At 54.9% G+C, this 461,373-nt stretch carries 390 protein-coding genes, 2 tRNA genes, 1 other RNA gene and 1 pseudogene (1 of these 394 cut by a window edge); 203 read left to right on the plus strand and 191 right to left on the minus strand.

The genetic code is table 11. The annotated features are described in order from the left end of the window. Nucleotides 1–1,040 precede the first annotated feature (1,040 nt). Entirely contained in the window at nucleotides 1,041–1,232 is a 192-nt protein-coding gene (locus SH678x_RS20450) for an integrase core domain-containing protein (RefSeq protein WP_496920314.1), read from the minus strand. A gap of 881 nt (nucleotides 1,233–2,113) precedes the next feature. Here SH678x_RS20450 and SH678x_RS20455 point away from each other — a divergent pair. The 8 genes from SH678x_RS20455 to SH678x_RS20490 all read left to right on the plus strand — a co-directional run bounded on the left by SH678x_RS20455 (nucleotide 2,114) and on the right by SH678x_RS20490 (nucleotide 9,546). Beyond that, entirely contained in the window at nucleotides 2,114–3,322 is a 1,209-nt protein-coding gene (locus SH678x_RS20455; protein ID WP_496920315.1) for an ATP-binding protein, read from the plus strand. Beyond that, nucleotides 3,319–3,963 carry a response regulator gene (locus SH678x_RS20460; protein ID WP_496920316.1) on the plus strand — a complete coding sequence of 215 codons (645 nt, stop codon included), beginning with the start codon at nucleotides 3,319–3,321 and terminating at the stop codon, nucleotides 3,961–3,963. Before SH678x_RS20455 ends, SH678x_RS20460 begins: the two co-directional genes overlap by 4 nt. 225 nt (nucleotides 3,964–4,188) lie before the next feature. Beyond that, nucleotides 4,189–4,587 (plus strand): cupin domain-containing protein, encoded by a 399-nt coding sequence (locus SH678x_RS20465; protein WP_496920317.1) that lies wholly within the window; start codon nucleotides 4,189–4,191, stop codon nucleotides 4,585–4,587. A 79-nt stretch (nucleotides 4,588–4,666) separates the two neighbouring features. Beyond that, nucleotides 4,667–5,350 carry a hypothetical protein gene (locus tag SH678x_RS20470; protein WP_496920318.1) on the plus strand — a complete coding sequence of 228 codons (684 nt, stop codon included), beginning with the start codon at nucleotides 4,667–4,669 and terminating at the stop codon, nucleotides 5,348–5,350. A gap of 36 nt (nucleotides 5,351–5,386) precedes the next feature. Further along, entirely contained in the window at nucleotides 5,387–6,037 is a 651-nt protein-coding gene (locus SH678x_RS20475; protein WP_496920319.1) for a rhodanese-like domain-containing protein, read from the plus strand. Between the two features lie 43 nt (nucleotides 6,038–6,080). Continuing rightward, nucleotides 6,081–6,875: a carboxymuconolactone decarboxylase family protein gene (locus tag SH678x_RS20480; RefSeq protein ID WP_496920320.1), complete on the plus strand. Its 795-nt coding sequence runs from the start codon at nucleotides 6,081–6,083 to the stop codon at nucleotides 6,873–6,875. A gap of 69 nt (nucleotides 6,876–6,944) precedes the next feature. Then, entirely contained in the window at nucleotides 6,945–7,682 is a 738-nt protein-coding gene (locus SH678x_RS20485; RefSeq protein ID WP_496920321.1) for a ZIP family metal transporter, read from the plus strand. Between the two features lie 85 nt (nucleotides 7,683–7,767). Continuing rightward, nucleotides 7,768–9,546 (plus strand): FAD-dependent oxidoreductase, encoded by a 1,779-nt coding sequence (locus SH678x_RS20490; protein WP_496920322.1) that lies wholly within the window; start codon nucleotides 7,768–7,770, stop codon nucleotides 9,544–9,546. 1,016 nt (nucleotides 9,547–10,562) lie between these two features. On the opposite strand, the gene SH678x_RS20495 is transcribed toward SH678x_RS20490, so the two are convergent. The 3 genes from SH678x_RS20495 to SH678x_RS20505 are packed head-to-tail and all read right to left on the minus strand — an operon-like array spanning nucleotide 10,563 to nucleotide 12,172. Further along, nucleotides 10,563–10,898, minus strand: coding sequence for a cupin domain-containing protein (locus SH678x_RS20495; protein WP_496920323.1), 336 nt, complete (start codon nucleotides 10,896–10,898; stop codon nucleotides 10,563–10,565). Between the two features lie 2 nt (nucleotides 10,899–10,900). Further along, the gene (locus SH678x_RS20500) at nucleotides 10,901–11,710 is read right to left on the minus strand and encodes a class I SAM-dependent methyltransferase (protein WP_496920324.1); all 810 of its coding nucleotides are present in this window, start codon (nucleotides 11,708–11,710) and stop codon (nucleotides 10,901–10,903) included. A 3-nt stretch (nucleotides 11,711–11,713) separates the two neighbouring features. Continuing rightward, nucleotides 11,714–12,172: an Rrf2 family transcriptional regulator gene (locus SH678x_RS20505; protein WP_496920325.1), complete on the minus strand. Its 459-nt coding sequence runs from the start codon at nucleotides 12,170–12,172 to the stop codon at nucleotides 11,714–11,716. A 237-nt stretch (nucleotides 12,173–12,409) separates the two neighbouring features. Between SH678x_RS20505 and SH678x_RS20510 the strand changes: the two genes are divergently transcribed. Then, on the plus strand, nucleotides 12,410–14,632 hold the full coding sequence (locus tag SH678x_RS20510; RefSeq protein ID WP_496920326.1) for a nitric-oxide reductase large subunit: 2,223 nt from the start codon (nucleotides 12,410–12,412) through the stop codon (nucleotides 14,630–14,632). A 1,066-nt stretch (nucleotides 14,633–15,698) separates the two neighbouring features. On the opposite strand, the gene SH678x_RS20515 is transcribed toward SH678x_RS20510, so the two are convergent. From SH678x_RS20515 to SH678x_RS20550, 8 genes are all read right to left on the minus strand, one after another. Then, nucleotides 15,699–16,394 carry a hypothetical protein gene (locus SH678x_RS20515; RefSeq protein ID WP_496920327.1) on the minus strand — a complete coding sequence of 232 codons (696 nt, stop codon included), beginning with the start codon at nucleotides 16,392–16,394 and terminating at the stop codon, nucleotides 15,699–15,701. Between the two features lie 10 nt (nucleotides 16,395–16,404). Next, nucleotides 16,405–16,965, minus strand: a complete 561-nt coding sequence (locus tag SH678x_RS20520) for a hypothetical protein (protein ID WP_496920328.1) — start codon at nucleotides 16,963–16,965, stop codon at nucleotides 16,405–16,407. A gap of 29 nt (nucleotides 16,966–16,994) precedes the next feature. Then, complete coding sequence (locus SH678x_RS20525; protein WP_496920329.1) at nucleotides 16,995–17,216, minus strand: hypothetical protein; 222 nt, start codon at nucleotides 17,214–17,216, stop codon at nucleotides 16,995–16,997. Nucleotides 17,217–17,953: 737 nt separating this feature from the next. After that, nucleotides 17,954–18,478, minus strand: a complete 525-nt coding sequence (locus SH678x_RS20530) for an AICE element replication initiation protein (RefSeq protein WP_496920330.1) — start codon at nucleotides 18,476–18,478, stop codon at nucleotides 17,954–17,956. 997 nt (nucleotides 18,479–19,475) lie between these two features. Continuing rightward, nucleotides 19,476–19,549 (minus strand) — tRNA-Arg (locus SH678x_RS20535). 76 nt (nucleotides 19,550–19,625) lie between these two features. Beyond that, the gene (locus SH678x_RS20540) at nucleotides 19,626–19,847 is read right to left on the minus strand and encodes a hypothetical protein (protein ID WP_496920331.1); all 222 of its coding nucleotides are present in this window, start codon (nucleotides 19,845–19,847) and stop codon (nucleotides 19,626–19,628) included. Between the two features lie 15 nt (nucleotides 19,848–19,862). After that, complete coding sequence (locus tag SH678x_RS20545; RefSeq protein WP_496920332.1) at nucleotides 19,863–20,468, minus strand: DUF6677 family protein; 606 nt, start codon at nucleotides 20,466–20,468, stop codon at nucleotides 19,863–19,865. Nucleotides 20,469–20,656: 188 nt separating this feature from the next. Further along, nucleotides 20,657–21,676, minus strand: a complete 1,020-nt coding sequence (locus tag SH678x_RS20550; RefSeq protein WP_496920333.1) for a serine/threonine-protein kinase — start codon at nucleotides 21,674–21,676, stop codon at nucleotides 20,657–20,659. A 172-nt stretch (nucleotides 21,677–21,848) separates the two neighbouring features. Here SH678x_RS20550 and SH678x_RS20555 point away from each other — a divergent pair, with 172 nt between their 5' ends. After that, nucleotides 21,849–23,351: an alpha/beta hydrolase-fold protein gene (locus SH678x_RS20555; RefSeq protein WP_496920334.1), complete on the plus strand. Its 1,503-nt coding sequence runs from the start codon at nucleotides 21,849–21,851 to the stop codon at nucleotides 23,349–23,351. A gap of 454 nt (nucleotides 23,352–23,805) precedes the next feature. Next, entirely contained in the window at nucleotides 23,806–24,102 is a 297-nt protein-coding gene (gene rbp / locus SH678x_RS20560; RefSeq protein WP_496920335.1) for an RNA-binding regulator, read from the plus strand. A gap of 96 nt (nucleotides 24,103–24,198) precedes the next feature. Here the strand turns inward: rbp (SH678x_RS20560) and SH678x_RS20565 are convergent, their stop codons facing one another. Beyond that, a complete protein-coding gene (locus SH678x_RS20565; protein ID WP_496920336.1) occupies nucleotides 24,199–25,302 on the minus strand; it encodes a DUF1559 family PulG-like putative transporter in 1,104 nt (367 codons plus the stop codon). 282 nt (nucleotides 25,303–25,584) lie between these two features. Between SH678x_RS20565 and SH678x_RS20570 the strand changes: the two genes are divergently transcribed. Both SH678x_RS20570 and SH678x_RS20575 read left to right on the plus strand, forming a co-directional pair. Continuing rightward, nucleotides 25,585–26,487, plus strand: coding sequence for a serine/threonine protein kinase (locus SH678x_RS20570; RefSeq protein WP_496920337.1), 903 nt, complete (start codon nucleotides 25,585–25,587; stop codon nucleotides 26,485–26,487). 129 nt (nucleotides 26,488–26,616) lie between these two features. Then, the gene (locus SH678x_RS20575; protein WP_496920338.1) at nucleotides 26,617–26,904 is read left to right on the plus strand and encodes a small basic protein; all 288 of its coding nucleotides are present in this window, start codon (nucleotides 26,617–26,619) and stop codon (nucleotides 26,902–26,904) included. 142 nt (nucleotides 26,905–27,046) lie between these two features. On the opposite strand, the gene ilvB is transcribed toward SH678x_RS20575, so the two are convergent. Beyond that, entirely contained in the window at nucleotides 27,047–28,786 is a 1,740-nt protein-coding gene (gene ilvB / locus SH678x_RS20580) for a biosynthetic-type acetolactate synthase large subunit (RefSeq protein WP_496923089.1), read from the minus strand. Nucleotides 28,787–29,062: 276 nt separating this feature from the next. Continuing rightward, a complete protein-coding gene (locus SH678x_RS20585) occupies nucleotides 29,063–29,287 on the minus strand; it encodes a hypothetical protein (RefSeq protein ID WP_496920339.1) in 225 nt (74 codons plus the stop codon). Between the two features lie 168 nt (nucleotides 29,288–29,455). Between SH678x_RS20585 and SH678x_RS20590 the strand changes: the two genes are divergently transcribed. Beyond that, nucleotides 29,456–29,791 carry a hypothetical protein gene (locus SH678x_RS20590; protein WP_496920340.1) on the plus strand — a complete coding sequence of 112 codons (336 nt, stop codon included), beginning with the start codon at nucleotides 29,456–29,458 and terminating at the stop codon, nucleotides 29,789–29,791. 6 nt (nucleotides 29,792–29,797) lie between these two features. Here the strand turns inward: SH678x_RS20590 and SH678x_RS20595 are convergent, their stop codons facing one another. Beyond that, a complete protein-coding gene (locus SH678x_RS20595) occupies nucleotides 29,798–31,552 on the minus strand; it encodes a redoxin domain-containing protein (protein ID WP_496920341.1) in 1,755 nt (584 codons plus the stop codon). A gap of 317 nt (nucleotides 31,553–31,869) precedes the next feature. Between SH678x_RS20595 and mfd the strand changes: the two genes are divergently transcribed. The 3 genes from mfd to SH678x_RS20610 all read left to right on the plus strand — a co-directional run bounded on the left by mfd (nucleotide 31,870) and on the right by SH678x_RS20610 (nucleotide 38,006). Further along, entirely contained in the window at nucleotides 31,870–35,121 is a 3,252-nt protein-coding gene (gene mfd / locus SH678x_RS20600; RefSeq protein ID WP_496920342.1) for a transcription-repair coupling factor, read from the plus strand. A gap of 105 nt (nucleotides 35,122–35,226) precedes the next feature. Next, on the plus strand, nucleotides 35,227–36,492 hold the full coding sequence (locus SH678x_RS20605) for a peptidylprolyl isomerase (protein ID WP_496920343.1): 1,266 nt from the start codon (nucleotides 35,227–35,229) through the stop codon (nucleotides 36,490–36,492). Nucleotides 36,493–36,719: 227 nt separating this feature from the next. Beyond that, on the plus strand, nucleotides 36,720–38,006 hold the full coding sequence (locus tag SH678x_RS20610; RefSeq protein ID WP_496920344.1) for a citrate synthase: 1,287 nt from the start codon (nucleotides 36,720–36,722) through the stop codon (nucleotides 38,004–38,006). A 98-nt stretch (nucleotides 38,007–38,104) separates the two neighbouring features. On the opposite strand, the gene SH678x_RS20615 is transcribed toward SH678x_RS20610, so the two are convergent. After that, on the minus strand, nucleotides 38,105–39,172 hold the full coding sequence (locus tag SH678x_RS20615) for a DUF1570 domain-containing protein (RefSeq protein WP_496920345.1): 1,068 nt from the start codon (nucleotides 39,170–39,172) through the stop codon (nucleotides 38,105–38,107). A 102-nt stretch (nucleotides 39,173–39,274) separates the two neighbouring features. Here SH678x_RS20615 and SH678x_RS20620 point away from each other — a divergent pair, with 102 nt between their 5' ends. Then, on the plus strand, nucleotides 39,275–40,372 hold the full coding sequence (locus tag SH678x_RS20620) for a hypothetical protein (RefSeq protein ID WP_496920346.1): 1,098 nt from the start codon (nucleotides 39,275–39,277) through the stop codon (nucleotides 40,370–40,372). Between the two features lie 53 nt (nucleotides 40,373–40,425). Here SH678x_RS20620 and SH678x_RS20625 read toward each other — a convergent pair whose 3' ends face one another. The 3 genes from SH678x_RS20625 to fae all read right to left on the minus strand — a co-directional run bounded on the left by SH678x_RS20625 (nucleotide 40,426) and on the right by fae (nucleotide 42,444). Beyond that, nucleotides 40,426–40,992: a hypothetical protein gene (locus SH678x_RS20625; RefSeq protein WP_496920347.1), complete on the minus strand. Its 567-nt coding sequence runs from the start codon at nucleotides 40,990–40,992 to the stop codon at nucleotides 40,426–40,428. A gap of 79 nt (nucleotides 40,993–41,071) precedes the next feature. After that, nucleotides 41,072–41,941 carry an NAD(P)-dependent methylenetetrahydromethanopterin dehydrogenase gene (locus SH678x_RS20630; RefSeq protein ID WP_496920348.1) on the minus strand — a complete coding sequence of 290 codons (870 nt, stop codon included), beginning with the start codon at nucleotides 41,939–41,941 and terminating at the stop codon, nucleotides 41,072–41,074. 5 nt (nucleotides 41,942–41,946) lie between these two features. Continuing rightward, nucleotides 41,947–42,444: a formaldehyde-activating enzyme gene (gene fae / locus SH678x_RS20635; RefSeq protein ID WP_496920349.1), complete on the minus strand. Its 498-nt coding sequence runs from the start codon at nucleotides 42,442–42,444 to the stop codon at nucleotides 41,947–41,949. A gap of 353 nt (nucleotides 42,445–42,797) precedes the next feature. Here fae and SH678x_RS20640 point away from each other — a divergent pair, with 353 nt between their 5' ends. Beyond that, nucleotides 42,798–43,952, plus strand: a complete 1,155-nt coding sequence (locus SH678x_RS20640) for a DUF1559 family PulG-like putative transporter (protein ID WP_496920350.1) — start codon at nucleotides 42,798–42,800, stop codon at nucleotides 43,950–43,952. Nucleotides 43,953–44,213: 261 nt separating this feature from the next. After that, complete coding sequence (locus tag SH678x_RS20645) at nucleotides 44,214–45,368, plus strand: glycosyltransferase family 4 protein (protein WP_496920351.1); 1,155 nt, start codon at nucleotides 44,214–44,216, stop codon at nucleotides 45,366–45,368. A gap of 45 nt (nucleotides 45,369–45,413) precedes the next feature. On the opposite strand, the gene SH678x_RS20650 is transcribed toward SH678x_RS20645, so the two are convergent. After that, entirely contained in the window at nucleotides 45,414–46,439 is a 1,026-nt protein-coding gene (locus tag SH678x_RS20650; protein WP_496920352.1) for a TIGR03009 domain-containing protein, read from the minus strand. 239 nt (nucleotides 46,440–46,678) lie between these two features. On the opposite strand from SH678x_RS20650, the gene SH678x_RS20655 reads away from it, so the two are divergent. From SH678x_RS20655 to SH678x_RS20695, 9 genes are all read left to right on the plus strand, one after another. After that, the gene (locus SH678x_RS20655; RefSeq protein WP_496920353.1) at nucleotides 46,679–47,551 is read left to right on the plus strand and encodes a hypothetical protein; all 873 of its coding nucleotides are present in this window, start codon (nucleotides 46,679–46,681) and stop codon (nucleotides 47,549–47,551) included. A gap of 57 nt (nucleotides 47,552–47,608) precedes the next feature. Further along, entirely contained in the window at nucleotides 47,609–48,496 is an 888-nt protein-coding gene (locus tag SH678x_RS20660; RefSeq protein WP_496920354.1) for a hypothetical protein, read from the plus strand. A gap of 147 nt (nucleotides 48,497–48,643) precedes the next feature. Beyond that, nucleotides 48,644–50,920, plus strand: coding sequence for an NfeD family protein (locus tag SH678x_RS20665; RefSeq protein ID WP_496920355.1), 2,277 nt, complete (start codon nucleotides 48,644–48,646; stop codon nucleotides 50,918–50,920). A 91-nt stretch (nucleotides 50,921–51,011) separates the two neighbouring features. Next, complete coding sequence (locus SH678x_RS20670; protein ID WP_496920356.1) at nucleotides 51,012–51,596, plus strand: NfeD family protein; 585 nt, start codon at nucleotides 51,012–51,014, stop codon at nucleotides 51,594–51,596. Nucleotides 51,597–51,680: 84 nt separating this feature from the next. Further along, nucleotides 51,681–52,736: a flotillin-like protein FloA gene (gene floA, locus SH678x_RS20675; RefSeq protein ID WP_496920357.1), complete on the plus strand. Its 1,056-nt coding sequence runs from the start codon at nucleotides 51,681–51,683 to the stop codon at nucleotides 52,734–52,736. Between the two features lie 12 nt (nucleotides 52,737–52,748). Beyond that, complete coding sequence (locus SH678x_RS20680; protein WP_496920358.1) at nucleotides 52,749–53,372, plus strand: hypothetical protein; 624 nt, start codon at nucleotides 52,749–52,751, stop codon at nucleotides 53,370–53,372. 2 nt (nucleotides 53,373–53,374) lie between these two features. Further along, complete coding sequence (locus SH678x_RS20685; protein WP_496920359.1) at nucleotides 53,375–53,587, plus strand: FmdB family zinc ribbon protein; 213 nt, start codon at nucleotides 53,375–53,377, stop codon at nucleotides 53,585–53,587. A 365-nt stretch (nucleotides 53,588–53,952) separates the two neighbouring features. Then, nucleotides 53,953–54,792, plus strand: coding sequence for a hypothetical protein (locus tag SH678x_RS20690; protein ID WP_496920360.1), 840 nt, complete (start codon nucleotides 53,953–53,955; stop codon nucleotides 54,790–54,792). Between the two features lies 1 nt (nucleotide 54,793). Beyond that, on the plus strand, nucleotides 54,794–54,994 hold the full coding sequence (locus tag SH678x_RS20695) for a hypothetical protein (protein WP_496920361.1): 201 nt from the start codon (nucleotides 54,794–54,796) through the stop codon (nucleotides 54,992–54,994). A gap of 11 nt (nucleotides 54,995–55,005) precedes the next feature. On the opposite strand, the gene SH678x_RS20700 is transcribed toward SH678x_RS20695, so the two are convergent. Together SH678x_RS20700 and SH678x_RS20705 are read right to left on the minus strand one after the other, a co-directional pair. Beyond that, nucleotides 55,006–55,509: a ferritin gene (locus SH678x_RS20700; RefSeq protein WP_496920362.1), complete on the minus strand. Its 504-nt coding sequence runs from the start codon at nucleotides 55,507–55,509 to the stop codon at nucleotides 55,006–55,008. Between the two features lie 188 nt (nucleotides 55,510–55,697). Beyond that, a tRNA-Leu gene (locus SH678x_RS20705) sits at nucleotides 55,698–55,781 on the minus strand. A 131-nt stretch (nucleotides 55,782–55,912) separates the two neighbouring features. Here SH678x_RS20705 and SH678x_RS20710 point away from each other — a divergent pair. Genes SH678x_RS20710 through SH678x_RS20720 form a run of 3 tightly spaced genes read left to right on the plus strand, consistent with a single transcriptional unit; the run spans nucleotide 55,913 to nucleotide 60,926 of the window. Beyond that, on the plus strand, nucleotides 55,913–58,654 hold the full coding sequence (locus tag SH678x_RS20710; protein WP_496920363.1) for a DUF1592 domain-containing protein: 2,742 nt from the start codon (nucleotides 55,913–55,915) through the stop codon (nucleotides 58,652–58,654). Then, on the plus strand, nucleotides 58,654–60,033 hold the full coding sequence (locus tag SH678x_RS20715) for a DUF1552 domain-containing protein (protein ID WP_496920364.1): 1,380 nt from the start codon (nucleotides 58,654–58,656) through the stop codon (nucleotides 60,031–60,033). Before SH678x_RS20710 ends, SH678x_RS20715 begins: the two co-directional genes overlap by 1 nt. Before the next feature lie 41 nt (nucleotides 60,034–60,074). Continuing rightward, entirely contained in the window at nucleotides 60,075–60,926 is an 852-nt protein-coding gene (locus SH678x_RS20720; protein ID WP_496920365.1) for a hypothetical protein, read from the plus strand. Nucleotides 60,927–61,104: 178 nt separating this feature from the next. On the opposite strand, the gene gyrA is transcribed toward SH678x_RS20720, so the two are convergent. The 4 genes from gyrA to SH678x_RS20740 form a co-directional block, all read right to left on the minus strand. Beyond that, nucleotides 61,105–63,717, minus strand: a complete 2,613-nt coding sequence (gyrA, locus tag SH678x_RS20725; protein WP_496923090.1) for a DNA gyrase subunit A — start codon at nucleotides 63,715–63,717, stop codon at nucleotides 61,105–61,107. A gap of 330 nt (nucleotides 63,718–64,047) precedes the next feature. Further along, a complete protein-coding gene (locus SH678x_RS20730) occupies nucleotides 64,048–64,416 on the minus strand; it encodes a hypothetical protein (protein WP_496920366.1) in 369 nt (122 codons plus the stop codon). An 18-nt stretch (nucleotides 64,417–64,434) separates the two neighbouring features. Then, nucleotides 64,435–64,647: a hypothetical protein gene (locus SH678x_RS20735; protein WP_496920367.1), complete on the minus strand. Its 213-nt coding sequence runs from the start codon at nucleotides 64,645–64,647 to the stop codon at nucleotides 64,435–64,437. Nucleotides 64,648–64,760: 113 nt separating this feature from the next. After that, on the minus strand, nucleotides 64,761–65,261 hold the full coding sequence (locus SH678x_RS20740; protein WP_496920368.1) for a DinB family protein: 501 nt from the start codon (nucleotides 65,259–65,261) through the stop codon (nucleotides 64,761–64,763). A gap of 442 nt (nucleotides 65,262–65,703) precedes the next feature. Between SH678x_RS20740 and rbp (SH678x_RS20745) the strand changes: the two genes are divergently transcribed. The 6 genes from rbp (SH678x_RS20745) to smpB all read left to right on the plus strand — a co-directional run bounded on the left by rbp (SH678x_RS20745) (nucleotide 65,704) and on the right by smpB (nucleotide 69,613). Next, nucleotides 65,704–66,081 carry an RNA-binding regulator gene (gene rbp, locus SH678x_RS20745; RefSeq protein ID WP_496920369.1) on the plus strand — a complete coding sequence of 126 codons (378 nt, stop codon included), beginning with the start codon at nucleotides 65,704–65,706 and terminating at the stop codon, nucleotides 66,079–66,081. A gap of 385 nt (nucleotides 66,082–66,466) precedes the next feature. Next, a complete protein-coding gene (locus tag SH678x_RS20750; RefSeq protein ID WP_496920370.1) occupies nucleotides 66,467–66,970 on the plus strand; it encodes an FKBP-type peptidyl-prolyl cis-trans isomerase in 504 nt (167 codons plus the stop codon). Nucleotides 66,971–67,264: 294 nt separating this feature from the next. Continuing rightward, nucleotides 67,265–67,576: a hypothetical protein gene (locus SH678x_RS20755; protein WP_496920371.1), complete on the plus strand. Its 312-nt coding sequence runs from the start codon at nucleotides 67,265–67,267 to the stop codon at nucleotides 67,574–67,576. A gap of 399 nt (nucleotides 67,577–67,975) precedes the next feature. After that, nucleotides 67,976–68,101 carry a hypothetical protein gene (locus SH678x_RS20760; RefSeq protein ID WP_496920372.1) on the plus strand — a complete coding sequence of 42 codons (126 nt, stop codon included), beginning with the start codon at nucleotides 67,976–67,978 and terminating at the stop codon, nucleotides 68,099–68,101. A gap of 150 nt (nucleotides 68,102–68,251) precedes the next feature. Beyond that, complete coding sequence (locus SH678x_RS20765; protein ID WP_496920373.1) at nucleotides 68,252–68,794, plus strand: DinB family protein; 543 nt, start codon at nucleotides 68,252–68,254, stop codon at nucleotides 68,792–68,794. Between the two features lie 306 nt (nucleotides 68,795–69,100). Then, a complete protein-coding gene (smpB, locus tag SH678x_RS20770; protein ID WP_496920374.1) occupies nucleotides 69,101–69,613 on the plus strand; it encodes an SsrA-binding protein SmpB in 513 nt (170 codons plus the stop codon). Nucleotides 69,614–69,650: 37 nt separating this feature from the next. On the opposite strand, the gene SH678x_RS20775 is transcribed toward smpB, so the two are convergent. Continuing rightward, nucleotides 69,651–70,895 carry a beta-ketoacyl-[acyl-carrier-protein] synthase family protein gene (locus SH678x_RS20775; protein WP_496920375.1) on the minus strand — a complete coding sequence of 415 codons (1,245 nt, stop codon included), beginning with the start codon at nucleotides 70,893–70,895 and terminating at the stop codon, nucleotides 69,651–69,653. Nucleotides 70,896–71,150: 255 nt separating this feature from the next. Between SH678x_RS20775 and SH678x_RS20780 the strand changes: the two genes are divergently transcribed. Next, nucleotides 71,151–72,293 (plus strand): fatty acid desaturase family protein, encoded by a 1,143-nt coding sequence (locus SH678x_RS20780; protein WP_496920376.1) that lies wholly within the window; start codon nucleotides 71,151–71,153, stop codon nucleotides 72,291–72,293. A 13-nt stretch (nucleotides 72,294–72,306) separates the two neighbouring features. On the opposite strand, the gene SH678x_RS20785 is transcribed toward SH678x_RS20780, so the two are convergent. From SH678x_RS20785 to SH678x_RS20800, 4 genes are all read right to left on the minus strand, one after another. Then, the gene (locus tag SH678x_RS20785) at nucleotides 72,307–73,644 is read right to left on the minus strand and encodes an ATP-dependent 6-phosphofructokinase (protein WP_496920377.1); all 1,338 of its coding nucleotides are present in this window, start codon (nucleotides 73,642–73,644) and stop codon (nucleotides 72,307–72,309) included. A gap of 122 nt (nucleotides 73,645–73,766) precedes the next feature. After that, on the minus strand, nucleotides 73,767–74,195 hold the full coding sequence (locus SH678x_RS20790; protein ID WP_496920378.1) for a PilZ domain-containing protein: 429 nt from the start codon (nucleotides 74,193–74,195) through the stop codon (nucleotides 73,767–73,769). Then, complete coding sequence (locus SH678x_RS20795; RefSeq protein WP_496920379.1) at nucleotides 74,165–75,145, minus strand: HD-GYP domain-containing protein; 981 nt, start codon at nucleotides 75,143–75,145, stop codon at nucleotides 74,165–74,167. Before SH678x_RS20795 ends, SH678x_RS20790 begins: the two co-directional genes overlap by 31 nt. Before the next feature lie 232 nt (nucleotides 75,146–75,377). Then, on the minus strand, nucleotides 75,378–77,513 hold the full coding sequence (locus SH678x_RS20800; RefSeq protein ID WP_496920380.1) for a sigma-70 family RNA polymerase sigma factor: 2,136 nt from the start codon (nucleotides 77,511–77,513) through the stop codon (nucleotides 75,378–75,380). Nucleotides 77,514–77,879: 366 nt separating this feature from the next. Between SH678x_RS20800 and SH678x_RS20805 the strand changes: the two genes are divergently transcribed. Next, nucleotides 77,880–78,104, plus strand: coding sequence for an antitoxin family protein (locus tag SH678x_RS20805; RefSeq protein WP_496920381.1), 225 nt, complete (start codon nucleotides 77,880–77,882; stop codon nucleotides 78,102–78,104). Beyond that, nucleotides 78,104–78,508: a type II toxin-antitoxin system VapC family toxin gene (locus tag SH678x_RS20810; protein ID WP_496920382.1), complete on the plus strand. Its 405-nt coding sequence runs from the start codon at nucleotides 78,104–78,106 to the stop codon at nucleotides 78,506–78,508. The genes SH678x_RS20805 and SH678x_RS20810 overlap by 1 nt, the downstream gene beginning before the upstream one ends. A gap of 180 nt (nucleotides 78,509–78,688) precedes the next feature. On the opposite strand, the gene SH678x_RS20815 is transcribed toward SH678x_RS20810, so the two are convergent. Further along, a complete protein-coding gene (locus tag SH678x_RS20815) occupies nucleotides 78,689–79,216 on the minus strand; it encodes a hypothetical protein (RefSeq protein ID WP_496920383.1) in 528 nt (175 codons plus the stop codon). 123 nt (nucleotides 79,217–79,339) lie between these two features. Next, nucleotides 79,340–82,537 carry an autotransporter-associated beta strand repeat-containing protein gene (locus SH678x_RS20820; protein ID WP_496920384.1) on the minus strand — a complete coding sequence of 1,066 codons (3,198 nt, stop codon included), beginning with the start codon at nucleotides 82,535–82,537 and terminating at the stop codon, nucleotides 79,340–79,342. 278 nt (nucleotides 82,538–82,815) lie between these two features. On the opposite strand from SH678x_RS20820, the gene SH678x_RS20825 reads away from it, so the two are divergent. Together SH678x_RS20825 and SH678x_RS20830 are read left to right on the plus strand one after the other, a co-directional pair. Next, on the plus strand, nucleotides 82,816–83,622 hold the full coding sequence (locus SH678x_RS20825) for an SDR family NAD(P)-dependent oxidoreductase (RefSeq protein ID WP_496920385.1): 807 nt from the start codon (nucleotides 82,816–82,818) through the stop codon (nucleotides 83,620–83,622). A 46-nt stretch (nucleotides 83,623–83,668) separates the two neighbouring features. Continuing rightward, complete coding sequence (locus SH678x_RS20830) at nucleotides 83,669–84,358, plus strand: SDR family oxidoreductase (RefSeq protein ID WP_496920386.1); 690 nt, start codon at nucleotides 83,669–83,671, stop codon at nucleotides 84,356–84,358. Nucleotides 84,359–84,425: 67 nt separating this feature from the next. Here the strand turns inward: SH678x_RS20830 and uvrA are convergent, their stop codons facing one another. After that, complete coding sequence (gene uvrA / locus SH678x_RS20835) at nucleotides 84,426–91,631, minus strand: excinuclease ABC subunit UvrA (RefSeq protein ID WP_496920387.1); 7,206 nt, start codon at nucleotides 91,629–91,631, stop codon at nucleotides 84,426–84,428. A 155-nt stretch (nucleotides 91,632–91,786) separates the two neighbouring features. Between uvrA and SH678x_RS20840 the strand changes: the two genes are divergently transcribed. The 7 genes from SH678x_RS20840 to SH678x_RS20870 all read left to right on the plus strand — a co-directional run bounded on the left by SH678x_RS20840 (nucleotide 91,787) and on the right by SH678x_RS20870 (nucleotide 99,876). Next, nucleotides 91,787–92,446 (plus strand): SGNH/GDSL hydrolase family protein, encoded by a 660-nt coding sequence (locus tag SH678x_RS20840; protein WP_496920388.1) that lies wholly within the window; start codon nucleotides 91,787–91,789, stop codon nucleotides 92,444–92,446. Nucleotides 92,447–92,529: 83 nt separating this feature from the next. After that, nucleotides 92,530–93,402, plus strand: a complete 873-nt coding sequence (locus SH678x_RS20845) for a class I SAM-dependent methyltransferase (protein WP_496920389.1) — start codon at nucleotides 92,530–92,532, stop codon at nucleotides 93,400–93,402. A gap of 135 nt (nucleotides 93,403–93,537) precedes the next feature. After that, nucleotides 93,538–94,338, plus strand: coding sequence for a TrmH family RNA methyltransferase (locus SH678x_RS20850; RefSeq protein ID WP_496920390.1), 801 nt, complete (start codon nucleotides 93,538–93,540; stop codon nucleotides 94,336–94,338). A gap of 60 nt (nucleotides 94,339–94,398) precedes the next feature. Then, nucleotides 94,399–96,774, plus strand: a complete 2,376-nt coding sequence (locus SH678x_RS20855; protein WP_496920391.1) for an ABC transporter permease — start codon at nucleotides 94,399–94,401, stop codon at nucleotides 96,772–96,774. A gap of 138 nt (nucleotides 96,775–96,912) precedes the next feature. Further along, nucleotides 96,913–98,148: an efflux RND transporter periplasmic adaptor subunit gene (locus tag SH678x_RS20860; protein ID WP_496920392.1), complete on the plus strand. Its 1,236-nt coding sequence runs from the start codon at nucleotides 96,913–96,915 to the stop codon at nucleotides 98,146–98,148. Further along, nucleotides 98,120–98,698, plus strand: coding sequence for a 5-(carboxyamino)imidazole ribonucleotide mutase (purE, locus tag SH678x_RS20865; RefSeq protein ID WP_496920393.1), 579 nt, complete (start codon nucleotides 98,120–98,122; stop codon nucleotides 98,696–98,698). The genes SH678x_RS20860 and purE overlap by 29 nt, the downstream gene beginning before the upstream one ends. An 8-nt stretch (nucleotides 98,699–98,706) precedes the next feature. Then, nucleotides 98,707–99,876 (plus strand): 5-(carboxyamino)imidazole ribonucleotide synthase, encoded by a 1,170-nt coding sequence (locus SH678x_RS20870; RefSeq protein ID WP_496920394.1) that lies wholly within the window; start codon nucleotides 98,707–98,709, stop codon nucleotides 99,874–99,876. Between the two features lie 26 nt (nucleotides 99,877–99,902). Here the strand turns inward: SH678x_RS20870 and purH are convergent, their stop codons facing one another. Further along, the gene (gene purH / locus SH678x_RS20875) at nucleotides 99,903–101,474 is read right to left on the minus strand and encodes a bifunctional phosphoribosylaminoimidazolecarboxamide formyltransferase/IMP cyclohydrolase (RefSeq protein WP_496920395.1); all 1,572 of its coding nucleotides are present in this window, start codon (nucleotides 101,472–101,474) and stop codon (nucleotides 99,903–99,905) included. Nucleotides 101,475–102,039: 565 nt separating this feature from the next. Between purH and SH678x_RS20880 the strand changes: the two genes are divergently transcribed. The 3 genes from SH678x_RS20880 to SH678x_RS20890 all read left to right on the plus strand — a co-directional run bounded on the left by SH678x_RS20880 (nucleotide 102,040) and on the right by SH678x_RS20890 (nucleotide 106,262). Beyond that, nucleotides 102,040–103,731 (plus strand): S41 family peptidase, encoded by a 1,692-nt coding sequence (locus tag SH678x_RS20880; RefSeq protein WP_496920396.1) that lies wholly within the window; start codon nucleotides 102,040–102,042, stop codon nucleotides 103,729–103,731. Nucleotides 103,732–103,854: 123 nt separating this feature from the next. Next, nucleotides 103,855–104,439: a hypothetical protein gene (locus SH678x_RS20885; protein ID WP_496920397.1), complete on the plus strand. Its 585-nt coding sequence runs from the start codon at nucleotides 103,855–103,857 to the stop codon at nucleotides 104,437–104,439. A 284-nt stretch (nucleotides 104,440–104,723) separates the two neighbouring features. Then, entirely contained in the window at nucleotides 104,724–106,262 is a 1,539-nt protein-coding gene (locus tag SH678x_RS20890; protein WP_496920398.1) for a tetratricopeptide repeat protein, read from the plus strand. A 99-nt stretch (nucleotides 106,263–106,361) separates the two neighbouring features. Here the strand turns inward: SH678x_RS20890 and SH678x_RS20895 are convergent, their stop codons facing one another. Continuing rightward, nucleotides 106,362–107,009, minus strand: coding sequence for a hypothetical protein (locus tag SH678x_RS20895; RefSeq protein ID WP_496920399.1), 648 nt, complete (start codon nucleotides 107,007–107,009; stop codon nucleotides 106,362–106,364). Between the two features lie 380 nt (nucleotides 107,010–107,389). On the opposite strand from SH678x_RS20895, the gene SH678x_RS20900 reads away from it, so the two are divergent. Next, complete coding sequence (locus SH678x_RS20900) at nucleotides 107,390–112,225, plus strand: NIDO-like domain-containing protein (RefSeq protein WP_496920400.1); 4,836 nt, start codon at nucleotides 107,390–107,392, stop codon at nucleotides 112,223–112,225. A 43-nt stretch (nucleotides 112,226–112,268) separates the two neighbouring features. On the opposite strand, the gene SH678x_RS20905 is transcribed toward SH678x_RS20900, so the two are convergent. From SH678x_RS20905 to SH678x_RS20915, 3 genes are all read right to left on the minus strand, one after another. Beyond that, on the minus strand, nucleotides 112,269–113,294 hold the full coding sequence (locus SH678x_RS20905; protein WP_496920401.1) for a fatty acid desaturase family protein: 1,026 nt from the start codon (nucleotides 113,292–113,294) through the stop codon (nucleotides 112,269–112,271). Between the two features lie 129 nt (nucleotides 113,295–113,423). Beyond that, nucleotides 113,424–114,344: an alpha/beta fold hydrolase gene (locus SH678x_RS20910; protein WP_496920402.1), complete on the minus strand. Its 921-nt coding sequence runs from the start codon at nucleotides 114,342–114,344 to the stop codon at nucleotides 113,424–113,426. Between the two features lie 6 nt (nucleotides 114,345–114,350). Beyond that, entirely contained in the window at nucleotides 114,351–116,468 is a 2,118-nt protein-coding gene (locus SH678x_RS20915; RefSeq protein WP_496920403.1) for an AMP-binding protein, read from the minus strand. A gap of 520 nt (nucleotides 116,469–116,988) precedes the next feature. On the opposite strand from SH678x_RS20915, the gene SH678x_RS20920 reads away from it, so the two are divergent. The 3 genes from SH678x_RS20920 to sdhB all read left to right on the plus strand — a co-directional run bounded on the left by SH678x_RS20920 (nucleotide 116,989) and on the right by sdhB (nucleotide 120,932). Further along, a complete protein-coding gene (locus SH678x_RS20920; RefSeq protein ID WP_496920404.1) occupies nucleotides 116,989–117,828 on the plus strand; it encodes a succinate dehydrogenase cytochrome b558 subunit in 840 nt (279 codons plus the stop codon). Between the two features lie 180 nt (nucleotides 117,829–118,008). Next, a complete protein-coding gene (sdhA, locus tag SH678x_RS20925) occupies nucleotides 118,009–120,021 on the plus strand; it encodes a succinate dehydrogenase flavoprotein subunit (protein WP_496920405.1) in 2,013 nt (670 codons plus the stop codon). Nucleotides 120,022–120,086: 65 nt separating this feature from the next. Beyond that, nucleotides 120,087–120,932 (plus strand): succinate dehydrogenase iron-sulfur subunit, encoded by an 846-nt coding sequence (gene sdhB, locus SH678x_RS20930; protein WP_496920406.1) that lies wholly within the window; start codon nucleotides 120,087–120,089, stop codon nucleotides 120,930–120,932. 74 nt (nucleotides 120,933–121,006) lie between these two features. Here the strand turns inward: sdhB and SH678x_RS20935 are convergent, their stop codons facing one another. Next, nucleotides 121,007–122,290, minus strand: a complete 1,284-nt coding sequence (locus SH678x_RS20935) for a YbaY family lipoprotein (protein ID WP_496920407.1) — start codon at nucleotides 122,288–122,290, stop codon at nucleotides 121,007–121,009. A gap of 84 nt (nucleotides 122,291–122,374) precedes the next feature. Then, complete coding sequence (locus SH678x_RS20940; RefSeq protein WP_496920408.1) at nucleotides 122,375–123,373, minus strand: PstS family phosphate ABC transporter substrate-binding protein; 999 nt, start codon at nucleotides 123,371–123,373, stop codon at nucleotides 122,375–122,377. A 232-nt stretch (nucleotides 123,374–123,605) separates the two neighbouring features. On the opposite strand from SH678x_RS20940, the gene SH678x_RS20945 reads away from it, so the two are divergent. Further along, entirely contained in the window at nucleotides 123,606–124,535 is a 930-nt protein-coding gene (locus SH678x_RS20945; protein ID WP_496920409.1) for a DUF1559 family PulG-like putative transporter, read from the plus strand. A gap of 3 nt (nucleotides 124,536–124,538) precedes the next feature. Here SH678x_RS20945 and SH678x_RS20950 read toward each other — a convergent pair whose 3' ends face one another. After that, nucleotides 124,539–125,549: an oxidoreductase gene (locus tag SH678x_RS20950; protein WP_496920410.1), complete on the minus strand. Its 1,011-nt coding sequence runs from the start codon at nucleotides 125,547–125,549 to the stop codon at nucleotides 124,539–124,541. 37 nt (nucleotides 125,550–125,586) lie between these two features. Next, entirely contained in the window at nucleotides 125,587–125,952 is a 366-nt protein-coding gene (locus SH678x_RS20955; RefSeq protein WP_496920411.1) for a 4a-hydroxytetrahydrobiopterin dehydratase, read from the minus strand. Nucleotides 125,953–126,083: 131 nt separating this feature from the next. On the opposite strand from SH678x_RS20955, the gene SH678x_RS20960 reads away from it, so the two are divergent. Beyond that, nucleotides 126,084–126,323, plus strand: coding sequence for a SlyX family protein (locus SH678x_RS20960; protein ID WP_496920412.1), 240 nt, complete (start codon nucleotides 126,084–126,086; stop codon nucleotides 126,321–126,323). 111 nt (nucleotides 126,324–126,434) lie between these two features. Then, nucleotides 126,435–127,466 carry a hypothetical protein gene (locus SH678x_RS20965; protein ID WP_496920413.1) on the plus strand — a complete coding sequence of 344 codons (1,032 nt, stop codon included), beginning with the start codon at nucleotides 126,435–126,437 and terminating at the stop codon, nucleotides 127,464–127,466. On the opposite strand, the gene SH678x_RS20970 is transcribed toward SH678x_RS20965, so the two are convergent. The 6 genes from SH678x_RS20970 to lnt form a co-directional block, all read right to left on the minus strand. Continuing rightward, entirely contained in the window at nucleotides 127,408–129,618 is a 2,211-nt protein-coding gene (locus SH678x_RS20970) for a penicillin acylase family protein (protein WP_496920414.1), read from the minus strand. The two genes, SH678x_RS20965 and SH678x_RS20970, sit on opposite strands and share 59 nt — an antisense overlap. A gap of 44 nt (nucleotides 129,619–129,662) precedes the next feature. Beyond that, entirely contained in the window at nucleotides 129,663–130,157 is a 495-nt protein-coding gene (locus SH678x_RS20975; protein ID WP_496920415.1) for a GNAT family N-acetyltransferase, read from the minus strand. Nucleotides 130,158–130,180: 23 nt separating this feature from the next. Beyond that, on the minus strand, nucleotides 130,181–130,489 hold the full coding sequence (locus SH678x_RS20980; protein WP_496920416.1) for a type II toxin-antitoxin system RelE/ParE family toxin: 309 nt from the start codon (nucleotides 130,487–130,489) through the stop codon (nucleotides 130,181–130,183). A gap of 5 nt (nucleotides 130,490–130,494) precedes the next feature. Next, nucleotides 130,495–130,767, minus strand: a complete 273-nt coding sequence (locus SH678x_RS20985) for a hypothetical protein (RefSeq protein ID WP_496920417.1) — start codon at nucleotides 130,765–130,767, stop codon at nucleotides 130,495–130,497. 62 nt (nucleotides 130,768–130,829) lie between these two features. Then, nucleotides 130,830–132,608, minus strand: a complete 1,779-nt coding sequence (locus SH678x_RS20990) for an ABC-F family ATP-binding cassette domain-containing protein (RefSeq protein ID WP_496920418.1) — start codon at nucleotides 132,606–132,608, stop codon at nucleotides 130,830–130,832. Nucleotides 132,609–132,628: 20 nt separating this feature from the next. Beyond that, complete coding sequence (lnt, locus tag SH678x_RS20995) at nucleotides 132,629–134,350, minus strand: apolipoprotein N-acyltransferase (protein ID WP_496920419.1); 1,722 nt, start codon at nucleotides 134,348–134,350, stop codon at nucleotides 132,629–132,631. A gap of 143 nt (nucleotides 134,351–134,493) precedes the next feature. On the opposite strand from lnt, the gene SH678x_RS21000 reads away from it, so the two are divergent. From SH678x_RS21000 to SH678x_RS21020, 5 genes are all read left to right on the plus strand, one after another. Then, a complete protein-coding gene (locus SH678x_RS21000) occupies nucleotides 134,494–135,459 on the plus strand; it encodes a hypothetical protein (RefSeq protein WP_496920420.1) in 966 nt (321 codons plus the stop codon). A gap of 153 nt (nucleotides 135,460–135,612) precedes the next feature. Further along, the gene (locus SH678x_RS21005) at nucleotides 135,613–136,068 is read left to right on the plus strand and encodes a hypothetical protein (RefSeq protein WP_496920421.1); all 456 of its coding nucleotides are present in this window, start codon (nucleotides 135,613–135,615) and stop codon (nucleotides 136,066–136,068) included. Nucleotides 136,069–136,108: 40 nt separating this feature from the next. After that, nucleotides 136,109–136,534 carry a TadE/TadG family type IV pilus assembly protein gene (locus SH678x_RS21010; protein ID WP_496920422.1) on the plus strand — a complete coding sequence of 142 codons (426 nt, stop codon included), beginning with the start codon at nucleotides 136,109–136,111 and terminating at the stop codon, nucleotides 136,532–136,534. A gap of 9 nt (nucleotides 136,535–136,543) precedes the next feature. Continuing rightward, entirely contained in the window at nucleotides 136,544–137,683 is a 1,140-nt protein-coding gene (locus tag SH678x_RS21015; RefSeq protein ID WP_496920423.1) for a VWA domain-containing protein, read from the plus strand. Between the two features lie 17 nt (nucleotides 137,684–137,700). Then, on the plus strand, nucleotides 137,701–138,102 hold the full coding sequence (locus tag SH678x_RS21020) for a TadE family protein (RefSeq protein WP_496920424.1): 402 nt from the start codon (nucleotides 137,701–137,703) through the stop codon (nucleotides 138,100–138,102). A gap of 2 nt (nucleotides 138,103–138,104) precedes the next feature. Here SH678x_RS21020 and SH678x_RS21025 read toward each other — a convergent pair whose 3' ends face one another. From SH678x_RS21025 to SH678x_RS21040, 4 genes are all read right to left on the minus strand, one after another. Then, nucleotides 138,105–140,273: an aspartyl protease family protein gene (locus SH678x_RS21025; RefSeq protein WP_496920425.1), complete on the minus strand. Its 2,169-nt coding sequence runs from the start codon at nucleotides 140,271–140,273 to the stop codon at nucleotides 138,105–138,107. Nucleotides 140,274–140,563: 290 nt separating this feature from the next. After that, entirely contained in the window at nucleotides 140,564–141,871 is a 1,308-nt protein-coding gene (locus SH678x_RS21030) for a UDP-glucose dehydrogenase family protein (RefSeq protein WP_496920426.1), read from the minus strand. Between the two features lie 153 nt (nucleotides 141,872–142,024). Beyond that, nucleotides 142,025–142,918, minus strand: a complete 894-nt coding sequence (locus SH678x_RS21035; protein WP_496920427.1) for a radical SAM protein — start codon at nucleotides 142,916–142,918, stop codon at nucleotides 142,025–142,027. A gap of 66 nt (nucleotides 142,919–142,984) precedes the next feature. Beyond that, on the minus strand, nucleotides 142,985–144,973 hold the full coding sequence (locus SH678x_RS21040) for an ABC transporter ATP-binding protein (protein ID WP_496920428.1): 1,989 nt from the start codon (nucleotides 144,971–144,973) through the stop codon (nucleotides 142,985–142,987). A 307-nt stretch (nucleotides 144,974–145,280) separates the two neighbouring features. On the opposite strand from SH678x_RS21040, the gene SH678x_RS21045 reads away from it, so the two are divergent. Continuing rightward, nucleotides 145,281–145,802: a hypothetical protein gene (locus SH678x_RS21045; protein WP_496920429.1), complete on the plus strand. Its 522-nt coding sequence runs from the start codon at nucleotides 145,281–145,283 to the stop codon at nucleotides 145,800–145,802. A gap of 200 nt (nucleotides 145,803–146,002) precedes the next feature. Here the strand turns inward: SH678x_RS21045 and SH678x_RS21050 are convergent, their stop codons facing one another. The 6 genes from SH678x_RS21050 to SH678x_RS21075 form a co-directional block, all read right to left on the minus strand. Next, the gene (locus SH678x_RS21050) at nucleotides 146,003–146,911 is read right to left on the minus strand and encodes a PEP-CTERM sorting domain-containing protein (protein WP_496920430.1); all 909 of its coding nucleotides are present in this window, start codon (nucleotides 146,909–146,911) and stop codon (nucleotides 146,003–146,005) included. Between the two features lie 115 nt (nucleotides 146,912–147,026). Next, the gene (locus SH678x_RS21055; protein WP_496920431.1) at nucleotides 147,027–147,842 is read right to left on the minus strand and encodes a PEP-CTERM sorting domain-containing protein; all 816 of its coding nucleotides are present in this window, start codon (nucleotides 147,840–147,842) and stop codon (nucleotides 147,027–147,029) included. Between the two features lie 88 nt (nucleotides 147,843–147,930). Further along, nucleotides 147,931–148,782: a PEP-CTERM sorting domain-containing protein gene (locus SH678x_RS21060; protein WP_496920432.1), complete on the minus strand. Its 852-nt coding sequence runs from the start codon at nucleotides 148,780–148,782 to the stop codon at nucleotides 147,931–147,933. A 187-nt stretch (nucleotides 148,783–148,969) separates the two neighbouring features. Further along, a complete protein-coding gene (locus SH678x_RS21065) occupies nucleotides 148,970–149,179 on the minus strand; it encodes a hypothetical protein (RefSeq protein ID WP_496920433.1) in 210 nt (69 codons plus the stop codon). A 68-nt stretch (nucleotides 149,180–149,247) separates the two neighbouring features. Then, entirely contained in the window at nucleotides 149,248–149,448 is a 201-nt protein-coding gene (locus tag SH678x_RS21070) for a hypothetical protein (RefSeq protein ID WP_496920434.1), read from the minus strand. A gap of 32 nt (nucleotides 149,449–149,480) precedes the next feature. Beyond that, the gene (locus SH678x_RS21075; protein WP_496920435.1) at nucleotides 149,481–149,897 is read right to left on the minus strand and encodes a hypothetical protein; all 417 of its coding nucleotides are present in this window, start codon (nucleotides 149,895–149,897) and stop codon (nucleotides 149,481–149,483) included. A gap of 735 nt (nucleotides 149,898–150,632) precedes the next feature. Here SH678x_RS21075 and SH678x_RS21080 point away from each other — a divergent pair. From SH678x_RS21080 to SH678x_RS21090, 3 genes are all read left to right on the plus strand, one after another. Further along, nucleotides 150,633–154,901, plus strand: a complete 4,269-nt coding sequence (locus SH678x_RS21080) for a tetratricopeptide repeat protein (RefSeq protein WP_496920436.1) — start codon at nucleotides 150,633–150,635, stop codon at nucleotides 154,899–154,901. A 208-nt stretch (nucleotides 154,902–155,109) separates the two neighbouring features. Then, a complete protein-coding gene (locus SH678x_RS21085) occupies nucleotides 155,110–156,591 on the plus strand; it encodes a tetratricopeptide repeat protein (RefSeq protein ID WP_496920437.1) in 1,482 nt (493 codons plus the stop codon). A 107-nt stretch (nucleotides 156,592–156,698) separates the two neighbouring features. Then, the gene (locus SH678x_RS21090) at nucleotides 156,699–157,280 is read left to right on the plus strand and encodes a hypothetical protein (protein ID WP_496920438.1); all 582 of its coding nucleotides are present in this window, start codon (nucleotides 156,699–156,701) and stop codon (nucleotides 157,278–157,280) included. Nucleotides 157,281–157,282: 2 nt separating this feature from the next. Here SH678x_RS21090 and floA (SH678x_RS21095) read toward each other — a convergent pair whose 3' ends face one another. Beyond that, on the minus strand, nucleotides 157,283–158,245 hold the full coding sequence (gene floA, locus SH678x_RS21095; protein ID WP_496920439.1) for a flotillin-like protein FloA: 963 nt from the start codon (nucleotides 158,243–158,245) through the stop codon (nucleotides 157,283–157,285). Between the two features lie 190 nt (nucleotides 158,246–158,435). On the opposite strand from floA (SH678x_RS21095), the gene SH678x_RS21100 reads away from it, so the two are divergent. Together SH678x_RS21100 and SH678x_RS21105 are read left to right on the plus strand one after the other, a co-directional pair. Then, nucleotides 158,436–159,053, plus strand: coding sequence for a YceI family protein (locus tag SH678x_RS21100; protein ID WP_496920440.1), 618 nt, complete (start codon nucleotides 158,436–158,438; stop codon nucleotides 159,051–159,053). 22 nt (nucleotides 159,054–159,075) lie between these two features. Then, nucleotides 159,076–159,999 (plus strand): hypothetical protein, encoded by a 924-nt coding sequence (locus tag SH678x_RS21105; RefSeq protein WP_496920441.1) that lies wholly within the window; start codon nucleotides 159,076–159,078, stop codon nucleotides 159,997–159,999. Nucleotides 160,000–160,069: 70 nt separating this feature from the next. Here SH678x_RS21105 and mnmA read toward each other — a convergent pair whose 3' ends face one another. Further along, nucleotides 160,070–161,185, minus strand: coding sequence for a tRNA 2-thiouridine(34) synthase MnmA (mnmA, locus tag SH678x_RS21110; RefSeq protein WP_496920442.1), 1,116 nt, complete (start codon nucleotides 161,183–161,185; stop codon nucleotides 160,070–160,072). A 116-nt stretch (nucleotides 161,186–161,301) separates the two neighbouring features. On the opposite strand from mnmA, the gene prfB reads away from it, so the two are divergent. Both prfB and SH678x_RS21120 read left to right on the plus strand, forming a co-directional pair. Beyond that, nucleotides 161,302–162,421 (plus strand): peptide chain release factor 2 gene (prfB, locus tag SH678x_RS21115; protein WP_496923091.1). Its coding sequence is split into 2 segments (ribosomal slippage): nucleotides 161,302–161,370 and nucleotides 161,372–162,421, totalling 1,119 coding nucleotides; the frame shifts between segments, so codons are not numbered across the junction. Then, complete coding sequence (locus SH678x_RS21120; protein WP_496920443.1) at nucleotides 162,421–163,107, plus strand: hypothetical protein; 687 nt, start codon at nucleotides 162,421–162,423, stop codon at nucleotides 163,105–163,107. The genes prfB and SH678x_RS21120 overlap by 1 nt, the downstream gene beginning before the upstream one ends. Nucleotides 163,108–163,154: 47 nt before the next feature. On the opposite strand, the gene SH678x_RS21125 is transcribed toward SH678x_RS21120, so the two are convergent. Further along, complete coding sequence (locus tag SH678x_RS21125) at nucleotides 163,155–163,976, minus strand: 3-keto-disaccharide hydrolase (protein WP_496920444.1); 822 nt, start codon at nucleotides 163,974–163,976, stop codon at nucleotides 163,155–163,157. A gap of 202 nt (nucleotides 163,977–164,178) precedes the next feature. Here SH678x_RS21125 and SH678x_RS21130 point away from each other — a divergent pair, with 202 nt between their 5' ends. Both SH678x_RS21130 and SH678x_RS21135 read left to right on the plus strand, forming a co-directional pair. Beyond that, nucleotides 164,179–164,925 carry a hypothetical protein gene (locus tag SH678x_RS21130; protein ID WP_496920445.1) on the plus strand — a complete coding sequence of 249 codons (747 nt, stop codon included), beginning with the start codon at nucleotides 164,179–164,181 and terminating at the stop codon, nucleotides 164,923–164,925. 136 nt (nucleotides 164,926–165,061) lie between these two features. Continuing rightward, nucleotides 165,062–165,544, plus strand: a complete 483-nt coding sequence (locus tag SH678x_RS21135; protein ID WP_496920446.1) for a hypothetical protein — start codon at nucleotides 165,062–165,064, stop codon at nucleotides 165,542–165,544. A gap of 81 nt (nucleotides 165,545–165,625) precedes the next feature. Here SH678x_RS21135 and nadA read toward each other — a convergent pair whose 3' ends face one another. Continuing rightward, a complete protein-coding gene (nadA, locus tag SH678x_RS21140; protein WP_496920447.1) occupies nucleotides 165,626–166,762 on the minus strand; it encodes a quinolinate synthase NadA in 1,137 nt (378 codons plus the stop codon). 194 nt (nucleotides 166,763–166,956) lie between these two features. On the opposite strand from nadA, the gene SH678x_RS21145 reads away from it, so the two are divergent. Beyond that, nucleotides 166,957–167,808, plus strand: coding sequence for a FliM/FliN family flagellar motor switch protein (locus SH678x_RS21145; RefSeq protein ID WP_496920448.1), 852 nt, complete (start codon nucleotides 166,957–166,959; stop codon nucleotides 167,806–167,808). 119 nt (nucleotides 167,809–167,927) lie between these two features. On the opposite strand, the gene SH678x_RS21150 is transcribed toward SH678x_RS21145, so the two are convergent. Both SH678x_RS21150 and SH678x_RS21155 read right to left on the minus strand, forming a co-directional pair. Next, nucleotides 167,928–168,290 carry a hypothetical protein gene (locus SH678x_RS21150; RefSeq protein WP_496920449.1) on the minus strand — a complete coding sequence of 121 codons (363 nt, stop codon included), beginning with the start codon at nucleotides 168,288–168,290 and terminating at the stop codon, nucleotides 167,928–167,930. A 197-nt stretch (nucleotides 168,291–168,487) separates the two neighbouring features. After that, nucleotides 168,488–168,883: a hypothetical protein gene (locus SH678x_RS21155; protein ID WP_496920450.1), complete on the minus strand. Its 396-nt coding sequence runs from the start codon at nucleotides 168,881–168,883 to the stop codon at nucleotides 168,488–168,490. A gap of 900 nt (nucleotides 168,884–169,783) precedes the next feature. Between SH678x_RS21155 and SH678x_RS21160 the strand changes: the two genes are divergently transcribed. Genes SH678x_RS21160 through SH678x_RS21170 form a run of 3 tightly spaced genes read left to right on the plus strand, consistent with a single transcriptional unit; the run spans nucleotide 169,784 to nucleotide 174,156 of the window. Next, nucleotides 169,784–172,054: an outer membrane protein assembly factor BamB family protein gene (locus SH678x_RS21160; protein WP_496920451.1), complete on the plus strand. Its 2,271-nt coding sequence runs from the start codon at nucleotides 169,784–169,786 to the stop codon at nucleotides 172,052–172,054. 48 nt (nucleotides 172,055–172,102) lie between these two features. After that, nucleotides 172,103–173,785 (plus strand): outer membrane protein assembly factor BamB family protein, encoded by a 1,683-nt coding sequence (locus SH678x_RS21165; RefSeq protein WP_496923092.1) that lies wholly within the window; start codon nucleotides 172,103–172,105, stop codon nucleotides 173,783–173,785. Further along, complete coding sequence (locus SH678x_RS21170) at nucleotides 173,785–174,156, plus strand: response regulator (RefSeq protein WP_496920452.1); 372 nt, start codon at nucleotides 173,785–173,787, stop codon at nucleotides 174,154–174,156. The genes SH678x_RS21165 and SH678x_RS21170 overlap by 1 nt, the downstream gene beginning before the upstream one ends. Nucleotides 174,157–174,193: 37 nt before the next feature. Here the strand turns inward: SH678x_RS21170 and SH678x_RS21175 are convergent, their stop codons facing one another. The 7 genes from SH678x_RS21175 to SH678x_RS21205 form a co-directional block, all read right to left on the minus strand. After that, nucleotides 174,194–174,592, minus strand: a complete 399-nt coding sequence (locus SH678x_RS21175) for a hypothetical protein (RefSeq protein ID WP_496920453.1) — start codon at nucleotides 174,590–174,592, stop codon at nucleotides 174,194–174,196. Nucleotides 174,593–174,779: 187 nt separating this feature from the next. Continuing rightward, a complete protein-coding gene (locus SH678x_RS21180) occupies nucleotides 174,780–175,163 on the minus strand; it encodes a hypothetical protein (protein WP_496920454.1) in 384 nt (127 codons plus the stop codon). A 611-nt stretch (nucleotides 175,164–175,774) separates the two neighbouring features. Next, nucleotides 175,775–176,617 carry a PP2C family protein-serine/threonine phosphatase gene (locus SH678x_RS21185; RefSeq protein ID WP_496920455.1) on the minus strand — a complete coding sequence of 281 codons (843 nt, stop codon included), beginning with the start codon at nucleotides 176,615–176,617 and terminating at the stop codon, nucleotides 175,775–175,777. Nucleotides 176,618–176,676: 59 nt separating this feature from the next. Then, a complete protein-coding gene (locus SH678x_RS21190) occupies nucleotides 176,677–177,417 on the minus strand; it encodes a protein kinase domain-containing protein (RefSeq protein ID WP_496920456.1) in 741 nt (246 codons plus the stop codon). Between the two features lie 171 nt (nucleotides 177,418–177,588). Further along, the gene (locus tag SH678x_RS21195) at nucleotides 177,589–178,458 is read right to left on the minus strand and encodes a ribonuclease H-like domain-containing protein (RefSeq protein ID WP_496920457.1); all 870 of its coding nucleotides are present in this window, start codon (nucleotides 178,456–178,458) and stop codon (nucleotides 177,589–177,591) included. Beyond that, nucleotides 178,459–178,998 (minus strand): hypothetical protein, encoded by a 540-nt coding sequence (locus SH678x_RS21200; RefSeq protein ID WP_496920458.1) that lies wholly within the window; start codon nucleotides 178,996–178,998, stop codon nucleotides 178,459–178,461. It abuts the gene before it with no gap. 18 nt (nucleotides 178,999–179,016) lie between these two features. After that, on the minus strand, nucleotides 179,017–181,401 hold the full coding sequence (locus SH678x_RS21205; protein WP_496920459.1) for a DEAD/DEAH box helicase: 2,385 nt from the start codon (nucleotides 181,399–181,401) through the stop codon (nucleotides 179,017–179,019). Between the two features lie 154 nt (nucleotides 181,402–181,555). On the opposite strand from SH678x_RS21205, the gene SH678x_RS21210 reads away from it, so the two are divergent. The 4 genes from SH678x_RS21210 (at nucleotide 181,556) to SH678x_RS21225 (ending at nucleotide 183,695) form a co-directional block, all read left to right on the plus strand. Beyond that, complete coding sequence (locus SH678x_RS21210) at nucleotides 181,556–181,801, plus strand: hypothetical protein (RefSeq protein WP_496920460.1); 246 nt, start codon at nucleotides 181,556–181,558, stop codon at nucleotides 181,799–181,801. Continuing rightward, nucleotides 181,798–182,088, plus strand: a complete 291-nt coding sequence (locus tag SH678x_RS21215; protein ID WP_496920461.1) for a type II toxin-antitoxin system RelE/ParE family toxin — start codon at nucleotides 181,798–181,800, stop codon at nucleotides 182,086–182,088. The genes SH678x_RS21210 and SH678x_RS21215 overlap by 4 nt, the downstream gene beginning before the upstream one ends. A gap of 48 nt (nucleotides 182,089–182,136) precedes the next feature. Further along, nucleotides 182,137–183,186 carry a hypothetical protein gene (locus SH678x_RS21220; RefSeq protein ID WP_496920462.1) on the plus strand — a complete coding sequence of 350 codons (1,050 nt, stop codon included), beginning with the start codon at nucleotides 182,137–182,139 and terminating at the stop codon, nucleotides 183,184–183,186. Nucleotides 183,187–183,281: 95 nt separating this feature from the next. After that, nucleotides 183,282–183,695, plus strand: coding sequence for a GlsB/YeaQ/YmgE family stress response membrane protein (locus SH678x_RS21225; RefSeq protein ID WP_496920463.1), 414 nt, complete (start codon nucleotides 183,282–183,284; stop codon nucleotides 183,693–183,695). Nucleotides 183,696–183,905: 210 nt separating this feature from the next. On the opposite strand, the gene SH678x_RS21230 is transcribed toward SH678x_RS21225, so the two are convergent. The 5 genes from SH678x_RS21230 to SH678x_RS21250 all read right to left on the minus strand — a co-directional run bounded on the left by SH678x_RS21230 (nucleotide 183,906) and on the right by SH678x_RS21250 (nucleotide 191,863). Further along, entirely contained in the window at nucleotides 183,906–185,675 is a 1,770-nt protein-coding gene (locus SH678x_RS21230; protein WP_496920464.1) for a vWA domain-containing protein, read from the minus strand. Nucleotides 185,676–185,721: 46 nt separating this feature from the next. Further along, nucleotides 185,722–186,204 carry a TadE/TadG family type IV pilus assembly protein gene (locus tag SH678x_RS21235; protein WP_496920465.1) on the minus strand — a complete coding sequence of 161 codons (483 nt, stop codon included), beginning with the start codon at nucleotides 186,202–186,204 and terminating at the stop codon, nucleotides 185,722–185,724. 27 nt (nucleotides 186,205–186,231) lie between these two features. Beyond that, nucleotides 186,232–186,702: a TadE/TadG family type IV pilus assembly protein gene (locus SH678x_RS21240; RefSeq protein WP_496920466.1), complete on the minus strand. Its 471-nt coding sequence runs from the start codon at nucleotides 186,700–186,702 to the stop codon at nucleotides 186,232–186,234. Nucleotides 186,703–187,064: 362 nt separating this feature from the next. Further along, entirely contained in the window at nucleotides 187,065–189,665 is a 2,601-nt protein-coding gene (locus SH678x_RS21245; RefSeq protein ID WP_496920467.1) for an SdrD B-like domain-containing protein, read from the minus strand. 161 nt (nucleotides 189,666–189,826) lie between these two features. Beyond that, complete coding sequence (locus tag SH678x_RS21250; RefSeq protein ID WP_496920468.1) at nucleotides 189,827–191,863, minus strand: BBP7 family outer membrane beta-barrel protein; 2,037 nt, start codon at nucleotides 191,861–191,863, stop codon at nucleotides 189,827–189,829. A gap of 239 nt (nucleotides 191,864–192,102) precedes the next feature. Between SH678x_RS21250 and SH678x_RS21255 the strand changes: the two genes are divergently transcribed. Further along, the gene (locus SH678x_RS21255; protein ID WP_496920469.1) at nucleotides 192,103–192,747 is read left to right on the plus strand and encodes a sigma-70 family RNA polymerase sigma factor; all 645 of its coding nucleotides are present in this window, start codon (nucleotides 192,103–192,105) and stop codon (nucleotides 192,745–192,747) included. Then, nucleotides 192,744–194,429, plus strand: coding sequence for a serine/threonine-protein kinase (locus SH678x_RS21260; RefSeq protein ID WP_496920470.1), 1,686 nt, complete (start codon nucleotides 192,744–192,746; stop codon nucleotides 194,427–194,429). Before SH678x_RS21255 ends, SH678x_RS21260 begins: the two co-directional genes overlap by 4 nt. Here the strand turns inward: SH678x_RS21260 and SH678x_RS21265 are convergent. After that, nucleotides 194,426–195,001, minus strand: a complete 576-nt coding sequence (locus SH678x_RS21265) for a hypothetical protein (RefSeq protein WP_496920471.1) — start codon at nucleotides 194,999–195,001, stop codon at nucleotides 194,426–194,428. The genes SH678x_RS21260 and SH678x_RS21265 overlap by 4 nt on opposite strands. Nucleotides 195,002–195,256: 255 nt before the next feature. Beyond that, nucleotides 195,257–195,748: a tRNA adenosine(34) deaminase TadA gene (tadA, locus tag SH678x_RS21270; protein ID WP_496920472.1), complete on the minus strand. Its 492-nt coding sequence runs from the start codon at nucleotides 195,746–195,748 to the stop codon at nucleotides 195,257–195,259. Between the two features lie 122 nt (nucleotides 195,749–195,870). Here tadA and SH678x_RS21275 point away from each other — a divergent pair, with 122 nt between their 5' ends. Continuing rightward, nucleotides 195,871–196,308: a VanZ family protein gene (locus tag SH678x_RS21275; RefSeq protein ID WP_496920473.1), complete on the plus strand. Its 438-nt coding sequence runs from the start codon at nucleotides 195,871–195,873 to the stop codon at nucleotides 196,306–196,308. Between the two features lie 13 nt (nucleotides 196,309–196,321). Here the strand turns inward: SH678x_RS21275 and SH678x_RS21280 are convergent, their stop codons facing one another. From SH678x_RS21280 to SH678x_RS21295, 4 genes are all read right to left on the minus strand, one after another. Beyond that, nucleotides 196,322–197,296 (minus strand): UDP-glucuronic acid decarboxylase family protein, encoded by a 975-nt coding sequence (locus tag SH678x_RS21280; protein WP_496920474.1) that lies wholly within the window; start codon nucleotides 197,294–197,296, stop codon nucleotides 196,322–196,324. A gap of 95 nt (nucleotides 197,297–197,391) precedes the next feature. Beyond that, complete coding sequence (locus SH678x_RS21285) at nucleotides 197,392–197,709, minus strand: thioredoxin family protein (protein WP_496920475.1); 318 nt, start codon at nucleotides 197,707–197,709, stop codon at nucleotides 197,392–197,394. A 34-nt stretch (nucleotides 197,710–197,743) separates the two neighbouring features. Then, complete coding sequence (gene dnaE / locus SH678x_RS21290; RefSeq protein WP_496920476.1) at nucleotides 197,744–201,322, minus strand: DNA polymerase III subunit alpha; 3,579 nt, start codon at nucleotides 201,320–201,322, stop codon at nucleotides 197,744–197,746. 131 nt (nucleotides 201,323–201,453) lie between these two features. Continuing rightward, nucleotides 201,454–202,131, minus strand: a complete 678-nt coding sequence (locus SH678x_RS21295) for an FHA domain-containing protein (RefSeq protein WP_496920477.1) — start codon at nucleotides 202,129–202,131, stop codon at nucleotides 201,454–201,456. 346 nt (nucleotides 202,132–202,477) lie between these two features. Here SH678x_RS21295 and larC point away from each other — a divergent pair, with 346 nt between their 5' ends. Together larC and SH678x_RS21305 are read left to right on the plus strand one after the other, a co-directional pair. Continuing rightward, nucleotides 202,478–203,647: a nickel pincer cofactor biosynthesis protein LarC gene (gene larC, locus SH678x_RS21300; protein ID WP_496920478.1), complete on the plus strand. Its 1,170-nt coding sequence runs from the start codon at nucleotides 202,478–202,480 to the stop codon at nucleotides 203,645–203,647. Between the two features lie 4 nt (nucleotides 203,648–203,651). Next, nucleotides 203,652–203,975, plus strand: a complete 324-nt coding sequence (locus SH678x_RS21305; protein ID WP_496920479.1) for a hypothetical protein — start codon at nucleotides 203,652–203,654, stop codon at nucleotides 203,973–203,975. A gap of 29 nt (nucleotides 203,976–204,004) precedes the next feature. On the opposite strand, the gene SH678x_RS21310 is transcribed toward SH678x_RS21305, so the two are convergent. From SH678x_RS21310 to SH678x_RS21350, 9 genes are all read right to left on the minus strand, one after another. Then, nucleotides 204,005–204,496: a hypothetical protein gene (locus tag SH678x_RS21310; RefSeq protein WP_496920480.1), complete on the minus strand. Its 492-nt coding sequence runs from the start codon at nucleotides 204,494–204,496 to the stop codon at nucleotides 204,005–204,007. 37 nt (nucleotides 204,497–204,533) lie between these two features. Further along, nucleotides 204,534–204,896 carry a hypothetical protein gene (locus SH678x_RS21315; protein ID WP_496920481.1) on the minus strand — a complete coding sequence of 121 codons (363 nt, stop codon included), beginning with the start codon at nucleotides 204,894–204,896 and terminating at the stop codon, nucleotides 204,534–204,536. Nucleotides 204,897–204,937: 41 nt separating this feature from the next. Then, nucleotides 204,938–205,393 (minus strand): DUF4112 domain-containing protein, encoded by a 456-nt coding sequence (locus tag SH678x_RS21320; RefSeq protein ID WP_496920482.1) that lies wholly within the window; start codon nucleotides 205,391–205,393, stop codon nucleotides 204,938–204,940. A gap of 134 nt (nucleotides 205,394–205,527) precedes the next feature. After that, on the minus strand, nucleotides 205,528–205,920 hold the full coding sequence (locus SH678x_RS21325; RefSeq protein ID WP_496920483.1) for a VOC family protein: 393 nt from the start codon (nucleotides 205,918–205,920) through the stop codon (nucleotides 205,528–205,530). Continuing rightward, nucleotides 205,917–206,993: a redoxin domain-containing protein gene (locus SH678x_RS21330; protein WP_496920484.1), complete on the minus strand. Its 1,077-nt coding sequence runs from the start codon at nucleotides 206,991–206,993 to the stop codon at nucleotides 205,917–205,919. Before SH678x_RS21330 ends, SH678x_RS21325 begins: the two co-directional genes overlap by 4 nt. A gap of 85 nt (nucleotides 206,994–207,078) precedes the next feature. Continuing rightward, a complete protein-coding gene (locus tag SH678x_RS21335; RefSeq protein ID WP_496920485.1) occupies nucleotides 207,079–207,897 on the minus strand; it encodes a spondin domain-containing protein in 819 nt (272 codons plus the stop codon). Nucleotides 207,898–208,033: 136 nt separating this feature from the next. Beyond that, nucleotides 208,034–208,333 carry a zf-HC2 domain-containing protein gene (locus tag SH678x_RS21340; protein ID WP_496920486.1) on the minus strand — a complete coding sequence of 100 codons (300 nt, stop codon included), beginning with the start codon at nucleotides 208,331–208,333 and terminating at the stop codon, nucleotides 208,034–208,036. A gap of 12 nt (nucleotides 208,334–208,345) precedes the next feature. Beyond that, a complete protein-coding gene (locus tag SH678x_RS21345; RefSeq protein ID WP_496920487.1) occupies nucleotides 208,346–208,924 on the minus strand; it encodes a sigma-70 family RNA polymerase sigma factor in 579 nt (192 codons plus the stop codon). 177 nt (nucleotides 208,925–209,101) lie between these two features. Beyond that, nucleotides 209,102–210,775 carry a tetratricopeptide repeat protein gene (locus tag SH678x_RS21350; RefSeq protein WP_496920488.1) on the minus strand — a complete coding sequence of 558 codons (1,674 nt, stop codon included), beginning with the start codon at nucleotides 210,773–210,775 and terminating at the stop codon, nucleotides 209,102–209,104. Nucleotides 210,776–210,979: 204 nt separating this feature from the next. Here SH678x_RS21350 and ychF point away from each other — a divergent pair, with 204 nt between their 5' ends. Both ychF and SH678x_RS21360 read left to right on the plus strand, forming a co-directional pair. Next, on the plus strand, nucleotides 210,980–212,071 hold the full coding sequence (gene ychF / locus SH678x_RS21355; protein WP_496920489.1) for a redox-regulated ATPase YchF: 1,092 nt from the start codon (nucleotides 210,980–210,982) through the stop codon (nucleotides 212,069–212,071). A 117-nt stretch (nucleotides 212,072–212,188) separates the two neighbouring features. Further along, a complete protein-coding gene (locus SH678x_RS21360) occupies nucleotides 212,189–213,331 on the plus strand; it encodes a S66 peptidase family protein (RefSeq protein ID WP_496920490.1) in 1,143 nt (380 codons plus the stop codon). Nucleotides 213,332–213,342: 11 nt separating this feature from the next. Here SH678x_RS21360 and SH678x_RS21365 read toward each other — a convergent pair whose 3' ends face one another. The 5 genes from SH678x_RS21365 to SH678x_RS21385 all read right to left on the minus strand — a co-directional run bounded on the left by SH678x_RS21365 (nucleotide 213,343) and on the right by SH678x_RS21385 (nucleotide 217,812). After that, nucleotides 213,343–214,644, minus strand: coding sequence for a DUF1501 domain-containing protein (locus tag SH678x_RS21365; protein ID WP_496920491.1), 1,302 nt, complete (start codon nucleotides 214,642–214,644; stop codon nucleotides 213,343–213,345). Between the two features lie 5 nt (nucleotides 214,645–214,649). Next, nucleotides 214,650–216,251, minus strand: a complete 1,602-nt coding sequence (locus SH678x_RS21370) for a DUF1549 domain-containing protein (RefSeq protein ID WP_496920492.1) — start codon at nucleotides 216,249–216,251, stop codon at nucleotides 214,650–214,652. 220 nt (nucleotides 216,252–216,471) lie between these two features. Next, nucleotides 216,472–216,870, minus strand: coding sequence for a 30S ribosomal protein S9 (gene rpsI / locus SH678x_RS21375; protein WP_496920493.1), 399 nt, complete (start codon nucleotides 216,868–216,870; stop codon nucleotides 216,472–216,474). Nucleotides 216,871–216,988: 118 nt separating this feature from the next. Further along, on the minus strand, nucleotides 216,989–217,429 hold the full coding sequence (gene rplM, locus SH678x_RS21380) for a 50S ribosomal protein L13 (protein ID WP_496920494.1): 441 nt from the start codon (nucleotides 217,427–217,429) through the stop codon (nucleotides 216,989–216,991). A 116-nt stretch (nucleotides 217,430–217,545) separates the two neighbouring features. Then, entirely contained in the window at nucleotides 217,546–217,812 is a 267-nt protein-coding gene (locus SH678x_RS21385; RefSeq protein ID WP_496920495.1) for a hypothetical protein, read from the minus strand. A 95-nt stretch (nucleotides 217,813–217,907) separates the two neighbouring features. Here SH678x_RS21385 and ald point away from each other — a divergent pair, with 95 nt between their 5' ends. From ald to SH678x_RS21400, 3 genes are all read left to right on the plus strand, one after another. After that, nucleotides 217,908–219,014, plus strand: coding sequence for an alanine dehydrogenase (gene ald, locus SH678x_RS21390; RefSeq protein ID WP_496923093.1), 1,107 nt, complete (start codon nucleotides 217,908–217,910; stop codon nucleotides 219,012–219,014). 39 nt (nucleotides 219,015–219,053) lie between these two features. Further along, nucleotides 219,054–220,115 (plus strand): S-methyl-5-thioribose-1-phosphate isomerase, encoded by a 1,062-nt coding sequence (gene mtnA, locus SH678x_RS21395; protein WP_496920496.1) that lies wholly within the window; start codon nucleotides 219,054–219,056, stop codon nucleotides 220,113–220,115. Nucleotides 220,116–220,261: 146 nt separating this feature from the next. After that, complete coding sequence (locus SH678x_RS21400) at nucleotides 220,262–221,923, plus strand: alpha-keto acid decarboxylase family protein (protein ID WP_496920497.1); 1,662 nt, start codon at nucleotides 220,262–220,264, stop codon at nucleotides 221,921–221,923. A gap of 449 nt (nucleotides 221,924–222,372) precedes the next feature. Here the strand turns inward: SH678x_RS21400 and SH678x_RS21405 are convergent, their stop codons facing one another. The 4 genes from SH678x_RS21405 to SH678x_RS21420 all read right to left on the minus strand — a co-directional run bounded on the left by SH678x_RS21405 (nucleotide 222,373) and on the right by SH678x_RS21420 (nucleotide 226,648). Then, on the minus strand, nucleotides 222,373–222,570 hold the full coding sequence (locus SH678x_RS21405) for a DUF2283 domain-containing protein (protein WP_496920498.1): 198 nt from the start codon (nucleotides 222,568–222,570) through the stop codon (nucleotides 222,373–222,375). A gap of 248 nt (nucleotides 222,571–222,818) precedes the next feature. Beyond that, nucleotides 222,819–224,249, minus strand: a complete 1,431-nt coding sequence (gene glnA, locus SH678x_RS21410) for a type I glutamate--ammonia ligase (protein ID WP_496920499.1) — start codon at nucleotides 224,247–224,249, stop codon at nucleotides 222,819–222,821. Nucleotides 224,250–224,596: 347 nt separating this feature from the next. Then, nucleotides 224,597–225,373, minus strand: a complete 777-nt coding sequence (locus SH678x_RS21415; RefSeq protein ID WP_496920500.1) for a hypothetical protein — start codon at nucleotides 225,371–225,373, stop codon at nucleotides 224,597–224,599. Between the two features lie 285 nt (nucleotides 225,374–225,658). Beyond that, nucleotides 225,659–226,648 carry a glutamine synthetase beta-grasp domain-containing protein gene (locus tag SH678x_RS21420; protein ID WP_496920501.1) on the minus strand — a complete coding sequence of 330 codons (990 nt, stop codon included), beginning with the start codon at nucleotides 226,646–226,648 and terminating at the stop codon, nucleotides 225,659–225,661. A gap of 684 nt (nucleotides 226,649–227,332) precedes the next feature. On the opposite strand from SH678x_RS21420, the gene SH678x_RS21425 reads away from it, so the two are divergent. Beyond that, nucleotides 227,333–228,199: a serine/threonine protein kinase gene (locus tag SH678x_RS21425; RefSeq protein WP_496920502.1), complete on the plus strand. Its 867-nt coding sequence runs from the start codon at nucleotides 227,333–227,335 to the stop codon at nucleotides 228,197–228,199. 11 nt (nucleotides 228,200–228,210) lie between these two features. On the opposite strand, the gene SH678x_RS21430 is transcribed toward SH678x_RS21425, so the two are convergent. From SH678x_RS21430 to SH678x_RS21440, 3 genes are all read right to left on the minus strand, one after another. Further along, nucleotides 228,211–229,245, minus strand: coding sequence for a hypothetical protein (locus SH678x_RS21430; RefSeq protein WP_496920503.1), 1,035 nt, complete (start codon nucleotides 229,243–229,245; stop codon nucleotides 228,211–228,213). A gap of 337 nt (nucleotides 229,246–229,582) precedes the next feature. Continuing rightward, nucleotides 229,583–231,865 (minus strand): polysaccharide biosynthesis tyrosine autokinase, encoded by a 2,283-nt coding sequence (locus tag SH678x_RS21435; RefSeq protein WP_496920504.1) that lies wholly within the window; start codon nucleotides 231,863–231,865, stop codon nucleotides 229,583–229,585. Between the two features lie 336 nt (nucleotides 231,866–232,201). Continuing rightward, nucleotides 232,202–233,137: an exosortase/archaeosortase family protein gene (locus SH678x_RS21440; protein WP_496920505.1), complete on the minus strand. Its 936-nt coding sequence runs from the start codon at nucleotides 233,135–233,137 to the stop codon at nucleotides 232,202–232,204. 904 nt (nucleotides 233,138–234,041) lie between these two features. On the opposite strand from SH678x_RS21440, the gene SH678x_RS21445 reads away from it, so the two are divergent. From SH678x_RS21445 to SH678x_RS21455, 3 genes are all read left to right on the plus strand, one after another. Further along, on the plus strand, nucleotides 234,042–234,959 hold the full coding sequence (locus tag SH678x_RS21445) for a polysaccharide biosynthesis/export family protein (RefSeq protein ID WP_496920506.1): 918 nt from the start codon (nucleotides 234,042–234,044) through the stop codon (nucleotides 234,957–234,959). A 114-nt stretch (nucleotides 234,960–235,073) separates the two neighbouring features. Beyond that, nucleotides 235,074–235,916 (plus strand): hypothetical protein, encoded by an 843-nt coding sequence (locus tag SH678x_RS21450; protein WP_496920507.1) that lies wholly within the window; start codon nucleotides 235,074–235,076, stop codon nucleotides 235,914–235,916. Between the two features lie 178 nt (nucleotides 235,917–236,094). After that, nucleotides 236,095–236,904 carry an exosortase-associated EpsI family protein gene (locus SH678x_RS21455; protein ID WP_496920508.1) on the plus strand — a complete coding sequence of 270 codons (810 nt, stop codon included), beginning with the start codon at nucleotides 236,095–236,097 and terminating at the stop codon, nucleotides 236,902–236,904. A 6-nt stretch (nucleotides 236,905–236,910) separates the two neighbouring features. Here SH678x_RS21455 and SH678x_RS21460 read toward each other — a convergent pair whose 3' ends face one another. Together SH678x_RS21460 and SH678x_RS21465 are read right to left on the minus strand one after the other, a co-directional pair. After that, nucleotides 236,911–238,179: a DUF1501 domain-containing protein gene (locus SH678x_RS21460; protein ID WP_496920509.1), complete on the minus strand. Its 1,269-nt coding sequence runs from the start codon at nucleotides 238,177–238,179 to the stop codon at nucleotides 236,911–236,913. Between the two features lie 136 nt (nucleotides 238,180–238,315). Next, nucleotides 238,316–240,316 (minus strand): DUF1549 domain-containing protein, encoded by a 2,001-nt coding sequence (locus SH678x_RS21465; RefSeq protein ID WP_496920510.1) that lies wholly within the window; start codon nucleotides 240,314–240,316, stop codon nucleotides 238,316–238,318. 819 nt (nucleotides 240,317–241,135) lie between these two features. Between SH678x_RS21465 and SH678x_RS21470 the strand changes: the two genes are divergently transcribed. The 5 genes from SH678x_RS21470 (at nucleotide 241,136) to SH678x_RS21490 (ending at nucleotide 244,808) form a co-directional block, all read left to right on the plus strand. Further along, nucleotides 241,136–241,546: a DUF6941 family protein gene (locus SH678x_RS21470; protein WP_496920511.1), complete on the plus strand. Its 411-nt coding sequence runs from the start codon at nucleotides 241,136–241,138 to the stop codon at nucleotides 241,544–241,546. A 5-nt stretch (nucleotides 241,547–241,551) separates the two neighbouring features. Further along, a complete protein-coding gene (locus tag SH678x_RS21475; protein WP_496920512.1) occupies nucleotides 241,552–241,842 on the plus strand; it encodes a hypothetical protein in 291 nt (96 codons plus the stop codon). Nucleotides 241,843–241,863: 21 nt separating this feature from the next. Then, nucleotides 241,864–242,235, plus strand: coding sequence for a type II toxin-antitoxin system PemK/MazF family toxin (locus SH678x_RS21480; RefSeq protein WP_496920513.1), 372 nt, complete (start codon nucleotides 241,864–241,866; stop codon nucleotides 242,233–242,235). A gap of 493 nt (nucleotides 242,236–242,728) precedes the next feature. Further along, the gene (locus tag SH678x_RS21485; RefSeq protein WP_496920514.1) at nucleotides 242,729–244,192 is read left to right on the plus strand and encodes an oxidoreductase; all 1,464 of its coding nucleotides are present in this window, start codon (nucleotides 242,729–242,731) and stop codon (nucleotides 244,190–244,192) included. 340 nt (nucleotides 244,193–244,532) lie between these two features. Continuing rightward, nucleotides 244,533–244,808 (plus strand): hypothetical protein, encoded by a 276-nt coding sequence (locus SH678x_RS21490; protein WP_496920515.1) that lies wholly within the window; start codon nucleotides 244,533–244,535, stop codon nucleotides 244,806–244,808. 146 nt (nucleotides 244,809–244,954) lie between these two features. Here SH678x_RS21490 and SH678x_RS21495 read toward each other — a convergent pair whose 3' ends face one another. Together SH678x_RS21495 and SH678x_RS21500 are read right to left on the minus strand one after the other, a co-directional pair. Next, the gene (locus SH678x_RS21495; RefSeq protein ID WP_496920516.1) at nucleotides 244,955–245,377 is read right to left on the minus strand and encodes a type II toxin-antitoxin system VapC family toxin; all 423 of its coding nucleotides are present in this window, start codon (nucleotides 245,375–245,377) and stop codon (nucleotides 244,955–244,957) included. Continuing rightward, on the minus strand, nucleotides 245,374–245,604 hold the full coding sequence (locus SH678x_RS21500; protein WP_496920517.1) for a FitA-like ribbon-helix-helix domain-containing protein: 231 nt from the start codon (nucleotides 245,602–245,604) through the stop codon (nucleotides 245,374–245,376). Before SH678x_RS21500 ends, SH678x_RS21495 begins: the two co-directional genes overlap by 4 nt. A gap of 314 nt (nucleotides 245,605–245,918) precedes the next feature. On the opposite strand from SH678x_RS21500, the gene SH678x_RS21505 reads away from it, so the two are divergent. The 3 genes from SH678x_RS21505 (at nucleotide 245,919) to SH678x_RS21515 (ending at nucleotide 249,827) form a co-directional block, all read left to right on the plus strand. Further along, nucleotides 245,919–246,179 carry a hypothetical protein gene (locus tag SH678x_RS21505; protein WP_496920518.1) on the plus strand — a complete coding sequence of 87 codons (261 nt, stop codon included), beginning with the start codon at nucleotides 245,919–245,921 and terminating at the stop codon, nucleotides 246,177–246,179. A 200-nt stretch (nucleotides 246,180–246,379) separates the two neighbouring features. Then, complete coding sequence (locus SH678x_RS21510; protein WP_496920519.1) at nucleotides 246,380–247,879, plus strand: metallophosphoesterase family protein; 1,500 nt, start codon at nucleotides 246,380–246,382, stop codon at nucleotides 247,877–247,879. A gap of 121 nt (nucleotides 247,880–248,000) precedes the next feature. After that, nucleotides 248,001–249,827, plus strand: a complete 1,827-nt coding sequence (locus SH678x_RS21515; RefSeq protein ID WP_496920520.1) for a SulP family inorganic anion transporter — start codon at nucleotides 248,001–248,003, stop codon at nucleotides 249,825–249,827. Nucleotides 249,828–249,874: 47 nt separating this feature from the next. On the opposite strand, the gene SH678x_RS21520 is transcribed toward SH678x_RS21515, so the two are convergent. Continuing rightward, on the minus strand, nucleotides 249,875–251,770 hold the full coding sequence (locus SH678x_RS21520) for a mucoidy inhibitor MuiA family protein (RefSeq protein WP_496920521.1): 1,896 nt from the start codon (nucleotides 251,768–251,770) through the stop codon (nucleotides 249,875–249,877). A gap of 341 nt (nucleotides 251,771–252,111) precedes the next feature. Between SH678x_RS21520 and fucP the strand changes: the two genes are divergently transcribed. The 3 genes from fucP (at nucleotide 252,112) to SH678x_RS21535 (ending at nucleotide 256,447) form a co-directional block, all read left to right on the plus strand. After that, on the plus strand, nucleotides 252,112–253,437 hold the full coding sequence (fucP, locus tag SH678x_RS21525) for an L-fucose:H+ symporter permease (RefSeq protein ID WP_496920522.1): 1,326 nt from the start codon (nucleotides 252,112–252,114) through the stop codon (nucleotides 253,435–253,437). Nucleotides 253,438–253,620: 183 nt separating this feature from the next. Beyond that, entirely contained in the window at nucleotides 253,621–256,098 is a 2,478-nt protein-coding gene (locus SH678x_RS21530) for a U32 family peptidase (RefSeq protein ID WP_496920523.1), read from the plus strand. A 109-nt stretch (nucleotides 256,099–256,207) separates the two neighbouring features. After that, on the plus strand, nucleotides 256,208–256,447 hold the full coding sequence (locus tag SH678x_RS21535) for a hypothetical protein (RefSeq protein WP_496920524.1): 240 nt from the start codon (nucleotides 256,208–256,210) through the stop codon (nucleotides 256,445–256,447). A gap of 111 nt (nucleotides 256,448–256,558) precedes the next feature. Here the strand turns inward: SH678x_RS21535 and SH678x_RS21540 are convergent, their stop codons facing one another. Both SH678x_RS21540 and SH678x_RS21545 read right to left on the minus strand, forming a co-directional pair. Continuing rightward, complete coding sequence (locus tag SH678x_RS21540; protein WP_496920525.1) at nucleotides 256,559–257,260, minus strand: TraR/DksA family transcriptional regulator; 702 nt, start codon at nucleotides 257,258–257,260, stop codon at nucleotides 256,559–256,561. Nucleotides 257,261–257,640: 380 nt separating this feature from the next. Continuing rightward, nucleotides 257,641–257,811, minus strand: a complete 171-nt coding sequence (locus SH678x_RS21545; RefSeq protein WP_496920526.1) for a hypothetical protein — start codon at nucleotides 257,809–257,811, stop codon at nucleotides 257,641–257,643. 189 nt (nucleotides 257,812–258,000) lie between these two features. On the opposite strand from SH678x_RS21545, the gene SH678x_RS21550 reads away from it, so the two are divergent. Continuing rightward, nucleotides 258,001–261,354 carry an Eco57I restriction-modification methylase domain-containing protein gene (locus SH678x_RS21550; RefSeq protein ID WP_496920527.1) on the plus strand — a complete coding sequence of 1,118 codons (3,354 nt, stop codon included), beginning with the start codon at nucleotides 258,001–258,003 and terminating at the stop codon, nucleotides 261,352–261,354. 1,723 nt (nucleotides 261,355–263,077) lie between these two features. After that, entirely contained in the window at nucleotides 263,078–263,839 is a 762-nt protein-coding gene (locus tag SH678x_RS21555) for a hypothetical protein (RefSeq protein WP_496920528.1), read from the plus strand. 61 nt (nucleotides 263,840–263,900) lie between these two features. Here SH678x_RS21555 and gluQRS read toward each other — a convergent pair whose 3' ends face one another. Then, nucleotides 263,901–264,857, minus strand: a complete 957-nt coding sequence (gluQRS, locus tag SH678x_RS21560; protein ID WP_496920529.1) for a tRNA glutamyl-Q(34) synthetase GluQRS — start codon at nucleotides 264,855–264,857, stop codon at nucleotides 263,901–263,903. A 136-nt stretch (nucleotides 264,858–264,993) separates the two neighbouring features. On the opposite strand from gluQRS, the gene SH678x_RS21565 reads away from it, so the two are divergent. Continuing rightward, nucleotides 264,994–265,164, plus strand: a complete 171-nt coding sequence (locus SH678x_RS21565; protein WP_496920530.1) for a hypothetical protein — start codon at nucleotides 264,994–264,996, stop codon at nucleotides 265,162–265,164. Between the two features lie 221 nt (nucleotides 265,165–265,385). After that, complete coding sequence (locus SH678x_RS21570; RefSeq protein ID WP_496920531.1) at nucleotides 265,386–266,261, plus strand: hypothetical protein; 876 nt, start codon at nucleotides 265,386–265,388, stop codon at nucleotides 266,259–266,261. Here the strand turns inward: SH678x_RS21570 and SH678x_RS21575 are convergent. The 3 genes from SH678x_RS21575 to SH678x_RS21585 are packed head-to-tail and all read right to left on the minus strand — an operon-like array spanning nucleotide 266,258 to nucleotide 269,088. Continuing rightward, nucleotides 266,258–266,905 (minus strand): HAD family hydrolase, encoded by a 648-nt coding sequence (locus SH678x_RS21575; RefSeq protein WP_496920532.1) that lies wholly within the window; start codon nucleotides 266,903–266,905, stop codon nucleotides 266,258–266,260. The genes SH678x_RS21570 and SH678x_RS21575 overlap by 4 nt on opposite strands. A gap of 9 nt (nucleotides 266,906–266,914) precedes the next feature. Continuing rightward, the gene (locus SH678x_RS21580; protein WP_496920533.1) at nucleotides 266,915–268,867 is read right to left on the minus strand and encodes a sodium/solute symporter; all 1,953 of its coding nucleotides are present in this window, start codon (nucleotides 268,865–268,867) and stop codon (nucleotides 266,915–266,917) included. Beyond that, the gene (locus tag SH678x_RS21585; RefSeq protein ID WP_496920534.1) at nucleotides 268,864–269,088 is read right to left on the minus strand and encodes a DUF485 domain-containing protein; all 225 of its coding nucleotides are present in this window, start codon (nucleotides 269,086–269,088) and stop codon (nucleotides 268,864–268,866) included. The genes SH678x_RS21580 and SH678x_RS21585 overlap by 4 nt, the downstream gene beginning before the upstream one ends. Nucleotides 269,089–269,159: 71 nt before the next feature. Here SH678x_RS21585 and SH678x_RS21590 point away from each other — a divergent pair, with 71 nt between their 5' ends. Further along, nucleotides 269,160–269,306, plus strand: coding sequence for a hypothetical protein (locus tag SH678x_RS21590; RefSeq protein WP_496920535.1), 147 nt, complete (start codon nucleotides 269,160–269,162; stop codon nucleotides 269,304–269,306). On the opposite strand, the gene SH678x_RS21595 is transcribed toward SH678x_RS21590, so the two are convergent. The 7 genes from SH678x_RS21595 to SH678x_RS21625 form a co-directional block, all read right to left on the minus strand. Next, on the minus strand, nucleotides 269,303–269,620 hold the full coding sequence (locus tag SH678x_RS21595) for a hypothetical protein (protein ID WP_496920536.1): 318 nt from the start codon (nucleotides 269,618–269,620) through the stop codon (nucleotides 269,303–269,305). The genes SH678x_RS21590 and SH678x_RS21595 overlap by 4 nt on opposite strands. 237 nt (nucleotides 269,621–269,857) lie before the next feature. Beyond that, nucleotides 269,858–270,037, minus strand: coding sequence for a hypothetical protein (locus SH678x_RS21600; protein WP_496920537.1), 180 nt, complete (start codon nucleotides 270,035–270,037; stop codon nucleotides 269,858–269,860). Between the two features lie 117 nt (nucleotides 270,038–270,154). After that, nucleotides 270,155–270,502, minus strand: a complete 348-nt coding sequence (locus SH678x_RS21605; RefSeq protein WP_496920538.1) for a hypothetical protein — start codon at nucleotides 270,500–270,502, stop codon at nucleotides 270,155–270,157. Nucleotides 270,503–270,640: 138 nt separating this feature from the next. Continuing rightward, nucleotides 270,641–272,215 (minus strand): glutamate synthase subunit beta, encoded by a 1,575-nt coding sequence (locus tag SH678x_RS21610; RefSeq protein WP_496920539.1) that lies wholly within the window; start codon nucleotides 272,213–272,215, stop codon nucleotides 270,641–270,643. Nucleotides 272,216–272,279: 64 nt separating this feature from the next. Continuing rightward, nucleotides 272,280–276,947 carry a glutamate synthase-related protein gene (locus tag SH678x_RS21615; protein ID WP_496920540.1) on the minus strand — a complete coding sequence of 1,556 codons (4,668 nt, stop codon included), beginning with the start codon at nucleotides 276,945–276,947 and terminating at the stop codon, nucleotides 272,280–272,282. 31 nt (nucleotides 276,948–276,978) lie between these two features. Then, a complete protein-coding gene (locus SH678x_RS21620; RefSeq protein ID WP_496920541.1) occupies nucleotides 276,979–277,938 on the minus strand; it encodes a LysR family transcriptional regulator in 960 nt (319 codons plus the stop codon). A 411-nt stretch (nucleotides 277,939–278,349) separates the two neighbouring features. Continuing rightward, nucleotides 278,350–279,474, minus strand: a complete 1,125-nt coding sequence (locus SH678x_RS21625) for a peptidylprolyl isomerase (protein WP_496920542.1) — start codon at nucleotides 279,472–279,474, stop codon at nucleotides 278,350–278,352. Between the two features lie 115 nt (nucleotides 279,475–279,589). On the opposite strand from SH678x_RS21625, the gene SH678x_RS21630 reads away from it, so the two are divergent. The 3 genes from SH678x_RS21630 to SH678x_RS21640 all read left to right on the plus strand — a co-directional run bounded on the left by SH678x_RS21630 (nucleotide 279,590) and on the right by SH678x_RS21640 (nucleotide 282,284). Continuing rightward, nucleotides 279,590–280,255, plus strand: coding sequence for an RsmD family RNA methyltransferase (locus SH678x_RS21630; protein ID WP_496920543.1), 666 nt, complete (start codon nucleotides 279,590–279,592; stop codon nucleotides 280,253–280,255). Between the two features lie 31 nt (nucleotides 280,256–280,286). Next, on the plus strand, nucleotides 280,287–281,246 hold the full coding sequence (locus tag SH678x_RS21635; RefSeq protein WP_496920544.1) for an alpha/beta hydrolase: 960 nt from the start codon (nucleotides 280,287–280,289) through the stop codon (nucleotides 281,244–281,246). Between the two features lie 699 nt (nucleotides 281,247–281,945). After that, entirely contained in the window at nucleotides 281,946–282,284 is a 339-nt protein-coding gene (locus SH678x_RS21640; protein ID WP_496920545.1) for a hypothetical protein, read from the plus strand. 9 nt (nucleotides 282,285–282,293) lie between these two features. On the opposite strand, the gene SH678x_RS21645 is transcribed toward SH678x_RS21640, so the two are convergent. The 3 genes from SH678x_RS21645 to cysD form a co-directional block, all read right to left on the minus strand. Beyond that, nucleotides 282,294–282,581: a hypothetical protein gene (locus SH678x_RS21645; protein WP_496920546.1), complete on the minus strand. Its 288-nt coding sequence runs from the start codon at nucleotides 282,579–282,581 to the stop codon at nucleotides 282,294–282,296. Nucleotides 282,582–282,671: 90 nt separating this feature from the next. Continuing rightward, complete coding sequence (cysN, locus tag SH678x_RS21650) at nucleotides 282,672–284,603, minus strand: sulfate adenylyltransferase subunit CysN (protein ID WP_496920547.1); 1,932 nt, start codon at nucleotides 284,601–284,603, stop codon at nucleotides 282,672–282,674. An 87-nt stretch (nucleotides 284,604–284,690) separates the two neighbouring features. Next, nucleotides 284,691–285,602 carry a sulfate adenylyltransferase subunit CysD gene (gene cysD / locus SH678x_RS21655; RefSeq protein WP_496920548.1) on the minus strand — a complete coding sequence of 304 codons (912 nt, stop codon included), beginning with the start codon at nucleotides 285,600–285,602 and terminating at the stop codon, nucleotides 284,691–284,693. Nucleotides 285,603–286,078: 476 nt separating this feature from the next. Here cysD and SH678x_RS21660 point away from each other — a divergent pair, with 476 nt between their 5' ends. Continuing rightward, nucleotides 286,079–287,743, plus strand: coding sequence for a dockerin type I domain-containing protein (locus SH678x_RS21660; protein ID WP_496920549.1), 1,665 nt, complete (start codon nucleotides 286,079–286,081; stop codon nucleotides 287,741–287,743). Between the two features lie 13 nt (nucleotides 287,744–287,756). On the opposite strand, the gene SH678x_RS21665 is transcribed toward SH678x_RS21660, so the two are convergent. After that, nucleotides 287,757–288,137, minus strand: a complete 381-nt coding sequence (locus SH678x_RS21665; protein WP_496920550.1) for a hypothetical protein — start codon at nucleotides 288,135–288,137, stop codon at nucleotides 287,757–287,759. A gap of 2 nt (nucleotides 288,138–288,139) precedes the next feature. After that, entirely contained in the window at nucleotides 288,140–289,237 is a 1,098-nt protein-coding gene (locus tag SH678x_RS21670; protein WP_496920551.1) for a DUF1559 family PulG-like putative transporter, read from the minus strand. Between the two features lie 300 nt (nucleotides 289,238–289,537). On the opposite strand from SH678x_RS21670, the gene bamJ reads away from it, so the two are divergent. The 9 genes from bamJ to SH678x_RS21715 all read left to right on the plus strand — a co-directional run bounded on the left by bamJ (nucleotide 289,538) and on the right by SH678x_RS21715 (nucleotide 297,346). After that, nucleotides 289,538–290,248, plus strand: coding sequence for a BamJ family beta-barrel-assembly machinery protein (bamJ, locus tag SH678x_RS21675; protein WP_496920552.1), 711 nt, complete (start codon nucleotides 289,538–289,540; stop codon nucleotides 290,246–290,248). 157 nt (nucleotides 290,249–290,405) lie between these two features. After that, nucleotides 290,406–291,353 (plus strand): DUF3738 domain-containing protein, encoded by a 948-nt coding sequence (locus SH678x_RS21680; protein ID WP_496920553.1) that lies wholly within the window; start codon nucleotides 290,406–290,408, stop codon nucleotides 291,351–291,353. A gap of 337 nt (nucleotides 291,354–291,690) precedes the next feature. Further along, on the plus strand, nucleotides 291,691–293,151 hold the full coding sequence (locus SH678x_RS21685) for a hypothetical protein (protein ID WP_496920554.1): 1,461 nt from the start codon (nucleotides 291,691–291,693) through the stop codon (nucleotides 293,149–293,151). A 348-nt stretch (nucleotides 293,152–293,499) separates the two neighbouring features. Then, nucleotides 293,500–294,438, plus strand: coding sequence for a DUF481 domain-containing protein (locus SH678x_RS21690; RefSeq protein ID WP_496920555.1), 939 nt, complete (start codon nucleotides 293,500–293,502; stop codon nucleotides 294,436–294,438). A 164-nt stretch (nucleotides 294,439–294,602) separates the two neighbouring features. Then, the gene (locus SH678x_RS21695) at nucleotides 294,603–295,055 is read left to right on the plus strand and encodes a YiiD C-terminal domain-containing protein (protein WP_496920556.1); all 453 of its coding nucleotides are present in this window, start codon (nucleotides 294,603–294,605) and stop codon (nucleotides 295,053–295,055) included. 102 nt (nucleotides 295,056–295,157) lie between these two features. Next, a complete protein-coding gene (locus tag SH678x_RS21700; RefSeq protein ID WP_496920557.1) occupies nucleotides 295,158–295,508 on the plus strand; it encodes an ArsR/SmtB family transcription factor in 351 nt (116 codons plus the stop codon). 10 nt (nucleotides 295,509–295,518) lie between these two features. Continuing rightward, on the plus strand, nucleotides 295,519–295,971 hold the full coding sequence (locus tag SH678x_RS21705) for an SRPBCC family protein (RefSeq protein WP_496920558.1): 453 nt from the start codon (nucleotides 295,519–295,521) through the stop codon (nucleotides 295,969–295,971). Nucleotides 295,972–296,006: 35 nt separating this feature from the next. Beyond that, the gene (locus tag SH678x_RS21710; RefSeq protein ID WP_496920559.1) at nucleotides 296,007–296,519 is read left to right on the plus strand and encodes a DinB family protein; all 513 of its coding nucleotides are present in this window, start codon (nucleotides 296,007–296,009) and stop codon (nucleotides 296,517–296,519) included. 20 nt (nucleotides 296,520–296,539) lie between these two features. Continuing rightward, nucleotides 296,540–297,346, plus strand: coding sequence for a DUF899 domain-containing protein (locus SH678x_RS21715; RefSeq protein ID WP_496920560.1), 807 nt, complete (start codon nucleotides 296,540–296,542; stop codon nucleotides 297,344–297,346). A 6-nt stretch (nucleotides 297,347–297,352) separates the two neighbouring features. Here the strand turns inward: SH678x_RS21715 and SH678x_RS21720 are convergent, their stop codons facing one another. Then, nucleotides 297,353–298,612: an outer membrane protein assembly factor BamB family protein gene (locus tag SH678x_RS21720; RefSeq protein WP_496920561.1), complete on the minus strand. Its 1,260-nt coding sequence runs from the start codon at nucleotides 298,610–298,612 to the stop codon at nucleotides 297,353–297,355. A 210-nt stretch (nucleotides 298,613–298,822) separates the two neighbouring features. On the opposite strand from SH678x_RS21720, the gene SH678x_RS21725 reads away from it, so the two are divergent. From SH678x_RS21725 to SH678x_RS21805, 17 genes are all read left to right on the plus strand, one after another. Further along, nucleotides 298,823–299,188 carry an ArsR/SmtB family transcription factor gene (locus tag SH678x_RS21725; protein WP_496920562.1) on the plus strand — a complete coding sequence of 122 codons (366 nt, stop codon included), beginning with the start codon at nucleotides 298,823–298,825 and terminating at the stop codon, nucleotides 299,186–299,188. Continuing rightward, nucleotides 299,169–300,053, plus strand: coding sequence for an SRPBCC domain-containing protein (locus SH678x_RS21730; protein ID WP_496920563.1), 885 nt, complete (start codon nucleotides 299,169–299,171; stop codon nucleotides 300,051–300,053). The genes SH678x_RS21725 and SH678x_RS21730 overlap by 20 nt, the downstream gene beginning before the upstream one ends. Continuing rightward, nucleotides 300,050–300,532, plus strand: coding sequence for an SRPBCC family protein (locus SH678x_RS21735; RefSeq protein WP_496920564.1), 483 nt, complete (start codon nucleotides 300,050–300,052; stop codon nucleotides 300,530–300,532). The genes SH678x_RS21730 and SH678x_RS21735 overlap by 4 nt, the downstream gene beginning before the upstream one ends. 176 nt (nucleotides 300,533–300,708) lie before the next feature. After that, nucleotides 300,709–301,968 carry an RNA polymerase sigma factor gene (locus SH678x_RS21740; RefSeq protein WP_496920565.1) on the plus strand — a complete coding sequence of 420 codons (1,260 nt, stop codon included), beginning with the start codon at nucleotides 300,709–300,711 and terminating at the stop codon, nucleotides 301,966–301,968. A 282-nt stretch (nucleotides 301,969–302,250) separates the two neighbouring features. Then, nucleotides 302,251–303,066 carry a YciI family protein gene (locus SH678x_RS21745; protein ID WP_496920566.1) on the plus strand — a complete coding sequence of 272 codons (816 nt, stop codon included), beginning with the start codon at nucleotides 302,251–302,253 and terminating at the stop codon, nucleotides 303,064–303,066. A 94-nt stretch (nucleotides 303,067–303,160) separates the two neighbouring features. Beyond that, entirely contained in the window at nucleotides 303,161–303,631 is a 471-nt protein-coding gene (locus tag SH678x_RS21750) for a VOC family protein (protein WP_496920567.1), read from the plus strand. Between the two features lie 80 nt (nucleotides 303,632–303,711). Then, nucleotides 303,712–304,137: a YciI family protein gene (locus tag SH678x_RS21755; protein ID WP_496920568.1), complete on the plus strand. Its 426-nt coding sequence runs from the start codon at nucleotides 303,712–303,714 to the stop codon at nucleotides 304,135–304,137. Between the two features lie 60 nt (nucleotides 304,138–304,197). Continuing rightward, on the plus strand, nucleotides 304,198–304,935 hold the full coding sequence (locus tag SH678x_RS21760; protein ID WP_496920569.1) for a DUF899 domain-containing protein: 738 nt from the start codon (nucleotides 304,198–304,200) through the stop codon (nucleotides 304,933–304,935). 57 nt (nucleotides 304,936–304,992) lie between these two features. Next, nucleotides 304,993–305,334, plus strand: coding sequence for a YciI family protein (locus SH678x_RS21765; RefSeq protein ID WP_496920570.1), 342 nt, complete (start codon nucleotides 304,993–304,995; stop codon nucleotides 305,332–305,334). 70 nt (nucleotides 305,335–305,404) lie between these two features. Beyond that, complete coding sequence (locus SH678x_RS21770) at nucleotides 305,405–305,710, plus strand: hypothetical protein (RefSeq protein ID WP_496920571.1); 306 nt, start codon at nucleotides 305,405–305,407, stop codon at nucleotides 305,708–305,710. Next, nucleotides 305,707–306,090 carry a YciI family protein gene (locus tag SH678x_RS21775; protein ID WP_496920572.1) on the plus strand — a complete coding sequence of 128 codons (384 nt, stop codon included), beginning with the start codon at nucleotides 305,707–305,709 and terminating at the stop codon, nucleotides 306,088–306,090. Before SH678x_RS21770 ends, SH678x_RS21775 begins: the two co-directional genes overlap by 4 nt. A gap of 8 nt (nucleotides 306,091–306,098) precedes the next feature. Continuing rightward, complete coding sequence (locus SH678x_RS21780) at nucleotides 306,099–306,503, plus strand: YciI family protein (RefSeq protein WP_496920573.1); 405 nt, start codon at nucleotides 306,099–306,101, stop codon at nucleotides 306,501–306,503. 148 nt (nucleotides 306,504–306,651) lie between these two features. Then, nucleotides 306,652–307,200 (plus strand): DUF1579 domain-containing protein, encoded by a 549-nt coding sequence (locus SH678x_RS21785; protein WP_496920574.1) that lies wholly within the window; start codon nucleotides 306,652–306,654, stop codon nucleotides 307,198–307,200. A gap of 44 nt (nucleotides 307,201–307,244) precedes the next feature. Then, complete coding sequence (locus SH678x_RS21790; protein ID WP_496920575.1) at nucleotides 307,245–307,667, plus strand: VOC family protein; 423 nt, start codon at nucleotides 307,245–307,247, stop codon at nucleotides 307,665–307,667. 68 nt (nucleotides 307,668–307,735) lie between these two features. Continuing rightward, nucleotides 307,736–308,290 carry an SRPBCC family protein gene (locus SH678x_RS21795; RefSeq protein ID WP_496920576.1) on the plus strand — a complete coding sequence of 185 codons (555 nt, stop codon included), beginning with the start codon at nucleotides 307,736–307,738 and terminating at the stop codon, nucleotides 308,288–308,290. 18 nt (nucleotides 308,291–308,308) lie between these two features. Next, entirely contained in the window at nucleotides 308,309–308,713 is a 405-nt protein-coding gene (locus SH678x_RS21800) for a DoxX family protein (RefSeq protein WP_496920577.1), read from the plus strand. 42 nt (nucleotides 308,714–308,755) lie between these two features. Continuing rightward, nucleotides 308,756–309,379 carry a DUF1579 domain-containing protein gene (locus SH678x_RS21805; RefSeq protein ID WP_496920578.1) on the plus strand — a complete coding sequence of 208 codons (624 nt, stop codon included), beginning with the start codon at nucleotides 308,756–308,758 and terminating at the stop codon, nucleotides 309,377–309,379. A 93-nt stretch (nucleotides 309,380–309,472) separates the two neighbouring features. Here SH678x_RS21805 and SH678x_RS21810 read toward each other — a convergent pair whose 3' ends face one another. Beyond that, nucleotides 309,473–310,198 carry a transposase gene (locus tag SH678x_RS21810; protein WP_496920579.1) on the minus strand — a complete coding sequence of 242 codons (726 nt, stop codon included), beginning with the start codon at nucleotides 310,196–310,198 and terminating at the stop codon, nucleotides 309,473–309,475. Nucleotides 310,199–310,533: 335 nt separating this feature from the next. On the opposite strand from SH678x_RS21810, the gene SH678x_RS21815 reads away from it, so the two are divergent. The 3 genes from SH678x_RS21815 to SH678x_RS21825 all read left to right on the plus strand — a co-directional run bounded on the left by SH678x_RS21815 (nucleotide 310,534) and on the right by SH678x_RS21825 (nucleotide 312,606). After that, nucleotides 310,534–310,965, plus strand: a complete 432-nt coding sequence (locus tag SH678x_RS21815; RefSeq protein WP_496920580.1) for an Hsp20/alpha crystallin family protein — start codon at nucleotides 310,534–310,536, stop codon at nucleotides 310,963–310,965. Between the two features lie 170 nt (nucleotides 310,966–311,135). Then, a complete protein-coding gene (locus SH678x_RS21820; protein WP_496920581.1) occupies nucleotides 311,136–311,969 on the plus strand; it encodes a lysophospholipid acyltransferase family protein in 834 nt (277 codons plus the stop codon). Continuing rightward, nucleotides 311,956–312,606, plus strand: coding sequence for a hypothetical protein (locus SH678x_RS21825; RefSeq protein ID WP_496920582.1), 651 nt, complete (start codon nucleotides 311,956–311,958; stop codon nucleotides 312,604–312,606). Before SH678x_RS21820 ends, SH678x_RS21825 begins: the two co-directional genes overlap by 14 nt. A 2-nt stretch (nucleotides 312,607–312,608) precedes the next feature. Here the strand turns inward: SH678x_RS21825 and SH678x_RS21830 are convergent, their stop codons facing one another. The 4 genes from SH678x_RS21830 to SH678x_RS21845 are packed head-to-tail and all read right to left on the minus strand — an operon-like array spanning nucleotide 312,609 to nucleotide 315,676. Next, nucleotides 312,609–313,064: a hypothetical protein gene (locus SH678x_RS21830; protein ID WP_496920583.1), complete on the minus strand. Its 456-nt coding sequence runs from the start codon at nucleotides 313,062–313,064 to the stop codon at nucleotides 312,609–312,611. Continuing rightward, nucleotides 313,061–313,615 carry a LemA family protein gene (locus SH678x_RS21835; RefSeq protein ID WP_496920584.1) on the minus strand — a complete coding sequence of 185 codons (555 nt, stop codon included), beginning with the start codon at nucleotides 313,613–313,615 and terminating at the stop codon, nucleotides 313,061–313,063. The genes SH678x_RS21830 and SH678x_RS21835 overlap by 4 nt, the downstream gene beginning before the upstream one ends. Further along, entirely contained in the window at nucleotides 313,616–314,860 is a 1,245-nt protein-coding gene (locus SH678x_RS21840) for a TPM domain-containing protein (protein WP_496920585.1), read from the minus strand. A gap of 33 nt (nucleotides 314,861–314,893) precedes the next feature. After that, the gene (locus SH678x_RS21845; protein ID WP_496920586.1) at nucleotides 314,894–315,676 is read right to left on the minus strand and encodes a dienelactone hydrolase family protein; all 783 of its coding nucleotides are present in this window, start codon (nucleotides 315,674–315,676) and stop codon (nucleotides 314,894–314,896) included. Nucleotides 315,677–315,702: 26 nt separating this feature from the next. Between SH678x_RS21845 and SH678x_RS21850 the strand changes: the two genes are divergently transcribed. The 5 genes from SH678x_RS21850 (at nucleotide 315,703) to SH678x_RS21870 (ending at nucleotide 318,639) form a co-directional block, all read left to right on the plus strand. Further along, a complete protein-coding gene (locus SH678x_RS21850; RefSeq protein ID WP_496920587.1) occupies nucleotides 315,703–315,999 on the plus strand; it encodes a hypothetical protein in 297 nt (98 codons plus the stop codon). Continuing rightward, nucleotides 315,974–317,182, plus strand: a complete 1,209-nt coding sequence (locus SH678x_RS21855; RefSeq protein WP_496920588.1) for a glycoside hydrolase family 28 protein — start codon at nucleotides 315,974–315,976, stop codon at nucleotides 317,180–317,182. The genes SH678x_RS21850 and SH678x_RS21855 overlap by 26 nt, the downstream gene beginning before the upstream one ends. A 114-nt stretch (nucleotides 317,183–317,296) precedes the next feature. Further along, nucleotides 317,297–318,022 (plus strand): ABC transporter ATP-binding protein, encoded by a 726-nt coding sequence (locus SH678x_RS21860; protein WP_496920589.1) that lies wholly within the window; start codon nucleotides 317,297–317,299, stop codon nucleotides 318,020–318,022. 39 nt (nucleotides 318,023–318,061) lie between these two features. Beyond that, on the plus strand, nucleotides 318,062–318,319 hold the full coding sequence (locus SH678x_RS21865) for a hypothetical protein (RefSeq protein WP_496920590.1): 258 nt from the start codon (nucleotides 318,062–318,064) through the stop codon (nucleotides 318,317–318,319). 8 nt (nucleotides 318,320–318,327) lie between these two features. Further along, complete coding sequence (locus SH678x_RS21870; RefSeq protein WP_496920591.1) at nucleotides 318,328–318,639, plus strand: type II toxin-antitoxin system RelE/ParE family toxin; 312 nt, start codon at nucleotides 318,328–318,330, stop codon at nucleotides 318,637–318,639. Between the two features lie 37 nt (nucleotides 318,640–318,676). Here the strand turns inward: SH678x_RS21870 and folD are convergent, their stop codons facing one another. Both folD and SH678x_RS21880 read right to left on the minus strand, forming a co-directional pair. Next, nucleotides 318,677–319,534, minus strand: a complete 858-nt coding sequence (gene folD, locus SH678x_RS21875) for a bifunctional methylenetetrahydrofolate dehydrogenase/methenyltetrahydrofolate cyclohydrolase FolD (RefSeq protein WP_496920592.1) — start codon at nucleotides 319,532–319,534, stop codon at nucleotides 318,677–318,679. Nucleotides 319,535–319,599: 65 nt separating this feature from the next. Continuing rightward, nucleotides 319,600–320,127: a phosphatidylglycerophosphatase A family protein gene (locus tag SH678x_RS21880; RefSeq protein WP_496920593.1), complete on the minus strand. Its 528-nt coding sequence runs from the start codon at nucleotides 320,125–320,127 to the stop codon at nucleotides 319,600–319,602. Nucleotides 320,128–320,265: 138 nt separating this feature from the next. Between SH678x_RS21880 and SH678x_RS21885 the strand changes: the two genes are divergently transcribed. Both SH678x_RS21885 and SH678x_RS21890 read left to right on the plus strand, forming a co-directional pair. Further along, the gene (locus tag SH678x_RS21885) at nucleotides 320,266–321,966 is read left to right on the plus strand and encodes an NADPH-dependent assimilatory sulfite reductase hemoprotein subunit (protein WP_496920594.1); all 1,701 of its coding nucleotides are present in this window, start codon (nucleotides 320,266–320,268) and stop codon (nucleotides 321,964–321,966) included. 93 nt (nucleotides 321,967–322,059) lie between these two features. Then, on the plus strand, nucleotides 322,060–322,323 hold the full coding sequence (locus SH678x_RS21890) for a hypothetical protein (protein ID WP_496920595.1): 264 nt from the start codon (nucleotides 322,060–322,062) through the stop codon (nucleotides 322,321–322,323). A gap of 49 nt (nucleotides 322,324–322,372) precedes the next feature. Here the strand turns inward: SH678x_RS21890 and SH678x_RS21895 are convergent, their stop codons facing one another. Next, entirely contained in the window at nucleotides 322,373–322,621 is a 249-nt protein-coding gene (locus SH678x_RS21895; protein WP_496920596.1) for a hypothetical protein, read from the minus strand. Nucleotides 322,622–323,110: 489 nt separating this feature from the next. Between SH678x_RS21895 and SH678x_RS21900 the strand changes: the two genes are divergently transcribed. From SH678x_RS21900 to SH678x_RS21920, 5 genes are all read left to right on the plus strand, one after another. Continuing rightward, the gene (locus SH678x_RS21900; RefSeq protein WP_496920597.1) at nucleotides 323,111–324,028 is read left to right on the plus strand and encodes an NAD(P)-dependent oxidoreductase; all 918 of its coding nucleotides are present in this window, start codon (nucleotides 323,111–323,113) and stop codon (nucleotides 324,026–324,028) included. 94 nt (nucleotides 324,029–324,122) lie between these two features. Then, entirely contained in the window at nucleotides 324,123–325,091 is a 969-nt protein-coding gene (locus SH678x_RS21905) for a hypothetical protein (RefSeq protein WP_496920598.1), read from the plus strand. Between the two features lie 82 nt (nucleotides 325,092–325,173). Then, the gene (locus tag SH678x_RS21910) at nucleotides 325,174–325,536 is read left to right on the plus strand and encodes a nucleotide pyrophosphohydrolase (protein ID WP_496920599.1); all 363 of its coding nucleotides are present in this window, start codon (nucleotides 325,174–325,176) and stop codon (nucleotides 325,534–325,536) included. A gap of 19 nt (nucleotides 325,537–325,555) precedes the next feature. After that, complete coding sequence (locus tag SH678x_RS21915; protein ID WP_496920600.1) at nucleotides 325,556–326,662, plus strand: ATP-grasp domain-containing protein; 1,107 nt, start codon at nucleotides 325,556–325,558, stop codon at nucleotides 326,660–326,662. Next, entirely contained in the window at nucleotides 326,659–327,141 is a 483-nt protein-coding gene (locus SH678x_RS21920; RefSeq protein WP_496920601.1) for a YfcE family phosphodiesterase, read from the plus strand. Before SH678x_RS21915 ends, SH678x_RS21920 begins: the two co-directional genes overlap by 4 nt. 76 nt (nucleotides 327,142–327,217) lie before the next feature. Here the strand turns inward: SH678x_RS21920 and rimI are convergent, their stop codons facing one another. Together rimI and SH678x_RS21930 are read right to left on the minus strand one after the other, a co-directional pair. After that, nucleotides 327,218–327,934, minus strand: a complete 717-nt coding sequence (gene rimI / locus SH678x_RS21925; protein WP_496920602.1) for a ribosomal protein S18-alanine N-acetyltransferase — start codon at nucleotides 327,932–327,934, stop codon at nucleotides 327,218–327,220. Between the two features lie 206 nt (nucleotides 327,935–328,140). Further along, on the minus strand, nucleotides 328,141–328,443 hold the full coding sequence (locus SH678x_RS21930) for a hypothetical protein (protein ID WP_496920603.1): 303 nt from the start codon (nucleotides 328,441–328,443) through the stop codon (nucleotides 328,141–328,143). 295 nt (nucleotides 328,444–328,738) lie between these two features. Between SH678x_RS21930 and SH678x_RS21935 the strand changes: the two genes are divergently transcribed. The 3 genes from SH678x_RS21935 to SH678x_RS21945 are packed head-to-tail and all read left to right on the plus strand — an operon-like array spanning nucleotide 328,739 to nucleotide 330,383. Further along, on the plus strand, nucleotides 328,739–329,599 hold the full coding sequence (locus tag SH678x_RS21935; RefSeq protein WP_496920604.1) for a glycosyltransferase family 2 protein: 861 nt from the start codon (nucleotides 328,739–328,741) through the stop codon (nucleotides 329,597–329,599). Between the two features lie 56 nt (nucleotides 329,600–329,655). After that, a complete protein-coding gene (locus tag SH678x_RS21940) occupies nucleotides 329,656–329,913 on the plus strand; it encodes a hypothetical protein (RefSeq protein ID WP_496920605.1) in 258 nt (85 codons plus the stop codon). Next, nucleotides 329,910–330,383: a putative toxin-antitoxin system toxin component, PIN family gene (locus SH678x_RS21945; protein WP_496920606.1), complete on the plus strand. Its 474-nt coding sequence runs from the start codon at nucleotides 329,910–329,912 to the stop codon at nucleotides 330,381–330,383. The genes SH678x_RS21940 and SH678x_RS21945 overlap by 4 nt, the downstream gene beginning before the upstream one ends. Before the next feature lie 11 nt (nucleotides 330,384–330,394). Here the strand turns inward: SH678x_RS21945 and SH678x_RS21950 are convergent, their stop codons facing one another. Further along, the gene (locus tag SH678x_RS21950; RefSeq protein WP_496920607.1) at nucleotides 330,395–331,558 is read right to left on the minus strand and encodes a GNAT family N-acetyltransferase; all 1,164 of its coding nucleotides are present in this window, start codon (nucleotides 331,556–331,558) and stop codon (nucleotides 330,395–330,397) included. A 179-nt stretch (nucleotides 331,559–331,737) separates the two neighbouring features. On the opposite strand from SH678x_RS21950, the gene SH678x_RS21955 reads away from it, so the two are divergent. Together SH678x_RS21955 and SH678x_RS21960 are read left to right on the plus strand one after the other, a co-directional pair. Then, nucleotides 331,738–332,739, plus strand: coding sequence for an NAD-dependent epimerase/dehydratase family protein (locus SH678x_RS21955; protein WP_496920608.1), 1,002 nt, complete (start codon nucleotides 331,738–331,740; stop codon nucleotides 332,737–332,739). Nucleotides 332,740–332,806: 67 nt separating this feature from the next. Beyond that, nucleotides 332,807–334,153, plus strand: a complete 1,347-nt coding sequence (locus SH678x_RS21960; RefSeq protein WP_496920609.1) for an ATP-dependent 6-phosphofructokinase — start codon at nucleotides 332,807–332,809, stop codon at nucleotides 334,151–334,153. 70 nt (nucleotides 334,154–334,223) lie between these two features. Here SH678x_RS21960 and SH678x_RS21965 read toward each other — a convergent pair whose 3' ends face one another. Then, nucleotides 334,224–335,516 (minus strand): outer membrane protein assembly factor BamB family protein, encoded by a 1,293-nt coding sequence (locus SH678x_RS21965; RefSeq protein WP_496920610.1) that lies wholly within the window; start codon nucleotides 335,514–335,516, stop codon nucleotides 334,224–334,226. A gap of 442 nt (nucleotides 335,517–335,958) precedes the next feature. On the opposite strand from SH678x_RS21965, the gene SH678x_RS21970 reads away from it, so the two are divergent. Together SH678x_RS21970 and SH678x_RS21975 are read left to right on the plus strand one after the other, a co-directional pair. After that, entirely contained in the window at nucleotides 335,959–339,897 is a 3,939-nt protein-coding gene (locus SH678x_RS21970; protein WP_496920611.1) for a hypothetical protein, read from the plus strand. A 129-nt stretch (nucleotides 339,898–340,026) separates the two neighbouring features. Next, entirely contained in the window at nucleotides 340,027–341,622 is a 1,596-nt protein-coding gene (locus SH678x_RS21975; protein ID WP_496920612.1) for a hypothetical protein, read from the plus strand. On the opposite strand, the gene SH678x_RS21980 is transcribed toward SH678x_RS21975, so the two are convergent. Beyond that, the gene (locus SH678x_RS21980; RefSeq protein WP_496920613.1) at nucleotides 341,619–342,416 is read right to left on the minus strand and encodes an ExeA family protein; all 798 of its coding nucleotides are present in this window, start codon (nucleotides 342,414–342,416) and stop codon (nucleotides 341,619–341,621) included. The two genes, SH678x_RS21975 and SH678x_RS21980, sit on opposite strands and share 4 nt — an antisense overlap. Before the next feature lie 141 nt (nucleotides 342,417–342,557). Between SH678x_RS21980 and SH678x_RS21985 the strand changes: the two genes are divergently transcribed. After that, a complete protein-coding gene (locus SH678x_RS21985; protein ID WP_496920614.1) occupies nucleotides 342,558–343,253 on the plus strand; it encodes an RsmE family RNA methyltransferase in 696 nt (231 codons plus the stop codon). A gap of 8 nt (nucleotides 343,254–343,261) precedes the next feature. Here the strand turns inward: SH678x_RS21985 and SH678x_RS21990 are convergent, their stop codons facing one another. Further along, nucleotides 343,262–343,561 (minus strand): hypothetical protein, encoded by a 300-nt coding sequence (locus SH678x_RS21990; RefSeq protein ID WP_496920615.1) that lies wholly within the window; start codon nucleotides 343,559–343,561, stop codon nucleotides 343,262–343,264. Between the two features lie 373 nt (nucleotides 343,562–343,934). Here SH678x_RS21990 and SH678x_RS21995 point away from each other — a divergent pair, with 373 nt between their 5' ends. Both SH678x_RS21995 and SH678x_RS22000 read left to right on the plus strand, forming a co-directional pair. Further along, on the plus strand, nucleotides 343,935–344,843 hold the full coding sequence (locus tag SH678x_RS21995; protein WP_496920616.1) for an SHD1 domain-containing protein: 909 nt from the start codon (nucleotides 343,935–343,937) through the stop codon (nucleotides 344,841–344,843). 87 nt (nucleotides 344,844–344,930) lie between these two features. Next, nucleotides 344,931–348,371, plus strand: a complete 3,441-nt coding sequence (locus SH678x_RS22000; protein ID WP_496920617.1) for a pyruvate carboxylase — start codon at nucleotides 344,931–344,933, stop codon at nucleotides 348,369–348,371. Here the strand turns inward: SH678x_RS22000 and SH678x_RS22005 are convergent. The 9 genes from SH678x_RS22005 to SH678x_RS22045 all read right to left on the minus strand — a co-directional run bounded on the left by SH678x_RS22005 (nucleotide 348,358) and on the right by SH678x_RS22045 (nucleotide 357,695). After that, nucleotides 348,358–349,098, minus strand: a complete 741-nt coding sequence (locus tag SH678x_RS22005) for a biotin--[acetyl-CoA-carboxylase] ligase (protein ID WP_496920618.1) — start codon at nucleotides 349,096–349,098, stop codon at nucleotides 348,358–348,360. The two genes, SH678x_RS22000 and SH678x_RS22005, sit on opposite strands and share 14 nt — an antisense overlap. Nucleotides 349,099–349,164: 66 nt before the next feature. Next, nucleotides 349,165–350,907: a sensor histidine kinase gene (locus tag SH678x_RS22010; RefSeq protein ID WP_496920619.1), complete on the minus strand. Its 1,743-nt coding sequence runs from the start codon at nucleotides 350,905–350,907 to the stop codon at nucleotides 349,165–349,167. 122 nt (nucleotides 350,908–351,029) lie between these two features. Beyond that, nucleotides 351,030–352,661 (minus strand): hypothetical protein, encoded by a 1,632-nt coding sequence (locus tag SH678x_RS22015; protein WP_496920620.1) that lies wholly within the window; start codon nucleotides 352,659–352,661, stop codon nucleotides 351,030–351,032. 521 nt (nucleotides 352,662–353,182) lie between these two features. Beyond that, entirely contained in the window at nucleotides 353,183–354,457 is a 1,275-nt protein-coding gene (locus tag SH678x_RS22020; RefSeq protein WP_496920621.1) for a beta-ketoacyl-[acyl-carrier-protein] synthase family protein, read from the minus strand. A 24-nt stretch (nucleotides 354,458–354,481) separates the two neighbouring features. Beyond that, nucleotides 354,482–355,015: a 3-hydroxyacyl-ACP dehydratase FabZ family protein gene (locus SH678x_RS22025; RefSeq protein ID WP_496920622.1), complete on the minus strand. Its 534-nt coding sequence runs from the start codon at nucleotides 355,013–355,015 to the stop codon at nucleotides 354,482–354,484. Between the two features lie 126 nt (nucleotides 355,016–355,141). Next, nucleotides 355,142–355,531: an acyl carrier protein gene (locus SH678x_RS22030; protein WP_496920623.1), complete on the minus strand. Its 390-nt coding sequence runs from the start codon at nucleotides 355,529–355,531 to the stop codon at nucleotides 355,142–355,144. A 92-nt stretch (nucleotides 355,532–355,623) separates the two neighbouring features. Further along, a complete protein-coding gene (locus tag SH678x_RS22035; RefSeq protein ID WP_496920624.1) occupies nucleotides 355,624–356,118 on the minus strand; it encodes a 3-hydroxyacyl-ACP dehydratase FabZ family protein in 495 nt (164 codons plus the stop codon). Nucleotides 356,119–356,365: 247 nt separating this feature from the next. Continuing rightward, complete coding sequence (locus SH678x_RS22040) at nucleotides 356,366–356,791, minus strand: RrF2 family transcriptional regulator (protein WP_496920625.1); 426 nt, start codon at nucleotides 356,789–356,791, stop codon at nucleotides 356,366–356,368. Between the two features lie 103 nt (nucleotides 356,792–356,894). Beyond that, nucleotides 356,895–357,695: a phosphoadenylyl-sulfate reductase gene (locus tag SH678x_RS22045; RefSeq protein WP_496920626.1), complete on the minus strand. Its 801-nt coding sequence runs from the start codon at nucleotides 357,693–357,695 to the stop codon at nucleotides 356,895–356,897. Nucleotides 357,696–357,984: 289 nt separating this feature from the next. On the opposite strand from SH678x_RS22045, the gene SH678x_RS22050 reads away from it, so the two are divergent. From SH678x_RS22050 to SH678x_RS22120, 15 genes are all read left to right on the plus strand, one after another. Then, nucleotides 357,985–358,491 (plus strand): hypothetical protein, encoded by a 507-nt coding sequence (locus tag SH678x_RS22050; RefSeq protein WP_496920627.1) that lies wholly within the window; start codon nucleotides 357,985–357,987, stop codon nucleotides 358,489–358,491. Between the two features lie 130 nt (nucleotides 358,492–358,621). After that, entirely contained in the window at nucleotides 358,622–359,107 is a 486-nt protein-coding gene (locus SH678x_RS22055) for a hypothetical protein (RefSeq protein ID WP_496920628.1), read from the plus strand. Nucleotides 359,108–359,128: 21 nt separating this feature from the next. Then, nucleotides 359,129–361,090 carry a DUF3857 domain-containing protein gene (locus SH678x_RS22060; RefSeq protein ID WP_496920629.1) on the plus strand — a complete coding sequence of 654 codons (1,962 nt, stop codon included), beginning with the start codon at nucleotides 359,129–359,131 and terminating at the stop codon, nucleotides 361,088–361,090. A gap of 93 nt (nucleotides 361,091–361,183) precedes the next feature. Further along, nucleotides 361,184–363,691, plus strand: coding sequence for a glycoside hydrolase family 9 protein (locus tag SH678x_RS22065; protein WP_496920630.1), 2,508 nt, complete (start codon nucleotides 361,184–361,186; stop codon nucleotides 363,689–363,691). Between the two features lie 135 nt (nucleotides 363,692–363,826). Continuing rightward, nucleotides 363,827–364,930: a ligase-associated DNA damage response exonuclease gene (locus SH678x_RS22070; protein WP_496920631.1), complete on the plus strand. Its 1,104-nt coding sequence runs from the start codon at nucleotides 363,827–363,829 to the stop codon at nucleotides 364,928–364,930. Continuing rightward, nucleotides 364,927–366,573, plus strand: a complete 1,647-nt coding sequence (locus tag SH678x_RS22075; RefSeq protein WP_496920632.1) for an ATP-dependent DNA ligase — start codon at nucleotides 364,927–364,929, stop codon at nucleotides 366,571–366,573. Before SH678x_RS22070 ends, SH678x_RS22075 begins: the two co-directional genes overlap by 4 nt. Beyond that, complete coding sequence (locus tag SH678x_RS22080) at nucleotides 366,573–369,131, plus strand: ligase-associated DNA damage response DEXH box helicase (RefSeq protein WP_496920633.1); 2,559 nt, start codon at nucleotides 366,573–366,575, stop codon at nucleotides 369,129–369,131. The genes SH678x_RS22075 and SH678x_RS22080 overlap by 1 nt, the downstream gene beginning before the upstream one ends. A gap of 8 nt (nucleotides 369,132–369,139) precedes the next feature. Continuing rightward, entirely contained in the window at nucleotides 369,140–369,844 is a 705-nt protein-coding gene (pdeM, locus tag SH678x_RS22085; protein WP_496920634.1) for a ligase-associated DNA damage response endonuclease PdeM, read from the plus strand. Nucleotides 369,845–369,945: 101 nt separating this feature from the next. Beyond that, on the plus strand, nucleotides 369,946–371,982 hold the full coding sequence (locus SH678x_RS22090) for a hybrid sensor histidine kinase/response regulator (protein WP_496920635.1): 2,037 nt from the start codon (nucleotides 369,946–369,948) through the stop codon (nucleotides 371,980–371,982). 1,030 nt (nucleotides 371,983–373,012) lie between these two features. Further along, a complete protein-coding gene (locus SH678x_RS22095) occupies nucleotides 373,013–373,735 on the plus strand; it encodes a PEP-CTERM sorting domain-containing protein (RefSeq protein ID WP_496920636.1) in 723 nt (240 codons plus the stop codon). Nucleotides 373,736–374,161: 426 nt separating this feature from the next. Continuing rightward, the gene (locus tag SH678x_RS22100; protein WP_496920637.1) at nucleotides 374,162–376,135 is read left to right on the plus strand and encodes a vanadium-dependent haloperoxidase; all 1,974 of its coding nucleotides are present in this window, start codon (nucleotides 374,162–374,164) and stop codon (nucleotides 376,133–376,135) included. A gap of 104 nt (nucleotides 376,136–376,239) precedes the next feature. Next, nucleotides 376,240–378,120: a CRTAC1 family protein gene (locus SH678x_RS22105; RefSeq protein ID WP_496920638.1), complete on the plus strand. Its 1,881-nt coding sequence runs from the start codon at nucleotides 376,240–376,242 to the stop codon at nucleotides 378,118–378,120. Between the two features lie 626 nt (nucleotides 378,121–378,746). After that, entirely contained in the window at nucleotides 378,747–380,300 is a 1,554-nt protein-coding gene (locus SH678x_RS22110; RefSeq protein WP_496920639.1) for a PEP-CTERM sorting domain-containing protein, read from the plus strand. 106 nt (nucleotides 380,301–380,406) lie between these two features. Continuing rightward, the gene (locus SH678x_RS22115; protein ID WP_496920640.1) at nucleotides 380,407–381,570 is read left to right on the plus strand and encodes a DUF1559 family PulG-like putative transporter; all 1,164 of its coding nucleotides are present in this window, start codon (nucleotides 380,407–380,409) and stop codon (nucleotides 381,568–381,570) included. Nucleotides 381,571–381,654: 84 nt separating this feature from the next. Next, the gene (locus SH678x_RS22120; RefSeq protein ID WP_496920641.1) at nucleotides 381,655–383,847 is read left to right on the plus strand and encodes a glucoamylase family protein; all 2,193 of its coding nucleotides are present in this window, start codon (nucleotides 381,655–381,657) and stop codon (nucleotides 383,845–383,847) included. Nucleotides 383,848–383,912: 65 nt separating this feature from the next. On the opposite strand, the gene SH678x_RS22125 is transcribed toward SH678x_RS22120, so the two are convergent. The 9 genes from SH678x_RS22125 to SH678x_RS22165 form a co-directional block, all read right to left on the minus strand. Continuing rightward, the gene (locus tag SH678x_RS22125; RefSeq protein WP_496920642.1) at nucleotides 383,913–385,742 is read right to left on the minus strand and encodes a recombinase family protein; all 1,830 of its coding nucleotides are present in this window, start codon (nucleotides 385,740–385,742) and stop codon (nucleotides 383,913–383,915) included. Between the two features lie 84 nt (nucleotides 385,743–385,826). Further along, nucleotides 385,827–386,042: a hypothetical protein gene (locus SH678x_RS22130; RefSeq protein ID WP_496920643.1), complete on the minus strand. Its 216-nt coding sequence runs from the start codon at nucleotides 386,040–386,042 to the stop codon at nucleotides 385,827–385,829. Between the two features lie 104 nt (nucleotides 386,043–386,146). Next, on the minus strand, nucleotides 386,147–386,425 hold the full coding sequence (locus tag SH678x_RS22135) for a hypothetical protein (RefSeq protein WP_496920644.1): 279 nt from the start codon (nucleotides 386,423–386,425) through the stop codon (nucleotides 386,147–386,149). Nucleotides 386,426–386,470: 45 nt separating this feature from the next. Further along, nucleotides 386,471–386,941 (minus strand): hypothetical protein, encoded by a 471-nt coding sequence (locus SH678x_RS22140; RefSeq protein ID WP_496920645.1) that lies wholly within the window; start codon nucleotides 386,939–386,941, stop codon nucleotides 386,471–386,473. Between the two features lie 18 nt (nucleotides 386,942–386,959). After that, complete coding sequence (locus SH678x_RS22145) at nucleotides 386,960–388,360, minus strand: terminase large subunit domain-containing protein (protein WP_496920646.1); 1,401 nt, start codon at nucleotides 388,358–388,360, stop codon at nucleotides 386,960–386,962. Continuing rightward, complete coding sequence (locus SH678x_RS22150; RefSeq protein WP_496920647.1) at nucleotides 388,357–388,722, minus strand: hypothetical protein; 366 nt, start codon at nucleotides 388,720–388,722, stop codon at nucleotides 388,357–388,359. Before SH678x_RS22150 ends, SH678x_RS22145 begins: the two co-directional genes overlap by 4 nt. Next, a complete protein-coding gene (locus tag SH678x_RS22155) occupies nucleotides 388,710–389,312 on the minus strand; it encodes a recombinase family protein (RefSeq protein ID WP_496920648.1) in 603 nt (200 codons plus the stop codon). Before SH678x_RS22155 ends, SH678x_RS22150 begins: the two co-directional genes overlap by 13 nt. 1,068 nt (nucleotides 389,313–390,380) lie before the next feature. Beyond that, nucleotides 390,381–391,346, minus strand: coding sequence for a hypothetical protein (locus SH678x_RS22160; protein ID WP_496920649.1), 966 nt, complete (start codon nucleotides 391,344–391,346; stop codon nucleotides 390,381–390,383). Between the two features lie 316 nt (nucleotides 391,347–391,662). Then, nucleotides 391,663–392,241, minus strand: coding sequence for a hypothetical protein (locus tag SH678x_RS22165; protein WP_496920650.1), 579 nt, complete (start codon nucleotides 392,239–392,241; stop codon nucleotides 391,663–391,665). 293 nt (nucleotides 392,242–392,534) lie between these two features. Here SH678x_RS22165 and SH678x_RS22170 point away from each other — a divergent pair, with 293 nt between their 5' ends. After that, nucleotides 392,535–393,161 carry a PEP-CTERM sorting domain-containing protein gene (locus tag SH678x_RS22170; protein WP_496920651.1) on the plus strand — a complete coding sequence of 209 codons (627 nt, stop codon included), beginning with the start codon at nucleotides 392,535–392,537 and terminating at the stop codon, nucleotides 393,159–393,161. Between the two features lie 425 nt (nucleotides 393,162–393,586). Here SH678x_RS22170 and SH678x_RS22175 read toward each other — a convergent pair whose 3' ends face one another. The 3 genes from SH678x_RS22175 to SH678x_RS22185 all read right to left on the minus strand — a co-directional run bounded on the left by SH678x_RS22175 (nucleotide 393,587) and on the right by SH678x_RS22185 (nucleotide 399,167). After that, the gene (locus SH678x_RS22175) at nucleotides 393,587–394,675 is read right to left on the minus strand and encodes a hypothetical protein (RefSeq protein ID WP_496920652.1); all 1,089 of its coding nucleotides are present in this window, start codon (nucleotides 394,673–394,675) and stop codon (nucleotides 393,587–393,589) included. Nucleotides 394,676–395,651: 976 nt separating this feature from the next. Next, complete coding sequence (locus tag SH678x_RS22180; protein WP_496920653.1) at nucleotides 395,652–396,317, minus strand: hypothetical protein; 666 nt, start codon at nucleotides 396,315–396,317, stop codon at nucleotides 395,652–395,654. Nucleotides 396,318–397,022: 705 nt separating this feature from the next. Next, complete coding sequence (locus SH678x_RS22185) at nucleotides 397,023–399,167, minus strand: hypothetical protein (protein WP_496920654.1); 2,145 nt, start codon at nucleotides 399,165–399,167, stop codon at nucleotides 397,023–397,025. 184 nt (nucleotides 399,168–399,351) lie between these two features. On the opposite strand from SH678x_RS22185, the gene SH678x_RS22190 reads away from it, so the two are divergent. Then, nucleotides 399,352–399,762: a hypothetical protein gene (locus SH678x_RS22190; protein ID WP_496920655.1), complete on the plus strand. Its 411-nt coding sequence runs from the start codon at nucleotides 399,352–399,354 to the stop codon at nucleotides 399,760–399,762. Between the two features lie 165 nt (nucleotides 399,763–399,927). Beyond that, nucleotides 399,928–401,694, plus strand: a complete 1,767-nt coding sequence (locus SH678x_RS22195; protein WP_496920656.1) for an adenylate/guanylate cyclase domain-containing protein — start codon at nucleotides 399,928–399,930, stop codon at nucleotides 401,692–401,694. A 76-nt stretch (nucleotides 401,695–401,770) separates the two neighbouring features. Here the strand turns inward: SH678x_RS22195 and SH678x_RS22200 are convergent, their stop codons facing one another. The 3 genes from SH678x_RS22200 to SH678x_RS22210 all read right to left on the minus strand — a co-directional run bounded on the left by SH678x_RS22200 (nucleotide 401,771) and on the right by SH678x_RS22210 (nucleotide 406,612). Continuing rightward, a complete protein-coding gene (locus tag SH678x_RS22200) occupies nucleotides 401,771–404,737 on the minus strand; it encodes a protein kinase domain-containing protein (RefSeq protein WP_496920657.1) in 2,967 nt (988 codons plus the stop codon). A gap of 153 nt (nucleotides 404,738–404,890) precedes the next feature. Next, the gene (locus SH678x_RS22205) at nucleotides 404,891–405,139 is read right to left on the minus strand and encodes a hypothetical protein (protein WP_496920658.1); all 249 of its coding nucleotides are present in this window, start codon (nucleotides 405,137–405,139) and stop codon (nucleotides 404,891–404,893) included. Between the two features lie 1,014 nt (nucleotides 405,140–406,153). Then, nucleotides 406,154–406,612: a hypothetical protein gene (locus tag SH678x_RS22210; RefSeq protein WP_496920659.1), complete on the minus strand. Its 459-nt coding sequence runs from the start codon at nucleotides 406,610–406,612 to the stop codon at nucleotides 406,154–406,156. Between the two features lie 534 nt (nucleotides 406,613–407,146). Between SH678x_RS22210 and SH678x_RS22215 the strand changes: the two genes are divergently transcribed. Beyond that, nucleotides 407,147–407,515, plus strand: coding sequence for a helix-turn-helix domain-containing protein (locus SH678x_RS22215; protein WP_496920660.1), 369 nt, complete (start codon nucleotides 407,147–407,149; stop codon nucleotides 407,513–407,515). Between the two features lie 625 nt (nucleotides 407,516–408,140). Here SH678x_RS22215 and SH678x_RS22220 read toward each other — a convergent pair. The 7 genes from SH678x_RS22220 to SH678x_RS22250 all read right to left on the minus strand — a co-directional run bounded on the left by SH678x_RS22220 (nucleotide 408,141) and on the right by SH678x_RS22250 (nucleotide 417,249). Further along, complete coding sequence (locus SH678x_RS22220; protein ID WP_496920661.1) at nucleotides 408,141–409,478, minus strand: ADP-ribosylglycohydrolase family protein; 1,338 nt, start codon at nucleotides 409,476–409,478, stop codon at nucleotides 408,141–408,143. A 73-nt stretch (nucleotides 409,479–409,551) separates the two neighbouring features. Beyond that, nucleotides 409,552–412,779: a glycoside hydrolase family 97 N-terminal domain-containing protein gene (locus SH678x_RS22225; RefSeq protein ID WP_496920662.1), complete on the minus strand. Its 3,228-nt coding sequence runs from the start codon at nucleotides 412,777–412,779 to the stop codon at nucleotides 409,552–409,554. Between the two features lie 49 nt (nucleotides 412,780–412,828). Further along, nucleotides 412,829–413,677 carry an MBL fold metallo-hydrolase gene (locus tag SH678x_RS22230; RefSeq protein WP_496920663.1) on the minus strand — a complete coding sequence of 283 codons (849 nt, stop codon included), beginning with the start codon at nucleotides 413,675–413,677 and terminating at the stop codon, nucleotides 412,829–412,831. After that, a complete protein-coding gene (locus SH678x_RS22235; RefSeq protein WP_496920664.1) occupies nucleotides 413,674–414,723 on the minus strand; it encodes a hypothetical protein in 1,050 nt (349 codons plus the stop codon). The genes SH678x_RS22230 and SH678x_RS22235 overlap by 4 nt, the downstream gene beginning before the upstream one ends. A gap of 42 nt (nucleotides 414,724–414,765) precedes the next feature. Then, complete coding sequence (locus SH678x_RS22240; RefSeq protein ID WP_496920665.1) at nucleotides 414,766–415,554, minus strand: sugar isomerase domain-containing protein; 789 nt, start codon at nucleotides 415,552–415,554, stop codon at nucleotides 414,766–414,768. 8 nt (nucleotides 415,555–415,562) lie between these two features. Continuing rightward, complete coding sequence (locus SH678x_RS22245; RefSeq protein ID WP_496920666.1) at nucleotides 415,563–416,456, minus strand: ROK family protein; 894 nt, start codon at nucleotides 416,454–416,456, stop codon at nucleotides 415,563–415,565. Continuing rightward, nucleotides 416,449–417,249, minus strand: a complete 801-nt coding sequence (locus SH678x_RS22250; RefSeq protein ID WP_496920667.1) for an SDR family NAD(P)-dependent oxidoreductase — start codon at nucleotides 417,247–417,249, stop codon at nucleotides 416,449–416,451. The genes SH678x_RS22245 and SH678x_RS22250 overlap by 8 nt, the downstream gene beginning before the upstream one ends. Before the next feature lie 169 nt (nucleotides 417,250–417,418). On the opposite strand from SH678x_RS22250, the gene SH678x_RS22255 reads away from it, so the two are divergent. Next, on the plus strand, nucleotides 417,419–418,615 hold the full coding sequence (locus SH678x_RS22255; RefSeq protein WP_496920668.1) for a Gfo/Idh/MocA family protein: 1,197 nt from the start codon (nucleotides 417,419–417,421) through the stop codon (nucleotides 418,613–418,615). Nucleotides 418,616–418,796: 181 nt separating this feature from the next. Beyond that, nucleotides 418,797–419,987 (plus strand): Gfo/Idh/MocA family protein, encoded by a 1,191-nt coding sequence (locus tag SH678x_RS22260; protein ID WP_496920669.1) that lies wholly within the window; start codon nucleotides 418,797–418,799, stop codon nucleotides 419,985–419,987. 33 nt (nucleotides 419,988–420,020) lie between these two features. Here the strand turns inward: SH678x_RS22260 and SH678x_RS22265 are convergent, their stop codons facing one another. The 3 genes from SH678x_RS22265 to SH678x_RS22275 all read right to left on the minus strand — a co-directional run bounded on the left by SH678x_RS22265 (nucleotide 420,021) and on the right by SH678x_RS22275 (nucleotide 423,236). Next, nucleotides 420,021–421,166, minus strand: coding sequence for a DUF1559 family PulG-like putative transporter (locus SH678x_RS22265; RefSeq protein ID WP_496920670.1), 1,146 nt, complete (start codon nucleotides 421,164–421,166; stop codon nucleotides 420,021–420,023). Between the two features lie 74 nt (nucleotides 421,167–421,240). Then, nucleotides 421,241–422,254, minus strand: a complete 1,014-nt coding sequence (locus SH678x_RS22270; protein WP_496920671.1) for a PEP-CTERM sorting domain-containing protein — start codon at nucleotides 422,252–422,254, stop codon at nucleotides 421,241–421,243. Nucleotides 422,255–422,381: 127 nt separating this feature from the next. After that, on the minus strand, nucleotides 422,382–423,236 hold the full coding sequence (locus tag SH678x_RS22275) for a hypothetical protein (RefSeq protein ID WP_496920672.1): 855 nt from the start codon (nucleotides 423,234–423,236) through the stop codon (nucleotides 422,382–422,384). Between the two features lie 567 nt (nucleotides 423,237–423,803). Here SH678x_RS22275 and SH678x_RS22280 point away from each other — a divergent pair. The 8 genes from SH678x_RS22280 to SH678x_RS22315 are packed head-to-tail and all read left to right on the plus strand — an operon-like array spanning nucleotide 423,804 to nucleotide 434,011. Beyond that, entirely contained in the window at nucleotides 423,804–424,556 is a 753-nt protein-coding gene (locus tag SH678x_RS22280; RefSeq protein ID WP_496920673.1) for a PAS domain-containing protein, read from the plus strand. Between the two features lie 21 nt (nucleotides 424,557–424,577). Next, the gene (locus SH678x_RS22285) at nucleotides 424,578–426,056 is read left to right on the plus strand and encodes a Gfo/Idh/MocA family protein (protein ID WP_496920674.1); all 1,479 of its coding nucleotides are present in this window, start codon (nucleotides 424,578–424,580) and stop codon (nucleotides 426,054–426,056) included. 40 nt (nucleotides 426,057–426,096) lie between these two features. Next, nucleotides 426,097–426,996 carry a DMT family transporter gene (locus tag SH678x_RS22290; RefSeq protein WP_496920675.1) on the plus strand — a complete coding sequence of 300 codons (900 nt, stop codon included), beginning with the start codon at nucleotides 426,097–426,099 and terminating at the stop codon, nucleotides 426,994–426,996. After that, nucleotides 426,993–427,937, plus strand: coding sequence for a homocysteine S-methyltransferase family protein (locus tag SH678x_RS22295; RefSeq protein ID WP_496920676.1), 945 nt, complete (start codon nucleotides 426,993–426,995; stop codon nucleotides 427,935–427,937). The genes SH678x_RS22290 and SH678x_RS22295 overlap by 4 nt, the downstream gene beginning before the upstream one ends. A gap of 7 nt (nucleotides 427,938–427,944) precedes the next feature. Then, complete coding sequence (locus SH678x_RS22300) at nucleotides 427,945–428,697, plus strand: glucosamine-6-phosphate deaminase (RefSeq protein WP_496920677.1); 753 nt, start codon at nucleotides 427,945–427,947, stop codon at nucleotides 428,695–428,697. A 48-nt stretch (nucleotides 428,698–428,745) separates the two neighbouring features. Then, nucleotides 428,746–429,645 (plus strand): ROK family protein, encoded by a 900-nt coding sequence (locus tag SH678x_RS22305; RefSeq protein WP_496920678.1) that lies wholly within the window; start codon nucleotides 428,746–428,748, stop codon nucleotides 429,643–429,645. Between the two features lie 2 nt (nucleotides 429,646–429,647). Next, entirely contained in the window at nucleotides 429,648–432,539 is a 2,892-nt protein-coding gene (locus SH678x_RS22310) for a PSD1 and planctomycete cytochrome C domain-containing protein (RefSeq protein WP_496920679.1), read from the plus strand. Further along, a complete protein-coding gene (locus SH678x_RS22315) occupies nucleotides 432,536–434,011 on the plus strand; it encodes a DUF1501 domain-containing protein (RefSeq protein WP_496920680.1) in 1,476 nt (491 codons plus the stop codon). The genes SH678x_RS22310 and SH678x_RS22315 overlap by 4 nt, the downstream gene beginning before the upstream one ends. A 129-nt stretch (nucleotides 434,012–434,140) precedes the next feature. On the opposite strand, the gene SH678x_RS22320 is transcribed toward SH678x_RS22315, so the two are convergent. From SH678x_RS22320 to SH678x_RS22335, 4 genes are all read right to left on the minus strand, one after another. Then, nucleotides 434,141–434,521: a hypothetical protein gene (locus tag SH678x_RS22320; RefSeq protein ID WP_496920681.1), complete on the minus strand. Its 381-nt coding sequence runs from the start codon at nucleotides 434,519–434,521 to the stop codon at nucleotides 434,141–434,143. Between the two features lie 972 nt (nucleotides 434,522–435,493). After that, nucleotides 435,494–435,854: a transfer-messenger RNA gene (ssrA, locus tag SH678x_RS22325) on the minus strand. A gap of 674 nt (nucleotides 435,855–436,528) precedes the next feature. Beyond that, nucleotides 436,529–437,329 carry a GDSL-type esterase/lipase family protein gene (locus SH678x_RS22330; protein ID WP_496920682.1) on the minus strand — a complete coding sequence of 267 codons (801 nt, stop codon included), beginning with the start codon at nucleotides 437,327–437,329 and terminating at the stop codon, nucleotides 436,529–436,531. A 398-nt stretch (nucleotides 437,330–437,727) separates the two neighbouring features. Beyond that, the gene (locus SH678x_RS22335; RefSeq protein WP_496920683.1) at nucleotides 437,728–438,483 is read right to left on the minus strand and encodes a hypothetical protein; all 756 of its coding nucleotides are present in this window, start codon (nucleotides 438,481–438,483) and stop codon (nucleotides 437,728–437,730) included. A gap of 515 nt (nucleotides 438,484–438,998) precedes the next feature. Between SH678x_RS22335 and SH678x_RS22340 the strand changes: the two genes are divergently transcribed. After that, a complete protein-coding gene (locus SH678x_RS22340; RefSeq protein ID WP_496920684.1) occupies nucleotides 438,999–439,727 on the plus strand; it encodes a hypothetical protein in 729 nt (242 codons plus the stop codon). Between the two features lie 362 nt (nucleotides 439,728–440,089). Here SH678x_RS22340 and SH678x_RS22345 read toward each other — a convergent pair whose 3' ends face one another. From SH678x_RS22345 to SH678x_RS22355, 3 genes are all read right to left on the minus strand, one after another. Further along, complete coding sequence (locus SH678x_RS22345; protein WP_496920685.1) at nucleotides 440,090–441,181, minus strand: DUF1559 family PulG-like putative transporter; 1,092 nt, start codon at nucleotides 441,179–441,181, stop codon at nucleotides 440,090–440,092. Between the two features lie 181 nt (nucleotides 441,182–441,362). Continuing rightward, nucleotides 441,363–444,923 (minus strand): beta strand repeat-containing protein, encoded by a 3,561-nt coding sequence (locus SH678x_RS22350; protein WP_496920686.1) that lies wholly within the window; start codon nucleotides 444,921–444,923, stop codon nucleotides 441,363–441,365. Nucleotides 444,924–445,207: 284 nt separating this feature from the next. After that, on the minus strand, nucleotides 445,208–446,254 hold the full coding sequence (locus SH678x_RS22355; protein WP_496920687.1) for an N-acetylmuramoyl-L-alanine amidase-like domain-containing protein: 1,047 nt from the start codon (nucleotides 446,252–446,254) through the stop codon (nucleotides 445,208–445,210). Nucleotides 446,255–446,378: 124 nt separating this feature from the next. On the opposite strand from SH678x_RS22355, the gene SH678x_RS22360 reads away from it, so the two are divergent. Continuing rightward, nucleotides 446,379–446,915, plus strand: a complete 537-nt coding sequence (locus SH678x_RS22360) for a gamma carbonic anhydrase family protein (protein WP_496920688.1) — start codon at nucleotides 446,379–446,381, stop codon at nucleotides 446,913–446,915. Between the two features lie 42 nt (nucleotides 446,916–446,957). On the opposite strand, the gene SH678x_RS22365 is transcribed toward SH678x_RS22360, so the two are convergent. The 3 genes from SH678x_RS22365 to SH678x_RS22375 form a co-directional block, all read right to left on the minus strand. Further along, nucleotides 446,958–448,586: an MFS transporter gene (locus tag SH678x_RS22365; RefSeq protein WP_496920689.1), complete on the minus strand. Its 1,629-nt coding sequence runs from the start codon at nucleotides 448,584–448,586 to the stop codon at nucleotides 446,958–446,960. Nucleotides 448,587–448,664: 78 nt separating this feature from the next. Then, nucleotides 448,665–449,645, minus strand: a complete 981-nt coding sequence (glsA, locus tag SH678x_RS22370) for a glutaminase A (protein WP_496920690.1) — start codon at nucleotides 449,643–449,645, stop codon at nucleotides 448,665–448,667. 26 nt (nucleotides 449,646–449,671) lie between these two features. Beyond that, a complete protein-coding gene (locus SH678x_RS22375) occupies nucleotides 449,672–450,619 on the minus strand; it encodes an SHD1 domain-containing protein (protein WP_496920691.1) in 948 nt (315 codons plus the stop codon). A 333-nt stretch (nucleotides 450,620–450,952) separates the two neighbouring features. On the opposite strand from SH678x_RS22375, the gene SH678x_RS22380 reads away from it, so the two are divergent. The 4 genes and pseudogenes from SH678x_RS22380 to SH678x_RS22395 all read left to right on the plus strand — a co-directional run. Further along, nucleotides 450,953–452,245, plus strand: a complete 1,293-nt coding sequence (locus SH678x_RS22380; protein WP_496920692.1) for an efflux RND transporter periplasmic adaptor subunit — start codon at nucleotides 450,953–450,955, stop codon at nucleotides 452,243–452,245. Continuing rightward, the gene (locus tag SH678x_RS22385; protein ID WP_496920693.1) at nucleotides 452,242–455,361 is read left to right on the plus strand and encodes an efflux RND transporter permease subunit; all 3,120 of its coding nucleotides are present in this window, start codon (nucleotides 452,242–452,244) and stop codon (nucleotides 455,359–455,361) included. The genes SH678x_RS22380 and SH678x_RS22385 overlap by 4 nt, the downstream gene beginning before the upstream one ends. Nucleotides 455,362–455,379: 18 nt before the next feature. Next, entirely contained in the window at nucleotides 455,380–456,918 is a 1,539-nt protein-coding gene (locus tag SH678x_RS22390; protein WP_496920694.1) for an AbgT family transporter, read from the plus strand. Between the two features lie 66 nt (nucleotides 456,919–456,984). Further along, nucleotides 456,985–457,686 (plus strand): annotated as a pseudogene (locus SH678x_RS22395) (threonine/serine exporter family protein); the annotation flags it as partial. A gap of 572 nt (nucleotides 457,687–458,258) precedes the next feature. On the opposite strand, the gene SH678x_RS22400 reads toward SH678x_RS22395, so the two are convergent. The 4 genes from SH678x_RS22400 to SH678x_RS22415 form a co-directional block, all read right to left on the minus strand. Further along, the gene (locus SH678x_RS22400) at nucleotides 458,259–458,513 is read right to left on the minus strand and encodes a hypothetical protein (protein ID WP_496920695.1); all 255 of its coding nucleotides are present in this window, start codon (nucleotides 458,511–458,513) and stop codon (nucleotides 458,259–458,261) included. A 135-nt stretch (nucleotides 458,514–458,648) separates the two neighbouring features. Further along, complete coding sequence (locus SH678x_RS22405) at nucleotides 458,649–459,146, minus strand: DUF1269 domain-containing protein (RefSeq protein WP_496920696.1); 498 nt, start codon at nucleotides 459,144–459,146, stop codon at nucleotides 458,649–458,651. A 138-nt stretch (nucleotides 459,147–459,284) separates the two neighbouring features. Then, on the minus strand, nucleotides 459,285–460,484 hold the full coding sequence (locus SH678x_RS22410) for a M20/M25/M40 family metallo-hydrolase (RefSeq protein WP_496920697.1): 1,200 nt from the start codon (nucleotides 460,482–460,484) through the stop codon (nucleotides 459,285–459,287). A gap of 30 nt (nucleotides 460,485–460,514) precedes the next feature. After that, a protein-coding gene (locus SH678x_RS22415; protein ID WP_496920698.1) for an AbgT family transporter crosses the window boundary here: on the minus strand, nucleotides 460,515–461,373 show its 3' portion. 758 nt of this gene lie beyond the right edge of the window; only the last 859 of its 1,617 coding nucleotides appear in the window; the start codon falls outside the window, past its right edge — the gene reads right to left on this strand; its stop codon occupies nucleotides 460,515–460,517.

Below are 461,373 nucleotides of genomic sequence, written 5' to 3' on the forward strand. Positions count from 1 at the left end.
CCTCGCTCAGCTTGCCACGAACATAAAAACGAATCCCCAATGCACCGAAAATCACTTGCTTTCTAGGATGAAAGCAACTTCTGGCCATTCTCAAAAAGATGTACAAGAGTTTGGAAATGCGCCTTATCGGGTGTCGCTGACACCACCTCACGAGATCGTCATATTCGCCAAACAGAAGCGTTAGCCGTGAGTTCAAATAGAGCCAGCCCACGAGGAGCGTAAGAGTTATAGCTAGTACTCGTGGGCTGGATGTCGGCTATAATCCAGCCGTTGGCAACAGCAGCTTTGTAGACGCCCCTTACGAACATGGTGCGGCGTCTGCGGGGCACGAGTGCTATACATCGTGGCAGCCATCGCGCGAACCACTTGATAACTGCATCATCGTCAGCCTCCTGGATTTTGCAGATTAAAGATTCGATAGCCGATTCCCATTCTGCATCTTCAGTCTCATAAGGTTGCTCGCCTTCAATGCCAATCGTCAATTGGTAGCCCGGGTGATCGTATCCCACGCGGATTCCGTGCGCGTTTCCTTGCGAGGCCTCAAAGCAACAAGTACGAAAGAAAGTCGGGCAGGGACCGGTAAGTACGATCGTTTCAGAACAGTCAGATTGCATCATAAATCCTCCAAAAATGGGGACGTAGCACCACTCACAACGAGGAGTGATGCACCAAATTTGGAGACGAACCGAGTTAGCTTTACTGCTCGCGGCCTAACCGGTTCACCTCTCGTGCCATAGGCAACGCATGCCACACAATCCGCAAGCTATTTATTAAGATAATCTCTTTATCCGAACCTGTCAAGATGCCTCTGCGCAGGGTACGTACGACGTTCCTGCTGAGGCCGGTGATGAACTCGGCTTCGGGGTATCGGCCTTCACACCGCGAGGCGAAACAACAACCGCAGAACCAAAGCCTGCAATAAACTACTGGCTCAACACCAACTCGAACGTGCGATACAATTCGGGTTGCCGAAACTTTGAGAACACACGCGGCAGGCCGTGTACTGCCAATGAGGGAAAGCCGTGCGGTATTTGAGGGGGCTAGCCGAGGCTGCTGTGTGGCCTCACGGTGTTATAATGATTCCGCCAACGCTCGATGAGCAACTTGGCTTCAAGTAATGTATCGAACTGTTCACGGGCCAACAGCTCGTTGCGGAGCTTACCGTTAAAGCTCTCGATGTAACCATTCTCCCAACTGCTGATCGTGGCCATCGCCTTGGCGGTTCCACTCAATCGCTATCGCGGCGGGAGTTGGCACGACTGGCCGTGGCATTTCGAACCGGTTTCGAGGGTGGTCTACTTTCTGGCGCTCACCGATTTTCTAAGGCTTTTTGCCCTGACAGCGTTGTTATGAGCGAGCAGTTCGCGGCGGTAACGCCAGAAGCTTCACTTGCTGTCTTTCATGCCAAATGACACGCCCTCATGCGGTGCGAGCGAAGTCGCTAAAGCAGAGCTTCTACGGCCAAGACCTTGTTGTCATCCATGTGATGGCGCAGCTACAGAGGTCTCTTTAACCGACTGCGGGTCCGCCCACTTAGTCGCACCAGAAGTCTTTCCTACTTCAGAGCCGAACCAAAACCTGAAACTGAGCGAAGTCGACCTCAACTCGGCGCACTAGAAGCAGCCTATTGAGAGCTCAGCTTAATTCGTCCCGTTCGCACGAGCGGGATTCCTGAAAGATGATAAGGGAGCGATCCGCAAATCGCCTTGATGCTTCCCCCTAAGCGACAGCGTCTTAAAGCCGCAGAGTTGACGGCTAGTCACGACCGAGCATGCGCCAGGAATAACGCGAAGCCCAAGCCTACTTTGGCGGCAATTGCCGTAATTTGCTCGGAATTACTAGCAGCCTGCAAAAGTGGGCATCTCGAATCCGCTGACGCTGTCGTGTTGATTCTACAGCAGATAGAATTGAATTTATGAGCATCCCCGCTAAGGTAATCAAGATGGTTGAGCGATCTACGTCGCCGGAAGAGGCATTTGACGACCAGCTTCTGGAGAAGGATCCGGATGCGCCGATGCTATGTCCCCTATCAGGGTTGTCAAGTGAAGCAATAAATCTAAGTTCTAACTTCTGCGAATCTCTAGACGATACTGGTTGTCCGTTGGCGGGCGAAATGCATAACCGGCTGTCTTTCGAAGAGTTACTGACAGAACTGTCGTCGCAGTTCGTCAACGTGCCCGCCGACGAAGTTGATTCTCAGATTGAGTGGGGCTTGCGGCGGATTGTGGAACTGCTCGGCGTAGACCGCTGCGGTTTTGGCCAGGTGTCGGCAGACGGTCAGGAATTCGTCGTAACCCATTCGTACCAGTTGCCGGTGGTGCCCTCATGTTTGGGGTTCGTTCTACATGCTCAATTTCCGACTTATGCAAGAATGATCCGACAGGGAGTTGTTGTGCGATTGCCCGACGATTTGCCGGCCGATGCGATCCAGGAGCGAGAATATCTACACCGATCAGGCCAGAAATCGAGCGTGACCATTCCTCTGATCGTGATGGGCTCGGTCGTCGGTGCCATCGGACTCGCCAGCTTTCGCACGCATCTCGCTTGGCCAGACGAGGTAGTAAAGCGTCTCCGTCTGGTCGGGGATATCTTCACGAACGCACTTGCGCGCAAACGGGCGGATGAAGCTATATGCGCAAAAGAAGTCTCACTTAGACAGAGCCAGGAACGGCTTCGCCAACTTACCGGCATGCTGCTGCATGCCCAGGAGGAGGAACGACGTCGGATCGCGCGTGAGATGCACGACGATTGGACGCAACGTCTAGCGAGTCTGGGAATCGACACGGCAAAGTTAGAGCGTCACTTCGGGACCAAAGAAACCGCCGTGCCGCTTCTCCGTGCCATTCAAGAACAGCTAGTGTCGCTCTCCGAGGATGTGCATGCCCTCTCGCGTCAGCTCCACCCGGCTATCCTCGACGACCTGGGCCTTGCAGAAGCCCTGCGTTCAGAGTGTACGGCATTCGCGCTGCGAGAAGATATCCAGGTGGAATACCGCCCAGGCGAAATATCGGGGACTGTGCCGCCCGAAGTGGCGCTGGGTCTCTATCGGATCGCACAGGAATCGCTGAGAAATGTCGCTAAGCACGCTGCTGCAGCCGAAGTCCTCGTGACGCTACATGCAATCGGATCAGACGTAGTTTTGCGTATCGAGGATCGTGGCGTTGGCTTTGATACTGAGTGTGAACGGAGCCGCCCGGGTTTGGGGCTTTCCAGCATGGCGGAGCGGGCGGCGTTAATTGATGGTCAGTTTTCGGTTACTTCGGCCACTGGCAGCGGGACAACGGTCGAGGTCCGCGCGCCTCTGACAAGGTGCACGCGATGAGCCGAGCGCGTGTGGTAATTGCCGACGACCACCAGATCCTCGCGGAAGGAATTCGCAGCCTGCTTGAACCTGAGTTCGAGGTGGTCGCGGTTGTCTCCGACGGCCAGGCACTTGTCGCCGCGGCCAAACAGCATCTGCCCGATGTTATCGTAGCCGACATCAGCATGCCGTCGCTTAATGGTATCGAGGCTGCGGCAATCGTGCGATCGACGGGTTTATCAGCCAAGATCGTGTTTCTGACCATGCACAAGGACGTTGCCTACGCGCGCCGTGCGATGGAATCTGGGGCCTCAGGATTCGTACTCAAGCACTCCGTCTCTGCGGAACTCGTGACCGCCATCCGCGAGGCACTCCAAGGGAAAACTTACATCACCCCTTTGATTGCAGGGGAGCTGCTGCAGTCCTATCGCGGAGGAGAAGCGCGGTCAGGAGAATTGACGACGAGGCTCACGGTGCGTCAACGCGAAGTGCTGCAGCTCATTGCGGAGGGGCGTTCCGCCAAAGAGATCGCGGCCGCGCTGAAGATTTCCGTCCGAACGGCGGAAGCTCACAAGGCACGCATCTTGGAGTCGCTTGGGCTCAAGAGCACCGCCGAACTGGTCCAATTCGCCATTCGCAGCGGGATCATTTCGATCGAGTAGGCCGCCGCTGACACCTGCTCATGCACGACGGCGCGTTGCGCAAAGCGCAATGCCATTGTCGTAGTTTTACGAATGGTGGTCTCTTTCCACCATCCCCACAATGACGGGTGCTGGCAGTTGATCTGCCCGCCACGGTGCCAAGCCTGTCAAGCGACCGGGTCTGGCCATAAAAAACTCGCCATCACCGCCGGTCGGTGAGGCACAAACGCAACGAGGAATAATCGCATGCACAAGAAAATGATGGATATGAACCCGGTAGACGACTTCGTCACCCAGAACACCCCGGGCCTCAAGATCTGGGAGGAGCGATGGGGCGGCATGCAGTGCGCCTTCCACGTCTTTGCCCCGGGCACTGATTTCACAGACATTCTGAAAGGAAAGGGACTGGAGCACGATCTGTGCGGGGTCGAGCACTGGGCTTACGTCATAAAGGGCTCGGTGGAGGTCATTTACCTTGACGGAACCATTGAAGTTTGCCGCGCTGGGGACGCCTGCTTCTGGCCGGCTCCGCACAACTTCAAGTCGAAGGAAGGCGCCGAGATCCTCCAGTTCAGCACCGATGGAGGGTTGGCCGCGCAAGGCAAGAGAATCCAGGAGTTTGTTGCGAAACAGATGAAGAAGTAGGGGTTGATGCGCCCTACATGTCCTAAACAAATCAGGACGCAGTGTTGCCGCGTCCCGATTACCCAAAAGGAGAATCTCCATGAAACTCAGGATCGGATTACACGGTGATCGCCGCACCGCCAAGAACACGCGCGGACGGCCGTTCTGCGGGCTCGGTGCCTTCGTCGGGACGGGCGCGACTCTACGGGCCCATGTCTACACAGCGGCCAATCTCGACGAGATCACCATAGACAGCCACAAGAAGATGGACGGGGCGCGACTGGCCAAGCAGTTCGAGGTCGACATGTGCATGGTCAACGGTGGCCGCTACTGGCTGATGGACGAGCAGGATGTCCAGGGCGGTGACGTCGTGAACTTCGATGGCGTCAATCTGCTCTACGGCGGCGAGATGACCGGGGCCGAGATGACGGCCCAGATGCAGACGCCGTATGCGCCCAACCTGATCTACCGCAACACCAACTGGGTCTGGCACGCCGGCAAGCCGGTGCACCTGCTGCGCGAGCCGAACGGCACGGTGTGGGTGATGCAGGAGTACACGAAGGATGTCGACCCGAGCCTGACGCTCGAAAACCTGCACCAGGTGGGCAGCAAGCTGAAGGGCCTGCCCAAGGGCTGGACCTTCGAGACCAAGGTGCTGACCAAGGAGCTGTCGCTCAACACCTCCCGCTGCGACGGCTGGGCGGCCATCCTCCGCGACGAACTGCATTGTACCTACCAGGGATGCGGCTACGGCAAAGACACCAGCGCCAATTACGTGCCGTAACATCGAACTTCGAAAGTCCAAAGCAAGGAGCTACTCATGATTCCGATATTTGATGGACACCTCCGCTACACGGTAAGGGTCGCTCTGCTCGTTGTTGCGAGCGCATTATTCGCGTCCGCTCCGAGAATAACGGTCGCTCAAACCGAACAGCCGGCAACCACAGTTGCGGAAAACCAGCTCCCGAAGGCGAAGCAGACGTCTCTCGGACTCTACGTGACGGCGGCGCAGGCGTATGAGATGTGGAAGGCTGCGCCGGACAAGGTCAAGGTCATCGACGTGCGTACCCCAGAGGAGTACGCGTTCGTCGGTCACCCCGAGATGGCCTGGAACATCCCCCTCGCCTTCCTGTCCTACCAGCGAAAAGGTGGCAAGTTTGAGTACAAGGCCGAGCCAAACAAGGCTTTTGTTGCCCTCGCTCAAGAGATTGCCCAGCCAGCAGACATCTTACTAGTCACGTGCCGTTCAGGCGGCCGCGGCGCCATGGCGGTTAACCAGCTAGCGGCCGCGGGGTTCACCAACGCCTACAACATCGTTGATGGCGTCGAAGGAGACTTGGTCGACGATCCCAATAGTGTCCATCACGGCAAGCGGATGAAGAATGGCTGGAAGAACTCGGCGCCTTGGGTTTACAGCATTGATCCCGAGAGAATCATCCTCGAAGAAGCGGCGTCCAAGCAAACCAAATAGCCTGCCAACACGCGATGAAACAAGAGCGATGAAAGGAGTGACAATGTCGACCAGAACCTCAAGACAAACAAAGCCACAGCACTCTGCCGGCTCGCCGCTGCCCGAGAAAGGCGAACCAGCAACAGCCGCCGATCCGTACCCAAAGATTGAAGAGAATGCGCCGCCGAAGCCTGCCAGCAAGCCGAAGCGTACGCTGACACGCGACAATTTTTTCAAGACAGTTGCTGATGTCGTGGCTTCCGGTCCGGTCCTTTTTGAGGCGGCATTTCGACCCAGGATATCCGCGGCGCTCCGAGAGAAGCTCTTTCTCGCCGTATCTTCGGTAAATGACTGTCGCTACTGCAAATGGGGGCATACCCATTGGGCGATGGCGCAGGGCGTGCCGCTGGACGAGGTCAACCAGATTTTAGGCCAGCAAAGCGAGTCTCTAGCGGCTAAGAATCCTGCCGAAGCCGCGGCGATCCTGTTCGCTCAGCACTACGCGGAGGAGCTCGACCAGATTGATCCGGAGTCGATTGAAAACCTGCGAGAGCACTACTGCGACGCTGAAGTCGCTGAGATCCTCGCTTATGTACGCTTTATCACACTCACCAACTTGACCGGGAACACAGTCGACGCCTTTTTAACCGGATCCTGTAGCCAAGGCAAAGGCACCTCCTTCGAAACGGCAGTAGCTGCGGCCGCAGCTCCAGTGGCTCTTGTATTGTCCCAGTTGGCAAAGTTTGACCGCCAAGTGGGCATGGAGAGTTTGCGAGCCGATGTCACCAACCCCAACGAGAACATTGCACCGCGGTCCGCGAAATCTCAACGAACTCCCGATACAAAATCCCACTCATGAAGCCCGAAACCGACGATCAATCCCCTAAGATTCTCAGGTGAGGTGCCGAGAAGGAAGAGGTCTCATTTTATGTTGGGTGCATTCCTCTGGGGTCTGTTGGCAACCTCCTCCTTGATCATCGGAGGGGTGACCGCATCCCGTATCGCTTTGAGCAAGCGAACCATCGGGATCATTATGGCTTTCGGCGCGGGAACGCTTATCTCCGCCATTTCCTACGAACTAATCTTTGAAGCAGTGCGGATCGCGAAGTTAACTGGATTTCCTGCTTTGGGATTGTTCGCAGGTGCGTTTACTTTTTTCTTTAGCGACCGGTGGATTGGGCAGATCGCCGGAGCCGACCCCGTGGATTTGGATGCGTCTTCGCAATCGAGGCTGGTGATCCCCATGGTCTTGGCGATCATTCTTGACGGGGTGCCGGAATCGATCGTCATCGGCCTCGGGCTTTTTGAAGGGGGAACGATCAGCCTCGCCATGCTGGTGGCAGTCTTTGTCTCCAATCTGCCGGAAGCCATCGCGGGAACCGTCGGGATGAAAGCAGGAGGCGCGAGTAACCAGAAAATCATCCTGCTTTGGATTGTAATCGCATTAGTATGTGCGATGGCCAGCGTCGGAGGGTACAGTCTGTTCCGCGGAGTATCCACGACTTGGCTCGCATTTATCCAGGCTTTCGCGGGCGGAGCGATCCTCATGATGCTCGCGAATTCGATGATTCCCGAAGCATACGAACACGGTGGCAAACTGGCCGGCGTCTTCACGGTCATCGGGTTCTTTGTCTCGGTCATGATGGTCATTGTGGAGAACTTGTGACATTAATACCCAGCCGTTGCTGACTTCGTCGAGCTATTCGGCTTATGACATCGTGAACACGACGAACTGCAAAAGGAACACTTTCATGAAAGTAATCATTGTTGGCGGAGTTGCCGGCGGTGCCTCGTGTGCAGCGCGTCTGCGCCGATTGGATGAGAAGGCTGAAATCTTAATCGTGGAGCGGGGGCCGTATGTCTCGTACGCAAACTGCGGCCTTCCCTACCACGTCGGCGGCGTAATTGAAAAAGAGTCCAGTCTGCTCGTCGCGACCGAGCAGACGTTTCGCGATATGTTCGGCATCTCTGTACGCACTGGCTGCGAAGCCATTTCCATCTCGCCGGAGAAGAAGACCGTGGACCTCCGCCATCTCGCGACTGGAGAGGTTACGACCGAGTCCTATGACAAGCTCGTGCTATCGCCGGGCGCAGCGCCGATCCGGCCGCCGCTCCCCGGCATCGATCTTCCAGGAATCTTTTCGGTCAGGACCGTGCCAGACGCCCGGACCATCCGCGCGTGGCTGCAGCGCGGAGCCGAATCCCAGACCGGACTGAATTCTTATACTGGATTGCAGGTCGTAACGAATCCGCAGCGCGCAGTCGTGGTCGGAGGAGGGTTCATTGGATTAGAGATGGTAGAAAACTTGGCCCATCTTGGGCTTGAGGTGACGCTTGTTGAAAAGCTGAACCAAGTGATGCCTCCCCTTGATCCGGAAATGGCACGACTCGTCGAACGCTATCTGGTTAAGCACGGCGTCCGCTTGGAACTCAACGATGGCGTGGCGGGATTCCGTCAAGTCGCTGACGGATCACTGGAAGTGCTGACAAGTTCTGGCAAGGCGCATCCGGCGGACATTGTCATCCTGGCGATCGGCGTACGGCCAGAGACGTCGCTTGCGAAGTCGGCGGGGATCGAGATTGGCCAGCGCGGCGGCATCCGCATCGACGAGCAGATGCGTACGAGTATCACTGACATCCTCGCCGTAGGGGACGCAGTCGAGGTGAAGGACTACGTCACCGACCAGTGGACGCTCATCCCGCTCGCCGGTCCTGCCAATCGACAGGGTCGGATTGCAGCCGACGTGATTGCCGGCCGCATGTCGCGTTACCGCGGCACGCAGGGTACCTCGATCTGTCAAATCTTCGAAGCCGCCATCGGCCAAACCGGTGTCAGCGAAAAATCATTGCAGCAGTTGGGAGAAACGGACTACGAGAAGATCTATCTGTACCCTAATTCGCACGCCGGCTATTACCCGGACGCCAAGATGATGGCGATGAAGGTGCTCTTCCGCAAGTCCGACGGTCGTCTCCTCGGCGCACAAGTGCTCGCCGAGGCCGGCGTCCCCAAGCGAATCGATGCCTTGGCGATGGCGATCCAGATGAAGGCGACGATTTACGACCTTGAGGAGGCCGAACTGTGCTATGCGCCACCATTCGGTAGCGCGAAGGATCCCGTCAACTTTGCAGGTATGGTTGCGGCAAATGTCCTGCGTAATGACATGCCGGTCTGCCATTGGAATTCCTTGGACGGGTCGTTCCTCCTGGACGTGCGCAACCCCCCCGAACTCGAAGTGGAGTCGGTCCCGGGCGCGCTCAATATTCCGCTACCGCAGCTTCGCCGGCGTCTGGAAGAGTTGCCACGTGACCGCGAGATTAACGTAATTTGCCGCTCCGGCGGGCGCGCCTATTTTGCGACACGCATTCTGCTGCAGAACGGGTTCAAGGCCCGTAGCATTTCGGGCGGCATGCTCTCACGGTCCCATGCCGCGTCATCGCGAAACGCATCTCCAAGACGACCGACACGGACAGAAGTATGCCGAGAAATGGCCAGCCCTCCCACCGAACAATCGATAGGCCCCAGCCGATAGCGAATTCCCAGGGGAGGCGAACGTCGTGGATGAATGGTTATCAAACGCTTGGACTGAGTTGGTTGGTCGACAGAGTGGGCCATTACATCTTCGCCTCCTGCTGCAGCCGGTTGTGGCCACAGTGCTTGCAGTTCGCGCTGGTCGGCTTGATACGCGGCGGGGCAGATCACGCACGCTGGGAGCGACGCGGCCTCACCCCAGAGAATGGCAGCAGTGGCTCGGGGAAGCCTGGAGAGACGTGGGAACTCTTTTCCTAATCGGAATCGCACTTGATCTCACGTATCAAGTCATCGCTCTACATGCAATTCGGGTTAGTCACGCCTTGATCGTCGCAGTTGTGCTGGCGGTCGTCCCTTACGTGATTGTCCGAAGGCTTGCAACCAGCCTCTGCATCTAGATTCGTTGTGTACCGTAACCTATCGGTGCGCACCAGTTAAACGCGGCTCAGTTTCATCGACTGCACCTAGATTCAAATTGATGTTCGGAACTGTGCTAATTTCAATCGACCGCAGTTGGCGGCAGCGAAATGCGCCGTCATCCTGAGGACACTTAGCGATCTGCGCAGGGCTCCGCTTCTGACCAATGTCGAACCGTCAGAACGCAAAAACTTGATTTGCGTCCAATAACACACCCTGATGGTGCAGTGATCCGCAGTCCGTAATGCCATGGAGGCAGGTAAATCGTTTAGCCCGTGTGAAACCCGAGTGCGGTAGCGCACTCGACTACTTTTCCTGGGCGTGGCCGCATATCGAGACTGGGACCTCGTGGCGTGCCACCATAACGCCAATGGGTAACGGGGATCTCGCTCGCCTCTCTGGCTGAATGGCGTAACAGCATCGTAGGTTGCTCACAATATAGAATGTTGAACAGCAACACAGCGTCAACCTGAACACGAAATTCTGATTTCACTAAGTCGCATGGCTAGCAATCCCCGCTCCCGCGTTCGGTGCCATGCCAAGAGGGTCGCTGCCATGATATTGCTGACCAGGAGCTTACCGTACGCCGCTTGGACGTTTCTAGGCCTTGGGCCCACCCTGTTTCAAGAGCAGAAGCAACATGAGGACGGGTGACATAGCGCGAATGCTGTGCGGCAGTTGCGGCGGCATGTGAATCCATGTCCCACCTGACGCACGCAAGCTGTCTGAACCAAGAGTCACTTCAGCCTCTCCCGAAAGGAAATGCATGATCGCAGGCATCGACGCGGTATGTTCTGACAGTTCTTGACCAGTCGCAAAGCCAAACAAAACCACCTTCAGATGATCGTCCTGATACACCGTTCGGCTAAGCGTTCCGTCGTCGGGCGGCGCAATCTCGTCGCTTAAGTTTGCAAGTATCGTGCAGAGCGAATTCATGACTACGACCTTTCTGATTTGACGGCTACGAATGCAACCGCCGCTAAGTGCTGGCTGTACTTTCTGAAAACCCTTCGCATGGCAAGCACTCGTCGCCGCGCCTGACTGTGCGTCACCACATTCCAAACGAAACGTATCGCCCGCAGCAGCCCTTCGTCGCGAATTAGCCGAGCGGGTTCCAGAAGATGCATGGGTGATTTCTCGCTCGCAACAACCGTAAACCCGGCCGATTGGAGTAACTTTTCCCATTCCTGAACTGTGAGTGGGCGGACGCCAACGTGGATGTCATCAGACAACTCACGGCATATCGCTTCACGAACCTCGTTGGGTACGTCGTTGGGAGTAAGGCACAGCTCATGAATGCCATAACGTCCGTTTGTCCGCAGTAGTCGAGCTGCCTCGGCGATAATTCTCGCTTTGGCTGTGGATGGTTGCATGGACAACATGGCTTCTCCGTAAACAACAGTTGCCGAAGCGTCTGCAAGTCCCGTCTGTTCCGCTGTTGCTACGACGCATTTTTGACTTGGGCCGGAGAGAATCCTTTGTACTATGGCGGCGGCATCTTGGTGTCGTTCGACAGCGGTAAAAGAGGCTGGTTGACGGGCCAGAGTCAATCGGACCGTTGCACCGAGCCCTGGCGCAAACTCCACGACATCGTCTGTGTGATTGATGTCGAGTTTTGATAGGAGTCTTTGGGTCAGTTCGCGGCCGCCCGGTCGTAATACTCGCTTCCCCATTCGAGCTAGCAACCAGTGTCCTGGCATCTTTTCTACGGGAGGGTTAAGTGGCGCTACTTGGGCCGAGAGAGTCATGGCTCATTTCCTTTGTGATGGTTGCCGCTTGTATGGTGATTTAATTACGTCGCAAAGAGGTAAGATGGCACTCGTAGACTGCAGGAGGCGAGCGATGGTCACTCGACCTAGTGCCTTCTCGGTCTCGGCGTAAACACGATCAAGCTCTTTGTGAAGCGGACACAATCGTGTGTGAGAAGGTAGCCCCAAGGGACAATGACGAATTCGTTCTAGAGGCGAAACGGCGTTGACAACATCCAGAATAGTCACCTTCTCCGGCGGAATGGCCAAACCATAGCCTCCGCCCGGACCAGATTGTGAAGTCACCAAACCTGCCTGCACCAATTCTTGGAGCACTTTGTTTAAATAGCGCCGCGGAACTTTGGTGCGCTCAGCAAGCGCATCAGCCGCTTCACGTTGATCGACGTTAGTCGCTAGCCACACCACGGCGCGTAGCGCATATTCAGCAGTCTTCGGCAGCATAATTCCTCCTCGTTCAATGATCTTATTCTATACCTTGACGTACAGTAATCAACCTCTATATTTGAACTACTTGTTGAAGGCTTAAGTTTGCTAGGCCAACGTTGGCTGGCAATCCTTAAATTTTACGTTCTTTCAAACAAGCCCCAGCAACTTTGCGAGTTCCAGCGAGTGGTCATATCGTGATTCGCAGCACTCGATGCCCTCGTATGAAATTTTCTAACATTGGCGAGCATTTCTATGAAGCGACTTTGGCTCCTATTCAGTGCGGTTATCATCCTCTCGTTTAGTGTGCTCGGCTGGATCGGGACTCGCATCTATCAAGAGGCCCCGCCTATTGCCGATAAGGTAGTCACGACAGCCGGCGTGACGGTCGTGGACTCCGGCGTCATTCAAGCAGGACAGAACGTTTGGCAGACATTGGGGGGGATGCAAGTCGGCTCGATCTGGGGCCACGGCAGCTACGTCGCGCCTGACTGGACAGCCGACTGGCTACATCGCGAAGCGGTATTCATTCTCAACCGTTGGTCGAACACCGAGTTTCAATCCGACTTCGAGTCACTTGGCGCCGAGCAACAAGCACAGTTGAGTGGTCGGCTAACGACGCTGCTGCGAACCAATACCTACGATCAGGCAAGCAAGACAATAGTCATCGACCCGCTGCGCGCCGAAGCGTTTGCAGCCAACTTTGCCCATTACTCGGATATTTTTGCGAACGGCAATACGGACTACGCAATCCCAGCAGACGCCGTGACCGACGAGTTTCGCTTAAAAGCTCTTTCGGCGTTTTTCTTTTGGTCGTCTTGGGCTGCCTCGACGAACCGACCCGACTCCGACGTGAGCTACACAAATAACTGGCCGTACGAGCCCTTAGTCGCCAATCGGGCCACGGGTGACGCGGTTGTCTGGACCGGCGTGAGCATCATCATGCTCCTGGCGGGCATCTCGGCAATGGCGTGGTGGTATGCTTCGCACCGAGCCGAAAGCGAGGAATCTCAGCCTCCCACCAACGATCCACTTGAGCTTTGGAAGGCAACGCCGTCACAGCAAGCGACCGTCAAATACTTTTGGGTGGTCTCTGCCTTGATCCTATTGCAAATGCTGTTGGGCGTCATCGTGGCACACTACGGGGTTGAAGGAGACGGCTTCTATGGGTTTCCCCTTTCACAGTGGCTTCCCTACAGCGTAGCCCGCACTTGGCACGTTCAAATCGGCTTGTTTTGGATCGCTACGGCTTGGCTTGCGGCAGGCTTGTTCATCGGACCTTTGGTGAGCGAGCAGGAGCCGAAAGGGCAACGACTGGGCGTCAACATACTCTTCGCTGCTTTGCTGGTTGTCGTGTTTGGCTCCTTAACCGGTGAGTGGCTCAGCATCCACAACTACCTGTCGGATGCCGTTTCGTTCTATTTGGGTCACCAGGGCTATGAATACGTCGATTTGGGGCGAGTCTGGCAAATTGGCTTGCTGATCGGTTTGCTGCTGTGGTTGTTTCTCATGGTACGCGTGCTCCTGCCAGCACTGCGGCAGCAAGGCGAGCAAAAACAACTCGTCGCTTTACTCGCCGTCGCCTCCACGGCCATTGCTCTGTTCTACGGTGCTGGGCTCACGTGGGGCCGACACACGAACCTGTCCATCGTTGAATACTGGCGTTGGTGGGTGGTCCATCTTTGGGTCGAAGGTTTCTTTGAAGTCTTCGCAACGACGGTGATTGCCTTTGTCTTTATGCGGCTGAATCTGATACGGCCCGGGATTGCTGCGGCGGCTGCGTTGCTTTCTGCGACGATTTTTCTGGCAGGCGGCATCATCGGCACTTGTCATCACCTGTATTTTTCTGGAACTCCTCCAGTTGCTTTAGCGTGGGGCTCTGTCTTTAGCGCGTTGGAAGTCGTCCCCTTGGTTTTAGTAGGATTCGACGCCACGGAAGACTTACGGCGATCAAGAACCTCACCTTGGGTACTCCGCTACAAATGGCCCATCTACTTCTTTGTCTCGGTGGCCTTCTGGAATATGGTTGGCGCTGGTTTGTTCGGGTTTATGATCAATCCCCCGATTGCCCTCTACTACATGCAGGGACTCAACACGACGCCGCTCCACGGGCACGCGGCTTTATTTGGCGTCTATGGTATGTTGGGAATCGGACTGATGCTGCTATGCCTGCGCGTGCTGGTCCCTGGCGTTCAATGGAAGGACGGGCTGCTGCGATTCTCGTTTTGGGCACTCAACGGCGGCTTGATGGCGATGTGTGTACTCAGCTTGCTGCCCGTCGGCCTGATGCAAACGTGGGCCTCGGTGGAACACGGATACTGGTACGCACGCAGCGCGGACTTCATGCAATCGGCACTCATGCAAAATCTTCGCTGGATGCGTGTGCCAGGTGACACGATTTTTTTTCTGGGTGCGGTAGCACTTGTAACTTTCGTGGCGGGTTTGAAAACCGGTCACTCCTTTAGGAGATCAGAATAGTGGCCATTTCTCATGCGGCAGGGGAATCGATCGTTCTTTGTTGGCGTAGTCGGTCTTGTGCCATTGGGGTTTGTAGATCCAGACTTCGCTCGACCTGTCGATATCACGCGGACGCATGATACAGACCTCGGCGGGCCTCATTCCGGCAAGTCGCTGGAGGCTGTAAATCGCAATTGAAAATTGTAGCGGTTGCCGGTCGAAAATTGCGGCGCTGGTTGGTGGCGGGAGTCTGGTCATGCCCCTCCCGATTGGGCGTTTGGTTTAGCTCTGTGGTTTGAATCGGCTGCTGCGGCGGGCGTTTGGGTTATGTGGCTTTATGCGGCTCTCCGACCAAAGCTACGGCCAAGGACCGAAGACAGCAGTTATAGCTGGACTTGCCTGGTGGGTGATCGCCACCATGCAGTCTGCTAAATGGATTGCGCTCCTATCCATTCCTCTAGTGGAAGTTCTCGTACTGGCGACAGCTACCGTACCTGCCATAATTGTGGCAACGCTGGCAGGTGCTTGGTTCTATGAGAAGTGAACTCACAAAGCCCGGACGAGCAATGCTTCGAACAGCTAAAGTTAGAAACTCTTCCATCCCTGACAATTGCCGCAATTCGACCGTTTTTTCATACGCACTCTCCGTCGACGCTTGTTCCGGCAAACTTGTTTCGTTCGCTCTAGCCGCCCTGGTCAGGCCATGGTGTTGCGCGCCCATGACGAACCGACATTTGATACCAGATTCACCGAAGGGAGTATCGCTCCCATCGACCGGAAGCAGCGCAGCGGCGGGTGGTGCATGGCGACATATATGGACCAGGAGGTCGCACACATAGGCTGCCGCCGGACATTGAATTGTCGCCGTCAAAATGCCTCGCGCTCCGACTTAGGAAAGTCGCGCTCGCTTGGCCATCGTTCGTACTCCTGAGTTTTCGCAGGGAAACCCTCAGGCTAGCACGGGCGTCAAGAGGAGTTTCGAGGAACGGCTAAATGCATTACAGGTTTTAATCGCAAATGGGATCTCGCCTGCCAGCAATCGAATCTTGATATTGATCTCGGCGACATTGATTCCGGATTTCCAGGGTCACTCAAATTCAGCGGTGCGATTTGGCGGCAGCTTGCTTGGCGAAGCCTCTTTACAGTCGCCGTTGATTTGGTGCTCATACGCATCCGTATCAAAAAGCAAGCCGTTCTCATGGCTGGCGTCTGAAAACGCATCGTTGATGGCTTGCTCGTTATCGACGTCGGTCGAAACTATGGTTGATTTGTCCAAAGTCGTAAGAAATTTCCCGAGTTCGTCTCCGACAATTTTAGGAGCCACTTTGGCAGAATCTTGGTTTGTATTTTGCTGGGTTGTCTCGATTTGCGACTCTTCCTGTGGTTGGGTTATTCCTGGCGAACCCGCATTGAGTTTCAGCTCTTCGATGATGTCCTTGACCAGCTCTTGCAACTTGACAGGGATTTTGTCGACCAGGAGTCGCTTGATGAGTTCACCTTCACAAATTCCCTCTCGGGCGGCGTTCTCGTAAATCCTGTTGTGCATGTCGCTTGGCAGCGAGACCGTGAGTGAACGATGTTCCTGATGAGCAAATCCCAGGTGAAGCTTGCCGTTCGGATTCGCGAGGTGTTGTGCGACGTAATTTTTAAATGACTTGCTACGCGAAAACTTATTCGAGGCCTGAACGAAGCAGGTTAACAGGAAAATCTCCTCGGGTAGCAGGATGGTAACGCTCCTTGTGCCTTGAGTTGGCTCAACGGCTGTGTTGGATAGGTTATTCATAACGATCTCCTCAGTAGGGGAGGTTAGAGTTGTCAGTCAGACCGGCTGCGGCCAATCGCTGTTGCCAGTATTTATGATCAGTCAGGGCGAGCAGTGCTTCAAAGACGCTTTGCATGGTCGGCGAAGTTCTCTTGTTCGGCGTTGTCGAGTGGCCATTGCGATCGGGCCAGCGACTGGGTGGAAGGAAATGGCCGTCGATAAATAAGAGCCCCTGCCAGCAGGCTGCTCGGTGCCAGTAGCGAGACTCGCGGCGCACCCTGCCCTGCTCACACGCCCATTCGCGCACCGACCGGCGATTGCGACGGCCGAAAGTGCTGCTGGCTCGCTGACACCACTCAGCTTGGACCTGGCGGGCCTTCGCGAAGAACTCCTCTTTGGCCGTGTCGCATTCGACCGTGGCCAGGGGATTCACGTAGACGCATAGCGGTAAATCGCCTTCCGGTATGGCGAGTCGTTCGACCACGCCTTCCACCAGCGACTCAATGTCCGGCTGGAATCGCTGGACGGTGACGAGTTCGTCAAACGTCAGCAGCTTTGCTGTTTTGCCGTACGGCGGATAGACGGGATTCATGGTTTTCTCCTTTCTTGGTGGCGTTATTGTTAAGGGGTTTTCGAGGAAAACCCTGGATGGGATGCCGTCGGCCCGCGTGGATCCTCTTTTTCCAGGAGTTGGACAATGAAGTCGGGCCACTTAATGCCCTGCAATAGGGCTTGGGCCTTGGCGGCGTTGAAGACGGGTTCAGGGACTTCGATGTGCAAGATTCGCATCGGATGGTTAACGTGACTTTGCCTGTTGGCAAACTGGTTCCTAGTCTCGGACATGAGGGTACTCACTTTCTTTGAGATGCGATTGGCTGAGAGAAACTCTGAGCAATCCTTGGCAGTCTGCTGCGAAAGATAGGCAGATTTTCAGGTGTCGGTACCGTTAATTCTCCATAGATGAACTGTAAGATCTGTTGATTCCTAGTCGTAATGTTTATGGTGTTATTACTTCACTTTTATTCCATTTATTATATTAGTATATTCTTATTATCTATTAATTTTATTATTTTAGTTTTAGTCTTTATTCCAATTTCATTTACCTGTTCAATTTTCAGTCCTGTTACTTAATCCCATTTCATTCCTAGTTCATTTATAAATCTCAGTTATTCTTTGTGATAATTTTTGTGAGACAAAACTGCTCACGCTCAACTTTCCGAAACCCTAGAATTTCATGAAAGCGGCACGAGTAGCAAAACTATCGATTCATTCAAGGAATTCCTCGAAATGCTTTGCTTCTACACTCAACCCTAAACGAATCCTTGAATAATGCGTTTGGTCGGATTGAATTCTATTACGGATTACTATTGGCATGTGAAGGTGGCAGGATCTAGTCGGCTCACTTTAGCCTTGCTTGCAAGAACTTATGAGGTGATCAAACTTGATTCGACTCATCGCTCTCAGAAGAATCTTATTCGCCTTCATCCATTTGCTCATCATCGTCTTCGTAACCACATTCCTTATAAAGATCGAAATTCGCGTCGCCATATACAATCTTTTTGAATTCTGATTCGTTGTTGTCACAGAAATCTTGGCAGAATTTGAACGCTGGTTCTAGCTTGCTTCGCAGTTCTTCTAATCTTGTCACATGCTGCTGTGCTCGGCAGCGCCAAACCATTGACAATGATGGGACATTGGAATGAGAACAGCACGGATTCGCCGTCTGTGAAGAGCTTTCTGCGCTCTATGCCATTACCCGTCACTGCGCGGCAAAATAGATCGGCAGTGGCCCGATTAAACGAAGAGACGTTCTCGAAGCAAGGAATCGCATGACTCTGCAATGCCTGGACAGCTTGCCGCATATCATAGTCGCCCAGGACGGGCACAGAGCTCCGATCAATTAGGTTTCGGATCCGTCTGCACATGGTTGTTTTTGCGGAACCTTGTGGGCCAACTACCATCAAGATGGGACTTGGTACACGTGGGTCGAGCGCGCTCAAGAGCCACGCCAGTAACAGCAACCTTTCATCCTCGCTAAGCTGTGGAACAAACTGAAAAAGAGTTTCGACGCTTCCGCCCTTAGTGGGAATTTGAATCTCTTGCATGTGAGCCTTTCTCACAAACTTCGGTCGCGATTGATGTTGCACCCGCCAACCTCTGGGATTGATTTCGACGACTCGATGATCTTTGTCGGCCAAGTCGAAATACAACTCATGACCTTCGCTAGCGAATCGACAATGAAGGCTTTGAGTGGGACTTTGCAGTGCCGGCAATTCGAGCTCGCTCGCAGCTGCTTTCAGATCGGAGCGTTTGACTTTGATGTTTGGGCCGTATTTTTTCCGAACTAGTTCGAGTAACCGCTGTTGGGTATTATTCGATTTGAGAGGCAATGTCTCGACATAAGGAATAGAGGTGTTTGACGGAAACGAGATATAGTGGTCGTTGAATTGGTTCAAGAAACTTTGCACACCGCTGGCAATCGCAAGTTCGGCAATATCCTCAGGACTGGGAGGGCGAACGTTTGTTGGGTTCGCAGCGGCGAGATAATTTAATAATTGGGGCTTGGCCATTTTGACTACCTTCTGAAAGTTCATGATGTGTCGTGTGGAAGCCGCGATAAAATCTCCTTGTGATAGGCAGCGAAGTCGCGCGACAATCGACTCCACTAGAAGTAGCGGAAGTATTCACTTCCACTGGAAAGAATTTCGTAGTTAGGCGAATTGCTCGGAAACTACGACGAAAAGTCTTTGACAAATATTCACACGTAGGTTTGCGGCTGAATATTCAAGACTCGAAAGATGTGCATCGCCCTTCAGACAGCGCAAGTCGCGTGAGTGGCGGATTAGAGCCAAGCGAATGGCGTCACCAGCGTCATGTTGACGTAAGTACTGGCTGGCTAAGGCTGATAAGACTGTCGCGAGAGGTGACGCTAAAATCTCTCGCGTCATCAATCGTCTGTTACGGTCGCGAACCCGGCATTGATTGCGCAAATGGCAGTTTCAATTCACGCTATTGCGTCAGAAACAAAAGTGTACCCAAAAAACTTGGGTACACTTTTGATGATGGGTAGAAGGCCGTCGACGTAAGTCCTTACCAGATAAGTACGCCCGGAGGGACTTGAACCCCCAACCCCTGGTTCCGAAGACCAGTGCTCTATCCAATTGAGCTACGGACGCAAAATGTGGCCTTTAGCATAAGGTCTCGGCGCCTCACCGACAAGCGACTGCTAGAAGGATGGGTAATGTCTTGCGATCAAACCAGCTTGCCCATCAGCCACAGAACGGCCATCACAACCACCATGAACACCACGATCCAGCCGGCGAAGCGGACCGCATGATTGACGATCGGCCGGAATTCCTCGTGATGCGTTGCCGCACAGACCAAGCTGACGCTCACGATCAATGGCACGGCGTACCACATACTTACCACCGCAAGCAGTGGGTATACCGGAACAGTATTCAAAAATGAAAGCATGCTAAGATCTCGCGACTAAGAGCTGCCATCGGATGGCGTCGGCTTGTCACGATCCTGTTTCTTGGGATGTGTTTTAAGAATGAGTGGCCCCGACACCGCATCGCAAATGACTAAAACATTCAGCAACCCCGCGATGACCGTGTAAACGGTTCCAATCTCGAAAAACGGATGGAGTTCAACGGTCCACTTGGCGAGTTCGTTGGGCTGCGTCGACATGTGGCCCGAATCGTCTTTCCAGGGAGTGGGCTCATTCTTGGGTGGGGCCATCAAGCCATTCCATAGTGGAGGCTTACCACTTTCAACGCGTTGACGTTGAATGAGCATGGGCGTTGCTGGCAGGCCCACGCCAAGCTGACACAAATACTGCCAACGGTATTGCTGCTCCCAATTCGTGGCAGCGTACACAACCTTGCCACCACCCAGGTAAAGCCCATAGGCGAACGTGCCCAGGATGCAAATGAAAAACAGCAGACCCTTGCCCGTGCGGCCTTGATACACGTGACCTAAGCCAGGAATGGCCCACGCCAGCAAACCGGCGAGCCACGGCTGCTTGAGGTCGATCACTACCGCTTCGCCAGGAGCGTCGGAACCGTCGGCATTAGGAATCAGGACTTTGGCCATATAGCATTGGAAAAAAATTCATGTCCGTTGGCCGCAGGCCTACGAAGAGTTGGTCTTAACACGAAATCCACGAATTCGCCATTTTAGAGAACGAGATGGAGTCGTCCCAGGGCAGAATTATCGCGTTGGCTTCGTGTTCTAATTGACAATTCGCCGCAGACACTTAAAATATTGCCTGCCGATGAAATTCATCGCAACGCGGCGATCAGGCCGATCACGGCGAGTAGGACAGCCACAATTCCCAGCATTTTCAAGTTGGGGCCACTTTTTTCGACAGTTCCCCCTGCTTGCAAACGCTGGGTCAAGTTGGGAATGCTGACGGTCGAATCACTCGCCGATTCCGAGGCAGGTTGCTTGGCATTATTAAAACTCACCGCGTTTGCTTTGCCTGCGAGCAGGTTTTCCAAGGCTTCGGCGATGATCATCGCATTGGCAGGCCGATCCTCGGGCTTCTTTGCCAACATTTGATCGACTAAATCGGCAAGCTCCGTAGGACAATCTTTCACCAACACATCAAGCCGCGCCGGCGCGGTTTCCAGATGTTGATCGAAAATTGTGGCAAAGTCAGGTCCATCAAAGGGGACATGGCCCGACAACATTTCAAAAGTAATACACCCCAACGCATAGATATCTAACCGGCCATCAATGTTATCTTGTCCCGTGATTTGCTCGGGGGGCATGTATCGCCAAGTGCCAACAGTTTGGCCAGCCACGGTAAGACGCGAGTCGTTCAGGTCGCGCGCAAGGCCAAGGTCTCCAAGTTTAACCAATCCATCGTCGGAAAGATAAAGATTGGCCGGCTTAAGATCGCGGTGCACACACCCACGCTCATGAGCATGAGCCAACGCCCGGCAAACCTGTGCCGTCACTTCGGCGGCTTCACGCCAGGGGAGTCGATAGCGAGAGTTGAGGACGTCCTTTAACGTGCCGCACTCGACCAACTCCATGGCACAGTAGATACTGCCTTCGTGGAGTCCCGCTTCATAAACACGGACGATATTTTGGTTGTCCAGTTTTTTCAATAAGGCCACTTCGCGGACAAATCGCCGCTGGACCTCGGGCTCCATCTCCTTAGTGCCGTGCAAGATCTTGATCGCGACGCGCTGGCCCGTTTCTTGATGATGAGCTTCAAAGACGGCGCCAAATCCGCCGCGGCCCAAACAACGGCCCAATACATAGGGCCCCACTGATTCTTCAGTCGTCGGCATAAACGCAAACCTTGCGCAAGTTCTAGGGAAAGAAAAATGCGAGGCCGCCTGACTCGCGATCGACCCACATTCTAACCATTGTTTCGTTGATTCCCAACAGATTTACCTTGCGAATTGGCAAGGAGTGCTGGAATATGAGGCAAGCCATTTTGGAGGCCCATTCGTGAAAAGTATGCCATTTTGGATTGTGATTTTGCTGTGGCTAAGTCCGGCTGCGCTCGCCGAAAGCCCGTCGGGGGTAACGGGCACAATCGAGCATCACCCCAACTTTCCCGCCAAAAATCTAGCCTCCAGGCACATCGACGTCTGGCTGCCGCCGTCCTACGGCACCGATCCCGACAAGCGGTATCCGGTCGTCTACATGCACGACGGGCAGAATCTTTTCGATCCCAGCAAATCGTTCATCGGTGTTGACTGGGGCGTCGACGAAGCGATGACCAAGCTGATTGCCGAGAATAAGATTCGCGAAGCGATCGTCGTCGGCATCTGGAACACGATGGATCGGACCAAAGAATATCTGCCGGAACGCGCGTTTCGTGAACTCGCCGATGAGTCGCTCCGCGATAAAATCCTCAACGACCTGGGGCATGGCGACAAGGCTCTCACACTCGATGATTTGCGTGCTGACGACTATCTCAAATTTCTTGTCGAGGAACTCAAGCCGTTCATCGACAAGACCTATCGCACGCAACCCAAATGCGCAAACACCTTCACCATGGGTTCCTCGGCGGGTGCATTCATTTCGCTTTATGCGATCTGCGAGTATCCCCAAGTCTTCGGCGGAGCAGGTAGCATCTCAGGTCACTATCCGCTGGGCGATGGCATGTTGGTCGACGCCTTTCGAAATCGCCTTCCCGACCCGCGCTGCCACAAACTTTATTTTGACTTCGGCACCGAGACGCTCGACAAAGATTACGAACGCTTTCAGTGGATGATGGACGCCGCCGTCGCCGCGCGGGGTTATATCCGCGGTTGCAATTGGCTCACCTGTAAGTTTGCCGGTGCGGACCATTCCGAGCGAGCATGGCGGGCGCGGGTCGATATTCCGCTTGAGTTTTTTCTCGGCAAGCAATCAGGACGTGTTTATCCACGTCACTGGTGGTCGGCGATCGAGGATCCCAACAAACCCGCATGGGAAATCCTGCCGCAGGCCACCCAAGATGGCGAAGTGATCTTATCGAAACGCAACGAACTGGGGCTACTGTCCAATTTTGCCGCGGCATCATTTATGTTTTGCGACAAACGCTATGCGAGCCTGGAAGGGTTTTGGCAATCGATGAAATATCCGGAAGGTCCAGATGACCCACGCAACAATCATCCAGAAGTGAAATGGGAGTTTACCCGCGACGAGGTGGCTCAGATGGTCGCTTTCGATGCCAAGCACGCCGGCGAATTGGCTTCCGAGAACATGCGTAAACTGGGCATCGACTGGGTCAGCTTCAAAGGCCGGCGATTTCCCTATCGTCCTGACCAACCCGGTGAACATTATCGCTTGATCGTCGCCGCGACGAAAGCGAAGGTCTGCCAGAACCCCATTGTATCAAGCGTGTTGCTCTCGACCGGCGATCTCATCCTGAAGCCCGATCACCTTCAAGAGGGCGATACTCCCGCCGCTTGGCGTTATTACGACATCCTGATGCAAATACGACGCGAACTACGCGAATTACACAAATAGGAACAAGAATTAACCGCTAATACTCGCTAATAGACGCTTATGAATCCCTTGAAATTTACAGTTTGATTCGTGCAGATTCGTATTATTCGTGGTTCTTTAAATCTGTAACTTTGGACAAACACACACGCTAAAAACTGATCAAAAAGCCCCCCGGAAGTGGTGCTTTTGCGAAGAATTCAATCCGAAATCCTAGCTCATGGCAAGATATTCTCGACACGGCCTACCAAGTCGTTAGAATGGCGAACCATGGTGCGTCGCATGCGGCACGCGCGCTACAAAGCTTTTCGAGCCGCAAATGCAGTGGGAGTCTTTTTTTAAGCGCAAGAGGGTGTTTCCTCCCCCGGCCTTGGTGTTCGCCGCCAAAGTACCGTCTTGCGAGTGCCGGCACTTTTCTCGTCAGACTAAATAATCTTGTCGCACGTGGCAAAGGGCCCGTCTTTTTGGAGTCCGTGAGATGAAATTGTATGTGGGTAACCTATCGTATTCGACCACCCAGGAAAGTCTTGAGACCGCGTTCAGCGATCACGGACGAGTGGAAGAAGTGGCTATCGTGATGGATCGCGAAACGGGCCGTCCCCGCGGATTTGCCTTCGTGACGATGAACAACGAGGACGAAGCGCGGGCCGCGATCGATAGCGTCAACGGCCAGGAGATCGACGGTCGCACCGTGACCGTCAACGAAGCTCGCCCCAAAGCTGAACGGAGTGGCGGCGGTGGCCGCAGCGGCGGTGGCGGCGGACGCCGCTGGTAATTAGTTGACGTGATTGTAAAAAAGAAAAAGCCCGGAGAGTTCCTCTCCGGGCTTTTTGTAAATACTCAAAGCGGACGTCGCATCACTCAGATCGAACTAAAAGTCTGACTCCGAGAGCGGTGGATTCATGAAATTTCGCAAAATTGTCGCTTTGTCAGCTCCCGTGTAATCAAGTGCATCGGCCTTGGCACCATTAGGAGTCATCAACTGCTGATAGACACGGTACTCGATATTTTCATTAATTGACTTTGCCGAACCTCCAACAAAAGCAGCATTAAAGACTTCAGGATGTTCGCTTGCAGGGCGAGCATACCCCTGTCGTTCAGATTCAAAGGAATTAGGGAGCAAATCGGGTAGCTTGTTAAGGCGTGCTTGGTTCGAAGGTAAATTAGGGGAAGAATTATCAAAGACCCACACCATGCCATAAATCTGCTCAGCGTTGCCGCCGTTCATGTATTCAGAGGGGTAACGAGAGATTGGGGCGATCCAAGTATTATAAATCGAATCGTCTTTCCAGTAATTTTCATCTTTATGAATATTCTCGGAAAGAAGCAACGTGGTTGAGCCGCCATCCTTAATGTCGGCGCCAAGCCTAACTTTGGCATTCCCTCGTCCTGGCCTTAAATCGTCACAAATCCCATTCGCTTTTTTGTCCTGGATGTAGTCGCCACTACTATCACGATCGAAATACCCGGTGTTCACGACATAGGTGAGTTTCCCAATTTCTTCATTGGTACCAACATCGTCGGGACAAGCAAAAACCTCGATGCGCGGAGGTTTTAGGTAATAAGAATTGGAATCCATGAGTCCCGGTCCCGCACCGTTATTGTTCGTTATTATCTGTTCTGATAGAGTTTGCTGATCGATTTCTGGCAATATCTTAAATGCCCAAGTCACGCCAAGATCAAAGCCGTTGGCTGGCGTGCGGTCTGCATCCATACCCACAACCGTTGCTGGAAGAGTGGTCTTCACCGATTCGGCCCAGCCGGGAAATCGGTCGTGTTTCGTGGCAAAGCTGACCATCGCCGTACCAAGTTCCTTGATGTTATTAAGACATTGCGCCTGGCGAGCCCGCGCACGCGCCGCGTTAACCGCCGGCAAGAGCAAGCCCACGAGCGTGCCGATGATGGCGATCACGATCAACAGCTCGACCAAAGTGAAACCGCGACCCGCTGACAATTTTGCCGCTGGAAGTTTCATATGAGACTCTCCTCGAAAAGTTTGTTCCGGCTCACGCCGCCGCGTCGCCTCAAAAGAATTGTTCCTGACACCTGGCGGACCAGCCACATAATTATCACCCAAATCCGGGGAAAATGCCAGCGATTGTAGAAAACAGTGAGCCGGGTGGTCCCCACCCCGGCCCCGGGCAGTGTGGGGGACCCCCCGGCACGCTTCGTTTCTTGTCGGGAGGGCCTCTGGGTCGTAGATTAAAAGATGGCGGTGTGGGGGGTGAATTTCTAGGGCCTCGCAATAGGATCCGAGATGGGGATTGGCTCGTTTTTCAAATCGATTCTCGATGGCGGCAAAGTCGATATTGCCAAGCGCTATGAAATCCTGCGCGATGCCGTCTCGGGCACGATGTCGGACTTTCACAAGGCTCGCGACCGCGAGACCGATCAGATCGTCGGCTTGAAAATCCTCGACAAGGAAAAGACCGAGCAGCTCGAAATGCGCTTCCGCGGCTTGAACAAGCCCTCGGAAGGCGAAATCGCGATGTTGTTTCAGCACCCCCGCATCGTGCGAACCATGGGCTACGGCACCACTTCCAAAGGTCAGCAGTTTATCGTGATGGAGTTTCTCGACGGCCCCGGCTTGAACTCGCTGATCATCGGCAAGAGTAAGCAACTCGACGGCAATCGGGTCGCCCTCATGAGACAAGCCGCCGAAGCCCTGCAAGTTGTGCACGAAGCGGGTTACATCCATCGCGACATCTGCCCGCGAAATTTCGTCTGTTCGGCCGATGTGACCTCGCTCAAACTGATCGACTTCGGCCTGACCGTACCGTCGCGCAAGGAATTCATGCAGCCGGGCATCCGCACGGGGACACCCAACTACATGGCCCCCGAGGTCGTCCGCCGCAAACCGACCGACCAACGGCTCGACATTTTCGCCTTTGGCGTGTCGATGTACGAAATGTTTGCCTTCGACCTTCCCTGGCAGCGCGGCACCGGGGACGGCTTGGCGGCGATGAGCAATGGGCAGTCCGAGCCCACGGCACTCACCAAGCATGTGGCCGATATCCATCCCGACGTGGCCAAGGCGATCCACCATTGCCTGTCTCCCAACCCCGAGACGCGCACCTCGTCGATGAAGCAATTTTTGTCGGCAATTTCGCATGTCGCCCATGAAAAAGCGGACCACCCCTCGAATTTGCGGCGAAAATAGACCGGTTTTTAATCGCCTTAGTCTGCCCTGACCACCCTTGCCGGAATACTAAACAGCGGTTTATACTGGTCGATTCGACCAAATTGATTTGCCACGCCTGAGGGCGTGGATCTTCGGGAGTTGAGTGAGATGACCATCGATAAAAGTTTGAAAGTTCGCCGCGGTGCGACCTCCAGTCGCAGCGTGCTCACGCGGATTGAACGTCTTGAGAAGCTCAAGGAAATGGACCGCTGGACCGAGGGCGATTCCCCGTTGGGTCTGGCCAAGGTGCGTGTTCGTAAGCTTCAGCTGAAGAAGAAAAAGAAGGAAAAGAAGGAAGAAGATGCAACAACCAAGGGCAAGGGTGCAAAAGGTGCCAAGGGCGCAGCAGCCAAGGGCGCTGCACCCGCTAAGGAAGCACCAAAGAAAAAGAAGTAAGCCACTCGCGGCTTAACGAAAAAGATACAAAGGCTGGTGAGAAGCGATTCTCACCAGCCTTTTTTTATTGCATTTGCTGTTTGCACTTGGGCGTCGTTGCAAATAGCCCGGGTAATCTGACTCTCGGCCGGAACTAACGCGGCTATTCCTTAATGATATCCCGCACGGTTTGGCCGCCGGGGATCATCGGAAGCACGTGCTCTTGATACGGCACGGCCACGTCGAGCACATAGGGCCCATCGTGTGCGATCATTTCTTCGATGGCGGGTATGAGATCGACTTTCCTTTGAATATACGCTCCGCCGCAGCCAAACCCTTTGGCGATAGTCACGAAATCGGGATAGCGGTTGCTGCGCTCGCGGGGACCGATGCCGTCCCCTTCACCCCGCCATTCAGGGTTGTCGATCGGACCGAGATACGTGTGTGCCCGGTTGCCGGCCATGAAGCGATCTTCCCATTGCACCACCATGCCGAGGTGCTGGTTGTTGAGCAGCAACACCTTCACCGGCAGCTTTTCGCAAGCGCAGGTGGCCAACTCTTGAATGTTCATTAAGAAGCTGCCGTCGCCGTCGATGTCGAACACCAAGCGCCCAGGATTGGCGGCTTGCGCGCCCATCGCGGCGGGAAGTCCAAACCCCATCGTTCCCAGGCCGCTGCTGCAGAGCCAACGGCGGGGCTCAACAAACTTGTAGAATTGCGCGGCCCACATTTGGTGCTGGCCCACACCCACTGAAATAATCGGATCGTACTTCTGGGTAAGTTGCCACAACGTGTGAATCGCCGATTGCTGCAAAATTCCTTCGTAAGCTGTATCGTACTTAAACGGCTCGTCGGCCTTCCATTGCAGGCACTTCTCGACCCATTCAGAAATATCTTCAGGGGCTTCGACGATCTTGTTCAATTCATCCAAGGCATATTTCACGTCGCTGCACACGGGAATGTGCGCGAGCTTGTTCTTGTTGAGTTCCGACGCATCGATATCAACGTGAATAATCTTGCCATGCTTGCAGAATTCTTCGACCTTGCCGGTCACGCGATCATCGAACCGCACGCCCAAGGCGATCAGCAGATCGGCCTCATCTACGGCGTAGTTCGCATAGACCGACCCGTGCATGCCCAGCATGTCGAGGGATAAGCGATCCGTCGAAGGATAGGCCCCGAGCCCCATCACGGTGGTTGTGATCGGGATGCCGGTTTTCTTGACCAATGTCCGCAGCGCTTCGCTCGCCTCGGCCGTGATTATGCCACCACCGGCGTAAATCACGGGACGGCGAGCCCGCTTGATCGCCGCGGCAATCTGATTGATCTGTTCGGGCCGCGCCTTCGGATTCTCGGCTTTGAACCCGGGCAGGTTGAGCGGTGATGTGTAGTCAGGCGTGCAATACGCCATCTGCACGTCCTTGGGCATGTCGATCAACACGGGCCCAGGACGACCCGACGTGGCGATTAAAAACGCCTCGCGAACCACACGGGCCACGTCGTTGACGTCGGTCACCAGATAATGATGCTTGGTGATGCCGCGGCAAACTTCGACGATCGGAGTTTCTTGGAACGCATCCGAGCCAATCACTTTGGTCGGTACCTGGCCGGTGATTGCGATCAGCGGAATGCTGTCGAGCTTGGCATCGGCGATGGCGGTCACGAGATTCGTGGCACCAGGGCCACTCGTGGCCATACAAACACCCACCCTGCCGGTGCTGCGAGCCAGGCCCTGGGCAGCGAACGCACCACCTTGCTCGTGACGGGGCAAAATCGTGCGAAGCTTGTCGCTATAGCGGGTGAGCGCCTGATGCAACGGCATGCTGCAACCGCCCGGGTAAGCAAAGATCTGGTCGACACCCAAGTTGACCAAGGATTCGACCAGAATGTCGGCACCACTCATTAGGTCAGTCTTAGGGGGAGTCTTCTTTTGCTTTTCCACTGTAGCCACGATGCACCTCAATCCAACGAATAAAATAAACCTGTTGATTCAAGCAACCAACAAACACTCGAACCCTTTATCTTAAACCGACTTGCGGCTTGAAACAAGGATTTCCAGGGTATGCCAAATCGGCCGTGGTTCCAAGAAAAATGGTGATTTTCTCCGGAAAAACAGAGAAATCCGTCGACGAGACCGCCAGCACAGTCTCTGGACAAATTTGAACCCAGCTCGGTTCGCCTAACCGTTCATCCGCTTGGGAATCGTGAACGAATAGAGCACCACGACGGCACCACCCCCCAGCAAGACCGAAGGGGCCCAGACCGGCGGCACGATTTCGCGTTGCTCGATGAAGGCTTTTTGACCCTCGGCGGGCTCCTTCAGCACGGCCTTTTCAACGGCTATGGCTTCGACCCCGAGCAAACAGGTGTAAGCACCCAGTGCCAAGAATAGAGAACGAAACATGGCGTGGATTCCTCAACAATCTGATTGAATGTACTGTGCCTCATCGTTCGGTATCGTCCAAGATGAGATGTGTCTCCAGAGAAGCAAACCACCTACGCATTAAGTGGCTCGCCACGATTGTGACGGCTTGATGTACTGTTCCTTCCAGCGAAATGCTACGATACGGCCATGGCAACTGCACCTCGCTCCTTCTTCCGCATTCGCTATCGCACAGCCATTTTGCTGTTGGTGGCGGGAATGATCCTCTGGAGCGGATTTTCTTACTGGTCCGAATATAGCGAGAATTCGGCGCGGCGCGCGCGGGAGCTTCATGCCCCGCCCTTGGGTGTTACCTGCACCGTGAAAGCCGTTAGTGACGAGCCGCTTGAGTGGATCGGCAAAATTACCGAACAAAGCGAACGATGGATCGTGCTACAAACCGTGCCCGATCCGAACTCACCGAACACTCCCACGAAACACGTCTGGATTCCGCGCGAACGGATCGAGTCGATCGAGGTTGATTGATAGCGATTATTGCTGGGTCGTGGAATCTGTGGAACGGGCTTCCCGCTCAACCTCTGCGTCAGGCTCGGTGAGAACCATCGAGCCAATCATCATCTCATCCCACGATTGATCCCCCCAATGGATATCCTTGGTGGGGTCGGGATTCATAAGATTGTCCGCCGAGTTATCAAAATAGGCGTCGCAGTGCATCACCGTGCCCGCGGGCATGAGTTTTGGTTCGGCGAGGACGTAGGCATTCTGCCAATTGAAATCGTAGTTCGGCACGTCAAGCAACACTTCCTGCGTGCCGTCGGGATAGTTAGCCGTGTAGCGGAAGGCCTTGCCGCGGAGGTGCATGTGCGGCACGAGCATGTGCAGAATCTTGTCTTCACGGAAGCGATGTTCGGCTGGGACATGATAATTCGGATCCCCCGCCGGAATGTTGAATCTCGGATTCACCGCCACGTCGTACTCAATTTTCTTCTTCACTTCCGCCGGATCAGCATAAACCAAGCCCAGTTCGGACCGATCGGTTTGTATGCTGCCGTTGGGCGTGTAGTGCATCTGGAAAACGAGCTTCGCCCCTTTGGGAATAAAACGAGCATATCCCTTGGGCCATGACGCCGGGGGCATGCCTGGCGAATAAGTGCCAATCGAATTGATCAGCGGGTCGCTCGCCTTGAAATCGCGATCGGGTGGAATGAAAAATGCGATCGCATGATGCACCACGGCATAGTTGCTCGGCCGAACTTCCGCAGCGGAGATCCAAGTGTCTTCCCGCATACTGGGCTCGATCACCATATAGACATAGGGCACGGTTCCCTTGGGGGGAACGGTGAACACCTTTTCCATCTTGTAGACTTTTTCTGGTTCTGGGATCTGCCAACCTTCGACGAAATCCAAGTGCGCGGGTAGCTTGCTGGAATCCCCCTCGGGCATGCCATTGTCGACCCACTGGTGAAATGTTTGCTTGTCCTTGTCGCTCATGCGAGCATCGTTAGAAAAGTGACCCACTTTCGGATCGGCATGCCACGGCGGCATTCGCCCGTCGTCGATCACTTCAAGCATCGTTTCCGCCCATGCGGCCACTTCGTCATAACTCGTGAGTGCAAACGGCGCGACCTGTCCCTCGCGATGGCAGCGCACGCAGTGTTGCTGAATCAATCTCGAAACATGTTCGGCGTACGTAATGTCGCCCGTTGGCTCGACCTTTTTCCTACGCCCGATGATGCAGCCAACCGCCTCGGTCTCGGGGAGTGCAACTTCTTGACCGGCAAGCAAATCTTCTAACGCATTGGCCAAATTGTTTTGCTTGATCTCGCTCCGGCTGTAACCCACCCCAAACTGGTCGTCGATGCGTCCGCTATAGCGAACCTGGCGATCCTGATCGAGCACGTACACCGTGGGGGTACGTTCAGCCCCGAATTGATCGGCAACCGTGTGCGCGGAATCCTTAAGCAATGGGAACTCAATCTTGTGCTTCTCGGCGTAATGCGCGATCTCGCGGAGCGTATCCTGTTGGTTGGAATTGACGCCAACGAACTGCACGCCGTCGGCTTCATATTCTTTGGCCATATCCGCCAAACGGCTGCCGTAAAGTTTCGCCAGCGGGCATTCCGTTCCCAAAAACGTCACAACCACGATCGGCTTGTCTTCCCAATCGCTCAGCTTGTGTTCTGCGCCCAGATAGTCCTGCAGTTCAAACTCGGAGATCACCACCTCGGCGGCTTGGCTAGCCGAGGGAATGAGAATCAAACAAATTGCTGCCCAGATGAACTTCATCGTTATCCCTCTCCGTTCAAAGAACGCGAGACAAATCCTTTGTTAATCAAATCTCTGCGTTATTGTCCGACAAGTTTTCGCAACCTGCAACTCGGCCCCCAAATATCAACAAACAAGGTAGGCACCAGCAAATACGCTGGTGTACAGAGAGCGATTACAACTTTCCGCCAAATACCCGACCTGTAAATGCTCTCTTGCGGTAGACTGCTGAAAAAAAATCGGATTGTCCGATCAAATCTCTCCATCAGGCAGATGCTCTCACAGTCCGTTATTGTCTTTTCTCAATCGTGCATCCGGCTTACAATTCGCTCACTTGCATGATGTCCACAGTCGTCGAGGCCAGTACGGCGGCTGCCCGTGAGCTGCACCAACTGGCCAACCAACTTGAGCGGCACAGCGGCTTCGCTGACGTGCTAGCGAGCTTGACCGCAGGTCATGGCGGGACGCTCGGCGGAGTCTGGGGTTCCTCCTGCGCGCTCGTCGCGGCGGCCCTCGAACACCACGCCCCGCAAACCTTGGTCGTGGTTTTGCCGCACATTCGCGACCTCGATTCGCTCTCCGACGACCTCACGCTGTTTACCGACGCCACTGTGGCGCAATTCCCCGCCTGGGAAACCGACGCCGGCGAGCGGGTACTCAACGACGAAATCTATGGCCAGCGCCTGCGACTTCTCAAATCTCTGAGTTCCCAGCGCAAGCCGCGCATCATTGTCACAGCCATCCAAAGTTTGATGCAGCCCGTGCCGAGCGCGGAGACACTCGCTCAAGCCACCCGGCAAATCAAAGTGGGCGACACGCTCGACACGGCGGAGCTCACCCGCTGGCTTGCCGAGGAAGGGTGTACAAGCACCTCAGCGGTGGAGCTCGCGGGCGAGTTTTCCTTGCGCGGAGGAATTCTCGACCTTTACCCTCCCGATGCCGAACACCCGATTCGGGTCGAGCTCTTTGGCGACGAAGTCGAATCGTTGCGGACGTTCGACGTCGCTACCCAGCGGAGCTTGGAATCACTGCAGTCCGTCGATATCACGGTCCTACAACCAACACGCGAGAACCGCACGCACCTTACTGCCTACCTGCCCCAGGAGAGTTGGTTCTTGCTTGTCGAACCCAACGAACTCCAAGAAGAAGGCCGCTACTATCACCAGCGTCTCGAAAAGCCGGAGAACTTTTTTTCCACGTCGCTCACACTCAGCGAAATCAACAAATTTCCCACGGTCACAGCGGCGGGGGTGCCGACGGGGTCGTATGACACGACGGCCCATTTGCAGTTTGAATCGGTCGAACGCTTCAGCGGCGATATTCACCGCGTGCGAGAGGAGCTAGAAACCGCCGCGGCGGATCATCGCGTTTATATGGTGACCGAAACCGAGGCCGAAGCCGAACGCCTTGATGAACTTTTTTCTCAAACACGCTTGCTTAAAGAAGGACTGCTTCAGTTTGTAACCGGACGACTTGCTCGGGGATTTCGCTTTGTCCAAGAGCAAGTCGTGCTCATCAGCGCCGCCGAGCTTTTTCATCGTGAAGAATTTTCACGTCCGACCCAACGACAAACGGGCCGGGCGATCGACAGTTTTCTGCAACTCCGCGAAGGGGATTTGGTTGTCCATCTTTCGCATGGCATCGGCCGTTATCGTGGTTTGAAACTGCTCGAAAAAGAGCAGGGGGCCGAAGAACATCTCGAAGTTGAGTTCCACGGCGGCACGCGAATCTATGTCCCCACGAGCCGCATCGAGCTCGTGCAAAAGTATGTCGGCGGGCGGCAGGCACGACCCACGCTCGCTCACATCGGCGGCAAATCGTGGGTTCGCCAGAAACAAGCGGCCGAGAAAGCCGTCACCGATTACGCCACCGAAATGTTGGAACTCGAGGCAGCTCGTAGTTCGCGCCCCGGCATCGCCTTTCCCGACGACACGGTGTGGCAGCAGGAGTTTGATGCCGCGTTTCCTTATCAAGAAACCCCCGACCAACTGTCGGCCATCGCCTCGATCAAAGCCGACATGCAACTTTCCAAGCCGATGGATCGGCTGCTTTGCGGCGACGTCGGTTTTGGCAAAACCGAAATGGCGATGCGGGCCGCGTTCAAAGCCATCGACGCCGGTTATCAAGTCGCCGTACTTGTGCCGACGACTGTGCTGGCCGAACAACATGGCCGCACATTCAAGCAACGAATGGCTGAGTATCCGTTCCAAATCGCCACGCTCACGCGGTTCAGCTCGACCAAAGAGCAGCGCCAGATTCTAGAAGGAACCGCCGCAGGCAGTATCGACTTACTGATCGGCACGCACCGTTTGGTTTCGCCCGACGTGAAATTCCAAAATCTGGGCCTCGTGATTATCGACGAGGAACAACGCTTCGGCGTGACCGTCAAGGAACGACTCAAAGCCTTGCGCGCAAGCGTCGACGTGCTTACCATGACCGCCACCCCCATTCCGCGCACGCTTCACATGTCGCTGTTGGGCGCTCGCAGCATTTCCAACTTGGAAACGCCCCCCAAAGATCGCTTGGCAGTCGAGACACGTGTCGCCCGCTTCGATGAAACACTCCTCCGCCATGCGATCTTGCGCGAACTCAATCGCGGTGGCCAGGTGTTCTTCGTCCACAATCGCATTCACGATATCCACAATCTTGCGGCCAAATTGCGAGAGATCGTCCCCGAAGCGAGCATCGGCATCGGACATGGGCAGATGACTGAGACGGAACTCGAAGACGCGATGCTCGGCTTTGTCCGCGGCAGTTACGACATCCTGCTGGCCACGACGATCATCGAAAGCGGTCTCGACATTCCCAATGCCAATACCATTTTCATCGACGACGCCGACCGCTACGGGCTGGCCGACTTGCATCAACTCCGCGGTCGTGTGGGCCGCTACAAACATCGCGCGTATTGCTATTTGCTCGTCGATGAGAACCGACATCTTTCGCCCGATGCGGCGCGGCGGTTGCGCGCGATCGAAGAATTCAGCCAAATGGGGGCCGGCTTCGCGCTCGCGATGCGCGATCTTGAACTCCGCGGGGCGGGCAATTTGCTCGGCACACAACAAAGCGGTCACATAGCCACGGTGGGTTACGAACTTTATTGTGCGTTGCTCGAAAAGGCAGTTCGGCAGCTCAAGAAACTTCCGCCACGCGATTCCGTTGACGTGTTGGTGGACCTCCCCATCGGGGCCTTCTTTCCACGCCAATATGTTCCCGACATGCGGATCAAAATCGATCTCTATCGCCGCTTGAGCCGTTTGGTCGCCGAAAAGGATCTCGACGAATTCCGCGCGGAACTGGTCGACCGCTTTGGTCCGCTGCCTGCCCCCGTGGAGCAACTGGTGCAGCTAGCACGCTTGCGGATTTGGGCCCACGGCTGGCAGATCGGCTCGATCCACGTGGAAGGGCAGTACGTGGTGCTGGGCTATAAAAGCCGCCGGCAACTCGACTTGCTGGTAGCACGCAGCCAGGGACAGTTGCGGATCGCCGACGATCAGAGTGCTTATTTGCCGCTGGGCAAAGAGATCGCCGAGCCGGAGCGAATTATGGAATCACTGGAAACGCTCTTGCAGCGAATTGAGCCCAGCCACTAGACTCCCCCCCGCTTTCTAGCGCCCAGTTTTGGCTATAGGCAGAGTCCCGCTAGTCAAATCGTTCGCGCTGAAGCTTATCGAATACAGGTTTTTCCGAGGGGATCCGTGCACTTGTTATCTCTGCGATTGATAACAACGATCGTTTGCGTGCCATCGGCGCTGTTGAGCGCCGGTCTGGGCCTTGCGCAAACGGACGCGCCTTTTGCCCCACCGCCTCCCTCAGCGGTACGTGGCGTCCAGAACATCGACACAAATTCGTCGCCGGCGGCTGTGGTCCCTCCGCCTTCGGTGCAAGCCGCCGAACCGGTCATCGATTATTCGGTCACACCTACGCCGACTTCGGCCACGGCCAAGCCGCTTGAAGGGGGCGAAATCGTCGCCAAGATCGACGGTGAAATCGTGCTCGCTAGCGACGTCCTCTGGCAAGTCAACTTGCTGCTCGAAGCCAACCGCGATCGCATTCCTCCCGATCAAGTCGAAGATGCCAAACGTGCGCTGCTCCGACAACAAGTCATGGGACTGATCGACACCAAAGTTTTGTATGCCGACTTCCGCCGGAAAATACCCGCCGAGAATTTGCCCAAGATCGAACAGAACCTCAGCGAACCCTTTGAACAGTCGGAAGTCCCCCGCCTGTGCGAATCCTTGAAACTCAAAGACCGCGCCGAGTTGGATGAATTCTTGCGCGCTCGGGGAACATCGATCCCCGACGTTAAACGTCAGTTCTGCGAGCGCACAATCGCCGGGGAATGGCTCCGCCAAATGGCTCCTAGTCAGAAAGCGATCACCCACGACGACTTGTTGGCTTACTACCAAAAGCATGAAGCGGAATTCGACTTTCCTGCCCAGGCAAGATGGGAAGAATTGTCGATTCAATTCGCACGCGTGAACGGGGATCGAGCCGCCGCGTGGAAAACCATCGCCGAGATGGGAAATGAAGTTTGGCAACACGTCACCGCAAATCCTGATTTGCGCGGGCCCGTGTTCGGCGACATCGCCAAAGCCAAATCGCACGGCATCACCGCCGCCTCGGGCGGGACTCACGAATGGACCACGCGCGGGGCGTTGCGCAGTGCGAAGATCGATGAAGCGATCTTTTCCCTCGAAGTTGGCCAAATGAGCGACGTCATCGAAAGCGAAATCGGCTTTCACATCATCCGTGTCCTCGAACGCAAAGAAGCAGGGCGCACCCCTTTCACGGAAGCCCAGGCCGACATTCGCAAGATTATTGAAGGTGAAAACAAAAAATCGCAGGTCACGGTCGAGCTCGACAATCTCCGCGACAACAGCCGCATCTGGACCGTCTTCGATGGTGAATTTCGTGGTTCAGAATTGAAGCAGCGAGCCATGCGAGAAAATCAGGTTCGTTAAGAACGGACACCTTGCATCAGAAATTCTGATTTCAAATCTCTTCTAAATTGCACCAATTGATCGTTCGCCGGGGCACCGGTACACTCACATTGGCGGCATAAAGTGGTTGCCACAAATGGTAGCCGTAACACGGTTCTCTCCGTGGCCCGAGCGATCTCCGGTCTGAGGACGCTCTGTATTTCGTGATCAAGCCGACCATAAGCACAACAGTGAAAAGGGATTCCGCGATGTCCGAAGTCGCAAAACTGATTCTTGGTGATGCCGAAGTCGAGCTGCCAATCGTTGAAGGTACCGAGCTAGAGCGGGCCGTCGATATTACCAAGCTCCGCGGCGCCACGGGTTACATCACGCTCGACGACGGCTACATGAACACCGGGTCGACGAAAAGTTCGATCACCTACCTCGACGGCGAGCAGGGGATTTTGCGCTATCGCGGCTATCCCATCGAGCAACTGGCGCAAAACTGCGATTTCATCGAAGTTGCTTACCTGCTGATTAACGGTGAACTCCCCACCGAAGAGCAATTGCATAAGTTTCGGATGAAGCTTCGTCGCCACACGATGCTGCACGAAGACATGCGGATGTTTTACGACGGCTTCCCCCGCGATGCCCATCCCATGGCGATCCTCAGTTCCGTCGTGGGCGCGCTCTCGACCTTCTACCAAGATTCGCTTGACCCGCATGACAAAGGCCAGGTCGAAGAATCGGTCATGCGGCTGCTAGCCAAGCTCCCCACGATCGCCGCGTTCGCTTACAAAAAGTCCATCGGCCAACCGTTCGTCTATCCCAAGAACGATCTTACTTACTGCGAAAACTTCTTGCGGATGATGTTCTCGGTTCCGTCCGAGCCTTACGAAGCCGACCCCGATTTCGTCGAAGCGCTGAATCTGCTACTGATCGTTCACGCCGACCACGAACAGAATTGCAGCACGTCGACCGTGCGGATGGTGGGTTCCTCGAACGCCAATCTATTTGCTTCGATCTCCGCGGGCATCAGTGCCCTGTGGGGACCGCTGCACGGCGGTGCCAACGAAGCCTGCGTGGCCATGCTTGAGCAGATTCGCAAAGACGGCGGCAACGTCAAGAAATACGTCGACCTCGCCAAAGACAAGTCCAGCAGCTTCCGGCTGATGGGCTTCGGCCATCGCGTTTACAAAAACTTCGACCCCCGCGCCACGATCATCCAGGCCATGTGCGAGCGACTGCTCAACAAGCGCAGCATCGACGATCCGATTTTCGATATCGCGCGGCAGTTGCAAGAAGTCGCGCTCAATGATGAATACTTCATCGAACGCAAACTGTATCCCAACGTCGATTTCTACTCGGGCGTGATCTATCGCGCGATCGGCATCCCCGTCCCGATGTTCACGGTCCTCTTCGCCATCGGCCGCCTCCCCGGCTGGATCGCTCACTGGAGCGAAATGCACGAGAACCCGAACAAAAAGATCTGCCGGCCACGCCAAGTCTACACGGGCCCCACGATCCGCGATTTCGTGCCGCGGGATCAAAGATAAGAATTTGAAACGCAAAGATCGCCGAGTACGCGAAGTCCGCAAAGGTTTACATGTCTTTGCTTTGCGTTTCTCCGCTCCTCCGCGAACTTTGCGTTTAACTATTTCAAATCCTCGACAAATCGCAACATCTCGGCATTGAGCTGCTTCACGTCGCTACCGAAATACCGCGTGAAATCAGCCACGCGCTGCTTGGCCGTGTATTTGCTGAACGGTTTGCGCGCTCCCACTCGTTCCAGATAGTCGCAATACTCTTGCGGCCGGGTTTCGCACAAGAAAAAGGAAAGCATCCAAGCCTCGGCATACGCCCGCGCGGTATCGCTCTGAAACATCTTGTCCGACGCGACAATCTGGCCGATGGCATTCGGCGAGCGATCCTTCAGAAAATAGCGAAAGTCATTGAGTCGCCCCTGATTGATGCGGTCTTTGCGAGTGTGCGTCGAACGCGCGTCCCACAGTCCCGGTGCTTCGAACATCGTGGCGAGTCCCTCGCCCAACCACCGTGGCTGCTCAGCGAATCGTTGATGCACGCCCACATTGAACGCGGTTTGATGCGTCGCTTCGTGGACAATCGTATCGTCACTAGCCTCCCAATCTTTGCCTTCCTCGCGACCTTCGTCATACAGATAGACGCGGTTCGTGCCCGTCGAATAATGTCCCAAGGTGTTGGGCTGCATCGGCGTGCCGCTCGCCTCTGCGTAGCGATAGTAATCCCCCTGATTGCGAAACACGACAGCGACCAGCGGCACGCGCGGTTCATCCAAATTGAAGCCCCGCACCGACATGTAATGCGTGAACGAACGGTACAAAGCTTCCAGCCGATCCGCCCAAACGCTCCAGGCCCCTTTGGGATGCACCACCACAAAATGCTGGGTGTGGCTGATGTCGTACTCTTTGCCAAATTCCTCCCGCAGTCGGTCGCGCATCTCCATGATCGAATAGCCGCGGAATTGGCTGGCGGTCTTTTTCGATTTCTGCGCACTCTTGGGCGGGAATTCGTAAAGCTGTCCGTCCCGACCCATCAGGACCATTTGCTCGTCATTCCAGGCGAGCGGCTGGCCTTCGAGCGATTCGCCCCCCACGTGCGTGAGCATCATAAAGGGAGCCGGACCCTGAGCCTTGGCCTGCACGGCCAGACAACACACAAGCAGAATCAATGGATAGCGCATGAGAATTCGCTGATGGCGGTGAAGAGATTGTTACTCAAAAAGCTTAGCCTATAAATGCCGAACATCACTCGCTACAGTCGCGCGAAACAGTACAATTGGCACATGAACTCTCATTTTCAATTCAGCCTTGTCTTAGTGCTTTCACAGCTCCTGCCCATCGGCCACGCCGCCGAGCCGACCCCCGAGGAAATCCTACAACCGACGCGGCTGTCGCTCATCACGGCGGGTTCGGATCTCAAGAGCGTGTTCGCCGACGTTGAAAAGCAAACGGGCAACAAACTCGTCGACGAAACAGCCCGTTTCCGCGATTCCGGAGAGCCACTTTCTTGGAATTTCAGCCTCAGCGACCGCGAGTTCTGGCCGCTGATGGATAAATTTTTCGATGCCGCGCTGCTAGAGCCGCTCAACGACTCATCCGCCGACGGCTTACCCGTTGGTCGACGCTACGAAGGCATGGCCCCGCGCTTCGGCGATGCCATCTACGTGGGTCCGTTCCGGTTGGAAGTCACACAGGTCAGTTCGCATCTCGACAAGCGCGTCATCGGCGATCATCGCGCCACGGTGGAACTCGAAATCGCTTGGGAACCGCGGCTGCATCCGCTCATGTTTTCGCAAGCGATCGGCGATCTGAAGTTGATGGCCGACGAAAAAACGCCGATCTCCGTGCCGGAAAGCCATGGCGAATTAAGCGTTGAAGTCCCTACGGAGAGTCATGCCGTCAAGCTACAGATTCCGTTGCAACTCCAAGGCCAACAAGTCGGCGCGATCAGTTCCCTCAAAGGCCGCATCAAAACCTTGGTGGCGACCAACACGCCCGAGTTTCGTTTCGACAAACTGGACAAAGCCAAAAACGTCACACAGACCGAAGGCGGAGTGACGGTCGTGCTCGAGCAAGTCCGCGAGAATCAAGGGCTTTGCGAATTGCACATGCGCGTGGAATTCGACGAAAAATTGCCCGCACAAGTCACCCAAGGGAGTTGGAATTTTCAGAACCCCACGTATCTGGAAAATGCGGCTGGTGAAAAGCTCGAACATGCGGGCTTTGAATCGACGATGCAAACCACGCGCAAGTTGGGGCTCGCTTACTACTTCGATGTCCCCGCGAAGAAACTCGCTGAATACACGTGGGTCTACAGCACACCCGCCGCGATTGTAGAAGTGTCAATTGAGTTTGAGCTTAAGAATGTGGCGCTGCCCTAGCCGCCAGCGCAAGCTGGTGATCGGCACGCATACCCACCAGCTTGCGCTGGCGGCTACTCATTTTTCTTCAAGAAGAGTCCACCCAGTTCGACGACTTCTTTTCCGTCGGTGCGCAGTTCGTCGAGCCAACCTTTGAGCGCGAGCGGATCCGTCGGATCGAGCACAAGCATCTGCTCGACGACCTCGATCGCCAGCGGTGTGAGCTGCAAACCATGCAGACACCACACCAATCCGCGCCCACAATCGAAGAACACACGATTGGCCGGATGCATCGCCGCGACCGGCTTGGGCTCGCCCGCGCGACGCCACGCCTGGAGACCCAATTGATAACCCGCGCCAAAATGCCCGCGCCCCAGCGGAATGTCGTCGTTGATTTCCACAGCGATTTTGCCCAGCAGAAAATGCGCGGCCAACATTTCGCCACAAAGTTCCAACAGCCACCGCAATTCGTCGACGGCGATTTCCGTTTCCCCCGCCGCGATCATGTCGCGAACTTCTTCCAGGTCTTCCGCACATTCAAGCACTTCACGGGGATGAGAGAAGACCCAGGCATTGCCGCTCCGCGCACGCTCAAGCGACAGAGAATTTTTATTCGAGCGACGCTTAGAAAATTTAGCCACGGCACAAACCAAGAACTATTTCGCCGCGGTGCTGGCACCGCGCTCAATTCGCCACGACTGGCGGGCTCAATAGTCTCACTTATTTTGCGTCGGCCAGCAACTTGCCGAGATTATAAATCTCGTCGGCATCGAACACGCGCTGGTTGGAATCGAAAAGCTGACGGATCGCGGCTTTGTGAATCTTCATCTTGAGGCCACCTACACCCAGCGCGCCATAACAAAGCTGCTTCCCTTGCTTGGTGGCTTTATCCGTCGGCTCGATGCCCCCAATTCCCACGGGTGGAACGGCGTTGAGATCAATCGCCACTTGCAACGAAGTCGACGCTAAGCGAGTGGCTTTGTCCAAAAGTTCCACACCGGCCGCGCCAGCGGAAATCACCAGTTGTACCCCGTCTAGGAGCGATGCCATGTCATGATCGGTCGTGGAATGCGAAGTCAGCCGCGCGCTCGGCACGGCCACGCCAATTCGATGACAAACGGCCTCGGCGTGAGTTCTTTTACGCGAAGCAACACGAACATCAACACCCTCTCGGGCCAACATCCGCACCACCCGCTGCCCGACCGGCCCCGTCGCTCCCAATACGAGGGCATTGGTTTCTGGGCCCAACGGCAAATGCCGGCTGGCACACACAACTGCCGCCGCGGCCGTTGTGTTCGCCCCGTTCGAGTCGAGCATCACCGAGACACGGACTGGTCCGAAAAACGATTCGCGCACGGCTTGTAAAATCTGCTCACCAGCGACGACGTCGGAACCACTAATAAACACGGCCGAGTTTTTCAGTTCGTCACCGCCACGGGTGAACATCGCTCCATGAACCAAATTGCGCACCGCGGCGGGAGTCACCCCACCGTGGCGCAACAAATGATCCACGCCCGCATCGATTGCGACAATGCTGTCGAACGCACTCGGCTGCGGATCGCTGTCTAAAAAGAGCAGTATCTTTTTCATGGCCTTTAGAAGCCGCGGAACGGATGAGCCGCCTTGTCCTTGCCGGCGATCATTTCCTCGGCCGAGGGCTTGCCTTCCATCGCGTTCTTGATGGCCATCTTGGTGGCTTCGTAGTTGTATTCGTATATCTTCTTGTCATCAGCCGCTTCGGGGTGAATGAACACGCCGCACACGCAAACAAGATTCTCGGCATCGCCCTTCTTGATCACGCCGTCGGCGACCGAGTCGGCAACGGCTTTGGCAACCGCGGCTTGAGCGGGGCCAAACATTTGCACCGCTTGGCGCATCCCCTTGATCGTCACCTTGGTGATCATCACCGTGGCGGGCTTCACAGCCAGATTCGGCGTCAACACGGCGAGCAAGTTGGTGTGGCCTTCGCTTTGGCGGGCGAGGGCGTTGGCAAATGCCACCCCCACGGGGCCGTCCTTGCTGCCAATCAACAGATCAATGTGGGCGATTTCGTTGCCGTCGCCAGTGAGTGCTTCTCCGATGAACATCGACATAAGTGCTTTCTCCTGCCAGGGATATCTAAAAGGTTTGTGTTGTTATACCGCCTCGGTGTACGGTCAGGCCCTCTAACATATCAGCGGCCTTAGCCCGCCGACAACCGCCTCTGTCTGCATCGCTTAGACAAGAGAACGCAAAGGTCGACGAGAGAATGCAAAGGTCGATTTCTGCTAAAATGGGAGGGTTGTCCGCGAAAATAAGAGTTTTCTGGACAAACGGCTAGAAAACTGCGAGAATTCAAGTTGCTAGTCGGCTTTTCGGACCAGAGAATTATTGATTATCCGATAGTTGTTAATGCTCGGCGTTTTCTATGCGCTGATCATCCTTCCAGGAATTGGAGATATTTGAGATGAGGCACTCACTTAATCGTCACTCTCTTTCTCTTTCGGCGAATCAGCGCCGGCGTTGGGCATTTACTCTGGTCGAGTTGTTGGTGGTGATTGCCATCATCGGCACGCTCGTTGGGTTGCTACTACCCGCCGTACAAGCGGCTCGCGAAGCGGCTCGTAACAACACCTGCAAGAACAACCTCAAGCAACTGGGCCTAGCAATTCAGACACGTGAGACATCGCAAAATACTCTACCGGGATATATCAACGAGCTAGGTATCACGAAAAGTGATTTCATTTCCCGGGCCAGCTGGGTCGTCACTTTGTTTCCCTATATGGAACAAAATCAGCTTTTTGAAAGATTCAATAATGGCTTGCAGAATGGTGGTGTGATTAATTTAGACGTACTCAATGAATTACCGCAGATAGAAATACTGGTCTGCCCGAGCAATCCGCCCGCTGTCGATCGTGCTCCGAACTTGTCTTATGTAGGTAATTCTGGTTTCCGTAATGCCTGGAATCGCGGAGAGAACGCAGACAAGCGATACTCTTGGGAGAATCCAGCCGATGGCGTGTTCCTTGATCGCACTCGTGCTTTGCCTTTGCCTACAGGTGTTCCATGGAGAGCTAACACACAAGACATTCGCGACGATGAAGAAGCGCCACTCCTATCTATGACTCTTGCTTACATCTCCAGCAAGGGCGACGGCACCAGCAAAACGCTGATGTTTTCCGAGAGTTTGGCAGCATTTTATTACTCTTACACCAATGACAATAACGACTACACCAACACTGCCGATGCGAACTTTCACTTTGGCTTCACATGGGTCGAGCCGAATGCCGTCGCCACTGATCCAAAACTTCGCATCAATGGTACTAAGGCGGTAGCCGCGTACTCATCATTTGGAGGTTCATCGAGCGTTCTGGGTGACACCATGAATAGCTTGGTCCCTTATACTCCTCCGACTGTCGAAGAGCCTGAACAGCCTCGCCCTGGTATCGCTTCGAGCTTTCATCCGGGCGGTGTCAACGCCACGTTTGTTGGCTCTCAAGTCAGCTTTGTCTCCGACCAAGTTGACCCCTTTGTGTTTGCTCAGTTAATGACATCCAATCGCAAGCAATCAGGTCTGGTTGACGATGCCATCTCGAACGAACCTGCTGACGGTTCTTACTGATCAACACTGAGTCTTGAATTCTTTCAAAAACCGGGATGCGTTTGACGCGTCCCGGTTTTTTTATGCGCTGGCTGCAGGACATCCCCAACAACAACGTATCGGTGGCTTCCAGCCGGGCAAATCGAGACTTGCGCGACGGGCCGGTGACAAAAAGAGGGACTTTTCGCGCGAAAGTTGGGACCCCAGGCGACGTGCCAAAAGTGACAAAACCTGGCCTGCGTTCATACGCGAGAACAGGTTTTTGTGACCTAAACTTGCGGTATGACCGCTACACTCCTAACGCACGAATCGACAACTCCGCAGAGAATCGCCACCCGCCGGGTGCTGCACGTCATCAACGGCGAGCATTACTCGGGGGCGGAACGGGTGCAGGACCTGTTGGCCCAGGAACTGCCCCACTGTGGCTTCGAAGTCGGCTTTGCCTGTGTGAAGCCCGGGCGATTTCCTGAAGCACGGCACTACAAACAGGCGCCGCTCTACCGCACGCCGATGCGGGGGCGATTCGATCTGCGTTGTGGCAGAGAACTCGCCAAGTTGATCCGCCGCGAAGACTTTGACCTCGTGCATGCCCATACGCCACGCTCGCTCTTGGCCGGCATGGTCGCGGCTCGTGAGGCAGGGGTGTCGCTCGTGTATCATGTCCACAGCCCGACGGGCAAAGACTCGACACGTCGCATCCAGAACTTTGTTAATGACCGTATGGAGCGCTGGCTCCTACGACACGCGACGAAGCTGATCGCCGTTTCGCCCAGCCTAGCCGAACTGATGGTTCGCCAAGGATTTGCTCCTGAGAAGGTCGTCTACGTTCCCAACGGCGTGCCCAGCGTGACGCCCATCACCCGGCTGCGTCCTCACAGAACATGGACGCTCTGCATGGCGGCCTTATTCCGGCCACGCAAGGGGATCGAAGTTCTGCTGGAAGCGCTGGCGATCCTCAGAACCCAGGGGCGAGACGTGCAGCTATTGGCCGTGGGGCCTTTTGAAACGTCCGGCTACGAGGAGGAAGTGCTTTCGCTGGTATCAAAGCTGGACCTGACCGACGCCATCGAGTGGACCGGCTTCGTGAGCGACGTACCCGCCGAGCTTCGCCACGCCGATCTGTTCGTGCTCCCCAGCCTGTTTGGCGAAGGGTTGCCGATGGTCGTATTAGAAGCGATGGCCGCGAGCTTGCCGGTGATCGCCAGCAATGTGGAAGGGATACCAGCTGCGATTCGCGACGGACTCGACGGCTTGCTCGTTCAGCCGAATGATCCGGAGCAGCTCGCGGCAGCAATTGGCAAAATCATCGCGACAGATAGCCGCTATGACTACCCAGCGATGTGCGAGAATGCCCGCGAACAACACGCGGCCAAGTTTTCAGCGGAAGCCATGGCGCAAGGCGTAGCGCAAGTTTACCGCGATGTGCTCGATAGTTAACCGGCATCGTCGCGATGCCGATCTCTCGCAATAACGCTGCCAAGTTTACTTCAACTGTGTCGTCGCCGGTTGCGTCGCCTGCGGAGCGGATGGCATTTCTTCCACCACGCGCGTCCACCCCAGTGGCGTGCGTGGCGAACTAAACAGCGAGCCGAACAACGCATCGAGCGTCCCATTCACGGTCGGTTGCTCGAACATGTACACCGACCGGTTCCGGCCGTTGGGCATGTGCATCTGAATCGCCGAGGGCATCATCGTCTTGCGATTGAGCATGATGTCGACGTGGTGATAGTTTGCGGCGTCGGCCTGCAAACGTGGGTAGGCTTCGAGCCAGATTGTCCCTTCGTCGGACTTGAGGCTGCGAATCCAATAGCGCTGCTTCAACTTGTCGGCTTCGGCACCAAACAGAAAGGGTAGGGGACCATCGACGATCGATTGTCCCCGCATTTCCTCGGGCAACGGTTGGACGACAAGCTGCTTCTTGTCGTGCTTATATTCGAAGATCGCCTTGCCGTCGCAAACCCAGTGCTCACCGACTTCTTGCTTCTGAGCTTCATAAACTCCCGGCGAGGTTTCGTCCTTCTTCACATAGCGTTCGATTTCGCTGATCTTGAAGCTTCCTTTGTCAGGCTTCGAGTAGGAAAGCTGACCCTGGCTCTTGATTGCCGGATCGTTCGCGGGTCCAAACACGGGATCGTATTCCCAGCGATTGAACTTGCAGTCGAACGTCTTCACGTCCTTGGATTTGTTTTCCCACATTTGCAGGATCTGATCGACGAACTGCTGCTCGACGTCGCTCAATTTGAAGGGAGGTCCAAGCGCGGCTGGCTGAGCGGGTGGGGTGGGAGTCGTCCCTTCCGCCGGCGGTTGGGCCGGCACGGAAGCCACTTGGGCAAGCGGCGCACCCATCGTTTGAGCCTGCGAAATATTGGGCGTTTGCGCGACGGCAGTCGCAACAGGCTGCTGAGCCGTGGGAGTGGTCAGCTGGGTGGGATATTGTGTTTGAGCAATCGCCGTTACGGAAAACGAGGCGGCTAACAGTGACGCAAAAATATGCTGCTTGAGATGCATGGGTGTAGTCTCTCAAAAGGCGTGTTGGTCGAGACACGCTTAGACAGGTTCGAACACGAAATCCGCCGACGTTTGCCGTCGGCAGCGGGGCGGGGAGGATAGCAACCGGCACGATTCGCCACTAGGGCGATCCGAGAAATATCCATAACGTATTTTCGGCGGCACCCAAGCCCGCCTTGACTTCGTGCCAGCAATGCGCGCAGTATGCCGGAAGTATCAATTGCACTCAGGAATTTGTGATGGAAATCCGCTGGAAAGCCAGTTTCTCGGCCAGTTGTCTCCATTCTGTGTGCTGCCTGTACAAGGGTTGGCCGGCCGTCGACACGCAGTTAGGAGATTTGATCTTCGAACCGGCCGAACAGCTTGTCGCGGCCATCAGTGAGAATCATTTGCCAGTCGCAGAAACCCTCACCGAATTGGCGATCCTCGCGAGCGACTATGAAAACAATCGCCAGTTGGTCGAAGTCACTCTCAAGCGTTTGCGCGGAAACCCTTCCGAATCCACAGTGAGCCAAGTCGCAGCGGCGATCAGCGGGCTTGAATCAAGAGTTCTCACGAGCCGAGCGGAACTGGTTGAGGAACTGGCCCTACGAGGCAGACCGCTGCAACAACAATGGCAAGCTCGCGGGCCCGGATTGCTGCACCAAGTGCGAAGGCTCACCGAGGAAAACCTCGTGGCCTCATCCGCAGAAGTGACATTGGTTACGCCGTGGGTGGGAGGATACGGCTATGGCCATCTCAAATCAAATCGCGTGCTGCTGGAGGCCATGCTCGCCGATCCGCATGATGACTTGCCCGAAACTTTGCGGCTCGGTTGGTTGCTAGCACAGCTCAACGCCGATTTACCCATATATAGTGAACCGATCCCGGCGGATCGCCTTTCGCTACTTGCTCAACTGGCGACACTTCCTGTTATTCTGACCGCCGCGGAAGGCGTGGAGTGGGGCACGTGCAATCTTGCCACGATCGAACGGGCGCTCACATGCTGGCAAATCGTGCCCCAGGCTACACCACAGCTTGGCGAGCAACTCTGGCGATGGTGGCAAACCTACCGAGAGGGAACCGCCCCGTGGCTGGTGGCATGGCGTGGTTTGGAAGCGCTGTTGGGATGAAATCGCGAAAATGCTACCGTTTGGCAAACGATTTCCGCACTCAACTTCGAGTTGACCATGCTCAAGCAATTTGCCTGCTGCCTACTACTGCTTCTAACAACGACCGTGAACGCGGAAGAAGCGGCTGTTCAACCCGCCACTCACAATGCCTCTGTTGCGCAGCCAACAACTATCCGGTTTACACAACAACCGACGTCCGTTGGTGAACGCGTTGTCCAGCGCGTCGGTATGGAGCTCAATCTCCATACAATCATCAAGCAAGCTGACCAAGTGGCTCATGAAGGCTCCACAGGGCTCCGCCGTCGCCAAGAGCGCGACATTCAGGTGATTGAAGTCGTGGAAGGCAAGGCACGACAAGCTAAAGTGACTTATCCGCTCTCGCGGTTGATGTCGCCTGAGAACGAAAATCCCACGGATGAAATTGCCCAAGTTGTCGAAGGCAAAAGCTATCTCATCACTCGCGAGAATGATCGTCTTTTCATCACCGATGCGGAAGGATCGATTCCAACCAGCGAAGAGTATGAAATCGTCGCCAGCACGATGGAAAGCTTTGGCAAACCCAATCCACTGGCCGAATACTTGCTGTCTCGCGAGGTTCGCGTCGGTGAGATTCTTCAAGTTCCCACGGAACTGGCGACCAAGATGATCGGTTTCGATTCGCTGGGCGAGGTGCAAAAGTTTGAGATGCTGCTGGTTGAGGTCAAGGATGTCAATCAAAAAAAGTGTGCCGTGTTCAATGCCACGATCCTGGCGAAAGGCAAACCTGAGAACCCGCTCGAAGTCGAGGCCCATGGCGCGGTGGTGATTGAACTCGCGACCTGCCGCACCATCGAAGCCACGCTCACCGGTCCGATTTCAATGCTCTCCACCGACCAAGGCACCGAGTACAGTGCCTCAGGAAACTTGCTGCTAGCGATTCGTTCGCAATACGGCACGGCAAAATAATTCCCAAGATCACCGCTGGTTTGTCGAATTCATTGCTGAAACGACATGCCCAAACCAGCGAAAAATGGCTTTTCTTTTCCCCTTTCCACTAGCGACGTATAATTGCGTCGAAAATAGGCGCTCGAAATTCTCGCACAAAACGTCTGTATGACACCTTTAGGTTTTCGCAATCCGTTTGGGCATCGACGGACGATCTGGCCATGGCTGGGCTGTTGGCTCGCCTTTGCAGTTCTTCCCGTGCAGGCTGTCAACGTAGATCCGGATCCTAAAGACGCGCCTGCGAGCAAGAACTTGGCTGGCCTCGTGCGGGTGCAACTTCCGCTGACGGGAAGTGCCGACCAAGCCCTGCAAACGACGATCCGCCGCGTTCGGGATGAACTTGTAAAGCAATCCCGGGTGACCAAAGACTCGCGGCGGCCGCTCTTGATTTTGCAACTCGATGCCCGACCACAAAATGAAGAAGCCGGCGATGGCAGCCAATTTGAACGTGCATTTGCTCTCGCTCGCTTTCTCTGCAGCCGCGAAATGGCCGACGTAAAAATCGTCGCGTTTATCCCCCGCACACTCAATGGACACGGTGTCTTGCTGGCATTGGCCTCGGAAGAAATTGTCATGGCCCCCGAGGCGATGATCGGCAACGCGGGTGCTGATGAGGCCACTGACGAATCTATCCGTCAAACCCTGGTCGCCGCCTATCGAGAAATCGCCGAAACCCGATTGACCATTCCCGTGGCGCTTGCCGTGGCGATGATTGATCCCACGGTCGAGGTGCTGCAAGTCGAAGCCGAAGATGGCACGCACTTTCTGACCCGCGAAGAACTTAAAAAATTTGCCGCCGATCATGAGATCGTGGAAGAAAAAGTTTTGGTTCCCGCAGGAACGCTTGCCGAGTTTGACGGCCGCGAGGGTCGGCGTTTTGGCTTTGTTAAATATCTCGCCTCGACCCGTGACGGGTTGGCCACGGCCTTGAATGTGTCGGCCGACGCACTTGTGGAGAATGAATCCTTTGCCAGCGAATGGCGACCCGTTGTGATCGATATCAGTGGCGAGCTAACTCCAAGACTCGCAAGCCGCATGGAAACTTTGCTAGGCGCCGCTGTTCAACAACAAGGTGCCAACTGGATCTGCGTGCGAATCGATAGCGCTGGCGGTGATCTCGAAGCAGGCATCCGCATGGCCTCTGCACTGGCACGATTGGATGCGAATTCTGTGCGAACCGTGGCATACGTTCCATCGGAAGCGACTGGCGCGGCGGCCTTGGTGGCTTTATCCTGCGACCAATTGGCTATGCATCCAACGGCGCGACTAAGCAGCGCATTGCCTGTTGTCATGAAAAAGGGCAAGCCACGGATCAAGAATCGTCCCCTCGGTCCGGAAGATGCTCAGCTTGCTGCCGCTGTGCAATCGATCCGCCAATCACTGGCCCCGCGAACGGATTACACTTGGTCGCTCTTGGCAAAGTTGGTCGATCCTAATCTGGAACTGGCCCAATATCAGAACAAAGCTACTGGTGAAGTTCGGTTGATGAGCCCCGCAGAACAAGCGGAGCAGCCCGATTCCGTCAGTTGGCAGCAAGCTCAAGTGTTGTCGCAAAAAAATGAAAGACTGGTGCTCGATGGCCAACAAGCGCACGAACGGGGAATTGCCTGGCACACGGTTGATACCTTTGACGAGTTGAAACAGCAGTTTGGTCTGGCAGGGGAAGTCCCCAATCCGCAACCCAATTTGGCACTTGAGTTTATCGAGGCACTGGCTACTCCCGAGCTGGCGATCATTCTGCTGATGGTCGGATTTGCAGGAATTTATATCGAGTTCCGTACACCGGGTGTCGGCTTAGGGGCCTTTGTGGGTGCAGTCGCTTTGCTGCTGTTCTTTTGGAGCAAGTATCTCGACGGCACGGCTGGTTGGTTGGAGGCACTGCTATTCGTCGCAGGTCTCTGTTTCGTCATGCTGGAAGTCTTTGTGCTTCCCGGCTTTGGCATCTTTGGCCTGGGAGGCGGCGCGATGATGCTCGCCTCGCTCGTATTGGCCAGTCTGACATTTGTCCGGCCCCACAGCGAAGTAGAGCTTGAGGAGCTTGCGCGTTCGGTCGGCACGGTCGCACTCTCTGGGCTGGGCGTGATGGCATTTATACTCATTTCGCGGCGCTATCTGCCTCAAGCCCCCTTGTTCCGGAACATTGTCCTTGAACCACCCGTTGGTGACGAACTGAACGAACTTGGTCATCGCGAATCGGTTGCCGATTTCTCGGCACTCATCGGCGCCAAAGGTTATGCCGCCACGGATTTGCGTCCGGCGGGAAAAGCGCGGATTAACCACGAACTCGTCGATGTGATCGCCGAAGCCGAGCCGCTCGACAACGGCACACCGATTGTGGTCATCGAAACTCGTGGCAACCGAATCGTTGTCCGCTCCGCGAGATAGGCTCAAGAGGGACTATGCCAGATCGGCTCTGCACCGCTTGGCATTTTCGTAGTAGAATCGTCTTGCTAAGTGTCGCCGGAGCATTCGTATTATGACGGGATTAGATCCTTTTACTTGGGCCATTATTCTGATGCTCATCGGCTGCGCGCTGGTGGTGCTTGAGGTTTTCGTCCCCTCAGGGGGAATTCTCGGCATGCTCTCGGGGTTTGCCATTCTCGGAAGCATCATCTTTGCTTTCCGCCGGGATCCAACGGCCGGCATGGTGTTTGTCCTCATTTCGTTAGTAGCCGTGCCAACCCTACTTGCGTTGGCATTTCGAGTTTGGCCCCACACGCCCATGGGCAAAGCCTTTCTCGGGGAGCTCCCTTCCGAGGACGAACTCAAGCCGATTGATGTCCGTCGCGAGCTTGTCGGTCGCGCTGGCGTGGCGAAAACAATGATGCTTCCCTCGGGTTCGGTATTGGTCGATGGGCATTGGCTGGATGCCGTTTCTCAAGGCGATGCCATCGAGTCGGGAGAGCCGATTGTCGTGGTCGAGGTGCGTGCCAATCGTGTCGTTGTCCGCCGAGCGGAACCTGACGAGACGCAACAAATCTCGAACCAATCGCCGGACATTCTCTCAAAACCACTCGATGAATTGGATCTCGAAGGATTCGAGGATGAGCCGCTGGGCTAAGGCTCGATCTTGCATTTGGCCACCGCAAGGGGTACAAAAACCTCTGTGACGCAAGGGCTTATGATCGCTGAGGGGATAAACTTCATGAACTGGCACCTGACTATGACTCCCTCATTGGGAGCCATCTCGACGACCGTTATTTTGGTTTTGGGTTTCATAGGCCTTGTCATTTTCATGATCTTTTTCGCGGTGTTTGCGCGATACGCTCGGTTGTGGATTCAGTCGGTCAGCACAGGAGCCCGCGTCGGGATTTTTGATCTTTTGCGAATGACCTTTCGCAAGGTGAATCCGACGGTCATCCTCCGCAGCAAAATCATGGCGATCCAGGCCGGCATCACCGAAGCTGAAGGAATCACAACTAAAGCTTTGGAAGCCCACTATCTTTCTGGCGGAAATGTGCCGCTGGTGATTCGCTCGATGATTGCCGCTCGCAAGGCCAAGATCATCGACCTCGATTTCAAACGGGCAACGGCGATCGATCTGGCTGGGCGGAATATTCTTGAAGCCGTGCAAACGAGCGTTTATCCGAAAGTCATCGATTGTCCTTCGCGGCAATCAAAACGACCCACACTGGATGCCGTCGCCAAAAATGGCATTCAACTGAAAGTCAAGGCACGGGTCACCGTGCGGGCGAATCTCAATCAATTGATCGGTGGAGCCGGCGAAGAAACCATCATTGCCCGCGTCGGCGAGGGGATTGTCAGTGCTATTGGCTCGGCGGAAACACATGCTCACGTTCTAGAGAATCCTGACACGATTTCCAAAGCCGTGCTCGCTCGAAAATTGGATTCGCAAACGGCATTCGAAATTGTCTCGATCGATATTGCCGATATCGATGTCGGTGACAACATCGGTGCTCGTTTGCAGGCCGATCAGGCCGAGGCCGACACGCGCGTGGCCCGTGCCGCGGCAGAAGGCCGGCGTGCGATGGCCGTTTCTCAAGAGCAAGAGAATATCGCGATGATGGAAGAAAATCGCGCTCGGCTCGTGGAATCAGAGGCTGAAATTCCCAAAGCCATCGCCGAGGCCTTCCGCAGTGGCCGCTTGGGGATCCTGGATTACTACAAACTGAAAAACGTCCAAGCCGACACCGACATGCGCGAATCGATCGCGGGCGTTGGCGCCTCTCGCCGCGAGTAAAATGTTTTACTGATGCAACATTTAGCAATCTACATCATCGCCGCGAACTGGATGGAATGGGTTTTCCCCGTCATCGTGTTCATTCTTTACACGCTTGGCCAGTTGATGTCGGCCCGGGGAAATAAGGCCAAGCAGCCACCGCGAGTTCCCAAACCTCGCGATCCCGCACCGCCCCAAAAGCCGCGTACCCTGGAAGAGAAGCTGCGTGGTGAGGTCGAGGATTTTTTACGCCAAGTTCGTGGCGATAAGCTAGAACCGGAGGAGCCATCCCCCGTGATTGTCGCTCAGCGGCCGGTTGTCGTTAAGGTCGAGCAAACGCCCAGAAGAATTATTGAGCTGGATAAGCCTCGCGAAAGCATTCAAGAGTCTGTCGCCAAACACATGAGCACGGCGGACATTACCCAACATGCTCACGCGTTAGGTGCTGATGTTGGTCAGGCCGACGAAAGATTGGTGGCACACCTCCACCAGACATTTCAACACCAAATCGGAACTCTCGAACCGAAGCAACAACAACCCCGACCAATAAAGCGGCAAAACAAAGCCGCCGCCGAGATTGCCGAATTGCTCCGTAGTCCGAAGGGTATGCGGCAAGCCATCATTGCGAGCGAAATCTTACGCCGTCCGGAGATTTAACTATGCCTCTTTACGATTTTGTCTGCCGTGATTGCCATAAAGAACAGGAACTTCTGGTCCGGGGAGAGGAAACCCCCGCCTGTGAGGCCTGCGGCAGCGGCCAGCTCACGAAACTTCTCAGCGTGCCGGTCGCCCATTCGGCCTCGGCGGAAAGCAGTTCTCCCCGGTCACTCCCTAGCGGTGGGTGTGGGTCAGGATGTGCCTGTCACGGCTAAAATTTGCCTATCGGGCAGCCTCGCAGATAGAATTGCCGGTAGAACCTGTAGTTTTCCCAGGGAAATCCCGCAGCTTCACCCAGATTGCCTGAAGCGAAAGTTTGACACTCTTTTCGCACCCTGATTATACTGCGACTAGTGCAATTATCTCTTGTCGTGGCAGAGCTTTGGGACTTGTCGAGGCCGATCTGGACCTCCAAATCCCCGACTTTGCCGACAGAACGAGGTTTGCAAACGAAGCATCGGAGGCTTCCCTTTACCGGAACATATCCTTCGCGGACGACCTAGGTTGGTTGCCGCTGAGGCAGTGTCGGAAGCTCGGGTCGTGTTGATACGCCTGGTTTCCCCATGAGGAAGTGAATTCGATGAATTTTTTCGGCAAAGTTTTGATCGCCCTCACAGCCATCGCGTCCATTTTCTTGCTGGCCGCGTCGCTCATGGTTTATGCGACTCACCGGAATTGGAAGGACGACTACGATAAGCTCAAAACCCAGCTCACGGCGGCTCAAACCGCCAATCAAGAACTGGAAGCCACAAAGAACTCGTTGGAAAGCCAACTGACGGCTGAGAAAGATTATGCCGTTCAAGAGGCCAGTAAGCTCGTCCTGGAACGCGATCAGCTGGCGAAGCAGAATGCCGATATTGGACAACGGCTTGAGCAGCTTGATCAGACTCAACGCGAACAAGCCGCGGCACTGGCTGCCACTCAGGCCAACAACGAAAAGCTGACCGGCGAAGTGGCTGCACTCCGGGGTGAGATCCGCACGAATCAATCCGAACGTGACCAGGCTTTTACCACGGCTTTGCAAGCCACCGATGACCTACATCAAGCCGGTAACGAACTGACCGTCTTGCGTGAACGAAACTCACAACTCGCGCAAGAAGTTGGTAACAAGACGGCCCTGCTTGATGAAAACGGAATCGATCCTGCCACCGATCCCGGTGCGATCGTGCCGCGTGTTCGTGGAATCGTGAGCAAGACTCAAAGCACCTCCGGCAGCCAGCTGATCGAGGTCACAGTCGGTGCTGACGACGGCCTCAAACCTGGCCACACCGTCGAAGTCTTCCGCGGTGACCGCTATCTCGGCCGGGCAGAAATCCTCAAGACGGAGCCCGATCGCGCCGTGGGCCGCATTCTTCGCCAATTCCAACAGGGACAGATTGAGGAGGGCGACGATGTCGCAACCAGATTTAGAATCAGTTAGCATGCCGAGCGTCATCAACAAAAAACCACGCTACGACGTCTATTTCGTCATGCTGCTGGTTTCGTTGATTGCGATCTTGATTGGCTGCCTGTTCCTGTTCCTGGAAATCCGTGCTTACGGTGGCTGGGGAGCCTGGAATGGCTCGCCATTGAGTTCAGTGACTCCATCCTTCGGCGACGCACTGCCGCGCTATTTGTGCTGATCAGGGGTTGCTCACGCACCAGCATCGGGCTGGCGCTGCGCGAGTTCGCGGTCGAGATCTAACAACGAGGCGGGATCGTTCTGCACTAAATGAAATTTGTGCACGACCTCTCGAGCCGTTTTCTCTTCTTCGACTTGTTCGGTGATAAACCACTCTAGCTCGACGAGCGCAGCGAAGGCTTTTTCTTGAAAGGCCAGTTCATAAAGCTTGTCGATTTGCGAGGTCACCTTTTGCTCCTGTGCAAACGCCTTCTCAAAGACTTGCACCACCGAAGCAAATTCGTTCTCAGGAGCTGCAATCGGCTTCAAGACCACTTTGGCATTCCGGGCCAAGAGGAAGTCGTACAGCTTATGGGCATGGATCTTTTCTTCTTCGCTTTGAAGACGCATCCAATGCGCACAGCCCGTGAATTGCTCGTGCTGACACCAGGCCGCCATTGAGAGATAGCTGTAAGACGAGAACAGTTCATTATTGATCTGTTCATTGATGGCATCTTGCATCACTTGCGTGAACATGGCGTTACTCCTGTGCGAATGGGTTACTTGTCACCCAAATTGTAAAAGCCTGACCGTGGGTGTCTACATCACGCGGCGATTCTTGCAGCAAAGAAAAAGGCTCGCCGTCACGAATTGACGACGAGCCTCAATCTCATCAATAACCACTCATTCGCCGAGAGACATGAAACTGAATCTCGACATCCAAGTGGGCCCGACTGGAGTTGAACCAGCACGCCCTTTCGGGCACATGCCCCTCAAGCATGCGCGTCTGCCTATTCCGCCACGAGCCCTAGTTATTTTGAAAACACTGCACGGCCGACCTCCAATTGTCGGCAATCCATCGAGTCTACCTTGACCCGTCCGTCCGTCAACCCGCACTCCCCACGACTAAACCCCGATTTCGCCGACAAAATCGCGCAAAATGGCGGAATTGCCTCCACTGTTTCGCTGGTTTTTCGCCGTGCCAATACGGTACAATCAACGGTCCACGCGGCCCGACATTCATCCCGGGCTCACGCACCCTCCTCCACGGTCTCTGTCGATCATGCCCGCCGGAAACAAATCTCACCTGCAATCCCGCGGCAAGTCGATTCGATATCGGTTGCAGCGTGGATACGCTTGTGCGGGCCTGTTGATAATGACAGTCTTTCTCGCTCCAGCGTTCGCGGCGAGCGAGGCCGACCTGGAGCAGTTCCGCACGCAGGTCGAACCGATCCTCACTGAGAAATGCTACGACTGCCACGGCAATGGAATGAATGAAGGTAGTGTTGCGTTCGACAGTTTTTCATCGCAGGCCGAGTTAGTTGACAATCCGCAGCTTTGGTGGCGAGCCCTACGCATGGTCCGTGCGGGCATGATGCCGCCAGCCGAGATGACGCCGCTGACCGATGCTGAAAAGCAAACCCTGGAAACATGGATCAAGCGTTCCGCATTCCATGGGGACCCCGCGAATCCTGATCCGGGACACGTCACGCTTCGCCGGCTCAATCGCAATGAATATCGCAACACGATCCGTGATCTGATGGGGGTCGACTTCGACGCGCAAAGCGACTTTCCTCAAGACGACAGCGGCCATGGTTTTGACAACATCGGCAGCGTGCTCACGGTATCTCCGCTGTTGCTGGAAAAGTATTTAGCCGCTGCCCGGACAATCGTTGCCCAAGCCGTTCCATTAACTAGCAAAATGGCTCCGGAAAAAACAATCACCGGTATGGAATTCCAACCGGAAGGTGCTGACCCCAATCAAAAAGAGCAGGGGCCACGATGGCTCTCTTATTATGAACAGGGCTGGGTATCGCATCGCGTGAAAATTGAGCACGCCGGGCAATATCAAATTCAGGTCAATCTGAGTGCCGATGAAAAATATCTCGACGGCGAGTTTGATTACAACAAATGCCGATTGACGTTTTCCGTCGATGGTGCGGGCAAACTTAATGAAGAGTTCAGTCGCCAAGGCCACAAACCCTACCAATTCACTTACGACGTCGATTGGCAACCGGGTGAACACGAATTGATTTTCGAACTCACGCCGCTCACCCCTGATGAAAAGCATGTCCGCGATCTCAGCATGCGGATTAAGTCGGTCGTCATTAAGGGCCCCCTGAACGACGAACATGGAATACCCGTACCCAATTATGCCAAGTTTTTCCCTCGCAAAGTTCCTAACGGAGCCAAAGCTCGTCAGGCTTATGCTCGGCAGATATTGAAGAAATTTGCCACAAAGGCTTACAGGCGGCCGGTCGACGCGGAAACGCTCGATCGCTTGGTCGCTCTTGCCGAGCAACATTACTCTCACCCTGGCAACACATTTGAATCGGGCATCGCCGAGTCTATGACGGCCGTGTTGGCTTCACCTCGATTTCTGTTTCGCGAAGAAGTTGCTGTAACACCGGAAGCCGCAGCCGAGTTTCCTTATCTCGACGATTATTCCCTCGCATCGCGACTCTCCTACTTCCTATGGTCGACAATGCCCGACGACGAGCTGATGCGCCTCGCCGCCGAGGGTAAGTTACGCGAGAATTTACCAGCTCAATTTGAGCGAATGTTCAATGATCCGCGATCGGAGCAATTTATTCGGCATTTCGTTGGCCAATGGCTACGGGCTCGCGATATTCAGAACGTGATTGTCAACGCCGTCGAAGTCATGCGTCACGATGCGCCACCTAACGAAGAGGATGTCGCCGCTCGGAAGCGATTCCGTGAACTGGTCAGCAAACCGCGCGATCAATTCACTGAAGATCAGCGTGCCGAGTTTGAACAACTCCGGCAGCGATTCGCTGAGAGATTTCGTGAATTCCAGAACTTTGAACTCAATCCTGAACTGCGTCGCTCGATGCGACGTGAAACGGAACTTGTTTTCGAAACCGTTCTTCGCGAGGATCGACCGCTGGTTGAGTTGCTGGATGCTGACTATACGTTCCTCAACGAACAACTTGCCAAGCACTATGGCATCGAGGGAGTTAAGGGCAAAAAGATGCGGCTGGTGAATTTGCCAACCGACAACCCGCGTGGTGGAATTCTCACGCAAGGAACCGTCCTGGCGGTGACGTCCAATCCCGATCGAACGTCACCGGTCAAACGCGGGTTGTTTGTGCTCGATAACATTCTGGGCACACCGCCACCACCGCCACCACCGGATGTCCCGCTACTTGAAGATGCCGCCAAGGGTCAGGATGGTGCACCATTAACCGTGCGAGAATCATTGGCTCTCCATCGCGAAGCACCTTTGTGCAGTTCATGCCACAACCGGATGGACCCCTTGGGCCTCGCGCTCGAGCGGTTTAACGCACTTGGCAGATGGCGCGAAACCGATCAAGGCAAGCCCATTGATTCCGCCGGCGCGTTAATCACTGGTGAGGAATTTAACGATATTAAGGAACTCAAGCAGGTTTTGGTCGCTAACCACCGCCAAGAATTCTACCGCTGCTTGACCGAAAAGCTGCTTACCTATGCCTTGGGCCGTGGAATCGAGTATCATGATACAGAGACGGTCGATGCGATCGTGGCTCAATTGGAAGCCAACGAAGGCCGACCGTCGGCACTTTTGAAAGGGATCATCGCGAGCGCGGCCTTTCAGAAATGCCGTCCTATCGAGCAGGCCGACAGCACGGCGGCGATCAAGACGGCCAGCTACTCAGGGTCTCAACCCTCGGAGAATGATTAATGTCTCACAGCGGTAGCAACACGAGCGGCAAATATCCTCGCCGGCATTTTTTGCGAGGCTTAGGCGCGAGCATTGCCGTTCCAGCGCTGGCTTCATTGACGGGCACACGACTCCTCGCCGCTGAATCTGCCGCCAACTTGGCCGTGACTCCTGCTGGTGCGCCTCTGCGTACAGCGTTTGTCTATTTTCCCAACGGCGCGATCCCCGCTTCGTGGTGGCCTTCGCAAACCGGCACAGACTTCACCCTCACGGGCACGTTAGAACCACTCAACAAACTCAAGAGCACGTTACAGATTTTCGGCGGGCTCGATCAGGTCAACGCCGAAGCTGGCCCCGATGGCGCGGGTGATCACGCCCGGGGAAACTCCGTATTCTTGACCGGTGTGCGGCTTCAGAAGAGTGCCACCGATGCCCGCGCGGGGATTTCCATCGATCAAGAGATCGCTCGACAAGTCGGCGAGCAAACCTTGCTCCCTTCGCTGGAGCTATCCAGCGACACCGAGCGCCCGTCGGGAAGTTGCGATTCTGGTTATGCTTGTGCCTATCAACAAACCGTCTCGTGGAAGTCAGCCACCACGCCGATGCCTCCCGAACGCAATCCCCGGCTTGTGTTTGAACGCTTGTTTGGAGCAGGCTCCCCCGGCGATCGGGCCGCGAATCTTGCCCAACGCCGAGCTGGCCAGCGTTCGATTCTCGACTTCGTGATCCAAGACGCCCGGCAGATGCAGGACCGGTTGGGCACACAAGATCGGGAAAAGCTCGACCAATATCTCACCGGCGTTCGCGAGATCGAGCAACGGCTCGATCGTTCCGAGCGGATGGCCGCGACCAAAGACCCCGGCCTGCCAGCACCCACGGGCGTATCACAAGATTTCAGTGAGCATGTCGGCATCACGTTCGACATGATGCTATTGGCATTTCAATGCGACCTGACGCGCGTGGCCAGCATGATGCTCGCCCACGACGGCAGCAATCGCTCGTTTGAACACATCGGCATTACCGAAGGGCATCACGAGCTGACCCACCATCGCAACGATGAACAGCGAATTCAAAAAGTCGCTCAGATTGATCGTTGGTATGTCGAGCAATTCGCCAAGTTCTTGCAGCGGCTGCAAAACACACCCGACGTCGACGGCCGCTCGCTGCTCGACAATTCGATGATCGTCTACGGCAGCGGCAACGCCGATGGCAATCGCCACACACACTCGAACTTGCCGGTCATCCTAGCTGGCGGTGGCGGAGGCACGCTCACCCCAGGCCGACACGTCAATCACGGCTCCAAGCCGCTGTGCGATCTGTTTTTAAGCATCGCCGACCGCATGGGCGCCACCGGCTTGGAACGCTTCGGCGATTCAACGGGACGGCTCGCGGACGTGTAAGCCGCTCGCATATGCAAGCCTTGAACTAACAAAGTTGCATTATGCTACGACTTGTCCTTCTCTTGCTGCTCAGCTTAACGCTGATCTCTGAGCCAGCTTTGGCAGCAGGACTCATTTATCGATTGCCCGAGGATGGAAGCTGGGCAAGATTCCGCGGACAGCTCCAGATTCGAGATTTCAAGTCAATTGATGGTAAACCACTTTCTCCTGGTAAGGCAACGTTTAATTATGCGTTGATACTACGTTCTGTTGGTACGCAAGACACCATTGAGGGGCGAGGCAGGTGGATAGAGATCGAGTCCAACGCTCCTCCCAAAGAGGAGTATCCTGGGCGTATTATCATTTTGAAAATGTTAATACCTGAAAAATATCTCACAGCTGATGAAGACCCACTCAACCATGTGCAAGAAGCATATTTTAGGAGTAGAAATTGGGAATATGGCGTCGAACCCGAGGTTGGGAATAAAGAGAAACTGACTGATAGAGATCGTCTTCAATATGAATTGGAGAGATTCCGTACACAGTTTCCATATCCAAATTCAAAGCAGTGCCTCACCGTGACGAGCCGCGGTCAAACTGTCGATACACCTTTGGGAAGACTAACTGTAACAAAGGTTGCGTTTCCAATGCAGTTTTCTGGTAGGCTATCAGGTGGAAAAGGTCCGCGCTGGAAGTGGTCAGGAAATCTCACTCTCTGGCTAACAGAAGACTCTCCATTTGGAGTTTCTGCGTTACAGAATGAATTCATACAGATTGATGAAACTCAAAATGCAGATGAAAGTAAGCCGATTAGCGTAGGTGTTCAAAGTAAGAATACCTTGCGAATAGAGCTTGAATCTGTCGGCGCGAAAGCAAAGTCCGAACTTCCTGAGTTTCCGCCTTCACTTCGTTGATTACGTAGTCTCCTTCGACACCAGTATCGGTATCGTCGGCAGTTCGCACAGCAAGCTTGGAAGTAGGCTTGTCAGAATCAATAGCGTCGTCATGAACGGCCCTCAAATAAAAAAAGCGGAGGGCAAAACCTTCCGCTTGATTATTATCACAACCATCCGGAACCGCAAAGCGAATCTTTTACTCCGCCGGCGGTTCAATTGGTGGCTCGGGTGAACCTTCGACCGCTGCTTCGCCCGAATCAACAACGCTCTCGTCTTGTGGTACCCGTACGACGGCCGTGAGGGTATCCTCCTCGTCGAGCGACATGATCCGTACGCCCTGCGTGTTGCGGCCGATCGGATTGAAATCGCTCACCTTGACCCGTTGGATCTTGCCGCGGGCGGTCATCATCATCAGTTCATCGGTATCGTCGACACGTACGATGTCGACCACGGGACCGTTGCGGTCGGTCGTTTTGATGTCCCGCACACCCTTACCGCCGCGATTTTGCGTGCGATAGCGGAACGAGCTGCTGGCTTCGTCGACTGCATCTTCCGATTCACCTTCCACGGGTGTGGACTCGGCCGATTCATCTTCAGGGATTTCATCCACCGGCGCGCTGGGACCAAATGGCGTCCGCTTGCCGTAGCCGTTGGCACAGGCGGTGAAGAGCGTTGCATTAGGATCAGCCACCACCATACCCACTAGAGAATCACCCTTCGTGAGTGAGATACCCTTGACCCCGCTCGTATTGCGACCCATCGGCCGGGCATCGGCCTCGTTGAAGCGAATTGCCATCCCCTTGGCAGTCGAAAGCACGACCTCGTCACCCTTCTTGGTGATCGCCACCTCAACGAGCTCGTCATCTTCGCGCAGCTTAATCGCGATAATGCCCGTCTTCATGGGACGGCTGTACGCCTTGAGCTCCGTCTTCTTCACCAAGCCTTGGCGGGTGGCCATCATCAAATAATGATCCGGCAGATCAAAGTCACGAACAGCGCGACAATCGGTGATGTTTTCATCCTCAGCCAGATTCAACAGATTAACGACCGCGCGTCCTTTTGCATCCCGCGAAAGCTGCGGCAGGTTATAGACTTTTTGCCAATAAACTTTGCCCTTCGACGTGAAGAACAGTAGGTAGTCGTGCGTGCTTGTCACAAAGAGATGCTCAACGGGATCGTCTTCGTCGACCTTGGCTCCTTTGATGCCCTTGCCACCACGTCGTTGCGAACGGTACACGCTCGCGGGGGTCCGCTTAATGTAGCCATTGTGCGAAATCGAGACGACCATCTGCTCTTCTTCGATCAAATCTTCAAGATCGACTTCGCCGATTTCTTCGTTGGAAATCTCCGTCCGACGTTTGTCGGAGTGCTTGGCGATGAGCATTTCGCAATCTTCGCGAATCATCGCAAAGATCTTTTGCTGATCGGCCAAAATGCCCGAGTAGTGAATGATTTCGTCCAGCAGTGTGGCATGTTCCTCGGCAAGTTTCTCTTGCTCGAGGTTCACCAATTGACCGAGCGTCATCCGCAGAATCGCGTCGGCTTGCACGGGAGTGAGCGAATACTCTTCGGCCACGCCACGCTCGGATTGGAATTGGGCGTAGCCTTCGTCACCGAGCGCGCGTTGGAGCATCGCCCCCGGCGTCTTAATCGCCATGAGCGCTTGCTTGGCCTCGGCTTGCGTCTTCGACGCGCGAATCACGCGAATTACTTCGTCGATGTTGGCGTGCGCCAACAACAGGCCTTGCACCGTGTGCTTGCGTTTGCGGGCTTTGGAGAGCAGGAACAAGGTTCGCCGACGGATCACGGTCGCGCGATGGCGAATAAACTCGGCCAGCATCTCCTTGAGCGACAACACTCGTGGCTTACCATCCACGAGGGCTAGGAAGATGATCGAGAACGATTCCTGCAGCGGCGAGAACTTGTAAAGCTGATTGAGAACAACGTCGGGGTCGGCATCGCGCTTAAGTTCCAGAATCAGCCGGACCGGTTCCTTGAGATCGCTTTCGTTGCGCGTGGCGGCGATGCCAGGAATCTTGCCTTCTTGGGCGAGTTGTGCGATGCGTTCTTCCACACGATCGCGAGCTTGCTGGAAGGGAATTTCGTGAATGATGATCCGCGTGCGCTTCCCAGTTTCTTCGATTGATGTCCGAGCGCGAACGACAATCGTGCTACGACCTGTTTCGTAGCCCCGCCAAATCGCGCTGCGGCCGCAGATGATTCCACCCGTTGGAAAGTCAGGCCCCGGGATATGTTCCATCAACTCTTGGACAGTAATTGCAGGATTGTCCAACACGGCGATCACGCCTTTGCAGACTTCGCCCAAATTATGAGGCGGAATGCTGGTCGCCATGCCGACGGCAATTCCGTTCGCACCGTTAATTAAGAGATTAGGAAATTTTGCTGGCAGGACGGTTGGCTCGCTATGACGTTCGTCATACGTTGGAACGAAATCGACCGTATCAAGCTTCAGGTCCTCAAGCATCATCGCCGCAAAAGGCGACATGCGAGCTTCGGTGTATCGCATCGCTGCGGGAGGCAATCCGGCAATCGAACCAAAGTTCCCCTGCTTGTCGATCAACACGTGTCGCATGTTCCATTCTTGGGCCATGCGGACAAGCGTCGGGTAAATCACGCTTTCGCCGTGCGGATGGTAGTTACCGCTCGTGTCGCCCGAGATCTTGGCACACTTCACGCGGGCAGCGCCCGGCGTGAGATTCAGATCGTTCATCGCCACCAGAATTCGCCGTTGCGAAGGCTTCAAACCATCGCGCACATCGGGAAGCGCACGGCTGACAATCACGCTCATTGCGTAGGTGAGATAGCTGTCTTTGAGCTCATCTTCGATCGGCAAATCGATCAGGCGGGCAGCAATAGATTGTTCAGGATCGAAAGACGGCACGGGAGCATCGGGATTATCGGTCGACACGAAGGAGAGTCCTTTCGCAGCAGTTCTTCAGCACTTCACAAGGCAGGAATGGCCGCGACATAACTAGCCGCAGACGCCTGCTGTAAAAGCCTAAATTTTAGCAATTTTGGGCGTTACCAACAACCTGCTGAAAAGCTCGGTGATAAGCATGCCTTGACAAAGCCATCGCGAACAACACAGCCAAGCATGGCGATGAAAACAGTCGGAGAACTAGACCTTTCGCACCTTCCACCACGCAACGAGGAATAGCACTCCCCAAGTGAGATCTACCAAACCGGCGGCGAGCATTTGAACCGATAAGCGTTCTTCAAGAAACAAGGCGATTGTTGCAAAGCCGAATGACGCCTTTTCAAGAATCGCGGGGAGCATGATCGGCCGGTAGCGCGCGGGGTCGCGAGCCATGATTAAGAATGCCACCTGCCAAGCCAGCGCAACTCCCACGAAACCATAAAAGTACTCAGGGTGCGTAATGGCCGGCGGATAATCGCGTCCTACCTGCTGTTCCAGAAAAAACTGAGGCAGCAGAACCGCCACGCCGTAAATGCCCGCCAACAAGAACACCCATCGAGCAAACTTCATGGTTACTCACTCTTGCTCTTAACGACGCCGATAAACTCGGCCACTATTGCGATGGTAAGAGCGATTCTTTTGCCGGTGCTGCTTTTCCCATTGCATCGAGCCGTAATTCACGCCGCTAATATTGAAGCTGCGGTAGGGATTCTGCGGGCTGATCATTGCCGCGTCCGATTGCTCGGCCATGCCGCCGAGAAAAACCATCGTTATCAGGACCAAACAGAATTGACGCGCCATGAGAGAATCTCCGTCTACACGCGTGCAGGAAGCTGCGCAGGCAAGCCGCTTCCATCGATACCGCCAAAATCAATCTTAACCCTTAAATAACGGAAAGCAAAATTTACGCATGACTATTCGTCGCCCGATGGGCCATACATTCCCGGCACGGGGAGATCGTTCAGCCTCAGATAAACACAGGTTATCGCCCGATGGTGGATGATGTGATTCAACACGAAGGAGCGAATCACGGCCGCTCGCGGCATCGTGAAGATCACGTCGCCTTGATATTTGAGCGTCCAGGGTACATTCATGTCCTCGTCCTTGACCGATTCTATTGCTTGACGGGCGGCCGCCACGTTCTTGTCGAATTCGGCCAGAATCTCTGCTCGCGTTGCCAAGGCGGGTGTTTGGTAAGCCGGCGCTCCAGGTGGCGAAAAGTCCCACTCAGTGTCGTTGATCGTACCGACGACCCAACCGGGGATCTCGGCCAGGTGATTGGCGTTCCAGCCGAGCGTATTCGACTTCGGATGGGCCCGCCAGTCGGCCTGCTCTTCGGGAAAACGCTCCAAAACCTTACGCGTATTGGCCATTTCTTCGTCGAATTCAGGCAAGAGACTCGCGGCATAACTCATAACTCGACCCCTAAAAGCTGGTAACAGGCAAAACTGCGAAGAACTTCAATATAGGTTTACATGCGTACACCATCACTTGCGACAAGAGTGCCATAGGTTGTGCTGAAATGCAAGTCGCCAACGGGCTCCCCAAAGCTGCCGCGATTGATTGAAGATAGGAAGTTTGGGTAAACACTAATCATGCCGCGGGAGGTGACTAGGAGTTCTGCCAATCTCTGGGAGAATTGCCTAATTTCGAGCGATTGACTGTATCGCCGGGCAGGGGAATCCCGTAAACTAAGCTGTTGCTTGGTTCGTCGAACGGGTGTCCGCCGCTGCTTCAAAGGGTAGGGCCCGATCACTCTTTCGTCCGTCCCTGCGCTATGGGCCCTCGTGCGGGCCTGCTCTTGTGGCCCCGAGACCTTGATAGGGGGCCGAGTTTGCGATTTGTAGGAGAGTTTTGGTGGGTAAGAAGCTTTATTGTGGAAATTTGAGTTATGGCGTGACCAATGCCGATCTCGAAGCTCTGTTCTCAGAGTTCGGACCGGTTCGCAGCGCCGACGTGATCATGGATCGTGAAACGGGTCGCAGCAAGGGATTCGGATTTGTCGAAATGGAAAATGATTCGGACGCTGATGCTGCCGTTGATGCACTCAACGACAAGGATCACAACGGCCGGCCATTGAAGGTCAACGAAGCTCGTCCCCGCGAAGAACGTCCTCGTGGCGGCGGTGGCGGTGGCGGGGGCTACGGTGGTGGTGGTGGTGGTCGCGGTGGCGGCGGTGGTGGCTACGGCGGTGGACGCGGTGGCGGCGGTGGTGGTGGCGGTCGTCGCTACTAAGCCGTGTGCCTGGCTAAGCCAATTGGCTTAGCTATGTTCATAGCGTCGGGTTCATAGCTTCGGCTGCGTTCAAAAGTCCCTTAACCGCGGAGAAATCATGCTGTCTACCGCAGAGCAATCGGTTCTCAAAGTGTTTCGTCAGTTCCTTATGCGACAAGGCGAGATGCTTTGTTTCCAGGGTCCACTGTGGGAAAAACATAAGCTTTCCTTGCGACAAATGACTGAAAGAGATCTTCTTTTTCAGGAAAGTTTCAAAGGGGCTTACAGTCTCACGGCCACTGGCTATGAGGCGATGAAAACAGTCTCCGCTGCTTAGTTAGATTACATCACCCCTCGTCGGCTTCGGTCGGCGAGGGGATTTTTTATGTCCTGAAGGATTTTCGCGATGCGAATTGGCAAACATAGTTTTGTGGCGATCGAGTACCTCCTCACGGACGCCGATGGCGAAGAACTCGACAGCTCGGGCGAGGATGGTCCGTTGACCTACGTCCACGGCATGCAGGAAATCATCCCGGGCTTGGAACGTGCTTTAGAGGGTCGCTCCGCTGGAGATCACTTTCAACTCACAGTCGATCCCACAGACGCCTACGGCGATCGCTACGAAGAACTCTGCCTGGAAATCCCTCGCGATGAGTTTGAGAGCCCCGACGACCTCGAACTCGGCATGCAATTCAGTCTCACCGACGAAGACGAAGAGGAAATCCTCGTGTCGGTCGTCGATTTCGATGACGAAGTCGTTACGGTCGACGGCAATCACCCGCTGGCCGGTGTGACACTTCACTTCGATGTGAAGATTCACGACGTCCGCCCCGCGACCGAGGAAGAGATCGAGCAAAGCGGCTCGCACTCCTGCGGCGACGACGACTGCGGCTGCGACGACGACGAATAGCCTCTCCCCATTGTGGCAACTTTCTCCGTAGCGGTGGCGTCATGCCGCTGTCTTCTCGGCGTCTGTAATCCGACGCTATCTGTGCGCCGACTTTCCGTATCTGGAATCCACGTCTATTTAGGTTGCCTCCTTTTCTGGCCTGACTGCCTAATTCCTGCGGCTTGAGTGCTAACAGATTAAGCAGCACGGGAGTCCGGATTTTCCGATCGGAACTGCTATAGCGGGAAAATCGCGGTTTTTGTACATCGGCACGTCATTTGCGATTCCTTCTCCTCGAACAGTGAGATGCAAAACATGGCAACCGACAACCGCTCGCTGGAGCAATCCACCCAGCAGCTCTTGGATGAAGCCGAAGCCTTGATTTGGGGTTTGCTTGACGAAAACATCGACGCGGTCGATTCCGAGCGTCTCAACAGATTGATGGCCAACGACGAAGTCCGCAAACGTTATTTGCAATGTGTTGAGTTGCATAGCGATTTGCAAAACCTGTTTAGCGACGAAAAAACACAACAACCGACCAAACCTCAGTCACCCGTTTTGGGTTCTCTGGGAAACACATTTCCGAGCATACCTGGCACAGTAATCACACCGCCTCTGGGTGAGTAATTCCTAGCGAGTCACTGAATGAAAACAACACTTCCTTGATAGGAAGCACAACCGTCCGCCTCCGCGATTTGAGGTACGCCCTTCTGCCTCCCTCTGGCGACCTCAAATCGCGTTTTTTATGCGCTGGCGGTTGTGAGGCTTTCTCCTCTCCCACAGTGAGAGGCTCTATGTTTTCCAACTTGGTCAACCTTGCCAAGTTCGATTCTCACGTTGATCTGCGTTTTTCTCGGGAAAAACGTCAACTCTTCCAACTTGTCCAACTTGGCAGACTTTTTTTCATCACTTTTGTTCCTTGTTGAAATTTCTAAATCGCTTTCGCGCGCACCCCGAACTGTTGCTCTCAACCTTTTGAGAACTCTGCATCTCGCCCATTGAGCGACGCACGAATGCCACGTCCGCATGTCGACGCTTGAGCTGTTCATTGATGGAATTGTTGATGCTCGTCGGGGGATGGCTCCTTTTAAAATTGTGGTGGCTGTGTTGTGTGAATATCGTTTCGTAATCGCTGATTATAGCGATGCGTGAACGCATGTACACAGTTATTTTTGGCCGGTCAACTATCAAGCCAACCCAACCGAATCGAGCAAAGTCCAATAAGCGAACTTTCCACTAGGGAGCCGTGTCCGGCGAGTGCATCAAGAGCATGATCAGACTGCCTCGCTAACAGGAATCGCTATGTTTTCTAATCAATCGATCGTCTATGCCTGGGACAATGGACTTCGCTATATGTTGGCGCTCTTGAGCGATGTGACCGACGAGCAGATGGTGCTGCGGCCTGGGGGAAACATGAATCAACCCGCGTGGATATTAGGCCACATGGCCCTCTACTATCCGATCATCCCGGCACTCCTGCGCGGGGAAAATTTTGCCGATCCCGCGGACAATGAATTGTTCGGCTTTCGCGGACGCGGTCCGCTATCTGACCTCACCGTCTATGGCAGTAAGGAGTCGCAACTTGAGCGGCTACGCGACGGGCACGAGCAAGTCGCACAGGCGATCCTCTCTGCGCGGGAGTCAGAATTAAATCGTCCTCCGAGTTTGCCTCGCTGGGCAGAAATGTACCCCACGGTCGAATTCATGCTGCCGGACTTGTTGCTGCTCCACGAAAACGTTCACATCGGCCAACTCAGCATCTGGCGTCGTGCGGCAGGATTGCCTGGAGTCGAATTTCCAGATCGCACTCCGCGGCCAGGACTGATTGCTTCGCTCGGCCTATAGCCATGTTTTTCTTTTCGGGCTCTTGCTGAACGCACAGTCTGTTGGTCGTCGTGCCACACCTTTCTTAGAAAGGGCTCTGGACCACGAATGACAGAAAATGAAATACAAATGGAGCACGAATGGCGTGAGCTGTTAGGGCGGATTAACTTTGTCATTGTCGGCTCATCCTCATTCGTACTATTCGTGTAATTCGTGGTTTTCTCCGAATGGATTTTAGGTTCCAGTACGTGTGATCAGTCGGAGACGTTGGCACATTCGCCTCGCGACACCCCAAACCTGGGCTGCTATAATAAATCTTTCTATTTTATGGGAGACATTGCCACGGCTAAGCAGAAGAAAGACAAACCGTCGGCCAAAAAGGGCGACGACAAAAACGAAAAGACAATCGCCGAGAACCGCAAGGCCCGCCACAATTACACCGTGCTCGACACGCTGGAGTGCGGGATCGTGCTGGTCGGGAGCGAGGTCAAAAGCCTGCGCCAAGGTCAGATCTCGCTGGAAGAGGCCTACGCCCGCGTCGACAAGGGGGAAGTCTGGCTCGTCGGGTGCGACATTCAAGAATACGTCTACGCACACCAGTTGAATCACGTGACCAAACGGCGGCGCAAGCTGTTGATGCATCGCCGAGAGATTAACAAATTTGCCGATCAAGCGTTTGAAAAAAATCTCACGCTTGTACCGTTGAAGATGTATTTCAAGGACGGACGGGCCAAGGTGCTGCTGGGAATTTGCAAAGGGAAAAAACTCTACGACAAGCGCGACGACATGAAGAAGAAGGTCATGCAACGCGATATCGATCGTGCGATGCGAAGAGGGTAGTGCAGGATAACAGGAATTTCTACGGCAACGCAAAACCTTAATTCGCACCCACAAGCAACGCCACGGCTTGGCCCGTGTATTTGTGGTTGAGCTTAAGGAACGCTGGCGAACGCGCGAATTGGACAGTGCTCGTTATATTCAAGTCGAACCCCGGATCGTCGCAATTGAGCGTGGGGGGGACAACATTTTTTTCGAGGGCCATCAAACTGACGGCGAGTTCCACCGCCCCGCTGGAAGCCCCGCCGTTGCCCAAAAATCCTTTGAGGGCCGCCACTGGTACGTCGCCCAAAGTTTCTTGAATCGCCTTGGCTTCGGCGGCATCATCTTCGATCGTTGCCAAACCGTGCGCATTGACGTGCCCCACTTCGCTGGGAGCGACGTGCCCCATAGCCAAAGCGGCTTGAATGGCTTGTGCGATGGACTGACCGGAAATCGACTGGCCGGATGGAATCTGTTCGACGCGGCGGCCATAACCCAAGATGCGACCAAGAATCTTCGCGCCACGCTGCTCGGCATGCGCCAAGCTTTCCAACACAAAAACGGCCGCGCCTTCGGCCATCGCAAAACCATCGCGATTCGTATCGAACGGCCGGCATGCACCAGCAGGATCGGCGTTGTTGCGTGACATCCGCGCGCCACCATGCCAGCAGACATCGACCCAAGACAACAACGAACCGGTGCCACCCGTGAGCATGACGTCGGCATGGCCACGGGCGACCGTGTCGGCGGCTTCGATGATCGACAGCAGCGCCGAGATGTCGCCTTCGACAATCGTGTTGTTTGGGCCGCGGGCATCTTTGGAAATGCCGATATGGCAGGCCGACATATTCGGGAGATACTTGAGCATCCACAGGGGGTACAGTTCTTTGAAAGCGGCTTGCCAACGACTGAAATCAAAATTGCCGTCAACGCCCGTCGCGCGGTAGAGCGCGATCATTTCGTCCATCTCCGAGCGGAACACGTTCGCTCCCAGGACGACCCCCAGCCGCTCGGGATCGACGGCGGCTTCGGCCAGCTTGGCGTCGGCCCATGCTAGCTCTGCCGCGGTGAATGCTTGCTGTGTCTCGCGGCACATCACCTTCAGACTCTTACGGGGCTGGACGTATTGCTTGCCGTCGAAGTCTGCTAGCTCGCCGCCAAACGTGATGGGAAAGCCTGCCTCGACGAGCCGGGGAAGCGTTTGGATGCCGCTGGTCCGGCTTTCGAGTGCCGACCAGACAGCCTCGCGCCCGATGCCCAGCGGGCAGACAATTCCCAGGCCTGTGATGACAACTTCTTGCACGAATTCAAAACCAATCGCTGACAGCCGGGGCAGGGGTGGTCCTGCCGTATCGGCAAGGTGGGAATCGCCGCTAGTAGATTCTCCAGTTTATCGCCGTCCCGGGCCTCCAACAACAGCTGGCAAGCTGGGCACGATTCGTCTGTTCACGAAAAACCAACGTAGCTACACTCCGAAACGTGCTTCATCGACAAAATTCGGCGGGGCACTTCAGTTTCTCTCAATAACCATTTGGTTTAAGACCACCCTCTTGGAAATATGACGCAAGTTGCTCTTTCCCCGGCCTCACCCCCCATCGGTGAGTTTTCCCTGAGTGAAGCCCGCCGCATTGTCGGCGAACACTTTACCCCCAATCCCTGGATCTATTGGCCTGACCTTTTGGTGAGTTGGGGCATCGGGATTGCCTGCTTCCAATTGGTTGATTTTCCGCATTGGTTGACGGCCGATGTCGCTTGGCATTGGCCGATTCGGATTGTCTGTTTCTTTATCTCGTCGCTATTGATTTACCGCTGCTCGCTATTCATCCACGAGCTGGTACACATTCGTGCGGGTGAGTTCAATGCGTTCCGGTTCGTCTGGAACATGCTCTGTGGAATTCCTTTCTTAATTCCGACGTTTGTCTATTACACACATCTCGATCATCATCGTCGTAAACATTATGGCACGGAGGAAGACGGCGAATACATTGCACTGGCCCGACTACCCGCCTGGCAGATCTTGTTGTATCTATCGCAAATTTTTTTCGTCCCCGTGCTGGTAATCTTTCGATTTGGCATTTTGACACCGCTGACTTGGATCAGCCCCACGATACGCAATTGGGTCCACCGCCATCTTTCGTCGATGATCATGGATCCGACATATATTCGCCCCCTGCCGACCCAACGAACTTTACGCATCATTCGTTTGCAAGAGGTGATGGTGTTCTTGTTTATGGGGTTTATGGCGGTGCGGACCTTTTGGGCCGGTGGCTTGCTGTTCAAAGAACCGCTGCCTCTCTCGTTCCTGCCTCACGTCTATTTGACCGGCGTGTTTGTCATGGCGATCAACGCCCTACGCACATTGGGAGCCCATCGCTGGACGCATCTGGGCGATCGCGAAATGACGTTCGTCGAACAAATGCTCGATTCGGTGAACTATCCCAATAACCCTCTGATCGGTGGCCTGTGGGCTCCGATCGGCTTAAGGTACCATGCCTTGCATCACATATTCCCTACGATGCCGTATCATGCCTTGGCCGAGGCCCATCGCCGGTTGATGAAGGATTTGCCAGCAGATTCGCCCTACCGCCAATGCCAAGCGGACTCGCTACATGAAGTAATCGTGACCTTGTGGCGACGTGCTCGGGAAAACAATAAGCAGACCATCAACCAGAATCAGATGAGCAATTCCCACGCGGCATAATGAATACTTGGGTTTACAACGTCTGAAGCTGCTCCTCACGTACGCCCGGCCAGGGGGGCTGCCCGGTGGCGAGCAGTACGCTGGTCCACAAGTCACCGGTGACTTCCATCCGCTTCTTCTTGGCGATAGCCGTGCAAATCGGCACGTGAACGAACATATTGTTCCAATGCCCGATCAGCACGTCGGTGTTACCGGCCATCGCCGCGTGGACACCGTAGCGGGCCATTTGATCGCTCAGCAAACGGTCGGCCGTGTTCGCGGGGACGCTGCGGATCATGTAGCTCGGATCGATATACTTGAGCGCAATCTCGATTCCTTCTTCGCAAAAGTAATTCGCGATGCGTTCCTTCAGATGCACGCCAATGTCGCCGTAATGACGGTTGCCCGATTGGTCCTGACCGTTGACGTTCTGACCGCAGAGATGTTGCCCCGCGCCTTCGGCGACGGCGATCACCGCGTGCTTGCGTTCGACTAATCGATCTTTAAGCGCTGGCAGCAAACCGTGGGGGCCATCGAGCGCAAATTCCACTTCGGGGACCAAACAGAAATTCACTTCCTGGCTGGCGAGCGTCGCCCAGGCGGCGATGAACCCGGCGTCGCGGCCCATCAGTTTTACCAGTCCGATGCCATTGGGCGCGCCCTTGGCTTCGATGTGCGCGCAGTAGAGAGCGTGCTGGGCACGCTCGAGCGCCGTGGCGAACCCGAAGGTGCGGAAGACATACATAATGTCGTTGTCGATGGTCTTGGGAATCCCCACGATGCCGATCTTCAAACCACGTCGGGTGATCTCTTCGTAAATCCCGTGGGCCCCGCGCTGCGTGCCGTCGCCGCCGACGCAAAAGAGAATGTCGATGTGCGAACGCTGGAGAAAATCAACCACCACCGACGGCTTCTGCGGCCCGCGGCTGGATCCGAGGATCGTGCCCCCCACGTCTTGAATATGCGACACCTTGTCGTCGGTGAGCACAATCGGCTCGAGCCCCGAGGCGGGATTCAAACCCCAGTAGCCGTTACGAATCCCCAGCACGCGATTCACCCCGTAGTTGTGCTTGAGTTCCAGAGTGATCGAGCGAACCACATTATTGAGCCCGGGACACAAGCCGCCGCAAGTGACGATCGCGGCGGTGGTGAAATAGGGATCGAAGTAAACGCGTTCGCGTGGGCCAGCACGCTCGAAGGCGATGTCTTGCAGCGGTGCGTCGGGCGAAGTATCGAGCTGATAGCGAACGCGCGAACTGCCGGGGACAAAATCCCCCAGCCCATCGCCGGGGGTGGAAGAAACCAATTTCAACGGCGAGGGAATCTCGTTGAGACCCAGCGTCGGAATCTGCAAATCGGCCTGCGTAAGCATGGCGGCCCTTTCGTACACAATCAGGACTATGGGTGCTTGCCTGAATTGTGCCCCTCATGCCGCCGGGCACGCCGTTGATTATAGAGAGTGTTTGGGAGAAAAGAAAACGCCCGCAAGAAAATTTACACTTTCAGCACACGCAAGAACTCCCGATACGCGGCGGGGTTCATGCTGCTTTGCAGGAACATGCCGCCGCAGGCGTAGCATTTGGGTCGCACGCGACGGCAGCGCGAGATCTGCACTTCGAGTGGGCCGTAATCTGCGAACATCACGGTGACGCGCTCTTTGGGATAAAGCTGAATCGGGCTGTAGAAACCGGTCCCCATGGGGGAAACATCGATCGTGTACGCACCGAGGGTTTCGCTGCCGCGTTTCACTGCGACGTGACCGCGCACACGAATCCGCCGATAGCGCCGACGGGAATCAGGCGACGTTGGGCTCGCTCCGCTGATGCCGAAGTAATCCTCCTCAGCGCAGGGCAACTCGGCACGTGCGTGGACGTTCTCCCACATCGGGCTACTTATTGTTGCTGATAGATGTTCTTCCAACATAGCACCACCTTAGGGTCAAAATGTTTCGCCGCATTGTCGGCCAAATAGAGCAATGTCTCGGGTACGCGATTCTTACGACGATAGGTTTTCTTGGAGATCATCGTATCGAATACGTCCGCCACGGCCAGGATGCGAGCCCATTCGTGAATCTCTTCCCCTTCGACACCGACGGGATAGCCGCTGCCGTCGAACCGTTCCTGCTGCTGATATATCATCATCAGCGGGCCGAACTTGACCAGCGAATTATCACACAGCTTCTCATAACCGAGCTGCGGCGACTTCTCCAAGAGCTCGCGTTCCTGCACGGTCAGGCGGCCAGCCTTGTGGACGAGATCTTGCGGCATAAACAGCTTGCCGAATTCATGCAGCAGCGCGCCGAACGCGATCTCGGCATGTTCCTGGGGATCGTCCCAGCCCATCTGCTGGGCAAGCAGCACGCAATAGGCAGCGACGTTCACTAGGTGCGTTGCCCGCGAGTCGTCGCGGAGCGATTTTTCATAAAGTTCGCTCGCGGTGACGGGGCTGTCTTTGAGCAAGGTAGCAATTTGCGGGCTGACTTGCCGAGCGATATCCACAAACTTGTCAGCATAGATGCGCCTGGCGTTATGTTCGAGCGAATCCCACACGGCGAGTTGCAAGAGCGCGAAACGCTCGGCAATGCCAATGCGATTGTTAAATAGGATCGTATCGATGTGTTTTGCGATGCTGGCCGAGGCAAGGGGTAAATCGCCGCGACGGATGAGAATCGTTTGGCGATTCTGCAGCAATTCGGCCTGCTTGGTGCTATATGAAACTTGTGCGCCACGAATGAGCGTCGGCGACATCACGCCGGATTCGCTTGCATAGAGATCGATCTTCGCGAAAGTCGGCAGCTGCAAAGCATGACCGGGAATCGACACATAACCGTCGATTTGAGAGTCATTCTTGTGTTCGGAAACAGCAGCGCTCACGGCATTACTCGCGGATCGTACCCGCTGGTCAAGCGCTATCCACTATGGTTCACCTCCGACCAGTCACACTACAATAGGTCGCCGTTTTTTGGCGTCAAACACCACCACCCGAAGTGCGGGAACGATTGTACCGTCTCTATGCTCAGTAGGAGTGGTAGCTTGCGCAATCGTTGCAAGTCAACTTGCCCGCAGAAAGCCGCTCCTAACTCTACGACTTGCCGCCGCTGCTCCATCAGAAACCAGGAAACGGATTGTCGTTATTGTTTTCGTTCGGATCGAACGGGCCCGGCTGCTGTGGAACCTTATTCGTTTCCTCATCCTGAGAGCCGTAGTAAGTAATCTGTATCTTGGCGTCCGGATGTTCTTTCTTCAGATTCTTGAGTACCTCCACTTCAGCATCGATCACCGACTTGCCCATCACTTTGACCCGGCCATAATTGACACCCAACGCAAGAGTTCCCATCGGTTCGACAATATACACGTCTTCGATGGCCTCTTCAGGATCAACGCCTATAGCCCGAATGAAGACGCGATCGCCTGGCTGCAGCGACAGGGCACCATCGTGCTTCGTGCGGAATTGCACAGACTCAAAATTTCGGCCCTTAACTCTCCAGTTCGCGGCTTGATGAGCGTCCACAGCGACCTCGGCTTGTTTGACAGCAGCGGCTATTTGGCTTGTCGTGACTGCCTTCGCTGCTTCCTCGGCTGCCGCAGCAGAATGAGCGACAGCAGCAAAAGTACCTTGTTCCGCCGCTCGCTTGGCGATGGCTATGCCGTCTTCCGCATGCTTAGCCGCTTGCTCGAAAACAATTGTCTTGGCCTGCTCGGCCTGTTGAGCAGCTTGCTTCTTGATACCTTCGGCTTGCTGCTTCATCGCTTTTTCGAGTTGCTTGATCTCCTCCTTCTGGCGTTCGACCTGCATCCGTAATTCTTCCGCCTCGGCCATCAACAACTTCTTGCGCGACTCCCTGAGCAAGACTTCCTTTTCTTCACCTTGAACATCAAACGATTCGATCTCTAACTCTTTGCTCTCCAGTTGCAATTCCGCAACCTTGGCTTCGTGCGTTCTGAGCTTTATGTTTGCTTCGAAATTCAAACCGCCCAGTTGCACGTCGACAGGTTGAATGACAGGAACACGATATGTTGGTGCGTAGTAAGGGCTTGGCTGTGGAGGTGAATAGACCATATCAGCAGGCATTAAAGGTTGTGGCACTCTCATTTGCACAGGTTGCGCGGTCCGTGTGGGTGCGACACGGCGCTCTAGGACGAGAACACCCTTCTCATCCTTTTTCTCGGCAAAGGCCCATTCCTGTTTGGTTATCTTGTTTTGAACTTTCTGATTCGCAACCTGTTTGTTCGGTTCCTGCTTTTCCTCGGCCACATCCTTGCCGACGGTCACTTCGACGGCGGCTTCATCTTCGCCTGTGACGTTGGCCGTGATTTGCACGGTATTGGCCGCGGTGAGATCGATCGCTGGCGCTGATGGTGTGCCCTTGCCGCCATCGCCTGCTGAATCAATGGCGAGGCTTGCCGAAACGGCTCCTAACAGGGCAACAGCCAACACGACGGGTTTGGTAAACGATGCAATGGTCATGGCGACTGTTCCTTGATCAGCGAGTTGAATCACTTGGGATGAAACGGTGGTCGAAATTTTCGCGGCCGAAGCGGCACCGGCGGCCCAACCGGCCGCGCCGGTCACGGTGATGCCAATCAGCTTCGGAGTTACGGCGGCGGTCGCGGTTTTCAGCGGCAGCGACATCGTTCCCATGGCAACCGACAAGCTAAACCCGCGGCGAATCAATCGATGCCGCAGCACTTGCCGGCCCCGGGCCAAACGCCCTTTGATCGATTCCAGCGAGCAGCCGAGTTCGTCGGCAATCACGCGGCGGCTTTTACCTTCCAAATAACACAGAATCAGCGGCTGTTGATACTGTTCGGGCAATGTGTGCAGTTCTTCCATCAATACGGCCCGTTGTTCGTGCTGCTCGATCGCTTGGAACTTGTCGTCAATCGACGACAACTCCTCGGCGACCAAATCGGAAAGCGGTTTGGGCTTCGAGGCCATCCGTGCCCGCAACGCGGTGCGATAAGCCACGCGATACAGCCAGCCGCAAAGCGAATCGCTCGAACGGATCGACCGTGCTCGCTTGGCGAGAATAAAGAACGTCGATTGAAAGGCGTCTTCGATTTCGTGATGCTCACGCAGCACTTGCCAGCAAACCGCCCAAACCAAACGGCCATGCTTTTCGACCAAAGTGGTGAAGGCGGCCTGATCGTTATGCCGCGCGAATCGCATCAGCAGTTCGCCATCAGTGATGGCAATGGCTGGGATCAGCGTCTTGGCGGCAGGTTGTTGTGTCAGTTCCATGGGCTCCTCTACACCAATAGAGTCGCTGGCCGCGGCAAACGGACCGCAAATTTCGAGAAAATTTCTGAAGCCGAGGCATCCGACCCTAGATTTACTGCGATTTTCAACCAAATTCCTCTGGCTGAGGTCTGTGACTTCGGACCTAGATCTCGTGCTGGCTGACGGCTTTACCACCACGGGCTGTGGTTTGGGCAAAACGACCGCGCGTTTTTTTTGTTGGGGGTTCTCTCTCCGTGGCGTGCCATGAAGAGAGTTCCAGCCCATGCGACATTATCGAGATTTGAGAAGGGAAGGGGAGTGGTCAGTTTTGGCCGGGGCGCACGTTAAAACTGGACGCATCTCTATGCCACGAGATATACTAAAGTTATGAGCGAGCCCATTTCCGCCATTTTCGATGCTGGAGTTTTTCGTCCGCTGCAGCCTGTGGACTTACCGAACGGTGCTCGCGCCGAGGTAACTCTCATCACACCTTCAACATCAACGGCCAATCAATGGCCTGTCGGTTATTTCGAGCAAACTTCGGGCGCACTTACTGGCGAACAGCTTGAGCGCCCCACACAGGGTGATTTGCCACAGCGGGATCAATGGTGATGTCCTATCTATTGGATACCAATAGTTGGATTCACTATCTCAAGCATTCGGATAGTGCCATTCGCACACGACTCGAAGCGTTGCAGCCAACAGATATCTTTTGCTGTTCGATTGTCCGCGCCGAACTACTGCATGGAGCAGAGAAATATGGCAACCGCGATCGCCGCGTGGCGAAGGTCGTCGATACACTTGCACCCTTTGCATCCTTCCCATTCGATGACGATGCGGCGGCACATTATGCACTCATCCGGCATCAACTCGAAATCACTGGCCAATTGATCGGACCGTTCGATCTACAAATAGCAGCGATTTGCTTGAGTCGTGACTTCACGCTCGTTACAAATAACCTGTCCGAGTTTGGGCGTGTTCCGAATTTGAAGGTCGAGGATTGGCTGACCAGTTAGACCTGGGCAAAGCCAATTGAGACTCGCCCACACTCTCCGGGCGCTCACGTTGACGGCTCGCCGGTGAATAACCCAACGCTAGCGCGTTTCGGCTCACTCTGAAGAAATGCCGGACATTGACATGCCCGGCTCGCCGTGAAGACCCTCACCGAACCTCTCCCGGAGGGAGAGGGATATTTTCTACGTCCAGAATGGCGGGCTCAACAGCGTCATCTCGGGATCGGCGGTGGGGTAGAAGGCGATGCCGGGGGCGCTCGCCGTGCTGAGGTCGCGGGGGTTCCAGCCGAGGGCTGTGGCGAGTCGCTCCCACCGCTGGCTTGTCAGGTGTGAAAACACGGCGGTGATTTCTTGCGGATGGTCGACGTCGCCGAAGCCGCGCAAGATCGGGCCGTTACGTTCTCCGGTGAGGATTCGCACGGACCGTTTGTCGCGGACCCGGCTGGTGGGGCCAAAGGTGCTCAACTCGCTGTGAGTGACCTTGAATTCTTTGAGGCTTGGGTAGTTGGCGCTCTCAATCTCGTCGGAATCAAATTGCAAATAACTGACGAAAGCGAGCCCCAGCGCGGTGAGATCGCAGGCTTGGGCCTCGTTGCCGAACGCGGTGAGAGCCTTGGCCGTGAGGGTTCGCATTTCCGGCTGGCTCGACCAAAGGGTGAGTTGCAGCGCCGAAGCGAGGCCGAGATTGTCGACGTTGAAAGTGGGGGGCATGAAGGGGCATTCTCAATGTGATCGGCTGGGAGTCGTTTAATATAGCCGAAGTTCAACATGCCGTAAGAACTGCCGGGCACATACATGCTCCAGCTCGCCGAAGAAGCCGACGCGAGCCAGTGATTAGACCCGCTGGGAGGCACAGAAGCAGATTGCAAGAGAAACTAACAACAATGCAGCGGGTTCGGGCACTGCGGTGCTTGTCGCTTTGAGAGAATTCACACCGTAGTTCATCTGCCAGTCAGCCAAATCTCCGACCGAAGGATTGCGCTGCCAAGCCAGAAAGTCACGACCATCCACGTCGCCATCACCATCAAAATCGCCATCGATCCCGGCCAGAAAGTTCGAAAGCATGACGCGCCCATTTGCATAGTCGTAATCAATTTCAAACGATCCGCTGCCATTGGCGATCGCAATACGCGACCCGTCGGCGACGTTTGCGAATTCCCCGACCAGAGTGCCCGCACCCAGAATTGAAAATGTTTGGGACGATTGGGGGACAAAGCCGCTGGATAGCGAAATCGAAAGATCGCCCAGCAGTTGTGCGGTGCCGGTCACGGCAAGCTTATTAAGCGTTGTTCCACCGGCGAATTCCACTTGTAAGGAAGCTCCAACCGAATGCTGGTAGTTGCCGGTGATCGTCATCACGCGCTCTTCACCGAGAATTTGACCCGAGAGAGCCAGGTCGAGTTGCGCGGCGGTCAGATTTGTGTCCGACAACACAAAGCCATCGAGAATGGTGCCGACTTCGCGACCATAGACAGCGAACTGTTGAGTACCGCTGGTTAATGAATAATCGATGCCAGAGTTAAGCGGAGGACTCACTCCTGCGAGAGGAGTCAGCGATGGTGATACCAAGTTCCAGACCGCTTGATTGCCTGGGTTGGCATACGTCTGAACTTCCTCGTAGTTGCTGGGAGTAGCGAACAGAGAATTCGCCTGTGCGGATACAAAAAAACTATTGTTACCCCCGGTTTGCGTGGCGGGGTCCCCTGGAATCGGCGAGACGGCGGGTTCTGCGGTCCTGGCAAACAAGTAATAAGTCTTCGTCGCGGGGATCGTTAGCGAGGAGCTCGCGATACCAGTGGCCACGGGAAGCGATCCGCCAACATTGCTTAGCAGGACGATGCCTCCACCATTCAGATCGGAGCCATTGTAGGATCCTCCCGCGCCAGTTCCATGCTGAGAATTATCAAAGACGGCCCAATCGCTGCCGAGCGAAAGGTCTTCTGCTTGGATGGCCACAACTTGGGCGAGAGGTTGGATTTGTCCTTGGGGAATGACGACTGCCCCTGCACCTGCGGTGACATTGCCAACAATGTTTCCCGCCCCGGTGAGTGTTTTTCCCGTTGAGAGATGGAGTCCACCCACCGCCGAAACATTAAGTGTTGTTCCCGCAGCAAGTGACACACCGCTGGTTTGCGAAAGCGCGCTCCCCGTGACAACGACTTGTCCAGCTTCGATCTGCGTGGGTCCGTTGTAGGTTTTGGTGCCAGAAAGTGTGAGCGTACCAGCTCCGACCTTACGAAGGCTCCCCGAACCCGAAATATTGCCACTGATTAGCCCGGAATAGCCCGCGGTGTCGAACGTCCCTCCTGAAACACCTAATGAGGTCGGAACGCTAATGTCGGGAACTCCAGCAGCACGAAACGTGCCGCCGTTGAGAGACAATAAGGCCGTGCCTCCCGCACTAGCGACGGTGCCAGTCTGAAGTGTTCCTCCCAAATTGACGGTCAGTGTGCCACTCTGGCCCTGGGAACCGATCAAGACCCGGCCCGCCGTTAGCGTGCCTCCGAGATTTCCAAGACCGGCGCCAATTGTGCTCGTGCCGGCGAATGTTACCGTGTCAAATACGTCGAGCGTCCCATCGTTAAGAGAGAACGATCCCCCCACGTTCAAGCGACGGGCAAACGCCTGGCCAGCAGAAAGAGTGACGGCATTAGTCGTGTTCACTTCGTCGGCCAAAGTCGGAACCGCGCCGCCCCAAGTCGATGCCGATGTCCAGGCGCCTACTTGCGCCGTCGTCTGTGAGGTGCCGATTGCTCCCAGTACATTGATGTATTCTTCCAGCCGCGTGTAGCCAAGATTGAGATTCTTCCAATCTGAATTGTTGGCTGGACTGAGCCCGCGCGAAAGTTCCCAGTTGTCCGCCATTCCATCATTGTCGGCATCCGTAAGGCGAGCCCGCGGGTTGCGGTAGATGGGATTCGTGCCGTAATTGGGAAACAGGTCGCTTTCGCGAACAATCACGCCTCCCAGCGTGCCATAACTAGCGACTTCCTGCATGAGACGCGTATCGACCGTATCGCGGACAATCGAGGGGCCAGCGTTCTGCATGACATACGAAACGGCCTGCTGGGCCGTCATGGTAGGTAAGGTTGGAAAGGCATGAGGCGTGGTTACTACGTTTGCGCCGGGGTAGGTCGTGTTCAATGCGCCGTCGAGGATGCCGTTGCGATTATCGTCAACCCAGTTGTCGTTAGCATAGATATGAAATGAGCTGGTGCCACTGGCAAACGGTGAACTACCATTGACCGGACCTTCGATGAAGTAATTGCCTTGGACATTGGCATGCGAGGTAGCCGTCGTGTCGCCCATGATGTAGCCAGACGATTCGTAGCCGTAGACGACGTTGTTGATGAACTCGTTTTCGCCACGGACTTTCGGATTACGTGTCACATTGTCGGCGAACAAGCTCTTGATGATGCTGAACTTTCGTCCATCCCCAAGCGTCATCAATCCGCCCGTGCTATGGCCCACCACATCGAGTCCTTGACCGATAATAGAATTCTGGATCGTGATGTCATCGATGACTTGACCAGAATCGGGGTTGATATCAAAAGTACCGTCGACGCCCCACGTAATCGACATGTGGTCGTACATCATATTCGTGCCGCGAACAATGGACGCCGCATCGACGCGACCGGGGGCGGAACCCATACGAACAGCCCAATGCCGGCTAACCAGATTGTTGGCACCGTGAAATGCCACGCGGTTGCCATACACCTGAATCCCGCCGGGCGCGGTTTGGCCCGCGATCGTGATATTGCTGGCAACAGTGAGAACGCTGTTAAGATTGATGATACCCCCCACGTCGAATACGACAAACCGATTGGGTTGGCTCAGCGCGTCGCGAAATGATCCTGAACCCGAATCGTTGAGATTCGTGACGTGATAGACACTAGCGGCCGAGATATTCGTACGCGCGCCCGTTGCATAACGGCCGAAACCCTCCGCTTCGGGAAAGGCCAACACCTGTGCCTCGGCACGAACCAGAAATGGTAGGAAAAATACAAGGACAATGATTAGCAAACGTGGCATGAGTATCCGTTCGCAATGAAGCTCTAAAGAAGGCCAAAGAGAAAAGATTATAAGTGATGCCATTCCGGGCCTTTTCTCGATTGTAGTTGTCGCTTGAAAAAACGGGCAATTCACTTGCGAGCGTGGACACCTATTTTGCAAGAATTCTTGCTTAATCTTGTCTGAATTCTGGGACTTGTGGAAATCCCCGGCACTTACGTAATCCCGTTCACCCTCTGTACGATAATGTATTCGAGCCTCGAAGAGGCTGGTTGTAGAGATCACATGGGACAGCATCTATGGTTGAAGAGCAGCAGGCCGGGGGGCGGAAGCCGTTGGCGGTCGTGACCGGCGTGACGGGGGGGATTGGCTACGAGCTGGCCAAGCAGTTTGCCGAACATGGTTTCGATTTGTTAATCACCGGGCGTAGTGATTCGATCTTCGCCGCGGCGGAGTCGCTCGCCAAGTCGGGGGCGCAGGTCGAAGCGCTGCAAGTCGATCTCGTGCGTTACGACGAAGTTGAGAAACTCTACGCCTGGATAAAATCGCATGGACCGGTGGAGGCAATCGCGCTCAACGCGGGGGTGGGGCTGGGGGGCGACTTCCTGCGCGACACGACGCTCGAAGAGAATCTGGATATGATCGCGCTCAACGTGACGGCGGTGGTGCATTTGGCCAAGTGCGTCGGCGAAGATATGGTGCGGCAAAAGCGCGGCAAGATTTTGATCACCGCCTCAACTGCCGCGGTGATTCCCGTGCCGTTCCTGTCGGTCTACGCAGGTTCGAAGGCGTTCGTGCATACGTTTGCGATTTCGCTAGGAAGCGAGCTCAAAGGAACGGGAGTGACGGTGACATCGCTAATGCCCGGTCCGACGGAAACAGGTTGGTTCAGCCGTGCCGAAATGGATGAGAGCAAACTTGGTCGGATGAAGCGCGACGATCCGGCGCAAGTTGCTCGCCAAGGATTCAACGCGCTGATGGCGGGACGGGCGTATGTGATTGCCGGTTCGTTTATGAACCGTCTGCAAGTGCGGCTTGCGAAGCACGGTTCGCTGAAGTTGGTGCTGTGGATGAGTAAGTATTTCAGTCGGCCGGATGGGAAGTAGGGATTGCGGGTTTGGATCTGGGGGCTGGGGATTGGAGGAGGATGATATGCAAAAGACAGCGTTCATTACTGGTGCGAGCCGTGGGCTTGGGTTGCAGACGGCGAAAGAACTTCACGAGTACGGGTATCAGGTGATCCTTGGCGTCCGTTCGGATGACGCGGGGGCGAAGGCCGTTCAGACAGTGGGCGATAACGCGCAGTTCGTCGTGATCGACGTTGCCGACTCGGAAAGCATTCGCGCCGCGGCGGAACAAGTCGGCAAGCGGATCGGTCAACTCGACGTGCTCGTAAACAACGCCGGGATTTATCCCGACGAAGGGGTGTCGATTCTCGACAGCACGCGCGAACAGTTCCGCGAAACTTTCGAGACGAACACGTTTGGGCCGTTGATCGTCGTGCAGGCGTTCTTGCCGTTGTTGCGAAAGTCGCCGGCCGCACGGGTGGTGAATGTCTCGAGCGGCTATGGGCAACTCGGCGGATTGAGTGCCGACGTGCCGAGCTACTGCTTGTCGAAGCTCGGGCTCAACGGTGTGACGCTGATGCTGGCCGAGAAACTGCGAAGCGAGCGGATCGCGGTGAATTCCGTTTGCCCCGGTTGGGTGCGAACCGACATGGGCGGAGCGAACGCAACGCGAAGCATCGAAGAAGGGGCAGCAGGAATCGTGTGGCTCGCCGTCGAAGCCCCGCACGATCTCACGGGGAAGTTCTTTCGCGATGGGGCGGAGATTGAGTGGTGAAGAAAATCGGTCGGGGGTTAGGAGTTAACGTCGGAATTCGAGATTCGCGAAAACAATCCACAGGCCCTTAGCGCGGGGCGGTGCTAGCTCCGCGGACGGCTTGCAGGTGCTCGGCGAGAAACTCGGCCAGGTCGCCCATGTGGAGATGATCGCTTTTGACGAAGCGAAATTTCACCTGATCGAGCCCCAAGTCGCTGTTGGTGATGGCACGCTGCGAGGCCATCTCGGCGATGCGGCCCGTGGCAAACGCCCCCGCCGGTCCGTTCAAGACAAGATCGATTCCTTCGAGCCGCTTGGTGTGAACGGTCGCCCAGGGTTCGCGGCGACCGGGTACCATCAGATGGACCACTTGTTGGTTGTTCCAGAGGAATTGGGGGGATGATGTTGCGTCGTCGCCACCGCCCGCTGAAGCGGGCTCGCCGGAGGCGGTCTCGCCTAGCATTTCCAGGAGTTCTTCGAGGACGTCGATGTTCCAGGCGGGGGCTTTTCCCGGGGGGAAGCCTTTCCGTGCGAGATGCCATTTGCGTCCCAAGACTTTCCAGGGCATCACGTCTTCAGGATTCTGCTGGACGCGCTGAGTGAATTTGCGAAAGCCAGCGATTGCCTTCTCGAGAAATTTCCAAAACTCAGGCGTGTCGATCTCTTCCCAACTGTGCGCGCCGATTTCCACTTCTTGGAACGGGCCGCGCAAGTTCTTGCACTTCACGCGCGGGCCGTGGCCGTAGGCTTCGACTTCGGGGATATCGTTGAGCGGCTTGAGGTTCAGATCGACAACCAACTCATCGCGTTGGAAAGTTTTCTTCGCTGTGCGGAACTTGAGTTTCACGAGCCATTGCTCGCCGGTGATCGCGTGGAAGAACCAGCCATCGCTTTTCTTCGGGCCGCAGATTTCGACGATCGTGCGGGTGTTCCAACTGGTGGCGCTGAACCCGCCGGCATCTTGTATCTTTTGCTCGATGACGTCCAGGATCTTACCGTCCCAACGGCAAGGGGCACCACTGCGGCTCACACGTTCGCGGGTGTGCCAACGATGGCCGTCGACTTCCCACGGCATTTTGACTTCAGCACCCAAATCGGCGATTTCAAGATCATCCGTGCGTTCCTCTTCTTCGGCGGCGAAGTTGTAGAGGGCACGCTTCTTGTGCGGTCCCGCGGCGAGAACAGGAACGAGGGCGAGGGCGGTGTGAGAGAGTAATGAGGATGGGGGAAGGGGGAGGGGGGAAGCAGATTTTCCTTTCTTTTTCTCACCGCCCGCTGAAGCGGGCTCGCCTGCGATGATTTGTTCGGGGGTGCCGATGCGAACAACTTGGCCGCCGGCGCTGCCGGCTTCGGGGCCGATGTCGATGATCCAATCGGCTTGCTTGATCACGTCGAGATTGTGTTCGATCACCAGCACCGTGTTGCCGAGATCGACCAAACGATGCAGCACCTCCAAGAGCTTGGCGATGTCGTCGAAGTGCAAACCGGTGGTTGGTTCGTCAAGGACGTACAACGTCTTGCCGGTGTCGGGGCGGGAAAGTTCCGCGGCGAGCTTCACGCGCTGGGCTTCACCGCCAGAAAGCGTCGCGGCACTTTGGCCGAGGGCGACGTAATCGAGTCCCACGTCGCATAAAGTCTGCAAAGTGCGGCGGATCTTGGGGATGTTCTCAAAGATTGTCAGTGCTTCCCCGCACGACAGTGCGAGCACGTCGGCGATCGAGCGGCCGCGGTATTGCACTTCGAGCGTTTCCGGATTGAACCGTTTGCCGTGGCAGACTTCGCAATCGACCCACACGTCGGGGAGGAAGTGCATTTCGATGCAGCGCTGGCCAGCCCCTTCGCAGGCATCGCAGCGCCCGCCGGGGACATTGAAGCTGAACCGCCGCGCGGAATAGCCGCGCAGTTTGGCCTCGGGGAGCTGCGAAAAGAGTTGGCGAATCAACTCGAACACGCCAGTGTAGGTCGCGGGATTCGACGACGGCGTGTTGCCCAAAGCGCGCTGATCGACGCGGATCACTTTGTCGATTTGCTCGACGCCGACGATGCGGTCGTGCCCACCGGGATTCGTGCTCGCGCGATGCAATGTTTTTGCGAGTTGATTGTAGAGCACGTCTTCGACAAGCGAGCTTTTGCCGCTGCCGCTCACGCCGGTGACGGCGGTCAGCGTGCCGAGTGGAATTTCGACGTCGATGTTCTTGAGGTTGTTGTGGCGGGCGCCGCGGATAATGAGGCGCGGCCAATCGCGCTTTGCCCGGCCCGCTGAAGCGGGCTCGGCCTTTTTCTTCGCGCGCGACTTCTTAGGTGCAGGTGTATCTGATTCAGTTTCATTGCCGATTCGGCGATTCGTGGGCACGATGATCGCCTTCTTGCCGGAGAGGTATGGGCCGGTGACGGAGGTACGGCTCTTGGCGACTTCACTTGGCTTGCCACGCGCGACGACTTCGCCACCCAAACGTCCCGCGGCGGGACCGAAGTCCAAGAGTTGATCGGCGCTTTCGACGACTTCGCGGTCGTGCTCGACAACGAGCAGCGTGTTGCCTAGATCGCGCAGGCGATGCAGGGCGGTGATCAAACGAGTGTTGTCACGAGGATGCAGGCCGATTGTCGGTTCGTCCAAAACATAAAGAACGCCACACAGGCCGCTGCCGACTTGGCTGGCAAGGCGAATGCGTTGCGATTCGCCACCGGAAAGGGTCGGAGCCGAGCGGCCAATCGTGAGATATTCGAGTCCCACTTCGTTGAGAAACTTGAGACGGTTGCCGATTTCGCGAGTGAGCTCGCCGGCCACTTTCTTTTCGCTCACCGTGAGTTTCCAGCCTTCCACTTCATCGATCAAACGACCCAGCGGCAACCGGCAATACTCGCCAATCGTGCGGCCCTGAAAACGGACCGCCGAGGAGTCGTCTCGCAAGCGGCTACCACCGCATTGGCTGCATTCGATTTCGTCGACCAACGAATCGAGCGCCGCGCGTAAGCGAGGCGATACGCGCGAAGCTTCTTCGAGCGCGGGGTAGAGGCCTTTGTATTGGAAACGAAAGTTAATAGGTGCTGGGCGTTGGGCGCTAGTCTTTTTCTTTTCTGAACTCGCGCCTAGCGTCTCGCTACTCGCAACTACATTGATCCACTCGTCGCCGGTGCCGTACATGACGAGTCGGCGATGGCGCGGCGACAGTTGTTCGAACGGCACATCGATGGGCAAGCCCGTGTGAGCTGAGAGGCCGACGAGCATCGCGGCGAACAGCGGCTTCTTTACGCCGGGCCACGCGAGTACGGCTCCCTCGGCCAAGGTCATTTGGGTGCTCCGCATCAACGCGGCGGGGTTGGCCCCCACTTCGGTTCCCAAGCCTTCGCACGCCCCGCACCAACCGAGCGAATTGTTGAACGAAAAATGATGTGGCGAGAGGGCTTCGAAGCTGCGACCGCATTGGCTGCACACGCGGTGCTGACTGTGAACTTTGGTGACCCAGCGATTCTCGGGCACTTCGGCTTGAGCAATTGCGATGTGCATCACCCCTCGACCCAGCGACAGCGCGGCTTCCACGCTTTCGGCCAAACGGCTACGACCCTCTTTGCGAACTGTCACACGGTCGACGACCACTTCGATTTTGTGTTTGCGGCGGCGGTCGATAACGGGGGGGTTATCTAATTCAAAAGTTTGATTGTCGATGCGAGCGCGAACAAAGCCGCTGGCTTTGAGCGTTAGCCACAGCTCTTCGTATTTCTGACCCGTCGCGATTTCGAGTGGGGCCATGATGTAGAGCTTCGTACCATCCCCTTCGGCGAGGATCGCGTCGATCACTTCGTCGACGCTCTGCGTGCCGATGGGAAGATCGCACTCGGGGCAATGCATTCGCCCGAGTCGTGACATGAGAATGCGGAAGTAATCGTAGATTTCCGTGACCGTGCCAACGGTCGAACGAGGCGAATGGCCGGTCGTGCGTTGTTCGATGGCGATGGCGGGGGACAAGCCTTCGATCGATTCGACTCGCGGTTTTTGCAGTTGGCCGACGAACTGACGAGCGTAGGAACTCAAACTTTCGACGTAACGACGCTGACCTTCGGCATAGATCGTATCCATCGCAAGCGAGCTCTTGCCGCTGCCGCTCGGTCCGCAGCAGACGGTGAATTCGTCACGAGGAATCTTGACGCTCACGTGCCGGAGGTTGTGTTCGCTGGCGCCTTGGACCACGATGTGCGTGGCTTGTTTGACGGCTTGGCGTTTGGTGGATTTTTTGGGGGTGGTCTTAGCTTTTGGGTCGAGATAGGGGGCGAGGGCGGCGGCGGTGTGAGAGATTTTTACACCGCCCGCTGAAGCGGGCTCGCCGGACACGATTTGTTCGGGGGTGCCGGTGGCGACAATTTGTCCGCCGTGTTTGCCGCCGTCGGGGCCGACGTCGATGATCCAGTCCGCGGTTTTGATTACGTCGAGATTGTGTTCCACGACAAGCACGGTGTTGCCCGCATCGGCGAACTCATGCAGCACTTTGAGCAGCAACTCGATGTCGGCGAAGTGCAACCCCGTGGTTGGTTCATCGAGCAAGTAGAGCGTACGGCCAGTGGACTTCTTAACCAACTCGCGAGCAAGCTTGATCCGCTGCGCTTCCCCCCCGGAGAGCGTCGGCGACGGTTGGCCGAGCTTCACATAATCGAGGCCCACGGCGTGGAGCGTTTCCAACTTGTGGCGAATTTGGGGGATGTTTTCGAAGTGGATGAGTGCTTGCTGGATGTCCATCTCCAAAACATCGGAGATCGATTTGTCCTTGTATTTGATTTGTAGCGATTCGTGATTGAAGCGATGCCCCTGGCAGATGTTGCAGGTGATCCAAACATCGGCGAGAAAATCCATTTCGAGCTTGTTCGCGCCGTTCCCACTGCACGCTTCACAGCGTCCGCCGGCGACGTTGAAGCTAAAACGGCCGGCCTTGTAACCACGCTTCTTCGCTTCGGGAAGCTGCGTGTACAGCGTGCGGATGTCGTCAAAGACTTTGATATAGGTCGCCGGATTGGAGCGGGGTGTGCGGCCGATGGGGGACTGGTCGATGGCGATCATCTTGTCGAGATGCTCGAGCCCTTCGATGCGGTCGTGCTCACCGGGTTCGCCTTTGCCGCCGTTGAGATCGCGCCGCAAGGCTTCGACCAAAATATCACTCACCAGCGAGCTCTTGCCGCTGCCGCTGGCGCCGGTCACGCACACGAAGGCCCCAAGGGGGATTTCCATTGTGACGTTTTTGAGATTGTTGTGGCGGGCGTTGACGATGCGGAGGCAGGGGGTATTACTGAGTGCGCCGCCTTCGCCGCTCGCACCGCCCGCTGAAGCGGGCTCGCCTGTGAGGCGGCGTTTCTGGGGGACTTCGATCTTTCTTGTGCCGGCGAGGTAGTTGCCGGTGACGCTGTCTTTTTTCTTGGCGACTTCATCAGCTGTGCCGACGGCCATCACGTGGCCGCCTCGCACCCCTGCACCGGGACCGAAATCGATGATTTGATCCGCGGCCCGCATGGTGTCTTCATCGTGTTCGACGACGACAACGGTGTTTCCCTGATCGCGCAGGCGTTCGAGGGTCGAGATCAACCGGTCGTTGTCACGCGGATGCAAACCAATCGACGGTTCGTCCAAGATATAAAGCACGCCGACCAAACCACAACCGATTTGTCCCGCGAGGCGGATGCGCTGGGTTTCGCCGCCCGAGAGCGTGGGGGCCGTGCGGTCGAGCGACAGGTAATCGAGCCCCACATTGGTGAGGAAGCCCAACCGACCGCGAATTTCTTTGAGAACTTCGCCCGCGATTTTTTGTTGCGTCGCATCAAGCACGAGGGCGCTGAAGAATTGCTCGGCCTCGTCGATGGGTAAATGACAAACGGCCGGCAAAGTCTTTCGCGCTCCGTCGCCGAAGTTTTCGTTCGCGGTCGTGAGCGTCACAGAGCGGGCTTGTGGGTTGAGCCGCTTCCCTTCGCAATCGGGACAGCCGATCACGTTCATAAACTCTTCGAGTTTGGCGATCAGCGCTTTGCTTTTGGCGTTGCGATACTTTTCTAACTGTTCGGGAATCAACCCCTCGAACGTGCCGCCATATTTCTGCGAACTCTTGCCCGCACGCCAAGTGAAAGTAATATGCTCGCTGCCAGTTCCCCACAGCCAGAGATATTGCTGTTCGGGGGTGAGGTCCTGCCACGGCGTGTCGGTGAGGGCATTCTCGGGCAATTCGAGCTTGCGCTCCATCGTCTCGGCGACACCTTTGTAAATGTGTCGTTTCCAACGGCCCACGTCTTTCCAAGGGCCGATGAGTTCGATGCAACCTTCGGCGAGCGATTTCTCCGGCGCTGTGACGAGTTTTTCGGGATCGAAGCTGAACATCGTCCCCAGGCCATCACACTCGAGGCACATCCCCTGCGGGCTGTTGAAGCTGAATAGTTGCGGCGAGGGGGGTTGGAAGCTCAAGCCGCAGTGATTGCAGGCGTAGTCGGCAGACATGAGGATGTCGCCGGTTGGTGCGCTGCGTTTACCCTTGCGTGGTAGTTCCGCTGAAACTTCGGTCTCGGTGGCCTCTTCACCGCCCTTTACACCGCCCGCTGAAGCGGGCTCGCCGGCGATGATGAGATTGCCTTCGCCTAATTTGAGGGCGAGCTCGACGGCTTCGGCCAGGCGCGTGCGAATGTTGGGTCCGTTGACTAAGCGGTCGATCACGACTTCGATGTCGTGGCGCATCTGACGGTCGAGCGAGAGATTGTCGGAAAGCTGCACGACATTGCCATCGACACGGGCTCGCACGAAACCTTGCTTGAGCAGGTCTTCGCAGAGATCGCGGAACTCGCCTTTTTGTCCACGCACGATGGGGGCTAGGACCAAGAACTTCGTCTTGTCGGGAAGCGCCTGAATTCGGCCGATAATTTCTTCGCGCGACTGGGCGGTAATCGGTCGGTCGCACTTCGGGCAGTGTCCTTGACCGACGCGAGCATACAGGACGCGCAGGAAGTCGTAGATCTCGGTGATCGTGCCGACGGTCGAACGGGGATTGCTGCCTGCGGCTTTTTGTGCGATCGAAATCGACGGGCTCAAGCCGCTGATGTGATCGACGTCGGGCTTGGGCATCTGGCCGAGGAATTGCCGCGCGAACGTGGAAAGACTTTCCACGTAGCGGCGCTGTCCCTCGGCGTAGAGCGTGTCAAACGCGAGCGAACTTTTCCCACTGCCGCTGACGCCAGTCAGGCAAATGAGTTTGTTCCGGGGGAGGATCAGGTCGACGTCGCGGAGGTTGTGTTCCCGCGCGCCTTTGATGATGATATCGGAGGCGGGCATACGTCCGTGTGTGGTTCCGGTTGGGGGCTGCTAGCCGCGTTTGGAAATCGCGGAAATAGCGAACCAACTATTATAGCGAGTTCCCCACCGGAGGCGACTGCTGCGTTTTCAATCTCACGATCTCGCTGCCAGCAGCGGGGCTAATGGAGGCACCCATGATCCGATTTGCATTCGTAATATTAGCGCTGATCCCCAGTTTTGGCGTTGCCAAGGAATCCAAGCCGTACGACACCACGAAGTGGAAGGCCGCGATTGACAAATTTCTTGCGGCGGACGAGGCCCAGCCGACCGAGCCGGGGGGGATCTTGTTTGTTGGCAGTTCTAGCATCGTGATGTGGGACCTGGAGAAGTCGTTCCCCGGCAAAGGGTATCTCAACCGCGGGTTCGGCGGGTCGGAAATCGCTGATTCGGTGCATTACTTTTCCGATCTCGTGACCAAACACAAGCCGCGGCTGGTCGTGTTTTACGCAGGGGACAACGACATTGCGGCGGGCAAATCTCCCGAGCAAGTTCACGAAAATTTTCAAGCGTTCGCCAAAAAGCTGGAAAGCGACCTGCCGGACACCAAGCTAATTTACATTGCGATCAAGCCGAGCATCGCCCGGTGGAAGCTCGCCGACAAAATCCGTGAGGCCAACGATCTGATTAAGGCGGAGTGCGAGAAGAATGAGAAGTTCACGTTTCTGGATGTGTGGCCTGTGATGCTCAACGACGAGGGTGAACCGCGCGAGGATATTTTTCTGGGAGACGGTTTGCACATGAACGACAAGGGTTATGAGGCGTGGGTGGAGTTGGTTGGGCCGAAATTAAATTAACCACCAAGGGCACAAAGGGCACAAAGATATTTCAATCGAGAATGTAAGAGTCTCAACTTCGTGTCCTTATTGGATTAGTGGTTATGAATTCTTTGCCCGACTACGAACTGCTTGACTTTGGCGGGGGGAGGAAACTCGAACGCTTTGGCGAGTGGGTATTGGATCGTCCCGCGCCGGGGGCGGATGGTTTGCCCAAGCATCGCGAGCTGTGGCAGTCGGCAACGGCACGCTACACGGGCGATCGTACGACGGAAGGGAGTTGGAAACCCAAGACGTGGCAAGTACCGAGTTGTGAGTTGCGCGTGAAGTTGGATGCAGAGAAGCAATTTCAGCTTTTGCTTTCCGCGTTGCCCTCGGGGCAGGTGGGGGTGTTTCCGGAGCAGCTTGCGAATTGGGCTTGGATTGCTAAACAGGTTGGTAGACTCGCTAAGCCGCAAGCGGTGGTTAAGGTTTTGAATCTGTTTGCTTATACGGGGGGAAGTACTTTGGCGGCGGCTTGTGCGGGGGCCGAGGTCACGCACGTTGATGCAGCGAAAAGCATGGTCGAACGTGCGCGGGATAACGCGAAACTTTCGGGACTTTCCGATGCACCGATTCGCTGGATCGTGGAAGACGCCGTCAAGTTTTGCCAGCGAGAAGTGAAACGCGGTAATCAGTACGACGCGATTATTCTCGATCCCCCCACGTATGGACACGGGCCGAAGGGGGAAGCGTGGTCGATCAAACGCGATCTGCTGCCACTCTTGGAATTTTGTCGTGAACTGACGGCGGGGCGATTGAAATTCGCACTCTGCACCTGTCACACGCCGGGGATTGATGCCGCGGAACTGAGTGCGTATCTCTCGGATGGCATGTTCGGGCACTGTGGCCAGCCTCCCGCAACCGGTACGCTGTATTTAACCAGCAGCGATGGGCGGAAGCTGGAGAGTGGGACATTTGCACGTTGGCCACGGTAAGAATAGAACGCGGATAGACGCTGATTAGGCAGATTGGCACGGATCAAATAAACTTTAGGTGAATTGTCCTTTTATCCATGTGTTTTTAATCAGCGAACATCCGTTAAATCCGCGTTCATCTGCGTTCCATTCCTCATGCCCCGTCAAGAAATCACTAGCCGACAGAATTTGCGGATCAAGGACGCGGCGAAGCTGCGCGAAGCTCGGCAGCGGGCGAAGCAAGGGCGGTTCATCATTGATGGGGTCCGTGAAATCGGAAGGGCGCTGGATGCGGGGATTTCTTTACTCGAAGTGTTTATTTGTCCGCCGCTGTGCGGTTCGGATTCTGCTCAAGAGCTTGTGCCGCGGCTGGAAAAGTGTGGGGCGGTCGTTGCCGATGTGACGCCAGAAGTTTTCGAGAAGTTGTCCTTCGGCGAGCGAAGCGATGGCATTGTGGTTGTGGCCTCGACTCCCGAGCGGAGCATCGATCAGTTGCAGCTTCCCGAGCGGCCGTTGATCGCGGTGCTTGAGGGTTTGGAAAAGCCTGGCAACGTCGGAGCCATATTGCGCAGTGCCGATGGCTCGGGAGTCGATGCCGTGATCGTGGTGAACGCGGCAACGGACTTGTTTAATCCGAATACGATCCGCGCAAGTGTGGGGACCGTGTTTGGAAAGCAAGTGTGTCTCGCATCGGTGGAAGAAACCTTGAATATGGTGCGTGAATGGCAAGTGCCGATCATTGCAACGCGGCCCGACGCGACCATGCTTTACAGCGAAGTCGATTTTCGCCAAGGGGCGGCAATCGTGTTGGGCACCGAAGCAACCGGGCTCACCACGGCGTGGCAGCAAACGGATGTTGTTGGCGTGCGACTCCCCATGCGCGGGATTGCCGATAGCCTGAACGTGTCGACCACCGCGGCGGTTTTGTTTTATGAGGCCCAAAGGCAACGGGAGTAAGATTATGTACCCCACACAAGCCCAGGGATTGCAATCCCTGGGCGTTGCATAAAATTTGTTATGCACCTGCCCATCTCCGCGCTCGACCGCAAGACGCTTCGCGATCTTTGGCACATGAAAGGCCAAGCGGTCGCGATCGCGCTGGTGATCGGCTGCGGCATCGCGCTCTTCACACTTTCTCGCAGTTTGCTGCATTCGCTCGAGCTGACGCAGTCGACTTATTACGACCGGTTTCATTTCGCCGAGGTGTTTGCTTCGCTCAAGCGGGCACCCGATGCGCTGGCCGAGCGGATCGCCGAAATTCCCGGCGTGGCACGTTTGGAAACGCGGATCGTCATCGGCGTGAATCTCTCGGTGCCCGGCCTCACGGAACCAGCCACAGGCCGATTGGTTACGGTGCCTGATACCCGCGAGCCGCTGCTGAATCAAATTTACTTGCGGCGGGGAAGTTGGCTCACGCCGCGTGCCGACGACCAAGTGATCGCGAGCGAAGCGTTCGCCGATGCCAATCATTTGGAAGTCGGCGATTCGATTTTCGCGGTGATCAACGGGCGGCAAAAGAAACTGCGGATCGTGGGCATTGGGCTGTCGCCGGAGTTCATCTACGAAATCAAACCGGGCGACATGCTCCCCGACAACCAACACTTTGGCGTGTTCTGGATGAACCACGAAGCGCTCTCCACGGCATACAACTTAGAAGGGGCGTTTAACGACGTTGCGATCTCGCTGATGCGGGGGGCGAATGTCGCGGAAGTGCTGTTTCGCTTGGATGAATTGCTTGAACCTTACGGCGGGTTGGGGGCCTATGCCCGTAAGGATCAGCCATCGCACATGTTCGTGGATAATGAAATCGAACAGAACCGTCAGCTCGGCTTGGTTATGCCGTCGGTATTTCTGGGCGTGGCGGCTTTTTTGTTGAATGTTGTTTTGACGCGCACGATCAACTTGCAACGCGAACAGATCGCGGCGCTCAAAGCGTTTGGTTACAGCAATCTCGAAATCGGTTGGCATTATCTCAAGCTCGTACTGTTGATCGCCATCGTGGGGCTCTGCTTTGGAATTCCTTGCGGGGCGTGGTTTGGCAGCGTCGTCACGGGGATGTACGCCAAGCTGTTTCACTTTCCCGAGTTTCATTACCAACTGACTTACAACGTGGCCCTCACGGCGGCGATTGTGTGCATCGTGGCGTCGGCGCTGGGGGCTTATGGCGCGATTCATCGGGCGGTGTCGTTGCCCCCAGCGGAAGCGATGCGCCCGGAACCACCCACAAGTTTTGGCCCGACGCTGCTCGAGCGATTGAATCTTGGGCATTTCCTGTCGCCCGTGATGCGGATGATCGTGCGGCAGCTGGAACGCCATCCCGTGAAGACGGGGCTTTCGGTGTTTGCGATATCGTTGGCCGTGGCGATTGTGGTGCTGGGCAACTTCATGGAAGATGCCGTGAATTACGTGCTCAATGCTCAGTTCAACGAAGTGCAGCGTTATGACATGTCGCTCACGACGATTGAACCGATGAGCGACACCGCGATCCATGAAGTCGCCAACATGCCGGGGGTGTTGTATTGCGAACCAGTGCGTGGTGCGTCGACACGCATGCGGCATGGCTCGCGCAGTCGGCGGGTGAGCATTCAAGGCTTGCCGGCGGAGAGCAAACTTTATGGATTGATCGACATCAACGGCACGAACATTCCGCTGCCTCCCGACGGATTGATAGTCTCCGAGAAACTGGCCGAGATTTTGGATGTGAAGGTGGGAGAATCGGTGCAAGTGGAAGTGCTGCAAGGGAAGCGGCCGGTTAAAGACGTACCGATTGTGGGTGCTTTGCAAGATTTTTCCGGCGTTTCGTCTTACATGAATATCAATGCACTCGCGAAACTCTTACGCGAGGGGCCGACGATCACCGGGGCGAATATGATCGTCGATGCCAAATACACCGACGAGTTGTATCACGAGTTGAAGTTGGTCCCCGCCATCGCGGGGATCACGATCAAGAAACATGCCATCGAGAGTTTCAACAACACCGTGGCCGAAAACTTGATGACGATGAAAACGATCAATCTGTTTTTCGCCTGCGTGATCGCTATCGGCGTAGTTTACAACAGCGCGCGAATTTCGCTCTCGGAACGGAGCCGTGAGTTGGCGACCTTGCGCGTGATCGGCTTCACACGCGGCGAGATCTCGTCGATACTGCTGGGAGAGCTAGCAATCATCACTCTGCTGGCCGTGCCGCTGGGGATGTGGATCGGGTATAAAATCGCGGGGGGCTTGGTGGCGCTGTTGGATTTGGAGTTGTTCCGATTTCCACTGGTGATTGAGCGCAGCACTTATGCCCTCGCGGCGGGAGTGGTGATCGCGGCCTCGCTGATTTCGGGGCTGCTCGTGCGGCGGCGGCTTGATGAGTTGGATTTGGTCGCGGTGCTGAAGTCGCGGGAATGAATCATGATGCAGTCATCCTGAGAGAGGCTCACCGACCGAAGGATCTGGTTGACACTAGCGAAAACGATGGAACATCTAAGGGAATGGAAGCTAGATTCTTCAGTCGCCTAGGCTCCTTCAGAATGACAGAATAAAAGTATGAGATCAAAATTTCGCAAGCTCTCGCTGGTGCTCTTGGCGGCGGCGATTGTCGTGGCTATTGGTTGGGGATTGGTTCCCGAGCCGGTCGCCGTCGATTTGGCCGAGGCTACGCGCGGTAAGATTGAAGTGACGGTCGATGAAGATGGCAAGACGCGGATTCGTGAAAAGTATGTCGTGTCGGCCCCGCTAGCGGGGCGTGTATTGCGGATCGACATGGATCCCGGCGACGAAGTGGAAGCCGACGACACGCTGCTAGCCGTGATTGAACCGCGCGATCCGGAGTTATTAGATGCCCGCACGATTGCTCAAGCGGAAGCCCGGGTGAAAGGTGCCGAGGCCTCGCTCGAAAAGATGGAACCGCTGCTCGAAGAAGTGACCGCCGCGCAGCAATACGCCGAGTCGGAGCTCAAGCGAGTCCGCGAAGTTGAGAAAAAGAATCCCCAAGCGGTCTCGGATTCGGATATCGAAAGCAAACTGCTTGCCTCGCGCATACAGGCAGCTTTGTTGCGCTCGGCGCAGCAAAATAAGGAGATTGCTAAGTTCGAGTTGGCGCAAGCACGCGCGGCGCTGATGCGTTCGCGGCCACCCTCGGAGAATCCGCCCTCGCAGACGGTATCAGAAGAAACGAATGGCTGGAATTTCCCGATTCGTTCCCCTATCGATGGGCGGGTACTGCGGGTATTTCAAGAAAGCAGTGCCGTCGTGGCTCCAGGCGCCTCACTGTTAGAGTTGGGTGACCCCACAGATTTGGAGGTCGAGATCGACGTGCTGTCCCGGGATGCGGTCAAGGTGCAACCGGGGGCTTTGGTGTATCTGGAACATTGGGGAGGGGATCACACGCTGCAAGGCCGGGTCCGACTGGTCGAGCCTTCGGCGTTTACCAAGATTTCCACCTTGGGAGTCGAAGAGCAGCGGGTGAACATCATTGTTGATCTGGTCGATCCCCCACAAGAGCGGACCGAACTTGCCGACGGGTTTCGCGTGGAAGCGCGGATCGTGATTGCCGAGGCCGAAGATGTGCTCAAAATCCCCACGAGCGCGTTGTTTCGAGTGGGCGATAAGTGGGCCGTGTTTCGAGCCGAGAATGGGGTGGCCCGCGAGCAAATTGTGGAAGTCGGATTGCAAAATGGTTTGGAAGCAGAAATTCGCGACGGGCTTTCCGCCGGGGATTTGGTGGTGATGCACCCGGGGGATGACGTGGTGGATGGCACGAAAATCGTGCAGCGGCGCTAAGCCGCGAGCGGGTGGTTGCGTTGACAAGGCCTCGCGTGCTGCGGAAGATGGCGGCATGGCTGAAGCACCAAAACCACTTGTCGGCGTCATCATGGGGAGTCGCAGCGATTGGGACACCATGCGCTTGGCGTCCGAATTGCTCACCGAGTTTGGCGTCGAACATGAATCGCAAATCGTGTCGGCACATCGCACGCCCGAGTGGATGTGCGAATACGCGAAGAGCGCTGAAGGCCGCGGGCTGGAAGTGATCATCGCCGGGGCGGGGGGGGCCGCGCATTTGCCGGGAATGGTGGCCGCGCTGACGGTGCTGCCCGTGTTGGGTGTGCCGGTTGAAAGTCACACGCTCAAGGGGATGGATTCGCTGCTCTCGATCGTGCAGATGCCGGGAGGCGTACCCGTGGGGACGCTCGCCATCGGCGCGGCAGGGGCTAAGAACGCCGCACTGCTGGCCATTCGCATTCTGGCGGGGAGTCGCCCGGAATTGCGCGAAAAGCTGCACGCTTTTCATCAGCAACAAACCGATCAGGTTCGCCAAGATAAACTCTCGTGAGTGCCACGATGGCCGACACTCTTCGCCGCTACATGGCAACTTCATTGGAACCTGGGGCCAGGCTCGGCATGTTGGGGGCCGGTCAACTGGGCCGCATGTTTGCGCTCGCGGCCGCTAGACTGGGTTATCACGTTCACGTTTTTTCGCCGCGCGTGGATAGTCCGACGGGGCAAGTCTCGCATCGTGAAACGGTGGCCAACTATACGGACGTCGAAGCGCTCGCGAAGTTCGCTCAATCGGTCGACGTGGTGACACTCGAGTTTGAGAACATTCCCACGGAGGCAATTGAAGTCGTCGAAAAATATGCCCCCGTACGGCCATCGCGGTCGGTGCTGTACGTCACGCAAAATCGTTTGCGAGAGAAGCAGTTTCTCACGAAGATCGGCGTGCCGTGCGCGCCGTTTGCCGAAGTGAATTCGCTCGCCGATTTGCAAGCGGCCATTCAAACAATTGGCGTCCCGGCGGTGTTGAAGACGGCCGACTCGGGGTACGACGGCAAAGGCCAAATTACGATACAAAGTGCCGATGAAGCTGAGGCTGCTTGGGAATTCGTGGGCGAGCAACCGGCGGTCCTCGAAGGTTGGATTGATTATCAGCAAGAACTGTCGGTGATTGTGGCACGCTCGACGACGGGCGAAATCGTCACCTGTGGGCCGATTGCCAACGATCATGCGAATCATATTCTCGACGTGTCGCGATTTCCGGCCAAGGAATTGGCAAGCGTTGCCGATTCGGCTCAAGCGATGGGCCGTGCGATTGCCGAGCAGTTGGATTTAATTGGCGTATGTTGCGTGGAGATGTTTCTCACACGCGATGGTGAACTCATCGTGAATGAAATCGCCCCGCGGCCTCACAATTCGGGGCATCTCACGATTGAAGCGTGCGTGACTACTCAATTCGAACAGCAAGTGCGGGCCATCTGTGGCCTGCCGTTGGGTTCGATGGAACCGCACACACCCGCAGCGATGGTGAATCTGCTGGGTGATCTGTGGGAGAAGGGCGAGCCCGATTGGCTAGAGATGCTCGCCGTGCCGCGCGGGTATTTGCATCTTTATGGCAAGACCGATGCGAAGCCGGGGCGGAAGATGGGGCACTTCACGGTTTTGGGGGATGAAGCGGCGCGGTTGGCGATGGAAGCGCGGCAAAAACTCGCACGGCAGCGGGACGCTGCCGGCTAACATTTCGGGACCGTGCAGCAGTGTAGTTAATGTCGGAAATGACGGGTGCCGGTGAGGATCATCGGTAGGCCGTGCGCGTTGCAGGCGGCGATGACTTCGGGATCGCGTTTTGATCCGCCCGGCTGGATGATGGCCGTGATGCCTGCCGCAGCGGCTTGCTGAATCGAATCTTCAAACGGAAAGAATGCGTCGGAGGCCAACACGCAGCCCCTCGTCGAATCGCCCCCCTTGCGAATGGCGATTTCGACGGCATCGACGCGGCTCATTTGGCCCGCCCCCACGCCGACGATTCCTTGATTCTTCGCGACCACGATGGCGTTCGACTTCACATGCCGGCAGACGGCCCAGGCGAATTCCAAATCGGCTTGCAGTTCGGGCGAAAGTTTTTTGACAGTCACCACTTTCCAAGTTTTCACATCGTCGGCCAGATCGTCGGCGGTTTGGGCGAGCATTCCGCCATCAATCTGGCGGTACACCGTGATACCCTGGCCCGGCAGAAATTTGCCGGTTTTGATTAACCGCACATTGGCGTGCCACTTGGGCTTGGTGGTGAGCACGACCAAGGCATCCGCATCAAAATCGGGGGCCACAATGGCTTCGACAAAGCGGCCCGGCTCGGCCAAGTATTCGGCCATGGCAAGATCCACCGGTACATTCACGCCGATGACGGAACCAAACGCGCTCAAGGGATCACCGTCCCAGGCCTTGGCAACCGCTTCGCCCAACGTGACTGCCGTCGCGGCTCCGCACGGATTGTTGTGCTTGAGAATCGCAACGCCAGGCACGGGCAGCGACTTGGCAATCGCGAGTGCTGCATCGAGATCGAGTAGATTGTTGTAGGAAAGCTCTTTGCCGTTAATCTGCTCGGCGTTCACCAATCTATGCGGATCGGTGTTAGGAAACGCATACAGAGCCGCTGACTGATGGGGATTCTCACCGTAGCGAAGTGTGTCGCGGCGTTCGAGCGAAAGCAGCACGCGCGGTGGATAGGATTCGTCAGTCGCAGTATTGATTTTGGCAAAGTAAGCGGCGATCGCCGTGTCGTAAGTGGCAGTACGCGCGAAGGCCGCACCGGCGAGTCGGCGGCGAGTTTCCAAGCTGGTACAACCGTTCGCTTTGAACTCGGTGAGAATCGTTTCGTATTGGGATGCATCCGTGGCAAGCGTGACGAAGGCGTGATTCTTAGCCGAAGAACGGACCATCGACGGCCCACCGATATCAATTTGCTCGATCGCTTCTGGGATAGTCACACCCGCGCGGGCGATCGTTTGCTCGAACGGATAGAGATTCACCACCACAAGTTCAAACGTCAGAATGCCATGCTCGGCGAGCGATGCCAGATCACTGGGATTGTCATGTCGACAGAGCAACCCGCCGTGTACTTTGGGATGCAGCGTCTTCACGCGGCCATCCATCATCTCAGGAAAGCCGGTGTAGTCGGCGACGTCGCGGACTTTGAATCTCGCTTCTTCGAGATGCTTGCGCGTGCCGCCTGTGCTGAAGATCTCAACGCCACCTGTAACGAGTTCGCGCACGAATTCGATGAGGCCGGTTTTGTCGCTGACACTGATGAGAGCACGTTTGATCGGAGGGTTCATAGAAAGAATTTCGGAGTGCGGAATTTGGATTGCGGAATCGTGGCGGGAGCGGTCATGGGCTAGCCACGATAGCACTTCTGGGGACGGCTTTCAACGAAGCGAAATTTTGCTTTTGAACCGGCTGAACCGCCGCCGCGTAGAAGTGTCCAGTTGTGGCCGGAGTTAGGAAGAACCGGCATTTTTGGCAGGATGCTCTTTTCCGTCGCGTTCAGCAGATTGGGAGTTTTCGGTCGCACAAGCGGTACAAACGGTTGATCCCTTAAGTTGCGATCAACCGCGCAGTCCGCCCCCACAGTTTCAATCGGATGCCTTAGGGTAATTCCGCAAGGGCTGTGACGGTCGCGCGATCAGGGACTGTCAGAAGTGTGAAGAAACTGCATAGCAAGTTTTTTGACGAGCACCTAAGCGTGACCTATATTCACGTATGCGGCAGATTCTGACCCAGTCTGCTGCCGGTGCGCACTTACCCGGCTGGTCCCTCAAGGCGAGGGTAAGTCACCAACCGCTTGGCGATTGCCCCACACCCTGCGGACGCGACCTCCCCACAATAGACAACGAGCATCTCATGCAGATTCGGGTCCATCTCGAACGAACTCTTCAAACTTTTCGCGGGCAGCGGCTCGCAGCACGACGCGGCAATTCGCTGCTCGTGACGGCCACCTTGTTCAGCTTGATCTTCGGCGGTAATGTCTCCGCTCAAGTCTCGCGCAACGAACCGGTCACTAGCACGCAAGCCCACTCCAGCACCGCAATCAATACCGTGCTTGATAAAGGCCGGCAATTGGAAACCACGAACCGCTGGGGCGAAGCGCTAAGCCACTACGAAGAAGCCTTGCGGGAATACCGCGGCAACGAAACCATCGAACAACGTCACGACCTCGCCAAGTTGCATTACAGCGTGGAGCGTCGTTACCACGATCGCAGCTTCCTGGAATCGATCACCGCGCTCGACCGCAATCAAGCGCTGTCGCTTTATACGGAGTTGCTGCAAAAGACCAATACTCATTATGTTGCCGAACCACCGTGGCGGAAATTGGGCACGCGGGGCGCGGCAGCCATTGATTTGGCCCTGAACGACAAAAATTTCATCACCGCCAATCGCCTGCAACTGTCGAGCAATCAGCTCTCTCAGGTTCGTAAAGAAGTCTATCAGTTGCTCGGGCAGCGAAATTTGCAAACCTCACGAGATTTGGTGACCTTCGCCAACGATACCGCGCGGCTTGTTGAAACTCGCACGGGTGTGCCAGCCACGGCTACGATTCTCGAATTCATCACCGCCGCCGCCGAAGGCCTCGACGATTACTCGTCGTTTCTCACGGCCGATCAACTGCGTGAAGTGTATTCACAGATCGAAGGCAACTTTGTCGGTTTGGGTGTCGAGCTCAAAGCCGAGAACGGCGCTTTGTTGATCGTGCACGTCATTCCCGGCAGCCCCGCAGAACGAGCTGGCATCTTGGCTCAAGATCGTATCGTGGCGGTTGATGGCAAGAGCACCACGGAACTTTCGACCGACGAAGCTGCTTCGATGCTCACCGGTTCCGAAGGGAGCTATGTGCGGGTGACGGTTTATTCGCCCAACACCGAACCTCGCGTGCTGAACATTCGTCGCGAACACGTTGACGTGCCGAGCTTGGAAAATCCAAAAATCGTCGATGCGGATTTCGGTATAGCTTATATCCGCATTCCTGCTTTCCAAAAGACCACGGCTCGTGATTTGGAAACCGCCTTGTGGGATTTGCATCGCCAGGGGATGCGGTCGCTAGTCTTGGACCTGCGTGGCAACCCGGGTGGCTTGCTGACCGCTTCGGTGGAAGTAGCCGACAAGTTTTTGACCGAAGGCAATATCGTGTCGACCCGTGGTCGTAGCCCCCAAGAAGACTTTAATTACCAAGCCCACTACGGTGGCACTTGGCGGGTCCCGCTGGTGGTGTTGATTGATGGCGACAGTGCCAGTGCCAGCGAAATCTTCGCCGGTGCGATCAAGGACAACAATCGCGGCACGATCGTCGGCACAACCTCGTTCGGCAAAGGCTCGGTGCAGGGCATCTTCCCGCTTGGTTTTGCCGGGGCTGGTATTCGCTTGACCACGGCCAAATTCTACTCGCCCAGCGGCATGCCGATCAGCCACCGGGGTGTGGAACCGCACGAACAGGTGCAAGTGGTGGCCAAACCGGTCAATGGGACGGTCGATTCTGCCAGCGATTTGGTGCTGCAAGCCGGGATTCAGGCCGCTCGGAGCCGCTTGGCTTCGCGGTAGTGGTTGACGATCTCCCGCCGGTGGCAAATACTGGCTGTTTCCCCAGTACTCGTGGACGGCCGTAGTAAGTTTCTTTTTGGCCGTATTTCGCGCGTCCTTTCCGCTCCGATTGGTAGTTAAGTCATGCCGTACAAAAAAGAAGAAGACGACGACCTGTTCGACGACGACGATTTCGAATTCGTCGATGACGACGACGATGATGAGGATGATGAGGATGACGACGAAGACGAGGACGACGAAGAAGAAGACGAAGACGAAGACGAAGAGGATTCTGAACTCGACGAAGTCGAGGAAGAGGAAGAAGCTCCGCCAGCCAAACCCAAGCGTGGCGCTCGTAAGGCTCCCGCTAGAACCGAAAAAGCTGAAAAGGCGGCTCCCAAAGCTCGCGCTAAGGCCGCTCCCAAACCTCGTGGCAAAGCCGCTGCGGAAAAGCCCGCTCCTCCTGCTGCTGAGCCTGAGGACGAGGAAGAGGACGAAGTCGCTGAGGTGGTCGCCGACGAACCCGAAGTCGCACCAGAGCCAGCCGGCCCCCCTGCGGATCACGTGGTTCATATCTATGAATTCCGCAAGTTCAAGCGAACGATTGCCCGGGATTTCACCAGCGAAGACGCCGACAAGTTTGCGGTGGAGTACAACCGCACGTCATCGAATCACAGCCGCTGGGCCGTGTCAGGCAATAAAACCGACCAACCCACGCCGAAAATCTGACGCTTTGTTGGCCTGTCTGCAGGCTGTGGCCTAAAATTCGGTGTTAGCCGTTCAAGTGTTATGCACGCGCCAAATCGCATGGCTGCGGCAATCGCACCCGTCGTGCGCGGATTTCACCTGCCAAATCGACCCCGCTGGCCGTTTCGAGCGTAAGAGAAGTGGTACGATAAGGAGGATCGCTTTGGCCCAAGATTTTGGCCAAGCATCGGGCACAATCCGCGCCCGCTGATCTATTCTTGACTATCGAACACCAACTCGTCTCCATGAATTAAGGTAGAGACCACATGAGTGCATCGCCACGAATATTAAACTTCGCTCTGGGCTTGCTTTTGCTGGGTGCCATGAGCGTGCCTGTCCAGGCTCAAGCGACACGTGATCCCAACGCGACGGCAGCCTACGAGCAAGGCCTGAAGTTCATGGAGGAAAAGAAGTGGGATGATGCGATCGCGGCCTTTGCCAAGGCAACTGAGATCGATCAAACATTTGCCGAGGCTTACGTCGGCCGCGCGGATGCTCTGCGTGAACTCGAGGATTTCACGTCGGCCCTGCAAGTCTATCGGCAAGCCGAAAATCTCAATCAAAAGCTACCAGGCTTGTACTTGGGTCGTGGCATTGCCTATCGGGAAGTGGGCGACATCAACATGGCCATGAGCGATTTCGACAACGCGATGGAATTGGATCGCAGCAATCCTGAGATCATGGCCAACTTAGGTGACTTGCTTGTGAACAACGTACAAAACCCGACGCGCGCATTACAGGTCTTGAATAAAGCCATCGAGCTTGACCCTAATAACGCGAAAGCTTATCGCAACCGCGCGTTGGCTCACACTCAGATGCGTCATTTTGACGAAGCGGAAGCAGATTTGGCAAAGTCGGTCGAGTTGAAGAACGACGATTTTGAAACCTACTCGGTGCAAGCCACAATTTATCAATATCAAGATAAGCCCGAGAAGTTACCCAATGCTATTGAGGCGCTCTCCAAAGCGATTGAGAACTATAAGAATCGTGAGAAGCAGGACAGTGCTGATCCGAAGATTTACGTCCAAGGCTATCTGCAACGCGCCAATGCCTATATGAAATTGGCCAGCGATCCGAAAACTCCCACCGAGAAGCAAGAAGAGTTTTATAAAAACGCCATCCAAGATGCCGACGCAGTACTCGCGGAAATGCCCGAGCAATATCCTATCTCAGGTAACGCTCTGTATACCAAAGGCGTCGCCGAACGGATGCAAGGTCACTATGGCGAAGCTATTAAAGCTTTAACTGACGCGATTCAGCAACTTCCACCTGGTGAATCTGGCTCGTATGCATCCGAGGCTTATCGCAAGCGCGGAATTTGCTGGCATCTGCAGGGTGAGAATCGGCTGGCTCGTGGCGATTTCCAACAAGCCGCAGCGATTGACTACACCGATCCTTTGCCACACATGTGGACCGGTTTCACATTCGTGGAAGAGGGGGATTATCGTTCCGCCATCGACGCTTACGGCGAAGCGATTGCTAAAAACCCGAATTTCCCACTGCCTTATATCAATCGTGGTTTAGCTTACTTGCAGCTGGGCGAATACAACCGCGCGGCCGACAATTTCAATGAAGCGATTCGCGTCGAGCCAAGCAACCCTGACAGTCACGTCAAGCGCGGCCTGACCTACCTCATGCTTGAAGACTACCAAAAGGCCCTCAATGCGTTTGATATGGCCCTGCAATATGACGAAGACAACCTGGAAGCCTTGGAAGGAACCGTTGAAGCCTTGCGTCAACTGGGTCGTAGTTCTACGGCGGAAACCTATCAGAAACGAATCGACGATGTGAAAGTCAAAAAATAACTGAACTGGCTTTTCATTTGATGATCTTTGAGCCGGCGGATGCGGAAGCATTCGCCGGCTTTTTTGTTGAGATCTCACCGCCCACTGAAGTGGGCTCGCCTACGCGGCTTTAACTGAGACGAGCTCCGCGAACAGCGCGTCGAGGCAGCGGGTGCTCTTGCCCCAATCGAAAAGCTGACCTTTGATTTCGGTCTTGGCTTCCACGCGACTCCCTCCCGGGGCACGGGCAACCGTGATGATCAAATCCCCTTCAAGGGCAAATAAGTCCGATGGCAAAGCGGCCACAAGAATGCAGCCGTCAGTGAGTTGGTGCGCGCCGCGGACATTTCGGCCAGCACGGGCGAGCGAACATAAGAGCCCAACCAAAATTCGACCGACGGGCTGGGAAATGAACTCATTGCGCGATTTGCCAGTCTGAATTCCAAGCTTGGCGTAGGTGGATTGCGCAAAATGGGCAATACTGGTCATCGGCGGTGAAATGGGTAATCCGGCCATTTTGCCGAGCGCTTTACCCGACATTTCAAGAAAATCCTCGCCAGTCATAACCTTCTTAGATTGGCTTGCTGCGCGCGAGATCAAATCGCGTACAGCTGGAATACCTAACAGTGTTTCGTATTCGATGATGTTGGACCAATCCGTGTGCAGCGTGATGATTTCGGACGAAGATGCCGCAATGCGTTGGAGTTTGGTTCCGCACGCCGAGCAAAATTTTCCCGCGGCCTGGGCACCGCATTCGGAGCAAAACATGGCGAAGTCCCTCAAGATACACAGCAACAGACTGATGTCGTGGGAAGTTACTTAAACTGTTTATCGTCAATCAGTTGCGGATGGCATGACTTGGACGTTCGTGCTAGCGGGCGCTAAATTGAGGGGAGAAAACTAGGACCTGTCGCGGGAGAACTTCGAATCACTCGCTTTTTTCGGCGCAAACTCGGATTTTTTACTGGTGTAAGTCTCTTAGGATAAAAATATTGCATTACCCGGGCAGGACAACTAGATTGATGGAGATTAACCGTTCCATTTTGGCGGAGTTTCACGACTCTTAAGCCTGAAAACCAAGATAGTTTTCACTCTTCCACGATGTCTCGACGGCTGATCAAACGTCCCAGGCCTAGATGGGTTTGGTCGTGAGACTCGTTTCGTTCGGCAACAACCGCCCGATTCTGGAGATTGCCCACGTGAAGATGCACCGCAAGAAATCGCAGCGGGTGAGTCCTTTTGGCAAAATGGGAAGACCCATTCACACGCGATTGAATCCGATAGCCCATGGGCGTCCCCTCTGGCTGGAGCATTTGGAAGCTCGCAATTTGATGGCGTACGATCCGCTACAACTTCAATCTGACATGGATGTTATGGTTGGCGAGGCGGTGTATCGATCGAGTGAATTTGCTCCGATACTCATTTCCGATCCTGCCTACGAAAACGATTCGGTGCCAACTCCGGCTGGAGCCGGTCTGCTCGACGCCCCGCCGTTTCCACTCTCCGACACGTTCGCACTGCACAGCAGACCGGGAGCGACCAAGGTTATTTACCTCGATTTCAACGGGCATACGACGTCCAATACGTTTTGGAATGAGGCCTTTACCAACGGAAATTCTTTTACCTCACCTGCCTATTCAATTGACGGCAGCAGCTCGTTCTCCGACGTCGAGCGAGAGCGTATTCAACGAATCTGGCAGCGGGTAGTCGAGGACTTCTTGCCGTTTGACGTTGATATCACTACTGAGGACCCCGGCGTGGAAGCCTTACGGCGGACAGGCCCCACGGATACTCAATGGGGCGTTCGCGTCGTCATCGGCGGAAGCTCGTCAGATTGGTACACCGGTGGGGCAGGGGGTGTTGCCTATCTTGATTCATTCAATTGGAGCACCGATACGCCTTGCTTTGCATTCAATGAGAATCTGAATAACGGCGAAGAAAAAGCCACAGCAGAGTGCATCTCGCATGAAATCGGTCATACCCTAGGACTTCGGCATGATGGGACAAGCACACTGGGTTACTATGCGGGTCACGGCAATGGTGCGACCGGCTGGGCTCCCATCATGGGGGTTGGATATTACGAAGAATTGGTGCAATGGAGCAAAGGCGAATATCCCGGCGCCAATATGCGGGAAGATGATTTGCAAATCATCACCACGCAAAATGGTTTTGGCTATCGTGTAGACGACCACGGAAATACTCGTACAAGCGCGACAGAATTTGAAGTTATCGCAGGCGTGATCAATGATGAAGGCATTATCGAGCGAAACACGGACCTTGATTATTTCAGTTTCACAACGATTGGTGGCCAGTTCGATCTCGACATCACGCCGTTCTATCTCAGTCCCAATCTTGATATTCTAGCGACGCTTTACGACGCGGGTGGAACGGTGGTCGCCACCAGCAACCCAACTAATGCTCTCAACGCCGAATTCAACATGACCTTGGGCGCGGGAACTTATTACGTGTCAATTGACGGCACGGGTAAGCCCGCGTCGGGTCAGGATTTTGGCTATTCTGATTACGGCAGCCTGGGTTATTTCAGTATCACGGGCACGATACCATTTTTGACCGAACCGGAAATTAACGTGCGTGGCAATGGCGTGAGCATTGTCGACGGTGACACAACTCCCGCGAGTGCTGACCACACGAACTTTGGCAGCACCAGTATTGACGACGCCACGACGTTGCGGAAGTTTACAATACAAAACATAGGCGGCGCGGATGTCAATCTGACTGGTGATCCTGTCGTGCAAATCATGGGAGCCAATGCCGGTGATTTTACCGTGACGCTCGTACCCCCACAGAGCACGCTGACTCCGGGTCAGTCGGTCACGTTCGAAGTGACGTTTGATCCGAGTGCCGTCGGCCTGCGTACGGCGATCATCAGCATTGCGAATTCCGACGAGGATGAAAATCCTTATGAATTTGCGATTCAAGGCCGCGGAGTGATCAATGTTTTCAACAATCCGGAAAACATTGCTATTCCCGAAAGCGGACTAGCCGATCCCTTTCCATCGACATTGGAAGTCTCAGGACTGTTTGGCACAATTACCGACGTCAATGTATCGATCTTTGGATTCACTCACTCGTTCACCAACGACGTTGACATTTTGTTGGTAGGTCCTGGCGGGCAGAAGGTGTTATTGCTTTCCGATATCGGCGGCGGATACGACGTTGAAGATTTGACTCTTCATTTCGACGATTCGGCAGGGACAGGATTGCCATTTGCCACGCAACTGACCTCAGGTACCTATAGACCCACAAACGTGGAGTTTGACGAATTCCCTGCCCCGACTCCCGTGGGGCCCTATGGCTCAAGCTTGGGAGGTTTTAATGGTACCGATGCCAATGGAACATGGAAGCTCTTTGTCTATGACGACAACGGCCAGGATTTTGGCGAGATCACCAGCGGTTGGCGACTGACGATCTTTACGACCGATGACGAGATCGACTACGGCGATGCCCCGTCTCAATACCCCACAACAATTGCCAACAACGGCGCCGCGCACAATGCGACGGGACCTAAGCTGGGAAACCTCCGCGATGCCGAAACCAACGGAAAGCCGTCGTTAACAGGTGAAGGAGACGACAGCTTTGGCTCGGCGGATGATGAAGACGGCGTGGTGTTTAAGTCGGGACTGGTCGCGGGAGAAAACGCAGAGGTCGAAGTCACCGTTTCCGAAACCGGCCGGCTAAGCGCGTGGATCGACTTCAACGGCGATGGTGACTGGACTGATCTGGGCGAGCAAGTCTTTACTGATTTAATTGTCGAGAGTGGCGTGAATTTGCTTACGTTTCCAGTCAGTTTCACCCCGATCGACGTTACCTACGCACGGTTCCGCATCAGCTCACTCGGCGGGCTTTCTTACAACGGATTGGCTCCAGATGGCGAAGTCGAAGACTACGCCTTGGGCGCCGTGTCGGGAACCAAGTGGCATGACTCCGATGAAGATGGCCAATGGGATGAAGATGAACATGGGGTTGCGGGCTGGACGATTTTCGCAGACTTGGATGAGGACGGCGTTCGTGATGATGCCGAGCCGTTTGGCATCACCGATGAAGCCGGGTTGTACACCATCGCTGGATTGGGCACCGGCACGTACGTGTTGGTCGAAGTCGTGCAGACGGGTTGGATACAAACGGACGCACCGGCCGTGGTAACGATTGCCGCTGGGGAGCACGTCACGGGCGCGAATTTTGGCAACTACGCCCTACCCAATACGATTGCGGGCCAAGAATGGCACGACCGCAACGGTGACCGCATCAAGGACCCAGACGAACCCGGACTGTCGGGCTGGACGGTGTTTCTCGACCATAATGGCAATGGCACACTCGAAGAGGGCGTTCAAACCCTGTCGGCCGAAGACGTGCCAAAAACCATTCTCGATGGTTCAACGGTGATCTCGCAGATTAATGTCCCTGATTTGAGTATGATTACCGACGTTAACCTGACGCTTAACGTGTCGCACACCTATGTGGGGGATTTGGTTGCTTATTTGATCAGTCCCGCAGGGACACGCACCAAACTTTTTACCAGTGTTGGAGACAATGGCAACGGTTTCCAAAATACCGTCTTTGATGACGAAGCCCTGATGTCGATTTCAAATGGGGCGGCACCGTTTGTGGGAAGTTTCCGTCCTGAAGAATTGCTATCTGCTTACGATGGTGAAGATCCGCGTGGCACATGGACGCTTCGCATTACCGACATCACGGGTCAAGATGCGGGGGCGCTCGAAAGTTGGTCGCTGACCATTACCAGTAGCGAACCTCACACAATTACTGATTCGCTGGGAAACTACAAATTCGAGAATCTTACTCCCGGCGAATACAATGTCGCTCAGTTAATTAAAACCGATTGGTTACAAACTTATCCCTCGGAAATCGGCACGAGCTATTCGGCTAGTTCGGTGGCCTATGAATTTGAAGATATCGCAGCCACGGGCAACATCGCTTTCAATGAAGATCTCGACGATGAAAGTTACGCACTGACGGCTGGAATGCTGAGTGGTTTCGAATTTAGCTTTTTTGGAGTTGAATATGATTCTTTGTTCTTCAATTCCAATGGACTTATCACTTTTGGCAGCGGAACTACCGCTTATACGAACGAAGATCTGACCGACTCACCCGATCAAGCAGCCATTGCCGTTTTCTGGGATGACTTGATCGTGTCGCTCACCGATTCTCTAAATTCTTCGGTGCTGTGGGAAGTGCGCGGTGCTGGGGATGACCAGCGATTGATCATTCAATGGGAAGAAATGGGATTTTATGCTCAAGAAGGATCCGGCACGGTCACCTTACAAGCCATCCTGTCGGAAGGTGACGGTTCGATCCAGTTTAATTATCTTGACCTTGAGGCAGTCGCATTTGGCAACGAAGGGGAAAGCGCGACCGTCGGGATTAAGGACGAAGGGTTCCAAGCAGATCCCCTGGTGTTGAGCTACAATGATGGGCCGAATGAATTCGTGGCGACCGGCAAGAGCATTGTCATTGCGCCCGGAAGTGGCGCACCAGGGGCACATCTCATCACGCTAGAAGCCGGCGATCAACTGACGGGGCTCGATTTTGGCAATCGCTATATGGGAACCGCGCAAGGTTTGGGAGACTTTGATCTTGATGGAATGATAAGTGGCCGTGACTTCTTGTTCTGGCAACGCAATCCGGGGATCGGTGACCTTTCGGCTTGGCAGCTTGGTTATGGCCTGACTTTAGCATCACCTCCGGCGATTATTGCTCAAGCGAAAGTAAGTACACTTGTTGCTCCTAAGGAAGACGCAGGTGAAAGTTCGGATCTCGTACTAAGCCTTAATTCAGATCAGGAAGAGCTTGATATAGAAACACCCTTCGTCGAAGAAGAATATGCCGAGGAGGTTGATGCTGCGTTTGCTGAACTGGCCAGCGTGCCGTTGCAGCGGAGTGAGGGGTTTGGCGAGTTGGTTGTGCGACGTTGCGTGGCAAAACGTTTTGATGCGGGGAGCATCTAAGATTATACGTCCTGGATGCATCGCCCGCTGAAGCGGACTCGCCTTAGGCGTGGGTGGGGTGGGCGTTGATCACTTCTTCGGTGACGTCGGCTACGAAGTCGTCGACTTGCTCGGATTGGCCCGGCCATTCGGCACCAACGTTGACCCCCACGCCGGGCTCCTTGAAGAACCAATAGAGCATATCGCGTGTTGCGCTGAAGTAAGTTGGGTAGAGCGGCAACGGATTGGTGGCCTGCTCGGCGGCGTATTTCTTGGTGAGCTCTTCCAATTGGTCGTGCGACGCGCGCGGATGGCGATGATGCGGGCCGTGGACGAAGATATCGAAGTTCAGGAACGTGCAAAACTTAGTGATGACGTTATCGGCAATCACGGTTCGCGTGCCATGCAAAGGGTCGTAGCTTTTCATGCCGAGATGTTCGGTCAACTTGCGGCCATTTTGAAAGAAGCCCGCGAGCATGTAGGGGATGACCCACACGAGCGCGAACGTCGTCCAGCGGTCGTAGTAAGCGACGATGCCCAGCACGATTGCCCAGAAGCAGGCCATGCCCATATATTCGCCACGAATCGTGCGGCGCTGCTCGGGTTTGAGCGGCGAATCCTTGTGAAAGTAAATCCGGCCATAAACAATCGGTGCGGTCAGCACGCCCAAAAAGAGATCGCACCAAGCGAAAATCTTGCGAAACCAGCGCGGGGCACTGGGATCGGAATAAGGCCAGAGTTCCCAGTCGTTGGGTTTGTTTAGGTAAGCGTGGTGGCGAATGTGGGTTTCTCGGTAGGACGTGTAAGGAACAAACATCAGCCAGCCCAGCACCTCGCCCAAGAGAACGCTCAGTCGCTGCGAGCTAAAGAGCGTTTGGTGGGCTGTCTCATGAAAACAGCTTGTCCAGCAGAACATGAAGTAGCTGGTCACGAGAATCCAAAACACGCGCACAGCCCAATGATCGGTCGGCCACGGGTAAGCGACCATCACCATCGAAAAAATCTGCGCGGGGAAAAACAGAAAGCGAAGCGCCGTCTTGCGGTTGGCGATGGCTTCTTTTTCTGCGTCGGAAAACTGGGTGAGACTCATAACGGCACCACCAGAATGGAGGTGAGAGTTGGGAATTTAATACCGATTCACGCGGAGTGAAATAGCGGCAACTTGTGTTCCGCAATTCTATCGCCAAAACTGCTCGATGGGCGACTCCAATTATTTCGATTAGAGTCTCACCCGACCAGACTGTGTGTCGGTCATCACGTTGCGACGGGCATGATCGAGCGGCACGGAGGGGGCCGTCGGCTCGAAACCGACCATACCGCAGAAGTTTCGCTCGACCCGGTCGATGAAATCGGTGGGATTTTCTTCAAACGCAAAATGCTGGGCTTTGGAGACCACGTCCTTTTCGCAGTTCGGTAACAGCTCGATAAGCTTGAGGCACATCGGCAAAAACGGCGAGAATTCACCGTGCAGACAAACGCACGGCGTCGTGATGTCGGGGATGCTGTCGATGGTAAGACCAGCCTGATCGGCGACATCCTTGCCACAACTGGTGCCCGCTAAACGGACAAGCCGATTGAGTGTCGCTTCGCCTGCGCGTTCGATGAACATCTTCTTTTTGCGCGGCGAGAGATTGGCGGCTTGCTGGAGCATGTCGTGCAAATTCCAGAGATTGCCGGCGATAGCCATTCCGGCAGTCGCGGCGTTCTTCTTATAAGCACGGAAGCCGAGCCACCGTTTGGGATTCGCCTGCAAATGATGGAGGGCGGGAATAAACGGATCGGAGAGCACTGCCCCCTGAACGAGATGCGGGTAATCCTGAGCCGCGTGCAAAGCAACCGATGCACCGAAGCTGTGGCCCATGACAAGAGCTGGCTTGAGATTCAGCTCACTGTGCAAAGCGGCGAAGTCGGCGGCCATGTCCGCGCTAGTGTAATGCTCAGCGGGCGTATCGCTGTAGCCGTGGCCGCGCATGTCGTAGGCCGTGACGCGAAACTGCTTGCCGAGCTTGGTCATCAAACCGCTGAGCATCCAGACTGCGAGGTTGCCCGTCACGCCATGGATCAACACGGCATCAGGCGCGCCGACCGGCCCGCACTGTTGATAGTGAAATTTCAAATTGCCGAGTTGGATGTGGGGCATGTCGTTCTAAGCGTGAGGAGCGTGGTCGGTTTCGAGTTGCAGACGGATGAAATTGGCAAACTGGCTGATGGAGACGTCGCGTTGATCGAGACGGCCCAACTCGGCCATGAAATCTGCAAACGGAAACTGGCGTTGATAATGCCGTTCGACAAGCTCGTTGAGCATCACCAAATCGATCGATTCGATGGCGAGATCGGCGAAGAGCTGTGAATTCTCGGTCACGGCTACGGAAGCGGAGTACTCTTTCAATTCGCGAATGATGCCGACGACCACGTCGACGATACTCCGCTGCATGGCCGCATGGCCGTTGAGCAGCGGCTCGATCACAAGCGGGCTCTTCGCAAGCGGCGTGACTTGAACCGCGGGTTCAGTAATGGAATCTTCGGTCCATTGGCCGACGATTTCGAGTTCGCCGCGAAGGTACAAATCTTTGCAGCCTCGGCGTTGGAGTTTGCCGCTACTCGTGCGGGGGATTTCACTTCCTTTGACGAGCACAATCGCGTGCGGGCCAAGTTCGTGCTCTTGAGCCAACACAGCTCGCACGGCGGAGAACAATTCTTGCTGATTGAGCTTTTGGGCACGCATCACGCCGCACACGACAACCACACGCTCTTCGCCGGCGACATCGACGCCGAACGAAACGACGTGATCGCGACGCAGCGCAGGGTGGGCCCCTTCGACGGTGCGCTCGATGTCTTGGGGATAGTGATTACGGCCGCGGACGATAATCAAATCCTTGATACGGCCAGTGATAAACAGCTCGCCGTTATCAAGAAAGCCCATGTCGCCCGTGCGGAGGAAAGTGCCTTTCTCGCCGGGGAGGGCCGCTTGGAATGTTTCGGCGGTGGCCGACGGACTATTCCAATATCCTTGGGCAATGCCGGGGCCGCGGACCCAAATCTCGCCAATCTGATCGGGGGCACTGCGGGTGAGCGTCGCGGGATCGACAATCGCAATTTCTTGACGGTCGACGCTGATTCCGCAACCCACGATCGCGCGGCCTTGGCCATCGGCAACAGGCACGACGTGATTGTCGGCAAGTTCGTGCGAATCAAACGAGCGGATAATCGGCTCGGCGGCTTTGTCGCCACCGCTGACGATGAGCGTAGCTTCGGCCAAGCCGTAGCAGGGATAAAACGTTTCGTAACGAAAGCCGACAGAGGCAAATCGCTCGGCAAACCGTCGCATCGTGTCGGGGCGAACGGGCTCAGCACCATTGCAAGCCAGCGTCCACGAGCTGAGATCGAGTTCGGCCATTTCTTCGTCAGAGATCTTCTGCACGCAGAGATCGTAGGCGAAGCTGGGACCGCTTGTGGCGTAGGCTTTGTACTTGGTAATCGCCTTGAGCCAACGCACGGGGCGTTTCACGAACGACAGGGGCGACATCAGCACGGTGCGGCGACCACTTTGGAGCACTTGCAAGACCAAGCCAATCAATCCCATGTCGTGGTACATGGGAAGCCAGGACACGGCCACGGCATTGGGTTCGTCGAATTTCTTGATGTGCTCGAAGTTGAACATCAAGTTGGAGTGGGTCAGCATCACGCCGCGGGGACGACCGGTCGAGCCGGACGTGTACTGCAAGAGTGCCAGCGTTTCAGGACCGATTTCGGGACGGCGGTAATCTTCGCTGTCTTCAGCGGCAATTTCGTCGGTGACGACAACATGCCCAGCTTGTTCTAAGTAAGAACCAAAACGGTTCGCTTCGTTGCTGCTCGTGAGCACGATGTCGGCTTGCGAGTCTTGCAAGATCGCCCGCAACCGCGCGCCGGTGCGGCGAATTCGCATTGGATCGGGAGGATAAACCGGCACGGCCACGATTCCCGCGTAGAAGCAGCCCACGAGCGCGACGATGTATTCCAAGCTCGATTCGTACACCAAGGCGGCACGATCCCCTTGGTGAGCCAGTTGCTGCAGCCGGGCAGCGACCGCTTTGGCTCGCATTTCCAACTCGCGAAAGGTGATGTTGATTTCTTCGTCTTCACCTTCGGGAAGGAACGTATAGGCAACGTCGGTGGGAATGGTGGCCGACAGTTCTTCGAGACTGTGGATCAAACTCGGGTGGGTCCCCGCCGGAGTTTCGAAGGCCAGTTTTCTGCGCGAGCTGTGAAGTTCTTGGTGCATATTCTCTTTATCAACGAGCGGAATCAGTATGGGAACTGGAAGCCGGCCAGTGTTGTGATGGAAATCACAAGTGCTAGTGGATGTGTGGGCAAGACAAGCAGTTCGTCTTGCGCATATTCGTTCGTGCAAATCGCGGACCTGACCGGCGTGGAGGGTCGAGGCGAGACCCCTATTCTACACAATTTCCCGCAGAACAGAACGGGCCCGAAACCGCGAAATAGGAGCATTTTGCTGGAACCCGGCGGCTTGGTTCCGGTCGTAGGTTTTGAGAAATCTCTAGCGGCTGTTTATGAGTATCGCAAATTGCGGGATCAAAGTGAGGACAAATTCTCATGGCAGGAACGTGCTGTTTGGTGAATGCAGGCATGTGATGCTGTTGAGCTTTGTCATTCAATGCAGGGGGCGGGCTTGTGAGTCCCGAGGTGAACTTTATACTGGGATTTTCGGGCGGGTTGCGGTGACTTGTCCGTTCTGAAACCAGCCTGTTCGCGCAAAGACTGCGTTTGTAAAGGAATGCCGCGTGGAAAGTCCGCCAGCATCGTTTTTGGCCCGCCACGATTTTCTCATCCGCCGATTGCACTCGCTCTCGGGTTTGATACCGGTGGGTGGCTACATGATCGTACACTTGCTGGTGAATGCCAGCGTGTTGGAGAGCCCCAATACGTTTCAAAAGAACGTCTACCAAATTCACAGTTTGGGGGCACTTTTGCCGGTCGTGGAGTGGACATTTATTTTCATTCCGATCCTCTTCCACGCAATTGTCGGCGTGGCAATCGTTGCGGGGGGGATGCCCAACACGGGGAATTATCCTTACGCCGCGAATCGGCGGTACACGCTCCAGCGCATCACCGGCATGATTGCGTTTGTGTTTATTGGCGTCCATGTGTTTCACATGCACGGCTGGTTCCATAACAGCTTTTGGGTCGACCGCATTGTGCATCCCTTGGGGGGCGCACAATTTCGCGCTTACAACGCCGTTTCGTCGGCCGGGGAAGCACTGCAAAACGGCGTATGGGTGACGGTGTATTTGATCGGCATCCTCGCGTGCGTCTACCACTTGGCCAACGGTATTTGGACGATGGGCATCACGTGGGGCGTGTGGGTCAGCGAAGCAGCCCAACGCCGCGCTCTCAGGATTTGCACCGTGTTTGGCGTGCTGCTGGCGATTGTCGGCGTGGGCGCCTTATTCGGTATGCGGCAATACGGCACGGGCGAGAAGTTGATCGAAGCTGAACAAGTTGAAGATCAAATGTACGAGGCCAAGGTCAAGGCTGGCGAACTCGAGCCCAACGAACACAAACGGGCTCAAGAAGAAGAAAAACCAAGTGAAGAAGTCGCCGCAGCGGCGGGTAAAGAATAAGAATTTTCACGCAGAGGCAACATTGTTATCCCGAGGGGAGTTCCACGACCCGAGGGATCTGGTTTCAACACTCACTCGTACAGACAACGCATTAGAGTTGAAGCCAGATTCCTCAGTCGCTAAGGCTCCTTCGGAATGACAATATTCTCAGCGTGAAAAAGTTTTAACGAAAGTATTCGGATGGGAAAACAACGTGTTGTCGTCGTCGGTGGTGGGCTGGCTGGTCTGGCGGCCACGATGAAATTGGCCGAATTGGGGATCGCCGTCGATTGCATGAGCCTCACCCCGGTGAAGCGCTCACACAGCGTTTGCGCGCAGGGTGGCATCAACAGCGTCAACGAACTCACCCGGCAACAAGGTGATAACGAATGGCTGCACTTGGACGACACCGTTTACGGTGGAGATTTTCTGCAGCACCAGCCGCCCGTGAAGGAAATGGCTTACTGGGCCCCCAAAATCATCGACCTGATGGATCGACTAGGCGTGCCGTTCAATCGCACACCGGAAGGCTTCCGCGATCAACGTCGCTTTGGCGGTACGTTGTTCAAGCGCACCTCGTTCGCAGGTGCCACAACGGGCCAACAGTTGCTCTACGCCCTCGACGAACAAGTACGGCGTTGGCATGCGGCCGGTGCCGTTGAAATGTACGAAGGCTGGGATTTCCTCGGCCCCGTGATTGACGACGATGGCCGTTGCCGCGGGGCTATCGCACAGAACGTGGTATCGATGGAGATTCGCGCGTTCCCGGCGGATGCGGTCGTGATTGCGACGGGTGGTTGCGGCTTGATTTACGGGCGCAGCACGATGTCGATGGCCTGCACGGGAAGTGCGGTGAGCCGCGCCGTGCAAGCGGGTGCCAAATATGCCAACGGCGAGTTCATTCAAGTGCACCCCACGGCGATTCCTGGTGCCGACAAATTGCGATTGATGAGCGAATCGGCGCGCGGCGAAGGTGGCCGCGTGTGGGTGCCGCGCAAGCCGCATGACCAGCGTGATCCGAAATCGATTCCCGAATCCGAGCGTTATTACTTCCTCGAAGAGCGTTATCCGAAGTACGGCAATCTCGTCCCTCGCGATATCGCCACGCGAGAGATATTCGACGTTTGCGTGAACGACGGCCTGAGCGTCGATAAAGATCAGCAATGCGTGTATTTGGATCTGACGCATATTCCACGGGCGGAACTCGATCGCAAGCTGGGCGGTATTCTGCACATCTACGAAAAGTTCCAGGGTGTCGATCCGCGTGAAGTGCCGATGAAAATTTTCCCGGCGGTTCACTATTCGATGGGGGGCTTGTGGGCCGACTACGAGCGCGCCGAAGACGGCGGCCTGAAGCCCGGCTCGCCACGGAATCATCAGACTCACGTTCCCGGGATGTATGCGATCGGCGAATGCGATTACCAATATCACGGCGGCAACCGCTTGGGGGCCAACTCGCTGCTTTCTTGCATCTTCACAGGCTTGTTCCTCGCTCCCGGCATTGAAAACATGTTCAAGTCGCTCAAGAGTTCGGCGAGCGATGAGAAGTTTTCGAGCTTGCTGCGAGGCGCTCGCGCACTCAAGCAAGTCGAGCACGACAATCTGCTCAAACGCACCGGCGGTCGCGAAAATCCTTACGTGATTCACCAAGAGTTAGGCGACGTAATGACCAAGGCGGCCACAGTGGTGCGTCGCAATGAGCAGCTCACGGCCGCGATTGATAAGGTCAACGAACTCACCGAGCGAATCGAGAATTGCTCGCTGTCGGACACGGGCAATTGGACAAACCAAAATGTCCTGTTCACCAAGTCGGTGCGAGATATGTTCCCCATCGCCAAGGCGATCCTCAAGGGGGCATTGGCTCGCGACGAATGCCGCGGAGCTCACTATAAGCCCGCGTTTGAATTGGGTGGCATCGACGCGACCGATCCAGGCGAGAAACGCCGGCAAGCGGAAGAGTGGTGCGACAAATTTGAAGAAAAGAATCGCAAATGGCTCAAGACGACCGTGGCGACGTTCGACACCAAGGGTGAACCGACACTCAGCTTCGAGGACGTGGATACATCGCTGATTCCGCCGCGGCCCAGACTTTACGGCTTGGTGGGCGCGGAAATGATTGAAGAAGTGTGGAAGGAACGCCAAGTGAAAAAGGACGCCGCGGGAGAAGCCGCCAAGACTAGCGCCACACCCGTTAAGGTCGGCGCAGGGGTTTAATAGGCGCGGTGCAAACACCGCGGCTAAATTAGAATAAGTACATGTGAATCATCGGAAACACTGCAATGAGTGCTCATAACGGCAGCAAACCTTCCTCCTTCGAAGTCCGCGTGATGCGCCAGGACGGCCCTGGCGAACCCAGCTATTGGGAACGCCATCGCGTAACCTACGAACCGAATCTCAACGTCATCAGCGTGCTGCAAAAGATCGCCGCGTTGGCCACGACTTCCGAAGGCAAAAACACGACCCCCGTGGCGTGGGATTGCAATTGCCTCGAAGAAGTTTGTGGAGCCTGCACGATGGTCATCAACGGCAAGGCACGGCAGTCGTGCTCGGCGCTGGTCGACCGTTTGCTAGAAGAGAATCCCACGGGATTTGAATTGCGGCCGATGGCCAAGTTCCCCGTGATGCGCGATCTGGTCGTGGATCGGAGCCGCATGTTCCGCACGCTCGAACGGATCAAGGGTTGGATTCCGGTCGATGGCTACGGCGACCGCGGCGCCGGTCCGAAGGAATCGCAAGCCAGCCAGGAAATGCGCTATCCCATTTCGGAATGCATGACCTGCGGCTGCTGTTTGGATGCGTGCCCGCAGTACGGCAAAATCGAAGTCACGAAGCATTTTGACGAGACCGATGCCGAGTTCGAAGCTCGCAAGAACGCCGCTTACGACGAAGGCTTTGTTGGCGCTAACGCGGTTGCGCAGGCGATGCTGTTCAATGCCCACCCCACGGGCGAAATGAGCGCCAACGAACGACTTGATGCACTCAAGGCCCCCGGCGGTTTGCAAGTTTGCGGCAACGCCCAAAACTGCGTGGCCGTTTGCCCGAAGAACATTCCGCTCACGCGAGAAATCGCCCGCGCGGGTCGGCAACTTACGTGGTATATGTTCAAACGGTGGTTTGACCGGTAAGCCGACTATAGCCGTACTACTAGGCGATCCCTATTCCCGAAGAGCGTGGCTCTCCGGCTAAATAGAAATCAGTTTTACAGCCGTCCCGGTTGGCGGGCTTGGGCTGTGGCGGCGGTGGCCAAGAATTCCTTGGCGACTTCAGGACGCATGCGGTTGTAATACGTGAGCCGGTTCATCCACTGCGTGACTTCCTGCTGCGACGGCTGGCGGTTGGTGACCAGTTGGAACATCCGGCGGATGTACTCCGCGTCGTCGGCGTTCGATTGATAATAGAACTCCGGCGTGCTCAAGATTTGCAACTGAGCATCGGCCAAGGTGCCGCCGCGGTCGAGATGGGCTTCCCACACGTACAACTCCTGGGCCCGTGGTTCGCGGCCTAAGTACTGGCGGAACCACTGCGAAATCTGTGCGAGTTGCTCTTGGCGGTTGCTGACTGTGCCCGCCGGCATGCTGCTGGTCGATTCCACCACGAGTTGGACATTGGAGGTCGGGCGATTGCCAAGTACGGGCACGTCGGTCCGCATGCTGTAAATCTCCCGACCCTGGGACGTGATGCTCGCGTGCAAGACGTAGCTGCGGCGATTGTCGATTTGCGTGGGGTCGTAATCGAGCGAAAATTGAACCGGCACCGAGCGAATGCCGGTCACGGTTTGGCGGGCAATCGTGACGGGGCGAATGTCGCTACGCACGATCTCACGTAGTTCGACCGTCGCCACGGCATCACGCGGCAAAGCCGAACGGTCGCGGTAAGTGATCGTGCCAGTGATCGCTTCGTTGCGACCATCGAGTTGAATCGGCAAGTTCATCAACCGGCCGTTGCGATTGTCTTGCACGAGAACACGAACCCAGCCCTTGGTGTCGGCATGGCGTTCGATTTCCTGACCGATGTCGAAGACCACGCCGTTGACGTAGCCCACCTGATAGCCATGAACGGCAAGGATGCGGTCGTTGACCTCAAGGCCCGCGCGTTCGGCGGCAGAGCCACGCACGACTTCTTTCACCACGACGCCGGTGTCGGTGTCTTCGGGGAAAATACCGAGCCGCCACTGCTGAGCGGTCTGATTGTATGGGGTCGGCGAGAAGTTTGGATCGAGCTGCGTCGACAAACGGGGATCGAACGACTGCCGCGTGGGATCGCTCCACGTCGGTTGTGTCGAAGTGCGATTGCGGTCGGTGCTCGGATCGGGCAATGATGTGCCGTAGCCATAGGCTGGGTCGTTGAACGTCGAGTTGGCCCAATTGGGCGCGCTGCTCGTTTGGCTCGATGCGCGGCTGGAATCAACAGCGAGGGCGAAATCGGCGGTCCAGGAAAACAAAGCGAAGCAACTTGCCAAACCGACGAGTTGTGGAAGCTTCATGGAAGGTTTCTCGAATGAGTTTTTGAATTTGATATGTATGTACTGTTGGACCGCTGGCTGCCGCCTGCGGCTAGGACAATTTGTTTAGCGTGAGAGACCGAGACCGATGGCGTCGAGGGCCACGCGGGCTGGGCGGGCAGGGATCGCTTGATATCCGGCTTTGATTACGTCCTCTTGGCCCATTTGGCTGAACACGTATTTGATAAACTCGCGCTCTACGGGACTGAGTTCTTGCTTGGGATCGTGCTTCACGACCAACTGCAAACGCCGCACGAGCGGATAAAGGCCTTGATCGGCTTCGGGCGAATCGATCGCGACAAACGGTTGGCCTTCAAACAACGCCAGCGGCACGGCTTTCACATCGGGGGTGGCATACGACAGTCCGCCAAAGCCAATAGCCCCTTCGTCCTTGGCCACGGCTTCGACAATTTCGATATTCGATTTGTGAGGCACGATGTCCTCGCGCATCTTGCCGTCGAGCATCACGGCTTCTTGCAAAAAGACTTGCGAACCCGTGTCGAAGGTGCGGCCGTGAACTTTCACCGGCAGCTTGGCCCATTTATCCTTGAGGCCCAACTGACCCCAAGTACGGCAAGGTTCCGTTGCGCCACGCTTGCATTCCGTGCCGAACATCGCATCGAGTTGTGTGATGGTCAGGCCTGCGATGGGGTTGTTTTTATTGACATAAATGGCTGTGCGCTCAAGGCAGGGAGTCAACACGGTTGGAGGATAGCCGAGTTTGTCTTGAAAGGCTTTGACTTCCGCTTCTGAAATCGTGCGGCTTAACAGGCCAATGTTTGTTTCGCCAGCCTGCACGGCATCAACTGCGTCGCGCGAGCCGTTGACGTCGACTGTGATCTTTACGTCGGGATAGAACGACGTGAAGCCGTTGATCCAGACCGATGCCACGTGCGACATCGTGTTCGATCCCCCCAGTTTTAATTCCCCGGAGAGCTTTTCGACTGGACGATAGAAGGGGAGGTTGGGATCCAGCAGCGGCACTTCGGTGGTTGTGGCGGCGGATGTGGTGCCGCACCAGGCCATCAGCAAAGAAAACATCAGTGAGATCGCGGAAATGCGCATGAACTGCCTCCTCGAAGATCAAAGTCGAACGTGATTGTGGCCGCGAGTTTAGTGCGATTCGGGGAAATGAGTAAAGACGAGAATCCCCTTGCTAGCGAACAGGTGAGGCCATTACGACACAGGCGACTTTTGCGGGAAAGCAAACGAAGTCTGCAAACACAGTGGTTTGGCGGAGTTTCCCGCGGACTTATGATTGATAGCAGCGACCTCTCTTCCTTATCTCTTCCGTGCCATGAATACTCGCAAGGCTTTTACGCTCGTCGAATTGCTCGTGGTCATCGCCATCATTGGGGTGTTGATCGGGCTACTGCTCCCCGCTGTGCAAAGTGCGCGAGAAGCGGCTCGCCGTGCGCAATGTGCGAACAACATGCGGCAATGGTCGTTGGCGATGCATCTCTATCACGATGCCCAGCGGCAGCTTCCCCTGGGCGCCCGCAGCAGCCCCCGGCAGACTTGGGTCATGCATCTGTGGAGCTATATCGAAGAAAGCACGCTCGCGATGCGGAACAATTTTTCGCTCGACTTTCTCGTTCCTCCCGCCACGATTCCGTACACACTCAATGGACTCACGGGTCAGTCTGTGCCGCTGTACTACTGCCCCAGCGACGACATGGGCGCTGACCAAACTATCGGCGAGTTCCAACGCCGACGCGGGAATTACGTGGTGAACTGGGGAAACGTGTCTCATCTGTTTCCGCTGGAGATTGAAGGCAACGCGCCGTTCTCCTACATCAACGGCAATTCACACGATCCGCGCAAAACAACATTTGGCGACATGACCGACGGCTCGTCGAACACACTGATGATGTCGGAAGTCATCAAGGCCTGGAGCAATGAAGACAACGATTGGCGGGGGGATATTCAAAACAGCCAGGGGGTGTTTCGGTTTCATACACGAATGCTACCCAATTCCACCGAACCGGATGCCATCAAGACTCCGTGGTATCGGCAAACAGACGATCCCATGATGCCGGTCACGGCGGCCAGCGGTTTGAACCCCGAAAAGAACGCCGCGCGGAGCCGCCATCCCGGCGGAGTAAACACTGCGATGTGTGACGGTTCGATTCATTTCATCGACGATAATATTGAACTGCAAACGTGGAAAGAGATGGGGAGCATGAACGGCGGGATGAACGAAGTGTTCAGCAAGTGGAGTTTGTAGCACTTACTCAATTGGCCGTACCAGCACGCGGCCATGATTTTCGCCCTTGAGCATTGCAGCCACTTCGCGTGGAACATCGGAAAGCGTGACTTCACGAGCCAGCGCTGACAACTTGTCAGACACGTTCCATTCGCCAGAAAGTTTTTTCCATACTTCGAGGCGCGGCTCGCGCGGGCACTTGGCGGAGTCGATCCCTGCTAGGGTGATGCCGCGTAAGATAAACGGGTACACCGTGAGTGGCAGATCGGTGCCGGCCACGAGTCCACAAGCCGTCACACAGCCGCGGTAATCGGTGGAACGCAGAATCGTGGCCAACGTGTTGCCGCCCACGGTATCGACCGCCCCAGCCCAACGTGCCGCGAGCAAGGGATTCTCGGTTCTGTCATCGACTTCCGAACGGGAGATAACCCGCACGGCGCCAAGTTCTTGCAGAAGCCCTGCCTGCTCGGGCTTGCCGCTTACCGCAACGACCCTGTAACCCAACTTCGCAAGGATCGCGATGGCGATGCTCCCTACACCTCCGCTGGCACCCGTAACGACGATCTCACCGCGCTCGGGCTGAATACCGTGATGTTCAAGCGCCAACACGCACTGCGCCGCGGTGAAGCCAGCTGTTCCATAGGTCATGGCCTGCTTCGTCGAAAGGGATGCTGGTAAAGGAACAAGCCAATCAGCGGGAACGCGCACTCGCTGAGAGTATCCCCCCCAAGCCGTCGCGCCGAGTTCATAGCCGGTGACTAAAACCGAGTCGCCAACTGCATAACGTGCGTCAGACGATTCGCTCACAACGCCGGCGCAATCGATGCCTGGAACATGTGGTAGTTTACGCACCACGCCTGGATGAGCTTGGCAAGCTAGGGCGTCTTTGTAATTGAGCGAAGAATATTCGACATCGATCACTACCTCGCCAGGCGGTAGATCGGCCAAGGACATCTGTTCAACATTAGCCGCGACGTGACCATCATCGTTACGTCGAACCACCAATGAAAAAAATTCTATAGCCATGGCGCTCATGCAAGTTTCTTACGACCAGAGACAAACCCGCAACGCGTTACTTGCTCGCGAGTTGAATGGGTAACTGATCAATTTTTGCTGCGAGAATGAAATCGTTTTCTGAAAGCCCACCTATGGCATGCGTCCACAATTCCACGGAAACATTGCGATATCCTTCGATATGCAGATCGGGATGATGCCCATCTTCTTCCGCAACCACAGCGCAGCGGTTGAAAAATTCCATACCCGCCATAAAGTTTTTAACTTTCCAATCCTTGCGAATTCGCTGGCCGTCATGAGTGAGATACCATCCCGGCAAATTAGCGAGTTGTCGCTCGGCGAGATCAAGCGGATAAGGCTCAACACCACCTTCGCAAGGTAAGCATTTTTTCTGTACGAGTTCGTCGACTGATTGCGCCTGCATATTGTTTCTCCAAGAGCAAATGTACTCTATCTCGTGAGAACTATTATCAACCCTGGTGATAGGGATCGTCAATTATTCCGCCGACAGAACCTAGTCGGTTGCTAAAATTGATCTAAAAAACTAGGCTATTTATGATGACAACTCCCAATAACGAGCCTGATCGGCAAGCTAATCCACTTTCCTTGATTGCACTCGAAGAACAGCTCGCTTTTCAACAACGTCACCTCGATCAATTGAACGACGTCGTGCGAGAACAGCAAACATCGCTTGATCGTATGCAGCGTGAGTTATCACAACTCCATGGACTATTGCAAAGAGTCGTCGAGCGAAGTGGAGAGGATTTGCCCCACGAAAAGCCACCTCATTACTGATCTACTTTTTGTCTGAATCACCTTTCGTCCGCGAGGACAAGGTGGCGATCATCGATTATGCTAGGAGTTTGTCCGTCGAATATATCCCTTCCGCATTGCCGATTTAATCAAATGATCATTCGCTATGCATTTGTCACTCTGCTCGTGCTCGGATCTCTTGAGTGGGCTTTGGCTGCTCCGGTGGCAGTCGTCAACCACGGTTTCGAAGATCCCTATCTGGGTGGCAACTTGCCACCGCAATATGCGGGCGATGTTCCGCCCACGGCGTTTCCCGTCGGCGCGGCGCCCAATGGTTGGTCACCCTATGGAAGCGTGGGAGGCAACGCGTTCATCGGTGTGCTCAATCCGGGCGTAATGGCCGATGAGCCGCTCGCGACTTATTTCCCCAACGGCGCGCCGGAAGGGGACAACGTTGCGCTTACCTTCTTTGATGGGCACCAAGGAGGCGCGGAGTTTGGCATCCAGCAAACGCTTACGACGACGTTGGAACTGCGCACGCGCTATACGCTCACCGTAGAAGTGGGCAACATCGCAACGGGGATCAGCGTGGTTCAGCCCTATGCGAGCTTTGGCAATTTTGATCTACGTGGTTTTCCTGGCTATCGGATCGAACTTTTGGCGGGCACAACATTGCTCGCTTCAGACGATGATACACTCAACCCCGAGGAAGGAGAGTTTCTTACGAGCTCGTTCGACGTCGTGATTGGCAACTTGCATGACGACGAAAATCAGCCACTGACGATTCGCTTGATCAATCTCAATCAAGAGGACATCGACGACCCGATTATCGATCTGGAAGTGGATTTCGATAACGTGCGGCTCGATGCGACTTCGCTCGCAGGTGCGGACTTTGATGCTGATAGCGACGTCGATGGTGTAGACCTAGCAACCTGGCAGAATGCTTATAACACGGCTTCACTGGGCGATGCCGATGGAGATGGCGACAGCGATGGTCGCGATTTTCTTTTGTGGCAGCAACAATTTACGGGGGCAGGGTCACTTGCAGCAATTCAAGCGGTGCCTGAACCGAACAGCGTTTCACTCATTGCGTTAGGCTCGCTGCTGTTAACAACTCGTCTCGCAATCATTCTTCGCCCGGGTGGTAACTCCGCTCTGCGCCGGCGAGAACTTCTTGCTTGGTGAACAGTTCCGGTTTCAATCGACGGTTGGAGACCAATTCCGCTTGATCGAAATAGTGCGGCGAAGCGGGATCGCCACTCGCGCCAAAGGGGATGAGAGTCGCTCCGCGCACGCCTTCAGGTTTGAATTCCCACGCAGCTAAATATGACGTGCCGATAATGCCATAGCGTTTGTGTTGCGAAATCACGAACGGGATCTGCAGACTCGGCGTGTAATACTGCGTGAAGATCACCCCCATCGGGCCGTGACCACCGAGCGACATTAAACTCGGTGAGTCGTCTTGAAATCGCGTGTCAGTGAGGTCTGCGATGTTCGGCAAGCGCTGGCTGCGATACAAGTCGGCATAAGGGACTTGCCACGTACCGTGCAGGTTTTGCAAACGGCCGGCGGCGCGAACCAAGGTCGCCAGTTGTTCGGCCGGTTTATCGCGGTAGCGTTCGCGCATTTGCTCGCCGGGATATTTCGTGCCGTACAGTTGTTCGTACCATTCATGGCATAATGCCGCTGCGGTGGAATCGGGCGTGATCCGTGCATCCCAAGCCAACAGATGATCCAAATAGGGTCGCACCTTCGCGGCGAGTTCGGGATCGGTGTTCGCCAGCACCTCAAGTTCTTTCGCATACTTGGGAAGCTCGTGCCGAGCCCAATAAACTTCGGTATCGAACGCGGCTTGCTGCCAATCTTCAAACGACACGGCTGACATGCCACGCAAGATTTCCAGGGAACGCAGCGCCCGGCGCGTTTGTCGCTCATTTACTCCTACCATGTAAGGTGGGAACTTTTCGCTCAGCGGATTCTCGCCATCAGTGACGGCGAATGGCGTCGAGTTGCAATTTTGCAAAAAACCCGCCGCGGGATTAAGCACCTGTGGCAGTTCATCCAAACCATGAAACCCTAACCATTCGGTGGCAGGGTCACTCCCCTCAACGGGCTTGGTCCAATCGAACTTGGGGTTCCGCCGCGGGACATGCCCCGTATAGACGAACCAACTGTTGCCGTCGCAGTCGGCGTACAACACGTTCATGTAGAGAATCTGCATGTTGGCCACAGCGCTGCGGAAGTCAGCCAGGTTGCGCGACTTGATCATTTGCAACGACTGCCGCAGCGGTACAACTTCAAACAAACCCGAAATCTTTGCGGCGAGCATCGTTTTCTCGCCGGTGGGCAATTCTTCTTCGAGCGCAACGATAGGCCCATGATGCGTTTTGCGAAACGTGTAAGGCCGTGTTTCGATCCCGCGCGATTTACGGATGCGAATCGTATCGTGCCATTCCTCGGCTTGCTTCCAATCGCCATCGTATTCGTAGGCCAGCGGCTCCTTGGGATTGGAAAATCGAACTCGCCACGTGTCGGCGATGTCGGGCTGATTGGTGACGAGCGTCCAACCCAAACGGTCGTTGTGACCCATCGCGAGCACAGGACTACCATAAAAACCCGCGCCGGTGAAATTCCAACTCTCGCCCGCAGGCCCCGCATCGCAAATCAAATGGGCTTCGAGCATCTGAGCAAAGCCAAACCACGGCATGTGTGGATTGGCGAGCATGAGTGGGCTGCCCGATTGAGTTCGCTGACCACTCAGCACCCATCCGTTCGATCCTGTGGCAGCATAGATGTGGGGATTGCGGCGGGGGAGAAAATCGCTGCTCTGCCCCGTAAAGCGATAAGTCAATTCCAACGCGATCTGGCGATAGTGGGCCAGCACATGCCAAGGTTCAAAATGTTTGATCAACCTGGGCCGCACTTCAGGGTGAGTGGCGAGGTAATAATTGATCCCTTCGACAAATGCCGTGTACAGTCGTTGCGAGAGAGCATCAAGCGCCGCGAAATCACGCTCGCTCGTTCTAGTGATCTCAAACGCACGATTCAACAAGTCGGAGTTGAGCCCTTTGGGTCCCACGACTTCGCTGTAACGGCCGAGCGCGAGTATGTAGGAATCTTCGACCTGCCAAAAAAAATCCTCGGCCTGGGCATAGCCGTAGCCAAAGATCACGCTTTCATCACTCTTGCCGACGATATGGGGCGTACCGTATTTGTCGCGGTGAATCGTCACCTGCTTGGCAAGTTCTGTCGGATCGAGTTCCGACTCAGCCGCCGCGGCGGGAAATGCGATCGCGAAATAGGCGATCACGAGCAAAGCTATAACACGCAGCGACATAACATTCATGATAGCCTGAAGATCGGCCGAATGCCCGCATTGGGTTATGAAATTGCTTGATTCGCGAGTGCATCAAGAGCCTCGCCCGTCATGCGATAACGGATCCACTCTTTGTGCGGGACCGCGCCTAAGCTGTCGTAGAAATCGATGGACGGCTTGTTCCAATCGAGGACCGACCATTCTAGCCGACCGCACTGACGCTCAACCGCCACGCGGGCCACACCCGCCAGCAGCCGCTTGCCAATCCCTTGGCCGCGCAGAGCCTCGCGCACGTAGATATCTTCAAGATAAATTCCTTGTCGTCCCAGAAACGTAGAATACGTCACGAAGAAGATCGCAAATCCCGCGGGCTCGCCATCGAGTTCCGCAATGAGAACGTCGGTGCAGGAATTCGATCCGAAGATCGATTCCCGCGACATTTCGAGCGTCGCCACGACTTCGTGTTCCAGTTTTTCATAGACGGCCAACTCGTTGATCAGGGCGAACACGAGCTCGGCGTCATCAATCGTGGCGGGGCGGATTTGGATCGTGGGCATCATGGTTATTTAAAAATAGTTCTCGGCTATTTACCGAATAAGCGCCGACGGTACTCCACAGGTATGTCGCGAGCACCGTGGATGACTCGAGCAACCTCAATCCATTCGTTTTGGATCATATAAAGCACAATATAGTTGCCAACCGTCATTTGCCGTAGATCCGTCGCCAAATCTTCCCGCTGCTCTCCCAGCTCAGGATTTTGCATAAGCAGTAAGAATTGTTGTCGAAAACGATCTAGCAGTTTGTCCGCGGCACCAGGGCGGTCCGTGGCAGCAAACAACCAAATTTCGTCCAAGTCAGCTTCGGCTAGATGCGAGACACGAAGCTTCTTCATCTGGCTCAAAGTGAACCACCGTGAGCAGCTCGGTCTCGCTGCTTGATGCGGTCGAAAAAGCTATCCACCGACTCGGCATCGATAAGCTCGGTGTAAGCACCACTCTCAAGTTCGTGCAGGCCGGCTTGCACTCGAACTTTCAAATCACGATGGCGCTGTTCTAACTCACGATAGAGGGATGCCGCCTCAACGGCAAATTCATCCGCTGTGTGAAAAGTGCCATCGGCAATCTTCTGGATGACGAAATCTCGCAGGTCGGGGGGATAAGCATCAAGCATGGTTAAGCACTCCTACCTACATTCTAGGCCGTAGTAGCAAACATCGCCAGCATTGAAAAGTGCTAATTCCCTTCCAACTCGCTCGTGATGGCGAGCCATTCCTCTTCCAATTGCTGCAACTCGCTAGTGATGGTCGCCAACTGAGCGTGGGCGGCTTGGGCATCGGCGGCGGCAGTGATCGTCACGAGCTTATTTTGTAGCTCCTTCTTTTCGTCGTCGAGCTTGGCGATTTTACGCTCGACCGTACGCAGCTTTTTCTGCAACTCGCGCTCTTCCTTGCCACCCAGTTTGCGTGTCGCGGGTGCTGCCGTTCCAACGGGAGTGCCACGCACATGGTGCTCGGACCGCAAGCCAGCTTCAAGTTCCTTCTGAACGCGGTACACGTAATCTTCAAAGCTAGATGGGTAGCTAGCCACGCGGCGATCACGCACTTCAATCACAGCCGTAGCCACCCGCTGCATGAAATAGCGGTCGTGGCTCGTGAAAATCACCGTACCTCGATAACGGCACAATGCATCGGCCAGCGCTTCGACCGTTTCCACGTCGAGGTGGTTTCCCGGTTCGTCGAGCACCAACACATTGTGCTGCTGCAACAGCAGGCCAGCGAGCACCAATCGGGCACGTTCACCACCGCTAAGCACCTTGATTTTCTTTTCAATCATCTCACCGCTAAACAGAAAACTACCCGCGACGTCTTTGATCTGCTGCATCACCGTGCCGGGAACAGCTGCGCGATACAGATAATCTTCCACGGTTTGCTCGACGGGGAGTGTTGTGTACACATGCTGGGCATAAACGCCGACCTGACAGCCGTAGCCCCATTTGAGCGTGCCGCTTAAGGGTTCAATCGAACCGCAGACCGTGCGCAGGAAAGTCGTCTTGCCTTGGCCGTTGTCACCCACGATGCCCACCCGCGTGCCATGCTCGATTTCGATTTGCACATCGGTCGCAACTTTGTTGTTGCCATAGCCAATCGACATCTGCTCAGTCCGCAGAGCCGTCCCTTGCCGAACATCCGACTCCGGAAAACTAAAGCGAACGGTCGCTTCTTGGCCTTGCACTTGAATCAACTCAAGCCGCTCGAGCTGCTTGGCCTTGCTGCGAGCTTGGCTTGCCGTGTTGGCATTCGCGCGGTTCTTGTTGATGAAAGTTTCCAGTTGCTTGCGTTTGGAAAGCGTCGCAGCATTCACGCGCAAATCATGCTCACGGCGTTCGGCAATATTTTCGAGGTACGAATCGACGTCGCCGGGGAACATCGTGAGCTGCCCCCGCGAGAGCTCCAACGTCTGATTGCAAGTCCGCTTCAAAAACGCACGGTCGTGCGACACGACCAAACAACCCGCGGGAAAGCTGCGCAAGAATTCTTCGAGCAACAACTGGGTGCGCAGGTCGAGAAAGTTCGTCGGTTCGTCGAGAATCAATAAGTTGGGATCATGCAGCAACAAAGCCGCCAGCTTCACGCGCGTTTGCCAGCCTCCCGAGAGTTGCCGCACGGGTTGATCGAGCATTGCATCGGGAATTTGAAACTGCCAGGCAACCTCGCCGCAACGCCATTCCGGTTGCTCGCTGTCGCGCATTAAGAATCCGATGACGGTTTCCCCATCCTGAAACGGATCGTGCTGCCGCAAGTAACCTAACCGCAGCTTGCGGCTACGAACAACTTCGCCGGCTTCGAGTTCCTCTTCGCCCAGCAGAATCCGGCAGAGCGTACTTTTGCCCGCACCGTTGCGGCCAATGAGGCCAACTTTTTGATCGTCAGGAAGCGCGCAGTTCGTCCCATCGAGCAATTCTTGATGGCCGTAGCGCTTGTGGGCGTTTTGTAACTGGAGAACGATTGCCATGATCTATATCGAGGTGGGAATTAGCCGCGATGGGATGTATCGCCGCCGGGCCGTGCGACACGTTGCATCGCAGCCAGGGTGAGAATCGCACAGCATACCACGCAAAGGCCCGCAAACCAATCGCCGAATTTGGTGTAAACCGTGCCCGGGCCCCAGCCAGTGGGCTCAAGATCGACCAGCAAAAACGTCGGTTTGCGGCGAGGAGTGACTTGGCGAATCTGTCCCATGCTATCGATGTACGCCGACAACCCACCGTTGGCGGCAATCAACAGGGGCGTTCGTGTTTCCACCGCGCGGAACACGCCGCAGGCCAAGTGCATGTCGAGCTCGCTCGAGCCCCAGAACCATGCGTCGTTGGTGAGATTCACAAGCGCAGCGGGGGGCGTACTCCTGCGGGCAAACTGTTCGTCCCACTGGCGGCGAATCAGGTGAGGCACGACCGTTTCGTAACAAATATTGGGTGAGAACAAGACCGTGTCCGTGAGCCATACCTCGGCAGGCCCTTTGCCGGCGACTATGCCCCCGGTAAGCGGTGTCAAACGATAAAGAAACGGAAACCATTCAGCCAGCGGAATGAACTCGCCGAACGGCACACGATGCATCTTGTCGTAGACGGCGGTGATCTTGCCCGACTTGTCGACAAACACAGCCGAGTTAAACGCCTGATAGGACATCCCTTCTTGCTCGTCAGGAACGATCTCGATGCGGTCGAGGCCGACAAGAACCGCGCAGCCGAGTTGGCTCACCAGTGCCGCGAGATCATTTTTTGCGGCGGTCAGCACGGAAGCGTGAACCCGTTCCGGCGGAGCAGTAAAACCTTTCTGAACCGTGATCAAGTTCTGGCGGAACGCCGTCTCGGGCCACACGACTAAATCCACCGGCTTGTTGTCGCGGGCCAACGATTCCTGCACCGCGTCGCGGGAAAGCTGCATGTACTCCTGCATGATTTCCTGCTGACGCTCGGCATCCATTTTCCAGTCGGCGGGTGTGTTGCCTTGAATCAGTGCGATCCGAGGGACAACTTGCTGGGATGCTTCGCTCCGCATGCTGGCGTGCTTGGCTTCAACAAAAACCGACAACACAATCACAGCGACAATCGGCCACGCCACGCGAATAAACTGCCATGGCGCTTTAAACACCAATGCGCGAAACGTTGCACAACGGCCGATCGCGAGCGTGGCTTCCAAAAGATTCGCAGCCACAAACATAATTAGAAAAGTCACGCCATATTCGCCCACGTACTCGGCCAATTGAATCATCATCGGCAAGCGGTATTGAGTATGTGCGAGGGACGCCATCAGAAAACCGGTCATCACGTGACCGCGGAGCCAATCGAGCCCCGTCCACACAATGGGCGCGACAATCCACAGTGGCAATCGCCAACGATGGACTCCCGTGCGCGACAGCCACACAAAGGCTGGCAGATAAATCCCCAGATAAGTCGCCAAAGCCACCAACGCAAGATAATTGAGCGGGTGCGGCAGGCGGATCCAGTGCACCGCAAGCGTCCAAAACACCATTCCAGCGAACCACAGCGAACGGTAGGGGCGCTTGCCGGGTAAAAATTCCGTACGCACGAGCACCAGCCACGGTATGGGGGCAATCCACACGAGCCAAGGCCAAGCCACCGGCGGGAAAGCAAGAAAGCAAAGTATGCTGCCCAGGAGCGCGGTGCGCAAAGTCGAACGCGGACTAGTGAGCTTTTCCAGCAGTGGTGTTGGTTGATGAGAAGGCGTCTGCATTGGCACAAACTACGGCGATTGGGCGAACTTGAACAGGTCAGATCGCCGCCAATCTTCCAGCTGCGAACAAGGTGACCTGCAAGCCGAGCGATATGTCCTTTATGATTAATAGGCTAACACCTTCGGCGGGACAAATTGCTGCTATGAAACACTTCTCGACTCCGCTGTGCCCCTTATTGTTTTCTGCCTGCCTGCTGGTTTCTGTCGGCTGCTGGCAAGAGGTGCATTACGTCCCCAAGGCCCCCAGCGCTGAAGTACCGGCCATAGCGGAGACGACCGAAAAACCTGAAGAAACAACGGCCAGCAATGAGGCTGCCGAATCTTTCCTTCCGCCACAACCGGTGGAAGTCACCACCGAAGAATTGTTTGATACGGCTACCGACACGTCTGATGCAGCTGAGCAACCCACCGAGGTCGTCACAGATACAGAACCTTCGACCGAGGAGCCCGTGGAAACGGAAGTCGGCGCAACGGAATCGCTGACTCCCGAGCCTGCTTTGCCGAGCGTGCCAGAACCTACGGAAGCCGTCGAAGCTGATGAATTGTTTGCCGAAGATGAACCCGCCCCTGAGTCTGCTACCGAGAAGACGACACTCGAACCGTCACCTGAGGCGCTGGACGTCTGGCGGATGGCGAGTCGCTGGAGTCTCGCGGCAGCTGTTTACGCCAAGAGCCAAGCCACAGATCAGCATGGCGAACTGTTGGAGGAAGCCCAGCGAGCCGCGGAAACCGTCGGCGCCACGTTGCCCGAGTTTCCGGTTAGCGCTGATAACAATCACGAAAAAGTCTTGATCGATTTTCTTTTGACGACGGGAACGGCAAACCTCACGGCACAGCTTACTGAAAAATATTCACCGCAGTATGCGGCACTCGCCACCCTGGCTACCAAGTCGAATGCATTGTTGTTGGTTTACACGCCCAAAAGCCAGCAACTCGATCCTCTGATCGCCGAGATCAAACAAGCGGCCGAAAATTCTGGCTTGCCCTCGGAACTCTGGGCCAATCTCGTCTCGATGCTTGACCAGCGCGCCCCCTTTGCCGACGTAAAGCGCGAAATCCTCGCGTTCCACACAGCGGTAGGCAGCTACTTGGCGGGCAATTCTCAGTAGCTCGTTATACCAGTCGTATCGATTGTGCCGCACGCGAGTCGCGGGAGCGTTCACCCGAATCTTGAACTCGCAGCCGTCGGGCAGAATGCTCACCACCGTAACCTAGGTTTCGGTAGGCATTTTTGCGCCGTTCCTATTTCTGCGAGGTGAGGTATGTCGTCAGTCCCCAAACGCAAAAAAACTTTTGTCGATAGCCAGGTTCAAGGCGCCTTAGTCAAGCGCGTGATCCTGCACTGGCTGGGATTCTTCCTCACGGCCTCGATCGTGACGTTCGTCTTGCAGGCGATGAGTAACCCATTTGTGCCGATCAAAACTCATTTCCAAGAATTATGGTGGACACAAGGTCCGTTCCTGTTGGTGATGATTTTTCTCTTGCCGGTGTTTGTGCTCGACACGATCAAATTGAGCCACCGCTTCGCCGGACCGATTTACCGCCTGCGTCGCACGATTCGAGCTATCGCCGACGGCGAGAAAACGACACCGCTCAAATTCCGCGATTTCGATTTCTGGCACGGGCTGGCCGATGACTTCAACCGCATGATTGACCGGCTGACAAAACACCCTGTTGCTGCGGTGGAAGATCCCGAAACCGAAGTCGCCACTAAGTGACGCTTCTTTCCCCACAAGCTCTAAGACAAAACATTGCATCATGTTGCTCAGTAAACGCAAAAATCGCACGAATCGTACCGGCGTTGCCGCGGCGGAATTCGCCGTCTGCTTGCCGGTGATCGTGCTGATCGTGCTCTCGACTATTGAAGCCTGCACGATGATCTTTTTGAAACAATCGCTCAGCATCGCCGCCTATGAAGGGGCTCGTGCAGGACTGGCTCAATCCGCCACGAACACAACGATTGTCAACGCCTCCACGCAAGTCCTCACAGAACGCAACGTCAAAGGGGGGTCCGTGACTCTCAATCCCTCGAACCTCACTTCGATTGCTCCCGGCAACTTTTACACCGTGACCGTGAGCGCTCCTGCGGCACCCAATGCCATTGTCCCGATCAACTTCTATCGTGGCCGCACGCTGACGGGCACGGCCACGATGATGAAAGAATTCACGTCTTCCACTCCGTAAGAGATCCGTATGGCTACTCAACTTCTCAAATCGTTTTGCAATCGCCGATCGCCTCGCCGCGGTGCGATGATGGTGCTGATCGCGATCACTCTTCCGATCATAATCATCATCGCAGCGTTCGCGCTCGACGTGGCGTGGATGCAATTGGTGCGTACCGAACTACGTACGGCAACCGACTCGGCCTCACGCGCTGGGGCTAAGACGTTGTCGCTTAAACAAAACACCACCGATGCCCGCAACGCCGCCAAGCAAGCGGCGCTCCGTAATACCGTGGCGGGCGATCCCTTGCAGCTTCGCAACAGCGAGATCGAATTCGGCATTGGCCGGCAATCGTCGGAAACTTCGCGTTTCAATTTTACACCCGGAGGCACGTTGTTGAACGCGGTCCGGGTAACCGGCAATCGCACCGCAGCCTCAATCGATGGTCCGGTCGATTTGTTCCTGGGCCGCGTGCTCGGCGTCAATACTTTTGAACCGACACAGGTTGCAGCTTCGACACAGCTAGACCGCGACATCTGCCTGGTTGTGGATCGCAGCGGTTCGATGATGGAAAAGATCACGGGCAGCGGCCTGGCTGGCAAGACTTGCGATCCGCCACACCCCACCAAAAGCCGCTGGGGTGCTTTGAACATCGCCGTGGAAAGTTTTGTGGACGAATTGGAAGGAACCGCACAAGAAGAACAATGCGCGTTGGTCAGCTATTCGTCCTCGGGACGTGAGTGCAATATCTCGTTCACAACTTCAGATATTAACGCCGACCTGGCTCTCACTTACGCCAAGATCCGCAGCGAAATGGCCAAACTGAGCAGTAAGCCAGTTAAAGGGAATACCGCCATCTCCGCGGGCATCGACAATGGCATCAAAGTTCTCACGGGCTCAAAAGCCCGTCCCTATGCTTTGAAGTCAATCGTGCTGATGACTGACGGTTTACATAACTCAGGCAAAGAACCGATACTTTCGGCGCAAACGGCTGCTACTAAGAACATCGTGATTAACACCGTGACATTTGGTAACAGTGCTGACATCACTCGCATGAAGGCCGTCGCCGCGGCCACCGGCGGACGTCACTTCCACGCGACCGATACAGCCACACTGCAAAGTATCTTCCGCGAGATCGCTTCGACCTTGCCGGTGCTCACCACCCAGTGATTTCAGAGACATTCACTATGTTTGCTACGAACAGAACGATCCGCCGCGGGGCAACAACGGTCGAATTCGCAATCGTGGTCCCCGTGTTTTTCCTGCTGCTCACGGCGGCCTTTGAGTTCAGTCGGTTAAACGTCATCCGTCACACGGCCGACAACGCCGCCTACGAAGCGGCACGAGCCGCGATGGTCCCCGGCGCAACCGCCGCGGAAGCGACTGCCAAAGCGAATAGCATTATGGCCGCAGTCGGCGCACGCGGAGCAACCGTGACAGTTACGCCTACGGCTTTGGGGCCGGAAGTCGACACGATCAACGTGAAAATCGACGTCCCTTTGAATCAAAACGGCTGGATAGCGCCGAAGTTCACGGGCAATCGCACACTCACGGCGCAATCGACGTTGAAAACAGAGCGGGCGGAGTAACTTCACGCGCGCCGTCGATTGCACAGCCCTACGCCCAGCCCACAAGCAATCAGCACCAGCCCCGTTGGTTCCGGAACGCTGACCAAGCCGTTCAACGCTCCGTTGCCGTAGTGGGTTTGCCAATCGGCGAGATTTCCAAGGCTCGGGTTGCGTTGCCAGGCCAGCAAGTCACGGCCATCGACGTCGCCGTCGCCGTCGAAATCTCCCGGGGTGCCCAGGCCGAGAACTTTCAAACGAACGCTGCTGGCGAGGTATTCCACGTCCCATTGATAGCCGCCGGGGAGATTCAGATTCTCAAACTCCCCGAAGACGCCATCGGTGGCAGTCGTTAAAAAAGTGAACGTGTTGCCGATGGCGGGGAGAAATCCGTTGGCAAACGTCACTTCCAGCGTGCCATCCAAAAAGGCAAAGCGGCTTACGGCCAACACGTCATACTGAGTGCTGGCGGTCGTGCCCCCGAGCTGAATCGCAAGCGTGCCATCGTCGAGATTGGAAAAGTCGCCAGTGATCGAAAGTGTTCCCAGCGAGTTGCCTGGTTCGACGCGGCCACCTAAATTTCTGACTGCACCATTGATCGGCCCCGTGCCGACAAACACCGTTCCATTGCCGCGAAGAACGCCCCCTTCGATGTTGATGAATTGGGCATCGAGCTTGCTGCTCGCGCCATTCAGGCTGATCGTGCCTCCTTGCTCGATGCGCGTTTCGCCAAACGTGGTGAACACCTGTGTTCCCGAGATTTGTAGGGCCATCGAGTGATTGGCTGTTCCAGCAACCACAAGCTGATTGACGATCTGATTGCCGTTCGCGTTAACGAATTGAGACGGAACGGTGGTGTTGCGCAGTTCGGCAACCCAGCTGACATCTGGCGTGCCGTTGGCGGACCAGTTTGTCGCCGTGTTGAAATTCGTTTGCGCGATTGTGCTCGACCAGATATGAGTCGTTGTCACGGGATCACTAATAAACAGACTCGGGCCAATCCCTCCTTGGCCACGAGAGGGATTGGCATCGATCACCAAATCGCGCCCGGTGAACAAGTGCATGCCAAGAATACCGTCGATCACGTTGCCAGGATCGTTAGGATTGGTGACATCGAGCACCGCGACAGGCACATTGTGCAACGTGAACGTGCCCCCCACGGTATCTATGTTTAATTCATCGATGTAAAAACCGGGCACGCCCCCTGAGACGCCGCCGGAACCTTCGACTTCCAGAATAAAGTCGGGCGTATCAAGGATCGCATCAAAGCCAAGCCGCGCGGCGGTGAGTTCGCTGACGACGGTCAGATCGGCACCGGTGTCGAATAGGAATTCCTTATCTTGAAACGATCGCGTGCCGTTGGCCATATCGACATCGAGAAATAAGCCACCGCCGTTGCCATTGCTGTCTTGGACAACCGACGGTGAGGCAGGGTTGTCGTGAATCGTGATTTCTCCACCACCACCAAGAACATCGCCAATATCCAAGTTGTACACAAACTGCGGGCCCTGAATGAAACCGATGCCCGGCTTGAGTTTCAAAGGAGCGCGGCGAGTGATCCCCTCGGCAGCACCGGTCCCGAGTTCGACAAAATCCACCTGCGGCGTCCGAACCGTGCGGCCATTGTGCTGGAAGATCAACGGCTCGCTATTGCGAATCGCGACGGCATGCTGGGCGACCATCGGTAAACCGAGAATGTTTGGCAATCCCCATTCACTGGGCGCGGTCAGAGTCGCGATGCTTGTTTGCCCACGGATTTGATTGGGACTGTTGGGTGTGTACGTCGTGCCGTTGAACGACAGATCGCCAAAGCCCGAGGCATAGATGCCCATCGCGTCGTTGATCTCCATCAAGATCGTTCCAGTTGCACCACCAATTTCTTGCAGGTTCTCGCCACGCAAGCCGTTGCCTTGGATGTTGAACCCCGCAAAGGCTTGCTGGGTGATGATGTGCGTAGCGGCGCCACTGTCGAGCAATGCGATATCCATATAGGAATTTAGAAGTGGTGACCCCAATCCAACGGCGGCATCAGCAATGAACGGAATCGAGCCGAGGTCCAAATCTTCGAGCGTCTTGTGCTCGTCGGTCATGCCGATGCCGACAAACGGGATAAAGCCTCCCAGGGGAACTTTGGCCACGGCCAATTGAGTTGAATAGGCCAACACCAAGGTAGCAACAAGCGTACGTGCAATCATCGGAGCATTCCTTATCTGCGGTATCACCACGGTGAACCGTGCGGCAAATGAGAGGATGAGCCAACGGCTCGCGAGTGCGAAACACTCCACAGAGAAATTGCCGACAACCCCTGAAGTCGGCGCCGCGTAGCCAATGCCTAGCATCAGCCCGTGCGAGATCGTGCCCCTCTAATCCTAAGAGACGGTCTCTGCTCCCCAACTGATAGGCTAAACCAGCCCGAGGTGGGGGTCAAGGAAAGGAGTTACCAAGGAAGGTTGCTGGCTGCCGCCAGCGGCTACTAAATATCAAACTAGACCGCAGGGCGACCGATGCTGTGGTACTGGAAGCCCAACGCTTGCATCCGTTCGGGATCGTATAAATTGCGGCCATCCAAAACCGTGGGCGTGCGCATCAGGGACCTCATCTCGTCAAAATTCGGCCGTTTGTAATCATTCCATTCGGTCATGATGCAGAGGGCATCGGCCCCGACAAGTGCGGGCATCTGTAGTTCGCAGTAGGTGAGTTTGTCGCCGTAAATCTTGCGAACATTGGCCATCGCTTCGGGATCGTGGACCTGAACCTTCGCCCCTTCGGCCAATAGAAAATCAATCAGAGTCAGGGCCGGAGCCTCGCGGATGTCGTCAGTTCGTGGCTTAAACGAGAGCCCCCAAATCGCGACGGTTTTTTCCTGAAGACTCGAACCAAAGACCGTTTTGAGCTTTTCGATCACGACCTGTTTCTGGCAGTCGTTGACTTCATCGACGGCTTCCAGCATGCGCGGTTCGATACCATGGTCTTTGGCCATCGAGGCAAGTGCTCGCACGTCCTTGGGAAAACAACTGCCGCCATAACCTACACCGGGAAACAAAAAGGCAAAACCAATGCGACTGTCGTGGCCGATGCCGCGGCGGACGTCGTTGATGTCACCTCCCATGCGCTCGCATAGATTGGCCATCTCGTTGATAAAGCTAATCTTCGTGGCCAGCAGTGCGTTGGCCACATACTTGGTCATCTCCGCGCTTTCGGGAGTCATCACCAGGAACGGATGCTCCGTGCGGAGGAATGGTTCGTAAAGTTGCCGCAGCACGTCGGCCGCACGCTCACTGCGCACACCGACAACAACACGGTCGGGCTTATTGAAGTCGTCGATGGCGGCCCCTTCTTTGAGAAACTCGGGGTTGCTCGCGACTTCGCATTCACGACCGGTGAGTTCCTTGAGCATCGCGAAGATACGAGCATTCGTACCGACGGGGACAGTGCTCTTAGTCACAACGACCGCATCGGCCCGCAGATGAGGAGCGACACCTTGGACGACTTTCCACAACGCAGACAGATCGGCGGCACCGTCGGACCCTTGAGGCGTGCCTACCGCGAGGTAAATGATTTCAGCAGACGCTACGGCCGCGGCCAAGTTCGTGGTGAATGTCAATCGCTTGGCTTGTAGGTTATGCGTCACCATGTCGGCGAGTCCAGGCTCGTAGATGGGAATCTCGCCCTTGCTGAGGGCCGCGACCTTGGCGGCATCGATGTCGACGCAGGTGACGTTGTTGCCACTGTCGGCGAAACATGTCCCCGTGACCAAACCCACATAGCCTGTACCGATAACCGCGATTTCCATCGAATGACCTTAGCCTGAATAAGTGACTGCCAATACGCTCCGTAGGCGGGCGTAAATTCAGCATAGTTGGTTGCGACGACGAGGAAAACTGATCGAACCGGCTGGGTGACCCAGGGTGGCGATTTCCGCGACCGATTGGTCGCAATGACACGATTATTCCGGTGGGGAATTGTCGTTCTGATAGCTGGAATTGCCGTAAAACGGTGCCGCAGCGAGTCCGGCGCGATCCTGGACTAGCTGGGCAACCGCATCGACTTCGGCATCTGTTAACGGGCTGACAAACCCTTCGGCAGGGCGGCGGGCCACCGTATAAACCTGCACTAGGCTAATCTTTCCACCAGCGAGGACTATTTCCTGCAGGCGATCGCAATACGCTTCGAGTTCCGCTTGAGTGGGGGCTTCACCCGCCACGCGCATGAACAACGATTGAATCACGAGGGGTCGAACGCGGGCCGCAGCGGTGATGTTTTCCAAGATCTGAGTGAACGGAATCGGCGTGCGGTCGATCAGCTTGAAATACTCTGAGGTGCCAGCATCGAGCTTGGCCCAAATCTCGCCGTTGTTCGAATCCAAAATTTCGAGCCCGCGCTGAACGTGCGGTCGGTGAAACATGCTGGCGTTGGTGATCAACACCATCTTCACCTCGTCGAGACATAACTCACGCTTCAATGCGGCGCAGGTTTCGATGATCGTATCGAAGTTGCGATAGGTCGTCGGTTCGCCATCGCCCGAGAAGGCGATGTCGTTAAGTCGCCGTAAAGCGAGCGGCGTGGCGCGGAACTTGGAAGTCTCGTAGATTTCACCCGAGGCCACAGCCTGCAAAACGTCACGCAGCTCGGCGACCAGCGCATCGAGCTCCACAAACTGAGTTTCGCTTTGAGTGCTGCGGTCGACTTGGCAGTAGATGCAGTCGAAGTTGCAGACTTTGTCGGGATTGAGATTCACACCGACCGAAATGCCGCGCGAACGCCGACTCAGAACCGGATAGACGAACCGGTAATTCTCAAACGAACGTTCGTGCAGGGTGTGGAGTTGGTGCGCGGGCATGAATCAATGATACGCCAAGTCATGAGGCTTGGCGAATACGCTCCGGAACATACTTGTCGCGGCGAATTAAGCCGCCGCCGGATGATTCAGATGCGCCAACCGCCGGAAAAGTTCGCACCGACCGGCCAATTCGTTGAAATTGCCCGTATCGATGATGTGACCCTCATCCATCACGACGATGCGAGTCGCCAGGGCCAGCGTGCTAGGGCGATGGGTAATCATGAACACAGTGCGGCCCTTCACGAACTTCTCGAGCACTTCGTGGATGAGGGCTTCGCTTTCAACGTCGATTTGGCTCGTAGCTTCGTCGAGAATCAAAATTTCGGGATCGCGGAGGATCGCCCGGGCGAGAGCGAGCCTCTGTCGCTGCCCACCGGAAAGCCGGTTGCCGCTGGGGCCACAGACCGTTTGGTAACCTTCGGCGAGCGTCGTCGTGACAAATCGGTGAGCATGCGCCTGCTTGGCGGCGTCCATGACTTGCTCATCAGTCGCCCCCGGCGAGCCATAGCGAATGTTGTTCATTACGGTGTCGTCAAATAGCAGAGTCTCTTGGGTGACGACACCGATTCGCTGGCGTAGATCGTTAGGCCGCATGTCGCGGAGATCAATGCCGCTCACTGTCACCGAACCAGCCGTGGGATCGTAGAACCGCGGCAGCAGATTCATGAGCGTCGACTTACCACAACCATTGGGGCCCAAGATCGCGATCGTTTCGCCACGTTTTACTTCCAGGCTGATATTGTCGAGCACCAACTCCGTGGGCTTGTACGAGAAGGAAATATCGTTGAACGCGATATCACCCAAACGGGTTGGCAAACTCAAAGGCTCGGCGGGAACTTTCAGTTGCGTTGTGCGATCCATCAGCTCGCTCACTCGGTCACTCGCCGCGGAGGCGCGCTGCAAATAGCTGAACACGCTGGATATTCGTTGCGAGGGTTCGATGATGCCGATCAGCAAGGCATAAAACGCCGTGAGCATACCGTGGGACAGCGGCTCACGGCTAATGCGTATGCCAAAGAGATGAGTTTCTTGATTGAGAACCAAGTATCCGCCCGCCGTGACAACGCCGACGATGATCGCTAAACCGAAGGTCTCGGTCAGCGGTCCGACCAGCGAATCATAGAGGGCAATACGCATCGAACGGCGATAGAATTTGCGGGAGAGGAGGTGAAAACGGCTCCGCTCGTGGGATTCCATCGTGAAGGCTTTAATGACCTTGATACCGTCAAAGGTTTCTTCCAAGTGATCGTAGACAATCGACAATTCCTGTAAGGCGCGGCGATTGGCACGCTTGAGAGATTTGGCGAGCGTATGAATGGCGAACGCGGCAGGTGGCGCGCAGATGACCGTCACGAGCAGCAATTGCCAACTGATAATCGCGGCAAAGACCAAGCAGGTAATCATTTTGAGCGGCTCGCGGATGCCGATGCCAAAAAGTACCTGTACTCCCAGACCAATCCATTCAAGATCAGTCGTGAACCGCGTCATCAGTTCACCATTGGTCGTTTGGCGCAGCGTGCCGAGATCAAGCCGCAAGGTTTTTCGATAAAAATCCTTGCGAACTTGCAGGCTAGTCAAGTTACCGATCTTGGCTACCAGCAGCGTGTTCGCCACTCGAAATGCGCTCTTGAGAATGGTGCTGACGACCAAAAAGCTGCAAATCAGCACCAGTGTGCCGAACGGAGTGGCTGGGAGCCATTTCTTGGCGACGGGCAACACTTCTTTAAAACCAGCCTGCCACCATTCTTGCTTGACACGATCGCTTTGCAACGTATTGAGCTTGGCCCGAATGCTGGCATCGTCCGCGATCTTAAGTTGCTTTTCCGACGCGGCAATTTCGACGTCGATCGCGGCAATTTGCTGCGAACGGCTCACGATGCGATCTTCGATCAAACCGGGTATCGCCTTGCCGTGCATCACGCCATCAACGATCGGCATCATTGCCGAGAAGTTCGCCGCCCATAGAAAGGCAATGCCGAACGAGCAGAGCACCGAGCCGGCCACGGTCCAGCGATAGCGCAAGGCCATGCGGGCAAAGCGGGCAAAACTATTCATGGATCATCCTTGATCGCGGGAATACTTTGTCGAAGGGAAGTGCGGTTCTAACACATTCCCCCAGGGGGACCAAGGTCGCTGATTGTTGTTGCACAATTCACTGGGAGCAGCACGCCAATTCATGAAAGTGCTAGCACACTCAAGTCTTCCGAATTGTTGGATTCTACCGATTTTTGCGCCGATACCAATTTTACGAGGTTGCTCCCACGGCGCGCTCAAACCGCGCCGCCCGCTGCGAGCGAGAAAGATTGGATTCTCGCCGCCTACTCCAAACCCAGGAGCTGCCTCGCTTTCAGGGGGAATTCTGATGAAACATTTCTTGTTTGTGGTGGCTATGCTTGCGCTGGCCACGACCGGCTGTGCTGGTAAACGGATGATGGGCTGTGGCGATCCTTGTTGCGGAGCGCCTTCTTGCGACCCCGCCTGCGGTTGCTGCGAGCCTGAATGTGGTGTTTGTGATCCGTGCTGCGGCGACAACTGCTGCACCGATGGTTGCTGCACGGACGGTAGTTGCGGCGCGAACGGCTGTGGCTTAGGCCGCGGCGGTTGCGGCTTGGGTGGTGGCGCTTGCGGCGTAGGCAATGGCTGCGGCGCAGGTGGCGGTCGCCAAGTTTGCGGTGCCTGCGGCGGTGGAGGCTGCCAAGCTTGTGGTGGTTGTGGATTCGTCGGTGCCTTGGCGAGCGGCTTCTGCCCTCATGCCGGCGGCTATCCCGAATCTTACAATTTCACCCCCGGTCCACCTGTTGGCCAGACCGCTTATCCCTACTACACGACCCGCGGTCCACGTGACTTTTTGCAGAATAATCCTCCTTCAATCGGCCCTTATTGAGCCGACTGAAAGAAGGATTTGCGAAACTTAGCGTTGAAGGGAAACACACGCTAATTGGAGAGCCAGCCGCCCGTGCAGGGATGCACATGAGGCGGCTGGTTTTATTGTTAGATAAAATTTATTGTTGAATAAAAGGCCCGTTTCCTTGCCCGCACCACCGGGCAAGGAAACGTTCGGCCGTTGAACGCGGCGACTAGTTTCTAGCGCCGGCGTCGCACCACAAATGCGGAACTGGAAAAAGCCAGCAAAAGGAAGCTCGATGGTTCGGGGATCGTATTGATCAAACCATCGGTGAAGCGATTATCGCCGCGTTGTACGGCCATGATCGCTTGGTCGCCCGCTTCAGGATAAGCACCGTAAGGAAATTCGCGTTCCAGCAGCGAAGCATTGAGCAGATACTGCCAACTGCTGATATTGCTGCCATTCCACTTGTAAATCATCCGACCAACTTTCAAGAGGTTGTCGTCTTCGACAACTGCGGAACTGCTGGTGCTCAAAATCAAGACCCCAGCCGCATCGTAACGGTCGATGCGATCAAGATTGGTGATGACGTCGTCGGTGCTTGATCCACGATTGTTGATGATACGCATCAGTATCGCACCGTCGCCACCGTGACCAGCATCCAAGCTGCCGTTGCCGTTGCCATTCAAGAAGGGGGCGGTTGTGCTCACAGTGAAATTGCTGGTCGATGTCCCGAATTTTCCAACGGGCCGCGATGAGCTGCTGATGTCGTCATTCACAACAAGGCCGTCTCCATTGGCAGGTACGTATGGGTTTGGAATAAAGGCAGGCCACCCGGCGGTTATGGCATCGGTATTCACAAACACGCCACCCAAGCCCAGGATTTGATCACCGGGTAGCCACGAAAACTGGCCATCAGCGATTTCCAAATTCGAGCCTGCTTCGACTGCGAAGTTGGCCGAGTAGATATCAAAGCTAAATGTGCCCTCGCCGCGGACGTAAGTGCCATTGGCGAGCGAGTTGCCCCCGAACTCCCAACCGAGATCCACGGCCGGATTACCCGAGGGCGAGAGGGCGAAGGATGTTTGTGCAAAACAGGTGAGCAGCAGTGCGGCTGCGACAGCAGATAGTGAGCGCTGAATAGTCATGGGGAGTGTCCTTTTTAAATATCTCTTGTTGGATCAGAATGATTCGATGTTAGATCGCGCGTCTTAAAAGTCCCTGACCGCAAGATGCGGCCAGGGACATATCTCGAAGAGCCGATTATTTACGACGAGGGCGGAACAAAGTCAGACCCATCGCACTGAGACCGCATAAGGCCAATGAAGCGGGTTCGGGGACCGCGGCAATCGCACGCGAAACCACGTAGCCTTCCATTCCCGAGACATAGCTGCTGAGGGTGTCGCCGAAGACCCAGTTCACGCCGTAGGCAACGTCGGTGCCGAGTTCGCGTGGGGCACCAGTGCCGACACCATTCGGACCGTTGATGTAAGTTGCATCGGGGGGTGCAATCTCGAGTCCGGCCACATCGCCGAATGTCAGTGGACCGTTGATCCCAACCAAGTTGTGTACCCAAGTATTGGTCGCTCCGTAGCCACCACCGATGGTCTCGTAAACCTGAACCGGTTCGCTGGCGATGTCGCCGTAGCTGAGGTTGTAGGTCTTGCTACCGTTGCCGTTCTGTACGAACAGCGGGAAGAAACTGGGGTTCGAAGGCTCATTGGCAAGCACGGCATAGTTGCCCAAACCGTCCGTCACCCAGATGTTAAAGTACGGAGCGACAGCAGGACCTGAGCCCGAGGTGAAGCGAGTGGTGTCGTCGTAGCGAGTGATGGCTAGGCCAGTGATGTCGCCGATCGTCGAACCATTGATATCGTTACTACCCAGCGCCGCTTTCTGGCCCCCTTGGGAGATGACAAACTCCGTGGCACCGGGGACATAAGTGTTGTTCGGCAAAATTCCAGGGGCACCGCCACTTTCGCGAATCACGTAAGAGGTGAAGGCGGCATGAGCGGTTGTGCTGCTGATAGCAAGAGCCAGAGCGAGTGAGCAAACGATGGATTTGATTGTGAAAGACATGAGCGTATTCCTTTGTGTAAGCGCCGTTGCAGACCAACGACAGGATGTGATTAAAAATTTAGATAGAACTTTAAGAAATCGACTGTGACTAAACTTTGCGGCGAGGTCGCAGCAAGAGGCTTCCGACCGCGGACATTCCGAGCAGCATCATGCTGGCGGGTTCTGGAACTGCGAGGGTCAGGCTGGAAGCATCGATGGCCAACAGCGGAAGTTCGTTCCCCGATACCCAGCCGTAACGATTGCCGCCAACCAAGGTCGGTATCAGATCGGTGGGCGTACTGAGGGTCCACGAGTTCACCAGAACGTCGGAGGGGTCATACAGATTCAGGTCAACAGCGAGTACACCGCCGTTGTCGTAGAATTGGTGCTCGAAGGTATACCAACCTGTGGCTGTCACCGCGACCGGATCTTTGCTCGGGTCTTTCGGGAAACTACTCGAGCGGCCACTGTTGTTCTGGCCGTTGATGATGAAGCGGTCCGAGCCGGCGCCGGGGCCAGTCAAGTCCGCATCGGTGTATCCACCGAGAACGAAGGCGAAGTCCCGCAAGTGTGCACCGGCCGAATTGCTGCTGGCGACAACATAGTTGAAGCGGGAATCATTCGTGGCAATGGCTGCTGGGTCCAGGTAGATATCAAGCGATGTAACATAGCCACCGACGGGGAAAGTATCGGTATAGGCGCCAAAGTTTGTCGCGGCATTGGTGGTCGTCCCTATTGCTCCCGGATTCAATACGGCATGGAAGCTACCTTCCGACGATGTGATACCACTCGTTCCCGAGCTGACCCGAACAGGTGTAAAGGACGGTCCGAAGGCGCTCCAACTGGCAACGTCAGTCTCAAACCCCTCTGAAAAATTGCTGGGCGTCGCTGCGGCCGCGCCGGCCACGAGTAGCGAGCAAATTGACAATCCAGCCAGAAGATATTTGGTGAATTTTGACATGAGTGTTTTCCTTAAATTTATCCATCTTGGTGTGTTGATGGACGACGAGTGAAATAGAAAATTAATTGCAATCATGCTTTTGTGTGGTGCGACTGCAAACGGATCAAAAAATACTTGCGAACTAGAATTCAATTCATCAGCAAAACTCCAAAAAACAATTGAACAGCTTGCAAACAATCGGCTGCAATTACGCGGCGAAACGATAGCTCGTTTTGGCAACTCGCTTCTTCGAGCCCGTGTAGGCACTCGAAATAGTCGATGCTGTGTTTCGCATCGAACGACACAGTCCTTTTCTCACGCTGGGCTTGACCGAACATCTCTCCGGGCGGTGCCATTTCTCGTAGCTGGTGATGTCGTCGAGGGCCGATTCATCCTCAATGTGCAAACTGATGGTCATGGGAAAATTCCTTAATTACGTGGGTCTCTTGTGGAAATGTTGCAACCAGTCATGCAACGTGTTTGATTTCAGGCCGCTGGAAATGGCTTGGCCGAGCGAAACATGGACAGAATGTTTCTCGAACGGCGCCGAGCACGACGGTCGAGTTCCGCGCTGATGGGGCGACTCACGCCATCCCCACCAAGAATTCTTAAGAGCAAGAGTTGCTCTGGTGCGACGTTCCGCCAATTGCGGACCGTGAGAGTAGGTGCTGATGATTGAAAGTTCATTAGACGCTCCTTTCCGCGAAACAAGATCTGAATTAGGTTTGTGTTGCCATAACGGGAGCAGATACTGGGAAACTGGCTTCGTAGCACTTATGCAATTCACGCTGCCGTAGCGACGTGGCATATTCAAAAAGCCAGTCTTCCCGAGGGACTTCGCTGAGGACCATCAAGGCCCCCAAAGCTCGTGCGTGAATCTCGTCTTCGAGTGAAACCTGGGATGATGCCAAGAGCCAACGCTGTTGGGGCCAAGCCGACATAATCCGGCCCATCATGTCCCAAATGTTGATCTCGGGGTTATCCAAACCAGCCAGGATCAAGTCGAAGCCAACCAATCGCATCGTGGCGATTGCTTCACGTGTATTTGTCACGCTATAGACATCCAAGAGCGATGCCTTGCTTTCCAAATCTGCCACGCCCACGGCGAGTAGAGTTGGGTGATAGTATTGGTCCATAATGCGCCTGTATCCGTTTTGTTGGCACACACGGCCCTACGTATTGCTGCGCCTATTCGCCTGAGGGCGGCCGTGGCGATGAAGTGGCAGGACCTTAATTTGAGCCGGTCAGCGATATTGCCGCAGCTATTCTCTATCTCGCGAGGGCAAGTATCGGCACATCCATTTTCCGGCCGAGACCATGTCTGGCGTCGGCCGTTGGAAGCGAGCGCCTAGTTTCCAACCATCGATTAGCAGGTCTATCATTGCTACCTATTGAAGTGTCGCGATGTGATGAAGAATTCTTCACGCTCTACGCGGGTGGTTTCACAAGTGCTGCTCAAGCTGCCAGCTCATCCGAAACAGCCCCAATTCTCCGCACAAACGGCCTTGGCAGGGGAGGTCGTCGGGCCTGTACCGGTTAGAGCGTCCCGGCGGGTTCAGGCGTCGTTGACAGCCTAGAACTCGGGTATAGGATGAAGACTGAATTTGTTCAGAAGGTCCGGGAAAAACTAGACTTAAGGCAGGTCGATCATGCGGCGTGGTCAGGGGTAGGGTCCCTCCAGCGAAGTTGATTCTTGCCACTGACTGGCAGCTCTTCAGGATGTTGTTTCAGGGATGAGTACCGCACTGCGGTATCAAAACATCTGCCAGCATGATTTAAGCCGACCTGCTTTTCGATTCGTAGCGTCTTGGAATATCAAAAATTAGCCTTGAAACATCCTCTTAGCATTCATCGTCGGAATGTGAGACACCATGCAACGATATCGCGTTAATTACAAACTTCTCCTCAGTGTGTTCATCGGCGTCGTCGTATTTGGCGTCGGGATGTATTTTTTGCAGCAGTGGCAAGTGAGTCGCAAGGCCAGTTGGTTCCGCGATAGTGCCAAAGTCGCTCTTGATGAAGGCAAGACCCAAGAAGCATTTGACATGCTCTTGAAGTATGTGCAACTGCGACGCGACGAGGAGGAACCCCGCATCGAGTTGGCCAACATCGGCATCCAAATGCTCGACGATCCCAAAACTCCTATAGAAATGAAATATAAGGCGTATGCATTTTTAGAAGAAACTGCGCGCCGCACTGGGGATCCCAAGCTGCGTCGCAAGTTCGTGGAATTGAACATCGCATCTCGTCCGCAAGATGCACTGATGCACCTCGAGGAACTTATTCACGACGATCCCGCTGATACCGAATTGCTGGCGATGCAGCTGCAAGCGCTCTATCGAGTGAAGGGAAACAAGCCAGCACTCGAAGCAGGCTACAAATTGGTGGGCTACGATCAGGTCAAGGAAACTTTTGATCCCGCCAAAGCCCCCGCTAAGAATCGCCCAGAAGTCTACAGCATGCTGGCTGGCTTGGCGATGGAAAACAATCAGGACAAAGAGCAGGCGCAACAGTTTATTGACGAAATGATCAAGCAGAATCCGGATTCTGCAGAGGCCTTTTTGAATCAATCTGTTTTTCTCCGCACGGTGGAAAAATCCGACGAGGCGAAGCAATCCCTTGAAAAGGCCTATGAACTCGATCCGGACAATATCGACGTGTTGCAGCAAAAAGGTTTGGTGGCTCTTGAAGAGAAAGACTATGAGCTTGCCACAAAAATCTTTACCGACGCGCTCAAAAAGCATCCCGACCGGTTGGTGTTGTACGACATGCTGTCCCGCGTGCAAATCCAGCAAGAACAATTAGACGATGCTCTCAAGACGCTTGAGCAAGGTGAAAAACAAGCTGGCGACGAGCGGGCCATGGTTTTTACTCGCAATAAGATCAATATCTATTTCCAAAAGGCCGATTTTCCAGCCGTCGAGAAGGAGCTCGAAAAACTGGCGAAGTCGAATAACCCGTCTCTGGTCCCGTATATCGATTTTTCCAAGGCTCGGATCGCGTGGCAGAAGCAAGAATGGAGTGAAGCCGCTCGTCAACTGCAGAAAGTGCGGCCTCTGTTGATCGATTTTCCGATCGAGCAGTCTATGGCTGGTGCTTTACTAGCGACTAGCTACGAACGGCAGGGCAAACTCGACTTAGCGCGGCAAGTCTATGCGGAAGTGTTGGAGAAGAACCCCAACTACGAAGCCGCCAAGATGGGATTGCAAGCCCTTGAAGCTCGTTTAGGAGTTTCAAATGACGATGAAGCGCTGGACCTGGATAAAGCGATCGATGAAATGTCGAAGCTGCCCGAGGCCTCTCAAGATTGGGCCAAAGTCGACGCCATGATTAAGCAAATTGCCAAAGAACGTGAATTCACCGAAGCACGCACAAAGTTAGTGCAGGCCAATGTGATGCTGAAACGAAAGAAATTTGAGGAAGCCAAGCAACTCATCCGTGATGCCGCGGCATTAGAACCTGACAATATCAATATCAGCTTTGCAGCCATTTCCTTGTTGAGTGCAGATCCTGACGCGGGCCCTGAAAAAGCCTTGGCACTGCTCGACAAGCTTGAGGGCAGAAGCGGGGACAATCTTCGCCTGCGCGCCACGCGGGCCCAATTGCTGAGGGCGGCGCAACCTGAAGATGTTGCCGAACAACTTGAAGCTTTAGCGGAAGGGATTGATAGCTGGACGCCAGCCGAGCAAGCCGAGTTGTTCGCGACGATTTCTGCTCAGTTCGAAGGGCTTAGACAACTTGATAAAGCTCGAGAATATCTACAACGCACCATCAAATTGATGCCTGACAGTTTGCCGGCAAGAGTGCGTTTGTTTGAAATCGCGTTTCAGGAACACAATGTCGACCAGATGCGTAAGGCTGAAGAGTCGATACTAGAAATCGTTAAGGACAAAGAGGATGGCAACTACATCCACTCCGTCGTGCGCCGTTTGATGTGGGAATACACTCAGCAAAAAGTCCTCAAAGAAGAACTCGTTGATGCCCGCACGAAGCTCGATGCCGTACTCAAGCGTCGTCCTCAATGGGCTGAACTGCACATTCTTTACGGCCAATTACTTTTGGTCTTGGAACAGGATCAAGAGATAGCACTCCAGCATTTGGAGGATGCCCTAAAATATGGCCCGCCGAATGCGAATGCACTTGCTTTGCAGGTGAAACTTTTAGGACAACGTGGCCAGATGCAGGAAGCGCGCCAGAAGCTCGATATGATTCCCGAGCCGATGCGACTCCCATTATTGGGCCGCTCGGAAGCCGAAGTTTTATTGGTTACCGACGCCAAAGACAAGGCGTTTGAATCGGCCCAAAAGATCGCCGAACTTGAATCCGAGAATGCCACGACTCAAGTTTGGTTTGCTCGCATTGCCAACGAAGTCGGCAAATACGATGAGGCAACAGAAGCACTCGCCAAAGCCACGGAACTCCAACCGACGGAAGCCGACATCTGGATGCAGCTGTTGGCGATTAATGCTTCTCAGAAAGACTCCGCTGCGATTGAGGACACCCTGCGCCGGGCACAACTCGCAATTGAAGGAGATTTTCTGCCCCTTTTGACCGCCAAAAAGTTCGAATTAGTTGGAGATTGGCAAGCTGCTGAAAAGCTGTATCTCGCGAATTTCTCGGATCGCTTGGAGGATCCGGCCGTTGCTCAGAGGATGGCGGAGTTTTATTTGCTGTGGGCTCAGCAAGGCAAGCTGCCGGCCAGTAAAGCGGCACCACACATCAATACCATTCTGCGGCTAGCCAACGAAGGAAAAGTTGATCGCAATAATCCTTATGTTGCCTGGGCACGAGACAAAGCAGCCCGCATGTTGACCTTGGGCGGCGATTATCAGCAGTCGCTGAAAGCACAAAAATTGTTGGGCAACGAGGGCGATATGAATGATATTCCGCTCCCCGAAAAGGCCCTGCTGGCGGAGATATTAGCGTCTCGAAGTGAGCCTCGCGCTCAGCTTAAGGCCATCGAAATCCTTTCCGACATGGATCGCTCGGTCGCAATTACGAAATCGGGCGTACTTTCGCTTGCTCGGCTGTTGAGCAAGAAGGGCGACTCGGAACGGAGTAATGAATTGTTGACCAATGCGATTTTAAAGTTCGGCGACGACGAACAAGTGCGGGCCACGTTTATTGACCTGCTTATAGAGCGTGCCGAGTTCAATGCAGCTAATAAGCAATTGGAAGACTTGAAGAAGATCGATCCAAAAAGCCAAGCTTATATCTCGCTCAGCATCAAGCTCGCGGCGGCAAGCGGCAACCAAGCCAAGTTGCTGTCATTGCTCAAGAGTTTGCTGCCACCGAATTTGACAGGTGCGCTCGATCAGAAGCAATTGGAAAGCATTTTGATGGTCGCTCGCTTAGCAACAGAACACGAGCAATTCGACTTGGCGGCTCAGCTTTATCCGCTGTACGTGCAACGAACCAATCAGGGTGCCCTGGAATATGCTCGCTTCTTGTCGCTGCATGGCGACCCCACCAAAGCGATTGAGTTACTCAAGCAGTTATTCCCCAAGCAAATGGATGACGTACTGCAAATCTGTGCTGAAATGCTACGCACAAGGCGTCAAGATCTTGGTGACAAGTTCGATGCTGATGTCGATGCGATGATGGCATCCGCACTACGTGACGACCCAGAATCCGTTCGACGGATGTTGCTCGAAGCAGAGATTTTGGAAACTCAAGCCAAATACGAAGAGAGCGTAGCGAAATATGATAATGTTCTCAAACGCGACGACGTGCCACGCATGATGTCCGCGGCGGCCAAGAACAACTTGGGCTTTTTGTTGACGTTATTGAATCAACGGACGGACGAAGCTGAGCAGTTGATTAACGAAGCTTTGGAGGTCTACGGCCCTGTCGACGATATTCTTGATACACGTGCCGTGGTGCGGATGGCACGCAAGGATTACGATGCCGCTGTTGAGGACATGTCTTTAGCGACCTCATTGAGTAATGATCCCATAAAATTTTATCATTTCGCGAAGGCCAATCTCCTCGCGGGGAACGATCAAGCAGCTCTCAAAGCCTGGGAAAAAGCTCAGAAACTTGGCTTTACCAAAGAGAAGCTTCCCGTACTTGAACGGCCAGATTATGACCAAGTTAAGGGAAACATTGAGGGGCTGCGGACCCAAAATGCTAAGCTTTGATACGAGCCAATATTCTAGGTTTTGACGACAATTTAAGAACTATCAGCGAGCCGGTACGGCAAAAAAAATGTTGCCTGCCGGCTCGTTTCAAGTTTATGATGGCATCTTTTCAGGAGGAACAGCTGATCCCAGGATGTGGATCGGACAGCCCATCGGGTTGTCGTGACATTTAACGATCATTGGAATGCATTCCTGTGGAGCTTCATCGATGAAAACACCCGTACAGCTATTCCGTTCCGCACTGCAGCGACTCGGATTCTTCTCGATCATCTTGGCTAGCCTGACAACTAGCGCAGTGCTGCGTGCCCAAGATTCAACGGAGATTACCGCCTTATATGGCCGGGGAGTTCATGCCTTCTTTGCGGGCTCTACCACCAAAGCGGAAGAAGCTTTTGCTCAGTGTATTGCCGCAGGATCGACCGACCCGCGTGTCTATTATTTTCGGGGAATTTCACTCCTTCGTGAAGGACGCCAGTCCGAGGCGGAAGAAGATTTGCGCATCGGAGCCATGTACGAGGCTCGTGATCCAGGACGACGATTTGCGATAGGTAATGCATTGCAGCGCATCCAAGGTCCCGATCGAATCACTCTCGAAGAATTTCGCCGTCAAGCACGCGTCGACAAAGTTCAGCAAAACCGCAGTCAGTCTCAACAGCGCTATGAGCAACTTCGCTCACGGGAGGGCGATGTGTTGCATCGCAGCCAACCGGTTCCGCTCGAACAATTGGTCGAGCCCTCCCTGGATTTCCATGGCACGCCACAAGCGACTCCTCAGCCTGAAATCACGGAGGTGCCCGTAGAGACTCCTCCCGTCACCCCCGAACCCACGCCGAAAGTGACTCCGGCCCCGCTAGAGCAACCAGCCGCTCAGACTGATTTGTTTGGTGAACCGGCCCCAGAAGAAACTCCTGCATCACAAACGCCTGCAGTTGAAGCGCCCGCGGTTGTAACTCCTGCGGAAAATGTGCCGCCCGTGGCTCAACCGACGACCGACCCGGCATCTGCCGTGGAAGACGACCCCTTTGGTTCCGAACAAGCAGCAGAAACAACGCCTCCAGCGGTCACGCCTGAACCAGCCCCAGCGGTCGAGGATGAGGTGTTTGGAACCCCTGCCCCGGCTTCGGATCCAGGTCCCGCAGTCGAGGAGACCGCTCCTGCTGTAACAGCACCAGCCGAAGAAGATCCTTTTGGGGCAGCCGACGCCGCGTCCGTCGAGGAAGCCCCTGCCACAATAACTCCGGTGGAAGAAACCCCGGCAGCTGAAGACGACGTCTTTGGTGACTCAGAAGCCACTCCCGCCGTAGAATCCCCAGCCACGACAGCTCCCGCGGAAGAAACACCCGCTGCAGAGGACGATCCTTTTGGAACCGAGGAAAGTACTCCTGCGGAGACCACCCCTTTTGAATCTACTCCTAGCGAGGAAGTACCTGCTGATTCTGATCCATTTGGTGCCGAAGCTACCGAAACTGACGCTGCGGAAGCTGAGCCAGCTGAAACTGAGGGGGAAGAATCCGCAGATGCTGCCGATGATCCGGACAACCAGGATCCGTTCAATGAAGAACCGGCTGAAGTTGAAGACGACCAAGCCGCCGAGGAATCTACCGAGGAAGAAGAAACTAACGCCACGGAAAGCGACGAGCCCGAAGATGAATCGTCTCCTGAAGAAGAAGATCCATTCGGCGGTTTTTAATTACGGTGATGAAACGGAGCGCCCCCTAGGTGGTCGCCAGACCAGAAGAATATGCAGGCATAACTTTGTTTTCACAATTACAGCTAGTCGCACTTTACGGATCCCTCTTGGCAGCGATGCTGATGCTGCCGGGTTGCGGTGGACCGGAAATGCCCGTTCCGCCGGCTCGGGAATCGACGAATCCGGCGGAGGATGACTTAACTTGGATCATCGAGCGTATGGAACATGCGCTGAGGATGTTTCAACCTCCCAGTAATATGGGATTGAGCATTAAGCGCGACATAGCCTATAAGGTCATCCCTCCCTCCGATAAGCAGCCTGATTATACGGCGATTGTCACGGTTACGACCAAAACGATCTATAACCATGGCATGGTTGCTTCGACTCGAGAACGCGAGCAGTCCAAGAAGAATGCCACGAAGGGCGATATAAAGCTCGACGATCCTTACCAACTGCCAAACGAAGAAGGATTGGATGATCTTGGCATCGACGTTCCCTCGGTGGAGCAACCTACGAGGGAGGTCCCTGCCCCAGTGATTCCCGCGCAGCGTGCCGTTGAGAAGCGTGAATTTCTATTGAAATATGTCAACGACCAGTGGGAATTACAAACCAAAGATCTTGAAGAGTCGGAGAAAATGTGGTTCGATTACGCCCTACAAACTGGCGAATTTGGTCCAAATCAACCGTAGTTTCAAGTCCCGTTTTTGCTTATGCGTTCTAGATTGCCGTTGCGAAACGCATCGGCCATAGCCATCGGCACCTCGGCCTGGGCTAAGATCACCGAAGCGCGATTCTCGACCACCTTGGCCTTCATTTCCTGCTCACGGGCAATCGCATCGGCACGACGTTGCTCGGCGAGTGCTTGAGCTTTCCGCGTGTCGGCTTCAGCTTGATCGGCTTGTAAACGAGCGCCAATGTTTTCTCCTACGTCGATGTCGGCGATGTCAATCGACACGATTTCAAACGCCGTGTGTGCATCGAGCCCACGCTTGAGCACCGCCTTGGAAATCCGATCTGGGTTCTCCATCACAGTGAGATGATCGGGCGAGGAACCAATCGAGGTAATAATACCTTCACCCACGCGAGCAACGATTGTGTCTTCGGTAGCTCCACCAATGAGTTGTGCGAGATTCGTACGAACTGTCACACGAGCGCGAATTTTGAGTTCCACGCCGTTCTTCGCCACGGCACTCAAAAACGCGCGATCTGATTTCTCAGGGTTGGGGCAATCAATCACTTTGGGATTCACGCTCGTGCGGACGGCATCAAGCACATCGCGGCCAGCGAGATCGATCGCGGCGGCTTTGTCGAAATCCAAATCGATGTCGGCCCGTTGGGCAGCGATAATCGCGTTGATCACGCGTGGCACATCGCCGCCAGCAAGATAATGCGCTTCCAAGCGACGAGTCGTGATGCCCGTGGTAGGGTCAGTTCCCACGCCGGCTTGCATCGCCATGATTTTGCCTTCAACGATCACGCGCGAATTGACTTGTCGTAGTCCCATGCCGATGAGGCTGAATATGCTCACCCGGGCATTGGACATGTAGGCTTGCAGCCAAATTTTGAAATACTTGGCCGCCATCACAAACAGCACCAACAAGAGAAACAGGGCAACACCAATCGCTGCCATGATGAGCATTTGCTGTGTCGTCATAGGTACATCTCGGAGCATATTCGTGGGTCGGGGTTGCTAGCGGGCACTTGCAGCATAATACCGTACTTTCAGTGCGGCTGAAAGCAGAGTCTGCCGCCGGGAACCCGACGAGAACTTGCCGGATCGAAATGAATCGCGTTCAATGGGAAGCACGTGAAGGTGATTTTCTAACCCACACAGGAGTCTCGTGATGAAGTCTTTCGCTGCTCATGCCCTTGTTTTGCTCGCTTTGTCTCTCGGCGCACAACCGGCTGTCCACGCTGCCGATAGTTATGTTGTCGACCCTTCGCACACTTCGGTGATCTTCGGCATCAGCCACATGGGTTTCAGCTACACCTATGGGCGTTTCAACAAGGTTGCTGGGAGTTATGTGCTGGATGAAGCTAACCCCGCTGAGAGCAGCTTTCAGCTCACCATCGACGCGGCGAGCATCGACACGAACGATGCCAAGCGGGACGGACATCTCCGTGGCGCGGATTTCTTGAGCACCAATGAATTTCCCACGATCACATTCCAAAGCACCGAAGTGAAAGCCGAGTCGGCCGGAGCTGGTGCACCACCAGAGGGAAGTGCTGGGGCTGTCGTGTATCAGGTGACCGGTGATCTCACGATGCACGGCGTAACGCGCAAGGTGACTTTACCGTTGCGGCTTCTGAAGGTCGGCGTGAGCCCGATGGATAATAAAAAGCATTCCGGCTTCCTCTGCGAAACCCAGCTCTTGCGGAGCGAATTCGGCATGACGAACATGATCCCCGGCATCGGCGATGAAGTGGCCGTGACGATCAGCTTCGAGGGTGTTGCGGAATAATCGCCGTACAATTCCGACTAAGATGGTGACTCCAGCCGACATTTTGCTGGGTGGAATCTTGCCAGGCATTTTGGCAGTGGTGACGCTCGCACTCGTTTGGAAATTCACACACAACGCCGCGAGTAGTTGGCGGACCGCAGCTGTTGTGAGTTTTCTTGCTGGGATGTGGGCGCTCGATGCGCAGGGTGTCGGGGTGGCGTCTGCCATTGCCAAGGCCGTGCGGATCACGCAGGCGAAAGATTTCTTGCCTCTCATGGTGATCCTTGCAGTTATGCCTGATGCCGTTGCCACTCGTAGCAACCGCGATGCGAAGTTCGCATGGTTGCTACGAGTGGCACTTTGTGCGTTTCTTCCCTGGCGTTTGTTATGGGGAACAAAGTACCTGCCGAAGGTTGCCCCGCCACCGGGCTTTGACACCGGTGCGTGGTCAATTACCGAAGCGATTTTGGGGATCGGCGGTATCGCCTTGGCGATGCTCGCGACATGGGCACTTGTTCGTGGTGAAACCACGGAATTGCCGCGTTTGCGTTCCGTTCTCGCTGTGCTCGCCACCTTTGCGGCTTCGGTGACGGTCGCGCTCTCGGGCTCTATCACTTACGGGCAACTCATGGGCGTTCTCGTCGCCACGCTTACCGGTTGCGCGCTTGCGGCTTGGATTTTCAAGCTGGCTCGCGGACCGGACGCCGCGGCGGGGCCGATTGTGATTGCGTTTAGCAGTGTGTTGGTGCTCGCTCATTTCTTCGCGGAGCTGAAATTGCTTTACGCGTTGCTGCTACTCGTGGGTTTTGCGGTGGGCGCGGGTTGGTTTTTTCCGAGCAAAAAGTGGAGCACCCCGGTGCGCTGCGCGGTGTGTTTGTTGGCAATTAGTGTGGCCGTGGTGATGGCTGGAATGGACTTCGCCGCGGCGCAAGCGGAAGCGGCGAATAATCCGTATGTGAGTTTGTAGCGCGATCACACAAATAGCCGCGACTCAACGAGTTGCAGGTCGTCGATGTGTCACATCGCGGCTAGACAAATTACGAATCGATCCAGCCGCCGCCGAGGGTGCGGTCGCCGTCGTAACAAACGACCGCTTGTCCCGGCGCAACGCCGTGTTGCGGCTCGTCGAATTCTACCGCGAATTGTCGTCCCGGAAGTAGCTTCACGCTCGCCCCAACCGGTCGCGTGTTGTAACGAATCTGGACCTGGCAATGGCGCGGCACATCCTCGGCGGGGACCAACCAATTTGCCGCAGAAGCGGTGAGCGATTCTTGCACGAGTTCATCGCGATTCCCCAACACCACCCGGCGCGTGTGCGGTTCGATTCGCACCACGAACTTTGGTTCGCCCAATGCAATACCAAGTCCTTTGCGCTGACCGACGGTGAAACCTTCGATCCCAGGGTGCGTGCCGACAACGGTGCCATCGGTCGTAACAAATTCGCCCGCCGTATCAACATCATCCCGCTGGGCACGAATGAAATCCGAATAGTGACCCTGCGTAACGAAACAGATTTCCTGGCTATCTTTCTTCTCGGCGACGTTGAAGCCTAACTCGCCGGCGATACGGCGGATCTCAGGCTTTTCAAAATCGCCCACGGGGAGCAGCATGCGGCTCAAATATTTCTTGTCGATGCCAAAGAGCACGTAGGATTGATCCTTCGCCGCATCACGGCCTCGCAAGAGTGCTGGTACACCGCTAAAAGTTTGTTCCAATCGTGCGTAATGCCCCGTGGCTACGAACTCGGCGCTCACGCTGTCGGCATAATCAAACAGCTTGCCGAACTTGATCCAGTTGTTGCACTGCACGCACGGATTGGGCGTGCGGCCCGCCGTGTACTCGTCGACAAAGTAGTCGATTATGCGGCCAAACTCTTCTTCCAAATTCAAAGCGTAGAACGGAATTCCCAAGCGATCCGCCACCCGACGGGCGTCTGCGGCATCAGCGGCGGTGCAACAGCCTTGCTTGTGGTCGAGGCGGTTGATGATGGGAAGGGCACCACCGCTCACTGAAGTGGGCTCGCCGCAGGCGACGGGGGATTGATGCCCATGGCGCATGAAGACGCCGATCACCTCGTGGCCCTCTTGGATCAACAAGTGGGCCGCGACGCTCGAATCGACTCCCCCGGACATGGCTAATACGACACGCGACATAATTTGAGTTTATGCCGGTCGCAGACCGTGGGCTACCGCCCTGGGCTAGGAATTGCTTATAATGCCACGTTCCCACATTGTTTCATACTCATATCGACGGAGTCCCACCGATGGCACTGGAAAAGGAATGGTACGATCGCACCGAAGCGATCCGCACTGCAATTCTCCAGCTGCGGGACTCTCTTTGACGTTGCTGGCAAAGCTCACCGGCTGATCGATATCGACGCCGAAATGTCGGCCCCCGGTTTCTGGGACGACCAAGAAAAAGCGCAAGCCACGCTCATGGAGCGCAAGTCGCTCGATTCGATCGTGAAGCCGCTCAACGAAACTCTGCTGTCATGCAATGATCTGAAGGCCATGCTGGAAATGGCCGAAGAGGATGAATCCTTCGCAGCGGAAGTTCCCGGTGAAGTCGGTCGCCTCGAAGGAATCATCGAAGATCTCAAACTCAAAGCACTTTTGAGCGGCACCCACGATGCGGCGGGGGCGATCATGACGATCAATGCCCGTGACGGTGGGACCGATGCCAACGACTGGGCCGAGATGCTGCTACGGATGTACACCCAGTGGGCCTCGAAGAATGGCTACAGCGTGGAACTCGTTGACCGCCAGGATAACGAAGAAGCAGGCATCAATAACGCCACGATCACGATCCGCGGACCGATGGCTTACGGTTACCTGCGTGGTGAAACCGGCATGCATCGCCTTGTGCGGATCAGCCCATTCAACAGCGAAGGGAAACGGCAGACCAGCTTCGCGGCCGTTGATGTCTCGCCAGAAATTGCTGACTCGGTGGCGATCGAAATCGACCCCGAGGATGTTCGCGAAGATACCTTCCGAGCGAGCGGGGCAGGGGGCCAGCACGTTAACAAGACTTCAAGCGCAATTCGTCTGACGCACATTCCGACCAACATCGTCGTTCAATGCCAGAACGAACGTAGCCAACACAAGAATCGCGCGACCGCCTGGAAAATGTTGCGGGCGCGGATGGCACGGATCGAAGAAGAAAAACGCGAAGCCGAAGAAGCGATCAAATATCAGCAGCAAGCCAAAACGGGCTTTGGCTCGCAAATACGCAACTATTTCTTACACCCTGATCAACGGGTGAAAGACGCCCGTACAAAGTTCCAGATGGGGAACTTTCACGCGGTGCTCGATGGCGATATCCAAGGATTTCTGGATTCGGTCCTCCGCTGGCGTGCCGGCCAACCGATCGAAGATGAGGATGACGAGTAGTGGCCGCATCCAGCAAAACGACTTTAGAAGCGCGCGGCCCAGCGGCACACATTTGCGTTGAATTCGAGAAAGTTGGTGATTATTTCTCGCACGGAATTTGGTTGCTAGTCGGTAACGAACGCATCCCTGTGTTCCAATCCTGCGAGAATCCAAAGCAAATTCATCTTCCTTGTTTCACGGAACTTCATCAGCAAGGGAAGAATCTCTTTTTGACGGGTGCCAATGGACCTTGCCATTGGTCGATGAGCGTAGAAGTGGGCGATGCCACGTCGCGGGGACCGGGCGATTTGCCTGACAAGGAGAAATTCCGGTTCAATACGCGGTATGGTCTCAATGCGCCTCATCTCAATACCAACATCCCGGCATTTCAATTTTTGTTCTTTGATATTGCCTGCCGTCTGAAAGAGGATGTCGTGGGATTGGCCACGGCCTACACAAAATCGGAAGTCGTCGAATATTTTGGTGATAATCTGAGTAAACCAAGCCAGACGTGCCAAGTGCGATGGCAAGATCATCAAGCGGTTTCCTTCGGCGCGAATGCCGACCGCGAGGTCCTGAGATTTGATCCCGATCCCAAGTGCTTGCTCGTGTGCGAGCCAGCACACCAACTCAAAATATCAACGTCCCAGAGCGGTGACAAAAAGTATCCCGCCACCGTGCAATGGAGTTACGGCATCTGGGCTTGAGGGAAAAAAATCGCGAGACTCGCGCCTGCGGCTCAACATCAAGGTGATCAATCTTGCTGGGGTGGTTCTTCACCCTCTTTCCAAGTCTTGCCCGTCGCGTGGTCGATGTAGGAGGGCTGCTCGGCTTGCTTACCTTCTGGCGACTCAACCTCGCGGACCCAAATGTTGCGGTAACGAACCGGGTTGCCGTGATCTTGGAGCGAGATCGGCATCTTGTCGTCATGCTTTTCGTAACCAGCCGGTTGATGCCAATGTGTCTTGCCCTTCAATTCAAAATTACTCAGCACGAGCACGCCGTTCTGGAAAACCGTGATGCGCGCGGGGGACTTCAACGAACCATCTTCGTTAAATCGGGGTGCCGTCCAGGCCACGTCATAAACATTCCATTGCCCCGGCGGCCGCATCGCATTCACGAGCGGGGGAGTCTGCTTATAAATCGAGCCCGCCTGACCTTCGGGATAGGTCTTGTTTTCGTAGGAATCCAGCACCTGAAGTTCGTAGCTATCCATTAAGAAAATGCCGCTGTTGCCGCGGCCTTGGCTTTCGCCTTGGGCGGGCACGGGGGCGGACCATTCGATGTGAAGCTGCATGTCGCCAAATTTTTGTTTCGTTTTGATCCCCCCTTCCCCGATGACCGCCTCGCCATCTTCGACTTTCCATTTGTCGGCCCCTTCCCAGGCCGAGAGATCTTTGCCGTCGAACAAGATGATTGCATCCGATGGCGGAGCCGCGGAATTCTCGCCGGGGGTCACAACCGGGGGCTCAGGCCATTGGATGCCGGGGAGGTATTCGACGCTTTGAGCGTGCAGCACACTCGCTGCGAACAGGGCCAGACAGGGCAAAACATAGCGAAATCGAGAACGGTGCATCTTGAACGGTGCCTCGAAAAGAACTTGGAAAGACAGGAGTTTTCGCCGCCCCAACATGCGGCCTGCACGATTATCAACAACGAATCGACCGTTCGCAAGGAAAAGCCGCCGACTCCATTGCCAGGGGCGCCGATTTTGGGGACAATTTGCGGTTCTGTCCGGTTTCCGCCGAGGTTTTGTGATTTAGGAGTGCGCAGCAGCGATGGTCTTTCCGAACATTGAAAAGATCAAACAGGATTACACCGACAAATACGTGGTGGTCGACCCGCAACGGCCCGAACTTGCACGGTTTGCCGACGTGGTGGGTCAGGTGAAGACCGTCAACATGAGCGGCCGCGCGCTCGTTGAGTTTCTTGACTATCACTTGAATATTGGGTGGTACGACATCGAACTCGAATTCTTGAAGGTGGTCGACAAGCCGCTGCCCAAAGAAAAAACCGAAAAGCCTGTTCCCAAAAAGCCTCAGGACAAGCCCGAAGGTAAGGCAGCACCCACCACGGGTGACAAACAAATTGCTGATGCGGCGAAGGCCCCGGCTGGCGCGACTTCCAAAGAAGGATCGGGTGCAAAGCCGTCTACAGCGGATATCTTGGCGAAGCTCAAGGGTGGTGCTGGAGCTGCGCCGGCGGCACCTGCCGCGAAGAAGGAAGCACCTGCGCCCGCTGCTGATGCGCCGCCCGCTGAAGCGGGCGCGCCGGGTAAAGTGGATCGCGCGAAGATGTCGGTGGCTGACATGATCGCGGCGGCTAAAGGTGGTGCGGCGGCAGCACCTGCGGCGAAGAGTGAGCCGGCACCTGTACCAAAGGCGGAGCCCGCACCTGTTGCCAAGGCCCCAGCTGCTGAAGCGGCACCAACGCCTAAGTCCGAGGGTGGCATCGTGAAGATCGACAAGTCGGGGATGAGCATCGACGCGATGGTAGCGTATTGCCGCGAGAAAGATGCGGCGTAGGACCAGCGATTAGTCTGATTGCGGCTATTCTTAATTTTTTTTACTTGCAGAATCTGATCGGCACTGTTAGTGTACAAAAATTCACTAACATCAGCCGTGATGCGACGCATCGCCGGTCCCCCGAGGAGAATGCAACATGCCTTGCTATCTCTTTACTTATCACGGTCACGGCACGTGGCTGCCTGATCATCCTCGTGGCTATGTGCGGCGTAAGGTAGGAGTCCTCGCAGCGGATGAGGAGATGGCGCGGCACTATCGCGAGAATCTCGTGGGCGATGTTGCCTATTTTGATCGAACAAAGCAACAGGTCTTGATCAACGCCGCTATCGAAGCTTTTGAGTATCAGGCTGTGCGCGGTCACGCTGTTGCTACTGAGTCCACGCACATTCATATCTTAGTGAGTTGGCGAACAGTATGCTCTTGGGAACTCGTGAGACGTAGGTTACGTAGTAGCCTCACCAGACAACTGAATCAAGCCTGCGGAAAACGAGAGTGGTTTGCTAAGCAACCTAGCCGCAAGCAAGTTTGCGAACGCAGCCATTTCGAATATTTGATGCAGACGTATTTGCCTCGGCACCGAGGCTTGAAATGGCGCGAAGAGGTAGGCGTTTATGCATAAAGACCTGCGATGCGTCGCATCGCGGCTATTGCTAATAAAAGATGTGCGAACGAAAAGCCGCGATCTGACAGATCACTGTCCTCACCGCACTTCCAACATCCGCTCTAGCGCCACGAGCGACCAGTGCGCGATCTCGGGATCGACTTCGATCGTGTTGACCGGCGTTCCCGCGGCGAGATTCTCTAAGGTCCAACACAAGTGCGCTAAATCGATGCGATACATCGTCGCGCACATACAGACCACGGGCGACAGGAAGTGAATCTCCTGCTCTGGGTGTTGCTCTTTGAGTCGATTCACCAAGTGCAATTCCGTGCCGATGGCCCACTTCGTTCCCGGCGGGGCGGCTTCGACCGTTTTGATGATCTTGCTCGTTGAACCCGAAACATCGGCGAGTTCGAACACTTCACGCGGACATTCGGGATGCACCAAAATCTGGATGCCGGGGTGCTTCTCACGAAGCATCTTCACGTGTTCGGGGCGGAACATCTGGTGCACGCTGCAATGGCCTTTCCACAACAACACCTTGCTCGCGCGCAAGGCTTCGGGTGTGTTGCCGCCAAGTTCCTCGGCATGCGGATCCCACACCGGCATTTGATCGAGCGTGATCCCCATGCCGATGGCCGTGTTGCGGCCGAGATGCTGATCAGGAAAGAACATCACGCGACTGGTTCGAGCAAAGGCCCAATCGAGCGCGGCCTTGGCATTGCTCGACGTACAGACGATGCCACCATGCCGACCGACGAACGCCTTGAGGCTGGCCGCCGAGTTGATGTAAGTGACCGGCGTGATGTCGTTTGTATCGAGCACTTCGCCGAGTTGATCCCAGGCATCTTCGATCTGGTGAATCCCGGCCATGTCGGCCATCGAACAACCGGCAGCAAGATCGGGCAAAATCACACGAATCCGCTCGCCGCCGCGTTCAGCCAACTTCTCGGGGCGATTGCCCAGGATGTCCGCCGTCTCGGCCATGAAATGAACGCCACAAAAGGCGATGAACCGGCACTCGCGGCTGTCCGCAGCCATTTGACTCAACTGATAGCTATCACCGGTCAGGTCGGCGAGCGCGATGACTTCGTCCTGCTGATAGTGGTGGCCCAAAATCAGCAATTTCGGCCCTAGCTCATCACGGACAGCTTGGATGCGTTGCTGCAACTCTTCATTCGAGAGCGATTTGTAGGGCTGCAGATCGAAATGGGGGGCTTCCAGCAGGGTTGCCATGGGCTCGCTTACAGGGGGACAGGGATGCCAGCATGAAAAAACCATTATAGATGAGCGAGACAGGGAAAGACAGGTAAGCTCGCTTGCCAGCAATTTGCGACCTTGCAGACTGGGCAAAGTTTGCGGGCTGGCGGTCCGATAATGGTGATAACTGCGCTACGGATGCGCTAACGAGCAAATCACCGTTATAGTCCATGAGCGAACTTACACCCCAAATCGCCGAACAAGTGGTGGCAGCCTGCCAGACAAACGCGGGCGAAGTGGCCGCAACGTTGGGACGTGCGCTGGACACGGAAACCACGATCGGCGTGGGAGAGCCGGGACGATTCGCTGTCGATGCTTTGCCGGCCGAACGCGGGCTGGCGATTCTGTTCACGTTCGGCGAAGTCGGCTTTGCGGCGATCTTGCAGGAGTGCAGCGGACTCTTGCCGTCTTGGTATGAGAATCCTGATCCAACGGGACAAAGCAAGCTCAGCACGCTCGCCCAAGAGTTGAGCATGCAGTTGGTGCCCGACGCGCTGATGGCCGACAAGTTTCAAGCTCAAGCCGTCGTCGACGTGCGTGCGGCAATCTCGCGAGCAAGCGTTGCCACGGACGGGGTGATGCTACCGCTGGAATTAAAAGCTGGTGAACGAACGGCCCAATTGCAATTGGTGTGGCCGCTGACTTTGCCCGGAGAGTTGTTCGACCAAGCCAAGCCCACGCAAGCGATGCCGACGGCGCCACGGGTGACGAATCGAGTTCAACACCCCCTCGGATTGAGTGAACTCCCGAGCTACACGCGCAGCCTGTTGAAAATCAATGTGCCCGTGCGGGTCGTGCTAGCGGAGAAAAAGGAAAGCGTGCAGGACGTCGTGGAGCTCGCCCCTGGCACGATCATCAAATTCAGCAAGTCTTGCGAAGAGAAGTTGCACCTGTTCGTGGGTGATCAACAAGTAGCTGAAGGGGAAGCCGTGAAAGTCGGCGACAAGTTTGGCTTCCGCGTTACGCAGATGACGCTCCCCGAGGAGCACTTTCTTAAGTTGCGGCCGAAGCAGGCTGGTTAGTTGAATTCCCTGTGATACGTTGCAACGCGGCAACTCTCACTTCAAACAAAAAGAACCTGCCCCGAGCCCGAAAGCCCGAGGCAGGTCCTCAGAGGGGGATTCAACTTTTTCGCAGTTGCTTAGCGAACGAAGCTGGCGCTCACAACCTTGCGGGGCTGGGCAATCCGAGCACTCGGATCGGCAGCAGGAGCGGGAGGAATCGGAGCAGCTTCTTCTTGCTCAGCCGAAGCTTCGGCAGGAGCAGGAGCAGCAGCTTCCTTCTTTTCCATCTTGGCACCACCGGTGCAAGAATCACAGCATCCGCCGTCGCAGCAGTCGCTGCCGCATTTGTCGCAGCAGTTGTCACCGCAACCACCATTGCCACAGCAAGGGTCGGCACAACCACAACCTGGGTCTTCGCAACCGCAGCCTGGGTCACAGCAATCATCGCATCCGCAACCTGGGTCACAGCAGCCCTTCTTGCAACCGAACAAGCGGTCCAAGAGGCAGGCTTTCTTGCAGCAGCAACCTTTGTTGCAGCCACTGTCACAGCATCCGCTGTCACAAGCGTTGTCGCCGCAGCAAGGATCGGCGCAACCACAACCTGGGTCTTCACAACCACAGCCTGGGTCACAGCAATCATCGCATCCGCAACCAGGATCACAGCAGCCCTTGCCACATTTGCGGCTGAACAAGCGATCTAGCAAGCAAGCTTTCTTGCAGCAGCAACCTTTGTTGCAGCATCCGCTGTCGCAGCAACCCTTATCGGCGCCACAGCAGGCATCATCGCCACAGCAAGGATCGGCACAACCACAACCTGGGTCTTCACAACCACAGCCTGGGTCACAGCAATCATCGCATCCGCAACCAGGATCACAGCAGTGACCCTTGCGTTGGAACAAGCGGTGCAACAAGCATTCGCGCTTGCAGCAGCACTTTCCTTTGCCGCAGCATCCGCTGTCGCAGCAGCCGTTGTCGGCGCCACAGCAGGCATCATCGCCGCAGCAAGGATCGGCACAACCACACCCTGGATCGCTGCAACCACATCCTGGGTCGCAACAACCACACGACTTTTCGCAACAGCTCTGTGAATCACAGGCATCGCATCCGCAGCCACATCCCAGCATGGCGTCGAGCAGGCCGTAGCCGAAGCTTTGGCTAGCCAAACAAACGCTGAAGACGAGCGCTCCTAACATGTTCCATTTCATCGAATGACATCTCCTATTCGTAGGGGACGTGCGCAAAACTACCTGACGTAGTCCGGTGCGGAGATCGCCACACCCTCCCTGGGTTGGTCGTTGCGACGCTGGCGTGGGCGTGAGCCCGTGTGCGGTTTGGTAGGCGGGAGTGTGCAGGGACCCTGCTGGGTCGGAGGCGGGTCAAGGTGGGTCTAACGGGTGTCCCCACGGTCAGGCGTCAACATCAGTCGAGCCAATCCATGACTCGAAATAAAACAGACCGGTGTAGACGCTTCCAACTATGGTGAGTCGCAAACTCAACTGTTCATGTTTTGCTTGCGACATCAACACGTATCGGCGACGCGTGTTGAAACGCTTGAGTTCACGGAAGTAATTTTCACGAACTGAGTTAGAACAACTGTTAGGCAAACTTTGCCGTCCAGGAAGACCTAAACTCAGGTAGCGATTCTCCGTACAGCGATTAGCCGCAATCCACGCCTTGGAACTTTCTGTGATTGTGTTATCTTGGCGTAATTCACCGGGGAAATCGTAATTCTGACCGCCGGCGGCGGACGGGATTACGAAAAAGACACTTAATCGCCCAGGTGCAACTTTTCGGCAGAGGGAACACAATCGTTAAACTCACCGTAGTAGCATCTGATCGAGCCCCGGGCACGATCTTCGAATTCCTGGCCTCCCTACGACTCCCTCCTTTCCTACGATTGCCCATTAGCAATCCGTCCTTGGCAAACTGTAACGCCTGGGCGATTGTTGACGCCCACATTTACGATCTAGCAATTCAACGCGTGAGATCTGTTATGAATCTGCTTCGCTGGCCCCTGGGCCCACTTCCTTGGCTTTCTTTCTTGGGCTGCTTATTGCTGACGGTTTCCTACGCCAACGCCGCCGATCCGTTGGATTGGCCCATGTGGCGCGGTCCGCAGCAAAATAATAGCTCCACCGAGCAAGGGCTCGTTGATTCGTGGAACCCCGAAGGGGGCGAGGGGAGCAATCTCATTTGGAAGAACGAAGAATTGGGCAGCCGCTCGACCCCCATCGTGATGAACGGCAAGCTCTATACGCTTACCCGCGATAATCCCGGCAGCGAAGTCGAACGGGAAAAGGTCGTTTGCGTCGATGCCGAGACCGGCAAGAAAATTTGGGAACACAGTTTTAATGTGTATCTTTGCGAAGTCCCCGACACACGAGTCGGTTGGTCGTCGGTCGTGGGCGATCCCGAAACGGGTCGCGTCTATGCTCAAAGCGTGTCGGGCTACTTCTGTTGCTTGGAAGGGGATACTGGCGAGCTGGTCTGGGATCGCAGCTTGCAAGAAGAACTGGGATTAATCAACACTTACGGCGGCCGTACCAACTTTCCGCTCGTGTTTGAAGATCAAGTGATCACCAGCGCGGTGATTGTTGGTTGGGGAGATGAACCAAAGTACGGACGGCTCGCCGTGCCGGCCCATCGGTTCCTCGGCATGGACAAAGCCACCGGCGAAATTCGTTGGCTCAGCGGCACGGGGCTCGCTCCGTACGACACGACCTACAGCACCCCCTCGATCCGTGTCATCAACGGCCAGCAAGTGATGGTCTTTGCCTCAGGCGATGGCGAAATCTGGGCCATGCAACCCCGCACCGGCAAACCGCTCTGGCATTTCCCCTTCTCGCGGATGGGGATTAGCGTGTCGCCAACGGTCGACGAAAAAGGCCGCGTCTATGTTTCACACAGCGAAGAAAACACGTTCGGCAATACGATGGGCTCAGTTGTCTGTCTCGACGGTTCGATGAGCGGCGATCTGACGGGCAAAGAAATTTGGCGGCAATTTGAAGTCATGGCTGGCAAAAGCTCACCGCTGATCGTGGACGACCGACTGTATGTGGTCGATGACCGTGCCAAGTTATACATCTTTGACGCTAACTCAGGCGAGCAAGTTGGCTACGAACGGCTCGGAGCGGCGTCGCGTAGCACGCCACTTTATGCCGACGGCAAAATTTATTATTCCGACAACAGCGGCCGGTTTTACATACTCAAACCGACTGAAGACGGAGTGGAAGTTCTCCAAAAGCTACGGCTGGATGACGTCGATGTGGACGGCTCACCGATTGTTTCGCATGGGCGGATTTATCTGCCAACTTCGGGAGCGCTCTATTGCATTGGTGATCCGAACGCCAAAACGACTTCGACCCCCGCCCCTGAGTGGCCGAAAGAAAAAACAGTCTCCGAAGATCAAAAGCCCGCGCAGGTGCAGGTCGTGCCGTATGACGTAATCTTGGCCCCGGGTAAAACGCAAGACTACAAAGTGCGGCTGTTCAATTCGCTGGGCCAATTCTTGAAAGAAGTTCCCGCGAGCGAAGTCGAGTTCAGCGTCGATGGTGCTGGAACGACAAGTGCCGACGGCAAATTCACGGCGCCCGAGGAAAACGAACATCAGGTGGCACTCTTGAACTGCAAAGTCGGCGATCTCACGGGGACGGCAAGGGTACGCATCGTGCCGCCGCTGCCGTGGGAGTTCGATTTTGCGGAAGGGGAAGTGCCCCTCACTTGGATTGGCGGGCGGATTCGCTATGTGATCGACGAAAAAGATGGCGAACGCTTCATCACCAAGAAGAATCTATTGCCCACGCCCAAGAATCCTAATAACAAATTGGGCACCCGCAGCCAAATGATGATGGGTCCCATTGATCTGTCGGACTATACAATTCAGGCAGATTTCGTACTGGATGAATTGGATGATCGGTTGCCAGACTTCGGCGTGATTAACAGCACCTACACATTGGCCGTGCGGCCCATGAGCAAGCAGCTGCGAGTTTACAGTTGGAGTCCGCACGATCATCGCACGTTTGCCGCGGTTGAATTTGAGCCGGAATCCCACAAGTGGTACACCATGAAACTGCGCGTCGAGCCGGGCAAGGACGACGTGAAAGTGCTCGGCAAGCTCTGGCCGCGTGGCGAAGAGGAACCTAAGGAATGGACCGTCGAAATGGTTGATAAGTCGCCGAACTTGCAGGGGAGTCCCGGCTTGTTCGGCAAGACCGAAACGGCGGAATTGTCTGTTGATAACATCAAAGTCTTTGCCAACGAGTAAGGATTTGTCATGAAAAATGTTTGGAAGTTTTGTGCATTAGTCCTTGTGATGGGTTTAGGCGTCGGCGTTGCGCTCGATGCCGTGGGCGATGTGGCCACGCCACCCGCTAGTGAACCCAACAAAGAATGGAATCAATGGGGCGGCACCCCTGAACGCAATAATGTGCCTGTCGGCAAAGATATCGTCACCGAGTGGAACGTCGGCAAGTTCGACTACCGCACCGGAGACTGGGATCCGGCCAAGGCCAAGAACATCAAATGGGTCGCCAGGCTCGGTTCACAAACCTACGGCAACCCCGTGGTCGTGGGTGGTAAAGTCTTCGTCGGATCGAATAACTCCGGCGGTTGGATCGAACGCTATCCGGGCGACGTCGATCTGGGCGTACTGCTCGCCTTCGATATCAAAGACGGCAAATTCCTTTGGCAACATAGCAGCGAAAAGCTTCCCACTGGCCGCGTGCATGATTGGCCGCTGCAAGGTATTTGTAGTAGCGCCTACGTCGAAGGGGACCGACTGTATTACGTCACCAGTCGGGGCGAAGTCGCTTGTCTCGATACCGAAGGTTTTCACGATGGTGAGAACGACGGCGAAGTTACCAACGAAGAAGAGATCATCAAAAAATCGGGCAAGCCCTACGACATGAAAAAAGAAGCCGACGTCGTGTGGAGCTTCGACATGATGAAGGAAATGAGCGTCTCGCAGCACAACATGGCAAGCTGTTCGATCACCGGTGTCGGGGATTTGCTGTTCATCAACACGTCGAACGGTGTGGATGTGGAACACAACTATATCCCGGCCCCCGATGCTCCTAGCTTCTTCGTCATGGATAAGAACACTCGCAAGATTTTGTGGACCGACGATTCGCCGGGACTCAACATTCTGCACGGCCAATGGTCTTCACCGACTTACGGGGTTTTCGACGGCCAACCCCAAGTGATTTTCGCTGGCGGCGATGGCTGGGTTTACAGTTTCGATCCCCAAGGCGAGAACGGCAAAGCGAAACTACTCTGGAAATTCGACGCCAATCCCAAGGAATCGCATTACAGCCTCAATCGCGCGACGCGCAATCACATCATTGCCACGCCCGTGATTTACGATGGCTTGGTTTACGTCGGCGTGGGCGAAGACCCTGAGCATGGCGAAGGGGTGGGGCACCTGTGGTGCATCGATCCCACGAAACGCGGCGACGTAAGCGCGGAACTCGCCTTTAACAAAGCCGATCCTGAGAAAACCATCCCCCATAAGCGACTGCAAGCCGTGGTGCCCGAGGAAGGGGATTTCACGCGGCCCAATCCGAATTCCGCCGTGGTGTGGCATTTCAGCGAAGTCGACCGCGACGGCAACGGCAAAGTCGATTTTGAAGAAACGATGCACCGCACGGTCGGCACCGTGGCGATTCGCGATGGGATTCTCTACATCGCCGATTTCAGCGGTCTGTTCCATTGCCTCGATGCCAAGACAGGCAAGCCGCATTGGTCCTACGACATGCTCGCCGCAGCGTGGGGTTCGCCGTTGATCGTCGAAGACAAAGTCTACATCGGCGATGAAGATGGCGAGGTCGCCGTGTTCCGTCATTCGGACGATCCCGAAGTGGCGATGGAAGATGGCGAGCCGTTTTACGGTACGCAGGACATGGGCAACAGCGTGTACAGCACCCCGATCGTGGCCGACAACGTGTTGTATGTCTGCAATCGCACGCATTTGTTCGCAATCACGCCGGAGGGGAAGTGATGAGCAAGCGCGTGCTGGATGTAGGGAACTGCGGACCTGATTTCAGTTCGATTTCGCGGTTTTTGACCAAGAATTTCGACTGCACGGTCGACCAAGCGCATGGCCCCGATGATACGCTGCAAAAATTGCGCGGCGGAGATTACGCGCTCGTATTGATCAATCGCAAGTTGGATCAGGACTATTCAGATGGCAGCGAAATCCTGAAACAGATCAAAGCCGACCCGGCGATTCAGCAAACACCTGTGATGCTAATCACCAATTATGCTGATCATCAGGACGCGGCAGTGGAATTGGGCGCGGAACGAGGCTTTGGGAAGCTTGAGTTTGGTGATGCCGCGACCGTGGAGAAACTTGGAAAGTTTCTCCGCTAAGCTGCGAGCGGCTGCGCACTCTCAAATCGAAATAAGTTTAGCCTTCGATGGCTTCTTTCACCGGCATGACGAAGTGCGGTGTGCCCTTGGCGTTATTCGAGAGTTCGGTCGCCTTGTCGTCAGCTTTTTTGCGCTCGTTGAACTCAAACAAAGCCACGCGGCGGAGCGATTGATTGAAGACGCCCCAATAGGCCTTCAAGCGAATCACCTTCGACGAGCTGCGGCGAACCTTGGCGACCTTCTTTTTGACAGGGGCCGCCTTTTTGCCTTCGGCGACGACCGCTTTCTTGACTTTTTTGACCTTCTTCTTGATGCCTTCAGAAGGAGCGGCCTTTTTGGTGACCTTGGCCACTTTTTTCTTAACGGGAGCTCCTTTTTTCACGGGAACCTTTTTCTTGACGGTCTTCTTGACGACTTTTTTGGTCTTCTTGGCCATAGTCCGGCTCGCCTAAAAAAATCCTTAACGGGTAAGTCAGTACCCAGAAGGGGCAATCCTAGCTCGATAGGATACCCGATTTGCTATCGCTTGGCTACTACCCAGGCGCGCGATGCTCCCTGGGCATTTTTACGGCTTTGGAAGCGCGTTTCACGCTTCCCAAATTGCCTCACGTGCACAGCGGCGGCTAGAGCTTGATGCCGAGTTGCTTGGCGGCCCTAAGCGTGGCAGGGCGGAAGTAAACGATCGGCCGCAGCGCCATCGTGGGCGATTCGCGGTTAGCTCGATCGCGTGCCCACAGAAAAGTGCTGTTTACCAAAGCGCGGGGCAAAACTCCTTCATCGACCTTAAGGACGACCATATCGATGAACGCATAGTCCTCTTTGGTTACTGCCTTGAGGCCGAGGGTGAGCATCAACCTGAGCGGCATCTTCCGCCCGTCAATCGTGCTCGGTGCCGGCGGTGGCTGCGGAGGTTGCTGTTGGGCTTCGAGACAAGCCACGCCCAACATCGACGCCAGGACAACGCTGAAGATCACTCTGCGGGTGAGTTGTTTTGAAAGATTCATCATCGCGCTCCTGCCTTCCTTGGCCGATCGGATTTTGGGGAGCGTCTTGTAGCAAGAAAACTCTGAACGGACAAGACCGGCCAGCGAATGCGAATGCTTGGGCATATGATTTGCTTTACCGCATAATCATGATTGCTGGCTGCCAAAGATTGTTTTGGTATGCAGTTTGCAAATGAAAAAACTCAAGCAAAAATCGACGCACATCGCCCTTCCTTGGAGTAGAATTACTTTGTAACGTTCGCCGTGTCGCACCGAATTCAATCTGCGTTGAATTGAGTTAAGGGTGACGCGAACAAATACCGATTGGTTTCGTAACTAAACAGCACATCAGCTTCACTCGTTCGCGGGTGAAGAATAAGGAGACAAACTTCTCGGCCACAATTCCGTCGGGAGGACCAATTTATTGGATAGGCCCGAGTCAATTTATGGCAGTGCATAGCACTGTTAGACACGCGTCTTTCTTCCAGCGACTCCACACCGTCGCAATTCGGCCGGGAGTTTGATTTAAGAAAAGTCGTGGTCACGCGCTCGCGCTGGCCACGACTTTTTTTATTGGTACATCGATTTAGCGTCGGTGCTTGCACCGCGGTACGAAGCGCTAAGCCGCAAGCGGCTTAATGAGTGCGGCGGAAGGCCACGACTGTCAGATCGTCGGGCTTGGAAGGTTTCGTGCCATTGGGGCCGCGTTCCATCCGCTTGAACGCCTCGGTCATCAATTGCTCAACCCCCTTGGGTAACGGACCTTTACGACAACGGGCAACGATCTCGTCGGTGAGCAGATTGTCGAGCAAACCATCCGACGTGAGCAGCAACGTATCGCGTAGCGACATCTTGCGCGACGGGCCCATTTCGATCCGCATCTCGGTTGAGCCGAGCACATTGGAAATCAAATGGCGCTCTTCGTGGTGGATGGCATCTTTTTCATCAAGAAGGCCTGCTTCAACCGCATAACCTACGGGTGAATGCGCAAGCGTTTGAAATTTCATCTTGCCGCGCTGGCCGACCAGCATGATCGCCGAATCGCCGATGTGATAGACGCGCACCGTGTCGCCTTGAATTTCCGCGACACAGAGTGTCGTGGCCGCGCCGGTCCCTAATTCAAGAATCGCGTGGTTCGCTCGATCGATACCGGCGATGATGGCCGAGCGAAGTTGCTCGGCATCGAGCGGGCCATCGCTTTCTTCAACCCGTTGGCGAAGCGCTTCTTCCATCTGCTCGATCGCCATCCGAGAAGCCAATTCCCCCGCGGCGTGCCCGCCTAAACCATCGGCCACCAGCAACACGGCCTGGTTTTCGCCCAGCGGAATCACCGCGGCGTTGTCTTCGTTGGGAGACGTTTTCTCGGGAGCGGTCCGTGAAGCGACGACGGCCAAGCCCCGGGCCACTTCGCGGGTTTCGAGGTGGTTGGGTTCAGCGAGAAAGGTGAAATACGGAGCTTCCATAGTTAGCGGCTGCACGGCACTTTGTCCTCGCACGGGGCCTCACCAGTTGGCAGCGAGCGGTGATAACTCACGCGTTATGACCACGCCATCGTTTCGAGATACTGACGCAACTGTCCGGCCGTGCGATATTTACGCAAGATGAGCGAACGCTTCAACCCACGACAAATCGCTTTCACTTCCGGGGGATGCTTCGAATACCACTGCTTTCCTCCGATAGCATCATAGAAGATTCGGATCAAATCACAAACATCATCATGCAAATCGTGGGCATGCGCCGTGCCGTAATCGTAGAAGTCCAAAAGCTTTATGTGAAATCCGATCCCCTGGCGGCGTATCAAGATATTGCCCATATGCAAGTCGCCATGATACTCGCGAGCGTTATGAATGCCTTCCATACCGACCGCCAGTGCGTAGAGCAAATGCAAACCTTGGAACACGCTTAAGCGTTTGCCCGGTTGTCGCATGAGGAACTTGCTTAGCAAATCACCTTCGACAAATTCCGAAACAAGAAACGTCACACGCTGATGTTTGTATGTAAAAAATTCGTGTGTGTGATATTGGATCAGAATCGGCACATGCCGGAGCTTGTTGAGTTTGCGCGAATAGAATCGCGACGCGCGATCGTTGATGTTGCGCTGAGGAAAAAAGAACTTGCCGGCACGTTCGATGTCGGTGGCGAGTTCACGCAGCTTGTAAACTTCACCTTCCCAGCCACGGCCCAAGCGCGAAATGATTTCATACTTCCCCGCCAGGATTCGCCCTGGAGGAAGTTGAAACGATTTGATCTCTTCAGGATTGGTGCGCGGGCGCGGCATGTGGTGTCGGTCAGAGTGGCAAGCGAGCCGTCGCAGCGCAAAAAACAGACGACGGAGTGAGGCGGGGAGATACTCTTATTTTACCTTGCGGAGCCTGAAAACGTGCTGAAAAAATGCTATTAAGCTGCAAGAGGCCGCTTGCGGCTTAGCGACCAAAATCACGGATCGGCATCATCCGGCCAGGCGTAGACCTATGTCCAGCAGTGTGACCAGATCAATCGCGTTGTGCAGCAAAATCGCGTTCATTTCATGGTCCTTGCCGGTGCGGACAAACTGTTGGTAAGCAGCAGGAATTTGGCTGCCGGGGATATCACCCGTGCGTCCCCGCCCGCAAATATGTCGCTCCAAAGTTTGCAGCTTGCAATCGGGCAGCTGCTTTCGCCAGCGCCGCCGGGCATGATGCAAGAAATCGACGTGGGCCAATTCCGGCTTTCGAGATCCACGAAACAGCAGGTGCCGGGCCGAGCGGTCGGCGATCATCGGCCAGTCAAAACTCTTGCCATTGAAGGTCACAATCAAACTCGTGGGGCTGGTCGCTTGCCAGAACGACACCAGCACAGCCCGTTCCTCGGCATAGTTGCGTGCCAGCAATAATTCGACCGCCAGTTGGCCCTCTACGAACCGCAGCAAGCCGATCAAAAACAGGCTGCTGCCAGCCAAGCCGCAGGTTTCCAGGTCCACCAGCAGCAAATCGTGGGGAAACGAGCGGATAAATTGGGACAAATCTTGGTTTTCACGGGGTTTTGGGGCCGGAATCTCCTGGCCGCTCAATTGGGCGTGCCGTTTGAGGGCCAAATCTTCGCCTCCAGGCCACAATTCTTCGAGCGGCAGCAGAATTCGCAGGTGCTGTCCGGCCTCGTTTTGAGCGACCGTGCCGCGTCGCAGCAGGCCTTCAATCGGCTTCACGGCCCGTGGTCGCAAGGGAGTCGCCACTTTGGAAGCAGCGGAGGCCGGCTGTGCCGATTGTGCCGGCAACGTACTCGCGGGGAGCGGACCGCGGTTGAGCTGTTCCAGGCGGCTGCGAAGGCGTTCATCGATCATCTACTTGCTCAGCTTCCACAGTTCGTCAATCGATTTAGCCTCGTCGGCCAGCCAATTATCAAGGCCGCCGCGCGTGGGAAATTTGGCTGCCATAATCGCAACCAGCACTCCCGTCATGATTAGACTCATGCGTTGCCCTTCGATGATATAGGCAATCAGGTTGAAAAACGCGGCCCCTTCTAAAATGGCCATGCTAATAATCAGCTTCGTTTGGTACATGCCAACCAGCGGACCAAGGAAACCGACGTTGGTTGCCCCTTGATAATTGTCCGGCAGGTTAATCGGCTTGCCTTTCAATAAAGACTTTTTGGTCGAAGCCATAATGAGATTAGGAATGGCAAACGACATCACAACCGCCAAACATCCTACGCCCAGGGCAATGTAAGCAATCAATGGTGGATCATTGTTGACTTGAGGGCTGAGCACAAAGACCGCGATCACAAAAAACACGACGACGCCGTTGATCAACGCCCCCGCGATGATCCGCATCGTCAGCAGAGCTTTGCTCAGAAAAACTTCTTGGTCTTCGTTGAGTTGCATTTTAATCGTCTTATTACTTCATACCGTTGCAGGAATGGCTGGTGATGGCACTATTACCTGTTGTCTTAAAATCTCCAACAGTCGCAAGGTGGCTTGCTTGTTCGGCATAGGATGGCCCCGTTTGAGGTCGGGATCGCTGTGATCGCCGGGAAAGAAATCGGGGAGCCCCACGCAACTCGGGCAGCCGCTTTCGCAGGGACAACCGGCCACCATTTCGTGGCAAATCTCGAGCAGTCGCTCGATGTGCTCAAAACCTTTCTCGCAATATCCCAATCCGCCCGGATAGCGATCGTACAGAATCATCGTCGAGTGCCCCAAATTTTGGCTGTCGACCACACCTCCGAGGTCGCGACTGTCGCACATCGAAACAAACGGCAGGGCCACAACGGCGAGGTTTCTCAGACCAATTACCCCTTCGCTCGCCCGTAAGCCAGCCAACTTCATGGTTTTACGGACTTCGTCGTTCGGGGCAAGCCATAAAGCCGTGGTCGCGAGTTGCTGGGCCGGAATCTCCACCGGGCCCATGCCGATGTTTTCGCGGGTATTGAATTTGATCTTCTTGAACGCAACGGTCTGCCACGAAACATCGACCTCACCGTAACCCACTTGCGCGAACGGGACTGCGCTGCTGGTGGCACGTTCCTTTTTGATCAGTACGTTGCTTTCGAGCACGGCCTGTGTGTAGTAATCCGTTTCACGCCGTTCGACATAAGCAATCTTGCCGTTGAGGTCGAGTTCACGAACCAAATAGGTCTCGCCGTTGTGCAAATAAACCGCTTCGGGATAAACTAGCTCAGGCGCACTCATCGCATCGACGTTGGCAATCACTTCAATGTCAGCGTTTCCACCTTCCGCCTTCCCCCGTCCGCCTTTCTTCAACACGATGCTGAACGTGTTGTCGCTCATGTTGCGCAAACTCACACCGACCGTGGGATTCTGCCCACCGGGGTGGTAATACTGCCCGTCGATCGCTTCGAGTTGTTGTTCGTCTCGCAGAATTTCGGCAATCGCCTGAGCAAGCGGCCCGAACAGTTTCAAGTCCGACGCATCCAGCGGCAACTCATAAGCGGCAGCTTTGAGATGTTTGGCCAACACGTAGGGATTATCAGGATCAACAACCGCGTGTTCCGGCGTTTGCGCGAAGAAATACTCGGGATGCCGTAGCAGATATTGATCGACTGGGTCATTGCCTGCCAGTAGCACGGCCAGGCTTTCATCGTGTCGACGGCCGCTGCGGCCTGCTTGTTGCCAACAACTGGCGATCGTGCCGGGATAATTTACTAACAACGCCACGTCAAGCGAGCCGATGTCGATGCCGAGTTCTAACGCATTTGTGGCTGCCACGGCGCGGAGCTTGCCGGCAAACAAAGCTTGCTCGATCTCGCGGCGCTCGTTGGGCAAATACCCACCGCGATAAGCTCGCACGTGCTTGGCATGCGGTGAATGAGCGTCGTCGAGCTGCTCTTTCACATAGCGGTGAATCAGCTCCGCCGCTTGGCGTGTGCGCGTAAACGCCAGGACCTGCCCTTCAGCGGCGAGGGCCTCGGTCATCCAAGTGACGGCATCGTCGTTGGGACTCGTCCGCGCGAGGCTATCCACCCCGATCGGCGAGGGATTCCACAGCGCGAAGTACTTTCGCCCGCGCGGCGAACCGTCGTTGGCAATCACATTCACATCACGACCGATCAATCGACTGACAAGCTCGCCTGGATTGGCAATCGTCGCGCTCGTGGCCAAAAAAATGGGCCGGCTGCCGTAGTGATCGCATACCCGCATGAGCCGCCGCAACACGGCCGACACATGCGCGCCGAGAATCCCGCGATAGGTGTGTACTTCGTCGATGACGATGAATTTGAGATCGGTAAAGAACTGGGCCCACTTGGGATGGTAGGGAAGTATTGAGGCGTGCAGCATGTCCGGATTCGTCAGCACAAGATTCGCTTCATTGCGAACCCGCCGCCGCTGAGCCGTGGGTGTGTCGCCGTCAAAAACTCCGGGCCGCACGAGCGAGGCCAACTCCGCATCGCCACCCACAAGTTCCAACAAACCCTTAAGCTGATCCTGCGCAAGCGCCTTCGTGGGATACAAATACAACGCCCGCGCGAACTCTGATTGCACGGCGGCTTCCAAAATCGGCAGGTTATAGCACAGTGTTTTGCCGCTCGCCGTGCCGGTGACGACCACCAGATCTTGCTCCGAGCGCGCCGCTTCAAGGGCCGACACCTGATGCGAATAAAGCTGCTCGATCTGGCGATTGGCGAGCAATCGCTGCAACGCCTCCGGCAAAGGTTGGCTGGGCACCGCGAACTGCCCCGGCCGCTCGGGCAGCATCTCGACGTGCTCAAGTTGCCCCGCATAATCACGGCGCGACTTCATGCGTTCCAAAAGTGCACCAACGTCCATGACCAAAACCCCTCCGTGACACCCCAGTCCCCTAAGTAGACAGGCGTTTAGTATAAGTTTCGGCCATCACAAACGGCAAGTTCAGTTGGCCGCCTCGATTTTTCTCGATGGCTGTCGTCCGTTAAGGTGATAAAATGAAGACGGAGGATTTCCTATGGCTGATATCACACCCCATGCCGACTATATTTCCGACGCTGTCAAACTGGGAATCTATCCCAACGCTGCGACGGCCCTCGACGAAGCTGTTAAACTTCTTAAGCAGCGGGACCAATTACGTGCCGACGTGCAAAAGGGTATTCAACAGGCAAACAATGGCCAGCTGATTCCTGCGGAAGAAGTTTTTCGCCGCTTAGAGGAACGTGTCACTGAAATCGAATCCCAAACCGCTCAGCAAGAATGAGCAGCTTCTCCTTTACTTCAGCAGCCGAAGAAGACCTGCTGGAGATTCTGAATTATATTGCTTTGCAACGGCCCGTGACTGCTCGTAAGTGGTTCGACACACTGCGCGAGAAGTGCGCGTTTCTATCCATCCAACCCGAATTAGGACAACTGCGTCCCGAGTTTGGTTCCAACTGCCGAAGTTTCAGCGTGAATCGCTGGGTCATCTACTACCAGGCCACTACCGACGAGATCGTCATCCTGCGTGTTTTGGACGGAGCGCGGGATGTGGAATCTTTACTAGGCTAACAAGATTTCGATCTCGCGAGCGAATCAAGCTCGGAGCTACACTTCAGCATGGACCAAGTCCCCAAATCTTCGACCTTCCGCTGGAAATGGCTGGTCGCCATCGCGCCACTGCTGTTCTTGGGTGTGTTCGTTTACCGTTGGTTGAACCCTCCGTACGACCCCCCATCGCAACCGGAACCTAACGCCTACAACGATCTCGTTGCACTCGGCGGTAAGCTTGCTCGACGCACAGGCTTTTACGACGAAATGCCGGAACAGGAACTGGCGACGGTCGTGGCCGCCAACGAACCTGTTCTGAGCGATGCTCGCGCCGCATTGCGGACAGATTCTATGGTTCCGCTTAATTGGGAAGCTGATCAGTCATGGTTCAGCGGTCACGTCAATAATTTTTCTGATTTGCGAAACCTCGCACGTGGCTTCGCCGCGGAAGGTTATCAAGCAACAAAGCAAGGCAACTCCCAACTTGCCGTCCGCTGTGGCGTGGACAATCTGATAGTCGCTTCTGCGATTTCCAAAGGTGGTCTCGGAACCGACTGGCTTGTGGGGATCGCGATTTATGCCGTTGGACTCGGCACGCTACGCGACACTTGTGGCACCGCGACCCTGGACGATTGCCGATTCGTCCTGAAAAATCTTCCTGAAGTCCGCGAGCACTTTGATCCACCGGCTGATATCACGGTACGTGAATGGCACTTTTGGCGGCGAATCTATGGGCCCTACCAAACGTTCTTAAGTGAACTTAGTTTTAGTAATAATCGAATGATGTTCGAAAACGACTTGGTGAAATTAGTTACACTGTATCAAGCCAAAACGGATCTCCTGAGGCTGCACTATGCCCTGCGGGCATACCAACTCCAAGAACAACGATTTCCCAAATCTCTCCACGAGTTGGCTGGCCGCGAGCTGAAGGCCGTTCCCAAGGATCCATTCAGCGGCCGCGATTTCATCTACGTCCCCGGCAAAGACCGCTACATCCTCTACAGCGTCGGTCCCAATCAAGTCGATGATGGGGGCATGGTAAACGACCAAGATCCTCAGCAAGGGGATTTGGTGCTTGAACCAACGCCGCCCGCAGAATCTATCGAGCGAGAAGACTAGCACTGCTAGCAATCAAGCGCTCTATCGCGCTGGGTTTTGCTTGAGTACAGTCTGCCACTCTCTTCGCAAGCAAATACGTCAAAGGATTGACGACCATGGAACAATTCGATCCCACACAAGGGGTGATTCTCAACGATTCAGTGCAACACCTCATCAACGACGTGCTCGTGTGGATTGGTTTTGGCACGGTCGTGGGACTACTGGCCAAGGCAATCATGCCGGGGCGCGATCCCGGGGGCGCGATTGCCACGATTTTCATGGGCATCGGCGGCACGATCATCGGGTGTGGCATCGCCAGCCATTTCAACCATGGCCAGCGCATCGTTCCGATCAGTCCTTTGGGAATGCTCGTGGGAACAATAGGCACACTGGTGATCCTGTTCTTTTATAAGATGCTCGGCGGCTATTATTTCGTCGAAGGGGAATATGTCACACAATCCCATCGTCGCCGCCGGAGCCTCGGTGGCCGTCGTCGTCGCACATTCGACACCGCCGCCTACGAAGATTAGTTAACCGCGGAAAACGAGTTAGCCGCAAGGCGTAGCGCGTCGCAGACGAGCGCGCTCCTTCTCCAAAATTCCCCTACCAACAAAAAGACACGCCGCCGCGTAAAACGCGACGGCGTGCGGTAGTGATCGGGCAAGAGCGGTTCAGGACACCAAGACCGCCGACTTGCGAATCGACCACCAAAGGGCAGGGGTGACTGCCATGCTTCAAAGCTAATCCGGCGTGGGAGCCGTCATCTCGTACACGAGTCGAGCCGGTGGAACTTGTGAAGCGATGTTTTGGAACGCTTCCACAAGTTGGTCTTCCATGTCGGCGGTGCCTCCGCCAGGTACGTTGATGAATATGCCGTTGCCAGCAAAAGCGATTGCCTTCATCAAGTCACGGTCGGCACCATCCCCCACGGCCAGCGTGTGGATGACAACTCCCAACTTGATCGCTTCGGTTGCTTCCCAGAAGGCATATCGTTTCTTCGTGTCGGAAGTCGTGTAATTGGCCGAGCCATCGCCGTCGTAGTCGGTCCAATCCGACCACTTGAAGCTGGAAGGTAAGCTCCAGCCACTCGGGGCTTGATTGGTTTGACCATCCGTCATGAGCAACATCGTGGGCCGTGCACCGTAACGGGTGTAGCCATCGTCGTTGGGATCATTGGCTTTGCCCACTAACAATTCGCGGGCTTTCAAAATGCCGTCACCCATAGCGGTCCAACCGTCATATTCACCGGCTTGGTGGCGGCGTTGCATCGAATCAATCACCGTGTAGTCCGTTGTGATCGGATTGTCTGAAATGTCGATGTTAACTTCGCCGTCATAGTACGACATTTGCGGTTCGGCCCACTTGCCGTAGGCAACCCAACCGACTTCATCTCCAAAATCAAGTTCGGTCAAGAAATCCATGAACAGCGACATGCCATTGCGATTGGCATGGAACGGATAATGCTTCGTTCGCCACAAGTCTTCGCTGAGGGTGGGATCAGGCCGACTTTCTTGCAAGTAATTCATCAATGTGCGGTAGCCATATTTTTTCTTGTAGGTACCACTCAAGTTTTTGACGTGGTTAATATAACCTTGCCACAACGAATCGCTTGTGGAATTGCTGGGGCGGGGCTTCGGAGAGCCATTGCTATATCGCCCTGATTGCGGGAACGGAAACTTGCGTTTTCCATCAGGTCCATTATCCGTCAATTTGAGAGACGCCATAATCGTGGCGGTGTCACTACTGGAAAGGTAGGTGCCCTCCGCGGTTTTGACCTGGCCGAAACCCGTGGCGGGAAATTTAGAGATCGATGTGTCGGGCCACTTGGGACTGGTTGCTACCAAGTCGCTCCACATATTGTCGAGCAATGTGTTAACTTCGCTGGCGCCCAAGTTGGAAATCAGCGAACTGTCGTCGTTCATCGAAGACGAAACATCGAGCACCACGACCAAATCGCGGGCTTCGATAAAGGCCGTCGCCGACGTTGTTATAGGCACCTGATCTCTCCCCACGGCCCATCCAAAGGCCAAAGGTAATTCGCCGTCGGGTTGGGTTGTGTCGGGATTGGTCTTGCGGGCCACGACCTGTACGACGTTGTAAGGATCGCTGTCCCACAGTATGGGCCAAGTGTTGGATTCGGCGTCATACATCCGCCGGCCGAAACGAACGTCCGTATCGGCGTTCACATAGATGCCATTTTTTTCGGCCACTTGAGCCGCCATCTCGCGGGCCGCGGCGATCGCGATCGAGTTCGCATCGATGTTGGCCGAGCCTTGGCCTTGCCCCGCGGCGTAAACTGCCGCGTTGATTTCTTGCGCGGCTGCTAACACCGCGGCATCGCAAGCGTTTTGCATTTCCGTTTCGGTGAGCACCATGCGGCCGGTGTCGACCGACAATGCGACGAAAGCAAAAATGGCGACCAAGGCAAACGCCGTGAGCACAACAATGATGCCGCGCCGTTGGCCTCCTCGAGACTGCTGTTGCTGATTAGTCGGTTGGATGTCTTTCATGGTGCATACTCCAGGACAAGGTTGGGGAGACGTGCTTAATAGGTATTTACTGGGATAACGTAGCGCGACCGTTACGGAAAACGATCGCCGCCTTCATGCCGTAGTCGTTCGAAGGACTCACGGGCGTAAAGCTCACACTGGAATAAGGGATCGTTATTTCCACTTGGAACAGCTTTAAATCGTTCGCGGGATCGTCGAGATCAAACGTGGTATTGGGATCGTCGGCATCGGTCACCGAGACGCTAATATCACTAGGGTCCAGGCCCGAAGAGGCGAGAAACTTCTTCACATCTTCTACTAATTTCGAGTTGGTGCTTTGCCCTTCAGGCAGCATCCCATCGCGATCCATCGAAGCGAACCGGGCCCCTTCTCGGGCCGCGGTTTCCAGCAAATTCTGGCCGTCGTAGGCGCGGCTGAGTTCAATCAAACCCAAAGCCGTTGAGAACAAAATGGGGGCTACAAAAGCGAATTCCACCGCGACGGCAGCGCGGCGGAAAGTTTCTTGGTTGCGATTTCGTTTGGTCTTCATGGTGACCTCGATTCAAGAACAGGGAGTTTATTCGTGACGCATAAATGCTTGCGCATCGATGATGACGTCTTTGAGAAAAGGCATAGGTACGATGGCCACGTCGTTGTAGGCCACTTTGGCTCGTACCACGAACAAGGTACGCGACTCGGTCTCTTCCAAATTGATATCCGGCATATCCTCCAGCGATTGGCCCGACTCCGGCATCGTGCTGCTCGCATCGAGCGAACTGGCGTTCTTCACAAAAATTTGCACGTGCTGCATAGGAACAACCGTGCCGAGCGATTGCTCGACACGGCTTTCCACTTGGGCCGTCGTGGAGCCCTCAACGGCCCCCACGCGAGCGGCATTACGGCATGCGCTGTTCATTACGTTGTTGATCAACTGCGCGTGACCGAATTCAAAAATGGCGAACACCAGAATGAGAAACACGGGCAACACCACGGCCGTCTCAACGATCGTGGTTCCACGGCGATGGCGGCTATTCGTACGACCGAACATAGTTGTCCGTCCTCTCCCTTGGCAGCGACGCATACGTGCGCACTGCCAATGCAAGCGCGAATCGCTGGGTCGTGGAGCCTGGCGACTCGGGGTTTGTCCGCGCTCATCTTGCCGCGCGAACTGTCAGGTGGGTGGGATAAGTTTCCGAAAAGGTGGGTGGACCAGTTTGCTGTCCATTAGAAATCTAGTTCAGATTTTTTCAGTTGGCGCGAAGAAATTCTAAGAATTCTCGGCTGTTGCAGATAGCAATCGCACACAAGGAGCTCTGTTGAGCTTTGACCACAACATGGTGAAATCCGCCAACAAAAAAAGTGGGCCGGAACAAATGTTCCGACCCACTTTGAGGCAAAAATGCATTGGTCTTAGTACGAGATATAGCTACGCTTCGACGACGGCACAGCCAATTCGCGGAAGTCATAATCCGTCGCATCGACACCTGAATCCAATTGGATGCCGATGAACAGGTCCTTGACCTGATCGGTGGTCACGTCGTTGGGAATCACGAACGGACCGGGATTCTCACCCAAGAAACCGCCGTGGCTACCTATCGAATCGGGGCCGTCCTTGTAACCGGTTGGCTGCGATTGAATGATGCGGTACGTACCCGACTTGAGATTGTTGAACGAATAGTTGCCGCTCGCGTCGGTTGTGGTCGTCAGCACCACGGCATTATTCTGGTTATCCGTTCCCTTGAGCGTGATCACGACGTTGGCCAGCAATCGGTCTCCAGCATCGTGGACGCCGTTGTTGTTTTTATCAACGTACACCGTGCCTGCGATGCTCGCAGGATCGACCTTCACCAACGTGGTTTCGTCGTCGTCGTTGTTATTGAGGTTGGTTTCCTGCTCATTGCCTTCAACGTGGGCCGTGTTGTACAGCGAGCCCTCGAAGTTGGCGGCAACCGCGACGGTGATTGTAATCGTCTTGGTAGCTCCCGAGGCGAGGTTACCGATCTCGAATTCCAAGTCACGGCCATTGATGGAATCGGGCACTTGCGAAGCGCTTACATAGGTCACGCCTGTCACCGGCAGCGTATCCGTCACCACCACGCCCGTCGCATTGGACGGACCGTTGTTCTTGATCGTCAGTGTGTAAGTGAACTGGCTGCCCGGTGCGACCGGATCTTGGCTGTCGATCTTGGTGATCTGCAAGTCGATCCGTGGCGTCACGGGATTGGAAACCGAGTCGGTATTGTTCGACAGGTTCACTTCCTTGGGAGCCGCCACCGTGGCTGTGTTCACAAGCGTGCCCGTGGCATTCTTGTTCACTTTGGCCTGAATCGTGATATAGATCGATTCGCCCGGATCGACCGTGCCGAGATTGGCCGTGATCACGCCCCCCACATGTTGCAACGTCACGCCGGGAATGCTGACCGTTCCAGAAACGAACGTCACGAACGAGGGCAGGGTATCGGTGAAAGTGGTTCCCGCGGCAGCGGAAGGACCTTCATTATCGATCTTAATGTTGTAGGTCAGCGTTTCATCGGGAGCGATCGAAGTCTGTTGTACCGACTTGTCGAGCACAAGGTCAAACCCGAAGAAACCAAAATCAAGCGTGCGATTGGTGTTGCCGTTATCCGATGTTTCAGCGCCACCGGCCAGCGTCATCGCCTGGCTTACGACACCGGCCCCCGCGAGCGGCGTACCGTTGTCATCGTTGTCGATGTTGTTATCGGGATCAGCAGCAAGAGCGCTACCCAGGCTCGAAGCCAAGCCTTCGAGCTTGCCACCTGCCGTGAAGTTCGTTGGATCGACTTGAACGATGTACTTGCCGGCAAACAGATTCTGGAACAGGTAATTGCCGTTCGCATCGGTCACGGCCTGACCCATCAGTTGGTCAACGCCCGCCGAGTAGCTATTGTCGCCGTTGGTGTCTTCGTAGAGGTTGAGCTTCACGCCCGCGATGCCGCTTTCGTTGGCATCGAATTGGCCGTCGTCGTCGATGTCGGCCCAGACGCGGTCACCCAAGCTGAGCTTCGGCGAGGCCGTGAAGTTGGCCCGCTTGGTGGTGAGACCTACAAGCCCCACGAGTGAAACCTGCCCGTCGACGGCATTCACGCCCTCAAAGGTCAATTCCAACGCACCGACGTTGGTAAAATTGGCCCCATTGCCACCTTTGGCGCTCGGAACGTCATCGAAGCGGAACACGGCCAAGCCCGTTGCGGCACCGCCCGGTGATTCCGGCACGGTGGTTATGTATTCCGACCAATTGTTCGCATCGGAATAAATGCGGAGTTTGATTTTCGCGTTGGGATGGTCGGCGCCCGAAGTCAGCGCGATGCCGGTCATCGTGTTGCCGTCGAACTCGGTGAGATCGATCCCCCCCAGACCGGTGTGGTTGATCGCCAAAGCATTACCGTCAACGCCGTCCCAAACAATTTTGGCGTTGCCGATGACGGTCGTATCACTGGCGAGCCGCAACAGACCCGCGGCACTAATCAACGACACTGACGAGAACGGATCGTTCCCCTGGGTCAGTTCAACGTACATGTCGCGTTCGCCACCCAACACGCCGTTGTCGACTTGCGTGGAATTCTGGCTCGATGGCAGCGGTGGCGCGGCACTTACGACTTGAGTTGTTTCGAAATCGTCGATTTCGGGGCCGTCGACGCCCTCGGCTTCTTGAAGCGTGATAACGATCTTCTGTGTGTCTTCGCCAGCTTCAAATTGCAGCGAAGAAGGAAGGGCGACCTTCACGAAATAGGTGCCCGCTTCCAGACCGTTGAAGCCGTACTGCCCCAGCGAATTGGTCGAAGCCGCATTGATTTGGACGTCGCTGGCGTCGAAACTGCCGTTGCCGTTGTCGCGGTAAAGTGTGACGTTTGCGCCGACCACAGCGACGTCGTTAGCCGCGTTGCCGTCGCCTTGCACGTCGGTCCGGACGAAGCCGATGATCTCCGCCATGTCGGCGGCCATCATTTGACGACTCTCAAGCTTCTCGAAGCCAAATTGCTTGGGACGCATAGAAACGGCTTGTTTTTGACGTCTTTTGCCGCCTAAGCGAACGGGAAACTTGAATGACTCGGAACCTGGGATAGCCATAACGATACCTCACGAGTGCTAGCTGGCCGACTTCGACAAGTGCAGACTGTGAGAGTTGTATCGGCAAGAAGGCCCTCGGAGGTTTACCAGTTGTATTCGATGCCTGTATTCAAGCCCTGAATGAGCACATTCGTTTCGTTGAACGTAAACATGGGGCGGCTGGGGATATAAAGAACTGAATCTGCATCATCGCTTGGAATCTGCGTCGAGTTGAGTTCACGATCAATTTGATCGCCCGGCCTCACGACGTTCGTCCAGTACATGATTGTATAACCGAGCCGCAGCTTGCACCGCTGAGTCAACTTGTAGCCGACGGTCAGGTTGAGTTCCGGGATCATACTGAAGCGGTTGCGGTCGTAATCGCCAATATTGCCGACATAAAGCTCGTTATCTGGTGCAGGACCTTGATTGTTATCCTGCGTGAGCAAGCCACCGGCCGCGCGTTCCGTGGGGCCGCCCGGTTCGGTCACGTCGGTGTAACCGTTGATCGAAACCTGCTGCCGCGTGCTGCCCAAGCCAATTTTGGAAAGCAGTGAAAGCGACCAGCGATTCCGTTCGACGCCCCAGTCAAAGCCGAGTTCACCACCGAGAAAGGTGTTTTCGGTGCTAAACTGATCGACAAGGTAAAAAGTCGTGCCATTGGGTGGCAGATCCCCCGGTGGGGGAATAATTTCGCTGGCAGCTTCCAGATCTTCCGTAATTTGAAGCATCTCGTCGAGTTGATACCAACGGAATCCTGCGAGGAAGTCGACGTACCGTGAATCGCCACCACAGCCAACTACGCTGCCGCAGCCGATTCCTGACCCGCAACCCACTCCTAAACCACAATCGACTCCCATTCCACAATTCACACAGTCACCGCAGCCCACGGTCGGACAGCAGCTGCGACACAAATTGTGCCGCAAAGTTAAACCAGCACCTTGGAACTCGCTGCTGGAATAAACGCTCACCGTGCCGTCCAAAATATCCGACGAAACTTGTTCGGCCGCTTCGCGTGGCGAAAGGTCTAGTTCGCCGTCTTGATCGACGTCTGGCGTGAGATCAAAGAATGGTCGACCAATCCAATAAGGCTCGCCGTTGACTCCGCCCAAGGCGAAATCTTCTTCGAGTTTGCCCAACATTAAATAGTCGAACTCGATGGCCTGCTTGTTACATTCATCGATCCATGTGCCCAACATGATGCGAAAGCCGCTACGGGCATCTTCCAATATTGGATCCTGCCCATAAACGATCTGTGTACTCGGATTATCCCCAGGGAAGTTGGGCAGCACCGCACCATCTTGTGCGTCAGAGATCGTCACCAGCGGCGGGACATCCATTCCTTCGAGCCACCACAGCAAATATTCGCCCCGTGCATAAGCCCGACTCATCGGAGGCGAGGCGCCGCCTTGGCGATAGCCGCCGTGTCCCGCGTGCAACGAACATGTTCCATCTTGGCAATTCGAACAGCCGCCAAAGTCCAAACCTTGATCTTGATAGATGGGACCATTCCCTTCACCCATATAAACCTGCTCACCCTCTTCAAAGTTGAAGGTCTCTCCCTCACCGATCAGCTCTGGCTCACCTGCTGGCGTGGGTTCATCGGCAGGGATCGGTTCTAGCAACGCTTTTTCGTCGGGTTCACCCGCCGGAATGGGTTCCTGAAAAGCCGCTTGTTGGACGCCGTTTGCAGGGCGCGTTGCTCGTGCAACGGTGTTATTCCCGCTACGAGGGAAAACAAGCTGTGAGGCAAGTAGCGTATCACCGGTATCGTGGCGCACGCCTACAATCCGACCGACATAAGGCTCAAGGTTTATTTTCTCCACTGGCTCGACGAAACGCAAAATACCGCCATAGCGGTCCACGAGCGCGAACGCCGGCTCACCTTGTTTATTCTTGTTGCGCACCAACTTTGCTTGCAGTGTGGGGCGCTGAATACCACGCCGCGGCGGCGGCTGCTGCGCCTTGTTATTGGGAACGAGGCCCGCTGGAGCATTGGGCTCGAACAGCGAGTCGACCATCCGCCCCGCGGCGCGATCCGGCGCTGCGCTGCTTTGGGCAAATAATACGTTAACCGATGAAAACGAAAGAGCGCAGGCAGCCGCAACCGCCGCGCACAACGACAATCGTCGCACAACCATGTGTGTGTCCTTCCCCGCGCACTCGCGCAGACAGTTGCCTGCGAAAGCCAATCGGGACTGGAATATTGGTAGTAGAAGAGATCCTGTCACGAAAAGCGGAAGGCTTTTAGCAAAAGGCCTGATTCGACCGCAAGACCAGTTTTTTGAGTTATATGCCTCGTTGTCACCGTACCCTAAGCTTGCGATACTAAAAGGACTGACAAATGGCAGATTTGACCTAAACGAATCGTGGCAAACGCATGTGGCCCGACCAGCAGAATACCGAACAGTTGCTAGCCGCGGCGCGCAGCGGTGACGGCGATGCAGTGAATCAACTGCTCGATCGCCACCGCGTGGCGATTCGCCAGATGATCGATCTCCGCATGGATCAAATGATCAAGCGGCGAGTCGATGCCAGCGATATCGTGCAGGAGGTTTTGATCGAAGCCAACCGCCGGCTCAACGACTATCTTCAAAACCCGGTGATGCCGTTTCATTTGTGGCTACGGCAAATGGCCAAAGATCGCTTGATCGACGCCCACCGTCGTCATCGTGGCGCCGACCGGCGAAGTTTAGACCGCGAGCAACCACTGGTCGCTGCCGCGGGTAACGAGTCGTCGGTCGATCTGCTCGCGCAAATTCGCGATTCAGAACTTACCCCCGCCGCGGCCGCGACATGGCATGAACTGCAAGCACGTTTTCAACAAGCCTGCGAGCAGCTTGATGACCTCGATCAAGAAATCGTGTTGCTCAGGCATTTCGAGCACCTTTCCAATACCGAGGCGGCACAAGTGTTGCAACTCTCGCCGCAAGCCGCCAGCATGCGGTATCTCCGTGCCATGCGACGATTGCGCCAGTTCATGGATGGCTCAGACGGTCCTGCTTCCGATGAACAAGTCTCATGAAGCACGCAGCCAATTCCGAACAACGCGATCTCGAACTTGCTGCGATCTTCGCGGACATCACTGATCGCAGTGCAAGTCACCGTCCCAGCTTGGAACAACTCACTGCTGCACACCCGCATCTTGCTGACGAGCTTCGCGCCTTATGGGGCACGGCCTTACTAGTCGATGCCGTCGCTAGCCATACTAATAGCCAAACACTCCCATTCGTCAAACCCACACGCAATGCCGATCTTGAGCCGCCCCGTGTGCTGGGAGATTTTGAGCTCATCGAAGAAATCGGTCGAGGCGGCATGGGTATCGTTTACCGAGCCCATCAACAAAGCCTCGGCCGCGAAGTCGCAGTGAAGCTGATCCTGCAGGGTTCGCAAGCCTCGGAGCTTGATAAGGCGCGCTTTCAAGCCGAAGTGGCAGCTGCCGCCCAATTAGAGCACCCGAACATCGTTCCCATTTATGAAGTCGGGGAAATTGCCGGGTGGCAATTCTTCGGCATGAAGTTGATCACGGGGCAAACGCTGGCCCATCGCATCGCACAGGGCCCTATCGCCGAACGCGATGCCGTGCGAATTGTGCTTGAGATCGCGCGAGCCATTGAATACGCTCACAGTCGTGGCGTAATTCATCGCGATTTGAAGCCGCCCAATATTCTTATCGATCTCGATGGCGTGCCCCATGTGACCGACTTTGGGCTGGCCAAGCATCTTACGGCGAGCAATTCGTCGCTCACCCAATCTGGCACGATTCTGGGGACACCGGCTTACATGGCCCCTGAACAAGCGGCCGGCAATCGTGGCAAAGTCGGGCCTGCGTCGGACGTCTACAGCCTTGGTGCGATTCTCTATTCACTGATCACGGGCCGTGCGCCATTTCAAGGCACCTCGCCCGTCGACACGTTGTTAATGGTCCTAGAACAAGACCCGCTGCCGCCACGATTGTTGAACCCCCGCGTCAGTCGTGATTTGGAAATGATCATTCTCAAGTGTTTGCAAAAGCCCATCGAACTGCGCTACGCATCGGCAGGATACTTGGCCGATGATTTGCAAGCCTATTTGAATGGCGAATCCATCATCGCCCGAAGTGGCCGATTCACCGACGTCATGGCCCGCGTGTTTCGCGAAACTCACCATGCCACAGTCCTAGAGAACTGGGGAGTACTTTGGATGTGGCACGCGGCAATCTTGTTAATCATGTGCTTGCTCACTAATTGGATGCACTTGCAGCGGACTCATTGGCCCGCCATGGGAGAGCCATGGCCTTACTTGCTCTTATGGGGCGGCGGCTTGACCGTGTGGGCACCAATTTTTTGGGCCTTGCGGCATCGCGCTGGGCCCGTGACCGCTGTCGAACGTCAGATCGCTCATGCGTGGGGCAGTAGCATCGTTGCAGTGATGTTGCTCTTTTGGGTCGAAGAACTGTTGAACCTGCCTGTGCTGAAACTGTCCCCCGTGCTAGGTTTGATCGGCGGGATGGTTTTTGTGATGAAGGCCGGAATCTTGGCGGGCAGTTTCTATGTTCACGCCGGGGCTATGCTGGCCATGTCAGTGATCATGGCCGAGATGCAACGCCAAGGATTCGAATACGGCGTCTCGATCTTCGGGATCGTTTCCGCGGCAACATTCTTCTTGCCAGGATGGAAATACTATCGGCAAGGCCGTGATAACGCCGCTAAACGATTGGTCGCTTAGCGTTCTTTAGGGCCAGTAGGAGCCGGGAAGTAATTTCCCGTGTTCATGAACGCGTTAAATTGCATGAAGCCCGTACCGTGACCTGTAGGTGCTGCGCTCTCATTACCAGTAATCTGATAAGGCCCCTGTGCGGCCATTTGATTGAGCTTGCGGCTTTGGGCGTACTGCTGGCGTGAAATGCGATCGTTAAAGGCTCGCTGATCCTGTTGGGGACGCACAATGTTGTAAAAGTCCGATGGTGTCGAGAAAGGATTTGACAAAGTCAAATAAGGGCTCACAGAGGGTCCACGATCAAGACCAGTAAAAGGCTTGGAAGCTGGCCCCCCCAGCGGTGAGGAACCACGGCCAATAAAATTCTGCCGATTCACACCACCAACACCCGCCGGTGGAACCGCCTGATTACGAACCTGCTGCATAATTCGGCTCGTCGTAAATTGACTGGCGCTGTTCCGCGAGAGAATGTTATTCATTTGCGTAGCCCCATATCCAGCCGGCTGCGCGAACAGGACCAGCTCATTCAAACACAAAGCTGAAATTACAAATGTGGCCGAAAAAGCAATTCGATTAATCATGGCTGATAACCTTAATCCACACCGACACGCGATTGGCTCTCTCTACTATCATAGGAGTGGCGGACTGCTGGGACAACAATCTGCCTATTTCCTCGGGAATTGCTCCCGCAATCGACCCGAAATAGTCTACACGATGCTTAAACGCCTCGCGGCCAAATCCACGGACAAGTCTGCCTTAACGGTAAAACTTCAACGGCACAATCGCTACCACTGCCAAGTCAGGTTCATAATTGACCCCGTTCGCAAACAACTGGTTCATTTATTCGCCAAACGCTTTTGCTGAAAGAAACTTGAAAGAATCCGGCCACACTCCTCGGCCATCACACCCGCTACGACCTCCGCTCGATGGTTGAGCCGCGCATCTTGTAGCATTTGATACAGGCTGCTGACCGCACCCGCCTTCGGATCGTCGGCCCCATAAACGACTCGCTTGACGCGGGATTGGACAATCGCCCCCGCACACATCGGGCAAGGCTCCAACGTGACATACAGCGTGCAGCCTTCCAGTCGCCAGGAATCTAATGCTGCAGCGGCCTGCGTGATCGCAATCATCTCGGCGTGCGCCGTGGGATCGCGCAATTGTTCACGCTGGTTGTGGGCCGAGCCCAGGATTTGCCCGTCGCGAACGATCACCGCACCAATCGGCACCTCATCCTCCACCGCGGCTTGCTCGGCCTCGGCAAGTGCTAGCGCCATCCACCGCAAATCTTCCGCGGCCCGTTCATTTTCTGCGAGATTTTTCGACATGGGAAGAATTTTCTTTTCGACTCAGAACGGCCAGGTGAGGAGGGGCGTAAGAAGCAAGAACGCATAATTTCCGCTCGCACCACGACTATCTGCTATAATTATCACATTGCTGGGAAATATTGATGCATTCCGACACCATGATGAATTCGACTCCTTTGCGTCGTGCGGCTACGTTAATGTGGCTCGCTACCGTGGGTCTATTGATCGCCATGTTCATTGGCACGCATCTCCCTGGCCCACTGCACACAGGTATCAGCGCCAGCGATAAGACGATTCATTTCTGGGCGTATCTATCACTGTCGCTGTTTCTGCTCACTAGTTGGGAACTGACCATCGGTCGACTACGGCCGGTTCATTATTTCACGGTTTGCCTCGTTTGCACACTCTACGGTGCGTTCGACGAAATCACGCAAATCCCCGTGGGCCGAACCTGCGACAGCATGGATTGGCTCTTCGATGTCATGGGCGTGGTTACGGGCTTAATCCTGTTTCGTGTGGCTCGTCCGCTGATTTACCGCGCGGCCTTGTTGCTCCCTACGACATCTCAAGTAACTCAATAGTGGACCAAGCATCTCAATAGTGGGGCGTCGGCGCACGGTAGTCTTCCAAACGAATCGAGCGAAACCATTCAATTGTATTGACCAAGCCTTCGCGCAGCTTGAGCTTCGGTTCCCAATCTAAGTATTTCTTGGCCCGACTGATGTCCGGCTGACGCTGCGTGGGATCATCCTCCGGCAAAGGCCGTTCAACAATTTTCGACTTGCTGCCTGTCATTTCGATGACGAGTTCTGCCAACTCGCGAATCGTGAATTCGTCGGGATTGCCCAAATTAATCGGCCCGACGCATTCGCCAGAGCTGTTCATCATGCGAATGATGCCTTCCACCAAATCATCGCGATAACAAAACGACCGCGTCTGCGATCCGTCGCCAAAGAGCGTGATATTTTCGCCCAACAGAGCTTGGCGGATGAAATTGGAAACGACCCGTCCGTCGAAGGGATGCATTCGCGGGCCGTAGGTGTTGAAGATTCGCACAATGCGAATATCGACCTTGTTGCGGCGATGATAATCCATGAACAACGTCTCTGCCGCTCGCTTGCCTTCGTCGTAACACGCGCGGGGGCCAATCGGATTGACCGAGCCGCGATAATCTTCCGTCTGGGGATGCACTTCCGGATCGCCATAAACTTCGCTGGTCGAAGCCTGCAAGATCCGCGCTTTGCAGCGCTTAGCCAGACCAAGCGTGTTGATCGCTCCCAGCACCGAAGTCTTCATCGTCTTGATGGGATTGTATTGATAGTGACCGGGCGATGCCGGACAAGCGAGGTTATAAATTTCATCGACTTCCAAGACGATCGGCAGCGTGATGTCATGCCGAATCAACTCGAAATTTGGCTTCCCGAGCAAATGTTCGACGTTGGTCTTCTGGCTCGTGAAAAAATTGTCAAGGCAAATGACGTCGTGCCCTTCCCCGACCATCCGCTCGCAAAGATGCGACCCGAGAAACCCCGCTCCACCAGTGACCAAAATACGTTTAATTGCAGACATGCGTGACCCTTGAGGGATGAAAGCTGTAAGAACGATTCTAATTGGCTCGCCTTACTTCCTCAACGAGAGAACGTGGCTCAGACGGCGCATTCTTCTTATGAAATCTGTGCCAGCGTTTCACGAACTTCATCGGCACTTTGTGGTCGCACGACGCGGGCCACTTCCACGCCATCCTTGAGCGCAATCAGGGTCGGCCACAGTTTGACACGGAATGTTCGCCCCAGCGGCCTGCCGGGGCCATCTTCCACTTTGATGTGTTCGATGCCCGAAGTCTCTCGAAGCGCAGTGGCCACGTACGACGCCGCTCCTTGGCAATAGCCACACCAGCCCGTTCCGAATTCAAGCAGGACTGCGCCCTTCATCTCATCGACGTATTCGCGGGTAGGACCGGGATTGAGATATTCACTGTTCATCCTGAAATGATTCGCAATTCATGTGCCAAGGAAGCTACGCACGGGCCGTTTGCCGATACTGTCGCCCGTTGCCATTGCCATTATTCTGCGACTGTAACGGAGCACGCTCCATCTTGCGGTTGCCATCGCCCAAAAGTTGATCGATCCGCGTATTGAGTTCGGGGCTCGGCTCAATTCCTACGGCACAATCGAAAAAGACGCAACTACCATCCAACAATTCCAAGCGAAGTTTCAGTTTCTTCGATCCCGGATATCCGCGCACAATTTCCTTAAGTTGTGTGAGTCCCTGTTCGCCGTGCTGATCCTCGCGCACGCGGACCACCATACCGCTGGAAAACTGCTTGGCTAAATCCTCGAGCGTCAACAGCTTGTCGACGATCAGATTTGTTTCTTCGCTCCCCGGACGGCGGTCGACCTTGCCGATGATGCCCACGATTTTGTCGGGCTCGACCATCGTACCAAACTCAGCGAATTGCTCAGGCCACATGATGCAGCGCACCATGCCGTCGAGGTCTTCCAAATCCCACATCGCGTATTTCGTGTGTACGCTGCCAGGCCGCGGATTCTTGGTGTGCGAAAACTTGATCGCCGCCAGCATCCCCCCCAGCACGACTTCATCACGATGGTTCATCTTGGCGAGCGACGCAGAACTCGAACAATACGTGCGCAAAGTCTGTTCGTGTTCAGCGAGCGGATGACTGGATAGATAAAAGCCCAAAACTTCCTTCTCGCGGGCGAGCTGATCTTTCTCATCCCACGCGGGAATGTTCGGCAAATCGACAGGTTGGGCTGCGACCTCTTCTTCATCGTCGTCGCCAAACAGCCCCTTCTGTCCACTGCGACGATCCGCCGCGGCAGCGGCACCCGATTGCAACGCCCGATCAAGCATCAGCATCAACTGCGCCCGATGCCCGCCCAGCGTATCACACGCACCCGCTTTAACGAGCGCTTCAATCGTCGCGCGATTGCAAAGCTGCGGATCGACCCGCTCGCAGAAATCAAACAAACTCTTGAATGGTCCATTCTTCTTTCGTTCGGCGGCAATTGCTTCCGCGGCCCCCGTGCCACACGCTTTAATGGCCCCCAAGCCGAACATGATTTTGCCGTCCGCAACCGTGAAGTCCGGATCGCTCGAATTGACATTCGGCGGCACAACCTCGATGTTCATCCGCTGGCAATCTTCCAAATGCTCGACCAGCGAATCCTTGCTCTTGAAATTCCGACCAGGAATATCGCACGACAGCAATGCGGCCATGAACTCCACCGCAAAGTGCGCCTTGAGATACGCCGTCATGTAGGCGATCAGTGCGTAAGCCGTGCTATGCGATTTGTTGAAGCCATAGCCCGCGAATTTTTCGATCATGCCGAAGAGCTCTTCGCCCTTCTTCTTGTCCAGCCCCTGCTTGTGGGCACCGTCGAGAAACTCCTCGCGGTACTTGGCGATCATCGGCAGTTTCTTCTTGCTGATCGCTTTAATGCAGGTATACGCCTGAGAGAGCTGAATCCCCCCCAAGCGATTCAAAATCCGCATGACTTGTTCTTGATAAACCATCACCCCATGTGTTTCGACGAGCACGTCTTTCATCACCGGATGCGGATACTCGGCCTCCTGCCGGCCATGCTTCACGGCAATGTAGTCGTCGACCATGCCCCCTTCGAGCGGGCCGGGGCGATAGAGCGCGTTCGTCGCGATGATGTCGTGGAAGTGGTCGGGCTTCATTCGCTGCAGCAGATCGCGAATACCACCGCTTTCGAGCTGGAAAATACCCTTGGTTTCGCCGCGGCAGAGCAGGGCGAAGGTTTCCTTGTCATCAATCGGAAACTTATAAGGATCGATTCGTTTGCCCTGCGATTGCTCGACCAGTTCAATCGTTCGCGCCAGGATCGTCAGATTGCGCAGGCCCAAGAAGTCCATTTTCAGCAGGCCGGCGCGCTCAACGTCGCCCATTGCCCATTGCGTGATGACTTCGCTTTTCCCCTTCACGTGCTGCAGCGGCACATATTCATCAACCGGCCTACCCGCGATCACCACAGCCGCCGCATGAGTACCCACGTTCCGCGCGAGGCCTTCAATCTTCTGCGCGAGATCGATCAACTGATGAATTTCTGGATCGTTCTCATACGCCTTCTTGAGCTCGTCGCTTTGCACCAAGGCTTCGCCAATCGAGATCCCCAACTGGTCGGGAACCATCGCCACGACTTGATCGACGCGAAAGATCGGCATCCCCAACGTGCGGCCCACGTCGCGAATCGCCGCCCGTGCGGCCAGTGTCCCAAACGTGCCAATCTGCGCGACGTTCGCCTCGCCGTATTTGTCCTTTACATATTGGATCACCTCAGCGCGGCGATCCTTGCAGAAGTCGATATCGATATCAGGCGCTTCCAGGCGGTTTTCATCCAGGAACCGCTCGAACAGCAGATCGTACTCCAGCGGGCAGACGTGGCTCATCTTGAGCGCATAACACACCAGCGATCCTACACCCGAACCGCGCGCCGTGCAGGGAATTCCCTTTTCGACCGCGAACCGCACGAAGTCCCACACGATCAAAAAGTAATCGCAGAAACCAAGCTTGGTGATCACATACAGCTCGCGCTCCAAGCGGTCGTAAACTTCCTTGGAAAGATCGTCGCCATTCCAACGCTTGCTTTCATCGGCATAGCGTTCTTTAAGTCCAGAGAGGCACAGTTCGCGTAAGTACTCGTCGGATTTCTTTTCCGCGGGCAATTGAAAACTGGGGAAATGCCGTTTGCCCAACTCAAGATCGATATGCACCGAGTCGGCGATTTCCTGCGAACGCTTCAGCGCATCTTCAAAATTCGGCAACGCTGCGTACATTTGATCGGGGCTGCGCAGGAAGAATTGATCCCCTTCCATCTTCATGCGATTCGTGTCGGTGCGAAACTTGCCCGTGTTGATGCACAACAGCACGTCCTGCGCTTCGGCATCTTCCTGATTCACATAGTGGGCATCGCTGGTCGCCACCACGGGCAGGCCCACGCGAGTCGCCACTTCCACCGCGGCTTCCATCGCCTGACGTTGAATGGCGAGGCCGTTATTTTGAATCTCGATGAAGTACCGATTGCCAAAGACTTGGTGAAACCACTGCGTAATCGCGATCCCTTGGGCAATTTGATCCTCGGTCGCGGCATTGCTGCCATTCAGGATCGCCCGGCTGAATTCACCCGACACGCAGCCGCTCAGGCAAATAATCCCCTCGCTGTATTCCACAAGCAGTTCGCGATCGATGCGGGGCTTGTGATAAAAGCCCTCCAAGAAAGCGCGGCTCGCCATCTTGATCAGATTTTGAAAGCCGATGCGATTCTGCGCGAGAAGCGTCAAATGATAGGTGGCTTCCTTGCTGCTGTTCGCGCCCGATTTGTCGAAGCGGCTCCCCGGCGCGACATAAGCTTCGTAACCGAGGATGGGGTTGATCTCGGCATCTTTGCATGCCTGATAGAACTGCAGCGCGCCATAAAGATTGCCGTGGTCGGTAAGCGCGAGGCCGTTCATCCCCAATTCTTTGGCGCGATTGACCAGCCCTTTGATCGGACTCGCCCCGTCTAAGAGACTGTAATGGCTATGGCAATGCAGATGAACGAACGGCTGAGACACGCGCGCGATTCCCTTCAGCAAACTAGGCACAACAGAACGGCAAACCGCCATTGTACCCGGTTGCTAGCAAGGGAGACAGACGCAAGAAATCGCGGAAGATCCTAGCGCCGGAGCTTGCTCCGTAAACAAGCTCACTCTTCCCGATTCGCATCCCCAATCACTTTGAGATACTCGGCGAGCTGAGATTGCAGGTCGAGAAAATCCTGCCACTGCTCGGCGGTGAGTGTTGCCTTGAGATCTTTTTCGTCGATGCTCGTGCCGCGGACAATGTGCCGCGCGCGAAGATGCAAATATTCGAGCAACTCTGAAAGCTGCGCCGCTTGACCCGCGGTGAGCGAGTTCGGCAAATCCGGCGGCTCGGGAATATGCAGAGTGCTTTGTAGTTCTTCCGAAGAACCCAGCCGCAATTCAAAGCTCAGCGAATTGGAATTTGCGGGCACCAACTCGCTTGTGGCGAAATCTTCGTTCACACACAGGCCGTCGTTGCGCAGGTCGTGGATCCGCCCGGCGATTTCCTCGCGCGTGCCGAACAACAACACCGAACGCCCTACGTTAATGACGTCGCCGTAGCGCAGAATTCGCAGGTGCGTGTCTTCGCCGTTAACCCGCGTGCCATTCGTGCTTTCCAGATCGGTCAGCACGAGCTTTTCTTGGTCTTCTTGAATCTTGATGTGGAAGCGGCTAATCCGTTCGTCGTTGAGTTGAACGGAATTCCCTTCCTCGCGGCCGATGGTGATGGGAGGCTCCAGATGATCGAAAACCTTGCCACGGTCGGCGCCGTCAAGAACTCGCAATGTCACACTTGCCATCACCGCTTACCGCCTGTCTTCTGCCATTTGTCAGACCTGATGTGCGTCGGCCCTAAATCGCCCCGACAATCTAATTGCACCTTCAGCCCGTGCACCCGTGGTCAACCAAGCGAGTGCCGCTTTTGGCAGCGATTACCCCAACTTTCGCTTATAACACGCCAGATTTCATGGAGCAAGTGAAATGCCATTTGCCCCACCGCGTCAAAAAATCAAATCTCGACGCGCTCTACGGGAATCAAGCAAATTCCCCGCACAATCTTGCTAGAGTCGCCCTCTTTAAGTTTATCCCCTAAAATGTGGGCCGCGGAAAACGAAATGCAAAAAACTGTAGCGGGAACAAGGCGGTATGAGGATTGCTTATCTCGACTGTGCCAGCGGCATCAGCGGCGACATGATGCTCGGAGCCCTTTTGGATGCCGGTGTCGATCTGACCACAGTTCAAGCCGGAATTGATTCACTCGGCCTGCCAAGCTGCCGGCTGGAAGTGGCCGAAACCAAGAAATGTGGTTTCCGGGCGCTGCAAATCACCGTCGCTCACGAACCCGAACACAAGCATCGCCACTTGCATCACATCGACGCGATGATCGATGGCAGCACGCTCTCTGAAAATCAAAAGCAACTCGCCAAAAAGATTTTTCTTCGGCTCGCCGAAGCCGAGGCCAAGGTTCACGGCACGACGATTCAGAAAGTTCACTTTCACGAAGTCGGAGCGGTCGATTCGATTGCCGACATTGTCGGCTCGGCCATCGCTTGGGATCTATTGGGCGTCGACCGCATCGTCTGTTCCCCAGTTCCCACGGGCACGGGGTTTGTCGAGATCGCTCATGGTCGGTGCGCGATTCCCGCCCCCGCGACGGGTGAACTCCTGCGCGGCGTACCGCTGGCAGCTTCGACTGTTGCAGGCGAACTCACGACTCCCACCGGTGCGGCCATTGTCGCGGCGCTCGTGGATGAGTTCGGGCCCGTCCCCCCGATGTCGATTGAAAAAATTGGTTACGGCGCGGGACAAAAAGATTTCGAGCATCCCAACCTGTTGCGATTACTGGTGGGCGAAGCAGCCGCCGCAAGAAGTCCATTTGCGAGCGACACGATCACGCTCTTGGAAACCAATCTCGACGACACCACAGGCGAAACGATCGGTCATTGTGCCACACTTTTATGGCAAGCCGGCGCACTCGACGTGGCGACCACCGCGCTGGCGATGAAAAAGAATCGCCCCGGCGTATTGCTCCAAGTGCAATGCCATGCCAGCGACGCCGAGCAACTCGCAACGATCATCTTCCGCGAAACGACGGCCCTCGGTTTACGTCGCTCGACGCTCGACCGTTGGATCTTGCCGCGGCAAAGCGTCACCGTCGTTACGCCTTATGGCGAGATCACGGGAATCGTGGCGCAACTTCCGGATGGCAGCCAAAAATTTTCGCCGGAATACGAAGCATGTGTGCAAGCCGTGGAAAAACATAAAGTCTCGTTAAGCACGATTGAAGCAGCAGCTCGTTCCGCGTTTGGAAAGTAAACCGATGATCGTCATCTTCGCCAACTTGGGAGCGTCTGTCTTAATGCTAGCCGGCTGTGCCGTGCTGATTTACACGCTCATGCGCAAAGCCCAAGCCGAAAAGGCCCGTCAGCGCAACACAACCGTCGTGAACGACATGCGCCGGCTACCGCCAACGGCGAAGCCCTGGAAAACGAGCGAGATGAGCGCCGAAATGATTGATCTCGCCCGCGATCTCAACGGCCAACTCACGACGAAGATCATCGTGCTCGAGCAACTGATCGCCGACAGTCAAAAGCAAATCGCCCGCATGGAAAGTTTGCTTGAGCGGATGGAACATCATAAATAGCCGAGGCGTCCCGCCTCGGAAAAAAAGATTTAAGCCACCGCGACTTCGTTGTCGCTCGACAGCACCTTCGGCACCAGCTTGATCCGCAAACGCTCCACGCGAAAAAACTGCCGCTCGGCCCGTTTGCACAAATGCTCGAAATTGGTTTCAAACAGAATTGGCTCCTCGGGTTGCAATACCCGCAAAGCCCGCCATAGCGCGAGCTTTCCCATAATCCCCAGCGAAAGCGTTTCGAGTGCTTCAAACGTGCTCAGCGATGCACCATCGCTGCCCAACTTCCAAAGGCTAGCCTTCTGTGCCAGCCAAGCAGCACCTTCTTTCAACTTATTCTGCGGCTGGCCGATCTTATCCGCCAAATGCTCCAGCACCTGACGATCTTCCTCAATCTCGTAAAGCAGTTCCTCGGCGAGATTCTTTACGGCGATGTTTTCACGATCTTCCCGCAAGGTTTGCAGCAAGCTGATCGCAAACCGCGCCCCCGCCAAATGATCGTGCATGTAAGTAATGAGTGTATTGCTCATTTTTTATCTCTACTAGCCGACGGCGGCAGCCCACGGTTTATTTCGGAGTCCGCCGCGGCGGTTCGGCGTAAGTCCGAATCGTTGCGAGCAGTTCTTCTTGATCCGTAATCTGGGAGTAATTCGGAATCTGCAACATCCCCGCCACCGCGCGTAGCTCATCAATCGAGAGTTCTTCCAAGTTCACCGGGATGACGAGATCATTGCTATCAGCCGACCAAACAACCGTCTCAGCCGTATCTACTTCGGCGTCGTAGTTGTCGCGTGCCGCTTCGATCTCGACGGACCGCAACGCCTCGGCGGCATCGCAGATGTCGTCGCTGGTGATCGAATCCCCGTCAGAATTTTTCTCGGGACGATTGGCGCGCAACGAACCGACTGTCGAACTGCCTGGCTTGGACATCGAAGTGTCTCCTGATTTGGCGACGAGTTAAAAATTGTGATTTAGGATGCGCGACTTAACGTCTCCACGGGCACGTCGCGACTGAGTTCTTTTTTAAGCAAAGCAAGATTCTTGCGATTGGCCCGCCAGGCCATGTCGAACAAATCTCCCACCAACGGCACGGCGCCCACAACAAAGTCGATCCCCACATTGCCGAGCATCCGCCATAACGTCCATTTGGATACGCCGAGGCGATTCGCTTCCCACATGAAGTACACCGACATCGCCGTCGTGAAACCATCACCGGCCACCGGCACGAGTCCGATGAGCGTGTCCCACCCGAAACGCATCTTCGTGCCGGGCACTTTGTAACGGTCGTCCAACACAGTCGTCAGCCATTCCAATCGACGCATCACCTGCGCACGATCCAAGGGCTCGCGTTCATCGGCGGTAAAGCCGCCTATGACAGGCCACATGCGCTGCTGCGAATCGCGCTGATTGGCAACTAACCAGTTCATATTTTTTTACCATGACATTTTGGCAGGGGAAGATAGAAGCGCACAAGTTAGGAGGCAAATGCCGTTCCAAGCGCGGCAAGCCTCAAATTTCCCGGCATACGAAGCAGGCTCGCGCAGAACGCGGCAGGCACTGTTTAAGGCGCGACCATGGGCGAGCAAAGTTCCACCAACGTCCCCTCGATGCTCCGCACGTAAGCCACGACCTGTCCCCACGGCTTTGTCTTCGGTTCGGAGATTGGCTGTGCCCCCGCGGCGACCGCCTGCTCGTACGCCGCCGGAACGTCGGTCGTGGTCAAACCGATCTCCACGCCAAACGGCTTGCCTTCGGCCGAAATTCGTGCGTAACCCTCAGGCAGATTTTGTTCAGCCACTTCGTGTGCGGCAAACGCCAACACCGTCGCACCGGTTTCTAACTCGCCGTAGCCGCTCTCATGCAGAAACCGCGTCGCCAAGCCAAACGCCTTGTCATAAAACTCCAGCGTTGCTGCCACGTCGTCGACGTAGATAATCGTGTAGCCAAAATTCATGACGACTCCTCTGAGGTTGGTGGCTCGGCAAGCAATTCTTCGATTTGCCGCCGCGCAACTTTTTGATTGCCGGCTTCCTCCCAATTCAGCTCGCCATACCACCAATACCGCACGCGGCCTTGCTTGTCGATGATGTACACGCTCGGCCACATGTTGTTGTACCAAGCTTGCCACATCTTCTTCTCTTTATCGACCGCGACGGGGAACTTCAACTCATGTTTCTCCAGAGAAGCTCGTAGTTGCGCGTTATCCGTTTCAAATTCCGTCTCTGGCGTGTGAATGCCAATCTGCGCAACGTCTTTCCCTTGAAACGCCTCGTGCCATTCGCGATACCAGGGATAGTTGTTGATGCAGTTGCTGCAACCAAACGCAAAGAAGTGAACGACAACCACTTTGCCGCGCAACGTTTCCAGCGTAAGCGGATCGGAATTGACCCACTCCTCGATCCCCACAAACTCCGGCGCCCAGGCGGGGCTTTTCACGACTTTACTGAAATCAAATGGCTGCCCCAACAAGCGGCCATAGGCATCTTGCTGTTCGGGGGAAAGCAATTCGACGACTTCCTTGTGCCGTTCGGCGTTGAGTTGAGGCAGCTCACCTTCCAGCGCTTCCATGCCGCGCTGCTGTAAGTCATGCAACCTGTTGCGAAACCGCGTGGAGATGTCCGTAAGCTGCGTTTGCTGCTCGTCAGTGAGCTTGAGCGCTGTGCCAATGTCTTTCCGCAACAACGCATCGTACCCTTGCGCTTGCAGCGTGAGCCCCTGCAAGCGCAGGCGCTGCTCGTTCGTGAACAACTTCTTGAGCTCGGCACGAATCTCGACAAGTTCCGGCTGGGCCGTCTCGTCAGCCCCTGACGGGCTCACATCACGAATCGCCAGCAGCATGCGATTGTGCTTACGCAACAGTTCATCCAGCAACTGACGCTGCTCGGGCGTGCAAGCCAGTTCCTGCCGCACCGCATCATCGCGAATGAGTAGAATCGTGGGATCTGTGAGTTGCGGCTTCTCAGCTGCTTCAACCGACCACGAGAAAATTCCCAGAAGGCAGGAAATAATCAATGTTCTGATGAACATGACGTTGGCGCTCCAAAAAATCAAAGCCGGCCCACGGTCATTCCCTGGGCCGGCAAGTTGCTGTCATGATTCCGCAAAAGATATCCTAGCAAATTCTGTGGCGAGTCGCACTCAGTGCCATCAAGCCCAATAATGTCAGCAAGATCGACGTAGGTTCGGGTACTCTCTCAAAGGAAACTCTCAAAATGGGCGTATTCGCAGTTAGCAACGAGCTATCGAATGTGTAACCGGCTGCCGTCGTGAAACCACTGAATGCCGAAAGATCCGCAAAATTGAAAGTGACCGGCAAATTCTCATTCTCCCTCTGCCCGTTGACTCCACCAACAAGAAACGCGGCATTTGCCGGATTCTCCGTTTCCGAACCCGCGTCCCAGATTCGGCTCGCGTCTTCGGTAATACTTGTAAGCAGCAAGTCACCGTTGGCATTCAGAACCTCAAAAGCGGTCGGATTTGCGTTCCCCAGAAAATGATCGTTACTTGGCACGACCATCGTGCCAAAAGTAAAGAAACGGTTTGCGACATCCACTTCGATCAGCGTTGATGCCATATCGCCCGGCAAGAAGGGAGGAATGGTTGGTCCCAACACACTTCCCAAATTCGCGTTAGGCTCGGCGGTGGCAAAAGCTGGAAACCACGTCGAACCCGAGCCACCTTCGGCAATCGTCACGATCGGGGCCTGCGAGATGTCGGGATTGCCTAATAAAAAGGCGGGTTGGTTGTTGTCAAAAGAATCGAACGTTCCGTTGCCAAAACCAAACCGCAGGGGTGCTAGCGAAATGCTATTAGCAGGGGCGAGATTCTCCACAGTGACGCGAAGCTTAACAGTTTGCGCCTGTGCGGGTGATAAACTACCGCAAAACAAGAGAACTACTTTCAAGGAAATAAGCGTACGTAAATACATCATCTGTCCCTCCGAGGTGCGTGAGAAGAAATCGCCAACATAGTACGATTTCGTAACTTCGGAGATTTAGACGCTAGGCTGAGAGAAACATTACAGGCTGAATGAAAAATTTATTGAACTTAATCTTCGTTAAGTCAATTTATTTTTCTTGAGCACTCGCCTGTTCCAATAGATATTTAATTTGGGTACGCCGCGAAGATGAAAGTTGCAGCTTGCTCGCGACGAGTGCTTCCCTCAGAGGGATGGGCATTCGCGTGACCATGTCTTGCATGAATCTCAAATGCGAGCGAAATCGACGGCAAGCGCGACAAAACCAAATATGAAATCGCAAGGCCCACTTTTCCCGCGAGGAAAGCTGGCGATCTAACGATTCAGACTCCAAGCGAGTCGCTTCTCGACAACTGAGATTTAAAAGCGAGACACGAGTGTGTTGGTTCATTAACGACTCCACCTAAGGCAAAAACCATTTCTTCTCTAAGCATTCTCTGAGCAAGATCCGCGCGCGATGAAGTCGCACGGCAAGATTTTGGGGAGTAATTGCTAGCTTTTGGGTCAATTCCTCAACCGCCAAGCGAGCCAATTCACGCAGATGAAAAGCTTGGGACAAATGGGCGGGCAAGTCTCCCAAACAACCTTGATAAACTCCCCAGAACTCTGCATTCTCGGCCAACTCCTCGGGTGCCGACTGCCACTTAGTCGGTGCGACTTTCCATTTGCCTCGTTCACTGAAACTCACAGCGCAATCGGCTGTGTCGTCGTCAAGTAACTCAGGAGATTTGTGCTTCGCACGGTAGTAATCTGCGATTTTTCGACGCAGAATCGCAACCAGCCAGGTGCCAAACCGGGCACGCCCGTCAAACTGCTTCCTATGACGAAACGCGGAAAGAAATGTTTCTTGCACCAAATCTTCGGCATGTTCAACGTCGCCGACACGTGAACTGGCATATCGAAACAGGACGTCACCATATTGATCAACCCACTCGCCAGGGTTGGCACAAGGCTCGGCTGATGAAGCTGAGTTGATCGACATGGCTAAGCTGTTCCGGTCATTAGGGGGACTTCTTCCCTACAGAAAGTTCTCCTAAGGGCTTAGACGGTCCGCATCCCGTAGGATTACAAAAAATCTTACCCATTCTGAAAAAATGCCATGAGAAATCGGTTCAGCCATATTTGTGCAGGCGACGTGATAAACCAAGTAAGCAAAAAACTAAAAATCCAACGAGCGCTCAACACCCTTGTCCGTGCTGGGGGTAATTTTCTCGGCGGGTTGCTCTTTATCCTTCGCGACGTCCTGCTTTTCCCGCCAGGGCTGCTTCTTTTGATAACTGGCCAGTTCCTTGGCCAATTGGTCGTCGTTTTCGGGATCGTTCATATCGACCGCCTTTTGCGACCACTCGATCGCGTTGTCGAAGTTGCCCGACTCGGCAAACGCCGCGGCCAGCGTGCTCAAAATATGCGGCAACTTGTACTCGGTCAGCTCACAGGCCTTGGTGGCCAGATCGACGGCCCGCTTACCGTCGCGAAGATTCGCTTCGGGCGAAGTCGCCAACACCCACGCCAGATTATTGAGAACCGAACTATCCTCCGGCTCAAGCTTGAGAGCTTCCTCAAAATCGGCAATCGCCTCGGCATGTTTACCGACGTTTAAGTAAGCATCGGCACGACTCCGCAGGGCCAGAAAGTTTTCCGGATCCAACAACAAAACATCGTCGTATTCGGAGATCGCCTCTTCGGGTTGCTTATTGATTAAGTAGTACATCGCCAGTTGCATCTTCAACTCGGCCTGATTCGGCACGGCCTTGGTGAGTTGCTGCATCTCGTCGATCGCTTCGTCGAGTCGTTCAAGCTGAGCCAGAATCTCCCCGCGCAAGCGATGGGCCGCCACAACTTGCTGTTCTTCGAGAACGGCATCGACGTCGGCTAACGCCTTATCGTATTGCTTGTCGTTGAGATACGCTTCGGCACGATGCACCAACGGCAACACGTCGCCGGGCTGCAATTCGATCACTTTGGAGAATTCCTGGATCGACTTCTCGTAGTCCTGCTTCTCGCGATAAATCTCGCCACGTTGCTGATAAGGTCCTGGTGCTTGCGGGGCCAGTTTTGTGGCTTCATCAAAACTCTTGAGCGCATCATCCGGTTTGTCCAAATCGCGAAACACCTCGCCTTGCAGAATGAATGCGTTGGCATCTTCGGGGCTTTGTTCGATCAGCTTGTTAATATCCGTCATCGCGTCGTCATACTTGCCCTTGCTCCGCAAAAACATCGCCCGCACGAGTGCGAAATTCGAGTTGTCGGGCACGAGCTTAATGGCTTCGTCAAAATCGGCCAGCGATTTCTCTTCGTCGGTTTGCACACGCGCGCGAAGCATCAACGCCTCGGCCCGATCATCCACGGGAATATCCTCCGCGGCGAGAAAATTGGTGAGCAACCGCCGCGCCTCATGGGCATCGCCCCCCGGCAACGACATCAACTTGCCGAGCATGAAGTTCGCGGTGGGGGGCGGATTGTCGTAAGCCAATACCCGCCGTAAATCGGAAACGATCAGCTTGAGAATCTGCTTGATGCGGTCGTCGCCAATCGAATTGGAATTGACCACTTGCATGAGCGTCGAAGCCCGCTCCATGAGCGCGCCCGACAGCATCTGCTCGGCTGTTTCGGCGTCTTCAACTTCCAGCCCCTTGTCGAGCGCGACTTGCAGCTTGTCGATGACTTGATTGAGATCGGGCAGCCCTTCGGCCGTCACCCGCATCCGCATCGCCTCGTCGAGATCGTCCTGGCCCTTGCTTTCCGCGTGAGCCAATTGGCCCCCGATGGTCAAAACCAGAAACGAAAAAAGAAATACCACAAAAGCCGCGAGGTGCGTGCGCCGATCCATCATCGTCCTAACCTTTTGAGTGCTTGCAAAACGGGAAGAGACATCCTTGGGAAGAAATCCGCGTCTTATTATTACCGTTAAGGGCGATTCTGGCCACGGAGAACTCCCGCTGCCCTGCGACTTTCGCGACTGTCGCAAAGAGACGTTGTCGACTAAAATTGCCGTTTTTCACATGTTCTCACGGCCAAAACACCAGAAAGCAGGGCCATGGAAGCCGGAATCGTCGGACTGCCCAATGTCGGCAAATCGACCTTGTTTAATGCACTCACCGCGGCGGGCATCGCTAGCGAAAACTATCCGTTCTGCACGATCGAGCCCAACGTCGGTGCCGTGGCCGTCCCCGATCCGCGCTTGCAACGCATCCAAAAACACATTCCCTGCCAAAAAATCGTGCCCGCGATCTTGAAGTTGGTCGACATCGCCGGCATTGTCCGCGGTGCGTCCGAAGGGGAAGGCCTCGGCAATCAATTTCTCTCTCATATCCGGGCCGTGGATGCGATCCTGCACGTCGTGCGTTGCTTCGAGGAACCCGACGTGATTCACGTCGAAGGGAGCGTCGATCCGATCCGCGATATCGAAACCATCGACACCGAATTGATGCTCGCCGATTTGCAGTCAGTCGAATCGATGACCGAACGGGCGAATCGCTCCGCGCGCACGGGCGACAAGGAAGCCAAGCTCCGCCTGGAAGTCTTGGCCGAATGCCACAAGTTGCTCGCCGAAGGCAAGCCAGCGCGGGGGCTCAGCTACGACGATCCGAATTTGGCCAAGGCCTACAAAGAGTTGCAACTCCTCACAACCAAGCCCGTTCTGTATGTGGCCAACGTCGATGAAGACGACCTCACGGGCACTGGCAAGCACGTGCAAGCAGTCCGCCAGCGCGCCGAAGCCGAGGGGGGTTCGGTGGTTCCCGTCTGCGCGCGACTGGAAGCAGAGCTCAGTGAACTGGACGAAGCCGAACGCGCAGAAATGCTCGAAAGCCTTGGCCTGACCGAACCGGCCCTCGCGGCGCTGGCTCGCGCGGCTTACCAGCTGCTCGGCTTGCAAAGCTTCTTCACCGCGGGCGAGAAAGAAATCCGCGCTTGGACGATCCCCGCCGGGGCCACCGCTCCCCAAGCCGCCGGCGCGATCCACAGCGATTTCGAGCGCGGCTTCATCCGCTGCGAAACGTATTCCGTGGACGACCTCGACCAATACGGCACGGAAAAAGCAATCCGCGACGCCGGCAAGTTGCGCGTCGAAGGGAAAAGCTACATCATGCGCGACAGCGATGTTTGCCACTTCTTGTTCAATGTGTGAAACTGCTGCGCAATAACGAGTCGGAGACGGCTAACCGCTTCTGTAATTCGACTCGCGCTTGGTTTACGATGGCAAGAACTTGGTGTCCCGTTTTCAGCTTGCCTTTGTGAGCCTGCCATGGTCCGTCGCCTGCTTTGTGTGATTTTACTGATATGCTGTCTGCCGCTTTCTGGTTGGGCGCAATCCGCAGAAAAGTTAGTTCAACCCGCGCTGCTCAAGCCGGGCGACACGATCATGTTCATCGCCCCCGCGGGGTCATTGGATAAAAAGCGCACCAAGCTTGCCATCAAGCGGCTCAAAGAACGCGGTTACAAAATCAAACACCGCGACGATCTCTTTGACGAAGCCGGTTATCTCGCCGGCAGCGACGAGCGTCGCGCCGAAGAATTGATGCAGGCTTTCACCGATCCGGAAGTCGATGCGATCTTTCCCGGCACGGGGGGCTATGGCACGACGCGGATCTTGGACATGCTCGATTTCGACGTGATCCGCAAGAATCCTAAGCTGTTTATCGGCTTCAGCGACATTACGGCCCTGCATAATGCGTTCAACAAGAAAGCCGGTTTCATAACTTACCACAGCCCAAACCCCATGTGGGGTCTTGGCAGCGACGATAATCTTAAACCATTTGCAGAAAAATACTTTTTCCGAGCAGTCGAACAAAGCGATCAAAATTCTGAAGACTACGTGATTGACTGCACCGGTTATGGGGAGGAAAAAGATAAGAAAGTTCCTCAGCCGATTGCAATCGGGCATGGCAAAGCACGCGGCCGGCTCGTAGGAGGGAATCTCACATTGCTCGCCGCACTCGAAGGCACGCCATACGCTATCGATACCACCGACGCGATACTCGTGGTCGAAGACGTCGGCGAAGCCCCTTATCGCATTGACCGCATGCTTCAACAGCTCAAAACCAACGGCAAACTCGCCAACCTACGAGGTGTGGTCGTGGGGCAGTTCACCGACTCTGAGCCAACCGTTTCCAAACTCGATAAATTCATCGCCCGCATGAAAAAATACTGGCGACATATCCAGCGGCTGTTCATCAAAGTCCCCGAACCCAAGCCGCGCAAAACCGATCCCCGTTTCACCGCTGAGGGGGTGTTGAAGCAATACTTCGAGCCGCTGGGCGTACCGGTGCTGATGAATTTTCCCATCGGACACGTCACGATGAACTGCACGCTCCCGCTGGGGGGCGAAGTGGAAATCGACGCCGACAAGGCCACGTTGACCGTCATCGGGCGAAAAGCAGATCGCTAAGCGACAAGCCACTAACTAAACAACTCCTGCACAACTTCGCCGCCGTCGACCACTTTGATCGGCCGGCCGATGCTGCTCATGTTTTCTTGATCGGCATCGATCCCCAGTGCGTGATAGATCGAGCGGAACAAATCGGTGACCGCCACGGGCCGCTCAATCACTTCGGTCCCCGACTCGTCGGTTTTGCCGATGACTTGCCCACCCCGCACACCGCCACCAGCCAGCACGGCGTTGAAAGCCCGCGGATAATGATCGCGGCCAGCACGCGGATTCACCTTCGGCGTGCGGCCAAACTCTCCTAGCCACACGACCAGCGTCTTGTCGAGCATGCCGCTTTGCTTAAGATCGCTAATCAGCATCGCCGTGGGTTGGTCGATCTGCGCGGACAGTTCCCGCCCTTTATTGAAACCATCGACGTGGGTATCCCAGCCTTTGGAAACCACTTCAACGAACGTGACACCTTGCTGAACCAATCGCCGAGCCATCAGGCAACCCGCAGCGAATTCTCCTTCGCCATAGGCTTCGCGCAGCTTCGCCGGTTCGCGTTCGATATCAAACGCTTCCATCCGCGGGCTCATAATCATGTCGGAAGCTTGCTTGACGAGCTTGCGCTGATCCTCGACAAGTTGCTCGCCCCCGTTGGCCGCGAATTCATTCTGCATCGAATTCAACAATCGTAAACGACGTTCATATCGCTTGTTATCGGTGAGCGGTGTCGTGTTCTCGGGAGGACGCGTGGCCGACTGCAACACGAGCGGATCGTAATCGACTCCCAAGAAGCCGCCGCTTCCGGAACTCGGTAAGCGCCCGCCGATGCGGACATAGCTAGGAAGTTGATTCGCGGCGTCGCCGATTTGATGGGCCACTTGCGAACCAATCGTGGGGAAATTCACGCCCCCCATCGGCAAATAGCCGTGATGCAGCAAATAGGTCGCCCGCAAGTGGTTTCCTTCTTTGCTCGTCATCGAGCGGATCACGGCTAGATCGTCCATCACTTTCGCGCAGTGAGGCAGATTCTCGGCAAAGTGAATCCCCGGAACACTCGTGGGAATCGCCTTCGTTTCACCGCCGTTGGCATGGTTGGGCTTGGGGCTAAATGTTTCAAACTGCGAAGGCCCACCGCTCATCCACAACAAAATGCACGACATGCCCCGCGAACGAAGTTGCTCCGACGACGCGGCAATCGCGTCGGTCCAACTCATGGTCCCCGCCGCCAAGCCGGCGACCGCGAGCTGCTTGAGAAAATCTCGTCGGCGAACCACTCGGCCTTGCCGCGTGGCTACGTTCGTGATGTGATGCAATTGGTGCGTCATATTTCTTAGTTCCGATATTGAAACTCTGCCGAATTAACAAGCGACCACGCTAAGTCTTCGTAAGCCTCGCGGCGGTTGTTGGCACCTTTGGTGTATTTCCGCATCGCGCCGATTTCTTTCTTGGTTGGCTGTCGGCACAAGCAACGCAAAAAGATTTCCGTAGTGAGCTCGTCATCGTTGGGAATCGTATCGAGCAACTCTTTCAAAGCCGTGTAGCGGTTCGTCCGAACGGCCTGATTCACCTGTCCCGAATTCATCAACGCCAACACTTGCGGAATCGACGAAACGGCTTCTTCACGCGGCACACTCGGGTCGTAGCCAAATACGTCGTCGAATTTTCCTCGCTGCGTCCCCGCACGGCCACGCAATAGCTGAGTCGCCTTGGGAGATTGCTCGGCCATATCCAAAGCCGAGAGCAATGCGTTGTAAAGCTGATCACTCCGCAGCCGCTGGGGTACGTTGGCCGTAAACGGCGTTTCTTCCAACTCACGGCGAGGACGCGATTGCCGTTGATAAGCCTCGGTTTCGCAAATCGTGGCGATCAGCCACTTCATGTCGTAACCACTCTCCTGAAAAGCCTTGCTCAGTAGCTTCACTGTCTCGGGCGCCGTCGATTCGCGGTCAGGGCCAATGTCATCAATGGGCGTGTAAAAACCTTCTCCCACGAGTTCGGCCCACAGGCGATTCACCACAGCCGTGGCAAACCATTCATTCTCGGTGAGCCAAGTGGCTAGTTGCATCCGACGCTGATCATCGGTCGTCCCCCACGGCACGCTGCTGCTCGTCAGGAAAAACTTCGCTTCCATCTGCGTGCCTGGGGCTTGGGGATCTTCCAAGTCGGGCATCATGTGTTCGGCCGTCGGTTGCCGTTCGACATTATTACCACGGGGTCGACGGCGAAAATTATCCTGCCCAACGACTTCAAAACTGCGCTTCGTCAGATCCCGCACGGGCCGCACGGTCACGCGGGGAAAGAACGCCGCGAGCTCATGAAACTGCTCGCGTTTCCAACGATCATAAGGATGATCGTGGCACTGCGCGCATTGAATCTGCACGCCCAAAAAAATACGCGATACCTCGGCGGCGATTTCTTCGGTCTGGCCATCCTGCGCCATCATGATCGCCGTGCCCCCCACCTCACGAACGTCGCCATGCGAAGTGATGAACTCCGTAGCGATCCTGTTCCAAGAGCGGTTCTCATTGAGCCACTGGCCCAAGTCGGCTTCGAGTGGGTTCGCCACGAGTTGCGAACGCTCATCCAATGCACGGAACAAAATCACATCGCGCCAATAGCGAGCCCAGTTCAAACCGTAATGTGGACTCGCCAGCAACTTCGCGACGAGCTTCGTACGCTTGTCTTTGGCCGGATCCATGACAAATGCGGTCAACTCTTCCGGCGTGGGGATATCTCCCACAAGATCGAGCCACACCCGACGAGCAAACGTGGCATCGTCGGTCCGCGGTGCGAGTTTGGTTTGTTCGTCGAACAATTCCGCGGCAAGCGACTGATCAACCTGCCGCGCCAAGTCAGCGGGGGCAGGGGGCGTGGCGTGAGCAATCGAAATGCTGCTCAAGAGGAACGCAACGAAAAAGCATTTTGAAATCATGGCTCATAGCCGTCGGCGCGAGCCGAGGGTCAGAGGTAATTTTGTCCCTCGCGGCTCGCGCCGGAGGCTACTCTTATTTTTAACCCCCTCGACGCGATTGAGTATCGCAATAAAGAAAAGCGGCCGTATTTCACCGCGAAAACACGAAAAAAGCCAGTCCCGCGAACGAGACTGGCTTCGTGATTTGCATTTCCAGCAAATATGCTCGCTGAGAGTCGAATTAACGCTTGGAGAACTGCGTCCCGCGACGAGCACCGTGCAGGCCGTACTTCTTGCGTTCCTTCATGCGCGAATCGCGCGACAGGAAATTCTTCTCACGCAGCTTGGGTTCGAGATCGCTGTCGTGCTTCATCAACGCACGAGCGATACCCTGCATGCAGGCACCCGCCTGACCGGTCGTGCCGCCGCCATGGACGCGAATCGAAACGTCGACCGCACCGCGGACTTCGCAATGATCCAGCGGAGCAACCACGGCGTTGCGATCCTGAGGAACGCGGAAGAATTCTTCCAAATCGCGATCGTTGATCGTGATCTTGCCGCTGCCGGCTTTAATGCGCACGCGAGCCACCGATGTCTTGCGTCGGCCAGTGCCCAAGGCTTCTTCCACAACTGCTGCCATAAGGATTGATTCCTAAGATTCGGACTTAAAAATTTTGTTTTGCTTGATTTTGATTCAGGTAAGTAAGTGCGTATGTGAGTAAGTATTGAATTTGAACCTACTCACTTACTCACTCTTCTTATGCCGTAATCGCCAACTCGGTCGGCTCAGGTTGCTGGGCCGTGTGCGGATGCGTGGGGCCCGCGTAAACCTTGAGTTTGCTAAGCATGGCATACGCCAACTTATTCTTGGGAAGCATGCGTCGCACGGCCTCCATAAGAATCAATTCCGGCTTGTCTTCCAACCGCTTGCCGGCGGTCACGGTCCGCTGACGCGTGTAGCCGGTGTACCAGGCGTATTTCTTCTTTTCCCACTTCGTGCCGGTGAAGGCGATCTTCTCGGCGTTGACAACAACCACAAAATCGCCGGTATCAACGTGCGGGGTGTAAGTGGGGCGGTGCTTGCCCATGAGGATCACGGCAATTTCGCTCGCCAAACGACCGACGATCTTGTCGGTGGCATCAACCAACAGCCACTTTTGCTCGACCTCGCCGGGCTTGGCCATATATGTTTTCATCATCGTACTTTCCAATAACCTGGGCATATCGCCAGAGACGGGCTCCCGGTGCACGCTGGGCGCCGGTTGGGAATCCACCAATTTACCGCTGATTTGCTCACCCGACAAGGGCGAGAACGCTAATTGCCAGGACCCTTTTTCTCGCGGAATTCCAGCAATCGCCGCTGTCGTCGGCGGCCCATCCACAACGCCAGGCCCCACATCGCCAGGAATCCCCCCGTCGTAACCGCCACGACCAAGAGTTTTCGCCGGTCGTGGCCCGCTTGGGCACCCGCCGGGGCCCAGTAGGCCCCCAACGCCAAGAACAGCCCCCAGAGCACCAACGCCACAACGATCGCCACCAAGGGCCAGCGGCTGTTACGGGCTTCCGAAGTTGGCTCTTTCATGGCGGGCTTACGCTGTTAGTTTCGTGCGAAACGGCTTATTGTATTTGAAAGTTCCCACCTCACACAACGCATTGCCCGGTTCGGAGTTCCCCCGCATGATCATCGGTGTCCCCAAAGAGATCAAATTAGATGAATATCGTGTTGCTATGTTGCCCGTCGGGGTCGAAGAGCTAACACGGCGTGGGCATCAGGTGCTCATCGAGCAGGGAGCCGGTTTGGGCTCGGGATTGGCCGATCACGAATATGTCGAGAACGGTGGCGAGCTCGTCGCGACTCCCGAGGAAATCTTTGCCCGGGCCGACATGATCGTGAAGGTCAAGGAACCGATGCCCGCCGAGTGGCCTCTCTTGCGCAAAGGCCAGATTATTTTCACGTATTTTCACTTCGCTGCGGATCGCACGCTCACCGAGGCGGTGCTGGCCTCAGGCTGCACGGCCGTGGCTTACGAAACGTTGGCCGATGACCAAGGCCGCTTGCCGCTGCTCACCCCCATGAGTGAAGTCGCCGGCCGCATGAGCATTCAAGAAGGGGCCAAGTATTTGGAACGCCCACAAATGGGCCGTGGAATTTTGCTCGGTGGCGTGCCAGGCGTGGCCCCCGCGAACATTACGATTCTTGGTGGCGGTGTCGTGGGTGCGAACGCCGCGAAGATCGCCGCTGGCTTCAACGCCGACGTGAGCATCTTAGACATCAACATGGATCGCCTGCGTTACCTCGACGACATTATGCCCCCCAACGTCGACGTGCTGTTCAGCGACCGCCACACGATTCGCGAACAAATTGCGCGAGCTGACTTAGTCGTCGGCGCCGTGTTGATCCCCGGGGCCAAAGCGCCTCGCCTGATCGAAGAAGATGACCTCAAGCGAATGAAGCCAGGCAGTGTGATTATCGACGTCGCCATCGATCAAGGTGGCTGCATCGCCACGAGCCGCCCCACGTCGCACAGCCAGCCGACGTACATCGTGCATGATGTGCTGCATTATTGTGTCACCAATATGCCCGGTGCCGTGGGCCGTACTAGCACGTATGCCCTCTGCAATGTTACTTTGCCTTACGCACTTCAAATCGCTCAGAAGGGAATTGAGGGCGCAGCGCGAGCCTCGCGGCCGATTGCCCGCGCGGTGAATATGCACGCGGGTCAGGTCACAAATCAACCCGTGGCAGAAACCTTCGGCTTCCCCTGCGCGGAATTGTTTAACTAACCAGCCGCTCGCGGCTTAGCGGTGAACCGGTCAAAACTCATGTCGCTACCACTCGAACCAGCCCTCTGGCAAGGCGACATCAACGGCTGTTTGCTGCTCGTCGATCAAACTCGGTTGCCCAATGCCATCGAGTTTCTGGAATGCGTCGACGTCGATCAGGTCTGGATCGCCATCCAGGAGCTGAGCGTCCGCGGCGCGCCAGCTATCGGCATCGCCGCCGCGTTCGGGGTTTGCTTGGGTGCTCAAGCCGCGCTGGATGCCGACCTCCCCACAATGCAAAATCGCGTTGAACAAGTGTGCGATTATCTCGCCACGAGCCGTCCCACGGCCGTTAACTTATTTGAATCATTGAACCGCATGCGTAGCGCCGCAAAGCGAGCTGCGCCGACTTCGACCCCGATTGACCTTGCTCGTGACTTGCTTGTCGAAGCCCACGCGATCCACACCGACGTCAAACGCATGTGTTCCGCCATCGGCACACACGGTGCGGACTTGCTCGCGGATTTGCCGACAAACTGTGGCATCCTCACGCACTGTAATGCTGGTCCGTTGGCCACCGGCGGCGAAGGAACCGCGCTTGCCGTGATCTTCGAACTTGCTCGCCGGGCGAAACAACCGCGCGTGTGGGTCGACGAAACCCGCCCGTTACTGCAAGGCGCGCGGCTCACCACTTTGGAACTTATGGACCGCGGCATCGACTGCACGCTCATTTGCGACAACATGGCCGCGCACGTCATGCAAGCCGGTCAGGTGCAAGCCGTCATCGTCGGCGCCGACCGCATCGCGGCCAACGGCGACACGGCCAACAAAATTGGGACTTACAGTGTGGCGGTGCTCGCTCAAGCTCACGGCATACCCTTCTATGTGGCCGCCCCGACGAGCACATTCGATCAAACGCTTCCCTCGGGCGATAGAATTCCGATCGAACAGCGTGCGGGACGTGAAATTGTCGAATCCCACGGCAAAGCAACCGCCCCCAGCGGCGTGGCCGTCTACAACCCAGCCTTCGACGTGACGCCCGCAGCGCTGATTTCGGGTATTATTACCGAGCGTGGCGTGGTCCACGAACCAACGACCGAACGTGTCGCGAAACTTTTCTAACCGCTTATTCACGCTAATATTCGCTAATTTATTCATTCGAAATTAGTTACGCCTTGAGGTCGTTGGTAACTCGCCCATAATTCTTTCATTAGCGCACATTAGCGACTATTAGCGGTTTCATCTGCCGTATGAAAGGAATCTCTCTCATGAGCGAAGCCCAAAAATCTCATCTCTCGATAGGCGAATACCTTATCCAACGCCTGCAAGACTACGGCGTGGCCGATGTCTTTGGCATCCCGGGTGACTACATCTTGTCGTTCTACACGATGCTGGAAGAAAGTCCGCTCAACGCCATCGGCTGCACCCGCGAAGATTGTGCTGGCTTTGCCGCTGATGCCTATGCCCGCGTCCACGGCATGGGCGCGCTCTGTGTCACTTATTGCGTCGGGGGCCTGAGCGTCTGCAATTCCATCGCTGGGGCCTACGCCGAGAAATCGCCAGTCGTCCTGATCACCGGTTCACCGGGACTCAAAGAACGCCGCAACAATCCGCTGCTGCATCACATGGTTCGCAATTTTCGCACGCAATACGACGTGTTTGAAAAGCTGTGCATCTCGGGGACGGAACTCGATGACCCAATGACCGCGTTTCGCGAAATCGATCGCGTGTTGGCTTCCTGTCAACGCTACAAACGACCCGTGTATATCGAGATCCCCCGCGACATGGTCCACGTACGCCCCGACGTGATGCCGCCGTTTCTTTCCAACCAGCCCAAGAGCGATAACCGCGCGCTCGCCGAAGCCGTCGAGGAAGCCGCGCGGCGGATCGAACAAGCTCGGCAACCGGTGCTCATCCTCGGCGTCGAGCTTCATCGCTTCGGTCTGCAAGACCTCGCGCTTAAAATTGCCGAGCAAGCCAAAATCCCCATGGCAGCCACGATGCTCGGCAAAGGGGTTGTGGCTGAAACACACCCGCTTTACATGGGCCTCTACGAAGGAGCCCTGGGGCGGGAAGAAGTGACCAAGTACGTCGAATCGAGCGATTGCGTCGTGCTATTGGGCACGTTCATGACCGACATCAACCTCGGCATCTTCACGGCGGAACTCAACATCGGCGATTGCATTTACGCCACGAGCGAGCAACTCCGCATCCGTCATCATCATTACCACGACGTCGAGTTCGGTGATTTTATGCGCGAGCTCTCGCAGCGCAAACTCAACGTCAAGCAACCCTTGCCCCCCGCGCCCACCGATTGGAACAAAGCCGAATTCAAACTTGAGCCCAAAGCTCCGATCACGATCACCCGGCTGATGGATCGACTCGACGAGCAATTGCAGGGCAACACGATTGTGGTGGCCGACATCGGCGATGCGCTCTTTGCTTCGACGGAACTCACCACGCGTGGCCGTACCGAATTTTTAAGCCCCGCCTATTACACGTCGATGGGCTTTGCGGTCCCCGCAGCGCTCGGCGCGCAAGTCGCCCGACCCGAAGCGCGTGTTGTGGCCATCGTTGGCGACGGGGCGTTTCAGATGACCGGCATGGAACTCTCGAACATCGTTCGCCGCAAAATGCCGATCATCGTGATCGTGCTCAACAACGGCGGCTACGGCACGGAACGACTGCTGCACCCCGGTGATTATGAATTCAACGACATTCACACCTGGGAGTATCACAAGCTCCCGGCAGTCCTCGGCGGCGGCACGGGCTACGACGTTCACACCGAAGCCGATTTCGACACCGCCCTCAACACCGCCTGGGCGGATACCTCGGGCCCCAGTATTTTCAACGTCCACCTGAGCGAACAAGACGCCAGCCGCGCCCTCGCCCGCATGGCCGAGCGCATGAGCAAAACGGTGGTGCAGTAAGAAGTAGCAAACTTAAAACAAGCCTCCCACGTCAGTGGGGGGAGTATTCCCAGGCGAGCCGTCAGCGTAAGCGCCCGGAGATATTTTCACGCAGAGGCGCAGAGGAAATTTTACCTATGCCTTTTTCAAAATGTCCGATCTGTGGTGAGATTGTCCATCTTAACGTCAGTGATACGAAGCAGTGGTATGCTACATACTATCCCGATTTGCCGGACGGATCATTGGTTCCTGCTCGGTGCCTCTACTGTTGGCCAGAACTTGGCAGGAATGACCACGTGATTATTCGACAGTGCCTTGCTGGTAAACCACGGGCTGAACCAGGTGAGGAGGGCACTATTCAAACTGTTTTAGCCAGCATTGAAGACGGCAGTATCTACGAAGTGCGTTTGGACTCGGGGAAGGTACGATACTTCGTGCGAGCAGAAATCAAGAAAGCGTAACAAGACGCACTAGGCCGCGATCTGCTCAAAGCTGAAATGTGGAATATCAGCACGCTCAGAGGCATGTTCAAGAGTCATCGCGCAAAGATTGCCGCCAGCATCGAGATCCAAAATCGTATTCTCATCCAAATCGCGAGTTTCTACGATTTCTGCCACGCGGAATTCGATGTGGAGAGTGTCAGTTTCTTGGAAGTATTGAATTTTCACGGCTTGAACCTGCGGTCAAAGAAAGCATTGTGGACCGTTTCACCATCCTCTAACGGTATAACACGTAAGTACCGGCCATCCATCTCAGCAATAGCTGCCCATCACCGGACTCGACCATCTTGCTGAATTTCTTCACGCACGGGATTGTCAACTACAAACTGCAACCACTCATCCTTAATAGACATTCTATCGGGACGTGTTCGAATTGTAGAAAAGTAGTCCGTGAATTTCATATTTACGGACACCTTCTACATATCATAATACAAACAAAACTCATAAGGATGCGGCCGCAGCGCCAGTGCTTCCACTTCGTTCTTTTGCTTGTAGCTAATCCACGTGTTGATTACATCCTGCGTAAACACATCGCCGCGCAACAGGAATTCATGATCGCGCGATAAGGCGGCAAGTGCTTCGCCCAGCGAACCCGGCGTGCTGGGAACTTTGGCCAACTCTTCGGGTTCGAGATCATAAATATCTTTGTCGAGCGGTTCGCCGGGGTGAATCTTGTTCTGAATACCATCGATCACCGCCATCATCAAAGCCGAGAACGCCAGATACGGATTCGAACTTGGGTCGGGGCAACGGAATTCGATCCGCTTCGCCTTGGGGCTGGGGCTGTACATCGGAATCCGACACGCCGCCGAGCGATTTCGCTGCGAGTAGGCCAAATTGACCGGCGCTTCATAACCCGGGACCAACCGCTTGTAGCTGTTGGTTGTAGGATTAGTGAACGCCAACAGGGCAGGGGCGTGGGCCAGAATGCCGCCGATCGCATAAATCGCTTCGTCGCTCAAGCCCGCGTAACCGCCGCCGGCAAACAAAGGTTGGCCACCCTTCCACAAGGAAATATGCGTGTGCATCCCCGAGCCGTTGTCGCCGTACAGCGGCTTGGGCATGAACGTGACCGTCTTGTTATGCTTCGCCGCCACGTTCTTGATGATGTACTTATACAAGCACATGCTGTCGGCCATCGTCACCAACTCGTTGTACTTAAGATCGATCTCCGATTGGCCCGCGGTCGCCACTTCATGATGCTGCGCTTCGACGTCGAGCCCGCAGTCGATCATCGTCATCATCATCTCATTGCGAAGATTCATAAGCTGATCGGCCGGAGGCACCGGGAAGTAACCCTCCTTGTGCCGTAGCTTGTAGCCCAAATTAGAACCGCGCCCTTGGGCGCGATAATCGGTCCCCCGATTCCATTGGGCTTCGTCGCTATCGATAAAGAAGTAACTATGCTGCGGAGCTTGATCGAACCGCACGTCATCAAACACAAAGAACTCAGCCTCGGGGCCGATGTAACACGTGTCGGCAATGCCCGTGCTCTTGAGATAGTTGACCGCCTTGCGCGCGACGTTCCGCGGATCGCGCGTGTAATCTTCGCGCGTGATGGGGTCTTGAATGTTGCAGATCATGCACAGCGTCGTGATCTCGGTGAACGGATCGATGAACGCCGTTTCGGGCTGCGGCACGAGTAGCATGTCGCTCTCGTTAATCGCCTGCCAACCCCGGATGCTCGAACCGTCGAAGCCAAGGCCATCTTCAAAGACTTCTTCTTCCAACTTTTCGACGGGAATCGTGAAGTGCTGCCACAACCCGGGAAAATCCATGAACCGCAAATCGACCGCACGCACGCCGCGTTCACGACAAAGGGCCAACACATCTTGAGGCGTCATCATCACGAAAAGTTCCTTTGGAGAAGTGAGCCGGCTCGTCCCGAGCCCGTTTTATATTCTGGCTCGCTAGGTTGTAGTTCTGCCCGATACGATACAACAGAAAACCCCTTCTGGCCAGCGGCCAAAAGGGGTTTCATTTCTTTCGTAGTGCGGGCTTAAGCCTGCATGACAGCCAAGCTGGCTGCCCCACAAATTACGAACGCAGCGTCGCGAGAATTTCGCGAACAACCTTGTAGGGATCAGCGTTCGAAGTCGACGACCATCATCCGTCGATCTTCCAATGCCTGAAATCTCAGCTTTCTATGCATTGGGAACTCCTTTTCTAGGAAATGCATGTGGAGGATTTACTATCAATGATTGTGCCGGAAGATGCCACGATTCCGAACGAGAAGCGGACAAAGAAATGTCGCAGCCAAAAGCGTCACCCCTGTCGCGGGCTCGGGGACAATGAAGCCATACTGGAGGTGGTCGATTTCCGTGAGAGGTATAATACCTCTCGGTGTGTCTGGTAAAGCCTGAAAGCCAAAACCCACTACAATGGTCGAAATCTCCTGATCTGTCGTGACGCCAAAGAAGCGATCTTCAGCGGTTTCCCCTAACTCTGACAGGTCGCCTAACCCAAAGTGGGATCCAGTTCCGAGATGCACCAGGTCCTTGTTAAAGGCGGCAATGGCTATTTGAGAGGTAGCGGGACCATCGGTCCAAACGAGCCCGAACGCATTGGGCAGAAACCCCAACTCTGCTTCCGAAAACCGAATCGTAAGTTGCACACTATAATTAGGCGGGCTAGTAAAATTAGGCCCCATGGCATAACGCAAGACCGTGCCAGCGGTGCCGGAGCCATCAATGGTCCCGTCGTCGCCATCCACGGAATCGGTCGTCGAGCTGGGGCCTATGATCCCTGCCAGCGGAGCGCCGTTAGGGATGAATAGAGATATCCCCGGCGTATTAAGCATCCCGTCCTCAAAATCTTCCAGAAAGAAGTTGGAGCTGCCGACCGGGAACGGACTGTCAGCCGCGCTGAGATAAGGCGTGGGACCGAGAAAGGTGATGCTGGCTTCCGTGGAGAGGGGTAACAAGCCGAAAAAACCAACGAGCAACGACAGATACGAGAACTTTGCAGTCATGGCAATATCCTAATCCGGCAAATCGAACGGCTTAATGGAACAAACGACCAGCAGTGGTCGCGAGGAGAAAAGTCATAGCTCCCCAGAGAATTCATCAGGATCCAGGATGTTCCTACTAGTATAGACGAACTTGGCTCCGATGCCAACGGCCCGTACAGAATGCGCATCTCCGCGCAGTTCTGCATGAGGCCGCTTAGCGAGAAATTTGCTCGATACAACAGAAAACCCCTTCTGGCCAGCGGCCAAAAGGGGTTTCAGTATTCAAGCTCATCGCTTATCGCTAGCTTACGAACGCAGCGTCGCGAGAATTTCGCGAACCACCTTGTAGGGATCAGCGTTCGAAGCCGGACGGCGATCTTCCAAGTAACCCTTCCAGCCATTCTGCACGGTGCCGATGGGGATGCGGATCGAAGAACCGCGGTCCGACACGCCGTAGCTGAACTTGTGGATCGATTGGGTTTCGTGCAGACCGGTCAAGCGTTGGTCGTTGTCCGAACCGTAAGAAGCAATGTGCTCCTTGTGGCGCTTGCTGAACTTGTCGCAGATGCCCTTGATCAACTCTTCGCCACCCTTGTCGCGAATCGGCGTGGTGGAGAAGTTCGTGTGCATACCCGAACCGTTCCAGTCGCCCTTGACCGGCTTGGGATGCAGCTCGATCGTCAGGTTGTACTTCTCAGCAGTGCGGAACAACAGGAAGCGGCTCAGCCACAGGTCGTCGCAAGCTTGCTTCGCACCCTTGCCGAACAATTGGTATTCCCATTGACCCTTCATCACTTCGGCATTGATGCCGGTGACCGAAAGACCTGCATCGAGGCAGGCATCGAGGTGATCTTCAACCAAATCACGACCAACGCAATTCTTAATGCCGACCGAGCAATAGTAAGGACCTTGAGGACCAGGATAACCATCGGTGGGGAAGCCCAAAGGACGGCCGTCCTTCATGATGGTGTATTCTTGCTCGAAGCCGAGCCACAAATCGGTGTCGTCCTCGAAGCTGCCACGGCCATTGGTCGAGTGGACCGAACCATCGGCATTCAGTACTTCGCACATCACGATCGAAGCGTTCTTGCGGCAAGGATCCTTGATCATGCGCACTGGCTTCAACAAGCAGTCCGAGCTGTGACCTTCGGCTTGTTGCGTGCTGGAACCGTCAAACGACCAACCCGGGCAATCTTCCGGCTTCTTGGGCTCGCTGTCGACGATCTTGGTCTTGCTGCGGATGTTGGGTTCGGGCTTATAACCGTCCAACCAAACGTACTCAAGCTTGTAACTCATCTTTTTGATGACTCCTCGAATAATATCGAACTAAAACTTTGTGACTTGTTTCCCTACAGGAACAATTGTTGTTGTCGTTCCGTGAATTCGCTGTCTTACCGTGAATTCATGAGGCCGGGGAAGTTCGCCATCGACCCGCCTACAACAATTGCATGAAACTTATATTGCCTCGACGCTGACCGAAGGTCGCCAGACGTCGTGAAACAGGAATTGCCGCCTTCGACCCACGACGATCTGTCGTGGGGGAATCCTCATCGTAGAAATTCTGCCGCTCGACTGCTAGTCGCCGAAGATTTCTGCTAACGAAAATGAAAACTAAGCAGAACCGGCCGAAGGAATGGACCGTTCACGGGCCGAGAAAGCCCGAAAATGGGTAAACCGTCAGGAAGAATCCGCCTATTTTCCCGCCATTTCCGTCGGGAAGGATGAGGTCCCGAAGAGAGCGTGGAATAACCCTTTGCAAGCGTAGTGCCAATCACTACAAGGGTGTAACAGGATTTTCCCTAAACGATTAGATGGCCTATATTTATCCCAACTGAAGGGCACTCGTGCCTCGCACCCGCGGGCCATCACGTGCCCTAGTATGCCGCACCCGCTGCTAAGGGGGTGGGCAAGCCGAGGGTCGGCTGCCAAGTAGTTTCTCTCTTCGCCGCGGGCTTACCACCGCACTTGTCGACGTATTCCATGACCGATTCATCCTCCCCCACTCCCCGACGCAATCTGAAGTTCTTGCCCACCGCAGCAACCTTCAAACTGCTGGAACCGATCGGCTCCGGGACCGTGGGAGTTGTCTACCGCGCCGAAAGCCCCGACATTGCCGGGCCGGTTGCCGTCAAGCTGCTCCACTCCTCGATCGCCCACGACGAAAATATCGTCAATCGCTTTCAACGCGAGATCGTCATCATGGAGCGGCTCAACCACCCGCACATCGTTCGCAACTACGGCGGCGGGATCATGGATGGCCACTATTTCTATGCCATGCAATTGCTCGAGCAGGGCAACATGCGCGATCGCATCAAAAAGCAAGGCCCGTTCACATGGCAACAAACGGCCACCTACGCCGCACAGATTGCCTCGGCCCTGCAACATGCCCACAACTACGGCATCATTCACCGCGATCTGAAATCCAGCAATTTGTTCTTCGACAGCGACGACAAATTGCTGCTCGGCGATTTCGGCATCGCTCGTGATACCCACGATGCCGACATTAGCGCTTCAGGGATCGCGGTCGGAACTTACGCCTATATGTCTCCCGAACAAATCTGTGGCGACAGTTCGCTCACGGGCAAAACCGATCTCTATTCACTCGGCTGCGTGATGTACGAAATGCTCACGGGCAAGCCTCCATTCCGCGGAGCCAACTTCGCCCAAGTGTGGCATCAGCATCTCAACGAGCAACCGAAGCCGCTCGCCGAGCAAGGCATCGATTGCCCCGCGTGGCTCGAGCAAATGATTATGCAACTACTGGAAAAAGACCCCGAGAAGCGGCCGTTCAACGCCCGCGCCGTGCAAGGCTATCTCAAAGATCATCTCGCCGACGAGCAACCCTAGCCGCTTGCGGCTTAGCGCTGCCGCTGTCGCCCCAGGCCCACACAAGTTGCCATCGCAACCAACCACAATGTTGTGGGCTCAGGCACTGCCGTCACTCCCACCAATGCCCCTGGATAGGCATTACGCCAAGTCGTCAAATCCGCGGCGCTATACGGAGTTGGTGAACCACCCCGTTGCCATCGTAGAAAATCACGGCCATCGACGTCGCCGTCGCTGTCGAAGTCCCCCGCAACGCCGACACTGCCGAGAGTCAATTCCAGCGTATAGGCAGCATCCTCGGTGTGAGCTCCCTCAAATTCGAAGTCATCAAAGCCAGTTACCGCAAATGTCAGCATACCCTCCGCGGGCACGATGCCTGCGATCAAAGACAAATTGTTGCCAGCATCATCGTCGTTGAATTCGATGAGAACTCCGGCCGAGTTGAACCAACCCAGTATCGAATCGAAGCTCGTGCTGACGTCTTGTGTGACTTCAGCGGAAAACGAGCTTCCCGGCGTGAGACCGGTGAAGGTAAAGAAGTCAACATCCGCAGGATTTGGAGGCCCAATCGTGTTGTCAATGTAAACATCATACGAGCCGCCTATCCATTCGAAATTGGAAAAAGAAAACTCTTCGACGAAACCTGGTTGTAAATTGCGCAAATCACTGAAGGAATCGATTTGATCACCGAAAAAATCGTAGACATCGACGAAAACTTCGAATTCGCCCGACTGCCCATGGTCGCCAAAGAAAAACTCGTCGGGGTAACCAGACACGGCGAAGTTGATCGAGCCTGAATTCGTCGGTGCCCCCGTCACTCCTGATGCACGCCCATCGCCGACCGGGCTATCATCGTCGTTGACGATATAGACTTCGCCAAATTGATCGCGAATACCGAGTATCGTGTCGGGATATGAAGTTGTTCCAGGCGTCAGCGAATCTTCGACCGTCAGCACTCCCGCACCTAAGATCGTGGCCTCACTAAATATATCGTTCGGTTCTTCAGCGGAGAGTTGATAACTGATCCCGCTCCACAAACAGACGATCAGCCAGAATTTTGCGCGCATTGAATGCTCCCTGCTAAAAAGCGACTGCCATTGCCCCTGCAAACAACCTAAGCCCTGTGGCTTGGGGCCGCAACTGCTTTTCCCAGAGATACCTAGAATTTGCCAGTTTGCCCTGCACTTCTCGTCAAAAATGCTGGCACGATAATTGTTGGTACCACAAACGTTTCAAGCTAAATTACTAGCGTAGGGCCAAACCTAGCTCGATCATCCCATTTATCTACCCTTGGTCATTCCAATCGGCGCGGCATCGTGGGAAGAATCTCGTCCAACAAAAAAACGGCAGCGAGCCCGAAGGACTCACTGCCGTGGTGTCATGATTCCGATGAAAGAAAACCGATCAGCTTTCGGCCGCGGGCAACCGCTTGGCCTTGCTGCCGGGACCACGCGTAACCCGAGTGATGCGGCGGTCAGCCTTGAGCGGCATGCCATTGACCACGCAACCGATGAGGCGAATTCCCAAGCTCTTAAGCAATTCCGAAGCTTGATGAATGCTCCGCACGCCGCTGTGATCACGCAGCACCGTGAGGATCGCACCGTCGATGTGCTGACCAACCGACAACGAATCCGACAGTCCCAAGATAGGAGCACCGTCGATAATTACGAAGTCGAACTCAGCACGTAACTTTTCAAAGATCGGTTGCAACTGGTCGGTCGCTAAAGCATGGATCGCATCCATATCGCAGATACCAGCCGTCATTAACCACAAGCCTTCGGTATTGGTTGGTCGCACCGCGTCGGTGATTTCGATCTCCGAACGCAGCAGTTCGCTGAGACCGTCTTCAATCGGCAGCCCGAACAGCTTGTGGAGCGACGGATCACGCAGATCACCGTCGATAAGCAACGTCCGACGTCCCGCACGAGTCAGGCTCAACGCTAAGTGGCTCGCCACGGTGGTCGAACCTTCCATCGAGGAAGGACTGGCCACAAGCACGATCTGCCGTGGTCGCGAAGTTGAGTCGTGCATCAGCGTGGCCCGCACATTGTCGATCGATTCCGACAACTGGGCGGCGGTGATGCTGCCCGGAGCCATCGATTTACGCGATGCGACCGGAGGCAGCACGCCGAGCACGCGAATGCCGAGGCCTTCGTCCACGTCCGCGGGACAATTCAGTTTGCGACGACGAAATTCCATCAACGCGACGCCATAACAAGTACCGCAGAACGCTGCGATGGCACCCAGGGTGGCAATCGCAAACCGCTCGAATGTGTTAATCTTTTCCGTCGAGAACGCCGGCTGCATGACTTTAATTTGCTCAGCGTCGGTGCCCTCGTCGATGGCCCAACCACGCAATTTCATATCCATCGTGCGGGCGATCTCACTGAGCTGATCGACCTCGGCTTGCAGCATGGCCAACTCACCATTGCTTTGGCCTAAAGCCTTGATTTGCTCTTTCTTTTCATCAATCTCGGTCTGCAAATCAATGAGCTTCTGATTGATATGTTGACGTCGCAACAAATAATCAGTCATGACCAACTGCAATTGATCGTTGGGAGCCGATTTCAGTTTATTCATAATCTCACCACGAGACTTCAGTTCGTAGTCTTCCATCATCTGGCCGATCTGCTGCATCTGGCTCTGCAGACGCTTGATCTCGGGAGTGGCCCGCTTGCTGATCGACTCGAGTTGCATGATCTGCTGCTGAATCGCGTACTGCTGCTGTTGATACTGCTGTATCGTGGGATCAGCTGCGAGCGCGGCATCCACGGCAGCCTGCATGGCAGCAGGGCTATTCGCAGCGCGGGTTTGCAATTCCCGATTCACTTCCAGATCAACGAGTTCTTCCTTGGCCTTCACCATTTGGCCATTAATCAAACTGATGTCTCGAATGAGCATATTGAGTTCGGCATTGGAACTCGCGGATTGGGCACCCCCTAGCTCTTCTTTCAAGGTCTCGAGGCGATCGATCTTATCTTTAAGTTGTGTGCTGATATCCTTATGCAGTTTATCCATGCTTTTGTGCATTTCCGCCTTGCTAACACGAGCCGCCACGACCACGTCGTTTTGGTAAGCATTGATCACTGCATCGACGACCTTCTTCATGTCTTCGGGGTTTTCGTCGCCCTCGTACTTCAGCATTAAGATCTTACTTTCGCCCGGGAACGAGACCTTAAGGCCGTCGTTCATCCATGCCAACTCGTCGGGGCGATGCTTTTGCACTGCAGGAAGTTCGGCAATGTCACGTCGGCCCAAGGCCGACTTCAAAACAAACTGACTTTTCAACAAGGTCAGCTGGGTCTGTTGAAAGATCTGAAAGTCCTTGGGACTGACGCGTCCCGTGCTGCCACCGAAAATTTCGTTAGAATCTTCGTTTTCGACTTGCAGATATGCCACGACCTGAGACGACAAGGGGAACAAGTATAACAACAAAAACCCAGCTGAAATCGCAGCCAGAGAGCCTAGCATCAGAGCCATCAACCAGCGCCGACGCAGACAATTCAATAACCAAGTCTGGTTTAATGGACCGTTGAGAATTTCCGGACCAGTTGTAGGAAGTCCGCCTCCCATGGCGGGCACGGGAACTGGATAAGCATTCACGGGAACCATTTGCATGGCTCCGTTGGCTCCCGCCGCGGGAGGATACATCACTTGCGAATCGCCAAGGCCTGCATCTTGTTTCATATTCCAACTACCTCTCTGAATAAACCGCTCGATTGGTGCGATCTTTTGCTACGAGCCCCGTCTAGCTAATAGTACCGGCACAATGTCCGATTGTGTCGAAGAAAAGATTAATTCCGTCGCTCTCCCGACAGGCCGGTTCGATGGGATGGGAACCGGAACTAAAATCCGCTGTGGAAAAACGATTGATGGTTTCCGTCTGCTTGCAAGTGATGGGCCAATGACAAGTCGCTCGAGAATTCCTGCGAATTTGCCCGGCTCGAACCACGAAGCGATCCAGCGAATGTCTCGAAATTTCATCACTTTTGTAGTTTCCTGGCAACGAACAACACGACTCACTCAACCGTGGGCCGTCCCAAAGGCGGCATAATCGTCAGATTCCACAGGGACGGTCAGCTTGTTCAAAATCGTGATCTCGACCCACAAGAATCCTAGCGCGATCGGCATCATCGCCAAGCCCGCCCAGTTGTGGGTGTACAGGTGAATGGCTTCGTTGTCGGGAAACGCCACATACAGCAATGCCGTCACAACGATCCGAATAATGTTGGTCGCTAGTGCTACGGGAATAGCAAACACCAAAATTGTCAGCCGGTCCCACCAAGGGCGGTCGATGACCATCGCCAAGGCCACCGACATCGCGCCGAAAATCGTACCCATCCGCAAGCCGCTGCACGCGTCGGCCACTTCCAAGGGAATCTTGTCAATAATAATGTGGTTACCGTCGCGCAAAGCCGGCACGCCGAGCAACTGCAATACAAACGTGCTGGCGCGGGCGGCTCCATTCTGCAGCCACAAAAGAACCGTGTTTTCCAGCCGTGAAGGCAACGGAAACATGAACACCAGAAATGCCACAGGTGGACCTGCCCAACGCAACATGTCGAACCCACCTACTACCTGACAAATGCCAAGCATGGCCGCGATGTAAGTCAGACGATCCAGAGGATTGTAGTCGTAATAGGCGGCGTACAACCGAACTAGCAAGCTGAGAAAAATTACCAGTACGCCAATCCAACGCTCCATGGCCGGAACCTGGGTAAGTTTCTTACGACGCATCCAGAACAAACCCGCAGCAAAAACAGGGATTATGTAGCCGTGCGAGTAGAGTGGATCCGACCACGAATGGGCCGTGAACTCTAACATGTTCCAATAGCCTAACGTCAGCAGTAAAACGAGAACTCCGAAGGCAAGCCAAGCTGACTTCTCTTGATCGGCGTTGAGCGTGTCGACTTCGACTTCATAGTCAAAGCTGGCAAAAGGGTGAATCTGACTGGCCATGAACGAATTTCTCTATGGTAACCTGAGGTGTGTGCTATTAGTGCGTGTGAACAGGCTCGCTAAAATCTCGGGATTCATTCGTAGTATTTACTGTACGCGAGCGACAACCACTTGGAGCGTTTGAACTCCGAAAAGCGCCTACGTTCGAACCATGTGTTCCGCATGAGGTCTTGAGACGAAGCTGCTATCATCCTGCCCGATGTCATTTTCCCTGGGGAAGTTGGCTACAACATACTTACCCACAGTTCGCCGACGAGTCCTGGGATCGAAGCCCAAGTGACTACTTACCGGAGTCCTGGAACAGAGTGGTTCAAAGAATCCTTCTTCTTTTCAAGCTCGCCGGGGCAGCTTGCCGCGAACCTAGAACGGGTCGAGCCGCCCAGCGACAACTCAATACCTGAATTTGAGAATAAGCGTTCGCCCTCCTAATGTCAAACCTTTGGAACACGAATAGATCAGCCGAAATCGTTGTCGTGCATAGATTTAGGTCGACCGTAGTGGTCCTAACGGTTAGTCGGTAAGGCTAGTCAATTTGTGCCCGTTTCTGGCTCTTGCGCTCCTCAAGTCAACGCCTAACACGCTAGCAGAGGCGCAGACGAATTCGGCCGAAATCACAAGTCCCGCAAAAGTCACTGTTAAACTTTACCGATTATAGGCATTGTAGCTGTCAGGTAACGGCTGACGGTTGTGGATGCTTTAACGCTTAGTGAGCATCGACAGCCGGCCAAATCACGTCGCTCGTAGTGAGAAATCTCCGATGAATCTGGGCAACCATACTCATTCGAAAACTGTCCAAATCCTGGCGCTGCTAGCCATTTTAGTGTGCGCTCCAGGGTGTACTGCTTTTCTTGCTCCGCGCGATCCGTTTCCGGTTACGCCTCCCGAGCCACCTCGGGAAAGCTCGGTGCCCCGGGAGCTCGAGAAAGTGACCCTACCACGCTATGTGGTCGAGCCGCCGGATATCCTCCTGATCGAAGGCGTGAAGCTCGTTCCCAAGTCTCCTCATAAGATTGAAACCTTTGATGCGCTGCTAGTGCGTGTCTCGGGAGCCTTCCCGGATCGCCCCATCGACGATGCCTACTCGGTCGATTCCGATGGCAGCATCAACCTCGGTCCGACCTATGGCCGGATCAAAGTGACTGGTCTAACTATCGAAGAAGCCGAGGACGAAGTTCGTCGGCACTTGCAACAAATCTTGTCCGATGTCGACGTGTCGATCTCGCTTCTCCAATCCGCGGGGGCACAACAGGTTACTGGCCAGCATTTGGTTGGTCCCGACGGCCGCGTCAACCTCGGTACCTACGGTTCGGTGTTCGTTGCTGGCAAAACCATCGAAGAAGCCAAAGCTGCAGTCGAGGAACAACTGTCTCTCAAGCTCGAAGCGCCAGAAGTCTTCGTCGACGTGCTGGCCTACAATAGCAAGTTGTACTATGTGATTACCCAAGGCGGCGGCTTCGGCGATAACGTCACCCGGCTGCCCATTACCGGCAATGAAACGGTGCTCGACGCCGTGGCAAACATTGGCGGTATTTCACAAGTCTCGTCCAACAAAATGTGGATTGCTCGCCCAGCCCCCAACGGCGTTGGCTGCGAACAGATTCTGCCTGTTAGCTGGGAGGATATCACTCGCGGTGCCTCGACGGCCACAAATTACCAACTCATGCCTGGAGACCGCCTGTTTATCGCCGAAGACAAGTACGGCAAGTTCACCGCCACCATGGCCAAGTTCTTGCGTCCGTTCGAGTCCTTCTTCGGGTTCGTCTCCCTCTCGACCTCGGCCCTCAACCGTATCGACCGGTTTGGTCTAGGCAACACGTTCTAATCGCCTGAACCAGATCGAATTTAAGGACTGAAATAGAGAAAACCTTAACACTACTGAACCACAATGAGAATTGCGATTCACAACAAGCGATTCACCATGTGCAAAGGAACGAACATGTCTTGGATGCCCAAACTTAGCGGTCGGAGTGCCGCACTGAATGCCGCGGTTGCTATGCTGCTCGGATTTGTGGAACCTGGCTACGGCCAAGTTCACTGTCCTCGGCCAGATAGTCCGTGCCCTTGTGCCGCCGATGGCATGTGCTATCCGAAGCGTGATACGTGGGGCAACTACAAAACGCAGTGGCACGCTTGGCCAGGCGAATCCACGGGGCTCACCCCCACTCGCGCTGATGGCACGCTTCCAGACGGTCGTCAACTCCAACCCTACATCCGACCACAACTTGATCAAGAAGATTTGCGTGGCCCTGCTCGGCCACCCCGGGCTGTAGCTCCCGCCGAGGGTGCTGCTGCTCCAGCAGTCAATGGCGCGGCTCCTCCCGTCAACGGCGCCGCACCAGGCGCAAATGCACCCGCACCTGCTCAACCAGCGGCAGGTGCCCCTGCGGGCAATCAAGAAGCTGCACCGCCTGCTAACGACGGCTTGCAACTGCCAGGACTGCCAGGTCTTCCCGACTTCGGTCCGCAAGGAAGCTTGCAACCCTTGCCACAGCTTGAAGATGGTCCGCCCTCGTTGCCACAGGGCTTGAGCAAGGCAATTGCCACTCAACCCGCTTTGCCACAGGCAAACCAGTTTTCACCGACTTCATCACAAAATACCAAGCAACCAACGGTGAGTGTCGTGCCGACGACCTCGAGGTTCGTCACGCCAACGGCTGCCTTCGACACGAGCCATCTTGAGCTCAGCAATCCAGCCGCCAAGAATGTCCAAAAACCGATGGAGCAAGACCTGCAACAGGCGATCTATTTCGAGGCTTCCGATCTGCCTGCAAGCAAATAGTCGGGATCGAATTGTACCGATCCTGACGGACGAGTCCGGCCGATTTTGCCAGTTTTGAGGCAGCTTTTCGCGAAGTTTGTCGTGGCAGCACGCGGCGTTTCTTGACAGTCGACAGCATCACGCATACCGTGAAACTAACGTTGTTGTTTCTGCCAAGTCTCTTCGCAGGCCATACTCTATGTTTCGCAGTTTGTTACTTCCCGCCGCCGCCGGCGGACTTGTGATTTTTGGTCTCAGCTTTTACGAGCAAGTTTTTCTCCGGGACTACTGGAGCAAACCAGGCGTCGAAGCAGAGCTGATTGGCAAACGCTTTGCGCAAGTTCCCAAAGAGATCGGGCCTTGGAAAGGGCAAGACCTGTCGGTCGATGCCCAGGTGAAAAAGACAGCAGGTGCAGTTAGTTACGTTTCTCGACTTTACAAGAACGAAGAGACTGGCCGCGAAGTGAAACTCTGGCTGATCGTTGGCCATTCACGCGACATCTGTCGGCATACTCCGAATATTTGTTATCCGAGTTCCGGCTTCCGTCAAGAAGGGCGTCAGATTCGCCACGAAGTTCCACTCGAAGGTTCCGAACCGGGCAAATTCTTCACCGGTAAGTTCATTAAAGACGATGCCTTTGGTCGTCATGCAGAGCGCGTCTTCTGGGCGTGGAATCATCCCGATGTTGAAGAATTCGGCGCCAAGTGGGAAGCACCCATCGATGCCCGCCAACACTATGGCTTGTCCCGAGCGCTGTACAAGATGTATTTCACCAGCAACGTGATGTCGGACGAAGATACGGCTGATGACAACGTCGCCGCGGAATTCGCCGCCTTGATGTTGCCCGAAGTGAACAAAGCCCTCTTCCCTGAAACTGCAGCAGCCGCTGCCACGGCATCTGCCGACACTGCTGAAGGCGACGACACCGAAGTGGCTGAGGTCGTCGAAGAAGTTGATCCCGCGGACGAAGCAGCTGTAGAAGAAGTCGACGAAGCTGCCGCCGAGTGAACTCTACTACGACAACAAGTCTTGGATCAACTTCCCGCCGTTGGCGATCTTCATCGGGCGGCCGTTGTTGGCCGTGAAATTCTTGTCGAGCGAAATACCCATCGCGTGGCAGATCGTCGACATCAAATCTTCGGAGCTGTAGGGCTCGGTCGTGACTGCGGTGCCATCGTCGCTCGTGGCGCCGATCACTTTCCCCCCCGCGAGTCCGCCACCCCCGGCCACAACGCTCCAACTCCGCGCCCAGTGATCGCGGCCCGCATCGCCGTTGATCCGCGGCGTGCGGCCAAACTCGCCCATCCACAGCACGATCGTGTCGTCCAGCAAGCCGCTCGCTGCCAAGTCTTCCACCAGCGCACTCATCGCCTGGTCGACTTCGGGCAGCCTTTGCTGTAAGCCCGTGAAGCAGTTTTGGTGCAAATCCCAGCCGCCAAAATTCACTTCCACAAACGGCACGCCCGTTTCGACCAAACGTCGCGCCATCAAACAGCTGCGGCCAAAGTTCGTGTTGCCATAACGGTCGCGGACCTTCTGTGCCTCGGAGTTCACCTGGAACGCCGACATCTGTTTGCTGGTAAGCAACGAATACGTTTTGTCGAGCACCTTGGCATGCTCGCCGGGGGCGGGGCCACGTTCTTCGTCAATGAAACGCCCTTCGAGCGCCGCCAACACCTTCATCCGATCATCCATCCGCGCGGCCGGCACGTTCATCTGGGCGTCGCGCAATTGTCCGTTGGAATCCACCTGAAACGGCGCGTACGCCATTCCCAAAAAGCCCGGCCCTTCGCTCGGACCACCAATCGAAATGAACGGCGGGATCTCCAACTCGGTGATCTTGTCGGCCAACTCATGCGCGATCACCGCGCCGTAGCTGGGATGCTCGACGCTGGGATTCGGCACGAAGCCGGTGTGCATGTAGTAACTCCCGCGATCGTGATCCGCTTCGCGCGTACTCATCGAACGGACGATCGAAAGATGGTGCATCTGCTCGGCCACCTTGGGGAGCAGCTCGTTGATCTGCCCTTCGCCGGTGGTGCTGATCGGCTTGAACGTTCCGCCGGTCGCCGTGCCGGGCTTCATATCCCAAATATCAATCGTGGGTGGCGCTCCCCCCATCCACAGCAAGATGCACGACTTGTGATTCCGCTTAAGCGTGGCCGCGTTCGCCACGAGTGATTCACTCAGCGACAGCGCCGGAATCGCCAAAGCCGACGCACCCGCCAAATGACTCAAAAAGTGCCGTCGATTCATGCCACGCGGTGTGATGAAGGGTTTCATAGGTAACTCGTTCAAGCCAAGCACTTTGTAAATTCATAGAACGCAGACGAACACGGATTTTGCAGATTTTCGCCGATTGAATTCAAAAGACATCCGTGAACATCCGCCTTATCAACGTTCATCCGCGTTCTATTCTTTAATGCACCAAAATAAACTCATTGCTATTCAGTACGGCCCACCACACGTCCTGCAACGTCCCTACGACGTCGTCATCACGCGCGGCCAACAACTCGTTGCACAAATTCGCTTCGGGTTTCGTCGGTTGTCGTCCCAACGCCGCGCGATACAGGTAGTTGATCTTCTCGCGATTGGAAAGCGACTTGTCATTGGCAATCTTATCCAGGAAGCTGCCGCTGTTCGTGCTGCACGCTCGCCGCACGAGATCGCCGTTCATCAGCGTCAGCACTTGGGGAATCGAACCGTTAAACGTCGTGGCCTCGGCGTTGTCGTCGGTTCCAAACGACGTGTCAAACTGCTGCAACCAACGATCTTTCAGCTGCGAACGCTCTTCCTTTTTGACCGTTGCATCGGCCGCGGTCGCCACCAGCAGCGATTCAAACAACTGCTCGGGCAACATCTGCCGCACATAGAACCGGCTGAACTGCGGCGCTACGCCCTTCGTGGGATCGTCGGCCTGATTACCGCTCGAAACCCGGCTGCTCAAACCATACGCGTCCGAAAGCACGAGCCACTTCATCAAGCGTTTCACATCAAATCCCTGCTCGCGAAACGCCAGCCCCAACTCATCGAGCAACTGCGGATGCGAGGCCGGATTGTGCGGGCCCATGTCGTGAAATGGTCGCGTGAAGCCGTAGCCAAAAAAATAAGCCCACAGCCGATTCACCATCGCCTGATCGAACTCCCGCGCGCTCACCAACAAATCCATCAATTCCTCGCGGCGATTCACATCGTCCAAATAGCCACTGTTGCCGCGTTCCGCTTCCTCGGTGGAATTCCGCTCGGCGAAGAGATCCACCAGCCGCGTCCCGTCGATGAACGCCGGATAGGCCACCTGCATCTGCCCGTTGCGGAGTTCGTAATAAATCGGTGCCGCAACTTGCTCGGTCGCATCGCGATCGACGAGCTGGCCATTGCGTTCTTCCAAATAGATTTCGCGACGGTTGTCGGCGTACAAGTCGCGACCTTCCCCCGCAAAGTCGCGATTGACGATTCCTCCCAACCGCTCGTTGCCATCACCTTCGCGGTCAACGCGCACGGCCGCTTGCCGGAAAAAGGCGTTGAGTTCCCAAAATTGATTCTGCCGGCTGTCGTTGAACGGATGATTATGACACTGCGTGCATTGAACGGCCGTGCCGAGAAAGATCTCCGCCGTCTTGGCGGTCGCCTGCACGCCATTGTCGTTGAGCTTTTCGATCAGAAAGTTCACCGCGCCGTTGTAATCCTCCGTCCCCGGCGTGGCACTCCCCGTCGCGGTGATCAGCTCCGTCGCCAGTTTGTCGTAGGGCATATTCGCGAACAGGACATCCGACAGATAATCGCGCATCCCCTCGCGGCTCGTGAGCGAACGTCGCATCCGCCCGCCCGTGCGACCGATGAGCGTATTGCTCCACATCGAGGTCCAATGATTCACATAATCGGCCCCGTATTCGCTTCCCAGCAACTTATCAACCAACTCGCGGCGCTTCGCTTGAATCTGCGACTTCGATCGCGCAGGCTTGGCCGTGAATGCATCGAGTTCCTTCACGCTGGGGAGCCGCCCCAACAGATCGAGATAGACCCGCCGACACCACTCCGCTTCCGTCGCGGCAGGGGCCGGTCGCAAAGCATGTTCTTCCCAACCACTGCGCAAGCGGGTGTTGATGTTGTCGATGATCGCCGCGTCGGCAGTTTCTTGAGACGTTTGCGCGCAAACGTCCGTCGATAACAACAGCATCCCCACCAGCGCCCACGCGCAGCTAAGAACATTCGCTAGAAAACTCGCGCGACCCATCAATGCCGTCCGCTGAAAAGATGTTCCGAGTGCGACACCGCCAACCGCGTGCCGCCAGTCTTCATGGTAACGGCTGGCGCACTTTTCCGAATCAATATCCGAAACGGGTGCCAAAGCCGACTCGACGGGTGCCACTGCTGGCTCGCCCAGCAGTGCTTGAGCGAGCCACCCAACACTTTCAACCATGATTCACGTTGATAGTTCTGTCCGCTGGTTTACCTACGGGGCTATTGGGGCCAACAATCGGTCGAAATGCCTAAGTAGGATCCACACGAGAATTATTTTGAGAGTCATTCTCAGGTGCAAGAAACAGCCACTTCTGTAGCAGAAAAGGTGTAGCACAATCAAACACGTGTACGATTATGATACACACCAAATAAAACAAGCGGGCCAGCGAGTTGACTAGTGACTCGCTGGCCCGCCAGGTGGACAGGACCTTAAGGAGCAGCTTTTGACGACCATGTGGGGAGGGTCAAGTCGTCAGAAGTTGTTTTCCCCTTTAAATTTAAGGCCCGCAATCGTAAGCCTCTTTTCCACCGACCCCGGCGAACAAGTCTCTTCTCTGTTCCAGCCCCGATGTGTGTTCCAGACACTTCAGGCTGTCCGTTGTACGGCAGTGGGAATAAGAGTATGCAACGGGCGTGCCAAAGAGAGGTGGTGGGGGGTGCAATGTCTGTTCTTAAGCGAGCTATTGAATCATTGACTTTGTGAAGAGCGTCACGATGATTTATGGCTGACTATTGTTGCCACAAATCCTCCGGTAGCGATAGAAGAGATTGTCAGACAAGAACTTACGTCAATTGCCGTAAATCCTTAGATAGCATGCACTTAAGTGTTGCATTTGGCCGATATTTAAGCTACCGTAAATATGAGCGATATCATTTTCGTAACTAATCAATAGCCGGCATGGAAGTCGCAGGCATGGGGACCATGCTAGGAATTGACTGGATCAAAGCCGCACCTTGCTAGGGATGGCGGCTTAATTTTTGCGCGAGCGAAGTGTACATGCCCGAGCCTTACTGCTTAGCAATGGTTCTTTGCGATGATGTCTATGCAGATTCGGCAAGTGGCAAAAAAACGTTGCTCGGTACGTTTAGCACTGTGGGAGCAGAAGAGTTTCCTACGAAGCTTAAATTTGTTGTTTATTATGCATTGACTGATTGTCCAGAAGAGTTTGAGTTGGCGTTCCGGATAGTGAACTCAATACATCTGTTCGACGACGAAGTTGAACCGATTTTTGGTTTCAAGTATACGGTTACATCGCCAAGCCCTCTTGCTGTCCTTGAAGGCGAGATTGGAATTTTGGGCCAATTGGACGAGCCTGGAGTTTACCATTGCGAGCTTCTGCATAACGAAGCAGTACTAATGTCACGACGTTTACTTGCAATAAGACCGTCAGACTTACAACGCGACTAATTGATATGATTTGCGAAGCTGAAAAACAAGCTGCTGAGTCCGCTAGTGCTCTTATTGAAGAAGGGTTTGCGCAAAGTGTTCGCTTACCCTACGGTGCTGTTCAGAAAGCTGTAGACGCAAGCATTCCATTGCGTAGGCCCGTACGCCGTCAGCTTTCAAGTGAAGCTGAAAAGGAACTCTACTTAAAGATGGCAACCGAAAATGCTAAAGCCATGAATCTGCTCGACCCCAAGGGGGTCGACTTAAGAGCCTTACTCAAAAGGTTTCCCGCTCCTCAAGATTGGTACGAGGAATAATAATCTTCTGGGGATCGTCGGGTGTTGCGTCGAGGTTCAGTAGTTTGGGCTCGTGTTCCTGATCCTCACGGGAATCTAATTCTTGACCAAAACGGCAACCCCAAAAGCCGCCCCGTGTTAGTGCTTAGCACTCAGGACGAAATAGACTCTGGCGGACCACTAGTTGTTGCAGCTATAAGCACAAAATTTGATAGGCAGGCTTGCCCCAACAACTGGTTTTTAATGGAAAGCCACCCCTCAGGACACCCGGCAACTGGATTGAACCAGCCTTGCGTTGTCAAATCTGACTGGCTAGTCGGCGTCGAACAAAAGAATATCGAACGCGTTTCGCCCGGCGTGGCAACACGCCAAACTAAACTGGTACTCAATTGGCTAGCACAAAGCCAAAAATAGTATCGTAGCGAGTCTTTTACCCCTGACTGGGTTTGTCACCAAACCTTGAACCCAATATGGACCCTCGATCGGTTGAGGCAGTCGAATGGGCGCTGTGGGCCACCTTAATGTGTCTTTGCGACAAGTGTGGCGCGGAGTTTGAACTGCCCTCTTGGAACGACTCGCCGTGGAACGAAGACGTGAGCGCATGGGCCAAAGAATGGGCGCCGAGAATTCAAGCCACTGGCTGGTCGATGGCGGACGACTGCTTTAATTTATTGTACCCAAGCTGTGGTCCAACCGACTCTGCACAATCCAGCATCACTTGATCACACCATAACTGCATTTCCTGTGGAACATCTCAGTCTATGCGACCTCCCAGCTGCTCCAGCAACGTCCCACAACTCGCCGACTGATTGCAACCAGCGGTAAATCGGCGGCATTCGCGGCGGCTATAAACCGGGTCGACTCCGGGTATAATCGAGTTTTTCGATCGCCGCCGAGATTCTCTTCCATGGCCGACTCCGCCACGTACACCAAAATCGCTCAACTCCGCACCGTCGAAGAATTGCGCAACCGCCTCGCCGAATTGGGGCTCGATCTGCCCGTCGACGATACGATTCTCACCGCCGAGGCTGGTTCGCCGTTAGCCGAGCCGATCGAGATTGGCGGCTTTGAAGTCGGCAACCGTTGGTGCATTCATCCGATGGAAGGGTGGGACGCCAACCACGACGGCAGCCCCAGCGAGTTCACGCTCCGGCGTTGGCGGCGTTTCGGCCAAAGCGGCGCCAAGCTGATTTGGGGAGGCGAAGCGGCAGCCGTCCGGCCCGATGGCCGCGCGAATCCTCAGCAGACCTTAGCTCTCGAAAGCAACAAGGCAGGGCTCGCTGCGCTGTTGTGCGAAGCCCGCGAAGGGCATCTCGAAGCCTGCGGCACGCTCGAAGGTTTGCTCGTCGGCTTGCAACTCACCCATTCGGGGCGGTTCTGCAAACCAAACGACAAACGCAAATTTGAACCGCGGATTGCCTATCACCATCCGCTCTTGGACGACAAATTCGGCATCGACTATGACGACGAAAAAATCGTGTGGACCGACGATCAACTCGAGGAATTGATCGACCAATACGTCGCCGCAGCGCGGCTGGCCGAGATCGTGGGTTATCAATTCGTCGACGTGAAGGCCTGCCACGGCTATTTGCTGCACGAGTTTCTGAGCGCTCGCCGCCGCCCCGGCAAATTCGGTGGCGACTTCGCTGGCCGAACTCGGTTGCTGCTGGAAATCATCCGCCGCATTCGCACGGAACTCCCCGGCTTGATGATCGGCGTGCGGCTCAGCGTGTTTGACCTAGTGCCGTACAAAACGAGCCGCGAAGTCGGCCAGCCGATGGATTTCGAGGAATACATCCCCTACGACTGCGGCTTCGGAGCGAATCCCGAAAACCCGTTGGCATACGATCTCACCGAGCCGCTGGAATTGATTCGCCAACTCACGGCCGCAGGCGTGGCGATGATCAACCTCAGTTGCGGCAGTCCTTACTACAATCCACACATTCAGCGCCCGGCCATCTTCCCGCCGAGCGACGGCTACCTACCCCCCGAGGATCCACTGGTGGGCGTGTGGCGGCAAATCGACGTGGTGCGGCAATGCAAAGCAGCCGCCGGCAACGTGCCGCTCGTGGGCACGGGGTATTCCTATCTGCAAGATTATCTGCCCCACGTCGCGCAGGCCGTCGTCCGCGCGGGTTGGGTCGATCTGGTCGGCTTGGGCCGCATGGTGCTCAGCTATCCCGGTCTGCCACACGATTCGCTCACCCACGGCAAGCTCACCCGCAAGCTCGTTTGCCGGACATTCAGCGATTGCACAACCGCCCCCCGCCACGGTCTAATTTCCGGCTGCTACCCGCTCGACGACTTCTACAAACGACTCCCCGAGCGCGAGCAATTGATCGAGATCAAGCAGGAGTTGAGCGAGAAGTAAGTTCAACGTTCTTTCTCATGGAACTCTCCCGATTCTATCGCTAGCAACACTCGGGCAATCTGTGACTTCTCTTGCTCACAAACGACCAAGTCGCACTTCGTCGTGTTTTTGAGTGCGCTTGTAATCAAATCGAGTGCAAATTTTTACCCCAAGCGCGTAACGATTGTGACGACCAAACGTCACACGTATTACACGTGTAGCTCGTTTTTGTTCTCTCCAGAATTTGGCACGGCGCGTGCGATTTAAAACTACTGTCCTACCGGGCGCACGCCGTCGGCTGCCCGGCGCTAAGAAGCAACTGATTGCTGAAGCGACGCGACGGAGTTCAGGAGAGAGAACAATGGTCCGCAAAGTCTTGTTGAGTGTGGCAGCACTCATCACCCTGGCCCTCGCCGGTGTGTCGACTGCCGAAGCTGGTCACGGTTACCATCATCACCACCATTGCAACGGCCCACGCAACTACGCCTACGGCGGGTACGGCTACCAACCGTCCTACCGCAATGTCTACTACGGCGGCGGCCCCGGCTACTATGGCGGCAGCGGCATGTCCTACTATCGCGGTTCAGGCGGATACAACCGTCCTTATACGGGAGTCGGCATTTCAATCGGCTTCTAGGCCGCGAACAAATTTGATCGCCAGACAGAACTGCGAGGCTGTCACGACGACGAACCAACGAGTCAGGGATGACAACACAACTAACAACGGGCCGACGGCATGTGTGCCGCCGGCCTGTGGTGTTTTTAGAACTCGAACAAAGAGTGTCAGCGGATGGCAGAGATCGATGTGATCCAATTCTGAAACGGCGTGTGCATGAGTCCGTTCACCAGCTTCTCGTCTGCCGTGATCAACTGGCAATTGTGATTGATCGCAAGCACCAAATAGACGGCATCATAAACCGTAATCCCCGTGCCAAGTGCAATTTCGACAGCTGCCTCTATAAGCCCATGTGTCGGATGAGTTTCCAATGGCATCCGCAGCAGATCGGCAATCAGTTGCGTGACTTCGTCGCTGGTGATTTCACCGCGACGACTACGCTTCCAAACAACATTACCAACTTCGCTCCACATGAGATCGGGTGCGATCAATTGGTTCTCGGGAGTGAGAAGCTGCATACAAGCAGCCGAATGTTCCTCAGGAAAGAACCACTTGGCAACGACGCTCGCATCGACCACGTAAAGACTCATCGGTCGCGATCTTCAGACAGCAAGTCGCTACTGTCGGTGAATTGGCGGCCTGCATAATGGGCCTGCCACTGAGCGGAAACTTCTCGCGCTTGAGCGATTGAGAATCCTGAGGCAGACTCCAAGATCGTGCGTGCTTCGCCTTCAAGTGATCGCCCATGGGACTGTGCCCGAGCTTTGAGTCGCTCGACCACGTCATCCATTAACCCACGTACCAAGATTTGAGCCATAAGAACCTCAACAAGGGATTGATAGCATAATGATATCATCGGGTTCGCAGAGAGGCAAAATCTCGACCTTTGCTACCACCAAACTGAGACCCACCTGTCTAAACTTTGACCACATGTTGAAAGTTCTTCCATAACGGCTTGCCACACTGAGTTCTTCGTAAAGCCTAACTGGAAAACAACTTATGTTGAATTCCTGCACTTTCGGCATGGTTCGTGCAAACTCTTACTCCTGTGCGGCCAACGAAACATAGACCCCCTCGCTGCCGCAGCGAGCTTGCTTCCCACCTCGGGAACATTTTGAAGGAGAAGATGAGATGATTAAGAAACTTGCCATCATGCTGGCCCTGGTCGCTGGCTTTGCCATCGCCGATTCACCCGACGCCAGTGCGTGGGGCTATTACCGCCGCGTTGCCCCGGTTCGTCGCGTGATCGCTCCGCCATACCCAGTGGCTCGTGCCGCTGTAGTTGGGCCACGCTACTACGCGCGTCCATATGTGACTGGCTACCGTGGTTATGGTTATGGCGCAGGTGCTGGTTACTATGGTGCCGGCCCTGGCGTCTACATTGGATTCTAAGCTTAACAACTAACAACAAAGCCCCTGTCTCACGGCCTGTTAGCATTACTGCTAGCAGGCCATTTTCATGCGCGACATTCGACACCAACCTCCACAAATTCGGAACAATCCTCAATGTTTCGCGCGAGCAGGCCGATCAATTTACTGGAGTCGAGAAACTCTCGGCGGGACAGACTCTGTACGCATGGATGCGCACAAGCATGTTGGTCATTATCAGCGATCTGCATCTCACGGACGGGACGAGTGGCACGACCATCTCGCCGGGCGCGTTTCGTTTGCTCTCCGAACGCTTGAACGATCTTGCGCTCAGCGCATCATTTCGTCGCGATGGTAGTTATCAACCCGTGGAGCGCATCGACCTCGTGCTCCTGGGCGACGTGCTCGACGTGATTCGCTCGACGCAATGGCTTGGCACGCAATCGCGACCTTGGGACGATAATAAAAGCCCTGGCCTGTTTGACATGGTCGCCAAGATCACCGGCGACATCCTGCGCAACAATGAAGCGGCCTTTGCTGAGTTCCGGCAACTCGCCACAAATGGCATCGCCGTGCCGCCAGCTCTCTCCAATGGCCGCCCCGCCACGGGAGAAATGAAACCTGTCCCCGTGCGGATTCACTACATGGTGGGCAATCACGATTGGCCCTACCATTTGTCGGGTGAAAAATACAACCAACTGCGCCGCCAAATTGCTTCGCACATGGGGCTCGCCACGTATCCCGACGCGCCGTTCCCACACGAAGTTTGGGAATGCAACGAGTTGGTGCAAGTGATGCGTCGGCACAAAGTCTTCGCCCGTCATGGCGACGTCTACGATCCATTCAACTACGAAGGGGATCGCGATGCCAGCAGCCTGGGCGACGTCATCGTGCTCGAACTGCTCAATCGCTTCGGCGTGGCCGTGGAACAAAAACTCGGCAACGATTTGCCAACGTCCGCGCTCGCGGGCTTACGCGAAATCGACAACATTCGGCCCTTGCTGTTGATTCCCGTCTGGATCGACGGCTTACTCGAACGTTCTTGCCCCCAGCCTGCCATCCGCAAAGAAGTCAAGAAGATTTGGGACGAGCTCGCCGATGAGTTTCTCGAACATTCGTTCGTCCGAACTCGCGATACCTGGTGCCCGATCGACATCACCGATAGTCTGCAGAAGGCGTTGAAATTCAGCCGGCGCCTTTCCGTCGGTTGGGCCAGTTGGATCGCGCAGCTTTGTGCTGAAATGCGTGGCGCGGGGAGTGGTTCCTATTACCATCATGCACTCACCGAGCAAGACTTCCGCAATCGCCGCGCGAAACACATCGTCTATGGCCACACGCACTGTTCCGAAGTCATTCCGCTGGACGCGAGTTTTGCCGACGGCTTTGTGCTGCATCAAACGTATTTCAACGCCGGCACCTGGCGGCGAGTTTACAGCCAAACGCAATTCGCGCCGCGGGAGCACGAGTTCATCGCCGCCGACTCGATGAGTTATCTGGCGTTTTTCACCGAGGATGAACGGAGCGGCCGGCCTTACGAAACTTGGTCCGGCACGTTGGGCATTCATCCACTGGCCTCTGCCAGCTACCGCCTCGATGGCATCGCTCCAGCGGTTCAAGCCGCCTCGAGCGAACCCATTTCGACGCCCCGGGTGCCAATCCGCCCGCCTCATTTTGCCGTGCCGCTCACGTCGAGCCCCGTGCAAATGCCTTACGCCACTCGCTAGTTTTCGTTGCGACGATCCGCGATGGGCGAGCCTGCGCTCGTTGACTATACTAATCCAACTCCCAGACCGGTAACGCGACAACGTCTTTCAAGCGGTCTGACTCCTTACTGTTCGAACCTTAGTGACGATATCCGCTTCATCTGCTGACCGCAGCGGTCCACCGCGCGATTCACTTCCCTGGCTCTTACGAGTCGTGCCGGCCCTGGATTCGCTGCGCGGTTACACGATCCACACGTTCCGTCGCGATCTGTTTGCGGGGCTCACCGTCGCCGCCGTGGCCGTGCCCCAAGCGATGGCCTACGCCACGATCTTTGGCATGCCGCCCCAGTATGGCCTTTACACGGCGATCGTGATGACCGCCGTCGGGGCGTTGCTCGACTCCTCAAAGCAATTGATCAACGGCCCTACCAATGCGATCTCCATCGCGATGCTCAGCGCGCTCGCTATCGTCCCCGCCGACGATCGCATCTCTGCCGCGATACTCATGGCCGCGATGATAGGAATGATTCAAACCGGCATCACGCTACTGCGGCTGGGCGACCTCTCACGTTATATCTCCCACGCTGTGATCGTCGGCTTCACCGCCGGGGCGTCGGTGTTGCTGGTGTTGGATCAGATGAAGAACGTCTTGGGCCTGTCCGCTCGCGGCGATCATCACGACCATTTCCTCAAGCGGTTTTATCTGACGATGACCGAAGGGGGCGACGTTCACTACTACACGCTCGCCGTCGCCGTCGGAACCATTGTCGTGGCGCTACTTTTGAAGTGGATCAATCGTCGTCTTCACTTAGGCTTACCAGAATTGCTGATCGCGATCGCCGCCGCCGCTTATGCCAGCTATCACTGGCAGCTCGATCAGCACGGCGTGCAACTCATTCAAAAAGTCCCTCGCAATCTGCCGCACTTCCAAGTTCCCGATTGGAACTGGAACCGCGTGCAGCAACTCGCGGGAAGTGCCGTGGCCATCGGCATGCTGGGACTTTTGGAAGCGATCGCGATGGCCAAATCCATCGCCGCGCGGACCAAACAGAAACTCGATATCAACCAGCAATGCTTGAGCGAAGGCCTCGCCAACCTCACCGGCAGTTTCTTCCAATGCTTTCCCGGTTCGGGTTCGCTCACACGGTCATACATCAACCATCAAGCCGGCGCGGCCACGCAGTGGTCGGGCGTCATCTGTGCCGCTGGTGTCGCGGCAACAATGCTCGCCCTCGCTCCGTTGGCTCAATACATCCCCCGCGCGGCACTGGCCGGCGTGCTGCTGCTCGCGGCGACGCGGATGATCGACATCGCGGGGATTCGCTATCACTTCCGCGCCACGAAATTCGACGCCGTGATCGTCACCGCAACCGCGCTCTCGGCGGTGTTCGTTTCGATTGAATTCTGCATCCTCGTGGGAACGCTTTTGTCGTTCTTGATTTACGTCCCCAAGGCCGCCAAGGTCACGATGGAAGAATTGGTGATCGACCCCAGCGGCACGATCCGCGAACGCTATCCCAATGATACTCCTTGCGACCGCATCAAACTGGTGAATTTTGAAGGGGAATTATTCTTCGGCAGCTCTCCCGACTTCGAAGCACATCTGGAGCAGATCGAAGTGGAACTTCCGCCCACAACCAAAGTCATTCTGCTCCGCGTGAAACACCTGCGTAATCCCGACGCCGTTTGCATGCAGTTGCTCTCCGATTTCATCGAACGAATCGAAGGACGCGGGCTCAAGCTGTGTCTCGCCGGGGTACGGGACGATTTTTACAAGATTCTCGATCAAGTAGGAATCGTCACGCACTTAGGTCCCGACCGAGTTTTCCGCGAGACGGCCCAAGTTTGGTCGAGCACCACGATGGCGATGAATTGGGCCCACGAGCAACTCGCAGGCGACTATTGCGCCACCTGCCCGCGGCAGAATTCCACCGCGGGCCAAGACAACGCATGGCACTTCGCCATCTAAAACAATCCCCCTCCCGCTGTACCCAGTGGGAGGGGCTAGGGGAGGGCCTATCGCTTCGTCGGCATCCCTTCAATCGACAACTGCTTGTCGTACTCAATCTGCATCGTGTACTTCAGCACCTTCTGCTTTGGCCCAATCGCTTGAGCGGGGACTTCCACATCCCACCGTAGGATGCCCTCCTTGCGCTGATTCATTTGATACGATTCATCCTTGCTTAATTCTTCATCGCTCCGCACGAGCGTCACCTTGATGTCGTTCTCACCCACCGTCGGCATCCGGTCGAGCAGGCGCACGTTGGCTGGTTTGTCGCCGAAGTTTTCGAGCTTCAACTCGTAGATGAAATCGACCACCCGATTGCCACCTTGGATCCGTTCATCTTTCTTGAGCAGCTTCCGTTCGGCCCGCAGCGACGAGTCGATGCCCAATCCCACGGTGAAACTTTCACCCACGGCGACGGTTGGCATTTCGCCACGACCAACAAATTGTCCGCCCAAGAATGTCGCCACTGGACCGGCGAGAAAAACTTCATCACTGGTGTTGGTGAGCTTCGCTTCTTCGTAAACAAAGCTGGTCAGCACCGGCGTGGCCAAACGATAAAACTCACCCTTGAGCGGCATCGAAGCGATCTGAATCAACTGACGATCCGAACGACTGGGCAGGCTCGTGCTATTGGCCAGGTTGTAACTGACGCTCACTGCTTCGGCTTGCTTGATCGATTGATCGTCCATGCGAAGCGTGCTTAGCGAGTTATTCAAATCCATCAGCTGCAATTGGCTGGCGAACGAATTGAGCCCCACATCGGTATTGGCGGTTTGTCCAGAGAAATCCCAGCCCCCCACGCCGCCGCCGTATCCACCCATACCGCCTCCCATCCCTCCGCCACGACCGCTCCTGACGATATCCCTTCCTGCAAACGCCGACTCTGAGGCCGGGGCATTCGCCATCTGGCCAGGTGCCATCGCGGCGTTCCCCCGTGCTTTACTCAGTTGATCGATCTCTTGCTTCATCCGCGAATAATTCTGCGCGGCGAGCATTGGCTCTTGAACCTGCACGGGCTGACCCAACTTGATCGTCAATGCTTCCAAAGTCGGTGCCTTGGCCACGAGCGAAGGGGTCGCCGTCGACAACACCATCTGGACGTCGTTCCAATCTTCACCGCTCATTTGCTGAATCGAAGCATTGTATTCGACCGTGATTTCGTCCCGATCGTCTGTCGCTCGCAGGTTGTAGGATGGTGTCCAGCTCGCGTTCCCCACCAGATAGCTCAGCCGCAATGTCGCCGCGCCTGCCTCGGTCGCATTGATAAACACCACCGCCTCACGCACCGTCCGCGCCGAACCCTCGGCAATGGTTTGACGCTTGCGTTTCAAGAGTTCCATCTCTTGATTGTGGGCGCGCTCTTCCTTGGCCAGTTCCAACTCACGCTCGCCGATGCGGTCCCGCTCGGCAAACATAAATTCGGTGAGCGTTTTGAGTGTCTCGGCATTGAGCACGCCGCTTTTGAGTTCTTGATTCGAGGTGCTTGCCGTAAAATCCTTGAGGTTCTCAAGATAGGCTTTTCGCTCATTGAGAAGCGTTCGTTCTTCGATCACTGCCGCGATTTTGTCCGCTACGGCCTGAATTTGTTCATCGAGCTCGCGGACTTCCTGCCGCACGTCGGCTTCAATCGGCCGCTCGCGATAACGGACCGACCGCACTTGCACTTCGCCCGTCGGTTCGGCAAACAAACTTCCGGTGATCACGCTCTCCGGCAGACTCGAAACCACAACTTCGACCAAGCCATCGACGCTCTCAAGTTCGATCTCGCGTGTGACCAAAGCTTGCCCCTGATAGACCGTCACATCCGTCACCCGGCCTTCGGTGACAATCGGCTCGGCGGCGACCAGCGGCGTGATAGCAAGCAAACAAACGACAAAAACAGCAACACACGTGCGGCAAATCATGGGGTTTCTCCAAGAGACAAGGTTGGCTTCACACCTTCGACGCACCAAGTTTCGGAAAAGTTTCCTAGGCGCGTCAAGAATTCAGAGAAAATTAGCCGCGATTGAACTTGGAACAGTCGTCTGGATTAACGGTAAAGTGAACATCGGTGTAGTCGGAAACGAGGGTACGGTCCGAGTTGTTTGCGGACATCGTGCCGCGGAGCTGCCTATCTAGTCGAGTCCAGGACGTTGAGTTAAAGTATTACCGCGAACCGCACAGCATCACTCTTCTGGCACCCTCTTCAGAATTTTCTGCACATTAAGACGAGGGTCGTAAACATATTTATTAAGAAGGCAAAGACATGAGCGAAGGGCCTCACAAGTTCAATCATTCCGAGCGGGTCATCCCAGCGCAATACCTTATCCCGTTTATCCTGGTTACGACGCTCTTCGCGCTTTGGGGTTTCGCCAACGATGTGACCAATCCGATGGTGGCGGCATTCAAGAATGTGCTGCTAATTAGTAACTTCCAGAGCGCTCTGGTGCAGGCAGCCTTCTACGGGGGCTACTGTTTCATGGCAATCCCTGCCGCACTGTTCATCCACCGCACTAGCTATAAGGCGGGTGTGTTGATGGGCTTGGCGCTCTACGCAATCGGTTGCCTACTGTTCGTGCCAGCCGGCTGGTCGATGGCGTTCGCTTCGTTTTTGGCAGCTTACTTCATCATGACTTGCGGATTGGCGTTCCTCGAAACCACGGCGAACCCTTACATCTTGGCAATGGGTCCCGAACACAACGCGCCCCGCCGGCTCAATTTCGCCCAGGCATTTAATCCCTTGGGCTCTCTACTGGGGATGTTCGTCGCCAAGGACCTGATCCTCGCCCGCCTTGACCCCGCCGACGAAGAGGCTCGTCGATCGCTAGCCTCTTCCGACCCTCAGGCGTTTCTCGCCCTGCAAGAGCACGACCTGGGTGTCATTGTCGTACCGTACGTCACTCTCGGACTGGTGGTGCTTGCCACGCTCATTCTGTTTTACTTTTCCTCGCTGCCGGAAGGAGAGGTTTATGCTCAAGGCGATGGCCGTATCGGCGCAACGCTGAGACGACTTAGCCGCAATAAGCGCTATCTGGGCGGTGTCGTGGCTCAGGCATTCTATGTCGGAGCGCAAATCATGTGTTGGACGTTCATCATTCAATATGCAGAAAACGAACTTGGGATGCCGCGTCCTGAGGCCCAGGCCTACAACATCGTAGCGATGGTCATCTTCGTCACGAGTCGCTTTATATGCACCTACCTACTTAAGTTTTTTAACCCTGGTGCGTTGCTCGGGGTCTTAGCCTTATGCGGCATGCTGTTGGTGTTGGGTACAATCTTCCTTGAAGGCAAGACTGGCTTGTACAGTTTGGTTGGCGTCTCCGCCTGCATGTCGCTGATGTTTCCCACCATTTATGGTATCGCTCTTGAAGGGCTAGGCGAGGATGCCAAGTTTGGTTCCGCCGGACTCATTTGTGCGATCGGTGGGGGCTGTGTGATGCCTCCGCTTCAGGCGTTGATCATGGACGGTCAAGCCTGGCACATCGCCGGTCGAACACTCTCTTCAACCCGCGCATCCTTCTTTTTACCGCTTCTATGCTTCGTTGTTATTGCAGTCTATGGATTCGCCAATCGGAGCAATAAAGGAAACTAGACCCTCAGCAACACTGCCCGCCTTTATAAGTAGCATCAATGCCCCTTGTCGCGACCAAATCCCCCCAACCCGCCGCCTTGGCAAACTTTGCAACCAAATTCCCCTCACTTGCGGCCACACTCCCCTCGGCCACGCTGAGCGAGTAAAATCAAAGGTCACCCACCACTCGCCCGCGCTTGCCGTATGCCCGCTTCACACCGCCAACCCGAATTGCTCGCCCCCGCCGGGGATCGGCTCTGCATCACCGCAGCCGTCGAAAACGGCGCCGACGCGGTTTACTTCGGTCTCGAATCCGGCTTCAATGCTCGCGCTCGCGCGACGAATTTGCATATCGAAACGCTTCCCGAAGTGATGAGCTTTCTCCACGAACGCGCGGTGCGTGGATTCGTCACGCTCAACACGCTCATCTTTCCCAGCGAGCTCGATGCTGTTGAGCGCACGATCGTTCAACTCACCGCAGCGGGCGTCGATGCCGTCCTCGTCCAAGACCTCGGGCTCGTGCGGCTTATCCGCGCGATCAGCCCCGATCTGGCCATTCATGCCTCCACGCAAATGACGCTCACCAGCGCCGAATGCATCCGCGTGGCCGAGCAGTTGGGCATCGAGCGAGTCGTCTTGCCACGCGAACTTTCGATCGACGAAATCCGCGCGATCCATGAACAAACTACCATCGAACTCGAAACCTTCGTGCATGGCGCACTGTGTGTTGCCTATTCGGGCCAATGCCTCACCAGTGAATCGCTCGGTGGCCGCAGCGCGAACCGTGGCCAATGTGCGCAAGCCTGCCGCTTGCCTTACGATTTGATTTGCGATGGTGAGGATGTCGATCTGGGCGATCAGAAGTATTTGCTCAGCCCTCAGGATCTTGCGGCCTACGCACTCGTGCCAGAATTAATGAGTGCAGGCATCAGCTGCTTGAAGATCGAGGGTCGATTGAAAACGCCCGAGTACGTCGCCAACATCACCAGCCACTATCGCCGCGCGATCGATGCCGCCGTGGCCGAGCGGCCACTCGATTTCACCAGTCGCGACGTCCGCGAGATGGAACTTTCCTTCTCGCGCGGATTCTCGCCCGGTTGGCTCCAGGGTTGCGATCACAAGATGCTCGTCCCCGCGACCAGCTCCGCCAAACGGGGCGTGTTGCTGGGTAAGATCATTCAAATCCGCGGCCAACGCGTCGTCATCGAGCCAGTCGGCGAAGTCGCGCCGGGCGACGGCATTGTCTTCAGTGGCGACCGCGAACAAGGAACAGAGCAGGGGGGTCGCGTCTACGAAGTCACGCCCCGCGGCAAGCTGGTCGAGCTCGCCTTCGGCCGCGACTCCATCGATTTCAGCCAGCTTTATCCCGGCCAGCAAATCTGGAAGACCGACGACCCCCAACTCACCAACCGCCTTCGTAAAACCTTCAGCAGCACAAAACCACTCCGCCGCGTTCCCTTAGATATCACCCTCACCGCAACCACCAGCAGCCGCTTGCGGCTTAGCGGCCAAGCCACCAACGGTGCGCACTTCACAATTGAATCCAACGAACCCCTCGCCGCCGCCACCAAGCATCCGCTCACCAAGGAAGTTCTCACTGCCCAACTCGGCCGCCTCGGCAACACGGTTTACGAACTGCGCAACCTCAATGCCAAAATCACCGGCAGCCCCATGGTGCCCCTAAGCGTACTAGGCCAACTCCGCCAAACAATGATCGCAGAGCTCAACAACTCCCTCACCCAGCGTTCTCCAAACCGCTTGCGGCTTAGCGATAAAACCACCTTACATGTTGCGGCATCAACCCAAACTTTTATCGACGCCCACCCCAACCTCCGCATCCTCTGCCGCACACTCGATCAGGTCGAATCCGCCATCAACGCCGGGATGCGCGAACTATTCGCCGACTTCTGCGACATCCGCGAATATCGCCAAGCCGTGGAAATCGCCCATGCGCAGAACGCCAAAATATATCTCGCCACACCCCGCATTCAAAAGCCGGGCGAAGCTGGCATCTTCCGCGCACTCGCCAAGCATGGGGCTGATGGCTGGCTCGTCCGCAATCTCGCGGGTCTTGGGTTTTGTCAGGAAAACAAAATCCCCTTTGTCGCCGATTTTTCACTCAATGCCGCCAACCAACACACGGTCGATTACCTGCGCAATCTCGGCGCCGAGCGCGTGACCGTTTCTTATGATCTCAATCGCGATCAATTGTTGGAACTCGTCGACGCCGTGCCGCCGCAAGGGCTCGAAGTCGTGCTGCATCAACACATGCCGATGTTCCACATGGAGCACTGCGTCTTTTGCTCGGTGCTTTCGCCGGGAACGAACAAGCACAATTGCGGCCGGCCCTGCGACGATCATGAAGTCAAACTTCGCGATCGCATCGGCATGGAGCACGTCCTACAAGCCGACGTCGGTTGCCGCAACACGTTGTACAATGCCGTCCCCCAATCGGCGGCCGAAGCCGCGCCGCAACTCCTCGCGCGCGGGCTGCGAGATTTTCGCGTCGAACTGCTCGATCAAGCACCGAGTGAAGTCGGCAAGTTGATCGATCTTTATCAGCAACTCCTCGCTGGCCAAGTCACTGGCAAGCAAGTCTGGCAACAACTCAAAGCTGCCAACCGCGTCGGCGTCACCCGCGGCACACTCGAAGAACGCCGCAACCCCTTAGCGATTTTGTAAACTATTTTATTGACCACAAAGGGCACGAAGGTCACAAAGAAACTAATGAAACAATTGTCCTTTGTGCTCTTCGTGCCTTAGTGGTTAAAAATTGTGAAGGAACAAACTCATGCACTACCTCTACGGCACAAAGCGCGGCCAGCGGCGGCTCGTCGCTACGTTCGATTCCGAGCAGCAATTGCTGGCCTACGTCCGCTGGGCCACCTTGGAAAGTCACGGCCCGCAGCAAGGCAAGTTCGAACAAGGGAGCGCACTCGTGGGGAGCGAATCGTGGGACAATTCCACCGAACTCGACACTGCGGACGATCCAGAAAACGTCCCGCACAATCCCACGCCCAGCATGCTCTAGAAACTAAGAAGTCAACCACAAAGCCACAAAGGTCACTAAGTTTAAAATACTGAAAACAGTGTGTTTCTTAGTGCTCTTTGTGTCTTAGTGGTTTAGAAACTCTTCGAAAACTCACTCGCCGGCGTCCTTTTCTTCGTCGGCATAGCGCTGACGATCTTTGTCGGTCTCATACCCCACCGGTTCGATCCGACTCACTCGATTGCCGAGCCGTTCTTCCGCCGCGTCGGAATTGCCGCTTCCCGCCGCGTCTTGCAAATTCGCAATGCTCGGATCGCCGTGGCCAATCGTCGATCCCGCGAGTCCGCCCCAGGCCGTGCCGCCGCCGGCATCACCCACCGCATGCACGTCGCCCAAATGACCACGCCGTCGGCGGTCCTCGGCCATGTATCCTTCAGGAGCGATCGTATCCTGCGGCCCGCGCGGTCGGCCACGATTCAAATCCGCCGCGAATTCGCCGCTGACGGAAAGCTTTTCGGCACAACGAACACAATGTCGTGCAAACGGAATCGCCTCCAGCCGCGCCAGCGCAATCCCCTTGCCGCACTGTTCGCATTCGCCATAAGAATTGGCGGCGATGCGCGCGAGCGCGTCCCGCACTTCCGTGGCCAGATAACCTTCGTTTTCGGCCAGCACCGCGCTCATGTCGCGCGAGAATTCTTCGCTCCCCAAATCGGCCAAATGCAAAGGAACATGCGACAACTCGCCGTTGACTGACTGAAAGGCCTCATCCGCGACGGCCAAACCATCGTGCCGAATCCTTTGCTGCAACGCGACCAATGCCGCCCGAAACCGTTCCACCTTCTTTCGATCCATCCGAGTCAAGCCTCCCACCCTTGGAGCAACGTGTGTCTATTTCAATTCTAGGGTTGCTGGCAGGTGGAGGTCCAATGTTTCGAGTTCGACAGCAACCCTGGCTATGGTGAGATGACGAGGCGAAAAAAATTTGAGTGACAAGGACAGTTGAATGGGTGAGCACGGTGGACGGTGGGCTGTGGTGTATGGTCGTGGCCCGCTTCGTCATTCCCGAGAAGTCGGGAATCCAGTCTCAGATGCTTGGCCACAAAAAACGCGAAACATCACACAAATGAGCCCAATCGCGCTTGTCTCCGCCGCGCGGCTAACGAGAATCACCACAAACATTTAGCCCCGGGTGATTGGATCGTCTCAGCGATCCACACACCCGGGGCGGGATTTCATTTCCCGTACTTATCAAACAACGCCAAAATCTGCTCCGCCGTGCTGTGATTCTCGGCAAACAGCGGCGTCCGCTCATGAATCCCCTTGAACGTGCTGAGGATATACTCCGCATCGTCGCGGTTGAGCGTAGCGATACCCCTGGAACGGTTACCGCGAAGCGGTTCCATCCTTCAGCCCAGGGTTGGTGGCTTCTGGCCACTACCTGGGAGCACGGAATCCCGATGATTCGCTACCCTGCAAGGGTTGTTGATTCTTCATGTGTGGTCACGCGACGAACGCAGGATCGACCACCTATCAGTTGGCCATGCGATCAATTAAACTGCTCGTATCTCAAACTACCGTAGGGAAAACGGCTGATGCCCGTCGAAGCAAAACCACTCTTCCGCCCCGATGTGCTGCGTCCCCACGTCGAAGCATTTTCTCTTCCGCCTCATGTGGCAGACTTTCGTGATAAACTCGATCACTGGGTCAATTTGATCCGCTCCGAGAGAATCGACGCCTTTAACGAAAAAGAAATTCTGCCCGATTTTCTGACTGACTTCTTCGTAACGCTTCTCGGCTATCGAGGACCTGCCAGTGAGGGTGCTCGCTATACGTTTTCACGCGAGCGTCATGTCGAAGTTGATGGCAAGTTTGCCGACGCGGTGCTCGGTGATTTCAACGGTCAACATCGCTTTGTGGTCGCCCTCGAAGGCAAGGGGCCACGCGATCCGTTGGACCGCGCTTATGCTGGTCGTCGCGAATCGGCCGTCGACCAAGGTTACCGCTATGCGATCAATCTCCCCTGCGACTGGATTATCGTCACATCCATCCGGCAGACCCGGTTGTATCATAAGGGGTCCGACCAACATACGTACGAGCGATTCGACACCGTCGACTTGCTCGACGAAGCCACTCTTCGCCGCTTTGTGTTTCTCCTCGGTGCTACTCGCGTCGTGCAGTTCGACGGGAGTTGTCATCTCTACAGCCTGCTTGCCGAATCCGAAAAAGTCGGCCGACAGGTGACCAAGGATTATTACGTTCAATACGCCAACATGCGGCAGGATGCCTTCGAGCAACTCAGTCGCGACAATACCGAAGTAGCGCGTCCGGCGCTCCTCTCGTCCACGCAAAAGCTGCTGGACCGCGTTTTGTTCATGGCCTTTGCCGAAGACCGTGGGCTACTCCCAGCTGAGACAATTCGCAAAGCTTTTGAACATCGCGATCCGTACAACCCCAAACCCGTGTGGGACAACTTTCGCGGTCTGTTCGGTCACATCAATCGCGGCAACGCTGCCCTGGGAATCCACGCCTACAACGGAGGACTCTTTGCCGACGACTCCGTGCTCGATCATTTGGCCGTCTCGGATCAGGTCTGCGAGTTCTTCCATGACCTCGGCAAATATGACTATCGCCCCGCTCAACGTGCCGTAGAACTCGCCGACGATCGCGGCCAACTCATCGATGTCGATATCCTCGGTCACATCTTCGAACAATCGATTACCGATCTCGAAAAAATCCGCAACGAAATCGAAGGCCTCGTCGAACCGGTCGGAGCGGAGAAACATAAGACACGCCGCAAAAAGGAAGGGGCCTTCTATACCCCTTCGTTTATCACCCGCTATATCATCGAGCAGGCGTTGGGCGGTGTCGTCCGTGAACGATTCGAACAACTGCGCGCCACCATGCAATCCGCGGCTCGCGGCTTAGCAAAAACTGCGCTCGACGACCCCGCCGTTTACGACCTGGGTACTCTCGCAAAAGGATCCAAGACCGCGCTCGTCAAATTCTGGGAAGCCTGGCAGGATGAGCTCGCCACATTGCGGATTCTCGATCCCGCCTGCGGTAGCGGCGCGTTTCTCGTGGAAGCCTTCGACCAACTCCACGCGATCTATCAACGCTCCAACGACCGCCTCTATGAACTGCGTGGCCATGCTTCGCTGTTCGATCTCGATAAACGCATCCTGGAAAACAATCTCTACGGCGTCGACCTCAACGACGAGGCGATTGAGATTTGTCGCTTGAGTCTCTGGATCAAAACCGCCGAGCGCGGCAAAGCGCTTACCAGCCTCGACCATTCGATTCGTGTGGGGAACAGCGTCGTCGACGATCCCGCAGTGCATCCGAAGGCTTTTCATTGGAAAGCGGCATTTCCCGAAGTTTTCAAACATGGTGGATTTGACGTCGTGGTCGGCAACCCACCGTATGTTCGTCAGGAATGGTTCAGCGAATACAAGCCTTATCTGCAATCCGCCTACAAAACCTACCACGGTATGGCTGACCTGTACGTGTACTTCTACGAGCTTGGCTTAAATCTTCTCAAGCCAGGCGGCCTACTCTCATTTATCGTCACTAACAAATGGATGAAGTCGGGTTATGGTGAACCACTACGTCGGCTGTTCTCTGAGGATGCCTGGGTCGAATCAGTTGTCGACTTCGGCCACGCCAAGCAAATCTTTGCAGAAGCCGATGTCTTTCCCTCGATCATCGTGGCTCGAAAACCAACAGGAGCACCCAAGCCCAAAACTGCCCGATTGTGTTCGATCCCGCGCCAACAATTAAGAATTGATGATCTTAGCCACCAAATTGCAACTGAGGGCGTCGAACTCCCATCGGAGCAACTTGGCACAGCTGTATGGCAACTCGAGCCCAGCGGCGTTCCAATATTGATGGCGAAAATCCGAGATAATGGTATGACTTTGAGAGAATTCATAGGAAAAAGTCCCCTACTCGGAATCAAGACAGGTTTTAATGAAGCATTCTTAATCGACTCAGAAACTCGTGACCGGATAGTGGCTAGCGACCCAAAATCATCGTTGGTCATAAAACCATATTTTCGTGGTCAGGACATCGATCGTTGGCAGTCAGCATGGAGTGGGCTATGGATGATCGCCTTGCGGTCAAGCGAAAACTATGATTGGCCATGGGCTGAGGCAGGCGAAGATGCAGAATCAGTGTTCAAGCGAGAATACCCATCGCTCTACGAGCGTGCACTTGCATACAAGACAGGCCTAAAGAAAAGGCAAGACCAGGGGCGATATTGGTGGGAACTACGCTCCTGTGCATATTGGGAGGCGTTTGCGCTACCGAAGCTATGTATTCAGGGAATTGCATTTCACGCCCGATTCGCTTTTGATTCGTCAGGTGCGCTTCTTAATAACTCTGCATTTATATTGCCGACAACTGATCGTTGGGTACATGCTTGTCTTAATTCTCCTGCAATGTGGTATTACGCCTATCGCCAGTTACCCCATAAGAAAGATGAAGCGTTGGCAATGGATGCTGTTTGTGTTCAAGAACTGCCGATTCCGACGCCGTCTGAGACTCAGCGGGCCGAAGCAGAAACACGCGTGGCGGAATTGATTGAAATTTCAAATTCGCACCACGTTATGCGTCAGGATATTATCGACTGGTTGCGCCTGGAATACGACATCGAAAAACCCAGTTTAAAGTTGCAATCGCCAGCGAACCTCGATTCCGACGCCTTCGTTGCCGAAGTGAAACGCATTCGCGGCAAGAAGAATCCACTCTCGGTCGCCGCTCTCAAAATTCTCCGCGACGAACATGCCCGCACCATCGAACCAGCCCGTGCTCAGGCTGCGGAAGCCCTGCTTCTCGAACGTCAACTCTCAAATCTTGTGAACGAGGCTTATGGACTCACGCGCGAAGAAGTCGCCTTGATGTGGCAAACTGCGCCGCCACGCATGCCACTCCCATCACCAATGATGTAATTGTCGTTGATTGCTGCAACCCATTCAGGGTTGGTGTTTGGTGGGACGTATCTTTTCCGGGGGTATCGCTATGCTCAACCCCCGGCTACTAGCTGCCATGCCTCCGGCATGAAGAGAGGAAACCGCTGCGCGGTAGAAGAATTGGATTCCCGCCCCCACCTTCGTGAAGGCAAGCTCGGCTCGGGAATGACGGGAGCATCCGAGGTCACAGACTTCAGCCACAGTCTACACGTTAGCCGCGAGGCGGAGCGCGTCGCAGACGAGCGCGTTGCCAAATTTCGTAGCATGGACCCCCGGTCCGTGTTTTAGAAATACTCACGCGCCCGGGGGCCCATGCTACACGTTGCGTTGAAGAACCCCACGCTAGCGCGTTGGGGCTCAGGGGAGATACGCTGTTGTCAACAATTCCTTTTGCGCCACTTCGTGTTTTTCGTGGCAAGTTAGTTGCGAGTGGCGGGTTACGAGCTACGAGAACTCAAGACTCGAAACTCCCAACTTCTGCAGTGGCCAAAAATTGTTGTGGCCAGTCGCTTCTCAATCGCGATAATGGGGAATCGCCACTTAATAGGCATGCTCTTTGAAAAACTGAAATTGTGGAACGTAATTTTGGAACGCGCTACTTATACGTCTTGATCAAAAGTAGTCTCGTTTTGGCACGTGTGATTGCCGCAAGAGATTGGACCACCAAGACTTGTGACATCGCCAGGTGACAAAACCCAAGACTTTCGTCACCAAAGTTGGGACCCCAGTGATCGGGCGAAAAATCAGGTTGGCCGCGCCAGAGCAGTGCAAACCAAGCAAACCTCGCAAACCTGGCAAAGCAGAAGATTTTGTAGGCCGGACCGAGTAACACGAGTTCCGGCAATGAAGTAGAACAATCAAGGCGATGCCGGAACTGCGCGGAGCTTGTTCGCGGCCTACGACTAACGACTCGCGAAGCTCGAAATAAACCCTGACAAGTTCGACAAGTTGGAAGAGTTGGAAGTCTTGAAATGAGAGACACTAGGATAAGGCCATGGACTGTAGCACAGTGGAATTCTGTCGTTGGCCCCACAGTCCACAGTCTTACGGTCTACCGTCCCACTCACCCCCTGGGCGGGTGGCGGCTTGGTGGTTTAGTGAAGCACGGCATTCGCTCGGCGAATCGCAACGTGGTAATTTGTGATAGAAACAGGGCTAGCTGGTAGCATAGGTAAAATTTGTCGGGGAAATCCTTGACTTGGCCATGGGCGCCGGACTACAACTAGAGCGGTCCAGGGCGTGTGCCCGCGACATTTGATAGCGTTCACGCAAACGAGTAAGACCTAATTCGCGTCACAACCTAACAGCCAGTTCCACAAGGAATAGCTAATTACCCGAGCGACAGCCTGAGCCTTCTTAGTGTATTGCGATATCGCAATGCGCGAGAAGTTTCAGGCTGTCGCTTTTTTGTGAATTGCGTTGGGAACAACACAACCACAAGAAGCGACGTGCCCGCGAGTTGCTGACTCAACGGCTTCACCGCCAGACGTACATCCGATAGAAGACTGCTAATTAACTGAACCGGTACCCGAATTTCTTTCCTCAAGCGGCGCTTGGTATGCGCTGTTTGATTCCGAAAGATTTTCGCGTGCCGGTTTTTTTGTTGCCTGCATTTTTGTGTCGCCGCCAAGCAAGGCAAGGTCCGCGACGGACTGAATTTGGATTTATCAGCATCATACGGAAATCAACTGGAGAAGAATTAATGAGAAGACAACAAACTGCCACCGCCGCCTTGGCGTGCTTGGCCCTGTGTTTGGTCTGTGCGACTTCGCTTCGTGCCACGACCATTCACTCCAACGTTTCGGGAGCCACTGTCAATTTCACGGGCATCAGCGAAGGCTCCCCCTCGGGCGATCCCGAACCTCTCTACGGCCAACCCAACGCCGTTGGCGACACGCTGGTGTTCCCCACGACCTCGAACTTCGCAGCTAGTTCGCTCGATGGTGCAGCCTCGGATCAAACCGACGGCAAGTTGACACTCACCATGGAGGCCAAAGCCGGCTACACGCTCACATCGCTGAATATCTCGGAAGGTGGACTCACGACTTTGAATGCACCTTTCGGTGGAAATGCCTTTACGCAAGTCGTGGGCTTTGCCGTGGTAAAGGTGCTGGAGATCGACAATCTGCCGGTCGTATTGCCTGCCGTGCAATCCTTTATGTCGTTTACGCCACTCGGCGGTCAGTATTTGTTGAGCTCAATCGGCGGCTCGTCGTACTCCACGGGCTGGACCGGCACGTTGACCTCGTTGTTTCCAGCAGGCACCACGAAGGCCTTGATCACATTAAACAACAACCTGTTTGCCGCCAGCCTGGGTAACGGCACGCGGGCGTTCATCGATAAGAAAGCGTTCGAAATCGATATCGAAACGGAGCTCGTTCCCGAACCAACGACCGTGGCGCTCGGTGTTTTCGCTGCGGTGGGAATGACCTTAACTTCGATTCGTCGGCGGCTTGCTATCTAGGTTTATATTCTAGGCGAATTCGTTGAAAAATAACGATAAGGGAGTGCCGATTGGCGCTCCCTTATTTTTTGGACCCACGCAACCACGCGTCATCTGCCGCTGTGAAAACCGCCTGTTGTCGCGGCATCGCTGCCAGCCGGAATTGCTCGCAGAACTCGTCGGCTGTCATTTCACGTCGTGGTCCCAGCCCGCACCACTCGGTGAGGAGCCCAATGATCCGTTTCCGCGAAACACCTTGTTGGCGATAGTGCGAAAGTCGGCTGTCGCCGTGGCGTTTGGCCAGTCGCCGGCCATCTTCGCCTACAACCAAGGGGAGATGCGTGTAGGTTGGGATGGGGGTCAAGCCGAGGAGTCGGTAGATCAGCATTTGCCTGGGCGTGGAGCTTAGCAAGTCATCGCCGCGGATGACTTGATCGATCCCTTGCCGAGCGTCGTCCACCACCACTGCCAATTGATAGCTTGGAAGTTGCTCCTTGGTGCGGACTAGAAAATCGCCAATCGATTGCTGGATATCAAATTGTTGGTGACCAGCGAATTGATCGTCGAAATCGGTAATGCCTTCCGGAACTCTTACCCGTAATGCGATGTCACTCCTAGCCACATCGGCGGTTGAAAGAGGTGTTCGCACAGGCGGTCGACAAGTCCCCGGATAACGCAGCTCATGTACGTCGCCGTGGGGTGCCGACAGCGCGGCATCTTCGATCTGCTTGCGCGTGCAACCGCAACAATACAATTCCCCCTGCGCCGCCAGTTTCGCCAGGGCTGCTTCGTAGGGTGCAAGATCATGGCGCTGATAAAAGGGACCTTCATCCCAATCCAGCCCCAGCCAGTTCAGCAGTTCGATCGATTCCTCGGCGGCACCCTGTTTGATCCGCGGGCCATCAAGATCCTCGATCCGCAACACAATCCGCCAACCTTGTTGCCGCGCGAGAGCCCAGGTCACCAGGAACGTCCGTGCATTGCCCAGATGCAAAGCGCCGGTGGGAGAAGGGGCAAGTCGTGTGCGGTGGGTGGGCATAAGGAAGTTGCTTTGAATTACAAACGATCAACCCGTGAGCAATCTCTCAGTTATTCTCTCGACAAGTGCCGGGAGTTGTGAGAATGTATAACCGATTTCCCGACGCCGCCACACTCCGAAGCACGAAACACCCCGCATGAAGATCACTCCCAATTCCATGCTTGCCACGTTTGGACCTGCCTTCGCGGCAGTTGTCGGGATCTTGTTACTGTCGTACGGCTTTATCGAACCGCATCGCCCCTGGTTTGTCGCGGGCAGTATTCTGTTAGCCGCGGGGGTCATCGCGGCTCGAATTCGACAAGAATAACGTGGAATAAAGCGATTTTCTTGCCTCAGTGGCGGATTGAAATTAAGATGGATGCAGGCATCAACAGCGCCAAAGTCCTTTTTTAGCAGGCTTGTTCTCGTGCAATAATCGCACCGCCGCGGCTTTGAATTCTTACAAAGCAGCTCTGCGCTAACATTCTTAGCGTGTTCTTCTGGCTCGCCAGTCTTAAGTGGTAGCGATCTTGCGCTAATAGGAAAAATATGTTGCGAACTCGATGGATATATATGATTGTCTTGGCGACTTGCGTGGGTAACAACTCCGCGTGGGCCGCTTTTGATTTGGTAATCAGTATTCCTTCGCCGGGAAGCTTCACGCCTACCCAGCTCACGCATCTGCAATCGTCTCTGACAAACGCGGAAGCTCGCTGGGAAAGCTTCATCACCGGCTACCAGCCTGGGATCAGTGTGACGGGCATGTCGATCACGGTGCAATCGGGTTCGGACTTTGCTGCCGCGACTCCACCGGCCACGCTCTTTCAAGGAGGTTACTTTGTCGGCGTGAGCAGCACTGTGCTGATCAATCCGATAGTCATCGACAACTATGCCGCGTGGACGGGAGCCGGCTTTCCTAGCCCCAACCCTGCCTATCTTGGTCTTAACTATTTGGAAGATATCCTCGCCCACGAAATTGGCCATTCGCTAGGGATAGGAACGCTGTGGGACGACAACGGCGTTTATACGAATGGCACGGGCATGTACACCGGAGCTTACGGGCTCAAAGCCTATCGTGAGGATTTCGATCCGACCGCTAACTTCGTTCCGGTCGAGCTCGCGGGCAGTGGGGGAACCATCGACCAGCATTGGAACCAACTCATGCGGAGTAGTACGCAAGAAGGTAACCCCAGCAACCCGTTCAGCCTTTCGCCGCTGACAGGCATTACGGATGCCCAAGGGCGCGATCTGGGCTTGGAATTGATCACTGGGGCACTCGACCCTGACTACGGCAAGCCCTTTTTGAGCCGGATGACGGTACAATCGTTGCGAGACTTGGGATTTACAGTCGTTCCCGAGCCAGGCAGCCTTGCGCTGGGATTTGCATTCTGCTTGATCGTCGGCTGTCAGCGACGATTATCCTAAAGATCGCGCAGCCTTTCCGGCGTGAGTTCGCGTAAGCTGTCGACAATCAGCTTGGCATGCGAAAGTTCGGCACGGGTCGCGGTTCCAGTGAGGGCAACGCTCGCCATGCCGGCCCGATTGGCGGCTTCAATCCCGGCGGGGGCATCTTCGACGACCACGCACTGCTCAGGCTGCATCCCCAAGCGTTCACCAGCAATCTGAAAGACTTGAGGATCGGGTTTTCCCCGAGTGACGTCGACGCGCGTCACCACGGCATCAAAGAGAGACTCACGCCCCAAACATTCGAGCGTAAGAGCGATATTTTCTGGCGGCCCCGACGAACCGACGGCCAAGAGAAAGTCAGCCTCATGCAACGCATCGAGCAACTCCGCAGCGCCGTCAATCGTGGGGAAATCCTCGCGAATAATATCGCGATACAAAGCTTCCTTGCGATCATCCCAAGCGCGGATGTCGTCGTCGCTTAGATGAGCACCATACAACGCAGAAATAATGTCATGGCTCGTGCGGCCAAAAGTCTTGCGGAACTCGGCTTCGGTGAATGAAGCACCATGCTCGCCGAACATTTTCAGCCAGCTTTGAAAATGAGCCTGATACGAGTCGATTAACACGCCATCGACGTCGAAGATAACCGCGGTCCGTGCCATAGGAATTCCTTAAGCAGTTGTTCTGGATTTCGTCAGCAGCGAAACAATAATGAGCGTCAAAAATCCAAGCGGGATTGTCACGATGCCGGGTTGGCTGAATGGCACGAGAGCCTTCTCGGCTGGCAATCCATAGACGGCCGAAAAGGTATCGCCGCTCAACAGAATCCACGCGAGCGAGCTCACCATTCCCACGAGAACCGCGGCAATCACCCCTTGTTTCGTGACGCCTCGCCAAAAGAGTAGCATCACGAGTGAGGGCAGATTCGCCGAAGCGGCCACGCTGAACGCCCAACCCACCAAGTAGCTAACATTCAGACTTTGGAACAAAATTCCCAGCACAATTGCCAAACAGCCCACGACGACCGATGCAATCTTAGCCACGCGCACTTGCTCATGCTCGGTGAGCTTTTCGTGGGTGAACAGTGAAATTAGATCGTGCGACACGGCACCGGCAGATGCCAAAATTAAGCCACTGACCGTGCCAAGAACCGTCGTGAACGCAATCGCCGAGATGACGGCGAACAGATTTTCGTCCAAGCCACGAGCTAACAGCGGAGCTGCCATGTTGCTGTCGCTCACGTCGAGCGATCCACTGGTCATAGCCCCCAGCCCCATGTAAAGCGTCAGCACATAAAAGAATCCGATGCAGGCGATGCCGACAATCGTGCTTTTCCGAGCTGCGGCGGCATCCTTTACTGTGTAGTAGCGAATCAGAATGTGCGGTAGCGACGCCGTGCCGCAAAACAAAGCGAGCATCAGCGACAAAAAGTTGAGTTTATCAGTGAATTTGTCGCTCCGGATGCCTTTAAACGTGGGTGATTCTCCTGGCCGCAAAACTTGCGATCCCGGGGTTGGATGAGGTGAAAAAATCGTCGTGACTTCCGCAGGGTTGACGCCTTCCGACGAGAGGAATTTTTGGCTTTGCCACAACACCACTTCGCTCTGCTGCAAAGTGCTGAAAAACTTTAGCGGTCCGATGGGCCCCGTCGAGGTTTTTCCGTCCGGCAGACTGCTGAGAAATCCAACAGGTCTTAGCGAAGCATGACCAGGACCAATACCTTTGGGCAAACCATTGACCAGAACTTCTCCCGTGGAAGTTTGCGTTAATGTCTGACATTCCCTCAGTAAGGCTTTGCCATCGGTTTGGGGATCGATCAACCAAGTGATGATCTCGTTAGTTTCTTTATTGCGTGTGCGCAAATAAGGGGGGAATCCCAATTTGCCGCCTGTGTCGAGCAAGTCGTAATCTGCCAATTCAGGAACATCGCTCGCGGCTTGAGGGAACTCTCCAGCAGTGGGCCCGAGTGTCCGAAACTGATAGCCATCCAAACCGCCACCTTTAACCTCAAATCCTCGATTGAGCACCATCACGGTGAGGATCGCGCTGAAAATGACGAGCAACGCTCCTTTCAGAAATTGCACCCACGTCGTGGAAACCATGCCCGCCGTGACAACAATCACGATCACCGTCGCCCCCACGAGCAACACGCCGACCCAGTGGGGTAGGCCCAACAAAGGTTGAATCAGCACCCCGGCACCAACCATCTGCGGAATCAAATAAAACACGCTCACGGCGAGCGTGCTAACCCCGGCTGCTAGTTGAATGCCGCGCGATTGAAACCGTGCGTTGAGTGCATCGGCAAATGTGAAACGGCCGAGTCGCTTCATGGGCTCGGCAATGACGAATAGTGCGACGACCCAACCCGCCAAATAACCGATCGAATACAAGAAGCCGTCGTAGCCATAAAACGCGATCATCCCGCAAATGCCTAGGAAGGACGCGGCGGAAAGATAGTCACCGGCAAAGGCCACGCCGTTCACGAACCAGGGAATTTGGCCGTGGGCGGTGAAGTAGCCCTGCGACGATTTCGCACGACTCCCTAAGTAGAAACTCAATCCCAAGGTGATCGCCACAAAGATCAGAAAGAACAAGATGGCGATCGGCGAAGTGCTATGAATCACGACTGGTCCTCACTCGCGCCACAGCAAACTCCATAGATTAACGCGAGCACGATGGCCGCCAAGATCAGTGCGAAGCCATACCAGATGGCCACGTTGATCCCAGCCCAAGGCGTGGCTTCCATCGTGTTGGGAGCAAACGTATTGAGCAATACAAATCCGATATAAAGGACGAGATAAACGGCAAACAGGCTCAACCCAAGCCGAGAATTGCGACTGGTCATAATCATTCCAAAGGAGTCATCAGATGTAAGACGAGTGGCATTAGCATAACGAAAAAAGCTCTTGAATGCCTATGACTGCTGCTCAAATTTGGAACTTTCTGGAGCGGTACAAGTCCGATTGCATGGGCTTTACATCTATAGCTCACACAGTATTTTCGCTTGGCAAGGTAATCCGCGTGGTGCCCAACGCCGCCATGCTCGAACCAGCACTGAGCTAACTCGCTTCATCGCCAATTAGCAGTGAGATAATTTTCAGCACGGCCAGGATATGGTGCGGGTGCTGAAGCGTTTGATTCCGCAGAAACGCCCAAGTCGCACGGGCATGGCGCAGATACTGTCGGCGTGATGCTTGAACCGCTTCCAGGCCGAGTTCTGACAAGGTTTCCTTCCAAACAGGCTCTGCCGCCGCGAGTGCGGTTTCATCGCCGTCAATCGCGGGGAAAATCACATCGTCGAGGGCTTCAAGCCGCGAGACGACCTGGGGGTCGTCGATTTCTTCAAAGTGCCGGGAATCTACTTGAGAGTCGTTCACAGATACGTTCCTTTTTGCCCCAACAGACGTCAAGCCGAAATAGAGGAACCCTGGCGAAAGCATTCCGCCAGGGAACTGTCACCCGGCTAGGACAATTGACTTGTCGTATACGACAACAGCTCACACATTTGTCATGTAACGATGATGGTGATGTTGCTGTTGTTGGAAGTGACGCCATGAAGCGGGCTTCATCAACGCAGGTTGGTAGGAATTTGCGGCAACGAGGTTTTGCTTTTCCTAGTCGTCTTTTTTCTTCTCTTCCGAACGCTGGTTAGAGGCCACGCTCATCGTGATCGCGGATTTCTCATCCTTTTTCTTTGAGTCTTTGGCAAAGCTGTTGGTCGCAGCACCTACGGAAAAACTGTTCAGTAGCATCACGAGACCTAATGTCGAAACGAAAGCAAATTTAGCGGACATGGGACAGTTCCTTACAGAGGGGGCTTAGATCATGCAGGCGCAAACGAGCCGATGCACGCGTAGCCGGATAGAAAAAACAGAGAATACAAGGGGCCGTGAAAGAAAGTTCGCAGCGATTTAAATCTGCAAACGCACGTGCCGATTCACCAGAGACTGCCCACCGCCTCGCGGGCAGTCCAACAATGCAGAGAACATAGAATTCACAACAGCGAGTTCCGCCGTGCTGCTGGAGCTAGCCAAGGGAATTTTGCCCGTAACAGAGTCCAAAGACTCCTCAGCTACTAATGCAGCTTGTTCTTCTGACTCAGCGAAACCGACTTGAGCCATCAACGATAGGGATCGGTCGTGTGCTGGTGAAGATACCACCGCACCATCGTCAGAAGCGGCGCGAGCAACCGCGGTGAAGGCGCAGAAAGTGCCCGTCACCAACAGCAAGAACATCAGAATTTGCGACCGCCGACGCATGGTTGAACTCCACGATTTACTATCGTCAGTCTTTACGACGGGGCCAAGAGCAATGTTTGAGTCTTAAGGGAATGTAACGTCCGCAAGCAAAACATCTGAACATGTTGCACAGTCGAAACAGTATCCAAGTGATATCCTTTACACCACTTGCTGCGGCAAGTTAATTCCCGGGGCGGAAAGCACCGTCGAACCCGTCAGGAATTCGTCGATTGCACGGGCGGCGCCACGGCCTTCGTTGATGGCCCACACGACAAGACTTTGGCCACGGCGACAATCCCCGGCGGCAAAAACCTTTTCGACGTTCGTGGCAAACTCGCCATGCTCGGCGGCAAAAGTTTGCCAGTTGCCGCGCGGATTTTGCGTGGCTACGCCCAGCATTTCGCCCACTTCGAGTTCGGGGCCAATGAAACCCGTAGCCAGAAACACCAAATCGGCGGGCCAGATTTTTTCGCTCCCGGGGACTTCCGTGAAAGGAGCTTTCTCGCCCGGCTTTGACCAATCGACTTGCACCGTTTTCACACCGCTTACCCGGCCTTTGCCATCGTCGACAAATTCCTTAGTAAGAATGTTGAACTGACGTGGATCCTCGCCCAATTTGACCTTGGTTTCGGCGTGGGAATAGTCGACGCGATAAATCCGCGGCCACTGTGGCCAAGGGTTGTTCGGAGCACGTTTCTCGGGTGGCACGTCAAGCAATTCGAAGTTCGCGATCGATGTTGCGCCATGGCGTAGCGAAGTGCCGATACAGTCGGCGCCCGTATCGCCGCCGCCAATGACGATCACATTCTTACCTTTGGCAGACAGATATTTGCCGTCGGCCAAATCGGAATCCAGAAAACTCTTGGTGTTACGGGTAAGAAAATCCATCGCCAAATGGATGCCAGCCAGATCACGCCCGGGGCAACGAGCGGTGGGGTCAAACGATTTTGTCGCGCCTGTGGCCAACAACACAGCGTCGTACTCGTCAATCAATTCTTGCGGATTGATGAACTGCACTTCGCACCCGCGTTCTTGCATGATTTGAGTCATGTGTCCCGACGGAAAATCCTGTTTGCTACCCACATGAGCGCAAGTGATGAACTCCACGCCTTCGTCGCGCAACAAGTTCACACGGCGTTCTACGACATTCTTATCTAGCTTCATGTTGGGAATGCCATACATCAGCAATCCACCAATGCGGTCGGCCCGTTCGTAAACGGTAACGGCATGGCCTGCCTTGTTGAGTTGAGCGGCAGCAGCCAAACCCGCAGGACCGCTTCCCACGATGGCCACCCGCTGACCGGTTCGCTCGCTGGGGGGCTGAGCAACGACCCAACCCTCAGCGAAGCCACGATCGACGATCGCATTTTCGATGTTCTTGATCGTCACCGGCGGGTCGGTGATTCCCAGCACGCAGGCCCCTTCGCACGGTGCGGGGCATGCGCGACCGGTAAATTCTGGAAAGTTGTTCGTCTTGTGCAGACGGTCGAGCGCATCACGCCAACGGTTCTGATAAACGAGGTCGTTCCACTCGGGAATTAAGTTGTCGATGGGACAGCCGCTGTCCGATTGACAGAAAGGCACGCCACAATCCATGCAGCGCGCACCCTGTGTGCGCAAATGATCGACCTCTGGATTGGTATAAATTTCCAGAAAGTCTCCAGCGCGCTCAACGGGATCGCGATAAGGAACAGCCTTGCGCTCGAATTCTTTAAAACCGGTCGGTTTGCCCATGATAAATAGCTAATTAGTCGTGAGTAGTTCAGTTGTAGTTCTTTAAGGAGCTTTCGCGAAAATCCTAAACGGCAGCGGGTTGCTTCGCCTTACTCTTTTGCTCGAGCATCACCCGCTTGTAATCGGTCGGCATCACCTTCACAAACTGCGGCAGGCACTCGTCCCAACGGTCGAGAATATCCGCCGCTACGGCCGACTCGGTGTAGTTTTGATGTTGCTCGATCAATTCGCGAAGCTCTTCGATGTCTTCCTCGGATTCCACTTTGTCGAGTTCGACCATGCCGAGGTTGCAGTTGGCAAGCAGCTTTTCTTTGGGATCCCAAACGTAAGCGATACCGCCACTCATGCCCGCCGCAAAATTGCGTCCCGTGGGTCCCAAGATCACCACGCGACCGCCGGTCATGTATTCGCAGCCGTGGTCACCCACGCCTTCGATCACCGCTTGGGCACCGCTGTTGCGAACCGCAAATCGCTCGGCAGCCCGGCCGCGATAAAACGCCTTGCCGCTGGTGGCTCCATACAGACAAACATTGCCGACGATAATGTTTTCCTCGGCAGCAAACGAGGAGTTTTTCGGAGGATAGATCACGATTCGGCCCCCCGAGAGACCCTTGCCGACATAGTCGTTGGCATCGCCTTCAAGTTCGAGGGTCACGCCTTTGGCCAAGAATGCACCGAAGCTTTGGCCAGCTGATCCGTTGAACTTGAATTGCACGGTATCGTCGGGCAAACAATCTTCGCCCCACTTCTTACAAATCTCGTTGGAAAGAATTGTGCCCACGGTGCGATTGGTGTTGATAATCGTGAGCTCTTCACGGACCTTTTCGCCACGTTCAATCGCAGGTTTGGCCAAATCCAAAAGCTTAGTGATGTCGAGCGACAATTCCAGGCCATGATCTTGCTTTTGAGTGTTGTAAGTCCCCACGTTCGCATGCGGCTTCTTCACCGGAGTGAGTAGCGAAGTCAGGTCCAATCCATCAGCCTTCCAATGCTTGATCGCTTTGTCAGTTTCCAAGCAATCCACGCGGCCTACCATCTCCTCGATCGTGCGGAAACCAAGCTCAGCCATGATCTGCCGTGCGTCTTCGGCAACCATGAACAGATAATTGACGACATACTCCGGCTTGCCGCTGAACTTTTTACGGAGTTCGGGGTCCTGCGTCGCCACCCCCACCGGGCAGGTATTCAAATGACACTTACGCATCATGATGCAACCGAGCGTGATCAGCGGTGCCGTGGCGAAACCGAATTCCTCGGCACCGAGTATCGCGGCAATCACCACGTCCCGACCCGTTTTGAGTCCACCGTCGGTTTGCAACACCACACGGCTGCGCAGATCGTTAAGCACCAAGGTTTGATGCGTTTCTGCGATCCCTAATTCCCAAGGCAGTCCGGCGTACTTGATGCTCGTGAGCGGCGATGCACCCGTGCCCCCGCCATCGCCGGAGATCAAAATATGATCGGCGTAGCCTTTGGCGACACCCGCGGCGATCGTGCCCACACCAACTTCCGACACCAACTTCACGCTCACCCGCGCGGCACGGTTGGCGTTCTTCAGATCGTGAATCAATTGCTTGAGGTCTTCGATGGAATAGATATCGTGATGAGGCGGTGGGCTGATCAAACCAACCCCGGGGGTCGAGTACCGAATCTTCGCGATGTAGTCGTCGACCTTACGGCCAGGAAGTTCGCCACCCTCGCCCGGCTTGGCACCTTGCGAAATCTTGATCTGCAGTTCGTCGGCATTCGTCAGATAGTTGATCGTCACGCCAAAACGGCCCGACGCAACTTGCTTGATCGCAGAACGCTTGGAATCGCCATTGGCGAGCGGTTTGAATCGCTCGGGATCTTCACCACCCTCGCCGGTGTTGCTCTTGCCACCCAGGCGGTTCATCGCGATGGCCAAACTTTCGTGAGCTTCGGCCGAAATCGAGCCGAACGACATAGCCCCCGTGCAGAATCTCTTGACGATGTCCTTGGCGGACATGACTTCTTCAATCGGAATCGGCCCGCCGTTGGCATCCTTCTTGAATGCGAGCAAGCCACGCAACTGGCAGCGCGTTTCCGCATCGTGATTCACGTGTTCGGCAAAGCGGCGATAGGCGTTCGCATCGCCCGCGCGAGCCGCGACTTGAATGTCGGCAATCGATTGGGGGTCCCACATGTGTCGTTCACCCTCGGCCCGCCAATGAAACTCGCCGGGATTGGGGAGAACGGGTAGACGCGACGACTTCATGGCCGGATAGCCCAATGCATGTCGGCGCAGAGCTTCCTCGGCAAGAATATCGAAATCGACTCCCTGAATACGGCTGGCTGTACCGACAAAGCAGCGATTGATGACGTCGGACTTGAGCCCTACGGCTTCAAAGATTTGGGCACCCTTGTAACTTTGCAGCGTCGAGATACCGATCTTGGCCATAACTTTGAGCATCCCCATCGCCACGCCGGTGCGGTATTTCTTCACGAGCGCGTGATCGGCCTTGGTGACGGGATCGTAGAGTTCCCCATCAGATACGGAATCCACAGCCGGGTGCTTTTCGCCATCGCCACCTTCCTTTTCGCCGATGGCGGGTTCGCCGGAATCAAGCAATCCATCGCGGCGGGCTTGCCACAAAGCTTCAAAGGCCAAATAAGGATTAATCGCGTCGGCACCGTAGCCCACCAACAAACAGTGATGATGCACTTCGCGAGCTTCGCCCGTTTCGATCACCAGCCCAATGCGAGTACGCATCGTCTTGGCGATCAAATGGTGATGAACAGCGCCCGTGGCTAGCAGCGAACTCAAGGGAACGCGATCGGCAGAAATATCGCGATCCGACAGGATCACAAGCGAGTAGCCCTCTTCAACCGCCGCCTCAGCCTCGGCGCAAATGCGATCTAAGGCTTCGATCATCCCTTGCTTGCCCGCCGATTTGGGCCAAGTGATATCAATCACTTTCGACTGCCAACCACGATGATCCATGTGTTTGAGCGAAGCCAGCTGCTCGTTCGACAGAATCGGATGCGGCACGCGCAAGCGGTGGGCATGTTCCTTAGTCGTTTCCAGCAAGTTCTGCTCGGGACCGATGTAGCACTCGAGCGACATAATGACTTCTTCGCGAATCGAATCGATCGCGGGATTGGTCACTTGCGCGAACAGTTGCTTGAAATAGTCATAAACCAAGCGTGGCTTATCGCTGAGGCACGCCAGGCACGAATCGTTTCCCATCGAGCCGATTGGGTCTTTCTCGGCCTTAATGAGCGGCAACAGCATAAAGCTCATCGACTCGACTGTGAAGCCAAACGCCTGCATCCGCTCAAGCAGCGTGTTGCTATCGAAACCGTGCGGCTCTTTGTTGGGTTCGAGTTCGTTGAGATCGATCCGCTGATTGTTGAGCCACGTCTTGTAAGGCCGCCGCGAGGCGAAATCACTCTTTAACTCTTCATCGGGAATCAGCCGGCCTTGTTCAAAATCGACAAGGAACATGCGGCCCGGTTGCAAGCGTCCTTTGGCTTTGACGTTCTCGGGCTTAACCGTCGGCAGCACGCCGACTTCGCTCGCCATGATGACGCGGTCATCCTTCGTGAGATAGTATCGCGACGGGCGCAAACCATTACGATCGAGCACGGCCCCGATGCGCAAACCATCGGTGAACACGATCGATGCCGGCCCGTCCCACGGCTCCATCAACGCGGAATTGAATTCGTAGAAGGCTCGTTTTTCCTCGGACATGGTTTCGTGATTCTGCCACGCCTCGGGCACCATCATCATCACGGATTCTTGTAGGGGACGACCGTTCATCACGAGAAATTCAAGCACATTGTCGAACGAGCCCGAGTCGCTGCAGTCTGGCTCACAAACAGGAAAGAGCTTCTCCAAGTCGTCGGTATAGTACTCGCTTTTCACGAGACCCTGACGGGCCCGCATCCAGTTTTTGTTGCCACGCAGCGTGTTGATTTCGCCGTTGTGACTCATGTAGCGACAAGGCTGAGCCCGATCCCACGAGGGGAACGTGTTGGTCGAGAATCGCGAATGAACCATCGCCAAATGACTGGTGTAGTCTTTGTCAGCGAGGTCTGGGAAGTAATGGAACAATTGCTCAGTGGTGAACATCCCTTTGTAGATCATCACCTTGGCCGACAGCGAGCAGACGTAAAACATCTTGGCTTGCGTGAGCGAACTGTCGCCGCGCAGTTGATAGCTGGCCCGTTTGCGAATCGCATAGAGTTTGCGTTCAAAATCCTGCCCACGAACGCCTTCGGCAGCCGCGATGATCACTTGCTCAATCGATGGTTCACCAGCTAGCGCGCTTGGCCCAAGATCAGCCTTCGCATTGTCGACGGGGACTTTGCGCCAGCCGATCAGCTTTTGGCCGTATTCTTTGATGAGTTCTTCAACGACGGCCTTGCACTTGGCACGTTCGGCATCCTTTTTAGGCAAGAAGACATTCCCCGCGGCAAAGCTGCCTGGCTCAGGGAGTGCGACACCCAATTCAGCCTTAGCAACCTTGCTGAGGAATTCGTGGGGGAGCGCGGTCAAAATCCCAGCGCCGTCACCCGTGTTCGTCTCGCAACCACATGCACCGCGGTGGTCCATGTTGCGCAGGACTTCCCCGGCATCGAGCACGATTTGGTGACTGCGTTCGCCTTTGATATGCGCAACAAAACCGACGCCGCACGAATCATGTTCGTTTTCAGGGTCATACAAGCCTTGCTTGGCAGGAAACGGCGAAAATACTTCTTGTTGATCCATAGCTAAACCTTATTAATCATGCCGGCGATGACTATCGCCAGCTTCCCGCGCCATTGTTGAGCGATGATGCTGGTTGCAGAGTGGGGAGCACGACCTCGTCGTTTGCAAAGTCGGTGTCGGCACGCAACAAATCGATGAAATTCCGCGCCAACTCCCGCAACGGACGATCCCGCCGGTAAACGATCCCCAGTGGGCGCGTTTGCGGCTCTCCTTCCAGCTGCACCTTGACGAGTGTCCCCGAGGCGATTTCCTTGGAGACGGTCGGTTCCGGCAGCAAACTGATCCCTTCGTTGATTTCGATGGCCCGCTTCATCGTCTCGATATTGTCGAACTCAAACGCGATATTGGCGTCTACGTGATTGACCAACAGCGCGCGATCGATTTCCGCCCGAATACGCAAGCCCGCCTCAAACGCCACCAACGGTTCGCCCGAAAGATCGGCGAAACTGATTGTCGAAGCTTTCGCGAAGCGATGATTAGGATGACAAACGACCACCAAGGGCTCACTCCGCCAAGGAATCGCGGCCAAAGTCCGCGTTTCCTCGGGGTAGCTCACCAAGCCAAGATCGACATCCCCCTGTTCGACGACTTCCAACACGCGGTCGGGATGTAAGTATTCAAGCCGCACTTGAGCGTTGGGATACTTGGCCGAGAACTGCCGCATGAACAAACTCATGTGCGCGAGGCCAACGGAGTAAATCGACGCCACCAGCAATCGACCCGCCGAAGCGTTGTGGAGCGTGCGGACATCTTCTTCCAACTCGTCGTAAAGACGAACGATCTGCCGAGCGCCTTCAAAGTAGCGGTCGCCCTCTGGAGTCAAAACGAACGGTCGCTTCGATCGATCCAGAAGTTGCACGCCCAGCCGCTCTTCCAATTGGTGAACCACTTGGCTGGCGTTCGACTGGGAGATGCCATTGTCATCGGCCGCTCGCGAGAAGCTGCGGCGTTCGACGATGTCGCAATAAATTTTCAGTGACTTGATATGCATAGTATTTAGTTTGGCTGATTTTCGTGCTGGTCGGTTACGTCCTATCGCTCGTGCGCAACACTTTCTCACTCCAGCGCTAAAAGCGCTGTTGCCCTCTCGCATGAGTCCCGTGAGTCTGACCTCGTGACCGCCATCATCACTTTGGTCTTAGAAGCACACCGCAAGAGAGCGTTTCAAGCACTCGGAAGCGCTTGAGAATTGCGAAACCATCAGCGGGCGAGTCACTTGCCAACCTGCGGACAGTACCTATCCACCAGGGCAAGTTCGAGCGTCCAGTTGCTCGCGGGGGCATCCACTATCATGCCCATAAATGCCAGAAGCCGACAGAATCTAAAATCGAGATATTATAGTAAGGTAGGGCTATTTGAGCGTCAACCCATTAAAAATCCCGCATTATTAGCGAAATTGATCTTAGCGTTCGGGGAGTTTCTCGAATTTGTATTCATGCCCCCGGTCGCGGAGGACCTCGGCGGAGAGGATCTTGTCTGGCTCGGACCGCCCGGGGCGATCCGGATCGCGGCGCTTGAGCGAGGCAGCCACATCCATCCCTTCGACCACTCGACCAAAAACTGTATGTCGGCCATCGAGATAGGTCGTCGGGACATAGGTCAGGAAGAACTGTGATCCGCCGGTGTCGCGTCCGGCGTGAGCCATACTCAAGCTCCCCCGGAAATGCTTGCGATAGTTCGGGCCAAAGCATTCACAACGAATCGAGTAACCGGGGCCACCGCCGCCGGTTCCCGTGGGATCGCCCCCTTGGGCCATGAACCCCGGCAGTACGCGATGAAACGGCACATCCTTGTAATAGCCCTGCTTCACCAGCGTCAGGAAGTTCGCCACCGCCTGGGGCGCTTCGTTCTCGAACAGTTCGATCACCACGTCACCCCGCGAGGTGGTGAGCTTCACCCGCGGCAGGTTGTCGGCAACTTTCTCTGCACCGCGAATTAGCTCTTCCTGGGTCCAATTGTTTTTGGTGACTCCCATCGATTCCTGAAAACCACGAGCTAACTGGCCCAAGCGGTTCATATTTCCGCTGACACCGGCTGAATTCGCCTTAATGAAGTATTCCTGGGCGAGCTTGTAGTCGTTAGTTGCATAGGCACTTGCTGCACCCAACAGCCACAACTCGGGATAATCGGTCGCCGCTCCGGCATCGATCAGTTGCTGGACCATCGGCAAGGCTTTTTCGTATTGGTCGCCGCCGTCGCCGTTGGGATCGCCCAACACATGGAAATTGGCGATGGCCAGCAGCGTCTGATTGACAACCGGATAGCCTTTGGGATCGATGCGATAGACCTCCAGCCCTGCCGTGGTGAGCGCGTCGAGCAGCTTATCCGACTCCTTACGCATCGCGACAAGCTGCTTGTCGTCGGGGTTGGCCTGCTGCTTTTCGTGATACTTCTTTTCCAGCGTCATCCACTTGTTTTGCAGATCGACAAACGCTTTGTTGGCCGAGGCGGCATCCTGTGCCACGACGGAAACCGCGGGGGCGACCAATACCAAGAACATCGAGATCCGCAAAACCAAGGGGTGCATCGTGTGCCTCTTCCTGTCACAATGAGTATTCAAACCCTCTCCGGAATACCACGGCGGGAGACCTGAAATATACCGTTTCGTCCCCTTTTCGGCAGCAGCAATCAGTTAGAGCGGCATGGCAAAAGCAAAACCCAAACGTGGTGAAGTCAACGAAACTTCCGAGTTGCGGATCATCGGCGGCAAGCTCCGCGGCAGCAAGCTCCGCTACGAAATCTTCCAGCAAGGGGGCGATCCCGTCACCCGGCCGATGAAGCACCGCGTGCGGGAAGCCATCTTTAATCTGATCAGCACCGAGTCGGCGGGGCGGCATGCCATCGACCTGTTCGCGGGCACGGGAGCTTTGGGGCTCGAAGCCTTGAGCCGTGGCAGCGTAAGTGCCACGTTTATCGAGAAGCACGTCCCCACGGCGCGAGTCATCGAAGAAAATATTAAGACCCTCGGCCTCAGCGAGCGGGCACAGTTGCTCACCACGAGCGCCTTCCTGTGGGGCAAACGGGACTTGCCGAGTGCGGATTTCGGAATGCGAACTCCGGAATCCCCAATCCCCTGGCTTGTCTTCTGCAGTCCGCCTTATGCTTTCTATCACGATCGCCAAGCCGATATGCTTGAGCTCATTGTAGCCGTGCTGGATCGTGCTCCCGCGGAAAGTATCATCGTGATCGAAGCCGATCAGGCTTTTGATTTCGCACTGTTGCCGGGGCATGTCGCTGAAAATCGTCGTGACGACGGTTGGCAGATTCGCACCTACTACCCGGCCGTGGTTGGTATTTGGCGCAAATGATAGGGGTCTACTTTTCTGAAGCGAGGCGTGCATGTTTGATTATCTATTTAAGCTCATGTTGTTAGGACTCAGTTTCGCGATGGCGCTTGAAATCAATCAACCAGTTTCCGCGCAGGAAATCATTCCTCTGTGGAAAGGTACAGCTCCTGGATCCGAAAAATTCACCGGCAAGGAACATGTCGAGGAACGGGGCACACCCGAGCAAAGCACCGAGTGGATCACCGGCGTGAGCGAACCGACGCTCACGCTGTTCGATGCCACGACCAAGGACCACAGCAAAACTGCGATGATTATTTGCCCGGGCGGCGGCTACGGGGGGCTTTCGCAAACTAAGGAAGGAACTGAGATCGCCCAGTGGCTGGCCAAGCAGGGCGTGACATGTTTCGTGTTGAAATACCGGCACGGTGGCGGGCCCCATCAGCATCCCGTGCCATTGAATGACGTTCAGCGCGCGGTGCGAATTGTGCGTAGCCTCGCTAAGGATAAAGGCTATTCGCCGGATCGCATCGGCGTGATGGGTTTTTCGGCAGGAGGGCATTTGGCTTCCTCGGTTGGCACTCACTTTGATGAAGGCAACAAGGACGCTGCCGACACGATCGAGCAACAAAGCTGTCGCCCCGACTTTCAGGTGTTGATTTATCCTGTGATTTCGATGGAAGCGGACGTGACTCATGGGGGTTCGCTCGTGAATCTCTTAGGCGAGAAACCCGACGACGAGCTCGTGAAGCTCATGTCGAACGACACGCAAGTCACGAAACAAACTCCACCGACTTTCATCGTCCATGCAAGTGACGACGCGGCCGTGCCCGTCGAAAATGCGTTGCGATTCTATCGGGCTTTAGTCGGCCACAAAGTTCCCGCGGAGTTGCACGTGTTTGCTGAGGGAGGCCATGGCTTCGGCATGCGGCAACCAGGCCCGGTCAAGGAATGGCCCAACTTGCTGCTGCGTTGGCTCGATTCGCGCGGACTCGTCGCCCCCGCTGGCGAGTAGCACCAACGAGATAGCAAGACTTCCAACTTGGCAAACCTTGCCAAGTTGATTTCTGTTACAGACCCCCATATTTCTCGGGAAAAACGTCAGGTTTCCAACTTGGTCAACTTGGCAGACTTTTTTGCGCACTTTTAAAAATGATTGTGTTTTTTTCATGGTGATTGTCATGTGTCTAGACCTCCGGCGTGGCCAGGACGGATGGCGTAAAGCCTCCGTCCTTCGAAATGGGTTGTGTAAATTCATTCCCCTCCCGGTACGCTGGGAGGAGCTAGGAGCTAGGGGAGGGTCTTTAGGAACTGTTCTTATAAATTTCCTTTCGTTAAGGTTCCGTCCAATCGCTCCGGGCGCTCACGCTGACGGCTCGCCTGGTTCTTAATCGCTCCGCGTTGCTTCGCGACACGTCGCGGCTAACAATAAGACCCCATTATCGTGATTTGTGAGCGCGATGCTACAACGATTATTGGCCACCCCTCCGGAGAGTCGTTCCCGCGCAGGTGGAGATCCAGAATTTTTTTGCGCAGAGGCACGGTGGACGCAGAGAGAAAAACTTTATTTGCAGATGGCGCGAAAGTGCTGCTAGAATGCTCCACGATGTAAGCGATTATTTTCCTCGCAATCTCGCCATCGTGATCCGCCACGGCAGACCGGCAAACAAAAAAATATTAAACGCACGACCAGCTGTCGCGACTTTGTACCTTCATGAACACCACCACGCTTGCCATTCTGATTACTCTTGGCTTCAGCATCGTCGGCGTCGTGGGGGATTACTTTCTCAAACTTGCCAGCGGGCACGCTAACCCGCTTAAGTCGGGCTGGTTTTATATTGGGTTCGTGCTGTACGCCTCGACCGCGTTTGGTTGGGTCTATGTGATGAAGTATCTCAAGCTCGGCACGATTGGAGTGCTCTATTCCGTGTGCATGATCCTGTTCCTCACCGCCATCGGCGTGGTCGGCTTCAAGGAATCGCTCAACTACTACGAGATCGCCGGCTTGGTGATGGCGATCATGTCGCTGGTGTTGCTGACTCGGTTTGCATGATCACATGGATCAGTAGCCCGGTTGCGACGGATTGAGATTGTGAAACTGCGCGTTCTCCGGCGGGCCGATCGTGTTGAGTTCGAGCCGCAAGATCCGCAGGGCTTTTTCAAAGTCGCTGGCTTCAAACACCAAGAGGTGCTCGAACGTGTCGACCGTTTGCGGATCGACCTGCCGAAGATGATTGGAATAGATGCCGGCCTTTTCGTGGCGTAAGACCGAACGCAACGGGTTGATATATTTCGTGCGGACCTCTTCGGGCGAAAGCGTCGAACGGAAGGAGAGGCCGATTTTGTGCATGGTGTCGTTGCTAGGCGTTAGGATTTAGGCGATAGCTATGGGAATAATTTCCCATCACTTCTCTAGCGACCAGATACTAGCCACTAGCACCTACGAAACCACTTGCTTCGTCTTGAGCAGTTCGATCACACGGTCGACGCATTCGTCGACGTCGAGTTCGGCCGTGTTGAGCAACAAGTCGGGCGTCGTCGGTGCTTCGTAAGAAGCGCTTACGCCGGGGAAGTTGGCGATCTCACCGGAATCCGCCGCGGCATAGAGTCCTTCTTGATCGCGCTTGCGACAAACTTCGATCGGCGCATCGAGATGCACGACGAAAAACTTGGGACGACCCACGACCTCGGCCGCCTTTTGGCGAACTTCTTCCTGGGGAGACAAAAATGCCGCCAGACATATCAACCCAGCATCGTTCATCAGCTTGGCCACCTCAGCGGTGCGCCGCAGATTTTCGCTGCGGTCATCAACTGTAAAACCCAGATCGCGGCTGATGCCACGCCGCATGTTTTGACCGTCGAGCACCGTCACGGCGTGCCCCATATCAAATAGTCTTCGTTCCAAAGCAAAGGCCGTTGTGGACTTGCCCGCCCCGGCGAGCCCCGTGAATAAGACCGTGACGGGAGTTTGACTGAACCGGCCAGCGCGTTCGGCGAGCGTGACGTTCGAACGTTCGACTTGCAAGCGTTCATCAACTTCGTCGGACCAGTGATCTGTTTGCTCGGCCGTTTTCTGCCCGAGGATCATGCCCGCGCCCACGGTCACGTTGGTGATGCGATCGATAATGATAAAGGCACCCGTACCGTGATTTTGCCGATAGGGGTCAAAAGCCAGCGGTTGCGAGAGTCTCACCTGGCATCGGCCGATTTCGTTCAGGGCGAGTTCGTCGGCATCTTGGCGATGGAGCGTGTTGACGTCGATCCGATAACGGATGCGGCTGATCGATCCGGCGGCCACACGAGTTGTTTGCTTGAACCAATACTGCTTACCCGCAGCAAGAGGCTCATCGGTCATCCAAACGATCGTGGCGTCAAAAGCATCGGCAATTGTTGGAATATTGTCGGGTCGTACAAGCATATCCCCACGGCTGACGTCGATTTCGCGATCGAGAGTGAGTGTGACCGCCTGTGGTGCGAACGCTTCGTCGAGTTCCCCGTCGAAAGTGACAATCGACTTAACATGAGCGGTTTTGCGTGACGGGAGCGCCATGACGGGTTCGCCCTTGCGAATGCGCCCGGAAGCAATCGTGCCACAGAAACCGCGAAAATTAAGATGCGGGCGATTGACTAACTGGACGGGAAAACGAAAGTCGATCATGTTGCGATCAGAGGCGATATGCACGTTTTCCAGATGGTGCATGAGGGTCGAGCCTTCATACCACGGCATGTTGGTGCTTTTATCGACGAGGTTCTCGCCATGCAGGGCCGCGATAGGAATAAAATGCTGATCGACCATGTCAAGGCGCGACGCAAACTCCTTGTAGCTTTGTTTAATTTGCTCAAAGACCTCTTCGGAGTAATCAACAAGGTCCATTTTGTTGATGGCGACCAGGACGTGCTTGATACCCAAGAGCGACACGATGAATGAGTGGCGCTTGGTTTGGGTCATCACGCCGTGACGGGCGTCGATGAGGATGATGGCGAGATCGCAAGTGCTTGCGCCGGTCGCCATGTTGCGGGTATATTGCTCGTGGCCGGGGCAATCGGCGATGATGAACTTGCGCTTTGACGTGGAGAAATAGCGGTAAGCAACGTCGATCGTGATGCCTTGTTCGCGTTCGGCCTTGAGTCCGTCTGTGAGCAAGGCTGGATCAAAACTCCCTCCTGTGGTGCCAAATCGTTTGGAATCCACTTCAAGCGCAGCCAATTGATCTTCGTAGACCATCTTTGAATCGAAGAGCAAACGACCAATCAGCGTGCTTTTGCCGTCGTCCACTGACCCGCAAGTCAGTAAGCGTAGCATCTCCTTTTGCTCATGCTGCTTGAGGTAGGCGTGAATGTCGGTGGCAATGAGTTCTGATTGGTGAGACATATATATCTTGATACTTTTGTAGAAAAAGATCCTACGTAGTTTTGAGGTGTTGTGTCGTGGAAAAACGGGTGGATTGATTGTGCCCCGTTAGTAGTATCCTCTGCGTTTCTTGTCTTCCATCGACGCACCTGGGTCTTTATCAATCGTGCGTCCTTCGCGTTCACTGCGCGTGGCGAGCAGCATCTCCTGGATGATGTCGGGCAGCGTGCATGCCTGAGAAAAGGTCGCCCCCGAGAGCGGGTAGTCGCCTAGGGTGCGGAAGCGGACCCACTTTTTGACGGCTTGCTTGGCTAATTCTGGCGGAGTGCGCTCATCATCAACAGCAATCCAGTTACCTTCAAACTGGATAACGTCGCGTTCTTCCGCGAAATAGATCGGCACGATTTGGATACCCTCCAAATGGATGTACTGCCAAATATCGAGTTCGGTCCAATTGGAAAGGGGAAAGGCCCGGATTTGTTCGCCCTTGTTCACCATGCCATTGTAGAGATTCCAAAGTTCGGGGCGCTGATTTTTCGGTTCCCAGACGTGATCAGCATTTCGGAAAGAGTACACACGTTCCTTAGCACGGCTCTTTTCTTCGTCGCGTCGTCCGCCACCGAAGGCGGCATCAAAGCGATAGATATCAAGGGCTTGCCGCAAGGCGCCCAGATTCATGACCTCGGTAAACGTCTTGCTACCATGCGTGAAGGGAGTCATGCCGCTCTCGAGACCCTCCTTGTTGACGTGCGTGAGGCACTCCATGCCAAGCTCGCCGATTATATGACGATCCCGAAATTCGTACATCGACTTGAAATTCCACGTAGTGTCCACCAAGAGGAGAGGAAATGGCGGCTTGGCGGGATAAAACGCTTTTCGAGCCAAGTGGAGCATTACGCACGAATCCTTGCCAATCGAAAAGAGCATGACAGGATTGCTGAATTCGGCGACTACCTCGCGGATAATATGGATGCTCTCGGCTTCGAGCTGCTTCAAGTGGGTCAAATTGTACGACGACATGGAAGTTTCAAATGTCCTAAACAGAAGCGACGTTGGGAGTTGCCACGAACCGGTCCAGGCAATGTCCCGTGCAAATTTGCGTAATCGGTAGAATCGCTAGTCTAGGTTTAAGAGAAAGGGAAAACAACTCGGAACCCACTCCCCAGGGTCGGCTGGCTTCGCTTATCCGCAATTTGCGGGCAAAAGCCGGAACATTTGGCTCTCTGGCCCGTCCAAACTCTTGTAACCTCCCAAAAACAGGGAAATAATGGAAACAGCAAGGGTCGGGAATCTGTAGGCTAGGGGGCTGAGTTGCTAGGGGCTGGCCATTTCCTAAATGAGCCTCTGAGGAGCAGAGTCCGACATGCTATCTCTTCCGCGGAACAGAATCTTGGATCAACCGAGCAGGCGTTGGTTCAATTCGCACTTGGTTTGAAAGAAAACATTTTAGCCCCAAGGTTGGCCGCGCAAGCGTAGCCGATCAGTTAAGTTCGCCTATGCCCAGCTCATCACTAGACTTCCGCTTCGTGAAGCTCGCCTTGCGAATCAGCATGCTGCTGGTGGCCGTTTCTGGCGCGAATTTCGTCCGAGCGGATTGGAAAGACGACATCGGGTACACCAAGTTGGTGAACACCCTCAACAGCATTGGTATCGCCGTTCCCAATGGAAGCGGAGTACCGATCTCCTTGGTCGAGGCCGGTGGTAGCAACAACGTCAATTACTGGCCCAACCCAGATCACCCGACGGGTGACTTCATGTCGGGCAGCGATCCCTACGGAGTAGCCGTCACCTTCATCGATGGCAGCAACAAACCCAACAAGAATGTCTCGAACCACGCTACCAGCCAAGCTCGCAACATGTTTGGCAACACTTCGAGTGTAGCTCCCGGTGCCAACACGGTCACAGTATACGAAGCAGGCCTATTCTTAAACGATCAGCTGCGTGCTCCCACGGGTGGCACCCCCCAGTTTCTTACCTTTCTTGTGCAGAATCATAGTTGGATAGGCAGCTTTGCCGTCAATGATAATGCTCCAAACGCAACAGAACTCGACCAGGATGTTTCTGCGTTACGTCGTTTTGATTTCATGATCAACCGCGACAACCTCACTGCAATGGTCGGACTCGACAATACAACCACACCTTTGCCGAGGCTAATGACGCAAAGTTACAACTCGATCGCCGTGGGCCGCACCGACGGCTTGCACAGCACGGGCCTGACTAATGTGACGGCTTATGGCCCAGGACGTAGCAAGCCTGATTTGGTGGCCCCGCGCGAGACTTCGAGCGCCGCCACGTCGACGACCAGTGGGGTCGCCACGTTGCTCCACAGCGTTGTTACCGGTTCCGATGCCAACAAGAGCGAGGTCATGAAAGCCATGCTCATGGCCGGTGCGACAAAAAACGAATTTCCCACTTGGACTCGCACCACTACTCAACCGCTCGACGACACATTCGGCGCGGGGGAAGTGAACGTCTACAATAGCTATTTGATGACCGTCGGCGGGCGTTACGTTGGAACCACGACCCCCGAGACTCCGGTTGGCTCTCATGGCTGGGACTACCAGTCGATTTTGCCCGGTTCTGAGAATGCGCTGAAATACAAATTCTCAATTGCCGAGGGGAGCACCGCCCCGGAACTTTCGATTTTGCTTACCTGGAATGTGAACGTTTCGAGCGGGTTCGGCAGCCAGACGCTGGCTAACATGGATCTCACACTGACCGATTCGTTGGGACAAATCGTAGATCAAAGCCTCAGCACGGTCGACAACGTCGAGCACATTTATCTCACGAACCTCGCGGCGGGGGATTACACGCTCAGCATTGACTCCGACACGATTCGCGATTTCGGCCTCGCTTGGCGGATGTCGACCTTATATGACACTCCTTCGGCCGACTTCGATCAAGATGGCGACGTCGATGGACGTGATTTTCTCGCTTGGCAGCGCGGCTTCGGCACACTGATCAATGCCACTCTCGACCAGGGAGATGCCAACGGCGACGGAGCCGTGAATGCGGACGATTTGATGATTTTCCACAGCCAATTCGGGCCAATCGTGGTCGATCCGCCGGCCAGCTTCTATGTCGTCCCCGAACCAGGAAGCGCGGTTCTCATCGGCAGCGGCATCGTGATGTTTTTCCTGGCCCGCCGGCGTTGTGTGTGAAACAAGCAGCCGTTCAGTCGCCCCCCTTCGCGACGTGCAGCAATCCCCCCACAGCAGCAAGCGTGGCGCCGGTCCACAATAGAATTTGACTCCAGCGCTGGGGTTCATTCTGGGCTTGTTCGAGCTGCGTTTTGAGTTTGGTGAACTCTTGCTGCAAGTTCTCGCGATAGCGCTCCATCTCCTCTTCTGTGCGGCCGGCTTCGGCGGCGGATTGATAGCCCGACGAATGCAGCTCCCGCGTGATGTCGCCGTAATGGCGAGAATCTTCCATGGTCCAAGTCCGCTTCGAGAGCGACGAAAGTGGCAAGAAAGAAACGGCGATCAGGATCGCTCCCAAGACCAGCAAGACCGCGGCGAGATGGCTCGTATCAAATCTGCGTTCGTCGTCGGGCATGCTTACGGTGTCGAGGATTGCGATTGTCCATCGTTGATGCTTACGCGATACGCGAACGTTGTTTCGTCGACGTCGTTAGAAACAAACTCGGTATGGCCGTCGACGTACACCACGTTCACTCCACCGGGATGCATGCTGCGGGGGGAGGCGGAATAAAAGCCCGATGCGCCGATCCGCTTGATCCAACCGATGCAGGGCATGCGATCGAGCTGCGACGTTAACATTTGCTCGTCTTTGCAATAAAAGAGCGTGTCTTGAATCGGACCTTGTGTGTTAGGCATTTGTGTTTGACCGAAGCTCCGACTATCGGGTCGAAACGTTCCTTCATACATGCAATAGAAGTGCGACTTGCCATCAGCACAGCGGTGATGCATGTCGAACGACAAAATACTGGAACCGGCCCAGGGAACTGCCCACGCTCCGCGTTCATCGAGTTCGTGATCGAGCGTGCGGACTTCGCTGAAGGCGATCGTGTTGGTCGTGCCGTCGGTGATTTTGCTCAAGGTCTGGCCCGTGGCAATGATCGCACCCGGCCAAAGCAGCTGCAAATCGATGTGGAACGGGCTCACATAGGCGGCGTAATTAGCTTTGGCGAGTTGCTTGCCCTTGCTGTATTCGGTGTCGACGAAATAACGTCCCATCGCTTCGTCGCTCGGGCAGAGCAAGCTCGAAATGAATTTCGCCTGAGGGTTGTTGTCTTGATCGAAGACGTTCTTCTCCATATCAAACTGATCGTATAACGCTTGCTGTTCCATGAAGGGCAAGAGCAACACGACCCAACTAAACTGGCGGCCCATCCAAGGGCTAAAAGCGTTGTAAGACTGATTGCTTTGGAAATACTCTTGAAAGTCGGTCACGGCCGAGCGGGGCAGCTTTTTGTTGGCACTTTCAAAGTTGCTCGTGGCCAAGGAAATCTGCTTGAGGTTGTTCATGCACTGCGTGCGACGGGCGGCTTCGCGGGCGGCTTGGATCGCGGGGAGCAGCAGCGAAATCAGCACCCCCATGATGGCAATCACCACCAGCAGCTCCACCAACGAAAAACCGTTGCGATCAGCACGAGCGTGCTGGGAGCGTGAACGAATTAAACGGAAATCGACCATAGTGCTCAAACTAAGGGTGCGCAGAAAGCGTAAGAGACAAGTCCCCACTGACCCAGGTTTGGCCCAACCCCGAGATACCTGATTATACGATGCGAGTGCGACTCGGGCTATTTGCTCGCACGGCCGGGGTTTGCCGCATGACGAATCCCTTGGAAAATCGGCCACGACCGCAAATTTGGCGGGTTGGGCAGGTTTTGAGGGGAGTCAGGTCCCAGGCCAATCGGTATACTATTTTGCTTAACTTTTCGGACAGATTTCTGTAAGAACTGCCACTGACTATTAACCCCTCCAGGAGTCGATATGTTTCGCTCATTACCCGTTGTTGCGTGCGTGGCCGCGTTGTCGGTCACCGCGAGTTCGTCGTTTGCCCAACAAGGGCAAGAAGGTTTGCCCGCCGCCGCGGCACCGGCAGCCCCCGCCGCCGAGGAGCCTGAGACGGCCCCGGTTTACAGCTACGCCATCGGCTTGGAAATTGGCAGCAATTTCAAAGGGGATGATGTGCAACTCGACATCGACAGCTTGATCGCGGGGATCAAGGACGCGATGAACGACGCCCAGCCCAAGTACGACGAAGCCACCTGCATGAAAGCCCTCCAAAAGCTGAGCGAAGCCCGCGCGGGATCGATCGTCACGAAGAACAAAAAGTTTTTGGAAGAGAACAAAAAGGCCGAGGGAGTCGTCACGCTCCCCAGCGGTTTGCAGTACAAAGTCCTCAAAGCAGGCACCGGTGCGACCCCTACCGCCAAGGACACTGTTCGCACGCATTACGAAGGCAAACTGATCGACGGCACGGTGTTCGACAGCTCGTTAAAGCGTAACGAACCAGCCGAATTCCCTGTCGAGGGCGTGATCGCCGGTTGGACCGAAGCCCTGCAAAAGATGAAGGTCGGCGACAAGTGGCAGCTCTTCATCCCCAGCGAATTGGCCTACGGCGAATCCGGTGCAGGGGGAGTGATCCCACCGCACGCGACGTTGATCTTTGAGATCGAATTGTTGGATATCCCCAAGTGATCATGAGTTAGCCGGCATCGTCCCGATGCCGATTAGCGATCACTGCGCGGCATCGATACGACTTTTTTCCGTGTCGGGACGACACGGCTATATGTGTGATATTAAGCCCGGCGAGCGACTTTGCTTTGCCGGGCTTTTTTTATTGGGAGAAACCAACATGCGGATCGCTGCTTTCTGCTGGACTGTTTGTTGTGTCGCGCTTCTTGCGGCTTCGTCGCGAGCGCAGGCACCTGCCGATACTCCCGTTGCCAACCCAAAAATTGAGAAGCAACTCGCACTTATCAAAACTCTTGCGGACGATCATGGCTACAAACTAGCCGAGGGAGAACCATTCAAGTTCATTAAGGACCCTCAGAATCAAGAACGGCATGAGGTCCGCAAACTGATGATGCCGCCGGGACTGCCTGCGGATGCTCAGCCAAAAGAAGGTTTTGATCCCTTCTCTCTTGTACTACATGCCTTGCCCGAGGGAACAATCGTTTCGGGCACGGCCAGCGGTGGAGTCGTGACATTGTCCGAAGTGCTCGACCACGTTTTGCACGTGAAACGCTACGAGCTCGATTGTTCGCCCAATTTGCTGATGACTTACATGCCGGGAGATTGGGTGACCGTTTCGGAGCCTGATAAGCGTCAAATCGCAAGTGAAGCCGGTGCGAGAGCGCTGGAAAAGATTCTAAATGAGCAGTGCGGCCTAAATGTGAAAGTCCACTGGAAAACCGAGCAGCGACCCGCCTTGGTGCTGAAAGGAAAATACAGGCCGAACCCGATTTCCTCGGAGGGCAAAGGTGACTCGCCTGATTACGATGGATCATTCGGCATTCCCGCGCGACGCGATCACCGGGCCGGCGAGTCGGGGACCTACGAAATGTTCAAGCAATCCCTCGGCGAAACACTCATGCTTCCCGTGATTGACGAAGCCGAGGTTTCGCCCGCGAAGAAATACTTCGTGTGGATTCACTCGGGCACACCGGTCAAGAACTCGGCACGGCTCCCCGCAGACGACGAATCTCGAGTGATCGACGCTCTCCGCGAACAACTCGGCTATGAAATTGTGATCGAACCTCGAGAGATGCAGGTTCTCTCGATCCAGCCCGCCGAGAATTGATGCAACCCATGTTGCGGAAACGCAGCGCTCGGTGGCAAGAATTCCCCCAATCTGGCGGGGAATGTATCACTTCTGATTATTGTTCCCATTCGGAGCATCTGAAAACGGGCTAATGCGTAGCGCCAGCAAGTATTTAAGTCCCGCTTTTCGGCACAAAATGGAGCTACCCTTGTTGCGGGGCGTCAATCTCCAGCTAGAATCTCTGACATGCCCAGATTTCCTAAAAATTCAGGGCTTCGCAATCGTAAAAGTCACGGCTAGGTAGATTGGGTAAATTGGTTATCTAATGCCCTGCCGACTGTGGTTAGTTTTTTTTTCAGGAGATGGAGGGCAACTAATGTCTCGTAAGATGTTGTGCCTGTTACCAGCTATTGCCTTGCTGGTCGCGGGAGTCCAAGCCGACGCTTGGGCAGGTTTGTTCAAAAGGCATCATGGTGGCGGGTGTTGTGAATCCACGCCAGCTTGTGGTTGTGAAGAAGCCGCACCATGCGGTTGTGAAGGTGCTGCGACCGGCTGTGGCTGCGAAGGGGAAGCCGCCGCACCGTGCGAAGCAACGGTCGTCAAGAAGACGGTCATGGTTCCCGAATACGTGACCGAGACCCGCAAGGTCAAGACCACGGAGTACAAGCAAGAAGAGCGTACTCGTACTTACACGGTGAACAAGCGCGTTCCTCAAACCGAGGAAAAGACCGAAACCTATACGGTCATGGTCCCCGAGAAACGCACCAAGACGGTTGAATACACCGTCTGCAAGCCGGTCACGGAAACGAAGACTCGTGAGTACACCGTTCAAGTTCCCTACACCGAGAACGTCGAACAAAAGTACACCGTGATGGTCCCCACCTACGAGGACAAGACCGTCAGCTACGAAGTTCAAGTTCCTTACACCGAGAACGTCGAGCAAAAGTACACCGTGATGGTCCCCACCTACGAGGACAAGACCGTCAGCTATGAAGTGCAAGTTCCTTACACCGAAAACGTCGAACAGACTTACACGGTTAAGGTGCCTTACACCGAACAGCGCGAAGGAACTCGCAAAGTGATGAAGCGTGTTCCCGAAACCACAATGAAGCAAGTCACCGTTCGCGGTGGCCACTGGGAAACCCAAACGATGGAAGTTCCCGCTTGTGGTGGTTGCGGTAGCTGCGGTGGTGGATGTGGCTGCGACGGTGCCGCCGATCCTTGCACCAAGACCGTGTGCAAGCGCGTTTGGGTGCCGACCTGCGAAACCAAGGAAGTGCCTTGCACGACCTACAAGTGCGTGACGGAAGAAGTTCCATACACTTATAGCGTGTGCTTGACCAAGGACGAAACCCGCACCCGTTCCGTGTGCGTTCAAAAGTGCAAGACCGAAACCCGTGAACGCACGGTCAAGGTTTGCAAGATGGTTCCCGAAGAGCGGACTCGCACCGTCTGCGTGCCAAAGTGCAAGACCGAAACCCGTGAACGCACGGTCAAGGTTTGCAAGATGGTTCCCGAAGAGCGGACTCGCACCGTCTGCGTACCTAAGTGCAAGACCGAAACTCGCACCTGCGAATACCAGGTCACGAGCTACGTCAAGGAAACCGCCACGAAGGAAGTGGCATACACCGAGTGCGTGCCCGTCGAAAAGACCCGCACCTACAACGTGACCACTTACACCTGCGTCCCCGAAGAGAAGACTGAAACCTACACCGTTTGCGTGCCGGTTGAAGTCGAAAAAGAGGTCGAGGTGAAGGTTTGCAAGATGGTCGAGAAGGAAATCGAAGTGACCCAAGGCTGTGGCTGCGAAGCGGCTCCTGCTTGCGGTTGCAACTGAGATTGCACTACTGTTTGATGCCTAACACCGGGGGCTGAGCAAATTGCTCAGCCCCCGTTTTTTGTTGGGTGAACGAGAATTGTCATCCCAAGTTGAGTTCGACGAGCCGAGGGATCTGGCATGCCCAACGAACTCGCATGGAAGGCGTGAAAAACTCGACGCCAGATTCCTCTAGTCGTAGAACTCCTCTCGGAATGACAGTGCCATCACCACTTGCCCCCTTCACTCCTCCCAGCTAGCTGCTAGCAGCGTGTGGTGATCTCTCTTGTGACGCCCCGCCGGGGTTGGGTATATCCTTGCTCCTCTCGGCAGAACGTAGGCGCTTTTCTGATTGTTTCAACCATGTGTTTGGCTCGTAGCATCTTGATTTGTCTGGTCCTCTCGCTGCTCAGCGGAGTGACGGGGCGAGCGTATGGCCAGGATCTGTTGGGCCCCAGTGTTTTGCCTCCCCCCGGTGTAGCGGAGGATCTGCCGCCCCTGTTCGACTTCCCCCCAGTGGCTGTCACCGAAACGGCGCCTTCAGTGGTGGACGAAGCCTTGAGCGATCACCTCGAAGCGATTACCACCGAAGAGATGGAACTGGCCGAGCCCCCCGTCGTCTACGAGTGGTACCAGTTGTCGTATTGGTTTGGTCCGGCGCCGTGGGACGCGGGCATCAATTTTGGCCTCAACGGTAGCCAGGGTGAAAACCGTTCGAAAAGTATTGCCTCGGGCGGATACTTAAAACGAGATGCGGAATTTTGGACTTTTGACTCCGACATCAACTATAACTTCACGTCGTCCAATGAGCTTGTCACTCAAAATAACGCGCTGTTCGATGCGCGGATCGATCGCAAGTTGAAGAAGTCGGCGTGGACGCTGTTCGTGTTGAATCAAATCCTGTACGACGAATTCCAACCCTTCAACTTGCGCGTGGCGGTGAACTCCGGCGTGGGTTACAAGTGGGTCGACACCGACGACTTCAATTTGATTGGGCGCTTCGGTGCTGGTACGTCGCGCGAGTTTGGCGGCATCGATGACCAGTGGAAGGCGGAAGCGCTGTTTGGACTCGACTACGAATATCTGATTTCCGACAAGCAGCGATTCACGATCAAGGTCGATTACTTCCCCGAATGGAAGGATTTCGGGCTGTACCGCGTCGTGTCAGACGCGGGCTGGGAAATCGATCTCGATAAGCCCAAAAATATGAGCCTGCGGTTCACGGTCAACGACCGCTACGACAGCACCCCCAACGGCGTGTCGCCGAACTTGGTGAACTACGCGGTGCTGTTGAATTGGAAGCTATAGCAAATAGCCGGGTCGTCACGCCCTGGTAACTGATCGGGCTCGGGACGAGCCCGGCTAACGGCGTTCTGGCGGCTAGCCCCTGGGTGCACCTTCCGGTAGCATGGAGGGTTTCCCACACCGGGAAGTGACCGGCACTACTGACTGGACGTCGCGCGTCTGTTTCCATGAACGAATCCTTGCTCGAAAAGCTTCAACAGACGCTCAATCGCGAGATGCCGATCACGATCCCCATGGGACTCGAGGCACGGTCTTGGGACGGCCAGCGGCTGGCAATGGAAATGCCGCTCGAGCCAAATCGCAACCATCAATACTCGGCCTTCGCCGGCAGTCTGAACGCACTTTGCACGGCCACCGGCTGGGGCACAGTGTTCTTACTGCTGGAATCGCAAGGGATGTCGGGCAACATCGTGATCCGGCGGAGCACGATTCGTTATCACCGGCCCGTGCGCACGCCATTGTTCATCGCACAAAGTCAGCCCGTGGCGAGCGACATGCTTGAGTACTTTTACGAACTGCAACGCTTCAAAGGCCGTACGAAGATCGATCTGTCGGTGGAGATCGCCGACGAAGCGGGGCCGTATGTGACGTTTAGTGGTTCGTACGTGGTGCAGGAATAAGGGCACTACTTCTAACCTCGCGGCTTGCGCCGGAGGCTAACACGGTTGGCATTCCTCAAATTGACCGCTTGACATATTCCGTTATGGGAATATAATTGACGCATGGCGAGGGCAGCGACCACCACCGACGTTTTTAATGCGATTGCCGAACCGCGTCGGCGGGAGCTTGTTACCGCGCTGGCCGATGGCCAGCCGCGCACGGTTAATGAGTTGGTTGAACGGCTTGGGTTAGCACAACCGACCGTGTCGAAACATTTGGGCGTGTTGCGCAAGGTCGGCATCGTTTCGGTCAGCAAGGATGGCCAACATCGGCTGTATCGCCTCAATGGCGGGGAGCTCAAAGCCGTGTACGACTGGACAAAAACATTCGAGAACTTTTGGTCGCATCAACTCAGCCGCGTGAAGGAGCGGGCCGAGCGTCTCGCGAAAGAACAATCCACCAAGAAATCTTAGGGAGCAAATTATGGTCGCCCCAGTGCTTGAAGAAACCATACAACTCTTGAACATTGTCAAAGAAATCGAAATCGCCGCGCCGCTGGAGATTTCGTTTGAGGCTTTGCTGGCGGAATTGGGGCCCGAGTTCCAAACTCCTGACGGATCGCCGATGCCGATGACGCTTGAAGCCTGGCCGGGAGGGCGTTGGTATCGCGACTTGGGCGACAACGCAGGCCATTTCTGGGGGCACGTGCAAGTCATCAAGCCGCCGAAGCTGATCGAAATCTGCGGGCCGATGTTCATGTCGTTTGCGATTGCTTCGCACGTGCAATACCGCCTCACTGCTGAGGGAGAAATCACTCGCTTGTCGCTCATCCACACCGCCTTTGGCATGCTCCCAGACAGCCAGAGCGCCGGTATCCATGAGGGCTGGCAATACAAGTTGAATCGCACGCGCGAGATCGCGGAATCGAAACGCTAAGCAACAATACAGTTTCAAACCACGGAGTTAGATCCATGACGATAGCCGATCAATTTTTGCAAGAATTCGCGGCCGAATCGAATACGACGCGTAAGTTTCTCGAACGTCTCCCCGAGGACAAACTTACCTGGAAGCCGCACGAGAAATCGATGACTGCGGGACAATTGGCCCTGCACATGGCGAGTGCGCCGGGCAGCGTGGTTCAGATGGCCACGCAGGACGAGTTTCAATTTTCGCAAATCTCGAACGACAGGACCCAGCCGGAGTCGTTGCCACAAATTCTTTCCGCTTTCGATGAAAGTGTGGACACCGTCACAAAGGTGCTACCCACGATCAGCGATCAGCAAATGCAACAAACTTGGCGGATCATGGACGGCGACAAGGAACTCTTAGCCATGCCGCGAGCTGTGTTTGTGCGGACCATATTGTTCAATCATTTCTATCATCACCGCGGCCAATTCGGCGTGTACTTGCGGATGGTGGGCGCGAAGGTTCCTTCGGCCTACGGTCCGAGTGGCGATGAATTGCCCGACTTCTTGAAGAAATAACCTTTCAATCGAGATTGACCATGAAAACCGCAAACATCGTATCACGAGACGAATGGCTCGCCGCGCGGAAGACCCTTTTGCAAGAAGAAAAGGAACTGACTCGCCGTCGCGATGAGCTCAGTGCCCAGCGGCGGGAACTTCCTTGGGTGAAAGTCGACAAGCACTATCAGTTCGACACGGCCCAAGGGAGAAAATCGCTCGCGGAGTTGTTTCGCGGCCGCAGCCAACTCGTGGTGTACCACTTTATGTTCGCACCGGACTGGCAAGAAGGTTGCCCAAGTTGTTCGTTTGTGTCGGACCATTTCGACGGCACACTCGCGCATCTGGCGGCACGCGACGTGGCGATGGTCGCGGTCTCACGAGCGCCGCTGGCGAAGATCGACGAATTCAAACAGCGAATGGGCTGGCGGTTAGATTGGATATCGTCCTTTGGCAGTGACTTCAACTACGATTTCCACGTGTCATTCACTGAAGAAGAAATGGCCGAGGGCCAGGTCTACTACAACTTCATCAAACAAGAGTTCCCGAGCGCCGAAGGACCGGGGGTCAGCATTTTTTATAAAGATGCTGTCGGCCAGATCTATCACACCTATTCCTCGTACGGCCGCGGCGTCGAGCAATTGATGACGACCTACGCGATTCTCGACTTAGTCCCCAAAGGCCGCGATGAGGAGCAGTTTGATTTCTCGATGGCTTGGGTCCGCTACCACGATCGGTATGGGCACGATCGTTACGGCACGGACTTATTTGCGGACGCGGACAAACCCTACTGGCCAACGACCGAAGTACTGCCTTCGTGCGGGTGTGGTGCTAAGGACGGAAAATAGCAGGAGCTATTTCTCACCAAAACGATACAGCTTGTTGCGCGTGCGCACGAGCAAGCTATCTTCAAGCGGCACGGGAGTGGCGACGCTGTGTTCGCCCAGTTCGTTTTCGGCGAGAACTTCTAGCCCCTCGTCGACCGACGCGACAAACAGCGTGCCGTCCTCACGGAGGCAATAAAGTTTGTCACCGGCCAGAAGGGGTGAACTAAAATAATTCGAGCGGCCTTTGGGTAAGTCGTCGGACCAGATCTCATCGCCCGTAGCCAAATCGAGGCAAGAGACTTTACCACGGTCGCTTAGCACATAGATTTTGTCGTCGGTAACGATTGGGCAGGGGACATCGGCACCAACACCGGGTTTGTCCCAGAGGCGATTTTTAGTGGTTACGTCGCCGCTTCCTCCGAGTCGCACGGCTGCTAGAAATTCGCCACGGCCATAGGGCACGATCGCCACACCATCGGCAACAGTCGCCGAGGCAATGGACCGCCACATGCCTTGGTCGTCAGGATTAAATCCCGCCGAATCCCAGAGCAGTTTGCCCGTCGCGGCGTCATGCCCCGTGAGGTGATCGGCCCCCCACGTGACAATCGTTTCGTGTCCATCGACATCCGCCACGGCTGGCGTCGTATAACTTTGATCCGATTCGCTGGGCCGTTCGTAGGTCCGCGATTCTTGCCAGAGAGTTTCGCCAGTGTCGAGATCGAGACAAGCCAAATAAGAGTCGCCCTCCTGCATCACCGCCACGACCACGCCTTTGGACGTTAGAACGGGAGAGGTCCCCAAATCCCACCAGAGGGTATCTTTGCCGAATTCGTCTTGCAAGTTTTTGTTCCACAGGACCTTGCCCGTGGTATCGGTGCAGGCAAGTTGGCCGCTCTTAAAATACGCGACAACGTGTTTGCCATCGGTGACGGGGGACGGGTTGCTACCGGTGGCGACTTTATGTTTGCTCTCACGAGCAGTGCCAATCTCGCGCCGCCATCGCTCTTGCCCGTCAACTCCATACGCGGCGAGCACGTCTTTGCCGTCGGCCGTGACAGTGACATAAATGGCATCGCCCCAGACAACGGGCGTTGAACTTCCTTCGCCGCCGAGATCGACCTCCCAGATCATGTTTTCGTTTTGGGAAAACTTAATGGGTAAGTTGGCCGCGGGGACGGCCAGGTTCGCCGCGGGACCACGCCATTGAGGCCAGTCGGCATGCAACAATGACGACGCGGCTAGAAGAAGATTGACCGAAACCAACACGCGCAAAGAGGATGCGTACATGGCGGACCTGTGAGACAAGGTAACTTTCTTATGATTTCACATCGCGATTTATTCGCGTTCTTATTCTAGCAAGTTCTTGATTTACGCAACTCGAATCGTTTCTGGAGACCGTGCGACGCATTGCGTCGCGGCTCACTTAGGATTTTTTTGTTGACGACTTGCAGTCCCGGTGTTATTTTACCGTTTAGTTAATTAACCAACTGGTATACTATGCTTGCCGACCAACTGACCCATACGTTTTCCGCCCTGGCCGATCCGACGCGGAGAGCCATTCTCATGCGACTTTCCAAGGGGGAACGGAGCGTGTCGGAGTTGGCCCAGCCGTTTGAAATGACGCTGCCGGCCATCTCGAAGCATTTGAAGGTCTTGGAAAAGGCTGGGCTCATCGAGCGCAGCCGTGCGGCCCAATATCGACCATGCAAGCTCAACGCCAAGCCGTTGCGCGAGGCCGCTCAATGGGTCGAGCAATACCGGCAATTCTGGGACGAGCGGTTTGATCGGCTCGATGACTATTTAGCGGAGCTGCAAGGCAAAACAGTGCAAGGGAAGAAAAAACGTGGACGCAAACAAAAATAACCCCGCCGACGATTTCTTCATCGAACAGACTTACGATGCGCCGGTGGCGCTCGTGTGGCAAGCGATCATTGATCCGATGGCCATCAAGCAGTGGTTCATGGAATTTGAAAACTTTCGCCCCGAGGTGGGCTGCGAGTTTCAATTCACAGCCGAGGACCACGATCATGTCAAATGGCTACATCATTGTGTGGTTAAGGAAGTAGTGCCCCAAAAGAAACTGGCTTACACCTGGCGATATGACGGCCAACCCGGCGACACGCTCGTGACGATGGAGTTGTTCGAGCATGGCGCTGAAACGCGCATCAAGCTCACGCACTCGGGGTTGGAGACGCTGCCGAAGCTGCCCGCTTTTGCTCGCGAGAATTTTGCCGCGGGTTGGACGGCTCTGATTGGCACGTTGCTGAAAGACTATGCCGAAGGGCAGCCAATCGACCCCGACCGCGAGTATGTTTGCTCACGGGTGTTTGATTTTCCTCGCGAGCAAGTGTTTCGCGCGTTTAGCGATCCCGAGCAACTCGCCAAGTGGTGGGGGCCCAATGGGTTCACCAATACGATTCTCAAGTTCGATTTTCGCGTGGATGGCGATTGGCATCTTACGATGCATGGCCCCGACGGAACTGACTATCGCAACGAGAGTGTGTTTGTCGAAATCAACGAACCCAAACGCATTGTCTTCGATCATCTGCGGACCATGCACCGATTTCTGATGACGATGACTTATTTTGAATTCGAGGGGAAGACACGGCTCACCTGGCGGCAACGATTTGAATCGCCAGAGGAATGGGAAAAGGTGAAGGCGTTTGTTCCCGCGGCGAACGAGCAGAATTTTGATCGGTTGGAAGAGCACTTAGGGAGCCAATCATGAGCGAGCACGAATCCCAAGTTCTTGAAGCGGCTGACAACGAAATCGTGATCACGCGGTTGCTCGACGCGCCGCGCGAATTGGTTTGGGAGGCGTGGACCAATCCCGAACACGTCGCGAAGTGGTGGGGCCCCAATGGGTTCACCACGACGACCAAATCACACGACTTCCGTCCCGGCGGGCTTTGGATTTACACCATGCATGGTCCTGATGGCACCGATTATCCCAACGAGGTCAAGTACATCGAAATCGTCAAGCCGGAGCGAATCATTCATTCCCATGGCGATGGTCAGCGAGAATGGTTCAAAAGCACAAGCACGTTTGCCGTTGAACACAATCAAACGCGAGTGACGATCAAGCATATCTTCCCCACGGCTGAAGAGCGCAACGAAGTGGCTCTGAAGTACGGCGCGATCGAGGGGGGCAAGCAGCACTTGGCTCGTTTGGCGGAATTGCTTAAGCAAATAAGAAAAGTCCAATAAGATCCATCCACAAAGACACTAAGAACACGAAGAATATTAAAAATTCCAAATCGACCCCGTCTTTCAGCTGATTTAGAATTATTCGTGACAAACGTAATGATATTCGGCCTAGCTTAGTGCTCTTGGTGACTTTGTGGTGCAAGTCTTAACTGGCTTCTCTTAACTGGCCTTCGTTTATGAATACGACCCTAGCAGGTGACATCCGCGACATCGTTGATAGCGTCTACCGCAGCGAATCGCGGCGGGTGTTTGCCACGCTCGTGCGGCTACTGGGTGATTTCGATTTGGCCGAGGAGGCGCTTTCTGATGCGTTCGCAGCGGCGGTTGCGCAATGGCCCACCGAGGGTGTGCCCGCCAATCCGAGGACGTGGCTCGTTTCGGCGGGGCGATTCAAAGCCATCGACACGATGCGCCGGCGGGCACGGTTTGATGCATCGCTAACGGCTATTTATCAGAAATTCGAGGCGAATCGTATAGATACAGTCACCGAGTCCAACACCGATCAAGATGGGATTGAAGACGACCGCTTGCGGCTGATCTTTACCTGTTGTCACCCCGCGTTGTCTCCGGAAGCGCAAGTGGCCCTTACGATGCGCGAAGTTTGTGGGCTGACCACCGAACAAATTGCCAGTGCGTTCCTCACGACTCCCACGACGCTTGCGCAACGGATCGTGCGCGCCAAATCAAAAATCCGCGACGCGGGGATTCCGTATCAAATTCCGTCGCGTGAAGATTTGCCCGACCGGCTGCATACCGTGCTGCAAGTGATTTATCTTGTGTTCAACGAAGGGTACTCCGCTTCTTCGGGGGAATCTATCACGCGCGCGGACCTTTCGCAAGAAGCCATTCGGCTAGGGCGGTTGATGGTCGAATTGCTACCCGATGCCGAGGTTCTGGGTTTGTTGGCTCTGATGTTACTCCACGAATCGCGTCGCGAGGCGCGGAATTCAGCCAATGGCGAGATCGTTCTGCTGGATGATCAAGATCGCTCGCTGTGGAACCATAAGCACATCGAGGAAGGGCAACAATTGGTTGATCGCGCGTTTGCCTCCCAACAATTTGGGCCTTACATGATTCAAGCCGGCATCGCGGCCATTCATGCCGATGCCGCGACAGCCAGCGCGACTGATTGGAGTCAGATCGTTGGGCTCTACGACGTACTTATTCGCATGGCGTCGTCTCCGGTGGTGGAACTCAATCGGGCCGTGGCGGTGGCGATGCGCGATGGTCCCGCGGCGGGCTTGGAATTGGTCGATGCGATTCTCACGCGCGGCGAATTGGCGGATTATCATTTGGCCCACGCCACCCGGGCCGATTTCTGCCGACGTCTGGGCAAAACGGCCGATGCTCGCACTTCTTATCAGCAGGCCCTGCGGTTGGCTCGTCAGGAACCAGAGCGTCGTTTTTTGGCGGGCCGATTGGCTGAATTGGGCTGATTCTCGGCCTAAATTCAGCCTATTTGCTTCGCGCGTTATTTCCTCACAAAAATTTTTCGCCGCCTGTCGATTTGGGCCCGAGCCAGTCGACTACCTAGTGTTCGGCGGACAAAACGAAGCTTTTTGAAATAAGGTCATTCCGAAACGAGTTCTGCGAGTTGAAGAATCTAGTTTGCAATCGAACGGGGTTTCGAAGCGCGAATTGATGGAAGCAAGATTCTTTCCGCCTCTGGCGGACTTAGGCTCTCTCAGGATGACAATTAGATACAAGGAAATAAGACCATGCGATTCATGATGTTGATGATCCCTAAGGGGTATGAAACCGCCGAACCCGATACGCAGCCCGAGGCCGACGCCGTGTCGGCGATGATGAAATACAACGAAGAACTTCAAAAGGCCGGTGTGCTGTTGTCGCTCGATGGCCTACGTCCACCGTCGGAAGGAGCGCGTGTCTCATTCGCTTCAGGCAAGCCTGTTGTCACGGATGGCCCTTTTGCCGAGGTGAAAGAGTGCTTGGGCGGCTATTGGATGATTGACGTCAAGGATCGCTCCGCGGCCATCGAATGGGCGAAGAAGTGCCCAGGGAGCAAGAACGAGACGATCGAAATTCGCCAAGTGCAAGTGATGGAAGACTTTCCGGAAGACGTGCAACAAGCTGCCAAGGGTTACACCGAGATGCAGCCAACTGCCAACAAGGATGATCGAAAAGTATTCATCAATCTACCGGTGAAGGATTTGGACAAATCGAAAGAGTTCTTCGGCAAGTTGGGCTACACGTTCAATCCGCAGTTCACCGACGAGAATGCGGCCTGCATGATTATCAGCGAGAACATCTACACGATGCTGCTCGTGGAGAAATTCTTTGCGACGTTCACTCCCAAAAAAATCATCGACGGCAAAACGGGCGTCGAAGCCATCAACGCGTTGAACTGCCCTTCGCGTACCGCGGTCGATGAGATCGTCAACAAGGCGCTGGCCGCTGGTGGCAAGAAATACACTGACCCTAAAGATCACGGTTTCATGTATCAATGGGGTTTTGAAGATCTCGATGGGCACATCTGGGAATATTTCTGGATGGATCCCTCGTTCGTGCAGTAAACGATAATTAGCCGCGATGCGACGCATCGCAGGACCGGCGATTCGTTGAATCGCGGCTATTCGACATAAAAATCACCTTATCGAGAACACAATCATGCAGACGATTCAACCGTGCCTTTGGTTCGACACGCAAGCTCTTGAGGCGGCCGAGTATTATGTGTCGATCTTCAAGAATTCGAAGATCAATCAGGTGACGCACTACGGCGAAAATATGCACATGCCGAAGGGAACCGTTTTGACGGTGAGTTTTGAGCTCAATGGCGAACAGTTCATGGCACTCAACGGCGGGCCGATTTTTCAGTTCAACGAGGCGGTCTCGCTCATCGTGAATTGTGATTCTCAGGAAGAGATCGATCACTACTGGTCGAAGCTGACTGCCGACGGTGGCCAAGAAGTGCAGTGCGGCTGGCTGAAAGACAAGTACGGCCTGTCATGGCAAATCAGTCCCCGCAAGTTTGAGGAGTGGATGAAGGACCCGGTGAAAGGGGACCGCATGATGCAAGCCGTGATGCAGATGGTGAAGCTCGATATTGCGAAACTGCAAGCGGCTTATGACGGGAAGTAACGATGGCTTCCAGCCATTGTGATAACAATTCTTAAGTTGGCGGCTAGAAGCCACCACTACAAATACGAGGAGATACAACAATGCGATTCATGGTCATTGTCAAAGCCACGAAAGATTCGGAAGCGGGCATTATGCCTAGCGAAGAGTTGCTCACAGAGATGGGCAAGTACAACGAGGAGTTGGTGAAAGCCGGCATCATGCAGGCAGGGGATGGCTTGCATCCCAGTTCCAAGGGCGCGCGGGTTCGGTTCTCTGGCGATCAGCGCACCGTGATTGACGGTCCGTTCGCGGAGACGAAGGAACTGATCGCCGGCTACTGGATTTGGAAGTGCAGTTCATTGGACGAGGCCATTCAGTGGCTCAAGCGGTGCCCACATCCTCACCCAGACATTGATACCGAAGTCGAGATTCGCCAAATTTTTGACATGGAAGATTTTGGCGAGGCAATGACGCCGGAACTCCGCGAGCAGGAACAGCGCCTCGCGGCGGAGTTGGCGAAGAAGTAAGAACCATAGTCGAGTATTCGGGGTCGGGACGACCCGGCTTGCTCATAGAGGAGTTTTATTATGACAACTGCAACAATCCCTCATCCTCCAATTGCGTCACGCGACGAATGGCTCGCTTCGCGACGGGAACTGCTTGTCGCTGAGAAGGAGCTCACCCGCCACAAAGATCGCGTCAATGCCGAGCGGCGTCGGTTGCCGATGGTGAAGATCGAGAAGGGCTACGAATTCGACTCGCCCGAGGGCACGGTGGGCCTCGCTGATCTTTTCGACGGGCGCCGTCAGTTGATCGTGTATCACTTCATGTTCGATCCAGCCTGGGAAAAGGGTTGCCCCGGCTGCACGGGATTGGTGAATTCGCTGGGCGATCTTTCGATGCTCAACAAGCGTGACACGACCTACGTGCTGGTGTCGCGTGCCCCGCTCGAAAAACTTGAGAACTATAAAGCCGAGCAAGGTTGGGACCGTCGCTGGGTGTCGTCGTTTGGCACCGACTTTAACTACGACTTTCACGTGACCCAGGACAAGAATGTCGTGCCGCTGGAGTACAACTACCGGGCGCAAACGGAATTGGAATCACGCCAACAAGAAGAGCCTTGGTTTTTGGAAGGCGAGAACCATGGTTTGAGCGTGTTCTTCCGCTTGGATGACGACGTGTATCACGCTTACTCGACGTACGGCCGGGGTTGCGAGTCGGTCACCGATTCCTATGCGTTGCTCGATCTGACGCCTTATGGTCGGCAGGAAGATTTTGAAGATTCCCCAGCCGGTTGGCCCCAGAAGCCGACTTACGGGGGATAAGAAATTGTTAGGCATGGCCTATACCTGTAACCGCAAAATTCTTAGACAAAAAATATCATGGCAAAGTATCTCATTTCATTCCCCAGTGCTGCGATGAATGTCCCCGACAGTGAGTGGGAGGCGGTGGGTCGAGACTCTCATGCCGTGATACGCGAGGCGAAGGAAGCGGGCGTCTACGTTTTCGGCGGAGGTATTGATGAAACAGTACCTCCCGTTCTCGTTTCGGCCGATGGCTCTGTCGCTGAGGGAGGCTACCCATGGGCGCCTCCGCTCAATGGTGGATTGGCTGTACTTGAGCTGCCATCGAATCAAGAAGCCATCGCCTGGGCCGCACGTTTGGCGAAAGCCTGTCGCTGTGATCAGGAACTTCGCGTATTCGGGTTTGATCCAGAGTCGTAAGGTCGGAGTGTTGCTGTACATTCTGCTAATAAACATCCAAAATGCCCAACAAACCAATGCAGGGGATATCATGAGTTCCTGTTGCTGCCATCACACAAGCGAAGCCAAGACCGCGCGAGCACAACGCTTGTTCGCCGTGGCGGGTTGGCTCGTGCCGAGTGCATTACTGGCGGTAATGCCCAAGTGCCCGGTGTGCGTGATGGGTTATGTGGCGTTGGCAACAGGGATGGGAATTTCTCTGTCGACGGCTTCGGTGTTGCGAACAACATTGATCGTTTTGTGCATCGTGTCGCTTGGCACTATGCTAGGGAAGCAACTCGTACCCAAAGTCATTTTCTTGCGGTCGATTTATCTAAATGCTGGGAGAACAACATGAGATATATGCTGCTCATCTATACCGACGAAAAAGATTGGACCAACGAAGAGCGCGAGCATTGCTACGCCGAATCGACGGAGCTGACACACGAACTTGATAGCCGGGGTCAATTCCGAGGCGCATCGCCCTTGCATCCCGTCGCCACGGCCACGAGCGTGCGCGTGCGAGATGGCATGCGAATGGTCACCGACGGGCCGTTCGCGGAAACTCGCGAGCAACTCGGCGGGTTCTTTTTGATCGAAGCCAAGGACCTCAACGAAGCAATCACGATCGCCACGCGGGTTCCGGGCGCTCGGAAAGGGACCGTGGAGGTGCGGCCGGTGCTGGAACTCTCGGGATTGCCGGAAAAAGTTGCGATGGCTTCCAGCCATCGAGCGTGAATGATTTCATGGCGGCTAGAAGCCACCACTACATAGAAGAGAACATCATGCGATACATGCTGTTGAGTTACGACGACGAAAAGTATTGGAAAGAAGCGGGTACCCAGGTGCATGAAGCGGCGATGGCCGAGGCCGTGGAGTTGACTCATGAGTTGCACAGCAAGGGGCAGTATATTTTGGCCGCGCCATTGGCTTGGAGCGATGCCGCCACGAGTGTGCGAGTGCGCAACGGCAAGCCGGTGATTACCGACGGTCCGTTTGCGGAGACCACCGAAGTGCTGGGTGGATTTTATTTGATCGAGGCGGATTCGCTCGAGGATGCAATTGAAATTGCTGCGCGACACCCGGGCGTGAAGCACGGCACGGTCGAGATTCGGCCCGTGATGGAACTCTCCGGGTTGCCGGTGGAGTAGGTCATTCTGATGGAGCCTAAGCGACCGAAGAATCTAGATTTCATTCGCAACAAAAATTTGAACCTGTTGGTGGTGGAGACCAGATTCTTCGGTCGGCGAGCCTCTCTCAGGATGACATTGGTTATTTTTAACTACAAGGAAACTTATCATGAAAAGCTATTTTTTGACTATTGTTACACTGACAATCGCTTGTGCCAATTTTGCTTTGTCGCAAGAGATGCCCGAAATGCCGCAACCCGGGCCGGAACATAAGTTTTTGGAGCGATTCGTCGGGGATTGGACCTCGAAGGCGGAGGTCCAGGGCGAACCGGGGCAACCTCCGATGGAATGCCAGGGTGAGCAGGAATGCAAAATGATGGGGCCGTTTTGGATAGTTTGCTCCAGCAAGGGTGAAGCGATGGGCCAGAAGGTGCAAAGCATCATGCAACTCGGTTACGACGCCAAGAAACAAAAGTACGTCGGCACATGGAGCGATTCGGTGACCGGCTATATGTGGCATTACGAGGGAACCGTCGACGGCGACACCCTCACATTGCTGACCGAAGGTCCGCTGATGAACGACTTCAACAAGATGGGCAAATATCGCGAGCAGATTCAGTTTCTTTCGCCGGATCACTATCAGTTCAACTCCGCGGTCGACAATGGCGCGGGGGAATGGAATACGATCATGATCGCTGATTACAAAAAGAAGAAATAGCATCCGCCTGTTCGAGAAACATTCCCCCTACAAACGAGAATTTCATGACTATTCGACCTTATTTGTATTTTAATGGCCGCTGTGATGAGGCTTTGGAGCTTTATCAAAAAGTGCTCGGTGCGCAAGTTCAATTTCTGATGCGATTCAAGGAAGGTCCGCCGGGGGCATGTGAAGGGGGCATGGTCCCTGCCAATTGGGAAGAAAAAGTGATGCACACAGAAGTTCTCATCGGCGAAAGCACGGTGATGATGTCGGATGGCAACAGCGCTGAGACCGCGAAGTTTGCCGGGATTTCGATGTGTGCACTCGCCAAGGATGAGGCCGATGCCGAACGCATCTTCGCGGGACTGGGCGAAGGGGGCCAGGTGCAGATGCCGCTGATGCAGACCTTCTTTTCGCCCAAGTTCGGCATGGTCGCCGACAAGCTGGGCGTGTCATGGATGGTGATCGTGCCGCAGGAAATGTAGAGCCAACACTGCGCCTTGCAGCGCGTTGCGATGCGGCTGGAAGTCATGAAACTGTGGAGAAAGCGTCCATGCTGACATACATTTTGCTAGGTATTGCCGTTGTTGTCGCCCTGCTGGTGATCGTCGTGGCGACACGACCAGCGGATTTTCGATACGAGCGTTCAGCCACCATGAATGCCTCGCCCGCGGAGGTGTTCGCCCAGGTGAATAACTTTCACAACTGGCAAGAGTGGTCCCCTTGGGCGAAACGAGATCCCAACTCCAAGACCGCCTACGAAGGGCCCGAAGCGGGGGAAGGGGCCAAGTTCAGTTGGTCGGGCAACAACGAAGTCGGCGAAGGAAAGATGACGATCGTTGAAAGCACGCCCCCCAAGAAGCTAGCGATTCGGCTCGAATTTCTGCGACCCATGAAAGCGATCAACACGGCTGAGTTTGTGTTCAACCCTGTGGGAAATCAAACACAGGTCACTTGGAGCATGCATGGCAGGAATAGTTTCATGGGGAAGGCCTTTGGAATGATCGTCGATTGCGACAAAATGATCGGCAAGGATTTTGAGCAAGGGCTGTTTAACTTGCGGTCGATTGTCGAATCGTCGCCGGCTGCCCCGGTCGCATCCCATTAAACGAAAGGCGAAAGAATTATGTCTATTGATTCCCCGACTCCAACCACCCAATCGAAAGCGATGACCATCGCCGGCTGGATACTTTCTGTCTTACCATGTCCGCTGCTTGCGATGAGCGCCACTTTCAAGCTCATGCAGTCGGAAGTCGTGACGAAAGGATTCGCGGAACAGAATTGGCCGCTCAACACGGCCGTGCCGCTGGGCATTGTGGAACTTCTCAGCACGATCCTGTATTTGATACCGCAGACAGCGGTGCTGGGGGCAATCTTGCTCACGGGTTATTTAGGCGGAGCCACTGCCGTTCATGTCCGGCTGAGCGAACCGTTTTGGATGCCGGTTGCGATGGGTGTCGTGCTTTGGCTAGGGATTTATCTTCGCGATCCGCGCCTGCGGTCGCTCGTACCGCTACGAAGTCGGATATGAAGTTTGTATTTCGTTAACATATTTAGGAAGTGGATGATGAAAATGACTCGTGCTTGTTTGAATGCCTTAATCGTTTGTGTATGTGGCATGGCATCCCTTTCGAATGCTCAAGAAACGCAAGGAGAAGCCCCACCGATGCAACTTCCACCGGGTTGGACGATGGAAGATATGCACGCGATGATGGCCGCGGCGATGCCGGGCGAGATGCACAAGCATCTGGCAGCCGACATTGGCACATGGACGTGCAAGACAAAATCGTGGATGGGTCCCGACACGGAAGCGATTCTCAGCGAAGGAACGTCTGAAATGACGCCCCTGATGGATGGCCGCTTCATCAAGTGTGAAATGAAAGGCGAAATGCCGGGAATGGGGCCATTCAACGGGCTGGCGATTTACGGGTTTGACAACATCACACAAAAATTTACCTCGGTGTGGCTCGACAACTTTGCTACGGGCATGATGAAGGGTACCGGCGAGCTCTCCGAAGACGGCAAAACGATGACTTGGAAATACGATGGATATTGCCCACTGACCAAGAAGCCAATCGTGGTGCGCGAGGTCGAGACGACCGTTGATGCCAACACGAAGAAGCTCGAGATGTTTGGCCCCGATCCCAAAACGGGCAAAGAATTCAAGATGATGGAGTTGACGTTGACGCGGAACTGAGCGTTGGCTGGACCCCATTCACTAGCACTGTTAAGGCCGCGTGGACATGAGTTCGCGCGGCCTTTTTCGTATCGGTGGCTTCCAGCCGCTGTCTTATCGAATACACAGCGGCTGGAAGCCACCGATACGTTTATAAAAATACGAATAACTGTACGTCGCTCGCGTATGAATATATTCATCGTCCTCCAAATAGGCTTTGCGAGGATTTACAGAGATATATTCTTGATAAGCACAAAGTTGCTCAAAATCGCGAACGATGTGATCGTAACTATCCCGATGCCAAAACCTGCCGCTTTGATTCAGATACCTGTTTATCTGCGTGGCCGTAAAACTCTTGACGCTATGCAAGACGTCTTCAAGCTCAATTCCATTGATTGGAGTAATTAAAACATGAACATGGTTCGGCATAACCACGTAGTCACCTAGCAAAATGCGTGTTCCATCAAAATATCGCATCGCTGACTCTACCTGCTCTGCGACGACTTTATCACGCAAGTTGCACGCCCCATGGCAGTCATCTAGTGATTTATTGAGCAAACGACCGATAAGTTGTTCGTAAGACCTTCTTTCAACAGTTGAAAGTTTTGCGAATGCGTCTTTCCAATTCGGTGATTCAGGGTTGATTCTGCGACTACTGAGCCACATTCTTCTATCATGTTCCATCTCGGCTACAACATTTCGCGGGATCGAATCTGCTAGCCGAAACGTTACGAAATATGTGCAACCATCTTGCCGCCAGTGCGGTAGTATGCCGTTGCGATAGATTCGCACATCTCCCAATTCGTCGAATCCACGAAATGGAATGGGCAGTTTGATCATGACTTATTGGCAGACAATGGATAATAGGTAGAAACTCTTAGAATGCGCTCGATGGCGGCTGGAAGCCACCACTACAGCTCTGCCAAAACGGCAGCCCTGGCACTTCTCAGCTTCCCTCCAAACGCCAACTTGGCACTGCCATTCTGGCAAAGCTGGCCCTAGCGAATCGTCGTAAAGTAAATTGCGAAAATGACTTGAGTCTGATCAACCAGCTCTCAAACTCGATTGGTACGCGACCTGCTTTTAGCCTCTATCGTGACTGAGTAACTGTCAGCGGCGGCTGTAGGCTTGCTGTCGCGAGGTCATAAGAGGCTTTTTGAGAAGGAGGTTTTACCATGACCAATAGTTTGACCCCCAAGAATCGTTTGCGTGAATTTTTGCCTGCGAATCTGGTTGAGTTCGACTCGTTGTTAAACCAGATGCTCTCCCCCACCGGCCTGCGTGCGGGACACTCTCCTGCCGGGCTGTGGGAGGATGAAAACGCCTATCACATTGAACTCGATGTGCCGGGCGTGCAGCGTGAAAACGTCGACGTTACGTTCGACAAGGGCACGCTGACCATCTCGACCGAACGGAAGCACGAGGAGAGCGACGCCACACGTAAAGGTTGGCGTGAAGAGCGGTTTTACGGCAAAGTGACCCGTTCATTCAGCCTGCCCGACGCGATCGACGTCGACAGCATCGGTGCTGAACTGAATAGCGGCGTGCTGCACGTGACGGTCGCCAAGTCACCCGCCGCGCAACCGCGGAAGGTCGAGATTAAGTAAGCTTCGTTTTGTGTTAGGTTTTGGAAGGCTGGGGGCCGCGTCGGAACACGCGGCCCCCTTTTTTGTCTGTGGCTGACCTCTGTGACGTCGGATGCCAAGGACCGAGGTCACAGACCTCGACTATAAATTCCCGCCTCCCCACGGGATTCTTGCCCGGGTATTCTATTGGCATGAGGCTTATCGATCTTTCCGGCGACAACTATTTCACTGCCCCTCAAAAAGTGGGCTGGTTCGCGCGCAGCTTTCCTTCGCTCACTTTCCACGCGCGGTTTGCTGGGCTCACCTTTACTAGCGCTTGGCAGGCCTTTCAAGGCAAATACGACGACGAAGCCTGGGCGGCAAGCAGCCAGCTCTTGATTCGCTATCTCGAAAACGTCGGCGTGAAGTTCGAGATCACGGGGCTCAACTATCTACGGCAAGTGGCTGGGCCGTGCCTCGTGGTCGGCAACCACTTGAGCTCGCTGGAAACGATGGTCATGCCGGCGCTTGTGCAGCCGATCAAGAAAACCACGTTCGTCGTGAAGTCGAGTTTACTCAATTACCCAGTCTTCAAATACGTGATGCGGTCGCGCGATCCTGTGGCGGTCACCACCCGCGACGCCCGGCAAGACCTGAAGCTGATGATGGAAGGGGGAATGACGCGGCTCGCGCAGGGAACGTCGATCATCATCTTTCCCGAGGGACGGCGAGCGCCAGCTTTCGATCCGGCGAAGTTCAATTCGATTGGGGTCAAATTGGCCAGCCGCGCAGGGGTGCCGATTGTGCCCGTCGCGCTGGAAACCACGGCGTGGGGTTTAGGAAAACCGATCGCCGACTTCGGGCCGATCAACCCAGCAAAGAAAGTCCGCTTCGCGTTTGGACCCGCCCTCACCGTGGAAGGCCGCGGCGGCACCGAGCAAGCGGCGATTATTGACTTCATTCAAACAAAGCTCAGTCAATGGGCCGCGGAAGATGCGGCCGAGGGAGTGATTGGCGAGATGTTGCCGGTGAATGAAGGGAATTGACATGGGGATTGGGCGACGAGAGTTTTTGCGATTATTCGGATCAACAATCACTGCCATTACGACAGGATCAACAAAGGCTGTCGCGATAGCCGGGGATGATTATATCAACCGCAAACTTGGAATTGCCTTTCGCAAACCAGCACATTGGATTTACGCAGATATTAAGGAGATGGGAGAAGTAATGTCAGGGCAACTGCTGGATTTAGAAGACCCTGAATTAGCAAAACTTCTTCTAGAAGAAATTGACATACCGGTCGTAACATTTTCTCGAGATGGAATCTCGCTCGATCCATTTTCCAGCTTCGGACCAGGTGTAACTCTCAATGTTGGGCACGTAGACTATGAAATTTCTGCCCTTGAAGTCGTGGACCATGACATCCATTATGTGGACTTTTTGTTTAAAGACTTTTCTCCGACTTCAAAGCCTCAAGCGAGAAACATATCGAATTGCGATGCTGCGATCTATTCCTCAAAATTTATTTATGAACACCAAGAATTTCAGCCTACTCCAGTTCGTGTAATATCATTAGTGATCAATCAACTTCCAAATATCTATATTTTCAGAATGTTTGACTCGCCCTATACTGGCATGACTTTTGATTACACTGATTTTCTGCAGAGCATTCGAGTTGTTTGATTTTAGCTTCCAAACGCGCTCGCCACTCTCCCCCGTCCCGATTTCAGAAACTCCTGCCACGCCTGCCACTCGTCATCAAACTGCTTTTCCGCCACCTGTCGGCGGTTGATTGCGCCGGCGACGTCGTCCATGAACTTGCGATTGATGGGATTCGTGGCGTCGATGTCGCCTGCCATTGTTTTTTGGAAATTGGCTACGAGTTTGTCATACGCTGCGTGACGGGGTTCAATCTCCCACGTTTCGGCATATTCCCCGAGCGCTGCGTCGACCTCGGGTGTGCGCTTGTTGAAACCTTCCAACGATTTCACCAGCCTTGCTTCGTGCTTGGCCATTTCGTGGTCGGCGAGTTCGACGCGCTCGTGGGCCGCGCTGGCCAGCCGTACGCAATCGAGCGCGAAGGCTGCCCCGATAAAAGCAGCCATGGCCAACAACGCCGCCGGGATGATGAGCTTCTTCATGACAGTTGCACCGTGGGGGCTTGTTGGACTTCCTCGGGGGCCTCGAAGAACGCCCGTTCGGCGAAGTCGTGAACGTCGGCGACGATGTTCGAAGGGATCGAACGGAGCAGATTCGCGTAAAGGTTGACCGTCTGGTTATAAGCATGCCGGCGGTCGGCGATGCGATTCTCGGTTTCCGCGAGCTCCGTTTGCAGATTCAAGAAACTTTGATCGGATCGCAGCTGTGGGTAATCTTCGGCCAGCACCATGATCTGGCCAATCGTTTGATGCAGGGCAGGCTCGACCTTGTTGGCTGCCGAGGCATTGGCAAACGGGTTAGATTGGGTCCGCAGTTGCGTCACCTTTTGAAACGTGTCGCTCTCGTAACGGGCGTAACCTTTAGCCACTTCCACGAGATTTTGAATCAGATCAAAGCGACGTTTGAGTTCCACTTCGATGTGCGACCACGCTTGATCGACGGCATTGCGGGCCTTGACCAGGGCGTTGTAGGTGAGCCAATACCAAACGATGATCGTCACACAGATCAGAATCGCGCCGTAGGTGAAGAACATTTACCAACCTCCCGAGGCACCACCGCCTCCGCTCGAGCCGCCGCCAAATCCCCCACCACCTCCGCCGCCACCTCCACCACCAAACGAGCCCCCCGACGAACTGGAACTCGAAGTCGAAGTCGAAATTTTCGGCAAGATCACCGTGCGAGTTGTCTTGTGATTGCACGACACGCAGCGGCCTTCGATCTTAGCCGTTCCTGAACTGCTGGTTGTCGGATATTGAATCGTTTTCTGTGGGTCTTCCTTGAATGTCCGCGCCTTGCAAGCGGGACAATCTTTGAAGCCTGAGAAAATCCGCACATAGCGTTCGGTGTCGTTATGCAAACACGCGGGGCAGTACCAAACATCGTAATCGACCGAGCCGATCTTCTCTTCGAGCCGCTGCACTTCGGTGAGTTTCGGGTCTTCCTCTTGTTCGTTCAACAGTTCCAGCTTCGTGCCGCATTTTGAACAACCATGCGGACCGTAGCGGCGATACTTTTTGAGGTTGGAGAGCCAAGCCCCAACCGATGCGAACGTCGCACCTCCAAACCAGGCAAACGGCTGATCACCGGCAGGACTTTGCCACGTGAAATACGCCGCGGCAGCGACGAGCAGCACACCGAGACCGGAAATGAACAGAAACGCGGTGCTGGAGTAAACGCGGCGCCGAGCGACGACAACACTTAACACAAGTAACAAGACTGCCAACGCGGCCAGTCCCCCGGCTGCTAACTGGGCTCGCTGCCGGGTCCAGCGGGCTAGCAGAGGGCCCGAGTTAGGATCGCCCCGCGCGGCGGCTTTGTCGGAGAGCAGCACGTCGGCAATCGCGCGCGTGCCGGCTTCGATCCCCCCGGGATAATTATCGTTGCGAAAGAACGGAATGAGCTTATTATCGCGAATCTCGCCGCAGATCGCATCGGTCAGCAACGGTTCGAGGCCGTAACCAACCTCAATCCGCACTCGGCGTTCATTCGGCGCGACCAACAGCAGCACGCCGTTGTTCACATCCTTCTGGCCGATGCCCCAGGTGTTGAACAGCTCGTGGCCGTAGTCATCGACCGTCCGGCCATCGAGCGACGGGACCGTAACGACGGCGATTTGCGCGGTGGTTTGACGCTCGACGTCGGCCGCGATGCTTTCGATCGCCTGAGTTTGCTGGGCGCTGAGCAGATTGGCCAAGTCATGAACACGCCGCGTCGGATCTTGCGCAGGCAAGATCGATAGGAGAACCAGCGCGAGCTGAGCCAAGCCGAATATGGGCAAATTGATGACCTTAGGGAACGGAAAGTAGCAAGTTTACTTCCCTAATGTTCGCTGAAACAAGTCTTTCATTGCCTGCCACGACTTTTCGTCGGCATCTTTGTTGTATTTGATGCCTTCGATCCCCACTTCGTCGGCCGTGGGAACCGTAAAGCTATGCACCGCACCGGGGTAAGCGATAAATTCGTATTTCACCCCCGCGTCGTCGAGGGCTTTTTTAAACGCGGCAACTGCGTCGGGGCCGATCATTGGGTCGTCGGCTCCGTGGCAAACCAGGATTTCGCCTTTGATCTGTTTGGCTTCCTCGGGAGTGGCGGCGGGTAAGGCCCCGTGGAACGTGACAACCGCGTCGAGGTCGGCACCACTATAAGCTAACTGCAGGGCTGTCGCCCCACCGAAGCAGTACCCGATGGCAGCGAGTTTTTCCTTGTCACACTGCGGTTGTTCTTTGAGCACATCGAGCGCGGCTTGAGCACGGGTGCGCCATTGATCAATGTTGGCTCGCACTTCGCCCGCCATCTTGCCGGCGTCGGCGGGATGCGACGTCGTTTTGCCCTCGCCATACATATCGGCTGCAAAAGCTACGTAGCCGAGTTTGGCGAGTTCTTCGGTCCGCTTCTTGGCATAGTCGTTGAGCCCCCACCATTCGTGAACGACCAGCACTCCGGGGCGAGGTCCTTCAATCGCATCGTCCCACGCCAGGAAACCTTTGCAGTCGGTGTCGCCCGCTTTGTAGTCGATGGTTTTGGTTTGAACGGCCGCGTGGGCGCAGTTGGCAGCAACGATAAGAGCAAGCGAAAAAACGAACGAACGGATCATGGCGGGCCTCCGATAGCAGGGATGTGATGCAGGCAATTATCAAGGATTCACAACAATTCGCAACCGGCACAGAGACGAAGACGGCGCAACTGCGCTGCAAGTTAAGAACCCTGCTTGCTTTAGGAACTGCAAGAATTGGTTTCGCTTTGCGAACGGTGTTTTCTCTCGTCAAACCGCTGCAAGTAAAATTTTCTTCGCATAGAATAAAACATTCACCTTTTCTTTTTCGCCAGGAAACTTGTCGCCATGGTTTGTTCGAGCTTACGTTCCTTCGTGTGTTGCTTGATTGTTTTCTCTGTGTTGATTTCAACGGCAGCCGCTGAAACGATTTTTAATGTGCGCAATTACGGTGCCACGGGCGATGGCACGACGCTCGATACCGACGCCGTGCAAAAGGCGCTCAACGAATGTGGCAAAGCCGAAGGTGGCGGCGTGGTATTGCTCCCCGAGGGAACGTATTTGTGCAAGCCTTTGGTGATTCGCACCGACACCACGCTGCGACTCGAAAAGGGGGCAATGCTCAAAGCAACCGACGACCCCGCGGATTACGCTCGCACGGATAAGCCGGGTGAGTTCAATCATTTCCTCACCGGCAAAGATTTGAACAATGTCGTCATCGAAGGGGAGGGGACTATCGACGGCTCAGGCCAACGCTGGTGGATTCCGGCCGAGGAAGCGCGGCAAAAGAAATCGGGGTACACGCTGCCCCGACCAAACTTAATCGTGCTCACGCGGGTGAATAATCTGACGGTACGCGGCGTGACTATTCAGAACGCGCCGAAGTTTCATTTCGTGCCGACCGATTGCGAGAACGTCGTCGTTGAAGATGCCACGTTCCTCGCCCCCGAACGTGCACCCAACACCGACGCGATTGACCCCAGCATGTGCCGCAACGTGACGATCACGCGGTGTTTGATCGACGTGGGGGATGACAACGTGGCTGTGAAAAGCGGCAAGCCGGCCCCCGGGCGCGAGTTCGCTTCCGATAAGCTCACGGTGACCGATTGCACCTTCAAGCATGGCCACGGGATGTCGATTGGCAGCGAAATCGTCGGCGGGGTGAAAGACGTTGTCGTACGGAACTGCACCTTCGAGGGGACCGACAACGGCATTCGGATCAAGACCGACCGCAAAAAGGGTGGGGCGGTCGTGAACTTCCTCTGTGAAAACATCACGATGAAAGACGTGGCGGGGGCGATCACGATCACCTGTTACTATCCCAAGATTGCCAAAATCGAAGAGCCTAAGGAAGTCACTAAAACGACCCCCGCTTACAGCAATATCACGATTCGCAATCTCACGGCAACCAGCACCAAGGACGCCGGGTTCATCGTCGGTTTGCCAGAAAGCCCGATCAAGAACGTGCTGCTGGAGAACGTGAAAATCAAATCCGAACGCGCGGGGCTCGAGATTCGTCACGTCGATGGAATCAAAATGGTGAACGTGGAGATCATCCCCGGCGAAGGCGAACCGTTGATTATTAATGACGCTGAGATTGCAGAATAAGATTTAACCACGAATAAGACGAATCAACACGAATAAGAATTCATTCGTGCTATTCGTTAGATTCGTGGTTTCTCTTGATTTGACTCTGGCTTGCATACGCTCGATACTGAGAGCATGTCAGCCACAGCCACGCAGCGCGAAACGGTCTTTACCGCCCGCGGGATTACCAAGACTTACCACATGGGCGAAGTCGACGTTCACGCCCTTAAGGGGGTTGATCTCGATCTGTTCACGGGCGAGTTCGTGGTGCTGCTCGGTCCGTCTGGGAGCGGCAAGAGTACGCTGCTGAACATCTTGGGTGGGCTCGATTCGCCGAGCACGGGAACGATTACTTATCACGACAAGCAACTCACCAGCTTCGACGACGCGGCGCTCACAAATTATCGCCGCGAGCACGTGGGGTTCGTGTTTCAGTTTTACAATCTCATTCCTAGTCTGACGGCGCGGGAAAACGTGGCGCTGATCACCGAGATTGCCAAGAACCCGATGAAGCCTGAGGATGCATTGGCGATGGTGAACTTGAGCGATCGCATGGATCACTTCCCCGCGCAAATGTCGGGGGGCGAACAACAACGGGTAGCGATTGCCCGTGCGGTGGCGAAGCGGCCCGCGGTGCTCTTGTGCGACGAACCGACCGGCGCGCTCGATGTCGAAACCGGCATTCTGGTGCTCGATGCGATTCAGCGGATCAACAAAGACCTCGGCACGACCACAGCGGTCATCACCCACAACGCCGTCATCGCCGACATGGCCGACCGCGTGATTCATCTTTCCGGCGGGCATATTACGGGGATTGAAGAGAATACGCGAAAAAAATCGGCTGATGAGTTGACGTGGTAACATTTTGGCCACAACACGTGGATATGGTACAATTTAGGCATGGATATCACTCTACAAAATGATCGCGATGCTTTTAACGCCTTCATTGAAAAGCGTCTAAACAAAGTAACCGCGGGCTTAAGCCTTGAAGATGCGTTGGCGGAGTTCCGAGCTTATCAGCAGGAGCTTCGCGACGTTCAAGCCAAAGTGCAAGAAGCCAAAGCCTCAAGCGAACGTGGCGAATCTCAGGAACTGGAGATTGCTGAACTGATCAACGAAGTTACCGAACAACTGGCCATCGACGGCATTCACCAGTAAATCGCTACATGGCTCGTGCAAAGTGGACAAAGCCGGCGCGAGATGACCTAAAAGCGATCGGTTTTTATATCGGCGGTAAGGAAATGCAACCATCTGTTGCCGCCAAGATTCTTCGCGAGATTCACTCTAAAGCCAATGAATATGCTGAAGCCTTCGCTCGCGGTTCTGTTATCGGCTCTGAGGCTTCCGAGTTAGGTGAGAATTGTCGCGTATTTACTCACAAGCGTTGGGTGATCATCTTCGAGCAACTTCCAGATGGGATTGAAATTTTAAGAGTTCTTGACGGTAATCGCGACTACCCAAGGCTGTTTGGTGCTTAAGACCTGTGAATCATTGTTTCGCGGCTAAATTTGTCAACTACTGCGAACTTCGTCGCGCTGCCGTCAGTGTGTTCACCAGCAGCATCACACGCGTTAACGGCCCCACGCCGCCGGGGACGGGGGTGATCGCGCCCGCGACTTCGCTCACGGGTTCGTAGTCGACGTCGCCCACAAGCCGGGATTCGACCCGATTGATGCCGACGTCGACGACCGTCGCGCCGGGACGGACCATGTCGGCGGTAATAAAGTTGGGCTTGCCGATGGCCACAACCAAAATATCCGCAAGCCGCGTGACGCTCGGCAAATCGGTTGTGCGGCTGTGGCAGAGTGTGACCGTGGCGTCAGCCCCTTTTTGGGCCAGCATAATCGAAAGCGGCTTACCGACGATATCGCTGCGACCCACGACCACGACGTGCTTACCTGCGGTGGGAATATTGTTGCGCTTCAAAAGTTCCACTACGCCATGCGGAGTGCAAGGCAGGAACACTGGCCGGCCTTGGACGAGTCGTCCCACATTCTCGGGATGAAACGCATCGACGTCTTTGTGGGGGCTCACCGCTTCGAGAACGGCTTCGGTGTCGATCTGTTTGGGTAATGGCAGTTGCACGAGGATGCCGTGAATGCGGGTATCTTCGTTGAGCTGTTCGATGACCGTAAGCAGTTGTTCCTGCGTCGTCTCGGCGGGAAGTTTTTCGAGGACACTAGCGATGCCGACTTCTTCGCAATCACGGCGTTTGTTGCGGACGTAAACTTCGCTTGCTGGGTCGTCGCCCACGAGCACCGCTGCGAGCGTGGGGGTAATGCCCGACTCTTTGTGAAACGCAGCCACTTCGTCGGCCAACTCGCGGCGAATTTGCTTGGCCAGATTTTTGCCGTCGAGAATTTGAGCAGGCATGGCAGGAACTTCAAGAACAAGAACACTGCTGGGCAAGCCAGCAGCGGCGCCCAATCGGCAATAGTTTAACTCACAACTATCGGAGTGAGCAGGCCCCAGGCGTAGGTCTGGTCGAGTCCCTGCAGAATCCACAGCGTGAGACACGCATAGCACGCGGCGGCCGCGTCGTCGGCGATTACGCCCCAACCGCCGGGGAGTTTTTCGAGATTTCGCGCAGGCAGGGGTTTAGTGATGTCGAACAGTCGAAACAGCAACCAGCCAACCCACAGCACCCGCCAATTGGTCAGCCCGCTGGCCAAATAAACGATTGGCAGCACGGCGATTTCGTCGAGCACGATTTCCTGCGGGTCATCACCACCAATCATTCGCACGGCCCGCGAACAAATATTCGTCGCGATGAGTCCCACTACTAAGGTGGCGATAACCTGCCAACCGAGCGTGGGGAGTTGAAAAATGGCCCAAGACAGGGGCAAGCCCAAGAGGCCTCCAACGGTCCCTGGCGCGGGGGTCACCAGCCCAATGCCAAATCCGGTGGCAATCCAGACGGCGAGGCGGTCGGTCAGCGAGGGGGCGTAGCGTAGACGGCGTTTCATGGTCGGCATCCTAGACGCCAGCACGTTTTCCGACAAGCGAGCCAATATGGTCGAACGGCGGCCTTCCGAGTATCATGCACTACTTGGGATTTTGACTGAAATAGGCAATCTGTGCGGGGCGGAGACCACTCGAACGAGATGAGCGAAGAAACTACTGAAAAGCTAAGCCCGGTTGAGCATATCAAACAAGAAAGCAATTTCCTGCGCGGCACGATTGCCCAGGAATTGGCTGACGGCTCCGACCATTTTGGCAAGGAAAGCATCCAGCTGCTCAAGCATCATGGGATGTACCAGCAGGACAACCGCGACGACCGCAAGTCGGGCAAGTCGTTCAGCTTTATGGTCCGCACGGCGATCCCGGGTGGGATGCTTTCGAGCGAACAATTGCTGGCCGAAATCGACCTGTGCGACGAAGTCGGCAACACGACTTTGCGAATCACGACTCGTCAGGGGCTCCAGCTGCACGGTATTCTGAAAGACGACGTCAAAAAGACGATCCGCCGCATCAACGATATTCAGCTCACCACGATTGCCGCCTGCGGCGACGTGAAGCGCAACGTGATGTGCTCGCCCTGCCCCTACAAGGGCGATCCTGTGTACGACCAAATGCAGGAAATGGCCGAGCAGATTCAAATTCATTTCACGCCCCACACCGGCGCTTATCACGAGCTGTGGTTGACGGACGATTCCAACGGTGAGAAGCAGCTGGTCGATTCGTCGAAGCCCGCCGAGGTGGAACCGATTTACGGACCCACCTATTTGCCGCGCAAGTTCAAGTTTGGCATCGGGCTCCCCGGCGACAACAGTGCCGACGTTTATTCCCAAGACTTGGGCCTCTTGGCCATCTGCGAGCATTGGAAGATCGTTGGCTACAACGTGCTGGTTGGCGGCGGTTTCGGCACGACGCCCAGTGCCAAGAAAACCTTCCCCGCGATTGCACTGCCAATGTGTTTCGCGACGCCCCAACAGGCCATGGACGTGATGACGGCGATCGTCAAAGTCCAACGCGACTTCGGCAATCGGGCCGACCGCAAGGTCGCGCGGTTGAAATACTTGATTCACGACTGGGGAATCGATCGCTTTAAGCAAAAGGTCGAAGAGTATTACGGTGGCTCGCTTCCGGCCCCGCGGCCGGCGCATGTTTATGGCTTTAACGACGGCATGGGCTGGCAGGCCCAGGGCGACGGCAAGTTCTTCTATGGCCTGAACGTCGAGAATGGCCGTATCAAGGACGAAGGAGACTACCGCCTCAAAGCCGCCTTGCGCGAAATCTGTGGCACGATGGCTCCACCGCTGCGGCTCACGCCTCATCAAAGCATTATCTTCTGCGATCTCAAGGAAACCGATCGACAGCCGCTCTTAGACACTCTGCGGAGTTATGGTGTCCCGCTTACCGAAGAGATCACCAACACCCGCCGGTGGTCGATGGCGTGTCCCGCACTCCCCACGTGTGGTCTGGCGATCACCGAAAGCGAACGCATCTTGCCGACGTTGGTCGATCAACTCGAAACGGAACTTGCCAAGCTAGATCTCAGCAATGAAGTCTTCACGATGCGGATGACCGGCTGCCCCAACGGTTGCGCACGGCCTTACAACTCGGATATCGGCTTGGTCGGCAAGACGGCCGGCAAGTACACGGTCTTCCTGGGTGGCCGCGTGATGGGTGATCGCTTGAACTTTATCTACAAGGATCTTGTTCCCGAAGCCGAGGTGATCCCCGCGCTGGTGCAGGTCTTCCGCTACTTCAAGGAAGCCCGCGAAGCGGATGAATCGTTCGGCGATTTCTGCCATCGGCAGGGGCTCGAGAACCTGCTCGCCAAGTGCGACGTGCCGGTTTAGCAGCTCAGGTCCATACCATGGCTTCCCGGTTGTGCCTGTGATACGCTATCGTGCTGTCGATCAGGTTCCTACGCAAGCGAGATAGGTGTCGCGATGGCATGGCTTTTCGAACGAATGATTGAAACCGCGGCGTGGGTCGCGTTTATCCTCGGCATCGTCTTTCTCTGCGAAGCCGTTTGGATGCTCGTGGAATGGGCCCGCCACATGAACGTTGAAGGGTCGAAAGAATACCTGATCCAGAGCGGCCAAGCCGCGGCGTCGTTCGTGGCCTCGGCCTTGGCGATGGGTATTCTGGCCTGCATCGATCACTATGTGTTCGACTACGAAGATCGCATCGCGGCTCAAGATCGCAAGTAATCTCAGCGATGGCTGAGATCTTTTGGTCTGCAATTCGTCGCCAGTATTCTTATTGATTCGCGCTGACAGGGCCTTCCACCAGTTGGCGGATTTCGCGACGGCGGGCCAAGCGGCGCTGGTGATGCCGCATCGCCAAAAAACTGGCCCGGACAGTACGACCGGACTTCATGGCGGCTCGGGTGCGACGATTGAGCTGCGAATGATCGACCAAAAGCCGCAGATGGTCGGTCGTCTCTTGGACGAGGTTCTGAATAAAGCCGACCAAGGCTTGTTTCCACCGGGGAAGTTCAGGCGTCATAACCACCTCACGGGGTGAACTTGACGGCCAGTCAACCGCGACTTGCCGCAGGACACATGGGTTCTCATAAACTCAATTCTGACATTAAAACACGTTCTTGTCACTCGTAATTGGTATCGGTTCTTCCGAATCTGTATTCTAGGCAACCAAGACAAGGTAAGCCGAATTGCTACTAAACGTGGCGAGTTTTCACCCTGGAAGTTTTTACCATCACGGCTTTCCACACGCCGATTTGCCAATTTGAGTTTTGGGACACACCTTTGTCTATCCGATAGACAAGTGACGCGGCATGTTTGTCGCAATCAATATTAGGCCCTCACCACGCATCGGGGCAGGGGAGTTAGCAGACAATGCATAGCTTCCTATGTGGTGAGGGCTTTTTTATGCGCTGTTTAAAATATCCGAGCCGGATAACCGAGCGGATGACCGAGCCGGGACGACTCGGCTATATTGGAGGGGTGACCTGTCTGATTCCGCAAGGGCCCTGCCATGACTTCTCGTTTTTCCCCAGAAAGAACCCGCATTGGCTGGATCGGCACCGGCGTGATGGGGTCGAGCATGTGCGGCCATTTGCTCGCCGCGGGCTACTCTGTCACTGTTCATAATCGCACGCGGGTCAAAGCCGATCCTCTCGTGGAGAAAGGTGCGGCTTGGGCCGACACGCCCCAGCAAGTCGCCGAGCAAGCGGATGTGACGTTCTCCATCGTGGGCTATCCCCACGATGTCGAAGAAATCCTCCTTGGCACGCATGGAGCTTTAGCAGGTTGCCGCGCAGGTAGCGTGCTTGTCGACATGACGACGAGCAAGCCCTCACTGGCCATGCAGATCGCCGAGGCGGCCACCCACCAGCAAGTGATCTGCATCGATGCCCCCGTCTCCGGCGGCGACGTGGGGGCACGCAATGCCACGCTGTCGATCATGATCGGCGGGGAGCGAGAAACGGTCGAAGCGCTGGCCCCCTGCTGGGAAGCGTTGGGTAAGACCTGGATCTGGCAAGGTGGACCCGGTGCCGGCCAGCATACCAAAATGGTCAACCAAACGCTGATCGCCACGAACATGATTGGCGTCTGCGAAGCGCTGCTCTACGCCTATCGCGCCGGCCTCGACCTCCACAAGGTCATGCAATCAGTCTCCACCGGGGCCGCAGGAAGTTGGTCGCTCGCCAACCTGGGGCCACGCATAATCGCGGGCAACTTCGATCCCGGCTTCTTCGTGGAGCATTTCATCAAGGACATGGAGATCACACTTGAGGAAGCCCACCACATGGGGCTCAAACTCCCCGGCCTTCAGCTAGCACGCGAGTTGTACGGGCGACTGGCCGAGCGGGGCCATGCCCGGCAGGGGACCCATGCGCTGATGCTCACGCTGGCGGAGATGTCGGGCGTTGATTGGCGAAATCGGGAATGAGCGCTAAGACGCGAGCGGCGGGTCACAATTGACGGCTAGCCGACAAACATCTACAGTCACGCCGCAAAATTCTCTTCCCCCCGGGGTCGCGGCCATGAAGACTTCACAATCGGAATCAGTAACCGGTACTCCCGGTTCGTTGCCGACCTGTTTGAAGGTGCTCGTGATCTCGACGCCGCAGCGGAACGTGGGCTGGTTGGCCGAAGCCTTTGCCGCCGATAGCGCAACACAAGTCGCGCTCACCGAAGTGATCGGCATCACCGCGGGCCTGACTCGCCTCCGCGACGAAGTATTCGATGCCGTGCTTGTCACACACGAGCCAGGTCAACTCGATGCTTTGGATTTCGTGGAAGGCCTGCGTGCCGGTGGCAACGAAGAACCAATGCTTGTATTGGGTTCGCTCCCACCGCAAGAGATCGACGCCCTGTGCTACGAAGTGGGGGCCGACGACTATTGCTGCGTGGCCGAAACCACTGTTCGTGGTTTGTTGTGGAAGTTCTCTCGCGCGATCGAACGCAATCAACTCTTGCGCGAGAATCGCCGCCTCGTGCATGCCCAAAAGCAAAAGCTCAAGCAAGAACATCTCGAAGCGCAGCGACTGCTCGAACAACAGCGTCAATTGATCGCTGACTTGGAATCGCTCGGCAAACCGCCCGTCAAAGAATCAACGGTTGGCGTCGATGGTTTGGATGATTGCCTCGCAAAAACGGCCACGTGCATAGAACAGGTCACAACCGATTTGCCCGCCGCGCTGGTGTCGCACTATCGCGAATTACTGCGGACGTACGTCATCATGGGCGTGGGAAATCTGAGCGGCGAAATGGCCAAGCTCGCCGACTTGCTCGCGAGCGCCGAAGTCTCGGCCCAACGGGCTTTGCAACTTCACGTCGCAGTGTTGGAAGAACTCGTCGAAGGCCTCGGCACCCGCTCCGCGCGGCACGTGATGAATCGCGCCGATCTGCTGGCCCTGGAAGTGATGGGGCATCTGGCGGACGGCTATCGCGCACGCCTCTGCGAAAGCCGCAATCCACCCCGGCAGCAAATCCTGCCCTTCGCCGCGTAAGGCAAATTTTTGCTACAATCTTCGGCTGCTAAGCCGCAAGCGGCTACCCTGCGTCCCCAGCGCCTCTGCGTGAAAAAACCTTATGAACGATTCAGAAACAACCATTGCCGAGCTTCGTGAAAACATCCGCCAGTTTGTTGTCGAGCGTGACTGGGAACAGTTTCACTCGCCTAAGAATCTAGCGATGGCGTTGGCAGTGGAAGCTTCGGAATTGATGGAGCATTTTCAGTGGATCGATATCGGCGAATCGCGAAAACTCGCTGAAGACCCCGCCAAGCTGGCAGCCATTGGCGAAGAACTGGCCGACGTATTGAGCTATACGCTCGCGCTGGCCAACTCACTGAACATCGATGTTGCCAGCACTCACCGCGACAAAATGCGGAAGAACGTCGCGAAATATCCGGCCGATCAATTCCGTGGCCGCTTTGGCACGAAGGGCACGTGATTCGCACAACCATGGTCGCATGAACTCTCGCCCTCGAATCGCCGTCGTCGGAGCCAGCACTCGTGGATGCGCATTCTCGCTGTTGCGTACGGGTTGCGAAGTCGTGGCCGCAGATCTGTTTGCCGACGCGGACCTGCGGCGAGTTTGTCCCGCCACGCAAATCACTGATTACCCGCATGCGCTCGCCGATTGGCTGGCCGAAACAGCCTGCGATGGTTGGCTCTACACGGGGGCGCTCGAAAACCATCCCGATCTGATTGAACGCATGGCCAAGTTACGGCCGCTCATGGGAATGCAAGGGAACGCATTACGGCGCGTGCGCGATCCGAAGTTATTGCAGGAAGTGGTCCGCACAGCAGGACTGAATTTTCCGGAAACCAAACTGTGTGATGGTTCACCTCCCGGTGATGGTGACTGGCTCCACAAGACGGGCCAAGGTGGCAACGGCAGCGGAGTCAGTCGCCTTCCAAACGAGCCGCCAACAGTTGGCTACTTTCAACGCTTCATCCCCGGTGAATCAGGCTCGGCCATTTACATCAATGGGGAACTTCGTGGCATCACGCGGCAACTTATTAAAAATCCATTCCAATACAGCGGCACGCTAGCGCCCTGGGATTTTTCATCTGAAATCGTCGACGAGTTCGCCATGCTCGGTCGTGTGCTGTCGACGATGGGGCTACGCGGTCTGTTCGGCGTTGATTTTGTGTTCGATGGCAACCGGCCCTGGATCATCGAAGTGAATCCCCGCGTGACGGGGGCAGTAGAAATCGTGGAACGAGTGACTGGCAGTAATCTACTTGCCGAACATCTTGCTTCGTTTGGTTTTCACGTTGAAACCTTCCCGCCACACTCGGTTACTGCCGCAGGCAAGGTCATCCTTTATGCCAAGCAGCCGCTCGTGATTTCTCCAGCAACGAGCGAGCAACTCCTCAGCCGCACCGGTTCGCTCGAAGCCCCACAGCTGGCTGACATTCCCCATGCTGGCACCGAAATTTCCGTGGGCGAGCCGATTCTCACGGTGTTCGCGCGTGGCGAAACATTGGAAAATGTCGAACAGGATTTGTGCCGGCAAGTTCTGGCCTTGGAAAACGAACTTTATACGGAGAGCGTCGGGAGGCACGTATGAGAATTGGCATCGTCAGCGACACACACGGCCACGTGGGCAATACCTTAGCCGCGGTTCACATGCTTGAAAGCTTGGAAGTCGAGCGAGTGCTGCATTGCGGCGACATCGGCACCGAGGAAATCCCTGCGTTCTTCAAGCCGTGGCCGACCGATTTTGTCTTTGGCAACTGCGATTACCATCGCGAGGAACTTACCGCCGCGATCAAGCAGGCAGGACTCACGAGCCAAGGCGTGTTTGGCGATCTGAAGATCGGCGGACGACGGATCGCGCTCTTGCACGGCGACGATCACAACAAGTTTTTTGATGCCCGCACGAGCGGCGATTACGATTTGGTCTGCTATGGCCACACGCACGTTGCCAAACTCGAGCGTGTGGAATCCACCATAGTGCTCAACCCGGGCGCGCTCTACCGCGCGAATCCCCATTCGCTCGCGATCGTCGATCTCGACACGATGCACGCCGAGATCATCACCTTATAGTTAGCCGGCATCGTCCCGATGCCGTTGAAACGTATGTTGAGCGTTACGAACGGCAGTGGGACACTACCGGCTAACACTAACCCGCCAAACGGTCGATGCGATTGACTGGGAACGAATCGGCAAATTCTTCGGCGGCGCATTGGAACTGCATCACGTAGGCATCTTCCGGCGAATCTTCGTAATACGAACGCAACACGTTCGTCGCGCGGAAGCCGACTTTCTTGAAGAACAGCTGCGCGGGCAAGTTTGTTTCGCGCACTTCGAGCGTGATTCGCGTGCGGCGTTGGCTGGAAAGTTTGCTCGCCAGCTTGTCGGCCATTTGCCGACCGATGCTGCGATTACGCATTCCCTTGGCGACGGCGAAGTTTAAAATGTGCAGCCGCGATTTGTGCAGCTCGTAGATCATGAAGCCTACGACCCGCTCGCCATGTTCGGCGACCATGCCTATGCAATTGCGTTGCCGCAGGCAGCGAATGAAATCTTCTTCGTACCAGGGAAACTCAAAACTATCTTGCTCGATGGCAAGCACTTCGGGCATGTCGCGGCGGATCATCCACCGGATATGTACGCGCACTTGTTGATCGGTCGATTCGCTGCTCGTTTGGCGGCTCATATCGGCCTCCTTCCGTGTCGGCCTATCGCAATTCAGGGTTTCTGAAATGGTTTCTGTGTTGGCACCATCACCGGCGGCCGTGGCAAGGGCGTCAGACCGAGCCATCCAATCGCGGATTCTGCTCAGCCAACCCTCCGGCGTCGGCGTGTTACCGTCGTTCTTGCGATCCTCGTGTCGCATCCCACCGTCGCCTCATGCTGAGAAAAGCTATCCCAAAGGACTATCCCAAAAGGACCTCTCGACGAGTGGAAAGGAAGGCTACCAAAGTTGCGAAACGGTGCCAAGCGAGAATCATGGGCCCCGGAATTCCGGGAAATCCAAGACCGCTAGCACCCGGAGAAGATGTCGACTTGGGGGCAGAAGGTGGAGAGAGGTACTAGGGGTAGCTACTTCAAAAATCCAAGTGTGTTTTGCAAATCCGCGAGAGCTTCGTGCGCATGAGTTAATTCGTGAATTATCTCATCGAATGTCAGGTCGCTTCTTTCTTGAGCAGCTGCGAGGGCTTGGGCAGACGAAACCGCTGCACCAGCATCAGTCAAACTTTCCAATACCTCGGTGTGCCACCATTTCAAAAAATTGTCAGCAACCCATTCCGCAGGCGTTACACCATCAACCAGATGCGTTTCAGGAGAATACGCTAGTGAAATCCAGTTCGCCAAAACACGGCGGACTTCGGCAAGTTCGGCCATTTAATCTACCTTGGGTGAATCTCTTAAGAGCAAGTATGTCCGACACAAACCTCCACCCCCAATTCTCGCATGCTCTCGCATCACTCACAATCCTTTTAATCCGCTCGGCACGGTCGCAGCGGTTGCAGCAGAGGCGTACGCGGTGAACATGCCGCAGCGGGATTGATTGCCCCGGCACCCGCCCTGGCGTGGGGTAAAGTTGTGCGGTGACTTAACACTCTGCGTCAGGCTTAAGGGTTGTGCCTGATCTGACGCGTGCCGTCCCGCCTGCCTTGCCTCCCCACCGAGCCGCATCATGAGCACGTCGACCGAGAATTTGCCCAACGAACAAACCAAAACGCTGAGCCTCCCCGCCCCGACGGCGGATGTCAGCTATGTTGAGCGGCTGGAAAAAACGCTCAGTGCGGCCGAAGAAGCACTCCATGATCTCGCCACGCTCGACGCACTGCCTCCCGCCGCAGAGCGCAAGGCAACAACGCTCGCCGTGTCGGTGGTGATCCCCGTTTACAATGAACGCGAAACCATCGCCGAGATCGTGATGCGCATCCGCGCAGTCGGCCTGCATACCGAAATCATCATCGTCGACGACTACAGCCTCGACGGCACGCGGAGTGTTTTGCTCGATCTGGCCAAGCAACCCGACGTGAAGGTGTTGTTCCACGGTTATAACCGCGGCAAAGGGGCCGCATTGCGGACCGCGTTCGCCGAAGCTCGCGGCGACGTCATTCTCATTCAAGACGCCGATCTGGAATACAGCCCCCGCGATTACGCACTGTTGCTTAAACCACTGGAACTCGGCACAACCAACGTCGTGTACGGCTCGCGCTTCCTGGCCAATGCCGAGCAAGATCCTTCGCGGCTCCATCGGCTAGGGAATTGGCTGCTGACCAAATTCTCGAACTTCCTCACGGGCCACCAACTCACCGACATGGAAACCTGCTACAAGGTCTTCCGCCGCGAATTGCTCGAACAGTTTGAATTGGAGCAAGATCGCTTCGGTTTTGAGCCAGAGTTCACCGCCAAGCTTTCTTGCATCGGCGAAACGATTGTCGAAGTCCCCGTCGGCTACGACAGCCGCGACTACAGCGAAGGCAAAAAAATCGGCCTCCGCGACGCCATCAACGCGATGTGGTGTATCGTGAAATATCGGCGGTAGAGCGGATTTGAGTCGGTGCTTGCCAACGTGATATAATGGGATCACGGAGAATTACTATGTCCCTGATAATCGAAGTTCCCGACGATCTGGCCGCCCAGCTTCAAGAACGCGCCGCCGCGATTGGCAGCATCCCTGAAAAGGTAGCGATTATCGCTATCGAGCAGCAGCTTCGGGCCAACGAACAGTTAGAAAAATCTCTCGCACCGGTTCGCCAAGCATTTCTTGAGTCAGGCATGACTGAGGATGAAGCGGTTGAACTCTTCGAAGCAGAAAAACATGCGATGCGCCGCGAAAGGCGTGAAAGAGTCCTATGACTCGCGATCGCATTGTGTTCGATTGCAACGTCTACTTTCAAGCTCTTATTGGGCCAAACGGTCCTGCCGGAGCTTGCTTGGAGGCCGCTGAAAAATCATCGTTTGATTTGTATGCTTCGGAATACGTTCTGAACGAACTTAACAATGTGTGTATGCGACCTGGACTAGCTGCGAAGTTCGGCTTTACGCCTGCTCGTGTCACGGACTTTCTACGTTCAATTCGTCGATTTGCTATTCTTCTCGACGACATTCCACACGTGTTTACCTATCCACGTGATCCAGATGACGAGCATTACGTCGATCTCGCCGCCGCTTGCAACGCCCATCTGATCGCCAGTCGTGATCGAGACTTGCTGGCTCTCAACGATGTGAGTACAGAAACCGGCAAACAGTTTCGCCTGCAGTTTCCTGACTTATTGATCATGACGCCCGATCAACTTTTGGCGCGAATTCACGACGTAAGCGAATAAAGCTAATCCTTTTATTCATGCACCATGAACTTCGCGTTGGCCGTGGTATCTTTCGGGCCGTAATCGTAGAAGCGATAGCGTTTCGTTACTTTCGCGCCACCTTTTTTGAGGGTCTTGTAAGAAAGGTCGTTGCTTTCGAGCACCCAGGAGAATTCCGCTTCGTTGATGCCCCACTTGAGGGCGTCGGGCACCAGCCGTGCCACAAGCGCGATGCCGATCCCCCAGCTTTGATACTCGGGGAGCACGTTGGTGCTGATCAAACGAATCCGCTTGATCGCCTTGCGATTGCCCAGCAACTTGATGAATCCAAACGGGAACAACTTGCCGTCGATCGCCTTGATCCGCGGGTTGTAATCCAACAGGCCAAACATCGTCCCCACCGGTTTGCCGTCGATCTCGGCAATCGTGGTCAGCTCGGGGACAATCATCTGCTTGAGCCCCGCAGCTTGTTTTTTCACTTCCCCTTCCGACATCGGCACAAAGCCCCACGTCGAAACAAGCGACTGGTTGTAGATGTCAAGAAACGTCTTTACATCGCGGTCAAAATGCTTCGTACTCATCGGCCGACATTTGAGCGGAAAGCGATCGAAAAGCATTTGGCTCATCGCCTGCAATCGCTGCGAAACCTCTTCGAGCATGCTGATGTGGCCCCAGAACGCATAAGAATCTTGCGCTTTGCGGAAGCCGTAGTTTTCGATCAACCGACCGTAGTAAGGTTTGTTGTAGGTCATCATGAACCAGGGGGGATCATCGAAACCTTCGATCAACAAGCCACACTCATAATTCAGCGAAGGATTCAGCGGGCCGCGAATCGCTTCGATACCCCGTTCTGCGAACCAAGCTCGCCCCGCGTCAAACAATCGGCCGGTGACCTCTTCATCTTCCTCGGTTTCAAAGAAACCAAAGAAACCCCGTTTCTCTTTGTACCAGCGATTGTGGGCATGATTCACAAACGCCGCGATTCGGCCGCAGGGCTTACCGTCGCGGAGCGCGACAAATGTTTGAATCTCCGCGTCGTCGTAAAACGGATGATACTTGTAGTTGAGCAGCTCTTTTTGCACCAAACGAAGCGGCGGCACCCAATGCGGATCGCCCCGATAGTGATCCCAGAGGAAATTAAAAAAGAGCTTGCGCTCGGCACGCGTGGAGACGGGGATGACTTCCAGTTTGGGCATAGCCGCGATTTGTCTAGCGGATGAGAGGAACAAGCGAATTGCCACTGTAATCGGCTGAGTGCGGAACGGTCAATAAATGAATTCTCGCCTTCCGGCACGGACTGCTCTTGACGCACAAGCAAATCGCCGCAAATTTTGAGGGCATTGAGCGCCGAGAACTACGTGATCGGAAGGGTATTATGCAGCGAGCACTCGTCACCGGGGGAACCGGCTTTGTCGGTTCCAATCTCGTGGCGGAACTGCGCGCACGAAGCTGGTCTGTGCGCTGCTTGGTTCGTGATCCCTCACGCGCTAGCGAACTTGCCTCCCTAGGCGCGGAACTGTGTGTTGGCTCGCTGCAAGACCCGCAGTCGATCGCTCGCGCGGTGACCGATGTCGATGTCGTTTATCATGTCGCCGGGCGCGTGGCGGCTCTGAAACGCGCGGAGTTTTTCGTCGACAACGTCGAAGGGACACGCGCGGTCATGCAAGCCTGCTCCGAGTGCGACCGGCCCCCGACGGTGGTGATGGTCAGCTCGCTTGCCGCCGGTGGACCGAGCCTCCCCGGCACGCCTCGCCGTGAAACGGATGCCAACATTCCGATCTCCGCCTATGGCATGAGCAAGCTCGCCGCGGAACAGGCGGCCACGGAATTCGCGGACCGTGTGCGTCTTTCCATTATCCGTCCGCCCGTCGTGTTTGGCCCCGCGGATCGTAACAGCTTGCAGTTGTTCAAAAGCGTCTTGGTGACACACTTGCACCTCGTCCCCGGCTTGCGACGGATGCCAATGTCGTTGGTCCACGTGTCTGATTTGTGCACGGGGATGATCGAACTTGCTGAGCGCGGTTCGCGCGTAACTCGTAACGATCCGTCCGTCGGTATCTATTACATCACCTCAGGGCCCACGAGCACGTACAGCGACATGGGCCGACTCGCAGCCACGAGTATGGGACGAAGTGTTTTTGTTGTTCCCACACCGAAAATCATCTTCTGGCTCACCGGCGGTATGGGAGAGGTCTTCGGCCGTCTGCGGAAACGTCCCGTGCTCCTGAATTGGGATAAAATGCGCGAAGCGGTTGCCAGTGGTTGGGAATGTAGCGACGAAAAACTTCGCCGCGAAGTGGGCTATCAGCCGTCGCTTTCCCTCGAACAACGCTTTGCCGATACAGCCAATTGGTATCGCGAGCATGGTTGGCTCTAACCGCTTGCGGCTGGGCGGTTACAGGGGACAATAAAGGCTTTCCCACTTGTTGCCATAAAGCCGTGCCATGCATCAGCTCCCCGATCTCACGCTCGAACAACTTAACGTCGCCACGCTCGGTGAAGCGACGTTTCGATCGCCGCTACCGCTGTCGTTCGTTTCGGGTGACGACATCGGCGATTTTGTTTCGGACCGGTTTCGATTGTATTACGAACCACGGTTTGTGCCGGGTGAGCCCGTGTGTGATTTGTCGTTCGAGCTGGCCGGTCCTCGGCATAAGCTGTTCTTTGATCCGGAGAAAACATGCGCGGCGATTGTCACGTGCGGGGGCCTTTGTCCCGGCATCAATAATGTGATTCGCAGTCTGGTGCAGGAACTGACGCTCAACTATGGCGTGCCGCGTGTGCTGGGTATTCGCTACGGCTATCAGGGACTCAACCCTGCCGTAGGTCGCCCTCCGGTCGAACTTACCTATGAAGACGTGGAAGACATCCATCACAAGGGGGGCACGATCCTCGGCACTTCACGCGGCCCGCACGAATCGCAAGTGATGGTCGATTTTCTTGTCAGCCAGGGAATCAACATCCTCTTTTGCGTCGGTGGCGATGGCACGCAGCGCGGTGCTCATGAGCTTTCCGAAGAAATCACCCGTCGTGGGCTCGATATCTCAGTAGTTGGCATTCCCAAAACAATCGATAACGACATTAAATACTGCTTCAAAACGTTCGGTTTTGAAACCGCGGTGGAAGAAGCCGAGACCGTCATCGATCGGGCGCATGTCGAAGCCAAGTCGGTGCTCAACGGCGTGGGACTCGTAAAGCTTATGGGCCGCCACGCGGGATTCATCACCGCGGCAGCCGTTTGCGCCAGCGGCGAAGCCAACTTCGCCTTTGTGCCCGAAGTCCCGGTGCAACTTCATGGCTCCAACGGTTTCCTGGCCGCACTCGAACGCCGGCTCGCAGTTAAGGAACACGCGGTCGTGGTTGTGGCCGAAGGGGCGGGCCAGGAATGGCTCGACGAATGCCCCACGGGGCACGATGCCTCGGGCAATAAAAAGCTAGGCGACGTGGGGCCATATCTTGCCGAACAAATCAAGAAACATTTCCAGGATCACAAGATTCCTGTCTCGGTGAAATACTTCGACCCCAGCTATCACATTCGCAGCGTGCCAGCCAACGCGGCGGATAGCTTATTGTGCGCGCGATTGGCTCGTGCCGCAGTCCACGCCTGCATGGCGGGCAAGACGGACGTATTGATTGGCCTCTGGCACAGTCATCTCATTCACGTTCCGCTCGCACTCTCGAGCGACGCCAAAAAAGAAATGTCGCTCGAAGGGGAGTTGTGGACGTCGGTCCAAGCTCTCACCGGCCAAGAGAAGTGGTATAAGCCTGACTCATCACAACCATCCCACTAGCCGGAGGGCCACGCCCTCCGGGCACGGACCGCGTGGCGGTCCGGCTAGACTAGGTTCTATGCAGCCTGACCTACCCTTCAAAATCAAACGGATTATCGTCGCCGCTGCTTTCTTCTTGGAACGGCGTCGCCTCGTCGGCGGGCTCTTCATCCAACGGCTGGGTCGGTGCCACGGGTACTTGTTCCACGGCAGGTGCCGTTTCAGCGGCGGGTTTGCCTTCTTCCGGAACTTCTTCCTTAGCCAACTGGCGATACATGGTCGGTAGGTTCGCGCCGATTTCATGGAAGGCTTGCACCAGACCACGACTGTTCACCAGAAACACGCGATCCGATTGCTCGTTGAACACCGCCCGATAATTGGCACCTGGGAGTGTGTCGATGTATTTGCCCGTTTCAAAATCGACGATCACCAGGCGTCCCCTGTCGTCGAGCCCATAAACGTGCTTACCCCCTTGTGCGACAAACTGCGTAATGTTGGGGACCGTCCACAATGGCTCACCAGTTTGGGAATTCATGGCATGCAGCATCGGTTCGCTGGAAGTTGCATAGAGCCGGTCGCCCACCACCGCCGGGCGGCTCGTGCCAACGTAACCCATGGCATACCGCCAACGTTCCTTACCACTCAATTCGTCGAAAGCATAGATGTTGCCATCCGCGGAAGTGACGTACAAAAAAGGATCAGCTTCGGTCGGGGGTGCTGTCGCGGGGGAAGTCGTTTCTATGCGGTACAACACTCGTGGCTTGTTGGCGTTGCCCACATACAAGTAGCCACGCTGCGTCGGCCAGGTGACAACTTGGCCGCTCGCGGTCGGGCTGTGGAAAATCCGTCCTATGGATTGCGAATACCAGGGATTAGCTTTGGGTTCGTCGAGTTTATAACCTTCGATCCGGCCATTGAAAAATGAAACGTAGGCATACTCGTCGCTCAGGGTTGGGGCCGCCGCGGGGGCGCTACCCAACATGCGAGACCACAGCAATTTTCCTGTCGACCGATCAACGACATACAAATTCGCTCCGCTCACCAACGCAACGTAATTGTCATTTGCCGCAGGCCCCAAGGCGAGCATGTCGAGCGGTCCGACTTGAGTCACCCACAAAGTCTCGCCCGTCTCGGCATTGAACGAATGCAGCGCCCCGGCGGTGGTCAAAGCCAACAGATTGTCTTTGTAGAGCAGCCAATTCTCCACGCGATGCCGTGTAACGTCGAGTTGCACTTGCCCAAACCAGGAACGCTCCAACCCGGCGGGGGTTGCCATTTCATAGCTGACAAGCGACTCGCCCACGAGCACGGATTGAGTGAACAAGCAAACGGCAGCCATCGTGCTTGCTAGCGAGACGAACGAATATCGTGACGGGGCAGTCATTGCGGGTATTACTCACACGGTGAAGATCAGGGGAGTCTGTCACGAGCGAAACAATGGTAAACGAAAAGTTAGCCAAACTGCTCGTGCCGGGACTGTTCAGGCCCGTTCCATTCTAATTACAGGGCCTCGCGGTGACAAAACGCTCAATTGCGCATTTTCCGAAGTTTTCCCAAAGAGTTGGCTGCTTTTCGCACCTAGACCATCGACCCCGTGGTTCCTTACCATGGAGCAGCGCGTAAAACTTGTGGGCAGACTTGGACACCATATTTTAAGCATATTGAGGGTAGCGCCTTGAGTTGCGTTCTTGGTTTGTTGGTCTGCCCTGTTCGATTCCAACAACCGTTCTGAATGCCCCATTGTGAACTCACCCAGGCCTCAATCTGATTCCTCGCGAGACTCTCTGTTGGAGGAGATTGTCGGGTATCTCAATTTCTCGTCCGGGGTGAGCGATCCGAAATTCCTGCGAAATCTCAACGAATTGTTTCGCAGCCTCGATGAAGTGGGAGACGAAGCCCTGGCCTTGATTGGCCAACTTCTGACCCAAACCATCGAGCGTCTCAAAACAAACGGGGGGGCCTTTGCCGACACGACTCAGGCGGAAGCCGTCATCAGAATACTGATTGAGCATTTTTTGCCCGCGTATCGGGAATTTCATCGCGATTTGCTCTTTCATCAAGAATCCTACGACTTGTGGCAACCCTTTTTCATTGGACGGGCCTGCGAAGCGATTTTGTCGCAAGGGTACCCTTGGGACGAAACAGACCGCATCGTCGCCGGCGCGCTCGAACAAATCAACGATTTCGTCGGATATCGGCCGGTCGCGACCCTCGAGTCGGGAAGCCTTTCAGAACCTTATCCCCACGAATTCGTCCGGCCGATCCCGCTGTACATCCGCGGGGCAGGTGTGGCGATGGGCCGCTACGAACGGATCATCACGCTCGCACTCAATATCCTCGCCAACACCGACGAGCACTTGCTCGGCAAGGCGTGGTTCGATTTGGACCGCTTGGAAGAAATCGCCCTCGACCCGCGGGCTTATGACTTCGATCACCCGGTGAACCGCCGTCCCAATTATCACTTTGGGCAATGGGATCCGCATCACATCACCGGCGACGGATTTTATAGTCGCTTTGTATTGCAACAAGTGACGCTGGATGCGTTGTTGTCGCGCTGCGAATCTGAAAAGTACCCTGAAGATTCCGACGAAGAGGAATGCTGGCTCGAAGCGGCTTCGGTGTTGGCTGGCACGATGTTGATGGCCGCAGGCACCAGCGGCGATGGTCCCGCGCGTCACGATTCCAACGTCACGTTGTCGACGCTGCTCCCGCATATCGCCAATTATCGGGATGAATTCTACGAGCAATTGCTCAGCCAAATTGAAGGGGATCATGGAAGTCGCTTGCTGGAAGAAGCGGAGCGCTTTCGGCAACCCTTCGGCGCGGCGCGGCAACATTTGAATCACGAACTCGCCCGGCGACGCGCTTTGCAAATGCAGCGGGTTCACTTGGCTTATTTGTACGCTCGCCTAGGTTACCCCGCAGCAGCTCAACGCCAGGCCGATTCCGTGCGCGTTCCCGCGGCCCGCATGTTGAGCGAAATCTATTGCCGACTCACCGAGGGGCACGACGCCATCGACAACGGCGATATGGCTCGCGTCGTCGAAAATCTGCAGGAAATCGAACATCTCACGCACCGCGCGATCGAATGCGGTGCACTGGTCGATCCTTGGAACGTCGTCGGGTTTGCCGGCAATTTCTCGCTCTTTCCGGCCCTTGAAAACAGCGTTCACGATTGGCGGGTCGACGAACTGATCGAACTTGTCGAGCAAGTGCTCGATCTGTGTGCTCGGGCGTGGAGCGAATCTGCCGCGGTGGACGACGCCGAGATGGAAAAAGTTTTCTCGACCATGCTCGCGCGGCTGACCCTGTGGTGGGATCAATACGCCACGTACTCGGTTGAAGGGGTCAATCGGCTCGTTGCCAAAGAAATCGAAGTTTCGGCCAATCTCGTGGCAGGGGCCCTCAATGCCTGGCACAAAGCGGGGGCGGCCTCGGGCGACGTCAGCTTCTGGCGGATGTTCGTCGATCAATTCGACAATTCTAAAGCTTTTGAATTGGTGATCGAAGCCTTGCTCGACCACGGCGACACCGTCGCTTCAATGGCTCTGATGATGCAGTGGGTCAGCCAGAAGGATCGCACGCCGCTCGAAGAGGGGGAAAGCTCGTTTCGACGATTGTCGTTCCGCTGGCTCGCGACGGTCGAAGAACTGCAAGAAGAATCGGGCGTTAATCGGTGGCCTGAAGTGGTGCGCTTCTTTGATTTCCTGGAAGCCAATGCCGAAGAATATTGGCAAGCTCCTTCGTTGATGCTCGACGGCACACTGGGCGAATTGTTCGACGATCTCGACGACGTCGAATACTTCGACGACGAAGACGACGATGAGGCTGAACTCGACGAACACGAGGAGGATGACGAAGAGAGCGAACTCTTCGATGCCGCGTACGACGAAATGGTCTTCCGCGATTCCTCGGACGATGGCAACGAAGGGGAAATCTTCGGCGAGAGCGTCGACTACGAGGATTCCGAATGGGAATTCGAGGTCCAGCGTCTCGAGCAGCGGCTCGATTTTCTCTCGACGGTCGCCAATTTGTGGAAGCACGCGGTGATTGTCTGGGGCGGACATGCCACTGAGTTTATCGTGGCAGACAATATTTCGACTCCCGCGGAGCTTTTTGAAGCTTGGTTAGGACAGGCCAACAAGAATTATGCCAGCCTTGTCGAGTTGTTGGAAACGGTGCATCGTTTTCATTTTGCCTTGCCCAGCGGCTCGCACGATTCGCTCGCCGAATACGATCGCTTACGCACCATCAAAGAATCGCTGATTCAAGAAATTATCACCACCTGCGTCGAAACAGCCGACGCGGCCCGGTTGCTCGCGGCCACGCGGGGTGCCCGTTCACTGGAATCCGCGGAACCCTTGGTCGAATCGATTGATTTGCGCTCGGTGGAGATCCTACAAAAAGTACTCGCGGGCGATGCCGCAGACGTGCGGAAACTATGGCCCGATTTTCTTGAATCGCTGCGTCCGCAACCGCTATTGTACGTACCCCATTCGCGCGGCGGTGAACCCCGGCAAATCGTCAACACCCGTTGTTTACAACATTTGCTCAACGACCTGTTGGGTTGGCTGCCGCAACTCGGCATGATTCGCGAAACCTGCCAACTCCTCGAACTTGCCCAACAGATGGAAAGCGAGCATCCCGTGGGGCAGGGGGCCGTCACCGAATTCGACCGCCTCTTTGAAAACGGCTATCAAGCCATTGTCCGCTCCATGATCGCCTCGGCCGAACAATGGGATAGCGAAATTTCCGAGGACGACTCGCAGCATTCCGATCACTTGCTGATCGATGCCTTGCAACTCCTGACCGAAGGGCAGTTAGATCGCTGGTTGCAACATAGCCGCACGTTGCGGTTAAGCGTCGTCGAACGGCTCTCCGAGGAAAAAGATTGGCAGCGCTTTGTTGAGTTCATCACTCGTTACGGGGCCGACATTTTCGATCACCGCTTGATGAGCAGTCTGGGCAATTTGCGCGGCATCTTGCATCAAGGGGTCGACACGTGGCTCGAGACGCTCGAAGAGGATCCCGACGCCGAAGACGATATGAAACTCATAGGCGAGCTCGACAATGGCTGGCCGCGGGAAGAAGCCGCTGAATTGCTGACGCTCGCGATTGAATCGGTCGTCGAAAACTATCGCGTGTACCGCGACTACAACACAACGACCACGCAATCGGACCACGGCGAGTTGCTCTACATGCTGGTCGACTTCCTGCGGCTGCGGGCGACCTACGACCGAGTGGCCTGGAATTTGAAGCCCGTGATTTGGGCGCATGAGATTCTGATTCGTCATCGCCGTTTGTTGGCCGCTGAAATCTGGTGCCAAGCCTTTGCTGAACGAACCACCGACGCCGCCGATTCCCATCAAGCGCGGCTCGAACGCTTAAGCAAACAATACGGTATGCGACTCGCCACGATTGCCGACCGCATCGGCGAGCGCTTCGTACGGCCGTTGTTGATCGATCGCGTGCGAGCACTCGTGGAACCCGCGCTCACGGCTGAGGGCTCGGCACGCCAAGAAGCTTTCGATGCCCTCGAACGCGAGATCGCCAGCCTCGCCAACGAACCCTCCGGCGCGGGCTTGGATTTGCCCGACTGGCTCGCCGCGCTGGAAGATGAAGTCACCTCCGCCCGCTCGCGATACAGCTATCATTCGCTCACGGATCGGCTCAACAGCCGCATCGGCCAAGTGCGTCTCACTTGGAGCGAACTCTTGGAACAGCTGGGCGACGAAAGCGTCGGCCCAGAATCGGCGGAAAAATAGCCGGTTTCACTTTGCCGACGCGAAAGCCTCGCTAGTTGCCCGCCACGTCAAAAACCGCCATACTTTTTGTTAGTAGACGGGTGTTCATACCTTGCTGGTCGATTTGGCCATCACGCGGAGGATCGCGACATGTCAAATACAATGGAACGATTGAATTCTGTTGGTACGGAAAACGAATTGCCGTTTTCTCTTGTCCTTGAGCTAACGGTAGATGATCGTGACACGATTGCGGAACTGGCAAAATACTCAGAAGGGGAATCTCGCGACGAATTTGCACTCGAGGCTCTCAAAATCGGTGTACTAACACTCCGTCGGGCATCCTCCTCATTCGACGGCGAGTTCATCAAGCGCGAAACGGATCGGCTGTTGAGTTCGATGACCCGTCAACTCGATTTGCATGCCAACACGGCTAAGGAAAAAGTGGAAAATGCCCTGGGTCAGTACTTTCATCCTGACAGCGGACACTTCACCCAGCGCGTCAAGCAACTGATTTCGGCAGATGGCGATCTCGACAAAGTTATCCGCTCGCTCGTCGACGGGGATGATTCCAAACTCGCAAAAACATTACTCTCGCAAATTGGCGAAAACAGCCCGCTCATGAAGCAATTGAGCCCTGATCAGTCACAGGGACTTCTGGCGTTGTTGCGCGGCACGGTTGAGCTTCAGCTTTCGACGCAACGCGATCGCTTGCTCAAAGAATTCTCGCTTGATAACTCGGAGGGAGCTTTGTGCCGACTGGTCGCGGAAATCACCACCAAACATGGTGATTTCACGAGCAACATGAAATCCAAGATCGATGACGTTGTGAAGGAGTTTTCCTTGGATCAAGAAAACTCCGCCCTGAGTCGGCTTGTCAAAAAGGTCAACACAGCTCAAGAAACTATCACTGAGCAGTTTTCACTCGACAATGAGCATTCGTCGCTACGGAAAATGCAAACTCATTTGGAAACAATCCTAGGCGCTCACATCAAGTCGGCTGCTGATTTCCAAGAAGAGGTAAAGGTTGCCTTGGGCAAACTTGTTACCAAACGCGAAGTCGAAGCTCGTGGAACTCAGCATGGTGCTACGTTTGAAGATGCGCTCATGCAATTTCTTGCCGTGGATTGCCAACCGCGTGGCGAACTCTTAGAAAACACGACTGGCCGTGTGGGCCTCATTCGCAACTGCAAAATCGGCGACATGGTGATCGAGCTTGGCTGCGACAGTGCAGCCGCGGGTGCGAAGATTGTCATCGAAGCGAAAGAAGACGCCGGCTACAACCTAGCCAAAGCACGCGAGGAAATCGAACAAGCTCGTAAAAATCGTGATGCTCAATTTGGCGTATTCGTATTTTCTCGAAACACGGCACCCACTCATTGCGAAACCATACGCCGCATTGGCAACGATCTATTTGTCGTTTGGGACGCAACTGATTTGGTTTCCGACTCTAATCTTAAAGCTGCCCTAGAAATTGCGCGTGCCTTGTGTGTTCGCAATCGCCAAGCGAAGCAAGAACAAGCAGTCGACTTTTCGATTATCGACAAGTCGATTCTCGAGATCGAAAAACGCGTGACCAACTTAGATGAAATCTCCAAGTCCGCGGAGACGATCAAATCTTCCAGCACCAAGATTCTGGACCGTGTGCGAATCGACCGTGAAGCCCTCGATAAACAGCTGGAAATCCTGCGCGAGTGCGTGGGCGACCTAAAAACTTCTCTTGGTACAGAACCCCAAGAAAACGCTTAGCACCGTCGTATCGCCTCGTACGCCGCGGCCACGGTTTCGGCATCGACCAGTTCCAGCCCCGCGCTCGAACCCGCGACCAACGCGTAATCCGCCAGCCGGTTCACCTGTCGGGGAACGCCGCCGCTGAGTCGGTGAATCTCGCCCAAGGCGTTGTCGTCGAAGATCGGTTGTTCCGCGCCTGCGGCCACCAGCGCCAACTGCAAATAACCGATCGTGTCCTGGCCGTCCCACGGTTCGAGATCAATCCGTAAATCGACCAGTTCCAAGATCCGGCCCCCCAAGCGATGCATCTGAGTGGGATTGCCGGCCAGTACAATTGTGAGGTTCCCCACGCGGCCTGTCGGCAGTTGCACGAGACGCGCGAGTTGAGTCAGCACGTCGGCCCCGGCCTGATCGGCGTCGTCCAAGAGCAACACGATTGATTCGCTTTGCAGATAATTTTGCTGCAACCGTTCGTCCAGCCGTCGCCCTAGCCGCAATGCATCGTCAGCCATCCGCGGGCCGGCGTGCAGCGCCACGGCCAATTGCCATTGGAACTCGCGAACCGAAAGGCCCAGCAAGTTGAGCGACGCTACGTGCCAATTCTCCCGTTCTGCTTCCTCGGCAAATAGATTGAGGACGAGCGACTTACCCCAGCCCGCTTCGCCCAACATGAGCCCGAGTCGCCGCCCATTATGCACGAGGAACCGCAGCCGCGCGAGCGCTTCTTGTTGTGGCAAGCCTGCGAAAAACACCGGCTCGGCTGTACCCGCGGGAAAGGGGGGCTTTTCCAATCCCCAATGCGTGGCGTGCATCGCGTTGACCTTTCCGACTTCCAGCACGGCGAAGAATGAACGACAATCGGAATATCGACCCCTGATGGATCAATTCTTTGTTTAGGGCCAATCGCCACTCTCAACTTGACATTTTGCTCGCTAGCGACGCTAGCACATGCCATGGCCGACCGTTATTTTTCCGAAGAACCGCTCAGCGGCGAAGCTGCCACGCTTACCGGGAGCGAAGCCCATCACCTGCTGCACGTCATGCGGGCCAAGGTGGGCACCGAGATCATCGTGTTCGATGGCGGAGGTGGCGAATGGTGGGCCGAGATCACCAAGCTGGGCCGGACCGACGTGGAACTCGCGCTCCGCAAACATCGCGCGGTCGAGCGCGAACTGCCCGTCGACTTCACGTTGGCGATTGCGCTCCCCAAGGGAGATCGCCAACGCTGGCTTGTCGAAAAAGCGGTCGAACTCGGCGTGAAAAAATTGATCCCGCTTACCACCGCGCGCAGCACCTCCTCGGCAGCGGAACCACCCGCAAAGCTCGCCCGCTATGTTGTCGAGGCGAGCAAACAATCGGGCCGCAATCAGTTGCTGGAAATCGCTAAGCCGCAAACATGGGCCGAAGTTGTAGCAAACTTTGCCGATCATACGCGGCTGATCGCTCACCCTGGCGGATCGACCGTGGAATCGATTACGCGGGACGTGAACGCCCCCTTATTGTTAGCAATTGGCCCCGAAGGGGGCTTTACCGAGGACGAAGTCGAATTGGCCCGGCAAAATGGCTGGCAGCTGATCGGCCTGGGAGAACGAATCCTGCGGCTCGAAACCGCCGCCTTGGCCCTGGTTGCGCGGCTAACGATTTGTTGAACGGCAACCTACAGTGTTGGAAGCTGCATTCCGGACAGTGAAAGTTCAGAGTTGATGAATGCCACAACCGAAGTAGCGGGGGTTTCAACTCGAATCACTTGATAGGGCGTTGCTCGTACATTCGCAATTGCCGAGCGAATGGCTGATTGTAAGTCCACGCCCTCGCGTTCAAATTCGATGAAAGGAACGCCATCCTTCGTCAAACAGACCATGCCGTCGTCACAGCCCGCTTCGTACAGCTTGTCGAGGATTTCATCCGTAAGTTCGGAGAAGCCTGACAAATATAATGTGAAGTCAAAGGTAGCCATGGAGTTTCCTAAGTATTCTCGTCTCGCAGGAAATGCGGGCACTCATCGACGTGCTTACGGATTCTTCGTGCGTGATGTTCGGGATTTCGCGGCGTTGACCAAACCGACACTTGAGGACAATCTCCTGGGCATCTTAAAATCCCCCAGGCATGCCCATTGGATTTGGTAGCCGTCCATCCTCTATCAACGGCATATTGAACAGCTGCATGGATGTGCTTATTCGGATGCCGCATTGTTTCATTATAGATTTGTTTTCCAGGGCGATCCAATACTCCCATTTTTCGCCACGGAACAGCGGCTAACAGTCGCCTAATCCGCAGGTTATACTGGGAAGTCCGCCCTCAATACTTATTTGTTCTTTGGAGCATTTTCGATGTTCAGATTTGTCGTCGCGACGGCTTTGATTCTCTCTTGCCTGGCCTCGGTCGAGGCCAGGGTGTGGACCGATGTCTCGGGCAATTACACCTTCGAAGCCAATCTCGTGGCCTTCAACGACACGGACCTCGTGTTGGAAAAGGCCGACAAGACGCTGGTTGCCGTCGACATGGAGCAACTTTCCGCCGCCGACCAGGAATACATCAAGTCGAAAGAAGCCGCCGAGGAAGTCGACAAACGGGGCGCCAAGCAGCAGGTCTGGAAGATGGCCAGCGGACTGGAAGTCATCGGCGACGTTGTCGATTACGTCCAAAAGGAAATGACGTTCAGCATGAGTCGCGGGAAGATTTATGTGAACGATCAATTGTTCGAGAATCTGACGGGAATCCAACAGCGCGTTGTGCCGTTGATTGCCGCGCAATTCACGAAGCGACCGATCACCGACCGAGCGGGCTTGTTCGATTGGCTCAAACGCCGCAAGGGGGAACCGGAAACTTTTACTTATGACGGCGTGCAAATGGAAATGGAAAACGGCGACCTCTATGCCGTGCCGTTTTTCTTGTTCAGCGACGAAGCCCTGAAAGTTTTGAAACCAGGTTGGGAAGAATGGTCGTCGAAGCATGCCACGTTCGAGCAGCAACAAGAATCGGAATTGCGGTTACAGACGCAAGCTCAGGGCGGTACGGAAACCAACCAGCTTTTGAAAATGCAGTTGCAGATGCAGGCTTATCAGGCCGGCTTGTTCAGTCTTTGGGAGGTGATGCTCTATCCTGGTCCCAATATCTCCGGTTGGCCGCTCTACGTGGTGGTTCCGGGTCGCAACAGCGCGCAAGCGGCCGAAGCCGCGTTGCAAAAAAACCCGGGTTACACGGTTGGTCCGATCGCGCGGGTGAATCGGCAATATTAAGACCACAGTTTTCCGCCTGAGCCGCTTCGCTCACAGCTTTTGGCCCGCTAAAATGGCGTCGCCCCCGCCACCTCTCCCGGATTTGCCATGAAACCGATCCGACGTTTGCTCGCCGCAAATCGCAGCGAAATTGCCATCCGCGTCTTCCGCAGTGCCCACGAGCTAGGCATTCGTACGGTTGCGATGTATTCGCACGAGGATCGCTACGCCTTGCATCGCTTCAAAGCCGATGAGGCTTATCCGATCGGCGTCGAAGGCAAGCCACTGCAAGCCTATCTCAACATCGAGGGGGTCATCGAGCTCGCCAAGAAGTATGAGATCGACGCGATCCATCCGGGCTATGGTTTCCTTTCCGAAAACCCTGAGTTCGCGCGGGCTTGTCAGCAGAATGGGATCATCTTCGTCGGCCCCCGCGTCGAGTTGCTCGAGAATCTCGGCGACAAGATCGAAGCCCGTAAACTGGCCATCAAAGTGGGCGTACCCGTGTTGGGTGGCAGCAACGAACCGATCACCGACGTCGCCGCCGCAAAGCAAACCGCGACTGAAATGGGTTTCCCCATCATTTTGAAGGCGGCCCATGGTGGCGGTGGCCGCGGGATGCGCGTTGTCCACGAAGCCAAGGATTTTGAAGATTCGTTCGAAGCGGCCCGGCGTGAATCGCTCACCGCCTTCGGCAGCCCCGAGATTTTCGTCGAAAAATTTATCGAACGTGCCCGACATATCGAAGTGCAGCTCCTCGGTGACAAGCACGGCAATCTCGTTCACCTTTACGAGCGCGATTGCTCGGTGCAACGTCGCCATCAAAAGGTCGTAGAGATTGCCCCCGCCCCAAATCTGCCCACAGCCGTCCGCGATAGCCTCTGCGCGGCGGCGCTGCAAATCGGTAACGAAGTTGGCTACGACAACGCCGGCACGGTGGAATTTTTGGTCGATGCCGATAGCGGGAGGTTTTACTTCATCGAAGTCAATCCGCGCGTTCAGGTTGAACACACTGTCACCGAAGAAGTGACCGGCATCGATGTCGTCCGTTCACAGATTTTGATCGCTGGGGGCGAGCCACTTTCCTCGCCAAAAATCGGTTTGACTTCACAGAAAGAAGTCCGCACCAACGGCTTCGCGATTCAATGCCGTGTGACGACCGAAGATCCGTCGAATCGCTTCATGCCCGACTATGGCCGCGTGACGCATTATCGCTCGGCGGGGGGCATGGGCATCCGTCTCGATGCAGGCACCGCGTTTTCCGGGGCGGTTGTGTTCCCGTACTACGATTCGCTGCTGGTGAAGGTGAGTGCCTGGGGTCGCAACTTCGTCGATTCCGCCGGGCGTATGGAACGTGCGCTGCAAGAATTCCGCATCCGTGGCGTGAAAACAAACATTCCGTTCTTGATTCACCTCATCACCAACCCCACGTTCCTCGCTGGGGAATGCACCACGCGCTTTATCGACGTCACCCCGGAGCTATTCGACTTCGTGCCGCAACGCGATCGCGCCACCAAGCTGCTCCAATACATCGGCGAAGTGATGGTTAACGGCAACCCCACGGTCACGGGCAAGGTTAAGGGTGTACGGCGCGAGCCAGTTGCCGTTCCCAATACCGAAGATAAACCGCTTCCGGAAGGAACCCGCGACAAACTCAAGAAATTGGGCGTGGTCGGCTTCACGAAGTGGGTCAAAGAGCAAAAGCCCCTTTTGTGGACCGACACCACGATGCGCGACGCCCATCAATCGCTGCTCGCCACGCGGTTCCGCACGTATGATCTCTGCCGGATCGCCGATGCCTATGCACGGAACTGCGCCGATTTGTTCTCGATCGAAATGTGGGGCGGTGCGACGTTCGACGTTTCGATGCGGTTCCTGAAAGAATCCCCTTGGGATCGTCTGGCACTACTGCGCGAAAAGATTCCCAACATTCTCTTCCAGATGTTGCTACGAGCCTCGAGCGCGATGGGCTACGCGAACTACCCCGACAACGTCGTCGATTTGTGCGTGCGCGAAACGGCTGCTGCCGGCATGGACGTGTTCCGCATCTTCGATGCGCTCAACTGGACACCCAACATGCGGGTCGCGATGGAAGCGGTGCAAAAGACCGACGCGATCTGCGAAGCAGCCATTTGCTACACGGGCGATATCCTTAACCCCAAACGCTCGAAATATGATCTCAAGTATTATGTGAACCTCGCCAAGGAATTGGAAAAGATGGGAGCCCATATCCTGGCGATCAAGGATATGGCCGGCCTGTGCAAACCCCATGCGGCGAGCGTGCTGGTGAAGGCTCTTCGCGACGAGATCGGCATTCCGATTCATTTCCACACGCACGACACCGGCGGGGTTCAAGCCGCGGCGATTCTCAACGCCGCCGAAGCGGGCCTCGACATTGCCGACGGCGCGATTGCCTCGATGTCGGGCGGCACTTCGCAACCCAACCTCAACACCATGGTCGAAGGGCTCGCCTTTACGCCCCGGGCTTCGTCGCTCAATGCCGCAGCGCTCGATGAGATTTCCGAATACTGGCGCGAAACTCGCGAGTTTTATTCCGCGTTTGAAAGCCCCGTCCTTGCCGCGGGGGCTGACCTTTATCAGCACGAAATGCCGGGTGGGCAGTACACAAATCTGTTCCAGCAAGCTCAGGCTCTCGGCCTCGCGAATCGTTGGCCGGAAATCTGCAAAATTTACGCCGACGTCAATCAACTCTTTGGTGACATCGTAAAGGTCACACCCACGTCCAAGGCCGTGGGCGATATGGCGCTCTTCCTTGTGGCGAACGACCTCACCTGCGATCAGTTGATGCAGACCGACCGCGAGCTGGCGTTCCCACGCTCGGTGCTTGATTTGCTCGGTGGCCGCATGGGCCAAGTCGAAGGGGGCTTCCCCACGAAGGTCCGCGACCGCATCCTGCGTAACGAAAAACCGGTCGTTGGCCGCCCCGGAGAAAGTATTCCCCCCGCCGATTTGCAAGCCGCCACGGAGAAAGTCGCCAAGCTGATCGATGGCACGCCGAGTCAACAAGACGTTGTGGCCTACTTGATGTATCCCCAGGTGTTCGAGCAATACTCGCAACACTATGGGCTCTACGCCGACACCAGCGTGCTGCCGACTCCCGTGTATTTGCATGGCATGGAACCGGGCGAAGAAATCGCCGTCGATATCGAAGCCGGCAAGACGCTGATCATCAAATTTCTCGCCATCGGTGATCCCCATGCCGACGGCACCCGCACGGTCTTCTTCGAGCTCAACGGCCAGCCTCGCGAAGTGACCGTTCAAGATCAATCGCTTGAAACCGACAAAGTCAAAGCCGTGAAAGCCGATCCGCAGAACCCCAAGCAAATTGGTTCAAGCATGCCGGGCATGGTGGTGCTCGTGGCCGTGCAAGCAGGCGATGCCGTCGCGCAGGGTCAAAAGTTGATGACGCTCGAAGCGATGAAAATGGAAACCACGATCGCCGCCGAATCTGCCGGCAAAGTGGCCACAGTTCACGTTTCGACCGGCACGCAGGTCGAAGCAGGGGATCTACTGATCACGCTCGCGTAGGGGCAAACTCGCCCACATCATGGGCCGTGGTTTGGCCGTCAACCTCCAGCAGCAGCCGGCCCGTGTCGTCGATTCCCACGACTTTGCCGGTGATATCTCCGCGCGGTGATTGCCAACTTCGTTCGTCCCCCACGTAAGCCAGGCAGCCACGGAGTTCTTCCACGAAGTCGGCATTAAATCCAGCGACTTCAAATTCCTCCAGGGCGGCCAAGACTTGTTCGCTCACCGCGTCGATGATGTCCTCGACAGGAATCGCTCGGCCCAGGGCGCTAGCAAGTGTTGTTGGCGGATGCCGGATGTCGGGCGGAAACAGCGTGTGATCGAAATCAACATTCACGCCGATGCCCATCACCAGCGAACCTGCTTGACCGCTTTCGCTCGGCCATTGTTCACACAGAATGCCACACACTTTTTGATCGTCGATGAGCAGATCATTGGGCCATTTGATATTTAGCCGAGTGGCTTCCACGACGTCCAGCAACGCTCGCCTCACGGCAATCGCCGCTACCAAAGAAACGGCGCCATACGCTTGCGGAGGCTGACGAGCCGGCCAAACGATGCTCATCCATGCTCCGCCCAACGGGCTTTCCCACGCTCGGCCATGTCTGCCACGACCTGCTGATTGCTTCGCTGCAGTGATAAGTAAACACTCGCCCGGATGCTCGACGGCAAGCCGACGGGCTTCGGTGTTCGTGGAATCGGTCACGTCGAAATGAATGCGGCGCATGCGTCAGCCATCACAAAGGATTTATGAAGCTTTCAGAATCGTCGCTGACCAAGAGTTTGTCGAGAGCTAAATCGCCGCGACGAATTCCAGCTTGGAATTCTCCGGATCACGAACGAGGGGGAGTTCCAATGTAAAGCACGCGCCGTGGCCGACCCCCGCACTATGCATGCGCAGTTCGCCCCCCATTTCACGCGCAACCAAAGCACTGTGGTGCAGGCCAAAACCATGTCCCGACTCTTTGGTCGTAAAGCCGTATTGAAAAATTTTTGTGAGATGCGTCGCGTCGATCCCCACGCCGGTATCCTGAATATCCACGCAGGCCATGTTCTCTCCATCCGACGACATCCGCACGATCAACCGCTTGGGTTCCAGCGGCGATGCAATCAAGGCATGGACGGCATTGGTCGTCAGGTTGTTGAGGATCTGAATCACTTTGTGTTTATCGCCGTGCACAAGCAACTGTTTTTCACCCTCCCAAACCAGTTCGATCCCATTTGTCGTCAAGCTGCCACTGAGCGGTTTCAGCACATCGTGCAGTACTTCGCCCAAGTCGTATTCGATATCGACGATCGATATCTTGGCATAAGTTTGCTGCGATTTCACGATTTGCTTCGTGTGATCGACGTTCTTTTCCAGGTCGGCCAGATATTCCTTGAGCCGCGAATGCTCATCAAGCAGCGAACCTGTCAGTTTCGTGAGATACGGCAGCAGCAATTGTCCCCGCGGCGTCGCGGTCAAAAAGTGCTCCAGATCGTTGTCGTGTTGGATCAGCAAATCGACGGCCCGCTCGAGGTCGGTCACGTGGCTGTGCAGCACAAGATCGTGAGCCAAGGTCGCCGAGACATTCACACTGTTGAGCGCGTTGCCCACATTATGCAGCACCCCCGTGGCGATCTCCGCCATTCCCGCCTGCCGTGTCGCAGCGAGCAGTTGGTGATGCAATTCCTTCTGAATCGCCTCGGCCTCGATGCGGGTCTCGATCTCATTCGACAGGTTCAGATTCGTTTCGCCCAATTCCGAGTTCGCGTGCGCGAGCTCCGCCGCGCGGGTTTCCAAGGTTTGATTCGCATCGGCAAGTTCATCGGCCAACCGCGTCAAATTTTGATGGCTGTCGACCAAGGCATCTTCCGTACGGATCATGTTCCGAAAGAAGATGGCCCAACCGAGCGTCACCAAGATCACCACGCCCAAATTCAAGATCAAATGCCGTTGCCCCGTACGCAGCGTATCGGCATCGGAATTCGCGATGTAATCCTCCAATGTCTGATCGAGGGCCCTCATCCCGGCGGAATAGGTCGCTTTTTGCTGAGCATACTCAGGACTCAATAGCAGGGCTTGGGCATCCTGAGCACGGCCCTGCTCGACGAGCGCGAAGGCTTCTGCTTCCAGGGCAAATAACTTTCGATTAGCTTCCTCGGTTTGCTTCGTCGCGGCGACTCCATAGTGAGGCACAATCAACGTTGTTTCTTGCAAAGCTTGCCCCAGCAGCGGCTCATAAGTTTCATACCGTCGCCGCCAGGATTCATCGCCCGTCGTCGCGGCCATCAAGGCCGACATGGTCAGCACTTCGTCGAAGTGGACGATCTCACCTTGGAGTTCTCGAACGCGCAGATCACGCTCTTTGGCGGCATTAGCAAAGGCTCGCCACGTGAGATCGATCCACACGAGCGCAAGCAGCAAACCGACCGTCACCGCGATCAACACGATGAGTATTAAGCGAGACCACGAGGAACGATGTTCCAATTGCATAAGATTCATGAGCAGCGCGCGGACTTTGCAGGGGGCAAAACAAAATACGGAACGCGCCACGAGACGACTGCCCTGTCTCCTGGCCGACGGCGGGATAATTACCCACTCAAATGTAGTTCACGCCGAAGGGGAAAATGCCTCGCCGCAGGATCGGCATAATCGCAACAATGTGCCCCGCGACACTACTGCCCGGTCGAACTCGTCGGCTCGCCTTCCATAGGCGTTGCGAAGTCTCGCATATCCCAAAATAAGACGGTTCCATCCCAACTTGCGGAGGCCAATTCTTTGCCATCGGGAGAAAATGCCAGGGCAGAAATGAAATCCGTGTGACCTTCCAGTTTTGCAATCTCTTGGCGTGTAGTAACGTCCCAAAGCGTGACGGCACGATCCAAGCCGCCGATTGCCAAAAGAGGTTGCGTCGGCGAAAAAGCCACGGATAAGTTCTCATTGGACTGAGGAGGGGCTTCCCTTAGCAGCTTGGGAACATCTTGGGATTGAAGATTTCGCAACACGACCCCTTGTCGTGTTGCTTGATCCTTCCCCTGCAAAGAGCCTTCATAGGCAATCAGCGAACCATTGGCTGTCGCCGCCAAAGGAGTACCGATATCGTTCGTGTAACTGCTACCAGAATATGCCGAAACTACTTTTTCAGTTTTCAAATCCCAAAGACAAAACCGCCCGCCGTAATTGGCAATAAGTTTCATTTCAGAAAGCATCATCAGATCAAGGATCTGGGGCCTGCCATTCGGCGGGAGTGGTTGCGTGAGTTCGTACTTTTTGAGATGTGCGCCTGTCGCCGTATCCCAAAGCCTTAGCAGGCCATCGTAGCCGCCAGTCATCAAGCGGCGACCGCCTGGTAAAAATACCACCGATGCCGGCGATTGACGAAAATTTTTAGAGTGTCGTTTCTCTGGACCACGTGACCATACCTTATCACCCGTGCTTGTCTTCCAAAGCCGTAAAGAGTGTCCCACCGACGCCAGCAATTGACTATCTGGCGAGAATGCCACGCGGCGTACAAATTCATCTCTTCCAACCCAATACAAAAGTTCGCGCGTCGATGCATCGTGGATCCGAATACCTGGATCTTCGCCGCAAAGGGCCAGATACTTTCCTTCGGGAGAATAAGCCAAGCTGTGCAGTTTCCCGCGAAAGGTGTTGCCGAGGACGCTCTCAGTCCCTTGGGGAATGTCCCAGATACGAATGAGTTTATCACTGCCACATACGAGATTCTGTCCGTTATTGACAAACTCTAATGCCGCCGCGTCAGCGCGATAATAATTCAATAGCTTCCGAATGATCGCGCCCGACTTTGTCTCCCAGAGCCTTGCGAAGGCATCGCTAGCATCTCCCACTCGCGCAACGAGCTTGCCGTCATGGGTAAGGGCGACCGTACCTCCACCATGTTTCGCATACTCAGTCGCCGGAATGGATTGTCTCTCCTTCCATTTCTTACAATCGAAGACTTGGGTTTGTTTGTAATTAGCGACTCCAAAATATTGGCCATCCGCAGCGAACGTCACGTCCCATGCACCATTTCCAAATTTTTGCATAATCTGCATGTCGTCTGTCGTAAGAATGCACACACGACTGTCCTTACCACCGATCACCGCGATGGAATGGCCGTCAGGAGAGAAGCGGAAGCGAATAGGCCGATGGGATGGATTATCGTCGAAAGAAAAATGCCTAATTTCTTCGCCCGTCATAAGGTCAATCAAATGCAAGGCCCAATAGCTTGCATACATCGGCATCCCTTGTCGTTTTTCCACCGAACAGGCAACGGCAAGCAACTTTCCATCAGGTGAGAAGGCCACGTTGTGCAATCTTTGTCCAGATCGCCCCGTGTAACCGGTTCGCGTTTTGATGTCCCCGAGATTGATTTCGCGAATCAATGCTTTGGACTCAATATCCCACAGGCGAATACCGACATCGTCGTACTTGCCAGTGGTCGCCAGCGTGGCACCATCCGGCGAAATAGCGATCCATGAATCTTCGCTCTGGAAATTCGATCTTTCTTTACCCGTCTTGGAATCCCAAACTTGAATGGCAGTCGGTTAACGACCATCGGCACTTGCTGTCACGATAAATTGGGCATTGGGAGCGACTGCAAGACTATTGATCAAGTGATCACAACGAAGTCTTGTCGTTCCGAGGCGCGCAATGGCGCCTTGTGGAAGTGGATCGTCAAACAAAACCTTGGGGAGCGGTGCAGGGGCCGAAGTGTCAGCGCACGACACCAAGCTGAATAGACCGAGACACGCAATCAAGGCAAACGAACAGCGGTCTCGATGAGCTTGCATGATGAGCAAGCCTCCTCATAGAAGAGGTATCCCCACTAAATCCCGCCCGCCACCAGCGTCACGTTCTGGCCGCCGAAACCAAAGCTGTTCGAGACGATCACGTTGCACTTCGCTTCGCGAGCGACGTTCGGAATGTAATCCAAGTCGCATTCCGGATCGGGCGTTTCGTAGTTGATCGTGGGCGGCAAGGCGTCGTCTTTGATCGCCATCAAAGAGATGATCAACTCCGTGGCCCCCGCCGCGGCGATGAGGTGGCCCGTCATGCTCTTGGTGCTCGAGACTGGCACCTTGTCGGCGTATTCGCCAAACACGTTGCGAATCGACAGCGATTCCACGCGATCGTTGACCGCCGTGCTTGTGCCGTGGGCATTGATGTAATCAACGTCAGTGACATTTTTGCCAGCGTCTTTGAGCGCCATCTTCAAGCAGCTGATCGCCCCTCGGCCTTCGGGATGGGTATCGGTGATGCGAAACGCATCGGCCGTCGTGCCGTAGCCCAACAGCTCACCGTAAATATGGGCCCCACGCTTGCGGGCATGCTCGTATTCTTCGAGCACGACCATCGCGGCCCCTTCGCCCAAGACGAATCCGTCACGCCCCTTATCAAAGGGTCGCGAGGCCCGTTCGGGTTCGTCGTTGCGTTCGCTCAAAGCGGTGAGCAGATTGAAACCCGTCACGCCAAAGGGATGAATCATGCTGTGCGCCCCACCGGAGAGCATCACGTCGGCTTCGCCCCGGCGGATGATTTCGGTCGCTTCACCGATGGCTTGGCTGCTGGCGGCACAAGCCGTAAGGCAGTTCACATTTGGCCCTTGGGCATCGAACATTCCAGCCAAATAACCCACCGGCATGTTGGGTTCTTGTTCCAGCTCCGCCTTGGGATCGAGAATCTTGAGCCCCGACTCGACGAACGCCTTCATGTCGAGCTCGCCACTCGCGACGGCCGCGCACATCATCTGCGAGAAATTGAAAAAGTCCTGGCTTCCTTCGCCGGCCCCCAAGTAGACGCCGAAGCGTTGAGGTTCAACCGTGCCCAGCACGCCCGACTCTTTCACGGCTTGGTTGGCGGCACCCGCGGCAAAGCACGTGTGGCGACTGCGATCTGCCCATTCTTTTGCGTCGAGTCCCGCGTCGGCCACCGACCAGTTTTTCACTTCCGCGGAAATCTTGGTGGGGAAGTTGGTTGAATCGAATATCGTTGTTCGACCCACGCCGCTCTTGCTAGCCAGCAAGTTCTTCCACAACTCGGGAACCGTGGTTCCCAAAGGAGTAACACAACCCACACCAGTAATCACAACGCGACGACGCATGGCAACTGTTCCCTTCCGACGAAACTAAGCAACCGGCAATTCTTCGAGCGGGTAATCCGACTCACGCATGCGCGTGCCGTCGGCCTTAACGCCTACTTCAAACACACCGACCAACTCCAACCAATGCCGCAGGTCCCGAGGCCGGAACATGCGGGCGTTCGCCAATTCTTCGTGCGAGTCCCCCAAACGGGCAAAAAACAATTGGGCCTCGGCATGCAGGCGATCCCCCACGTGCGCGGTCGCCGAAATCGCAGCCCCATCACGCCGCAAGGTGTCGACGGTCACCCGATAGGTGAGCGTCTCGCCACAGCGAACGATCGAATGGAACTTCACGGTCGCCAATTTCGCCAAGACGACAAGCTCCGAAAAGCCGTAATGCTCGCTCACCAAGAGCCCGCCCGCCTGGGCGATCCCCTCGGTGACCAGGGAGTTGGGCATGATCGGATAACCGATGAAATGATCGTGCATGTGCGGCTCGGCCAACGAGACACCTTTCACGGCCACGGCGCGAGTGTCGCAGACGAACTCGGTGAATCGATCTATCCAAAACCAACGCATGAAAGCACCAATTTACTGCTTAGTAATGAACTCGGTTGCAATGACCAATGCCCAAATCCCAAATGACCGATGAAATACGTTTCAAATTGGTAATTTTGGTCATTGGTGATTGGCTATTGTCTAGACTTACTTCTTCTCCAGCTTGTAAGCCACGAAGTTGCACATGTCTTGCACCGTGAGCTGCTGGCCCAGGTTCTGCACAACGGGATTGGCTTCAAATTTCGTAAGATCAGCAAACGGCATCCGCTCCTTGAGCTTCGCAACGCCAGCGGGGTTCACCTTGCCATCTTGAACAAAGTCGGTGTCGGTCAGGATGTCTTCGGGGAACAACTCGCCTCGCTCGATTTTGATGTCGAACGCTTTTTCCAGACGGAACACGATATCCAAGAAGTCAATCGACTCGGCATCGAGGTCCCCTTGCAAGGTGGCTTCCGGCGTGACTTCGTCGTCGTCAACACCGAGGGCATCGACCAGGGCTTCGCGCACTTTGTCGAAAATTTCTTCTTTAGTTGGCATGGTTAAACAAACCTCCAGTGAAATGGTGTGTAGCGTCGAATCGCGGCCAACTCAGCGGCCGCGGGCCGACTTTGAATTCAATATGTCTCTATTCAGTTCACGACCGCGGGCGCATCGAGTCCGCGGGTCAAAAGTTTTTCGATTGTCTTTTGGTACTCAATCACCCGCGCGTCGACGTCGGCCTTTTCGGGTTCCGTCTCACCGAGATTGAATCGTTCGAGTACTAGGCGGCCGCTGACCGAGACTTTGCCGTCGACGGTCCCCTCGAAGCGAAAGTTGGTGTAGCGATCGTCCTTTTTCGTTTGCTCGACGCGAATAGTGAGCGTGTGCCCGGGGGCTACGAAGTCGGCGTACTTCACCGCGCGCGCCTCATGCAGCACCACAATGCTGTGGGCATAGTTCTCGCTCATCCGAATCAGCCACGCCCCGGCTTGGGTCGCCGCTTCCAACATGAACACGCCCGGCAACACCGGAAACTCAGGAAAGTGATCTGCCAGATATTCTTCGGAAAGCGAAACATTCTTGACGGCCGTTAATTGGGTATCGGGCTCGTAAGAGAGTATCCGATCCAGTAGCCAAAATCGCATAGGCTGGCATCCCAAAACGGTCCATCGCCGCATTAAGTAAGTAAGGTTGGCAAAATAGCGAACTGGCGATTATACCCGCCAAAAATCGGACCGACAACGCCGGGGAAGTCCCCTTTTATGGCCTGAATTCCGCATGGACGCACCAATCACAGCGTTTGGGTAAACCGTGCTGCCCGGCGGAGTTAGCTCGTTCACAACCGAACGAGAATTGGCAGGCAGCTGCTGGGTCATCGGACACCGTAATCCATCAGATGTACCACATCGGATCGACCGCCACGGCCGATCGTTCCAACAAATCGGCGAGTGTGATCGCTTCGAGACGTTCCCGCCGCGCCGCGGCCAGCTCGTGACAGACCTCCGTCAACACCGGCGCCAGCGGCGAGTCGTTCGCGGCACAACAAGTCGGTTCGTGTGAGCCTTCAACAACATCCAAGAGTTCCGATAGCGATAACTCCTCGGGAGCCCGCGCGAGCATATAGCCGCCCGATGCTCCCCGCACGCTGGTGATCAGACCGGCCCGTTTGAGCTCCTGAAAAATCTGCACCAAGAACGGCGACGGAATCCCGTGCCGCTCGGCAATACGGCGTACCTGCACCGGCTCGCCCAAGCTGTGGTGCTGGGCAAGTTCGAGCATGGCTAGACAAGCGTATTGAGTTTTGGAACTTAAATTCATGAGGAGTTAAACACAAAGCACACAAAGCACACAAAGAACACTAAGGATGCAATTTAAGCAATTCAACGAACTTTCTGACCTTTGAGTCTTTGTGGTGAATAGATCAAATACCGCTACCATCGGATTCTTGGATCGTGTGCAGACCGCACTCCGTTTTGGCCGTGCCGCTCCAGCGCCCGGCGCGTTCGTCGGTTTCTCCCGCGGCTACGGCCCGTGTGCAAGGCCAGCAGCCGATGCTGAGAAAATTTTGATCGTGCAGCGGGTTGTAGGGAATGTCTTCGGCGAGAATTCGCTTCCAGACATCATTCTTGGTCATATTCGCCAGCGGGCTGATCTTCACCAACTTGAACTTCTTATCCCAACCGACGATCGCCGCTTGCGCGCGGTCGCTGCTCTGATCGCGGCGGATGCCACTCATCCAAGCGTGCATCCCTTCGGCTGCCTTGGTCAAAACTTTGATCTTGCGATCGAAGCAGCATTGATTGGGATCGGTCTTATACAACGGCCCGCCGTGCAATGCTTCGTATTCAGGCACGGTGAGTTCAGGCTGCAACAAGTCGACTTCGATGCCATACTTCTCGGCGATGCGATCCCGCAGGTCGAGGGTTTCCTGGAATTGGTAGCCCGTATCCAAATTGAAGACATACGTCTCGGGAGCAACCTTGGCGAGCATCGCGAGGATCAAGCATCCTTCGGGACCGAAGGCCGTGGCCATCGTCAGATAGGGCGCGAATCGTTCATGAGCCCAAGTGATGATCTCTTCGGGCGTGGCGGTCTCCAGCCGGGCGCTCGCCTCGGCCAACTCCGCCAGCAATTCGGGAGTCGGCTCAAGCTGGTGCGCTGCCCGAGCGGCAACAATTTTCTTGGGGCGCTCCAGCTGGCTGGCAGCGGCAGTAGTCGACATCTTGGCTTCCCTTGGGAGCGAAACAAACGAACGGGACCGAATCCCTGAACCCGATTGAGTGGCAATCATATGTATAATGGTCAACTTAGTCAAGAATAGTCAAAACACCTACAAATATCGACTCCTTTCTTGTCCTGGTCGCGGAAATCTCGGGAATTTTCGCGCCCATGCTAGCATTTCCCGAGAAATTCACAGCTTTAGACAGCAGGTCGCTGGCAAACTTTGCCGATTAAGCAGATTGTGCGGCCAAATTGGCGGGCGAGTACCTGGAAACAAATGGAACGAGAACATGAGAATTCAACGAATCTTGAGCCTGGGAGCAGGATGCTTGATAGTCTGCTTGATGCAGGGAGCAGCGTTTAGCCAGCTCAATCAAGCGTTGCGTACTCCAGCGGCACGATACTTTGGCGGTCAAAGCCAAGCGGCTTACAACACCCAATCACCCGGCATGTCCGGAGCCACAGCCTATGTGGCTTCCGCTCAGCCGATGCCTGGCGGTAATTCCAAGCCGTTTCAACACATCCAGCAAGCTCCCACGCTAAGCCCATATTTGAATTTGGATCTCGTGCCGGAATCCGCCACGAGTGTTCCTAACTTCTATGGCTTTGTCTTGCCGCAATTGCAAAATCAAGCCGCGGCGGAAGCTCAAGCGCGCGAATACCAACGCATGCGGCAGCAAGAACGAGCCGCCGCCGCGCGGGGCATGGTCGCCAAGAACCCCTTGGCCGGTGTCCCCACCACGGGTTCGAGCCTGCAGTTCATGAACGTCGGCAGCTACTTTCCGACTCCGAAATAACAGCAGCCAAAACAAACAGACACGTAAATCCCCGGTCATTCGATCGGGGATTTTTTTGCGCGCTTAGCGCGGGACTTGATAGACTACACCTAGGTATTTGTCGAAATATGCCATCGCAGAGGAGGCCCTCATGCTACTTCGTTCCGCCACGATCGTTGCCTGGTTGTGCCTAATAAATCTTTCGTCAGCCGCCGAACTCACGCCCGAACAAACCAAGCTCTACGCCGAGTTGGAATCGTCGCTCAGCGGTTCGACGCTCGTGGGACATTTCACCGTCACAGGGCAAGAGACTGGCAGCCCCAAGCCTGAGCGCTATGAACTCATCAGCGTCAAGCACGTCGGCGATGGGAATTGGATGTTCGTCGCTCGCATCATTTACGGCGATCACGATGTGAAGCTGCCAATTACGCTCCCCGTGAAGTGGGCCGGCGATACCCCCGTCATCACGGTCGACAAAATGGCGTTCCCCGGCCTGGGAACGTACACCGCACGAGTGATGATCTACAACGACCACTACGCGGGCTTCTGGAGCGGCGCTGACCACGGCGGGCATTTGTATGGGACGGTCGAACACGCCAAAGCCCAGGATCACACGGCCCCCTTTTCTGAAAGATAACATCAGGACTTTTCAACCAACGTGAACGATTCAGCAGACATCTACGGCCAAAGGCCGACCCGCTACGATGGCGAGTCGGCCTTTCCTAAACCTCGCCGCAAGCTTTTGCGAACATTGTTCAAGAGGCACCGCCCAGTACGCCATTTCGCACCGCGGCAAAACTATCGCGTTGAGCAAGCCGAACTCGATCCAGAATTTCTTGCTCAATGGGGCGAGCAAGTTCTGATTGAAGATTATCTGATCGTTCTGCATCGCGACGGTACCACCACCAGCGTCCGGCATCTCGTCACTCAATTGCATAGTCGCGAGTCCCTGGGAGTCTGGGACGAGTTCTACCGTTCTTACGATGTTCGTTCACAAAAACTCAAGATGCTCCAAACCAAGCTGTATTGGACCGACGGCATCTCGAAAAACGCCAAGGTTCATTGCCACAAGGTGGCGATTCCGAATGCTCCGCCCAATTTATTCGGCCGCACCTATCAAATAACCTACTCGCCGTTGCGACCGGGAGTGATCGTCGAAGTCGAAGAACAACTCGATGATTTTCGAAAGGAAGATTTCTGGCACTCCATTTGGGGCCATTATTTCTTGCAAACCGGAGTGCCTTGCCGCTATCGCCGCTACACGGTTGCCGTGGCCAGTCCGTTCAAGGTTTCGTATCGCGTGCACCATGGAGCGCCTCTCCCACACGAACGGCAAGAGCGGGATTACCACGTCTGCACCTGGGAAGTTCGCAATGCTCCGGGAATTGAGTTCGACGATTGGACGCCGCCGCTGCGAGATTTCGCGCCCTGGATAGATATCACAACCGCATCCACCTGGACGCCCTTTGCTCAAAAGCTCAAAGCCGAGTTGGTTCCCGTGCGGTATCGCTCACACGAACTGACCAGCCTTGCCGAAGAACTCTCCCACGGCAAAACGAATCCCATCGAGAAAGCGACCGCCGCGTACACCTACGCCGCGCGAACCGTGCGCTACGGACGGCCCCGCAGCGAGTGGGAAGATCGACAAGCGCGGGGTTCGAATCAAGTCTTTCTCGACTTGCAAGGAGACTGCAAAGACAAATCCGCGCTGCTCGTGCAACTCTTGCAAGCAATGGACATGCCCGCTCACGTGGCTGTCGTCATGACAGGTGACGAGGGGCGCACGCCTTTCCTTCCCTCAAACCGGTTCAATCATGCCATCGTGCGGGTCATGATCGACGATAAGCCTTATTGGCTGGATGCGGCCAGTGGCGAATTCGCGTTTGGCGAGCTTCCCACGGTCGATCAAGACCTGCATGCTCTCGTGCTGGGAGACGATGCGTTTCACTTTGAGCATGTTCCCCCGCGGCCGGCGAGCGAACATCTTGAATATCGCGACAACAAAGGCCGCTTACGGAGCGATGGAGTCTACGAAGGTTCTTTTCATCTCGAATACTCCGGAGACCTCGCCGCCCAATTGCGATCTCAATTTATCGACCGCACGCAAGAGCATCGCATGAAGGTGCTGCAAGCCTGGCTTGGGTCGGATTATCCCGGTGCCGTCGGCTCGAAATTTTCCTACGAAACGGTCGAACATCTTTCCGGACGCTTCACTTACCAATGCCAGGTAGCCATCCCGCAAGTCGCTCGTCAGATCAAAAACATTCTGCTTTTACAAGTTCCCTGGGCCGGTAAGATTTCGATGTGGGGCGTCATGGCAAGCGAAGAGCGATTGCATCCGCTATCGTTGCCCACGTCGCGGCTGTCGTTTGAACGGCATGTTATCGATCTGCCCGACGACGTAACGCCCTTTGCGATTCCAGAGCTTGTGAGCGTGAAATGCGATTGGGGTGAGTATCGCTGCAATTGGCAGGCGGTGGGAAACCAACTTGTTTGCGAGCGATTGCTCCAGTACGGTGGCAAACAGGTGCCAAGTCAGCGCTTCGCCGAATTTAAGGATTTCTGGCGGCAAGGAAATATGGCTGATACGACACCCATCGTGCTCCGCGTGGGCGAGTGATCCTGCCATTAATCTTCTTCGTTCAAAATTATGCGCCGAAATTTCTTACTCCTTTGCCTGTTTGTCAGTTGGTTGTTGTCGTACGGAACTAGCTTGAATGCGGAAACTTCCGCAACAGCCGAACCAGCCGCTCATCTACGCATCAATCAAATCGGCTATCTCACCGACGACGCCAAAGTGGGCATCGCCTTTGCCGAACAGCCGCTCGATGGCACGTTCCAAGTCCTCGATGCCGATAGCAAAGAACAAGTCATGTCAGGTCCGCTTATTACGGCCACGGCAAAAGCCTGGGGAAAGTTTCCTCACTGCTACGAACTCGATTTCAGCGCTGTGAAGAAGCCCGGGAACTATATTCTCAAGCTCGATCCCAGCGGCGCGGAATCGCGCCCGTTTGCCATCGGCAACGACGCCTATAAAAACTATCAAGACGATCTGCTCGTTTTCATGCGGCAGCAACGCTGTGGTTACAATCCGTTTCTGGACATGGTCTGCCACAAACGTGATGGACGCACGGCCTATGGCCCGCTCCCGGCGGATAGTTTTGTTGATGCGAGTGGAGGGTGGCACGACGCCGGGGATCAGCTCAAATATCTGATCACTTCGAGCAACGCCACGGCGCGAATGTTACTCGCTTACGAACTCGATCCGCAAAAGTTCGGCGACCGCGTCGACGACATGGGCCGACCGATTCCCAACGGCATTGCCGACGTACTCGACGAAGCGAAGTGGGGACTCGATTGGCTGCACAAGCTCCATCCTCATCCCACGCACCTGTATCACCAAGTCGCCGACGATCGCGACCACACCGGCTGGAAATATCCCGACCAGGACGATTCCGATTACGGCTGGGGCGCGAACAGCTATCGCGTGGTTTACTTCGCCGACGGCAAACCTCAAGGGCTCAACAAACATAAGAGCGAAGCCACCGGCGTGGCTAATCTTGCGGGCCGCTCGGCGGCGGCCATGGCCATCGCCGCGCGGATTTGGCGCAGCGATTTCAACGATCCCGTGTTCGCCGACAAGTGTTTGGTTGCGGCCAAGGAGTTGTATCAACTGGGCAAGGACAAAGAAGGCTATCAGCAGGGCAACTCGTTCAAGGCGCCTTATCGCTATATGGAAAATACCTGGGCCGACGACATGGAATGGGGCGCCGCGGAGTTATTCAAAACCACGGACGACAAAGCCTATCTCGCCGACGCTCAAAAATACGCCGAGCAAATCGCCGCGACTTCGTGGATGCCGCATGAAAAGGTGGGGCACTACGAATTCTATCCGTTCATGAACGTAGGTCACTTCGCTTTTTACCCGCATGTCGATGCCGCGATGCAGAAAAAGCTCGCCGAGTACTATCGCGAGGGAATCGAAGCCTGTGTCGCCCGCGGCAAGAAGAATTCCTATCAAATCGGTGTGCCGTTCGTGTGGTGTTCCAACAATTTGGTGAGCGCACTGATCACGCAGATTCTGCTGTATGAAAAAATGACCGGCGACATGCAGTACCATGATTTTATGCTCGCCCAACGTGATTGGCTCTTGGGTCGCAACCCCTGGGGCACGTCGATGTTGACCGGCATTCCGCGCGATGGCGAGTATCCCGAAGACGTTCACACTGGTATTTGGTATCTCACCAAGAAGATGGTCCCGGGGGGCATCGTCGATGGCCCCGTCTACACGTCGGTTTACGAAAACCTGATCGGCTTGCATCTGACGCAAGACGACGAGTTCGCCGATTTCCAGAATGAGCACGTTGTCTATCACGACGACATCGGCGACTACTCCACGAACGAACCCACGATGGATGGCACGGCCGACGCGATCACGCTGCTCGCTCATTTTGGCGATGTCGATCTTACGTCCCCGGCGCTGAAAAAATCTCAAACGACAAAGAAACCCGCCGACAGCGATAAATTCACAATCATCGAAGACGGCATCGTGCGCGGTCCCAAAGATCAAAAGCAACTCGCTCTCATCTTCACCGGGGGCGATCACGGCGAAGGGACGGAGTTGATTCTCGACACGCTCAAAGAACAGCAAGTTCCCGCGTCGTTCTTTGTCACGGGGGGCTACGTTGCTAAGCCGGAACACGCAGCTTTACTGCGCCGGATGGTCTCCGAGAAGCATTTCCTCGGCCCGCATTCCCACGGCCATTTGCTTTATGCCCCTTGGGAGAACCGCCAGAAATCGTTGGTCAGCGAGAAAGACTTCAAAGACGACCTGCAACGCAATCTCGACGAACTGGCCAAGTTCGGCGCGAAGCATGATGGGCCGATTTACTTCGTGCCACCCTACGAATGGTACAACAAGCAACATGCCGCCTGGGCCAAGGACCTTGGCTGCGTGCTCGTGAATTTCACTTCTGGCAGCGGGTCGAATCGCGACTGGGCTCCCGAGGATCACGCGTCGTTCAAGCCGTCTCAAGAGATTCTCGCCGACATACTAAAATATGAAGCCAAGGAACCTGACGGACTCAACGGCCATTTGCTGCTCCTGCACCTCGGCAGCTTGCGCAAAGACAAGATGCCACCCAATCTCGGCACGCTTATCGACGAGCTCAAAGAACGCGGCTACGAATTCGTCAGCCTCGATCAGCTTCTCCAGCAATAGCTTTCCTCTCGACCATTCTGGCAGGCGGTTGAACAGAACCGCTGGAATGTTTGTTGCTCGTAATTGGCTCCTGTTAACACTGGCTTGTGGAACACGGTTCGCGTGAGTTCCCCCCATTGTTGCGAGCCCGTTCGAATGACCAAGCTTCTGCGTACCACTGAAAATGGTTTGTATTGCCCCCAGGGCGATTTCTATGTCGATCCCTGGCGAGCCGTGCCGCGGTCGGTGGTGACGCATGCCCACTCCGATCATGCCCGCTGGGGAAGTGACAACTATCTGGCAGCCCGGGAAGGCGCGGCGATCTTCCATTTGCGATTGGGTCACGAGGCGAATTTCGATTTCGTCGAATACGGCGAAACGCGCACGATGAACGGCGTGCAGGTGAGCCTGCATCCCGCCGGCCACATGACCGGCGCGGCCCAGGTGCGAATCGAATATCAAGGCGAAGTCTGTGTCGTCAGTGGCGATTACAAATTGCAAGCCGATCTCACCTGCCGCTCGTTCGAGCCGGTCCGTTGCCACACGTTCGTGACGGAATCGACGTTTGGACTGCCCATTTATCGCTGGCAAGATTCATCGGAAGTCTTCGCCGAGATCAACGCCTGGTGGAGATCGAATCAAGAACAGGGCAAGGCGAGTTTGCTTTACGGCTATACCGTCGGCAAAGCTCAGCGGCTGCTCGCGGGCATCGACTCGGCAATTGGCCCCATCTTCGGCCATGGCGCGATCATTAATGCCTGCGAAGCTTACCGCGAATGCGGCGTTGTTCTACCCGAAGTGCAGCGCGTGATGTCGGTGGACCGCGATTTCGACTGGAGCCGCGCACTCGTGGTCGCGCCTCCCTCGGCCAACGGCACGCCCTGGATGCGCCGCTTCGGCCGCGTGTCGACCGGCATTGCGTCGGGCTGGATGCGCGTGCGCGGGATTCGCCGCCGCAAGGTTGTTGACCGAGGATTTGTATTGTCCGATCACGTGGATTGGTCGAGTATGCTCACCGCGATTCGCGAAACCGGTGCGGAGACCGTCTGGGTCACTCACGGTTACGTGCGGCAGGTCGTCGAACATTTGAATCAGATCGGTCTCCATGCGGCGGCGCTCGCCACGCAATACGGCAACGAAGAAGAGGATGACGACGTTGCGGCAACAGAAGACGAGGTTGAAGCTCAAATCGCTCCTCCCCTAGCCCCTCCTCCCCTTACCGTTCCAAACAGTACCGAAGAGGGGGAGGTACGGTCATGAAACGCTTCGCCGCCCTTTACTCCGCGCTCGATCAAACCACGAAGACGAGCGAGAAGATCGCCGCACTGGCCGACTATTTCAAAACTGCGTCACCGGACGACGCTGCTTGGGCCGTTTACTTTCTCTGTGGTCGCAAGATCCGGCAACTCGTGCCGACGAAACTCTTGCGCGAGTGGTCCGCCGAGCGCGCGGGCATCGCCAGCTGGTTGTTCGACGAATGCTATGAAGTGGTCGGCGATCTGGCGGAAACAATGACGTTGATTCTTCCCCCCGCCGAAGCAGCCGCTGACTTGCCGCTGCATCGCTGGCTGGCCGAGCGACTTTTGCCGCTCCACACGAGCGACGTTGAACAGAAAAAACAAGTTGTCGAGCAAGCCTGGAACGAACTCGACGAAGCCACGCGGTTTGTGTTTCACAAAATTATCACGGGTTCGTTCCGCGTGGGTGTGTCGCGGGGACTCGTGGTGCGGGGTCTTGCCGAAGCGAGCGGCATCGATGCCGATGTGCTGTCGCATCGGTTGATGGGAGATTGGGAACCGACTGGTGAACTGTTCGCCGCGTGGGTCAATCCAGATACGCACGACGCGGGGATCAGCAAACCATATCCCTTTTTTCTCGCGCATCCGCTGGAAACGGAACCCAGCGAGTTGGGCGAGTCGCTCGACTGGCAAGCCGAATGGAAATGGGATGGCATTCGCGCGCAGTTGATCCGCCGCGCTGGTGAAACGTTTATCTGGTCACGTGGCGAGGATCTCACGACCGATCGCTTTCCCGAACTCATCGCGCTCGCACAGCACCTACCTGACGGCACTGTTATCGATGGCGAGATCGTCGGCTACCGCGATGGCGAGATTATGCCTTTTGCAGCGATGCAACGTCGCATCGGCCGTAAGCAGCTTGGCAAGAAAATCTTGAGCGACGTGCCGGTGGCACTCATCGCGTTTGATTTGTTGGAATTAGGTGGCACCGATATTCGGCAACAACCACTCAGTGAACGGCGTGCCCAGTTGGAGCAAGTGATTTTGGATTCCCGCCTGCGCGGGAACGACGGACAGAACGATGGGAATGACGGCGAAGGCTTTCTGCTTTCCACGGCTCACCACTTTACGAGCTGGAACGAACTTGCCGAGTTGCGGCAGACAAGCCGCGAGCAACAAGCCGAAGGATTGATGCTGAAGCAGTTGAATTCGCCCTATCGCGTGGGCCGACCGCGCGGGGATTGGTGGAAGTGGAAGATCGAGCCCTACACCGTGGATGCCGTGTTGATTTACGCCCAGCGCGGGCACGGCAAGCGGGCGAGCCTCTACACCGATTACACGTTTGCCGTGTGGGACGAGGGGAACCTTGTCCCGTTTGCCAAAGCTTACTCAGGCCTTACCGATGCCGAGATTGCCAAAGTTGATCGCTACGTTCGGCAGCATACCATCGAGCGATTCGGCCCCGTGCGCAGTGTGACCCCCGAATTGGTCTTTGAGTTGGCGTTTGAAAACATCAGCGAATCGAATCGCCACAAGTCGGGGGTCGCGGTCCGGTTTCCTCGCATCGCACGTTGGCGCGAAGATTTGAAAATCGCAGATGCCGATTCGCTGGAAACGATCCGTGCGATGATCCGCGCCAATCCCCACACGGCGGAGCAACCGTGATGGCGAATCCCCAAGCTCAAGCGCTGCGTCATCTGAATAGCTGGTTTGCTGAACGTGGCCGTAAGCCGTTTTCGTTTCAAAAAGAAACGTGGGCCGCTTACTTTCGCGGTGAGAGCGGACTCGTTCATTCCCCCACCGGCACGGGCAAAACATTGGCCGTGTTCTTGGGATCGGTGCTCGAATGGCTTACTGAGAACTCTGATTACTTGAAAGACATACAGCCTGTTCCAAAAAAACAATCGCGGGCCCAACGGCGTTTGCGTGTGCTGTGGATCACACCCCTCCGCGCGCTCGCCACCGATACCGAAGTGAATCTCAACACGGCGCTTCGGCAATTGCAAATTCCTTGGCTCGTCGAAAAACGGACGGGCGATACTTCGTCGTCACTGCGGCAGAAGCAACGTGAAAGCTATCCCGAAGTCTTGATCACAACGCCCGAAAGTTTGTCGTTGATGCTCTGCAATGCGGATCTGGCTGAACGGCTCAGCGATCTACGGTGTGTGGTCGTCGACGAATGGCATGAACTGTTGGGCAACAAACGGGGCGTGCAAACGGAGTTGGGACTTGCACGATTACGTCGCCTGCGGCCCAACTTACGCGTGTGGGGACTCTCGGCCACGCTCGGCAATCTCGACGAAGCGCTCGCCACATTACTAGGTAGTTCGGCAACGCGCCCCGGCACATTGATCGCCAGCGACCTCAAGAAAAAGTATGAAATCAAATCGCTGATCCCCGCCGAGATCGAACGCTTTCCCTGGGCGGGGCACTTAGGCACGCGCATGGCCCCCGAAGTGGCTCAATTGATCGCCGCGGCCAAGAGCACGCTCGTGTTTACCAATACGCGCTCGCAATGCGAAATTTGGTACCAAGCATTGCTCAAGGTCATGCCCGACTTCGCCGGCAAGATGGCCGTGCATCATGGCTCGTTGGATATCGAACTTCGCCGCTGGGTGGAGAATGAACTACGCGAAGGCCGCTTGCGTTACTGCGTTTGTACGTCGAGCTTGGACCTGGGTGTTGACTTTTCGACCGTCGAGCACGTGGTTCAAATCGGCAGCCCGAAAGGCAATGCGCGACTCTTGCAGCGCGCCGGCCGCAGCGGCCATCAACCCAAAATTCCCAGCCGCATCACGTTCGTTCCCACGAATGCGTTGGAGCTGATGGAACTCGCCGCAGTTCGTGATGCCTTGATTGCCCACCGCATCGAATCGCGTCATCCGCTCGAAAAGCCGCTCGACGTGCTCGCGCAACATGTGGTGACGATTGCCGTCGGTGGCGGCTTCGATGCCAAGGAGCTGCTCGCCGAAGTGCGGACCACACATGCTTATCGCCATCTGTCGGAGCAAGAATGGCAGTGGGTGCTCGACTTTGCCCGGCAGGGGGGATCGTCGCTCAAAGCGTATCCCGATTTTCATCGCATTCAGTTGATCGAAGGCAAATACCATGTCACGAGTGCGCAGATCGCGCGGTTTCATCGGCTCTCCATCGGCACAATCACCAGCGACGTTGCCGTCCAGGTGAAATATCTCAAGGGGCGCAAACTCGGCACCGTCGAAGAGTCGTTTATCAGCAAGGTCGAGCCGGGGCAAAATTTCATGCTCGGCGGTAAGTTGCTCGAACTCGTGCGGATTCACGACAACACGGCGTGGGTTCGCCGCGCGAAGGGGATGTCGCAAGCCATTCCTCGTTGGATGGGGGGACGAATTCCGTTGTCGGGCGAACTCTCGCACGCCATGCGCGAAAAACTCGCCCAAGCCGGGGCAGGGGAGTTCATCAGCCCCGAAATGCGCTCGCTCGAACCACTGTTGGAATTGCAGCAAAGTTGGTCCGCGCTTCCCAACACCGATCAAGTCCTCGTCGAGCACTGGAAGAACCGCGACGGCCATCATCTCTTTATCTATCCGTTCGCGGGTCGGCTGGCCCACGAAGGGTTGGCTTCGCTGTTGGCATTGCGAATGTCTCGGCTCGCGCCGATCACGTTCTCGATGGCGATGAACGATTACGGATTGGTGCTCGTGTCGCGCGATCCGGCCCCGTTCGATGAAGCACTCCGCCATGATTTGTGGAACACCGACGCCGTCGCCGACGACGTGCTAGCAAGCCTCAACGCAACGGAACTTTGCAAACGACAATTTCGCGAGATCGCCCGCGTGGCGGGGCTCATCTTTCAAGGCTACCCGGGGGTGCGCAAAACCGGCCGGCAAGTGCAGGCTTCGAGCAACCTGTTCTATGATGTGTTCAGCGAATACGACCCCGAGAATTTGCTGCTTCGCCAGGCTCGTCGCGAAGTATTGGAACAGCAATTGGAATACTCGCGCCTGGTCGAGGCCTTGAAACGAATCGCCAGCAGCGAATTATTAGTACGCCATTTGGTGAAGCCGTCACCCCTGTCGTTCCCGCTGTTGGTCGACGGGATGCGCGATCGGCTCACCAGCGAGAAACTCTGGGAGCGAGTGAAGAAGCTGCAAGAACAACTCGAAAAATCTGCGGGGGCTATTGAACACGGCCTGATTGCAACACGAAATAAAGAAGCCAAGATTACAATTTCCGCAACATGAGGATCAGGGTGGATCACGAGAACACAATTTCAATTCGCGGCGAAACGCTGCGGTTGCTCCCCGAAAAGCTGATCGAATGGCCAGCTCAAAAAACATTGCTGGTTGCCGACCCGCATTTTGGCAAGGCGGCCACGTTTCGTCAGTTTGGTATCCCCGTCCCCGAGGAAACCACGCAGGCTATGCTGACGCGCTTAACGAGCGTGATCGAACGGACGAATGCGCAGCGATTGCTGATTCTCGGCGACTTCATTCACTCCAACGTAAAACATGCTGACAGCTTTGAAGCGGCGCTCGCCACGTGGCGTGCCCAACATCGCGAATTGGAAATACTCCTCTTGCGCGGCAACCACGATCGCGGCCGTGCCGATCTGTTCGCGACACTCGATATTCAAGTTGCGAAATCACATGCTGAAGGTCCTTTCTTGTTCGCTCACGATGCGGCGACTCTAGCTAGCGGCGCAGAGAGCGAACTCTACGCATTCACGGGCCACATTCATCCGCAAGTGGCCCTCTCTGAGGGCAAGAAACAACTGCGGCTCCCTTGCTTTTGGTTTGGTGAGCATCATGCCGTGCTCCCCGCGTTTGGGGATTTCACAGGTTGTGCGACCATTAAACCCACACAGGGTGACCGCGTTTTTGTCATCGCTGACGGTACGGTCATCCCGCTGCATTCGCTCACGTTCGCCAAGTCGAACATCGTCCATGGTGGTTGATCTGGCGCCACTTAGCGCGTAAGTGATTGGCCCACGACTCGCGGGATGCTATTCTGCCATCAACTCGTATTGACCGCGCATCGTTCTTCTGGGGACACCTTATGTTCGACTTTATCAGCAAGCTCTTCGATACGAGTGATTTCCCGCCGCGCTGGAAGTGTGGCAACTGGGACGCCGGTCACGGGTGGCTGCATATTCTTTCCGATTTGGCCATCTTCGGCGCCTACACCGCGATTCCCTTGGTGATCGCCTACTTCGTCATCCGCCGGAAAGACGACATTCCTTTTCCACGAATTTTCTGGCTGTTCGTCGCATTCATTTTCGCCTGCGGCACAACCCATCTCACCGAAGCGATCATTTTCTGGCAACCCGTGTATCGTTTCGCAGGAATCGTCAAACTCCTGACCGCTATCGTCTCTTGGGCAACCGTGATCGCGCTCTGGCAGATTGTTCCCAAAGCCTTGCATCTTCCTGGCCTCGCAACGCTCAACGCCGAGCTCACCACAGAGATCGAAGAACGTAAGCGTACCGAGCAAGCCTTGCGCGAAAGCGAAGAACGCTTGCGGATCGCGCTCGCCGCCGGGCGGATGGGGACATGGGAATGGGATGTCCCTAGCGGCGAAGTTCGTTGGTCGCCGGAACTCGAAAAACTCCACGGCCGCGCACCGGGCTCATTCCCTGGCCGATTCGATGCCGTGTTTGAAGATGTTTTCCCCGAAGATCAGCCGCTGCTCACCACCAGCGTGCAGCGTTCGTTGGATATGAATGAAGAACACCGTGTCGAATACCGCATCAAACGACCCGACGGCGAAACGCGCTGGGTCGAGGGCCGGGGGCGGGCGTTTCACGACAGCAACGGCACGCCGCAACGGATGACCGGCATTTGCGCCGACATCACCGAACGGAAGCAAGCGGAAGTCGAACGAGAAGCGCTGCTCACCAGCGAGCGCGCCGCCCGCAGCGCCGCCGAACAAGCCAATCGCATGACCGATGAATTCCTGTCGGTCGTGTCGCACGAATTGCGCACACCACTGAGCGCAATCCTCGGCTACTCGCAACTCTTGCAGATGGGCATGGTCGACCAAGTGGAAATGGAAGAAGCCTTCGCTGCGATTGAACGCAACAGCCAGGCCCAAGTGCAAATCATCGACGACCTCTTGGACATGAGCCGCATCATTTCAGGCAAGCTGCGACTCAACGTGCAATCGATCAGCCCCGCAGAAGTGATAGAAGCTGCCCTCGAAACAGTGAAGCCTGCCTCCAATGCTAAAGATGTACGCATCATCAAAGTCTTGGATCCTGTGGCCGGCCCGATCCTCGGCGATTTCGACCGCCTGCAACAAGTAATGTGGAATTTACTTTCCAATGCCGTAAAGTTCACCCCCAAAGGTGGCCGCGTGCAAGTTTCCTTGGAGCGCGTGAATTCGCATCTAGAAATCAGTGTCGCCGACACGGGTTGCGGCATCCGCGCCGATTTTCTGCCGCACGTGTTCGAACGCTTTCGGCAGTCCGAAGAATCCACGACTCGCCGCCATGGTGGGTTGGGTTTGGGACTCTCGATAGTCAAGCAACTGGTCGAACTGCATGGCGGCAGCGTCCGCGTGGAAAGTCCCGGCGAAAACCAAGGGGCAACTTTTGTCGTCTGCCTACCACTGCAAATCGCGCGGCATTCTACCAACGAAGAACGTATTCATCCCACTCAGGGGCAAGAATCGTCGACCCAAACCGCCATTGATTTAACCGGCTTAAAAATACTTGTCGTCGATGACGAGATGGATGCCGCGAACGTCGTGCGACGTTTGCTCACGCATCGTGGCGCGCAAGTCACCACAGCCAGCAGCGCGCAGCAAGCTCTACAAGCTTTCGATCTCGAACGGCCAGATGTCATCGTGAGCGATATCGGCATGCCGAATATGGACGGTTATCAGTTGATCCGCGAGATTCGGCTTCGCTCGCCAGAGCAGGGGGGAACAATCCCCGCGGTGGCACTCACGGCGTTCGCGCGAAGCGAAGATCGCCGCCGGGCTTTGCTCGCCGGCTTTCAAAATCATGTCACCAAGCCGGTCGATCCGGGCGAGTTGCTCGCGGTGATCGCAATGCTGTCGGGCCGCACGGCAGTTCAATCCGACGTTGATTGAAGCGGCTAGAACTTCTTCTCACACCGGATGGCATAACAAAAAAAGCACCCGCTCAGCAAATTGTGAAATCTGCTGGCGGGTGCTTTTAGTTATCGGCATCGATCTCGTTGATCGATGGTGCTTAGATAACAGCGGAGATGCACAGCCAATACGCCAGCGAAGCCTATGTTATTTACGTCAACTAAAATGATTCAGATGCGAAAACGTCGACGCTAAAAGCGTAGCAGTCACTGAGAATCTTTGGGATCGCACTGAATATCGTTACGCGGGCACGCACCTCGGCGGCCACAAGAGGAGTCAACCCGAAATGACATTCATAGTCGTTAATCGAGGCTCAGCTCGCTGTGGCAACGGATGCCTGCGTCTTTCCCTCCGGAACAGCAGTGAACCCCTCCAAATTCCTAGATAAAATGGACTTTAACCCATGATTGGTCAAAAAAAGTGATGGCTCTTGCACAAGTCCGCCCGGGCCATCCTCACAGTCCTCCCAAAGGCCCACGTAAACCCTTATGAGACAATAAGATCCGTAAAATTCCCTGAAAATCCGACTAAGAACATTCAATTCAATGGTGGCTTCGCTGTTCTGCCTTACCTACTTTAACGATTCTCACGGAAAGTTTTACGAAAGCGCTTGCAATTGCTTTTTTGCGTCATTACGATTTATTTCGAGGGAAAACTTTTCGTTTAGCGATTAAAGTGAAATTTGCTTGCATAACCTTATCTAATTGGCTTTTTTATTAACCGGGTGACTTTCGCTTTTGTCATCCTTAAACCTGTGACACCGCTTTCAGGCTATCTGTCGCGAGTTGGGGCACACAAGCGACAACCTGCCGACTAATTATCCAAGACGTTTTTGGGAGGGCCGTACGTAGGGTCTTGCGAACTGATTGTCAGCGTGCAGGAGAACTCTTTTTGGGAAGAGTGTTTGACTGAGGGAGAAGGAAGAGGAGGCTTGGGAAATTGCGACACGGACTGCGGTTCGATCGTTAATGTTTTTACTTTTCGGATCTACTAACTGTGAGGTGCTCTAATGAAGAAGACTTTGGTCTTGGCTGTCTTAGGCCTGGTGGCCTGTGGAATGAGCGCGGCAAATGCCGCCACGGAAGTCCTGAATAATGGACAATTCAATGCTTTGGACCCTGCTGGAACTCAGCAATTCGGCCAAACGCCGACCGGTTGGACCGTGACTGGCGTGCGAGGTGTTGATCTCGCTTATCAAGACGTGCTTGCCTCCGAAGGTTTTGCGGATGTTGATGGGGGTGGGTCGGGCCTGTTCTTTAAGGCCTTTACCGGTAACCCCCCCTGGGAACCGACTGTTGGCGCTGTGACTGGCAGCATTTATCAAGACAACCCAGGCACGGCGGGTATGAAGTATGTCCTCACCGCCTGGTTCGGTGCCGAGGCAAATTACTCGGGTCTTAACACACCGGGTGCCAATTCGCTTTTGGCCCTCGATTTTCTTGCCGCTGGTGATGCTCTCATCAGCAGTGCAGTGCTCGATCTCGAAGCAGCTGGTCTGGGTGGTCCCAATCCTGGCTTGAACTACGAAGAGTTCAGCTTGTCTGCCATTGCTCCAGCGGGCACCGTGGAAGTTCGTACTCGCATCACGATGGTTGATGGCGCGTTCTTCCAAGATCCTGGCCAGGCTTTTGTGGCCGACGATTTGTCGTTGATCTGCGTTCCCGAACCAAGCACCGCTTTGATGGGCGGCATGGCCTTGATCGGTCTTTTGGTCCGTCGGCGTAACGCCTAGTTTTCAGCAATCCCGGAAGCAGTAACTCGTCCTACCAGCTCTATTTAAACGACTGGTCGGCCGCTTCTAGGAAGACTTTCGCTGGGCACCCTTGATTCGCAAGGGTGCCCAGCATTTTTTCTTTTCGATTTTCTCAAATCGGTTAGCTAATGAATCCCTAGCTAACATTTCCGTGCCTGAGCTAAGCCCCCGTGCTCGTTAAGAATCACGAATTTCTTGGCAAATAGGCCCTTTCCAACCATAATAGGACGAGAACCTTGGCGTCCGACTATTCTTTTTCTTTTCCTTTTCTTCGATACGAACTTCCTCGTCACGGCGCGTGACGAGAAACGCATGCCACGATGTGTGCCGCCAAGGTTGTTGGCACACCCACGAGAACGGAACATCGGAGACGAACTTCTTTTGTATAAGAGTGAATAGTTCTACATGAAATCGATCATAGCGAAATCTAAACGAGCTCTCCTTTACGCTTTCGTTGTTGTCGGCTTGTTCTGCGCAGCCGAAACCGCTCGAGCTCAACACACCAAAGCCCGGCTTTGGAACGAACAGCTCTTGCACGCGATCAGCATCGACACGGCTCGTCCGACGGTCCACGCACGGAATTTGTATTCCCTTTCGACCGCCATGTACGATGCCTGGGCAGCGTACGACTCATCGGCGCTGCAATATATGCATCAGGAGAAGATGCTCCCGGCTGGCGATACTGACGCTGCCCGTGACGAAGCCATCAGCCATGCGGCCTTCAATGTGATCTTGCATCGCTTCGTATTTGGCCCTGCTGGCAATGGACCAGGGGCCTTCCAAACCTTAGTCGATATTCGGCAGCAAATGACCGACTTCGGTTACAACCCTGATTTCACGTCCACGGTCGGCAACTCGCCCGCCGCGCTAGGTAACCGGATCGCTCAGTCGATTATCAACCAGGGCCTGAGCGATGGCTCGAACGAATTTGGATCGTATGCAACTCCAGGCGGGACGTTCGCTCCCGTCAACCCTCCGCTCACTTTCGACGCGCCTGGGACTGTGATGAATGATCCGAATCGTTGGCAACCGCTGCACTTTGTGGGTGGTCGCGTTGACCAATTTGGCCGTCCGATCAACGAAGCCACGCAAAAACACTTGACACCATTTTGGGGAGCGGTAACTCCTTTCGCGATGACGGCCGCGGACATTAGTCCGAATGGTGTTTACCATGACCAAGGCACGCCCCCGGGACTTAACGACCGGCCAAACGAAGACAAGTTCAAGAGTGATGCGCTGCAATTAATTCGCCTCTCGTCGGAATTGGACCCCAACGATGGTGCGATGATGGATATTTCCCCCGCGACTCGGGGCAATACTCCCGATGCGCCATTCACGGAGAGCTACGACAACGTGGGCTACGCCGTGAACCCGTATACAGGCCAACCCTACGAACCTGAGGTGGTTAAGCGAGCGGATTTTGGTCGCATCATGGCCGAATTCTGGGCCGATGGACCGCACTCGACGGCCCCTCCAGGGCATTGGAATGAAATCCGCAACGAAATCACGGATAAGATGGAATTGCTGGGGATTCCCAAGCAGATCGGCGGCAGCGGGCCGACCGTGAGTGATCTTGAATGGGACATCAAAAGCATGTTTGCACTGAATGGTGGCTTGCACGACGCCGCGATTGCTGCCTGGAATCATAAAGGCGTTTATGACTCTTCACGACCGATTTCCTTTATCCGTTATATGGGTCAACTAGGGCAGTCTAGCGATCCGTCAGATCCCTCGTATCATCCTGATGGCTTGCCCTTGGAGGCGGGGCTTGTGGAAGTCGTGACCTCCGCCACGACTGCACCCGGCGAGCGACATGCTCACTTAGCGGGAAGTGAAGGCAAGATTGCAGTCCGCTCTTGGGAAGGCGCGGTGACTGGTACCGCGCCGTTTGATGATCCTTCAGAGATCGGCGGCGTCTCCTGGATTCTCGCTGAGAATTGGATGCCCTATCAATTGAGCAGCTTTGTGACTCCTCCCTTTGCTGGTTATGTTTCTGGTCATTCGACCTATAGCCGTACAGGTGCCGAGATATTGACGTTGCTGACGGGCACACCTTATTTTCCGGGCGGAATTTTTACTTACGATATCCCCATGGGATCGGGCTTGGACTTCGAGTATGGTCCGACCACTCCCGTCCAGTTGCAGTTTGCCACATACTTCGACGCTTCGGATCAAGCCTCGATGTCGCGGATTTACGGTGGTATCCATCCCGCGGCGGACGATTTTGCAGGCCGACGGATTGGGCATATTGTTGGCCCTGAAGCGTGGGCATTGGCGATGCAATATTTTTCGGGTCGATTGGTCCCAGAGCCAACGAGCTACGTACTCTTGCTAGTTGCCCTCACCTGTGCCGGGCAGAATCGTCGGTTGCGAAAGTGAGGCTGCTCGTGATTTCCATGCCAACGATTTTACCAGCAGTTACGTTGACGACGTGCCGCCGTCTGCGCGGCGCGCGCTGCCATACGTTACTCGTTGGTTTGTCGATGTTTCTTCTGGTCCATCATGCGGATGTCGCGCTCGGGGTGCCAACCTTTACCGACGCGACCGCCGCAGCGGGCATTGTTTATCCACTACCGGCAACAATCCCACCACTTGGCGATAATTCCATTTCGCAAACAGGTGGTGCTGCGGCTGGCGATTTTGACAACGATGGCTGGCCCGATTTGTTCATCACGAGGCAATGGGACTCACCTTTCTTATATCGCAATAATCAAGACGGCACCTTCACGGATGTCACTTCAACAGCATTCACCGCCGGCCTGCCTGGCCCCAATACGGGGGGCGCCAGCTGGGCTGATATCGACAACGATGGTGACTTGGACCTTCACGTCAGCAATGTCTTCAACGCTCAGGGCAACCAACTTTATATCAATGATGGTGCTGGCCACTTCGCCGATCAAGCCACAGCACGTGGCGCGCAGTTAGGAGGCACGAATGTTGCCTCGACGAGTGCCTCCTTCGGCGACTACGATAACGATGGGTATCTTGATATGTATGTAACCGAGTGGCGGGGACTAGGGGGCTATACGGCGAATCCCCCGCAAGCTCGCTTGTTACGGAACCGCGGGAACGCTCAACCGGGACACTTTGAGGATGTCACGGCTGCCTCGGGCGCTGCCATGGGACCACTGAGCGGGCTGCCCGTCTATCAAAGCAATTCTTTTACCCCGCGCTTCGTCGATTTCGACCGGGATGGTAACTCAGATATCGTTGTTACCAGTGATTTTGGCACGTCGAAGTTGTTCTGGAACGATGGCGATGGCACCTTCACCGATGGTACATCAGCAATTGCCAACACCCGTGGTCTAAGCGACATGGGACTCGCCATTGGAGACTATGATGGCGATGGCTTGTTGGACTGGTTCACGTCGGATGTTTGCCATCCGAGCGATTGCACAACCACGTCGGGCAATCGATTGTTCCGGAATTTTGGGAATCGAGTCTTTCTCGAATCGTCAAATTTTGCTGGCGTTCGAAATGCTGGATGGGGCTGGGGCACCGAAATGCTCGATTACGATAATGACAAAGACCTCGACATCGTTGTAACGAACGGCTATTACACTGGCCCCACCGTACCCGCCGGATACGAGACCGATCCCGTGCGGTTATTCAGGAACAATGGCCAAGGGCCATTCCTGACCACGTTTACCGATGTCGCGGCTAGCGCTGGGATGACCGATACTTCACAAGGGCGCGGCCTGCTCAAGTTCGACTATGACCGGGATGGCGACCTCGATGTATTGATCGTCAATAACTTTCAAACTCCAGTGCTGTATCGCAACGACGGTGGTAACGAAAACAATTGGCTACAGATCGAAACCGTGGGCACGATTTCCAATGCCAATGGCGTGGGAGCCTTTATTACGGTGACGCCGGACTTGGCGTTTCCCAACAAAAAGCTTGTCCATGAAGTCACTCTCAGTAGCAGCTTCCTCTCGCAAAGTGAATCACTCGCCCACTTTGGGCTAGGCTCCAGCGCTGATCTCATCGACTTAATTCGCATCGAGTGGCCGGCCAGTGGGATTGTGCAAGAATTCCATGATGTTTCGCCCAATCAGCTGCTCACGATCAGAGAAACCCATCCCTGCGACTTCAACCAGGATGGTACCGTCGATGGCGATGATCTGCTCGTCTGGCAGGCGGCCTATCGACTGAATGCCGATGCCGATGCGGATGGCGATGGCGATAGCGATGGTGTTGACTTCCTGATTTGGCAGCAAAATGTGGGTACCGGTGCCCTATCTGCCGTGATTTCTCCTGCAACTGTGCCAGAACCCGCTTCGCTTACGATGAGCTGGCTGTCCGGTTTTGTGGTTTGCCACTTACTGGGGCGCCGGTCTTGTCGTGCTGGAATTAATCATTGAGCCAGCCGAACGCTTGCTGGTTCAAGTGATCAAGGGTTTTAACACAAATTGATGTCTGATTTGCTGGCAACCGCACCACGAGCTTTTCAGAATATTAATTTTTTACGCGATAAAAATAGCTAAGAAAGCGCTTGCAGTCCTTGCCAAGCCTGGATAAAATCAATTCCAGCGACAACATGCTTATCTGTCCCTTTTCTAATTGAAATTCTTCGGCCTATTGCCTGAGAGATTGGTTTTTCCCTTATCGAGTGTTCACTGCATTGAAGTTATTTGCGAGTTCGTCTCGTGGTGACTCTTATCGTGATGGTGGTGCAGTGCAACAATTTTGCAGCGGAAAAACGGCATATGCCAGAGAATGGAAATGTGGGAAAGACCGTGCGGATAAGAATCGAATGAGAGAACAGCCGGGCCTCTTTGCGGGCAGCAGAGGTCCAGCAAATGGAGTCGCCAACAATCAAGGTGCCCCCTCCCCGGCGAGCACTTTGATTACTTCGTGGAATGTTTTGAGGCGTGGGTGCTAATAAATGACTTCTGCGAAAATTGGAAAGTCCTTCCGAGGGTTTCCATAAATGGCCGGGGTACTCATCAAACAATCATTTTTGAGAGCTCTTAGAGGGAGTAACCTGATGAAACGAATGTTTTTAGTGTTCGCCATGTCTGCCCTGGCGTTCAGCGGTGCCAATCGAGTCTCGGCCGTTGAACTCTTGACTAGCGGCAATTTTGAAAACCCCGGTGGTGCCACGGGAGAAGTCCCCTTTTGGACGCTGGTTGAAACCGTGACCGGTTCCAGCGCATCGGTGGATTCCGCCCAGATTGATGGCCCGGTTGCGGATTCTGTGTTGTGGGTGAAGGGCTTCTCTGGTGGAACGGGTGTCGGCCCTGCCCAAGGCAACTTTGATGGTGATGGCGATGTGGATGGTCGCGATTTTCTCCTGTGGCAACGGGGCGGATCGCCAACCGCTGGAAGCGCTGAGGATCTAGCTGCTTGGCAGGCGAATTATGGCACAACTGGCGGCGCGAATCAGACCAATGCCCGTCTGATTCAAGTTGTTCCTGGCCTTGCCGGCGACACCTACTCCTTTTCAGGGGTAGCGGAATTCGAAGAGTACTATTCTGGCTTTGCCACCACTTTGGGCGATGCTAGCCCCTTTGCTGGCCAAGCTTCGCCGACCACGACCCAATTTCGCATGGAATTTCTCAATGCGTCGAACAATGTCATTGGTTCGCCTTTTATCAGGAATCTTCGCGATGAGGTGACCTTCCCCGACTTCCCCGTGACGATCACTCCGATCTCGGCCGTCGCACCCGCCGGAACAGCGAGTGTGCGCGTAGTTGCCGAAGCCCTGAACATGGTTTGGAACGGCTCCTCATTGCAAGAAACGCCGGGGGACCTGCAATCGGCCTTTTTCAATGATTTTACGTTGACGCGCTCGGGTGCTCCCGGCACAGAGCTGTTGGAAAATGGGAATTTGAATTTGGGTACCCCCAGCGCGCTTGATTTCTGGAATCAAGTTGAAACGCCCGCCTCTCGAACCGAAATCTTGCGCACAGCCTCGTTTGCCAATCGCACCCCGGGCGGCACGCTCGGAGTCTGGTACAGCGCGTTTTTCGGATCACATCCCCTTTTTGAGCCGACTCCTGTTAGTGGACAGATCTCGCAAACCGTTCAGGCCGATGCGGGCGACGTCTTCAACTTTTCGGGATTTTCAAGATTCGAAGGGGGCTACTCCGGTGGTGTTGATACCATCTGCTCGGGTCCTGGCTGTACCGGTCTTTTGGCTGGCCAACCTTCGCCTACCCAGACCTTAATCGAACTTGCGTTCCTCGATATCAATGAGGCTGTGATCAGCACCTCAGTGATTGATGTGGAAGCCGATCGCAAGGCACAGGCCGCCGGTGTGGCTAATGACAATCAGTGGCGTCAACACTTTTTCACGGGTGCCGTGGCCCCAGCCGGCACGGAATTCGTGCGGATCTCAGCGAGGATGATCGACGCTGTGTTCAATCAGGACGTCGGTGGTGCGCTTGGCAATCAGTCAATCTTTTTCGACGATTTCACGCTGGATGGACCTGGCGGCTCGATTGTCCTGTTTGCGGCTGTCCCCGAACCGACCTCTCTGGCACTCGTGGCGTTCGGACTGGCTGCGATCAGTTTCCGTCGCAGTGGACGGAAGAGTTAGTCGATTGCGTATTTATTAAGTCCGACTGCCGTGCAGCCACGCTCGGCAGTCGGACGATTAAACATAGTGGCATTCGAAGTCTCAGATATTCTGGAGTAGCGTGGTCATGACCAAGCAGAACGGACTGCCGAAACGTGGTTTCACCCTTGTTGAACTGTTAGTCGTGATCGCGATTATCGGTGTGTTGGTTGCCTTGTTGCTACCTGCCATCCAAGCCGCCCGCGAAGCGGCTCGGCGAACTCAATGTGTCAACCAAGTACGACAGATGGGGATCGCCTTGCAGAACCATATTGATGCGCAAAAAGTTTTTCCGACGGGTGGAAATGCTCCAAACCCAAATATTGAAGATTACACGACTGGAGGAACCAATAATCCAGGCAAAGCGAACGGGGCCAATAAGCAGGGCTTGGGAGCTTTCTATCAATTGCTCCCTTACCTCGAGCAAAACGCCGTGAAGGGTATTGTCTCGACACCACAATTAAAGGGCACGATCGTAGGGCTGTATAATTGCCCCTCACGCCGAGCTGGAATCATAGGTCCTGGGGGTTCGCATCTCACTGACTATGCCACCGCCCAGCCCGCCGGCATTAACAATACTGAATACTGTGGATCGACAGCGTACGATCCCTTGGCGGCTTGGCCGTTCACAGGGCCTAGCCCAGGTTTCGCGATTCGCTCTTATTGGTGTGGTGACAACCCCCAGCGTGCTGGTACCTGGGGTACGGACCCTGCGAGGCACGCCATCTATGGCGGGGTGATCGTGCGGACACCTTATCGCATCATTACGCCCGCCGGGCCCACAACTCCTGCTGTTGGCGAAATGGTCCCAGGCTTTCCGACGGCTGTAAAGCCTGGCCAGGTTTCCGATGGATTAAGTAACACTCTTGTGATTTCTGAAAAAGTGGTCCGTTCCGACCTCTATGAAGGACAAGAGCCACCCGCGCCCGATCAAGGCGCTGGTCAGGTCTCTGACGACCGAGGGTGGTCGGACGGCTGGGATCCGGATTCAATACGTTTTGCTGGTGTGCCACCGATCAGCGATGGCGATACAAGTGTCTGCCATAATAGCAGTTCAGCAATTCGCCGCACTTGCATCGGTTTTGGTGGTGACATTCCTGTACTCTTTTTTGGATCGGCTCACCCGGGTGGAGTCAATGCAGTTTATGCTGATGCCTCGGGGCATTTTATCAATTTCGATGTCGATCACCTGATCTTCAATGCCCTGGCAACACGTGCGGGTGGCGAAGTCCTCGATACGTCTCAGTTGTAGTATCGCAGCTTGATAGCTTGATCATCCTACCCCGCAGTAGACTTGCTCTTCTCGCGGGGTGTTTTTTTGGAGAAGTAGACTGTGATGAGATTTTGTCATGCGCTGGCCGTTATCGTGCTGTCAGCTCCAAACATCTACGCCGACCCGTCATTTCACGATTCACACGTCCTCTTCGAAAATAGCGCTGCGGATAATAGCTACACTTACAGCACTTCTTACTCGCTTGCCCCCAGCACTTGCGAACAGACCGATGGCAAGTGTCCCGTTGATACAGAAAACTTTATCAGCCCAGGCAACGCGCTCCGCATCACTTGGAAGTCCATCCAGGGGGGTGATTGGCAAGTTTCGATCAAGATGCCGCTGCGCCTTGGTCCTGAACTCGAAACCAAGGGGAACACGCTTTCGATATGGTGTCTGGCCCCCCAAGGGCTCAAAGCGAGCGCCTCGCCGATCTTGCGCATCCTCGACAAAAAGGGAGCGAATCTTCCTGATACCCCGTTGCTCAAGGCGGGGGTCGATCTTCCCGCAGGCCAATGGACGCGATTGAGTTTTCATCTGCCAGACTTTGGGGGCATGTATCAAAGCACCACCGATTCCCGATTTAACTCTCGGCAGATCGGCAGTATCGTCATCTGTCAGCGGCTCGATGATGGACATGAACACACATTGTTCGTCGACGATATTTTTGTTGCCGATGAAGATCAGTTTGCGCCTCATCAACTCGAGGCTCCCACCAATCTGTCGGTTGTCGGTCAAGACAGTCATTGCGAACTGAGTTGGAGCCCTGGTGAGGATTCCAAGGTCTTGAGCTTTCGTGTTTACCGATCATGGGATGGAAAAGAGTTTGTCCCCATTCTGACCCGGCCCGCCGATTGCCCACGCTGTGTTGATTATGTGGGGCAAGACAAAAAAGCGACGTACAAAGTGAGTGCGGTCGACATCGCCAATCACGAATCGCCCCTCTCAAGCAGCGTTTCAGGTGAGACTCGTACGTTCTCGGATGACGAACTCCTCGATATGGTTCAGCGTTCGTGCTTTAAGTACTACTGGGAAGGGGCACATCCCAACGCGGGAATGGCGCTAGAAGCAACGCCAGGAGACAAGGATCTTGTCGCACTCGGAGGATCTGGTTTCGGAATTTCAGCGCTCGTCGTGGCAACCGAACGTGGCTTCATCACGCGAGATCAAGCCGTCGAGCGACTCTTAAAAATTCTCGCCTTCTTAGAAAAGGCCGATCGCTTTCATGGAGTTTGGCCACACTTCCTCGATGGCAGAACGGGAAAAGCATGGCCCTTGTTCGGCAAATACGACAATGGCGCCGATCTCGTCGAAACAGCCTTCATGATGCAAGGCTTATTAACTGCCAAGCAATACTTCTCGGAAGATAATCCCCAGGAAGAGAAAATCCGAAGTACGATTTCTCGCTTTTGGCAGGAAGTCGAGTGGGACTGGTTTCGTAAGACTCCTGATGGCGAAGTGTTGTACTGGCATTGGTCGCCCGACTATGGTTGGCACATCAGTCATCCCTTGATCGGTTGGAATGAAACGATGATCGTTTATCTGCTGGGGATTGCTTCGCCCACGCATGCCATCCCGGCAAGTTTGTACTACACCGGATGGGCGGGTCAGTCCGAGTATGCCGCCGATTATCGACATGGCTGGAGCCGCACCACCGATGGCGATCTCTATGCAAACGGGCACACGTACTATGGTCACAAACTTGACGTGGGATGTGGCACGGGAGGAGATTTGTTTTTTGCCCAGTTCTCATTTTTAGGATTCGATCCGCGTGGGATCAAAGACAAATACACCAACTATTTCCATAACAATCGCCAACTGGCTCTCATCAACCGCGGGTACTGCATGGCCAATCCCAATAAGCGCAAGGGCTATGGCCCGGATTGCTGGGGATTGTCAGCAGGTGTGAACACGGGCGGAGGCAAGCCGCAACCCAAGGATGACAATGGCACGATTTGCGCGTCGGCTGCGTTGGGTGTCATGCCGTACACGCCGACTGAGTCCATGGCAGCCCTCAAACACTTTTATCGCCAACTCGGTGATAAAACTTGGGGCGTTTATGGATTTCATGATGGCTTCAACGAGACGACCGACTGGTACGACGAGTGTTATATGGGTTTGAATCAAGCACAAATCGTTGTTGGAATAGAGAACCATCGTACTGGTCTCTGCTGGCGCAACTTCATGGCCAATCCTGAAATCAAGCCGGCTCTCGACAAGATCGGGTTTGAAAAAGACCTGACATCTGTTTCTCCTTAAATTGTTGGCACTCGCCTCCCAATCCGTTCCGTGGCCAAATTTCGTGGGTGTTGTTTACGATTTAACTACTTTGGGCTTGGTCGCTTTGCCCGCTTAAACTGTTTCCACAATTGGCCAACGTCCGGTCCTATAAACTGGGCAACCTTGCCCCCTGCATACGGAACCATCCGCATACCGTCCGCAAGGCTGCCAGTGGGAACGGCATCTAGCATCCCACCCGTTTTCCAGTGGATACGGTAAAAGCGTCCTTCCTTGCTGGTGCGGAGTTTTGCAACGTAATCCACAAATCGGAAGAATTGCTTACGCTTGGCTTTCGGTTTGCTTGGGTCCGCGTAAATCTCCGGGTGGGCTTCACTGGCCACTGCTTCCAGATATTCAGCAATGCGGTCGCTCCCATCCTTAAACCCAACCGGGAACACTTCCACCCGTGCGATAAATTCCCGCAAGTGGCCTTTCAAACGCATCCGCAATACTGGGTCGCCCTTATCCAGTTCTAGGCATAACGTGGCTAGGTCGGCTTGCCAACGGGCCATTGTGGCCATGCCGTCTTCCGCTCCCTGCAAAGTCGTTTTGGCATCGGCTATTTCTGTATCAATAGCTTCTGATTGTTCTTCTAGCTGCCTAATGCGGCCCAAGAACCGGTCACGGGATGTCGGTGATGCAGTGCGTCCAATTTGGTCCGTGAAGTTTTCTATCTGCTGTAGCTTGTCTGCCTGTTCTGCCAGCTTGCCTTGGATTCGTTGCTGTAGGGCAGAGCAGACCTTTTGCTTTTCGTCTTGGTTGGGCAACACCTGGTCGGGTTTCAGCTTGTAGGCAAATTCCAAAATGGTTCGTTCAAATTCATCGTAGCGGATCGCATGGCGCTGGCAGCCCATCCTCCTTGCAGCGCGATCGCACACCATATATTGGTTTGAAAATCGCATGGCACCACCGCAATACGCACACTTAACCAAATGCGTGAAAAGGTTGCTATGCTTGCCAGTACGGCCCCCCTTGCCCTTATTGGCAGCGAACTTTTCTTGGACCGCATGGAAGCTGGCAGGGTCTACAATGGCGGGAAAGTAGTCAGGGATCGGTGGGCCTTCTGGCATTGGCTTACCGTCCATTATCACGTTCGGTTGGTATTCCCCGATCACAGCGCGGCTACGGAGGATGTAGCTTATGTAAGATTTCCGCCAACCTTTTGGCCTATGCCATGTAGCTGTCGTGTTCAGCAATCCAACCATTTTTTCTAGGCCAATGCCTTCCAGTTTGTAGGCAAAGATTCTACGAACTGTTTCCGCCGCTTCGGGGATCACTTCAAACTTTGCATCTTCTCCCGCACCAACCAACCGTAACCAACCAGGGATTCGGCCTTTGATGATCTTGTTCTCATCACGGGCTTTCCTACGGTTTTCCTTTTTAGCTTGTCTTACCGCATGGGATTTGTAACGCGATTCATCATTGGCTTGCTGCAAATATATCAGTAGTGCGATGAACTCAGGTTTCGTGTCGCAACCAGGGCCATATTTTGCCCGTGGCTCAACGGTCATTACCGTGATACCGTGATCCCACAACTTAAAAAGAATCTCACGGAAGGATTTTACCACCCCCTCGCGTGATAAGCGTCTAATCTCCTCTATTACTAAAACACTTCCTGGAGCGATCCTGCCAGCTTCAACGTCGCGTAGGAATTTGCCAAGCGCCCCTGTCTTTCTGTGCGCTCCGGTGTAACCACTTATGCCGTCGTCTGCAATTTTCAGCATCGCGTCCAATGGCATACCCAACTCATCGGCAATGCGTTTTGCAGCGTCATTCTGTCTGCGCGTGCTATCCCCCTTACGTTGCTCATCGGAAGAATAGCGTCGGTAAGAAAACACCTTTGGAACCAAGGTGTCGTCGGCAACTACTGCCATATTAGCTCCCTAACTTTCACCCTAACCGTGATAAGAGTGCGGCATGGCCATCCGGTCAGGGATGGGATGGCCCGTTGCGGGGGATCAATCCCGTGCTGTGCCGCCAGTGTCATATTCACTCAGGTCAAAATGTTCGTTCAAAAATGATAGCGTTGGGAAGTGGACTTCTTCTTGTGCGACAAGCCAACTTCGCCGCGTCCGCTCTTCGTGGTCGGACCAACCCATCTGGATGATCGCACAAGCGCGTGCGATTTCTTTTGGGGTGGGTTCGTATTTCGGTGCAAACGGATCGTCAGCCATATTTCAAAGTCTTAAAAGGGCGCGGTAGCTGCGCGAACCTATATACGCTCAATTTGTCGGGAGGTCTTCCAACAAACCGATTGCCACCGCGCCCCGGACAATGTTCAATCCCAGCTTGGCAAGCCAAGTGGAGCGTCATCTGTTTGGGCATTGGCAAGTAATGTTTTGTCATCCCACGATGGCAAAGCCAACGTGTCGCGGTTGCTATTGGCCAACAATGCCTTGTCGCTTGCGCCATCCCAGCAAGGCAACCCCAAGGGCGCATCGCTGGCACTGTTAGCCAAAAGCCCTTTGTCGCCCTTATGCGTGGGCAGTGGTAAGGGTGTGCCTTCGCCGATTTGCCCGCTCGCTTCACAAGCGATGAAAACATTTTTCTTTAACATCTGTTCCTCACTTACTTAGTTGTGCCACTAAAAAAATCAGTGGCGTTAAACTTTCACCTTCGCCAATCGTTCAAGAAATTTCTCTGTGTCGGCCCGTCGCTCAGCTGCAAGGTTTTCACGTTGGATCAACGCAATAGGCTTACTGGCGTCTACTTGTTTGGAGGCTTCTGCCACCGCAGCGCGGCAAGTTTTCACGATCTCCCTTAACTTTTCCAAGCGTTCCAGGTCGTCGTTGCTGGGTGGCGGATCGCCACTTCGCAAGCAAGCTTCACAAAAGCGTTCCAAGTGAAGTCGCCATTCATCAAATGCTGCCATCGCCTTCCGTAATCGCGTTTCGTGGTATGAAAGGATGTCCTTAGCACGTTGCCACGGGTCAGCAGCTGGTTCAATCCAAACTCCAAAATGGGAATTCTCACGCATTGCACCGTCGGGCAGCAAAATCATGTGGCGATCACCTAGCACGGGGTTTCCGCCATGCCTCGCATCAAAGTCTGCTGCTTCTTCTTTTACGATCATTGTTCCATTCCTTTCGTGTCAAAAACCCCCAACCACTATCATTGGCTTTGCAGCAAAAGCAGCCGCTCCCGCAACACAATTCGCCAAATCGTCATGCTGGCCACTAGGGTGGTCAATTTGATCTTTTCCGTTTGGCCGCACTCGCCGCTCTAAACTACTAAGCTGATTGATTAAATGTTCGTCATCTAAAAGTTCTATTTCACCACTGCAAAGCCTTGGTAAAAGTTCTAAGTACAGTTCACTTTTGTTTTTCTCACTACGACGGTAATCGATCCCACAACCGGCAAAAGTGGTTGTCACAAAATCAGCTCCATAGGCATCGCCAACCACCCGACGCAGGCCAATGCGCTTAAGTTCTTCCGCTATGCGTTGGATGACCCAATGTGGGTTGTGTGGTGGTCGCCATCTGCGCAGAAGATCAATGACAACTTTTCTGCCCTCGCAATGGGAAACGCAAAGGGCTGCGTCATCGGAACGGCCACCGCTCACATCACAAAATGCGTTATAGTGGAGCCCCTTATCAGGAAGCAGCTCGTACCGTCCCGGAATCACAAGTTGTTCAATAACTTCGCGTGGAAGGAACGCACTAATATCATCCCTGAACTCTCCCATGTACTCACTTTTAGCGGCTTGCAAGTCCTCGGCCATTGCCTTGTCAACCACGCGCTGGCTTAGTGTGGGATTCATCGTGCGGCTCGGGGCATTCCAAACCAAAGTGGACGCGAGATCGTTGCCCCAACACTGTTGCCAAATTTTGTAGCACCAGCCTTTCCGTGCGTATGGCGATGAAATCGCAATCAACTTTCCTCCGGTCGTTGCCAAACCTGGAGTTATCGCCCTAATTAATTCGGTATCAGACCGCACCTTGGACTCTGCATCAATTCCTAGGAATGCTGCCTCGTCTATACAGGCGCAAAGAAGCGTGTATCCTCTTACGCTGCGGAAGTCACCTACTAAAATTTCAATGCGGGTGCCATTACGCAACTCAAAACCTGCAATCGTATCGGAGACAATCTCGTCGGCCAGCAATGGGGCTTGGAAAATTCCTCGCAGGTAATCTTTGACAATGCGGCTTTGATAACGTGAAGGACTTACAATAGCCACAACGCCACTTTCCCCACGGGCCAACCGCTTTTCGTTGCCGGAGAGCGCAGCTTCAAACGCACCAATGATCGCTGCAATCCGCGACTTGCCACTACGTCTGCCAGTTAGGAACAATGCGCTGTCAAAACCCTGCTCTGGCAACAAAGCTGGGTCGCGGCCCGTGCATTGGCGTACAAGTGCTTGGCTGGCTTTGGCAGCAATTGGTCTGCCATACAATGCTCGCAAAGCAGTCTGCCACGGACGCCATGAGTCCAAGTCATCGCCAAGAAATGGGCGGAACAAGTTCGGGTCACTAATGGCTTGCAGAATGTTCACTTCTTGGCTTCCTCAAGATATTGCTTTAGGTCGCTGGCCTTACGCACACGCTTGCCCATAGTAGATATACCCTTGCCTATCCCGCTCAAAGCATTACAAGCCTGAATCCATTTTCCTGTAAGCTCGTCAGCACGGTCAGGGTTCTGTGCAATCTGGCATTCCATGTTCTGGATTACCGACTCCAAGAAGACAAATCTTTCAATCATGGTCGCCTTGGCGTAGGTGACATTTCCACTGCCCCCAAGATCGTCCAGAATTTCCTCATAGGCAGCTACCAAACGCTGCGCGAGTTCTGTGCGTTGGTCCAACATCCGGATGAAGCCCACACTGAACTTCTCAGGTAGTTTGCTTAGCTTTGGCACTTGGCACCCTCCAGCACTGAATAGATTGTGGGTCGGCTAATCCCAAGCGCTATGGCGATTTGTGTTATTGGCGTTCCCCTGTCATATAAATCACGGATCGCTTGCTCGCGTTCGGCGGTAATCTTGCGCTTACCGGGCTTGGAACCGCCCCACGTTTTCCCTTTAGCTTTGGCAGCTTCTATACCGGCCTTCACCCTCTCACTTCTGCATTCAGTTTCAAACTGCGCAACAGATGCAAGTACGTTTGCCATCATCCGGCCTGCTGGTGTGTTTAGGTCTATGCCATCCTTAAGGGAAACAAGATTAATTCGTTTGGTGTGCAACTCATCAAATAGCTTGGTCAATCCGCTGGCAGTTCTGCCCAACCGGTCCAAACGCCACACCACCACACTGGCCACCTTGCCGCTCGTAATGGCGTCTTGCAAAGCATTCCATGCGGGGCGGTCCATGGTCTTCCCGGACCATTCATCCATGTACCAATGCACTTCTATCTCTTGTGCATTTGCATATCGCTCAAGGTCAGGCATCTGGCTGGCAACACTTTGGTCAGTGGTTGATACCCTGCAATAGACTGCAATGTGCTTTGTCATCTCAAGTGTCCGGATGATGGTGTTGGCAAACGGCTGGGAATTATGTCCTATAGTGCTTACTTATCATTTGCATATTAGCACCATTTAACACGTTGTAAACTCGCAACCGTGTAAAAAGTTGCCAAAATTGTTTTCTCTCAAGTTGGTCATTTATAATCAGTGGCGTTATTGGTGGAAGTTTGATGGTGTAGTGGTGTTGCTGGTGGTGATCTATGTAAGGTTGTTGGAAATTTTGTTGTCTCAGACGGAACATCCCCACACCCCCCAGAGGGCCACCTCCTAACCCTTCTTGGAAAATCATTTCAACGTGCAACAACAACTAGCAACGGTTGCCAATTCATCTGGCACTTAAACATCAAGCAACATTGCACAAACATCAAGCAGCACTGAATCAATGGAAACTTCACCACTTACAGCACCACAACCAAACACAACTAAGCATCCATGGACACTTGGCACGCTACGTTGGCTTGTGTCGCGTTGCATTGGTGCAACCGGTAAAATAGTGCAAGGGATGCCAACCGGTGGCCCCAAGCATTGGCCAGCATGGGTCAATGGACAAACCTAGTGGATGAACAATATGTAAAGTTGTAAGCCACGACTTACAGGTCATGCGTTGCGCACAAAATTGGTTAGCAGCAGCACAAATACCGGGGAAAAGTGGCCACGGTTATTGGTAGTTGGTAACTTACACTTGCAGCAAAACATCAATCCCGTGGTGCTGTTGGCATGGCTGCCAGTGCGTAGGTCGTTGGCATTGCTGGGATCATCGGATAGTACGTTGGCATCATCGGTATCTTGGGTATGTGTCGCTGGTTGGGGGTGATAGTGGAAATCAAACTTTTGGGTATCATCTACTGGCCGCTTAAATATGGAGCGCCGGATTTCTAGCCCACTCTCAGGGGGTGCTCAACACATTTCCAGGGATCGTTTGGGTACTCCCACGGGACTATTCGTCTCATCACTACCCAATGGGCTTTCCGTGGTTGGCTAATGCTTACGGGCCTCTGATTGTTTGCATGGTATCCCCCCTAGTTTTCTTGTTTGTGAAGTGATTAGAGAAATCAGCTAATCCAACTTTCCATTCATCTTTAGCAAACCAAAAGTTTGGAATTGCTCACCACTTAAAACCGCTTGCCATACGGGATCAGCCAAATGAGCGGCAACTAGGTCATCCTCTTTTAGTTGGGAAGTGCTAAGCGTTTCAGCTAAGACTTCTTGCCACTCATCATCATCCAAGTGGGCGGCGTTTAACTTTTCCTTTTCTGCAAGCTGTTCAGCATGGAGTCTTACCACGCCACGCATCGTCTGCCGCCATAGGTGATTAAAGTTTTGCCAGATCAAATTCATAATGTCATGCTCAGACGTTGTGGGGATGCTAGTGCCGGGGTGTTGCTTTTGATACCACTCACAAGCTGCCAAATAATCTGGCTCACCACCGGTTTGGTGGTCATCCCAGAAATTGATCTTATCTTGGTACAAATCAATGATTGATTCCCACACTGTGAGGTCTCTACAAGCGGCCTCATCCCTAGCTGCCTCTAGAAAATTCTCCCAACTATTCTTGGGGAGATTCTTGGCGAACAATTGCAGGTCACTTTCCGAAAGTTTGTCCACCTTCTTTTCAACGTAGTTCCAAAGTAAGCCTTTCAGCACGCCACGGTTTTCATCGGGCAATTCTGGCAATGCGTCCTTGGAATTGCGGATGAGCTTTATCACGCCATTGATGTTTCTGATTGCATCCGTTTCCATGCGGGCTGCTACAAATTCAGGAACATCCCAATGCAGGTGGATTCGTATGTAAAGCCGCGCCGTTTCAGGGGATTGCTTAAAATTATTTAGCAGCCAAGCAGTCCAATTCTTATGGCCAGCTAATCGTTTAGCATTGTGCAGGGCTTCCCCGGCTGCCCGCGCATGTTCTAAGTTTGTGACTACACCGGTGACGAACTTTTCGGCGTTTTCATTGGCTTCGCGGGCAAAATTGAAAAGCTTGCTGGACTTGACCCTTTCTTCATCTGATAACGTGCGGAACATTTTTGTTGTCCTTCCCTAAAAAAGTGCGTGGGGCAAAACGGTAACGCGCACCCGTTTTGGTTGGCAAAAATCTCGCCGCAAGTTTTTGTAAACATCATGTTGAACATGATGATAGGGGCCAATTTGAAATTTTTAGGGGATTGCAACCAAACGCCATCATAAAATTATCAACTAAATATGATGTTCTCTTTGCTTTACTGTGGGCCACGAGGACGGGCTGTGTCGCTGTGGCTCGGCTATCGGCCAACACAGCGCATAAAACAACGCTGCCAGTGCTAGGGGCAGCGTCGTTTGTTTGTCGTGGCGTTGTGGCGGATCAGCTTGTCATTGGCTTTCCCGTGGCATAATCAATGCCCATCTTGGCACACCATCCAAGTATCGCCTGTCGTGCGTTGCCCAGCGCGAACTTACTTTCATTGACGTTTGCCTTGCCGTAAGCAGCATCCACCAATGGCACCATTTCTTTTATGGATGCCTCCAGGCCCCGCTCAGCAAGGATCATTCCGCAACAATAAGGCCTAGCCAGCTTGCTTACTTTTTCTTCCGTGGCTGCCGGGGCCACTACGCTTGCAGCGCTGGTGATCGCGTCGGCATCGCCTGCAAGAACTTTAGGTTCGCAACCATTGGAAAATTTTTGTGAAAATACGTGGCGCGCTTTAGCAAGCTGGTCGCCAGCAAAATCTTTGGTAACGCGCTTTCCTCGGCTGGTGTACTCGATTTTGATTGCAGGCATTCTGGTGCTGATCGCTTGGCTGGTCGGGGTTTCAATTGTTGTGGTGGTCATTGCAGTTTCCTTTTCTAAAACTAAGTGGTGCAAAAGTATCACTAAGTTTTTTTCTAGCACGGGTCCAAACGTCCGCAACTCGGAAACTGGCGGATCAAAAAAGAAAGGCAAAAAAAGTTTCCTCTTTGGTAAACACATATCATCTTGCAGTCCTCGATATTTCGGCCCTCTTTCGCGACGGCCAAAAATAAAGACTTACTCGGCGCGCTAGACATAGGAGAAAGCAGCATGTTAAAATGGGCGGCATCCCCAACTTGGAGCGGTTCCAGGTTTGATCAATTCCAAATGGGAAGCGTCGGGGAAAAATCAAGACCGATAGTTGTCGAGTCTGTATTGGGCGAGTTACAACTCAGCCCGTTGAACTTGGTCAACGCAGTAACATCCAATGAACGGAGAATTGTCTAATGATCGCAAGAATTCTGAGCCTCTTGATCGTAGTGCAGTTCGTGAATTCACCCAAGCCAGCTGAGGCGGCGTTTTTTACTTATATGACTGATATTGGAGATCGTCTTAGGATCAATCAAGAAGGGGAGGCTGGCTTCACCCACATATCATTCAGGTTGGATGTCGACCGTTCCGTTTCGTATGACGCGCTCAGACTCAACCTCTCGATTAGTGGCCAAGACGTAAGGCCAAGGCTCGAATTGGATCTACCCTTCGCAGGCGAGTATGGTGTTAGCGAATGGAATCCTGTTTCGCCGGATGGCACAGAAGCGGGACTTCACCTTGGTGACTTTGGATACATTTCCAACGCCGTCGAAGGAGTTCTCATGGGCGGTGGCTATGTTGATATAGCGCTATACATTTTTTGGGGAGACCGCTCTACAGGCTTCACGCCTAACGGCGATTATCCGATTGCCTTGAGCAATTCCTTTGGCCCATCCGTATTGCTTCTCAATGGAAGCATCGTGGACACCATCATTGGTCCGGATGACTTCACAGTTACGTTTGTGCCGGAACCAAACACGGGGCTTTTGTTGGTTGCTGCCGTTGGGGGCTTCCTAGTGCTGCAATCGCGCCCACAGGTTTAACAGGCTAGGCCACGTCACGCGTGGCATCGCTGGGGGCTGTCGTTATTGCCCCCAGCCCACGTCAGGCCAGCATAGCCCAACGTCGTTGGCGTGTTGGCGTTGGCGGTTGTTGTTGTTGTTGTTGTGGCTGTCATTGTCGTGTTTCCTTAATAAAAAGTGGTGTTAGTGCAAAACTATCACTATTGCGATTTGCTAATTACCTTCTAGCATGACAAAAAACGTCAGCAATAGTGAAAGTCGCCATGCAAAGAAGAAACTTAGAAAAAGTTTCGCAATTGGTTAAAAGGCATCACTGGCCATTGCGGGGATGCAAGGCAGCAAGGCAAGCAGATAGTTGCTAACAGCAACAAAAATGCGACAGGGTGGCCTGTCGCAGTGTGGGGGTAAAGATGGCCTAAGAGTGCAGCCGTGTGGCTTCGGCGCTTTTAGGGTCGCGGTATTCGCTTGGCAAGTCGTAGTAGAAGTGTTAATAGTAGCAACTTCGCTGCCGTTGGCTCAGGCACGACATATAGTTCCCCACCGGGCCGGGGATGGTATGCCCTCTGCCAATTCAAGAAATCCCTGCCATTGTGTGTGTATGTGTTGTAGCCCGCCTGCCACACCACCAAATCTTCATCGTCCACCCAGCCATCTGAATTGAAGTCGGCAATTCCCGTATCGGGATCTGAAGAAACCACTTCCCAGATGATGCGGTTAAACGTGTCGTACAACTCTTGCGGGTAAAGATTGCCGAATTGTTCGACAGGCGGCATAAGGCCCGTGATGTCTGTCTTGAAGATTGTGGCGAAATTCGTTGTTGCGGCAAGATATCGACCAAGCAATCCCGAGGCATGGAGATCGTCACGGTACAAGTCTGCCATCGTAATACCGGTAATCTCGCCCGATTCGATCATCAGATTGACGCGGTGCCAAACTTCCCCAACTGGGATTTCTCGAATCACTGTACCGTTAGCGGTAAATGTCTCTCGTGCCCAGCCCATGAGATTGTCATAGTATTCACGCTTAGGACGTACGAGCGTTTCATCGTCGTTAGGTGAAGAACTTAGCCAGTAAGTTGAATAGTTGCCAAAAGACTGACGAGGCCACACCTGATAGATGTAGAATATGGTGTTGCTGTTCTCTAAATTTTGCTGAGCCAGGTTAATGAAGTTAGAGATTGCCAATTTATCTGTCCCTAGCGTCTCTTCGGGTTTAAGATAAGGCTCCAACGTCACATGATCCCAAGCATAGGTAGTGAGCGCATTGGTGTAGTTTCCATACGGTTGTCGCATTACATCTACGCCTCCCGAACCCACACCTTCCGGATTCTCCCAAATGGAAGTAAGGCCCTGCGAGCCATCGACATGCATCGACATTGTGTAGTCATGGCCGTAGAAATCTGCAATAGCTTCTATCCCAAAAGTGCCGTTCTGCACGTTGCCACTATTATTGCCCAACCCATCGTTGGTTAAAGAATTTCCAATATGGTAGGAACTGACAGCAGCAAGACTCAATGCGAGAATGACATCCAACATACTCACGCTCCCAAGGGTTCAATTATTGTTATAAGATGTTGCTAACCGAAAGTGCTGTGCAGCACAGATTCATCCAGTATAACTGCGCGGGGCTTCGGAGTGGGAAAATTGGTCGATAAGCACTTGCGTGCTGTGACAGAAGCGAAACTCGAAAATCTCGACACCTTCGGGATCGCCTTGATCACTACAGCCGACATTTCCCATTTGGGTTGAGTCTGGAACCGCTCCAAGCTCGCAATTTCGCCCGATTTTAACCCGCTGCCCCCCTCCGTGACAAACGCGAGCGGATTCTTGAGGTTTTTTCCATTTCCGGTAGCGCCTGTGCAGGCAGTACCAGAACATTCAACAGTATTTCTATTGGTTGCCGCTGTTGGAGGATTCTTTATCAGGCAACACCGCAAACCAGCTTAGCTTTCAGCCCCTGTCACGCATGGCAATACGTGACCTGCCGTTATTGCCCCCAGCGCATGTCAGGCCAGCACACGCCAACGTCGGGCCTGTCGCAAGCCACTGTCGGCAAGGCCATGCCGTGGCAATGCTGCTTGGGCAATAGTTTCAAGCTACGCTTGTTTGTCATTGTCATCCAGGGCAGCAGCATTTTTTCGGTAACAAAGCACGGTAGCAGATTGTCATCGGAAGTTTGGCTTCGCCAAAAATCTGTAACCAATCCCCAAACAAGAAAAAGAGGAAAAAGGGGAGCAACAACTGCTAACAAATTCAAGTAGCACGGGCAGGCATAAGCAATAAACTAAGTCCGGTTCCCGGTAAAAGCCATTCGGTTGCACAGCCTATCCGTAGTAATAGGTCGGCATGGCTTAGGCCAGGGCTAAGGTGCTGTTAGTGTGCTGTTGGTAGCCTATCGTTTTCGGTGTTCGGTCGGCACTTGCCAAAAAAGCATAACAACACTGCTTTTGTAGGGCCAAACGGTTTTTCAGGCCCGGCATCAGCCTAATAAAATGGCCACCCCTTAAACTGCCTATTTCGTCAACCATCGTCTGATCGTGGTTCTTGGAACTTTCAAAGTCCTTGCAATCGCTGCTTGGCTTTCCCCGCACAATTTCATTTCAATTGCCAGTGGCTTCATCTCATCCTTGCGGTGCTTTTTGTATCCGGCCACTTTTGCTTTAGGTCTTCCGGGTTGGGCATTCTTCTGCTTAAAACCTCGTCTAGTGTGATAGGCAATGCAATCGCCACTAGCGGCATCCGGGTCTAGCAATGTTAACAACGGCACACCTTCGGCCATCATCTCCAGGTATTGGAAATCTGCCTTAGTGGGCTGCGCTTTGGGTCTCGCTTTTTTGTTCGTTGCATGGAAACGGAAGTTTCGGACAAAGCGGTCAGTGGTTAGCGCCAATATGGCCGCATCGTGTCGTTGGGCTATAGCAACGGCCCTCGGCAGCCATGCTGGGTCGTAGCTAGACCAACGCTTACTTACCACCCCAACCACGGAAACGCCACGTATAGCCATTTCGTTGCGCAAGTGGGCTTCTTGGTTGGCTAGATTTCCTTTGCGTTTTTGTTCTTTGCCGGAAACCCTGCACCACAGAACAACCCGATCACCGCGCTTAAGGTTGCAGGATGTGATAAAATCAGATGCTTTGCCGGGTTTGGGCAAGTATTGGATGCGTTCTTGGACTTCCATTTTCCGTACCTTAAAAGGGCGCTCCCGACCGGATGAGGTGGTACGGAACCTCATCCGGTCAGGTTGGCTTTTAAGTGGGAGCTAACCACTTTACCCCGTAAAAATTACAATCGTTCGTTATGCAAATATCAGCAAAAAAACTTTTGCTGATGGCATTTTACCAAATAAGTTCGGGCAATAAAAATCAATGTCGGGGAAAATGGCGGCATTCAAGAATAGTTAAATCGCCTAGTACACCTGAATGAAATGGCCGCGCGGTTGTGATATGGTTTTGTTTGGCGAGCCTCCCGCGTAAGTGGGGGGAGTTTTTTTGCGATTGTCATTCTGTGCGGAGTGACACGGAGCGAAGAATCTAGCTTCCACTTGTACGCGTCTGCAAACCGTCAGAGTTAGGCACACTAGATTCTTCGGTCGCCTAGGCTCTCTCAGAATGACCCGAGTTCCACGACAACCGCGCCGCGAAGACACTGCTGGGTAAGCCAGCCAGTGGCACGCCATGCTGCGCGTGACTCTGAAATTCACTACTAACCCATTGGAACTTGATCACTTGGAGACGTGACTAAGTTGCAAAAGTTGAACAAGATGACAAAGTTCGTTTTTCTGCTTGGCGGCAACAAGAGCCCGCAAACCAAGCAAACCTCGCAAACCTGGAATCGCTATTAACCCTCGTTTCCCCAGACCCAAGCCTCCAATCCCTAGCCACCCTCAATACGTCAACGCCACCTCCATGAACCCGGCGAACAACGTTTCGGCGTCTTGGGAGAGCGAGCTAAACAAATCCTCGAACCCCTTGCCGGGAATGAGTCCCGAAACGCCAGCGAGCATGATGACGTTGTCGTTCAAAAAAGGCCGATACTCAAGCCCGCTGCTAATGTCGGTGCCGATGTGATTGTTGATATTAGATTGAAATGCGAATTGTTCGAGGACTTGTGTGTGATTGAACCAGAGCAAATTGATGTTGTTGACAGAACGCAACCGCGGCGTGAGTTCCATGTCGAACCCTGCGTTGGCCAGCCACAACCCGGGGTTTACGAAGTTGGCCTGGCCTTGAATCTTGCTTGACCGCAAGTGAGGCACGAGGCTAAACCGATCGACGAGATTCACGCCATTGAGGCGGATCGCCTGGCGGTTCCAATAACTAAATCGCCCACCCGCAAACGCGGGGTGATCGATAATTGTGTCGAACCCTTCGCCACGGCCGTCGAACACGTCGTCGTCGCCCGAGGAATAGAACATCGACGTGCGAAAGCGAATCCAGTCGCGATCGTAGGAGACTTCGAGAGCGGCCATTTGCGCGGCGATGTTGATCGGTCGACCCGCGATGGGATTGAGCGTGTCGTAGCCGGCTACGAAATATAAAGCGTGATTGATGTTGAAGCGGTTGATGTGCCCGTCGCCGGTCCAACCGAAGTAGACCGCGTCGACCGTATGCGGCGTGTAGACGCCAACGGGATCGGGGCGGGCGAGGAAATCATTACGGTCGAAGACCAAGCCATCGCCGTAATCGTGGTTGTAATGCAGGCTGAATTGCGACGTATAGCCGGGCCAAATGAAGTCCTGGCGATAGTAGTTGCCGATAAGAACGTCCTGTGGCCGGCCGCGCAGGCGGTTGAGTTCGCTGTTGGTTTCCTTTTCGAGTTGGTCGAAGTAGGCCAGGTTGAACTGATCGCGATTGGCGTGCCGCGTGCCGAACAGCCGCGCCGCGAGGTTGACCTCGGCAAAGATAAAACCACGAAAATCGCTGGCAAAGGCCTGCGATCCAACACGGAGCGAGGTGAAATCGTAATAGGGACTGGTGTCGGCGATTTTGGTTTCGACGAACGCTTCTTCGAGCGCGAGGAAATTGCGGTAGCGGGTTGTCCCCGCGCGAACGTCGGGATTAACGATCCCCAGTTCCTCGACGTCGAGATAATTGAGATTCAAGACAGGAGCAAAACGAACACGCCAATCGGCCGGCTTGAAGGCCGCGTCGCCATGAAAAACGTCGACCGCAATGCGGTAGTCGTTGCGAATGAAGAATTGATCAGGATCGCCGAAGAACTCTTCCTCAAAGGGATTCTCGGTCGATTCAAACGGAGTGGTGGCCGTGGGGACTTGACGATATTCAAAGCTGTAAAAGGCCGTCGCCGAAACGTTGAGGAACGTGTGCTGACCGACAATCGGGTAATCGCCTTTGAAGAGGTTTTGACGATAGGGATTGTACCAAGCGCCAGGTGCATAAGGGGCATCCTCCTCAAAAGGATCGCCGCCGCAGAAGACGCTGTGATCGGGCCCATAGCGGTCCCAGCGCGGATAGCCGCCCCGCCAACGATCCGGCATGGGGACGAAATGGTCATCGTTTTGATAATCATCCGCCAAGATGCCGGACGAACCGGAGTAACCCGTGGGCACTTGCCAAGGAGTGGCGATGAACATGTCCTCGGGCTCGGTGAACTCCAGTTCCGGGCTTTCAACGGACAGATCCTCGCGCGGAGGTTCGCGCAAAGGGAGATTGTTGTCGTCTTCAAGAAAGAGCCCAGGCGCAGGAAGCTGCTCGCCCAGGCGATAGTCATTGTCAGCTGAGGAACTGTCGAACATGTCCGAAAGCGCGGGAACACGTTCAGTGAGCAATGCATCGCGCTCGGCAGGGTTGATCCACCGTGGCCCGGTGAGCGGGAGTTCTTCTTCGGCATCGACAATCAAAGGAAACCAACAGAATGCGCAGAGCATCTCCAGCAGAATCGCGCGCACCGCGAACCTGGCGACGTTCACCCACTTCGTGTTGATTGGTGTCGAGTCGGCCAACGAGACCTCAAATTGTTTCGCTTTGGCTTCGCGTATCAACAGTGTTTGCGTGCGGAGTGCGCGCAAAGAGCGCGTTCGAGAAACTTGTGCGGCTTACCGAGACCGCCCTTTGATGAGCTAAGCAGAAGAGGCGACGGACTTTAGCTAAAGGCCAACCAGCGCACAACTGATAATGTATCTAGGGCATCCTTATCAAAAACGATTGTCTGCTAGCTCTGCTGGCGTGTTCGTGCAATGTGGGACGAGTGAGATGCGAATATTTCCAGGTTTTGCCGCTGTTGTAGTGACTTTCATGCTAGCTAGCAGCACGCTGGCGGAAGAGTGCCAGCAAGCTCATCTTTACGAGCCGGCTTCACAAAAAGAAGTCGCGCGGGCGGGTTGGCCCTGGTGCCATTGGACTTGGGCGAGAAGGCAGAACCCTTGCGACTACACCGGTTACTACGTTGGAGGTGGCGCGCCGGGACCACACAGTCGAGGACCTTGCCCTTCCGAAGGAACTTGGGGTTGGGATTATCAAGGCAGGAAACTCGGTCGCATCGTTCGCTTGGGATGGACTTGTCCCAGTCGATCTCAAGGGGGCACCGGGAGCTACGATCCCGATGGGCCACGAGTTGCTGAAGCCATACAAGAAGCTGTTCACTCGCATCACGGCGAAGAATAGTGATGTTACTTCTGCTGCATTCTTGCACCAGCAGCATGTTGGTTAGGCAACTCAGTCTCGGCAATCGCTGCTGCTTGAGTCTCTGCGGTTCCCGGCTCATAATGGTGGATTACTGTTGTTTGGGCGACTCCCTGCACTCAATCCTTGTTCCAGTCAGCGCAATTCATGCCAAATCTCGTGGCCACAGGACTCGACGACCAGCAATACTGGCGCCGCGAATTGGTTCCAGGCGAAGTGATTCGCATTGGCCGCGCCCCGCGCGAAGGTTGGGCCGTTCCCTGGGACGTGCTCATTTCGCGAGAACATGCGGATTTAGAACTGGTCGACGAGGGCCTGAGAGTCCGTGCGCTCGAAACCGCGCGTAATCCGATCTTGCATAACAACGAAGCCTGCCAGGAATTCATCGCCCAGCCGGGCGATAATTTCCAAATTGGTCGCACGGTTTTTCAGTTTCATGATGTCGAATCATTTCATTCTGCCTCAACGACATTTATCGAACACACATATACCAAACGCGATTTGCAGTCGATTCGCTTTAAGAATGCCGAGCGGTGCTTAGAAATTTTATGTGATCTACCTCAACGCGTCTCGGAATCGATGACGGACGAGCAATTTGCCACAGAGATCGTGGAAGTGATTCTCGATTCCCTTCCCAGCGTGGCGGCCGTGGCTGTCCTTCAATTTGACAGTACCGCTGACTACGATTCACCTGATCCCAAGCTCATGCGTTGGAATAGTCGCAATGACAAAGTCCAACGGTTTCAACCCAGCCGACGTTTGATGTCCCGCGTTCTGCAGCGCCGTTGCAGCGCGATCCACTTATGGGAAGATGTGCATCATTCCCACGGCTACACTGTTAGTGGGGATCTTGATTGGGCATTCTGCACGCCGATTCCCACAACCCAAGATCGTTGGTGTATCTACGTTTCAGGCAGACGGATTTTTGAAAGCATGGCATCGATCGAGTCGCCTACAGACCTGCTCAGTGAACTCCGTTTTGCTGAATTGATCGCTAATTTTATTGGCTCAATTCGCAAAGTGCGTTGGCTCGAACGACAGCAAAGCCAAATGCGGCAGTTCTTCTCGCCCGCAGTGGTTGAAATGCTTGTGAATAACCAAGTGACTTCTCTCGAACCGTACGAAGGAGATATCTCGGTTCTTTTCTGCGATGTTCGCGGTTTTTCTCGCAAGGTCGAACAATCTCGTCAGCAGTTGGATAAGCTTCTTGAGCGAGTCAGCCACGCGCTCAACGCAATGACTCACAGCATTTTGAAATTTGAGGGAGTGATCGCCGATTTCCAAGGCGATGCGTCACTCGCCTTCTGGGGATGGCCCAACCCACACGAAGGTGAAGCCATTTCCGCATGTCGAGCGGCCGCCTCAATCTACCGCACGTTCTATCTCGCTAACCAAGATCCAGATCACCCACTGAATGGATTTCAAGTCGGCATTGCCGTTGGGTATGGGCACGCCATTGCAGGCCGCATTGGCTCAGACGAACAAATGAAAGTGGGCGTGTTTGGACCAGTCGTTAACCTCACTTCACGGCTTGAAGGCATCACGAAACAAGTCGGCGCCGCGATCTTGATCGATGGCGGTATGGCCCAACAAGTTCGCGAGCATTTGCCCGCTTCTGAAATTCGGATGCGCAAAGTCGCCCGCATGCGTCCCGTAGGCATGGATAGTTTTGTCGACGTGTTTCAGTTGTTGCCCACGGATGCCGACTACGATTCAATCACCGACGCGGAGCTTGCCCAATACGAACAGGCCGTGGACGCCGTCATTGCAGGTGAGTGGAAGCGGGCTCACGAGTTACTCATCGGAATTTTGCCCGATGACGGTCCTGCCAATTTCCTTCGTCAGTTTCTGGAAGAGCACCGAGACACACCACCCGCTGATTGGGATGGCGCGATCAATTTGAAGAACAAATAAGGCCGATAACCTCGAAGTCGACTATTCCAGATTGTCCACGCCGATTTTGATGCAACTCATGAACTTGCAAGGCTTTTCACTCGGCAACTCCTATCGATGACAATTGCTCAGAAACCTTCGCGATGTCCCACACATAAATCTTTCCATCCGCACAGGCGAGGGCAAGTCGTTTTCCATCGGGTGACCATTGCCAGAACCAAACCCCACTATTTGTTGGAGAACTAGGCAGATCGAAATTCATTTTGGGTTGGTCGATGTTTATTAAACTCAAACCCACACGTTTCCACTTTACGGCGGCCCACTGACCACTTTGGCTGACATCCACGCCAGAAACACGAAAGTCTGGTGGTTCAGCATGAAGGACATCTCGAATCACGCTATCTGCTTTAATGTCGTGAAGCTGCAGATTACCCTCTAAACTAACGAGCAAGACACGTGTTCCGTTAGGTAAAAACCCGAGAGGGCTCACTTCGGGCGCCACTTTAGCTTGCGGCACTTCGCGCGGAAGATGTGAAATCTCATCGTACTGAGTAACGCAGTGACTGCACCAAGTAAACTCGTTAGTTTTAGGCGCGAATGTGCAGTAAAAATAGACGCCTGGCATCTCGAGGTTTGCCACCTCTTGAACTTCAAGTGCATCCCCATCCGAGCCCACTTTCTGCTCCGCAACGAGATTCCACAGCCAAACACCTCCTTCACCAGCGGCCCCGAGTTTCTTTCCATCTTCGCTAAAGGATACTCGCCAAATATTCCCTGTCTTGCGAGGCCTGGCCAACAATTGCCTTTTTTTCAGATCCCAAACCTCAACACCCCCGCCCCAGCCACCAATGGCAATCCACTGTCCGCTAGGATGGAAGTCGACAGATTGGAATGGCATCGCGACTTGCCCTTCGATGCTGTAACTGGTTTCTCCATCCTCTAACGACGTGACCACGCAACGTCCGTCCTTTCCCACCGAAGCGAGCAGCTTTCCATCTGGGCTGAAAGAAACTCCAGGTACTCCGCCATCGTGGGCTTCGATTGTCGTCATCTCGGGTAGATTCCATAGATCCCAAATGCGAACGCGACGTTCCTCTGCCAAATAGAATACGCCACCACTCGCACTGAATCCCATCGTATTACCAACTGAGAACTCAAGTGAGGGATTTGTGCCATCAAGTGCTAGCCGCGCAAATTCTGCGTTCGAGACGACATTCCAGATACGTATTCGGCCTTGGGGGTCACTAAGTGCGCAGAGCCGTCCATTGGGACTGAGTGCCACATTCTTGCAACTGCTCTCCTTGTTATGTGCGAGCCGTTGGCCAGTATCGACATCGACAAACGCAAAGCCATCGCCGCCGGCGCAGGCGACGCTTTTGGAATTTGCAGCGAACTCGATGCGGTGAATTGGCCCAATATCTGGGCGAGATCGGCCACGCGATTGTCCTGTCGCGGCATCCCAGAAAGTCAATTCTCCCTTGGCATCGCCCACACTCAACAGAGCCGTGTCGCTCGTGAGCGCAACCGCGAAAGGTCGCTCTGAAAGTGGTAGTGTATGACGAGGTTGCTCATCGACAAGGTCGAATAGCTCCACCTTTGTCTCATGATCGCCACATACAACGATGCACCTATTGTCGACGTCAAACGCGAGGCACATCACACTATGATCAAAGCTGCGCTCATCTTGTTGCCTCCATTCGTCGGAGGCGTTCCTTGACCAATGAATGACACCTCCCTCGTTGGTAGCACAGGCGACCGCGGCATCGTCACTGCCGACAGCTAATAAGTTAACGGGATGACCTGTCCTTCCAATGGTCATTTTTTCCTTTGTATGGACGTTGACCCTGATAACTGTGCCGTTCTCAAGTCCGACATAAATCGTGTCTTGTTTACCTCGTGCGATGCAAGTGATATCTGCAGGAAAATTTCCGACAACCTCGGGATCCATCGAAACGAAATCTCCCATGCAAATGACAGCCTCCTGACGGAGTTCGACTTTATTCACAAGCGGTGTATCGAGTTTCGCGGCCTGACTGAGAAGTGACCAAGCACGACTTCGATAGCCAGGGCTGCGGGCCGACCGCAGAGCGCGAGCCTCACGTACAAGCGATTGGTAGAGACCAGCAGTAGTTTTTTGCTGTTCTTCATCAATGCGCATCACAGCCACTATGGAAATCGCTGCGATAGTGACGGCAAGGAGCGGAATCGCCACGAGGAGACCCGTGGCTGCTCGGTGATTCAAGCACCACCGCCAACGCCGTTCAAGCCAACTAATCGGGCGCGCTACGATGGGGTCGCCCGCGAGGTATCGTCGGAGCTCGTCGGCCGCTTCCTGGGCTGAGTCATACCGACGACTGGGCGATTTTTCAATACACTTCAAAGTGATTGTTTCAAGGTCTTTGGCAAGATTGGAGTTGAGGTGACGCGGGCTAGGTGGCTCGTCGTGAATGACCTGATGCATGATCATGCGTGCGTTACCACGAAACGGCAACTCGCCTGTCAGAACTTGAAACAGAATCACACCCAGCGAATAGACATCACTGCGACGATCTGCAGTGTGACCATCGCCTTGCGCTTGCTCAGGCGACATATACGCAGGCGTGCCAAGCACTTGGCCTTCGAGGGTCATAGTTACTTCTCCGATTTCACGCCGTGCGAGGCCAAAATCGGTAAGGTGCGGTTCTCCTTCAGAGTCGATGAGTATGTTGGCGGGCTTGAGATCGCGATGCACCACGCCTTGCGCATGGGCATGTTCAAGCGCTTCGGCAATCATCGAGCAAAGTTGAGCGGCTTCACGTCCGGTAAGCCGCTGATCGACGAGCCAATCACTTAGCGTGATCCCTTGAACGAAGTCGCTAACGATATAAACGTGCTCGCCATCGCGACCAACTTCGTACACGGTCACAATATTAGGGTGCCGCAGTTGGGCAGCCGGGCGGAACAAAGCGGGGCGAATTGGGCATCGGTGATGTGGAAGCACCGTCGTACCGCTCCTTACCAATTTCCGAAGTACTCGACATACCAGCTGCCAGCAGGCACTTGGGGCAGATTCCAGACGGCGCATCTGTCGGCAATTCAGCTCCACATTGCATACATTTGTGTAAATCGGTCATTCGAGTGGCCTCTAATCCGCATTCAAACGGCGAAGTTTTAGCTAGAGCGGCTTACTATGTAGTTCTGACGGAAATGTCTGCAATGGTAACGGAGATTTTTATTGTTACTGGCCGAAAACTCTAAAAAGGTAGCGAATCTCCTGGTCCACACCTGCGGGGTCGGCCAAAGTCTGTGCGATTTCTTCTCGCAAAAGTACGCGGTAGCGACTGCGCATCCGAGCGACGGCCATCTTGGCCGCTGCCGCCGTGGTCCTCAGTTTTATCGCCACATCCGCATAAGTATTACCACCTCGTTCGCCGATTATGAAGTCCTTGAGCTGTTCAAACTGGTCCACTTTTCCGTTTTGGGCCATGTCATCCTCAAGGCGTTGCAGTACTCGCTGCAATAGAGCGACAGCCCACTGCCGATCATACAATTCGTCGGCTGACAATTCGCTCCACAATTCGAGACATAACCGTGAATTCCCGTCATCAAAATCGAGTGAAATTTGCGTGCGCCCGCCGCCCCGCTTTTGCGATTTTGCCCTCTCCCATTCATGTGATAAGAAGTGCTTGAACGACGTCAGCAGGAATGCGCGGAATCGCCCGCGCTCGGGCTTTGCTGGCCGGATATAATTTTTCTCTAGCAATTCGGCAAAGAAAAGCTTGGGTTAAATCTTGTGCCTCGCCTACGTCCGACACCCGCCGACGTACATAGGCATACAGAGGGTACCAATATGTACCGCACAATGAAGCTAGCGCCTGTTCTGCATCGGGCAAAGATCGATGCCCTGCCGCCATCACGATGCTCCACTGAGTTGTAGCGAAATCGCGATTGCCTAAATCCTTAGAGTCAGTATTATTGCGACGTGTGGGCATTGAAGCGATTGTAAACGTTGCCGCCGGATCGTTCTTATCGAATGGCTGTCTCGCAAGTCAGGGAGAGCATAAATTAGATATTCTTAACTTTAGCAATTCACGTACCAAGGAGGCATATATATTTAGTGGGTTATGCACGACTGCAACTTTTGACGAATACTGTGTAACAGGCTAGCGTCGGCGTTTATTCATCAAAGCTTAATACCTTGGTTTGCCCGAATCAATCGCCCTAGATCGTTCGATTGATGAATCTCAGGACTCGAAGGTTTCGAAACTCATGCCAGAAATCAAAGTGCCAACAAACTCAATTTCTGACACAGCTCTTTAATTGCCCTATTGTCCAAGTCGGACACCGGAGAAACACTTCGGATTCGCCCACCCTTGATGGCTAGCTGACCAATGAGGGTGTGTTTTGCGTTGGTTCCGCCCGTCTCCCCCAACACGCTAAGGGTTTGACGATTACTTAAACCGGCTTGGTGGGTGTGGTTCCTGGCATATATACGATCAAATCAAGGCGGAGTTTGTCGATTTGTTAAGGCTGACTTTCTGCGGTCACACCGTTGATCAACTCCCTTGTGAGTCGACTGCTTGATAATCAACTTAGCTTCTCGAATCGCCTCCTCATCCGCCTTCCAAAGTGAATTTTCAATATTAATCGTATAGATCGTGAATCGATGGTGGGGCGGCAACTTCCTCTTACTCCCCACCCGGCGTACCAATTCCTCCCCGCTGACACTTTCAATTGTCAGCAGTCGTAGAATGCGGGCTGCATCCAGGTTGCGCTTGACCGTCTTCTCGCTGCTGCCGACGTGTTGGGCTAGCCGTTTCTGCGAAGGCCAAGCCCGTAGAGTATCTCGGTCCACATAGGTCAGCAGGACGCTGACGATTCGAGAAAACATCTGCGGGTGGGGTTGGCGGGTGAAGGAGTTCTTCAGCTTGGTCAGGGCGCGACTGGTTTCTTTGGACATCTTTGAAAATCCTCGCAAATTGGCGCGAGAGATCCGAGCTGAGAGGTAGGGCGACGATTCGGAAGCTCTCGTGCCAAAAGTGATGATGCCTACCCGTCAGGAGCGACTTCGCTCCCGTTTATATTTACTCAAGCAACTCGACGTGTCCGTCGGGGAGGAAGGGGACGGTCGCGGAAGTAGCCCAGAAGTAGGTTTGGGTACTTGAGGCTCTGGCAGTCGGAATCAGATGCCCAGCAGTAGGGAAGGGGGTTCGTCGCCGTGAGACTGTTCTCAAGGGTTCCAGCGGGCAGCCTATTCTCAAGGGTTGGCCACGAAGGGTGCCAAAAGACCTGATACTTGCCTATTCCGTGATCCAGTTTCACCCCATTCCCAACTGATCATTTGGGAATATGGCGACAAGCACGAAATGAGTTTGGCCCTTAATCTAATCGACTTTCGAACTAGCTTGTTCCTCGGCATGTCACCGCCTTGCGTTCCTCCTCCAAGAGCGCATCTTATATAATACTTGTTTGGGACTTGCATGGGAGATGCTCCGTGCAGCAGGATCGAGCAGCTAACTCCAGCGAGTTAATCGCTGGCGGTGTCAACAATTTCTGGGAAGTCGAAGACCAAGAACGGCAAAGCGATACTGTTTTAGTTCGACCGCCCACGTCGTACCGACAGGCATTCGGCGACAAGCCTATTCGCCTCGGACTAGTTGAGTTCCGGATCTTGCTGTTCCTGGCCAGTCGGCCCTACCACGCGTTTACTCGACGCCAAATCGCCGTTGCGTTGACCACCAATAGCATCTCTGTCGATGAAGCGGCTGTCGATGGTCACGTCGCGAGCTTGCGTGATCAGCTAGGAGTCTTCTACGACTTTGTACAATCCGTCCCCCATGTAGGCTACCGCTACAAGGCCTAGTAAAGTTCTGGTTCATGCACCTTATGATCGATGCCGCCATCGTGCTGTTGACAATCTGGACCGCTGCTCAGCATTGCATGCAAAAAAACTGTGGATTGAAGGTGCATCTCACCATTTGACCGGTACGACGAGTTGTTGACGCTTTTCCGCATGCCACCTCGCTGAGGAACCTGCCTGACGCGCTTCGGCGTCCGCTTCCCCCGCCGGTCACCTGCTGGGCGGACCTCCCGCTGTCCGCCGGGTGAAAAAAAACGCGCTACCTACAAATGGCACGCCCACCTGTGTGAGCTGGTGCAGGTACGGTTGTTGCCAGATTACCTGCTTAACTGAGCGCGGTTTCCCGGTGCAACAGTTTAGTATTGCGGCGACAGAAAGTGACTAGTATTCGCAAATGGATGTCTGGAATGTTTTTTGCAAACTGCAGGCCGAAATGTCAGTGTCTCGGCCGTTTCTCGTCTCGCGCCGTACGATTTAACAGGAATTGGCTTCGCTCTTATGATCGCCACTTACCTCGATTGGCTTCGCGCTAGAAAGATATCGAGCTCAGGAATGTTATGTACCCTGCTTCAGACTGAGGGTGAGTAGTTGCAATATTGATCAGCCAATAATTATCGGCGATAGGTTATTAACGTTGAAAGAGCATACGCACTGCTGCTAAATCGCGAAGTCGTAGCAAGAGAGTTTCCCACTCATCTAAACGTTCGCCATAGTCCGCACCAAGCCGATTCTCAACAGTTGATCGCATGTTAGCATCGAAGACCTCAGTTCCATAAAGTGCACCAATGAATGCGCCGAGCAATTGTGCGTACGAGTCCGTGTCATGTCCCCATTCCATGCAAAGTTGGAGCCCAGCTAGTGGGTCGTAATCGGTTAATTCCATGATCGCAAATATAACAACGTAAGGGACCTGAGCTTCCCATTTCGTGGTCTGCGCAAATTCCAGGTCCAGTCGAGAAAAGCAGGCTGCTGGACGGCCCTGAGCGTTTCGTGCCGTCTCCAAAGCGAAATTCAACCATCGATCAACGGCGCGTTCCGACCAGGGTACCCGCCCATATCCGTAAGGGTCGACTGCGCGCATCGCCGCGAAGACCTGCTCCCAGGCCAAACGCGGTCGAGCGCGATCGACATTGGCTGTCAAGGCCCGCGCGAGTCCGGCCACCAATGCGCAGTTCATGTCGCGGCCAAATCCATTGTCGAGAAAGTCGACGCTATCCGCGGCGAGATAGGCTGCCTCAGGCTGACCAGCATAAATTGCAGCCAAGGGGGGTAACGTCATTTGTCCGCAACAAGTGGGGAGGCCGACCCAGAGTCGCTCGGTTGGTCGTGCTCGCGACAGATCACGGACACCCAGGGTCCACCGCGCGGCAAATTCGATTTGCTCAAGCCACTGACGACGCAGTTCACCGAACCGCGCCTCGAAGTCGCCACGACGAGCTGCTGGCCAAGCCAAGTAGGCCGTCGCCAATTCTTGCTCGCCAATCGGCCAGCTATCAGTTGCTTCGGCTTGGCGAAGTGCGTCAAGGAGCACCATCTTATGTCGGCTGTCGTCTGTGATTGTCCCTGGCATCGCGTTGGGAGTCCAATGCCCATAAGGTTCAGGCACTGGTCGTAACTCTTGGTATCCTCGCATCGTGATTCGACCCACCAAGGCCTGCCTCGCGGAAGCGTCTAAATTCTCCTCGGCGCTCCATGTCTTTGGCCCGTTTCGTAAATCATGAACTTTGACGGGATCCTGAAACTCGATGGGACCTCCCAGTGCATCGCCAATCAGTGTACCGATCAGCAGCCCAGAAACTCTGTCACGTAGCTTGGGATCGGGAGCAGGCCGATCCTGAGCCTGAGCTTTAGAACTGGAACTGATTAGTACCGCGCCACAAGCAGCCGAATGACGCAGAAAACCTCGGCGACTAACGAGCAGATTACTAAAAGACGAGTTCAAGCGGTGTTGCGCTGAAACAGCCATCGGCTTTACCCTTGATGCGAGAGCATGTGTTTCAAGTCAGTGTGCACTCAATGCAGCTTGAATTGAGCGGTTATCAGTTATCTTGAGCGACGAACTCAACTTCATCGATAAAGACACGGCCAAGGCTTGAGTCCTTCTGAGCAAAGACCAGCGAAAGCCGCGCCTCGACGGCGTCCTGAGGAACTTCCAAGTTTATTTCATATTGGCGCCATTCGTCATGGTGAACCTTATGATCCGCGATGACGATCTCTTTGAAGCTAATCATGCCTGGGCCACCAAAGTAGTCGGCGATACGTCGATAGAATTCGACTTTTAGAGTGGCAAAGCTCTTGGTGTCGGTAAGTTTTTGTTGAGAATCAACTTTAATCCATATTCTAGCCCTCGCACGTTTCCCTGGAACGACATCAATCGCTTGGGAGACACCAGAATAACCTTCGCCTTTGCTTGATGGCGCAGAGAGCGCCAGCGACCAATGACCATCGCGCGATTGCTGCCAAGAAGGTTGCACGTTGGGTTCGCCCGTCATTTGATTTCCGAATACGTGCCAACCTGCCAAGGACCCACCACTTTTTTCAAAACTGCCATTCAAGAATTGACGGTGTTTGGTGGTTCTTTCCGCTTTGTAAACTCTCACCCAATCAATCAGCAACTGATGTGATTGACCGCCAGATTGGCCTCCCTTCACAGCTTTTTGGATGGACCTTGCGTCAATCGATAAGTACATCGGAGATAGGAGCTTAGGTAAGAAGTCTCCGACTTCGTCACTGTAAAAAATGGTATGATAAACATCATCGACAAAGAAACGGAGTTGGTCCGGCGTCCACTCAACCGCGTAAGTGTGGAAGTCCTCCGAGAAATCGTCCAGTTTTCCACGGACAGAGGCTCGTTGAGGAATCACCCGGCGATCATGAAAATAGGGCTCGCTGCTACCCCAGTGAAATTCGCTATTGGTGAAATATCGTTCACCGGCATGAGTCATAATGTCAATTTCTCCGCCACTTGGCCAAGGCGAAACCGGGAGCAAGCGAATGAAAGAATGAATCGTATTTGCTGACGGAAGCCGAGCTCGAACTTCCCACCGACCATATCGCTGAGCATATGAGCTAACGACTCTTCCTATCCGTTTCAAATTTGCTGCATCTGATTTAAGTGCCAGCTCGCCGTTCTTGACTGACATCAGCTCGGCAGCTGGAGTGACTGGCGAATGCTCATCGATAGGCAGTGTCTCTTCAACCTTCCATTTCGAGGGATCGAGCTGGTCAAAATCATCGCTCCACACAAGGCGCCAACCTGGGGGTGTGATTGGCGCTGGTGTGAGATGCACTAATGCTCCACCAGCAGCGGATAAAGAAAGAGTGAGCTTGTCTTTAGAAGTCAGTGATTCCTCTGCTACTTGGAATTTTTGAGAGGATTCCAGATCGTCTTGATATATTGTCGCTCGAAACTCCCCTTGCTCGAGAAACTCGATAGGGAATACGACCTGACGTGGTTTGGCATCGGTCATGATTCCAATCCACCAGTCACTTCTCGCGCGGCGGGCAATGGCTATCATTTCGCCGACTTTTCCGGCTAGGACAATCGTCTCGTCCCAAGTGGCCGGTACGCGCGCCGCGACTTGAGTCAGTTCATTCCGGCGATAAGCCGCGGGATAATCCGCCAGCATGGGCAAATGATTCTGTAAGACCACATAGGAAGCCAGCGTTCGACATGGAGTTCCAATGACCAGTGGCGCAACGTCCCGCGGCTGAAAGTCTTGGCTGGGAACGGTTCGAAATGAACCCTGATGATAATCCAAAGGTCCCGCAAGCATGCGAGTGAATGGAATATTAAGATCGTGATCTGCTGAAATGCCTCGTTCATTCCATTTATTATATTCCAGGTTCATGACGGCTTCTGTATTGAGCAGATTCGGAAACGTTCGCTCTAGTCCCGACGGCGGCGCCACATCATGAAAATTGACGGTGAGTTGATTTTCAGCCGCCAGATCCAGGAGCTCACGTTGGAATTGGATCATCTGTTGATCATTGCGATCCATGAAATCAATCATCACACCATCGATGCCCCATTTGTGGTAGATGGGAAAGGCCCGCTGCATGTGGGTCTGAGCCGCTTGCCAATGGAGCCATAATCGTAGTTTCACTCCTCTTTCCTTCGCGTGCGCCAAGACCTCCTGCAGGTCGAGACCCTCAACCGGAGTGGTAGGATCGTCACCTTCGTAGGGAACTATGGGGCCACCATACCAAGCCGTATTTTCCACGCCATCTAGGGAATGATAGGGAATGCCGTACTCCGCACAGAAGTCGATGTAGTGCTTTGCAAAATCTGTATTTAGACCAGGATTAATGGAAAGACCTTCCTCGTGAAAACCATTCCACCAAGGAAATGTCGTTTTGCCCGGTCGAATCCAAGATGTGTCGACAATCCCTGAAGGCTTGTTTAGCTTGAGAACCAAGTCGGACTCGACAAGATCGTCGATCTCCTGGCCAACGAAAATAACGCGCCATGGAGACTCGGCCGGCAGTGGCGTTTTTACTGACAATCCCTTCTCCTTGGTATGCGGAGAGAGCTGGACTGTGAGCGCTGGTTCGGTGCCTTGCCGTTTCAAGAACATCCCCGCATAGTTTGTGAGATTGGCTTCAGTAACTGCCACCCAACCAATGTCGGGAATCTCAGCCAGGAGCGGAACATCGACTAGTTGATCGGCTGGGAAACTCTCAATCGACTCCTTCACATAAAGGCCTTCATGGGAAGTTACAAATCCGGCCAAGGGCAAGTAAGTCAGATGAGAGTGGGGAGGAAAAATGAACTGAGTTTCTTCTTTGGCAAGTTCCAATTCACGCCAGTTAGCCTGCTTCGGGAATTCATAACGGAATGCAACTCCATCGTCATACACTCGGGCGATGAACCGCCACTTACGTTTCGGAGAAGTCTGTTCGGTCAAATTAAGCACAAGTTCCTTACAGTGATCTTCGACGATTAAGCGTTTCCCAGGGAATTGGCGAAACCGCTCTGAGATTTCCTCCACAGCGCTATTCACAAGTTGAGTTTGCTTACCCAGGGACGCACCATCCGCAAGTCCCATCGAGATTGAGGAATCAAGCACCACGAGCTTGTCATGGAAGTGGATCTTGTAACGTAGCTCCGAAGACTGGCCTGTTGATCGCAGAGAAACCGTAAGTGCGAGCGTGCCTGAAGGAGAGCTTAAGGTGACTTCGTTCGACCCAGCCGCCATAGCCTCAGAACATGCTTGGTTGCTCAACAAATTCAAACTTACGAGCAGTAGTATTGCCGAACTTGCCATAGACCAAATATTCGCATTTCTGCTCGTCATACCCTGTCTCTCGCAGTTCTTAACGTCGGGCAATCTGCAAACGTTCACCGCAGCGCAAAACCTTGAATTGTTGTTCGAGTTGCCGACAGGTTTCAACAAACAATTCCGGTGTTTCGGTGTTGAAGGCAAACATGTCGAAGTGACAGGGAATCACCAATCGTGCACCGATCTGTCTAGCTAAACTTGCGGCTTCATCACCGAAAAGATTACCAGCCACGCGACGCTCTGCGCGATGGCCGTTAATGGGGAGCAGGGCAACATCAATCTTAAATGGTCGCAAAAGCTCGGCCATGCCCGGATAGAGCATTGTATCGCCGCTATGATAAACACTTATGCCATTCATTTGCACAACGTAGCCCAAGTTGCGGCAGCGGCCCTGGTCATCGCGGTCAATCTCATTATGTGCCGCAGGTACCGCATGCATGACTATATTCTTATGAATGACGGACTCCCCATCGGAAAGGCCGATCGGCCAAGTGTGATGACAACCCACGCGCTCGACGACGAAGGAGCGATTGGCTTCGGGAATAACGAAGGCGGCGTGCGGATTCGTGACAAACACTTCAGAGAGCGTTTCAGCATCGAGATGATCCGTATGATTGTGGCTCGAGGTTACCACATCAATAGCAGTCAAATTGCGAGGGGCAATAGCAAGGCGAGTCATACGAACATGAGGTTTGTCAGTACTCGCGTACTTCTTGGTCAAAGAATCTGACAAATAAGGATCAAGAAGTACTCGCCTGTCGGCTGATTTCAATAGAAATCCACTTTGGCCCAACCACCATAAAACGATCCCATCCGCAGCCGGATAATCTTCAATCTCCTTTTGTAGGGCCTTACCTGAGCATGCTGGTTCGATAAGTGTCAAAGATTCATCTCCCCGCGAACTTGTTTGACTCCCTCAACCATATTTCGGAGTTTTTTGCGCGCTGCCCAACGCGCGGTTTGGCTTAAACCGCAATCCGGGGCAAAGACAAGTCGTTCTGGGGGTGCATATCTCAGGCACGCACGGACTCGCTCGGCAATGTCTTCCGGAGTTTCGATGTAATAGCTCTTCACGTCGACGATTCCCACGGCGGCATCAATTCCAGCCGCGGCAATCTGTTCGATTAAATGCAAACCGCTGAAATTCAGAGTTGTCATCTCCAAATGCATCTCGTTAACACGCAATTGTAGGAAAGCGGGGAACATACTCTCGGGACGTCTCTTACCGATGCCACGCCCCTTGTAGTTGCCAAAGCACATGTGCATGCAGATCCGAGTTTTTCCGACAATCGGCTCGATAGTCCGGTTAAAAATATCAACGAATCGCTGGGTATCTTCACAATGCGCGTAGCAACTCATGGAGGGTTCGTCGACGCATATCTCCTGACAACCAGCTTCGACTAACTGAACTAATTCCTTTTGCACAAACGGCAACAAGGCTTCAGTGATGGCGTATCGATCCGGGTATTCCGAGTTGGGATTAAGTCGGCCGGATAGGGTGTATGGTCCGGGAATGCTGGCCTTCAAACTAACTCCGGCAGGAACGAGACTTACAGCAATTGCTTGTAGGCGTTGGAATTCCTCCACCACACCCAAGCCCCGTGGTGCGGTCAATTCGCCGACAATGTCGTGCTTGCCGCGTTGATCGTGTGCGGGCGGACCCCAGCGCCGCGGGGGCTCAGGCTCGACCGAAATTCCGTTCAAATAACCGTAAAAAGAGAGGTTGAAATCAAGCCGGCTTTGCTCACCATCGGTGATAACATCGAGCCCCGCGGCAACCTGATCGCGAACCGCGACGACAACTGCGTCTTCTTGAATCTCCTGGCGGTCCGCAACACCAAACTCGTGAAGTTGTTTGGCAGCAAACTCCAACCAGCCAGGAAATGGATAGCTGCCGATGACAGAAGTGCGTAGTGGTCTTTCAATCATACTTAACTTCTCCTTCAACAAATCAAGCAGTCAATGCATTCTTCATTGATGTGTCACGTCATTGTTACCCAAATTCGCATAGAGCTTCGCCAGCCGACGCCCGTGCTCATCATAGGCCGCTTCAAATAGCTCGGCGGCGGCGTCAGCACCAATTACAGCAGGCGCTGTCAAAACCCGCGGAGGTTGCCCTGCCCTAACCAGTCGCTCAGCAACTTCGGCTTTAATGCAATTCACAATCATGCATCCACCCACCGTGGAACCCGGAGCGACTGGTGTTGCCAGCCCTTCAATATGCACCATGGAATCTCCGACTGGTGCGCCCGTATCCAAGACAACGTCGGCAAAGTCGGTTAGTTTTTTGCCATCCGAGCGACGCGAACTGCTCCCTTCGCTGTGGGTACGACTCACAAGAACAGCCACGAAGACCCCCCGCGATCGAAATTCTTCTGCAATTTCAATAGGGACAATATTGCAACCACTCGAACTGACAACGAGCGCGCTGTCTTGAGTTGAAAGGTCAAAGTTGCGCAAGATGCGGCTCGCCAGTCCAGACACATTCTCCAAGAACATCGCTTGACGCTGGCCGTTACTACCTACGACTGGATGATGAAAAGAAAGTGAAAGCTCCACCAGGGGGTTAAACCCAGGAAAAGATCCATAGCGGGGCCACATCTCTTCGACCATGATTCGACTATGGCCGCTACCGAAAACATGAACCATCCGGCCAGCCAAGATGGAGTCCGCATATCGATCCGCGACTTGCGAGATTTGTTTGTGCTGTGCAGCAACTGTATCAACGAGTTTGCCACAAGCCTCGAGATACCGTGCCATGGGGTTAATCAATGCTGTTTCTCCCTGTTCTTCAATGCGGCGAATCTTGCAGCACCAACGGCACCAGCAAATTCTCCCAATTTTGCCCCAACAATAGGGACTCCAACACCCGTGGGCTTCCACTCCACTTTCTCCAGCTTTTCTCGCAGGAGATCAAACAAAGGGGCTTGGCAAACTGAAATCCCGCCCCCTAGAACTATGATCTCTGGGTCGAAGCAATTGATGAGCGATGCGATCCCAACTGCCAATCCGTAGACGGATTTTTCCCAACACTCCATGGCATAAAAGTCTTCCTTACCAACAGCAACTAGCAACTCAGCCGTGGAGGTGAAGCGACCGCCACTGCGTTCGCTCAAGTTGTGGTTGCCTATGCAGTCTTCGAGACTGCCCGGCATGCCGACTATATCGGGGCTACCGTATCGATCGAGCGAGATGTGCCCCAAATGCCCCGCCCTGCCGGAAGTCCCCTGGAATAATTCGCCGTTGAGAACGACACCCCCACCAACTCCTGTGCCCAAGGTAAGAACCAGAACGTTACTGAATCCCCGAGCCGCACCTAACCAGTATTCACCCAGTGTCGCGGCATGTGCATCATTGAGCACCCATGCATTGCGATGCAATGTGTCGCACCATCTCAAACCTTCCAGGGCCTCCATGCGGCCACGCATCCAACTGATGGCACGATTGTCGCGGGCAACAATCCCCGGTGCACTGATTCCAACATGGCACTCGTCTGGACCGAATCGGTTCAGCAAATCGCTAATCACTTGAATCATATCAGTAACGTTATCAACCGTTGGCTCGATAAACTCGTCAATCCGCGTTCCATCGGCTTGTTGTGCAAGGGCTTTAATCCGTGTACCTCCGATGTCGATACCGATTGAAATACAAGAGTCATTCATCGTGACAGAGTCCTTCGCTTACGGACCAGCCACCATCGACCGCCAATACTTGTCCGGTCACGTAACGCGACGCACTACTCAAAAAGTAAACGACGGCATCGTCAAGATCATCAGGCTTGCCAAACCGGCCACCATCGAGCGGTTGTTTGTGTCGGATAAATTTGCAAATCTGCTCATTTTGAACCGCACGGCGCGACATCGGCGTTTCAATCAGTCCCGCTGCAATCACATTGAAGCGGATACTGTGTTTAGCATAGTAGGCTGCGCAACTCTTGGTGAATCCTTCAATAGCCGCCTTCGCTGCCGCGTAGACCTGGGTTGCAAAATGCTTGGGAGAAGGGGAACTCGCTAGTACGCTTCCCATATTGAGTACAGAACCTTCCACACCAAGTCGCAAAAATTCTTTAACCGCTGCCCTGTTCGACTTGATCATAGAAACGAGGTTCAAACGCAAGGTTTCTTCAATGGCTTCATCAGTAAGTTCATGCAAAGGACCATCACCGAAGGAACGTCCGCTGCCACCTGCCACATGATACAGAGCGTCAAATCGCCCAAAAGCATTAAGTGCCAATTGAATGGCCTCGCTGGTAGTGGCTGATTCAATCGCATCGCCGACCAATACTCGGTGCCGTGTTCCCAATATATCCTGAGCTTGTCGCGCTGATTCCAGATTGCGGCCACAAACGACAATACTTGCTCCAGCGCGCGCGCATGCCCGAGCGGCTGATAACCCTAGACCGGTAGTACCACCAACGATGACGATGGCTCGATCTTCAAGCGCGAGAGTATTCATGGACGTTTTCGTTGATGAACTGCTTGGCAAAATTTCCTGTAAAACTGATAATGTAACTATAACTAATACGACGTTATCTCATCTTTATATCTTATCGTTGATTTCAACGTTGCATATTGATTGGCTAGGCCTGACCAATTCATGCAGCCTCGTAAACTGGAGTATTTTTATGTCTGGTGATCTTGATAGGCGTTCATTCCTGGAGTGTACCACTGCAGCTGGAGCCGCGCTGACGCTGGCCGGTATTGCTTCGACAACTACTGTCTTCGCGGTGGAAAAAGCACCCCGTAAGCAAAAGATACGGGTCGGGGTTATCGGCTGTGGCAGTGTTTCGCACAGCTACCTGCCACACCTGCAAAAATCCCGCTATGTCGAGCTTGTTAGCGCGTGCGACATCATTCCTGAGCGATCTCGCCAACAAGCCGCGAGCCACAGCATACCCAATCACTATTCGCACATCGATCAGATGCTGTCGGGAGCGGACTTCGATCTGCTTGTGAATTTGACTGACATGCAAGAGCATGAGAGACTCAACCGTCAAGCGGTCGAGGCCGGAAAACATATTTGGAGTGAAAAACCCATCGCCAACTCGCTGAGTGCCGGTCAGGAGATTTTGAAGTTGGCCAATTCCAAGGGTGTGCGAGTTTGGGGTGCACCTGTCGTGGTCACGAGTCCTCAATTTGCCTTCATGGCTCAACAAATTGCTCAGGGAACTCTGGGCAAAGTAGCGTGTGCCCACGCTCACTATGGACACACCGGCCCCACGTGGTCTTCGTTCTTCTACGAAAAAGGAGGAGGGAGCCTGCCAGACTTGGGCGTCTACAATATCACGAGTTTGACTGGCCTTTTCGGCCCCGCCCGTTCGGTAATCGCTATGGTGAACGTGATCACACCCACGAGAAAGATCGACGTGAAGGGCGAGATCAAGGTAACTGAGGAAGATAACGCCATGGTGATTCTCGAACACGATCAAGGTGTTCTTTCCCACATTCAATGTGGTTTCAATTATTTCAACCCCCACGGCCATGGAGGTGGAAAAGAAACCAGACATACGATTTCGATGATGGGGACTCACGGCAATTTGGGGCTGGTAGGTTATGATTGGGAGCCCCTAGGAGTCGACGTTGCGACCTTTGAGAATCCTGAATACACGCGACATGTCACTGACTCCATGGGATACGTCTGGCCGCAGGGGGCTTCACAAGTCGCTGAATGTTTGGCAACCGGCAAAGAACCCTTGTTCACTCCAGAACATGCCTTACATGTCGTGGAAATTATTACAGCAGCGCGCGAATCCCAAGCGACGGGACGCCGCATTGATCTCAAGTCGAAATTTCCCTGGCCAATCATTACTAACATGAGCTAACACAAAAGCTCTTAAAAAATGTTTCGTTCAATACACAATGCTTGTAAGGTGGATTAAATCTTCGATATGATAAATTATTGTATTGCTCATAATCGCCAGGCAAACTGGCAAAACAACTCAGGGTACTAATCGCCTGTCATTGAAAAGTCGCGCGTTTTACACAAAAAGTGAGTCTCTTCGCATGCACCGAATTTGTTTGCTGGGCACTGGATTGATTGGTATGTTCTACACGATGGCCTTGAATGGCCAGCGTGGGCGAGATCGAATTGATATCGCCTATTCTCGCACGCCCGAACGAGCCAGCGAGTTTGCCAAAAAATGGAGTATCCCCCGACATACCACTGACATGCTTTTGGCGATCAAAGATCCTGAATGCGATGTTGTCGTTATCGCGCTTCCTAATCATTTGCATCTGGAAGCCGTCTTGGCCGCGTGTGCCGCGGGAAAATCGGTTCTGTGCACCAAGCCTTTGGGACGCAACGCCGCGGAAGCTTTGCAGATGCTCCAAGCGGTGGAGAAGGCCGGGGTATTTCACGGATACCTGGAAGACTTGTGCTATACAGCGAAAACCCTGAAAGCTTTGGAATCGGTAAGACAAGGTGCCATCGGCAAGGTGAACTGGGTTCGTTCGCGAGAAACGCATTCTGGACCGCATAGCGACTGGTTCTGGAACAAGGAATTCTCGGGAGGTGGCGCGATTATCGACTTGGGATGCCACTGTATCGAAATCGCCCGCAGTTTCATCGGCAAAGAAATTCGCCCGGTGGAAGTCGTTTGTTGGGCGGATACCCAAGTCCACCCGATTGATGCCGAAGATCATGGCATTGGATTGGTTCGCTACGAAAACGGCGCCATCGGCCAGTTTGAAGTGAGTTGGTCGTTCCGCGGGGGCATGGATCTCCGCGATGAAGTTTCCGGCACGGAGGGCGTTATCTGGCTCAATCATTGGCTGAGGACCGGCATGGAGATGTTTTCCGCCAACGGCCAAAGCGGTTATGTGGCCGAAAAGGCCGAAAACTCTACAGGCTGGTTGTTCCCCGTAGGAGACGAAGTTGCCTCGCTTGGCTATCGCGACATGTTTGACGATATGTTCAATTCCCTTGATCAGGGCGCGAAGCCGCAAGAAGATTTTTACGATGGATACGTGGTCAATGCGATTATCGATGCCGCTTATCGATCGATAAGCTCCAAAAAATGGGAGAAAATCGAACTGACCCTGTGGCACGGCCAAGATGCTAATATCGCCACGCCGACTCGCCAAGAGTACAACGGCGACTACATCCTCATCAAAGAAGAACGCATGACGGATGGCAGCACTAAGGTAATCCTTCGTCATAAGCAAACTGGCCAGATTAGTCAGCAGACTCTGTAATTATAGGAAGCTGTCGGCTGCGCTTAGGACTCGTCACTCAGGTGTAGCAACTGCCTGACCATCCTCCCGGTGTCCCAGGAAATTGAGGGTTTCGACGTTCACATCGAATCCAATCCCGCGCACAGATCCGTCAGCAAACAGTGCGTTGATTCCACCTGCGTGAGCTGAACCAAACTGCAAATTCTCTTTGACTTGACCGCCGGCAGCGATGGCACCTGCTTCATCAGCATTTCCGTCGGATTGAGGTGCAAACATGCATGATCGCACGGTGTCGTAGTCCCATCCGTCCGCCCAGCCGAAATCGTCTCCACTCTTCCATGGATGCGGGCCATCGGGAGGACCACCTGAATAAGTCTGCGAAACCCACTTTTCTGAAGCGAGCATCGTGTTGCTTGTACCATCAGAAATTCGTGCGATCGTCATCTTAGTAGTGAAACCCAAGTGAGCCGCCGAAAGTACATCCCAGTCGACACGCTGAATGATGCCGCGAAATAGAAAACCACGGCCTTGAGCAGCCAAGAATCTGACCATAGGCTCGTCTGGAAGTCCGCTCTCACCTTCTTTACACCCCCAAAAAACGTCGCTGACGTTTTCTTGAGTTAAAGGGTTAGAAGCGAAATCTGACAAGTAGTTGTCGAACTGCGTATTTCCTAGCTCATTACGAGTAGGACCTGCGGAGGCAGCTGCGTAATCCACCAGAGAAATGTTGGTGTTCTGGGTGTTATTGCTGTACATCGTCACCCCTCGACGAGAAGGGCAGTTGTACAACGGAATAGGGTTTTTTGATAAATCGCTTTGCTGCACAAGATTCTTGATAGCACCTTGTTCGAGATAAGGAAGAATCTGATAGAGCCAACCTAGTCCTTGCTCGAGTGGACCGTTTGCCGGCCCACGGCGCTGAGCAGGGTTGCTAACTGATTGCGTATCTTTCAGGTACCACTCGATACGAACATCAGGCATGGTGCCACCCGTCGGAAACTGCTTCATCGAGCTCTCAAAATTGAGAACCGCCAAGCCCATATTCTTCAAATTATTGTTACACTGCGTCCGACGCGCGGCTTCGCGGGCGGCTTGAATTGCAGGCAACAAGAGCGCCACTAAGACACCGATGATGGCTATCACCACGAGAAGTTCGACAAGGGTAAATCCAAGTCTGTTATTCTCTTTTCGGGATAACATGGTTCTATATCCTTACACATGTATGCAAGAGGCGAAGTGTGGGCAAACTAAGTTGGCTCAGCATGTTAAACGATCTAACTTCTTCGACGAATGGCCAGAAATCCAAAAGACATGAGAGATATTAAGACAACCGTACTAGGTTCGGGCACTGCCGAAATTGCTACAAGTGGTGCTCCGTATGCGCCTTGCCAGGTCTGCAAATCAATCGCACTGTAAGGAGACGGAGACCCTCCGCGTTGCCAAGTTAAAAAGTCTCGACCGTCAACATCACCATCCAGGTCAAAATCACCTGGTGTTCCTGCCAATTCTTCGGCTGTCAGCGAAAAGGCATCGACGAAGAAGGACTGTGGGTCGGCACCCGGATTCCAAACACCATCGGTCATCGAAGCACGAACGCGGACTTGAGTCGTTCCCGCCGGAGCCACGGCCACGATCGTAAATTGCTTCCATACGGCATCGGTCCAGTTAGCCACAGAACTATTCACGAGCCCTGCCTGCAAAAGCTCCAGTTCGTGGGTATTGATTACTACGTCACTAGCGTCCAAAAACTCCAGGGCGAAAAAAACATCGGTCGGAGAAAGTGGACCATCAGTAAAATTATTGGGGTCGGGACTTGGACTTCCAGGATCGCCGGTTTGCCAGTTCAAATTACTAACACCCCCCGGAAAATGAGTTTCTGCCGCCGCGAAGCCAGTCATCGTGTATTGCATTCCGGGAGTGCCAGGAACATCTTGATAGAGATGTGCAAAATTGTCTTCGGCATTCGGCACACCTGCGATGTCTTGAGTGAAGGTGCCGACATAGGGTTTGAACCACATATTCCAACACCGACCGATATCATAGCAACCATCTCCTTGATAGCGACGATGACCATAGAAAGCTCCCTCGGCAAGCGTTTCGAAGCCGTTCGCAGCATTCTGCACTATGGATTCATTCATTTCCCAGCCATCAGGAACGGCGTCGTCTCCGGCGCCACTGATCCCCAAAAATTGGATACCGGGATTTGTGAGTAGGTTCTGCGACCAAGCCGGGCAAACTCCAAGAGTCATAAGCACTACACTCGCCAGAACGATGGTTGCGATTTTCATCTAAGCTCCTCTTTTCAAAGGCCCCTAATATGCATGTCAGCATGAGCATGGAATGACTTGCTTGAGGAAGGTAAGGGTCTCCAAAGCCCAATTCTTTGGAGACCCCGAAAAAAAATGTGACTACCGGTTATCTTGTGCGGCGACGTCCCCCTGCCAAAAACGCCAATCCCATGTTGCACAAAAGCATAGAACTTGGCTCGGGAACGGCAACCAATGAAAAATCATCGAAAAACACGTTTTGGGATTGATTTGGTGGATCGAAATTAAACTCGCCGTCAATCATAGCTGCTCGCACTTGTACACTTACTGTGCCAGCAGGAGCTACTGCAATCAGGGTATGCTTCATCCAATCGCGACCATCAAGTTGATTGTCATTTTGTTGGCCACCATCATCATGGAGTTCGTAAACAACCGAACCAGGAAGTACGCCACCGAGGCCGTCGAGAAACTCGAGCGCAAAGATGGTATCGGTCAAAGCCGCGACAGGCACTCCCGGATTAAGCGCCTGAGCATCCTGATTTCTTTGGTTAGGAGAGTCGATATTTAAGAACTCTACACCACCTGCATAGCCTCCCTCGAAATGCGCCCAACCCGAGAAACGATAGGCTTGTCCTGCCGTACCAGGAATAATTTGTTTAATTTCCACGTCGAGAGGGCCAACAATCTCAAATGGGTAGTGACCCTGATAAGCCTCGGCAATGACTCCCAATCCGCCTCCTAAGCGATCGGCGAATGCTGCCGGATAACCTCCATATGGGGTGTAGAGTTGACCAGGCACATACGGCAGGATCGTGCAGGGGCCGTTAGAAGCGTTTGAGCACGGATCCGTGGAAAGTATCCAGTCTTGCGGTGTGTTATAAAAAAATTCTGGAGAGGTGGGTGGATCGACCAAATTCAAATTTCCATTAGATAGCAATTCCACCGCGCGCGTAACATTGACTGACATCGCCAGGACAGCGAACAAGATAAGCATTCGTTTCATGAGTTCATCTCCAAGTTAAATCACAGCGGCAACCCAAGAAGAGTCACACCTTCCTACAGAGTTAAAAACTGACTACGCAGTCCAATTGCTGCTAAAACTTCGACTCAGCGAGGGATTTTATGGACAAACCCTTATTCCAAGCGATCTGTTTACAACTTCACTTTGAAGAACACCCGTGACTGTACGGAATTTAGGGATTTATTAACGCAGCCCCTCAAGCTACGCCCTTCCCTCAGAAAAGAATCAAGCAACGACAGGTCGTGTGAAAAGTTCGATTTGTCCAAGTTCTAAGCGAACACCCCTAACGCTTGTGCCTTGAACCTCAATGTCACTATTAAGTTTGAATGAGATCGGGCACATTGTCTTGTACATTTCGAGTAACGTTTTTGTACATTCTTACCATTTTTGCAATTGGCTCTTCTTTGAATCAAGTGGCGATAAATTACCTAAATCTGCGAAATAATTGGCATTTTTAGGCTTGGCGGGAGCTACGAGCTGTTACATTCTAAGGTACGAATCCACTTTTCAAGCCTATCTTTTCCCAACTGCAATGCCGAGGCCGGTGGGATGTCTGAGCAGTCATTTGGCAAGCCATTCCAGCGTCAATTTTTTGAAACTTACCCGGGCCTTCAAACACTCATGGATTTGTTTGAATTGACACCTGGTGTGTTTTTTTATGCGAAGGATATCAAGAGCCGATTCGTCAGACTTAACAAGGCAAATTTGGCTGTGTACGGAGTCGATGATGAGGAAACACTGCTGGGAAGAACTGATCGCGATTTCCATCCCCCATCTCTGGCTGAAGGTTATATCGCCGAAGATCAACGCGTCATGGAGGGAGGTAAACCTATCATAAATCAGACATGGCTTGTGCCGTTTCTTAACGGATCGATGCAGTGGTTCGTATCAAGCAAGCTACCGATGCTTGGTCCCGATGGTCAGTTTATAGGAATTTGTGGTGTCATGCACCCTATTGCCACGCCCAAAGAACAGCTGGATCGATTTCAAAGACTTGCTCCTGCAGTGAAATACTTAGAGCAACGATTTCGCGATCACATCGAGTTGTCAGAACTCTCTGATCACTGTGGCCTCTCTTCAACTCATGTTCACCGCTTGTTTCGTAGACTGCTAAGAATGTCTCCCACAGAGTATCTACTTGCGCTGCGGTTGCAAGAAGCAAGACGACTCCTAGTAACCACCGATCAACCATTGTCAGTCATTGCCATGGATACGGGATTTTTCGATCAAAGCCATTTTACGAAGCGTTTTCGCAAGATGACCGGCATGACGCCTATACAGTATCGCAAGTTCTTTCAATAGATAAGTCAGGACGTTCGTGCTATGAAAATTACTGACGAAAACTCCTTGTCGCGGAGAAAATTTCTTCAAAGTTCCGCGAAGGCAGCAGCGGCATGCTCAACACTCACTAGCTTGCATGCTGCTGCGTCAAACCCCCTTGGATCAAATCAGCGACTGCGGATTGCTTTTATCGGCGTTGGTGAACGATGTGGTGTACATCTTGATTCGGCGATCAAAATATCAGAACAGAACAGCTCGGTCGAAGTCGCCGCGATCTGTGATGTCTTTAATAGACGGCGCCACGAAGCGATCAGTAAAGTTCGCGAGGCCACCAAGCATTCGCCCAAAGAAGTGACTGATTATCGCGACATCATCAATGATCCCGCGATCGATGCGGTTTGCATCGCGACACCGGATCACTGGCATGCGAGGCAGACCATCGATGCCTTAGAAGCGGGGAAGCATGTTTACTGCGAGAAGCCGATGACGCATAGCGTCGATGAGGCGCTCGCTGTACTCACAGCTTGGCGGAAATCTGGTTTGGTCATGCAGGTGGGTGTTCAATCCACCCAAGTGCCGTCTTGGCATGATGCAAGGCAGCGGATTGATTCCGGACAACTTGGAAAAGTCTTGCAGTACCAAACCGAGTTTTTTCGCAATTCTGTCATGGGCCAATGGCGGTATTACGAACTGACGCGGGATATGACTCCCACGAATATCGACTGGAAGATGTTCCTGGGAACGGACTTTGATCTCGCACCCGAGATGCCATTCGACCGAGAACGATACGCTCAATGGCGTTGCTATTGGGAATTCGGGTCGGGAATGTTCACGGATCTGTTCGTCCACAGAACTACCACGATGCTCACCGCGACGGGACTGCGCTATCCGGCGCGCGTTGTCGGTGCAGGCGGCATATTCCTTGAGTATGACGGGAGAACTGTCCCAGACGTGGCCACAGTCGTGGCTGATTTTGACGAGGGAGTTCAGGGAATTGTCACCGCGACGATGTGTTGTGAATACACTCCCATCAATCAATTGATACGGGGACACAATGGTTCGTTTGTGTTCGGCAACGGCGAAGTCTTTGAGGGATATAAGTTCGTCGCGGAACGACCTCAGGTAACTCTGAACAGCAAAATCAAGGACGAGGAAATCAAGATGGGACCAGTTCCTGACACGTCATACCTGCACTTCCAGAACTTTTGCGATGCCGCGATCGCTGGTAAGCCCGAGCTTGTGAAATGCACACCGGAACTTGGTGCGGCAGCGATGATCATCGTCAAGCTAGGGTCGGAAAGCTATCGCCAAGGCAAGGTCTTTCATTTCAACAGCAAGACGATGACCATTTCGGACGGCAGTGCTGATTGGGCCAAAGGATGGGAAAAAATGTCGGCCGATCGTGCCCCAGCTAGGCATGTTCCCGGATGGAAAGCAGGAACGACCGGCAGCGTGCTCCATCCTGAGAAGTATCAGAATCTTGCCGGTCCTTGGATCAATGACGTCGATCCCGCAACTTGAAGTGATTTGAAAGCCTAGCTCTTTGTCGGGGCCGTATCCTATGCCGAAATGGATTGCTTACACGCTGGTAACGGTGCTTTTGTGGGGCGTCTGGAGCGTAGTCTGCAAGGCTGTTTCCTCGGCACTTCCTGACTGGCAGTTACAGGTAATATCTTTGCTGGGAATTCTTCCAATCATTCTTTATCTGGGATGGGTGACTATCCAATCCGAAACGCCGATGGATCCTCGCTTCGCAGGCATATCCCTGTTGGCGGGACTACTCGGATGTGTTGGCAATTTAGCATGCTTTCGAGCTATGTCCGAAGGTGGTAAGGCGCTAGCGGTCATTCCTTTGACATCTCTCTATCCAATCACGACGGTCATCCTTGCCATGATCTTTCTCAAGGAAAGACCAACTCTGATCCAAGCGTTGGGCATTGGTCTTTCCTTGCTGGCTATCTGGCTCTTCAACGTTGGCAATCAAACAGACTTTTTAAGCGGTTGGCTCTTGTTTGCACTCTTGCCGATCGTGTGCTGGGGCGTAGGTGGGTTTATTCAAAAGTTAGTAACATTACGAATGTCTGCCGAGCAATGCGCGTTGACTTTTCTTTTAGGTTTCATGCCGATGGCGCTCTTAGCTTTATTCGACGACGGCCACTGGGATAAAGTCTCAAGTAAAACCTGGATTCTAGCCATTCTGTCAGGATTCTTGTTCGCGCTTGGCAACCTAACCGTGATTTTGGCTTACCGATACGGTGGGCGTGCTGTCATCGTTACTCCTGCCGCAGGGCTTTACATGCTAGTGACAGTTCCTCTTGCCGTGTATGTACTGCAAGAGCAGCTAAGCTGGCGTGAAGGACAAGCAATTGCTGTCTCCGTGCTGGCAGTCGTTGCACTTTGTTATGAGAAGCAAATGCCGGCAGCAACCACCTCACTCGTCAATCAAGGAGAACTTGGATGAAAACTATTAATCAATTAATGCGTGAGGGGGTCGTACTTGGCGACGGCGGCTATCTGATAGAACTCGAACGACGCGGATATGTCGCGAGTGGTTCGAGAAGAGAAAAAGTTGGAACGGGCAAGGGAAGCGGACAATTTACGCCCGAAGTTGCTATTGAGCATCCTCAGGCTTTGCGCGGCTTGCACGAAGAATTTTTGCTAGCGGGCTCAAATGTTTTGCAAGCACTCACTTTTTACGGCACGCGGGAAAAGCTCACGCGGGCCGGTTATGGCGATCAAACTGAAGATATAAACAACGCCGCGGTCAAACTTGCACAAGAAGTTGCCAACGACAAAGCACTCGTGGCGGCCAGTGTTTCGCGAACACAACTTTTCGAGCGCGAAGGCCCTTCTATGGCCCCCTATGTCAAAGAACTTTTCTCTGAACAAATTCGTTTGCTCGAGGCCGCAGGTGTCGATTTCTTGATTCTTGAAACTTTTTTCCGTCTCGACGAGATGCTGCTGGCCTTAGAGTGCGGCGTCGAGCGTGGTCTGCCCTGCATTGCCACCTTGAGCTTTCGTCCTGTTATCCATCAGACAGTAGATGGGGTCAGTCCCGAAGACTGCGCCAAGCGATTAGTGGATGCCGGGGCATCAGCCGTAGGTGCTAATTGCGAACAAGAGCCTGAGAGAATGCTACCAATCCTGCGTCGAATGCGCGCCGCCGTTAGAATCCCGATTGCTGCTCAACCCGCGGCGTTTCGCACCACTGAAGAACTTCCCACGTTCACTCGCATGCCTCAATTCCCTGACGAAATGGAAACATTGCAGGTTCCCAGAAAAATGTTTTACGAATTTGGCAGACAAGCTCGCAATGAAGGAATCTCTTATGTTGGCGGTTGTTGCGGTTGTAACGCGGCCTACATTCGTGAACTGGCATACGGTCTCGACGACGGTAAGTGAGACTTGAATGAACAATATCAACATCGTGCCCGACGTAAGAATTTTCGCAGACACACAGTCAGCGACCGAGTTTGCGGCGGAGTGGCTCGTGCGAAAACTGACCTCTCCCGAGATGCACAACATCATGCTCGCCGGAGGCAACACTCCACTTGAGTTGTACGCCTCGGTGGCTAAGCGCCAAGCCGCGCTCAGCCATCTAACCGTTTTTGCATTGGACGAGTACGTCGTGGTTCCGCCAACGGAATCTCGGAATTGCTCGAATTTGATCTACGAGCGGGCTGTGAAGCCCTGGGGGATTCCACGAGAAAGATATCACTTTACGAGTTCCCTAGAATCTGAAGCGGCCGGCTCAATCCTCGAGCACGAACGAAAGATCAAAGCTGTGGGAGGGCTCGATTTGGTCATCCTCGGATTGGGCAAGAACGGTCACATAGGCTTCAATGAACCAAGCAGCGAAATTGATTCGGAAGGTCGGATGGTGCCACTGAGCGAGACTTCGATCAACGCCAACCGCGAATGGTTTCGCGGCGACTATGCTCCCCACATGGGTGTGACCACGGGAATGAAGACCCTTCTGGCTGCAAAAAATATCCTCCTGCTGGCTTTTGGAATCCCGAAGGCCCAGGCAGTTTTTTCAATGCTAAAACTACCGCCAAGTTCTTTGTGTCCCGCTTCTTATCTCCAACTGCACCCGAAAGCGCTGATCGTGCTCGATGAATATGCGGCAGTGAATTTGAAATCTGCCGACAACAGAATTTGAACGAGGCGACCGTTGGCTTATCACGCTGAATCTCGACAATCGTGTACCTTGGGCGTCGACATCGGCGGGACCAAGATGGCAGGGTGCATCCTCACTTCCGAGGGCAAGATGTCGGGCCTGAATGTTACTGACACTTTGGCCAACCGTGGTGGTACAGCGGTGGCCGCTGATGCTCTTGCCATTTTTAAGAAGCTCCTCAACGATGCACACAGCAAGGAATGGAAGCCGACTGCTTTAGGGTTGTCTGTGTGTGAGTTGGTTAATCGCGAAGGCGAGATTGTGAGTGAATTTACTCTTCCTTGGCGCAACCCAACGGCCTTAGATCTGTTCCGTGAGCACCTGCCAGTTGTTGTGGAAGCCGATTCTCGTGCAGCGGCACAGGCTGAAGCGACTTTCGGAGCGGGCCAGGCATTCTCGAGTTTTCTTTTTGTCACGATCGGTACTGGCATAAGTTGTTGCATGGTGATCGATGGGGAGCCTTATCTAGGAGCACATGGCTGCACGGGAACAATGGCCACGGGAATACTTTCAACGTTGTGTAGTGAGTGCGGAACGATTTCACAATCGTGCCTCGAGCAAATGGCATCGGGACGTGGCATCGAAAACCGTTTCGCGAAACTCTCCGAGTCGCCGCAGCGAACAGAAAAAATGACCGCCAAAGATATTTTGTGCTCTAGTGAATCCGGCAATTCGCTTGCGCAAAAAGTGATCGATGAGGCGGCTCTATGTGTTGGTTCGGCGATTAGTTTGTTGATAAACGTTCTTGACCCTCACGCCGTTGTTGTCGGGGGAGGGCTGGGAAGTTCACCTGGCAGGTATTGGGAGATACTCTCACACACGGCGAGAAAGCATATCTGGTCTGACATGCAGCGCCATGTGCCAATTCTCCAAGGAGAGCTGGGTGTTCCGGCAGGTGCCATCGGGGCAGCATTGAAAGCCAGGGAGTAAAAATGAGATCGCTCCACATCCTCATCCTGCTGTGCCTGTCAGTAGCCTCCTCAATTGGCTCGTGCGAGGATATCGCGTCGGTTGAATTCAACAGAGATATTCGTCCTATCTTAGCCCAGCATTGCATCGCCTGTCACGGCGGTGTTAAACAAGCCGGAAGTCTGTCGTTTGTCTATAGTGATCAGATTTTTAAAGGGGGCGATTCGGGAGTACCAGCCGTGGTGCCCGGAAAACCGGACGAATCATATCTGATTGAACGCGTAACCGACTCGGACCCAGACATGCGCATGCCACCGGCCGATCACGGTCCAGCGCTTTCAATCCAAGAAATTGAAATCTTGCGTCGCTGGATTTCTGAAGGCGCGGCTTGGAAGTTGTCCTGGGCTTTTATTCCGCCTCAAGAGGCCGACTTGCCTGACGTTAAACAAGTTGAATGGGGTCTCGTGCCATTCGACAAATTTGTGCTGGCGAAATTACAAGAGAATCACCTTGAGCCCTCGCCGAGCGCTACCAAAGCCGAATGGTTAAGACGTGTGTCGTTTGACCTGATCGGCCTGCCTCCCAGCGAACTAGAGTACCGGGACTTTCTCGCTGACACGAGTGACGAGGCTTTTGAAAGAGTTGTTGATCGGTTGTTGGCGTCGCCCCATTTCGGTGAACGCTGGGCCTCAATGTGGTTAGACCTGGCACGATATGCCGACACCACCGGCTACGAGAAAGATCCTCATCGTGATATCTGGCCGTATCGGGATTGGGTTATTCGTGCATTCAATAACGACATGCCTTATAACGAGTTCACGATCAAACAATTGGCCGGCGACCTGCTGTCAAACGCAAATTATGACGACTTCCTGGCAACAGCTTTTCATCGCAACACTCAAACTAATACCGAAGGTGGTACCGATGATGAAGAGTTTCGTACGGCTGCTGTCATCGACCGCGTGAATACAACCTGGCAAGTCTGGCAAGCGACAACATTTGGCTGTACACAGTGCCACGCGCATCCTTATGAACCATTCGAGCATGAAGAATATTACAAGTTCCTTGCAGTCTTCAACAACACGAAAGACGCCGATATCGACGAGGAATTTCCCTGTCTTAAGTACGCAGTTGATCCAGCAGAGAGAACACAGGTTGCCATTCTCTGCGGTAGTCTCAAAATGCTCAAGGAAAAATTACATCGCCGATTGATCGAACTCGGTACAAAAGATCAATGGCAGCAGTTGCCTATTGCAACCGCTGAGTCTACTAAAGGCGGAAAGCTTAATATCCAGAAAGTTTCTCATCGCACTGAGGTGCACATAGAAAAGAGGCCTACAAGTCAAGCTTGCTTTACACTGGAAGCACCGCTCCCGGAAACCGTAGACCAACTGACAGCGTTGCGTATTGACGCTTTCCCTAAGGACGAGCAAGCTGCACAAGAGATACCAGAAATGGGGTTCATAGTTTCGTATGTCAAAGTTTTCTTGATCACGCCCGATCATGAGAAACCTACTGAATTACATTTCACGGAAACGTTTTGCGATGATCCTGAACCGCCGATAAATCCAGCGGATTCCTTGAATGAGGACCTCTATGGTTGGGGCTGTTACAGCCGCCAATGGAATTCACACTTCGCGATCTTTTTACTTAAGAATGCCGTGGCGATCAAACCTGGATGTCGCATTCGACTAGAACTTATTCAGAATGCGGAGACCGTAGGTAACGTTGCTTTGGTGCTTAATCGCTCGTCTTACTCATGCTCATCGAACGAAGCTTGGATTGACCTGCAACAGGAGTCCGAGTTCGACCTTGCCGTTAAAGAACTTGCTAAACTACGCGATCAACTTGCGAATATTCGCACGGTATCCGTACCCATACTCGCCGAATTACCGGTATCAGGTAAGCGGATCACGCATACTTTCAGCAGAGGTTTATGGCTCGATAAAGGTGAAGCCGTCGACTCAGCCACTCCCAAAGTCTTGCCAGTCTCGCCCAGCACAAACCTCGATCGTTTGGACGTTGCCCGATGGTTAGTTTCAGATCAAAACCCGCTGACCGCGAGGGTCATGGTTAATCGACTATGGGCTCAACTGTTTGGTATCGGAATCGTGGAAACTGGCGAGGACTTTGGCTCCTCGGGTACATTGCCTTCACATCCTGAACTATTGGACTACTTGGCGATCAAGTTCCGTAGCGACTACGGTTGGAGCGTCAAAGGCATTCTCAAGCAGATGGTGCTTTCGGCAACATATCGCCAACAGTCCAAAACACTTTCCAGACATCTTGAACGTGATCCGGATAATCGACTCCTTTCCCGCGGACCAAGGCAGCGGTTAACTGCTGAGATGGTACGCGATCAGGCGATCATGCTCTCAGGGAGTTTTTCTTCAAGAATGTTTGGCCCGCCAGTGATGCCGCCCCAGCCTGATGGCATTTGGCGGAGCGTTTACAACGATGCGAAATGGACAACGGCGACAAATGCGGACCGCTATCGTCGTGCAATTTACACGTACTGGAAGAGGACCAGCGGCTACCCCAGCATGTTGACATTCGATGCCCCTAGCCGAGACATTTGCACGACGCGACGGATCTCAACAAACACCCCACTTCAGGCTTTGGTAACACTGAACGATGAAGCATTCTTCGAATGCGCTCAAGGGTTTGCCAAGCAAATACTAGCTCGAGAAGGCGAATCGTGTCCTGAGCGGATTGCCTGGGCCTATGAAAGAGCCACTTCCCACAAACCGACGGATGACATAATAGCGCGGTTGTTAAATCTATTTGATAATTCGCACAAATACTACCAATCTCAACCAGTCGAGACCGAGAAGCTAGGAACATCCCCAGAAGAAGCCGCTTATGTGATCGTGGCGAGCACAATTTTAAATTTGGACGAGGCACTGACCAAATGAATCTATCAAGCGAATTACGTGCCACCACTCTGCAACATCAGACACGACGGTATTTCTTGAATGAAACGCTAAGTGGGCTCGCAGCGACCCTGTTGGGTCTCGGCAGTTCCGCAGGCGCAGACTTAAACCAAACTCTACCAGACCCTGCAAAACCTTTACTGCCCCGCCCAAGCCATCGCCATCCTAAAGTCAAAAGAGTCATATTTTTACATATGGCTGGCGCTCCCAGTCAACTAGAACTCTTCGAGCACAAGCCTGAACTCACAAAACTTAGTGGTCAGGATTGCCCCAGGCAGTTTCTCGAAGGAAAGCGTTTCGCATTCATTCAAGGTGTGCCGCAGTTATTAGGACCAGTTTTTCCTTTCAAACAAGTGGGGGCATCGGGCGCTTGGCTCTCTGATAGACTCCCGCACTTCAAGCAGGTCATCGACAAAGTCTGTTTCATTCGTACGATGCAGACTGACCAGTTCAATCACGCGCCCGCTGAACTGTTGTTACACACCGGAAATCAGAATCTTGGATATGCGTCGATCGGTGCGTGGACGACATACGGGCTTGGAAGCGAGAATCAGAACTTACCTGGCTATGTCGTTCTGCTCTCAGGCGGCCGCTTCCCTAGCGCTGGCAAGAGCCTATGGGGGTCGGGATTTCTACCACCAGTTTATCAAGGCGTGCAATGCCGATCGCAAGGCGATCCTGTGCTGTTTCTAGCTAATCCACCAGGTATCAATCGGCAAATCCGTGGTAAGATGATTGAAGCTTTGTGTGATATCAATCGAGTCACTTACGAACAATACGGCGATCAACAGACGCTGAGCCGCATAGCGCAATATGAAATGGCCTATCGAATGCAAATGGCTGCCACCGATGCTGTAGATATCTCGCAAGAATCAAAGGAAACGCACTCTCTGTACGGAACTAAGCCTGGTGAGGAAAATTTTGCTAACAACTGCTTGCTCGCACGTCGTCTGATTGAACGCGGTGTCCGTTACGTGCAGCTCTTCGATTGGGGCTGGGATTCGCATGGGGCAGGCAAAGAAGAAGCCCTCAATCACGGCTTCGTCGACAAATGCCGTAATGTCGATCAGGCAACAACCGCTTTATTGATCGATTTGGAGCAAAGGGGACTTCTCGAAGATACCCTGGTTATTTGGGGAGGTGAATTTGGGCGTACTCCGATGCGTGAAAACCGTGGAGGGACTGAAATGATTTTCATGGGCCGCGATCATCATCCCGATGCCTACACAATTTGGTTGGCAGGGGGCGGCATCAAACAAGGCTTCAGCTATGGCGAAACTGACCCGATCGGATACTCACCGATCACAGCTTCGGTACACATCCGCGATTTGCATGCAACAGTATTGCACCTGATAGGTATTGACCACAACAAACTAACCTATAAATATAGGGGTTTAAACGAAAAGCTCACGGGAGTGAAAAAGGCTCGTGTGGTCACTGAAATACTTTCCTGAAATGTCTTCTACTGATGTAGCGATGATTCTTCGCATGCTACTGGTACACGTAGCGTTAAGGCAGCTATGTGGCCGACAAACCTGTGAGGTCCGCGTCGGATCGACTTATCTTCGCAATAAAGAGCGTCTTCACACCTGCTGATACTCGGTCCAGCTGCACTCAGAAATCAGTCGCTCGATTCGAGTCCGAACCAATCTAGTTTGCTTACTGGTGTTACCCAGGGCGGCCAAGGCATCGAGGTACTCGTCGAGAGCCACCCGCACCCCATTCGCGGCGGTGCGGGCTTGCGGATCTCTCGCCAAAACGATTGCGCGGATGCGTTGCTCGACAATCTCGGTGGCACGGCGGCGTGCGACACCAACATCCTTGGTGCGAAGTGACACTGACCTGACTGCACGCAGAGGCTCGTCGAGAAGACGGAACTTTTGGCGGTAATGACGATCCTTGCGTCCGCGGCCATTCACGTACCGTTCTGGACCGCCAATCAACTTATATGCGGGCAGCTGCATCCCTAACCTCCAATCAACCGAGTGACTCCTAACTTCCAAAAAATCACGTGGAGAATTAGGACGCAAGATTCCCGGGCGGGTCGTCTTGATCCCGCCAAAAGTCAATCAGATCGCTCAACAGGCAGTACTTACCGCGACAATCGTTTCGAAGCACTGGAAACTTCCGGCGTTGCGAGCACGGTTCCTGGTCGCTTCGATAAATCGACCGCGGAGTACAGCGGAAGATCGTCGCCAAATCTTTTACATAGAGGATCGGGCCACAGCTTTTAAACAAAAGCTCGAACAACTTGTCAAAATCATCGTTCACCTTTTACTATCTCCATTCGGAGTGAGTGACGTCGGCACGTGCCGACGTACTGTCGCTCCCCTGGCCGTTGACGGCCCCGAGGGAGGGGTCGAGAGCAATATTCAAATACTCAAAACGGTCAGAACTGAATCGTCGGCGGGGCAACCTCGTTAAGTTCTTTTAAGTTAGGCACTTACAAACCTGCATGCACATGATGGACGATAACCCCTCTATCAGGGCATACGTGTCAGTGGGCCAATTTGGGCAGTCTAGGCATCTTGGGGCATGACCTAGTGCGTCCGTGACGGCATATTCGGCATCGAGTGATTGCTGCAGGAGACGAGCGTCAAGACAGCCACCACTTTTGACGACAGGCGGAGCCGAGGAGAGGGCAAAGTAATTGCTGTTGTCGCCCTTTAGACAAAAGAACCTATGTGCAATGCGTCTTCTGATGGGTGATCGTGATCGCTCTGTTGTAGTGCGAAAGTGGCTCGGCGAGGACAAAGACACATCGCTGCTTAGCGTGCGACGCATTCCAGGACGCATGCGACGAGTGTCCCGTGCTGTCTCGTGCCGTCACCACTTGTCGCCAACAGGCACGTTCGCCAGTCGATAGAAAGGCCCATTCTGACGTGTCATCAGCGGTCAGAATGGGCCACAGTAAGTCAGGACGAGTCCCCTCGTCCAAGTGGAGGCGGCGGGAATCGAACCCGCGTCCCGAAGCATCTCCACGCAAGCTTCTACGTGTGTGTTCGACTGGTTTAATTTCACGAGCAGGTCAATCAGTCGACCAACTTACCGGCTCGCTAACCAAGAACTTTGTTTGACCGCGGGGATACTCGGTGGTGACCCGCGGCGGTTCGGATTTAGTGACGGACGTCCGGGCCAATCCGACTTCAGCCCCTAGTCCGGGCAGCCTTTAATTAGGCAGCCAAAGCGTAATTGCTGTTAGCAATTGACATTGTGATCAGCTTTTTACGTGGCCCACTGATCAACCACGACACGCCACTTGCGCTTTGTCTACCCGGTCGAACCCTGTTCGCCCCCGAAGTGCGACCCCTGGTGAGGGCCGGCGTTTCCCGTGGGATGGGAACACGCCAAAACGCGACAAGCCTTGTATTGTAGGTTGCCCAGAGGGCGGAGGCCAGAGCAAGGGAGTTGGGGACTGGGATTTGGGGGCTTGGGGCTGGGAACATACGGGGCTGGTGCTGGTGGTTGGGTTCGACACTTGTACTGGAAGTTGTGGTTTTGCCTTTCGTAATGTGTGATTTTTTTGGCAGAGGGGTTAGGGGCCGGGGGGTAGGGTTGAGATCAATGCGTCCGATTGCTCGTGACTCGCAACTCGCGACTCTTTCTCCTTTTCTCATTTCATCTCTTCCAACTTGTCCAACTCTTCCAACTTGGCAGGGTCTATTTCATAGTTGCGAGTTACGAGTTTCGAGTACCGAGACGCAACGTCTGCGCGCAGTTTGGGTGCCACTGGCTGGCTTGTCCAGCAGTGTGTTTGTGGCACGGGTGATGTACGGTAAAGGTACGGATGTAGTATGGAACTCGGGTCATTCTGAGAGAGCCTAGGCGACCGAAGAATCTAGCCTGCCTAACTCCTACGGTTTGAAGCCATCGACAAATGGACGCTAGATTCTTCGCTCCGTGTCACTCCGCTCAAAATGACAATCGCAAAAAACTCCCCCCGCTTACGCGGGAGGCTCGCCGGTACAACTTCACTTGTCATTTCCCCAGTCCATCACTTTTTCGATTTCTTTTTTCCATGGTGCGTAGCCGGCGGCGTTGAGGTGTAAGCCGTCGCCCGTGTATTCTGACTTGAGCTCGCCCTTGTCGTCGATCATCAGCGCGTGCAGGTCGAGGTAGTCGTAACCGAACTCCGCGGCCAGCTTTTTCAGTCGTTCATTAAAATCGAGCACGTTGGCATTGTGCTTCGCGTAGCGGCCGCTGCAGGGCAACACCGATTGCACATACACGCGCACGCGCGGGGCCTCGGTTTTGATCCGCTCGAGAAGTTGCCGATACCCTTGCTCCATCACCTCCGGCTGGCGGCCCGAACCGAGGTCGTTGATGCCGATCAGCAGAAACACGTCGGTCGCCGAGCAGTTGAAGACCGACTCATCCAGCCGCGCGAGAATCCCCCGCTTGTCGTCCTCGGGCAGGGCATTGCCGATGACGTCGCCGCCGATCCCCCGATTGAGCACCCTCCGCCCGGGCAACATCTTCGGCACGTCGAACCCCTCGGTAATACTGTCGCCCAGCAGCACGACGTTCTGAAACACCTCGTTCTGCTCACGAAACGCACGGACCCGATTCGCATAGTGCATGCGAAAAATGGCGCCCAAATCAACCGGAGGTTCCGCGGGTTTTTTCTCTTCGGCTGGTGTTTCCGCGGGTTTCGCAGACTCTGCGGCTGGCGGTTCGGCGGGCTTCTTCTCTTCGGCGCACGCAGAACTTATTAACGCAACCACGAAGAACACAAAGAACAAACCGACACAGCGAATACAATTACCATTCATCAAAACGCTCCCAATAATCCCTCTCCCTCGCGGGAGAGGCTAGGTAAGGGCTCTTCTGACTTTAATTATGGCTAACAGCTAAGAGCTAATCGCTAACAGCTTTTCTCACCAGCTTTGCGAGGTTGGCCAGGTTTGCGTGGTTTGCAGGTCTCTAAATGTTGCAAAGCTGGAAAGACCGTAAACTGTAGGACGGTAGACTGTGGGACCGTAGGACTTTCTTTGGTCCATCGTCCACAGTCCTATGGTCCAAGCGGCCCATTCTACCTTTTTGCGCGGCCAAATTCGATGAGAAAGTTTTGGGGGGCGGGATGCATGGCATGGAGGAGTAATTAGAGCGCCCAGCTGATATTGCTCAGCGATGTGATCGGAGGGAAGGAGTGGCTGGGGAGAATAAGCGATTAGCTATAAGCCGTCAGCCTTAGAAGTGTGCCCCGGTATCTTTGCCACAGCATCGCTAACAGGATTGTAGCAAACGGCACAATTGATGGCGGCTCGGGGACTGCGATAAGTACCTTAAATCCCATGTCCCTCGTGGATTCAGGATAGTAGGGCGACAGGGGATTTCGCCACCGGTCTATAAACTTATAAGGGTTCGATCCAAAAAGAATCGGTGAATAAACATAGAAATCGCCACCGGGATAGGCATCGCCGAAAGTTGTCGCCCAAGAATAATTGCTGCTGTTATTGAGGAGCGTTTTTCCGGAAGGCAGGTATGCCGCCTGATCACTGCTTAGAGCGATGGCTAGCCTATCACCTGAAGACACGCGGATGTTCTGTGTCGAGAGATCGAAATTCAAATAATCAACGTCAAACCAAGGATAGTTGGGAACTTCCGACCAAGAGTAATCTCGGGCCGCAAGAACTCGACTGAAGTCAGGCGCGCCTGACTCATCCGTTTCTAGCAAACTTACATGCAGGTCATCGACTGGGGGAGTTCGGTATGCAATGCCGGAGACTTCTACGCGAATACCAATGCTGTGCAATCGACCACTCGTGCCAACAGTGAATGTCTGAGCCATCGCATCACCAGGGTAGTCAAGAGAATAACCCGCCGACGAGAAACTTGGAAATTCTTGGTCTAAGATTATAGGACTAGCAAATGCCGAGCAGTTAGCCGTCAGTACGACAATCCCAACTAAAATCTTTAGAATCATTGGTTCGCACTCTACTCGATAATATTTGGATAGAAGATATCAAGCAAAACTGACTCTAAGAATACTAGTCGAATTTAACAAGACGACTCAAGGGCAATGAATAATCAATCACAGTAATTGCCTGCGGTATATTGTCATTTTGCTATTAATTCAGCTCAAAATCTGTTTACACCGCTAGACCCTCTTTCGACCCGCTCCGAATTTGGAGACAGAAAAGCAAATGAAGGACTTTCTGGTCTCGAGTCGTGAGTCCGAGAGCCAATCTATGCGAGAACGTGTCCGCGCATTCGCGGAAAAGTACAAGGAGATTGAAGCCAGATTCCTCGGTCGCTTAGGCTCTCTCGGAATGACCCTTAATTCGTCCTCGTAAAGGTTTTTACAGGTGAAATTGTTCTGAAGGCGCTGATTCCTCACGTCGATTTCGGGGGTGCGTTTAAGCTGACATTTAACTATCATCTGCTGACACTCTGGCCAAACTCTCGATCACTGCAACGGATGCTAAAGGACATGCACGAATGAGAATCCTTATCATTTATCATCTGATAGTTATCGCACTGGTACAGTCGACCAGTGCGGCAGTCATTCTCGACCAGGAATACAAACTTCCTGCTAACACAGGCATCAACTATTTCCACGACTATCCTGAAGACTATTTAGCCCAAACTTTTACGGTACGAAACACTGGCATTCTAGCAGGCGTGGGAGTACAGGCTTCTGTATCGGGGCGAGGACAGTTTTTCGACGACCTTCACATTCGAATAACACGAGTCGACAGCAACGGTTTTCCATTAACCGATCAAGTCTTGGCCTGGGCGACCATCAGTCCTGAGGAATTACCAATTGCCCCACGTGTGAGCCCGGCAACGATTACCGATGTCGATTTATCGAGCTGGCGTGTGCCGGTAGCTGCCAATGATCGCCTGGCCATTCTCTACAGTAGCGACCACGCCTACTACACTCATACGGCTTATCCTAAATACGTGTGGTTTCGACAAATCCACAATCCCCATCCTGGAGGTGAATATATGGTGTATTCTCCTCGCCTTTACGGTCCGACGCCGCTGCGCGACATATATCTGCCAGCTGCCGATAAGACACTCGATGCCGGTTTTCGCGTCTATGTTGATGTCGTCCCCGAGCCGGCTTCGTTGTTATTACTCGTTTGCGGTGTGGTAGGTTGTTGCTGGAGGTGTAATTTCCGGCCTCGAAGAAGCGTGTTACAGAAGAGTTCGGCTACCCATTAACGGGCTCGCCTGCCCTCACCTAACCTCTCCCGGCGGGAGAGGGATCATGGACTGGATTCCCGACGGCTTGGGAAGGGCGGAGCGAAGAACTTCCCCCCATGACCTTCCCCCCATTCACATGGGGGGCTCGCCTGGGGAATCTTTGCCTGGAACACTTCGTGAAAGAGCCAGAGTTTCGAGATTCGAGTTGCGAGTTTCGGGTGCGAATCCAAGTGGGAACGTGTTCGCGCATTCGTGGGAAAATGCAAGGAGATTGAGACCAGATTCTTCAGTCGCCTAGGCTCCATCAGAATGACCGCTTGTCCGAGGTCGGAGACCTTGGCTACAGAAGAACTCCCCCCATTCACATGGGGGGGCTCGCCTTACAGCCCGCCGTCGTTGCGTGTGCCGAGGGTGGCCCAGACTCGGGTGTCGACTTCGAAACTTTCGGTGTCGACCGAACCGTCGCAGCGGGCGGCGTTGAAGCCGGCGGGGTGGGGGCCGCCGAAGTGTTCTTGATATTGTGAGCCCTTCTTATCGGCCTGCGGATCGTTGCGGTCATAGTCGTAGTCGCGCATGGGGGCGTAACGCTGGCCGCCCGTCGCGCGGCCGGTGATGCGAATCGTGTCGTAGCTGTAGCCGGCATACATGGGTCCGTCGTCGGCCGGGTTGTCGCGGGCGAGGCGATTCGTCTGATTATCGAGCGGCGAATCGACGCTCACCGTTTCATAGTAAAACTCGTAGAGCCATTTCTCGGCGACGAGCAACGTTGTGGTCGTGCCGTCGGTGATTTGCTTGAGCTTCGCGCCGCTGTGATCGCCGACGATGCCGTTCCAGTTGGCATCGAGCCACGCTTGATCGTTGAGCCAAGTGCAGTCGGGGAAACCGCCGCGGCAATCGGAGACCACGAACGGCACCTTGATAATCGGCCCAAGCCCCGAACCGGAGAAAGCGACGCTGCCGGCGTTGGCTGCGTAGTCGGTCTTGGCCGCTTGGTCGAGCGTTTGCGAGTTCCACGTCATCAGATAGACGGCCGGATAGAGCCGCGCTTCACGCCGCGTGGGGCAGTGGAACAGCGGAATCACCGACTGGCCGACCTGCGTGATCGCCGCCTTGAGGGGTTCGCCGGTGAGGCCGAGCCCGAGATTGGCGATCGCGTGTTGCTCCAAATAGGGGAGCGTTTGATAGATCCAGCCCCCCGGCTGGCGCGGGCCCGTGCTGACGTTGGGGTCTCCCATCCAAGAGGCACTCCAACCTCCGGCGGGAAAGGCCCGGTGCGCGGTTTCGTAGTTCAACATGCCGACGGCCATCTGGCGGAGATTGTTCTTGCATTGGGCGAGTCGAGCAGATTCGCGCGCGGCTTGAATCGCGGGGAGCAACAGGGCGACCAGCACGCCGATGATGGCGATCACCACGAGCAACTCAACGAGCGTGAAGCCGCGGGGATTCGCTTTGTTGGTGACTCGCCTGCGCATGAACGGCACCGATCGAGACGTTGCACGAAAAGATGTGGCCACGAGAAAACGTGGATTGGGATAAGCTCACGTTCAATCGTAGCAAAACGGCGGGCGAGTCGAGCCGGATTGCGAAATGTCGCTTACGGTTTGCGGAAGGTGGGGTGGTTGGAAGCGGATTTGCAATCGTATGGAAATGAGACTACCACCCTGAACGTGGTGCTACGAAACTCAATCGCGTCCCGAATAAAGCCAAGAGCAGTACACACGTCATCAATTGCGTTCCAGGTTCGGGAACAAAAATTGTCAGCGCGAAGGTTCCGCCATTGCCCGCAGTAAAGCTCGCATAACCACCGCTGACGGTCAGATCAGACGCAATAAATGATTGCCAGTTTCTACCGTCATACCGCCAAAGAGAAACACCGGACCGTTCGAGCGTTGGTGGTACGACCAATGACAAAAATAATGGATCGCCCACAGAGTAACCGCCGCCTGAAACCGCGAGGTTCCAGCCGTTGACGACTTGTCGATGCGGATTCGCTAGGCTACCGAGGAGGGCATCACTGAGTACTGAGGCGTTAATCGTGGCCACACCTGCTTGCGCTAGCAGGCTGATCCCCAGATTGCGACCACGTGCATTACCTTCAATGATCGCTTGCTGGTACTGATCTAGGTCGACTGTAAGCGGCGCCCCTGAAAGACCTTCCATCGCATCCGAAACCATGAAGACGTGATTCACATCATCCCAAGTTCCACCCACGGCCTCATAAGTTCCTGTGCCCTCCCACGTGCTGGCGGCGATCGGCGTGTGTTGGCTGCCTGGCAAAGCGCCTGGACTAGCCAGAATACGAATCACACCATCGTTCTGGAGTTGCCCGTTGCCATTGTTGATAGAGACAAGACTATTGGACCCGACATCAATGGTTGCTAAACCCCGCACCTCCATGTTAGAAGCCGTCATGACTTGGCCACCATCGCGGAGGTTCATGGTGCCGCCACTTCCCATGTAGAGAAAGCCAGTGTTGGGCCATCCCGCATTGGTTAATTTCCACAGTGACCCAGGCCCCGTGATCGTGGCGACTGTGGTGGAGTCGTCTTGAGTGTCCAAAAATCCACCAGCACTCTCAACGCGAGCGCCATTTTCGATTGTGAGAGAGTTCATACCGAATATGCCAACTTCCAGTCGACCGCTATTGATCCATCGAGAACCGTTTCCGGTAACTTTGATGTGACCACCTTCAAAGATCCGAGCATTCGCATTCTTCACTTCGGCTCCATCCTCGATCGTTAACATGGCGGACCTCGTGGAATCCATGTCGAGATCGCCACTCATGGTCCATTTGGAATTCAAGCCAGTGACTTTGACATGCCCCGAACCTTCGAGCGCTGCCGCACCGAAGAAACCATAAATATGGCCTGTGGCACTCGAAACTTGGGCACCGTCTTCTATGGTCAGCTCACCAGATCCGTAGCGGCCTATTGTTAGCGACCCTTCATTGACCCAGCGGGAATTCGCACCCGTCACGACGGCTTTACCAACACCGTAATACTCTTCCCTTCCCAGATAGCCATCTGTGTTGGCAACATATCCACCATCGCTGATGATAAGCGTGCCGAGTCCGTTATACCCAACGGTCAGTTCACCGAAGTTGATCCACTGTGAACCGGCCCCCATAACCATCACCATTCCCGGGATAGGATCACTGTCAGCTCCAGAACCATTGTTAATATTTCCAACGACACTCGTGACTCTGCCGCTGTTTTCAATTGTGAGTGCCCCTTCGGCAACATTCAGACTGCCGCTAAGCGCCCATTGCGAGCCAATCCCTCTGACGGTTGCTATTCCCGAAGAACCTTGGAGCAAACCAAGATATCCATCCGTCGAATTGACTTTTACTCCCTCGACAATCTCCAGAGTTCCATGGCCTCGGTATCCGACCCCCAAGACTCCGCCCGTATTCACTGTGAGCGTCCCCCCAGTACCGAAACTCAGCAATTGTTGGCTCGGATGGGCGGCATCGAATCGCAAGTCGGCATCCAGGATAGCGCCGGTTGTTGCCACAACCGAGCCGTTGCCAGTGAAACTGCTCAAAGAACCCTGGACTGTATTGGCGACGACTTTACCTCCATCCGCGACTTGCAGTGTGCCGCCTTGGTCAACAGTCAACGTGTCACTGACAGTCCATTGGGAATTCGCTCCCGTCACCTTAACGGTCCCCGTCTTTCCTGGTGACCAACCCCTTACAAATCCATTAATGCTTGTAACCTTCGCGGTCGCTTCGATATTGAGGATGCCAGTTCCTTGATTACCAACGAACAAATCTCCATTGACGTCCCACCGGGAATTCGTGCCTATGATGTTCGCAACGCCCGTTGAAGTGGAGTAACTTCCTACATGGCCGCTGGCACTGGTGATCTGAGCCCCGGATAACACATTCAGTGTTCCTGAACCAAAGGTGCCGACATTCAAAAGATCACTCGCGATCTTAGCGCGGGTATCAACAGTCAACGTGCCGGTGCCTCTGTAGCCGATGTTGAAGTCTTCAGTTGTCGTCCACTTCGAACCCAAACCCGAGATGGAAGCCGTACCCGTTGAGCCCGGATTAAAGCCAAGGTAACCGTCTTTTGAAACGATTTTCACACCCTCTTTCACGATGAGGCTCCCAGTACCCCTGTATCCAACGCCAAAACCGGCGTTAGACGCCACATTCAGCGTCCCCCCCGAACCGAAGGGGATTTGTGATTGGCTACCATTCATTGAATCGAATTGCAAGTCGGCGTCCAGCACGGCTTCTTGCATCGCCGTAATCGTGCCATTACCGACCAGGTCGTCCAGCGATGCATAGAACTTGCCAGCCACGACTTCTCCTCCGTCAGCTACTGTGAGCGTGGCGCTGCCCAAGTGGCCAACGTAGAGTGCTCCGCTGTTCGTCCACTTCGCCCCTGCGCCAACAACGCTTACTGCTCCAGTGGCAGAGGCATTGTAGGCAAGATACGTTTCAGCACTAGTAACTTCGCCTCCCGTCTCAATGTCGAGCGTAGCGCTGCCCGAGTTTCCCACATATAAACTTAACGAACTCGTGACCGTTCCGCCGGACCCTACTGTGAGAGAACCGTTTCCACTATCTCCGATTTGAAGCCCTACCACTCTCCACTGCGAACCCGTTCCGGTTACCGAAGCCGTACCCGTCGAACCGTCGCGTCTGCCAAGTACTCCGTGTATGCTGCTGGCGTAGCCACCAGACTCTATATTGAGTTCCCCTTTGCCGTCGTTGCCAATATACATCACTTGAGAAGTCGTAAACCTCGAGTTGTTGCCCGTAACCGTCGCGATGCCCGTCCCTCCGGCAGCCAGGCCCAGGTAGACTGCAGTTTGAGATGGGTTGTTATTTGTGGTGAGATCAATCTGACCACCTGCTTCGATGTTAAGAATCCCAGTACCGTAGCGGCCTACTTGTAGAGATCTTCCGGGAAAAATACCACCTCCCATGGACCACCGGGAATCACTACCAACGACTGTGACAGTACCGGTTACACCAGTATTTTCACCCAGTACGCCGTTGCTCGATGTGAGAACACTGCCGCCATCCACCTGCAAGCTCCCATCGCTCGTACGTCCTACCACCGCATTAGTATTACTGTTCCAAGGAAAACCAGGTTGGACGTTCCCCGTTGAAGTAATGGCCGCCGAGCCAGACATGCTCGATAAAGTAGTAAAGCCGATAAGGGCGATAAGGAATGTGAAACAGCGAAGTCGGTTCATAGCTTGCTCCCTGCTGGGCGCAACAAAAAAACCCATATCACCGATTCGTCTCCAATACGCAAACGCGCGGAGAGAAATCGGCGAGATGGGTTTAATTCGTTAGCGTCACTCAGCTTATGTCATGACTGGCCGGTCAGGGCCGTAGAAAAGCTCCCTCGATTGTACCAGGGATTTTAATGGAACGAAGATTTGTTCACTGGTGTTTCTTGAAAATTTTATTTTGCTTTTTAGCCCCGGGTGTACTCCCGGCAGGACCGGCAGATCACCCGGGGCTAAATTTTCGTTCAAAACTTGGCTTCGTCGCCGGAGGGGAGGGTGACGCGGGGGGCGGCGGGGCCGTCGATTTCGCGCAAGCTGTCGAGCGGTTGTTCGCGCAAGCGCAGAAACTTGAAACCAACCAAGCGGGGTTTGCCTGCGGCGTCGTTCTTGGCGTTGTCCTTCGTCGAGCGGGCGATGTATTCATCGATCGGTTCTTCGCGAACCTTGGGCACGGTCGAATGAATGAGATTGAGTTCGCCCTCTGCGTTCTTTTCGCTTTTTGGGCCGCGGCCAATCAGACCGACGTGCCCCACGAACGCGCTGGTCGGCTTTTTAGATGAATCAGGAACGCTGGCGCGGACGATGTTCACGAAGTCGCCTTCTTGCAAATCCTGCCGAGCGCGGTCGATCTCTTCATACGGCAAGTAAATATCTTCGTGCTTTTGAACCGGCACGTCGACGGTGAGCTTGTAGCGATTCTTGAAGAACCGGGCGCGATCGATCGTGCTGGAGAATTTCGCCGCGCTATCGCCGGCTAGATCCGCAGTGATATCTTCCACGAGCCAACGGTTGGAAGTGTTCCAATCGGCTTCGGTATAGTGATTGCGCGTCGTGACGCCGAGGTGGCCATCGCGGTAGCGCAAACGCTGGAGCATTTTCATAAAGCTGGGCCAATTCTGCGCGAGCGCCATCGCGTAGGTGTGTTCGGCGAAGACGACGCAATCGCTTTTGTCCAAGCAATAAATCGGCTGCGGGTCGTAAGGCTCGAACGGCATTTCGCCGAGCAGATAGATTTCGTAAGGCTGGCCGATGTTCTTGCGGGCTAAATGGACGATCCGCTGGCGGAGATCGGGTTCGGCGACGCTAATGTATCGCAAGTAAGCATCGACTTCTGATTCGTTGAATTTGTAAAGCGGCTTGTCGAGCAATTCGGCAAGCTGATCGGCATCCAAACCTTGTTGCTGGCAAATCTTGGTTTGTTTGTCGGTTAACTCGGCGGCAATCGCAGAAGTCGTACACATAGCCAAGCAAAGAAAAGCGATCCGCCATGGTGAAAATGTTGTGAGCCGCATGGTGTTGCCTTCCTGATGACAAGCTGAGCCTTATGGCAATCTGAGCAAAATGGTACTTTATCCAGCGTATCGCTAGGTGGCTTTCAAAACTAGCTTCATCGTTTTCGCAGAAGGAAAAAACGCCGTGGGAGTTCGATCATTTGGAGGCAAGTTGCCGCAACTCGGCGAGCGCGTGTATGTCGATCCGGCGGCGGCGGTCATCGGTGACGTTGTGCTGGGGGATGACGTGAGCGTCTGGCCGGGGGCGGTCATTCGTGGCGATTTGTTGCCGATTGTGGTGGGGAAGCGCTCGAACGTGCAAGACAATGCTGTGCTGCACACGACGCACAAGAGCACGTACAACCCCGACGGTTGGCCGCTGGTGATTGGCGAAGACGTGGTGATCGGCCACCGCGCGGTGCTGCATGGTTGCCGCGTGGGCAATCGTGTGCTCGTGGGAATTGGGGCAGTCGTGAATGACGGTGCGGTGATCGAAGACGAAGTGATCGTCGGAGCGGGCTGTTTGGTCCCGCCGGGGAAGACGCTCGTGAGTGGTTATGTTTATGTCGGCAACCCGGCGAAGCAGTTGCGTCCGATCACGGAATCAGAGCGGACGTTTTTTACGTATTCGCCGGCGAATTATGTGCGGCTGAAGGATCAGTATCTCGGCGAGCAAGAATAGGTTTACTCACGCAAACGGCAGCGGGACGCTGCCGGCTAACATTTATTTGGATGCGGGGATTTCGCCGGGGCGGTAATCGGGGAGCCAGCGGCAGGGGAAGAGGGCCAACAGCGCCAAGCACGACAACACGAGAAAGCCGATCTTGAGCGACGTTAAGCGCGACTCGGTGTTGATCCGCACGGCTTCTTCGACCTTCTCGGCGGTGGCGTTCGTGTTGGCCAGCCGCGTTTCGAGTTGGTCATTGCTGATGAAGTTGATGCTATCGAGATTAAACTCCTCGGCGAGTTCGGTCGTTTTGAATTCCGCGGGGATCACGGGATTGTCGATCAGTTTGTCGTTGATGAGCGAGCTCACCAAACCCACGAGCAGCGCGCCCATCAATGCCGTCCCCACGGCGGCGGCCAGATTCTGCGTCACGCCGCGCAGCGAACCGACGTCGCTGGCGAGTTCCTTGCGTGCGCTGGTTACCAACACGTTGAACAGCAACGTCACGAGCGCGCCTTGCCCAAGCCCCACGGTGATAAGACCTATGATGACAGGAAAGACGCTCCAGTCGTTCCGCGCGACGAACGCCAGCCAACAGGTTCCCACCATCACCAACAAAAACGCGGCGCGGGCGATTTGCCGCGGGGTGTAACGGTCGTAAAGCCGCACGATCAAGATCGCGGTGAAGAAGACCGTCAACATGAACGGCATCATCGCGATGGAAGTCGCCATGCTGGTGCGGCCTTGTACGATTTGAATGTAGAGCGGCACAGAAAAGTTAATGGCGGCTTCCATGCTCACGATCATGAACAGCGTGACGACCGCCGCCCATTCGCGAGGTGAATCGACCACTTCCAAAGCCAAAAGGGGTGTGCCGCCGGAATTGGCCGTACGGTGTGTCCAATACAGAAAGCCGCTGCCGATAACCAAACCGATGAGGATCATGATCGGCGCGGGAGACATGCCGAGCACATCGAGCGGTGCGTTGGGTCCTGCGAGCAAGAGCCCCCAATTCCGGACGTTGTTAAATCCAAACGTGATGAGAATAATTGCCACAGCCGCCAGGACAACCCCCACGACGTCGATCTTCACCGCGGGATTGGGCTCAGAGTTCTTGAGTTTGAAACTGAGAAACAGAATCGCGCCGGCGTGAAGGATGAGCAAGGCAAAAGCGAGCCGCCAGTTGATCATCGCCAAGAAACCGACGAGCACAAAGGCGAGCACCCCCGCGATCGCACGCGCCGATCCAAGCCAACCGACGGCTTCGGCCTGTTGCCGTCCGCGGTAGTGATTGGCGATCAGCACCACGAGCGTCGGCACCAAACCGGCGGCACCGAGGCCCGCCAAACCTTGCGCGGCGAGCATCACCTTGGCCGTCGGGCTGACGACCATCAACAGCATCGCCACGCCGAGCATGCCCACGGCGGCTTGAAAGAAAATCTTCGCGCCGAAGCGTTGGCTGAGTTTGGCCCCCAAGAGAATGAAGCCGGAAACGCCCAGGGAATAGAGGACAATGGCCGTGCCAACGGTGGTGGGTTGGGTGTCGAAGCTTTCAACCATGCCCCCCATCGAAACGGGCAACGCCGCGACGTTGAACGACATGAGCGCTTGGCCCATGGCGATCACGATCATGGGAAGCCAAGATTCGCGTGGTTCATCAGCGAGCGTGTTGGTGGTGTTGGTCATGGCGATTTGTGCTCTTGATGGGAAAGTTTGTCTACACGGCAGCGTGATCCGCCGCGGCGGACCGGCTAACGTGCATATTTATTCGGCGGGTTGGGAGACGAAGAGGTCCATTCCTAAGCGCTGCGAGAGGAACTTCGCCACAAGTTGTCCTTTAATACTGTTGCCGGCTTTGTCGAGGGGTGGGGCGAACGTTCCGAGGCCGCCTTTGCCCGGCGAGACCGTGACGATGCCGCCGCCGATGCCGCTTTTGCCCGGCAAGCCGATTTCGTAGAGCCAATCCCCCGACGTTTCGTACAACCCGGCGGTGGCCATAATCGTGAGCGCGTAGTGGCAGACCGACGGATCGACAACGCGCTGCTTGGTGATCGGGTTCACCCCGCCATCGGCGAGCGTGGCCCCCATCACGGCCAGGTCCTTGGCCGACACGTTGAGCGAACATTGCTTGGTGTAGAGATCGGTCGCCACGGCGGGATCCAAATAAATGCGGCCAAAGCTTTGCAGCATCCGCGAGATCGCCTGGTTGCGAAAATTCGTGTCCGTGGCGCTTTGATACACTTCGTCGTTCATCGAAAGCGTTCTGCCCGCAAATCGCGACAGTCCGTCGTGAATGAATTGCCACTTCTCTTCGAATGTGTCGCCGGGGACCAAACTTGTGGTGGCAATTGCACCGGCGTTGACCATTGGATTGGTGCGGCCTTCGTCACCCCGTTCGATCGCGGCGAGCGAGTTAAACGCATAGCCCGTGGCGTTGACGCCGATCTTTTCGCGCATTTCGTCGGGGCCCAAGGCCTCGCACACCAGCGCAAAAACAAACGGTTTGGAGACGCTCATGATCGTAAATTCGTGATCGGCCGCACCGACGGAGAAGATATTGCCCTCGTTGCCGACGACGCAAATGCCAAACAGGTCCGACGGAACACGTGCCAAGGCCGGATAGACCTGAGAATTCTGTCCGTCGGTGTTGCCGGCGAATTTTGCGTGGGCTTCTTCGACGAGCTCACGGATCAGCTCCGCAGGGGGAAGATGACCGGTGGAGACGTAAGGTTGTGGACTTGCCATGTTTATTGACTCATCTGTTGTGTGAATTAACGCCGACTGACGCGGCGGACGGGGCCCACGACGAAACCGGGATACATATCCAAAGCGTTCATCGTTGCTTGACGACTATCGCGCCCCGGCACCACGACCCACATCGGCCAGCCGTTCATTGCCACGTCGGGGTAGAGCGTGACTTCCCACAGGGAGGTGACTCCTGCTTGAACGGCTTGCATCTTGAGTTGCAATTCGGCAATCTCGCGTTGGATTTGGGCATCCTCGGCACGCGCTGCGGCAAAGGACTTCAACAAGAACGCGAGATCCTCACGGCTTTCGGCTTTGCTTTCTTTTTGTCGTGCTTGCCAATTTCTCCAATAGCGCTCCCAAAGTTGGCGTTCCGCTTCGGGCAGCAAAAAGAACGGCACGGCATGAACGTCGCCATTGGCCGACTCGATGAGCACGCCTTCCAGATGGAAGGTGTGTGGCCGACCGCGTTGGCGGGTCATCCAGTTTTCCAAACCGGCGAGATCGGGAGAGCGCAGCGTTTCAAAATGAGCGACGACTTGTGGCAAAAGCTTCTGATAGAACTCGGGGAGATTGTCGAGCCGGCGATCATTCACATAAAAATTGCCCCGCCTACGCTGCAAGGTGACGTCGCGCTCGGCGAAGTCGACGATTTGCCCTGTGATCTTCGTGCCATCGGTGAGTTCTAAGGTTTGCTTGCTCTCGTCGGACGCTTTCTGCGCATCGAGCGCGGCTTGCGTTTTTAAGAAATCTTGATCGGCCTGAGAAAGCTCCGCCAACGGGAACGCCACGAGCTCGTGGTCGGCCCGTTTGAGGACGACCGATTTGTCGTTGAATGTGACGAGCTCCGCTTCGAGCGTGTATTCGCCGGACTTGTCGCTCCAGACGCGCGACTCGGCGTGGGCGATTGAGCCACCGCAGGGGCAAGAAGTCAGTACGATCCCAAAAAACAAGAGGACGAGTTTGCGAGCCATATCTCTATCTCATTTTCGATGAAATGAACTGTTTCAGCAGTACTTTACCATTGCCGGCACAAATACGCTAAACCCCCCCCGTGAGAAATCTTTTTTCGTTCCTTGCCAATCGTTTGCGACGTCGCCATGTGAATATGAAAATCAGCCAACTGGACTCGGCTATTTTCAGACGCCGGTGTAAGCTAAAGCGGGCTGAACATCGAGGGAAACGCCAAAAGCAGCCTGTTTGATTCGCCAGACGTCAAGCAAATATTCCGGCCACGCTGTGAAACGGCTTTCGGCCTTCAAAAGGCACGGGCCTCCAAGAGGCATGAGTCTCAAGAGATTAAGGGCATGAACATCAGAACTTCTTTCCGTAAACGGCTCGAACGTGTTTCGAGTTCGTCATTCGTCGTGTTCGCACTCTGCTGCGGATGCCAACCAACGCCACCACCACGCACTGAACTGATTCGGCCCGTCAAGACGATGCTCGTCGCGGCAGGGGACGACGTGCGCATCCGATCGTTCCCCGGCACGGTCGAAGCCTCGCGACGCGTGGAGCTGGCATTTCAGGTTTCGGGGCTCCTGGTGGACTTCCCAGTCAAGGAAGGCCAGGAAGTCAAAAAGGGAGACCTCATCGGCCAAGTGCGGAAAGATGAGTTCGAAGCGCGACTCACGGCGCTGCAAGGACAACTCGATCAAGCCCGCGCGGAACTCGTCGCGTTGCGAATGGGAGAGCGACCAGAAGAACGCTTGCGGCGAGAATCGCAAGTGCGTGCCGCGCAAGCGCGACTCGCCAATGTTCGAACCGAACGAAATCGTCTGGCCCCGCTGGTGCCGCGGGGTGCGATTTCGCGTTCGGAATTTGAGCTTGCCGAAACGCAATATGAGATTGCGATTGAAGAACTCGCAGCCGCACAACAGCTCGTTGAAAAAGGTATGATCGGCCGCGAAGAAGATATCCTCGCCAAGGAAGCACAAATCCGCGGGCTCGAAGGTCGCGTTGTCGAAGCCAACATTCAAGTCAACGACTGCACGCTCACTGCACCGTTCGATGGCGTGATCGCTCAGCGATTTGTCGAACAGGGTCAGAACGTACGAGCGAAGGACCCGATCGTGCGATTCCAAGATGCCGATGAAGTAGAAATCGCGGTGGACGTACCAGAAGCGGTGATGGCAACCGACATTCGGCGTGCAGACATTCTGAAAATGGTCGCCGAGATCAGTGGCCTTCCCGGCAGGAATTTTCCCGTGCGAATTCGCGAGATCGCCCAAGTGGCCGATCCCACGGTGCAAACGTTTAATGTGCGGGTGGCAATGCCCGCCCCGACTGAGGTCCGCGTGCTGCCCGGCATGACGGCCACGGTGACGGTCGACTATCGCCGGGCGAATGTGTTGGGGCAGCGGATCTTGGTCCCCATCTCGGCGGTGTATGAACGCTCGAACGGCAAGCAGGTTGTCTGGCTCATCAATAAAGATAATGAAGCGAAGTCACGCCCCGTCGAAGTCGGTTCCGTTCAAGGAGGCGATATCGAAATCACCAAGGGCCTCGAACCGGGGGACCGCATTGCCGTGGCGGGGGTTTCGTTCTTGCGTGATGGGATGAAGGTTCGCGATCTGGGCGACGCGCTGGGAGGGTCGCCATGAACCCCGGCATACTGTCAGTTAATTACAGCCGCGTCGTGTTCGTCGCGATGGCCCTGGTGTTGATCGGGGGGATCGTCGCGTATCTGAAAATTGGCCGGCTCGAAGATCCGGAATTTACAATCAAGCAGGCACTGATCGTCACGCCGTATGCGGGCGCGAGCGCCGAAGAAGTCGCGCAAGAAGTCACTAATCCCATCGAAACGGCTTGCCAACAATTGGGGCAACTCGACTTCGTGGAATCGGAATCGACGCGTGGCCGTTCGGTGGTGATCGTCAATATCAAAGATCGCTACGACCGGCATCGCATTCCGCAGGTGTGGGATGAACTGCGCCGCAAGATTGCTGACGTTCAGCCGCAGCTTCCGCCCGCGGTGCGTGGCAGGACGATTGTCGTCGACGATTTCGGCGACGTATTCGGCATCTTTTTGGCCGTGACCGGCGAAGGCTATTCGTTTCCTGAATTGCGGCGGTATGTAGAATCGCTTCGGCGGGAGTTGCTGCTGGTTTCTGGCGTGAAAAGCGTTGAACTGTTTAGCGAGCAGCAGGAAGTCGTGTTTCTGGAAATCTCAAGGCAGCGGCTCGCTCGGCTGGGCATCAACGAAGAGCAGCTTTACTCCAAACTCCAAGAGCGCAACATCGCCGCCGACGGGGGCCGCGTGCGCGTCGGCGATGAGCACATCGTTATTGATCCCAGCGGCGAGTTTCGTTCCGCCGAAGATATGCTCGATCTGGTGATCGGCTCCGACCAATCGGGGCGGCAACTCTTTTTGCGCGACGTGGGGACAATTGTCCGCGGCGATCAGGATCCTCCGCGGCGGCTGTTGCGCTACGATGGCCATCCCGCGATCGGGCTCGGCATTTCCACTGTGCAAGGTGGTAACGTCGTCACGATGGGGGAGGGGGTTCGCAAAAAACTGGCTGAGCTGAAAGCGAATCAACCGATTGGCATCGAAATCGGCGAAATCAATTTTCAGCCCGAGGCCGTCTCCGCCGCGACGGGCGAATTCATGTTCAACCTGGGCAAGGCCGTCTCGATTGTTTTTATCGTGCTGCTGATCGCGATGGGGCGCAAGACGGGCGCTATTATCGGCATCGTGCTGTTTCTGACGATCATGGGCACGTTCTTCGTCATGTATATGCGCGGCGATCTGCTGATGGAGCGGATTTCGCTGGGGGCGTTGATTATCGCACTCTGCATGCTCACCGATAACGCGATCATTATCATCGAGGGGATCAAAGTCGGCATCGAAGCGGGCCGTAACAAGCTCGAAGTGGTTCGCGAAGTCGTGGAGCAAAATCAATGGCCGCTGTTTGGAGCGACCGCGATTGGCGTGATCGCTTTTGCCGCGATTGGATTGTCGGAGGATAGCACGGGCGAGTACACGAATTCGCTGTTCTGGGTGATCTTAATCGCGCTGAGCTTGAGTTGGGTGTCGTCGGTGACGGCCACCCCGCTGTTGAGTTATCTGTTTTTCAAACCGCTCGATAACAACGGCGGCGAACCACGCGATCCTTATGACGCGTTGCCCTTTCGTTTGTATCGCCAGTTGCTCACCACGGCACTGCGAAATCGTTGGCTGGTGGTGATCCTGTGCGTCGTAGCGTTTGTCGCTTCGATCTATGGCTTCGGCTATGTGAAGCAAAGCTTCTTCCCCCCGGCAACGCGGCCTCAATTCATGGTCGACGTTTACTTGCCCGCGGGAACGCACATCCGCGAGACGGAAGCTTTCGCCAGTGAGATTCAAAGCTATTTGCAGGAGCAGAAGGGGGTGACGCACGTCACGTCGTTCATCGGCGGCGGCGGCATGCGGTTTTTATTGGTTTATAGCCCCGAGCGCGAGAACCAAGCCTTCGTGCAATTTCTGGTCGACGTGCGCGATGCCGACAAGATAAGCGGCTTGATCGAAGAAATTCAGAAGAAACTCGATGAAGATTATCCCAACGCAAACGCGATTGCGAAAAAATTCTTGCTTGGTCCCGGCGATGGGGGACGGATCCAGGCGCGCTTCTCCGGTCCTGATCCTGCGGTGCTGCGCGAATTGGGCGACGCAGCGATCAAAATTCTGGAAGATGATGGCCGCGCGGTGTGTATACGCAGCGATTGGCGCGAGCGCGTGAAAGCCTTGCGGCCCGACGTGCTCGATTCCCAAGCCCGTCGCAACGGCATCACGCGGGTGGAAATCGCGCAAGCGCTGGCGAGCAGCTTTGAAGGCCGCGTGGTCGGCTTCTATCGCGAGCCGGGTTCTGCGAGCACCGGTTTGTTTCCGCAAGAATCGCGGCTGCTTCCCATCCTGGCCCGGCCTCCCGCCGACGAACGCAACGACGTCGCCATTATGAACAGTCTCCAAATTTGGAGCCCGATCGCGGGGCGGATGATTCCGCTTAATCAAGTCAGTTCGGGCACCGAAATGGTGTGGGAAGATCCCGTTGTGATGCGGCGGAATCGTTTTCCGACGCTCACGGTCCATGCTGATCCACGCACCGAACTTCCGAGCCAACTGTTTAGCCGCGTACGAGAGGACATCGAACAGATCGAACTCCCGCCGGGCTATTCGCTGGAATGGGGCGGCGAGCATGAAGACTCCAGCCAAGCCCGCGCGGCATTGGCTCGACCCTTGCCCGCGGTATTCGCGCTGATGGTATTCATCGTGATTTGCTTATTCAATTCGCTGCGAACGACGTTGTTGATTTGGCTCATCATGCCGCTCTCTATCATCGGCGTGACGACGGGGCTGTTGCTCACCGGCGCGCCGTTTGGGTTTATGGCCCTGTTAGGCGTGTTGGCCTTGGGCGGTGAATTGATTAAGAATCAGATCGTCGTGTTGAGCAAAATCATCACTGAGATCGACAAAGGCAAGCCGCCGTATCAGGCGATTCTCGACGGCGGCACAAGCAAGGTGCGGCCCGTGTGCATGGTGATCATCACGACCGTACTCGGCATGATTCCGCTGCTCGTGGATCCGTTCTTCGGAGCGATGGCGGTCTGCATCATGTTCGGTTTGTCGTTTGCGGCGTTCTTGTCGTTGATCGTGACGCCGGTGTTGTACGCGATGTTCTACGACATTCAGGAACCCGTCACCGCGCCGGCGACCGGCAAACGCAAGGGATCAAAATAAGCCAGACAGGACGTGGCGATGAGTCAGGCGGACGTTGCTAAAAAGTCGGTGCTGCAAAAGCTGCTCGACCTTGTCGAGAAACTTGGCAATCAAGTGCCGCACCCGGCCGTGCTGTTTTTGTTTTTGATTGTGGCCGTGATGCTGGCTTCGCTTGTCCTTGATCGCATGGGGGTGAGTGCCACCTATCAGCGGATCAACATCAAAACCCACGAAACGGAAGAAGTCACCACGGCGGTCCGCAGCTTGCTTTCTGCCGACGGCGTACGATTTATCTTCACGTCGGTGGTCCCCAACTTCATCAACTTCGGGCCCGTGGGAATCATCGTGGTCGCGATGATCGGCATCGGGTTGGCAGAACGCTCGGGATTGATTCAAGCGTTGATTCGTTTGATTGTGGCCAAGGCTCCGCGCAGCACGTTGACCGCGATTGTGATTACGCTCGGCGTAATTTCGAGCATCGCGAGTGATGCGGGTTACTTGGTTTTAATACCGCTAGGCGCCGCTGCATTTCATAGCTTGGGACGTCATCCGCTCGCCGGGCTTGCCGCGGCGTTCTCGGGCGTGGCCGCGGCTTTTGGGGCGAATTTTCTCGTGAAGCCAATCGACGGCATTTTGGCCGAGATGACCAACGACGCGATCCACATCGTCGACCCGGCCAGATCGATCGATATCATGGCGAATTTTTATTTCGGCGTGGCGTCGAGCGTGTTGCTAATCGTTGTCTGTACGTGGATCACCAGCAAGATCGTCGAGCCCAGACTGGGGACCTACGAAGGGGAGCAACCGGAAGAGGGAACGGGCGGTCTCTCTGCTGCAGAATCGCGTGGGTTACTTTTGTCGTTCGTGGCGTTCATGGGCTTGGCGGTGTTCTTTGGTTTCCTGACATTGCCTACCGGCGCGCCGCTGCGAAGTCCTGAGACGGGCGAGATCATCGGCGACTCGCCGTTTATGAGCAGCCTTGTGTTTTTGTTGATGCTTACGTTTTTGGTGATGGGGCTCGCCTACGGTTATGGCGCGAAAACGATTCGCTCCGCCGATGATGCAATTGATGCGATCACCAAAACGCTCGGCGACTTGGGGGGCTTGCTGTTTTTGTTCTTTGTGATCAGCCAGTTCGTGGCCTATTTCAACTTCAGCAACATGGGGACGATCCTGGCCGTGCGGCTCGCCGATTCGCTCAAGGAAGCGGACCTAAGTAGCTACACACTGCTGCTGGCGTTTCTGGTGATTGGATTGCTGATGAGCATTCCGGTCCCCAACATCTTGCCGAAGTGGGCGATCCTGGCACCTGTATTCGTGCCGTTGTTTTTGAAGCTGGGGGTGGATCCCGACGTTGTGCTGGCGGCCTACCGCGTGAGCGATTCGCCGCCGAATGTGATCAACCCGTTGCTGCCGCACTTCGCGCTGGTCGTGGGATTCGCGCAGCGTTGGCAAAAAGACGCAGGCATCGGCACGGTCGTGGCCATGATGCTGCCCTACGCCGCCGCGACGTTTGTCGCGTGGACGGTTCTGTTCTTCACTTGGTATATGCTGGGAATTCCGTTTGGTCCCCAATAACCGCGTCGAGAGTGGTCCATGACCGAACCCGCGCCGAACGCCGATGCCAATAGCGTCCTGGAATTCATGTTCCGCTTGGGGCAAGCCTATTTGGCCTGCGGCGAACAAACGGCCAAGGTCGAGCTCAGTTTGCGCCGCATGGCTTCGGCCTATGGCATGCGCAAGTCGCGGGTTGTTGTGTTTCCCACGGCGATCTTCATCAGTTTGCACGATGGCAACCAAGAACGCGTGACATTGGCCGAAGGACCAACGCAAAACTTGCGACTCGATCAAATCGGCGACATCTATCAACTGGGTGGTCTTGCCGAGCAAGGGAAAATAGCACCCCAGTTGGGCCAAGAACAACTCTCGGCCATTTTGCGCAAGAGCTCACCCCATGCGAAAGCCACGATCGTGCTGGGGCATACGATTCTGGCCGTGGGGTTGGCGATGGTGCTGGCTCCCTATTTTGCGAACCTGCTCGCCGCGGCTGTGCTCGGCACGATCATCGGCGTGTTGAAAGTTCTGAACCGCGATCAACCCGTGTTGGAAGTGCCGCTCCCCGTGGTGGCGGCTACGATCGTTTCGTCGCTGGTGTTTCTTGGCGTTAAGCAAGGGATCGCGGTCGATCCGCTGCACGCGCTCGTTCCGCCTTTGGTGACTTTTTTACCTGGCGCAATGCTCACACTGGGGATGGTCGAATTGGCCTACGGCGATATGGTCAGCGGCTCGAGCCGACTGATCACCGGTTTGATCGAGCTCGTATTACTTTGCTTCGGACTCGTCGCCGGGGCGATGTTGGTGGGTTACACGCCCGAGAATCTTGTGGATATGCACAGCGAGGTCCGCTTTGGTCCGCTTGCGAATTTTGCCCCGTGGGCAGGTGTGCTCGTGTTCGGCGTGGGAGTTTATCTGCACTTCTCGGCGCCTGCGAACTCACTCATTTGGATGCTGTTCGTATTGCTGATCGCCTATGGCGCGCAGCAACTCGCGGCGCTCCATTTTAGCAAAGCCGTGAGCGGTTTTTTTGGGATGTTGATCGCCACACCGCTGGGCTATCTGATTCAACTCCGATTCAACGGTCCTCCCGCGATGGTCACCTTTCTCCCCACGTTCTGGATGCTCGTGCCCGGTGCGCTGGGGCTGATGAGCATCAAGCACATGCTGAGCGACCGCGAAGCCGGCATCGATGGCATGATCACCACGGTATTTGTCTTTGCCTCGATCGCACTGGGAACGCTAATGGGCGCATCGCTTTACAAGTCCCTGTCCGAGCGGTTTGGAACCTGGCAGATGCAGATCGGCCGCGTGGGACGATTCTTTCGCCCCGGCAAAAAATAAACGGTCGACAGAAGAGAAGCTCAATTCTCCGGAGCGGGTGTACCAGCCCCTTGGACGATGATCTCGGCTTCGGGTTCGGTCAGCACGCCATCGAGCAGCGCCACGTCGAGCGCGGCCTTGAGTTGCGGGTCGCTCTGGGCGAGCGCCTGCACGCGCTCTTGCATTTCGCGATTGGCTTCTTTAGTGATGATAGCTTGCCACAACGGCCAAGCCATAAAGGAAAACATCGCCACGAGGGCCATGGTGAGCGCAAATTTCTTCGTTTCGCTTCGCAAAGTTGAGATTCCCCCCAAGGAACGCTTTAAAGTGCGTTCGAAATAGAATTTCGTTCTAGCCGCGGGCGGAAGCCTGCGGTGGTTGAAACTCCGTTCAACCATCGGCTTCCGCCTGCGGCTATGATAAATATGTTCTTAAACAGTGCCTTGAGTAGCAGCCAAGGCCGCGCGAAGCTTGCCTTCGTCTTCGTGCGACAAATTGGATTGAATCACAGTGCCGCCGAATTGCTTGAGCTCGTCCAGCACCTTGTCGGCGGTCATTTGACGGATCAACACGCACAGCGCGGCCGTGCCCGGCTTGAGCGTCTCGGCCATGTCTTTCATCACCTTGTCGTCGATGCCGACGTCGCTGAGCGCGCCGGAGATCGCCCCCGCGCTGGCGCCCACGGCCAAACCGAACAGCGGATTTAAGAACAACATGCCAACGAGCGTGCCCCAGAAACCACCCCCAGCTGCACCAGCCGCCGTGAGGTTGTACATCTGCCGTAGCTTGACTTTGCCGTTCTCCTCGCGGACCGCGACCACGGCATCGGCCAAATCAATGAGATAATCTTTTTGCATTTTCAGCAACGCGATGCGAACCTCTTCCGCCTTAATTTCGCTTTCGTAGCCAATCACAATTAATGTTGCCATGTTGATGCTCCTATGTTTTGAGAGCCGAACGCGCTAGCGTCGGGTGTTTTGTTACGATGGAACGTTGAATAACCCGAGGCTAGCGCCTACGGCTCATGAAATCCAAAATTTCGCTTGCCGCATCTTAACAGATGCTCATTAAGCTTCCAGGGTCGCTAGCGCCACGGCTAAACGGCAGCCTTGGGCGAATTCCGGCAAGTCGACGTATTCTTTGATCGTGTGGATCTCGTACTGGCCCGCGCCGATCGTGACGGTCGGCACGCCGTGCTTATCGAGCCAATTCGCGTCCAAACCGCCGTTGGAAAAAACGGTCGTCGGCTTGAGACCAATCGATTCGACGGCCCGCTTGGCATGTTTCACGGCGGGCGAATCGTCGGCCAAGTTGAACGGTGGATAGGATTTCACGGCCGTAAATTTCACCTCTGCCGTTTCGCCGTCGATGTCTTTCACTTCGACCTGCGCCTTTTCAAAGACTTGGCGGTAGGCGTCGGCAATCGTCGCCGCGAAGGCCGCATCGGAGCTGCGGGCTTCGCCTTTGATATACACGTAGTCGGTCACGACGTTCGTGGCATCCCCGGCAGGCTTGTTGTTCTTGCCGCCGAACACGCCCGGATTGCTTGTTCCTTTGCCCTCGGGCTTGACCACTTTGCCGAACCAACCCGAGCGATGGGCTTCGGTGAGCGCGATCGAAGCGACCAGCGTTGCCGAGATGCCTTTTTCCGGAGCAACACCAGCGTGCGAGGCTTTGCCTTTGATTTCGACTTCCCAATTCTGTTGGCCAACCGCGCCGGTGATCAAGTCCGATGCGAGTTTGCTATCGACATTAAAACACATGACGGCCCCTTCGAGATCTTTGGGGTCCAGTTCACGGGCACCATGCAGGCCACTTTCTTCACGGACGGTGAAGAGCAGGGTAATCGGCGGATGCGGCAGTTTATTTTTGTAAAGCGTCTCGACCAAGCTCACAAGCACGGCGCAACCCGTGCGATTGTCGCCGCCCAGTGCGGTCGTTCCGTCGGTGACGATACGGTCCCCTTCGCGTTTGGGTTTCGCGCCGGCACACAAGGGCACGGTATCCAAATGCGTGGAGAACAACAACCGCGGCCCCGGGCGTGTGCCCGGCAGACTGACGATGAGATTCCCCGTTTCGGTCGGCAGGGGAATGCGTTCGTTCACGGTATCGAAGCGAATCGCCGACGCGGGAACACCCACATTTTTCAAAGCGTCGGACACCGCTTCGGCAATCGCCTTCTCTTGGCCGGTGACACCTTCGACCTGCAAGAAGCGCATGAGATGATCTTCCGCCGCCTTCACGTCGAGGGGAATTGAGTTCGCCATGATTGTTTACCTCAAATGAATGGAAAATTTTTACAGACCCCAAGGAAGTCCCATGACTTGCCAGGCGACAAACAGTGCGGTCCAGAGCAGGAACATCCACACGACGTACGGCAACATGAGCGCGACCAACGTGCCGACGCCGGCATTCTTGTCATATTTTTGGCAGAATGTCACCACGAGCGCAAAATACGCATTAAGTGGTGTGATCGTATTGATTGGCGAATCGCCGATGCGATAGGCGGCCAGCACCGCTTCGGGATCGACGTCGAGCTTCACCAGCAGCGGCACGAAGATCGGCGCGAAGATGGCCCACTTGGCGATGGCTCCCGTGATGAGCAGATCGAGAATCGCCACGACCACGATAAAGCCGATCAGCAGCCACAACGGGCCGATGTTGGCGTCTTGCAGCACGCTGGCCATCTTCACGGCGAGGATTGTCCCCATGTTGCTGTAATTAAAGTACGCGATGAACTGGCTGATGATCAGCAGAAGAAAAATCAAGCCACCCAGGTTCGAAATCGCTTTCTCCATCGCTTTGATCACGGCGGTGGAGCTATTCATGGTTTTGGCCCCCCAGCCGTAGGCGATGCCGGTCACCATAAAAAGCACCATGATGACTGCAATCAGTCCGTTCATAAAGGGCGAGTTGCCGATGATCGAACCGGTTTCTGGGTCACGCAGTGGTGCGCCGGGTGGCAAGGTCAGCAAGCCAAAGAAGACCAACACACCGACCAAGGCCCAGCCGGCGTAACGCAGGCCACGGGATTCGTCGGCGGAGAGGCCTTCGCTTTTTTCATCCTTCTTCGCGGATTGGTACTTCCCCAAGCGGGGTTCGATCACTTTTTCGGTGATCAGCGCAATCAGCACGGTGAGAAACAACACCGACACG

It is taken from the genome of Bythopirellula superficialaquae, from assembly GCF_059632245.1.

Bases quoted from the DNA above. Each gene is read 5' to 3' on its own strand.
- SH678x_RS20575 (WP_496920338.1), top strand. From the start codon at position 26,617: ATGACCATCGATAAAAGTTTGAAAGTTCGCCGCGGTGCGACCTCCAGT.
- SH678x_RS21170 (WP_496920452.1), top strand. From the start codon at position 173,785: ATGAGCAAGCGCGTGCTGGATGTAGGGAACTGCGGACCTGATTTCAGT.
- SH678x_RS20980 (WP_496920416.1), bottom strand. From the start codon at position 130,489: ATGAAGAAGCTTCGTGTCTCGCATCTAGCCGAAGCTGACTTGGACGAA.
- SH678x_RS21400 (WP_496920497.1), top strand. From the start codon at position 220,262: ATGAGCGAAGCCCAAAAATCTCATCTCTCGATAGGCGAATACCTTATC.
- SH678x_RS22140 (WP_496920645.1), bottom strand. From the start codon at position 386,941: ATGATCGTAAAAGAAGAAGCAGCAGACTTTGATGCGAGGCATGGCGGA.
- SH678x_RS20525 (WP_496920329.1), bottom strand. From the start codon at position 17,216: ATGTCCGAGACTAGGAACCAGTTTGCCAACAGGCAAAGTCACGTTAAC.
- SH678x_RS21455 (WP_496920508.1), top strand. From the start codon at position 236,095: ATGTTTCGCAGTTTGTTACTTCCCGCCGCCGCCGGCGGACTTGTGATT.
- SH678x_RS22245 (WP_496920666.1), bottom strand. From the start codon at position 416,456: ATGAATGACTCTTGTATTTCAATCGGTATCGACATCGGAGGTACACGG.
- SH678x_RS20700 (WP_496920362.1), bottom strand. From the start codon at position 55,509: ATGTTCACGCAAGTGATGCAAGATGCCATCAATGAACAGATCAATAAT.
- SH678x_RS21495 (WP_496920516.1), bottom strand. From the start codon at position 245,377: ATGAGTCTTTACGTGGTCGATGCGAGCGTCGTTGCCAAGTGGTTCTTT.
- SH678x_RS21420 (WP_496920501.1), bottom strand. From the start codon at position 226,648: ATGAGTTACAAGCTTGAGTACGTTTGGTTGGACGGTTATAAGCCCGAA.
- SH678x_RS21930 (WP_496920603.1), bottom strand. From the start codon at position 328,443: ATGGCCGAACTTGCCGAAGTCCGCCGTGTTTTGGCGAACTGGATTTCA.
- SH678x_RS21360 (WP_496920490.1), top strand. From the start codon at position 212,189: ATGGTCCGTCGCCTGCTTTGTGTGATTTTACTGATATGCTGTCTGCCG.
- SH678x_RS21715 (WP_496920560.1), top strand. From the start codon at position 296,540: ATGAAAACCGCAAACATCGTATCACGAGACGAATGGCTCGCCGCGCGG.
- SH678x_RS22405 (WP_496920696.1), bottom strand. From the start codon at position 459,146: ATGGCAACATTAATTGTGATTGGCTACGAAAGCGAAATTAAGGCGGAA.
- SH678x_RS21985 (WP_496920614.1), top strand. From the start codon at position 342,558: ATGGCCGACCGTTATTTTTCCGAAGAACCGCTCAGCGGCGAAGCTGCC.
- SH678x_RS21620 (WP_496920541.1), bottom strand. From the start codon at position 277,938: ATGCATATCAAGTCACTGAAAATTTATTGCGACATCGTCGAACGCCGC.
- SH678x_RS21100 (WP_496920440.1), top strand. From the start codon at position 158,436: ATGAAGTCTTTCGCTGCTCATGCCCTTGTTTTGCTCGCTTTGTCTCTC.
- SH678x_RS21745 (WP_496920566.1), top strand. From the start codon at position 302,251: ATGCGATTCATGATGTTGATGATCCCTAAGGGGTATGAAACCGCCGAA.
- smpB (WP_496920374.1), top strand. From the start codon at position 69,101: ATGGGAGACATTGCCACGGCTAAGCAGAAGAAAGACAAACCGTCGGCC.
- SH678x_RS22200 (WP_496920657.1), bottom strand. From the start codon at position 404,737: ATGCGCCGTCTGGAATCTGCCCCAAGTGCCTGCTGGCAGCTGGTATGT.
- SH678x_RS21610 (WP_496920539.1), bottom strand. From the start codon at position 272,215: ATGGGCAAACCGACCGGTTTTAAAGAATTCGAGCGCAAGGCTGTTCCT.
- SH678x_RS22385 (WP_496920693.1), top strand. From the start codon at position 452,242: ATGAACCCCGGCATACTGTCAGTTAATTACAGCCGCGTCGTGTTCGTC.
- SH678x_RS22040 (WP_496920625.1), bottom strand. From the start codon at position 356,791: ATGAATTTAAGTTCCAAAACTCAATACGCTTGTCTAGCCATGCTCGAA.
- SH678x_RS21230 (WP_496920464.1), bottom strand. From the start codon at position 185,675: ATGAAAGACATCCAACCGACTAATCAGCAACAGCAGTCTCGAGGAGGC.
- SH678x_RS21860 (WP_496920589.1), top strand. From the start codon at position 317,297: ATGTCAGCCACAGCCACGCAGCGCGAAACGGTCTTTACCGCCCGCGGG.
- SH678x_RS20855 (WP_496920391.1), top strand. From the start codon at position 94,399: ATGCACCTGCCCATCTCCGCGCTCGACCGCAAGACGCTTCGCGATCTT.
- SH678x_RS21725 (WP_496920562.1), top strand. From the start codon at position 298,823: ATGCTTGCCGACCAACTGACCCATACGTTTTCCGCCCTGGCCGATCCG.
- SH678x_RS21135 (WP_496920446.1), top strand. From the start codon at position 165,062: ATGCCTTGCTATCTCTTTACTTATCACGGTCACGGCACGTGGCTGCCT.
- SH678x_RS21720 (WP_496920561.1), bottom strand. From the start codon at position 298,612: ATGTACGCATCCTCTTTGCGCGTGTTGGTTTCGGTCAATCTTCTTCTA.
- SH678x_RS21315 (WP_496920481.1), bottom strand. From the start codon at position 204,896: ATGTCCAAGCCAGGCAGTTCGACAGTCGGTTCGTTGCGCGCCAATCGT.
- SH678x_RS22000 (WP_496920617.1), top strand. From the start codon at position 344,931: ATGAAACCGATCCGACGTTTGCTCGCCGCAAATCGCAGCGAAATTGCC.
- SH678x_RS20810 (WP_496920382.1), top strand. From the start codon at position 78,104: ATGTCCTATCTATTGGATACCAATAGTTGGATTCACTATCTCAAGCAT.
- SH678x_RS21775 (WP_496920572.1), top strand. From the start codon at position 305,707: ATGAGATATATGCTGCTCATCTATACCGACGAAAAAGATTGGACCAAC.
- SH678x_RS20905 (WP_496920401.1), bottom strand. From the start codon at position 113,294: ATGAGTCTCACCCAGTTTTCCGACGCAGAAAAAGAAGCCATCGCCAAC.
- SH678x_RS21460 (WP_496920509.1), bottom strand. From the start codon at position 238,179: ATGAAACCCTTCATCACACCGCGTGGCATGAATCGACGGCACTTTTTG.
- SH678x_RS22080 (WP_496920633.1), top strand. From the start codon at position 366,573: ATGGCGAATCCCCAAGCTCAAGCGCTGCGTCATCTGAATAGCTGGTTT.
- SH678x_RS21250 (WP_496920468.1), bottom strand. From the start codon at position 191,863: ATGGTTGTGCGACGATTGTCGTTGTGCGCGGCGGTTGCGGCTGCCTGC.
- SH678x_RS22105 (WP_496920638.1), top strand. From the start codon at position 376,240: ATGTTTCTTCTGGTCCATCATGCGGATGTCGCGCTCGGGGTGCCAACC.
- SH678x_RS21345 (WP_496920487.1), bottom strand. From the start codon at position 208,924: ATGTCGATCAACTCAGCTTCATCAGCCGAGCCTTGTGCCAACCCTGGC.
- SH678x_RS22315 (WP_496920680.1), top strand. From the start codon at position 432,536: ATGAATCTATCAAGCGAATTACGTGCCACCACTCTGCAACATCAGACA.
- SH678x_RS20910 (WP_496920402.1), bottom strand. From the start codon at position 114,344: ATGCCCCACATCCAACTCGGCAATTTGAAATTTCACTATCAACAGTGC.
- SH678x_RS21680 (WP_496920553.1), top strand. From the start codon at position 290,406: ATGCGGATCGCTGCTTTCTGCTGGACTGTTTGTTGTGTCGCGCTTCTT.
- SH678x_RS20710 (WP_496920363.1), top strand. From the start codon at position 55,913: ATGGCGGAATTGCCTCCACTGTTTCGCTGGTTTTTCGCCGTGCCAATA.
- SH678x_RS22090 (WP_496920635.1), top strand. From the start codon at position 369,946: ATGTTCGACTTTATCAGCAAGCTCTTCGATACGAGTGATTTCCCGCCG.
- SH678x_RS21735 (WP_496920564.1), top strand. From the start codon at position 300,050: ATGAGCGAGCACGAATCCCAAGTTCTTGAAGCGGCTGACAACGAAATC.
- SH678x_RS22115 (WP_496920640.1), top strand. From the start codon at position 380,407: ATGACCAAGCAGAACGGACTGCCGAAACGTGGTTTCACCCTTGTTGAA.
- SH678x_RS22375 (WP_496920691.1), bottom strand. From the start codon at position 450,619: ATGGCTCGCAAACTCGTCCTCTTGTTTTTTGGGATCGTACTGACTTCT.
- SH678x_RS22155 (WP_496920648.1), bottom strand. From the start codon at position 389,312: ATGACAAAGCACATTGCAGTCTATTGCAGGGTATCAACCACTGACCAA.
- SH678x_RS20660 (WP_496920354.1), top strand. From the start codon at position 47,609: ATGCTCAAGCAATTTGCCTGCTGCCTACTACTGCTTCTAACAACGACC.
- SH678x_RS21540 (WP_496920525.1), bottom strand. From the start codon at position 257,260: ATGGATCGAAAGAAGGTGGAACGGTTTCGGGCGGCATTGGTCGCGTTG.
- SH678x_RS22125 (WP_496920642.1), bottom strand. From the start codon at position 385,742: ATGGCAGTAGTTGCCGACGACACCTTGGTTCCAAAGGTGTTTTCTTAC.
- SH678x_RS21905 (WP_496920598.1), top strand. From the start codon at position 324,123: ATGAAGACTTCACAATCGGAATCAGTAACCGGTACTCCCGGTTCGTTG.
- SH678x_RS21010 (WP_496920422.1), top strand. From the start codon at position 136,109: ATGTTGCTCAGTAAACGCAAAAATCGCACGAATCGTACCGGCGTTGCC.
- SH678x_RS22250 (WP_496920667.1), bottom strand. From the start codon at position 417,249: ATGAATACTCTCGCGCTTGAAGATCGAGCCATCGTCATCGTTGGTGGT.
- lnt (WP_496920419.1), bottom strand. From the start codon at position 134,350: ATGCAGACGCCTTCTCATCAACCAACACCACTGCTGGAAAAGCTCACT.
- SH678x_RS20955 (WP_496920411.1), bottom strand. From the start codon at position 125,952: ATGCAGGCGCAATCAGTCGACGAACTCGTACAGAAAAAATGCTTACCT.
- SH678x_RS22070 (WP_496920631.1), top strand. From the start codon at position 363,827: ATGACCAAGCTTCTGCGTACCACTGAAAATGGTTTGTATTGCCCCCAG.
- SH678x_RS21035 (WP_496920427.1), bottom strand. From the start codon at position 142,918: ATGCCCGCGCACCAACTCCACACCCTGCACGAACGTTCGTTTGAGAAT.
- SH678x_RS21275 (WP_496920473.1), top strand. From the start codon at position 195,871: ATGCATTCCGACACCATGATGAATTCGACTCCTTTGCGTCGTGCGGCT.
- SH678x_RS22135 (WP_496920644.1), bottom strand. From the start codon at position 386,425: ATGTTAAAGAAAAATGTTTTCATCGCTTGTGAAGCGAGCGGGCAAATC.
- SH678x_RS22050 (WP_496920627.1), top strand. From the start codon at position 357,985: ATGAGAATTCAACGAATCTTGAGCCTGGGAGCAGGATGCTTGATAGTC.
- SH678x_RS22075 (WP_496920632.1), top strand. From the start codon at position 364,927: ATGAAACGCTTCGCCGCCCTTTACTCCGCGCTCGATCAAACCACGAAG.
- SH678x_RS20550 (WP_496920333.1), bottom strand. From the start codon at position 21,676: ATGCCGACGACTGAAGAATCAGTGGGGCCCTATGTATTGGGCCGTTGT.
- SH678x_RS20685 (WP_496920359.1), top strand. From the start codon at position 53,375: ATGCCTCTTTACGATTTTGTCTGCCGTGATTGCCATAAAGAACAGGAA.
- SH678x_RS21915 (WP_496920600.1), top strand. From the start codon at position 325,556: ATGAACTCTCGCCCTCGAATCGCCGTCGTCGGAGCCAGCACTCGTGGA.
- SH678x_RS21260 (WP_496920470.1), top strand. From the start codon at position 192,744: ATGAAGCACGCAGCCAATTCCGAACAACGCGATCTCGAACTTGCTGCG.
- SH678x_RS21340 (WP_496920486.1), bottom strand. From the start codon at position 208,333: ATGAACCAACACACTCGTGTCTCGCTTTTAAATCTCAGTTGTCGAGAA.
- SH678x_RS21880 (WP_496920593.1), bottom strand. From the start codon at position 320,127: ATGAAACGCCGTCTACGCTACGCCCCCTCGCTGACCGACCGCCTCGCC.
- SH678x_RS21030 (WP_496920426.1), bottom strand. From the start codon at position 141,871: ATGGAAATCGCGGTTATCGGTACAGGCTATGTGGGTTTGGTCACGGGG.
- SH678x_RS21990 (WP_496920615.1), bottom strand. From the start codon at position 343,561: ATGGCTACCTTTGACTTCACATTATATTTGTCAGGCTTCTCCGAACTT.
- SH678x_RS20730 (WP_496920366.1), bottom strand. From the start codon at position 64,416: ATGAAGTTTGCTCGATGGGTGTTCTTGTTGGCGGGCATTTACGGCGTG.
- sdhB (WP_496920406.1), top strand. From the start codon at position 120,087: ATGAGTGCTCATAACGGCAGCAAACCTTCCTCCTTCGAAGTCCGCGTG.
- SH678x_RS22320 (WP_496920681.1), bottom strand. From the start codon at position 434,521: ATGCAGCTGCCCGCATATAAGTTGATTGGCGGTCCAGAACGGTACGTG.
- SH678x_RS21505 (WP_496920518.1), top strand. From the start codon at position 245,919: ATGATTAAGAAACTTGCCATCATGCTGGCCCTGGTCGCTGGCTTTGCC.
- SH678x_RS20545 (WP_496920332.1), bottom strand. From the start codon at position 20,468: ATGGCCAAAGTCCTGATTCCTAATGCCGACGGTTCCGACGCTCCTGGC.
- SH678x_RS21570 (WP_496920531.1), top strand. From the start codon at position 265,386: ATGTTGCGAACTCGATGGATATATATGATTGTCTTGGCGACTTGCGTG.
- SH678x_RS21160 (WP_496920451.1), top strand. From the start codon at position 169,784: ATGAATCTGCTTCGCTGGCCCCTGGGCCCACTTCCTTGGCTTTCTTTC.
- purH (WP_496920395.1), bottom strand. From the start codon at position 101,474: ATGAACCCTCCGATCAAACGTGCTCTCATCAGTGTCAGCGACAAAACC.
- SH678x_RS22055 (WP_496920628.1), top strand. From the start codon at position 358,622: ATGCTACTTCGTTCCGCCACGATCGTTGCCTGGTTGTGCCTAATAAAT.
- SH678x_RS20760 (WP_496920372.1), top strand. From the start codon at position 67,976: ATGTCGACGCTTGAGCTGTTCATTGATGGAATTGTTGATGCTCGTCGG.
- SH678x_RS21805 (WP_496920578.1), top strand. From the start codon at position 308,756: ATGACTCGTGCTTGTTTGAATGCCTTAATCGTTTGTGTATGTGGCATG.
- mfd (WP_496920342.1), top strand. From the start codon at position 31,870: ATGATGTCCACAGTCGTCGAGGCCAGTACGGCGGCTGCCCGTGAGCTG.
- SH678x_RS21085 (WP_496920437.1), top strand. From the start codon at position 155,110: ATGAAAACACCCGTACAGCTATTCCGTTCCGCACTGCAGCGACTCGGA.
- SH678x_RS22190 (WP_496920655.1), top strand. From the start codon at position 399,352: ATGCGAATATTTCCAGGTTTTGCCGCTGTTGTAGTGACTTTCATGCTA.
- SH678x_RS21240 (WP_496920466.1), bottom strand. From the start codon at position 186,702: ATGTTCGGTCGTACGAATAGCCGCCATCGCCGTGGAACCACGATCGTT.
- SH678x_RS20670 (WP_496920356.1), top strand. From the start codon at position 51,012: ATGACGGGATTAGATCCTTTTACTTGGGCCATTATTCTGATGCTCATC.
- SH678x_RS21005 (WP_496920421.1), top strand. From the start codon at position 135,613: ATGTCGTCAGTCCCCAAACGCAAAAAAACTTTTGTCGATAGCCAGGTT.
- SH678x_RS20690 (WP_496920360.1), top strand. From the start codon at position 53,953: ATGAATTTTTTCGGCAAAGTTTTGATCGCCCTCACAGCCATCGCGTCC.
- SH678x_RS21040 (WP_496920428.1), bottom strand. From the start codon at position 144,973: ATGAATAGTTTTGCCCGCTTTGCCCGCATGGCCTTGCGCTATCGCTGG.
- SH678x_RS20490 (WP_496920322.1), top strand. From the start codon at position 7,768: ATGAAAGTAATCATTGTTGGCGGAGTTGCCGGCGGTGCCTCGTGTGCA.
- SH678x_RS21210 (WP_496920460.1), top strand. From the start codon at position 181,556: ATGGCTGATATCACACCCCATGCCGACTATATTTCCGACGCTGTCAAA.
- mtnA (WP_496920496.1), top strand. From the start codon at position 219,054: ATGTCGCTACCACTCGAACCAGCCCTCTGGCAAGGCGACATCAACGGC.
- SH678x_RS20880 (WP_496920396.1), top strand. From the start codon at position 102,040: ATGCAGATTCGGGTCCATCTCGAACGAACTCTTCAAACTTTTCGCGGG.
- SH678x_RS21820 (WP_496920581.1), top strand. From the start codon at position 311,136: ATGAGGCTTATCGATCTTTCCGGCGACAACTATTTCACTGCCCCTCAA.
- SH678x_RS22255 (WP_496920668.1), top strand. From the start codon at position 417,419: ATGTCTGGTGATCTTGATAGGCGTTCATTCCTGGAGTGTACCACTGCA.
- SH678x_RS20565 (WP_496920336.1), bottom strand. From the start codon at position 25,302: ATGAAACTTCCAGCGGCAAAATTGTCAGCGGGTCGCGGTTTCACTTTG.
- SH678x_RS21195 (WP_496920457.1), bottom strand. From the start codon at position 178,458: ATGATCGATGAACGCCTTCGCAGCCGCCTGGAACAGCTCAACCGCGGT.
- SH678x_RS21685 (WP_496920554.1), top strand. From the start codon at position 291,691: ATGTCTCGTAAGATGTTGTGCCTGTTACCAGCTATTGCCTTGCTGGTC.
- SH678x_RS21850 (WP_496920587.1), top strand. From the start codon at position 315,703: ATGCAGGCAATTATCAAGGATTCACAACAATTCGCAACCGGCACAGAG.
- SH678x_RS21265 (WP_496920471.1), bottom strand. From the start codon at position 195,001: ATGATTAATCGAATTGCTTTTTCGGCCACATTTGTAATTTCAGCTTTG.
- SH678x_RS22175 (WP_496920652.1), bottom strand. From the start codon at position 394,675: ATGTTGGATGTCATTCTCGCATTGAGTCTTGCTGCTGTCAGTTCCTAC.
- SH678x_RS22295 (WP_496920676.1), top strand. From the start codon at position 426,993: ATGAAAACTATTAATCAATTAATGCGTGAGGGGGTCGTACTTGGCGAC.
- bamJ (WP_496920552.1), top strand. From the start codon at position 289,538: ATGTTTCGCTCATTACCCGTTGTTGCGTGCGTGGCCGCGTTGTCGGTC.
- SH678x_RS21060 (WP_496920432.1), bottom strand. From the start codon at position 148,782: ATGTCAAAATTCACCAAATATCTTCTGGCTGGATTGTCAATTTGCTCG.
- SH678x_RS22350 (WP_496920686.1), bottom strand. From the start codon at position 444,923: ATGAACCGACTTCGCTGTTTCACATTCCTTATCGCCCTTATCGGCTTT.
- SH678x_RS20975 (WP_496920415.1), bottom strand. From the start codon at position 130,157: ATGATGCCCACGATCCAAATCCGCCCCGCCACGATTGATGACGCCGAG.
- SH678x_RS21435 (WP_496920504.1), bottom strand. From the start codon at position 231,865: ATGAAACAAGATGCAGGCCTTGGCGATTCGCAAGTGATGTATCCTCCC.
- SH678x_RS22180 (WP_496920653.1), bottom strand. From the start codon at position 396,317: ATGGAAGTCCAAGAACGCATCCAATACTTGCCCAAACCCGGCAAAGCA.
- SH678x_RS21285 (WP_496920475.1), bottom strand. From the start codon at position 197,709: ATGAACAGTGAATATCTCAATCCCGGTCCTACCCGCGAATACGTCGAT.
- SH678x_RS22205 (WP_496920658.1), bottom strand. From the start codon at position 405,139: ATGGCCCAAAACGGAAAAGTGGACCAGTTTGAACAGCTCAAGGACTTC.
- SH678x_RS21000 (WP_496920420.1), top strand. From the start codon at position 134,494: ATGAAACACTTCTCGACTCCGCTGTGCCCCTTATTGTTTTCTGCCTGC.
- SH678x_RS21535 (WP_496920524.1), top strand. From the start codon at position 256,208: ATGCACTACCTCTACGGCACAAAGCGCGGCCAGCGGCGGCTCGTCGCT.
- SH678x_RS20510 (WP_496920326.1), top strand. From the start codon at position 12,410: ATGAAGCGACTTTGGCTCCTATTCAGTGCGGTTATCATCCTCTCGTTT.
- SH678x_RS21050 (WP_496920430.1), bottom strand. From the start codon at position 146,911: ATGACTATTCAGCGCTCACTATCTGCTGTCGCAGCCGCACTGCTGCTC.
- SH678x_RS21640 (WP_496920545.1), top strand. From the start codon at position 281,946: ATGAACACCACCACGCTTGCCATTCTGATTACTCTTGGCTTCAGCATC.
- SH678x_RS22240 (WP_496920665.1), bottom strand. From the start codon at position 415,554: ATGGCACGGTATCTCGAGGCTTGTGGCAAACTCGTTGATACAGTTGCT.
- SH678x_RS20765 (WP_496920373.1), top strand. From the start codon at position 68,252: ATGTTTTCTAATCAATCGATCGTCTATGCCTGGGACAATGGACTTCGC.
- ald (WP_496923093.1), top strand. From the start codon at position 217,908: ATGATCATCGGTGTCCCCAAAGAGATCAAATTAGATGAATATCGTGTT.
- SH678x_RS21980 (WP_496920613.1), bottom strand. From the start codon at position 342,416: ATGCACGCCACGCATTGGGGATTGGAAAAGCCCCCCTTTCCCGCGGGT.
- SH678x_RS21330 (WP_496920484.1), bottom strand. From the start codon at position 206,993: ATGTTCATCAGAACATTGATTATTTCCTGCCTTCTGGGAATTTTCTCG.
- SH678x_RS20815 (WP_496920383.1), bottom strand. From the start codon at position 79,216: ATGCCCCCCACTTTCAACGTCGACAATCTCGGCCTCGCTTCGGCGCTG.
- SH678x_RS20845 (WP_496920389.1), top strand. From the start codon at position 92,530: ATGAATTCTTTGCCCGACTACGAACTGCTTGACTTTGGCGGGGGGAGG.
- glnA (WP_496920499.1), bottom strand. From the start codon at position 224,249: ATGATGACGCCTCAAGATGTGTTGGCCCTTTGTCGTGAACGCGGCGTG.
- SH678x_RS20460 (WP_496920316.1), top strand. From the start codon at position 3,319: ATGAGCCGAGCGCGTGTGGTAATTGCCGACGACCACCAGATCCTCGCG.
- SH678x_RS21365 (WP_496920491.1), bottom strand. From the start codon at position 214,644: ATGACGCACCAATTGCATCACATCACGAACGTAGCCACGCGGCAAGGC.
- SH678x_RS22170 (WP_496920651.1), top strand. From the start codon at position 392,535: ATGATCGCAAGAATTCTGAGCCTCTTGATCGTAGTGCAGTTCGTGAAT.
- SH678x_RS21995 (WP_496920616.1), top strand. From the start codon at position 343,935: ATGTTCAGATTTGTCGTCGCGACGGCTTTGATTCTCTCTTGCCTGGCC.
- SH678x_RS21245 (WP_496920467.1), bottom strand. From the start codon at position 189,665: ATGCGTCCCAAGCAATTTGGCTTCGAGAAGCTTGAGAGTCGTCAAATG.
- SH678x_RS20615 (WP_496920345.1), bottom strand. From the start codon at position 39,172: ATGCGCTATCCATTGATTCTGCTTGTGTGTTGTCTGGCCGTGCAGGCC.
- SH678x_RS21635 (WP_496920544.1), top strand. From the start codon at position 280,287: ATGTTTGATTATCTATTTAAGCTCATGTTGTTAGGACTCAGTTTCGCG.
- SH678x_RS21940 (WP_496920605.1), top strand. From the start codon at position 329,656: ATGTCCCTGATAATCGAAGTTCCCGACGATCTGGCCGCCCAGCTTCAA.
- SH678x_RS20485 (WP_496920321.1), top strand. From the start codon at position 6,945: ATGTTGGGTGCATTCCTCTGGGGTCTGTTGGCAACCTCCTCCTTGATC.
- SH678x_RS22355 (WP_496920687.1), bottom strand. From the start codon at position 446,254: ATGCGGCTCACAACATTTTCACCATGGCGGATCGCTTTTCTTTGCTTG.
- SH678x_RS20840 (WP_496920388.1), top strand. From the start codon at position 91,787: ATGATCCGATTTGCATTCGTAATATTAGCGCTGATCCCCAGTTTTGGC.
- SH678x_RS21705 (WP_496920558.1), top strand. From the start codon at position 295,519: ATGGTCGCCCCAGTGCTTGAAGAAACCATACAACTCTTGAACATTGTC.
- SH678x_RS20940 (WP_496920408.1), bottom strand. From the start codon at position 123,373: ATGCGCATTTCCGCGATCTCACTGATGTTTTCTTTGCTGATGGCCTGG.
- SH678x_RS21900 (WP_496920597.1), top strand. From the start codon at position 323,111: ATGACTTCTCGTTTTTCCCCAGAAAGAACCCGCATTGGCTGGATCGGC.
- SH678x_RS20505 (WP_496920325.1), bottom strand. From the start codon at position 12,172: ATGCTGCCGAAGACTGCTGAATATGCGCTACGCGCCGTGGTGTGGCTA.
- SH678x_RS22390 (WP_496920694.1), top strand. From the start codon at position 455,380: ATGAGTCAGGCGGACGTTGCTAAAAAGTCGGTGCTGCAAAAGCTGCTC.
- SH678x_RS21910 (WP_496920599.1), top strand. From the start codon at position 325,174: ATGAACGATTCAGAAACAACCATTGCCGAGCTTCGTGAAAACATCCGC.
- SH678x_RS20830 (WP_496920386.1), top strand. From the start codon at position 83,669: ATGCAAAAGACAGCGTTCATTACTGGTGCGAGCCGTGGGCTTGGGTTG.
- uvrA (WP_496920387.1), bottom strand. From the start codon at position 91,631: ATGCCCGCCTCCGATATCATCATCAAAGGCGCGCGGGAACACAACCTC.
- SH678x_RS21430 (WP_496920503.1), bottom strand. From the start codon at position 229,245: ATGCGCGCAAAATTCTGGCTGATCGTCTGTTTGTGGAGCGGGATCAGT.
- SH678x_RS20805 (WP_496920381.1), top strand. From the start codon at position 77,880: ATGAGCGAGCCCATTTCCGCCATTTTCGATGCTGGAGTTTTTCGTCCG.
- fae (WP_496920349.1), bottom strand. From the start codon at position 42,444: ATGTCGATGTTCATCGGAGAAGCACTCACTGGCGACGGCAACGAAATC.
- SH678x_RS21530 (WP_496920523.1), top strand. From the start codon at position 253,621: ATGCCCGCTTCACACCGCCAACCCGAATTGCTCGCCCCCGCCGGGGAT.
- SH678x_RS21545 (WP_496920526.1), bottom strand. From the start codon at position 257,811: ATGGAACCGCTTCGCGGTAACCGTTCCAGGGGTATCGCTACGCTCAAC.
- SH678x_RS21225 (WP_496920463.1), top strand. From the start codon at position 183,282: ATGGAACAATTCGATCCCACACAAGGGGTGATTCTCAACGATTCAGTG.
- SH678x_RS21935 (WP_496920604.1), top strand. From the start codon at position 328,739: ATGAGCACGTCGACCGAGAATTTGCCCAACGAACAAACCAAAACGCTG.
- SH678x_RS22260 (WP_496920669.1), top strand. From the start codon at position 418,797: ATGCACCGAATTTGTTTGCTGGGCACTGGATTGATTGGTATGTTCTAC.
- SH678x_RS21660 (WP_496920549.1), top strand. From the start codon at position 286,079: ATGCCCAGCTCATCACTAGACTTCCGCTTCGTGAAGCTCGCCTTGCGA.
- SH678x_RS21450 (WP_496920507.1), top strand. From the start codon at position 235,074: ATGTCTTGGATGCCCAAACTTAGCGGTCGGAGTGCCGCACTGAATGCC.
- SH678x_RS20590 (WP_496920340.1), top strand. From the start codon at position 29,456: ATGGCAACTGCACCTCGCTCCTTCTTCCGCATTCGCTATCGCACAGCC.
- SH678x_RS21565 (WP_496920530.1), top strand. From the start codon at position 264,994: ATGAAGATCACTCCCAATTCCATGCTTGCCACGTTTGGACCTGCCTTC.
- SH678x_RS22330 (WP_496920682.1), bottom strand. From the start codon at position 437,329: ATGAATGGTAATTGTATTCGCTGTGTCGGTTTGTTCTTTGTGTTCTTC.
- SH678x_RS21065 (WP_496920433.1), bottom strand. From the start codon at position 149,179: ATGACCATCAGTTTGCACATTGAGGATGAATCGGCCCTCGACGACATC.
- SH678x_RS22310 (WP_496920679.1), top strand. From the start codon at position 429,648: ATGAGATCGCTCCACATCCTCATCCTGCTGTGCCTGTCAGTAGCCTCC.
- SH678x_RS21235 (WP_496920465.1), bottom strand. From the start codon at position 186,204: ATGAAGACCAAACGAAATCGCAACCAAGAAACTTTCCGCCGCGCTGCC.
- SH678x_RS22195 (WP_496920656.1), top strand. From the start codon at position 399,928: ATGCCAAATCTCGTGGCCACAGGACTCGACGACCAGCAATACTGGCGC.
- SH678x_RS20515 (WP_496920327.1), bottom strand. From the start codon at position 16,394: ATGAATAACCTATCCAACACAGCCGTTGAGCCAACTCAAGGCACAAGG.
- SH678x_RS22380 (WP_496920692.1), top strand. From the start codon at position 450,953: ATGAACATCAGAACTTCTTTCCGTAAACGGCTCGAACGTGTTTCGAGT.
- SH678x_RS21440 (WP_496920505.1), bottom strand. From the start codon at position 233,137: ATGGCCAGTCAGATTCACCCTTTTGCCAGCTTTGACTATGAAGTCGAA.
- folD (WP_496920592.1), bottom strand. From the start codon at position 319,534: ATGCCTGCTCAAATTCTCGACGGCAAAAATCTGGCCAAGCAAATTCGC.
- SH678x_RS21205 (WP_496920459.1), bottom strand. From the start codon at position 181,401: ATGGACGTTGGTGCACTTTTGGAACGCATGAAGTCGCGCCGTGATTAT.
- SH678x_RS21785 (WP_496920574.1), top strand. From the start codon at position 306,652: ATGAAAAGCTATTTTTTGACTATTGTTACACTGACAATCGCTTGTGCC.
- SH678x_RS21500 (WP_496920517.1), bottom strand. From the start codon at position 245,604: ATGGCTCAAATCTTGGTACGTGGGTTAATGGATGACGTGGTCGAGCGA.
- SH678x_RS20965 (WP_496920413.1), top strand. From the start codon at position 126,435: ATGATCATTCGCTATGCATTTGTCACTCTGCTCGTGCTCGGATCTCTT.
- SH678x_RS21700 (WP_496920557.1), top strand. From the start codon at position 295,158: ATGGCGAGGGCAGCGACCACCACCGACGTTTTTAATGCGATTGCCGAA.
- SH678x_RS20755 (WP_496920371.1), top strand. From the start codon at position 67,265: ATGGCAACCGACAACCGCTCGCTGGAGCAATCCACCCAGCAGCTCTTG.
- SH678x_RS22035 (WP_496920624.1), bottom strand. From the start codon at position 356,118: ATGCGATTTTGGCTACTGGATCGGATACTCTCTTACGAGCCCGATACC.
- cysD (WP_496920548.1), bottom strand. From the start codon at position 285,602: ATGTCGTCGTACAATTTGACCCACTTGAAGCAGCTCGAAGCCGAGAGC.
- SH678x_RS21665 (WP_496920550.1), bottom strand. From the start codon at position 288,137: ATGCCCGACGACGAACGCAGATTTGATACGAGCCATCTCGCCGCGGTC.
- SH678x_RS21075 (WP_496920435.1), bottom strand. From the start codon at position 149,897: ATGGACCAATACTATCACCCAACTCTACTCGCCGTGGGCGTGGCAGAT.
- SH678x_RS21055 (WP_496920431.1), bottom strand. From the start codon at position 147,842: ATGTCTTTCACAATCAAATCCATCGTTTGCTCACTCGCTCTGGCTCTT.
- SH678x_RS21765 (WP_496920570.1), top strand. From the start codon at position 304,993: ATGGCAAAGTATCTCATTTCATTCCCCAGTGCTGCGATGAATGTCCCC.
- SH678x_RS21800 (WP_496920577.1), top strand. From the start codon at position 308,309: ATGTCTATTGATTCCCCGACTCCAACCACCCAATCGAAAGCGATGACC.
- SH678x_RS21220 (WP_496920462.1), top strand. From the start codon at position 182,137: ATGGACCAAGTCCCCAAATCTTCGACCTTCCGCTGGAAATGGCTGGTC.
- SH678x_RS21975 (WP_496920612.1), top strand. From the start codon at position 340,027: ATGTCAAATACAATGGAACGATTGAATTCTGTTGGTACGGAAAACGAA.
- glsA (WP_496920690.1), bottom strand. From the start codon at position 449,645: ATGGCAAGTCCACAACCTTACGTCTCCACCGGTCATCTTCCCCCTGCG.
- SH678x_RS21630 (WP_496920543.1), top strand. From the start codon at position 279,590: ATGGCAAAAGCAAAACCCAAACGTGGTGAAGTCAACGAAACTTCCGAG.
- SH678x_RS21790 (WP_496920575.1), top strand. From the start codon at position 307,245: ATGACTATTCGACCTTATTTGTATTTTAATGGCCGCTGTGATGAGGCT.
- SH678x_RS21625 (WP_496920542.1), bottom strand. From the start codon at position 279,474: ATGCACCCCTTGGTTTTGCGGATCTCGATGTTCTTGGTATTGGTCGCC.
- SH678x_RS21490 (WP_496920515.1), top strand. From the start codon at position 244,533: ATGGTCCGCAAAGTCTTGTTGAGTGTGGCAGCACTCATCACCCTGGCC.
- SH678x_RS21945 (WP_496920606.1), top strand. From the start codon at position 329,910: ATGACTCGCGATCGCATTGTGTTCGATTGCAACGTCTACTTTCAAGCT.
- SH678x_RS21325 (WP_496920483.1), bottom strand. From the start codon at position 205,920: ATGAATTTTGGCTACACGATTATCTACGTCGACGACGTGGCAGCAACG.
- purE (WP_496920393.1), top strand. From the start codon at position 98,120: ATGGCACGAAAATCGTGCAGCGGCGCTAAGCCGCGAGCGGGTGGTTGC.
- SH678x_RS21590 (WP_496920535.1), top strand. From the start codon at position 269,160: ATGACTGCTGCTCAAATTTGGAACTTTCTGGAGCGGTACAAGTCCGAT.
- rplM (WP_496920494.1), bottom strand. From the start codon at position 217,429: ATGATGAAAACATATATGGCCAAGCCCGGCGAGGTCGAGCAAAAGTGG.
- SH678x_RS22120 (WP_496920641.1), top strand. From the start codon at position 381,655: ATGAGATTTTGTCATGCGCTGGCCGTTATCGTGCTGTCAGCTCCAAAC.
- SH678x_RS21695 (WP_496920556.1), top strand. From the start codon at position 294,603: ATGAACGAATCCTTGCTCGAAAAGCTTCAACAGACGCTCAATCGCGAG.
- SH678x_RS20695 (WP_496920361.1), top strand. From the start codon at position 54,794: ATGCCGAGCGTCATCAACAAAAAACCACGCTACGACGTCTATTTCGTC.
- SH678x_RS20820 (WP_496920384.1), bottom strand. From the start codon at position 82,537: ATGCCACGTTTGCTAATCATTGTCCTTGTATTTTTCCTACCATTTCTG.
- SH678x_RS21575 (WP_496920532.1), bottom strand. From the start codon at position 266,905: ATGGCACGGACCGCGGTTATCTTCGACGTCGATGGCGTGTTAATCGAC.
- SH678x_RS20650 (WP_496920352.1), bottom strand. From the start codon at position 46,439: ATGCATCTCAAGCAGCATATTTTTGCGTCACTGTTAGCCGCCTCGTTT.
- SH678x_RS22270 (WP_496920671.1), bottom strand. From the start codon at position 422,254: ATGAAAATCGCAACCATCGTTCTGGCGAGTGTAGTGCTTATGACTCTT.
- SH678x_RS20585 (WP_496920339.1), bottom strand. From the start codon at position 29,287: ATGTTTCGTTCTCTATTCTTGGCACTGGGTGCTTACACCTGTTTGCTC.
- SH678x_RS20500 (WP_496920324.1), bottom strand. From the start codon at position 11,710: ATGACTCTCTCGGCCCAAGTAGCGCCACTTAACCCTCCCGTAGAAAAG.
- SH678x_RS21865 (WP_496920590.1), top strand. From the start codon at position 318,062: ATGGATATCACTCTACAAAATGATCGCGATGCTTTTAACGCCTTCATT.
- SH678x_RS20985 (WP_496920417.1), bottom strand. From the start codon at position 130,767: ATGCTTGATGCTTATCCCCCCGACCTGCGAGATTTCGTCATCCAGAAG.
- SH678x_RS20800 (WP_496920380.1), bottom strand. From the start codon at position 77,513: ATGGAACTGACACAACAACCTGCCGCCAAGACGCTGATCCCAGCCATT.
- SH678x_RS21780 (WP_496920573.1), top strand. From the start codon at position 306,099: ATGGCGGCTAGAAGCCACCACTACATAGAAGAGAACATCATGCGATAC.
- gluQRS (WP_496920529.1), bottom strand. From the start codon at position 264,857: ATGCCCACCCACCGCACACGACTTGCCCCTTCTCCCACCGGCGCTTTG.
- SH678x_RS21770 (WP_496920571.1), top strand. From the start codon at position 305,405: ATGAGTTCCTGTTGCTGCCATCACACAAGCGAAGCCAAGACCGCGCGA.
- SH678x_RS20945 (WP_496920409.1), top strand. From the start codon at position 123,606: ATGAATACTCGCAAGGCTTTTACGCTCGTCGAATTGCTCGTGGTCATC.
- SH678x_RS21815 (WP_496920580.1), top strand. From the start codon at position 310,534: ATGACCAATAGTTTGACCCCCAAGAATCGTTTGCGTGAATTTTTGCCT.
- SH678x_RS22225 (WP_496920662.1), bottom strand. From the start codon at position 412,779: ATGGCAAGTTCGGCAATACTACTGCTCGTAAGTTTGAATTTGTTGAGC.
- SH678x_RS21125 (WP_496920444.1), bottom strand. From the start codon at position 163,976: ATGCACCGTTCTCGATTTCGCTATGTTTTGCCCTGTCTGGCCCTGTTC.
- SH678x_RS20645 (WP_496920351.1), top strand. From the start codon at position 44,214: ATGACCGCTACACTCCTAACGCACGAATCGACAACTCCGCAGAGAATC.
- SH678x_RS21645 (WP_496920546.1), bottom strand. From the start codon at position 282,581: ATGCACAAAATCGGCCTCTCCTTCCGTTCGACGCTTTCGCCCGAAGAG.
- SH678x_RS21190 (WP_496920456.1), bottom strand. From the start codon at position 177,417: ATGCCGCGCCCGCGCACCAATCCTGAAGAGATCAAATCGTTTCAACTT.
- SH678x_RS20870 (WP_496920394.1), top strand. From the start codon at position 98,707: ATGGCCGACACTCTTCGCCGCTACATGGCAACTTCATTGGAACCTGGG.
- SH678x_RS22410 (WP_496920697.1), bottom strand. From the start codon at position 460,484: ATGGCGAACTCAATTCCCCTCGACGTGAAGGCGGCGGAAGATCATCTC.
- SH678x_RS20655 (WP_496920353.1), top strand. From the start codon at position 46,679: ATGGAAATCCGCTGGAAAGCCAGTTTCTCGGCCAGTTGTCTCCATTCT.
- SH678x_RS20750 (WP_496920370.1), top strand. From the start codon at position 66,467: ATGCGAATTGGCAAACATAGTTTTGTGGCGATCGAGTACCTCCTCACG.
- SH678x_RS21710 (WP_496920559.1), top strand. From the start codon at position 296,007: ATGACGATAGCCGATCAATTTTTGCAAGAATTCGCGGCCGAATCGAAT.
- SH678x_RS21215 (WP_496920461.1), top strand. From the start codon at position 181,798: ATGAGCAGCTTCTCCTTTACTTCAGCAGCCGAAGAAGACCTGCTGGAG.
- SH678x_RS20610 (WP_496920344.1), top strand. From the start codon at position 36,720: ATGTCCGAAGTCGCAAAACTGATTCTTGGTGATGCCGAAGTCGAGCTG.
- sdhA (WP_496920405.1), top strand. From the start codon at position 118,009: ATGGGAAAACAACGTGTTGTCGTCGTCGGTGGTGGGCTGGCTGGTCTG.
- SH678x_RS20785 (WP_496920377.1), bottom strand. From the start codon at position 73,644: ATGCTTACGCAGGCCGATTTGCAGATTCCGACGCTGGGTCTCAACGAG.
- SH678x_RS21015 (WP_496920423.1), top strand. From the start codon at position 136,544: ATGGCTACTCAACTTCTCAAATCGTTTTGCAATCGCCGATCGCCTCGC.
- SH678x_RS21415 (WP_496920500.1), bottom strand. From the start codon at position 225,373: ATGACTGCAAAGTTCTCGTATCTGTCGTTGCTCGTTGGTTTTTTCGGC.
- SH678x_RS21335 (WP_496920485.1), bottom strand. From the start codon at position 207,897: ATGATGTATTTACGTACGCTTATTTCCTTGAAAGTAGTTCTCTTGTTT.
- SH678x_RS21890 (WP_496920595.1), top strand. From the start codon at position 322,060: ATGGCATGGCTTTTCGAACGAATGATTGAAACCGCGGCGTGGGTCGCG.
- SH678x_RS20530 (WP_496920330.1), bottom strand. From the start codon at position 18,478: ATGCAAGAGATTCAAATTCCCACTAAGGGCGGAAGCGTCGAAACTCTT.
- SH678x_RS20970 (WP_496920414.1), bottom strand. From the start codon at position 129,618: ATGTCGCTGCGTGTTATAGCTTTGCTCGTGATCGCCTATTTCGCGATC.
- SH678x_RS21385 (WP_496920495.1), bottom strand. From the start codon at position 217,812: ATGAAAGAGCCAACTTCGGAAGCCCGTAACAGCCGCTGGCCCTTGGTG.
- SH678x_RS20520 (WP_496920328.1), bottom strand. From the start codon at position 16,965: ATGAATCCCGTCTATCCGCCGTACGGCAAAACAGCAAAGCTGCTGACG.
- SH678x_RS20480 (WP_496920320.1), top strand. From the start codon at position 6,081: ATGTCGACCAGAACCTCAAGACAAACAAAGCCACAGCACTCTGCCGGC.
- SH678x_RS22025 (WP_496920622.1), bottom strand. From the start codon at position 355,015: ATGCGTTGGTTTTGGATAGATCGATTCACCGAGTTCGTCTGCGACACT.
- SH678x_RS20990 (WP_496920418.1), bottom strand. From the start codon at position 132,608: ATGGCAATCGTTCTCCAGTTACAAAACGCCCACAAGCGCTACGGCCAT.
- SH678x_RS21320 (WP_496920482.1), bottom strand. From the start codon at position 205,393: ATGAACTGGTTAGTTGCCAATCAGCGCGATTCGCAGCAGCGCATGTGG.
- SH678x_RS20960 (WP_496920412.1), top strand. From the start codon at position 126,084: ATGATGACAACTCCCAATAACGAGCCTGATCGGCAAGCTAATCCACTT.
- SH678x_RS22100 (WP_496920637.1), top strand. From the start codon at position 374,162: ATGAAATCGATCATAGCGAAATCTAAACGAGCTCTCCTTTACGCTTTC.
- SH678x_RS22095 (WP_496920636.1), top strand. From the start codon at position 373,013: ATGAAGAAGACTTTGGTCTTGGCTGTCTTAGGCCTGGTGGCCTGTGGA.
- SH678x_RS21475 (WP_496920512.1), top strand. From the start codon at position 241,552: ATGATTTGCGAAGCTGAAAAACAAGCTGCTGAGTCCGCTAGTGCTCTT.
- SH678x_RS20895 (WP_496920399.1), bottom strand. From the start codon at position 107,009: ATGTTTTGCTCCGAATGCGGTGCCCAGGCCGCGGGAAAATTTTGCTCG.
- SH678x_RS21760 (WP_496920569.1), top strand. From the start codon at position 304,198: ATGACAACTGCAACAATCCCTCATCCTCCAATTGCGTCACGCGACGAA.
- SH678x_RS21830 (WP_496920583.1), bottom strand. From the start codon at position 313,064: ATGAAGAAGCTCATCATCCCGGCGGCGTTGTTGGCCATGGCTGCTTTT.
- rbp (WP_496920335.1), top strand. From the start codon at position 23,806: ATGAAATTGTATGTGGGTAACCTATCGTATTCGACCACCCAGGAAAGT.
- SH678x_RS20665 (WP_496920355.1), top strand. From the start codon at position 48,644: ATGACACCTTTAGGTTTTCGCAATCCGTTTGGGCATCGACGGACGATC.
- SH678x_RS21020 (WP_496920424.1), top strand. From the start codon at position 137,701: ATGTTTGCTACGAACAGAACGATCCGCCGCGGGGCAACAACGGTCGAA.
- SH678x_RS22020 (WP_496920621.1), bottom strand. From the start codon at position 354,457: ATGCGTCGTCGCGTTGTGATTACTGGTGTGGGTTGTGTTACTCCTTTG.
- cysN (WP_496920547.1), bottom strand. From the start codon at position 284,603: ATGTCTCACCAATCAGAACTCATTGCCACCGACATTCACGCCTACCTC.
- rimI (WP_496920602.1), bottom strand. From the start codon at position 327,934: ATGCGACACGAGGATCGCAAGAACGACGGTAACACGCCGACGCCGGAG.
- SH678x_RS21145 (WP_496920448.1), top strand. From the start codon at position 166,957: ATGAGCGAACTTACACCCCAAATCGCCGAACAAGTGGTGGCAGCCTGC.
- SH678x_RS21920 (WP_496920601.1), top strand. From the start codon at position 326,659: ATGAGAATTGGCATCGTCAGCGACACACACGGCCACGTGGGCAATACC.
- SH678x_RS21305 (WP_496920479.1), top strand. From the start codon at position 203,652: ATGATCGTCATCTTCGCCAACTTGGGAGCGTCTGTCTTAATGCTAGCC.
- SH678x_RS21470 (WP_496920511.1), top strand. From the start codon at position 241,136: ATGCCCGAGCCTTACTGCTTAGCAATGGTTCTTTGCGATGATGTCTAT.
- SH678x_RS21835 (WP_496920584.1), bottom strand. From the start codon at position 313,615: ATGTTCTTCACCTACGGCGCGATTCTGATCTGTGTGACGATCATCGTT.
- SH678x_RS21105 (WP_496920441.1), top strand. From the start codon at position 159,076: ATGGTGACTCCAGCCGACATTTTGCTGGGTGGAATCTTGCCAGGCATT.
- SH678x_RS22030 (WP_496920623.1), bottom strand. From the start codon at position 355,531: ATGCCAACTAAAGAAGAAATTTTCGACAAAGTGCGCGAAGCCCTGGTC.
- rpsI (WP_496920493.1), bottom strand. From the start codon at position 216,870: ATGGCAGCAGTTGTGGAAGAAGCCTTGGGCACTGGCCGACGCAAGACA.
- nadA (WP_496920447.1), bottom strand. From the start codon at position 166,762: ATGGCAACCCTGCTGGAAGCCCCCCATTTCGATCTGCAGCCCTACAAA.
- SH678x_RS20640 (WP_496920350.1), top strand. From the start codon at position 42,798: ATGAGGCACTCACTTAATCGTCACTCTCTTTCTCTTTCGGCGAATCAG.
- SH678x_RS21795 (WP_496920576.1), top strand. From the start codon at position 307,736: ATGCTGACATACATTTTGCTAGGTATTGCCGTTGTTGTCGCCCTGCTG.
- SH678x_RS20620 (WP_496920346.1), top strand. From the start codon at position 39,275: ATGAACTCTCATTTTCAATTCAGCCTTGTCTTAGTGCTTTCACAGCTC.
- SH678x_RS20890 (WP_496920398.1), top strand. From the start codon at position 104,724: ATGAGTGCATCGCCACGAATATTAAACTTCGCTCTGGGCTTGCTTTTG.
- tadA (WP_496920472.1), bottom strand. From the start codon at position 195,748: ATGTCGAAAAATCTCGCAGAAAATGAACGGGCCGCGGAAGATTTGCGG.
- SH678x_RS21615 (WP_496920540.1), bottom strand. From the start codon at position 276,947: ATGGATCAACAAGAAGTATTTTCGCCGTTTCCTGCCAAGCAAGGCTTG.
- SH678x_RS22265 (WP_496920670.1), bottom strand. From the start codon at position 421,166: ATGTTATCCCGAAAAGAGAATAACAGACTTGGATTTACCCTTGTCGAA.
- SH678x_RS21200 (WP_496920458.1), bottom strand. From the start codon at position 178,998: ATGCAACTCAACGAAGACCAAGAAGTTTTTCTGAGCAAAGCTCTGCTG.
- SH678x_RS20850 (WP_496920390.1), top strand. From the start codon at position 93,538: ATGCCCCGTCAAGAAATCACTAGCCGACAGAATTTGCGGATCAAGGAC.
- SH678x_RS21605 (WP_496920538.1), bottom strand. From the start codon at position 270,502: ATGCGTCGGCGGTCGCAAATTCTGATGTTCTTGCTGTTGGTGACGGGC.
- SH678x_RS20630 (WP_496920348.1), bottom strand. From the start codon at position 41,941: ATGAAAAAGATACTGCTCTTTTTAGACAGCGATCCGCAGCCGAGTGCG.
- SH678x_RS22345 (WP_496920685.1), bottom strand. From the start codon at position 441,181: ATGCGCAGGCGAGTCACCAACAAAGCGAATCCCCGCGGCTTCACGCTC.
- SH678x_RS20935 (WP_496920407.1), bottom strand. From the start codon at position 122,290: ATGAAGCTTCCACAACTCGTCGGTTTGGCAAGTTGCTTCGCTTTGTTT.
- SH678x_RS22280 (WP_496920673.1), top strand. From the start codon at position 423,804: ATGTCTGAGCAGTCATTTGGCAAGCCATTCCAGCGTCAATTTTTTGAA.
- SH678x_RS21045 (WP_496920429.1), top strand. From the start codon at position 145,281: ATGAAACATTTCTTGTTTGTGGTGGCTATGCTTGCGCTGGCCACGACC.
- fucP (WP_496920522.1), top strand. From the start codon at position 252,112: ATGAGCGAAGGGCCTCACAAGTTCAATCATTCCGAGCGGGTCATCCCA.
- SH678x_RS20720 (WP_496920365.1), top strand. From the start codon at position 60,075: ATGCTACGACTTGTCCTTCTCTTGCTGCTCAGCTTAACGCTGATCTCT.
- SH678x_RS20465 (WP_496920317.1), top strand. From the start codon at position 4,189: ATGCACAAGAAAATGATGGATATGAACCCGGTAGACGACTTCGTCACC.
- SH678x_RS22235 (WP_496920664.1), bottom strand. From the start codon at position 414,723: ATGATTGAAAGACCACTACGCACTTCTGTCATCGGCAGCTATCCATTT.
- SH678x_RS22005 (WP_496920618.1), bottom strand. From the start codon at position 349,098: ATGCGCCGCATTCATTTCGACGTGACCGATTCCACGAACACCGAAGCC.
- SH678x_RS21955 (WP_496920608.1), top strand. From the start codon at position 331,738: ATGCAGCGAGCACTCGTCACCGGGGGAACCGGCTTTGTCGGTTCCAAT.
- floA (WP_496920357.1), top strand. From the start codon at position 51,681: ATGAACTGGCACCTGACTATGACTCCCTCATTGGGAGCCATCTCGACG.
- SH678x_RS21950 (WP_496920607.1), bottom strand. From the start codon at position 331,558: ATGCCCAAACTGGAAGTCATCCCCGTCTCCACGCGTGCCGAGCGCAAG.
- larC (WP_496920478.1), top strand. From the start codon at position 202,478: ATGAGGATTGCTTATCTCGACTGTGCCAGCGGCATCAGCGGCGACATG.
- SH678x_RS21425 (WP_496920502.1), top strand. From the start codon at position 227,333: ATGACCGATTCATCCTCCCCCACTCCCCGACGCAATCTGAAGTTCTTG.
- SH678x_RS20470 (WP_496920318.1), top strand. From the start codon at position 4,667: ATGAAACTCAGGATCGGATTACACGGTGATCGCCGCACCGCCAAGAAC.
- SH678x_RS22220 (WP_496920661.1), bottom strand. From the start codon at position 409,478: ATGGCTGTTTCAGCGCAACACCGCTTGAACTCGTCTTTTAGTAATCTG.
- SH678x_RS22285 (WP_496920674.1), top strand. From the start codon at position 424,578: ATGAAAATTACTGACGAAAACTCCTTGTCGCGGAGAAAATTTCTTCAA.
- SH678x_RS20740 (WP_496920368.1), bottom strand. From the start codon at position 65,261: ATGAGTTATGCCGCGAGTCTCTTGCCTGAATTCGACGAAGAAATGGCC.
- SH678x_RS21180 (WP_496920454.1), bottom strand. From the start codon at position 175,163: ATGATGAATCTTTCAAAACAACTCACCCGCAGAGTGATCTTCAGCGTT.
- SH678x_RS21485 (WP_496920514.1), top strand. From the start codon at position 242,729: ATGGCCGACTCCGCCACGTACACCAAAATCGCTCAACTCCGCACCGTC.
- SH678x_RS21350 (WP_496920488.1), bottom strand. From the start codon at position 210,775: ATGATGGATCGGCGCACGCACCTCGCGGCTTTTGTGGTATTTCTTTTT.
- SH678x_RS21370 (WP_496920492.1), bottom strand. From the start codon at position 216,251: ATGATTTCAAAATGCTTTTTCGTTGCGTTCCTCTTGAGCAGCATTTCG.
- SH678x_RS21025 (WP_496920425.1), bottom strand. From the start codon at position 140,273: ATGATTGCACGTACGCTTGTTGCTACCTTGGTGTTGGCCTATTCAACT.
- SH678x_RS21255 (WP_496920469.1), top strand. From the start codon at position 192,103: ATGTGGCCCGACCAGCAGAATACCGAACAGTTGCTAGCCGCGGCGCGC.
- SH678x_RS21585 (WP_496920534.1), bottom strand. From the start codon at position 269,088: ATGACCAGTCGCAATTCTCGGCTTGGGTTGAGCCTGTTTGCCGTTTAT.
- SH678x_RS20455 (WP_496920315.1), top strand. From the start codon at position 2,114: ATGCATAACCGGCTGTCTTTCGAAGAGTTACTGACAGAACTGTCGTCG.
- SH678x_RS21750 (WP_496920567.1), top strand. From the start codon at position 303,161: ATGCAGACGATTCAACCGTGCCTTTGGTTCGACACGCAAGCTCTTGAG.
- SH678x_RS21825 (WP_496920582.1), top strand. From the start codon at position 311,956: ATGAAGGGAATTGACATGGGGATTGGGCGACGAGAGTTTTTGCGATTA.
- SH678x_RS22110 (WP_496920639.1), top strand. From the start codon at position 378,747: ATGAAACGAATGTTTTTAGTGTTCGCCATGTCTGCCCTGGCGTTCAGC.
- SH678x_RS22340 (WP_496920684.1), top strand. From the start codon at position 438,999: ATGAGAATCCTTATCATTTATCATCTGATAGTTATCGCACTGGTACAG.
- SH678x_RS20860 (WP_496920392.1), top strand. From the start codon at position 96,913: ATGAGATCAAAATTTCGCAAGCTCTCGCTGGTGCTCTTGGCGGCGGCG.
- SH678x_RS20555 (WP_496920334.1), top strand. From the start codon at position 21,849: ATGCCATTTTGGATTGTGATTTTGCTGTGGCTAAGTCCGGCTGCGCTC.
- SH678x_RS21280 (WP_496920474.1), bottom strand. From the start codon at position 197,296: ATGTCTGCAATTAAACGTATTTTGGTCACTGGTGGAGCGGGGTTTCTC.
- SH678x_RS21965 (WP_496920610.1), bottom strand. From the start codon at position 335,516: ATGACTGCCCCGTCACGATATTCGTTCGTCTCGCTAGCAAGCACGATG.
- gyrA (WP_496923090.1), bottom strand. From the start codon at position 63,717: ATGAGCGTGATTGTCAGCCGTGCGCTTCCCGATGTGCGCGATGGTTTG.
- SH678x_RS21885 (WP_496920594.1), top strand. From the start codon at position 320,266: ATGAGCGAAGAAACTACTGAAAAGCTAAGCCCGGTTGAGCATATCAAA.
- SH678x_RS20790 (WP_496920378.1), bottom strand. From the start codon at position 74,195: ATGTTGGAAGAACATCTATCAGCAACAATAAGTAGCCCGATGTGGGAG.
- SH678x_RS22300 (WP_496920677.1), top strand. From the start codon at position 427,945: ATGAACAATATCAACATCGTGCCCGACGTAAGAATTTTCGCAGACACA.
- SH678x_RS21550 (WP_496920527.1), top strand. From the start codon at position 258,001: ATGCCCGTCGAAGCAAAACCACTCTTCCGCCCCGATGTGCTGCGTCCC.
- SH678x_RS21755 (WP_496920568.1), top strand. From the start codon at position 303,712: ATGCGATTCATGGTCATTGTCAAAGCCACGAAAGATTCGGAAGCGGGC.
- SH678x_RS20825 (WP_496920385.1), top strand. From the start codon at position 82,816: ATGGTTGAAGAGCAGCAGGCCGGGGGGCGGAAGCCGTTGGCGGTCGTG.
- SH678x_RS22365 (WP_496920689.1), bottom strand. From the start codon at position 448,586: ATGACCAACACCACCAACACGCTCGCTGATGAACCACGCGAATCTTGG.
- SH678x_RS21740 (WP_496920565.1), top strand. From the start codon at position 300,709: ATGAATACGACCCTAGCAGGTGACATCCGCGACATCGTTGATAGCGTC.
- SH678x_RS22160 (WP_496920649.1), bottom strand. From the start codon at position 391,346: ATGTTCCGCACGTTATCAGATGAAGAAAGGGTCAAGTCCAGCAAGCTT.
- SH678x_RS21295 (WP_496920477.1), bottom strand. From the start codon at position 202,131: ATGGCAAGTGTGACATTGCGAGTTCTTGACGGCGCCGACCGTGGCAAG.
- SH678x_RS21465 (WP_496920510.1), bottom strand. From the start codon at position 240,316: ATGGTTGAAAGTGTTGGGTGGCTCGCTCAAGCACTGCTGGGCGAGCCA.
- SH678x_RS21895 (WP_496920596.1), bottom strand. From the start codon at position 322,621: ATGACGCCTGAACTTCCCCGGTGGAAACAAGCCTTGGTCGGCTTTATT.
- SH678x_RS21870 (WP_496920591.1), top strand. From the start codon at position 318,328: ATGGCTCGTGCAAAGTGGACAAAGCCGGCGCGAGATGACCTAAAAGCG.
- SH678x_RS20715 (WP_496920364.1), top strand. From the start codon at position 58,654: ATGTCTCACAGCGGTAGCAACACGAGCGGCAAATATCCTCGCCGGCAT.
- SH678x_RS21310 (WP_496920480.1), bottom strand. From the start codon at position 204,496: ATGAGCAATACACTCATTACTTACATGCACGATCATTTGGCGGGGGCG.
- SH678x_RS21810 (WP_496920579.1), bottom strand. From the start codon at position 310,198: ATGATCAAACTGCCCATTCCATTTCGTGGATTCGACGAATTGGGAGAT.
- SH678x_RS20885 (WP_496920397.1), top strand. From the start codon at position 103,855: ATGCCGTACAAAAAAGAAGAAGACGACGACCTGTTCGACGACGACGAT.
- SH678x_RS21670 (WP_496920551.1), bottom strand. From the start codon at position 289,237: ATGGTCGATTTCCGTTTAATTCGTTCACGCTCCCAGCACGCTCGTGCT.
- SH678x_RS21520 (WP_496920521.1), bottom strand. From the start codon at position 251,770: ATGATTTGCCGCACGTGTGTTGCTGTTTTTGTCGTTTGTTTGCTTGCT.
- SH678x_RS22210 (WP_496920659.1), bottom strand. From the start codon at position 406,612: ATGTCCAAAGAAACCAGTCGCGCCCTGACCAAGCTGAAGAACTCCTTC.
- SH678x_RS20540 (WP_496920331.1), bottom strand. From the start codon at position 19,847: ATGCTTTCATTTTTGAATACTGTTCCGGTATACCCACTGCTTGCGGTG.
- SH678x_RS20570 (WP_496920337.1), top strand. From the start codon at position 25,585: ATGGGGATTGGCTCGTTTTTCAAATCGATTCTCGATGGCGGCAAAGTC.
- ychF (WP_496920489.1), top strand. From the start codon at position 210,980: ATGGAAGCCGGAATCGTCGGACTGCCCAATGTCGGCAAATCGACCTTG.
- SH678x_RS21555 (WP_496920528.1), top strand. From the start codon at position 263,078: ATGAGAAGACAACAAACTGCCACCGCCGCCTTGGCGTGCTTGGCCCTG.
- SH678x_RS21845 (WP_496920586.1), bottom strand. From the start codon at position 315,676: ATGATCCGTTCGTTCGTTTTTTCGCTTGCTCTTATCGTTGCTGCCAAC.
- SH678x_RS20680 (WP_496920358.1), top strand. From the start codon at position 52,749: ATGCAACATTTAGCAATCTACATCATCGCCGCGAACTGGATGGAATGG.
- SH678x_RS21080 (WP_496920436.1), top strand. From the start codon at position 150,633: ATGCAACGATATCGCGTTAATTACAAACTTCTCCTCAGTGTGTTCATC.
- floA (WP_496920439.1), bottom strand. From the start codon at position 158,245: ATGACGACACAGCAAATGCTCATCATGGCAGCGATTGGTGTTGCCCTG.
- SH678x_RS20950 (WP_496920410.1), bottom strand. From the start codon at position 125,549: ATGAGCGCCATGGCTATAGAATTTTTTTCATTGGTGGTTCGACGTAAC.
- SH678x_RS21960 (WP_496920609.1), top strand. From the start codon at position 332,807: ATGCATCAGCTCCCCGATCTCACGCTCGAACAACTTAACGTCGCCACG.
- SH678x_RS22290 (WP_496920675.1), top strand. From the start codon at position 426,097: ATGCCGAAATGGATTGCTTACACGCTGGTAACGGTGCTTTTGTGGGGC.
- SH678x_RS20475 (WP_496920319.1), top strand. From the start codon at position 5,387: ATGATTCCGATATTTGATGGACACCTCCGCTACACGGTAAGGGTCGCT.
- SH678x_RS21600 (WP_496920537.1), bottom strand. From the start codon at position 270,037: ATGTCCGCTAAATTTGCTTTCGTTTCGACATTAGGTCTCGTGATGCTA.
- SH678x_RS20780 (WP_496920376.1), top strand. From the start codon at position 71,151: ATGACGCAAGTTGCTCTTTCCCCGGCCTCACCCCCCATCGGTGAGTTT.
- SH678x_RS21070 (WP_496920434.1), bottom strand. From the start codon at position 149,448: ATGAACTTTCAATCATCAGCACCTACTCTCACGGTCCGCAATTGGCGG.
- SH678x_RS20735 (WP_496920367.1), bottom strand. From the start codon at position 64,647: ATGGCGCGTCAATTCTGTTTGGTCCTGATAACGATGGTTTTTCTCGGC.
- SH678x_RS21130 (WP_496920445.1), top strand. From the start codon at position 164,179: ATGGTCTTTCCGAACATTGAAAAGATCAAACAGGATTACACCGACAAA.
- SH678x_RS21175 (WP_496920453.1), bottom strand. From the start codon at position 174,592: ATGGCCAAGAAGACCAAAAAAGTCGTCAAGAAGACCGTCAAGAAAAAG.
- SH678x_RS22275 (WP_496920672.1), bottom strand. From the start codon at position 423,236: ATGAAACGAATGCTTATCTTGTTCGCTGTCCTGGCGATGTCAGTCAAT.
- SH678x_RS22335 (WP_496920683.1), bottom strand. From the start codon at position 438,483: ATGATTCTAAAGATTTTAGTTGGGATTGTCGTACTGACGGCTAACTGC.
- SH678x_RS20495 (WP_496920323.1), bottom strand. From the start codon at position 10,898: ATGAATTCGCTCTGCACGATACTTGCAAACTTAAGCGACGAGATTGCG.
- ilvB (WP_496923089.1), bottom strand. From the start codon at position 28,786: ATGAGTGGTGCCGACATTCTGGTCGAATCCTTGGTCAACTTGGGTGTC.
- SH678x_RS21510 (WP_496920519.1), top strand. From the start codon at position 246,380: ATGTTGGTCATTATCAGCGATCTGCATCTCACGGACGGGACGAGTGGC.
- SH678x_RS20915 (WP_496920403.1), bottom strand. From the start codon at position 116,468: ATGCACCAAGAACTTCACAGCTCGCGCAGAAAACTGGCCTTCGAAACT.
- SH678x_RS22130 (WP_496920643.1), bottom strand. From the start codon at position 386,042: ATGGCTGACGATCCGTTTGCACCGAAATACGAACCCACCCCAAAAGAA.
- mnmA (WP_496920442.1), bottom strand. From the start codon at position 161,185: ATGTCGCGTGTCGTATTAGCCATGTCCGGGGGAGTCGATTCGAGCGTC.
- SH678x_RS22045 (WP_496920626.1), bottom strand. From the start codon at position 357,695: ATGTCGACTACTGCCGCTGCCAGCCAGCTGGAGCGCCCCAAGAAAATT.
- SH678x_RS20595 (WP_496920341.1), bottom strand. From the start codon at position 31,552: ATGAAGTTCATCTGGGCAGCAATTTGTTTGATTCTCATTCCCTCGGCT.
- SH678x_RS21165 (WP_496923092.1), top strand. From the start codon at position 172,103: ATGGGTTTAGGCGTCGGCGTTGCGCTCGATGCCGTGGGCGATGTGGCC.